This window comes from Pseudomonas laurylsulfativorans (genome assembly GCF_002906155.1).
In the GTDB taxonomy this organism is placed as follows: Bacteria; Pseudomonadota; Gammaproteobacteria; order Pseudomonadales; family Pseudomonadaceae; genus Aquipseudomonas; species Aquipseudomonas laurylsulfativorans.
The window spans coordinates 113,442-566,869 of sequence record NZ_MUJK01000003.1; the positions used below are offsets into that span (position 1 = coordinate 113,442).

Here is a 453,428-nt window from a genome sequence, read left to right on the forward strand (position 1 = left end):
GGCAACTTGAGCTGAACAACTACCGATCCCTGTAGGCGCGAGCTTGCTCGCGAAAAAATCAAGAGCGCCGCTGGTCATCTGGGCTTACGCGTTATCGTTGACGATTTTCGCGAGCAAGCTCGCTCCTACAATGGATAGGTGTTGTACCCATAAAAAAGGCGACCTCCGCAGGTCGCCTTTTTCGTTACCGCCCAGTCATTACTGACCGCTGTAGATCTGATCGAAAACCCCGCCATCATTGAAGTGGGTCTTCTGTACGGTGCGCCAGTCACCGAAGGTCTTCTCGACCGACAGGAAGTCCACTTTCGGGAAGCGGTCGGTGTACTTGGCCAGCACGGCCGGGTCACGCGGGCGCAGGTAGTTCGCCGCAGCAATCTCCTGACCTTCCGGCGACCACAGGTACTTCAGGTATTCCTCGGCGGCGGCGCGGGTGCCTTTCTTGTCGACGGTCTTGTCGACCACCGATACCGGTGGTTCGGCTTCGGCGGAAACGCTTGGGTAGATGACTTCGAACTGATCACGGCCGAACTCGCGGGCGATCATTTCTGCTTCGTTCTCGAAGGTCACCAGCACGTCGCCGATCTGGTTGGTCATGAAGGTGGTGGTGGCGGCACGACCACCGGTGTCGAGTACCGGCGCTTGCTTGAACAGCTTGCCGACGAAGTCTTTGGCCTTGTTCTCGTCACCGCCGTTTTTCAGCACGTAGCCCCAGGCCGAGAGGTAGGTGTAGCGGCCGTTACCAGAGGTTTTCGGGTTCGGGACGATGACCTGAACGCCGTCCTTGAGCAGGTCCGGCCAGTCTTTCAGGGCTTTCGGGTTGCCTTTGCGCACGATGAATACGGTGGCCGAGGTGAATGGCGCGCTGTTGTTCGGCAGGCGTGTGACCCAGTTGTCCGGCACCAGTTTGCCGTTGTCTGCCAGGGCGTTGATGTCGGTGGCCATGTTCATGGTGATGACATCGGCCGGCAGGCCGTCGATCACCGAGCGCGCCTGTTTGCTGGAGCCGCCGAAGGACATTTGCAGAGTGATGTTTTCGTTGCGCTCGGCTTGCCAGTGTTTCTGGAACGCAGTGTTGTAGTCCTTGTAGAAGTCGCGCATCACGTCGTAGGAAACGTTGAGCAGGGTCGGTGCGGCTTGAGCCACGCTGGTCAGTGCCAGGCCAGCGGCCAGAAGAGAGGCGCCAAAGAGTTTTTTCACTGCGCAATCCTTGTTCTATTTAAAAGATGGGGCATTTTGCCAGCGACTATAACTGGGCTCGCATAGTCCCTTAAAGATTAAAAAGCTCTTTGCTTATTCCAGTTTTTTGAACAGTGCATTGCCGCAACGGGAGCAGAACGCGGCGCCGTGTTCGTGACTGTTTTTCTTGCACACCGGGCAGTCGTGTTGAAGTTGATCGCCGCGCATGGCGTTGGCCAGTTCAGCGGTGAAAATGCCGGTTGGCACGGCGATGATCGAGTAACCGGTGATCATCACCAGCGACGAAATCACCTGGCCCAGCGGCGTTTTCGGAACGATGTCGCCGAAGCCTACGGTGGTCAGGGTCACGATCGCCCAATAAATGCCTTTGGGAATGCTGGTGAAACCGTGTTCCGGGCCTTCGATCACATACATCAGCGTGCCGAACACCGTCACCAGAGTGCAGACACTGACCAGGAATACCACGATCTTCTGCTTGCTGCCGCGCAGCGCCGACATCAGGTAATTGGCTTGCTTGAGGTACGGGCTGAGCTTGAGTACGCGGAAAATCCGCAGCATCCGGATGATGCGGATGATCAGCAGGTACTGCGCATCGGCGTAATACAGCGCGAGGATGCCGGGCACGATGGCCAGCAGGTCCACCAGCCCATAGAAACTGAAGGCGTAGCGCAGGGGCTTGGGCGAGCAATACAGGCGCAGGATGTACTCGCCGAGGAAGATCACCGTGAAACCCCACTCGATATAGGCGAGTACATCGGCGTAGTTGCGGTGAATGCTGTCGATGCTGTCGAGCATCACGATCACCAGGCTGGCGAGGATGATCAACAGCAGGATGCCGTCGAAGCGCCGACCCGCCTGGGTGTCGGTCTGGAAAATCATGACGTAAAGGTCTTCACGCCAGTGTTTGCTGCTGTCCATGGATAACGCCTGACTCAATGATCAGCGCAGCCTAGGTTGATTCTCCCCGGTAGCGCAAGGCGCGCTTTCGACCGTGGCCTTGCCGAGCATTTGCACAGCGCAGCGGATCAGCCAGCCGGCAAGAATGAACGGTGCGGTCAGCGTGGGCAGGCCGATGGCGGCAAACACAGGCGTCAGCAACAGCGCCAGGCCGATGCCAACCAGCGGCAGCCACGGTTGGCGACGCTGCGAGCTGAAGGCGAGGGCGGCGAGTACGGCGTTATAGCCACCGAGGCCGAGCAATGCGGTGTAGAAGTCATGGTGCAGCAGGCTCCAGCCCATGCCCGCGACAGACGCCAGCATTGCCCAGCAGAAGGCGCGGCGATCGGCGATCAGCAAACCGGCGGCAATCATCGCACCGGCCAGTGGATGCCCCAGGAACATCACCTGACCAATACCTTTGAGTGGCGCGGCCAGCATGTTCAGCGTGCTGACTTCGATCAAGTGCGCCTCTGTCGAGGGCGTGGCGAAGCACAGCAGCAACCAGCCCAGTCCAACGAAGGGGGCGGTGTAGGCGGGCAGGCATTGGCTGAACCGGACGCGCTTGAGCCACTGCTGGGTGATCATCGCGCTCAGGCCACCGGCGGCCAGAATCAGCGGCGGCATCATCGCCGACCAGGGGAAATACAGGCTCAGCAACAGACCGAGCAGCACGCCGTTGTAGCTGTATAGCCCGGCCTGACGATCAGCCTTGGCATAGTTGCGGCGTTGCGCGGTGAGCAGCCCGGCGACACCGCCGAGCAAGGCGCCGCCGAGCAGGGCGGGCGCGGTGAACAAAATGGCCGACAGGCACAGCAGGCCGCACAGCGGATTGCGCTGGAGAAAGATCTGGCTGAAGCCGTTGAGCATCGCTTCGGCCCAGTCGGGGCAGTGGGTGTTGAAATGGTTGGCAGGCATGATGAGGTCTGGGGGCAGTAGGAAAAGCCATGGTCTTGCAAAAGTCTGTGGCGAGAGGGCTTGCCCCCGTTGGGTCGCGAAGCGGCCCCAAATCCGGTGAATGCGGTTTCTCTGTGGAACCCGTCATGCCGAAAGACGACTGCTACGCAGTCGAACGGGGGCAAGCCCCCTCGCCACAAAAGCGGTTCTTTAAATCAGCGTTTCAATACGCAAAGAGTTAGTCGATCCCGGCTGCCCAAAGGGCACACCGGCGGTGATCAATAAGGTGTCGCCACGCTGCGCCATGCCCTGGGCCTGGGCGATCTCCAGCGCTGTGGAGCAGACTTCGTCAACCTGGCGCAGGCGATCGTTGACCACCGAGTGCACGCCCCAGGCCACGGTCAGGCGACGGGCGGTTTGCAGGTTCGGTGTCAGGTTGAGGATCGGCACGGTCGGCCGCTCCCGCGCGGCCCGCAAGCTCGACGTGCCTGACTCGCTGTAGTTGACCAGCACCGCCACCGGCAGCACGTTGCTGATGCGGCGAATGGCGCAACTGATCGCGTCGGAAACGGTCGCCTCGGCCTTCGGCCGGCTGACGTCGAGTTGGGTCTGATAGTCCGGACCGTTTTCCACCTGGCGGATGATTTTGCTCATCATCTGCACAGCTTCGAGCGGGTACTCGCCGGACGCGGTTTCCGCCGACAGCATCACCGCGTCCGCACCTTCGGCGACCGCGTTGGCGACATCGGTGACTTCAGCGCGGGTGGGTGCCGGTGAGAAGCGCATCGATTCCAGCATCTGCGTCGCCACCACCACCGGTTTACCGAGCTGACGGCAGGTGCTAATGATGTTTTTCTGAATCTGCGGCACGCTTTCGGCCGGCACTTCCACGCCCAGGTCACCACGGGCGACCATGATCGCGTCGCTCAATTCGGCGATCTCGCGCAGTTGTTCAACGGCCGACGGCTTCTCGATCTTGGCCATCAGGAACGCCTTGTCACCGATCAGGCTGCGGGCTTCGCGGATGTCGTCCGGACGTTGCACGAACGACAGCGCCACCCAGTCCACACCGAGTTCCAGGCCGAAGGTCAGGTCGCGGCGATCCTTGGCGGTCAGCGGGCTCAGGTCGAGCACCGCTTGCGGTACGTTCACGCCTTTGCGGTCCGACAGTTCGCCGCCATTGAGCACGGTGGTGTCAATGGCGTCGGCGTACTTGGTCACTACCCGCAGGCGCAATTTGCCGTCGTCCAACAGCAGGTCCATGCCGGGTTCCAGCGCGGCGATGATTTCCGGATGCGGCAGGTTGACCCGGCGCTCATCGCCCGGCGTGGCATCCAGGTCCAGGCGCAAGGCCTGGCCGCGCACCAGTTGCACCTTGCCTTCGGCAAACTTGCCGACCCGCAGTTTCGGACCTTGCAGGTCCATCAGAATGCCCAATGGATAATTCAGCTGGCGCTCGACTTCCCGTATCCACTGGAAACGCTGGGCGTGGTCGGCGTGATCGCCATGGCTGAAGTTCAGGCGGAAGATATTGACCCCGGCCAGCACCAGCTCACGGATGTCGTCGATGCCGTCGATGGCAGGACCCAGGGTGGCGAGGATTTTGACCTTTTTATCAGGCGTCATGTTTAGTGCTCTCAAGGATCAGAATGGCGCGGAAGTCGTTGACGTTGGTACGGGTCGGCTCGGTGACGATCAGCGCGTCGAGTGCCTCGAAGTAGCCGTAGCCATTGTTGTTGTCCAACTCGTCGCTGGCGCTCAAACCCAGCGCAGCGGCGCGGGCGTAGCTGTCCGGGGTCATGATCGCGCCGGCGTTGTCTTCGGAGCCGTCGATGCCATCGGTGTCGCCGGCCAGCGCGTAGACGCCGGGCAGGCCCTTGAGGCTGTCGGTCAGGCTGAGCAGGAACTCGGCGTTGCGCCCGCCACGGCCATTGCCGCGTACGGTCACGGTGGTTTCGCCACCCGAGAGAATCACGCAGGGTGCCGCCAGCGGCTGGCCGTGCAGGACGATTTGTCGTGCGATGCCGGCGTGGACTTTTGCCACTTCGCGGGATTCGCCCTCCAGGTCGCCGAGGATCAGCGGACTGAACCCGGCCTGACGGCATTTCACCGCCGCCGCTTCAAGGGATTGCTGCGGGCGGGCGATCAACTGGAAATGACTGCGGGCCAGGCTCGGATCGCCGGGTTTGACGGTCTCCGACTCGGGGCTTTGCAGCCAGGTGCGCACCGAGGCCGGAACTTCGATGGCGTAGCGCTTGAGGATCGCCAGGGCTTCGGCCGAGGTGCTCGGGTCGGCCACGGTAGGGCCGGAGGCAATGACCGTGGCGAGGTCGCCCGGTACATCGGAAATCGCGTAGGTGTAGACGGTGGCCGGCCAACAGGCTTTGCCCAGGCGGCCGCCCTTGATCGCCGAGAGGTGCTTGCGCACGCAGTTCATCTCGCCAATGGTGGCGCCGGACTTGAGCAGGGCTTTGTTGATCGACTGCTTGTCGGCCAGGGTGATGCCTTCGGCCGGCAGTGCCAGCAGGGCAGAGCCGCCGCCGGAGAGCAGGAAGATCACGCGGTCGTTTTCGCTGAGGTCGCTGACCAGTTCCAGCACACGCTTGGCCACGGCCAGGCCGGCGGCGTCCGGCACCGGATGCGCGGCTTCGACCACTTCGATTTTTTCGCACGGGGCGCCGTGACCGTAGCGGGTCACGACCAGGCCGGATACTTCACCCTGCCAGCAGCGCTCGACCACCTGGGCCATGGCGGCAGCAGCTTTGCCGGCACCGATGACGATCACGCGACCGCTGCGATCGGCGGGCAGGTGGGCTTCGAGAACTTGTTGCGGATGCGCCGCGTCGATGGCTGTGGCAAACAGCTCGCGCAGCAATTGTTGCGGATCGACCGACATGGCGGGCTCCCGGAATTCTTGTTATTTGAAGGGCAATTCGGGTTTCTGTGGAAGCGGGCTTGTGTGGCGAGGGGGCTTGCCCCCGTTTGAGTGCGCAGCACTCACAAAATCTTTGGTGTTCAAGAGATTTTGGGGCCGCTTCGCAGCCCAGCGGGGGCAAGCCCCCTCGCCACAGTCTTGCTCCCACAGGTTTGATGCGGTTGGGGCAGGGCTTACTTCTTGTCGCGAATCGAGAAGTTCGCCATGTGTTCCAGGCCCTTGATCAGTGCCGAGTGGTCCCAGTTGCTGCCGCCGATGGCCGCGCAGGTGCTGAACACTTGCTGGGTGTTGGCGGTATTCGGCAGGTTGATGTTCAGCTCCTTGGCGCCTTGCAGGGCCAGGTTCAGGTCCTTCTGGTGCAGGCTGATGCGGAAACCTGGATCGAAGGTGCCCTTGATCATGCGCTCGCCGTGCACTTCGAGGATCTTCGAGGAGGCGAAACCGCCCATCAGTGCTTCACGCACCTTGGCCGGATCGGCACCGTTTTTCGAAGCGAACAGCAGGGCTTCGGCCACGGCCTGGATGTTCAGGGCCACGATGATCTGGTTGGCCACCTTGGCGGTCTGACCGTCGCCGTTGCCACCGACCAGGGTGATGTTCTTGCCCATGGCCTGGAACAATGGCAGGGCGCGTTCGAAAGCGTCGGCATCGCCGCCGACCATGATGCTCAGGGTCGCAGCCTTGGCGCCGACTTCACCACCGGAAACCGGGGCGTCGAGGTATTGCGCGCCTTTTTCGTTGACCCGGGCCGCGAAAGCCTTGGTGGCGGTTGGCGAGATCGAGCTCATGTCGATCACCACTTTGCCTTTGCCAACACCGGCGGCAACGCCATCGGCACGGAACAGCACGTCTTCGACCTGCGGGGTATCCGGGACCATGACGATGATGAATTCGGCTTCCTGGGCGACTTCTTTCGGGTTCGCCAGGGCAACGGCGCCACCGGCAACCAGGTCGGCAGGGGCGGCGTCGTGGTGCGCCGACAGGAACAGGCTGTGACCGGCTTTCTGCAGGTTCAACGCCATTGGGTGGCCCATGATGCCGGTGCCGATAAATCCGATTTTAGCCATGAGAAAATCCTCTTGTTTTTATTGCAGCTTCAAACAAATTGGGGACGACCTTTGTAGGAGCCGGCTTGCTGGCGATGGCGTCGCTGCGGTGTGCATGACAGACCGAGTTGCCTGGATCGCCAGCAAGCCGGCTCCTACAGGGGGGCGTGTTAGATTGCGTTATGGGTTTTCAACCAGCCCAGGCCGGCTTCGGTGGTGGTCAGCGGTTTGTATTCGCAACCGACCCAGCCCTGGTAACCGATGCGGTCCAGGTGTTCGAACAGGAAGCGGTAGTTGATTTCGCCGGTGCCTGGTTCGTTGCGCCCCGGGTTGTCCGCGAGCTGCACGTGGTTGATCTCGCCCAGGTGCGATTGCAGGGTGCGGGCCAGATCGCCTTCCATGATTTGCATGTGGTAGATGTCGTATTGCAGGAACAGGTTGGCGCTGCCGACCTGCTCGCGAATCGACAGGGCTTGCGCGGTGTTGTTCAGGTAAAAGCCTGGAATGTCACGGGTGTTGATCGCTTCCATCACCAGTTTGATGCCCGCCGCTTGCAGCTTGTCGGCGGCGTACTTGAGGTTGGCGACGAAGGTTTTCTCCACGGTGGCATCGTCAAAGCCCTGCGGACGAATACCGGCCAGGCAGTTGACCTGGGTGTTGCCCAGTACTTGCGCGTAAGCGATAGCCAGGTCGACACCGGCACGGAACTCTTCGACTCGATCCGGCAGGCACGCGATACCGCGCTCGCCCTTGGCCCAGTCACCGGCCGGCAGGTTGAACAGCACTTGGGTCAGACCGTTGGCGTCGAGCTTGGCCTTGATTTCGGCGGAGCTGAAGTCGTACGGGAACAGGTATTCGACACCACTGAAGCCGGCCTTGGCGGCCGCTTCGAAACGGGCAAGAAAGTCCTGTTCGGTGAACAGCATGGACAGGTTGGCTGCGAAACGCGGCATGGTGGTCTCCCGTAAATTTTTGAGTGTCCCCCGTAGGAGCCGGCTTGCTGGCGATGGCGGTGAATCAATCGACTTAGATGTGTCTGACACACCGCTATCGCCAGCAAGCCGGCTCCTACAAAGGGAGCGGTCAACAGTTAATCGAGCAACGAAATCGCCGTCGGTGCGTCGTTACCGACCAGCGCCAGGTCTTCGAATTCGTTGACGGCGTTGATCTCGGTACCCATGGAAATGTTGGTCACGCGCTCCAGGATGATCTCGACGATCACTGGCACCTTGAACTCTTCGATCAGTTCCTGAGCCTTGCGCAGGGCAGGCTGGATCTCAGCCGGTTCGAATACGCGCAGCGCCTTGCAGCCCAGGCCTTCGGCCACCGCGACGTGGTCGACACCGTAGCCGTTGAGTTCCGGCGCGTTCAGGTTGTCGAAGGACAGTTGTACGCAGTAGTCCATGTCGAAACCGCGCTGTGCCTGACGGATCAGACCCAGGTACGAGTTGTTCACCACAACGTGGATGTAGGGCAGCTTGAACTGCGCACCCACCGCCAATTCCTCGATCATGAACTGGAAGTCATAGTCCCCCGACAGGGCCACGACTTTACGGTCCGGATCAGCCTTGACCACGCCCAGCGCTGCCGGAATGGTCCAGCCCAACGGGCCTGCCTGACCGCAGTTGATCCAGTGACGCGGCTTGTAGACGTGCAGGAACTGCGCGCCGGCAATCTGCGACAGACCGATGGTGCTGACGTAGCAGGTGTCTTTGCCGAACACCTGGTTCATTTCTTCGTAAACCCGTTGCGGCTTGACCGGCACATTGTCGAAGTGCGTCTTGCGCTGCAGGCTGGCTTTACGCTGCTGGCAGTCTTGCAGCCAGGCACTGCGGTTCTTCAGCTTGCCGGCGGCTTGCCATTCGCGAGCGACTTCGATGAACACGGTCAGCGCGGCAGCGGCGTCGGACACGATGCCCAGGTCCGGGGTGAACACGCGGCCGATCTGAGTGCCTTCGATGTCGACGTGGATGAACTTGCGGCCTTCGGTGTACACGTCGACCGAACCGGTGTGACGGTTGGCCCAACGGTTACCGATGCCCAGCACCACGTCGGATTTCAGCATGGTCGCGTTGCCGTAGCGGTGCGACGTCTGCAAGCCAACCATGCCCACCATCAGCGGGTGATCGTCCGGGATGGTGCCCCAGCCCATCAGGGTCGGGATGACCGGGATGCCGGTCAGCTCGGCGAACTCCACCAGCAGATCGCTGGCGTCGGCATTGATGATGCCGCCACCGGCGACCAGCAATGGGCGTTCAGCCTGATCCAGCAAGGCCAGAGCCTTCTCGACCTGAACGCGGCTCGCGGTCGGCTTGGCCAAAGGCAGTGGCTGGTAAGCGTCGATGTCGAATTCGATCTCGGCCATTTGCACGTCGAACGGCAGGTCGATCAGCACCGGGCCTGGACGGCCGGAGCGCATTTCAAAGAACGCTTTCTGGAACGCGTAAGGCACCTGGCCTGGTTCGAGAACGGTGGTTGCCCACTTGGTGACTGGCTTGACGATGCTGGTGATGTCGACAGCCTGGAAGTCTTCCTTGTGCATACGGGCGCGGGGTGCCTGGCCGGTGATGCAGAGGATGGGAATCGAGTCGGCCGAGGCGCTGTAGAGCCCGGTGACCATGTCGGTGCCGGCTGGGCCGGAAGTACCGATGCACACGCCGATGTTGCCGGCCTTGGTGCGGGTGTAGCCCTCGGCCATGTGCGAGGCGCCTTCAACGTGGCGAGCGAGTACGTGATCGATGCCGCCGACCTTTTGCAGGGCGGAGTACAGCGGGTTGATGGCGGCACCCGGGATGCCAAAAGCGGTATCGACCCCTTCACGGCGCATCACCAGAACGGCGGCTTCGATTGCTCTCATTTTGCTCATGGTTTTGTGCCTCTTTACGTTTTGTAATTGTATACAAGTGGCTTTGCGCAGAGTGTATTCACGGCGGACGGCGCAGGTCAATCCATTTTCTCAAGCGCTTGTTTCATTCGTCGGAAGCCCGTTCTACTGTGGCTTTTCGTCGCATGTGGCGCCTTTCGAGAATTATTGTATACAAAAAAATAATTCATTGTGTTCTATTTGTTGCATCGGGCTGCGGCACAACGGCGCAGCCCAACGGCTTTCCGAAAAACAAAATGAGGACGGCACCATGAGCGCTTTAACCTTGAAAGTCGCAGTCAACCTGGTCAACGAAGCCATTAGCGCCGGGCGGGCAATTTCCGCGGCGCCCCTGACCATTGCGGTACTGGATGCCGGCGGGCATCTGATCACCCTGCAGCGCGAAGACGGCGCCAGCCTGTTGCGCCCGCACGTCGCCATCGGCAAGGCCTGGGGCGCCATTGCGCTGGGCAAGGGTTCACGCCTGCTGGCGCTGGACGCCCAGCAACGCCCGGCGTTTATCGCCGCCTTGAACAGCCTGGGGCAGGGCAGCGTCGTGCCGGCACCGGGTGGTGTGCTGGTTCGGGATCAGGACGGGAACGTGCTGGGGGCGGTGGGGATCAGCGGCGATCTGTCGGATGTTGACGAGCAGTGCGCGATCAATGCGATCGAGGCGCTGGGGTTGGTGGCGGATGCGGGGGTAGCGGCTTGATCTGTAGCGCCTGATCAATCGCCTTCGCGAGCAGGCTCGCTCCCACATTTACCCTGTGTTCGCAGGACCCTGTGGGAGCCTGCTCGCGAAGGCATTCTCCCAGTCACATCCAGCTAAAAGTCTGCATTACCCTCTAGCATTTCCGGGGCTAGCCTTTTCATGACTTCATCATGAGAGTGGCAAGGGAATGCCCAAGTTGTCTGTCTCACATCGCCTGCGCCTCGGCCGCTTCACAGAACAAAACCGCATCTACCTATTGACTGCCAATACCTTCGAACGCCGACCTGTCTTCAAGGATTTCACCTTGGGCAGATTGGTCGTTGACCAATTTCGTAATGCTCAGGTGCAAGGTTGCGCCAAGTCATTGGCGTGGGTCGTCATGCCTGATCATTTTCATTGGTTGGTCGAGTTGCAGCGGGGTTCACTGAGTGGATTGATGCAAAGAACTAAGTCGCTAAGCACCAAGGCAGTCAATCGGTCCGTCGGCCGGAAGATCTGCCTTTGGCAACAGGGTTATCACGACCGAGCACTGAGGCGAGATGAGGATTTGGTGAAGATGGCGCGGTATGTTGTGGCCAATCCGTTGCGGGCTGGGCTGATCGAGAAGCTGGGCGACTATCCACTGTGGGATGCTGTTTGGGTTTGAGCTGAAACCGTGGTGCCGCTATTCGCGAGCAGGCTCGCTCCCACAATGGATCTCCAGTGTTCACAAATCCTCTGTGGGAGCGAGCCTGCTCGCGAATAGCGGCGATACGGTCTACCGCTCTGGCTCACACCCCTTCAACACCAACCGGATAATCGTCTGCGCCGCCGCTTCGTAATCTTCTTCATCCAGCTTGGCCTTGCCGGTGATGGCGGTGATCTGCCAGTCGAAGTCGGCGTAGGTCTGGGTCGCGGCCCAGATGCTGAACATCAGGTGGTTGGGGTCGACAGGGGCGATTTGCCCGCGGTCGATCCAGGTCTGGATGCACTCGATGTTGTGCTTGGCCTGGCCATTGAGCTGTTCGACCAGGTCGCTGCTCAGGTGGGGGGCGCCGTGCATGATTTCGCTGGCGAATACTTTGGAGGCGAAGGGCAGGTCGCGGGAGATGCGGATTTTCGAGCGAATGTAGCCGCTGAGCACTTCACCAGGCTCGCCGTCCGGATTGAACGGTGTCGAAGCCTGCAGGATGGGCTCGATGATGCTTTCCAGGACCTCGCGGTAGAGGTTTTCCTTGGATTTGAAGTAGTAGTAGACGTTGGGCTTGGGTAATCCCGCCTTGGCTGCAATGTCACTGGTTTTGGTCGCAGCGAAGCCCTTGTCGGCGAACTCCTCACTGGCGGCACGCAGGATCAGTTGTTTGTTGCGCTCGCGGATAGTGCTCATAAACCCGGTGATTCCTTGCCTGTTCTGGCGGTTGCGCATGGTATCACCGGCCTCGCGCGGCGCTCAAGAATGCACCACAGCCCGTGATGCCGCGCTATGCTGCTGCGCATTCATTGCAGAAGGAAACCCGATTCATGGCAGGAAGCAGTTTGCTGGTGCTGATTGACGACATTGCCGCCGTACTGGACGACGTGTCATTGATGACCAAAATGGCCGCCAAGAAAACGGCCGGTGTACTCGGCGACGACCTGGCACTCAATGCCCAGCAAGTCAGCGGCGTGCGGGCCGAGCGGGAAATACCGGTGGTCTGGGCGGTCGCCAAGGGTTCGTTCATCAATAAATTGATCCTGGTGCCGTCGGCGCTGGCGATCAGTGCGTTCATTCCGTGGCTGGTCACGCCGCTTTTGATGGTCGGCGGTGCCTATCTGTGCTTCGAAGGCTTTGAAAAACTCGCCCACAAGTTCCTGCACAGCAAGGCTGAGGATGTCGCCGAGCATGCGCAGTTGGTCGAGGCTGTGGCTGACCCTGCCACCGATCTGGTGGCGTTTGAAAAGGACAAGATCAAAGGCGCGATCCGCACCGACTTCATTCTCTCGGCAGAAATCATCGCCATCACCCTCGGCACCGTGGCCGCTGCGCCTTTGAGCCAGCAAGTCATTGTGCTGTCGGGGATCGCAATCGTCATGACTGTCGGCGTTTATGGCCTGGTGGCGGGTATCGTCAAGCTGGATGACCTTGGACTCTGGCTGACGCAGAAACCCGGGCAGATGGCGAAAGGTATCGGTGGTGCCATTCTGCGTGCCGCTCCGTACATGATGAAGAGCCTGTCGGTGATTGGCACGGCGGCGATGTTTCTGGTCGGCGGCGGCATCCTGACCCACGGCGTGCCAGTGGTGCATCACTGGATCGAAAGTGTTGGCGCAGCGGCAGGCAGTGGCGGATTTATCGTGCCGGTGTTGCTCAATGGCGTGGCGGGGATTGTCGCAGGGGCGGTGGTGTTGGTTGGCGTCATGGCTGCCAGCAAGATCTGGAAAGCGCTGAAAGGCTGAAGGCAACACATAACAACTGTGGGAGCGGGCGGCTTGCTCCCACAGTGTTTTTTCGGTCGTCAGGTTTACTCAGCGATCTGCAACTTGCGCGCTTCGGTGTACACGTAGCGCACTTTCTCGTACTCGAACGGCGAGTTCATCTGGCCATAGCGGAAGCTGGTCTGGTTGCGCTTGTCGATGCCGCGCAGGATCCAGACTTCCGGATGGTTGGAGCTGACTTCGGCTACGTTGAGGAAGTTGATCGCATTCTCGGCCGTGTAATCCACCAACAGGCCGCCGGTGTCACGCAGGTTCGACGGACCGAGGATCGGCAGGACGAAGTAAGCGCCGCCCGGCACGCCGTAGAAGCCCAGGGTCTGGCCGAAGTCTTCGCTCTGGCGTGGCAGGCCCATGGCGGTGGCTGGGTCCCACAGGCCGGCGATGCCAATGGTGGTGTTGAGCAGCAGGCGGCCGGTGGTTTCCAGCGAGCGCTGGCCCTTGAGTTGCAGCAGGCTGTTCAGCAGGTTCGGCACGTCGCCGAGGTTGTTGAAGAAGTTGCTGACGCCGGTGCGCAAGAAGCTCGGGGTGACGTAGCGGTAACCATTGACCACTGGCAGGAACACCCATTGGTCGAAGCGATAGTTGAAGTGATAGACGCGGCGGTTCCACTCCTCCAGCGGATCGTAGACAGCCAGCGCGTTGAGCGTCGATCGCTCGAACTCACGCTGATCCAGGCCCGGATTGAATTTGAGTTTGCTCAGCGGTTCCTTGAAGCCGTCACTGTCGACGACCACGGGGGCGTTGGCTTTGCTGTTGTCGGCATTGGCGACGCCTGCACAGAGTAACGCTGCGAAAAGCAGGAGATATTTAGCCACGGAAGAACTCCAGCATGGCGTCGCTGTTGACGCGGTAGTTGATGTTGCCGCAGTGGCCGCCATACGGGTAAACGGTCAGGCGATCACCGAAGGTCTTGCGCAGGAAACCCAGGTCGCCAGGGCCGAGGATCACGTCATCGGCGTTGTGCATCACAGCGATTTTCGGGCTTTCGTGCAGATAGTCCTTCAGCGCATACAGGCTCACCTGGTCAATCAGTTGCAGCAGGCTGCCGCCGTCAGTGCGGGCGCGCCACATCGGGATTACTTGTTCGGTGATGTAGCAGTCGAAGTCGCACTGCAGCGCACGCTTGAGGAATGGCGTGAGGCTGGTGCCCTCGGTGATCGGGAACTTGGGTGGGGTGATCAGGCCGCGACGGTTGACCAGGTCCGAAGTGAAGGCAATGTCGGCCGCCGAAAAGCGGAACGAGGTGCCGATCAGCATGGCCATCTGCTCGTTGCTCAGGTGCTGCTTGGACTGCTGGAAGTCGTAGAGCAGGGCATCGTTGAGGTCGATGTAGCCCTTCTGCTGGAAGTAGCGGGTCAGTTTGTCGAGTACCAGTTCATAGAACGTGGTGCTGGTGTTGATGCCCTTGACCTCGGTCTGGACCAGCTTGTCGAGGTTGGTGATCGAGGTGTAGAGATTGACCGGCGGGTTGAGCAGCAGGACTTTCTTGAAGTTGAAGCTGCGGCGGGTTTCGTCCAGGTGCGAGACAAACGCGGCATCCAGTGCACCCAGGCTGTATCCGGTCAGGTAGTAATCGGTAACCGGCATTTTCGGGTTCTGTGCCCGTACGGCCTGCATCACCCGGTACAGATCTTCGGCGTCTTCCTTGGAAACACCCGGCGTGGCGAAGCGTGATGCGGCGCTCATGAAGTCATAGCTGGTGGGTGAGGACAACTGCACCACGTGGTAGCCGGCTTTGTAATAGAGCTTCTTCAGGTATTCGTTCAGGGTGCTGTCATAGCGCGCGCCAGTGCCGGCGATCAGGAAAATCAGCGGCGCGGCGTGATCCTGCGTGGCAATGCGATAGTCGAGTTTCTTGACCGCCCAGAAATTGTCCGGCAATTCGAATGCCCGCTCCGGACGCAAGGTGACGCTGCGCACGGTCTGATCGATGTCGTCGTCCAGGGGCAACTCCGGACGCAAGTCCGGCGGCGTGGTCGCGATGGTCGCCTCGAACGGGTTGGTCAGGGGGTAGCCATAACTGGCGGCGTCAATGTCGACCGCCAGTGCGGACGCACTCAAGATAAGGCCGCCAAACAGGGCGGCGAAGCGCAAGGAACGGAGCATGACTAAATCCCTTAGAAGGAGGTGCCGATTGAATTTCGCAGGCTATGACCATCGGATTTGCGCCAAAGTGCCAACCATCGGCACCAAACAGGCCTAATGACGAAGTAATAGTAGCTGGACGATACACTTTGCAGCGATTGAATGACCAGTTAACAGTTGTTATCGCTTGCGAAACGCTTTCGGGCGATTAAGCTGGCCGCCGTTTTTCGCCAATTGGAGTGTTTCATGTCTCGCCGCCTGCCCGTGATTCTGCTGCTTGTTTTACTGCCTGTATGGCTGGCCGCCAGTTATGGCGCGCGTTATGGCTTCATGGAGGATGCGCAGTGGGTTGGCATTTGCGTGGATGAGGCAAGTCGCTGGGAATGCCAGGTGCGTTCGAACCTGGGGCTGATGATCCACTTCGGGGTACTGGGCTGGGCTGCGCTGGGCGCGGCGGTCATCGGCTTTGTTGTGCCGGGACGGGCAGGGTGGTGGCTGGCGGTGTTGGCGCTGGTGTTCGGGTTTCCGGCATTGGCGTTGTACAACACTACGCTGGCGGTTTTTGCGGTGGTGATTGCGGGGTTGCGGTTGGTCAGGGCTTCTCGCGGCGTTTAAAAGTCTGTCTTCGCGGGCAAGCTCGCGCCTACAGTAGATCTTCAGCGAACACAAAATTTGCGTGCGACAAAGATCAAATGTGCGAGCTTGCGATGATGCCAGTCAGGTTGCGAAAGAGTTAAGCCTTGCGAACACGCAGGCAACGCCACAACGCCGCCACCATCAACACACTCACCAGCGCCCAGCCCCAGGCCTGTTGGTTCTGCAAGCCTTCACGGAACAGCTGCGGCGCAATGCCGGCACCAATGATGAAGGTCAACAGGGCAATCTCGCGGCGCGGCACATTCACCGGGCGGCACAGATAAACCAGCGCCGGGACGATGAACGCGACACTCGGGAAGCTGCGATAACGCGGATCGAACACCAGTTCCAGCATCATGACTGCCGCCGTGAAACCTGCCGTGGCAACCAGCCAGCCAGCACGTTGTTCAAGCCAGTTGAAAACCCGTCCGCGCCAACCGGAACGAGAACTCAACGTCAGTGCGGCATGGGCCAGTACCAGGAGATTCAGAGTGGTCAGCAATACGACCCACAGCCATTCGCTGGTGAAGCGTGTAGTGACTCGTGCCAGGTCGCCCCAAGCGCCAATCGAACACGCTGCCAATGCACCGAGGAGCGGCAACACCAGCGCCGCGCGCGTCGTGCGAACCCGTCCACCGAGCAGCAAGGTGCCGATAAAGATCAAGCCACCCACCGCCAGCCATTGCGACCAGTACGGTACGTTTGTCACGGGACCGGCCAGCACCCCCTTGTCCTGGCGATTGGCATCGAACAATCCCCAGTAACCGCCGACCGCGCCTTCACTGGCACGTTTCCATGGCTGGTCGAAGGCTTCGATCAGGTTGTAGTGCCAGCCCTGTTGCTCGGCCATGGCGACAAAACCGCGAATGAACCGGGCTTCATTGACCCGGCTCGGCAGGGCGGTTTCGCGCTGGCGGCCTTCGCTGGGCCAGCCGGTTTCGCCGATCAGCACATCCTTGGGTGCGAACTTGTTGCCGAACACCTGGCGCACTTCGGCCACATGCTGCAGGGCGGCGTCTATGTTCGACGGATCGTCTTCCCAGTACGGCAGCAAGTGAATGGTCAGGAAATCCACGGCGGGGGCGATTTCCGGATGCTTGAGCCAGAACTCCCAGACGTCCGCATAGGTGACAGGCTGTTTGACCTGGCTCTTGACCTTGTTGATCAGCTTCGCCAATTGCGCGCCAGTGACTTCCTTGCGCAGCAGGGTTTCGTTGCCGACGATCACTGCGCTCACCACATCAGGGTTGGCGTTGGCCGAGGCAATCAGCAGGTCGACTTCTTTTTCCGTGTCCACCGGATTGCTGTTGACCCAGGCGCCGATCATCAGCTTCAAGCCATGCTTGCGCGCCAGATCCGGCAGGGCTTCGAGGCCGGTCATGGAATAGGTGCGGATGCATTCGAAGCTTTTTGACAGCAGCGCGAGGTCGGCGTCCATGCGCTCGGGACGCAGGTTCAATGGCACGTCGAACGGCGATTGGTCTTTATCGAATGGGGTGTATGAGGCGCATTGCAGCTTGTGTGTCGCACTGGCGACATCCGGCAGGATCACCGGTTTACCGAGGCCGTACCAGAAGCCGCCAAGGGCAAAGACCCCCAACAGGCAAGCGAATAGATAAGCAGCAAAAGGGAAGCGGGATGTCGCGGACATGGTCAGGCCGTGTGGGAGCAAAGCGGCGCATGTTACCTGCATTTACCGCGTGCTTGGTGGCCTGCATGATTTTGATATGCAAAGTTCGGGCGGAATGTCCGGTACGTTGGTCGTGCTCAAGATTAATGGCTTTCTGATGTCGTTTCTCGATGGCTTGAGGTCGCTGGCAGAGCAGGTCGCCAAGAGCGTCAGGTTGATTATCGGAGGCGTCAGTACTCCGCTGATGTTCGCACGAGTTTGCGGTAAGGCGTGATGGGGGCGCTGTGCACCATAACAATACGTTTAAGCGACTCGGCATCCGTCGAGCGCAGCACTTTCGGGGAAGTAACGATGAAGATGCGACGACTCTTGGGCGCAGGTGCCGCTTTGGTGCTGGCGATCAGTTCTACCGTGGCCAGTGCCGCCGGCAAGGAAGTGACTCTCGGTTATGTCGACGGCTGGTCGGACAGTGTCGCCACGACCAACGTGGCCGCAGAAGTGATCAGGCAGAAACTCGGTTATGACGTGAAGCTGCAGGCGGTCGCTACCGGGATCATGTGGCAAGGCGTGGCCACCGGCAAACTCGACGCCATGCTGTCGGCCTGGCTGCCTGTGACCCACGGTGATTACTGGACGAAGAACAAGGATCAGGTCGTCGATTACGGCCCGAACTTCAAGGACGCGAAAATCGGCCTGATCGTGCCGGAGTACGTTAAAGCCAAGTCCATCGACGATCTGAAAACCGACGACAGCTTCAAGAATCGTATCGTCGGCATCGACGCCGGTTCAGGCGTGATGCTCAAGACCGATCAGGCCATCAAGGATTACGACCTGACCGGTTATCAACTCAAGGCCAGTTCCGGTGCCGGCATGATTGCCGAGCTGACCCGTGCCGAGAAGAAAAACGAATCCATCGCAGTGACCGGCTGGGTGCCGCACTGGATGTTCGCCAAGTGGAAACTGCGCTTCCTCGAAGACCCGAAAGGCGTATACGGCGCGGCTGAAACCGTGAACAGCATCGGCAGCAAAGGCCTGGAGGCCAAGGCGCCGGAAGTGGCCAAGTTCCTGAAGAACTTCCAGTGGGAATCCAAGGATGAAATCGGTCAGGTGATGCTGGCGATTCAGGACGGTGCCAAGCCTGAAGCCGCGGCGAAGGATTGGGTGGCCAAACACCCTGAGCGTGTGGCTGACTGGACCAAGTAATTTGAGCTGACGCGTCTGGTCAGCACCTTCGAGGGCCGCTCGGCATTTTATGCCAAGTGGCCCTTTGCTTTTCTGTAGGAGCGAGCTTGCTCGCGATGGACGTGAACGTTAACGCGTGCTGTCTGAAAAATTGCGGTGCCTTCAAATTCATCGTGAGCAAGCTCGCTCCTACAATTGGCAGATATGTCATGTGGCTCTAAGACTAAGGTCGTCTGGAACCTGCCCCGCAGCCGCATAGAGTGGATACCGTTCCAACTTAATCTGTGCTGCGAGGATAAAAACAATGAACGACAGCATTTACCTCTCGATTCAAAACAGCCCGCGCTTCAAGGAGCTGGTTAGCAAGAGGGAACGATTCGCCTGGATTCTTTCGGCAATCATGCTAGGGCTTTACTCCGGATTCATCCTTTTGATTGCTTACGGGCCGCATGTACTTGGGGCGAAAATCAGCCCTGAGTCCTCGATTACCTGGGGCATACCGATCGGTGTGGGGCTGATTGTTTCGGCCTTCATCCTGACTGGCATTTACGTGCGACGCGCCAACGGCGAATTCGACGACCTGAACAATGCGATTCTCAAGGAGGCTCAGCAATGATCCGGCGTCTAATGGCTCTTTTGAGCATCGCAGCATTCGCGCCTGGCGCCTGGGCCGCTGACGCCCTGACCGGCGCCGTGCAGAAGCAACCCCTCAACGTGTCCGCAATCCTGATGTTCGTCGTCTTCGTCGGCGCGACCCTTTGCATCACCTACTGGGCGTCCAAGAAAAACAAGTCGGCCTCCGACTACTACGCGGCGGGCGGCAAGATCACCGGTTTCCAGAACGGTCTGGCGATTGCCGGTGACTACATGTCGGCGGCGTCCTTCCTGGGTATTTCCGCGCTGGTGTTCACCTCCGGCTACGATGGCCTGATCTACTCGATCGGCTTCCTGGTGGGCTGGCCGATCATTCTGTTCCTGATCGCCGAGCGCCTGCGTAACCTGGGTAAATACACCTTTGCCGACGTGGCGTCCTATCGCCTGGGGCAAACCCAGATCCGCTCGCTGTCCGCTTGCGGTTCGCTGGTGGTGGTGGCGTTCTACCTGATCGCGCAAATGGTCGGTGCCGGCAAGCTGATCCAGTTGCTGTTCGGTCTCGATTACCACGTAGCGGTGATCCTGGTCGGTATCCTGATGTGCATGTACGTGTTGTTCGGCGGCATGCTGGCGACCACTTGGGTGCAGATCATCAAGGCTGTGCTGCTACTGTCCGGCGCCTCCTTCATGGCGCTGATGGTGATGAAGCACGTCAACTTCGACTTCAATGCACTGTTCTCCGAGGCGATCAAGGTTCACCCTAAAGGTGAGGCGATCATGAGCCCGGGCGGCCTGGTGAAAGATCCAATCTCGGCGTTCTCCCTCGGCCTGGCGCTGATGTTCGGTACCGCTGGCCTGCCGCACATCCTGATGCGCTTCTTCACCGTGAGTGACGCGAAGGAAGCCCGTAAGAGCGTGCTGTACGCAACCGGCTTCATTGGTTACTTCTACATCCTGACCTTCATCATCGGCTTCGGCGCTATCCTGCTGGTCAGCACCAACCCGGCCTTCAAAGATGCGGCTGGCGCACTGTTGGGCGGTAACAACATGGCGGCGGTGCACCTGGCCAACGCGGTGGGTGGCAGTATCTTCCTGGGCTTCATTTCGGCGGTGGCATTCGCGACCATTCTGGCAGTGGTTGCCGGCCTGACCCTGGCCGGTGCTTCGGCGGTGTCCCACGACTTGTACGCCAGCGTGATCAAGAAGGGCAAGGCCAACGAGAAGGACGAGATCCGCGTCTCGAAAATCACCACTATCGCCTTGGCGGTGCTGGCCATTGGTCTGGGTATCCTGTTCGAAAGCCAGAACATTGCGTTCATGGTGGGCCTGGCGTTCTCCATCGCTGCGAGCTGCAACTTCCCGGTGCTGCTGCTTTCCATGTACTGGAAAAAGCTGACCACTCGCGGTGCGATGATCGGTGGCTGGATGGGCCTGATCAGTGCCGTGGGCCTGATGGTGCTTGGTCCGACCATCTGGGTGCAGATCCTGCATCACGAGAAGGCTATCTTCCCGTATGAGTACCCGGCGCTGTTCTCGATGATGATTGCCTTTGTCGGGATCTGGTTCTTCTCGGTGACTGACAAGTCGACCGCTGCTGATAACGAGCGGGCGCTGTTCTTCCCGCAGTTTGTTCGTTCGCAGACCGGGTTGGGGGCGAGTGGTGCTGTTTCGCACTAAGGCTTCAACGCTTCAGGTATAAGTTGCACTGACATTGAATGCCCCGGTCGAGAGATCGGGGCATTTTTTGTTGGGCGGTAATCGACCTGAATTTCGTGGATGTGTTCGATTTACTGTAGGAGCTGGCTTGCCAGCGATGGCGGTCTGCCGGCCGACCGAAACTTTGCAGAGAATCACGCCAGCAAACAGGCCGGTCGGTAGGCCGCCTCGGGCACTCTTCCAAAGTGACTCGCCGTAAGGGCAGAGCCCTAAGTCGCTGTTACCGCAAAAGGAATATGCCCCCAATCAAAGATCTTCAAACCGCACAAACAAAAACGGCCTCTATATAAGAGGCCGTTCCCGGTACAACTTAACACGCTACAGCAAGACTGATCTTACTTGCGGTCTTCCAGCTTGGTGATGTCACGCGACTCGTAGCCGGTGTACAGCTGGCGCGGACGGCCGATCTTGTACGGGCTGGAGAGCATTTCTTTCCAGTGGGAGATCCAGCCGACGGTCCGCGCCAGGGCGAAGATTACGGTGAACATGCTGGTTGGAATGCCGATCGCCTTGAGGATGATCCCCGAGTAGAAGTCGACGTTCGGGTACAGCGAGCGTTCGATGAAGTACGGGTCGGTCAGGGCGATCTCTTCCAGGCGCATGGCCAGTTCGAGTTGCGGATCGTTCTGGATGCCCAGTTCCTTCAGTACTTCGTCGCAGGTCTGCTTCATGACCGTGGCACGTGGGTCGCGGTTTTTGTAAACGCGGTGACCGAAGCCCATCAGTTTGAACGGATCGTTCTTGTCCTTGGCCTTGGCGATGAACTTGTCGATGTTCGAAACATCGCCGATTTCATCGAGCATGGTCAGTACGGCTTCGTTTGCACCGCCGTGGGCAGGGCCCCACAGTGCAGCGATACCGGCGGCGATACAGGCGAACGGGTTGGCGCCCGAAGAGCCGGCCAGGCGGACGGTGGAGGTCGAAGCGTTCTGCTCGTGGTCGGCATGGAGGATAAAGATCCGGTCCATGGCCTTGGCGAGTACCGGGCTGATCGGTTTGATCTCGCACGGGGTGTTGAACATCATGTGCAGGAAGTTTTCCGCATACGACAAGTCGTTGCGTGGGTACATCATGGGTTGGCCCATGGAGTACTTGTAAACCATCGCGGCCAGGGTCGGCATCTTGGCAACCAGGCGGATCGCGGAGATTTCGCGATGCTGCGGGTTATTGATGTCCAGGGAGTCGTGGTAGAACGCCGAAAGGGCGCCGACTACGCCGCACATGACGGCCATCGGGTGGGCGTCGCGACGGAAGCCGTTGAAGAAGGTCTTCAGCTGCTCGTGAACCATGGTGTGGTTCTTCACGGTGCTGACGAACTGGGCCTTCTGTTCTGCGGTCGGCAGTTCGCCGTTGAGCAGCAGATAGCAGGTTTCCAGGTAGTCCGACTTTTCAGCCAACTGTTCGATCGGGTAGCCGCGGTGCAGCAGAATGCCGTTGTCGCCGTCGATATAGGTGATCTTCGACTCGCACGAGGCGGTCGACATGAAGCCTGGGTCAAAGGTGAAACGGCCCGTGGCCGTCAGGCCCCGAACATCGATAACATCGGGACCAACGGTGCCGGTTAAAATGGGCAGCTCGACGGGGGCTGCGCCCTCGATGATCAACTGCGCTTTTTTGTCAGCCATGTGGCCTCCTATTTATGCTTGAAATCATCAGACAGACCCCCCACGCAGGGCCCGCACCACTATAGTGAGATAAATTCGAATGTCAATTTGCCTAAAGTCTTGCTCCAGAAGGCTTTAACCGGACTTTTTTCTCGAAATTGGCTGCCATTTACGCCTTTTATGTCAGTTGCGCAATCAGCTGTTTGGGTTAGGTGTTTGCGTTGTCATTAGTAGCCTAACTGTCTATACTCGGCCACCGACCGCCAAGGGCTTTTGGGCTTGCTTTCATTGGGGGTCGCATCCCTGGGTGGTGGTTACCTGACCAGTGCACTCCCCAACAACTTTGCCCTGATTGTTAGGGGCTCTTCAGTGTGAAAAAAAAGCCGTGAAAAGCCAACGACCTGTAAACCTAGACCTAAGGACCATCAAACTCCCAGTCACTGCTTACACGTCCATCCTTCACCGTATTTCCGGTGTCATCCTCTTTGTGTGCCTTGCCATCATGCTTTATGCATTGGACAAGTCGCTGAGCTCCGAGGAAGGCTTCGGTCAGGTGAAAGCGTGTCTGACCAGTCCGCTAGCCAAGCTAGTGACATGGGGCATCCTGTCCGCTCTGCTGTATCACCTGGTAGCCGGTGTGCGCCATTTGATCATGGACATGGGCATCGGTGAGACGCTGGAAGGCGGCAAGCTGGGCTCGAAAATCGTTATCGCCGTTTCCGTGGTGGTAATCGTTCTGGCAGGAGTTTGGATATGGTAACTAACGTCACGAACCTGTCGCGTTCGGGCCTCTATGACTGGATGGCGCAACGCGTGTCTGCGGTCGTTCTCGCGGCTTACTTCATCTTCCTGATCGGATACATCGTGGCCAACCCTGGCCTCGACTACGCCCAGTGGCATGAACTGTTCGCCCACAACGGAATGCGTATTTTCAGCCTCCTGGCCCTCGTTGCCCTCGGCGCTCACGCCTGGGTCGGCATGTGGACCATCGCGACCGACTACCTGACGCCAATGGCGTTCGGCAAGTCCGCGACCGCTATACGTTTCCTTTTCCAGGCAGTCTGCGGCGTTGCGATGTTCGCTTACTTCGTCTGGGGCGTGCAGATTCTCTGGGGTATCTGAGTCATGGCTAACATTCCAACGATTTCTTTCGACGCCATCATTATTGGTGGTGGCGGTGCCGGCATGCGCGCAGCGCTGCAACTGGCACAGGGCGGTCACAAGACTGCCGTGATCACCAAGGTTTTCCCGACCCGTTCGCACACTGTATCCGCTCAAGGCGGCATCACCTGCGCAATCGCGTCCGCTGACCCGAACGATGACTGGCGCTGGCACATGTACGATACCGTCAAGGGTTCCGACTATATCGGTGACCAGGACGCTATCGAATACATGTGTCAGGAAGGCCCGGCTGCCGTTTACGAGCTGGACCACATGGGTATGCCATTCTCGCGTACCGAGCAAGGTCGTATCTACCAGCGTCCATTCGGCGGTCAGTCCAAGGACTACGGTAAAGGCGGCCAGGCTGCGCGTACTTGCGCTGCTTCCGACCGTACCGGTCACGCACTGCTGCACACCCTTTATCAGGGCAATCTGAAAGCCGGTACTGTGTTCCTGAACGAGTACTACGCTGTCGATCTGGTGAAGAACGGCGAAGGCGAATTCGTCGGCGTGATCGCCATCTGCATCGAAACCGGTGAAACCACCTACATCCGCGCGAAGGCCACCGTGCTGGCGACCGGCGGTGCAGGTCGTATCTACGCTTCGACCACCAACGCCCTGATCAACACCGGTGACGGCGTTGGCATGGCGCTGCGTGCTGGCGTACCGGTACAAGACATTGAGATGTGGCAGTTCCACCCGACCGGTATCGCCGGCGCCGGTGTACTGGTTACCGAAGGTTGCCGTGGTGAAGGTGGATACCTGATCAACAAGCACGGCGAGCGTTTCATGGAGCGTTATGCTCCGAACGCCAAAGACCTTGCCGGTCGTGACGTTGTTGCCCGTTCGATGGTTAAAGAGATCATCGCTGGCAACGGTTGCGGCCCGAATGGCGACCACGTAATGCTCAAACTCGACCACTTGGGCGAGGAAGTGCTGCACAGCCGTCTGCCAGGCATCTGCGAACTGTCGAAGACTTTCGCACACGTTGACCCTGTTGTCGCTCCAGTACCGGTTGTTCCGACCTGCCACTACATGATGGGCGGCGTTGCCACCAACATTCATGGCCAGGCGATCACTCAGGACGCTGACGGCGTTGATGCCATCATCCCTGGCCTGTTCGCAGTGGGTGAAGTGGCTTGCGTATCGGTTCACGGTGCCAACCGTCTGGGCGGCAACTCGCTGCTCGACCTGGTGGTATTCGGCCGCGCTGCCGGCCTGCACCTGGAAAAAGCACTGACCGACGGTATCGAGTACGACGACGCCACCGACGCCGACATCAATGCGGCCCTGGCTCGCCTGTCCGCTCTGAATGAGCGTACCGAAGGTGAAGACGTCGCTACCCTGCGTCGCGAGCTGCAAAACTGCATGCAGAACTACTTCGGTGTATTCCGTACCGGTGAATACATGCAGAAGGGTATCGCCCAGCTGGCTGACCTGCGCAAACGTATCGCCAACGTGAAGATCAACGATAAGTCGCAGGCGTTCAACACTGCACGTATCGAAGCGCTGGAACTGCAAAACCTGCTGGAAGTGGCCGAAGCTACTGCCATCGCCGCCGAAGTGCGTAAAGAGTCCCGCGGTGCCCACGCCCGTGAAGACTTCGAAGATCGTGACGACGAAAACTGGCTGTGCCACACCCTGTACTTCCCGGGTGACAAGCGCGTAACCAAGCGTGCCGTGAACTTCTCGCCGAAGACTGTTCCGACTTTTGAACCTAAGATTCGGACTTATTAAGGGTGGCAGCCATGTTGCAAGTCAGCGTTTATCGTTACAACCCTGATCAGGACGCCGCGCCGTTCATGCAGGAATTCCAGGTCGATACCGGCGGTAAAGACCTGATGGTGCTGGACGTGCTGGCCCTGATCAAAGAGCAGGACGAAGGTTTCTCCTATCGTCGCTCTTGCCGTGAAGGTGTTTGCGGTTCCGACGGCATGAACATCAACGGCAAAAACGGCCTGGCGTGCGTCACGCCGCTGTCTGCCGTCGTAAAAGGTAACAAGTTGATCGTTCGTCCTCTGCCAGGTTTGCCGGTTATCCGTGACCTGGTCGTCGATATGAGCATCTTCTACAAGCAATACGAAAAGGTTAAGCCATACCTGCAGAACGACACGCCGGCCCCGGCCATCGAGCGTCTGCAGTCCCCTGAAGAGCGTGAAAAGCTCGACGGTCTGTACGAGTGCATCCTGTGCGCTTGCTGCTCGACCTCTTGCCCGTCCTTCTGGTGGAACCCGGACAAGTTCCTGGGTCCAGCTGCCCTGCTGCAAGCGTACCGCTTCCTGGCAGACAGCCGTGACACCAAGACGTCCGAGCGTCTGGCTTCGCTGGATGACCCGTTCAGCGTATTCCGCTGCCGCGGGATCATGAACTGCGTCAACGTATGTCCGAAAGGCCTGAACCCGACTAAGGCCATCGGTCACATCCGTAACATGTTGCTTTCTAGCGGCGTGTGATTCAGCTGCTGTACCCGCTGTACCCGTAGATGCTACGGCGCAGGCTTCAACCGGCGCCGTAGTTTTAACCTGAGCAGCAGCTTAAAAGGCTGCGGCTCTTATTTTGAAGAAATGAGACAAGCAGGGGCATCCGGGCTGGTACCCGGACTATCAGTGTGATCCTAGTGGCTTGTTTTGGTCGCTGCATTCGGACTTCTGCAAGTTTGCTCGGTGTCGACACCGATGGTGTTCCCCTAACCGAGGGTGACCAAGCATGCAAGAAAGCGTGATGCAGCGCATGTGGAACAGTGCCTACCTATCCGGTAGTAACGCTGCCTATGTGGAAGAGCTTTACGAGCTCTACCTGCACGACCCTAACGCTGTGCCAGAAGAGTGGCGCACCTACTTCCAGAAGTTGCCTGCTGACGGCAACTCTGCCACCGATGTTTCGCACTCCACAATTCGCGATCATTTCGTCTTGCTGGCAAAGAACCAGCGCCGCGCCCAACCGGTTTCCGCCGGCAGCGTGAGCAGTGAGCACGAGAAGAAGCAAGTTGAAGTGCTGCGATTGATCCAGGCCTACCGTATGCGTGGCCACCAGGCAGCCCAGCTTGACCCGCTGGGACTGTGGCAGCGTCCTGCACCTGCAGACCTGTCGATCAATCATTACGGCTTGACCAATGCCGATCTTGATACGACCTTCCGTGCCGGCGACCTGTTCATCGGCAAAGAGGAAGCGAGCCTACGCGAAATTCACGAAGCGTTGCAGCAGACATATTGCCGCACCATCGGCGCTGAATTCACGCATATCACCGATTCCGAGCAGCGCCAGTGGTTCCAACAGCGTCTGGAAAGCGTGCGTGGCCGTCCGACGTATTCCGCCGACATCAAGAGCCACCTGCTTGAGCGCGTGACCGCCGGTGAAGGTCTGGAAAAGTACCTGGGTACCAAATACCCGGGCACCAAGCGTTTCGGTCTGGAAGGCGGCGAGAGCCTGATTCCGATGCTCGACGAGCTGATCCAGCGTTCCGGTTCCTACGGCACCAAGGAAATCGTCATCGGCATGGCCCACCGTGGCCGTCTGAACGTGCTGGTCAACACCTTCGGCAAGAACCCGCGCGAGCTGTTCGACGAGTTCGAAGGCAAGAAGAAGGTCGAGCTGGGCTCCGGTGACGTTAAATACCACCAGGGCTTCTCGTCCAACGTGATGACCACCGGCGGTGAAGTTCACCTGGCCATGGCGTTCAACCCGTCCCACCTGGAAATCGTTTCCCCGGTGGTCGAGGGTTCGGTTCGCGCCCGTCAGGACCGTCGTAACGATCCTACCGGTGAGAAGGTTCTGCCGATCTCCATCCACGGTGACGCTGCGTTCGCAGGTCAGGGCGTGGTCATGGAAACCTTCCAGATGTCGCAGACCCGCGGTTTCAAGACCGGCGGTACCGTGCACATCGTGATCAACAACCAGGTCGGTTTCACCATCAGCAACCCGCTGGACTCGCGCTCCACCGAGTACGCGACCGACGTTGCGAAAATGATCCAGGCGCCGATCCTCCATGTGAATGGTGATGATCCGGAAGCCGTATTGTTCGTGACCCAGCTGGCCATCGACTACCGCATGCAGTTCAAGCGTGACGTGGTGATCGACCTGGTCTGCTACCGTCGTCGCGGCCACAACGAGGCCGACGAGCCAAGCGGCACCCAGCCGATCATGTATCAGCAGATCACCAAGCAGCGCACCACCCGTGAGCTGTACGCTGATCGTCTGACCCAGGGTGGTGTTCTTGACGCAGAGCGTGTTCAGGCGAAAGTCGACGAATACCGCAACGCGCTGGACAACGGTCTGCACGTGGTAAAAAGCCTGGTCAAAGAGCCGAACAAAGAGCTGTTCGTGGATTGGCGTCCGTATCTGGGCCACGCCTGGACCGCCCGTCACGACACGCGTTTCGATCTGAAGACCCTGCAAGAGCTATCCGCCAAGCTGCTGGAAATTCCGGAAGGCTTCGTGGTGCAGCGCCAGGTTGCGAAGATCTACGAAGACCGTCAGAAGATGCAAGCTGGCGGCCTGCCGATCAACTGGGGTTACGCCGAAACCATGGCCTACGCGACCCTGGCGTTCGAAGGTCACCCGATTCGCATGACCGGTCAGGACATCGGCCGCGGTACGTTCTCGCACCGTCACGCTGTGCTGCACAACCAGAAAGACGCGGGCACCTACATCCCGCTGCAGAACCTGTACGACGGTCAGCCGCGTTTCGACCTGTACGACTCGTTCCTGTCGGAAGAAGCGGTACTGGCATTCGAATACGGTTACTCGACCACCACGCCGGATGCGCTGGTGATCTGGGAAGCCCAGTTCGGCGACTTCGCCAACGGTGCACAGGTTGTAATCGACCAGTTCATCACCAGCGGCGAGCACAAGTGGGGCCGTCTGTGCGGTCTGACCATGTTGCTGCCACACGGTTACGAAGGTCAGGGTCCTGAGCACAGCTCGGCACGTCTTGAGCGTTACCTGCAACTGTGCGCCGAGCACAACATTCAGGTAGCCGTACCGACCACGCCAGCACAGATCTACCACTTGCTGCGTCGTCAGGTGATTCGTCCGCTACGCAAGCCGTTGATCGTGCTGACGCCGAAGTCGCTGCTGCGCCACAAGCTGGCCATCTCGACGCTGGAAGATCTGGCCGAAGGTTCGTTCCAGACCGTGATCCCGGAAATCGATGCTCTGGACCCGAAAAAGGTCGAGCGCGTGGTTCTGTGTAGCGGCAAGGTCTACTACGACCTGCTGGAAAAACGCCGTGCCGAAGGCCGTGAAGATATCGCCATCGTGCGTATCGAGCAGCTGTATCCATTCCCTGAGGACGACTTGAAAGAAGTCCTGGCTCCTTACACCAACGCCAAAGCTGCCGTTTGGTGTCAGGAAGAGCCGATGAACCAGGGTGCCTGGTACTGCAGCCAACACCACTTGCGTCGCAGCATCAGCAACCTCAACAAGTCTCTCGTACTCGAGTACGCGGGCCGTGAGGCTTCTGCTGCACCTGCATGTGGATACGCATCGATGCACGCCGAACAGCAGGAAAAACTGCTGCAAGACGCCTTTACTGTTTAACGCCTTCGCGCACCTGAAACCGAATTTAAGGAACCACAGACAATGGCTATCGAGATCAAAGCCCCCACTTTCCCGGAATCGGTTGCCGATGGCACCGTTGCCACCTGGCACAAGCAACCGGGCGATGCGGTCAAGCGCGACGAACTGATCGTCGACATCGAAACCGACAAAGTCGTGCTGGAAGTGCTGGCTACCGCTGACGGCGTGCTGGGCGCTATCGTCAAGAACGAAGGCGAAACCGTTCTGTCCGACGAAGTCCTGGGCTCCATCGTTGAAGGCGGCGCTGCTGCCGCTGCTCCAGCCGCTGCTGCTCCGGCCGCTGCACAAGCTGCCGCCCCGGCCGCTGAAGGCGAAGACGATCCTGTTGCTGCTCCTGCTGCCCGCAAGCTGGCTGAAGAAAACGGCATCAACATCGCTTCCGTTGCCGGCACCGGCAAAGGCGGTCGTGTGACCAAGGAAGACGTGGTTGCAGCTGTTGCTGCCAAGAAAGCCGCTCCGGCTGCCGCGCCTGCCAAGGCTGCTGCTCCTTCGGCTGCCGCTCCTGTGTTCGCCGCTGGCGACCGCATCGAGAAGCGTGTTCCGATGACCCGCGTGCGTGCCACCGTGGCCAAGCGTCTGGTTGAAGCTCAATCGAACATGGCGATGCTGACCACTTTCAACGAAGTCGACATGACCGAAGTCATGGCGCTGCGTTCGAAGTACAAGGACCTGTTCGAGAAGTCCCACAACGGTGTGCGCCTGGGCTTCATGTCCTTCTTCGTGAAAGCGGCCACCGAAGCGCTGAAACGCTTCCCGGCAGTCAACGCCTCGATCGACGGCGGCGACATCGTTTACCACGGCTACGCTGACGTCGGCGTTGCAGTTTCCAGCGATCGCGGCCTGGTTGTTCCGGTTCTGCGTAACGCCGAACTGATGAGCCTGGCTGAAATCGAAGGCGGCATCGCCACCTTCGGCAAGAAAGCCCGCGACGGCAAACTGTCGATGGACGAAATGACCGGCGGCACTTTCACCATCACCAACGGTGGTACTTTCGGTTCGATGATGTCGACCCCGATTGTCAACCCGCCACAAGCAGCCATCCTGGGCATGCACAACATCATCCAGCGTCCTATGGCCATCAACGGTCAGGTCGTTATCCGTCCGATGATGTACCTGGCACTGTCCTACGATCACCGTCTGATCGATGGCAAAGAAGCTGTGACCTTCCTGGTGACCATCAAGAACCTGCTGGAAGATCCGGCTCGTCTGTTGCTGGATATCTGATAGAAGCAGCCGTGAGCTGCAAGCTCGAGCTGTCGGAAAACCCGCAGCCTGGCTTGCCGCTCGCGGCTTGAAGCTTTTCGCTAAAGAGGATTTTTTGAATGTCGCAGAAATTTGACGTAGTAGTGATCGGCGCGGGCCCTGGCGGTTACGTGGCTGCCATCAAGGCCGCTCAGCTGGGCCTCAGCACTGCCTGCATCGAGAAGTACACCGACAAGGAAGGCAAACTGGCTCTGGGCGGTACTTGCCTGAACGTCGGCTGCATTCCATCCAAGGCGCTGCTGGACAGCTCCTGGAAGTACAAGGAAGCCAAAGAAGGCTTCGCGATCCACGGTATCAACCACGCTGGCGTGACCATGGACGTGCCAGCAATGGTTGGCCGCAAGGCCACCATCGTCAAAGGCCTGACCTCTGGCGTTGCGACCCTGTTCAAAGCCAACGGTGTGACTTCCATTGAGGGTCACGGCAAGCTGCTGGCCGGCAAGCAAGTTGAAGTCACCAAGCCAGACGGCTCGGTAGAAATCATCCAGGCCGAGAACGTCATCCTGGCGCCAGGTTCGCGTCCGATCGACATTCCACCGGCTCCGGTCGACCAGAATGTGATCGTCGATTCGACTGGCGCACTGGAGTTCCAGACCGTACCTAAGCGTCTGGGCGTGATCGGCGCTGGCGTGATCGGTCTGGAACTGGGTTCGGTCTGGTCGCGTCTGGGTGCAGAAGTGACTGTACTGGAAGCCCTGGACACCTTCCTGATGGCCGCTGACGCAGCTGTTTCCAAGGAAGCGCTGAAAACCCTGACCAAACAGGGTCTGGACATCAAGCTGGGCGCTCGCGTGACCGGTTCCAAAGTGAACGGCGACGAAGTCGTGGTGAACTACACCGATGCCAACGGCGAACAGAACATCACTTTCGACAAGCTGATCGTAGCCGTTGGTCGCCGTCCGGTGACCACTGATCTGTTGGCTGCCGACTGCGGCGTGACCCTGGACGAGCGCGGTTTCGTGCACGTTGATGATCACTGCGCCACCACCGTGCCGGGCGTCTACGCCATCGGCGACGTGGTTCGCGGCATGATGCTGGCACACAAGGCCTCGGAAGAGGGCATTATGGTTGTCGAGCGCATCAAGGGCCACAAGGCCCAGATGAACTATGATTTGATCCCTTCGGTTATTTATACTCACCCGGAAATCGCGTGGGTTGGTAAAACCGAGCAGGCCTTGAAAGCTGAAGGCGTTGAAGTTAACGTCGGCACCTTCCCGTTCGCAGCCTCCGGCCGTGCCATGGCTGCCAACGACACCGGTGGTTTCGTCAAGGTCATCGCAGATGCCAAGACAGACCGCGTACTGGGCGTCCACGTGATTGGCCCAAGCGCTGCCGAACTGGTTCAGCAGGGCGCGATCGGTATGGAATTCGGCACCAGCGCTGAAGACCTGGGCATGATGGTTTTCTCCCATCCGACCCTGTCTGAAGCCTTGCACGAAGCTGCTCTGGCAGTGAATGGCGGCGCCATTCACATCGCCAACCGCAAGAAGCGTTAAGACATAATAAGAAACCACGGCGGTTTGGCCCGTCGTGAGCCTTGCATGCAAGACTCACCGCGGAATATCCGCTGGACGCAGTCTTGCATAGCTGCACCGGGTATCCGGAAAAGCTATGCAAGCAGCAGTCACAGGTGGTGCGGCACTTGAATGAGTGCAGCACCGAATGCGCAGTACCTAACGAAGACGGTAATAAGCATGAATCTTCACGAGTATCAGGGTAAGCAGCTGTTCGCTGAGTACGGCCTGCCAGTTTCCACCGGTTACGCGGTAGACACCCCGGAAGCAGCAGCAGAAGCTTGCGACAAAATCGGCGGCAGCGAGTGGGTTGTCAAAGCCCAGGTCCACGCCGGTGGTCGCGGTAAAGCGGGCGGCGTAAAGCTGGTTCGCAGCAAAGAAGACGCCAAAGCCTTCGCACAGCAGTGGCTGGGCAAGCGTCTGGTGACTTACCAGACTGACGCCAATGGTCAGCCAGTCACCAAGATCCTGGTTGAATCGTGCACTGATATCGCTAAAGAGCTGTACCTGGGCGCTGTCGTTGACCGTTCGAGCCGTCGCATCGTGTTCATGGCTTCCACCGAAGGTGGCGTGGACATCGAGAAAATCGCTCACGACACTCCAGAAAAAATTCTGAAAGCCACTATCGATCCACTGGTTGGCGCTCAGCCATTTCAGGGTCGCGAGCTGGCATTCCAGCTGGGTCTGGAAGGCAAGCAAGTTGCTCAGTTCGCCAAGATCTTCGTAGGTCTGGCCAAGCTGTTCAAGGATCACGACCTGGCCCTGCTGGAAGTGAACCCGCTGGTGATCAAGGCTGACGGCGATCTGCACTGCCTGGACGCCAAGATCAACATCGACGCCAACGCCATGTACCGTCAGCCTAAGCTGAAGACTTTCCACGATCCGTCGCAAGACGATCCGCGCGAAGCGCACGCTGCCAAGTTCGAACTGAACTACGTAGCGCTGGAAGGCAACATCGGTTGCATGGTCAACGGTGCTGGCCTGGCCATGGGTACCATGGACATCGTCAACCTGCATGGCGGCAAGCCAGCCAACTTCCTCGACGTGGGCGGCGGTGCTACCAAGGAACGCGTTACCGAAGCGTTCAAGATCATCCTGTCCGACACTAACGTCGCTGCAGTACTGGTCAACATCTTCGGCGGCATCGTTCGTTGCGACATGATTGCCGAAGGCATCATCGGTGCAGTGAAAGAAGTCGGCGTGAAAATCCCGGTTGTTGTTCGCCTTGAAGGCAACAACGCTGAGCTGGGCGCTAAAGTACTGGCAGAAAGCGGTTTGAACATCATCGCTGCTACCAGCCTGACCGACGCTGCTCAACAAGTTGTCAAAGCTGCGGAGGGCAAATAATGAGCGTCCTGATCAATAAAGACACCAAAGTTATCTGCCAGGGCATTACCGGTTCGCAAGGTAGTTTCCACACCCAGCAAGCCATTGAGTACGGCACCAAGATGGTTGGTGGTGTAACTCCGGGCAAAGGCGGCACCGAACACCTGGGCCTGCCAGTGTTCAACACCGTTAAAGACGCAGTAGCTGCCACTGGCGCTACCGCCAGCGTGATCTACGTTCCGGCTCCTTTCTGCAAAGACTCGATCCTGGAAGCGGCTTTCGGCGGCATCAAGCTGATCGTCTGCATCACCGAAGGCATTCCTACCCTGGACATGCTGGACGCTAAAGTTAAGTGCGACGAGCTGGGTGTTACCCTGATCGGCCCTAACTGCCCAGGCGTGATCACCCCAGGCGAATGCAAGATCGGCATCATGCCAGGTCACATTCACTTGCCAGGCAAGGTCGGTATCGTTTCCCGTTCCGGCACCCTGACCTACGAAGCTGTTAAGCAGACTACTGACGCCGGTTTCGGTCAGTCGACTTGCGTCGGCATCGGTGGTGACCCGATCCCGGGTTCGAACTTCATCGACATCCTGAAGCTGTTCCAGGAAGACCCGAAGACCGAAGCGATCGTAATGATCGGTGAGATCGGCGGTTCGGCTGAAGAAGAAGCGGCTGCCTACATCAAGGCACACGTGACCAAGCCAGTTGTTTCCTACATCGCTGGTGTGACTGCTCCTCCGGGCAAGCGCATGGGCCATGCTGGCGCAATCATCTCTGGCGGCAAAGGCACTGCAGACGAGAAATTCGCTGCTCTGCAAGACGCAGGCGTCAAAACCGTGCGTTCGCTGGCAGACATCGGCAAGGCCTTGGCCGAGCTGACTGGTTGGGCTGTCAAGTAAGCCTCGCGCTTAGCTGACGCTTCACCAAACAAAGGCCACCTTCGGGTGGCCTTTGTCGTTTCCGGGATTTGTGTTGACCGTGCGGACGCCATCACGAGCAAGCTCGCTCCCACAGGGATTTGTAGTGCACATTCGATTTGATTCACACCGCAAAAACTTTGAGAGCGAGCTTGCTCGCGATGACGGAGTTACAGGCACCAACCATTTACATGCATAAACGCGACACGAAAATGTCGTAGATCGGAATGTTCGCCCTCTAACAGTGCGTTTATAGGCCAAATTCGTTAGGATACGCGCCATTTTTGCGTCCGCCGCCCACAAGGCAGCAACGCGCTAAACGGGTCAGTCCCATACGGACTGACAGCATTTCCCTCACCCATAGGGAAGTCCCTCTCTAAATTCCGATTCAGTAGTGTGGTATTTCCTTAATGAAAGTGTTGAAAGGCCAGGACATCCTGGCACTTGGTTTTATGACGTTTGCCCTGTTCGTTGGGGCTGGCAACATCATCTTCCCGCCTATCGTCGGTTTGCAGTCCGGGCCTAATGTCTGGATGGCGGCGCTGGGTTTCCTGGTCACCGCGGTCGGTCTGCCGGTGATCACCGTTGTAGCCCTGGCCAAGGTCGGTGGTGCAATGGATGCATTGAGCAGCCCGATCGGTAAAGTGGCAGGCGGCCTGTTGGCGGCAGCGTGCTATCTGGCCGTGGGGCCGCTATTCGCGACGCCGCGTACCGCGACGGTTTCGTTCGAAGTGGGCCTGGCGCCACTGACCGGTGAGAGCCCGCTGGCGCTGTTCCTGTACAGCTCGGTTTACTTCCTGCTGGTGTTCTTCATCTCGCTGTATCCGGGCCGTTTGCTGGATACCGTAGGGCGCTTCCTCGCTCCGCTGAAGATCATTGCCCTGGCCGTGCTGGGTATCGCCGCATTCGCCTTGCCGGCCGGTGACATTGGTCATGCAACCCCTGAGTACGTGGCTGCACCGTTTTCCCAGGGCTTCATCAACGGTTACCTGACCATGGATACCCTGGGCGCCCTGGTGTTCGGTATCGTCATCGTCAACGCCATCCGTTCCCGCGGCGTCGAGTCGCCAGCCCTGATCACTCGCTATGCGATCATCGCTGGCCTGATCGCCGGCGTGGGCCTGGCACTGGTGTATGTCAGCCTGTTCCGCCTCGGTTCGGGCAGCCATGAAGTGGCCGCTGGCGCTACCAATGGCGCGGCGGTATTGCACGCTTACGTGCAGCATACCTTCGGTTCGTTGGGCAGCGGTTTCCTGGCTGTGCTGATTTCGCTGGCGTGCCTGGTGACCGCGGTCGGCCTGACCTGTGCCTGCGCCGAGTACTTCAGCCGGGTGCTGCCACTGTCCTACAAGACGCTGGTGATCATCCTCGCGGCATTTTCCCTGGTGGTGTCCAACCTGGGCCTGACCAAGCTGATTGCGTTCTCGATCCCGGTACTGACCGCGATCTACCCGCCGTGCATCGCCTTGGTGGCCCTGAGCTTCTGCAAGGACTTCTGGCATGAGCAAGGTCGCATCGTCGGTCCAGTGATGCTGGTGTCGTTCATCTTCGGTCTGATCGACGCCCTGAAGGGGGCCGGTCTGGCGGACTGGATGCCGACGCAACTGGCACACCTGCCGCTGAGCGAGCAGGGTCTGGCCTGGTTGGTGCCGTCGGTGATGACGCTGGTGGTTGCCGTTGTCTGCGATCGTATGCTGGGCAAGCGCGAAGAAGCGCTGGCTTAAGCTTTACCGGTCCGTCACAAGCGGGCCTGTGAACAAAACAGAAATGCCCCGTATCAATCGATACGGGGCATTTTTTTATGGGGTGATGCGGTGTCTTTTCTTCTGCGCTAACGTCGAAAGACTGCGCAACCCCCTTGTAGGAGCGAGCTTGCTCGCGAAGGACGCGAATCATGGCACGTATTTTCTGGATAAACGCGTTGCTCTCAGGTTCTTCGCGAGCAAGCTCGCTCCTACAGGGGGACGGTGTTCCACCACTCCATCACAAGGACCTGCATGTCGTTCATCCACGCCAACCTGATCCACATTCTTGCCGCTATCTGGTTCGTCATCTGCTGGGGCGGGTACACCCGCTATGCCACCTGGAAAGGCCGTGACACTGCGTGCCTGGCCAGTGTGCTGCACCTGTATCGCGAGGACTGGATGCGCCGCATGCTGTTGCGCGACAACCGTATCGCCGATGCCAGCGTGATTGGTAACCTGGAGCGCAATGCTTCGTTCTTTGCCTCCAGTACATTGATTATCCTGGCCGGTATTCTCACGGTGCTGGGGGCTTCGGAGCGGGCGGTATCGTTGCTGGCGGATATCCCGATGGTGCAACAGGCGTCCCAAGGCATGTCGGAAATCAAGTTGCTGTGCCTGGCGCTGGTGTTTGTCTATGCGTTCTTCACATTCAGTTGGTGCATGCGCCAGTACAACTTTGCGGCGGTACTGGTGGGTTCGGCGCCAATGGTCGGTGAGCGTCTTGTGTCCGAGCAAGAGCGTAAAGCCTTTGCTGCCCGCGCAGCCCGTGTCATCTCCATGGCCGCCAACCAGTTCAACTTCGGGCTGCGTTCCTACTACTTCGGCATGACCATGCTGGCCTGGTTTGTCAGCCCATGGTTATTCATGTTGATGAGTGCTGGCGTGGTGTTTGTGTTGTACCGCCGCGAGTTTCATTCCGACGTTCTCGACGTGATGGTCTATACCCCTACAGAGGCGCCATTGCCGGAGTCGATCAAAGAGGCTGCTTGATGAGTATTCCATTCTGGTGCGTGTTTATCAGTGCGGTGTTGATTTACCTGGCGCGCATGCCCGTGACCACCGCCATGAAAGAGCTGGGCGGCTACGATAACCACTTGCCGCGCCAACAGCAGACGCAACTCACGGGCCTGGGGGCCCGGGCTCTGGCGGCGCATCAGAATAGTTTCGAAGCATTCATATTGTTTGCGGTGGGTGTGTTGATGGCGCATACCACGCAGACGGCCGGTTGGCTCATCGATTTGCTCGCGATCATCTTTGTGATCTCGCGGATCATTTATCTGGCGTGTTACTGGAAAGACCTGACCTGGCAACGCAGCCTGGTTTGGCTGGTGGGATTTATCTGTTCGATGTTGCTGATGATTAGTCCGACTTTTAGAACGATTTTGCTCTAACCGTTTTTTAAGGACAAAAGAAAACCCGCACTTGGCGGGTTTTCTTTTGCCACGCTAAAAACCGTATTAGTTCTTAGGTGCTTCCGGAGCGGCTGGAGCGGCCGGAGCAGCCTCTTTTGCCGCTTCCGCGTTCGATTCAGCCTGATCTTTGGCAGCTTCGGCGTTTTCTTTCGCGGCGTCGTTCACTTTATCCTGAGCTTTGCTCATGTCTTGCTGAGCTTGCTCAGCATGTTTGGCAGCATCTTGAGCTTTGTCCTCGGATTTTTTATCGCAGGCAGCGAGACCGAGGGAAGCGGTCAACATCAAGGCAATAGCTAAAGTCTTACGCATGGGGTATTTCTCCTGATGAAAAGCATCTACTGGCCTTAAGAACCCACGCATCAGGGTTAAGTTCCTTAATTCTTTCAGATATATAAGTTTTATTCTAATGCGGAACTTTTACCCGATCCGCCAACGCGCTGTATGGGTATAAACAAGAGTGTTTATCAAATGGCTGAAAACCCCATTTTTGAGCGTGCGATGCGCTTTCTGTCGGCGCTGCGACATTGTCAGGTACTTGGACTAAGCGTTCACAGCGCCAGCAGCGAAGGGCTGACGATTGTGCTGCCGTACAGCCCGCAGATCGTCGGCAATCCCGAAACCGGCGTGATTCATGGTGGAGCCCTGACCTCGTTGATGGACACGGCCTGTGGCATGGCGACCCTCTGCGTACTCCCGGAGTTCGAAGTCTGCCCGACCCTCGACCTGCGCATCGACTACATGCACGCCGCCGAGCCACATAAGGATGTCTACGGCTTTGCCCAGTGCTATCGGGTCACCACCGACGTGATTTTTGCCCGTGGCTTCGCCTATCAGGACGACCCCGGGCAACCCATTGCCCATGTCATGGGCACTTTCATGCGCATGGGCAAGGGCATCAAAGGCACCAAGGGCTTTGGTGGCGTGGTAGCCGGAGGGGCGCAATGAGCGAGTCTTTGAAGGACCAACTGCAAAAGGCCCACGAGCAGGGCGATTACGCCTCGCTGCTGGATTTGATTCCCTATGCGCGGCTGATCGGCGTCGAATGTTCACGGGTGGGCGATGAGTTGCTGTTCAAGCTGCCAGCGAACAAGGACAACATTGGTAACCCTTTGTTACCGGCCATTCATGGCGGTGTGATCGCCGGTTTCATGGAATTGGCCGCCGCGATGCACCTGTTGGTGTTTACCGGGTCGCCCGGGGTGCCGAAGATTATCGACTTCTCTCTGGACTACCTGCGTGCCGGGCAGTTTCGCGATACCTGGGCCCGATGCCAGGTCTGGCGCCAGGGTCGCCGGGTCGCCAACGTGGCAATTACCGCCTGGCAAAGCACCGAAGCCGAGCCCATTGCCACTGCCCGTGCCCATTTCAAACTCGAAGAGCCCTTGAAATCCAGAACTCAGCCCCAAACTCAGATGACAACCCGCCGCCGACCGCTCAAGGTCACGGCCAATGCCATCTGATTGGAGTTTGATGACCATGAGTGTGGAAACTCAAAAGGAAACCCTGGGCTTCCAGACCGAGGTGAAGCAACTGCTGCACCTCATGATCCATTCGCTGTATTCCAACAAGGAAATTTTCCTTCGCGAATTGATCTCGAACGCCTCTGACGCTGTCGACAAATTACGTTTCGAAGCCCTGGCCAAGCCAGAGTTGCTGGAAGGTGGCGCCGAACTGAAAATCCGCGTGAGCTTCGACAAGGACGCTAAAACCGTCACCCTCGAAGACAACGGTATCGGCATGAGCCGCGAAGACGCGATCACCCACCTGGGTACCATCGCCAAGTCCGGCACCGCCGATTTCATGAAGCACCTGACCGGCGACCAGAAGAAAGACTCGCACCTGATCGGCCAGTTCGGTGTCGGTTTCTACTCCGCATTCATCGTCGCTGACAAAGTCGACGTTTATAGCCGTCGTGCTGGCGCCTCTGCCAGCGAAGGCGTGCACTGGTCGTCCAAGGGCGAAGGTGATTTCGAAGTTGCGACCATCGACAAGGCCGAACGCGGCACTCGCATCGTCCTGCACCTGAAATCCGGCGAAGACGAATTTGCCGATGGCTGGCGCCTGCGCAACATCATCAAGAAGTACTCCGACCACATCGCCTTGCCGATCGAGCTGCCGAAAGAAGTGGCAGCCGCTGAAGGCGAAGAGAAGCCGGCTGTTGAATGGGAAACCGTCAACCGCGCCAGCGCTCTGTGGACCCGTCCGCGTACCGAGATCAAGGACGAGGAATACCAGGAGTTCTACAAACACATCGCTCACGATTTCGAAAACCCGCTGAGCTGGAGCCACAACAAGGTCGAAGGCAAGCTGGAATACAGCTCGCTGCTGTACGTGCCGACCCGAGCTCCGTTCGATCTGTACCAGCGTGAAGCGCCCAAAGGCCTGAAGCTGTACGTGCAGCGTGTGTTCGTCATGGATCAGGCTGAGTCCTTCCTGCCTCTGTACCTGCGCTTCATCAAAGGCGTGGTCGACTCCAATGACCTGTCGCTGAACGTGTCGCGGGAAATCCTGCAGAAAGACCCGATCATCGATTCCATGAAGTCGGCGCTGACCAAGCGCGTTCTGGACATGCTGGAAAAACTGGCGAAGAACGAGCCTGAGCAATACAAGGGCTTCTGGAAAAACTTCGGTCAGGTCATGAAAGAAGGCCCGGCAGAAGATTTCGCCAACAAGGAAAAAATCGCCGGTCTGCTGCGTTTCGCATCGACCAACGGCGACGATGGCGAGCAGATCGTCGGCCTGGCCGAGTACCTGGCGCGCGTCAAGGAAGGTCAGGACAAGATCTACTACCTGACCGGAGAAACCTACGCACAAGTCAAAAACAGCCCGCACCTGGAAGTCTTCCGCAAGAAAGGCATCGAAGTGTTGCTGTTGACCGATCGCATCGACGAGTGGCTGATGAGCTATCTCAGCGACTTCGACGGCAAGAGCTTCGTTGACGTGGCGCGCGGTGACCTGGACCTGGGCAACCTGGACTCCGAAGAGGACAAGAAAGCCGCGGAAGAAGTCGCCAAGGCCAAAGAAGGTTTGGTTGAGCGTCTGAAGGCCGCGCTGGGCGAATCCGTTGCGGAAGTTCGGGTCTCCCATCGTCTGACCGATTCGCCAGCAATCCTGGCCATCGGCGAGCAGGACCTGGGTTTGCAGATGCGCCAGATTCTGGAAGCCAGCGGTCAGAAGGTTCCGGACTCGAAGCCGATCTTCGAGTTCAACCCGGCTCACCCGCTGATCGAGAAACTCGACAACGAGCAGAGCGACGAGCGCTTCGGCGACCTGTCGCACATCCTCTTCGATCAGGCGGCCCTGGCGGCCGGCGACAGCTTGAAAGACCCGGCGGCCTATGTGCGCCGTCTGAACAAGCTATTGGTTGAGCTATCGGCTTAACTGCGTTGCAAGAAAACCCGCTTCGGCGGGTTTTTTCATTCTGGTGTTCAACAATCAGGAGTCAGAAATGAGCCAAATCACTGTACGTTCCGTCGCCTATCAGATTGACGGCCAGGCTTACGAAAGCCGTCTGGCCTTCGATGCCGACCATAAAGGTCCGCGCCCGGGTTTGTTGATGGCGCCGAACTGGATGGGCGTCAGCGCCGGTGCCGAGGAGATCGCCAAGTCTGTGGCAGCCAAGGGCTATGTGGTACTGATCGCAGACCTTTATGGTCAATCGGTTCGTCCGACGAACAATGATGAGGCGGGCGCGGCGATGATGCCGTTGAAGAATGACCGTGCGTTGCTGCGCAAGCGCATGCAAGTGGCGTTCGAGCAGTTGCAGAGTCAAGGCGAGGCGGCAGTCGATACATCGAAGCTGGCGACCTACGGTTTCTGCTTCGGCGGTTGCTGCGCTCTGGAGTTTGCCCGTACCGGCGCGCCAGTGAAGGCTGCGGTGTCGTTCCACGGTACGCTGGACACGCCGAACCCGGCTGATGCGAAAAACATCAAGGGTAAGGTACTGGTACTGCACGGCGCCTCCGATCCATTGGTGCCGAAGGAACAGTTGCCAGCGTTCGAGGATGAAATGAATACGGCCGGTGTCGACTGGCAGTTGCTGAGCTACGGCGGTGCGTTCCACTCGTTCACCGACCCGCACGCCAACGTGCCGGGCATGATGATGTATGACGCGAAGATTGCCACTCGGGCGTTCACGTCGATGCACAATCTGCTGGATGAAGTGTTCAAGGGTTGATAACAAACCTGTAGGAGCCGGCTTGCCGGCGATGGCGTTCTCGGGGCCGCCATCGCTGGCAAGCCAGATCCTACAGTTAACCGAGTCGTTGGCGAATAATGTGTATGACACTATTCCCTTGTAGGAGCCGGCTTGCCGGCGATGGCGGCCTGGCAGGCAATACAGAACTTAAGGTAGCTCGATCCGCTCACTTTCCCCCGGCACCGTCGGCCAGTCCCCGGCCGCCCAGCGCCGGCGTGCTTCATCAATTGCCGCCGGATCGCTTGCGACAAAATTCCAGTTGATCCGCCGTGGCCCGTCCAGCGCAGCACCGCCAAACAACACGGCGTGACTGTCGCTTTCAGCAAACAGGGTCATTTCTTCCCCGGCAGGCAGCACCACCAGCGAAAGCGGCTCCAGCGGCTCGCCATCCAGTTGCATCTCACCGCTCAACACATACAGTGCACGTTCTTCATGCTCGGTGGGGATGAGCAATGTCGTCGCCGTTTGCAGGTGCAACTCCGCGTACAGCGTAGGAGACAGCACCGGCACTGGCGAATCCAGGCAAAAGCCTGACCCGGCAATCATGCGAATCTTCACCCCCAGGTTGTCGCTGACCGGCAAGGTGGACGCCGGGTGGTGGCTGTAATGCCCCGGTCCTTGTTCTTTGTCCTTGGGCGATGCCAGCCAGATCTGCAAGCCGTGCATCGTGAAACCGCTATCTTTCAGGGCCTCGGGCGTACGTTCGACGTGGGCGATGGCGCTGCCGGCCGTCATCCAGCTGACATCGCCAGTCCCAACCACTTGATCGGAACCGAGGCTGTCCTTGTGCTGGATCTGCCCCTGGAACAAGTAGGTGAGGGTGGACAGGCCAATATGCGGATGCTGGCGAATGTTCATGCCTTTACCCGGTGGGTAACGGGTTTCCAGCATGTGGTCGAAAAACACGAATGGCCCGACGCTGCGGCACTTGGCGGATGGCAATGGGCGCAGAATCGGTTGGCCTTCGACATCTTCGGTGCGGGGGCGGATCACGAGCGGAGTGTTCATGGTGCGTTCCAGGCTGAGCGGGTGATGCGTTCGAGCATAACCCGCTTGCGCAGCCCTTGCCGCTATTGGCTGAACGCGCCTTCGGACAAATGCGTTTCGATGCTGACTTCAGACGTGGTCATCAGCTTGTGGATCGGGCAACGATCGGCCACGCGGTGCAATTCTTCGCGCTGGGCGTCAGTGAGTACGCCCTTGAGGGTCAGTTTGACGTGAAGCGCGTACTGGCCTTTCTGTTCCAGGCTGTTGTCGCGCTTGACCTCGACGCCGACTCCGGTCAACGGGATGTCCTTCTTCCTCGCATACATTTTCAGAGTCAGGGCTTTGCAGGCACCCAGCGCCGCATCGAAATAATCGTGCGGTTCCGGCGCCGAGCCTTCTCCACCTGCGGTGACGGGCGCGTCGGCGAAGAGTTCATGGTCATCGATTTGTACGCTGTGGCGCAAACCTTCGGCGGAGACAGTATTGACGGTAACGGTCATGGCAAACCTCGCAAGCAACAGGACATTAATTCGATCAAAAAAAGACCTTGAAGGTATAGAGCATGGTGCCGGATGTGCGTTCCAGTTTTCTTGTACCGGTGGGGCTTTTCGCTGAATCGTTACCGTAACAGTAATGGTGTTTTGATATCACTTTTTCGTCTTACACAAATTTTCAACAGTCCGATACCGTCTAAAGAACCAGCTGCCTGACGCAGCGCTTTTGGAAGGAACCAGGGGAATGAGTATCAGAAGTCTCAATATTGCGCCGCGCGCGAGTCTCGGTTTTGGCCTGTTGGCGTTGATGGTTTTTGGCCTGGGGGCGTTCGCCCTGCTGCAAATGTCGAACATGCGGACGCAGTCCGATCAGGTCGATGACAACTGGCTACCCAGTGTGATGGCGGTCGGGGATATGAGCCAAGATATGCTGCGGCTGCGGGCATTGACCATGCGTCTGCTGATCAATCGCGAGTTACAGGCGCAGGCGCAGAACGTCAACAAGATCAACGAACTCAAAAGTGTTCTCGAAGAGGCCCAGCAACGCTACGACAAGCTGATCGTGCTGCCGCAGGAGCGCGTATTGTTCGATCGGTTCAAGGCTGCCGAGGGCAAGTATCTGCAGTTTCAGACTCAGGTGATGGCCCAGGCAACCCAGGGGCGGGTGGAAGAGGCTGCAGCCATCCTCAACGGTGAAATGAATCCGTTGGCCGATGAGATCGCGGTCACTCTCAGGGAGCTGGTCGAACTCAACCGGCACAACGCCAATCTGGCAACCGAAGCGGGACGCCTGGTATTCAACCAGTCGCGGATCTGGGTCGGGGTGATGATTGGTGTGACCGCGCTGATAACCATTGGCCTGGCACTGCTGCTGACCCGTAGCATCGTGTTGCCGCTGTCGCAGTCGTTGAAAGTGGCCGAGGTGGTAGCGGGCGGCGACCTCACGGCAGCGATCAGCATTTCCGGCAAGGATGAACCAGCGCGGCTGCTGCACGCACTCAAGAGCATGCAACAGAATTTGCGTGAAACCATCCGGCGTATATCCGATTCCTCTAGTCAATTGGCCTCGGCTTCGGAGGAACTCGGTTGCGTCACGGAAGACGCCACTCGCGGCTTGCATCAGCAAAGCCTGGAGATCGAGCAGGCGGCCACGGCGGTCAACCAGATGACCGCCGCCGTGGAGGAAGTGGCGAGCAATGCCGCGGCAACGTCGCAAGCATCGCGCGAGTCCGACCGCATTGCCCGGCACGGTCGCGAACAGGTGCACCAGACGGTGCTGTCGATCGAGTCGCTGGCTGCAGACGTCACCACCAACGTCACTCAGGTCGAAGACCTGGCGCAGAAGGTGTACGGCATCACTACCGTGCTGGACGTGATTCGTGCGATTGCCGAGCAGACCAACTTGCTGGCCTTGAACGCGGCAATCGAAGCCGCGCGAGCCGGGGAAGCCGGGCGCGGGTTTGCGGTGGTGGCCGATGAGGTGCGGGCCCTGGCGCATCGCACCCAGCAATCGACCCGGGAAATCGAGCAGATGATTACCGGTATCCAGCAGGGAACCGATCTGGCTGTCAGCTCGATGCAGCAGAGCAACACCCGGGCACGCTCGACGCTGGAAGCGGCCAAAGCGGCGGGCGCTGCCTTGGAAGATATCGCCTCGGCATTCACCGTGATCAATGAGCGCAACATCGTGATTGCCAGCGCCTCGGAGGAACAGGCGGCAGTGGCGCGGGAGGTGGATCGCAACTTGATGAACATCCGTGACCTGGCGCAACAGAGCTCGGCCGGAGCCAACCAGACCAGTGCGGCAAGTCAGGAGTTATCGCGCTTGGCGGTAGACCTGAATACGTTGGTGGCACGGTTTTCGGTCTGAATGACAGGCGAAAAAAAGCCCCGCGACTGCGGGGCTTTTTGTATCGATCCGGATCAGCTGCCTTTGACCGTCTTACCATTGACCTTGCCGTCCAGGAGCATGATGTTGTACTCCTTGCCGTCGGTTTCGACCTGTTGCAGGCGGACCAGCAGGTAATCCCAGTCCTTGGCGAACCACATCACAGTGATGCGTTTGCTTTGCGTCGGGTCGCGTACGCGCTCAACCTTGATCGCATCGATCTGGCCAGCCTTGGTATCGACTTTTTCCGAACCCAACACGCGGAAGTCATAGGTGTCGACTTCGCCGCCATCGACCACTTGATAGCTCATGGTCTTCTTGCCAGCGGCGACATCGTGTTGCAGCGCCAGTTGGTAGGTGGATTTGTCGACCATGCCACGGTTGAGGGGGAGCTTGACGGCGTCACCGCGATCGGTGCCGGTGATCATCTTGGTGTTCCAGTCGAAATCCAGGTCCGATTTCTTGGCCTTGCCCAAGCCGCCACGTTCAAAGTGATACGACTCTGGAAGCAGCGTGTCCTTGTCCAGGGTCAGGGTGCTTTCCTCGGACAGGCTGGCGATCATCATCGACGCCTTGAAACTCAACTTCCATTTGCCGTCGCTGGTTTTTTCGAGGCTGCGCTCGGCAGTGCCACTCATGGGCAGCTGTTTCCAGTCGGCGGTGTAGCTGGCGGAGAAGGGTTGAAGTTCTGTCGCCTGTGCGAAGGGCAAGGCGAGCAGAGCGCAAGCGAAGAGCAGGGCGCGACGCATAAAATCTCCTAGTTTCGAATCAAGTGGCCGCTGGCCGCGAGTAGCTGTCCATCCAGTAAAGCACCTTGCTCGCTGAGGGCCAGACGACCTTCGGCAAACCAGCGTACGGCCATCGGGTAGATCAGGTGTTCCTGAACATGGACCCGCTGCGCCAGACTCTGCGGCGAATCCTGCAACTCTACCGGTATTACAGCCTGTACGACCAGTGGCCCGCCATCGAGTTCCTCGGTGACGAAATGCACGGAGCAGCCGTGCTCGGCGTCGCCGGCCTCCAGCGCGCGCTGATGAGTGTGTAACCCTTTGTATTTTGGTAGCAGCGAGGGATGGATATTGAGCAGGCGACCCTGGTAGTGGCGCACGAAGCCAGCGCTGAGAATGCGCATGAATCCGGCCAGTACCACGAGTTTTGGGTTGAAGGCGTCGATCAGTTCGATCAGCGCGGCGTCGAAGGCCTCGCGACCTTCGAAAGCCTTGTGATCCAGGGTGCGGGTGTCGATGCCCGCGTCCCTGGCGCGTTGCAGGCCGTAGGCGTCGGCGCGGTTGGAAATCACCGCAGCGATGCGGACCGGGCTGTCGCCGGTCCGCGTGCTGTCGATCAGGGCCTGCAAGTTACTGCCGGTGCCGGACAACAGCACCACCACATCACAGGTTGCGGACATTAATGAGCCTTAAGGTTCTTCAGTTCTACCTGGGCCGCGCCTTCGGCAGCGGTGGCGATCTGACCGATGACCCAAGGCTGCTCGCCGGCTTCACGCAGTACATTCAGCGCGGTTTCAACGTGCTCTTGAGCAACGCAGATGACCATGCCAACGCCGCAGTTCAGCACGCGGTGCATTTCGTTCTCGTCAACGTTGCCTTTCTCTTGCAGCCAGTCGAACACTGCCGGGCGGTTCCAGCTGGCCACGTCAACCACGGCTTGCGCGCCTTTTGGCAGAACGCGCGGGATGTTGTCCAGCAGGCCGCCACCGGTGATGTGGGCCATGGCTTTGACAGCGCCGGTTTCCTTGATCAGCTTGAGCAGCGGCTTCACGTAGATGCGGGTCGGGGCCATCAGCAGATCGGTCAGCGGCTTGCCGTCGAGCTGGATGTTTTCGATGTCGGCACCGGATACTTCGATGATCTTGCGGATCAGCGAGTAGCCGTTGGAGTGCGGGCCGGAAGACGGCAGGGCGAGCAGGGCATCGCCAGCAGCAACCTTGGAACCGTCGATGATTTCGGATTTTTCCACGACGCCGACGCAGAAGCCGGCCAGGTCGTAGTCTTCGCCTTCGTACATGCCTGGCATTTCAGCGGTTTCGCCGCCGACCAAGGAGCAACCCGACAGTTCGCAGCCAGCGCCGATGCCGGTCACCACCTGGGCAGCGGTGTCGACGTTCAGTTTGCCGGTGGCATAGTAGTCGAGGAAGAACAGCGGCTCGGCGCCGCACACCACCAGGTCGTTGACGCACATGGCAACCAGGTCGATGCCGATGCTGTCGTGCTTGTTCAGGTTCAGTGCCAGGCGCAGTTTGGTGCCGACGCCGTCAGTGCCGGAAACCAGCACAGGCTGCTTGTAGCCGGCCGGGATTTCGCAGAGGGCGCCGAAACCGCCCAGGCCGCCCATGACTTCCGGGCGCGCAGTGCGCTTGGCGACGCTCTTGATGCGTTCGACCAATGCTTCGCCGGCGTCGATGTCTACACCGGCGTCCTTGTAGCTCAGGGAGGGTTGCTTGCTCATGATCCAGGCCTTTAGGGGGGGATTTCTGGGTAACGACCGAGTCCGTCGGGAGCGCCGAAACTGCGTAGGCGAGAACCATGCGCGCTATTCGGACACTACCCGGCTGTTGCCGGTCTGCGAAGGCGCGCGATTTTATCAGGCTTGAGCCGCAGCGGCCATCCTCAGGCCGACAGCAGGGCCATATCTGCTCAAAAAAAACCGTTGATGCGCGGTGTTGGTGGCATCCTGCATGGCTGTATAAGGTATCGCGATTAACGGTCTATCGTTATGACAGTGCGAAAACTTACCCGGGACGTGTGAATGTTTTGCGTCGGGCAATGGTCACAACCTTGCTCGATCGTCTTCATGCGGTCTGTTCCAGCCGCTCTTGTCGTCAGGAATCTTCCATGCGTTTTTGTAAATTCTTGCTTGTGAGTTGTTTGTCCGTGGTCAGCCTGGTCAGTCATGCCGAAACCGTCAAAGGCCTGTATCAGGTACGCGAGCCGGTGAGTGGCCAGTCACCCGAGGAGCGCGATCAGGCGACTCAACGTGCGTTGGACACCTTGGTGTTGCGCCTGACCGGTGACCCCAAGGCGGCACAAAGTCCGGGGCTGGCAGCGATTCGCAAAGATCCGCAGCAGATCATCAGCCAATACGGCTTTGATGCCGGGCCACCGGAAGTTCTGAAAGTCGATTTCGATCCAGGCACCACCGAGCAGGCTTTGCGCCGCGCCGGCCTGGCCATGTGGGGGGCCAATCGGCCGTCGATCCTCGGCTGGTGGCTGAATGATTCCGCCGAGGGTTCAAGCCTGGTGGGCGATGGCCAGGCCAGTGCCGCACCGCTGCGGCGGGCTGCGCAGCACCGTGGTTTGCCATTGCGTTTGCCGCTGGCGGACCTGAACGAGCAGATCGTCGCCACTGCGCCAAATCTGGAGGGCGCAGATCCCGCGCCGTTGCATGCGGCTTCGGAACGTTACAACGCCGACGCCTTGCTCGCGGTACACGCCAAGGAAGAGGGTGGGCAGTGGCAAGCCAAGTGGCAATTGTGGCTGGGGGACAAAAAAGAGGCCGGCAGTGTGCAGGGCGCTGATCAGGCCGCCGTGGCCGATGCGGTGATGCTGGCGGTCAACGAGCGCCTGGCGCCGCGGTTCGTCGCCAAGCCCGGTGCTTCCAGTGCGCAATTGCTGGAAGTGCAAGGCATGAATCTTGAGCATTACGCTTCCCTTGGGCGCTTGCTGGAGCCATTTGGCGGGCGTGTGCAAAGTGTCGATGGCGACCGGATCGTCTATCGGGTCAATGGCAGCGCCGATCAGCTGCGTGCACAACTTTCGCTGGCGAGGTTGCAGGAAGCGCCAGCGGGTCAGGCTCCGGCTCTGGCAGTGCCGGTTCAACCCGCCGCCGGAGGTGCGGTACCAGCCCCGGTGCCGGCCCCGACGCCGCAGCTGCGTTTTCGCTGGTAGTTTTTCTTTCTTTATATAGAAGCAATGGAGTGGTTCATGGCCGATACGCGGCGTTGGTTCTGGCTCGGTGGAGTGGTTCTGCTTTGTGGGTTTGTCTGGTTGTTGCATCCGATCCTGACGCCGTTTCTGGTGGCCCTGCTGTTGGCCTACCTGTTCGACCCGCTGGTGGATCGACTGGAGGCGGCGGGTTTGTCTCGAACCTGGGGTGTAGTGGCGGTGTTTACGCTATTTACCTTGATCTTTACCGCGCTGCTGCTGGTATTGGTGCCGCTGCTCGCCAGGCAGCTGTTTCGTTTATATGAGTTGGCTCCGCAGATGCTCGACTGGATACAGCACACGGCGTTGCCCTGGGCGCAATCGAAGTTCGGCCTGTCGGACGGTTTCTGGAAGTTCGACAAGCTGAAGGCAGCCATCAGCGAGCACATGAGTCAGACCACCGATGTGGTCGGCGTGGTACTGAGTCATGCCACTGCCTCGGGGCTGGCGTTGATCGGCTGGCTGGCAAATCTGGTGTTGATTCCGGTGGTGAGCTTCTACTTGCTGCGCGATTGGGACCTGGTGATGGCCAAGATCCGCGGCCTGCTGCCCCGTGAGCGTGAAGAGCGTGCGGTGTCGCTGGCGGGTGAGTGCCATGAAGTGCTGGGAGCGTTCGTTCGCGGGCAGTTGCTGGTGATGGTGGCCTTGGGGGTGATCTACGCAGCCGGCCTGATGCTCGTCGGGCTGGAGCTGGGCTTGTTGATTGGCGTGATTGCCGGTCTGGCGGCGATCGTGCCCTACATGGGGTTTATCATTGGCATTGGCGCGGCGCTGATTGCGGGGCTGTTCCAGTTCGGCGGCGATCTTTACCCGATGCTCGGTATTGTCGCGGTATTCATGGTCGGCCAAGCGTTGGAGGGGATGGTGCTGACGCCGTTGCTGGTGGGGGACCGGATTGGTCTGCACCCGGTGGCGGTGATTTTCTCGATTCTGGCCGGTGGTGAGCTGTTTGGCTTTACCGGTGTACTACTGGCATTGCCGGTCGCGGCGGTGATCATGGTGCTGGTGCGGCATATGCATGATTTGTATAAGGATTCTGAAATCTACGGTGGGGGCGACGAACCGGAGCGGTAAGGGGCGTCGAGGGGTGATGGCGGGTTACCCGGGTTCGCGCCGGGTCAGCCTGCCTGCATCGTTCAACTGTCACATGCACCGCCAAAGAAACTGTCATAAAACCAGTGCATTAACGCAAACCTTTGATTTTGCTTGTGGTCTGTCGCATTGTGCCGACCCGGCTCACGGGTATAAACTTCGCAAACTTTACACAGAGGCCACTAACGGTTCCTTTGGAACTGTTCAGTCAGCATGAAACCGATTCAGCTGCCCCTAGGTGTGCGTCTGCGTGACGACGCCACCTTTATCAACTACTACCCAGGCGCCAATGCCGCTGCACTTGGCTATGTCGAGCGGCTATGCGAAGCCGACGCCGGGTGGACCGAAAGCCTGATCTATCTCTGGGGCAAGGACGGGGTGGGGCGCACGCACCTGTTGCAGGCTGCCTGCCTGCGCTTCGAGCAACTGGGGGAGCCGGCGGTGTATCTGCCGCTGGCCGAGTTGCTGGATCGCGGTATCGAAATCCTCGACAACCTTGAACAGTACGAACTGGTCTGTCTCGATGATCTGCAGGCGGTTGCCGGCAAGGCGGATTGGGAAGAGGCGCTGTTCCATCTGTTCAATCGCTTGCGCGACAGCGGCCGACGGTTGCTGATCGCCGCCTCGACATCCCCTCGAGAATTGCCGGTGAAACTGGCGGATCTGAAGTCGCGCCTGACCCTGGCCTTGATTTTCCAGATGCGTCCGCTGTCTGATGAGGACAAATTGCGTGCCCTGCAATTGCGCGCATCCCGTCGCGGGTTGCATCTGACTGATGAAGTGGGGCATTTCATTTTGACTCGCGGTACCCGCAGCATGAGTGCGCTTTTCGAGCTGCTCGAGCGTCTCGATCAGGCCTCCCTCCAGGCTCAGCGCAAGCTGACTATCCCGTTTTTGAAAGAAACCCTCGGCTGGTAAACCCGCTGAAACCGGGGCTTCTAGCGATTTTGGCAAAATTCAGGCGCCAGAAATCCCGCTTTCCTGCAAGGTTGCAGGCCGCGTGCACGTTTAAAATGGGCTTAAGCGCTTAGATGTAAACGAGAAACCAATAAGTCACAAAAAGATTGATTGAATTTGCAAATGAGGTCGATAGCGGGCATAGTCTCGACTTCTTTACAACTTCAGCCACGGTCGTGCCCATGCTAAATCGCTTCGCACCCCTCGTGCCTCTCGCACTCGTCACCCTGCTGTTCGGTTGCGCTGCCCACACTCCAGTGGTCCAGCAAACTCCGCAACCGCAGGTTCAACACTCGGCTACTGCCCAGTCTTCCGCTCTCTTTCAGGAAGAGCTGGCTACCGAAAAAGAACTCGCAGACTTCGCTGGCGGCAAGTCCTACCAGCTTCCGGTTCTGGCCGACAGCATCCTCGAACGTGGCATGTCCCTGATCGGTACCCGTTACCGTTTCGGCGGTACTTCTGAAGCCGGCTTCGATTGCAGTGGTTTCATCGGTTACCTGTTCCGCGAAGAGGCGGGCATGAACCTGCCACGCTCTACCCGCGAAATGATCAACGTGGACGCTCCGCTGGTCTCGCGCAGCAAGCTTGAGCCGGGTGACCTGTTGTTCTTCGCAACCAATGGTCGTCGCGGCCGCGTCAGTCACGCCGGGATCTACCTGGGTGACAATCAGTTCATCCACTCGAGCAGCCGCCGCAGCGGTGGCGTGCGGATCGATAGCCTGGGCGACAGCTACTGGAGCAAAACCTTCATCGAAGCCAAGCGCGCCCTGGCAATGGCACCTACCGCGTCGCCAATCGTCACTGCTCGTAAATAAGCGCAAAGTTTGTAAGGCAAACTTAAAGTCTTACTTGAAGTTTGCCATATAAGCGCTAGAATCCTGATGTATGAATGATGGCAAACCGCCTGCGTCCCGCGCAGGCGGTTTTCTTTTCTGTATTCCCGGCAGAAAAAGCCGCAGCCAAATCAGGATGCTCTGCTTATGACGACGTCGGCCCGCCTCGCAATCATGTTCTTCGCAGCGCTGCTCAGTGCCTGCGCCAGCCGCACACCACCTCCTGCTCCGGTGGTTCGCGCTCCCATCGTATTCGGCTCCCCGCAAGCTTTTTCGCCCGAAGCGGAAGACGTGCTGTTTCGCGCGCTCGGTCTGGTGGGTACGCCTTATCGCTGGGGTGGCAATACGCCGGATTCCGGATTTGATTGCAGCGGTCTGATCGCCTACGTGTACCGCGATGTCGCCGGTATTGCCTTGCCGCGCACCACTCGCGAAATGATCTCCATGCAAGCGGCGAATGTGGGTAAGGAAGGCCTGCAAACCGGTGACCTGATTTTCTTCGCCACAAACGGCGGTTCCCAGGTCAGTCATGCGGGCATCTACGTGGGAGAAGGACGCTTCGTCCACGCCCCGGCTACCGGCGGCACCGTGAAGCTCGACAGTCTGTCCAAGACCTATTGGCAAAAAGCCTATCTGAGCGCCAAACGTGTTCTGCAGCCTGAACATCTGGCGCGCAACCCGTAACGTCCGGAGCTGCTGGTCATGACTGCTCGCACGCTTAATCTTGACGACGCCCTGTACCAATATCTGCTTGATGTTTCCCTGCGCGAGACGCCATTGCTCAAGCGTTTGCGCGACGAGACCCAGGCGCTGCCGATGGCGCGTTGGCAGGTGGCGCCGGAACAGGGGCAATTTCTCGCCTTGTTGGTCAAGCTGACGGGCGCCAGGCGCCTGCTCGAAGTCGGCACCTTCACCGGTTACAGCGCCCTGTGCATGGCGGCGGCATTGCCCGCTGACGGTTCGTTGGTCTGCTGTGATATCCCTGGCGACTACAACGCCATCGCGCTGCGCTACTGGCAGGAGGCGGGGCTCGCGGGGCGGATTGACTTGTGTCTGGCCCCGGCGCTGGAAACCCTCGCCGAGCTTGAGCGACAAGGGCGGGGCGAGCAATACGACCTGGTGTTCATCGATGCTGACAAGGCCAACTATCCCGGTTATCTGGAGCACGCCCTGCGTTTGCTGCGGGTCGGTGGGCTGGCGGTGTTCGACAACACCTTGTGGAGCGGCCGCGTGCTTGAGAGCAGCCCCGAGAGCGCGGACACCCAGGCGATCCAGGCGCTCAACCGGGCCTTGAAAGACGATGCGCGGGTGGATCTGTCGTTGTTGCCGTTGGGTGACGGGCTCACTCTCTGCCGCAAACGTTGATGCTAAACCCACAGGTCAAGTGACTCATTTGACTGCCGACACCCGCCACACCTTGTTCCCCACATCATCGGCCACCAACAGATCACCCTGCTGGTCGATCACCACACCTACCGGCCGACCCATGGCTTGTTCCTTGTCGTTGAGAAAGCCGCTGAGCACTTCAATCGGTTTTCCTGCAGGTTTGCCAGCGTTGAACGGCACGAAAATCACTTTGTAGCCACTGTGGGGCTTGCGGTTCCACGAGCCATGCTGACCGATGAATGCCCCTTGGGTGAACGGTGCCGGCAGCTTGCTGTTGTCGGCAAAGGTCAGGCCCAGTGACGCGGTATGCGGGCCGACGGCGTAGTCCGGGGCGATCGCCTTGGCCACCAGGTCCGGGTTTTGCGGCTCGACGCGAATATCGACATGCTGGCCGTAGTAACTGTACGGCCAGCCATAGAATGCGCCGTCTTTCACTGAGGTGATGTAGTCCGGTACCAGATCGCTGCCGATTTCATCCCGTTCATTGACGGCGGTCCACAGCACGCCAGTGTGGGATTCCCAGGCCATGCCGTTAGGGTTGCGCAGGCCGGAGGCGAAGATCCGGTGCTGGCCGGTGGCACGGTCTACTTCCCAGATCGCTGCGCGACCTTCTTCCTTGTCCATGCCGTTTTCGGCGACGTTGCTGTTGGAACCCACGGTGACGTACAGCTTGCTGCCGTCCTTGCTGGCGATGACGTTTTTGGTCCAGTGATGGTTCAGCGGGCCACCCGGCAGGTCGATCACCTTGATCGGTGGTGACTTGATCTGCGTATCGCCGTTTTCATAGTGAAAGCGCAGCAGGCTGTCAGTGTCGGCGACATACAGGTCATTGCCGACCAGCGTCATGCCGAAGGGCGAGTTGAGGTTTTGCACAAACACCGTGCGGGTTTCCGCGATGCCATCGTGGTCCTTGTCCCGTAGCAACGTGATGCGGTTTGGGCTGGGCACGGTAGATCCGGCACGCCCCATGACTTTCTTCATGACCCAGCCGCGAATGCCTTTGCCGTCTTCGGGTTTGGGGGGCGCGCTGGTTTCCGCCACCAGTACGTCGCCATTGGGGAGTACATAAAGCCAGCGCGGGTGGTCCAGATCTTCGGCAAACGCGGCCACTTGAGTGCCCGTGGCGGCGACGGGTTTCGCACCCTGAGGCCAGCCAATAGCCGGGGCGATGTTCAGGGTCGGGATCAGGGTTTTGTTGGGGTTCGGCAGTTGGGGCGACGGACCGGTGCCATCGGAAACTTGCAGTGTGGAGGTCTCGCCACAAGCGGCGAGACCTCCGCTGAGCGCGATAACGAGAACGAGCGGGATCTTGCGCATGCTGATGTTCCCTATGAATGCCTTGTTCTAATCATAGAGGCGCGTTGTCGTGCGATGGTTCAACCCTTCAGCCGCGAGCCTCCTTGAACAGCACGGCAATCCCGGGGTGATAGTTGCCGGCTTCGTTGCGCAACTTGCGATAGGCGTAGGGGAAATACCAGGCGACCGCGCAACTGTGTTCCTTTTGCAGGTCGTCGACCATGTCCTGGAGTTCTTCCGGCGTGGCACCCTGTTGGGCTTTTTGCGGGGTGACGAACAGGCAGCCGAGTTTCAGGTCGCTGGCGTGGCTCAGGCGCTTCGCATCGCTGGCGATGTCGAGCAGGGCCTGGGTCAGGTTGAGGCTGTTGACGCGTGGCCAGCGTTGGCTGGTTTGGAGGTAGGCGCGGGTCTCGGTCGAGGCGAGGAACAGGTCTGCGCGGCTGTTGCGTTCGCCTTCTTCGGTCTGTTTTCGAGTGGGCGTCTGTTGCAGTGTGACCATATCGGCCATCCAGGCGGCGGCAGACAGCAGGCCAAGATTGGCTTTTTCGTCGTGCCAGTACGGTGTGTCGCCATCGCCGCGGATGGTGTTATAGCGGTCGATGCATTCGAACCAGCGTTCGAGCACCGGGCGCAGGAATTCCAGCTTTGGATTGCTGATGATCATGCCTTGCATGGGCTCACCCTTGTTATTGTGTTGTGGGGTTGTGGCTCTTTGATATCATCGCTGAGGGCGTGACACAAGATTGACGTCAGTTTATTGATTGGCGGGCGATATTCGGCAGATGGCCTCCCGGCTTTAATTGACGCTCCACCACCAACCCTCTAACCTTCGCGACTTGTTTCAGGTGCTCTGTGACTTGGGTCGACAGAGTGAAACAGGGAAGCCGGTGAGCGAGTCCTTCTGTTGGTCGAAGGCCTGCAATTCCGGCGCTGCCCCCGCAACGGTAAATGAGTGAAAACTGTGTGTGATGCCACTGTGTCGATTCGATGCGGGAAGGCGCACAGTCTGGCCGCGCGCCACTCATGAGCCCGGAGACCGGCCTGATTCATCCAGCGGCATCACGGTGGGCGATGCCAGGCTTGTTGCCTTCTATTCTTGTGCCTGCCCGCCGTTATTCCTGCCTCAACGGAGAGCTCCCCCATGACTGATACCCCCGATCGTGACGAACGCCACCTGGCGCGCATGCAGCGCAAAAAAGCGGTGATTGACGAACGCATCGCCAATTCCCCGAACGAGTGTGGCCTGTTGCTGGTACTGACCGGTAACGGCAAGGGCAAGAGCAGTTCGGCGTTCGGCATGCTTGCTCGCGCCATGGGGCACGGCATGCAATGCGGCGTGGTGCAGTTCATCAAGGGCCGCAACAGCACGGGGGAGGAGTTGTTCTTCCGACGCTTTCCCGAGCAGGTGCGCTTTCATGTGATGGGCGAAGGTTTTACCTGGGAAACCCAGGACCGTCAGCGCGACATTGCCGCCGCCGAAGCCGCCTGGGCGGTGTCGCAGGAACTGCTGCGCGATCCTTCCATCGGTCTGGTGGTGCTGGATGAGCTGAACATCGCCCTCAAGCACGGCTACCTCGATCTCGATCAGGTGCTCAGCGACTTGCAGGCCCGGCCACCGATGCAACACGTGGTGGTCACCGGTCGTGCCGCCAAGCCGGAAATGATCGAGATGGCCGACACCGTCACCGAAATGGGCGTGATCAAACACGCCTTCCAGGCCGGTATCAAGGCGCAGAAAGGCGTCGAGCTGTGAGTCGCATTTTATGAATAACCCTCGTCAATGCCCAGCCGTACTGATTGCCGCGCCGGCCTCCGGCCAGGGCAAGACCACCGTCACCGCGGCGCTGGCCCGATTGCATCGCAATCAGGGACGCAAGGTTCGCGTGTTCAAGTGCGGCCCGGACTTTCTCGATCCGATGATCCTCGAACGCGCCAGCGGTGCGCCGGTGTATCAGCTGGACATGTGGATGGTCGGCGAGCAGGAGAGTCGACGGTTGCTGTGGGAAGCCGCCGCTGAAGCCGACCTGATCCTGATCGAGGGCGTCATGGGGCTGTTCGACGGTACGCCGTCGAGCGCCGATCTGGCGCGGCATTTTGGTGTGCCGGTGCTGGGTGTGATCGATGGCACTGCCATGGCCCAGACCTTTGGCGCACTCGCCTTGGGGCTGGCGCGTTATCAGCCGGACTTGCCGTTCGCCGGGGTGTTGGCCAACCGTGTCGGCACGCTGCGTCACGCGCAATTGCTCGAAGGCAGCCTGACGGAAGGGTTGCGCTGGTACGGCGCGCTGTCCCGGGAAACCGGGATTGAATTGCCGAGTCGACACCTTGGCCTGGTGCAGGCAAGCGAGTTGAACGATCTCGATGTGCGCCTCGATGCAGCGGCCGATGCCCTTGCCAGCAGTTGCCAGGTCGCGCTGCCGCCGGCAGTCGAGTTCGCCGCCCCTGATGTCATCGTTGCCGAGCCGTTGCTGGCCGGTGTGCGCATTGCTGTGGCCCGTGATGAAGCTTTTGCGTTCACCTACGGCGCGAGCCTGGATTTGCTGCGGGCGATGGGCGCCGAGTTGTCGTTTTTCTCGCCGATCCGCGACCGTGCATTGCCGGAGGCGGACAGCCTGTATCTGCCGGGTGGTTACCCAGAACTGCACCATGTTGCGCTGGCGCAAAACACTGCGATGCTCGATGCGATCCGCGCCCACCACCGGGCAGGCAAACCCTTGCTTGCCGAGTGTGGCGGCATGCTGTATCTGCTCGATTCCCTGACCGATGTCGAGGGCACGCGCGCCGAACTGGTTGGCTTGCTGGCCGGTGATGCGGTCATGCAAAAACGTCTGGCGGCGCTGGCGTTGCAAGCGGTGGAACTGCCGGAAGGTTCGCTGCGTGGGCACACCTATCACCATTCGCTGACGACCACTGAGCTGGAGCCGATTGCCCGGGGCTTGAGCCCGAATGGCGGGCGCGGAGCGGAGGCGGTTTACCGTGAAGGGCGGATGACTGCCTCTTACGTGCATTTTTATTTTCCGTCGAACCCCTCGGCGATTGCCGCGCTGTTTGCGCCGGACCTTGAGGCCGTCATCGCTTCCATAATGGATCACCTGACTCCTGTGGGAGCGAGCCTGCTCGCGAAGAGGCCATGAGCGACAACGCATTCTCCGAAGCCGAACGCGCAGCGGTCTATCGCGCCATCGCCGAACGCCGCGACATGCGCCACTTCAGCGGCGGTACGGTCGAACCCGAATTGCTGCGGCGCCTGCTCGAGGCCGCACATCAGGCGCCCAGCGTCGGCCTGATGCAGCCCTGGCGCTTCATCCGCATCAGTGATCGCGCCTTGCGCGGGCAAATCCAGGCCCTGGTGGAAGAGGAACGTATCCGCACCGCCGAAGCCCTCGGCGAGCGCAGCGATGAGTTCATGAAGCTCAAGGTCGAAGGCATCAACGATTGCGCCGAGGTACTGGTCGCCGCACTGATGGACGATCGCGAGCAGCATATCTTCGGCCGCCGCACCTTGCCGGAAATGGACATGGCCTCACTGTCGTGTGCGATCCAGAACTTGTGGCTGGCGTCCCGCGCCGAAGGGCTGGGCATGGGCTGGGTGTCGCTGTTCGAGCCGCAAGCCCTGGCCGATCTGTTGAGGTTGCCACCAGGCGCCAAACCGCTCGCGGTGCTGTGCCTGGGGCCTGTCAAAGAATTTTATCCGGCGCCGATGCTGGTGCTCGAAGGCTGGGCGCAGGCGCGCCCGCTACATCAATTGCTGTATGAAAATTATTGGGGAGTGAGTCAATGAGTGTGGCGTTGTTGAGTGTCGCCGCGGTTGCGCTGGATGCGCTGCTGGGCGAACCCAAACGCTGGCATCCGCTGGTGGCGTTCGGCCGTTTTGCCGACCGCATCGAGCAACGCTTCAATGGCGGCGGTCGCGGCTGGCGCAGCCATGGCGTCACCGCGTGGGTGATCGCCGTGATGCCGCTGGTGCTGTTGGCCACGGCATTTTCCTGGGCGCCTTACGTCGGCTGGATCGTCGAGATTCTCGCGCTCTATTGCGCCCTCGGCATGCGCAGCCTCGGTGAACATGTCACGCCTGTGGCCAAGGCCTTGCGCGGCGATGATCTTGATGAAGCACGCAAACGCGTGAGTTATCTGGTCAGTCGTAAAACCAGCGATCTGGATGAAACCGAAGTCGCCCGTGCCGCCACCGAGTCGGTTCTGGAAAATGGCAGTGACGCGGTGTTCGCCGCGTTGTTCTGGTTTGCCGTGGCCGGTGCGCCGGGCGTGGTGCTCTATCGCCTGAGCAACACGCTGGATGCAATGTGGGGCTATCGCAATGAGCGCTTCGAACGGTTTGGCTGGGCGGCGGCGAAGATCGACGACGTGCTCAATTACATTCCCGCGCGCCTGGTAGCACTGACCTACGCGTTGCTGGGTAAAACCCGGCTGGCGCTGAAATGCTGGCGCACCCAGGGCCCGACCTGGGACAGCCCGAACGCCGGCCCGGTAATGGCGGCAGGGGCGGGTGCCCTGGGCGTCGAGTTGGGCGGGGCGGCGATTTATCACGGCGAACTGCATCAGCGCCCGCAGTTGGGCGAAGGCGTGCCGGCGGATGCCGACTCCATTGAGCGGGGCTGGCAACTGGTCCAGCGCGGGGTATGGTTATGGCTGCTGATTCTCTGCATAGGGGCCGAGTTTTATGCTTGAGCACGGTGGACGATTGCGCAAGGCCGCGCTCGAATACGGCATAGATGAAGCTGACTGGCTGGACTTGTCGACGGGCCTTGCGCCCTGGCCGTTTCCGGTGCCGGATATTCCGCTACGGGCCTGGGCCCGTTTGCCGGAAGCGGACGACGGTCTGGAGCAAGCGGCCTGTGATTACTACGGCACCTTGCAGGCATTGCCGGTGGCCGGCTCGCAAATGGCGATCCAGTTGCTGCCGCGATTGCGTCGGGCGGGCAAGGTGGGTGTGTTGTCGCCGTGTTACGCCGAGCACGCCGAAGCGTGGCGCCGCAACGGCTACATTGTGCGTGAAGTACTGGAGCACGAAGTCGACTTCTTTATCGACAATCTCGACGTGCTGGTGGTGGTCAATCCGAATAACCCCACAGGCTTGAGCCTGACGCCCGGTCGCCTGCTCGACTGGCACGCGCGGCTGGCCCAGCGCGGCGGCTGGCTGGTGGTGGACGAAGCGTTCATGGATAACACGCCGCAACTGAGCCTGGCGCCGTTTGCCCATCAAGTCGGGTTGATCGTCTTGCGCTCCTTCGGCAAGTTTTTTGGCCTGGCCGGTGTGCGCCTGGGGTTTGTGCTGGCCGAGCGAAAGTTGCTCAAGTTGCTGGCTGAACAAGTCGGACCGTGGGCTGTGAGCGGGGCAACCCGGGTAGTTGGCCAGGCCTGCCTGCGCGATGCGCAGGGGCAGACGCGGCAACGGCTGCGCACTGAGGCGGCCAGCGAGCGCCTGGCATCGTTGCTGGAGCTACACGGGTTCCAGCCGCAGGGCGGTTGCGCGCTGTTCCAGTGGCTGATCACCGAGCGCGCCGAAGAGCTGCATGAATTCATGGCCCGGCGCGGCATTCTCCTGCGGTTGTTCACGCACAACAGCAGCCTGCGATTCGGTCTGCCCGGCGACGAGATCGCCTGGGTGCGACTGGCGCAGGCGTTCGAAGATTTCACCAAGGAAAACCAATGACCACGCTGATGGTGCAGGGCACCACATCGGATGCCGGTAAAAGCACGCTGGTGACCGCGTTGTGCCGTTGGGCCATGCGTCAGGGCACAAGGGTGGTGCCGTTCAAACCACAGAACATGGCGCTCAACAGCGCGGTGACCGCCGACGGTGGCGAGATCGGCCGCGCCCAGGCGGTACAGGCCCAGGCGGCGCACCTCGAACCGCACACCGACATGAATCCGGTGCTGCTCAAGCCCAACAGTGATACCGGTGCCCAGGTGATCATCCATGGCCGCGCTGTCACCACCATGAACGCCGTCGCCTATCACGACTACAAAACCATCGCCATGCAAGCGGTGCTGGCCTCCCACGAACGCTTGAGCGCGACATATCCACTGGTGATGGTCGAGGGTGCAGGCTCGCCGGCGGAAATCAATCTGCGGGCCGGCGACATCGCCAACATGGGGTTTGCCGAGGCGGTGGATTGCCCGGTGCTGCTGATCGCCGATATCAATCGCGGCGGGGTTTTCGCGCATTTGGTCGGTACATTGGAGCTGCTCTCGCCGAGCGAACAGGCGCGGGTCAAAGGCTTCGTCATCAATCGTTTCCGGGGCGACATCGCGTTGCTGCAACCCGGTCTCGACTGGCTCGAAGAGCGCACCGGCAAACCGGTGATTGGCGTGTTGCCGTACGTGATGGACCTGCACCTGGAGGCCGAGGACGGCATCGATCAACGCCAGACCGATAAAGCCGATCAGGTACTCAGAGTGGTAGTGCCGGTGCTGCCGCGCATCAGCAATCACACCGATTTCGATCCGCTGCGCCTGCATCCGCAAGTGGACCTGCAATTCATCGGCCCAGGCCAAGCGATCCCGCCCGCCGACCTGATCATTCTTCCCGGCTCGAAAAGCGTGCGCAGTGACCTCGCGTATCTGCGGGCCAATGGTTGGGAAACCGCTATCGCCCGGCATCTGCGTTACGGCGGAAAACTGCTGGGGATTTGTGGCGGCCTGCAGATGCTCGGTGAGCAAGTGCATGATCCGCTGGGCCTTGAAGGTGCACCGGGTTCCAGCGCCGGTTTGGGGCTGCTGGCGTTCCAGACACTGCTCGAACAAGAGAAGCAGTTGCGCAATGTGCGTGGTCACCTGGCGCTGGAAGATGCGCCTGTTGCGGGTTATGAGATTCATGCCGGCGTAACCACCGGACCGGCCCTGGAACAGGCCGCCGTGCATCTGGATGACGGGCGCTGTGATGGTGCGCAAAGTGCTGACGGGCAGATTTTTGGCACCTACCTGCACGGGTTGTTCGAATCACCGGCGGCGTGCAGCGCACTGCTGCGTTGGGCCGGGTTGCAGGATGTGCAGGCCGTGGATTACCACGCCTTGCGCGAGCGTGATATCGAGCGGCTGGCGGATCTGGTAGAGAAGCATCTGGATACCGGGCTGTTGCGGCAGCTCTGTGGGATTTGAGGCGCCTGCCATGGCCTCATCGCGGGCAAGCCCGGTCCCACAAAATTGTGGGCAGCACAAATCCCCTGTAGGAGCGAGCTTGCTCGCGATGGCTTAAGCCGCCTCACCGAAGATTTTAAGGAATAAGCAATGCTCCAACTGATCCTCGGCGGTGCCCGCTCCGGCAAGAGTCGCCTGGCTGAAAAACTCGCCATCGACAGCGCCCTGGCCGTGACCTACATCGCCACCAGCCAGCCACTGGACGGAGAGATGAGCGAGCGGGTGGCCCATCACCGAGCCCGTCGCCCTGCCGAATGGGCATTGATCGAAGAACCGGTGGAACTGGCCCGGGTGCTGCGCGAATCCGCCCGGGCCGATAGCTGCCTGCTGGTGGATTGCCTGACCCTGTGGCTGACCAATCTGCTGATGCTCGACGATGCCGAGCGCTTGCAAACCGAGCGAGATGCGCTGCTGGACTGCCTGGCGTCGCTGCCGGGTGAAATCATTTTTGTCAGCAACGAGACCGGAATGGGTGTCGTGCCGCTGGGCGAATTGACTCGCCGCTATGTCGATGAAGCCGGTTGGCTGCATCAAGCTCTGGCTGAGCGTTGTCAGCGTGTCGTCCTGACCGTCGCCGGCCTGCCCCTGACCCTGAAAGGAACTGCGTTATGACTCAATCCTGGTGGCTGAACCCCTGCAAGCCGGTCGATACCCAAGCGGTCGAACAGGCGCAGGCGCGGCAACAGCAACTGACCAAGCCGGCCGGTTCCCTCGGCCAGCTGGAGTCGGTGGCGGTGCAACTGGCGGGTTTGCAGGGGCGGGTCAAGCCGAGTCTGGAACAGGTGTGGATCGCGATTTTTGCCGGCGACCATGGTGTGGTCGCCGAGGGTGTGTCGGCGTTTCCCCAGGAAGTGACCGGGCAGATGCTGCACAACTTCGTCAGCGGTGGTGCCGCGATCAGCGTACTGGCGCGGCAATTGGGCGCTTCCCTTGAGGTGGTGGACCTCGGCACGGTAACGCCTTCGCTGAACCTGCCGGGCGTGCGGCACCTGAACGTCGGCCCGGGCACGGCGAATTTTGTCCGGGGACCGGCCATGACCGAGGCCCAGGGGCAACTCGCCTTGCAGGCCGGCCGTGACAGCGTGCAGCGGGCAATGGCCAGCGGCGTGCAGTTGTTTATCGGTGGCGAAATGGGCATCGGTAATACCACCGCCGCTAGCGCCCTGGCCTGTGCGCTGCTCGATTGCCCGGTGGTTCATTTGACCGGGCCTGGCACCGGGCTCAACGCCGAAGGTGTCAGCCATAAAGCCCGGGTGATCGAGCGTGCCCTGGTATTGCATGGCGCGCAGCGTGGCGATGCCTTGCAGACGTTGTTCAACCTCGGCGGTTTCGAGATCGCCGCGCTGGTCGGTGCCTATCTTGCCTGTGCCCAGGAGGGTGTCGCGGTGCTGGTGGACGGCTTCATTTGCAGCGTTGCGGCGTTGGTCGCGGTGCGCTTGAATCCTGAGTGCCGTCAGTGGCTGTTGTTCGGCCATCGTGGCGCGGAGCCAGGGCATCGCCATGTGCTGGAAACCCTGAGTGCGCAGCCGTTGCTCGATCTCGGCCTGCGCTTGGGCGAAGGCAGTGGCGCGGCAATGGCAGTACCGCTGCTGCGCCTGGCGTGCGACCTGCACGGGCAGATGGCGACCTTCGCCGAAGCCGCCGTGGCAGATCGTCCGGCATGACCTTGCGCCTGGATCTGTTGCGTCACGGTGAAACCGAACTTGGCGGTGGCCTGCGCGGCAGCATCGATGATGCTTTGACCGACAAGGGCTGGGCGCAGATGCGCGCCGCCGTGGTCGGGCAAGGGCCGTGGGACCGGCTGGTCAGTTCACCCTTGCAGCGTTGTGCGCGGTTTGCCGAGGAGCTCGGTGCGCAATCGGGCGTGCCGGTGCAACTGGAAAAAGACCTGCAAGAGTTGCATTTCGGCGCCTGGGAAGGGCAGAGCGCGGCGGCGCTGATGGAAACCGACGCACAGGCCCTGGGTTTATTCTGGGCCGATCCTTATTCGTTCACGCCGCCTCAGGGTGAGCCGGTTGCAGACTTTTCGGCGCGGGTGCTGGCCGCGCTGGAGCGGTTGCACGCGACCTGTTCCGGTGAGCGCGTTCTGCTGATCAGCCACGGCGGTGTGATGCGTCTGTTGCTGGCCCAGGCGCGTGGGCTGCCGCGTGAACAACTGCTCAACGTTGAGGTCGGGCATGGCGCACTGTTTTCGCTGACGCTGGAGCCTGCGGGCTTGTTGAAGGAAGTGCTCTGACCATGCTGCCATTCTGGATCGCCCTGCAATTTCTCAGCAGCCTGCCGATTCGCCTGCCCGGCATGCCTGAGCCCCGGGAACTGGGGCAGTCACTGCTGTTTTATCCGCTGGTGGGATTGCTGTTTGGCGCGATTCTGTGGGCATTCAACTGGTTGCTGCTGGGCACGCCGACGTTGCTGCACGCGGCGCTACTGCTGACTGTTTGGGTACTGCTCAGCGGCGGGTTGCATCTCGATGGCCTGGCCGACAGCGCCGATGCCTGGCTTGGCGGTTTTGGCGATCGTGAGCGCACGCTGACCATCATGAAAGACCCGCGCAGCGGGCCGATCGCGGTGGTGACGCTGGTGCTGGTGTTGTTGCTTAAATTCACCGCGCTGCTGGCGCTGATCGAGCAACAGCACTCGCTGGCCTTGATTATCGTGCCGTTGATTGGTCGCAGCGCCTTGCTCGGCTTGTTCCTGACTACACCCTATGTGCGTGCCGGTGGCCTGGGTCAGGCATTGGCTGATCATCTTCCGCGTTCGGCAGGCAGGCAGGTGTTGGCGGTCAGTGCGCTGGCCTGTGTGTTGATCGCCGGTTTGAGTGGTGTGTTGGCGGTAGTGTTGGCGGCGCTGGGGTTTGTCTGGCTGCGCCAGCTGATGCTGCGGCGCCTGGGCGGCACGACGGGGGATACGGCGGGCGCGATGCTGGAGTTGCTGGAAGTTGCAGTGCTGGTAGGCTTGGCGCTGGCCTGATCGGGTTGTGTTGAATGTTCCGGCCTCTTCGCGGGCAAGCCCGCTCCCACATTGGAATGCGATCAACTGTGGAAGCGAGCTTGCTCGCGATGGCGATCTACAGGACACCGCTCAATCACTGAACAAAACCCATGTCACTTGATTTAACCGACTCGCGGGTATATACACGCACCATGCTCGATTCCCAATGTTTATGCATCAACCTGCGTCGCGCCGCCCGTGGCGTCAGCAGGCATTACGACGGCGCTCTCGACGGCTTCGGGATCAACGTTGCGCAGTATTCTTTGCTGTGCAATCTGCAGCGTCTGGATCAACCGAGCATCTCGACCCTGGCCGAGGCCATGGGCCTGGATCGCAGCACCCTGGGGCGCAATTTGCGGGTGCTGGAGGGGGAAGGCCTGGTGACACTGGTCGAGGGTGAGGACATGCGTAATCGCATCGTCTTGCTGACCGAGGCCGGGGCGCAGCGCTTGAAGGCTGCCTTGCCGGCCTGGGAAGCCGCACAGCAACGCTTGATCGATCGCCTGGGTGTCGAGAAGCGCGAAATTTTATTGAAGCTGCTGGACGAACTGGCGTGACGCCGGTTTTTCCGATTATAAGCGGGTATATACCCGCTACCGGAGAACAACAATGACATCGATGTGGCGTACGTGCGGCTGGGTTCTGTTGGGGAGTGCGCTGATCCTTGCGTTGTCTCTGGGGGTTCGACATGGCTTCGGGCTGTTTCTGGCGCCGATGAGCGCCGAGTTCGGCTGGGGTCGTGAAGTCTTTGCCTTCGCCATCGCCTTGCAAAACCTGATCTGGGGACTCGCCCAGCCATTTACCGGCGCGCTGGCCGACCGCTTCGGCGCGGCGAAAGTGGTGCTGATCGGTGGCGTCCTGTACGCAGCCGGACTGATCTGCATGGGGCTCTCTGACTCGGCGGTGACCCTGTCCCTGAGCGCTGGCCTGTTGATCGGTATCGGACTGTCCGGTACGTCGTTCTCGGTGATTCTGGGGGTGGTCGGGCGCGCGGTGCCGCCGGACAAACGCAGCATGGGCATGGGGATCGCCAGTGCTGCCGGTTCGTTCGGCCAATTCGCGATGTTGCCCGGCACGCTCGGTCTGATCGGATGGCTTGGCTGGTCCGCCGCGCTGTTGGCGCTGGGCTTGCTGGTAGCGCTGATCGTGCCGCTGGTGAGCATGCTCAAAGACAAGCCGCTGCCCGTCCTGGGTCACGAACAAACCCTTGGTGAAGCGCTGCGTGAAGCCTGCTCCCACTCCGGATTCTGGCTGCTGGCGTTCGGCTTTTTTGTGTGCGGATTCCAGGTGGTGTTCATCGGTGTGCACCTGCCGGCCTATCTGGTGGACCAGCATCTCCCGGCGACGGTCGGCACCACGGTGCTGGCGCTGATCGGCCTGTTCAATATTTTCGGTACCTACACGGCAGGATGGCTCGGCGGGCGCATGTCCAAGCCGCGTTTGCTCACCGGCCTGTACTTGTTGCGGGCGGTGGTCATTGCGTTGTTCCTGTGGGCGCCGGTGACTACCACCACGGCATACCTGTTCGGCATGGCCATGGGCTTTTTGTGGCTGTCGACGGTGCCGCTGACCAACGGTACCGTGGCGACCATGTTTGGTGTGCGAAACCTGTCCATGCTCGGTGGGATTGTTTTCCTGTTTCACCAGCTCGGTTCGTTCCTGGGCGGCTGGCTGGGTGGCGTGGTGTACGACCGTACCGGCAGCTATGACTTGATCTGGCAGGTCGCGATTCTCTTGAGCCTGTTGGCCGCCGCCCTGAACTGGCCAGTGCGTGAACGGCCGGTGGCGCGCCTGCAAACACAAATGAGTGCAACATGAACCGCCTTTGGCCACGCATCACGATTTTTGCCGTCTGCGCCTTGCTGCTCGCCGTGGTGTGGTGGGGCTGGCATCAGGGCGGGCTGTCTCTTTTGCAGTTGGGCATGAGCATTTGCTAGTAGCAGGCTTGCTAGCGTGCGGGGATGGCGAGTAACGTCGAATTTTGACGATTGCTCAAGGATGCTCGAGATGCTCAAGCGTTGGTGTGCTGTTCCCGCGTTGCTGATGGCGTTGTCCGGAATGGCGTGGGCCACTGATTGTCCGGAGGTGCTGCAGGGCTCGCTGCCGAAGTTGCGGGCCAAGGAGTCCATCGACCTGTGTCAGCGGTACGCCGGCAAACCGTTGGTGGTGGTCAACACCGCGAGCTTCTGCGGCTTCGCCCCGCAGTTCGAGGGCCTTGAGGCGCTCAATCAGCGCTACAAGGGGCAAGGGCTGGAAATACTGGGTGTGCCGTCCAACGACTTCAAGCAGGAGTCCAAGGACAGCGCTGAGACTGCGAAGGTCTGCTATGCCAACTATGGCGTGACCTTCACCATGACTGAACCGCAAAAGGTTCGTGGCGACGATGCGACGCATTTGTTCAAGGTCCTCGCCAGTCAAACCAGCGCGCCCAAGTGGAATTTCTACAAGTATGTGGTGGACCGCCAAGGCAAGGTGATCGCCAATTTCTCCAGCCTGACCAAGCCGGATGATCCCGAGTTCATTGCTGCGATAGAAAAAGCCCTGGCTTCGCCACCGCTCGTTTCGACCCCCTGACCTGTGGGAGCGGGCTTGCTCGCGAAAATCTCAAGGCGCCTCGTTCATCCAGTCAGTACGAGTCATCGTTCGCGTCCATCGCGAGCATTCGAGCGTCGACCGGCTGCTCCCACAAAAAAAGCCCCGCTTCCGAGAGGAATGCGGGGCTTTTTTGATTCGGGTGGCGAGCGGTTCAGGCTCGCCGGGAATCATTAGAAACGGTAGGTCGCGCCGAGACCGAAACCGTTCGCGTAGTTTTCATACTTGGCGTTGTAGTTCTGGCCACGGTCGTTGCTGTTGTCGACCTTGACCGACTCTTCGCGCAGGTACGAATACGCCAGGTCGATGGTCAGGTCGTCGGTCGGGCTCCAGCCGGCACCCACGCTGAAAATCTTGCGATCGCCGGTCGGGATGCGTGGGGAACGGTCAACGTTGTTGGTCGGTGCCTGGTCAATGGACAGACCAGTACGCAGTACCCATTGCTTGTTCAACTGGTAGGACGCGCCGATGGCGTGAGCCCAGGTGTCGTGCCAGTTCTGTTCTTCGGTGATGGTGCCGAACTGGCCGTTCAGGATGGCCGGAACGCCCTTGTTTTCAACGGTGATTTCTTTCAGGCGGCTCCAGCGGGTCCAGGTGCTGCCTGCGTAAAGAGTCCACTTGTCGTCGAGCTGGTGAGTGACCGAGAAGTCCACCGACTCAGGCGTGGTCAGGTCCAGCGAAGCATCGTACTTCTGGCTTGCGCTCTGGCCGATCAGGCCCAGCACACCGTAGTTGACCTTGGTGTCGCCTTCGAGCTTGTACTTCACTTTCGAGTGATAGGTCAGGCCGACGCGGGTGCTGTCGGTGGCTTGAACGAGCACGCCGATGTTGTAGCCCAGCGCGGTGTCGTCACCCTTGATCTTGACCTTGCCATCGGGCTGGGACTGGGTGATCGACAGGTTCGATTCCAGGGTGCCGTCGATGCGGTTGATGGTCGGGCCGAAACCGATGGACACCTTGTCGTTGAAGGCGTAGCTGACAGTCGGTTGCAGGGTGACGATTTTAACTTCGCTCTTGCTGCCGAAGTAGCGGCCGGCAAAGTTGTTTTCGTAGTCGGTTACCAGGCCGAACGGTGCATATACGCCCACACCGAAGGCCCACTTGTCGTCGATTGGCTTGACGTAGTAGCCCATGGGTACGGCGATGAACGGAACCATGTCGCCGTCGTTGCTGCCGCTATTCGGGCTGGAGCTTGCGTGGCTGATGTCAGTGTGTGCGTCGAGCATCGCAACACCGCCGGTGACTTGTTCGCGCTTGATGCGCGACATGCCGGCAGGGTTGCCAAAAATGGTGCTTGCGTCATCGGCAGCGGAAGATCGCCCGGCAAAACCTGTACCCATCCCGCTGATGCTTTGTTCGTTGATGGCAAAGCCACTTGCGAAAATCTGGGTGGATGCCATGGCAACGGCGAGGCTAAGGGTGGTTTTGAGCATTACTTTTTTCATTATTAGAACTCCTGGTGATCACCGGGGCGAAAATTACCAACATTTTCGCCCCGGCGCCATAGGCTGTATGCCTTGATTTAGAGCGGTTTTGTAGGACAATCCGACCAGAATCGCGACGTGTTACGCGATGTTTGGATCCACAAGTGTCAGCAGGCTACCTGATTCAGAGGTGAAACACAGGTTTGCCAGGCGCAAGTGAAATCACGCAGGCGTCCCTGGGGCTGAAAGGTCTGGCGCCAGATTCTGGCCATGCCCAACAAATCATCAGGGGCGGGGAGGGGGGTGTTCTGTTCTTCCACCAACAGCCAGGCGATGGCTGTGGCGTAACGCAGGTTGACGGTCAATTCGAGATGCGGGCCACTCAGAAACGCATGCTGGCTGGCCAGGCCGCGGACCAGGCTTGCACGCTCTGGATCAAGGGCCAGGTAATGGTCCCAAAGGGCCTGGTGACGGGGCTCGGCGATGCGGTACAGGCCGTGCCCACGGCGGTCATGCAGGGCGGAACCAAGGGCTGACTGGCTGGCGGCAATGCCCAGCAGCAGGGATTCGGCAGTAGCGCTATGGCGTCCGAGGTAGATCAATGTCGGACGAATCACGTAGCGGCACAGTTCGCTGGCAGCGATACCCATATAACCCTCGAAACCTGAATTGGACGGCGACCTGAAGGGGGGGCTTGGCAGCTGTGAATCGGCTCAGGCTCGCCGCAAGCGGGTCAAGCCGCTTGAGTTGAAGTGTAGTGTCATATTCGCGCTGTAAAGGCCTGTTTTTAAAATATTTCCGGCGGCCAGTTATAACCGTTATATCGGATCGTGCTTAGTCGTGATTCGAGGGAAGGGAAACATCGGGCAATAAAAAGCCCCGCTTTTCGGGCAGGGCTTTTGGTTTTTCAGCCTTTCTGGCGTTTCAGGCAACCAGTGCCTGACGGGTGCGCTCGATCACGGCCTGCAGCGGCTCGGCGCTGGAGTATTGATCGGGGTACAGGCGTTCGCTGTGACGAGCGATGCCGTGTTCGTTGACCAAGGTGAAGCTGAAGCAGCCTTTGCGAGCGGCCATGATCAGGCAGTTCATTGGAGCAAAAGCGTTGGTTAGGGTGCGAATGGCATCCTGAGTCTGGATTTGAGTAGACATTATTGGGTGTTCCTACAAATGACACGGATAAGAACCGTGCAACGTTAAAACGTTCCAGTAACGTCGATCACCATTGATCGAACGAAGAACCCGACTGGAACAAAGCAGCCAGTTTGAAGCGCTGATAAGTTGGCGCGCTTGGGCTGGCAGGTAGGTACTTAGGAGGGCAGGCAACACATCGAGGGCAAAGGTTCTGGGCCCGGGGTGAAGATCCTGATCAATTTGCAGGTTGGTTCGAGCAGAGCAAGCAGGCGGAGCAACACCCTTTGCTTTCGATTCAAAGGTTGTGTCGGCGCAAGATTTACCTGGAAACCATCGAGGTGGTCGATCCCGCTTGTTCGGTGGAGGCTTCCGTTGGGAAGGCTGACCGGGGGGATTTGTTCGACCAGAATTGACTTTCAGCTTGGTACTAACGCCGCGGATAGTAACGGATTGAACTGGCCAAGGGAAGTGTGTTAGCGAAAAGAAATTCCCGGCAGGTGCCTGATCGGGCAGTTTTGCCCTTAGAGGTGTGCATAAATTTGCGTTGCCCGGGTTTGATACGCCCTGTATCCGGGCAAAATCCGACCACCGGTTATCGAAGTTTGTAGCCGGGCAGCCGTCTAGACACCGGGTTTGCCCAGGCTTATCCCCAGGCACTCCCAAAAAAAGCGCCGAAAAAGTGCATCGATATAACCGTTGCAAAGGCACTTGTGCACATTAGTTGCGCGGCCTGTCACCCCGCTGTCATCTCATGTTCAAGCGCAATGGCTGCCTGTAACCAAAATTTAAGTCAATGAAAAACATCGCTTTTTTTTACTGGTGAAAAAATCGTCAGTTTGACTGCGAGCCCCATTCCACAGGGCTTTGAGCGAGTTCAGGGGCGGTTGTCCACTGAGTTATCCACAGCTTCTGTGGATTGTCCCGAGCGCTTGCTCTAGGACGGGCGTGCCGGGATATTTTCAGCTTTACCTGTAGGAAAAAGAGAGTAAAGTTGCGCGCCTTCCGATCTGCCCCACAGTGCTTTATGAAGTTTCGCTCAGCCCCCGTTTCCTCTACCTCCACGCCACCTTCTGCTGCACCTACCAAGCGCTTTTCCATGCGCGTGGCGGAATGGCTGTTGGACAGCCCGCATCTGGGTGAAAACCGTAACGTCAAACACATCGCCGGACGCCTGCTCAAGCAGCCGGCCCGTGAGGGCGTGGTGGCTGCACAAAGCCGCCTTGGCCAGTTGATGTGCCGCGAATGCGGGAATGCGCGGGACCGCCGGATCGGCCAGGACCTGCTGCGTCAGGCCGCCCGGGCAGGTGATTTGCGCGCTCAACAGGAACTGGGGCTGATCGAAGACTGAGCTGTCCAAGACCGGACGCCTTGGTTAACCTTCAGGCTTTATCCGAATGGCAGGAGTGGCTATGGCAATGGACTTGACCAGCGTATTGCTGGGTCTGGCAGCGGCTGCGTTGCCGTTGCTGGTATTGGCCTGGCAACTCCAGCGTCGGGCCAGCACCACGCAGGCAGACGTTGCACTGCTGCAAGAGCGCCTGGCCACGGCTCAACTGGCGCAGGACGGATTGAATGCACAGCTCGAATCCAGCCGCGACGAAATCGGTGACCTGACCCAGGCCAACGCCGCGAAACAGGCTGATCTGGCTGCGCTGCGTCGTGAGGTCGAACTGCTGCAGATCGAGCGCGACGACGCCCGGGACGCCGCCCATGCCTGGAATATCGAACGCGCCGGCAAAGAAGCCGAATTGCGTCGCCTGGATGCCCAGGCTGCGTCGCTCAACGCCGAATTGCGCGAGCAACAGGACAGCCATCAGCAGCGCCTCAACGACCTGCAAGGTTCGCGGGACGAGTTGCGCGCGCAATTTGCCGAGCTGGCGGGGAAAATTTTCGATGAGCGCGAACAGCGTTTTGCCGAAACCAGTCAGCAGCGCCTGGGGCAGTTGCTCGATCCTCTCAAGGAGCGCATCCAGTCCTTCGAAAAACGAGTCGAGGAAAGCTATCAGAACGAGGCTCGCGAGCGTTTCTCCCTGGCCAAGGAGCTGGAGCGCCTGCAACAGTTGAATTTGCGCTTGAGCGATGAAGCGACCAACCTGACCCGCGCTTTGAAAGGGCAGAAGACCCAGGGCAATTGGGGTGAACTGATTCTTGAGCGTGTGCTTGAGCATGCGGGGCTGGAGAAGGGCCGCGAGTACCAGACACAGGTCAATCTCAAGGGACCCGATGGCGAGCGCTTCCAGCCGGACGTGATCATTTATCTGCCGGGCGACAAGCAGGTGGTGGTCGATTCCAAGGTCAGCCTGACGGCCTATCAGCAGTACGTGGCGGCTGAGGACGAGGCCATCGGCCAGATCGCCATCAAGCAGCACGTGCTGTCCTTGCGAAATCACGTCAAAGGCCTGGCGGGCAAGGATTACAAGCGCCTCGATGGTTTGCACAGCCTGGATTTCGTGTTGCTCTTCGTGCCGATCGAGGCAGCGTTTTCTGCCGCGTTGCAGGCTGAGCCGACGCTGTTTCAGGAGGCATTCGACCGCAACATAGTGATCGTCAGCCCCACCACGTTGTTGGCGACCCTGCGCGTCATCGACAGCCTGTGGAAGCAGGAGCGCCAGAGCCAGAATGCCCGGGAAATCGCCGAGCGGGCCGGGTGGCTGTATGACAAGTTCGTGCTGTTCATTCAGGATCTGGACGAGGTCGGCAATCGCCTGCAGCAACTGGACAAGGCCTACAGTTCGGCACGCAACAAGCTGACAGAGGGACGTGGCAACCTGGTCAGTCGCAGTGAACAACTCAAGCTGCTGGGCGCGCGGGCGAGCAAGAGCCTGCCGGCGGACTTGCTGGAGCGGGCGATGACCGATGTCGATGGGCTGGTAGAGTTGCCGGAGTAGTCCCGGGCGAGCGTGGACCCTGTGGCGAGGGGGCTTGCCCCCTCGCCACAGGGATTTGAGTTGCCGCGCTACAACGGTATGTACCGGCTCAACAACGCCCGCAACGCCGCCGGTTTCACCGGTTTGGCCAAGTAGTCCAGCCCCGCAGCGTGCACCAGGTCGACCGTCTCCGGCCGGCCATCGGCGCTGATGACTACCCCTGGAACCGGCTCGCCCATTTGGGTGCGCAACCAGGCCATCAAATCGGTGCCGGTCTCGCCATGATCGAGGTGGTAATCCACCAGCGCCAATTGCGGACGCACGCCTTCGTCCAGCAACGCGGCGCATTCCTCGCGATTGCGCGCGGTCCAGACCTGGCAACCCCAGCGGCTGAGCAGGCTGTTCATGCCGATCAGAATGCTGTCCTCGTTGTCGATACACAGCACCTGCGCGCCATTGAGCAATTTGCCATTGAGTTCGGCGACGTTGACTGGCGCAGCGGTCTGCGTCCGGGCCAGCGGCACGCTGACGCTGAACACGCTGCCGCGCCCCGGCCAGGAGCGTACGCGCAGGGTATGACCGAGCACGCGACAAAGTCCGTCGGCAATAGCCAGGCCCAGGCCGAGGCCTTTTTCGGCCCGTGTCTGGTGGCTATCGAGTCGCTTGAACTCTTCGAAAATCACCTGCTGTTTATCTTCTGGAATACCCGGCCCACGGTCCCAGACTTCCAGGCTCAGTTGTTCCTTGTGCCGGCGAACCCCCAGCAGCACCGGCCCTTTACCGTAGCGGAAAGCGTTGGTCAGGAAGTTCTGCAGAATCCGCCGCAGCAATTTGATGTCGCTGTCGACCCGCAGCGCGCTGCCGCGTACGCGGAACTCCAGTTTTTGTTCTCGCGCCAGCGCCTTGAACTCGTTGCCGAGGGTGTCGAACAGTTCGTTGAGCGCGAACGGCTGGCGATTCGGGTTGATCTTGCCGTTCTCCAGGCGGGAAATATCCAGCAGGTCGCTAATCAAGTCCTCGGCCGAGCGTAGCGAGCTGTCCAGGTGCTCGACCAGTTTCTGCGCCTCGCCAGTCAGACTATCGCCCTGATGGGAGAGGGCGGCGGAGAACAGTCGCGCCGCATTCAGTGGCTGCATCAGGTCATGGCTGACGGCCGCGAGGAAACGGGTCTTGGACTGGTTGGCCGACTCGGCGGTGCCCTTGGCTTCGGTCAGGGCGACGTTGAGCTGCGACAATTCGTGGGTGCGTTCGGCGACCCGTTGCTCCAGGCCTTCGTTGGCCTCGGTCAGCGCCTGCTCGGCTTCGCGGAACGCGGTGATGTCGGTGAAGCTCATGACGAAGCCACCGCCAGGCATCGGGTTGCCGATCAGCTCGATCACCCGGCCATTGGGGAACAGTCGTTCGGACGTGTGCGCGCGGCCCTGGCGCATCCAGTGCAGGCGACGTGCGACGTGAACTTCGGCTTCGCCGGGACCGCACAGACCGCGCTCGGCATTGTGGCGAATGATGTCGGCGATGGGCCGGCCGACCCTGATCAGGCCATCCGGGTAGTTGAACAAATCCAGATAGCGACGGTTCCAGGCCACCAGTTTCAGCGACTGGTCGACCACGCTGATGCCCTGGGTGATGTTCTCGATGGCGCCTTGCAGCAAGGCACGGTTGAACTGCAGCACCTCCGAGGCTTCGTCGGCGATGCGCACAACGTCCTCCAATTGCATCTCCCGGCCTTCAATGGCGGCTTTTACCACTGCGCGGGTCGAAGAGGCCCCGAGCACACCGGCCAGCAAGCGTTCGGTATGGGCAATCCATTCGCTGTCGGCGTTCTGGTTCGGGTTGAAGCCTTTGCCTTGGCGATAAGCAAAACGGATGAAGCTTTGACGGGCGCGTTCTTCGCCGACAAAGCGCGCCGCCAGTTGCAGCAGGTCGTCGATCTGCACTGCCAGCATCGAACGTGCGCTGGGGCGGGCACTGATTTCCTGGCCGATGAAGCGGCCCGCCTGCCAGTGCTCGGAAACCCGGGTGCGCGACAGCACCGAGACCCAGGCGAACAACGTGAAGTTGCCTGCCAGCGACAGCACCACGCCTTGGGTCAGAGGGGTGATCGGCAGGTTCAGTGGATTGCTGTGCAGCCAGGCCAGGCCCGGGAATGTGCTCAAGGACAGGCCGAGGCTGAGGGCGGCAATCGGCAGGATCAAGGTGTAGAACCATAGGAACGTGCCTGCGGCGAGGCCTGCGAAAACGCCGCGGCGGTTGGCCTGTTTCCAATACAGTGCACCGAGCATGGCGGGGGCCAGTTGGGTCACGGCAGCGAAGGCGATCTGGCCGATGGTCGCCAGGCTGGCGGTCGAGCCCAGCAGGCGATAACTGACATAGGCCAGCAGCAGAATGACCACGATGCTGACGCGTCGCACCGACAACATCCACTGACGGAACACTTCGAACGGGCGTTCGGCGTTGTTGCGACGCAGCAGCCAGGGCAACAGCATGTCGTTGGACACCATGGTCGACAGCGCCACACTGGCCACGATCACCATGCCGGTGGCCGCCGAAGCGCCCCCGATAAACGCTAGCAAGGCCAACGCCGGGTGCGCCTGGGCCAGGGGCAGGCTGATGACAAACGAGTCGGGCAACACCGAGCTGGGCAACAACATCTGGCCGGCCAGGGCGATCGGCACGACAAACAGTGCCGCGAGGGCGAGGTAGGCCGGGAAAACCCACTTGGCCAGGCGCAGATCCTGGGGATCGATGTTCTCGACAACAGTCACGTGGAATTGTCGCGGCAAGCAAATGATCGCCATCATTGCCACACCGGTCTGCACCACCATCGACGGCCAGTTGATGGTTTCCTTCCAGTACTGTTCGAGCCGCGGCGCAAGCATGGCCTGGTCGAACAGGTCGTCGAAACCGTCGTACAGGCCGTAGGTCACAAAGGCGCCGACGGCCAGAAACGCAAACAGTTTGACCAGCGATTCGAAGGCAATCGCCAACACCATGCCGCGGTGGTGCTCCGTGGCGTCGAGGTTGCGGGTACCGAAGACGATGGTGAACAGCGCCAGCACCAGCGACACAATCAGTGCGGTGTCCTGGGCGCGGGTGCCCATGGCGTCGGCACCGGCGCCGATCAGCAGGTTCACGCCGAGCACAATGCCTTTGAGCTGCAGCGCGATGTAGGGCAACACACCGACCAGGCAAATCAGCGCCACCACCACCGCCAGTGACTGGGATTTGCCGTAGCGTGCAGCGATGAAGTCGGCGATGGAGGTGATGTTCTCCTGTTTGCTGATCATCACCATTTTTTGCAGGACCCATGGCGCGCCGACCAGCAACAGGATTGGCCCGAGGTAAATCGGCAGGAACGACCAGAGCTGTTCGGCGGCCTGGCCCACGGCACCGAAGAAGGTCCAGCTGGTGCAATAGACCGCCAGCGACAGGCTGTACACCCAGGCCCGCACTCGCGGCGGCAAGGGCGCACTGCGACGGTCGCCATAGAAGGCGATGGCGAACATGATGGCCATATAGGCCAGGGCGACGGCGGCGATCAGCCCGGTGGACAGCGACATGGGGACTCCAGACAAAAGACATCCGAGCCTCCCGCCCGGACAGACAGTCTCGCACGACCGCCAGCGTTAGTCAGTGTCGACCAAGGTCGTGGCGTGGCGGGGTGTCGCAGGTTTGATGTCTGGTAGATCTTCAGTGTTGAGGCGGCCCATTCGCGAGCAAGCCCGCTCCCACATTTGATCGTGGTCCAACAGAAAAACACGGTCGAATGTGGGAGCGGGCTTGCTCGCGAATGGCGGTATTACTGACTGAATGCAATCTCGATCAAGCGATGCAGCTCTTCAACCTCAAGCGGTGCCTCGGAAAACAGGATGCGGAACACGATGGGCGCCGCGATCAGGTTGATCAGTCGATCGACACCCGGTACGGGTTCGTTGGGATAACGGTCGAGGATTGTCTGCAACTGCCCGCCAATGATCGTCGCGCAGTAACTCGGCTTCAACGCCGCCTGCACGTCGTACAGCATGTTGCGGCCAGGCTCGGAGCTCATTTCGTCCAGGTACTGTTCCGCCCAGGCCCGAATATCGCCGTGCAGGCTGCCGGTATTGATCGGCTGGTTGTCGGGCTGCATGCGGGCGAGGGCGACATCGGCCAGCAGCGCCGACACATCACCCCAGCGTCGATAGATGGTTGACGGCGTGACGCCCGCGCGGGCGGCGATTTGCGGCACGGTCACGCTGGCGCGATCCTGCTCCTCGAGGAGCTGGCGCACGGCCGCATGAATCGACTCTTGTACCCGCGCACTGCGCCCGCCTGGGCGTAAGGTTGGAGCTGTCATCCAGTGATTCCTGTAAAAGCCATGCTCCGGACCTTAACACAAAGAATTTGCTTTAAGAGAAATCCAGTAGCACACTCCGCAAAAGCAAAAAGTTAGCTTTTGCGGAGTGTTCCCATGTCCAGTTCTCATTCAAACCGTGCCAGCCTGTGGTTTCTGGCGATTACGCTGCTCAGTTTCCTGGCCGCCTCCACTGCGCCGACGCCGCTGTATCACCTGTATCAGGAGCAGATGCAGTTTTCGGCAGCAACGCTGACCCTGATTTTCGCCGTATACGCCCTCAGCCTGTTGGCAGCGTTGCTGACGGTCGGCTCGCTGTCGGATTACCTGGGGCGCAAGCCGGTGATTTTTACCGCGGTGGTGCTGAACATTCTGGCGATGCTGCTGTTTATCTACGCCGAAAGCGTCGCCTGGTTGATCAGTGCCCGGGTTCTGCAGGGCTTCGCGACGGGCATGGCGACTGCGGTTTTGAGTGCAACGCTGCTCGACACCGACCGACAGCAAGGGCCGTTGGTCAATAGCGTCGCACCGCTGCTCGGCATGGCTGCGGGCGCGTTGGGTTGCGGTGTGTTGGCCGAGTTTGCCCCGGCGCCATTGCATTTGACCTTCTGGTTGCTTCTGGTCCTGTTTGTGATGCAGGCCGTGTATGTGTGGCGATTGCCGGAAAGCGTCTCGCGCCAGGTCGGTGTGTGGGCGTCATTGCGGCCGACCTTGCATGTGCCGGTTCAGGCGCGCGTCACTTTGTGGCGGGTGCTGCCACTCAACACGGCGACCTGGGCGCTTGGCGGCTTTTATGCATCGCTGGCACCTTCGCTGGTGCGCACGGCGACGGGGTCGACCTCGAACCTGATTGGTGGGGCGACTGTTGCTGCGTTGACGGTGACGGGCGCGTTGATGATTTTCACCTTGCGCAACCGGTCTGCCACCCAGGCGCTGCAGTTGGGCGCCAGTTTGCTGCCGACGGGCCTCGTCCTGGTCTTACTGGGTGTGCATGGCGCCAGCCTGTCGCTGTTTTTCCTTGGCACCCTCGTCGCCGGTTGTGGCTTCGGTGCCGGTTTCCTCGGTGCCGTACGCAGTCTGGTGCCGCTGGCTTTGCCCCATGAGCGCGCGGGCCTGATGTCGGCGTATTACGTGCTCAGTTACCTGGCGTTTTGCCTGCCGGCGCTGTTGGCGGGGAACCTGGCGCGCACTTTTGGGCTGGTGGCAACGACCGATGGTTATGGCGCGGTGTTGATTGTGCTGGCGCTCAGCGAAATGGCGAGTTTACTGCGATCACGTTCGGCCAGCGCCTGTGAGGCCAACCTGTAAAATTGAGTTAGCCTTGGCGCTCTCTCTGCTCAATCGAAGGATCGGACCATGAAGATCATCCGCAGTAAGTCGTTCACGGGCGAGCGTGCCTGGGCCGCGCTGGACATCGCCAACATGAACGGCATCACCACGCGGCTGCACTGGACCGATCAACCCTACAAATGGCACACAAACGATGGCGAAGAAGTGTTTGTCGTACTCGATGGCCAGGTGCAGATGCGTTATCGCGATTTAGGGGTGGAGCGGGAAGTCTTGCTGGAGGTCGGCGACATTTTTTATGCCTCGGTTGGCACGGAACATGTGGCGCATCCTGTAGGGGCGGCTCGGATATTGGTGGTCGAATCGGAAGGAAGTGTCTGACTCTATATAAGTAATACCGATAAGATATAGAGAAATTACCCGTTATATAGATATTCGATTCGGATCTAACATGGGCTCCACCTCACGAGAGGACAGGAGTTCGCCATGACATGCGCCAATAGCATCAAGCCCGGAATCAAACCTTTCACTCACCTGCAGCATCCCCGCGAGGTGATCCGCCAGTTCACCCCGAACTGGTTCGCGGCCACCATGGGCACCGGCGTGCTGGCGTTGGCGCTGGCGCAATTGCCGGTCGCCGTGCCTGCCTTGCACGCCTTCGCCGAAGCCCTCTGGCTGTTCAACATCGCACTGTTTCTGCTGTTTACGGCGCTGTACACGGCGCGCTGGGTGCTGTTTTTCGACGAGGCACGACGGATCTTCGGCCACTCCACGGTCTCGATGTTTTTCGGCACCATCCCGATGGGCCTGGCGACCATCATCAACGGCTTCCTGGTATTCGGCCTGCCGCGTTGGGGTGAAGGGGTGATTCACGTCGCCGAAGTGTTGTGGTGGCTGGATGTGGCCATGTCGCTGGCCTGCGGCGTGCTGATTCCCTACATGATGTTCACTCGTCAGGAGCACAGCATCGACCAGATGACCGCCGTCTGGCTGTTGCCTGTGGTCGCGGCAGAAGTCGCGGCCGCCAGCGGTGGCTTGCTGGCACCGCACTTGGTCGACGCCCACTCGCAACTGGTGGTGCTGGTGACCAGCTATGTGCTCTGGGCCTTTTCCCTGCCGGTGGCTTTCAGCATCCTGACCATTCTCTTGTTGCGCATGGCCCTGCATAAGCTGCCCCACGAAAACATGGCCGCCTCAAGCTGGCTGGCCCTTGGCCCGATCGGCACCGGTGCATTGGGCATGTTGGTACTGGGTGGCGATGCACCGCTGATTTTCGCGGCGAACGGTTTGCCGGGTGTCGGTGAGATTGCTGCAGGGTTGGGCCTGGTGGCCGGCATCACCCTGTGGGGCTTCGGCCTGTGGTGGATGCTGATGGCGCTGCTGATCACCGGACGCTACCTGCGTGCCGGCATTCCCTTCAATCTCGGCTGGTGGGGCTTCACCTTCCCGTTGGGTGTCTACTCGCTGGCGACGTTGAAACTGGCCAGCACCTTGAGCCTGACATTTTTCAGTGTGTTTGGCTGTGTGCTGGTGGCGTTGCTGGCCATGATGTGGCTGATCGTCGGCAAGCGCACGGTGCTGGGCGCCTGGCGAGGTGAGCTGTTTGTCTCGCCGTGCATTGCCGGATTGAAGAAATAACCGGTAAAGATTAGGTAATGTGTGGCCTGGATCGATTTTTGATATTCCAATAAAGGAATCCCGGCCACTCGTTACCTAATTCAGGGAAACATGGAAGATGAGTCACCCCTCACAGTTCACCTTGCTGCGCACCCGGCGGTTCCTGCCGTTCTTCATCACCCAGTCCCTCGGGGCGTTCAACGACAACGTGTTCAAGCAGTCGTTGATCCTCGCCATTTTGTACAAACTGACCATCGAAGGTGACCGCTCGATCTGGGTCAATCTGTGTGCGCTGCTGTTTATCCTGCCGTTTTTCCTGTTCTCGGCCCTGGCCGGGCAATTCGGGGAAAAGTTCGCCAAGGACGCGTTGATCCGCCTGATCAAGCTGGGGGAAATCGCCATCATGGCGGTCGGCGCCGTTGGCTTCATGTTCGATCACCTGTCACTGATGCTGGTGGCGCTGTTCGCCATGGGCACCCATTCGGCGCTGTTCGGGCCGGTGAAGTACTCGATCATGCCGCAGGCCCTGCATGAAGACGAGCTGGTGGGCGGCAACGGCCTGGTGGAAATGGGCACTTTTCTGGCAATCCTCGCCGGCACCATTGGCGCCGGGGTCATGATGTCCTCGGCGCACTACGCGCCGGTGGTGTCCACGGCAATCATCGGCATTGCCGTACTCGGTTACCTGGCCAGCCGCAGCATTCCTCGCGCGGCGGCCGCCACGCCGCAAATGCGCCTGAACTGGAATATCTTCAGTCAGTCCTGGGCTACGTTGAAACTCGGCCTGGGGCAAACGCCGGCGGTGTCTCGCTCGATTGTCGGCAACTCGTGGTTCTGGTTTGTCGGGGCGATTTATCTGACGCAGATCCCGGCCTATGCCAAGGAATGGATGCACGGTGACGAAACGGTGGTAACGCTGATTCTGACGGTGTTCTCGGTCGGCATCGCATTGGGTTCGATGCTTTGCGAGAAACTCTCCGGGCGCAAAGTCGAAATCGGTCTGGTGCCGTTTGGATCGTTTGGCCTGACCGTATTCGGCCTGCTGCTGTGGTGGCATTCCGGCGGAATTCCGGACAGCGCCGCCGGCCATGGCTGGATTGAAATCCTCGGTTTCGGCCATACCTGGCTGGTGTTGCTCGACATCCTCGGCCTGGGCGTCTTCGGCGGCTTCTATATCGTGCCGCTGTACGCGCTGATCCAGTCACGAACCGCGGAGAACGAACGGGCGCGAGTGATTGCCGCCAACAACATCCTCAACGCGTTGTTCATGGTGGTATCGGCGATTGTCTCCATCGTCTTGCTGAGCGTGGCCAAGCTGTCGATCCCGCAACTGTTCCTGGTGGTCTCGCTGCTGAACATCGGCGTCAACGCCTACATCTTCAAGATCGTCCCCGAGTTCACCATGCGTTTCATGATCTGGCTGCTCAGCCATTCCATGTACCGCGTCGAACACCGCAACCTGGATCTGATCCCCGATGAAGGCGCGGCGCTGCTGGTGTGCAACCACGTGTCGTTCGTCGACGCCTTGCTGATTGGCGGCGCGGTGCGTCGGCCGATTCGCTTTGTGATGTATTACAAGATCTACAACCTGCCGGTGCTGAACTTCATCTTCCGTACCGCGGGGACGATTCCTATCGCAGGGCGTCATGAAGACATCCAGATCTACGAAAAGGCCTTCACACGTATTGCCCGGTATCTGAAGGACGGTGAGCTGGTGTGCATCTTCCCCGAGGGTAAATTGACCGTTGATGGTGAGATGAATGAGTTCAAAGGCGGCTTGACGCGGATTCTCGAAGAGACGCCGGTGCCGGTGATTCCGCTGGCCTTGCAGGGGTTGTGGGGGAGTTTCTTCAGTCGCGATCCGGGCAAGGGGCTATTTCGTCGCCTGTGGTCGCGGGTGACGCTGGTGGCGGGGCCGGCGGTGGCGGTTGAGGCAGCAGAGCCTGCGAAGTTGCAGGTGTTGGTGGGGGAGTTGCGCGGGGCAGTTAGATAGGGCCGTACTGGCCTCATCGCTGGCAAGCCAGCTCCTACAGTGGATGCGTATCCCTGTAGGAGCTGGCTTGCCAGCGAAGGCGTCAGTGGCCTAAGCGCTGACCTTCAGGCCAACGAGCCCGGAAATGATCAACGCCACGCTCGCCAGCCGCACCAGCGCCATGGATTCGCCAAACAGAATGATCCCAGCGATCACCGTGCCAACGGCGCCGACACCGGTCCAGATCGCATAGGCCGTACCCAACGGCAATTCCTTCATTGCAAGGCCGAGCAGGCCAAGGCTGATAGCCATGGCCGCAACGGTCAAAACAGTGGGGAGGGGGCGGGTGAAGCCGTCGGTGTACTTGAGGCCGACGGCCCAGCCCACTTCGAACAGGCCGGCGAAAAACAGAATGATCCAGGACATGAAGACCTCCATCGTCTGACGGGGTCGTCCCCTGATTAATGACTCGATCGAGCCGCGAGGTCGTCCTCGCGATGCGCAATATAGTGCCCAGCATTAACCCGGGGATCAAGTTTTCGATCAAGATCGCGGATCAAGATCGCGAGTCAGTCGCTGACCTGTTGAGCGGCCATTTCCCGATCCTGTTTCTCACTCATGCGGCGGAAATACGTCGAAAGCAATGCCCCGGAAATATTGTGCCAGACGCTGAACAGCGCGCTAGGCACCGCCGCCAGCGGAGAGAAGTGCGCGCTGGCCAGCGCGGCACCCAACCCGGAGTTCTGCATGCCGACCTCCAGGGCCAGGGACTTGCGCTGGGCCAGAGGCAGTTTGAACAGGCGTCCAGTGAAGTACCCCAGCAGGTAGCCGAAGCTGTTGTGCAGCATGACCACGGCCATGATCAACAGGCCGGATTCGGCAATCTTCGCCTGGCTGGCGGCAACCACGGCGGTGACGATGATCACGATGCTCACCACCGACACCAGCGGCAAAACGTCCACCGCATGACGAACCTTGTCGCCGAGCATCCGTTGGGCAACAACGCCCAGCACGATTGGCAACAGCACCACTTGCAGGATCGACCAGAACAACTCCATGAACGACACCGGCAACCAGGCCGAGGCCAGCAGCCAGATCAGCGCTGGCGTCAGCAGCGGGGCGAGGAGGGTGGTGACGGCGGCGATGGCCACCGACAGCGCCAGATCGCCGCGGGCTAGCCAGGTCATCACGTTCGACGAGGTGCCACTAGGGCAGCAGCCGACCAGAATCACGCCGACGGCGATTTCCGGCGGCAAGTGGAATGCCTGGCAGAGCAACCACGCCACGCCGGGCATGATCACGAAATGTGCAACCACGCCCAGGGCCACGCGCCATGGATGGCGAGCGACTTCGGCGAAGTCTTCGAGTTTGAGGGTCAGGCCCATGCCGAACATCACCAGCCCCAGCAAGGGTACGATGGCGCCTTTGAGGCCGAGGAACCATGCCGGCTGCAGAAACGCCACGACAGCGAAAATCAGTACCCAGTAAGCGAAGGTGTTGCCGACAAAACGACTCAATGCAGCCAGTGCGCGCATGGCTTGATCCTTGTTATTAAATTGCACCATTAAAACCAATGTGGGAGCGAGCCTGCTCGCGAAAACGGTCGTTCCATCAACATCTATGTTGAATGTGAAACCGTCTTCGCGAGCAGGCTCGCTCCCACAGTAGTGATCACAGGCTTTTAGATCCCCTGCGGCGTCTCTTCGCCACCCAATGCTTCAACCAGTGCCGGCAGGAAGTCGCCGAAGGTCAGCATCATCAGGGTGAAGCTGGCGTCCAGTTGACCCAGGGCCTCGTCACCGCCGTCTTGTTCCGCCTGGTCTTGCAGCAGGTCTTCGAACTTCAGGCGCTTGACCACCATCTTGTCGTCGAGGACGAACGACAGTTTGTCCTGCCAGGCCAAGGACAGTTGAGTGACCACTTTGCCGGTGCTCAGGTGCAGCTGGATTTCTTCGCTGGTCAGGTCCTGGCGCTTGCAACGCACAATGCCGCCGTCTTCGTGGGTGTCGCGCAGTTCGCACTCGTCCAGCACAAAGAAGTCGTCCGCGGCTTTCTGCGTCGTGACCCACTCGGTCATGGTCGCGGTCGGGGACATTTTTACTGTCAGCGGACGTACCGGCAGGGTGCCGATCACTTCACGCAAGGTGGACAACAAGTCTTCGGCGCGTTTCGGGCTGGCCGAGTTGACCAGAATCAGACCCTGTTTCGGCGCGATGGCGGCGAAGGTCGAGGAGCGGCGGATAAAGGCGCGGGGCAGGAAGGCCTGGATGATTTCATCCTTGATCTGATCGCGTTCCTTTTTATAGACCTTGCGCATTTGCTCGGCTTCGATCTCTTCGACCTTTTCCTTGACGGCATCACGCACGACGCTACCCGGCAGAATGCGTTCTTCCTTACGGGCGGACACCAGCAGGAAGTCACCGCTGACGTGCACCAGTGGCGCATCTTCGCCTTTGCCGAACGGCGCGACGAAACCGTAGGTGGTCAACTCCTGGCTTGCACATGGGCGCGCCAGTTTGGTGGCCAGTGCAGTTTCCAACGCCTCGGCATCAACAGGCAGATCTTGGGTCAGGCGATAGATAAGCAGGTTTTTGAACCACATGGGGTGAGTCTCTCCTTTATACAAAGGGGGGCATTATTGTCTTCGCCGTGCCATAGGCCAACCTTTCTCTAAGCCTTTGGAAGGGCTCGGAAAATTATTTTAAAAAGTGCTTGCCAGAGGTTAGGTCGCTCCGTAGAATGCGCGCCACACCGAAGCGAAGGGTGATTAGCTCAGCTGGGAGAGCGTCTGCCTTACAAGCAGAATGTCGGCGGTTCGATCCCGTCATCACCCACCATTCGTTTTCAGTGTTATGCGCAGCGGTAGTTCAGTCGGTTAGAATACCGGCCTGTCACGCCGGGGGTCGCGGGTTCGAGTCCCGTCCGCTGCGCCATATTCGGTAACCTGGAACACTGAACGCCAGGTCACCACGGAAAAGCCCGCTTATGCGGGCTTTTTTCTGCCTCACGTTTGACTGTTGTTCCTGTGGGTTGCATCGTTTCACCGGTTTTTAGATTTTTTGAAAAAAACTTCAAATAAATCAACACTTTATAAAAACCTGTGGCATAATGTGCCCCGCAACGAAGGTAAAGGGTGATTAGCTCAGCTGGGAGAGCGTCTGCCTTACAAGCAGAATGTCGGCGGTTCGATCCCGTCATCACCCACCACTTTCAACGCTACGCGCAGCGGTAGTTCAGTCGGTTAGAATACCGGCCTGTCACGCCGGGGGTCGCGGGTTCGAGTCCCGTCCGCTGCGCCATATTCGGTAATCTGGAACACTGAACGCCAGATCACCACAGAAAGCCCGCCCAGTGCGGGCTTTCTGCTGTCTGGGATTTGGCTTTCCTCGCCCTCTGTAGGAGCGAGCTGGCTCGCGAAAGTCGTGAACGATAACGCGTAAATTCAGATACCCAGCGGCGCCCCTGGCTTTTTCGCGAGCAGGCTCGCTCCTACAGTCCGGCATTGCGAGCGTGACGGTAGTCGCTGACGGCTTCATACACGGCTTTGCGCAGGCGATTGATCCCGCCGATGGGGCGGTGCGCTTCGATGCCGAACCAAGGGTTGAACGACTGGTTGTCGCATTGCAGGCTCAACGCCGGTGTATCGAAGTCCTGCGCTGGCACTTTGATTCGCGCCACCGTCTCGAAGGGCGCATCGCTTTCGCGCCACTCAATGCTGGTGTCTTCAATCGGCATGTACTTGTTGGCGTCCTGTCGCTGGATCTGCAGGACAAAACACGCGGGCACCCGATCGGTCGACAGCTGCTGGTTCAGCGCACTGCGCAGAAAGTTCGGCAACTTGCGATTTTGTTCCGGCAGGTTGTAGGCCGGGCAACTGTCCGGATCGGGGGCGACCCGGAATTTCACATTGGCTGCACCAAATTTGTAGGGCGAAACCGAAAAGTAGGTCGTCCGGGTTGGGCTTGGCGGGGCAGGGGATAGCGTCGCCAGGGCGATAAACAGGTGGCGAACCTGCCAGGCGCGTGGATCCCAGCCGGGGAAGAAGGCCATCATCTTTTTACCGTCGGCTTGAGCGGCGACGTTCTGACGGTACTCGGCGACATTACTGACAAAGAAGTTCGGGTGGCTGAACATCACAAAGTCCTGTTCACCTCGCCCCGACTGATCGCTCAACAGTTGTTTACCCGGCACATCGAACAGTTTGATCGCCATGCCCCGGGCGTCGCGGATGCTGTCGAACTGCGGGTAGGCATTGCCGTTGGACAGGCGCATCGTTGCTTGCCAAGTTTTGCCCGGCTCGCTGAATACGCCTTGGCGCAGTTCACCAGGCAGTTGCGGCAGCACCTGAACCTCGGCCTTCACGCAGCCGTGGGCCTTGGCATGGGCATCGCGCAGGTAGCGGGTGTTTTCGCGGTGCTGGTCGACGATGCGTACGGCGGTCTGGATGATGTCCTGGTTCATCGCGGCTTCACCGTCGGGAATCAACTCCTGCGCCGAGACCGGTCCGCGCTGCTGCCAGGCAAACCAGGCGGTGGCCAATGCCCAGCCAAGCACGCCGAGACCCAGAAACCACAGCAACAACTTGCCGAGGAAGGCGCCCAGTCGCAGCCAGAGTGTAATTAGCATGTGAGCATCCTTTTGACTGAGGCTGTGGTCATGGCAATTGATCTTCCAGCGGGCCGCCCAGCACTTTCAGGTATTCCAGCAGCGCCCAGCGTTCTTGCGGCAGCAACCAGCGGCCAATCACACCATTACCGAGTTTGCCGGCACGGAATTCATGACCGCTGTTGTGGTTGCCGGTGATTCGCGTGTCGAACAGAAAAGCGTTGGTAAAGGCTTCGGTGTCATACCCCAGATGCTGTGGGTCATATTCGAAAGTGCCTTTGTAGAACGTGGTCGCACGCTCATCCTGAGGCGACAGCAGTTGATAGATGCTCGGTACCGAACCGTTATGCAGAAACGGCGCTGTCGCCCATACCCCCGCCAATGGCCTGGCCTTGTATGAGCGCAACTCGCGCACTCCGATTGGCAGGCCGAAACCGTCCATTTCCGGGCGCTCGGCAGGGGTGACTTGGGCGTCTTGATAGGCTCGGTCCTGGACATAGGCAGTGACATAGGCCAGCCCCTTGGCCACGGACATTTTGCTCAGGTCCAGTGGTTCGGTGGGTTTGGGCTCGACATCAAGTTTTTCCAGTTCCGGCTGCTTCCATTGCAGCGCTGTCAGGTCGAAGCGGTGGTCGGCAATGTTGTTGGCCGCGCCGGGGTCGGTGCCAATATATTCCATCGGGATCATTTTCAAGTGCTGGACATACCGCCCCTCGCCCTGGGTAGTACGCGGCACATGACAACCCGCGCAGTTTTCCGCAAACAAGGCGCGACCCTTTGCTGCCAGAGTCTTGTCGACCGCGCCCAACAGATCTTCCGGCCAGGCCGGAGGCGCGAGGCGTTGCAGGGTTTCTTCGATCAGGTGCAGGTCGCGCACACGGACGCTGGAGGGGTAGCGGGCGTCTCCCATCAGCGGTTGGCCGCTCTTGTCGAAGAAATTCAGTGTGGCACCGACGCCCAGCGCCTCGCCGATGTTGCGCGCCATTGGTTGTTTCGCCGAGCCGTTCCACTGCACCCATTCGAACGTCCACATGTCCCACAACTGCGGATAATCGACCGGGGCATTGGCCACGCGGTAGTTATCGGGGGAGATCGCATCACCGAAGCTGGCGTTGGCAATGCGCCCGAAGGCATCTGTGCGTCCCGGACCTTCCTCGGTCGGATAAAGCCCGCGATGGGTGTCGTTCCAGGCCACCTTGAGGAACGTATCGAGTGAGGATTTGAACTCTTTGCGCAACGCTTGGTGGCGGGCGTCGTAGTCCTCGCCCAGCACATTGCGTGCGAAACGTTCGAACTTCCACGGGTTGTAGTAGGTGGAGGCCAGGCTGGCCACCAGTGCTTGTCCGAAACTGCCCCCTTTGAGTGTAGGAACACTGGACGGCAGGACATGCTGCGCCGAGCCGCCGTCGATACGCACGGCTTGCCCTTTGAAGCGCAGTTCACCGGTATGGCAGGCCGCGCAGGTGATATCCAGAAATATACCCGGGCTTCCCGCATTCTGATGTCGAGTAAAGCCGACCGGTAGGTTTCCGGGGTTGTTCACTGTCGGTTTCTGGCCGGGGTCCACCAGAAAACCGAAGCGGGCGAGGTACTCGGGGGCGGCGAAGCGTTGCTGCGAGAAGGGCAGTTCGAGGGCGGTGAACCAGTCATAGTGCAAGCCTTTGACCTGAGTGCCCTGGGGGGTGAAGTAGTAGGTTTCGCGGTCGGCCGCGCTCCATTGCTCCAGGTAATGCACCTGCTGTGCCGGCGACCAGGCCGGCAATTTCGGGTTGGCGACGTAGTAAAGCACCACGGCCATGATCAGCCCGAGCAGTGCTGCGATGAGAACCAGCAAGCGAATGAAGAGGCGCAAGATGAACATCCTTGTCGAGTTATCATGCCGTTATGCCCGAGTGCCCAAGGTGCGGCAAGAGGCCATTACGCCAGATGTTGTAGGTTCAGGAATCAGTCTGCGTCGGAACAAGATGAAAGAAGCTTCATCAGCCGAATTGTGAAATGCGTTTAAACACCTGAACTTATCAAATGTTTCCGGCTCTCATGCCGGTAGCCATTGGTCGTGGCGGCCTGATAAGCTCGCGGCTTTACTCGATTGCCCTTTAGGCGCATGAACAAGGAAATAGCATGAAACAGCATCGGTTGGCGGCGGCGGTGGCCCTGGTTAGCCTGGTACTCGCGGGTTGTGATTCGCAGACCAGCGTAGAGCTGAAAACTCCGGCGCAAAAAGCTTCCTACGGAATTGGCCTGAACATGGGCAAGAGCCTGGCTCAGGAAGGCATGGATGACCTGGATTCCAAAGCTGTAGCCCAGGGCATTGAAGACGCCGTCGGCAAGAAAGAGCAGAAGCTCAAGGACGAAGAGTTGGTTGAGGCGTTCGCCGCACTGCAAAAGCGTGCCGAAGAACGCATGGCCAAGATGAGCGAAGAGTCGGCCGCTGCCGGCAAGAAGTTCCTCGAAGAAAACGCCAAGAAAGCCGGTGTGACTACCACCGCTTCGGGCTTGCAGTACGAAGTCGTGCAGAAGGCCGATGGCCCTCAGCCAAAGCCGTCTGACGTAGTGACCGTTCACTACACCGGCAAGCTCACCAACGGCACCGTATTCGACAGCTCCGTCGAGCGCGGTAGCCCGATCGATCTGCCGGTCAGCGGCGTGATCCCGGGTTGGGTCGAAGGCCTGCAACTGATGCACGTTGGCGAGAAGTACAAGCTGTACATCCCTGCTGACCTGGCTTACGGCGCTCAAAGCCCGAGCCCGGCGATTCCAGCCAACTCGGTGCTGGTATTCGACCTGGAACTGCTGGCCATCAAGGATCCGGCAAAAGAAGACGCCGCTGCCAAGTAATCAGCGCCTGCTTCGATAACAACGCCTCGCTTTTGCGGGGCGTTGTTGCATCTGGCGTTCGGTACGGGTAAACAAAACGAACAGACGCTCTAGGTCGGAGTCTTAGCCATAGTAGCCTCGGCGGTAGACGCACAAGGCCGCCAAGTCAATGAAATTATGGGGTTTTTTTGATGAGTAAAAAACGCCCGATCTGAACGCAGGCCTTGTAAAACGGGGCTTTCAGCGGTGAAAAGCAGCTCTGTTCACAAGGTTATCCACAATTTGTGTGGATAACATTTCAACGGGAGGAATGATGAAAGCACCCTGGAATTTCGCTCGTTTCCTGCCGCTGGCCGGACGCCTCCTGGCACGCGGTCGATTGCCGACCCTATTGTTCGCGGTCGCCAGCAAAGGCGCGAGCCAGGGCTATCGACTGGGCAAGATCAAGGACGATTTGAAACTGTTGCAGGCACTCTGCCTGGCGTACTGGCGTGGTGAGTATCGTGCCATCAGCCCCAAGGCGCTGATTTCTGTGGTCGCGGGCCTGATGTATTTCCTCAGTCCGGTGGATGCGATCCCGGATTTCATTCCGGTTTTCGGCATGTTCGATGACATCGCGGTATTGGCGTGGTTGATGAAAGTGCTCGACGACGAACTCAATGCCTTTCGCACCTGGCGTAAACGGCAAGCACCGGAGAAGCTCGCGGTGGTCGAGCGTCTGCCTGCTACCCCCGAACAACTTCAACTTCAGGGACCGAAAAAACACTGAGTCGATTTCGACCTGTTCACAGATTGATGCCCCCCGCGACCTTGGCCGCTGTTAGGATTACACTTCTAGGGAAAAGTGCCGACTCGCTAAGTGTTGTTGTCCTACGGGGTAGTCATGGATATTCAGATAATTACACGCGAAGGCGAGCCCGAATACGCGGTTCTGCCATGGGCTCAGTATCAGGCGTTACTCAAAGCAGCAGGCATCAAGGAGCAAGTGTCGCCGCCAGCCACGAAGCTTTCGGCGGCAACACCAGACGCGATTCTTCCGGGTCTGGATCAACTACGCAGTTTGCGCGAAGGGAAGGGCATCGTTATCGAGGCGCTGGCCCGCACGGTAGGCATCAGCCCGTCTTACCTGGCCATGATCGAAAGTGGCGAGCGTCTGCCCGACGCCGCGATTCGCCGCAGCCTGGCGTGGGAATTGACGGTGCCTGGGTGGAGGGACGAATCGTGAGCGTACGCATCAGTCGTCAACATTGGGACGGATTGTTGGGCGAACTGGATCAGGCGCGCCGCCAGCGCCATCTGTTGACGTATCGGGCATTGCTGGAGCGTTTGCAGTTGCCGACCCCGGCCATGCAGACCCTGACGGCGGCCCTCGAGCATCTGGCGGCACTGGATGCCAAAGCGGAGCAGCCATTGCGCAGTTCACTGGTGATCAGTCAGGGCGCCAGCCGTTTGCCGCGCACCGGATTCTTTGAGTGTGTCGAACGCCTGGGACGTTTCTCCGGGCCGTCGGACGGCGTTGCCGCCGCGTCCTGGCACGCTTCGGAAGTGGTGCGGGTGTTCGAGTACGAATACCCGGAATCGGCCGAGGCCTGAGTGTTCCTACAACTCAAGGCGCGGGCCGGTTACTGGCTCGCGCGCCGTTTGTTTCACTGGTCGTGGTTTGTCCGTCAGCCACGTGGCTGGCTCTGGCTTGAAGGCCAGTTCGCGCGCATGGCCAACCTGGGCGATGTCGGCGCCCAGAGCTTCTATGGGCACATCCTGACGTTTCGCGGCGTCGGCCTTGGTGCTCGTGAGGAGGGCGTGCGTTTATTGCGCCTGGCGGCGTTGGCGGGCGATGGCAAGGCGGCGTATCAAGTGGGCGTGATCAGTCTGGCCGGGACGGCGAGCAAGGCCCCGGATCCGGTTGAGGCGGCGCGATTCTGGGAGATCGCGGTGAAGGCCGGGCATCCACTGGCGTCGATCAAGCTCAATGAGTTGAAATCTTCCCTGGCGCCTCGTTGATTGGCGTGAAACCGAAAAGCTCCCTTATCGATGCCCTGAAACGAGCGCCTCTTCAACAGGCGACAGCGCCAGGCTATCAATCACATGCACGCTATAGCCCTGCACATTCTTCGCATTGTGCTTGGCCTGTGATGCCATTTCGGCCAACTGGCTCGCATCGAGTTGTCCACAGGCCTGCGGGTGCAGATGCACCACCCCGATCGACAGCGATAACAGCGCAAACTCCTGCCGTATGCCCTGGCGGTTCGGTGCGATGAAGCAACCGGCTTCCAGGTGCTCGCTGCGGTAGAAGCGCCGGCACTGGCTCTGGAAGTCGTCGAGCAACTGGTTCAAACGTTTGCGCCAGTCTTCCGGGCCTAGCACCAGCAGGAAATCATCACCGCCAATGTGGCCGACAAAATCGCGGGACGGGTCGACGCGGTCGTTCAGGCATTGCGCCAGGCACAGCAGGACTTCGTCGCCGCGGCCGTAGCCGTAGATGTCGTTGAAGGGTTTGAAGCTATCAATGTCCACGTAGCAGATCACCGATTCCCGTTGCTGTTGCAGCAACCGCGTCAGGCATTGCTGGATCGGTACGTTACCCGGCAGCAAGGTGAGCGGGTTGGCGTAGCGGGCTTGCTGGATCTTCAGTTCGGTGATCAGTTTGAGTACGTCTATCACGCGGCCCAGCCCGAGATAGCCGCCATTGAGGGTGATGATGAAATCCTCTTCGATGCGCTGGCGGGCGCGGCTGGTGATCAGGCGGCTGACCTGTTGCAGCGATTGGCTCAGCTCGACGGCGAGGAAGTCATCGTTCATCAAGCGGCTGATGGGCTTGCGGGCGAACAGGTCGGTGGCAAAGGGCTTGAGCAGGACGTCGGAGAGCGAATGCCGATGGACAATGCCACAGGGCTGACCCTGTTCATCCAGGACCGCCAGCGAGTTCAGGTTGGCCTGCCGGCGAAAGGCTTCGAGTACCGTGGCGGTCGGGGTGTCCCGGTTCACGGCGGGATGCTCATTGAGCAGGGCGCTGAGGTCACTGCCGTCTTCGCTCAGTACAACGGCGGTGCTGTCCTGTCGGGGCATCAATGCCCGGGCATCCCGTGGCGGGTGTTCCTGGGGGCGGCAAAGCAGATAGCCTTGTACCAGGTCCACGCCCATTTCGGTCAGCACTGTGAGTTCTTCGGCTAGCTCGATGCCTTCGGCGATGACTTGCGCCCGTGAAGCCTTGGCGATTTGCAGGATCGAACCGACGAACTCGCGCTTGAGCGCATCCTGATGAATGCCATCAATGAAATGCCGGTCGATTTTCACGTAATCCGGCCGCAGTTCCGACCATAAGCGCAAACTCGAATAGCCCGCCCCCAGATCATCCAGCGCAATTGAAAATCCCATCGCCCGATAGTGATGCAGGGCGGTTTGCAGCAACTGGAAATCATCCGTCGGCGTCTGTTCCGTGAGCTCGATGACCACCTGGCTCGGGGGAATGCCGAAGTCTTGCAGTAATTGCAGGGTGCGCCCCGGTTGATGGGCCGCTTCGAGCAGGGATTCCGGAGATACGTTAAGGAACAACAGGCCAGGCAGTTGCTGCTCCTTGAAGCGTCGGCAAGCGCTTTCGCGGCAGGCAATTTCCAGCTCGCTCAGGCGTCCGGCCTGGCGGGCGACGGCGAACAGGGCGACAGGGGAATGTAGAGGGCTGTTGGAGGGTCCGCGGCTGAGGGCTTCGTAGCCGAGAATGCGCCGTTCAGAGAGGCTGATGATCGGTTGGAACAGGCTGTGCAAACCACTTTGAGTCAGGATTGAGCTCAAGGCACTCAGCTGTTCGGTTGTGGTCATGGCGATCTCTGGCGATAAAAAAAGGACCGGGCGTGCCCTTGGTAAAAGAGCACGCCCGGTCCTTTATTTCACGACAGAATGATGACTGTTTGATGACGCTCCGGGGAGCGTTAGCATTAAATTGCCATCAGTTGCGTGTGAAAACTCAGTGCTTGGCCACTGCCGTGTTGAGTTTCAGGTAGTCCAGCAGAATCCGCCCGGTTTCGCTCAGGTAGGCATCGTCTTCCGGTTTGGTCTTGTCATCCTCGGCGGCAATGGCGTCCTCGTCCTCTTTCTTCAGCTCTTTGAGCGGTTCTTCGCCCTTGGCCTTGCGACGGATGTTTTCCATGGTCAGCTGTTTGGCTTCGATGTCGGCATGCTGTGCACGACGCTCGGCTTCATTGAGGCTGACGGTTTTTTCAGCCATCAGTTTCTGCGCCAGGGCCAGCTTGTCGCGGATGAACACGAACTCCGCGTCCTTGGCCGTGCGCATGTCATGCTCGGACTTGAGCTGCGAAAGGTATGGCTTGAACGGGTCGGCCGCAGGCTTGATCGCCGCCTTGATGGTGTCCCACGGCATGGCTTCCGGCAGGGCGCTTTCACCGATTTCCTTGGTGTCGATGATCGACGGGTAGTCGATGTCCGGCAGGACGCCCTGATGCTGGGTACTCTGCCCGGAAACCCGGTAGAACTTGGCCAGGGTCAGTTTCAGTTCGCCATGGTTGAGCGGCTGAATGGTCTGCACGGTGCCTTTGCCGAAGGTCTGGCCGCCGATGATCAGTGCGCGGTGGTAGTCCTGCATGGCGCCGGCAAAGATCTCCGATGCCGAGGCGGACAAGCGGTTGACCAGCAACGCCATCGGACCTTTGTAGAACGCGCCCGGGTTTTCATCTTCCAGGACATCGACCCGGCCATCGGCATTACGCACGAGCACGGTCGGGCCTTTGTCGATGAACAGGCTGGTCAGTTCGGTGGCTTCCTGCAAGGAGCCGCCGCCGTTGTTGCGCAGGTCGATGACCACGCCGTCGACTTTCTCTTTCTGCAGCTCGGTCAGCAGTTTCTTGACGTCGCGGGTGGTGCTCTTGTAATCCGGGTCGCCGGCACGGAAGGCCTTGAAGTCCAGATAGAACGCCGGGATTTCGATGACGCCGAGCTTGTAGTCCTTGCCGTCCTGCTTCAGGTTCAAGACCGATTTCTTCACGGCCTGGTCTTCAAGCTTCACCGCTTCACGGGTGATCGGCACGATCTTGCTGGTCTGGTCATTCGGCGCATTGCTGGCCGGGATGACCTCCAGACGCACCACTGTGCCCTTCGGACCACGAATCAGCTTGACCACTTCGTCCAGGCGCCAGCCCACCACATCGACCATCTCTTTGTTGCCTTGGGCAACGCCGATGATCTTGTCGGCCGGTGCAACCTGCTTGGTCTTGTCCGCCGGACCTGCCGGCACCAGGCGCACGACTTTCACCTGGTCGTTATCGCTCTGCAACACGGCACCGATGCCCTCGAGGGACAGGCTCATGTTGATGTCGAAGTTCTCCGCGTTATCCGGCGACAGATAGTTGGTGTGCGGGTCGTAGGACATGGCGAAGGTATTGATGTACGCCTGGAAGATGTCTTCCGCGCGGGTCTGGTCCAGGCGCGCCAGCTGGTTCTTGTAGCGCTTGGTCAGGGTTTCCTGGATTTGCTTGGAATCCTTGCCGGCGATCTTCTGACGCAGGACTTCGTCCTTGACGCGTTTGCGCCACAGGTCGTCGAGTTCTGCGGTGGATTTGAGCCAAGGGGCGTCCTTGCGGTCGATCAGCAAGGTTTCCTTGGTGGTGAAGTCGATCTTGTCGACGCCCTTGTTCAGCTCGGCAAGGGCGAAGTCCAGGCGCGCTTTGACGCGGTCCAGGTAGCGCTTGTAGATGGTGAACCCGGCGTTCAGGTCGCCGCTCTTGAGGAAATCGTCGAACTGCGTCTTCCACTTGTCGAATTCGGCAATGTCGCTGGCCATGAAGTAGCTGCGCGACGGATCCAGCAGCTTGAGGTAGCTGTCGTAGATGATCACCGAGCGCGCGTCATCGAGTGGCGGCTTGCTGTAGTGGTGGCGTTTGAGCAACTCCACGACGTTCAGACTGGCGATCACTTCGTCACGATCGGGTTGAAGCTTGTCCCAGCTATTGGCTGCGAATGTATTGCTCGACATCGGCAGCAAGCCGATACCGATGAATAAGGCGAGGGCAGTGCTGGGGAACAGATGCTTCATGCTGATTCGACGCGGGGACAATTGATAACGCATATTAGGCCGTCTTTGAAGTCGCCGGATCTTTGGGAACCGGTCGCATAATGCAAAAAGCCCGACGCTATAGCTTCGGGCTCAGTCCAGACTCACTATGGAGGCACTGTGAAAGCATTGCAAGGCGTTGACGGTCAAGTGGTGTGGGTTGATGAACCGAGTCCTGCATGCGATGTAGGACAAGTTCGTATACGAGTGGCGGCATCGGGCCTCAATCGCGCCGATTTGTTGCAGAAAGCGGGTCTTTATCCACCACCGCCAGGGGCCAGCCAAGTGCTCGGTCTAGAGTGCTCGGGGGTGATCAGCGAGGTCGGCGCCGGGTCCTCCTGGCAGGTTGGCGATCGGGTTTGCGCCTTGCTGGCCGGGGGCGGGATGGCTGAAGAGGTGGTTGTCGACGGGCGGCATGTGCTGCCGGTTCCCGACGGAGTGTCACTGGTCGAAGCGGCGGCATTGCCCGAAGTTTATGCAACAGTCTGGTTGAATTTATTTCAACTGGCGGCGCTCAAACCGGGTCAGAAAGTTCTGCTGCACGCCGGAGCAAGTGGAATCGGTTCAGCGGCCATTCAGCTGTGCAAGGCCTTCGGCAACCCGTGCTGGGTCAGTGTCGGTTCCGCCGAGCGACTGGCGTACTGCGAAGCGTTGGGCGCCCAGGGTGGCGTTTTGCGTGATGGCGATCTGGAGAGCCTGAGGGATCTGGGGCCTTTCGACGTGATTCTCGACCCGGTGGGCGGCAATTATGCGGCGTTGAACCTCAAGCTGCTGGCCCAGGATGGCCGCTGGGTGTTGATCGGCCTGATGGGCGGCCGCGAGGCCAAGCTGGATCTGGCCCAGGTGCTGGCCAAGCGCGTACAGTTGCTGGGCTCGACCCTGCGCAGCCGTGACGATCAATTCAAGGCTGATCTGTTCAGTGATCTACGCCTGCACGTGTGGCCGTTGTTTGCCGAGGGACGCTTGAGCCCGCAACTTGCCAGGACCTTTGCGATCAAGGATGCCGAGGCGGCGTTTGCCGAATTGGCGAGCAATACCGTGGCAGGGAAGGTGGTGCTGGTGATTGACGAGAGTCTGAGCTGACAACACCAAAAACTGTGCGAGCTTGCTCGCGATGGCGTCGAGTCAGTCAGTACATTATTGAATGACACACTGCTATCGCGAACAAGCTCCCACAGGGGATGCGGACTATTTCCAGTCGTGGATCGGCCACCCGGACTTTTCAGCCTGCTCGCGCAACACCGGATCCGGGTTCACCACGTGTGGGAAATCCACTTTCAGCAACAGCGGCAGGTCATTGCGTGAGTCGGAATAGAAACTCGCACCTTCGAGGTTTTCCTCCTCTGCATCCAGCCACTCGAGCAAGCGGGTGATCTTGCCTTCGCGGTAGGTCAGGGTGCCGACGGTATGGCCGGTGTAAACGCCATGAGCCACTTCCAGTTCGATGCCGAGAATCTCGTCGATGCCCAGGCGCTCGGCGATGGGGCCGACCAGGTGGGTACCCGAGGCGGAAATCACCAGAATCCGGTCACCGGCCTTGCGATGGGCCGCAATGGTTTTGGTGGCGTCACTGAAGATGATCGGTTCGATGAAGTCTTCCACCCATGGACCCACCAGATGCTCGACCTCTTGCGGCGTGCGGCCGATCATCGGTTCCAGGCTGAAGGTCATGTAGTCCTCCATGCGCAGTTTGCCGTGGCTGTAGGCGTCCATCATTTCATTGTTCTGCCGCATGAACGACTCGGAGTCGACCCAGCCCAGGCGGCCCATCTGTTCGCTCCAGAGGGTGGCGCAGTCGCCGTGGATCAGGGTTTCGTCCAGATCAAAAATTGCCAGGGCCATCAGTGCAGTTCTCTCTTCAGGATAAGCAAAGGCATCAGGCTACCTCACACAGGGCCGTCGGATCGATGGAAAGCGCCAGGCGCTGACCATCGGGATGAAGGTCGGCCGCCGAACGGTTGAGCACATCCACCACCAGTTCCACGCCCCGGGCTTCGACCCGGTAGCGGATTACGTTGCCCAGCAGGCTGTGGCTGCGTACCTGCGCGTCCAGTTCGCCGTTGAGGCTCAGTTCGATGGCTTCCGGGCGAATGGCGATGCGCTTGTTGATAGGTCGCTGCAGCAGCTTCGAGGCGCTGTCGGCGTCCAGCAGGTTGTAGTTGCCGATGAATCCGGCAGCGAACACATCCACCGGCGCAGTGTAGAGGGTTTCGGCGTCGCCGCTTTGTACGATTTTTCCCTGATTCATCAGGAAAATCCGGTCAGACATGGTCAGGGCTTCTTCCTGATCGTGTGTGACGAAAATCGTAGTCAGGCCCAGTTCGCGCTGGATCTGGCGGATCTGTTCGCGCAGATGCTTGCGAATGCGCGCGTCCAGCGCAGACAGCGGTTCATCCAGCAGCAACAGGCGTGGTCGCGTTACCAGGGAGCGGGCGAGGGCGACGCGTTGGCATTGGCCGCCGGACAGCTGATGTGGGTAACGGGCGGCGAAATCTTGCAGCTCCACCAGTTTCAGCACCTCGGCGACACGCTTCTGGCTGTCGTCGGCGTTGACCTTCTGCATGCGCAAGCCGAAGGCGACGTTCTGTTCCACGCTCATGTTGGGGAACAGGGCATAGCTCTGGAACACCATGCCGATTCCGCGTTTCTGCGGGCTCAGGGGCACGATGTCCTGGCTTTCGAGCAGGATCTTGCCGCCATCCACCGAGGTCAGGCCGGCGATGCAGCGCAGCAGGGTGGATTTGCCGCAGCCGGAGGGGCCGAGCAGGGTGACGAATTCGCCCTTTTGGATTTCGCAGTTGATGTCGCTGAACACCGTGGTGCCCGCATAGTCTTTTTTAAGGTGTTGGACGCTGACGAAGCTCATTGGCTTTTGTCCTTGTTCAAGATGTTGGCAGCCCAGGTCAGGACCAGCACAAAGAAGAAGTAGGAAATCACCAGGGCGCTGGTGAAATGACCGCTGCTGTTGCGCATGTTGTTGAGGTAGACCTGCAGGGTTTCGTAGCGGGTACCGACGAGGATGTTGGCGAACACGAACTCACCGAACAGGAACGAGAACGACAGCAGCAGCGCCACCATCAGGCCCTTGCGCAGGTTCGGCAGTACCACCAGGAAGGCGGCTTGCCAGGTGCTGGCGCCGAGCAACTGGGCGGCGTCCATCAGGTCGCGCAGGTTGATCGCTTGCAGGTTATTGGTGATCGCCCGGTACATGAACGGCAGCGCCACGGTGAAGTAGCAACCGATCAGGATCCACGGCGTCCCGACCATGGCGAACGGTCCGGAACCGTAAAGCTGCAACAGCCCCACCGACGACACCACCGGCGGCACGGCGAAGGGCAGCAGGATCAGGATGTTCATCAGCGCGTCGAGTTTCGGGAAGTGGTAATGCACCACGAACAGCAGGGGCAGAATCAGCACCACAGAAAGAATCAACGAACCGACGCAGACCAGCAGCGATTGCCCGAACGCATGCAGGAAGCGCGGATCACTCCACAACTGGATGTACCACTTGAGTGTGAAGCCGCTGGGCAGAATGGTCGCCGACCAACTGCTGGCGATCGAGTAGATCAGCGTGCCGAGCAGCGGCAACAGCAGGATGGCAAACAGCAGGTACACCACGACGCGATGATAGACACCGGCGGGCCCCAGTTCAGCGCGAGACATGGTAGCTCCTCTTCAACAGCAACTGATGCACGATGGTCACCAGGGTCATCAAGGCCACGAGCACCACGGCCAGGGCGCTGGCCAGGTTCGGGTCCAGGGAAATGTCACCGGACACCATCGCCGCGATGCGGATCGGCAGCACGTTGAAGTTGCCGGTGGTCAGGGCGTACACCGTGGCGTAGGCACCGAGGGCGTTGGCCAGCAAAATCACGAAGGTGCCCAGCAATGCCGGTGTCAGCACCGGCAAACCGATGTGCCGCCAGAACTGCCAGCCGCTGGCACCGAGCAGTGAGGCGGACTCGCGCCAGTCTTCGCGCAAGGCATCGAAGGCCGGGTATAGCAGCAGCACGCCGAGGGGAATCTGGAAGTAGGTGTAAAGAATGATCAGACCGGTTTTCGAGTACAGGTTGAAATCCTGAATGATGCCGGCCTGCTTGAGCATGATGGTGAAGCTGCCGTTGAAGCCGAGCAAGATGATGAACGCGAAGGCCAGGGGCACACCGGCGAAGTTGCTGGTCATGTTGGCGAAGGCGTTGACGAAGTTGCGCAGTTTCGAATCGACCTGGCGCAGGGAATAGGCGCCCAGTATCGCGATGACGATCCCGAACACGCTGGACCAGAAACTGATCTCGAGGCTGTACTGGATGGCCTGCAGGTAAAACTTCGAGCTGAAGATTTTGTTGAAGTTGGCCAGGCCCCAGCCGAACTCTTCCGACTCCAGGCTGTTGATCATCACCCACGTCAGTGGGGCAATTTCGAACACGATGAAAAACAGTGCGAAGGGCACCAGGCACAGGGCAGCGAGCCATTTACTGCGAGTCATGGCATTCACTTGAGCAACTCCCGGCAGACCGGTTTGTCGTGGGGCGCGCCCAGCAACTCGCAGACGGTGCCGCAGATGTCGGTCTGTTTCGGCGCGGCGTCGGCGTCAAAGCTGAATGCGTCACCGAGAACGAACAAAGGCACTTCGCGCTCTTCCGGCAGCAGGCCGTTGTGGGAGCGGTCGTTGTTCATGCCGTGGTCGGCGGTGACCAGCACCTGATAACCGGCATCCAGCCAGCCTTGCAGGTAGTCGGCCAGGATGATGTCGGCCGAGCGGGCGCTGTTGCGGTACTGCGGTGTGTCGAGGCCGTGCTTGTGCCCGGCATCGTCAATGTTCATCGGATGGATCAACAGGAAGTTCGGCGCATGGCGCAGGCGCAAGCTTTCGGCGTCGGCGAACAGGTGCGAGTCCGGGTAGTGATCGTTCCAGTAGAAATGCCCGTGCTGGATCGGTAGCTGCGGGTCATCGGTGTGACGGTCCCGGGCCGCCACGAAGGGCGAGCGGTTGTACAGTTCACTGACCCAATGATAGGCCGCTGCTGCGGTCACAAGGCCGGCGTCGGTGGCGTAGTGATAGATGCTGCGCTGGTTGGACAGGCGCGAGACGTTGTTGTGGACGATGCCGCTGTCGATGGGCGCAACGCCGGTCAGGATGCATTCGTACAGCGGGCGGGACAGGGCTGGCAACTCGCACTCCAGTTTGTACAGTGCGGCACGTCCTGCACCGACGTAAGCCTGAAGGTGCCCCATGGCGTGGCGGGCGACCTCATGGTTGAGGCCGTCGAGCACGACAAGGATGACGTTGTGCTTCATAGGGGCAAAACTCCGTGAATCGTAAAGTGTCGTCAAACCTGTAGGAGCCGGCTTGCCGGCGATTGCATCGCCGCGGTGATCAAACAGACCGCAGTGTCTGGATCGCCAGCAAGCCGGCTCCTACAGATGCAGCATTACTGCATATTGATGATGACTTCTTCCTGCCACTTCTGAGGAAGGGCCTTGGAGGTCTTTTCCCAGGCATCCGCGTCTTTGATCGGCGTCACTTTCTTGTACTGCTCGTTAGGCAGCAGCTTGGCCTGCACCTCGGCTGGCAGGGTCAGGTGCTCGGCACGGATCGGACGGGCGTTGCCCTTGGCCAGGTTGATCTGGCCTGCGTCGCTGAAGATGTATTCGCGGGTCAGCTTGGCGGCGTTCGGGTTTTTCGCGTACTTGTTGATGATGGTGGTGTAGCCGGAAATCACCGAACCATCGGACGGGATCAGCACCACGTAGTCATCCGGGTTGGCCATCTTGGCCTTGTAGCTCAGACCGTTGAAGTCCCAGACCACGCCGACTTCGACTTCACCTTTTTCCATGGTGGCGATCGTCGGGTTGGCCATCGACAGGCGACCTTGCTTGGCGATGTCGGCGAACAGCAGCAGGGCAGGCTGCAAGTTCTTCTCGTCGCCACCGTTGGCCAGTGCCGCGGCCAGTACGCCGTTGGCTGCCTGGGCCGCGGTGCTCACGTCGCCGATGGAGACTTTGTATTTGCCGGTCTTGAGGTCAGCCCACTTGGTTGGGGCTTCGGAGCCGTGCAGCAACTTCTTGTTGACGATGAAAGCGATGGTGCCGGTGTAGGCCAGCGCCCAGTTGCCGTCCTTGTCCTTGGCCCAGGCTGGAACCTGATCCCAGGTCGAAGGCTTGTAAGGCTGGACCACGCCTTGCTTGACCGCGATAGGGCCGAAAGCGGCACCGACGTCGCCGATGTCAGCGCTGGCGTTGTCTTTTTCAGCGGCGAACTTGGCGATCTCCTGGGCCGAGCTCATGTCGGTATCGATATGTTTGAGGCCATAGGTCTTGGCCAGGTCTTCCCAGGTGCCTTTCCAGTTGGCCCAGTCATCGGGCATGCCGACGCTGTTGACGGCGCCTTCCGCTTTCGCAGCGGCTTCCAGGGTTTTCAGATCGGTGTCGGCCGCCATGGCGGCGGTGCACATTGCAATGGTCGAGCCTAACAGTGATGCCAGGAAAAACTGTTTCATTCCGAAGCTCCTTGGGTCGTGTTCAACGCTGCGATTGCGGTTTGTGTTGGTCTAGGTCAGCAATACCTGAGCCAATTTAAGGGGCCTGGATGACACTTTGATGTCGTTCGTCGCCCGGAATGACTATTTGTTCGGCGGTATCGCCAGTGGCCTGCTAAGCGTAGACCATGGTCAAGGCCCCGGCTGGCAAGGGAGATGGCCGATGAATTGCAAGTCGTCGGAGGGCGAGGGTGGCGACCGTTGGGCGCCTTTGTCACACCTCGGTCATCTGCACTGCCTACGCTTGCAGGCTATTGAGTGAACCGGTTTACGCTGCGGTTCTGCCCTGAATTGGTGCTGGTCTAGTCCAGATAGGAAACGTTGATGCGTGACGAGGCAACAAAAGCGGTAACAGCCATCGGCCAGGTGCTTCAGGAGCAGATCGACCACGGACTATTGACTCCCGGCAGCAAACTGCCGGCCGAGCGCAAGCTCAGTGAATTGTTCGGCACCACGCGAATCACGTTGCGTGAAGCGTTGTTGCAATTGGAGTCTCAGGGGCAGATCTACCGCGAGGAGCGTCGCGGCTGGTTCGTCTCGCCGCCACGCCTGGCCTACAACCTGATGCAGCGCAGCCACTTTCACGCGATGGTCAGCGCTCAGGGGCGGGAGCCGTCCACCGAGGTGATTTCGGCGCGATTGCAACCGGCATCGGCGGCGGTCTGTGCCTGGCTGCAATTGCCGGCGCTGTCGAGCGTGATCCAGATCTGCCGATCACGGCGCATCGACGGGCGACTGGTGTTGTATGTGGAGCACTATCTGAACCCGCAGTACTTTCCCGGGATCCTCGATTTCGATTTGAATCAGTCAATCACCGAGTTGTATGCGCGGCATTACGATTTGCACTACGGGCGGGTGCGTTTCGAGATTGTGCCCACGGCGCTGTCAGTGGATGCGGCGGCGGCGTTGAAGGTGTCGGTGGGCAGCCCGGGCTTGCGGATTGCCCGGGTCAACTATGACCAGCATGAACGGTTGATCGACTGCGACCTGGAGTTCTGGCGGCATGATGCAATTCATGTCGGGGTGGATGTTGTCTAGTGTCCGACCTTCCTGTAGGAGCGAGCTTGCTCGCGATGGTCGTTAACGATTACGCGTGTTTACTGGCTAAACGCGGTGTTCTTGAGTTCATCGCGAGCAAGCTCGCTCCTACACGTGCTATTCATTCTGCGGGCCACCACTTGCGGTGATCACCTGGATACTCATCCGCGGTGTCGCCAGATCCAGTCCGGCTTCATCCATGTGCCGCTTGAGTGACAGGTTGAAAGCTCGCGACACCTCCCACTGCTTGATTGGCGCAGTCTTGAACCGGGCGCGAAGGATTGCGTTGCCCGACTCGAAACTTTCCACCCCCTGGAACTCCAGCGGCGACCAGATATTGCGCCGTTGCAGCGGATCGGTGCGCATTTTCTGGGCGACTTCGCGCATCAGTTTGATGGCGTTGTCGATGTCCATGCTGGCGGGCACAGCGACCCGGAAGATCGCGTAGCCGAATTCCCGGGAGTAGTTCTTGATGCTTTTGATTTCGCTGAACGGAATGGTGTGGACGATGCCGTCGATGTCCCGCAAGCGCACGGTGCGGATGGTCAGGCCCTCGACCGTACCGAGGTGGCCGCCGACATCCACGTAGTCGTCGATGGCCAGGGAGTCTTCGATGATGATGAACAGCCCGGTAATCAGGTCCGCGACCAATGACTGCGCACCAAAACCGATGGCCAGGCCGATCACGCCGGCACCGGCCAGCAGTGGCGTGACGTTCATGCCCATGTTCGCCAGGGCGACAATCAGCGCGATGATGAAAATCGCGATGAACAGCACATTGCGGATCAGCGGCATCATCGTCTGTGCGCGGGCATTGGCCAGGCCTTTGCGCGAACGGGTCAGGGCGTGATGCACGGCGGTGTCGCTGAGTATCCAGATCAGCCAGGCGAACAAGAGCGTGCCGGCGAGGCTGAACAGTTTGACGCTGACTTCGTGACCGTCGCCTTCGGTAAAGCGGATCAACGACATGCCCCAGACACGCAGGCCGAGTTCGATAAAGGCCAGCCACACCAACAGGTGGACGATGGTGTAAAAGAAGTTTTTCAGCCGTTCCGAATACACGGCGTAACGCCGGATACCGCGCTGGGGTTTGAGGGCATGGCGGCGTACCAGGCCGTTGATGACCATGCACAGCACCAGCAAAACGGTACAGATCAGCGACTGGCGCAGGGCGGTGCTGGTATCACCGGCAGAAATGAACGTCGCGAACAGGGAGATGGCCACCAGCACCAGCGCCGGCACGTACCAGAAGGTGCCGAGAATCGACAGGGTATCGTTGAGGGCGCGTCGGGTCAGGCGCCGGGACAGAGGTTGATTGCGGATCAGGTGGGCGATTGGCCGGCGGAAACGCAGGATGAACCGTCCCGTGGACAGCGCAGCCAGGACATTGGCGACGGTCGCGGCGGTATGGGCCAGATGGCTACCGAGGCTGTCGACCAGTTGCGGATCGCTCAGCGCTTCGCCAAACGCGGCGAAGCTGCCGATCAGCCACAACGGCCGAAACGCCTGGTGACGCAGGATGTATAAGGCGCGATGGCGGTGTGGGCCGTCGAGCAGGGAAAAGGCAATTACGCAGATGGCCGAGAAACAGGTGCCGACCACCAGTGCATAGGCCAGCACCATGGCCAGGCTTTTGCCCAGGGACGAGGGCAGGGCGTAACTCATGTAGACCGTGATGACCAGGGCGATCAGCCATGGCCCGAGTTTGCGCAAGGCGAAGCGCAACATGTCCAGGGCCCGGGGGTGCTGCGGCAGTTCTTCGGTCAGACCGAAACGCATCCGCACGCGGTGGCTGATCCAGATCAGGGCGGCGGCCAGCAGGCTCCAGACCATCAGGATCATGGCAAAGGCGAACAGCATGGGCAGCCATTCATTGGCCGGCAACGCCAGCGCCACCAGTTCTTCCTTGGCCTGATCGAACTCACTGGACCAGCGCATGAGGGGGCTGTCGTCGCCGGAAAACTTCTTCTCGAAACTGGCCAGGGTCCCGCCAATCAGGCCCAGCACGCCTTCTTCGGTAATCGGCTGGGCCTGCTTGGTGGTGTCACGGAGCTTTTTCAGGTCGGCCAGCAGCTTGCTGCGTTGCTGGTCGTTTTCCAGTGACTTGATCACTTCGTCCAGGGATTGCCCAAGCGGTTCCTGTGCTTCGGGCTGCGCCTTGGCTTGGTTGAGCAGGCCTGGCAAGCCGGCCGCCTGGGCGGGCGACACTGACAGCAGCATCATCAGGCAGACAAGGGCAATACACGGGAGGGCAAAAAGACGAGCGAGCACTAGGCGGTCAACCTCACAAGGAGCGGATCGACCGAGTGTACGAGCCCGTCAAAATCAATGCGAGCCAAGGGCGATGAATTATTCGTTGAGTTTGGCGAGGATCTTGATCACCACGGTCGCGAGAATGGTCAGCATGCCGATCCACATGGCGAACACACCGGCATTTTTGTCGCGAAAGTTGAAACCGACGGCCAGCAGGAGCATCCCGGCAAGAATCGGGATCAGCATGGCGTGGAAGGTAGACATCGAAATCATGGAGACAGCCTTGTCGAAGGGGTACTTGAAGTCTAGGCCGCTTTTGACGCGGCCTGTGTGATGTGTGTAGGAGCGAGCTTGCTCCGGGCGGCGATCCGACGATGGACTTGAACGTTGACGGAGCCTGCCGGGATGATCGCGGCGCCCTGACGTTCATCGCGAGCAAGCTCGCTCCTACAGGGTTTTGTTACGGCAACTCTCGGCAGGCGTAGAACGCGCTCAGTACCTTGACCAGATGCGCCAGGTCATGGCTGCCGCACAGTTCGCGGATCGAGTGCATGGCGAACGTCGGCAGGCCGATGTCCACGGTGCGCACGCCCAGGTGACTGGCGGTGATCGGGCCGATGGTCGAGCCACAGCCCATGTCGCTGCGCACCACGAAACTCTGCACCGGCACTTCTTCAGCCATGCACAGATGACGGAAGAACCCGGCGGTTTCGCTGTTGGTGGCGTAGCGCTGGTTGCTGTTGACCTTGATCACCGGGCCGGCGTTGAGCTTCGGGCCGTGGTTGGCATCGTGTTTGTCGGCGTAGTTCGGATGCACGCCGTGGGCGTTATCCGCCGACACCAGCAGGGATTTCTGAATGGTGCGTACGAATTCATCACCTTCCGGCAGCAGGCGGCGCAAGGTTTGTTCAAGCATCGGGCCGTCGGCACCACAAGCCGAGCAGGAACCGACTTCTTCGTGGTCATTGCAGACCAGCACGCAGGTTTCGTCGGTGTCGGCCGTCAGCAGCGCTTGCAGGCCGGCATAGCACGACAGCAGGTTGTCCAGTCGCGCGCCGGCAATGAAGTCGCCATGCAGGCCAATGACCGCAGCGCTTTGGGTGTCGTAGAAGCTCAGCTCGTAATCGAGCACCACGTCAGCGTTCAGGCCGTGTTCGCGGGCGAGTTGATCGGTGAGCACGGCACGGAAGTCCACGCGTTCGTCACCGGCAAATTGCGCGAGGATCGGCGGCAGTTCGGTCTGGGCGTTGATGGCCCAGCCCATGTTGGCTTCACGGTTGAGGTGAATCGCCAGGTTCGGAATGATCGCGACCGGAGCCTTGAAGTCGATCAGCTGGCTCTCGACCTTGCCGTCACGACGGAAGGTTACGCGGCCGGCCAGGGACAGGTCACGGTCGAACCATGGCGCGAGCAGCGCGCCGCCATAGACTTCGACACCCAGTTGCCAGAAACCCTGGCGCTGCAGCTCCGGTTGCGGCTTGACCCGCAGGCACGGGCTGTCGGTATGGGCGCCGACCAGGCGGATACCACCGTGCAGCGGCGAATGACGGCCCATCTTGATCGCGACAATCGAAGAGTCGTTGCGGGTGACGTAGTAGCGGCCGTTGGCTTCGGTATTCCACGGCTCGCGCTCGTCGAGGCGTTGATAGCCCGCCGCTTCCAGGCGCTGAACGAGGCTGGCGGTGGCATGGAACGGGGTAGGGGAGGCCTTGAGGAAATCGATCAGGCCTTGGTTCAACTCTTCACGCATAAAGTAGCTCCAGACAGCAATGGCGCCAGTTTAACGTATTAGTCAGGGAATTGGCGGTGGGCTGATGTTGGGGTGGCCTCTGGTATTGAACCTGTAGGAGCGAGCTTGCTCGCGATGAGCCCGAGAACGCCGCGGGGCGCCAGGCTTCCCGCGTTATCGTTGACGACCATCGCGAGCAAGCTCGCTCCTACAGGGTCTGCTTTCGCTCAGAACGGTGCAGGACACTCGAAGCGCAGGCGCTCGCCACTTTGCGGGTGAGTGAAGCTGAGCATGCTCGCGTGCAGGCACAGGCGCGGCCAGGCTGCCAGCGCCTGCTCGTGGGCGTAGAGCCCGTCGCCCAACAATGGATGGCCAATCGAGAGCATGTGCACGCGCAACTGGTGGGAACGGCCAGTGATCGGTGTCAGTTCAACGCGGCACCAGTCGCCGCAACGTTCCAGAACTCGCCAGAAGGTCAGCGCGTGCTTGCCGAATTCGTGATCGACCACATGCCGTGGCTTGGTCGGCGGGTCGTAGCGCAAGGGCAGATCGATGCTGCCGCTGTCCAGTTCCGGCTGACCCCAGCACAGGGCGGTGTAGGCCTTTTCGGTTTCGCGGTCGTGAAATTGCCGGGACAGTTCGCGATGGGTATCCGGATCGCGGGCCAGCAGGATGATCCCGGAAGTTTCCCAATCCAGTCGATGGACGATTCGTGCTTCCGGGTAGCCGTTTTCCTGCAGACGGGTAATCAGGCAGTCCTTGTTGTCATCGGCCCGGCCTGGGACGGAGAGCAGCAGGGTCGGTTTGTTCACCACCAGTACGGCGGCGTCCTGATGGATGATGTGGATGTTGGACAACGGCATTAAAACAGCCTCGTAACAAACGCCAACGGCGGCTCAATCATTCTCACGCCCCTCTTTGTAGGAGCCGGCTTGCTGGCGATGCAGGCAACGCGGTCTGACTGTTACAACGCGTTGAAGCTATCGCTGGCAAGCCAGCTCCTACAGGGAGGGCGTTTCGAATGATCGAACCGCCGTGGCTCCAGCCGGATCGACTCAGCGATCAGGCAGGGTGATATTGAGTTCCAGAATCGAGCAGCTGCCCTGGCTTTCCAGTGCGACATGCACGTCATCGGACCCGATATTGACGTACTTGCGGATCACCTCGACCAGTTCCTTCTGCAAGGCCGGCAGGTAGTCCGGGGTGCTGCGTTGGCCGCGTTCGTGCGCCACGATGATCTGTAGACGCTCTTTCGCTACCGACGCGGTGCTTTGCTTTTTGTTGGCACGAAAGAAGTCAAAAAGGTTCATTGCTTAGTTGCCTCCAAACAGGCGCTCGAAGAATCCCTTCTTCTGTACATCGAGGAATCGATGATCCACGGTCTTGCCCAGCAGGCGGTCAACGGTATCGCTGTAGGCCTGGCCGGCATCGCTCTGGTCGTCGAGAATCACCGGAACACCCTGGTTGGATGCCTTGAGCACCGCCTGGGATTCAGGGATCACGCCGAGCAGGGCCACCGAAAGGATTTCCTTGACGTCTTCTACGCCGAGCATTTCGCCTTTGCTCACACGTTCCGGGTGATAGCGGGTAATCAGCAGGTGTTCCTTGATCGGGTCTTCCCCGCGTTCGGCACGACGGGACTTGCTGGCCAGCAGGCCGAGCATGCGGTCGGAGTCACGTACCGAGGAAACTTCCGGGTTGGTCACGACGATCGCTTCATCGGCGAAGTACATGGCCAGGTGGGCGCCTTTCTCGATGCCTGCCGGGGAGTCGCAGACCACGAACTCAAAGTCTTCCTTGAGTTGCATCAGGACTTTTTCGACGCCTTCGACGGTCAGCGCGTCTTTGTCGCGGGTCTGGCTGGCGGCCAGTACGTAGAGGTTTTCCAGGCGCTTGTCTTTGATCAGGGCCTGTTGCAGGTTGGCTTCGCCGTTGACCACGTTGACGAAGTCATACACCACGCGGCGCTCGCAACCCATGATCAGGTCGAGGTTACGCAAGCCCACGTCGAAGTCGACGATAACTGTTTTGTGACCGCGCAGAGCGAGGCCGGTACCGATAGCGGCGCTGGTGGTGGTCTTACCCACACCACCCTTGCCGGATGTAACCACGAGAATCTTGGCCAAGGTGTTTCACCCCTAAGGAAGAAGGACTTTCCAGCCCCTGAAAAACATCTCCTGAAAACTACTGCAGTCGGACAGCCTTGGCTGGAATCCGGTTTTGAGCGGCGTTTACCCCCGGTAAACACTGCTTTCGGCCTTTTTCCTACTTCGTTTGAGCCGTTTTCGCTACGTTTTAGAGATGCTTGGAAAATGCGGCAGTATCCGTTAAAGCCGAATGATGTTCAACACGTCGCCGGACAGGCTGACCTGCACGCCCGAACCCCATAGAGGGTCGCGGCGCAGATCTTCGGAAACCTTGTAATGCCCGGCGATTGAAATCAGTTCAGCACTCATTTGCTGACAGAAAATCCGCGCCTTGGTGTCGCCCTTTACGCCGGCCAACACGCGACCACGCATCGGGCCGTATACATGGATGTTGCCATCGGCGAGAAGTTCCGCCCCCGGGCTGACCGAGGAGATCACCACCAGATCGCTGCCCTGGGCATAAATCTGCTGACCACCGCGTACTGGCGAAGTGATGATTTTCGTCGGTTTGATTGTCGGCTCGGGCGGTTTTTCCGGTTTTTTCTTCGGTTCGCCTTCGGTCAGGTCCAGTGGACGCTCCCGGGCACCCGACGGTGGCAGCACCGGCAGGTCGACCGCAATGGCGGCGGCGATGTCTTCGATGCGGCTGGCGCGGATCGCCAGGGTGCGCAGGCCGTGCTGGCGGCAGATGCGCATCAGGCCGGGGAGATCGACTGCGCCTTCGTTGGCCGGGAGTTTGTCCAGGGCCAGTACCAGTGGCGCGTTGCTGAAGAAGTTGGGCGCCTGGGCGACCTTGGCGGCCAGTTGCCGATCAAGGCTTTCGAGGTCGTTACGGGCCAGTTCCAGCACCGTAATGGCCAGCATGCTGCCCTTCAACTGGAACACGGGATCTTGGTCTAGCGGTTCGGTTTGGCTCATGGTCGGCATACAACGACTTGTCACTAAAAGTGCCGAGACTTATAACGAGAACGCCCGCAGGCCGCAAGCCGGGTCGAACGATGTAGAATGCGCGGCCATTGTCATTCCGGAAGCATTAATGGACCGCCCGCGTTTTCGAAAAGCATTTCTATCTCCACGTTTCTGGCCGCTGTGGTGTGGCCTGGGGCTGTTGTGGCTGATCGTCCAGTTGCCGTATCCGGCTCTGCTGTGGATCGGGCGCTTCCTGGGCTCTTTGATGTATCGCGTGGCCGGCGACAGACGGCGCATTGCCAAGCGCAACCTGGAGCTGTGTTTTCCTGAAAAGACCGCCGCCGAACGCAAACGGCTGCTCAAGGAGAACTTCGCCTCTACCGGCATCGCTTTTTTTGAGATGGCGATGAGTTGGTGGTGGTCACGCAAACGCCTGGCAACCCTGGCTCATATCGAGGGACTGGAGCATTTGCAAAAGGCCCAGCGCGAGGGCAAGGGCGTGATCCTGATGGCGCTGCACTTCACGACACTGGAAATCGGCGCCGCATTGCTCGGCCAGCAGCACACCATCGACGGTATGTACCGCGAGCACAAGAATCCGCTGTTCGACTACATCCAGCGCCAGGGCCGCGAGCGGCATAACCTCGACTCGCTGGCGGTGGAGCGCGAAGACGTGCGCGGCATGCTCAAATTGCTGCGCTCGGGCCGGGCGATCTGGTACGCACCGGATCAGGACTACGGCGCCAAGCAAAGCCTCTTCGTACCGCTGTTCGGCATTCAGGCTGCGACCGTCACCGCCACGAGCAAGTTTGCGCGGTTGGGCAAGGCGCTGGTGGTGCCGTTCACCCAGGAGCGTCTGGCGGACGGCAGCGGTTATCGCCTGGTGATCCATGCGCCGCTCGAAGGCTTCCCCGGCGAAACCGAAGAAGAGGACTGCATCCGCATCAATCAGTGGATCGAAGGCGTTCTGCGCGAATATCCCGAGCAATACCTGTGGGCGCACCGTCGCTTCAAGAGCCGCCCACCGGGTGAGCCGAAGCTCTACGCCAAACGTCGTTGAATCCCGAGACGCTGTAGGAGCGAGCTTGCTCCTACAGGGGGAATAGGTCGAAACAACGAAATCCCATCTAGCACCATGGAGAGTTGCGTATGAGTCCAAGCGAACCGGTTACAGGGTTGATTCTTTCCGGTGGCGGGGCTCGGGCGGCCTATCAGGTGGGCGTGCTGGCGGCGATTGCCGAATTGATGCCGCCGGGGGCGAGCAACCCGTTTCCGGTGATCGTCGGCACCTCGGCGGGCGCGATCAACGCCGTCAGTCTCGCCAGCGGAGCAATGGACTTTCGTCACGCCATCGAGCGCCTGACGGCCTTCTGGCAGGGCTTTCGCAGTCATCTGGTGTTGCGCAGCGACTGGCCCGGGGTCATTCGCCAGGCCAGTCGTTTTGTCAGCCACAGCCTGCTCGGCATCGGTGCCCAGATGCCGGTGGCGCTGCTCAATAGTTCGCCGCTGCGGGATCTGCTCAACGACAAACTGCACATGGGCGGCATCGCCGAAGCGATCGCACAGAAGCAATTGCACGCGGTGGCGGTCACGGCGTTCGGTTATGAGTCCGGTCAGGCAGTGACCTTCTATCAGGGCGGCGGCAAGATCGATGCCTGGTTGCGCCATCGACGTATCGGCGTTCCCACCCGACTGTCGGTTGAACACTTGCTCGCCAGTTCGGCGATTCCGCTGCTGTTCGCCCCGGTGAAAATCGGCGAAGAGTATTTCGGTGATGGCGCGGTGCGGCAGTCGGCGCCGATCAGTCCGGCGTTGCATCTGGGCGCCAGTCGTGTGTTGGTGGTGGGCGTCAGCGGCAACCCGCGCGGGGTCGATCCGCAACAACCCTTACTGCGCAGCTACACCGGTCAGCAGCCGACCCTGGCGCAGATCGGTGGGCACATGCTCAACAGTACGTTCATTGACAGCCTGGAAAGCGACATCGAGCTGTTGCAGCGCCTGAACCAGTTCAGTCACCTGATGCCCAACGGCACGCCGACCCGGGCATTGGGCGTGGCGCCCGTGGACGTTCTGGTGATTTCACCAAGCCAGCCAATCGACGAGATTGCCGCGCGCCATCGCCAGGAGTTGCCGCCGGCATTGCGTCTGTTCCTGCGTGGCCCGGGCGCGACCAAGACCAGCGGGGCAGGGGTGTTGAGTTACCTGCTGTTCGAGGCGGGGTATTGCAGCGAATTGATCGAACTGGGGCGGCGCGATGCCTTGGCCAAGCGCGGGGAGTTGTGCCGGTTTCTGGGGTTGGAGGAACCTGTGGTTTCGGCTTGAGCCAGGCGGTCTGCAGGAGCGAGCTCGCTCGCGATGGACGTTAACGATGACGCTGGGAGCCTGATGCCCCGTGGCGCTCTCAAGTCCATCGCGAGCAAGCTCGCTCCTACATGATCAGAAGTGAACCTTAACCAGGAAGCTGGTCACGCTCTGATCAGTCTTGAAGCCCTGGCTGTCTTCAATCCCGTACTTGTTTTTCCAGTAGTCATACTCGACACCGACGTACAACTGCTTGGCACCCAGGTTCAGCGCCTTGCCCAGGTCATATTTGACCTGCGGATTGAAGTGCAGGTTGGCGTGGTACTCGCCCTTGCTGTTGACATCGTTGTCGACGACCCAGTCCATGAAGCCGTCGATCAGCACATCCGAATCACCCACCGGGATGGTGTAGGACCAGACCGGCGTGACCTGCCAGATGTTGTCGCCCGGGCGGTCGCCTTCGGTGTGACGGTTGTAGAAGTTCAACTGGAAGTAGTCGAAGCCCGGGATGGCCAAGTCGAAGCCAGGGCCGATCAGGTACGACTCGGTGTCGTCTTCACCGAACTCGTAGGTCATGGCCAGCAGCACATCCTTGATCGGGCCTAACTCGAACTTCTGGTCGAAGATCTTGTTGAACGACAGGCGCGGGCTGAGCTCTCCGTAGTGGGTGTTCTTACCCGCGAATGCGTCTTCCTTGCCGTTGTAGAAGATCTTGTCGATGAAGAAGAAGTTGTCGCCGTACTTCCAGCCATCGGCGTGTTCGAAGGTCACCGTCTGCTGGATGCGCGGGTTGACCTGGAAGTCCTTGCCATACAGATAGGTCAGGCTGTTGTTCTGCCACTGCAGCAAATCGCCGGCCATGGCCTGGCCCCCGGCCAGCATCGATCCCGCCAGCATCAGGCTAGTGCACGTACGTTTCATTCGGTTGCTCCCAAAAAGTAGGTGGTTCCACGTTATTTTTTTAAGATCGGCGCTCTGGTGTGGCGCCTGTTTCTGAAGCGGTAAAAAAATCATCCATTCGGTCAGCTTTAGTGCTGTTAGCAATAGCTGGGCCAAGGCTTTCAAAAAGCCAAAAAACTCCCGTTCGGCAGCTCAAGAGCGGTCGATTGAGAGGGGGTTTGGAGTGCCTTGGTACCTGCCAGCGCCGGGATAAGTTGGCCTTCTGGTCAGGTTTTACATCCGGGCTTTTTTTTAAACCGGATTCGGGCGGCCGCGGAGAATACTGACTCCTCGGCCAGGTCTCAAGTGCTCCGCAACGGCGCACCGACGACAGGTGTGGGGCACGGTTGCGGGGCAGCATCAGAAATGCACCTTCACCAGCAGGCTGGTGGTGTTTTCATTGGTGTCGAATTTGCCGCTGTTTTCGATGCCGTATTTGTCTTTCCAGTAGCTGTATTCGACGCCGACGTACACCTGTTTCTCCCGCCAGCCCAGGGCCTTGCCCAGGTCGTACTTGACCTGCGGGTTGAAGTGCAGGTTGGCGTGATAGGTGCCATGGGCGTTCTGGTCGTTATCCACCACCCAGTCCATGTAGCCGTCGATCAATAGGCTCGAGTTGCCCAGAGGCAGGGTGTAGGACCAGGCCGGCGTGATCTGCCAGACATCATCCCCAGGACGCGAGCCTTCGGTTTGGCGGTAATAGAAGTTCAAGGTGAAAAAGTTGAAGCCCGGCACTGCGAGGTCAAAACCGGGGCCGATCAGGTAGGCTTCGGTGTCGTCTTCGCCGTTCTCGTAGGTCATGGCCAGCAGCACGTCCTTGATCGGGCCGAATTCGAAACGACGGTCGAGGATCTTGCCGAAGGAGAGGCGCGGGCTGAACTCGCCGTAGTAGGCGTGAACGCCTTTGTTGCGGTCTTTCTCGCCGTTGTAGTAAGTGCTGTCGATGAACATGAAGTTGTCGCCGTACTTCCAGCGGTCGGCGTGTTCGAAGGTGATCGTCTGCTGGATCGACGGGTTGACCGCGAAATCCTTGCCGTACAAGTAGCTCAGGCTGTTGGTCTGCCACAGCAGTAAATCACCGGCCATGGCTTGACTCGCGACCAGCAGGCCAGCACTCAACAGCAAGTTGGTTTGTGTCCGAATCATCTGTTGCTCCCTCTTGTTTTTATTTTTGCGAGGCGCAGGCAACCCCAAATCCTGTAGGAGCGAGCCTGCTCGCGATGGTCGTCAACGATTACGCGCGTTATCTGGATAAACGCGGTGTTCTCAGGTTCATCGCGAGCAGGCTCGCTCCTACAGGGGGTTGTGCGTTTCTGTCTTAGTGGGCGTGGCAGTCGTTGACGGCCGCGCGCTCGGCGCCGCCAAGGATGTTGAACAGCAAGTTCAGCGTCAGCGCGCTGAGGGTGGCCATGGCAATGCCGCTGTGGGTGATCGGGCTCATCCATACGGGCAAGTGGGCGAAAAACTCTGGGCGCACCACCGGGATCAGACCCATGCCAATGCTCACCGCCACCAGCAACTGATTGCGACGGTCACCGATATCGGCTTCCTGGAGAATCTTGATCCCGGTGGCGGCAACCATGCCGAACATCGCTATCGCAGCGCCGCCCAGTACCGCTGGCGGAATCGAGGCCACCAGGAACGCGGCCTTGGGCAGCAGGCTCAGCACGATCAGCAAGCCGCCGGCAACGATGGTCACCGAGCGGCAGCGCACGCCGGTCATCTGCACCAGGCCGATGTTCTGGGCGAAGGAGGAGTGGGTGAAGGTGTTGAAGAACCCGGCGAAGAACGAGGCGCCGGCATCGCACAGCAAGCCGCGACGCAGCATCCGTGGGCAGACTTCCTGGCCGGTGATCTTGCCCAGTGCAAGAAACATCCCGGTGGACTCGACGAAAATGATCACCACCACCAGGCACATCGACAGGATCGGCGCGAGTTCGAATTTCGGCATGCCGAAGTGCAGCGGGGTCACGAACTGCAGCCATGGCGCCTGAGCCATGCCACTGAGGTCGACCATGCCGAGCACGCCGCAGAGCACGTAGCCCAGGCACATGCCGATCAGCACGGAAATATTGACCCAGAAACCGCGCATGAAGCGGTGCACCAGCAAGATGGTGCCCAATACCAGTGCGGCGATGGTCAAGTAAATCGGTGAACCGAATTGAGTGGCGTCAGCACCGCCGCCGGCCCAGTTCACGGCCACGGGGAACAGCGATAAACCGATCGAGGTGATGACCGTGCCGGTCACCAACGGCGGGAAGAAGCGCACGACCTTGGACATGAACGGGGCGATGATCATGCCGAAGAACCCGGCGGCGATGGTTGCGCCGAAGATCCCTTGCAGGCCGATACCGGGCATGCCGGCCATGGCGACCATGCTGCCAACGGCAGCGAAACTGGCACCCATCATCACCGGCATGCGAATGCCCATGGGGCCGATGCCGAGGGATTGGACGATGGTGGCGATGCCGGCGACCAGCAGGTCGGCATTGATCAGGAAGGCGATTTCTTCACGACTCAGGCCAGCGGCCTGTCCGATGATCAGCGGCACCGCGATGGCGCCGCCATACATCAGCAGAACATGTTGCAAACCGACCAGGATCAGTTGCAAGAGGGGCAAACGCTGAATGGCGGGTGCGTCGGGGATGCGCGCTGCGGATAGCTCGGACATGCAACACCTCGGATCTTTTTTATTCTTTTGATTTTGTGCATCAGGTTGACCGCGGCGCGGCCAATCGCTGGCAAGCCAGCTCCTACAGGGTTTCGGTGACCTTGTAGGAGCTGGCTTGCCAGCGATGCTTTTTCAGCGATTAATTGGTCTGGGCTCCCTGAGCAATCCAGGCACCAATCAGGTCACGTTCCTGCTGGGTCATCTGCGTGATGTTGCCCAGTGGCATGATCTGGCTGGTGACGGCTTGCGCCTGAATCCGCGGTGCGTTCTGGCGGATCTGCTCGGGGGTGTCGAACATCACACCGGCAGGAGCCGCACTGAACAGCGGGCTGGTTGGCTTGGCCGAATGGCAAACCGAGCAACGTTCCTGAATCACGCTGTGCACTTTGTCAAAGCCAGGGCCTGCGTTGGACGCTTGCGCCGGTGCGGCGGCTGGCGCTTCTACGGGTTTGGCTTCAGCGGGTTTCAAACCACCGCCCACTGCTGTTTCCGGCAGCGGCTGGTATTCGATTTTCGCTGGGGCCTTGGCCACTTCCGGGCTGTTCAGCGGCGCAGGGCCGGTGACGTAGGCCAGGCTGATCATGCCGACAGCTGCCACTGGAAGCGTCCAGGCAAATTTGTGGCTGTCGTGACGGGTGTTGAAGTAGTGACGCACCAACACCGCCAGTACCGCGATCCCGGCCAGGATCAACCAGTTGTACTGGCTGCCGTAGGTGCTCGGGAAGTGGTTGCTGATCATGATGAACAGCACCGGCAAGGTGAAGTAGTTGTTGTGACGCGAACGTAGCAGGCCTTTGGCCGGCAGCGCCGGATCCGGCGTGCGGTTCTCGGCAATCGCCGCCACCAGTGCGCGTTGCGCCGGCATGATGATGCGGAACACGTTGCCGACCATGATGGTGCCGATGATCGCGCCGACGTGCAGGTACGCACCCCGACCGCTGAACACTTTGCTGAAGCCGTAGGCCGCGCCGATGATCAGGACGAACAGGATGAAACCCAGCAGGGCAGGGCGTTTGCCCAGGGCCGAGTCGCAGAGGAAGGAATAGACGAACCAGCCGATGAACAGCGAGCCGATACCGATGGCCACGCCTTCAGGACCGCTCAGGGTGCTGCCCGGAGCCAGCAGGTAGAGCGTCGGATTGGAGTAGAACACCACGCACAGCAGCGCGATACCCGACATCCAGGTGAAGTAGGCTTCCCATTTGAACCAGTGCAGGTTGTCCGGCATGGTCGGTGGAGCCAGCTTGTATTTTTCCAGGTGGTAGATACCGCCACCGTGGATTGCCCACAAATCACCGGCCAGGCCGGTTCTCGGGTTGACCCGGTTGAGGTTGTTTTCCAGCCATACGAAATAGAACGATGCGCCGATCCAGGCCACACCAGTAATCATATGAACCCAGCGCACGCTCAGGTTCAGCCATTCCAACAGATGTGCTTCCACAGTCTTTACCTCTCGCCTGTCACTCTGTTGTCGAGTGATCAGACCTTCTCTTATTGGTGGGGGGCGAGGATCAAACGCTCATCCTCTTTGAAAAAATGCTCATCGCAGTTATTGCCTGTGCCACTGCGATCAACCACCAGGAAGTCATCCCGCTTTTCGATCGTCAGCACCGGGTGGTGCCAGACGCCGCGATGGTAATTAATGCCCTGCCTGCCGTTGGTGACGAAGGCGCGGACCAAGCCTGATACAGGTTCATCGCCAAGTGGCGCGACCACGATCAGAAAGGGGTTGCCGAGCAGCGGTATGAAAGCCTGGCTGCCCAGCGGATGGCGTTCCAGCATGCTCACGGTCAGCGGCATGTCCTGCGCGTCGGCGCGGAAGATGCTGATGATCGCGTTGTCCTCTGGCTTGGCGGTTTCTACCGTGGCCAGTTTGTGGAAGCGCATGGTCGAACCGTTGTTGATCATAAAGTGATCGCTGCCGTCGGTTTCGATCACGTCACCGAAAGGGGCGAAGGCTTCTTTGGTCAGCGGTTCAATCGTCAGTGTGCGCATGCTGTTCTTCTTAATCTCAAATGTGTTGGTGTGTTGCTTTTGTAGGAGCCCGGCTTGCCGGCGATGGCGTCGGTGAGGGCGCCATCGCCGGCAAGCCGGCTCCTACAGGGCTCAGCATTACTTCGCGACCTTGCCCAGTACACGCAGGCGGCTCACACCACCATCCGGGAACACGTTCAGGCGGATGTGGGTGATCGGGCCCAGTGCCTTGATCTGCTCGGCGAAGGCGTGTTCGGCGTGCATTTCCAGCTTCTGGCTTGGCAGCAGTTCGCGCCAGAACAGCGACTGGGTTTCGATTTGGCTGTCGGTACCGCCCTTCACGAAGGCGCCCTGGATCGAGCAGCTGTCCGGGTAGTTGCCCTTGAAGTGCAGGGTGTCGACGATGACTTTCTCGACTTCACCGGCATGACCCAGCGCGACGATGACCCAGTCATTGCCCGGGGTACGGCGACGCGCGGTTTCCCAGCCGTCGCCCATGTTGATGCCACGGCCCGGGTTGAGGATGTTGCTCATGCGGCCGAAGTGTTCGTCGGAGCAGGCGAGGGCGCGACCACCGTTGAGGGCAGCGGCCAGGTCGACTTGCTCGTTGTCGCCGATCGCCGACCAGTCACGGAACGGCACGCCGTACACGCGCAGACGGGCCACGCCGCCATCCGGGTAGATGTTGAAGCGCAGGTGGCTGAAGGCCTGGTCGTTGTTGATTTCGTGGAAGTGGTGGCTGTTGCCTTGCAGCTCGACGGCCGACAGCACTTCAGTCCACTGGGTGTTTTCATCAGGCTCGCCCGACGCCAGGAAGCACGCTTCCAGAGAGGCCGATGGCGGGAAGTTGCCGGTGAAGAATGAAGTGTCGATGTCGACGCCCTTGATCGAACCCGGTACGCCCAGGCGGATTACGGCGCTGTCGAAGCCTTCGAAGCGCTTGCGGCGCGATTCCCAGCCATCCATCCACTTGCCGTTGTCATCGAACACGCCCTCCTTCCATACGGCCGGGGTCGGTTGGAACAGGCGATTGGCGTCTGCGAACCAGTCATCGGTGACCGAGATGATTTTGGTGCCCAGGCGGGCATCGGCCAGGTTGACGAACTTCTCGAAAGGTACGGCGTAAGCTTTCATTCTTCTTGTCTGCCTTTAAATAAGTGGCTTGGGATGCTTGCGAGGCCCTTGGCGGTTCCGGCGTTCTTGAATTCGCTCAGGCCAGGCTTGCTATAGGGTCAGTAATCGGAACAGGGCGATCTTGTTGATCTCCGCCAGCGCGCACTTGAACTCGGTGTCGACCGGGTTGTGGATGCGCGTTTCGAACGCTGCGAGGATCTGATGCCGGTTGCTGCCTTTTACCGCCATGATGAAGGGAAACTTGAACTTGGCTTTATAGGCGTCGTTCAGCTCGGTGAAGCGCTGGAACTCTTCGGCCGTGCATTGGTGAATACCGGCGCCAGCCTGTTCATGGGTGCTGGCCTCGGTAAGCTGGCCCTGGACGGCGGCTTTGCCGGCCAGGTCCGGGTGAGCATTGATCAGGGCCAGTTGGCTTGCGTGATCAGCACTCAACAGGATGTCGCTCATGCGCTGGTGCAGGGTTTCGATCTCGTCGATCGAAGCGTCCTGGCCCAGGCCGAAGGCCTTCTCGGCCACCCATGGCGAATGTTCGTAGATGTCGGCGAAAGCGGCGACGAAGGCGTCGCGGCTCAGAGTCGAGGGTTTTACTGTTTGAAAGGTGCTCATTTGGCAGCCCCTGTGTACGGGTGGGTTTCGTGCCAGTGGCGTGCGATGTCGACGCGACGGCTGAACCACACCTGTTCATGACTTTTAGCGTATTCGATAAAGCGCTTGAGCGAAGCCAGACGCGCCGGACGGCCGATCAGGCGGCAGTGCAGGCCGATCGAGAGCATCTTCGGTGCTTCGGCGCCCTCGGCGTAGAGCACGTCGAACGCATCCTTGAGGTATTCGAAGAAGTCGTCGCCCTTGTTGAAACCCTGGACTTGGGTGAAGCGCATGTCGTTGGTGTCCAGGGTGTACGGGATCACCAGGTGCGGCTTGCCGGTCGGGTTGTTCGGTTCCCAGTAGGGCAGGTCGTCGTCGTAGGTGTCGCAGTCGTAGAGGAAACCGCCTTCTTCCATCACCAGGCGACGGGTGTTCGGGCCGGTGCGGCCGGTGTACCAGCCTAGCGGGCGTTCGCCAGTGATTTCGGTGAGGATGCGGATCGCTTCGAGCATGTGCTCGCGTTCCTGGGCTTCGTCCATGTACTGGTAGTCGATCCAGCGATAGCCATGACTGCAGATCTCGTGGCCGGCATCGACCATGGCGCGGATCACGTCCGGGTGACGCTGGGCGGCCATGGCCACGGCGAAGATGGTCAGCGGAATGTCGAATTCCTTGAACAGCTTGAGGATCCGCCACACGCCGGCACGGCTGCCATACTCGTAAAGGGATTCCATGCTCATGTTGCGCGCGCCTTGCAGCGGCTGGGCGGAAACCATTTCCGAGAGGAAGGCTTCGGACTCTTTGTCGCCGTGCAGGATGTTGCGCTCGCCGCCTTCTTCGTAATTGAGTACGAACGACAGGGCGATGCGGGCATTGCCCGGCCAGTGTGGGTGCGGAGGGTTACTGCCGTAACCGACCAGGTCGCGTGGGTAGTCAGCGCTCACTGCAGGCTTCCTTCTTATTCGATGATGACGGTTGGTGTGACGCAGCTGAAGATTGGTTGGCAGGCTGGCGTCACAGCGATGGGCTGATTGTATACAACTTTATATTCACTTTGTAAGCCTGAATTTTCGCATTTTTCACCGACTGTCATCTTTTACTGCTATTGGCGTGAGCCTGCAAGAAATCTGCCTGATTGGTCAGTAATTTGCTGAGGGGTTCATAGGCTGTGCGGTTTGGCGGGAAATCGGCAGAAAATGGGCAAATGGCGGGGGCAGGGTGAAAAATGTCGTTTTTATTGTGTACAATTTTTTTCAAAAGTGTCTTAATCAGTCGCTCGCCGCAGCTTTTCGTGCTCCGAATCGGTGCGGTCTCCTTTTCAACTGACTTCGGGAGGCGCGAAGTCTGACTGCTCCATGCAGGCAGGCGCGCAGAATCAATGGGACGTTTGACTACACACGTTTTGGACGCAGCACACGGTTGCCCGGGCAGCTCGATCAAAGTCGAGTTGTACCGCGTTGAAGGTTCGCAGCTGGAACTGGTCGCCACTGCAGTCACCAACAGCGATGGCCGTGTCGATGCACCGCTGCTGCAAGGCGATGACTACCGCACCGGGGTCTATCAGGTTCAGTTTCATGCTGGCGATTACTACCGCGCCCGTGGCGTCAAGTTGCCGGAGCCTGCATTCCTGGATGTCGTGGTACTGCGTTTTGGCATCTCTGCCGAGCAGGATCACTACCATGTGCCGTTGTTGATTTCGCCTTACAGCTACTCCACCTATCGCGGCAGCTGATCCCCCAAGCAGCTGCCGCACCCTGGAAGCGACTGCGCATATAGCTTCTTTGGTCTTTCGCCCGCTCACACTGCGGGCTTTTTTTCGCGTTGAAAAAGGGCTGTCAGACATGACGCCATCGCTTGCAAGCCTGCTCCTACAGGTTATGCGAACCCTTGTAGGAGCTGGCTTGCCAGCGATGCTTTTAGCGGCTCAGCAGGGACGCAGCCCCCGCACCACCAAACAACCCCGCACTGATCCGGTTGAACCAGCTCTGCCCCTTGCCGCTGCGCAGATAGCGCGCCGCACCATGGGCACCGAGGCCGTAGGCCAATTTGCACAGCAGATCGAGCACAGTCCAGGTCGCAATCATCACCAGCAACTGCGGCAGGAACGCTTGTTCGGCGTTCAAGAACTGCGGCAGGAAAGCGGCGAAGAACAGGATGTCCTTCGGGTTGCTGGCGCCGAGCATGAACGCGCGGCCGAACAGCGCACGAAAGCGAGGCACTGGCGCTGCCTGTGGCACTTCAGCGCCGTGGGAAGGCTGGCGCGATTGCTGCCAGCTTTGCCAGGCGAGGTAGAACAGGTACAGCGCGCCAAGCATCTTCAATGCGCTGAACAGCTGTTCGGAAGCCAGCAGTAACGCACCCAGGCCCAGCGCCGACGCACTCAACAAGCAGATCGAGGCCGATACGCCGCCGAGAAAGGCCGGGTAGGAGCGGCGCAGGCCGTAATTCAGACTGTTGCTGATCATCAGCAAAGACAGTGGTCCCGGGATCAGGATCACAATCAGCGCAGCGCCGCTGAACAGCAGCCAGGTTTCCAGACTCATCACTTTCCTCCATTTGCACAAAAGCCTCACCCGACGGGGTGAGGCTGTTTTGAAGCGAGTTCCGCGTAAGGTTTACAAGAAGATGAACTTGGCGATGAAGATCGCGCAGAGCACCCACAGACTCACGGAAATTTCCTTGTACTTGCCGGTGCCGGCCTTCAGCGCCACGTAGGTGATGAAGCCCAGCGCGATGCCGTCAGCGACCGAGAAGGTCAGTGGCATCATGATCGCGGTAACGATGGCCGGAATGCTGTCGGTCGCTTCGTCCCATTCGATGTGGGCCATGCCGCCCATCATCAGCATTGCCACATAAATCAGTGCGCCAGCGGTGGCATAGGCGGGAATCATGCCGGCCAGTGGTGCGAAAAACATTGCGGCTATAAATAGCACACCAACGGTGACTGCGGTAAGACCAGTCCGACCACCTGCGGCCACGCCGGCAGCACTTTCTACATAGCTTGTCACTGGCGGAACACCCACCACCGCACCGAATACGCTGGAAGCGCTGTCGGCTTTCATTGCGCGGGAGAGGTTTTCGATCTTGCCGTCAGCGCCGACCAGGTTGGCGCGCTGGGCAACGCCCATCAGGGTACCGGCGGTGTCGAACATGTGTACGAAGAGGAACGCAAGGACCACGCTGATCATGCTGACGTTGAACACGCCGGCGACGTTCATGGCCATCCAGGTCGGAGCCAGGCTTGGCGGGGCCGACATGATCCCTTCGTAATGCACCAGGCCCAAGCCCCAACCGGCGAGGGTCACGGTGATGATGCTGATGAGGATTGCACCGAAGACCTTGTGGTAGCTGAGGATGGCGATCATCAGGAAACATACGGCGGCCAGCAGCGGGCCGGGTTCGCGCAGGGAGCCGAGCTTGATCAGGGTGGCTGGGCTATCGACGACGATACCTGCGGTTTTCAGGCCAATCAGCCCCAGGAACAGACCCACGCCAGCGCCCATGGCGAAGCGCAGGCTGACCGGGATGCTATTGAGCAGCCATTCGCGGATTCGCGAGAAGGTCAAGATCATGAACAACACACCGGAAACGAACACCGCACCCAGGGCGGTTTCCCAGTTGTAGCCCATGGTGCCGACCACGGTGTAGGTGAAGAAAGCGTTCAGCCCCATGCCCGGTGCCAGGCCGACCGGCCAGTTGGCGTACAGGCCCATCAACAGGCAGCCGAGTGCGGCGGCGATGCAGGTGGCGACGAATGCGGCACCGTGATCGATCCCGGCGTCAGCCATGATGTTGGGGTTGACGAAAATGATGTAAGCCATGGTGATGAAGGTTGTCAGACCGGCAATCAGCTCGGTCTTCACCGTGGTGCCATGCAAGCTGAGTTTGAACAGACGTTCCAGCAAGCCATTACGTAATGGCGGCGAGAGGTCCAGCGTCGATGCTTCGGATTTGCGGCTTTCCACAGCGAGTACTCCTCAAGAGTTTTATTTTTATTTCCAGGGCCGGATCCGAGAGGGGTGGCAGCGGCCCTTTGAGGTGCTTGCGAATTTGTTGACCGCTTGGTCAGGAACTCGCACGAAGTGGATTATGCTTTTGTATACAAAGAAAGCAAATAATGTTTTTGGTTTTGTCGACGAAATATTTGGCTTTAGGGATATATCGCCTGTCCGACGCCTTCGCGAGCAAACCCGCTCCCACATTTGCCTGTAGGAGCGAGCCTGCTCGCGAAGGACTTTCGGGTTCAGATTTTTTGTTGATCCTCCCCAAGCGCCAGATTCACCGCCAACCAGCCATTCACCGCCTGTTCCCCTGCCTCGCCAAACACCCGCTCCAGCAATTTCACCTGTTCACGCCGCAATGCTTGCTCGAAGCGAGCGCCTTCTGCAGTCAGTTCCAGCAGTCGCTTACGCTTGTCAGTTTCGGACGCGACGCTGTCGACCAAATGCATCTCCAACAATTGTCGCAACGGCATGTTCAGCGCCTGCTTACTCACGCCGAGCAAAGCCAGCAACTCCTTGACGCTCAGGTTCGGATAGCGGGCGATGAAAAACACGATGCGCTGATGAACCCGGCTCAGGCCGCGACGTTCGAGCATTTCATCGGCCTTGGCGGTGAAGGCCTGGTAGCCGAAGAAAAACGCTTCCATGGCTTGTCGTTGGGATAGCGGGTTTTTAAGGTCAAGCATATTGACGTATCCAATCCGGAAAGCGTAATTTCGGTCAATAAGTTTGACTCATTTTCCTCATGCCTTGCTACCGGTGATCCCCATGGCTTTTTCCGAACGTGTCTCACGCCTTAAAAGTTCTTTGATCCGTGAAATCCTCGCCGCGGCTCAGCGTCCGCAAGTGATGTCGTTCGCCGGTGGTTTGCCGGCTGAAGCCATGCTGCCGAAGGTCGATTGGGCCCAGATGCCGGTCTCCATGGGCCAATACGGCATGAGCGAAGGCGAGCCGGCGCTGCGTGAAGCGTTGGCCGCCGAGGCGCGTGCGTTGGGAGTGGCCTGTGAGGCAAGCCAGGTTCTGGTGGTCAGCGGCTCACAACAAACCCTGGATCTGGCGGCCAAGCTGTACATCGACAAGGACACCGAGATCCTGCTTGAGGCGCCGACTTATCTGGCGGCACTGCAAATATTCCAGCTGTTTGGTGCCGATTGCCTGACCGTGCCGCTGGAGGCTGACGGCCCGAACCTGACGCAGCTGCGCGATCGCCTGGAACAACACCGCCCGGCCTTCATCTACCTGATCCCGACGTTCCAGAATCCTTCGGCGGTTCGCTACAGCGAAGCCAAACGCGACGCGGTGGCAGCGCTGCTCGACGAGTTTGGCGTCACTCTGATCGAGGATGAGCCCTACCGAGAACTGACCTTCGATGGCGGTAGCGCTACACCCATTGTCAGTCGCTTGAAAAACGCCAGTTGGATCTACACCGGTACTGTGTCGAAAACCCTGTTACCGGGTTTGCGCGTTGGCTATCTGATCGCCAGCCCGGACCTGTTTCCTCATCTGTTGAAACTCAAGCAGTCGGCGGATCTGCACACCAATCGGGTTGGCCAGTGGCAAGCGCTGCAATGGATCGGCAGTGAAAAGTACCGGCAACACCGCAGTGAGTTGCGCGACTTTTACCGCGGGCGTCGGGATGCGTTCCAGGTGGCGCTGCAAACCTACTTTGCTGATCTGTCGGATTGGAACGAGCCGCAGGGCGGATTGTTTTTCTGGTTGAAGCTCAAGCAGCCGCTGGACACGCGAACTTTGCTCAATGCGGCGTTGGCCGAAGATGTGGCGTTCATGCCGGGCGAGCCGTTCTTCCCCGAGCCGGACAAGCATCATGGGTATTTGCGGTTGAACTTCAGCCACATCGACCCGGCGCGGCTGGATGAGGGGCTCAAACGGTTGGCGGCGGTCGTGCGACAGGCGCAGGCGGCGCAAGCGGCCTGAAAACAATTAAACCGGCTCAGGGGCCGGTTTATTTTTGTCTGGGTTTTATAGTGTCTGGGCCGGCCTCTTCGCCAGCGAGCCGGCTCCTACAGGGGGGGGCGGTGGTCACAACTCTTGTGTACGCCGCCACTTTGTAGGAGCCGGCTTGCTGGCGATGGCGTCCGCAACGCCACTGCAAAAACCTCAGGCTGCAGCAAATCGCTTGTCCAGATAATCAATGATCACCTTGGACTCGTACATCCAGGTGGTCTGGCCATTCTCTTCAATGCGCAGGCACGGCACCTTGATCTTGCCGCCTTGCTCCAGCAGGGCCTGGCGATCCTGTTCGTTGTTCTTCGCATCGCGAAGAGCCACCGGCACATTCAGGCGGCGCAGGGTGCGGCGGGTTTTCACGCAGAACGGGCAGGCGTGGAATTGATACAGGGTCAGGCCCTTGGCGGCGGATTCGACTTGAGCCTGAGCAGCGGCGGGGCGCTTCTTTTTGCTGGGGCGAGTGATGAAGTCGATGAAGATGATCAGTTGGCCAAGGCCGACACGAAGCGCTTTTACGAACACGTTGAAAGCCTCACGGTGCAAAGAAAGAAAGGCGCGCAGCTTACCTGATTTTTTACCGGCGAAAAAAAACCGGCGATGAATGCCGGTTTTCTTCGTGCCGCGAATTACTTGATGAGGCTGAGGAATTCGCTGCGGGTGGCTGCGTTCTCACGGAATTCACCGAGCATCACCGAGGTGATCATCGACGAATTCTGTTTTTCCACACCGCGCATCATCATGCACATGTGCTTGGCCTCGATCACCACTGCAACGCCCAGGGCGCCGGTGACTTGCTGGACCGCATCGGCGATCTGGCGGCTGAGGTTTTCCTGGATCTGCAGGCGGCGAGCGTACATGTCTACGATCCGCGCCACCTTCGACAGGCCCAGGACCTTGCCGCTCGGGATGTAGGCAACATGCGCTTTGCCGATGAACGGCAGCAGGTGGTGTTCGCACAGCGAGTACAACTCGATGTCCTTGACCAGCACCATTTCGCTGTTATCGGAGCTGAACAGGGCACCGTTGGTGACCTCTTCGAGTGTCTGTTCATAGCCGCGGCAGAGGTACTGCATGGCTTTGGCGGCACGCTTGGGCGTGTCGAGCAGGCCCTCGCGGGAGACGTCCTCGCCCAGTTGGCCAAGGATCGCGGTGTAATTCTGTTCCAGGGACATGAAACTACCTGTGGGATTTTACGCAAAGGGCAAGGGTACGGTGGCGGACACGACGCTGCAAGCGTGACGCGTCAGCTTTACTCGTCGCGACCTTCCATCATGGTGCGTTTGAGCATCACATAAACCGCACCGGCACCGCCATGTTTGGCCTGGCACGAGGTGAATCCGAGCACCTGTGGATGTTGGCGCAGCCAAGTGTTGACGTGGCTTTTGATCATCGGCCGCTTGCCGTCCAGGCGAACAGCCTTGCCATGGGTGACGCGCACGCAGCGGATTTCGAATTGGGTCGCTTCGGCCAGGAAAGCCCAGAGGGTTTCCCGAGCTTTTTCCACGCTCATGCCGTGCAGATCGAGGCTGCCTTCGAACGGAATCTGGCCGATCTTGAGCTTGCGTATCTGGCTTTCCTGCACGCCGTCACGTGCCCACATCAGCTCGTCTTCAGGGCCGACGTCGATGACGAACTGATCGGACAGACCGTCGACGGTGGTGGATTCGGTGCGCACAGTGGCCGCCTGACGCAGCTTGGCGATCTGCGCGCGGTCAGCCTTGGGTTTGCCGGTTTCGGCGCGATCGTGCTTGATCGGCTTGACGCCTTGGATCGCGCTTTTGAACAGAGAAAAATCGTCGTCTTGCATGTCAGCCTCCGCGAAGGGCGGCCAGTTTACCCAACTCGAAGCGAATCGGGCGCGACAAAACGCACGGGGCTCGGTCTCGACCCTGGTCTCAGTCGTGTTTTTTCATCAGGTGCGGGGACATGGCCAGCTCCCGCGATTGCCGCGAGCGGCGCCGGCAACGACGCCACAGCCACACGCCGAGGTACAGCACGAACAGGCCAATCGCCAGGATCACTGCCGCGCCGGCCCGGTTGGTGTTCAACTCGCCCAGGGCAGGTGCATGGCCGAACAGGGCGGCGGCACCGGCCATGGCGAGCAGCACTCCACTCATTGCCAGCAACGCAGCGAATGCTGCGCCGATTCTAAAACGCCAGTTGCGTTGGCCTTTGGGCCGCAAGCGGCGAGCGTCAAAACCATCGGATAACTTCATTCCGACCTTCCTCAATGGGTATCGGCCCTTCGACCGGGAGTTGACCGGGATGTTCCTGAGGCTAAGACAATTACGGCTAATGAGAGGCTTTTGCGGATGAGCGGCGTTTTTGACCGCTCATGGGGCGCCGATCAGACCAGTTCGTGGGTCATGGCGAGGGTGGCGAAGTTGTCGCCCATGATCGCCATTTCGGTCTGATGAACGTGCTCGGCGCTCAGGATGCCGCCTTTGTAAGGCAAATCGCGAGTGGCGCAGGCGTCTTCAATGAGTGTGCAGCGGAAGCCAAGGTTCTTCGCTGCGCGTACGGTGGTGCTGACGCTGGAGTGACTCATGAAACCGCAGACGATCAGGTCGAGGGCGCCCAGGTCCTCCAGGCGTTTGGCCAGCTCGGTGCCGTGGAACGCGCTTGGCAGCAATTTACCGATGACGGTTTCGTCGCTCTGCGGCTCCAGGCCCGGAATGAACTCACCACCTACGCCTTGCGGGTTGAACATGCCGCCGAGGGTGCCGAGATGGCGCACATGCACGACCGGTCGGCCGGCGGCACGGGCAGCGGCGAGCAATTGCTTGATGTTCGCGACGGCCTCATCCATGCCGCTGAGGGCCAGTGGCCCGCTCAGATATTCTTTCTGGGCATCGATGATGATAAGGGTCGCGTGGCTCAGTTTGGCTGCCGGATAACCGCGGCCGCTGAGTTGAAACATCGTTTTTGGAACGGACATTCTGGGGCTCCTTGGAGTGGGGCTTTTGCGACATTGTCCTCTGGCTGAGCGTTTCTGTGAATCGCTACGATCGTAGGTGCCGCCGTTGCTGGCCTGTAGCCTTGTCAATAGTTGCGTTTTGTTCAATAGCGTTGCGAAAAAATGGATAACTCCTACATTTGAACCGGTTGTTTTCCCGCGTCGTCGTGACGCCGTTTGACTGGTAGAATCGCCCGTCGATTTTTCTGGAGTTTGCCGTCGTGATCACTTCCCGCCTTCGTACCCTGCGTGACCATATCCGTTGGGCCGTCAGCCGCTTCCATGGGGAGGATCTGTTTTTCGGCCATGGGACGGACAATGCCTGGGACGAAGCCCGTCAACTGGTGTTGGGGGCGCTGCACCTGCCGTGGGAAATTGCCGACAGCTACCTCGACTGCAATCTGGAAGAAGACGAACTGGTCCACTTGCAGTTGCTGCTCAAGCGCCGCATCGAAGACCGTGTGCCGACCGCTTACCTGCTGGGTGAAGCCTGGTTCTGCGGCATGTCGTTCATCGTCGATGAGCGTGTGCTGATCCCGCGTTCGCCGATTGGCGAGCTGATTGAAAATCGTTTTACCCCGTGGCTGGCTAACGAGCCGGCGCGGATTCTCGACCTGTGCACTGGCTCCGGCTGCATCGGTATCGCCTGCGCCTACGAGTTCCAGAACGCCGAAGTGGTGTTGGCCGATCTGTCGTTCGAAGCGTTGGAAGTGGCCAACCAGAACATCGAGCGTCACGGTGTCGATGAGCGTGTCTACACGGTGCAGGGCGATGGTTTCGATGGTTTGCCGGGTCAGCGTTTCGACCTGATCGTGTCGAACCCGCCGTACGTCGACGCCGAAGATTTCGCCGACATGCCGGACGAGTACCAGCACGAACCTGAACTGGGCCTGGCCTGCGGTGATGACGGTTTGAACCTGGTGCGGCGCATGCTTGCCGAAGCGGCGGATCATCTGACCGAGAAGGGCTTGCTGATTGTCGAAGTGGGCAACAGCCAGGTGCACGTCGAGGCGTTGTACCCGGAAGTCGACTTCGCCTGGCTGGAGTTCGAGCGTGGCGGGCACGGCGTGTTCATGCTGAGCGCGCAGCAGTGCCGGGAGCATCAGGCGTTGTTCGCTTCCCGCGTTTAACCCCTGTAGGAGCGAGCCTGCTCGCGATGGGCTAAAGGGCGACGCGTTTTTCCAGAAAACACGCGTCATCGTTAACGTCCATCGCGAGCAGGCTCGCTCCTACAAGGAATGGCCGCACCGCCAACTATCGGTGCGTGGCAATCCAGATCAGCAACCCCGCCTGAAACACCGCAAACGCCACCAGACACGTAATGGTGAAGCGCAACCCGGCGTCTTCGCGTTTGTATTTGCTGACTTTCTCTTCGTGGTTCTTGAGTTTGACTTCCTGCTCGGCCAGGTTCTGCTCGGCTTGCTGGAGCATTTGCGCGGCTTCGAGAATTTCCACGATCTGCAGTTTGTCGCTGTTCCAGTCACCCAAGAGGTCGCCGACCTTGACCGGCTTGACGCTGCCTTTCAAATGCTGGGCATCGGCATACACCACATCGAAACCGTGCACACGCAAAAAATGATCGCGGCGCAGGCGGGTGTCTTCGTTCAGTGCATCCTTGTTGTTCAGGTCAAAGCCGTCGACGGTGTAGGTCGGCCAGCGCTTCTTCGCCCAGTTGATGCCCTGGGCCGCCAGATAGCGGCCAATGCCACGGTTGAGCGGTTCAATCTGCAAGCCGCTGTCAGGGCCGAAATGCACGCGCTTTTCGGCATGATCGACCCACACGTCCAGATGATTCTGTTCCTTGCGTACGCGCTGGCCGGGCAGGGTGATGCTCATGCGCATCAGGCTACGCGCCTTGTCGTTGCGCTCGGCATAGCCTAATTCGACAAAGCGCAACGGGCGCCCGCCTGTATTGCGGTCAGTCTTCAGCGGCGCCAGACGGAGCATTTTGTGGTGCTCGACGTGGACGTCCGCCCAGGGCAGCTCGACCGCTGGCGGTGCGTCTGTTTCAGCGGTGGTGTCGGGTGAAGTCTGGGTGTCAGTCATAACGGCGAGATCCTGTCCAAGCTCAACTTGTCGCCAACCAATGCGTGGGCGACAAAGGCTTATCGGCCGTTTTCTTCAAGACTGGAGGGCCAGCGGGGCGTTCTCACCAGTTTTCACGTGTGAAAACTGGTGAGAACGCCTCCCAGTAGCGCTTAACTGGTGCGAAGTCCGTCAATAAAACCGAGAATTCGCGTGCCCAGTTCCGCCGCCAGGGGCAATTGTGGGTCTTTATAGGAGGCCAGCTGGCGTTTGACGTCGTTGGGCACGATGCGCATGACGTGGTTCATGCCCTCGATCAGCGCCAGTTCGGCGTCCGGCTTGGCTGCCTTGAGCAACCTTGCGTCATTGACACCGACCTGGATGTCGTTGCTGCCCTGGATGATCAACGCCGGCATTTTCAGCTTGGCAAACGCCGCGGCCGGGTCCTGGCGGAACAGGGAAATCAGGTAAGGCTGCACGCTCGGACGGAAAATTGCCTGCAAGGGGGGCGGCACATTATCGTCGGGTTTCCCGGCCTTGAGGCTGTCGAGCAATTCATTGCTGCGCAGCATCAGCGGTGGGGGCAGGCGATTGCCCAGTTGCTGGCGGATGACCTGATCGACCGGCCTGGCGCTACCCGAGACAGAAATCACCGCGTCGGCATCGAGGCCCGGCGCCGCGAGGCTGGCGATCAAGGCGCCTTCGCTGTGACCCAGCACAATCAGTTTGCCGAAACGCGGATCAGTCTTGAGCTTGCGGCCCCAGGCTTGCGCATCGGACACATAGGCCTCTACCGTCAGGTTGCGTTCGTCCGGGGTCGCGGCCAGGCTCGCGGCCACGCCACGCTTGTCGTAACGCACGCTGGCAATGTTGTGTTTGGCCAGCACCCAGGCCAGGCGCTTGAGGCTGTCATTGCGCCCGCCGTCGGGGTTGTTGCCGTCGCGATCCGTAGGGCCGGAGCCGGAAATGATCAGGACAACCGGCACCGGATTGTCGGATTTTGGCAGTAACAGCGAGCCGAAAAGCTCGCCAGTGCCGGTGTCCAGCGTCATCGGCCGTTGCAGGACAGTCGCCTGGGCGAAGCCGGAAATCAGGGTAAGGCTCAAGGCTAGAACTCGCAGCATCATCGCGCCATCATCAAGAAGATGCCGGTTGGACTCACAGGCACCCATAAGGTTCGAGGATGAACTACTTGGGTAGCCTGCGTATACTGGCGCGGATTACGTATTCAGGTTCGATTTCACGGAGCGCCCTGCATGTCCGGCAATACCTACGGCAAGCTGTTCACTGTCACCACCGCGGGCGAAAGCCATGGTCCGGCGTTGGTCGCCATTGTCGATGGCTGCCCACCGGGCCTGGAGATATCCCTGGAGGATCTGCAGCGTGACCTGGACCGCCGCAAGCCCGGCACCAGCCGCCACACCACCCAGCGCCAGGAAGCCGACGAAGTCGAGATCCTCTCCGGCGTGTTCGAAGGCCGCACCACCGGTTGCGCCATTGGCCTGTTGATTCGCAACACCGACCAGAAGTCCAAGGACTACTCGGCGATCAAGGATCTGTTCCGCCCGGCCCATGCCGACTACACCTATCACCACAAATACGGCGAGCGCGACTACCGTGGCGGCGGTCGCAGCTCGGCCCGCGAAACCGCGATGCGCGTCGCGGCCGGTGCGATTGCGAAAAAATACCTGGCCAGCCAGGGCATCGTGATTCGCGGCTACATGAGCCAGCTCGGGCCGATTGAAATCCCGTTCAAGACCTGGGAATCGGTGGAGCAGAACGCCTTCTTCAGCCCGGACCCGGACAAAGTGCCGGAACTGGAAGCCTATATGGATCAGTTGCGCCGCGACCAGGATTCGGTCGGCGCGAAGATCACCGTGGTCGCCGAAGGCGTGATGCCGGGCCTGGGCGAGCCGATTTTCGACCGCCTCGACGCCGAACTGGCCCATGCGCTGATGAGCATCAACGCGGTCAAGGGCGTGGAAATCGGCGCCGGTTTCGCCAGCGTTGCCCAGCGCGGCACCGAGCATCGCGATGAGATGACCCCGCAAGGTTTCCTCAGCAACAACGCCGGTGGCATTCTCGGCGGTATTTCCTCCGGTCAGCCCATCGTTGCGCACCTGGCGCTGAAGCCGACGTCGAGCATCACCACGCCGGGCCGTTCCATCGACATCCATGGCAACCCGGTGGAAGTGATCACCAAGGGCCGTCACGATCCGTGCGTTGGCATCCGCGCCACACCGATTGCCGAGGCGATGATGGCCATCGTGCTGATGGATCACCTGCTGCGTCACCGTGGGCAGAACGCCGATGTGCGTGTGAGCACGCCGGTGCTGGGTCAGTTGTAAATGGCTGACCTCCTGGTCGCAGCCGTCTGATGGCGGCTGCGGCGCTCCCGTACTGGCGGCTTTCCAGTTTCTATCTGTTCTATTTCGCCTTGCTCGGTTCGACAGCGCCTTTTCTGGCGCTGTACTTCGATCACCTGGGCTTTAGTGCCGCACGCATCGGAGAGCTGGTGGCGATCCCGATGCTGATGCGCTGCGTGGCGCCGAATATCTGGGGCTGGCTGGGCGATTACACCGGCCGAAGGCTGGCCATCGTGCGCTTCGGTGCGGTGTGCACGCTGCTGACCTTTTCGCTGATTTTCGTCAGCAAGAGCTACGCCTGGCTGGCGATGGTCATGGCCTTGCATGCGTTTTTCTGGCACGCAGTGTTGCCGCAGTTCGAAGTCATCACCCTGGCTCACTTGCAGGGCCAGACCTCGCGCTACAGCCAGATTCGCCTGTGGGGTTCAATCGGTTTCATCATCACCGTGGTCGCGCTGGGTCGGCTGTTCGAATGGCTGAGCCTCGATATCTACCCGGCGGCGCTGGTGCTGATCATGGCCGGTATCGTGCTCAGCAGTCTGTGGGTGCCTAATGCCCAACCGGCGCCGGGCAACCGGGTGGCGGGGGAGGGGTTTCTCAAGCAGCTGCGCAACCCCGGCGTATTGGCGTTTTACGCCTGCGTGGCGCTGATGCAGATGAGCCACGGGCCGTATTACACGTTTCTGACCCTGCACCTTGAGCGTCTGGGTTACAGCCGTGGCGTGATCGGCATGCTCTGGGCGGTCGGCGTGGTCGCCGAAGTGCTGATGTTTTTGGCCATGAGCAAGATCCTCGCGCGGTTTTCCCTGCGCCGGGTGCTGATGGCGAGTTTTCTGCTGGCGGCGCTGCGCTGGTTGCTGCTCGGTTCGTTGGCCGAATTCCTTTGGGTCTTGTTGTTTGCCCAGGTGCTGCACGCGGCGACATTCGGCAGCTTTCACGCCGCTGCCATTTCATTCGTGCAACGTAGTTTCGGTGCGCGCCAGCAAGGCCAGGGCCAGGCGCTGTATGCCGCATTGGCCGGCACCGGCGGTGCGTTGGGCGCGTTGTATTCCGGCTATGGCTGGAATGCTCTCGGCGCCGCATGGACATTTAGTATTGCCAGCCTCGCAGCCGTCGCGGCTGCCGTTATCATTGCCACATGTATGCAAGAGGACAGGCCATGAGCCTTACCCGTGAACAACTCGCCCAGGAAATCATCGACGCCGGGCGTTTTCTCTATGGCCGCGGTTGGTCGCCGGCCACCAGCAGCAATTACTCGACCCGTCTGTCGCCGACTGAAGCCTTGCTGACCGTGTCCGGCAAGCACAAGGGGCAACTGGGCATGGACGATGTACTGGCAACCGACCTGTCAGGCAACAGCCTGGAGCCGGGCAAGAAACCGTCCGCCGAAACCCTGTTGCACACGCAGCTTTACAGCTGGCGCCCTGAGATCGGCGCGGTGCTGCACACTCATTCGGTGAATGCCACCGTGCTGTCGCGCCTGACGCCGCAGGACTTCATCGAGTTCGAAGACTACGAACTGCAAAAAGCCTTCAGCGGTGTGACGACCCACGAATCCCGGGTGCGCGTGCCGATTTTCGACAACGATCAGGACATTGCGCGCCTGGCCGCCAAGGTGCAGCCTTGGCTCGACGCCCATCCTGATTGCGTCGGTTACCTGATTCGCGGCCACGGCCTGTACACCTGGGGTGCGCGCATGAGCGATGCCCTACGGCAGATCGAGGCCTTTGAATTTTTGTTCGAGTGCGAGTTGAAGACGCGCTCGCTCTCGAACCTTAAAGCATGAACCGTTAAGGAGTTGCCCTGATGAGCAGCCTGTCCGTTTATCACGTCTCCAGCCCTGAGATTCCCAACAAGGTGCTGACCCATTTCGAAGACATCGCCTCGACCCTGGCCGAGCAGGGCGTGCGTTTCGACCGCTGGCAAGCGGCGGCGAAGATCCAGCCGGGCGCCAGTCAGGAAGAAGTGATTGCCGCCTACCAGGAGCAAATCGACAAGCTGATGACCGAGCGCGGTTACATCACCGTCGACGTCATCAGCCTCAACAGCGATCACCCGCAAAAAGCCGAACTGCGCGCCAAGTTCCTCAACGAACACCGCCATGGCGAAGACGAAGTACGATTTTTCGTCGCCGGCCGTGGCTTGTTTACCCTGCACATCGATGATTACGTCTACGCGGTGCTCTGCGAGAAGAACGATCTGATCTCGGTGCCGGCCGGTACCAAACATTGGTTCGACATGGGCGAGCACCCGCATTTTGTCGCGATCCGTCTGTTCAATAACCCGGAAGGCTGGGTGGCCAATTTCACCGGCGAAGACATCGCCAGCCAATTCCCGTGCCTTGAGGACTGAGTCGATGCCGATCAAAGCGATTCTCACCGACATCGAAGGCACCACCAGCGCGGTGAGTTTTGTGTTCGATGTGCTGTTTCCTTACGCGGCCAGGCATCTGCCGGACTTCGTTCGTGAGCATGCCGGGCGCGCAGACGTGATCGCACAGCTGGACGCCGTGCGCCGGGACAGCAACGAGCCGGACGCCGACGTCGAGCGCGTTGTCGAGATCCTGCTGGGCTGGATCGCCGAAGACCGCAAGGCCACGCCGTTGAAAGCGTTGCAGGGTATGGTCTGGGAGCAGGGCTATCAGGCCGGCCAGTTGAAGGGGCATGTGTACCCGGACGCCGTTGAAGCGCTCAAGCGCTGGCACCAGAGCGGCTATCAACTGTTCGTTTACTCCTCGGGCTCGATCCAGGCGCAGAAGTTAATCTTCGGTTGCTCGGAAGCAGGGGATTTGACGCCGCTGTTCAGCGGTTACTTCGACACGACGTCGGGGCCCAAACGGGAAGCGCAGTCCTACGCCAATATCACCCAGGCGATCAACATCGAGGCGGGGCAGATTCTGTTTCTGTCTGACATTGTCGAGGAGCTGGATGCCGCGCGTGCGGCGGGGATGGCCACGTGCGGTCTGGCTCGTGAAGGCGGCGAACTGGCGGGGCATGTCACCGTGGACAGCTTTGCACGGATAGAACCCTCAGCTTTCTAAGCACCGGATAACCTGTGGGAGCGAGCAGGTTCGCTCCCACAGTGTTTTCAGCCTGGGTTTACAGCGAGTGATAGGTCGGCAGCGCAAACCGTTGCTGGCTTTGCAGCAGGGAGATCTGCGGCAATTCACTTGCTTGCTCGGCGAGGTCGCGGCGAATGGCACTGATGACCCACGTCAGTTGGTCGCCATTGTGCAATTGCTGGTAGGAGATCGAGCGTTTGAATTCTCTGCCGTCGTCGCTGCGCAAGGTCAGCAGAATCCCGCCATCAGGACGGCCCTGGGTAGTGACTGCGAAGTTGGAGAACAAGGACGAAAATTTTTCCTGGATGAGGCTCATGTCGTTCAGCTCCGTCATGACTTGAATGGCAAGCGTGGGGAGACTGGTGCAGCCTTTGTGCCAGTATTTTTAATTGTATAATTTTAAGCAAAATCAACAAGTTACGATTTTTGGTGATTTTTGCTTTCGTGCAATCTGCATGAATGGCCATCGTGCATCCTGCATTTTGCAGGTACGTCGGCGACTCGATGGAACCAATGGGTGTGCACGGGATCACCTTCGCGCAACGCTGTCGTAGATCTTGATCGCCGATCAAGATCGCAGATACAAAACATTTCAAAAACCGCGTGTACAGCTCAAGAACCGTTGACGTATTTTCGGGCTCAGTCATCGCCGCCCGACAATAAAAAGATCGAACGGGAGCATCATGAGCCGCACGTCGCACGACACGATTACCTGGGGCATGATGCTCCGCAAGCTGCCTTCCATCGCCAAGGCCATCCCACGGGTGGTGAAGGGCATGAAGGTCGCCAACGTCAAGGACCCGACCCAACCGTGTGGTTTGGGTTGGAGTTTCGAGCAAGCCGCGTTGCGCAACCCGGATGGCCCGGCGCTGTTGCAAGGCGACGTGGTGCTCAGTTATTCCGAGGTCAACCAATGGGCCAACCGCATCGCCCATCACCTGACCGGCCAGGGTATCGGCAAGGGTGATGTGGTAGCGGTCTTCATCGAGAACCGCCCCGAACTGCTGGTGACGATTCTGGCGGTGGCCAAGGTCGGCGCGATCAGTGCGCTGCTCAATACCTCGCAGACCCGCGACACCCTGGTGCACAGCGTGAATCTGGTGGCGCCGGTGGCGATCATAGTCGGTGAGGAGCTGGTCCCGGCGTACCTGGCGGTGCGTGATCGGGTGGCGATCACGACTGCGCGCACCTGGTTCGTCGCCGATCAGGATACTTCGCGCCAACCGGGGATTGCGCCTGAAGGTTTCATCAACCTGATGACTGTCAGCCTTGACGACGCCACTGACAACCCGGCTAGCAGCCAGCAGATTTTCTTCGATGATCCCTGCTTCTATATCTACACCTCGGGCACCACGGGGCTGCCCAAGGCGGGTGTGTTCAAGCATGGCCGCTGGATGCGCAGCTCTGCGAGTTTCGGCATGATCGCCCTGGACATGCGCCCGGACGATGTCGTCTATTGCACCTTGCCGCTGTTCCACGCCACAGGTCTTTGCGTGTGCTGGGGGGCGGCCGTCAGTGGTGCCAGCGGGTTTGCCATTCGCCGAAAATTCAGTGCCAGTCAGTTCTGGAACGACGCGCGCAAATACCGGGCGACCACCATCGGTTATGTCGGCGAACTGTGCCGCTACCTGGTCGATCAACCGCCGAGCGCCGACGACAGCCGGCACGACGTGAACAAGATGATCGGCAACGGTCTGCGTCCCGGCGCCTGGAACGAGTTCAAGACCCGCTTTGCGGTGAATCACATCTGTGAACTGTACGCCGCCAGCGACGGCAATATCGGGTTCACCAACATTCTGAATTTCGACAACACCATCGGATTTTCCCTGATGTCCTGGGAGCTGGTCGCGTACGACCACGACAGCGGCGCACCGATTCGTGAAGCCAACGGCCTGATGCGCAAGGTCGCCAAGGGCCAGCAGGGGTTGTTGCTGGCAAAGATCGACGACAAGGCACCGCTGGACGGCTACACCGATCCGCAGAAAACCGCCAAGGTCGTACTCCACGATGTCTTCGAGAAAGGTGACCGCTACTTCAACACCGGTGACCTGCTACGCAACATTGGTTTCGGTCATGCGCAGTTTGTCGACCGCCTGGGCGATACCTACCGCTGGAAGGGCGAAAACGTCTCGACCACTGAGGTCGAAAACATCCTCTTGCAACACCCGCATATTTCCGAGGCCGTGGCCTATGGCGTGGAAATCCGCAATACCAATGGTCGTGCCGGCATGGCGGCGATCACGCCCGCCGAATCCCTGGCTACCCTGGATTTCAGTGAGCTGCTGACCTTTGCCCGTGAGCAAATGCCGGCCTATGCGGTGCCGTTGTTCTTGCGGGTGAAAGTGAAAATGGAAACCACCGGGACGTTCAAGTATCAGAAGACCCGACTCAAGGACGAAGCTTTCGACCCGGGTAAAACCGGAGACGACCCGATCTATGCCTGGCTGCCGGGGACCCAGACTTACGTGCAGGTCACGGAGCAATTGTTGTCCGACATTCATGACGGCAAGTACCGCTATTGAATCTGGCTATGGCGGCCCATGAGAAAAAACAAGTGACAGTGCCGGGACCGCTCGGGAAACTGTCGGCTTTTACGAATGACAGAAAAGGGAGTGCCCAATGTCAGACAATAGCCGCCAGATGACCCCCGAAGAAGCCGCCGAATTTGCCGAACAGGTATTCAACAAGGCACGGGAGGGCGATGCGGCAATGATGGCCGCGCTGCTGACCAAGGGTTTGCCGCCTAACCTGCGTAACCACAAGGGCGATACCTTGCTGATGCTGGCCGCGTACCACGGTCATGTGGACACGGTAAAAGTCCTGCTCGAGCACAAGGCCGACCCGGAGATCCGCAACGACAACGGCCAGAGCCCGATTGCCGGTGCCGCCTTCAAGGGCGACCTGGCAGTGATCAAGGCCTTGGTCGACGGGGGCGCGCAGGTTGAAGGCTCGTCCTTCGATGGCCGCACGGCGCTGATGATGGCAGCGATGTTCAACCGCGTCGAAGTGGTCGATTACCTGATCAGCAAGGGCGCCGACCCGAAAGCCAAGGACGCCAATGGCATCACCGCGCTGGACGCGGCCAAAACCATGGGCGCTTCCGATACCGTTGCTCAGCTTGAGAAACTGCTGGGCTGATACCTGCGAAATTGTGGCTGATGATTCCTTTGTGGCGAGGGGGCTTGTCCCCGTTCGGTCGCGAAGCGGCCCCAATGGCGGAATTCAGATAAACCGCGTCTGCCGGGTGTACGACTGCTGCGCAGCCGAACGGGGGCAAGCCCCCTCGCCACAGGTCCGCATTTCACTCAGTAATGCGCTATCCTTCGCGGCCTCAAAATTCTCCTCGCTACAGGATCCTCCTCCATGAAAGCCGCACTCGTCGAACTCATCAGCAAAATCAGCTCCGGGTGCATGGGCGAAGACGAAATCCTCAAGGTCGCGGACGAAGCGGCCCAGGCATACGCCGACCCGCAGGCCTTTCTGGCCGCCAACCCGGACATCAACTACGACGACACCTTCCCGATTCCGCTGGGTGAGTGGGTCGTGGTCGGCAGCCTGCCCGAGACCGTGCTGTTCCAGGCCGACACCTACATGGACCTGTTCGCGCAAATCGTCGCCTCGTTCGGCCCGGGGGTGGAGTTCAATCTCAAGCCCAAGCAGCTGGCCAAGACCGAAGCCCTGACCGCGCTCAACCGCATCCAGGTGCAGATGAGCAGCATGAACAAGGAAAACGGTGGCTATACGCTGGTGAACTTCAGCCAGTTGCTCGATGACGAGTTGCAGGTGGTCCTGGTCTACGGCAATGACGTGCCACGCGTGCTGGAATTGTGCGCAGAAGTCGGCATCGCCGCCGCGCCATCCCTGGAAGCCCTGAAAGTGGCGATCCACGTCTGATAGTCAAATACTGTCAATAAAAGGGAACCCTCGCGACGACCGTCTATCCTAAGAGGGCAAATCACTCTTAGGGAGCGTCACCATGGGTTCCACGTTCAACAGCCTGGTTGCCTTGATCATTTTTGCCTTGGACATCTGGGCCATCATCAATGTATTCAAAAGTAGCGTCGGGACCGGGGCGAAAGTTCTCTGGGTGCTGTTGATCGCGCTGTTGCCGGTGCTGGGGCTGATCATCTGGGCCATTGCCGGGCCGCGGGGCAATGTCAAACTCTGAACAAGCGACACTAAACCTGTGGGAGCGAGCCTGCTCGCGAAGAACGATGACGCGCAGTCACTGAACACCGCATCGCCTGCTTCGCGAGCAGGCTCGCTCCCACAGTGTTCTGCGGTTACTTAGATGAGGAAGGTTCGACCTGTCATGTTCCGCGACGTAGAATGCGCGCCTTTCCCGGTCAATCGAGACATTCGAATGGCCATCATGGGCGGGTAACCGTCCGTTGCCACCCGCATTCATCGGAGCACTTCCCATGAGCAACATCCCGACCAGCGACTACCTGGAAACCCTCTACGAAGGCTACGGCCAGCGTTTTCGCATGGAAAAACTGCTGCACGAAGTGCGCACCGAACACCAACACCTGGTGATCTTCGAAAACCCGCGCATGGGCCGGGTGATGGCGCTGGACGGCGTAATCCAGACCACCGAAGCCGACGAATTCATCTATCACGAAATGCTCACCCACGTGCCGATCCTCGCCCACGGCACCGCCAAGCGCGTGTTGATCATCGGCGGCGGCGACGGTGGCATGTTGCGAGAAGTGGCCAAGCACAGCAGTGTCGAACACATCACCATGGTCGAGATCGACGGCACCGTGGTCGACATGTGCAAGGAGTTCCTGCCGAACCACTCCAAGGGTGCATTCGATGATCCACGTCTGAACCTGGTGATCGACGACGGCATGCGTTTCGTCGCCACCACCACGGAAAAATTCGACGTGATCATTTCCGACTCCACCGACCCGATCGGGCCGGGCGAAGTGCTGTTCTCGGAAAACTTCTACCAGGCCTGCCACCGCTGCCTGAACGAAGGCGGCATCCTGGTGACCCAGAACGGCACGCCGTTCATGCAGATCGAAGAAGTGAAGACTACCGCCGGTCGCCTGCGCAGCCTGTTCCCGGACTGGCACTTCTATCAGGCCGCTGTACCGACCTACATCGGCGGCTCGATGACCTTCGCCTGGGGCGCGACCAATACCGCTTATCGCAAGTTGTCCCGCGAAACCCTGCAACAACGCTTCACGGGCAGCGGCATCATCACCCGCTACTACAATCCAGAAATCCACATCGGCGCGTTCGCCTTGCCACAATACGTGTTGCAGGCAGTGAACAAGCCAAGCAACGACTGATGGGTTGAAACACAGACCTGTAGGAGCGAGCCTGCTCGCGATGGACGTGAACGATGACGCGGGATGTCTGATTTAACGCGGCGTTCTCAAGTTTTTCGCGAGCAGGCTCGCTCCTACAGAGATCTGCGATGGGTGCAGATCCACCGGAACAATTAGCCAGCTAACAAGGTCGAGATAGAGGTAAGCCCATCCATGGGTTTTATCGAGGAGGCACCAATGCAAAAGTGGAGAATCACTTTCGTGGATGATCATGGCGAAACCATCAACGAAGTCTTTGAGTGCGACGAGTGCCCAGATAAAGAGCAGGCTGCCAAGCTCATCAAGGCCCGGCTTCTTCCTGTCGCCGCTGAACTGGATCTGAACGATCTGGAAGGGCGGACCGCTGATGCGAGCGTCAAAGAGCTCAAGTCCCAGAACAGCATTCAAATCCTCGGCATTACTCCAATCTGAACGACAGCTGTCGCATTCACATCCAGACCTTGGCAGAGGCTCTATCTTAGGGCTACTCTGCAGGCGAGATCAGCGAATGAATCGCTAAGGTCTGGTCTTGTCAGCTCCATGCTTGTTTCCCGCCGGCACATCGGTTGCCGTCGCTCGCGCTGTTCGGTTGCGGGTGAGGGAGTACGGAAAGTCTATCCATCGTTTTGAGGAGGACGTTTCATGAGCACAGCCTATCAAGAAGACATCAGCAGCAGCGTTCTGCGCCGCATGAAAGAAGGCGGTTTTGACTTTTCACGGTTTCATCCCATCGAGTTCTACGCCATTTTCCCGGACGAGGAGCGGGCGCGCAGGGCGGCAGGTCATTTCCACCGTGGTGAATCCCTGGATGCACAAGTCAGTGTGCGTGACGACGGTGCCTGGGCACTGGAATTATGCAAAGTCATGTATGCCACCTACGACGACATCGGCGATTTCGAACAGGGTTTCGAAGCTGTCGTTGAGCCGCTGGGCGGCATCATCGAAGGCTGGGGTGTGAAACAGGAGGTACGAGGGCGACTCGCATAACATTATGATCAGTGACAAACAGCGTTGACGGCTGACCCTCGGGTTGGCCGTTTTCATTTTCGCCGCCAGGAAAATGAACACCACTCCTGTAGGAGCTGGCTTGCCAGCGATGGCGTCCCGAAGAGCAACGCATGACTTAATGACCCCTTGGCCGGCAAGCCGGCGCCTACGGACTATGCTGCTGATAGGCGACTATCACGCCTTGCAATGAAGCGGGGGCAATCAGGTTGGGGCATTTACCGCACAGGATTGGTGCGGCGCGTGCGCATTGATTATCCAACCGATTGAAATTTAAGCGTTTATGCCGATGGCACGGGCCTTGCGAAGGTCTGGACGTCCGAGTGACAAGGAGTACGGCATGATCCGCACCTATTTTGATGAAATGTACGATGCCGGCGGCCAGGTCCGCCCGCACTATCGGGAGTTTGCCCGTTGGCTGGCCGAGACGCCTGACGAGCTTCTGGCACAACGGCGACGCGAGGCCGATTTGCTGTTTCATCGCGCCGGGATAACGTTCACGCTTTACGGGGACGAGCAGGGCACTGAGCGCCTGATTCCCTTCGACACCATTCCCCGCAGCATTCCCGCCAGTGAATGGCGGGTTGTCGAGCGCGGCTGCATCCAGCGGGTCAAGGCGTTGAACATGTTCCTTGCTGACCTCTACCACGAGCAGCGCATCATCAAGGCCGGCATCATTCCGGCCGAGCAGGTGCTGGCCAACGAGCAGTATCAGTTGGCGATGCAGGGTCTGGATTTGCACCGCGATATCTATTCGCACATCTCCGGCGTCGACCTGGTGCGCGATGGCGATGGCACTTATTACGTGCTCGAAGACAATCTGCGTACACCCAGCGGCGTCAGCTACATGCTCGAAGACCGCAAGATGATGATGCGCCTGTTCCCCGAATTGTTCGCGGCGCAACGCATCGCCCCAATTGACCATTACCCGAACCTGCTGCTCGACACCCTGAAAAGCTCCAGCCCGATCGATAACCCGAGCGTGGTGGTGCTGACACCCGGCCGCTTCAACAGTGCGTTCTTCGAACATGCGTTTCTGGCGCGGGAAATGGGCGTGGAACTGGTGGAAGGCGCGGACCTGTTCGTGCGTGACGACAAGGTCTACATGCGCACCACTGACGGGCCGAAAGCGGTCGACGTGATTTATCGTCGCCTCGACGATGCGTTCCTCGATCCGCTGGCGTTCAACCCGGAATCGATGCTCGGCGTGCCGGGGCTGCTGTCGTCCTACCGTTCCGGCAACGTGGTGCTGGCCAATGCCATCGGCACGGGGGTGGCGGACGACAAGTCGGTGTATCCGTTCGTTACCGACATGATCCGTTTCTACCTTGATGAAGAGCCGATCCTGAAGAACGTGCCGACCTGGCAGTGCCGTAATCCGTCTGAACTTTCCCACGTACTGGCCAATCTTCCAGAACTGGTGGTCAAGGAAACCCAGGGCTCCGGCGGGTACGGAATGCTGGTGGGGCCGGCGGCGACGGCGGCGGAGATCGAAGCCTTTCGCGCACGCATCATCGCCAAGCCCCATGCGTATATCGCGCAACCGACGCTGTCGCTGTCGACCTGTCCGACCTTTGTCGAAAACGGCATTGCGCCACGCCACATCGACTTGCGGCCGTTTGTCCTGTCGGGTCGTGAAACCCGGGTCGTGCCCGGCGGCTTGACCCGTGTCGCCCTGCGCGAAGGCTCCCTGGTGGTCAACTCCTCCCAGGGTGGCGGAACCAAGGACACCTGGGTGGTCGAGGATTAAAGGAAGCCTGCCATGTTAAGTAGAACTGCCTCGGATTTGTATTGGATGTCACGTTACCTGGAGCGCGCGGAAAACCTCGCTCGGATGCTCGACATCAGTTATTCGCTGTCGCTGATGCCGCAAGACGGTCGTGGCGACGGTTTGCATGAACTGGCCATGCCGCTGTTGATCACCGGCACCCTTGACGATTACCTGGAGCGCCATGGCGAATTGCATGCCGAACGGTTGCTGCATTTCTTCGCTCTGGATGCGGCCAACCCGGCGAGCATCTACAGCTGCCTCGGTGCAGCAAGGGCCAGTGCCCATGCGGTGCGTGGGCGCATCACCGCCGACATGTGGGAAAACATCAACGCCACCTGGCTGGAAATTCGCGGCATTGCCGAGCAGGGGTTGAGTCGCTACGGCATGAGCCGTTTCTGCGAGTGGATCAAGGAGCGCTCCCACCTGTTCCGGGGCGCGTCCTACGGCACCATCATGCGTAACGATGCGTTTCGCTTCATTCGTCTGGGGACCTTTATCGAACGGGCGGACAACACGTTGCGCCTGCTCGATGCTCGCTACGAAATGGCCGGCGATCAGGCCGAAGCGGTCAGCGATGGCACCGCTCATGCGTATTACCAATGGAGCGCGTTGTTGCGGGCGTTGTCGTCGTTCGAGGCCTACACGGAAATCTACCGAGACGCTCCCGGCGCCCGGCATGTCGCCGAATTGCTGTTGCTGCGCGCCGACGTACCGCGCTCCCTGCGCGCCTGCACCGAAGAGATCGACCAGATCCTCGCGCAATTGCCCGGGGCCAACGGTCGTCCCGCACAACGCCTGGCGGCAGAAATGGACGCGCGCCTGCGTTACACCGGCATCCATGAAATTCTCGAAGAAGGCCTGCACGCCTGGCTGACCGAATTCATTCCGCTGGTGCGCCAGTTGGGTAACGCGATTCACAGTTCTTACCTGGAGGCGGCATGAGACTTTCCATTAGCCACGAGACCACCTATCACTACGAAGACAAGGTGCGGGCGAGCATCCAGTACTTGCGACTGACACCTCACGACAGCGAGCGCCAGCACGTGCTCAGTTGGCAGCTCGATCTGCCGCGCCCGGTGCGGGCGCAACTCGATCCGTTCGGCAACATTCTGCACGTGCTGACCATGGACGAGCCGCACGAAGCAATCATCATCGGCGCCCGTGGCCAGGTGGATATCGACGAATTGCGCGAGGCCGAACACGAGAGCCAGTCGGCACTGCCGTTTCTGCGCTTCACCCGTTTGACCGAGGCCGACGCGGCCCTGCGGGCGTTCGCCGAGAAGGCATGCAAGCAGCGTCGCGACCGCACGGCGCTGATCGATCTGATGCATGGTCTCAACCAGCATATGACCTACACGCCGGGCTCCACGGAAGTGGACACCAGTGCGGCCCAGGCCTTTGCCGGGCGTTCCGGCGTGTGTCAGGACCACACCCATGCGTTTCTCGCCTGCACCCGCAGCCTGGGGGTTCCGGCGCGTTACGTGTCGGGTTACCTGTACAGCGAAAACAGCGAACACCTGGCCAGCCACGCTTGGGCCGAAGCCTGGCTGGATGATGCCTGGTACAGCTTTGACGTGACCAACGAACTGGCCCGGCCGGAACGTCACCTGAAACTGGCGGTGGGCCTGGATTACCTGGATGCTTGCCCGGTGCGCGGGATGCGTCGGGGCGGCGGGTGTGAGCAGATGCATGCCAAGGTATCGGTTTCGCCGACACCGGCACCGGCACCGGCACCAGTGATTTCCGTGCAGCAACAGTAACCGCGATCTTAATTTAGACACCAGCCACTGTAGGAGCCCGGCTTGCCGGCGATGGCGCTCTCAAGGACGCTATCGTCGGCAAGTCGGGCTCCTACGGTGCGCGGTTCATCAGGGTTTGCTCGCGGAAGTAACTTTGCGCCCAGCCATATGCTTCAAATATCCCACCAACATCCTCAGATCCCCCTCCGGCAACACCTCGGTCGAAAACCCGGGCATCTTCGCCTGCGGCCACTGGCGCAAACTCTGTGGATCGCGGATATAGCGCTTGAGGAAGTCCGCGCCGAAATACTCGGTCGGGTTGTACGGAATATTCAGGTCCGGCCCGAACTGCGCGTCCCCGGCACCATTGAGTCGATGGCACGCCAGGCAGTTCTTCTGGAACAACGCAAAACCCTTGTTCACCGGATCATCCGCCTTCAAGGCCGGATCGGGCAGCAGGGCAGGAAAGCGCTCGGCCACGGGCGCCAGGCGCTTGATGCTCGCCACCTGGAACGGCCATTGTTCGGGGCTGATGTTGCCGGCCTGCGGGTTGGTCCAGACCAGATAGAACGGCCCGGCCCCCGGCTTGTCTTCGGATAGCGGTGGCCAGGGGGTGGCCGGGTCTTCAATCGCCAGCCACGCCCGCGCGCCCTGGGTATTGAGCAGCGGCGCAGCGGTCATTTCGGCGGCAAAGCCATCCAGGGCCACGGCTTGCAGGTGGTCGTCAGGCTTGATACCGGTCAGCAGTGCGGACAGAGGCACGGCGCGGTAGTTCATGTCCCGTTTGTAGGAAACATCGTTGCTGATGCTGATGGTTTGAACCTGAGGGTGCTTGAGCAATTCCTCGGTCTGCCAGGTGCGACTGTTCGCGCCCAGCTCCAGGTTCAGCTGTGCGGCATAAAGGGGCGAGCCGAACAACAGGGCCCCGAGCAGAATAAGCATTTTCAAGTGATTGCCGTCCATGTCGTGGAAGTGCCGTCAAGGTTGGCACAGCCACGCTGGCCCGGGTAGCGGGCCAGTCACATTTTGATAGTGGCAATTCAAAACCTGTGACGCCGTATCTTTTAGACGCGACTAGCCGATTACCTTGGTCAGGTTCGGCAGTATCAACAACAGTGTGGTGGCAAAAAGGATGAGCCCGGCTTGACGTACTTTCGATTGTTTGAACATGGCTTGACCGCCTTTATTGTTATTTCCTGATGCCTGCCTGCATATCTCCATGTCGGCAGCGCGTTGCACTTCCTGTAGTGACGAGCGCCTCGGCAAAACCCGACGACAACTTCGTACAAGTTCACATTAGAGCCCGCGCTGCGCTTGGTTTAGATCCATTTCGTATGGTGTCGTTACGAATTGCTTTAAAAAAGGCATGAGGCCTATTGCCAGCTTCTTTGGCGCCCGTTGGCTAGACAGCTTGGTGTCCTGAAACGGTTAAACCGGTAGCTGACTACCGTCCGTCTGAGCGTGTGCGTCAACGTCTGTGAGCGCTGCGGTCATTGAATCAAACGCGGCTCGGGCCAAGAGTGGGCACTCGGAATTTATCCACCTGCACTGCGGTTCGAGGATGTCATGACCCAAGCATTGATTTTCGACGCGTTACGCACGCCCCGTGGCAAAGGCAAGGCCGATGGTGCCTTGCACAGTGTCAAACCGGTGAACCTGGTTGCCGGTTTGCTTACCGCACTGCAACAGCGCACGGCGCTGGACACCAGCCAGGTCGATGACGTGGTGCTCGGTTGCGTGACGCCGATTGGCGATCAGGGCTCTGACATCGCCAAGACCGCCGCTCAGGTGGCCGACTGGGATGTCAGTGTGGCGGGCGTGCAGATCAACCGTTTCTGTGCTTCGGGGCTGGAGGCGGTCAACCTCGGGGCGATGAAAGTGCGCTCCGGTTTTGAAGACCTGGTGGTGGTCGGTGGCGTCGAGTCGATGTCCCGGGTGCCGATGGGCAGCGACGGCGGTGCCTGGGCGCTGGATCCGGCGACCAATCTGCACAGTCACTTCACGCCACAGGGTGTGGGCGCCGACCTGATCGCCACCCTTGAAGGCTTCAGCCGTCAGGACGTCGATGCCTACGCCCTGCATTCCCAGCAAAAGGCTGCGCGGGCACGGGCGGATGGCTCGTTCAACAAGTCGCTGGTGCCTGTGCAGGACCAGAACGGCATCGTCCTGCTCGATCACGATGAGTTCATCCGCGCCGAATCGACCCTGGAAGGCCTGGGCAAGCTCAAGCCGAGTTTCGAGATGATGGGGCAGATGGGCTTCGATGCCACCGCACTGCGGGTGTACAGCCATGTGGAGCGGATCAATCATGTGCACACCCCAGGCAACAGCTCCGGGATTGTCGATGGCGCGGCGCTGATGCTCATCGGCTCCGAAGCAAAGGGCCGGGCGCTGGGCTTGCAGCCACGGGCGCGGATTGTCGCTACGGCGGTCACCAGCACCGATCCGACCATCATGCTCACCGGCCCTGCGCCGGCGACCCGCAAGGCGTTGGCCAAGGCCGGGCTGCGGGTCGAAGACATCGATCTGTTCGAGGTCAACGAGGCGTTTGCTTGCGTGGTGCTGAAATTCATCAAGGACATGGCCGTCGATCCGGACAAGGTCAATGTCAATGGCGGTTCCATCGCCATGGGGCATCCGCTGGGCGCCACAGGCTGCGCCATTCTCGGCACGCTGCTCGATGAACTGGAAGCCCGACACCTGCGCTACGGCCTCGCGACCCTGTGTGTCGGCGGCGGCATGGGCATTGCCACCATCATCGAACGCCTCTGAGCCCGGACTTCAAGGAACCTAGATATGAGCGAAGCCATTCGTTACGAAAAAGGCCAGGACCAGATCGTTGTCCTGACCATCGACATGCCGGGCCAGAGCGCCAACACCATGAACGCGGTGTACCGCGAGGCCATGGCTGACTGTGTTGCGCGCCTGGTGGCCGATAAAGACAGCATCGCTGGGGTGATCATCACCTCGGCCAAGAAAACCTTCTTTGCCGGCGGCGACCTCAACGAACTGATCAAGGTCGGCAAGCCTGAAGCCAAAGCCTTCTACGACATGGTGCTGACCCTCAAGGGGCAGTTGCGCACCCTGGAAACCCTCGGCAAACCGGTGGTCGCGGCGATCAACGGCGCGGCACTCGGCGGCGGCTGGGAAATCTGCCTGGCCTGCCATCATCGCGTGGCGCTGGACAATCCATCGGTGCAACTCGGCCTGCCGGAAGTCACCCTTGGCCTGTTGCCGGGCGGCGGTGGCGTGGTGCGCATGGTGCGCATGCTCGGGATCGAGAAAGCCCTGCCGTATCTGCTCGAAGGCAAGAAAGTTCGCCCGCAACAGGCATTGCAGGCGGGGTTGATCGACGAACTGGCAGCGGACTCCGAAGAGTTGGTGGCCAAGGCGAAGGCGTGGATTCTCGCCAACCCGGTAGCGGTTCAACGCTGGGATGTGAAGGGCTACCAGATTCCGGGCGGTACACCGTCAAGCCCGAAAGTCGCACAGATGCTGGCGATTGCGCCGTCGATCCTGCGCAGCAAAACCCAGGGCACGATGCCCGCGCCGGAGAAAATCCTCTGTGCAGCGGTCGAGGGCGCCCAGGTGGATTTCGACACGGCGCACCTGATAGAAACCCGCTACTTCACCGAACTGACCACCGGCCAGGTCTCGAAAAACCTGATTGGCACGTTCTGGTTCCAGCTCAACGAAATCAATGCCGGTGGCTCGCGGCCTAAAGGGGTTGCGCCTTATGTCACCCGCAAGGTCGGCGTGCTCGGCGCCGGGATGATGGGCGCTGGTATTGCGTTTGTCAGCGCATCGGCCGGCATCGAGGTGGTGCTCAAGGACATCAACCTTGCCGCGGCGCAGAAGGGCAAGGCGCATTCGGCGGCGCTGCTGGACAAGAAAGTCGCTCGTGGACAAATGAGCATCGAGCAACGCGACACCGTGCTGTCACGCATTCAACCTAGCGAAAGCGATGCCGATCTCGGCGGTTGCGACCTGATCATTGAGGCCGTGTTCGAGGATCGTGAGTTGAAGGCCAAGGTCTCGCTGGCCGCACAGAAAGTCGTCGGCGCGGACGCGGTGATCGCCTCCAACACCTCGACCTTGCCGATCAGCGGCCTGGCGTGCGCCGTGCCCGATCAGGGCAAGTTCATCGGTCTGCATTTCTTCAGCCCCGTGGAAAAAATGCCGCTGGTGGAAATCATCAAGGGCGCCAATACCAGCGAAGAAACCCTGGCCCGCGGGTTCGATTTCGTCCTGCAAATCAAGAAAACTCCGATTGTGGTCAACGACAGCCGTGGATTCTTCACCTCAAGGGTGTTCGGCACCTTTACCAATGAAGGCATCGCCATGCTGGGCGAAGGCGTGAGCGCGGCGATGATCGAGACCGAAGCGCGCAAGGCCGGCATGCCTGTAGGTCCGCTGGCGATCTCTGACGAAGTTTCCCTCAGCCTGATGAGCCATATCCGCCTGCAAACCGCCAAGGACCTGCAAGCAGAAGGCAAACCGCTGATAGAACATCCGGCATTCGCCGTGATTGATTTGCTGCTCAATGAATACAAGCGTCCGGGCAAGGCTGCCGGTGGCGGTTTCTACGCGTATCCGGCGGGCGGCCAGAAACACCTGTGGCCTGAATTGAAGACCCGTTTCGAGAAAGTCGATGGGCAGATTTCGCCGAAGGATGTACGTGATCGCTTGCTGTTCGTGCAGGCCATCGAAACCGTGCGCTGTGTGGAGGAGGGCGTGTTGACCTCGACGGCGGATGCCAACATTGGCTCGATCTTCGGCATCGGTTTCGCCGCCTGGACCGGCGGTGCGCTGCAATTCATCAACCAGTACGGCGTGCGGGATTTTGTTGCCCGCGCCGAGTATCTGGCCAGGCAGTATGGCGAGCGGTTCGCGCCGCCCGCATTGCTGCTGGAGAAGGCAGCCAAAGGGGAGGCGTTCTAAGGGAACGATGACGCATTTCGGGGCTTGCCTTGTCACAGTGTTTCAAGGCAGGCTCTGGGGTGTGCATTATTCCCATCACGTGTCAGGTATTTTTTATGTCGTTACGCATCTGCATTCTGGAAACCGACCACCTGCGTCCGGAATTGGTTGACCAATATCAGGGCTACGGGCAGATGTTCAAACACCTGTTTTCGCAGCAGCCGATTGCCGCCGAGTTCACGGTCTATAACGTGGTGCAGGGTGAGTACCCAAGCGACGACCTGACGTTCGACGCTTACCTGGTGACGGGCAGCAAGGCCGACTCCTTCGGCACCGACCCGTGGATCGAAACCCTCAAGAAATATCTGCTGACCCGCTACGAGCGCGGCGACAAGCTGCTGGGCGTCTGCTTCGGTCATCAGTTGCTGGCACTGCTGCTCGGTGGCAAGAGCGAGCGTGCAACCCAAGGCTGGGGTGTCGGCACCCACAACTACAAGCTGGCCGCCAAGGCTCCGTGGATGAACCCGGTGCGCGAGGAACTGACGTTGCTGATCAGTCACCAGGACCAGGTCACGTCGCTGCCGGAGAACGCCACGGTCATCGCATCCAGTGATTTCTGTCCGTTTGCCGCCTACCACATCAACGATCAGGTGCTGTGCTTCCAGGGGCATCCGGAGTTCATTCACGACTACTCTCGCGCCCTGCTGGAGATTCGTCAGGATGCACTGGGCCAGCAGATTTACTCCAAAGGCATTGCGAGCCTGGAGCAGGAGCACCACGGCACCACGGTTGCCGAGTGGATGATGCGGTTTGTCGCGCACAAGCCATCAGCTGTTTAAAGTTAAAAACATCGCGAGCAGGCTTGCTCTCACAGTGGATCTTTGGTGTTGCACAGATCAATGTGGGAGCGAGCCTGCTCGCGAAGGTCGTGAACGATAGCGCGTTGAACCAGGTACACAGCGGCGCCCTTGGGTGTTTCGCGAGCGAGCTCGCTCCTACAACCACCCCGACTTCTTGAAACTTGCCCACAACCCCACGCATCCCACCGTAATAAATCCCAGCACCCCGAAATACCCGTAGTGCCAAGTCAACTCCGGCATGTTCTGGAAGTTCATCCCGTAAATTCCCGCCACTGCCGTCGGGAAGGCCAGAATCGCCGCCCAGGCTGCAAACTTGCGTTGCACCACACTCTGGCGTGAGGCCTCCAACAGCACCCCGACCTCAATCGTCTGGCTGGCAATATCCGCCAAGGTCGTCAGGTCTTCCATCTGCCGCGTTACATGGATCTGCACATCGCGAAAGTACGGACGCATGTTTTTGTCGATAAACGGGAAACTCAGCTTTTGCAGTTCCTCACCGATTTCCACCATCGGTGCCGCAAACCGGCGCAAGCGCAATACATCGCGGCGCAGACTGTGCAGCTTTTGAATATCGCGCTCATTCAGCGCACTGCACATCACGTTGCGTTCCAGTTCATCGATCTCGGCGTGGATCGCTTCGCCCATCGGCTGGTAGTTTTCAATCACGAAATCGAGGATGGCATAGAGTACGAAATCTTCCCCATGCTCAAGCAACAGCGGACGCGCCTCACAACGCTGGCGGACGTAGGCATAGGACGCCGAATGACCATTGCGTGCGGTAATGATGTAGCCGTTACCGGCAAAAATATGGGTCTCGATGAACTTGAGTTTGCCGTCTTCCTTGATTGGCGAATACGTCACGATGAACAGCGCATCACCGAAAGATTCCAGCTTCGGCCGGCTGTGCTTTTCCAGGGCATCCTCAATAGCCAGTTCGTGCAGGTTGAACTGGCGTTGCAGGTTGTAGAGTTCCTCGGCGTTCGGCTCCTCGAGGCCTATCCAGACAAAGTGCCCGGGCTTTGCCGCCCAGGCTGCGCCTTCGTCGAGGGTGATATTGGTGACTTTCTTACCGGCGCTATAAACCGCAGCAGCAACAACTCTACCCATGATGGTGGTTCACTTCTTTTGGCAGCTTTTAATTGGCAACAGATGCAATGGCAGTGTTGATCAGCTTAGCCTCGCAAGTGTTTGAGAGTCAGTTAAATCTGCCGAGTTCGCCGGTAAAGTCTCGCAGGCAAAAGAAAACCCGCATCGGGCGGGTTTCCAGTTCAGGCGGCTTGCAGTTGCCGGTCCATCGAGTCGATGCATTCACGCATCTGCTCGCGGCACTGGGCAATCAGCATGGGCATGTCGTCCAGAGTCAATCCGGCGGTAGGAATCGCCGGCAACGAACGAATCAGAATTTTCCCGCTGCGCCAGCGGTTCAATCGCATGTGTTTGACGTAACTGCTGACACACACCGGCACGATCGGCACCCCGGCGGCAATGGCCATCTGGAAGGCGCCTTTCTTGAACGGCAGCAAGTCTTCACCCAGGTTGCGCGTGCCTTCCGGGAAGACCCAGATCGAGGTGTCCTTGTTTTGCAGGGTGTGAGTGGTGGTCAACATCGATTCGCGAGCCTTGCGCGCATTGCCGCGGTCGATCAGCACATTGCCGGCCAGCCAGAATAACTGCCCGAACAGCGGCACCCACTTCAGGCTTTTTTTGCCGATGCACACGGTACGACGGGGCACCACGTTGCCAAACACAAACAGGTCGTAGTTGGACTGGTGATTGGCGATGATCACGCAGCTGTCAGGTTTATCCATCAAGGGACCGACTTCGGCCTTCACCCGTAAACGCAAAATACACATGGCCGGCCATGCGTACAGGCGTGCGCACAGACGGCTGTTGTCCGGGTTGAATGGCCGGCACAGGCCGAGAATCACCCCCAGCACACCCGCGACGATAAAGTGCAGACCCATCAATGACATACGGAACAAAAACAGCATTTACAGGCCCCACCGGGACAAAAGGTGGCGCAGTGTACGGATGTGCACTGTTTTCGGCAATTGCCGCCAGGGAAGTGGGAGATAGCCGATGTTTGTGCTGATGTTTCCGACTAATCGGTCAGATGCTGTTTAGAGCGGTTACAGATGTTTAACACAGAGGTGTATGAAAAAGCCCGACACGACGGTCGGACTTTTCGTTGCAGCAGATCCGGGCTTAGCCCAGATGTTCCTGGTCCTGGATGATCGCGTTGTCCAGGGCCTCCAGCAGCGCTTTGCGCACTTTCAATTTGGTGTTCTTGTGTGCGGTCATGTTGATCTTCTTCAACTGACGAGCTGCCGCCAGCGCTGCGCCTTGCAGTTCCTCGGCCGACACCACGACATCAAGGAAACCGGCAGCTACGGCGCCTTGTGGATTGAACATCTCGCCGTTGACCACCGAACGCTGCAGCGCCACTTTGTTCAGGCGATCACGTGCGATCTCGATGCCCGCGTGGTGCATGGTCATGCCGATCTGCACTTCGTTAAGGCCAATGCTGAACGCGCCGTCTACGCCGATGCGATAGTCGGCCGACAACAGCAGGAACGCACCCTTGGCCACCGCATGTCCCGGACACGCCACAATCACCGGGAAGGGGTGCGACAGCAGACGACGTGCCAAGGTCGAGCCGGAAGTCACCAGCGCCACCGCTTCTTTAGGGCCAGATGTCATCACCTTCAGGTCATAACCGCCGGAGAGAATGCCCGGCTGGCCAGTAATGATCACCACTGCACGATCGGCTACGGCCTGATCCAGCGCAGTGTTGAACGCGGCAATCACGTCCGGGGAGATGGCATTGACCTTGCCATTGCTCAAGGTCAGGGTCGCGATACCGTCTTCGAGATGGTAGGAGATCAACTCACTCATGACGCTATTCCTTTCAATAAAGTTGGGCAGACGTTACCCACCGCCGTAGGCCAGGTAAAGCGCCGTGACTGACCCGCCAGTCACCCTTTGCCCGCCCGCCAGGCGTAACCCGCCACGCCTGCCGCGCATTGCTCTCTATATAGAAGAGGGCACGAAGCCGGAGATTGGCCGGTTTGCCATGGCCCGGAACGACCGCAAACGCTGAATCGCGTTAACCGCATGAAAATTCTGAAAAAAATGTTTGCCATCGGAAAAGCTTTCGACTACATTAGCGCGCCTCGACAGACAGAACATGTTTGAAGAGATACGGTGAAGTGTCCGAGTGGCTTAAGGAGCACGCCTGGAAAGTGTGTATACAGGAAACTGTATCGAGAGTTCGAATCTCTCCTTCACCGCCACATTCTGAAAAGCCCCGCAGCTCAACGAGTTGCGGGGCTTTTTATTTTCCGACTGTACCGCTCAGCGCATCCCGCCTTTCGTCACTCCCATCTAATCCCTTCGCCGCCCCGTTTTCTTCGTTTCGATCGCAAATACTTGCGATCACTCCGGTTAGTCCTTTCGCGCCTGTAGACATCACGCACTTGGGTCTACTTGATCTTGTGAGACGGTGAATCATGTCACTCAAAAAAGTGCCTCCAGGCCACGTCCCGTGTGTCTTCATTACGTTAGCTCAAGGCGCTCTAACGCATAGTCCTTACCTGCCAGGGTAAGTTCAAAAGTGGTGGCGCCGAACGTACCTCGTGTCACTTTCTGCTTCACAAGACCTTTAACCTGGAGTTGCTTCAGGCCGTCTTCAACTTCCAGCTTGCTGAGTGAGACAAGTTTGCAAATTGAGTCTAGATTTGCAATTTTTCTGAAGTTTGCGTGATAGGCCAAGGCCTCCATCAGCAGCGTTTGGTTATCTGTCAACTGCGGAAACTGAGGGTTGTTGTTTTTGTAAATTTTTCGCTCTATCTCATGTAACTCGGTGTTAGTTCCGTCAGTGGTGCGGTAGAAGTAAATCGCTACAAACAGAGTGCAGGTTAAAATCGCGATCATCATCAGCAGCGACCAGTTCGGCATGGGGGTTTCTGACAGAAGCCAGCTCCACGCACGTAGCAGCCAGTCCTTGGTATCTGTCAGTAACGTCAGGTCGAAGTAAGTGTCGAGCACTTTTGTGGCAGCCCAAGTAACAAGGAGGCCTCCAGCCAGGCAGGCCATGGCTTTGAAAATGAATGGAGAACGCTTGCTTTCTACTGCCATGCTGCTCGTCTCCAGTGCAGGAAACACATCTTATTAGCATAGCAGTGGAAAAGTTGAGCTCTGGCATTGGTGCGGGTAGGGCAAGCAAGGGGCGTTTCCGGGGAAGCGGTGACCAAGCCGATCCGGCTGTTAGACTGCTCTATCTCCTCGAATGGAATCGACCTCATGCTCCATCCTCGCATCAGCTTTCGCGGCGCAGCCAGGCTCATCATGGCTGTACCGCTTGTTGCCATGTCCTCACTGGCTCTCGCTTACGCACCCGCAAACTTTCCTGATGCTCAAGCCAGTGACCCGGCCAGGCTAGGCTGGATGGTCGGCTCTCCACCCCCCGCTGATCGCACCGTGCGTTTTGAAGACGGCAGCTATTTCCAGTTTCCGGCAATGCGCTGGAGTGTTTCGAACTTTCGGCAGTTGATGCCGACGATCAACGTTTCTCGTGGCCTGGGTGCTCCGGTCCCACTGGAGATAGCGCTGCGCAAAGATATCGACGGGATCAGTTTCGTCCCGCTCGGCGCCAAGGCGCCGATGACCTGGGAGCAATCCCTCGCGGCGACCTACACCGATGGCATTGTGGTCTTGCATCGCGGAAAAGTTGTCTACGAGCGCTACTTCGGCGTGTTGAAACCGGACGGCCAGCATGCCGCGATGTCGGTGACCAAGTCTGTGGTAGGCACGCTGGGCGCCATGTTGGTGGCGCAGGGGCATCTCGATGCTGGCAAGCGCGTTGCCGAATATGTACCGGAGCTGACTGATTCTGCGTTTGGAGGCGCCACGGTACGGCAGGTGCTCGATATGACCACGGGCCTCAAGTACAGCGAGGACTACGCGGACCCGGATGCCGAGGTCTGGGCCCATGCCAGGGCAGGCAGCCCGTTGCCCAAACCCAAGGATTATGAAGGCCCTCGCAGTTACTACGAGTTTCTGCAGACGGTGCAACCGCAAGGTGAGCACGGTCAAGCGTTTGCCTACAAAACCGTCAACACCGACGTGTTGGGCTGGGTCATCGCCCGCGCCACCGGTCGCAATGTTGCGCAACTGCTGTCGGAGAAAATCTGGAGCCGATTGGGCGCCGAACAGGACGCTTATTTCACCGTGGATTCCATCGGCACGCCATTCGCCGGTGGTGGCCTGAACACGGGGTTGCGGGATCTGGCGCGGTTTGGCGAGATGTTGCGTAACGGCGGTCGGTTCAGTGGTCAGCAGATCGTACCTGAGGCAGTGATCGACGATATCCGTGGCGGCGCTGATAAACAGGCGTTCGCCAAGGCGGGGTACACCTTGCTCAAAGGCTGGAGTTACCGCTCGATGTGGTGGGTGACGGACAAGGAGGGCGGGGCGTTTATGGCGCGTGGGGTCCATGGGCAGCGCATCTATGTCGACCCGAAGGCCGAAATGGTCATCGTCCGCTACGCATCCCATCCGGTGGCCAGCAACTCGGCCAATGATCCCGTCACTTTGCCGGCGTTTGATGCGCTGGCTGAATATCTGAACAGGAATAAACAGCAATGATCACAACGACAACCCACTCCATCGAAGGCCGGCAAATTACCGCCTACCTGGACATCGTCAGCGCCGAGTCCGTGCAGGGGATCAACGTTGTTCGCGACGTGTTTGCAGGGATGCGCGATTTCTTCGGTGGGCGCTCCCAGACACTGGAGCGAGCGTTGAAGGAAGCACGGATTCAGGCCACCGATGAGATCAAGGAGCGGGCACGGGCGCTTGCAGCGGATGCAGTGATCGGGCTTGATTATGAGATAAGCATGCCAGCCGGCAAAGGCGGGATGGTCGTGGTGTTTGTGACCGGGACTGCGGTCAAGTTGAGGTGAAAGGTGAGAAGCCATTCGTCGGTCCAGGAGAGATCTGAACGACAGGTCCATTAGTGACCGGCTAGTCTCAATCGCCTTGGCGATCGATATTCTTTCAGGCAAAGGGCTTGCCGGTGTCGATATCGCTTTTTTGAAAAGGGGTGAAGAGATGGCTGATCCGTATATCGAGGACGATGGCGCAGAGTTTCCGATCAACAATTCCGTGCGGTGTGGCCAGACCCAGTATGTGGCCAGTTTCGGCGAGGACCAGACCGAGGTCGACAAGATCAAGACCAGGGCGTGCCGGGTACTGAAGGGCAAATTTTTACCCAAGGTGACAGCACCGGTCAGGAAGTAAGCGAACGTAGTAAACCCCGTCATTGAACGGGTTTTTTCATGTCTGAAAGGGTTTGATGACAAGTTTTTTAAGGTGTTGATCTTTCACAAACTTTTCACAATACCCTCGGTAGTCTCGACTCATCCGTTAGAAAGCAACACCTGGCCCGTTTCCCCAGCGGGCTTTTTTTTGTCCGCGATAAAACCTTTTCCATAAAAGCTGTCCAACCGTCGCCAATCGCGAAGTTGTCCGCGCAAAAGCATTCAATCTCGCCCCTTTTTTGTGTACCCCTATTTTTTGAGGTTTTTGTCATGCGTTTAACACTGCCTGCTCTGGTTCTGGGGCTTCTGGTTGCTCAAGGTGCAATGGCTGGTGATGGCACTGCCGCGCTGGGCGGTGGCCTGGGCGGCGCATTGGGTAACGTGGTCGGCCAGAAAATGGGCGGCAGCACTGGCGCAGCGATTGGTGCGGGCGTGGCTGGCGCGGCGGGCAGCGCCGTTGCCGCCAAAAAAGGTCATCGCACCAGCGCTGCTATCGGTGGCGGTGTCGGTGCAGCCGGTGGTTCGGTGATCGGTAACAGCCTTGGTGGCAAGTCCGGTGCCACCATCGGTGCAGGCCTGGGCGGTGCATTGGGCGGCGGCGTGGGCAGCAACCTGGCCAAAGGTCACAAGCGTCACTGATCCTGATCCTGATTTGAAAAGAGCCCGGCTTGATGCCGGGCTTTTTCGTATCTGAACGTTTTACGCCGCAGCGGCTCAAATCTTCCGTACCCATTGAAGAATGTGAGGCGTGCCATGAACCAGGAAACCAACAGCAAAAAAAACGCAAGCCAGAGTGCTCGACGCTTAATGTTGCCTGCGATTGTTTTTGGATTGCTGGTCTCTCAGGCGGCGCTGGCGGGCGGTAACGGAGATGCCGCGGTGGGCGGTGGTCTTGGCGGGGTGCTGGGCAACGTTGTCGGCGGCCAGGTGGGCGGCAGCACGGGTGCCGCGATTGGTGCTGGCGTCGGCGGAGCGGCCGGCGGTGCGATTGCCGCGCCCAAGCGCAGTCGCACTGAGGCAGCGATAGGCGGTGGTTTGGGCGCGGCGGGTGGTTCGGTGGTCGGCAACAGTCTTGGCGGTTCGACCGGATCGGCCATCGGCGCAGGTCTTGGCGGTGCGGCGGGCGGCGCGGTCGGCAATAACCTGGGGAGTGACAGCGGCCATTCCCATTCCGGTGGCGGTCATAAACATTCGAAAAAGCACCACAATAAGAATCACTAGTTAAGCGAGGCATACCATGACTCCGAAAACCGAAGGCAAGGACGAAAAAGGCCCGGGCGGACTGCCGTTTATCAACGATCCCGGCAATGAAGACCCGGGGTCGCTGATGGATGATGCGACGGTGCCGCTTAACGATGCTGATGATGCGGGCGATGTGGGCAATATCGAGTTTGAAGATGAGGAAGAGGACGAAGACTGATCGAACCGTGTTGCAGCATTGACCGGTTGTCTACTTGATCGAACGCGTCCATCGCCCAGTCCTCGATATTCTGTGGCCTGCACTTCAGGTCGCTCGAGAGGTGCGAAATGAACACTGATCCGAAAGTCTTCGACGTGGATGAAACACCGGAGTATCCGCTGCCATCACCTACTGACTCCTTGAGCCGTGACCAACGACCGCCGGACGATGATGATGCCGGCGTGGAGCAAGTTCCGAGCGACGACAATATTGAGGCAGACCCAGAAGATCGAGACGATGCCGGCGGCGAAGGCTCGGATGAGCCGGCTATTTCGCCACGATAGTGAGGAGCCGCGAGTCCCGATCACTTCTTCAAGGCGTCGAGCCGATAGGGTCATATCCGGTTCCGGAGACTTCCCGGGACCCCCGTGATTCTCCGCGATACAAGTATTTGTTTCGAGGTTTTGGAGAGGACGCATCAGGCTCGCCTTCATCAACCTTTGCCACGCTCTCCCGGTCCGTCACCGAGCATCCCGGTTCTTTTGCCGGCGGGAAACTCCCGCTCAACCCCCATGGATTCACCCACCCCGTCGGGTTCCGGGTGTACTGGTACGGGGTCAACCCAGTGGCCAACCTGAGCGGATTTGGCGTCAGGTAACGACCAATGTCCGGATCGTAGTAGCAATGTCGGCTGTTGTGCAGGCCGCGCTCGGCGTCGAAGTATTGCCCCTGAAGCCGTAGTGGTTGTTCGAGTCGTTCGCCGTTGCCGTGGGCGTTGTATTTGGCCGACCAGACGATGATGGCGCAGCTATAGCTGGTCAGCTTCTGCGGGGTGCCGAGGGTCGCTTTCGGCGACGAACTGTGCGGAGGATCTACAAGGAAAGAAGTCAGGAAAGTTCGTATTTGGTGTAGGGCGATTCGCTAGATCGTGCAGAGCCATTCAGCGCGGATCGGGATTTCATCGTTGCTCCAGGCCCGCGGCGCTCGTTATGCTGCTGAATCCTTTAATCCATTCGGGAGCGGGCTTCACCTGCACCGCCCGGGATGCCTCAGAAAACGGATCAGATGCGATGAATGCACCCCTGACAGCATTCGGCCCGATCAAGGCCGTGATTTTCGATATGGACGGCTTGTTGCTGGACACGGAGGGCATCTACACCGAAGTCACGTCCATCATCGCCGCGCGTTACGGCCGAACGTTTGACTGGAGTATCAAGCAGAACATCATTGGCCGCGGTGCGGGTGATCTGGCGTGCTATGTGGTTGAAGCGCTGGACCTGCCGATTACCGCCGAGGAGTTTCTGGTGATCCGCGAGCCGCTGATGCGCGAGCGCTTTCCTACCGCGAAAGCAATGCCTGGCGCACAGGAACTGGTACGGCATCTGAAGGCCAACAACATTCCCATTGCCGTCGGCACCAGCTCTTCGAGTCAGTCGTTTGGCCAGAAAACCACCTTGCACCGCGACTGGTTCGCCTTGTTCGACTTCATCGTCACCGCCGATGATCCGGAGGTGGGCGCGGCCAAACCGGCACCGGATATTTTCCTGACGGCGGCGCGGCGCCTGGGCGTCGCGCCCGAGGATTGCCTTGTATTCGAGGATTCGCCCTTTGGGGTCACCGCGGCGAAAGCGGCGGGGATGACGGCGATTGCCATTCCGGATGCGGCCATGGCCGACGCCAGGTACGCACACGCTGATGGCATTCTTCGTACGTTGAAGGCGTTCGAACCGGGCGCTTTTGGTTTGCCGGCGCTGGAATAGGCCTAGCTTAAAAGACTGGTTGATACTGGAAAATGTGGGAGCGAGCCTACTCCCACAGTTATTGCAATTGGCTGACACGCATCAGGCGCCAAAACCACCGTCGATGGTCAGGCTGGCCCCTGTGATGTAGCCGGCTTCAGGGCTGACAAGGTAGGCAACGAAGCTGGCGATCTCTTCAGCCTTGCCGTAACGGCCCACGGCCATCAACGGGATCAGGCTGTCCGCAAAGTCACCGTGGGCCGGGTTCATGTCGGTGTCGACCGGACCTGGCTGCACGTTGTTGATGGTGATGCCTTGCGGGCCGAGATCACGGGCCAGGCCTTTGGTCAGGCCGACCAGTGCCGACTTGCTCATGGCGTACGGGCCACCACCGGCGAAGGGCATGCGGTCGGCGTTGGTGCTGCCGATGTTGATGATGCGACCGCCTTCGGTCATGTATTTGGCGGCGGCCTGGGTGGCGATGAACACGCTGCGCACGTTGATGGCCAGGGTCTGGTCGAAGTCTTCGAGTTTGAACTCGGCCAGCGGTGCGACGGCCAGTACGCCAGCATTGTTGACCAGGATGTCCAGGCGACCGAAGGCCTCGACCGTGGCGGATACGGCGCCGCGGATGGCGTCGGCGTCGGCGCTGTCGGCCTTGATGGCCAGGGCCTTGCCGCCCTTGGCGGTGATGCTGTCTTGCAATTCTTCAGCCTTGGCCGTCGAACTGACATAAGTGAAGGCAACGGTCGCGCCTTCAGCGGCCAGGCGCTTGACGATGGCTGCACCGATACCGCGGGAACCACCTTGAATCAATGCCACTTTGCCGCTGAGGTTCTGAGTAGTCATGTCGATCTCCAAGTCCCGAGGCGAGATGTCCCGGTTGATGGAGCCTAGTATCGATTCAGGATTACGTGCTGTGTAGACCATAATTACGATAGTCTGTGTAAACCAAAAGTTTATAGTGGCGCCTATGGAAACCTTCAGCAGTATCGAATGCTTTGTGCGCAGCGCCGAGGTCGGCAGCTTCGCTGAAGCCGCTCGGCGCTTGAGCCTGACACCGGCGGCGGTGGGCAAGAGCGTCGCCAAACTCGAAGCGCGCCTGGGCGTCAGACTGTTCCAGCGCAGCACTCGCAGCCTGACGCTGACGGAGGCCGGCCAGTTGTTTCTCGGTGAAGTCAGCGGCAGTCTGCACACGATCCAGAATGCCGTGGCCAATCTTGCCAGCGCCGGTGGGCAGCCAGCGGGCACCTTGAAAGTCAGCATGGGGACGGTATTTGGCTGCCTGTACATTGTGCCGATGCTCGGCGAGTTTCTGCGGCGATTTCCGGCGATCAACCCGGATTGGCACTTCGACAACCGCCAGGTTGATCTCATCGGGCAGGGTTTCGATGCGGCAATCGGTGGTGGCTTTGAACTGCCCCAGGGCGTGGTGGCGCGCCGGCTGAGTCCCGCGCATCGGGTGTTGGTGGCTACGAGGAACTATCTGGATACACATGCGGCAATCAGCGAGCCGGATGACCTTAAGCACCATGACGGGATTCTGATCCGTTCGCCGCAGACCGGTCGGGTGCGCTCCTGGCAGTTGACCCATCGCAATCAGCAACATAGCCCGCTGACGCTCAAGGCGCGGATGACCATGAGCGATTCCGAGGCCGCCTGTGCCACGGCCGCGCAGGGACTGGGCATTGCGCTGGTGAGCATGCCGTTTGCTGCGGGCTATCTGGAAACAGGAAGGTTGCAGCGGGTATTGCCGGACTGGTACATCGACGACGGCTACACCTCTATCTATTACGCCGAACACAAACTGCTGCCCGGCAAGACCCGGGCGTTCGTCGACTTCATCATTGAGCAGTTTGCCGAGCGGGGGTTGGGGCAGAGGTTCAGTGCGGTTTGAGGCAGGCTCTAGACCGAGGTGTGGCTTGCCCGCGATGAACGATAACGCGGTCTACCGGGCAAACCGCGCCGGCCAGCCAATGATGTTTTTCGGCCGCGGCGTCGCATAGGTCCGCACTTTCGAGGTCGACAGGCCCAGTCGCACCAAGGACTCGGCAATGGTCACTGCCGCCGTCACGCCATCCACCACCGGCACGCCAGTACGTCGGCGAATCTGCTCGTCCAGCCCGGCCATGCCGCCACAGCCCAGGCAAATCACTTCGGCCTTGTCCTGAGTCACCGCCAGTTCGGCCTGATGCACGATGGCTTCCAGTGCACGCTGCGGTTCGTGTTCCAGTTCCAGCACGGCCAAACCACTGGCCCGTACTGAGGCGCAGCGATCCCAGAGGCCGGAGAGCTTGAGGCGATCCTCAATCAACGGCACGGTGCGGTCGAGGGTGGTGACCACGGAATAGGCGTGACCGAGAAACATTGCCGTGCTGGCGGCGGCGTCGGTGATGTCCACCACCGGCACGTTGAGCAGCTCCTGCAAGCCTTCACGGCCGTGCTCGCCGTAGCCGGCCTGGATCACCGCGTCGAAAGGCTGATCGTAGGACATCACCCGGTCCATGACCGCGATCGCCGCCAGGTAACTTTCGAAATTGCCCTCGATGGAGTCGGCGCCAAAATGCGGGGTGAGGCCGACGATTTCCGTGCCAGGCGAAGCGACGGCCTGCGCCGAGCGGGCGATGGCCTGGGTGATGGATTCGGTGGTGTTGACGTTGACCACGAGAATGCGCATGGAGAGTCCTTACTGCAGAGGGTTCTGCGGCCCGACAACGTCGGGCCGCGACGGGATTAATGACTGACGTTGTCGACCGCGATGGCTTCGCCACTGACATCGGCGTAGTAGGGTTGGCGTTTGGCGATGATCAGGTAGAGCATCCCGGCGATGCTGGCACCAATCAGCCAGGAGAACGGCGATACGCTGTGGAACCCCGGCACCAGGGCCAGGACGATGGCGATCAGGGCGGCGGGAATGAACGCCGCCACCGCGCGCAAATTGACGCCGCGGCTGTAGTAATACGCGCCGTTGGGGTCTTCGCTGTACAGCTGCGGCACGTTGATCTGGCCTTTTCGTACCAGCCAGTAGTCGACCATGATCACGCCGTACAACGGGCCGAGCAGGGCACCGAGGCCGGACAGGAAGTACACGATCACCAGCGGGCTGTTGTAGAGGTTCCACGGCAGGATCAGCACGGCGATGGTCGCGCTGATCAGCCCGGCGCGGCGGAAAGTCAGGTACTTCGGCGCCAGGTTGCTGAGTACGAACGCCGGGGCGACGAAGTTGGCCATGATGTTCACCGCCACGGTGACGATCAGGAACGCCAGGCAACCGAGCACCAGGAAGAACGTATTGGGTATAGAGGCGATGATTTCGGTCGGGCTTTCGATAATCCGGCCATTGATCTGGAATTGCGCGCCGCACAGCAGGACGGTAATGCTGGCGAACACCAGGATGTTCACCGGCAGGCCCCAGAAATTTCCGACCTTGATGGTCTTGCGGCACGGCGAAGATCGGGCGAAGTCGCAGAAGTTGAGGATCAACGTCCCGTAGATCGCCAGCCACAGTGCGCCACCGGCAAAGATGTTGCGCCACATCTCACCACCGGTCAGCGGTTCGCGGATCGACCAGGCGATGGTTGCGTTGGCCTGGAAGTACATCCACGCGGCGAGGGCGGCGACGGTCAGCAGAATCACCGGGCCGGCAAACGCCTCATAGCGCCGTACCATCTCCATGCCATAGGCAAGGATCGCCAGTTGCACGAACCAGATCGCGACGAAACACACCCAGCCCAGGGTCGACAGGCCGAGGATTGAGTCGTGGTCGTAGTCGGCGAACCCGGGGTGGACCGCCGTCAACAACACGCGAAACACCACCGAGGCTAGGTACGTCTGAATACCGAACCAGGCGATGGCGATCACGGCGCGTATCAATGCGGGAATCTGCGCACCGTGAATGCCGAAACTGATCCGGCTGATGACCGGAAACGGCACCCCGGTTTTCTGTCCCATATAGCCAGACAGGTTCATGAAGAAATAAACCAGCGCTGCGCCGATCCCCAGGGACAGGAGGATCTGCCAGCCACCCAGGCCTAAAGCGTACAGACCGATGGCGAACGAGTAGTTGGCAATGTTGTGAACGTCGTTGGTCCACAGGGCAAAGATGCTGTAGCGGCCCCAGCGCCGACCTTCGGACTTGGTCGGTGCCAGGTCCTTGTTGTGCAACCTGGGACTGAGTACCACGGGGGCGTGATGCGCCTGATTATCGGCGGTGTGGGTGGAATGGGAGGAGGGTAGATCCAGCGCGATATTGTTATTGGAGAGACTAGTACGCATTCCGGCAGGCTCCTGATGCTCGACATCGCGATGACTGTGCATGAGCGTTGGCTCGACAAATCTTCGTCGCGGGCGGCGAATATCATTGGTTACGGGGCATCTGCAGCCTGTACGGGATAGGGCGCTTCAGGCTTGCGGATCTAAAGTGTGTGTATGTTTTGATATAATTGTATACAAAACATGTATGCACTTAAGCCAGATCCATGCCAGTCGGACGTTCTATGAAATGCGCTGCTCATTTCGTTTTGTTATGACTTTTCGCCAAGTAACTGAAAAATCGAAAATATAAATTGACCGATTGAACAGGTATTTATTTTAAGGCGGGGATTTAGAAGGGTGTGGCGGGGCAAGTCAGGCGCGGGGATGTAACTTTTGGGGGCGTAGAAACAACAAGTGCACACAGAAATGGCACCGATGGTGACATTTGTGTGTACACATTTTTTGAAGTTGCAGATAACACTGTAGGAGCGAGCCTGCTCGCGATGGTCGTCAACGATAACGCGGGGTGCCAGATACCCCGCTGCGTTCTCGGGTTCATCGCGACCAGGCTCGCTCCTACAGTGGGCTTAGGCTTTGGATTTGCTGATGATATTCCCTGCATGCAGCCCGCATTCCTTCTGCGTCGCTTCTTCCCACCACCAGCGGCCTTCACGCTCATGCTGGTTCGGCAGTACCGGGCGGGTGCAGGGTTCGCAGCCGATGCTGATGAAGCCGCGTTCATGCAGGCTGTTGTACGGCAGCTCCAGCATGCGGATGTAGCCCCAGATCTCTTCGCTGGTCATTTGTGCCAGCGGGTTGAACTTGTACAGGGTGCGTTCCGGTGTGGAGAACGCGGTGTCGATTTCCATCACCGCGACGGCGCTGCGGGTGCCGGGGCTCTGGTCCCGGCGCTGGCCGGTGGCCCAGGCCTTTACGCCGGACAGCTTGCGACGCAGAGGCTCGATCTTGCGGATGCCGCAGCATTCGCCATGGCCGTCCTTGTAGAAGCTGAACAGGCCTTTTTCCTTCACGAAGGGTTCGAGTTTGGTGTAGTCCGGCGACACCAACTCGATGTCGATCTTGTAGTGCTCGCGCACCTGATCGATAAAACGGTAGGTCTCGGGGTGCAGGCGGCCGGTGTCGAGGCTGAACACCTTGACGTTCTTGTTCAGCTTCCAGGCCATGTCCACCAGCACCACGTCCTCGGCGCCGCTGAAAGATATCCACAGGTCATCGCCGAACTCGGCAAACGCGAGTTTCAGGATGTCCTGGGCGGATTTGTTGGCATAGGTCGTGGCGAGTTCCACGACGTCGAACGTTGGGCTCATCAGGGCGGCTTCCTACAGGTCGGTGGCGCTGGGCGCTCTATATGGGGCCGATGGTAACAAAAAGCTGCATGGGCCGGGGCATCCTCTGCGTTGCGCAGGCAGGCCCGAGTCGCTAGAGTTCGGCAGTCTTTTTGCTCGCTCGACTCAATAATCAATACAAATGGGAGTGTCTTGTGGAAATTGCCTGTCTGGATCTTGAAGGTGTGCTGGTCCCGGAAATCTGGATCGCCTTTGCCGAAAAAACCGGGATCGAATCCCTCAGGGCCACCACCCGGGACATTCCCGACTACGACGTACTGATGAAGCAGCGCCTGCGGATTCTCGACGAGCACGGCCTGAAGCTCTCCGACATCCAGGAAGTGATCGCTACGCTCAAGCCGCTGGACGGTGCGATCGAGTTCGTCGACTGGCTGCGCGAGCGCTTCCAGGTGGTGATCCTGTCGGACACTTTCTATGAGTTCTCCCAGCCGCTGATGCGCCAACTGGGATTCCCGACCTTGCTCTGCCATCGCCTGATTACCGACGACAGCGGGCGAGTCACTGGCTACCAGCTGCGTCAGAAAGATCCAAAACGTCAGTCGGTCCTGGCCTTCAAGAGCCTCTACTACCGGGTGATCGCGGCGGGGGATTCCTACAACGACACCACGATGCTGGGTGAGGCCGATGCCGGGATTCTGTTCCATGCGCCGGATAACGTGATTGCAGAGTTCCCGCAGTTCCCGGCGGTGCACACGTTTGAGGCGTTGAAGCAGGCGTTCATCAAGGCTTCGAACCGGACCTTGAGCCTGTAACTCGATCCCCTGTGGCGAGGGGGCTTGCCCCCGTTCGGCTGCGCAGCAGTCGCAAACCGGTACACGTGTTCTATCTGGGGATGCGCGGTCTTAGGTATTGGGGTCGCTTCGCGACCCAGCGGGGGCAAGCCCCCTCGCCACAAAGTCCTGCGTTACAGGTTTTGCAGCGTATCGAGCAGCACCTTCACCTTGGTGATCGACTCCTGATACTCGGCCTGCCATTCGGAATCCGCGACAATCCCGCCGCCGCCCCAGCAACAGACCTGGCCATCCTTGACCAGTAAGCTGCGAATCGCGATCGAGCTGTCCATCTCGCCGCGCACGTCCAGGTACAGCAAAGAACCGCAATACAGCCCGCGTCGGGTCGGCTCCAGTTCGTCGATGATCTGCATCGCCCGAATCTTTGGCGCGCCGGTAATCGAGCCGCCGGGGAAACTGCCGGCAATCAGGTCCAGGGCATCGCGGTCATCCGCCAGTTCGCCGGTGACGCTGCTCACCAGGTGATGCACGTTTGGATAGCTTTCCAGGCTGAACAATTCCGGCACCCGAACTGAACCTGTGCGGCAGGTCCGGCCGAGGTCATTGCGCAGCAGATCGACGATCATCAGGTTTTCCGCGCGGTCCTTGGGGCTGGCCAGCAGTTCGGCGGCGTTCGCGGCGTCTTGCTCAGGCGTCAGTCCACGAGGTCGAGTGCCCTTGATCGGGCGGGTTTCCACATGGCCCTGGCTGACTTTGACGAAGCGTTCCGGCGACAGGCTGAGGACAGCGTTGCCGTCAGGCAAGCTCTGGAAGCCGGAAAAAGGCGTCGGGCACGCTGCGCGCAATGCGCAGTAAGCGGCCCACGAATCACCCTGGCAGGCCGCGCGAAACCGTTGGGCGAAGTTGACCTGATAGCAGTCACCGGCCTGAATGTACTGCTGGATGCGCTCGATGGCCTGCTGATACTCGCCTGCGCTCAAATCGGCAGTCATCGGGGTGAGCAGTTTGAAGGGCGCGACCGCTTCAAGTGTCGGTTGGCTGAACAGGTCGATCAGGCGCTGACGTTCGCTGGCAGGCAGTGTCGGATGGAACACCAACTGGCTGGTCAGCGAAAGGTGGTCGCTGATCAATGCCCAGCCGTACAGGCCGAAACGCGCGTCAGGCAGTTGCAGGTCATCTCGGGCCTGGCTCGGTAGGCGCTCCAGATGTCGGCCGAAATCGTAACTCAGGTAGCCGATCAGCCCGCCGGCAAACGGCAACTCATAAGGTGCTGGCAGAGAGGCTTCGCCCAGGCGTGTCAGGTTATCGCGCAGGCGTTGCAGGAAATCATCGCCGCTTTCGTCGGGCGATACCGTCAGTTGTTCCAGCGGCCAGGCGCTGAGCAGGTCATAGCGGCCCCGGTCGGCACTAGGGCGACCGCTGTCGAGCAGCACGGCACCGGGGGCGTGGCGAATCGCCGCGAAGTATTGGGCGGGGTTGGCGCGATAGGGCAGCGGGTGTACGGAACAGGTCAACATGGGCGGGGGAGATCAGCCATCGAGGCGGGGTGGCGATTGTAGTCCTCTGTAGGATTTGGTCCTAGAGGGATGTCGGAAAGAGCTAAGTTTGCAGCGGCTGTATGAAACCTGTGGCGAGGGGGGTTGCCCCTGTTCGGCTGCGCAGCAGTCGTGAAATCGGCTGGCACGGTCTGCCTGATACTCTTGAGTCGGATGGTTTTTGGGGTTGCTTCGCAACCCAACGGGGGCAAGCCCCCTCGCCACAAGGGATCAACCCTCAACCGCAGGAATATGCCCAAACATCTCCTGTACAAACGCTATGCGTTCCTCGACGGTTTCGGTCACGCCGCGAGCCTTCAGTTCTTCCAGGCGAGCCTCGACGGCATGGGTTCGCAGCGTCAGCCCGCAATCGTTGGCAATCTGAATGTTCAAGCCCGGACGGGCGTTGAGCTCCAGAATCAGCGGGCCTTTTTCCTGGTCCAGGACCATGTCGACACCGATATAGCCCAACCCGCACAACTCATAACAGCCCGCGGCGAGTTTCATGAAACCGTCCCAGTAGGGCAGTTGCACGCCATCCACCGCGTTGGTGGTGTCCGGGTGTTTGTTGATGATGTTGTTCAGCCAGGTGCCGCGCAGGGTCAGGCCGGTGGCCAGGTCCACACCGACACCGATGGCGCCCTGGTGCAGGTTGGCCTTGCCGTTGGACTGGCGCGTCGGCAGGCGCAACATGGCCATGACCGGGTAGCCCATCAACACAATGATGCGAATATCCGGCACGCCTTCGTAACTGATGCTCTTGAAAATCTGGTCCGGAATCACGCGGTACTCAATCAGCGCCCGATCGCGGTGACCGCCCAGGGAGTACAGGCCGGTCAGGATGCTGGAAACCTGGTGTTCGATTTCTTCGTGGCTGATGATCTTGCCGGACACCGTGCGGTACCGTCCCTCGAAGCGGTCGGCAATCACCAGGATGCCGTCGCCACCGGCGCCCTGGGCCGGTTTGATCACGAAATCGTTGCGTCCACCGATGATCGCCTCGAGATTGTCGATTTCCTTCTCGGTGGAAATCACGCCATACAGCTCGGGCACATGGATGCCGGCGGCGATGGCGCGCTCCTTGGTGATGATCTTGTCATCGACGATCGGGTACAGGCTGCGTTTGTTGTACTTGAGCACGTAGTCTGCGTTGCGCCGATTGATCCCCATGATGCCCCGGGCTTCCAGGGCCTTCCAGGTCTTCCACAAGCCGAACATCAGGCGTCAGCCTTCTTCAGGAAAGCCTTGAAACGCACCAGTTCGGTCAGGCGATACCCGCGATAACGACCCATGGCCAGCATGAAGCCCACCAGGATCAGCAGGATTGCCGGGAAAGTGAACACGAAGTACACCAGTTCCGGAACGGTCATGATCAGGTGCGCCAGGGACGCGGCGAACAGCGTGCCGATGGCCACTTTCATGGCATGGCCGCCGCCACGTTCTTCCCAGGTGATCGACAGGCGTTCGATAGTCATGGTCAGGATCACCATCGGGAACAGCGCCACCGACAAGCCGCGCTCCAGGCCGAGTTTGTGGCTGAACAGGCTGATCGCCGCAATCAGCACCACCACGAACGTCAGTACCACCGACAGCCTCGGCAGCATTTGCAGCTTCAGGTGTTCGAGGTAGGAGCGTAGCGACAGCCCCAGCGCCGTGATGATGGTAAACAGCACGATGCCGAAGCCGAGCTGGGTTTCGCGGAAGGCCAGGGCGATCAGCACCGGAGTGAAGGTACCCAGTGTCTGGATGCCGACCAGGTTGCGCAGGATCAGGATCACCAGAACGCCGATCGGGATCATCACCATGATCATGAAGGTCTGCTGGGTTTGCAGCGGCAGACCGTACAACGAGTACTCGAGGAAGTTGGCATCGGTGTTTTCGTCGGTCAGCTTGGCCAGGCGAATGGCGTTCATTTCGCTGTTGTTCAGGCTGAAGGTCACGTTGGCTTTCTTGCCGCCATCGACGGTGATCAGGTTTTCGTCGCCGGTCCACCACAGCAGGCGGTCGGTCGGCAGGCCTTGTTCGCCGGTTTCAGGGTTGAAGTACAGCCAGTCGGTGCCGTTGAAGCTGCGCAACCAGAGTTCCGGTGTTTGTGGCTGGTCGGCCACCAGGCGGATGGTGTGGACCTTCTCGATCGGCACGTGGGCGATGGACAGCAGCAGCTCTACGATTTTCGCCTTGTGCGCGGTGGACGGATCACCGGCCAGCAACAGTTTCACGTTGTCGTCGTTGACGTTGCTGACGCGCTTGATCGCTTCGCCGACGAAGGTTTCGACGTCGGCCGAGTGCTGGCGAATAGGGGCGAGCAGCGCTTCGGCGGCGATTTTTTCCGGGCCCTCGATGGCGACGCTGTCACGGAAGGTCGGGCCTTTGATCTTGGCTTTCTCACCGGAGTAACGCTTGGTCAGTACCAGGCGGTAATACAGCGTCTGATTGCCTTTGGCCCGGCGTGCCGACCAGGTGACCTTGCGGTTGCCGTCGACCCGGTTCACGGCCACGCCGTAGTTATTGGAGATGAAGCTTTCGTTGAGGCTGACGAAGTCGCGGCTCAGCGGCGGCACGAACATCTGGATCTTGACCGGGTCCTTGGCGCTGGCGACGAACTCGACCTTGGCGTCGATGTTCCACAGGTCGTCAGTGGCGTCTTCGGTCACCGGGATGCCCAGCACGAAGATCTGATAGGCCGTAACTGAAATGCCCAGCACCACCAGGATGGCGATCAGCAGTTTCAGATGAAGGGTAAGAGAGCGCATTTGAATTACTCGGCGGTATGAGCGTCGGTGGTGCAGGCGGGTTTGCCGGCAGCATATTTAAGGCTGGGGTCGACCAGTGCATCGAAGCGTTTGAGCGCTTCGGAGCCAATCAGTAGCGGGTATTGGAATGCGCTGCGATCGGTCAGGTTCACTTCGATGCTGCGCAGGGCCGAGCCCATGCAGATGTCCAGTTCGATCACCGGGCGGGCGGTGTACTTCTTGCCTTCTTCCGGGTCGTAGTCGCCGGCCCGGCGCTTGATCTTGCTGACACGGGCCAGCGGGCGTTCGATCGGGTGCGAGTGGGCGGCGTCGATGGCCAGGTAAAAGCGCACCCACGACTCGCCGTTGCGTTTGAAGCGTTTGATATCCCGTGCACTCAGGGAAGCGGTTTTCGCCCCGGTGTCGAGCTTGGCCGCCACTTCCAGATCGATGCCATTGAGCGATGCGTACTCATTCAGGCCATACACGGTCTTTTCCCCGGCCATTGCGAAGCCGGGCAAACATAAGAAATAAAGAATGGTAGGGAAGGGCTTGAGTCTCATAAATCCTGGTGCGCAGCGGTCCGACTTGATTCAAGGCCCTGGCATCGCTGCGCAAGCTCCCTCGTATGCCTATCAGGGTTTTATGACAGACAGTGCAGATGTGACAAACAAATGCGGGCGGCATTCTAGCACGGTGGTTTGATGGCGCCAGCGCTGGCCGGTGGCTATAAATAGACGGGTTGCTTCGTTATGGTGCAACCAGTTATCAGAAGATTGTCGACAATATCTATTTATCCTTTGACTGCAACACCTGTATTCGTTAGTTTTTACGGCACTAGCTTACAAGGTGTCGACAATATGCTGGATCAACTCGATCCCCCGGTTTCTACGCAAGACGATACGGAGACGCTTTCCGAGAACGTCTTCCGCCGCATTCAGGCGGCTATCGTCAAAGGCGATATCGCCCCGGGCAGCAAAATCTCCGAACCGGAACTGGCGCGCACCTATGGCATCAGCCGAGGCCCGTTGCGCGAAGCCATCCACCGTCTGGAAGGCCAGCGCCTGCTGGTTCGCGTGCCGCATGTCGGCGCACGGGTGGTGTCGCTCAATCACGCCGAATTGATCGAGCTATACGAAATCCGCGAATCTCTCGAAGGGATGGCCTGTCGCCTGGCCGCCGAGCGCATGAGCCTCGAAGAAATCGACGAGCTGCGTCGGGTCCTGGAAACCCACGAGCGCGATGAGGCGTTTCAGGCCGGTCGGGGCTACTACCAGCAGGAAGGCGATTTCGACTTCCACTACCGAATCATCCAGGGCAGTGGCAACCGCACGCTGACCCAAATGCTCTGTGGCGAGCTGTATCAACTGGTGCGCATGTACCGCATCCAGTTTTCCACCACGCCCAATCGCCCGCACCAGGCGTTTGCCGAGCACCACCGAATTCTCGATGCCATCGCCGACCGTGACGGTGAACTGGCCGAGTTGTTGATGCGTCGTCACATCGGCGCCTCCAAACGCAACATCGCCCGTCATTACCAGGACGGCGCTAACCCGACAGCCAAACGAGGTGAGTCATGAGTTTGAACAAGAGCACTCCAGGCCAGCGTTTCCGCGATGCGGTCGCCAGCGAGCATCCATTGCAAGTGGTCGGCGCGATCAACGCCAATCATGCGCTGCTGGCCAAGCGCGCCGGTTTCAAGGCGATCTACCTGTCGGGTGGTGGGGTGGCTGCCGGCTCCCTGGGCGTGCCTGACCTGGGCATCACCGGTCTGGATGACGTGCTGACTGACGTGCGCCGTATCACCGACGTTTGCGACCTGCCGCTGCTGGTGGACGTGGACACCGGTTTCGGTTCTTCGGCGTTCAACGTCGCTCGCACCGTCAAGTCGATGATCAAGTTCGGTGCGGCGGCGATTCACATCGAAGACCAGGTCGGCGCCAAGCGTTGCGGTCACCGCCCTAACAAGGAAATCGTGACCCAGCAGGAAATGGTCGACCGCATCAAGGCCGCCGTCGATGCGCGTACCGATGACAGCTTCGTGATCATGGCCCGTACCGACGCCCTGGCGGTGGAAGGCCTGGAGTCTGCCCTGGATCGCGCCGCCGCGTGCATCGAGGCCGGCGCCGACATGGTGTTCCCGGAAGCCATCACTGAACTTGAAATGTACAAACTGTTCGCCAGCCGCGTGAAAGCGCCGATCCTGGCCAACATCACCGAATTCGGCGCGACCCCGCTGTACACCACCGAGCAGCTTGCTGGAGCGGATGTATCCCTGGTGCTGTACCCGCTGTCGGCGTTCCGCGCCATGAACAAGGCCGCGGAAAACGTCTACACCGCAATCCGTCGCGATGGCACGCAACAGAACGTCATCGACACCATGCAAACTCGCATGGAGCTTTACGATCGCATCGACTACCACACCTTCGAGCAGAAGCTCGATGCGTTGTTTGCCCAAAAGAAAGGCTGAACCTAACCCTGTACCTGTAGGAGCGAGCTTGCTCGCGATGGACGTCAACGATAACGCGGGAAACCTGTTATCCCGCGGTGTAGCGTCCACCATCGCGAGCAAGCTCGCTCCTACAGGAGGAGGTTTCCCTAATAAATTCAAGAATGCTGGAGACAAAAAATGGCCGAAGCAAAAGTACTCAGTGGCGCCGGGCTCCGTGGCCAGGTAGCCGGGCAAACCGCACTGTCCACCGTGGGCCAGTCGGGTGCCGGTCTGACCTATCGTGGTTATGACGTTCGTGAACTGGCGGCTGACGCACAGTTCGAAGAAGTCGCCTATCTGCTGCTGTACGGCGAACTGCCGAGCAAGGCGCAACTGAGCGCCTATATCACCAAGCTGAGCAAGCTGCGTGACCTGCCGCAAGCGCTGAAAGAAGTACTGGAACGCATCCCCGCCGACGCCCACCCGATGGACGTGATGCGCACTGGCTGCTCGTTCCTGGGCAACCTGGAGCCTGAAAACAACTTCTCCGAGCAGCACGACAAGACCGACCGTCTGCTGGCCGCATTCCCGGCGATCATGACCTACTGGTATCGCTTCAGCCACGAAGGCAAGCGCATCGAGTGCGTGAGCGACGAGCAGTCCATCGGTGGCCACTTCCTGCACCTGCTGCACGGCAAGAAGCCGAGCGAGCTGCACGTCAAGGTGATGAACGTTTCGCTGATCCTCTACGCGGAGCACGAGTTCAACGCCTCGACCTTTACCGCCCGTGTTTGCGCCTCGACCCTGTCCGACCTGTACTCGTGCATCACTGCGGCCATCGGCTCGCTGCGCGGCCCGCTGCACGGCGGCGCCAACGAAGCGGCGATGGAAATGATCGAGCGTTTCTCGTCGCCGGAAGACGCGATCAAGGGCACCCTCGGCATGCTCGAGCGCAAGGACAAGATCATGGGCTTCGGCCACGCGATCTATAAGGACAACGATCCGCGCAACGAGGTGATCAAGGGCTGGTCGAAAAAGCTCGCTGACGAAGTGGGTGACAAGGTGTTGTTCCCGGTGTCCGAAGCCATCGACAAGACCATGTGGGAGCAGAAGAAACTGTTCCCGAACGCCGACTTCTACCATGCCTCTGCGTACCACTTCATGGGCATTCCGACCAAGTTGTTCACACCGATTTTCGTCTGCTCGCGCCTGACCGGCTGGGCTGCACACGTGTACGAACAACGCGCCAACAACCGCATCATCCGTCCAAGCGCCGAATACACCGGCGTTGAACAGCGCAAGTTCGTACCAATCGAACAACGCTGAATGGTGGAGGCTGGCACCGGGATCTGAGATCAACGCAGATCCCTGTAGGAGCGAGCTTGCTCGCGATGGAATGTCATTCACATTGGTGTCGGCTGACACACCATCGCGAGCAGGCTCGCTCCTACAGTGGACTGTGTTCACTTCAAGTCCGGTGCCAGGCCCCGCCTTTTGTAACTACCGTGACCGAGTCCTGACGATGAACACTCAATTCCGCAAACCGCTGCCCGGCAGCCACCTGGATTACTTCGATGTCCGCGCAGCGGTCGAGGCGATCCAGCCTGGCGCTTACGACACCCTGCCGTACACCTCCCGTGTGCTGGCGGAAAACCTTGTGCGTCGCTGCGACCCGGCCACGCTTACCGAATCCCTCAAGCAATTCATCGAACGCAAACGCGACCTCGATTTCCCGTGGTTCCCGGCCCGCGTGGTGTGTCACGACATCCTTGGTCAGACCGCGCTGGTCGACCTCGCCGGCCTGCGTGACGCCATCGCCCTGCAAGGCGGTGACCCTGCGCAAGTCAACCCGGTAGTGCCGACTCAATTGATCGTCGACCACTCCCTGGCCGTCGAGCGTGGTGGCTTCGATCCGCAGGCGTTCGAGAAGAACCGCGCCATCGAAGACCGTCGCAACGAAGACCGCTTCCACTTCATCAACTGGACCAAGAAGGCGTTCAAGAACGTCGACGTGATCCCGCCGGGCAACGGCATCATGCACCAGATCAACCTGGAGAAAATGTCTCCGGTGATCCAAGTGCGCGACGGCGTGGCTTTCCCTGATACCTGCGTCGGCACCGACAGTCACACCCCGCACGTCGATGCGCTGGGCGTGATCGCCATCGGTGTCGGTGGTCTCGAAGCCGAAAGCGTGATGCTCGGCCGCGCATCATGGATGCGTCTGCCGGAAAGCGTTGGCGTCGAACTGACTGGCAAGCTGCAACCGGGCATCACCGCCACCGACATGGTGCTGGCGCTGACCGAGTTCCTGCGCAAGCAAAAAGTGGTTGGCGCATGGCTGGAGTTCTTCGGTGAAGGCGCATCAAGGCTGACCCTTGGCGACCGCGCGACCATTTCCAACATGGCCCCGGAATACGGTGCCACCGCGGCCATGTTCTATATCGACCAGCAAACCATCGACTACCTCAAGCTCACCGGCCGTGAAGACGAGCAAGTGCAGTTGGTCGAGAACTACGCCAAGCAGGTCGGCCTGTGGGCTGACAGCCTCAAAGGTGCGCAATACGAGCGCGGCCTGACGTTCGACCTGTCCTCGGTCGTGCGTAACATGGCCGGCCCGAGCAACCCGCACGCCCGTGTAGCGGTTTCGGATCTGGCGGCCAAAGGGATCTCCGGCCAGTGGGACGATGTACCAGGCCAGATGCCGGACGGCGCGGTGATCATTGCCGCCATCACCAGCTGCACCAACACCAGCAATCCGCGCAACGTGATCGCCGCCGGCCTGCTGGCGCGCAACGCCAACAAGCTCGGCCTGACCCGCAAGCCATGGGTCAAGTCGTCCCTGGCGCCGGGTTCGAAAACCGTGGCGCTGTACCTCGATGAAGCCGGTTTGACCGATGAGCTGGACAAACTCGGCTTTGGCGTCGTGGCCTTCGCTTGCACCACTTGCAACGGCATGTCCGGCGCACTGGACCCGGTGATCCAGCAAGAGATCATCGACCGCGACCTGTACGCCACTGCGGTGTTGTCCGGTAACCGTAACTTCGACGGCCGGATTCACCCGTACGCCAAGCAGGCGTTCCTCGCTTCGCCGCCACTGGTGGTCGCTTACGCCATCGCCGGCACCATCCGTTTCGACATCGAAAAAGACGTGCTGGGCGTGGTCGATGGCAAGGAAATCCGCCTGAAAGAAATCTGGCCGAGCGACGAAGAAATCGACGCAGTGGTCAAGGCATCGGTGAAGCCGGAGCAGTTCCGTCAGGTCTACATTCCGATGTTTGCCATCCACGAAGACACCGGCCCGAAAGTCGCGCCGCTGTACGAGTGGCGCGAGATGAGCACCTACATCCGCCGTCCGCCGTACTGGGAAGGTGCGTTGGCCGGAGCTCGTCCGCTCAAGGGCATGCGTCCGCTGGCGGTGCTGCCGGACAACATCACCACCGATCACCTGTCGCCGTCCAACGCGATCATGATGGACAGCGCTGCTGGCGAGTACCTGGCGAAAATGGGTCTGCCGGAAGAGGACTTCAACTCTTACGCGACTCACCGTGGTGACCACCTGACCGCACAGCGCGCGACCTTCGCCAACCCGAAACTGTTCAACGAAATGGTTCAGGAAAACGGCAAGGTCAAGCAGGGCTCGCTGGCCCGTGTCGAGCCGGAAGGCAAAGTGATGCGCATGTGGGAAGCGATCGAGACCTACATGGATCGCAAACAGCCGCTGATCATCATCGCCGGTGCCGACTACGGTCAGGGTTCGTCCCGCGACTGGGCGGCCAAGGGCGTGCGCCTGGCGGGTGTGGAGGCGATTGCCGCCGAAGGTTTCGAGCGCATTCACCGCACTAACCTGGTGGGCATGGGCGTGTTGCCGCTGGAATTCAAAGCGGGCACCAACCGCCATACCCTGGCCATCGACGGCAGCGAAACCTACGACGTGATTGGCGAGCGCACCCCGCGTGCCGAGCTGACACTGGTGATTCATCGCAAGAACGGTGAACGCGTCGATGTGCCGGTGACCTGCCGCCTCGACACCGCCGAAGAAGTGTCGATCTACGAGGCCGGCGGCGTGTTGCAACGCTTCGCCCAGGACTTCCTCGAAGAGTCGGCGGTTGCCGTTTAAAACAAGCTGTGCAGACGCGGGACTTCAAGTCCCGCGTTTGTTTTCAAGCTAAGGAGTAAGTAACACCATGGCTCATGCACCGCAGATCAAGATTCCCGCGACCTACATGCGCGGCGGCACCAGCAAAGGCGTGTTTTTCAGCCTGAAGGATTTACCTGAAGCAGCACAGGTCCCAGGCCCGGCCCGCGACGCGTTGCTGCTGCGCGTGATCGGCAGCCCCGATCCGTATGACAAGCAAATCGACGGCATGGGCGGCGCGACCTCCAGCACCAGCAAAACCGTGATCCTGTCGAAAAGCATCAAGGCCGATCACGACGTTGATTACCTGTTCGGTCAAGTCTCCATCGACAAGCCATTCGTGGACTGGAGCGGCAACTGCGGCAACCTGTCGGCGGCCGTCGGTTCGTTCGCGGTCAGCAACGGTCTGGTGGACGCCAGTCGCATCCCGCAAAACGGCGTGGCCGTGGTTCGCGTGTGGCAGGCCAACATTGGCAAGACCATCATCGCTCACGTGCCGATCACCCATGGTGAAGTGCAGGAGACCGGCGATTTCGAACTCGACGGTGTGACCTTCCCGGCGGCCGAAGTGCAGATCGAGTTCCTCGATCCGGCGGCGGAAGAAGAGGGGGGCGGCGGTTCAATGTTTCCTACCGGCAACCTTGTGGATGATCTCGAAGTGCCCGGCGTCGGTACCTTCAAGGCGACCATGATCAACGCCGGCATCCCGACGATTTTCGTCAATGCCGAAGACATCGGCTACAAGGGCACCGAGTTGCAGGGCGCGATCAACGGCGACCCGAAAGCCTTGCAGATGTTCGAAACCATTCGTGCTTATGGCGCACTGCGCATGGGCCTGATTGCCAGCGTCGACGAAGCGGCCAAGCGTCAGCACACGCCGAAAGTGGCGTTCGTGGCCAAGCCGGCGGACTACGTGGCGTCCAGCGGCAAAGCCGTTGCGGCAGGCGATGTCGACCTGCTGGTGCGTGCGCTGTCCATGGGCAAGCTGCACCACGCAATGATGGGCACGGCGGCAGTCGCAATCGGCACGGCGGCGGCAATTTCCGGCACTTTGGTGAACCTCGCGGCAGGCGGTATCGAACGCAGCGCGGTGCGGTTTGGCCACCCGTCCGGCACCTTGCGCGTTGGCGCCGAGGCCAGTCAGGTCAACGGCGAATGGACCGTGAACAAAGCCATCATGAGTCGCAGTGCGCGGGTGTTGATGGAAGGGTTTGTGCGGGTGCCGGGGGATTCGTTCTGATCAGCGCATGACCCTGTAGGAGCGAGCTTGCTCGCGATGGAGTGTCATTCACATTGGTGTCGACTGACACTGCGCCTTCGCGAGCAAGCCCGCGAAGGCGCTGGAGCAGGCGCCGCAGAACTACTTGAAGCGCCGCTCCACACCTTTCTCCACGAGAATTTTCGCGGAGATTTCTTCCACGGAGAAATGCGTGGAGTTGATGTTCGGAATGTTTTCGCGGCGGAACAGGTTTTCCACCTCGCGCACCTCGAATTCGCACTGGGCATAGCTCGAATAGCGGCTGTTGGGTTTGCGCTCGTTGCGGATCGCGGTAAGGCGGTCCGGGTCGATGGTCAGGCCGAACAGCTTGTGCTGGTGGGCGCGCAGGGCGGACGGCAGTTGCAGGCGTTCCATGTCGTCTTCGGTCAGCGGGTAGTTGGCTGCGCGGATGCCGAATTGCATCGCCATGTACAGGCACGTCGGCGTCTTACCACATCGCGACACGCCCACTAGTATCAGGTCGGCCTTGTCGTAATAGTGCGTGCGGGCGCCGTCGTCGTTGTCGAGGGCAAAGTTCACCGCCTCGATGCGCTCCATGTAATTGGAGTTGGTGCCGATGGAGTGGGATTTGCCCACGGTGTAGGAAGAATGCTCGGTCAGTTCCTGTTCAAGCGGTGCCAGGAAAGTCGAGAAAATGTCGATCATGAAACCATTCGAGGTGGCGAGAATCTCACGAATGTCCTGATTGACGATGGTGTCGAAGATAATCGGACGGAAGCCGTCGGTTTCGGCGGCTTTGTTGATTTGTTGTACCATGGCCCGCGCTTTGTCCACGTTGTCGATATACGGCCGCGTGACTTTGCTGAAGGTAATGTTTTCGAACTGCGCCAGAAGGCTTTGACCCAGGGTTTCGGCGGTAATGCCGGTACCATCGGAGATAAAGAAAGCAGATCGTTTCATTTGCACCTTGGGCCTTAAGCTAGTGACGAATCTTGGATATGATAGGCGCGATTTGCCGGCCGCCAATGGCCCGCATTCTCACTTATTTTCCAGGTCCAGGCCATATAGCCGGCAAATGCTCACTTAAGCAGCCGGTTTCTGAGCTTTTCCAACACAGTTAGTGGAGAGATCACCTTGGTAGAGTACGTAGTTTCCCTCGACAAGCTCGGCAAAGACGACGTTGAGCACGTGGGGGGCAAGAACGCATCCCTGGGCGAGATGATCAGCAACCTTGCAGGTGCCGGTGTATCGGTGCCCGGTGGCTTCGCCACGACCGCTCAGGCGTATCGTGATTTCCTGGAACTGAGCGGCCTGAATCAGCAGATTCACGACGCGCTCGATGCTCTCGACGTCGATGACGTGAATGCCCTGGCCAAGACCGGTGCCCAGATCCGTCAATGGATCATGGAAGCCGAGTTCCCTGAAAAATTGAATGCCGAAATCCGTACCGCGTTCGCCACGCTGTCCGCCGGCAACCCTGACGTGGCAGTGGCCGTGCGTTCTTCCGCCACCGCCGAAGACTTGCCGGACGCTTCCTTCGCCGGCCAGCAGGAAACCTTCCTGAACATCCGTGGTGTCGAAAACGTCATTCGCGCCGCCAAAGAGGTGTTCGCCTCGCTGTTCAACGACCGCGCCATTTCCTATCGCGTGCACCAGGGCTTCGACCACAAGCTGGTTGCCCTGTCGGCTGGCGTGCAGCGCATGGTCCGATCCGAAACCGGCACCGCCGGCGTGATGTTCACCCTCGATACCGAATCGGGTTTCCGTGACGTGGTGTTCATCACCGGCGCCTACGGCCTGGGTGAAACCGTCGTACAAGGCGCAGTGAACCCGGATGAGTTCTACGTTCACAAAGGCACGCTGGCCGCCGGTCGCCCTGCGATCCTGCGCCGCAACCTGGGCAGCAAGGCCATCAAGATGATCTACGGCGACGAGGCCAAGGCCGGTCGTTCGGTCAAGACCGTCGATGTGGACAAGGCTGAACGCGCACGTTTCTGCCTGACCGACGCTGAAGTCAGTGAGCTGGCCAAGCAGGCGATGATCATCGAGAAGCACTACAAGTGCCCGATGGACATCGAGTGGGCCAAGGACGGTGACGACGGCAAGCTGTACATCGTGCAGGCCCGTCCGGAAACCGTGAAGAGCCGCACCCAGGCCAACGTCATGGAGCGTTACCTGCTCAAGGAAACCGGCACCGTGCTGGTGGAAGGCCGCGCTATCGGCCAGCGCATCGGCGCTGGCAAGGTCCGCATCATCAAGGACGTGTCCGAGATGGACAAGGTCCAGCCAGGTGACGTACTGGTTTCCGATATGACCGATCCGGACTGGGAACCGGTCATGAAGCGCGCCAGCGCCATCGTCACCAACCGTGGCGGCCGTACTTGCCACGCGGCGATCATCGCCCGTGAACTGGGTATTCCAGCGGTAGTAGGTTGCGGCAACGCCACCCAGCTGTTGAAAGACGGCCAGGGCGTGACCGTTTCCTGCGCTGAAGGCGACACCGGTTTCATCTTCGAAGGCGAGCTGGGCTTCGACATCAAGAAGAACTCCGTCGACGCCATGCCGGATCTGCCGTTCAAGATCATGATGAACGTCGGCAACCCGGACCGTGCCTTCGACTTCGCGCAACTGCCGAACGCCGGTGTGGGCCTGGCCCGCCTGGAGTTCATCATCAACCGTATGATCGGTGTGCACCCCAAGGCGTTGTTGAACTACGACGGCCTGCCGCTGGAGATCAAGGAAAGCGTCGACAAACGCATCGCCGGTTACGACGATCCTGTCGGCTTCTACGTCGAGAAACTGGTCGAGGGCATCAGCACCCTGGCGGCAGCGTTCTGGCCGAAAAAGGTCATCGTGCGCCTGTCGGACTTCAAGTCCAACGAATACGCCAACTTGATCGGCGGCAAGCTCTACGAGCCGGAAGAAGAAAACCCGATGCTGGGCTTCCGCGGTGCGTCGCGTTACATCAGCGAATCGTTCCGTGACTGCTTCGAACTCGAGTGCCGCGCCCTCAAGCGTGTGCGCAACGAGATGGGCCTGACCAACGTCGAAATCATGGTGCCGTTCGTCCGTACCCTGGGCGAAGCGAGCCAGGTGGTCGATCTGCTGGCGGAAAACGGTCTGGCTCGCGGTGAAAACGGCCTGCGCGTGATCATGATGTGCGAGCTGCCGTCCAACGCTATCCTGGCGGAAGAATTCCTTGAGTTCTTCGACGGTTTCTCCATCGGTTCCAACGACCTGACCCAGCTGACACTGGGCCTGGACCGTGACTCCGGCATCATCGCGCACCTGTTCGACGAGCGTAACCCGGCGGTCAAGAAGCTACTGGCCAACGCCATTGCCGCGTGCAACAAGGCCGGCAAATATATCGGCATCTGCGGTCAGGGCCCTTCGGACCACCCGGACCTGGCCAAGTGGTTGATGGAGCAGGGCATTGAAAGCGTTTCGTTGAACCCCGATTCCGTACTGGAAACCTGGTTCTTCCTGGCGGAAGGTCAAGCTTCGGCTTGATCCTGTGTAAACGGACCGCTCTCTCTCTGTAGGAGCGAGCTTGCTCGCGATGGATGTCAACGATAACGCGGTTATCCTGGATAAACGTGGTGTCTTGAAGTTCTTCGCGAGCAAGCTCGCTCCTACAGGGGGTGGCGGTTTTAGAGACTCAAGCAGGGCGGGCTCCTCCGGATGCCGCCCTTTTTTGTGCAAGAGATTATGCAAAGCAGCAGCAACCTATTTCCTGTCGCCCTGATCAGCGCCGAACGTCGCGGTGATCTGAGCGAAGATGTGTATCGTTTGAAACCTGGCAACAGCCCCGACTTCACTGTCGAACTGGCTGTGACTCGTCTGGGCATGGCCGATGAGCCGTCTTCCCGAGGCGTACCGGTGATCCTGCTGCACGGCAGCTTTTCCAATCGCCGGTTCTGGTTTTCTCCCAAGGGCCTGGGGTTGGGCGCTTATCTGGCCCGCCTGGGATTCGACGTCTGGATTCCGGAAATGCGCGGTCACGGCTTGTCCCAGCGTAACCACGACTACCGCAAGAACTGTGTCGCCGACTACGCTCGCTATGACCTGCCGGCCATTGGCGCGTTCGTGCGTGAACAGAGCGGGCAGGTTCCGCACTGGATCGGTCATTCGCTGGGCGGTATTACATTGGCGGCGGCGCTGGGCGGCGAGTACATCGGTGAGCCGGTGGTGGCCTCGGCCGCGTTTTTCGGCACCCAGGTCAGTCGCACCTACTGGCCTTTGAAGATTCCGCCGGTGGAGTGGAGCGGTCGCTTCATTCTCAAGCGGTTTGCCCAGTTGTCCGGCTCAAGGCTCAAGCGCGGCCCGGAGGACGAGCCGATCGGCCTGGCCCTGGAAAGCATGCGCTGGTTCGGTCTGTTCGGGCGCTTTGGCGATGCCGATAAAAACTGGTGGGCCGGTTTGGCCGAGGTCAAGTTGCCGGTGCTCGCTGTGAGCGCGGCGGGTGATCATCAGGATCCTGCGTGGGCGTGCCGTAAACTGTTCGAACAGTTCGGTTCCGAGCACAAGCAGTTTATCAACCTGGGTCGAGATCAAGGTTTCACCGACAATTTCGGTCACGTTGAAATGCTCGTCAGCAAACCTGCCCAGGCCGAAGTCTGGCCGCTGGTGACCCGCTGGCTGGCGGATCAGCAGGCACCACTGTTGGGAGATCAGCGGGATTTGGCTGCGGCGGTTTGAGCCTGACGCTCTAACAAGGGCATTTCGCTCTGACCAGCTTGCGGCTAAGATATGACGCATTGAGCTGTTCCGGTCACTTTGCGTGACCGAGTCATCACTGATGTTCGTGCTGTCTTTCTCTTTAACAGGAGTTTCTCGATGATCCATTACCTCACGCCTGACCTGTGCGACGCTTATCCGGAACTGGTGCAGGTACTGGAACCGATGTTCAGCAATTTCGGCGGCCGTGATTCCTTCGGTGGCGAAATCGTGACCATCAAGTGCTTCGAAGACAACTCGCTGGTCAAGGAACAAGTCGAACTCAAAGGCAATGGCAAGGTTCTGGTGGTCGACGGCGGTGGCTCCCTGCGCCGCGCGCTGCTAGGTGACATGCTCGCCGAAAAAGCATCCAGCAATGGCTGGGAAGGCCTGGTGATCTACGGCTGCATCCGTGACGTCGACGTCATCGCGCAAACCGATCTGGGTGTTCAGGCGCTGGCCAGCCACCCGATGAAAACCGACAAGCGCGGTATCGGCGATCTCAACGTTGCCGTGACCTTCGCTGGCGTGACCTTCCATCCGGGCCATTACATCTATGCGGACAACAACGGCGTAATCATCTCGCCAAGCCCACTGAAAATGCCTGAATAAAGCGCTGGCCGACTAAAGGAGTGCGGATGTTCGAGGAAGAAAACGCGCAATGGGGGCTGGTGCATGCCCTGGTGCTTGACGGTAGAGGCGGCGCGCGTTCGATTGCCCGGACTGAACTTGACGACTTGCAACTGCAGGCTCATGAAAGCCTGTGGTTGCACTGGGATCGCAGTCATCCGCAAACCCAGACCTGGCTGCGCAAATCCAGCGGTCTGAGTGAATTCAGCTGTGACCTCCTGCTTGAAGAAAACACCCGCCCGCGACTTTTGCAGCTTTCGGACAGCGAACTGCTGCTATTTTTGCGCGGGATCAATCTGAACCCCGGTGCCGAGCCGGAAGACATGGTGTCGGTGCGAATCTTCGGTTCCGCACAGCGTGTCATTTCCCTGCGTTTGCGTCCGTTGCGTGCCACTGAAGAACTGCTGGTGCAGCTGTCCGAAGGCAAGGGGCCGAAAACTGCCTCCGAACTCATCCTTTGCATGGCGCAGTACCTCACCAACAGGGTGCAGGATCTGGTCAGCTGTCTCTCGGAAGTTGTCGATGAGGAAGAAGAAAAGCTGGATGCCGACGAACGGTATACACCTGAGCACGGATCGGTTTTGCAGATTCGTCGCCGGGCGGCTGCGTTGAAGCGTTTTCTTGCTCCGCAGCGGGATATTTTCGGGCAGTTGACGCGAATCAAGTTGCCCTGGTTCGTCGAGGACGATGGTGATTACTGGAACGAATTGAACAACAGCCTGACCCGTTATCTCGAAGAGCTGGAGTTGACCCGGGAGCGGGTGGGGCTGGTCCTGGAAGCTGAAGACCGTCGCTTGAGCGTGCGCATGAATCGCACGATGTATCGCTTCGGCATCATCACCGGGATCTTTTTGCCGATGAGTTTTTTGACCGGGCTTTTGGGGATCAACGTCGGTGGAATTCCGTTCTCTGCCAGCCCTTATGGCTTTCTGATCGCCTGCCTGATGATGGTCTCGGTGGCGCTGGGGCAGTGGTGGTTATTCCGACGTTTACGCTGGGTCTGAGGGCAACCATGTGACCCGACCAAAGCTGACCGCGTCTCCCACAGACATCACGAGAGGTGCGTATGCACGATCCGTTTGAACAGTCTTTACGCGACATGCTCAATGCCTCACCGTCCACACGGGACGACGATGCGTGCCTGGGGCGCGTGCTGAAAACCGCCAACCGCCAGGTCGGTGCAGGTGATCTGTTCAGCCTGCTGGGGCGCTGGTTGCCCGCACTGATGATTGCCCTTAATAACGGATCGGCCCATGTCGCGCCGGTATCCCGTCTTCGTAAATCCGCTGCCCGCACTGCTGATAAGGCTGATTGAATATGGAACTTGATCTCTGGACTCAGAGCCTCGTCACTGCAATGACTGCGTTGTGGACCAAGGTTGCGAACTTCATTCCGAACCTGTTTGGCGCACTGGTTGTGCTGCTGTTGGGTTTTGTCGTGGCCAAACTGCTGGACACCTTGCTTTCCAAATTGCTCGCCAAATTGGGCCTTGACCGCTTGATGGGCGGTACCGGCCTGACCAAGCTGATGTCCCGCGCTGGATTGCAAGTTCCTATTTCGACCCTGATCGGCAAGATCGTCTATTGGTTCGTTCTGCTTATTTTTCTGGTTTCTGCCGCAGAATCCCTTGGACTCGAGCGAGTTTCAGCTACGCTGGACATGCTTGCGTTGTATTTGCCAAAAGTATTTGGCGCCGCGCTGGTGTTGCTTGTAGGTGTTTTGCTGGCGCAACTGGCCAACGGCCTGGTGCGCGGAGCGGCAGAAGGCGTAGGTCTGGACTATGCTTCGGGGCTTGGACGAATTGCTCAGGGCCTGGTGATCATCATCAGTATTTCGGTGGCGATCAGCCAGTTGGAGGTCAAGACTGACCTGCTCAACCATGTGATCGTGATCGTGTTGATAACCGTTGGTCTGGCGGTAGCGCTGGCCATGGGGTTGGGAAGCCGGGAAATTGCCGGCCAGATTCTTGCGGGAATCTACGTGCGTGAGCTGTACCAGGTTGGGCAACAAGTGCGTGTTGGCGAGGTCGAAGGCCAGATCGAAGAGATCGGCACGGTTAAAACCACATTGCTGACCGATGAGGGTGAGCTAGTCTCTCTCTCCAATCGGATCCTCCTCGAGCAGCATGTGAGTAGCCGCTAACCCGGCAAACCCTGCTAATGTATGCCGCCGCAAAATGCCAGCTGACGCTGGCTGCGGAGGATATTGACCTGACTGTCGGCCCGACTTGTTTTGAATAAAGCTCAATCGCTATCCATGCGCTACGACCCCCGCGAGCTCTCTGATGAGGAGTTGGTCGCGCGCTCGCATACCGAGCTGTTTCACGTAACGCGCGCCTACGAAGAACTGATGCGGCGTTACCAGCGAACATTATTTAATGTGTGTGCAAGATATCTCGGGAACGATCGCGATGCAGACGATGTCTGTCAGGAGGTCATGTTGAAGGTGCTTTATGGCCTGAAGAACTTCGAGGGCAAATCGAAGTTCAAGACATGGCTATATAGCATCACGTACAACGAGTGCATCACACAGTATCGGAAGGAACGGCGAAAGCGTCGCTTGATGGACGCATTGAGTCTTGACCCCCTTGAGGAAGCGTCCGAAGAAAAGACGCCGAAACCTGAGGAAAAGGGTGGACTTGATCGCTGGCTGGTGTATGTGAATCCGATTGACCGTGAAATTCTGGTGCTACGATTTGTCGCAGAGCTGGAGTTTCAGGAGATCGCAGACATCATGCATATGGGTTTGAGTGCAACAAAAATGCGGTACAAACGCGCTCTAGATAAATTGCGTGAGAAATTTGCAGGCATTGCTGAAACTTAGTTCAGCGCAAATATCTCTTACGTGTAGGCAAGTTCTGATAGACTTGCCGCCGAGTTGTCCCCCGGTTTGCGGGACTGCTTCACAATCACCAGATGGGGATTTAACGGATGAAACTGAAAAACACCTTGGGCTTGGCCATTGGTACTCTTATTGCCGCTACTTCGTTCGGCGCATTGGCACAAGGCCAAGGCGCAGTTGAAGGCGAGCTCAACTACGGGAAGAAGTACAACGACAGCGTTAACAACGTTGAAGACGGCTACACTCCTGGCGCCTCCATCGGTTACTTCTTGACCGACGACGTTTCGTTGAACTTGACCTACAACAATGACGACCACACCCGTTCGAACAACGGTACTGGCCATCAGAAAATCGAAGGCGACCAGTTTGGTCTGAATGCTCAGTACCACTTCAACAACGCTGGCGACGCTCTGCGTCCTTACGTTCAAGGTGGTGTCAAGCACGGCAGCATGACCAACGTAGCTGCTGACGGCCACACCGGTCGTGACCAGTCGACTTTCCTGACTGCTGGCGCTGGCCTGAAGTACTACTTCCTCGAAAACGTCTACGCTCGTGCTGGCGTAGAAGCTGACTACAAGCTGGACAACGGCCGTTGGGACTACATCCCATCCGTAGGTCTGGGTGTTAACTTCGGTGGCGGCAACAAGCCTGTTGCTCCGGTTCCAGCTCCAGAAGTCTGCTCCGACAGCGACAACGACGGCGTTTGCGACAACGTTGACAAGTGCCCGGACACCCCAGCCAACGTAACTGTTGACGCTGATGGCTGCCCAGCTGTTGCTGAAGTTGTTCGTGTAGAGCTGGACGTGAAGTTCGACTTCGACAAGTCGGTAGTCAAGCCAAACAGCTACGGCGACATCAAGAACCTGGCTGATTTCATGAAGCAGTACCCATCCACCACCACTACTGTTGAAGGTCACACTGACTCCGTCGGTCCTGACGCTTACAACCAGAAACTGTCCGAGCGTCGTGCAAACGCCGTTAAGCAAGTTCTGACCAACCAGTACGGTGTTGAATCGTCCCGCGTTCAGTCTGTTGGCTACGGCGAATCCCGCCCAGTTGCTGACAACAAAACTGACGCTGGTCGCGCTGTTAACCGTCGCGTAGAAGCGCAGGTTGAAGCTCAAGCTAAGTAATTAGCTCGCAGCTCTGAAAAGCCCGGCTCAGGCCGGGCTTTTCTTTGTCTGCGATTTGGTGAAACAGCTGAAACTACGCAGACTGATCTGCCGCCATCACAGGCAAATCACACGCCCACAGGGACTGAGTTGCACAGGCTGCCACGGCACCGATCACCAGTATGGCAGGGCTTTTCAGCTGGAATCGGAAGGCAGCTTCATCCATCGCTGAGAGAGTGCTCAGACATTCCCGCTGCTGGGGCAAGGACGCGTTTTCAATCATGGCCACGGGTGTGTCCGTTGCCATGCCGCCAGCCAATAGCTGTTCACGGATTTCACTGAGCTTGGCCACGCCCATGTAAATCACTAGCGTCGTTCCGCCTTGGGCCAGCGCCTGCCAGTTCAATTGGCTGTCGTCTTGGGTATGTGCGGTGACCAGCGTCACGCCGCGGGCCACACCGCGCAAGGTCAGCGGGATATCGCATTGCGTTGCCCCCGCCAGTCCGGCAGTGATGCCATTGACCAACTCGGCTTCGACTCCACGCTCACGCAACCACTGCGCCTCTTCACCTCCACGACCGAAAATGCACGGATCGCCACCCTTGAGCCGGGCCACACATTTACCCTGCCGGGCATAACGGAGCATCAGGCGATGGATGAACGCTTGCGGGGTGGAGCGGCAGCCGCCGCGTTTGCCCACCGGGATGACACGCGCCCGGGGGCAATGCTCGAGTACCGCGACATTGACCAGGTCATCGATCAGCACCACATCGGCTTCCCGCAAGGCGCGTACCGCCTTCAATGTGAGCAACTCCGGATCACCCGGGCCCGCACCTACCAGCCAGACTTTTGCACTCATAGTGTTTTCCTCACGAGAAGACGGTGATTGGCCGCGCCTTGGCGGCCAGCAGGCGTTTGATTTCCGGAACGCAGGACCCGCATTGCGTGCCGCAACCCAGTTCTTGCTTCAGTCCCTGCAAGTCCAGGCCACGGCCGATGCCGGCGCAGATCTCGTTCTGGCCGACGTTCTTGCAATTGCACAGGATCTTGTTCGTGTTAACGGGCGCGTCGAGGTTGCCCGGCGGTGCGCTCAACGGCGCAAGCAGCCAGCGCCGCAGTTGCTGGTCCGCGCGACCCTCGAGCCACAACCCCTGCAACCAGTGTTGGGCAAGGGTTTCACCGGCCAGTCGAATGGCAGTGATCCGACCATTTTCGATGCGTACGCGCTTGCCAATGGCCCGTCGAGGATCGTCGTAAGCCAGCACCGGGCCGTCATCAAGCGCCAGGCTTTTATCGATTTCGCTGAGCAACTCTGCCGAAGGCGCTGAAGTATTGGCAGCCCGTACAAGCAGAGCAGGGCGTTCACGACCAACCAGGCTGAGGCTGACGTAGGAAAACGCCTCGCAGAGCGGTCGTAGCGTCTCAAAATGCCGTTGAACATCGCCCTCGATCAGTGCGAACAGTTTCCAGGGCAAATCCACCGGGTCCAGGCGAACACCGCTGTGTTTGAGTTCGGGCTGTTTCGACAAAGGATCGAATGCGGGCAATGTGAGGTTGTTCACCCCGCCCTTAAGAAAGCGGTCGCCCCAATGCATCGGCAAAAAGGCCTGGCCCGGGCGCACGCAGTCATCGCTGGCAACCGCAACGATGACTGCGCCGCGCCGGCTTTTCAGGCTGACCAGATCCCCAGGCTGCAAGCGATGGCGGCGTAGTTCATCCGGGTGCAGGCTCACCTGTGCTTCGCTGACATGGCCGAACAGTTGCGCGGCGGTGCCGGTGCGGCTCATGCCGTGCCATTGATCGCGCAGGCGCCCGGTGATCAGGGTCAGCGGGAAGCGTGCATCGCGTTGCTCCTTGGCGGCGCGGTATGGGTCGGCCACGAACTGCGCGCGCCCATTGGCAGTGGCAAATATCCCGTCGACGTACAGCCGTGCCGTGCCTTCAACGGCACCCGCAGGGAAGGGCCACTGCTGCGGGCCGAGACGATCGATCAGCGCATGGCTGATACCGGACAGATCCAGATCGCGACCTTGAGTCAGTTGTTTGTATTCATCAAAGACCTGAGCGGGATTATCAAACCCAAACAGGCTGGCTTGGCCAGGACGCAGGTATTTCTCCAGGCGTTGTGCGAAATCTATCGTAATTGCCCAGTCCGGCCGCGCCTCGCCCGGTGCGGCGATTGCCTGGCGTACGTGGGAAATGCGCCGTTCGGAGTTGGTTACGCAACCTTCCTTTTCCCCCCAACTGGCGGCGGGCAGCAGAAGGTCGGCGAACTTCGCGGTTTCAGTGGTGCGAAAGGCTTCCTGCAACACCACGAACGGGCAGGCCTGCAAGGCGGCGCGCACGGTCGTCTGGTCCGGCATGGATTGCGCGGGGTTGGTGCAGGCGATCCACAATGCCTTGATCTTGCCGCTGCGCACTTGCTCGAACAGCTCGATCGCGGTGAGCCCGGGATTTTCCGGTAGTTGCTCGACGCCCCAGTAGGACGCCACTTGCGCACGATGTTGTGCATTGGCGGCATCACGGTGGCCGGGCAGCAGGTTGGACAAACTGCCGGTTTCCCGCCCGCCCATGGCATTTGGCTGACCGGTGAGGGAGAAAGGTCCGGCGCCGGGGCGACCGATCTGCCCGGTGGCCAAGTGCAGATTGATCAGTGCACTGTTTTTCGCGCTGCCGGCGGTGGACTGGTTCAAGCCCATGCACCACAGCGACAGAAAGCTTGGTGAGGTGCCAATCCATTCGGCACATTGCTGCAATTGCTCGACGCTGATTCCGCAGAGCTGCGAAACCATTTGCGGCGTGTAGTCACGCACCAGGTTTTTCAGTTCGGTCAGGCCGTCGGTGTGGTCCCGGATGAAGTCACGATCAACCCAGTCTTCCCACAGCAGCAGATGCAAAATCCCATGGAACAAGGCGACATCGGTACCCGGCAAAATCGCCAGGTGCAGGTCAGCCAGATCGCAGGTGTCTGTACGACGCGGGTCAATGACGATGACCCTCATCTGCGGCCGGCGGGATTTGGCTTCTTCCAGCCGCCGGAACAGCACCGGATGGGCGTAGGCCATGTTGCTGCCGACGATCATCACGCAATCGCTCAACTCCAGGTCTTCGTAGCTGCAGGGCGGCGCGTCGGCACCCAGGCTGCGCTTGTAGCCGACCACCGCCGAGGACATGCACAGGCGAGAGTTGCTGTCGATGTTGTTGGTGCCCACCAGGGCACGTGCCAGCTTGTTGAAGGCGTAGTAGTCCTCCGTCAACAGTTGCCCGGAAATGTAGAACGCCACGCTGTCCGGCCCATGTTCGGCAATGGTCGCGGCAAACACGCTGGTGGCGTGATCGAGTGCGGTATCCCAGTCGGTGCGGTGGCGGGCCAGGTCTTTGCCGAGGCGCAGTTCGGGGTACAGCGCCCGCGCCGTCAAGTCGCCGGTCAGATGCAGGGTCGAGCCCTTGCTGCACAGTTTGCCGAAATTGGCCGGGTGCGTCGGATCGCCGCTGACGCCGAGGATGCGTGAACCGTCGTGCTCGATCAGCACGCCACAGCCGACCCCGCAGTAACAGCAGGTGGATGCAGTGATCTGGCGGTCCATCAGCCTGCATCCCGCAGGGCCAGCATCACTCGGCCATTTTCAACCCGGGCGAGATGGTGATGGGCACAGCCGATGTCCGGGGCCAGGGCTTCGCCGCTTTGCAGGTCGATTTGCCAGTTGTGCAACGGGCAGGCCACCCGCTTGCCGTAGACCAGACCTTGGGACAACGGGCCGCCCTTGTGCGGGCAGCGGTCGTCAAGGGCGAACACTTCGTCGTCGCTGGTACGAAAAATCGCGATGTCTCCCTTTGGCCCGGCGATGATCCGCGAGCCCAGGGCATTGATCTCTTCCAGTGCGCAGATATCCAGCCAGTTCATGCCAGCACCTCCAGGTTTTTCACGGGGATGACGTCGAATTCTTTTTTCAGCTGGGGCTGTTCCAGGCGTTCCTTCCACGGGTCCTGTTCGAACGACAGGGAGAATTGCAGGCGATCGTTGAGCGCCTTGCGACGTTCCGGATCTTCCAGCACGGCTTTCTTGATGTGTTCCATGCCGACCCGTTGCAGGTAGTGCACGGTGCGTTCGAGGTAAAAGGCTTCTTCGCGATAGAGCTGCAGGAATGCACCGTTGTATTCGCGGACTTCTTCGGCGGTTTTCAGTTTGACGAAGAACTCCGCGACTTCGGTCTTGATCCCGCCGTTGCCACCGATGTACATCTCCCAGCCGGAGTCCACGCCGATAATTCCCACATCCTTGATGCCGGCTTCCGAGCAGTTGCGCGGGCAACCGGAGACAGCCAGTTTCACCTTGTGCGGCGACCACATGTTGAACAGGTCATGTTCCAGTTCTATGCCCAACTGTGTGGAGTTCTGCGTGCCAAAGCGGCAGAACTCGCTGCCAACGCAGGTTTTCACTGTGCGGATGGATTTGCCGTAGGCGTGGCCGGACGGCATGTCCAGGTCTTTCCATACTCCCGGCAGGTCTTGCTTGCGGATGCCCAGCAAGTCGATGCGCTGGCCACCGGTGACCTTGACCATCGGCACGTTGTATTTGTCGGCAACGTCGGCAATGCGCCGCAGCTCTGAAGGATTGGTCACGCCGCCCCACATCCGCGGGACGACCGAATAGGTGCCGTCTTTCTGAATGTTGGCGTGGGCGCGCTCGTTGATCAGGCGCGATTGCGGATCGTCCCTGGCTTCCCCTGGCCAGGTGGAAATCAGGTAGTAGTTGAGCGCCGGCCGGCAGGTGGCGCAGCCGTTGGGGGTGCGCCAGTTCAGGTAGCTCATGGTGCCGGCGATGGTCAGCAGGTGTTGCTCGCGGATGGCCTGGCGGATCTGCCCGTGGTTGAGGTCGCTGCAGCCGCAGATGGCTTTTTCGCTTTTCGGTTTGACGTCCGCCGCGCCGCCCACGGTGTTGATCAGGATCTGCTCCACCAAACCCGCGCACGAACCGCAGGAGCTGGCAGCCTTGGTGTGTTTCTTCACTTCGTCGACACTGAACAGCCCGTGTTCCTGAATGGCCTTGACGATGGTGCCTTTGCACACGCCGTTGCAGCCGCAGACTTCGGCCGTATCGGCCATGCTCATGGCTTTGTCCTGGCCCTGATGTCCTACGTCGCCCAGGGCGTTTTCACCGAACATCAAGTGATCGCGGATCTCGCCGATGGCGTGGTTTTCACGGATCTGCCGGAAATACCAGCCGCCATCGGCCGTATCGCCGTACAGGCAGGCGCCGACCAGCACGTCGTCCTTGATCACCAGTTTCTTGTAGACCCCGCCAATCGGGTCCGAGAGGGTGATGGTCTCGGTGCCTTCACCGCCCATGAAGTCGCCGGCGGAAAACAGATCGATGCCGGTGACCTTCAGCTTGGTCGAGGTCACCGAGCCCTTGTAGGTGGCAAAACCGAGTTGGGCGAGGTGGTTGGCGCAGACTTTGGCCTGTTCGAACAGCGGCGCCACCAAGCCATAGGCGATGCCGCGGTGGCTGGCGCACTCGCCGATGGCGTAGATCCGAGGGTCGTAGGTTTGCAGGGTGTCGTTGACCAGAATCCCGCGGCTGCACGGAATGCCGCATTTCTCCGCCAGTGCGGTATTGGGGCGAATGCCGGCGGCCATCACTACCAGGTCGGCGGGGATGATGTCGCCGTTCTTGAATTGCACCGAACCGACCCGGCCGTTGCCCGCGTCGTGCAAGGCCTGGGTCTGTTCGCACAGACGAAAGTGCAGGCCGCGAGATTCCAGCGCGCTTTGCAGTAGCTGGCCGCTGGTCTTGTCCAGTTGCCGCTCCAGCAACCACTCGCCGATATGCACCACGGTCACGTGCATGCCCCGCAGCATCAGGCCGTTGGCGGCCTCCAGGCCGAGCAGGCCGCCACCGATCACCACGGCGTGCCGGTGGGTTTTCGCGGTGTCGATCATGGCCTGGGTGTCGGCGATGTCGCGGTAACCGATCACGCCGTCAAGGGTGTTGCCGGGAATGGGCAGGATGAAAGGCGTCGAGCCGGTGGCGATGAGCAGGCGATCGTATTCGGCTTCGCTGCCGTCTTCGGCAATGACCCGGCGCTTGACCCGGTCGATTTCCACCACTTTGCGGTTGAGCAGCAGCTTGATGTTGTTGTCCAGGTACCAGTCCAGGTCGTTGAGCACGATCTCTTCGAAGGTCTGTTCGCCCGCCAGCACCGGCGACAACAGGATGCGGTTGTAGTTGGTGTGGGGTTCGGCACCGAAGACCGTGATGTCGTACAGCTCTGTGCTCAGCTTGAGCAGTTCTTCCAGGGTCCGGACCCCGGCCATGCCGTTGCCGATCATCACCAGTTTTAGTTTTTTCATCAGGTTCTCCGGGGAGCTCAGGTCTGCCTCATCAGGGTTCAGGCCATGCTCGAGAAATTTTGCGCAAACAAAAAAAGGCGTCCCGCTAGTTGCCTAGCGAGGACGCCTTTGTCCTGGTCCCGTTTTCTCGGGAAGTGCGGCCTTCGTCGTTGAAGCCCGCGCTTTATGTCTGTTGCATGAGCTAATGCAGCGGTTGTGCCAAGTCGCTCAGGCCCCTTGTTTGTTGGCTTTTATCCCGTTCGCAAGGGCAGAACCGTGAGGGAATGCACCGATTCAAAGCGCGTTGCCCGCTAATGGAGCGCAACCACCAGCAACACAAGGTTGAGCAGCAACGATACCAGGGCCAAGGTCCGCCAGACTTTCAGCGGCTCGCGTTCCAGCAACGGCTTGGGGCGCACACTCAAACTGCGCCTTTCGCCCTGTTCGATCAGTAGTAACCATTCTTCCGCCGTTTCGAAGCGTTGATCGGGGGCTGCCGCCACGGCGCGCTCCAGGCTATGGGCGATCCAGTCCGGCAGGTCGGGCCGGTAGCGGCTGGCGTTGACCGGGAGACCAAACCTGGGGCGCTGGAACGCTTCGATTTCGCCATAGGGATAGTGCCCGGTGAGGAGGAAATACAGGGTCACACCGACAGCGTACAAGTCCTGCCGTGGTGTCGGCATTTCGCCGCGAAAGGCTTCGGGTGCGATGTAGCTGGGTGTGCCCGGCAGTGCCCAGGGCAGGTCTTGCGAGAGGCCGGGGCAGTAGGCGAGGCCGAAATCCAGCAGGCGCAACTCACCGTCGTCCCCCAGCAACAGGTTTTCCGGTTTGATATCGCGATGCAGAATCTGCCGCCGATGCAACAGACCGACCGCCCGCAGCAAGCGCTCAGCGATGTCTTGCCACTGGGGCAGCGGCAAGGGGCCGCTTTGCTCATGCTGTTGCGCCAGGGTAGCGCCCGAATATTCACGCATCACGTAGTACAAATGCTGACGCTGACTGGCGGCATGGACTTCAGGGAAATGTCGACCGGCCACGCGTTTGAGAAACCACTCTTCCGACAGTAACGCTTGCCCGGCCTGGTGATCGTCGTGCAGGCGCCCCGGCAGGGTTTTCAGCAGCCAGGGTTGTTGCTGACTGTCGCGCACGCGATAAAGAAGCGATTGCTGACTTTGCGCAACGATCCCTTCGACCTGCCAACCCTCGAACGCCTGACCCGGTTTCAGGGCTGGCGGCAGTGGCCATTGCTGCAAGTGAATCAACGCATCGCCAATGCTCGCTTCACCCAGGGCATCAACCCGCACCAGTAAGGCGCTGGCGTTGTCCTGACTGCCTGCCAGATGCGCGGCACTGACCAGGGTTTGCGCGGCGCTGTGCAAGTCCGGTTGATCACGCAGGATCGCGGCGATGGCGGTATCGCCCAGGACCGCCCAGATGCCGTCGCTAAGCAGGACGAAGCTTTCATCGGGGCGCAATTCACCGTCGAGAAAATCAAGCACCAGATGTTGATCGAGGCCCAGTGCCCGTTTCAGCACATGTTGCATGCCCGGTTGGTCCCAGACGTGATCCTCGCTGATTCGCTGCAACCGATCGGCATGCCAGCGATACACCCGACAATCGCCGACATGGGCCAGGGTAAAGCGCCGGCCGCGCAGGACCAGCGCACTGAGGGTGGTCAGCAGCGGTTGTCCGCCGCCATTGGCCTGCAACCAGCGGTTCTGCGCCAGTAGCAGGCGATCAAGTGCCTGTGCCACGCCCCAGGTTTCCGGCGTGGCGTAGTAATCCAGTGCCAGGGCCTGCAGCGTCGAGCGGGCAGCCAGGCCGCCATCGGCGCACTGGCTGACACCGTCGGCGATGGCGAACAGATATCCTTTGCTCGCCGCCAGCGCCGGGCCTGGCGTGACCAGGCGCAGGGCATCCTGATTTTCCTCGCGCGGACCGATGGCGCTGGCTTCGGCGAAACTCAGTTGCAGGCTCATCGAGACGTCAGACCCGCGCAGCCGTCACGGCGGCCGAACCCCAGGTGGTTCTCCAGCGCCGTTTTACACCGTGCAGACCGAACCAGGCCAGTACGCCAAGGCTGGCGAACAACCACAGCGCCAGTTGATAGCTGCCGGTGCTTTGTTTGATCGCACCCATGCCGGCCGCGAGGGCAAACCCGCCGATGCCGCCGGCCATGCCGATCAGGCCGGTCATCACGCCGATTTCCCGGCGAAAACGCTGCGGCACCAACTGGAATACCGCGCCATTGCCTGCACCCAGACCGAGCATGGTGCAGACGAAAAGTGCGAGGGCGGCGTAGGAATTCGGCAGGTTGAAACCAACTGCGGTAATGCAGATCGCCGCGACGGTGTACATCGCCAACAAGGTTCGAATGCCACCGAAACGGTCGGCCAGCGCACCGCCCAAGGGGCGCATCAGGCTGCCACCGAACACGCAGGCGGCGGTGTAGTAACCGGCAGTGACCGGGCTCAGGCCGTACTGGTCGTTGAAGTAACCGGGCAGGGCGCTGGCCAGGCCGATGAAGCCGCCGAACGTCACGCTGTAGAAAAACATGAACCACCAGCTGTCACGATCACCCAGGGCCTTGAAGTAGTCAGCCATTGACTTGGCTTTTGGCCGCTCGGGAGCGTTTTTGGCCAGCCAGGCGAAGACGATCAGGGCCAGAATCAGCGGAATCAGGGCAAACCCGAATACGTTGCTCCAACCAAACGCCGCCGCCAGCACCGGGGCGATCAAGGCGGCGAACACCGTTCCTGAGTTCCCCGCGCCGGCGATACCCATGGCCTTGCCTTGATGCTGCGGCGGATACCACTGCGAGGCCAGGGGCAGGGCGACGGCGAAAGAAGCGCCGGCCATGCCGAGGAACAGACCCAGCAGCAATGCTTGCTCGTAGCTGTGGATACCGAGTTTCCAGGCGCCGAACAGCGCGCAGATCACGATGACCTGACCGATCAGGCCGGCGGTTTTGGGCGACAGCCGATCAGCCAGCATCCCCATCACGAAGCGCAACACCGCCCCGGCGAGAATGGGCGTGGCGACCACCAGCCCGCGTTGCTGTGTCGTCAGGTGCAGGTCGGCGGCGATTTGCACCGCCAAGGGGCCGAGCAGGTACCAGACCATGAAGCTCAGGTCGAAATAGAGGAAGGCTGCGAACAATGTGGGGGTATGGCCGGATTTCCAGAAGCTTGAATTCATCGCGCACCTCAGCTGTGAAGAGTCTCGGAAGGAGTCATGAGCTTGCAGGTGGGGCGCCGCTACGGCCGCACCACCGGCCCCGTGCTGTGGGGCCAAAACGAAAAAACGCCGCCACCCGATCCGCCAAGGGCAAATGAGGTGAGCGACGTCTTTGTCGTAGGTGGGGCAACCGCCGTTGGTTACCTGTATCGATTACTTAGCGAGATTTGTGCCAACACTCGAAATCGAGCCGCTGCCATTCGCGAGCAGGCTCGCTCCCACAAGGGCGTTGCGTTGAACACAAATCACCTGTGGGAGCGGGCTTGCTCGCGAAGGCGATAGAACATTCACCACAGGGTTTCAACCGAGCAATTCACTCATGGCAATAATCTGCTCCGCCACTTGAATCAGCTTCTGCTGGCGGCTCATCGCCTGGCGGCGCATCAGGGTGTAGGCCTCTTCCTCATTGCAGTCCTTCATTTTCATCAGCAGCCCTTTGGCCAGCTCGATGCGCTTGCGCTCGGCCAATTGCTGGTCGCGGGCATGCAATTGGGCTCGCAAGGCCTGGTCGCTTTCAAAGCGCGCCATGGCCACATCGAGAATCGGCTGCAGGCGTTGTGCGTGAATGCCTTCGACAATGTAGGCACTGACCCCGGACTTGATCGCCTGGCGCATCACATCGGGGTCATGTTCGTCGGTAAACATCACAATCGGTCGTGGCTGGTCGCGAGTCACCAGCACCACTTGTTCCATGACATCGCGCCCCGGTGACTCGGTATCGATCAGAATCACATCCGGACGCACCGTTTCGACGCGTTCGGGCAAGTCGATGGTCAGGCCGGATTCATCGATCACTTCGAATCCGGCCTCGGTCAGGGCGGCCTTCAGGCGTCCGACTTTTTTCGCGGTGTCGTTGATCAGCAGGATACGCAGCATGTTCGTGGTCTCCTGTCAGCGGCTGGCGGATCGGTGCGAGCTGTCGCTCATGGCGTGCAGTTTGAAGCTGCGGGCATAACCGGCCGGGTCCGAGCCGTCCCAGATTTTGCCGTCGATCAACTGACTGCTGCGCATTTCCTCGGCTGACGCATTGACGCCGACGGCACTGGCAGCCTCACGGTAGAGGTCCAGTTGCTGCACTTGCCGGGCCACCGCGAGATAGTCAGGGTCCTCACGTAACAGGCCCCAACGGCGGAACTGGGTCATGAACCACATGCCGTCGGACAGGTACGGCAGGTTGACCTCGCCATTCCCGTGCAAGCGCAGCGCGTGCGGGTCTTGCCAGCGATGGCCAAGACCGTCGGCATATTCGCCCAGTAGGCGCGGTTCGATGCAGTCCAGTGGTGCGTCAAGGTACTGCTCGGCACTGAGCAATTGTGCAGTGCTGCGACGGTTCTCGGTGCTTTCTTCGATGAAGCGACTGGCCTCCAGAACCGCCATCACCAATGCCCGGGCGGTATTGGGGTATTGCTCGACGAACGCGCGGGTGCAGCCGAGGACCTTTTCCGGGTGATCGGGCCAAAGGGTCTGGGTTGTGGCCAGGGTAAACCCCAGCTCCTGCTGCACGGCGCTGGCAGACCAGGGTTCGCCGACGCAGAACCCGTCGATACGTCCGGCTCGCAGGTGCGCGACCATTTGCGGTGGCGGCACCACCACGCTGTCGACATCCAGTAGCGGATGAATGCCCTGGGCGGCGAGCCAGTAATACAACCACATGGCGTGGGTGCCAGTAGGAAACGTCTGAGCGAAGGTGAGTTTTGGGCGAGTTTGGTGCACGTGCCGGTCCAGTGCCTCAGGACTGGTCACCCCCAGTGCTTGCAAGCCGCGGGACAGGTTGATGCTCTGGCCGTTCTGATTCAGGCCCATCAACACGGCCATGTCGGTCGCGGCCACGCCACCAATGCCCAGGTGTACCGCGTAAATCAGACCATAGAGGCTGTGGGCGGCATCGAGTTCGCCGTTGACCAGTTTGTCCCGCAGATTGGCCCAGGACGATTGGCGCTTGAGGTTCAGGGTCAGGCCATAGGGTTGGGCGAAACCCTGAGTGGCGGCGACCACCACCGAGGCGCAGTCGCTCAAGGCCATGAAACCGAGATTGATTTCGGTTTTTTCCGGGGCATCGCTGCCATTGACCCAGGCCAGAGGGCCGGCTGACGGTTCGTTCATCGATTTCACACCTTGCAAAAAAAACGTCGTTCCAGATCCTGCACGAGCAAGGCCGGGTGACGACGTCATTGTCCTGGTACGCATTCCGCCATTGGTTTGCGTGCTGATGCGTGAAAGGGTGCAAGGCATATGCCAGCCCGGATTTCATCATGTTTGCATCAGGATTCGACACGCCCCGTCCTACATCCTGCCGGCCTACATTGTCAGGCCGCGAAAGGAGGTTGGCGTGCCCATCCAATCACTACACGCCACACGTGCCACTCATACCCGCTCCTGCGAGCGGCTGCTGCATCTGCATGTAGACCAGTCCGCCGTTTGTCTGGCCCCGGCGCAGTGCGTCCCGGCCTGCTGCCTGCCGATGGGCTGGGAAGGGCTGATTGCGGTGACCAGCGGATTTGAGGTCAACGGCAGTATGCCGACCCTGCCCATTGCCCAGGCACCGCTGGTGAAATTGCAGGTGTTCATCGATCTGGGCCATGGGCCGATCACTCAACGAGACCGTCAGGCACCTTGGGCGGCATTGCCAGTGCCTTTTTCACAGGTTCAGTCGGAACAGGCGCTAGAGCGCTGGTACCTCGAGCAGGCGATGGCTGGCAGTGCGGCCTACCAGGCTTTTGCCAGTGTGTTGCGGCGGACTGAGAGATACGGGCTTGTGCGCTTTTTGCTGGATCAGGGCACCCACAGCGAAAAACTGACCAACCTGGCGCCGCGCTATGGGGTGTCGGTGTCGCATTTTCGTCGATTGTGCCGGCAGGCGCTCGGTACGGCGCCCAAGCCTGCATTGCGCGGTTGGCGGACGGCCCAGGCGCTGTTGAATATGAGTCTGCAAAACAGTTCCCTGACGGATCTGGCGCTGGAGTTCGGTTTTGCCTCTTCTTCGCATTTCTCCAAGGAAGTTCGCGAACTGGTGGGTTTCACCCCCAGCAGCCTGGCCGACATTACCTACCTTCCAGGCAAGTGAACCGATGAACCACGCCGTTCAATCCTTGTATGTTTTGCCCTTCTGGCTGGCTGCCCTATTGATGCTGGTGCCCTGTACGGTGCGGGCGAATGCCGATCAATACGTGGCTCGCGAACAGAGTGTGCGCACGTTTTTTTCGGAGTTGTCCGGGCCGTTGGGCAAACCGGTGATCATCAGCAAGGCTGCCTCGGCCAAGCGGATCTCCGGCAGCTTTGACCTGCGCGCGCCGCAACGGACCTTCGAGCGGGTCAGCGCACAGATGGGGTTGATCTGGTACAGCGATGGCCAGGCGATCTATCTGTATGACGCCGCGGAAGTGAAAAGCTCGATGATGTCGCTGCAGACCCTGACCGTGGCCAGGCTCCAGGCGTTTCTCGAGCGGTCCGGGCTGCTCGATGGCCGTTATCCATTGCGCCATGACGGCCAGCGTACGTTCCATGTGTCGGGACCGCCGATGTATGTCGATCTGGTGGTGCAAGCGGCCGGTCTTATGGATAACCAGCGCTCGGAACTGTTGCTGGGCAGGCAGCAGATCGGTGTTATCCAGGTGCACAACACTTTTGTCAGTGACCGTAAATACGAGCTGCGCGATGACAAGGTGACCCTTCCCGGGCTGGCCACCGTGATCGAGGATCTGTTGCGCGGCGAGAAGCGCGAGGTCGAGCCGGCCGTGGCGCAAGCCCCGACACAGCGAGCGCAGGGGGCGATGCCGGCGTTTCCCCTGGAAGGCCTGGCGACCACATCCTCCGATCAGGACCCGACCGCACCGCAGATCATTGCCCGGGAGATGGCGGCCGGAAACATTCGCGTGGTGGCCTATCCGGACACCAACAGCCTGCTGGTCAAGGGCTTTCCGGAGCAGGTGCGCTTTATCGAGAATCTCGTGAGTGCACTGGACACGCCGAAACGACATGTGGAGTTGTCGTTGTGGATCATCGATTTGCACAAGGACGAACTCAATCAGTTGGGCATTAACTGGCAGGGCGCATTGAAGTCCAGCGGGACATTCACTGTATCGCTCAACGCCGGCTCAGCGACCACCCTTGATGGCGCTTCGTTCGTCGCCCAGGTCATGGCCCTGGAGCGCACCAACCGAGCGAATGTGGTCTCGCGTCCGGTGATCCTGACACAAGAGAACGTGCCGGCGATCTTTGACAACAACCGCACGTTTTATGCCCCGCTGGTGGGGGAGCGCAGTGTCGATTTGCAGCACGTGACCTATGGCACGCTCGTCAGCGTTCTGCCCCGTTTCGCCCAGGCGGACGAAATTGAAATGTCACTCAATATCGAAGACGGCAACGAAGTAGAAAAACCTGACCGGGACAAGCAACCCGGCAGTTTGCCAACGGTCGGGCGCACACGGATCAGCACGGTGGCGCGGGTGCCCCAGGGCAAGAGCCTGTTGGTCGGCGGTTTCACCCGCGATGACAACAGCGAGCAAATCGGACGGATACCGGTACTGGGTTCGATTCCGTGGATCGGGCGATTGTTCAGTTATCGGCAGAACCGCTCGGCCAATACGGTGCGGGTGTTCCTGATTCAGCCCAAGGAAATTCTCGACGCCCTTGAGACCGCCGCGGTTGAGCCGGACGCGCGATTGCTGAGCCCGCAACAGCATGAACGGGTGCGTCGATCCTTTTTCCGGGCGACAGAAAAATGATCCTGCCACCGATTTCCACCGGTGGGCGAGCGGCCCAGGCACGCTTGAATGCCGAGAAGGCCGCTCAGCATCCGCAACCGCAGGTCGAGGCAGAGCTTGATCTTGACGACGGCACAACGGTCGACGTGGCCCGGCGCTTTGTACAGATCAGCGATGAAATGTCCGCAGCCTTGACCCAGTTCCGTGGCCGGCGGCAGTTCGAACTCAAGTCCGATGCATTGACCGACTCCTTCGAAAGAGTCCTGGAGGACGATACCGTGCCCAAGGCACGGCAGGTGCTGAGCCTGGCGCGGCTGGCGGACAAGTCCAACAGCTGGTTGCTGCAGATGGTACGCAACCTGTTTCCCGACGATAGCGACCTGGCATTGGTGCTGCGCGAACTGCTGCGCCGGAAAAAGCTCGAGATACGGACTCGTCAGCGGCTTGAAATGTTGCTGCAGACGGTGGTTGCCCAAGGCTCCCCCAAGCGCATGAGTGCCGGGATCAATACCGCCCTCAAAGCCAGAATGTTCGGTGCGAGCATGACGGTGCGCGCAGACATGTTGCGCGAGACCTACCGGGATTTTATCGAGTCCGACAGCGGGTCGGTCAGTTGCTATCAGGACTGGATCGCGTTGTACGGTCCGTCGCAACGCAACGCAGCGCTGTGCTGGCCTTCATTGAGGCCGCATTGCTGACCGACATCAGCGCCCAGGACCCCAGTTGTTCGCACGTGGAGTTCGGTCAACTGCTGGCCCGGGTGAACGACCTCAAACGCCTGCGTTCAGCCGATGACCTGTTTATCCGCGGCCTGCTCGGTGATGCACTCATCTGCCGGCACAACCCCGATGAGCCCGACTGGCTGGTATTCCTGTTCGGTGTGCTGACCTACCCCGATGATCTCGACCAGCTGTTGCTCGGCGTCCTGGGCGAGCGCGTGCTGTTGAGTGCGCACCATGAGCGTTCGATGGTGCTGCACAAAGTGCGCCGGCTCAGCCTGCAATTACCGGCGCCGCTGTTTGCCGATGAACAGGCGCCGCTGCGTCTGGCAGAGCAGTTCACGCGCCTGGCTGACATTGCCTATGCCCTCGAATGCATTGAGCGGCGTCGTCCCGGCGGCAGCTCATGACTTTTTCCCGGAACTGACCCGTCATGCTCAATGTGTTTTTGCGCAACGTCAGCGCTCGCCCGGAGCTGCTGATCCTGTCGCTGATGGTGATGATCATCGCCATGCTGATCATTCCGCTGCCGACGATGCTGGTGGATTTTCTCATCGGCCTGAACATCGTGATTTCGCTGCTGGTGTTCCTGGGGTCGTTCTACATCGAGCGCATCCTCAGTTTCTCGACCTTTCCGGCGTTGCTGCTGTTGACCACCCTGTTTCGCCTGGCGCTATCGATCAGCACCAGCCGGCTGATCCTCAGCCAGGCTGATGCGGGGGAGATCATCGCCTCCTTCGGTGAGTTCGTGATCGGTGAAAGCCTGGTGGTGGGCTTCGTGATCTTTTCCATTGTCACTATTGTCCAGTTCATCGTGATCACCAAGGGCTCGGAGCGGGTGGCCGAAGTCGCGGCGCGGTTCTCGCTGGACGGCATGCCCGGCAAGCAGATGAGCATCGACGGCGACCTCAAGGCTGGCGCCATCACGGCCGAGGAAGCCAAGGAAAAGCGCAGCGTGCTGGAGCGCGAAAGCCAGTTGTACGGCTCGTTCGACGGCGCGATGAAGTTCATCAAGGGCGACGCCATCGCCGGCATCATCATTATTTTCGTCAACTTCATCGGCGGCATGGCCATTGGCGTCGGGCAGATGGGCATGGACCTGTCCACAGCGTTGTCGACCTACACCCTGCTGACCATCGGCGATGGGCTGGTGGCGCAGATTCCGGCGTTGCTGATCGCCATTGGCGCCGGCTTCATCGTCACCCGCGTCAACGGCGATGATGCCAACCTGGGGCGCAACATGCTCGCCCAGATGCTGGGTCATCCGTTTGTGCTGGGGGTGACGGCGCTGCTGGCGGTGGGTGTCGGCCTGTTGCCCGGCTTTCCGCTGCTGACCTTCCTGCCCATCGCCGCGGCCCTGGCACTGCTGCTGTTCGTACGCCGACGCCAGGCCTCCAGGGCCGAGGGCCAGGGTGACAGCCGGCCATCGTCGACGCAGGGTGAAGCGTTGCAGACCAGCTCGGGCCTGCTCGAGGACATCGACAATATTGCCACCGAAACCATCCCGCTGATGTTGTTGGTGCCCACCGCGCGTCTCGACGAATTGACCAGGGCCCGTTGGGCAGCGCGTTTTCGCAGCCAGTTTTTCGTCGATTACGGACTGCGCATTCCTGAGCCGCAATTGCGCGCCAGCGAAGCCTTGCCGGCGCATCAAGTGGCGGTGCTGATCAACGAAGTGCGCGCCGAGCAATTCGATATCCATTTCGATCACTGGCGGTTGCTCGACTACTCGCCGGAACTGGAACCCATGGGCTTTGCCCTGGTGCGCGGCAGTGACAGCAATCGCCTGGGCGGGGTGTGGGTCAACGCCACCGACCGGGAACGGGTGCAGCAATTGGGCTATCACCTGCGCCCGGCGGACGAGGAATGCTACCGCTGCCTGGTCACCTTGCTGGCGCGCAACATCCAGGAGTTTTTCGGCGTGCAGGAAACCAAGCAACTGCTCGACGAAATGGAAACCCGCTGCCCCGATCTGCTCAAGGAAGTCTATCGTCACGTCACCGTGCAGAAGATCACCGAAGTGCTGCAGCGCCTGGTCGGCGAGCGCATTTCCGTGCGCAACATGAAGCTCATTCTTGAGTCCCTGGCCCATTGGGCGTCCCGGGAAAAAGACGCGTTGGCGCTGGTCGAGCACGTTCGTGGCTCGCTGGCCCGCTACATCAGCAACAAGTTTGCCCAGGGTAATGACTTGCGGGTGTTGCTGTTGTCGGCTGAGTTCGAAGAGGTGGTGCGGCGCGGGATTCGGCAAACCTCGGCCGGCAGTTTCATCAACCTCGAGCCGGCCGAATCCGAAGAGCTGATGGATCGCCTGAGCGTCGCCCTGGACAGTGTGCACATTGCTCAAAAGGACATGGTGCTGCTGTGTTCGGTCGATGTACGGCGCTACATCAAGAAGCTTATCGAGGGGCGTTGTCGCGAGCTGGACGTGATGTCGTTCGGCGAAGTCTGCGAGACCGTCTCCGTCAATGTGATCAAAACCCTGTAAGGAAACCCCGCAAATGATGTCAATGGATATTGCCGATCTGTTGCGCGAAGCGCTGCGTCATAGTGGCTGCATGGACAGCCAGATAGGGCATTTTGATAGTCACAGCACCATCGAAATGCAGATGAAGAATCTGCCCGATATCAACGTGGGGATGGTCGATGGCGATGCCTGGGTCTGGACGACAGTCGCAGAAGCGAACCCGGGTGCAATGAACCATTGTGCCGTCGATTTGATGCAGTTTTTGTTGGAGGGCAATGCTTTTTCCCGCACCGGGCAATTGCACCTGTGCGTCGTTCAGGAACGACTCGAACTGCGTTTGATGGCCAATGCCCACGCCCTCGGCGACGCTGAACACTTCGCGCAAGCCCTGGATGCTTTCGTGCAGGCAACCGAAACGCTGTGCGAACTGTTACGTCGATGAACGCCCGGCTGGAAAGGCATGCGGCCCATCCCTTGCGCTTGAGCGGTCCCTTGATCGAAGCCGCTTTGGGCGATGTGGTAGTGGGTGAGGTCTGCGAAGTACGGCGGCACTGGCGCCTGCCTCAGGTCGTGGCCAGGGCGCAGGTCATCGGCTTCAAACCCGACGCTGTTCTGCTCACCTTGCTGGGTGATGCGAAAGGTTTGTCCAGGGAATCGATGATTGTGCCCACGGGCTCGACCCTGCAACTGGCCTGCAGTGACGCCTTGCTCGGCAGCGTAGTCGACCCTCAGGGCACTATCGTCGAGCGTCTGGCACCGTCTACGGCACTGGCGCAACAGGACTATCCGGTGGATGCCGACCCGCCGTCGTACCAGCAGCGGCGCCCGGTGGCGGAGCCGCTGCACACGGGTGTTCGAGTGATCGATGGTTTGTTGACCTGCGGTGTCGGTCAACGCATCGGCATTTTCGCCGCCGCCGGCTCCGGCAAAACCACCCTGATCAATATGCTGATCAATCACACGGATGCGGATGTTTTTGTCATCGGCCTGATCGGCGAGCGCGGCCGCGAAGTGACCGAATTCATCGAGCATCTGCGTCAGTCTGCAATACGCTCACGCTGCGTGGTGGTGTTCGCCACGTCGGATTTTTCTTCGGTGGATCGCTGCAATTCGGCGCTCCAGGCCACCGCCATCGCCGAGTATTTCCGTGACCAGGGCCAGCGTGTGGTGTTGTTGCTGGACTCGTTGACGCGCTATGCCAGGGCCCGTCGCGACCTGGCCCTGGCGGCGGGTGAAGCACCGGCGCGACGGGGCTATCCGGCCTCGGTGTTCGATGCCTTGCCGCGCCTGCTGGAACGACCGGGTGTGACCGCGTCCGGCAGCATTACCGCCTGGTACACGGTGCTGCTGGAAAGTGACGACGAGCCGGACCCGATCGCCGAGGAGATTCGTTCGATTCTCGACGGACACATCTACCTCAGTCGAGCCTTGGCGGCCAAGGGGCACTACCCGGCCATCGATGTGTTGCGCAGCGTCAGTCGCGTGGCGACGCAAGTCACCCCTCCGCAGGTGCAGCAACTGGCGGCGGCGACTCGGGATACGCTGACGCGGCTTGAGCAGCTGCAGGTTTTTCTCGACATGGGCGAGTACAGCCCAGGCGCGGACACCGCCAATGACCAGGCACTGCAACGCCGCGCAGCCCTCGATCAGTGGTTGCGCCAGCCCACGGGCGAATGCTGTGAACCGGACGAGGCCCTGGGCCAATTACAGGGGCTCATGGCATGAATCCACTAGCCGATCCTCTTCGCCTGTTGGCGCTCAGCCAGTTCCGTCGGCAACGCGCGGAACTGCTGATAACGCGTACCCGGCAGCAACTGCAGCCGCTGGTGCAGGAACGGGCCGCTTTCGACGGACAAGAAGCGGCGCTAAACAGTTTGTTGGCCAGCCATCGCGCCAGTGACTGTGTGCTCGATCACGGGCAACTATTGGCGCTGTTGCGCAGGCAGGCGGTCATTCGGCGGCAGATCAATCTGGTGCGCCTGGAGCGCGACCGGGTCGATCAGCAGTGCCGGGAGATTGAGCAAACGTTGCAGGCGCAGCGCGAGCAACTGCGGTTCGCGCAGCGCAAGCACGACAAGTACGAGGGGGCTGTTCAGCAGCTGTTACGCAGGCAACGGCTGGAGCAGGTGCGCCGGGATGAAAGAGAAGTCGAAGAGATGAACGGAGTTTCGCGATGCGCAATGTATCTTTAATTTCGCCCTTGCCGGTTCAACCCTTGGACCCCGTCACCGAACAACCGATGGATGAGTTGCACGACAAGCTGTTGCCGGTGCAGGAAGAAGAGTTGCCACAAGGTGTTCTGGAGCTGATGGCGCCGTTGATCCTGCGTCATCGGCCCCTGATGGACACAGGTCGCGCAATCACTGTGCAGGCGATGGTCGCGCTCCCGGAAAAGCTGGCAGCTGAACTCGACGAAGTACGGCCGCTCACACCGGCGTCTCCTCCACAAGCGCAGCCGCTGTTGAGTAAACCTGTGCAGCCTCGGTTGTTGTCACCTCTGGCTGACGTTGCGCCTGTTGTCGACAGAATTGTCGCGTCGGCACCGATAAACCTGGCGACTCCGACCATTATTGAATCAGGGCCGATCCAGCCCTCATCAAACATCGTCGAACCGCTCCCGGTCGAACGTGCCGCCAGTGCAGGTGAGCCCCAGATACCTGAGTTCGAAGGGCAAAGGCCCGAAGCCTTATCAAGCCTCCCGACCGCACGCCATGTGCTGACAGTTGCATCACCCGCGGCCTCGGCGCCCGCAATGCCGCCGGCACCTGATGCCCTCGACCCGATCATCGAAACCTTGTTGGTTGCCGACCGGGGCTTGCTGCAGGTTCCGTTCAATAAAGGAACTGTCAGCGGGCGAGTGACGATCAGCCGTGTGGCCGATGAGCCCACCCGCAACCTGCAACTGAGCCCGAGCAATACCCAGGTTTTCGAACAACTCAAAGTGTCGCTGGAACACGTCCGCGAACCCGCCTGGCGCCTGACCGATAGCGACGGCGAACAGCAGCGCCAGGGCTCGCGGCAGCCGCCGGACGACGAGCAGGCCGAAGACGGGCAGGGCGCATGAGCGCACTGAAGTTGCGCCGGATCGACGCTCGGGCGCATGCCGCCGCGCAAGCGATACGACGCTGGCGGAGCGCGGATGTCGACGCCGGTTCAGGTCATCCGCCAGGGCAATCGGGCTACCTGTGTTTTCGCGCATCAGGCGAGGGTGGGGAATGGTGGGGTTTGATCGACGCCCGTGACTGGTTGCATCGATCACTTCCGGGTTTGCGGTCGTTACTGACGGTCGAGTGCTCGCTGATGAACATCGTCGAACTGTTCCGCGCGGTGCCGCAACCCTTGCTGCTGAAGGTAGACGACTTGCACTACCAGCAAGTATCCGACGTCGAAGGCGTCCTTCCCGGGCAATTGCCGGCGCAAGAACTGCCATGGCTCGACACGCCTCGTGGGCGCCTGTGGCTGACCCGATTGCCACCGGTACGGGCCGCCAGCCTGCCCCTGGACGCCGACTCATGGCTGAGCGATTTGCCGCTGCGCCTGGAGCTGATGCTGGGGTCGAGTCACCTCAGGCATGGGATACGGCTGAAGGCGGGTGATGTCCTGCGAATCATTCAGCGTTCGCAACGATGCTGTCTGGGGCATCAATGCCTCGGCGTTTTCACCTTTACTGAACAGGGGATACACATGCAATCGACCGCGACCGGCGCCCAAGGCTCGGCGGATTCCGATCCCGATGTTGACCTCGGCGCTTTGCCGGTGCGTCTGCAATTCGTCCTCGCGACCCAGGACATCGACCTGGCCACGCTGTCGCGGATCATCGGAGGACAACTGATCCCGCTGGCGGACGATGCGGCGCGGCACATCGAAGTGCTCGCCAATGGCAAGCCGGTGGCCCGTGGCGAACTGGTGCAACTGGAAGAGCAGTTGGGTGTGGAGTTGCTCGAGGTCTATCGCGACGGCTCACTGGACGGAATGCCGCGATGAATGACGTTTCGCTGATCGCGCTGCTCGCGTTCGCTTCACTGCTGCCGTTTCTGGTGGCGGCCGGCACTTGCTACATCAAGTTTTCCATTGTCTTTGTCATCGTGCGTAACGCCTTGGGCTTGCAGCAGGTGCCCTCGAACATGGCCCTCAACGCGATTGCCTTGATGCTGGCGATTTTCGTGATGACACCTGTGATGAAACAAGGCTATGGCTATTACAAGGAAGAGCAGGTGGCCTTTACCGACATCGAGTCAGTAGTCAATTTCGCCGAGAACGGCTTGGGCGGATACAAGGATTACCTGCGTAAATACACCGACCCGGAGCTGGCGCTGTTCTTCGAGCGGGCACAAGCGGTGCAGAGTGAGTCCGACAGCGGTCTGCCCGCCGATGAAGAACTCATGCCGTCGCTGTTTTCCCTGCTGCCGGCCTACGCATTGAGTGAAATCAAAAGCGCCTTCAAGATCGGCTTCTACCTGTATTTGCCGTTCGTCATCGTCGATCTGGTGATCTCAAGCATCCTGCTGGCGCTGGGCATGATGATGATGAGCCCGGTGATCATTTCGGTACCGATCAAATTGGTGTTGTTTGTTGCACTGGACGGTTGGGCGCTGCTGTCCACCGGGCTGGTCAAGCAATACCTGACTTTGCTGGCGTAGGGGCGGTCCATGAACGATCTGGTCTATGCCGGCAATAAAACCCTGTACCTGATCCTGTTGATGGTGGCTTGGCCGATCATTGTCGCCACGGTGGTCGGCCTGGTGGTCGGGTTGATTCAGACCGTGACCCAATTACAGGAGCAGACACTGCCGTTCGGTTTCAAGCTGTTGGCGGTCGCCGCGTGCCTGTTCCTGCTTTCGGGCTGGTATGGCGAAACCCTGCTCGATTTCAGCCGTGAAGTCATCCGTCTGGCGTTGGGTTAGCGCGATGTCGGTGACATTGTTTTTTGACCTGCACGCCTGGTTCGCTGCCGCCATTCTTGGGGTTGCACGCCTCGCGCCGATTTTTTTCATGCTGCCGTTTCTCAACAGTGGCGTGCTCACGGGCGTGCCGCGCCAGGCTGTCATTGTGCTGGTGGCGACGGGATTCTGGGCCTATGTGGGTGTGCCACTGCCTGCGCTCGATGGATTGGCGTTCTTTGGTCTGGTGTTGCGTGAGGCTGGCATTGGCGTGCTGCTTGGATGCCTGCTGTGCTGGCCGTTCTGGGTATTGCACGCCATGGGCAACCTGATCGACAACCAGCGCGGGGCAATGCTCAGCAGCACCGTAGACCCGGCCAACGGCGTCGATACGTCGGAGTTGGCAAATTTTCTCCAGTTGTTCGCCGCGGTGGTTTATCTCGAAGGCGGCGGCATGTTGCTGATGCTCGAAACCGTTGGCCACAGCTACCGTATTTGCACGCCGGCCAATGGTTGTGAGATGCACCTGCCATCCGTCCTGAGCCTGCTCGATGCACTGGTGAGCAAGACGCTGGTGATCAGCGCACCGGTGGTGGCCACGCTGCTGGTCAGCGAAGCGTTGCTTGGCTTGCTCTCGCGGTACGCGCCGCAAATGAACGCATTCTCGGTGTCGCTGACGGTCAAGAGCCTGGTAGCGCTGGTGGTGTTGATGCTGTATTTCGGCGTGCACCTGCCGGATGAAGTGCTGCGCATGGGCATGAAATCCCATGGGCTGGAGCGCTATCTGGGTACCGACGGGGAGGTCGCCGATGTCGTCCAGCGCCTCGAAAACTGAGAAGCCCACCGCCAAGCGACTGCGCGATGCGTCACGCAAAGGGCAGACGTTCAAGGCCAAGGATCTGGTGGTCACCTGCCTGACCCTCTGCGGCATCACTTACATGGTATTCAACAGCTCACTGTTCGAGGTCATGGAAGTCTATCGGCGCATCATCGCCAGTGACTTTGACGCGGACCTGCAAGCGTACTCGGCGATGCTGGTGTTGGTCGGGATAAAGGCATTGCTGCCGTTGTTGCTGGTGTGCGTGTTGACCAGCGCATTGCCTGCGCTGTTGCAAAGCGGCTTTGCGCTGGCCAGCGAGGCCTTGAAGCTCAATTTCGGTGCGCTGAACCCGATCAATGGCTTCAAAAAACTGTTCAGCCTGCGCACGGTCAAGGACACGGTCAAAGCGTTGTTGTACCTGGGCAGTTTTGCCATGGCGCTGTGGATCGTCTGGATCACGCAGCGGCAACTGTTGTTTGCCCAACTGTTCACTCAGGCACCGGAGTTGTTCGCAATCTGGGGGCACTTGTTACTGGTGTTGGTGTTGGCGTTCCTGGGATGCGTGCTGCTGATCGTCGTGCTGGATGCGCTGAGCGAATACTGGCTGTTCATGAAAGATCAAATGATGGACAAGGATGCGGTCAAGCGCGAACACAAGGAGCAGGATGGCAACCCGGAAATCAAGGGACGCCGTCGCGACCTGCACCGGGAGCTGCTGTCGGAGCAAATCAAATCCGATGTGCGCAGCTCACGAATGATCATCGCCAACCCGACCCATATCGCCATCGGGGTGTACTTCCGTCCGGAAATCACCGTGTTGCCGTTCATCTCCCTGATGGAAACCAACCAACGCGCCCTGGCGGTACGGGCCTATGCCAAAGAGGTCGGTGTGCCGGTGATCAACGACATTGCCCTGGCCCGACGAATCTTCAAGACCCACCAGCGCTACAGCTTCCTTCAGGTGCAGGAAATCGAAGAAGTATTGCGTCTGTTGATCTGGCTCGAGCAAGTCGAGAACGCCTGATTTCCACCTTTTTCTTTTTCTTCCGAACGTTGGCATGAGCGCAATTTGGCAGCGTGCTCACCCGCGCTTTGGCTCAATGCAGTCGTCAGCAGCGCTGACGTTTTTCAGGAGTGTGGCTGATGAGTCGCGACAAACAACAAGATGAACAACTGGCCCTCGACGTCGTGGATGCAGTGCTCGGTGGCGCGGCGTTGAAAGACGTACAAGGCATCAGTGACGAGCACATGAACAGCCTCTACGCCTTCGCTTTTCAGTTCTATGAACAGGGACGGCTGGATGATGCCGAGAAGTTCTTTCACTTCCTGTGCATCTACGACTTTAACAACAGCCATTACTGGATGGGGTTGGCCGCCGTACATCAACTCAAGCAGAACCACCAGAAAGCGATTGATCTGTATGCGATCGCCTTCGCCCAAGGCAAGAACGACTACCGGCCAATGTTGCATACCGGCCAGTGTCACCTGGCGCTGGGCAAGATCGGCAAGGCCAGATTGTGTTTCGAGTATGTGCTGGAACAGGCCACAGAAGACGATCTGCGCGAACAGGCTCGGGTGTATCTCGACACCTTGAGTCACATTGAAAAGGACTGTTCGGAGACTGAACATGAGTGAAATCAGAAGTACTTTCAACCCGGTATTTTCGGGCCCGATAGCTCGAAACGAGGCCTTTGAAAAATATGGCAAGGCCGCCAGCCAGGTCGCCAGGACGGCCGATTATCAGAAGGCCGGCCAAGACGCGTTGGCCCGCCTGATGTCGGTGAGTTACGAAGGCCAACACGGTGCAGCCAACGCCAATTCGGGCCGGCCCGTGCTGCACGCCCCACCACCACGCGCCGATGGCAACAAACAGGAAACCAACGGTGATCTGTTCACGCTATTGATGGCGATGATCAGTGAGCTGCTCGGCGAGGTCGACGTCAACAAACTGAAAAATCGCATGGCGATGTTGCAAAGCATGGCCGGTGCCAGGCAGCAAGGGCATGAAAAACTGACGGCTGAATACACCGCAGCCGTCGAGGCGCTGGAGGCTGCCGAGGGCGAGATCGGGAGCAGCCAGGAACGTCTCGATCAGTTGCAGGAACGGGTTCGGCAGGTCCAGGGACAGCTGGATGAGAGTGAAGGACGGCTGGCGGGGCTTGATCCTGAGTCACCGGAATACGCGAGCGAACTGGCGCTGCGCGACAAGCTCAAGAGTGAGCTGACGGGCCATACCCAAACACTGCAAAAGGCGACGGATGCCCACCTGAAACTGATCGAGTTCGCCAACGCCTGCGCCAGGACACTGGCCGTGGTGGCGGTGAAGGTGCAGGAAGCCGGGCTCGGCGGACCTTCGGTGAAGGAGGCCAACGAAAAGGCGCTGAGCAGCAGCGCACTGGCACTGCTGAACCGCTTGAAGATCATCGAATTGCTGGGTGATGCAGCGCAGAACAAGGAGGAGGTCAATCAAGAACTCTTCCTGGAGCTGCAAACCAGGCTTCAGGAGCACATGAAGCTTGAGTCGGAAAAGTATCTGGAAGAAGTCCGCAAGGCCGAGGCGTTGCAGAAGACCATGGGCTGCATTGGCAAAATCGTCGGTGCGATTTTGACCGTCGCGACCATCGCCGCCGGCGTGTTGACGGCCAACCCGGTGTTGATCGCGGTGGGTGTGATTGGCGCGGCGATCATGATTTCCGACGCCGCGGTTCAGTCAGCAACCGGTGTGTCGTTCATGGCCGAAGCCATGAAGCCGCTGACCACGGTCATGCAGGAAGCCATCAAGCTGTTCACCGAGATCTATACAAAATTGCTGGTGGCATTTGGTGTCGACCCAGAGACCGCGAAGGACATCGCACAAATCGCCGGCATGATCCAGGGCATTGCCGCAACACTGGCTGCCGTTGCATTGGTGGCCGTGGTCGGGGCACAGGTGATTGGGCCGATGGTCGGCGCCATCGCCTCAAAACTGTCTTCGATGATTGCCAATGCCGCGCCCGCCGCCATGCAGGCGTTCAAACAGGCGGCTTCTTCGGTCGGTAACTCACTGACCCAGATGCTGACCCAGTTGCGCGGCTTCATCACCCATGGCGCCGATGCCGTGTCCCTGGCCCGTTACGGAGCCAATCTGCAGATTGCCCAGGCCGTTACCGAGTTCGGCAATGTGGCCGTGCAGGGCGGTTTGCAGGTTGCTAGCGGCCATCACCAGGCCCAGGCCGCCGTGCACTTGGCTGACGTGCGGGTGCGCATGGCAATCAGCGAAGAAATCTCGGCTTACCTCACTCGATTGGTCGAAGACTACGGCCAGGCGATGCAGGTCCGTACTCGACAAATCGAACAGGTCTTTGCCGACATGCAACGCAGTCATACCGTCAGCCTGCAAATGGCCCGGCACGTTTGAATCAATGATTAAAGGAAATTTGGCATGTCTACCATTCACACCACGATCAGGCCTGCTCCAACGGTATTGACTCACGACCCGGTCAACGATGCAGGGCTGAGCGAGTTGGTCGCTCAGGAGCAATTTTCCAAGGACCTTAAAGGCAAGCGTCTTTCTGGTTCGGCAATCGATCAACTCGCGGCGAAGCAGGTACTCCAGAACATTAACCTCACGGCCCCTACGGCTGCGGAACTCGAAAGCGCCATCGACGCCTACCAGCCGAGCGAAGCGGACTGGCAAGATTTCGCTTCGGCTTCGATGATGCTCCCTGATGAAGTGCTCAACGATCTGATGTTCGATCCAGGCGCTTGGGAAAAACATGCCAATGTATTGATCGCTGCAATTATTGCGCTGAACATCGCCAGGGTCGTCAACGCTCAACTGCGTGGGCATTTTGGTGTGATGGCGGCCGAGGCGGCCGAGGCCCAGGGCGCGGCCATTGTCGAGTCCGGCAATGCGGCCTTCTACAGTGCCGTTACCGCCGCCGTCGGGTCCGGAGTAATCGCCGGTGCCGCCTTCTTGAAAACGGGTCAAGGTCTGGGGCTCAAACATGCGGATATCAACCTGCACAAACGCAATGCCCTGGATGCCGGCAATATCAAGAGTGACCTCGAGCAGCATCGCTCCCGCAATGAATGGGACCCGCAAGCCACCTACAAGATAAAAACCTTCGATGATGTCGGCCGGTCGACTTCAGTCGATTTCAAACCCAAGGGCTCGACCTTGACGCCTCAGGAGCAGGCATGGTTCGACGGGGAAATCCTCAAGGCGCAAAAGGTTGGTCAAACCTCCGACTGGCTGAGCCAAATGGGCAGCAAGGGCATTGAGAAGAAACTGGAAATCGGTCGCTCGCTCAGCGCCATGTCGATGAACCTGGGCCAGGTTGTGTCCAGCCTGGTTCGTATGGCCGAACACGCGGCGCGGGAGAAAGAAGTCGTGCAGCAGAGTGCACAAAATACCCAGAAAAGCTTGAGTGACGAGGTCGGTCAGAAAGACTCGGCCGATGCGGCTCTCTTGCAAAAAATCATGGACATCGTGATGCAGCTTTTTCAATCACGCCTTGAAATTTTTAGAAACTTCTAAGTGAGGAAACAGCATGAGAATCGCAGAGCCCTCACTACCGGCAAACAGCGTCCCTGCTGACTTCAATGCCATTGTTGATGCGCCGTTGCCTGCCGAAATGCCTGTCGAGGTCCACGCCGGGTTTTCCCTTACGCAATTGCTTGAGCGCTCGGTCAAGGCGCTGAATCGTAATCTGGAAAATATGCTCAAGTACCCGGCAGGCGTTCCAAGAGCGCTTCAAGGCTCGCCTGCGGAGGTTTTGGCGCAGTATTTTTCGTCTGCCGAGTTTGTCGACCCGACTCACGCTAAACAGATTCGATCGCTGATGTTGATACACCAGATACAGCAGAGTGGAACGGTATTCACTCATTGCCTCGAAACGCTGCCAATGGAGCAACGTCAGCAACTCTACGATGAGAAAGATCGTATTCTCGATGAGCTGAGACAAATGTCGATGCCGGATGAGATCGCTGACGAGTTTGACCTGGAAATTAATGCTTCAAATGAGTTCTTTGACAAACTGCTCGAGCTGATTGACCTGATCAAGAACCGTTACCTGGCCGGTTATGAGCATATCATTGCAGCCTATTCGAACTTCTTTTCCGACTTCAATGCGGACATTACCGCGAAGTTGAAAGACTGGATTGAAGGCGCCAATGAGGGCAAAGAAGTCAAGTTGAATGTCGGTGCGCTGAGAACAGCACTCAATGACCTGATCGCTAAGTACAGCCATCCAAATTCTGCATCCGTGCTGTTTCCCCAACCCGGAAAAGGAGGCACGAACAGGGCGGAAGCAGAAAAGTGGCGAGAAGCGCTGGGGCTGCCTGCAAGTTGCCTCAAGCAAAATCCCGACGGCAGTTACTGCGTAGTCATCGACACCGGGCCGCTATGGAGAATGCGCGAGAGTCTTCCATCCGGCGGCTGGGTTACTTGGGATACCGCCAAATTCCAGGCTTGGCAAACCGGCTTCAATGCCCAGGAAGAGCGCATGAAGAACACATTGCAGTCCTTTACCCAAAAATATTCGAATGCCAACGCTTATCACGATAACTTCAATAAGACCTTGTCTTCACATCTGAATCAGTTTGCAGATATGTTGAAAGCTATGTTGAATTTTTGAAGCGGAGCTGTCGCATATCAGTAAAAGAATATTCTTGAAGCGGGCGTGGTACTGGCTTGTCCGGGCTGGAGTCGTGCCCGGATTTTTTGTTGGAGGGAGTAATGTCGGGTTTCATGAGTGATGATCTTGAATGTCAGGTTATACAGGTGCTGTCAGGTTATTTGCGGGTTGATCGACGGACGATCAAGTCGGATTCACGACTGGTGGAAGATTTGTGCGTTGATTCCGTGGGTGTTGTAGAGATTGTTATATCCATCAATGAGGCGTTTGGTATCGATCTACCGGATGCTGATGTGACGGCGTGGCGTACGGTCGGTGACATTTGTTGTTTGGTGAGAAAGTGCAAGTGGGGGTGAGCGTTTAAAAACAGTCTGCCGTTACGATTGTAAGGCGTGTTTTTTCATTTTGTGAGAGTCGTATTTCTTTGCTACGGGTTACGGGTCGATGCTTGATTTTTAAAGAGAGCTTACTGATTGTGTCGTACTTTCCTACGTCACAGGGTTACTAGTCCTACGGAATCCTCCTACTCAACTTCCTATAGTCACGCGGCTTGTCATCTCGAGCCTGATCACCCACAGCGCTTGATTGCGCTTGAGTAACTTTCTATAGAGAAATTTCAAAATATGGACAGTGCAACTGATCAATCGCCGGTCAACTCATTCGTTTTTGACCACTGGCTATTGCAAGGCGATGGAACGCTGATGCGAGATGGAGAGGGCGTTCACGTCCCACCCAAAGAGTTGAACGTACTGCGCCTGCTGCTGAAGTCGGCGGGGTCGGTCGTCAGCAAGGATTATTTGCTGGACCATGTATGGCCCGAGATGGATGCAGCCGAAGAATCGTTGACCCGCTGCATTTACGCATTGCGCAAGCTACTCAGGGAAAACAAGGATTTCATTGCGACCGTGTACGGCCAGGGTTATCGATTTACCTGTGCGGTTGTCGAACTCGACACATCTGCTCAGGCGAGGACTGTGGCGCCTTCGCTGGCTGTTCTGCCGTTTCGCAATCTGGGGGAGACGGCAGCGCTGGATCTGCAAGATGTGATGATCCGTCAGTTGACCACGGCGTTCGGCGAGGTATTGCACGTCATTCCCTCGGGATTGATAGCGGCTTATGCACAACCCGTCGACGTGCGGTCGCTGATCGGGCAGTTGTCCGCGGACTTCTGTTTGAGCGGGCGTTGTAGCGGCCCGAGCGATCAGCGGCAATGGTCGGTCGAGTTGATCCGTGGCCGCGATCACTTTCTGCTGCATGGGCAGACACTGGATGCCCGTGATCTCGGGGCGGCGCTCGGGGCATTGACGTGTCTGGTTGCGCAGCGTGCTCCCGGCTTGCATCTGGTTGGTGATGCCTGCTCCTCATACCCGGCCGCGGTGGCGTACCTGCGTGGTTTGTGCAGCGTGCAGCAGCACACTCCACAAAGTCTGCGCGATGCGCTGGTGCAGTTTCGCCAGTGCCTGAAGCTTGATGCCGGTTACACACTGTCCTGGTGTGGTTTGGCGGATGCGTGGCTGGGGCAGGCAATGATCGGGTTGTGTTATCAGGGCCGGGCAATCGATGAGGCACAATCGGCGATTTCCAATGCCTTGGCATTGGACCCTGGCAACATCCCTGCATTGGCTCGCCTGGCGTTGCTCACCAGTCTGCGCGGCTGCGAACAGGCGGCCCAGGTGCTTTTCCACCGCTGTCTGCTGGCTGCCGATCAGGCAGACGTTCATTACTTTCATGCCTGGCATCACTGGTTCTGGCGGCGCAACGCGCAGGCTGCGCAAAGTATCGACAATGCTCTGCGGCATGATCCTGATTGCGTACGGGCACAGGTCTTGCGTATGCGCATTGCGCTTGCCGCAAGTCCCGAGTCGGCCGTGCTGATGGCTCGTCGAGCTCTGCAACAGGGCGCCTCGGGCAATTCGTTGCTGGTGATTCTGTATGTCGTGGTGTTGGCTTACTTTGGCCAGCACACGGCAGCCTGGGACGAGCTCGAACAGGCTGGGCTCTGCGAAAGCGCAGTCGGTGAACAGGGACTGGCTGCCTGGAATGTGCTGTTCGGCGTCAATCCATTCAATGCCCGCGACCTGTATGAGAACTGGCGGGCTCTGGCCAGGCTGCGATCCGTTGATGGCATTGCGTTGTCGCGTTGGTCCGGTTTGTCAGGTGTTCCGGTGGTTGAGCCGCTCTGGAGTTCTTTGCAACGAGCGCCTCATGTGCACTATCAAGCCTCGACGCAGGATCATCCTGTTCGCGAGCGACCGACGCTGGTCAGCGAGCGGCGTCTGGCATGACGCCGCGCAGCATCAAGTGGCTAACGGTGCTGGTGTGCCTTGGCGCGAGCCAGGCGCAAGCCTGGTGCTGGAGTCAGGCGGGGACGCGACATGCGATCGAACCCGAACTGCTTAGAGCGATTGCCGATGTCGAATCGGGACAGAATCCGAACGCAATGAACTACAACAAGGACGGTTCGCGAGACATCGGGCTCATGCAGATCAATAGCCATCATCTACCCCGTTTGAGCGCTCAGGGCATCACTGAGCAGCGCCTGCTGGATGATCCTTGCCTGTCAGTTGAAGTCGGTGCCTCGGTGCTTGCCGATTTTATCGCGCGTTACGGCTACAACTGGACGGCAGTGGGTGCCTATAACGCTGGCAATTCTGCTCAACGGCAAGCCGCGCGCCTGCGCTATGCGCACAAGGTCTGGCAGCGTTACCAGGTGTTTTCCCTGGCTCGACAATGAGGGTGCCATGAGCGCTGGCGCAAGATTCTGATCCTGTGCAGGGCGCGATCAGCAGAATTCGATCATGAAGCCTGCCGCCAGACTTTCTACCATGCCCGCTCATTTCATAGCCCTGGAGCTTGAACGGTGACAGTTCTGCCGGCCCCCGACCCGCAACCTTGCGTTCTACGGATACTCAATGGCGCGCTGCAAGGTTGCGAATTCCCCCTCGGTGAAAGCACAACCCTGTTCGTGGTAGGGGCTGTGGAACTGTTGGGAGAGGGGGTACTGACTGCCAGCGTCCCGGCGGATGCGATCTTCGTTCCCCTGGCGTCGGGGGGATGCAATTTTGAAGTATTGGCCGGTCAAGTCACGCCGCAAGGCCTGCCGCTGCGGGTGCTCGATGAGTCAATGGAAATACGCCACTGTGCTTTCCACACCAGGGTGCAGATCGGCGGCCTGCAAATCGCCTTGCGGCCTGAAGAGCAGCCCTGGGCACCTGAACTTCTCGGGCTACAACCTGACGCGACCTCTGAAGCCGCCGCTGTCGTGTGGTGGCGTGCCCCTTGGTCTGGATGGGTCGCCAGCGGCCTGGCGCTGGCTGCCCTGGTCACCGCGGTCGGCGTCTGGTCGGTGCCTGGACCCACACCTGAAACCGATGTTCGCGCGTTGATCACCGGAGCCAGTGACGAAGCCAAGGTGTTGAGTGGTCGTGACCATGCGATCTATGTGTTCGTGGCTTCCGAACGCGATGCGGGTTGGAGTCGGCAAGTGCTGGTGCGCCACAACACGCTGAGCGGCAAAGTGCTGGTGATGGACCAGGAGCGTCGTCGGCTGGAGCATTTACTGGTTGACCATGATCCACAACTGGCCTGGCACTCCATTGATCTGAAGGAACCATCGGTACCGCGACTGTTGCTAAGTGCACAACGCAATCTGCTCACACCTCAAAAACAGGCAAAGCTGCTCGATGCACTGCTTTCGGCCGCGCCATATGCCCAGAACATAACGGTGCAAATGCAGGATGACAGCCTGCTCGTCGATCTGGCGCAAGAGGGGTTGCAGCGCCTGTCACTGGCCTTCAGCCGCATTGAGCATGAGGACAGTGTCACGTTTGCCGTTGCAGGCAATTTGCAGGATTCCGAACTGGCGAACGCTCGCCGGTACATCGACAGCTTTTACCGGCAGTGGGGTGATCGCTACGTGCACTTCACCGTCGAGCTCAAGGACGACTTGCTCAAGGACAAGTCGTTCCAGACCGGCCCACAGGGCTACATCAAGATGACCACGTCATCCTGGCATTTTCCTACACAACACTAAAAGGTGACTCATGGCCGACATTGGTATCCCCATCGACTTTGCCGATGACTTTCTCGGGCGTCAGGCCGAGGCATTCGAAAACGGTGCATCCAAACTCAAGGACGCATTGGACAAAGCGCTGGATGACTTGAAGAAAGATGCATCGGACCCTGGTCTGCTGGCGGCTTATCAGGCCGCGTTTTCGTCCTACACGGTGTTTCGAAACGCTCAGACCAATACGATCAAGGGCTTCAAGGATATCGACATGGCGATCATCCAGGCAGCTCGCTGACGCTTGCTTTTTGACCGGCCATTGGTACGCGTCAATGGCCATTTTCATGAGTGCATTGCATGGCTATTCAAAACATTTCTCTGTCTGGCGTCGGCCGATCGGTCTTTACGGAATTGCGCGGCCCCCACGAAGGCCCGATCGTATCCCTTGAGTCCCGATTGATCGAAGCGTTTGCCGGTTCCGCGGTCAATAGCGAGCAGGACGTTTCAGCCATCAATCAGATGCTGCAGCGCCCGGATATCACCAATCCCGAAGTACTGGCCCAGTTACAGGAGCTGACCGGGCAATACAACGTGGACATCAACTTGCTTAACGTACTGGTCCGCAAAGCAGTAGGCACTGCCGAAACCCTGCTGCGTGCCTCATGAAGCCAGGCGTTTTGCTGATGCTGTTGTGCCTGGCGCTGTCGGGGTGTCGCCAACCCAATCTGCTCGAAGGGCTGGATCAGCAGCAGGCCAATGAAGTGCTGTCGGTGCTGCAGCGCAATAACATTGCTGCGGTGAAAGTCGATGCTGGCAAAACCGGCTATGCGGTGAAAATCAATCAGGTCGATTTTTCCGCGGCGGTCGATTTGCTCAACCTCTATTCCTTGCCTTCGCGGCCGCGCCTGCAAGTGGCGGAGATGTTTCCTGCCGACTCGCTGGTGGCCTCGCCCCGCGCTGAAAAAGCCCGGCTTTATTCGGCGCTGGAGCAGCGCATCGAACAGTCGCTGGGTGTACTCGAAGGCGTGGTGTCGGCGCGAGTGCACGTCAGTTACGACCTGGAGGCCGGCGAAGGCGGGCGCAAGAAGCCGCCCGTCCACCTCTCGGCAGTGGCGATCCATGAGCTCGACGTCGATCCGCAATTGCTGATCACCGACATCAAGCGTTTTCTCAAGAACAGTTTTGCGGCGGTCGAATACGAGAACATCTCGGTGGTACTGTCCAGGCGCTCGCCGACCCAGCATATCGCGCCGTCCGCGGCCGCCACGCAAGGGCATTCGCACTGGATCTCGTGGTTGTCCGCGGTGACCGCATTGCTGTTGGCCAGTGGCGCAGCCTGGGCTTACCGCCAATCAAGCGCAGGGCAGCGTAATGTCGCACGCTGAGTGTTTATCGGAGATTCTCGCCGAGCCCCTGAGCTATCTGCATCCGCAGCGCCTGCCTTTGCCGGAGGAATTTACCGGGCCTGAGGCACGCGGTCTGCTCAACCGAATACTGCTCGAAGGTCTTGAAAAACGGTGGGCGTCGCCTGCGACTCCGCTGACGGCCGTGGCACGGCAATGGGTTCGCCATTGGCGACAGTTGCCTGATATCGCAAGGCTGATGGGCGCTTATCGCTTGATGCCCGATCTGGCGCGAGGCGCGACGTTGCTTCGCCTGCCATTGCCTCTACGTCGGTTCGCCGGTTGCAGCCTGGGTGTTCGATGCGCCCTGCCGATCGGGAACTCGCCTGTTTCGATAGAACAGGTCGAAGCCGCCGGCCTCAATGCGTTGTGGAGTTGGTACGAGCAGGTACCGCCAGTCTTGCTCGAACGCCTGCCCCTGCAATTTTCCGAACCGGTTGTTCGCCTGCACAGGCAGTGGCCGGTCACGCAACCCGATACAGCTCTTTTCTTTTTGGCGGTGCAACATGCTCGACGCTATCCGAACCCTGACTGACCTTCCCGTGGCGAGCGATGCGCTTGTGTCCCGCGAAGACATCGTCGCCGCACGTCGGCGTCGAGCGTTGCAGCAACAGGCTCAGCGCTGGGCCCGTGATTGTGTAGAGCAGGCTCGGCGTGACGCCGAAGCGGTTCACGCCCATGCCTTTTCGCAAGGCTATGCCGACGGCATCTTGCGCGTCATGGAGCATCTGGCTAACGGCTTGCTGGCGTCGCAGGCGTTGGGGCAGCAATTGCGCAGCGACCTTGCGCAGTCCGCTCGCGATTTGCTCACAGACGCGCTGAAGCGTCCCGAATGGCTGGACGAAATGTTAGAGCGTTGGCTGACGACACAACCGGCCGGCACCGGCGCAGTGTTGCACGTGTTGCTGCCGATGCATTGTCGGCCGCAGGGCAATGAACTTCGCGAGCGCTTGAGCAGGCTCTGGTCCGGCGAACTGGTCATCGACTATCACCCGCAAGAGCGCTATGTGGCGAGGCTTGCGGATCAACTGCTGGAATTCGATCTTGAAACGACGAGGCAACGACTGGAGCCGCGCTTGCTGGCGTGCGTGGCGAATCTGCCGGAATCGGTGCGCGCTCTGGACCGGGCTTCCATGCAGGCGCTCACGGATCTGTATTCGACCTTTGCCGAACGCTCGGCCGGTTGCACTGAAACTGCCCCGACCGAGGTTCGCCATGAAGATTGAAAGCGGTTTGAGTCTGCGCACGGTTGAGCGCGGGGCGCGCGCAACGGTCGAGTCGCTTGAGTCTCGTGTGCTTGCGGCCAGCCAGAACGTGCCTGAAAACAAGCGCCCGGACCCCGAATTCGAGCGCTTGTATGAGCGGCTGTCAGCCATGGAGGGGCAGGGAGAAAAGGCCATCCATGCGTTTCTCCGTTCGCTTCGAGGTGCAGATGGAGAGTCACCCGCGTACCCCACTGCCAAGGCGTTGATGGCAGTCACACTCCAGGTGCTGTTTCGATTGAAGGACGACGGTCTGGAAAAGTCGCAGCTTTATAAGGAAATCAAAGGGGCCAATGGCCTGGCGTTCGCCATGGACGCCTTCGTCAAGGGCTTCATGCGTGAGGTGTTTCAACCGATGGAGGATGAGGCTTGGGAGAAGAGTGAGTGGTGAGGCCGAGCAGTAAACATTTATTTAGCTGATCAGGGAAGCGACGATGATTGACTCGATTGGTGGTTCAACTGGAAATATCTTTGCTATTTCGGGCAATGACACTTCACGTGTCAGTTCAGCGAGCAACCGTTTGATAGACGCTCCTGATATCGCAAGCCCGGGTTTTCAAGCGCGAGCACTGGGATCCCCCAGGGAAGTAGCCGCGGGGATGACGCTCCTGGAGCGCAGGGTTGCGATTGAGTTGCAGGTGATCGAGGCAGGGCAGGGCGAGACAGACCAAACTTTGGCGACAGCGGTGCGGGGCTTCATTGAGGGGGAGGGCTTGCCGAGAGAGGGGGAATCTAGTGAGTTATTCACTAGAGCCGCCGAGTTGAATGCTCTTGATACCCAGCAAACCCGCGAAAGTCGAATGCAGTCCATTGTTGATGCGGGCTTGGAGTTGCTTGAGAGCGCCCGAGGGCCCGGGCTGAACCTGCTTAATGTTACGGCACGCACAGGCCTGGTCGTCGCGCTGACCACAGTATTACGTCAGTTGGTCGGTTATTACGTGGAGAAAGCTATCCGGGAGGGCGACTCACCCGAGGCATCTCGCGCATGGGAGGTGGCCGCCATAACGATGATTGGACCCGCGATGAGTCTGATGGGCGCCATCCGCGACGAGTGCGCGGGAACGGCCAGCCTTCAGTCACGACTGGGGCGCGTTTGCATGGCCAGCATTACGATGGGCGCGCTGATTGCCGCGCACGTGACCGGTGCTTCGAGCACCATGCTTTCGAGCATCATCAATACCAATATCTATACGGTGGCTCGAGATCTGGGCAACGCCTTCTTCCCTTTGCAGGACAACGCAGGCGCAGCCAGTGCCGGCGCTACCGGGGTAACCACGGTAGCTTTTGGCACAGTGCAATATCTGCTGGCGGAGCTGGGAGCCTTGATGCCGCTGAGCGGTCCGGGTCGATACGCGGCCGAACTTGGCTACAGCCTGGGCGCGGATGTCATCCAGGGGGTACTGAATGCCACGGGCGCTGTCATTGACGATTTCATCTTTATCCTGTGCAGAAGCTGGCCCTTGCTGTCTCCTTCGGCTGGACTGGACTCAGTGCTGTCCGACCCGGAGTCACTGCAGCAAAGTGTGCTGCAAGTACGTGCCGGGGCACGCCTGCCGTCAGGTGAGCAACTGGCCAGTGCATTTCTCAATGTCAACGCGTCCCGAACCTCGGCGTTTCAGGCCCTCAATCTTGCAGTGGCCGCGGCAGCCGTCGAGTTGGCCTTGACTGATCTGGGTGAGGGTACTCAAGGTCATGTTGTGAATGTCTGTGTAATGCTGATGCTGATGCTCATCTACTTTCCGTTCATCTGGAGTTGTTCCCAGCGTACTGACAATCAATGGTCGCCCGAGCAATTGCGCGAGAATCCTGCGCCGTAAAGGCTTTGCCTGGTGTCGTCAAGAATGTGGAGTGGGGCAGGGCTCATACATGTCCTCGCCTGTCCCCCTCCACCCGGCTATAATCGCCGCCACTTTTCACCGCCCTGAGTCAAACCCGCCCATGTACACCCTGGCCCGTCAGCTGTTGTTCAAACTTTCCCCGGAAACCTCCCACGATCTGTCCCTGGACTTGATCGGCGCGGGCGGGCGTCTTGGGCTCAACGGCTTGCTGTGCAAGGCCCCGGCGAAAATGCCGGTGAATGTCATGGGCCTGGACTTCCCCAATCCGGTGGGGCTGGCCGCCGGCCTGGACAAGAATGGCGCGGCCATCGATGGTTTCGCCCAACTGGGTTTCGGTTTTGTCGAAATCGGTACCATCACCCCGCGTCCGCAGCCGGGCAACCCGAAGCCACGCCTGTTCCGTTTGCCGGAAGCCGAGGCAATCATCAATCGCATGGGCTTCAACAACCTCGGCGTCGATCACCTGCTGGCCCGCGTGGCGGCAGCCAAGTACAGGGGCGTGCTGGGCATCAACATCGGCAAGAACTTCGATACGCCGGTCGAGCGCGCCGTGGATGATTACCTGATCTGCCTGGACAAGGTTTACGCCCACGCCAGCTATGTGACGGTCAACGTCAGTTCGCCGAACACGCCGGGCCTGCGCAGCCTGCAATTCGGTGATTCGCTCAAGCAGTTGCTGGCTGATCTGGCCGAGCGCCGCGCGGAACTGGCCTTGCGTCATGGCAAGCATGTACCGCTGGCAATCAAGATCGCGCCGGACATGAACGACGAAGAAACCGCACAGGTTGCGCAAGCGCTGATCGAAACAGGAATGGATGCGGTCATCGCCACCAACACCACCCTGAGCCGCGTAGGCGTCGAAGGCATGGAGCATGGAGACGAGGCTGGTGGTCTGTCCGGCGCACCGGTTCGCGACAAGAGCACCCATACCGTGAAAGTGTTGGCTGCGGAGTTGGGTGGTCGCCTGCCGATCATCGCTGCCGGTGGCATTACCGAAGGCAAGCACGCGGCGGAGAAAATCACCGCAGGCGCGAGCCTGGTGCAGATCTATTCGGGCTTCATCTACAAAGGCCCGGCGTTGATTCGTGAGTCGGTAGACGCCATCGCAGCCCTGCGCTGAAGAATAGGCAAACTGTGGCGAGGGGGGCTTGCCCCCGTTGGGCTGCGAAGCGGCCCCGAAACCAAACGACTCGGTGTGCCAGGAAAAACACGACTGCTTCGCAGCCGAACGGGGGCAAGCCCCCTCGTCACAAAGGTTTGTCGCGGTGTTTCTGGCAGGCATAAAAAAGGGCTCCTTGAAGGAGCCCCTGGGCCGGAGCCCGCGGTCCGGATGGGACACGCATGGTTAATTCAGTACAAAATCAAATTGTCGTGTCGGAGTGTTGTGCCCTGTAATTAGCCGACGGCGTGAAGTTCGTTGAGTCTGTGGATTCCTGCAGTGCCGGTCATACCGTCCCAGTTGTCGCCGCGTCCTTCTCGCCAGCCGTTAATCCAGGCTTGACGTACCGACGGTAGAGTAAATGGGCAAAGCTCACGGGATTTACCACCAACGCCATATTGATATCCGCGCAAAAATGCTCTTTCCAACGGATCACGCTTAAGTCTTCTCATAGGGTGTAGCCCTCACTTGTTGACTGTATTCATCGCGTCGACCTCTAAAGAGGTCTGGCAGAAAAACTCTGCCGTTGGGGCTCGTTGCCGGCGTGACGAGCCAAGGTGTTGGCGTCATTGCGGCGCCAACCTGTATTGAGTTCTAACCAATGCGTCACATCGAGGGAATGATCGTTTTGTCATAAGGACGTAACTATTGATGTGTTAAGGCCATAAGTAACAGTGTGTTTTTAGCGTATTTATTGGCCAAACCCCGGTATGATCGGCCCTGCACTGGATGATGGGCTTAATCCTTTAGTGAGAATGGCTCCCGTTGCCGGGAAGCACTATTCGACGAAGGGTCGACTTATGACATTTTATTGCATCAACTTTTTTATCTGTCCTTGCATCTAAGCTCATTTAACCCGAGCAGCAGGGGTGGAACGGCACACCTTCGTGCCACGCGGGCGCTCTTCGAGAAAAGCGCCTGATTGAAAACCGGACCGGCAATGCGTTGCCCGGTCACTCAGCTAAAGGTTCTGGAATTCCCATGTCCGATCATTTCGAACTCTTCCTCACTTGCCCAAAAGGCCTCGAAGGCCTGCTCATCGAGGAAGCCGTCGGGCTTGGCCTTGAGGAAGCGCGGGAACACACCTCTGCCGTGCGCGGCATGGCCACCATGGAAACCGCTTATCGCCTGTGCCTGTGGTCGCGCCTGGCCAACCGCGTGCTGCTGGTGCTCAAGCGTTTCCCGATGAAGGACGCCGAAGACCTGTACCACGGCGTGCTGGACATCGAGTGGCAAGACCACATGCTCAATGACGGCACCCTGGCCGTCGAATTCAGTGGCCATGGCTCGGGTATCGACAACACCCACTTCGGCGCGCTGAAGGTCAAGGACGCCATCGTCGACAAACTGCGCACCCCGCAAGGCGACCGTCCGTCCATCGACAAGCTCAATCCGGACCTGCGCATTCACCTGCGCCTGGACCGTGGCGAAGCCATTCTGTCCCTCGACCTCTCCGGCCACAGCCTGCACCAGCGCGGCTATCGCCTGCAGCAAGGTGCGGCACCTCTGAAGGAAAACCTCGCGGCCGCCATCCTGATCCGTTCCGGCTGGCCACGTATCGCGGCCGAAGGCGGCGCACTGGCCGACCCGATGTGCGGTGTCGGTACCTTTTTGGTCGAAGCGGCGATGATCGCCGCCGATATCGCGCCGAACCTGCGTCGCGAACAGTGGGGCTTCACCGCCTGGCTCGGGCACGTACCGGCGCTGTGGAAAAAACTCCATGAAGAAGCGTCCGAACGCGCCGCTGCCGGTCTGGCCAAGCCGCCGCTGTGGATTCGCGGTTACGAAGCCGACCCGCGCCTGATTCAACCGGGCCGCAACAACGTCGAGCGTGCCGGACTGAGCGAGTGGATCAAGATCTATCAGGGCGAAGTCGCGACGTTCGAGCCGCGTCCGGACCAGAACCAGAAAGGCCTGGTGATCTGCAACCCTCCGTACGGCGAGCGTCTGGGCGACGAGGCGAGCCTGCTCTACCTCTACCAGAACCTCGGCGAGCGCCTGCGTCAGGCCTGCCTGAACTGGGAAGCGGCGGTGTTCACCGGCGCGCCGGACCTGGGCAAGCGCATGGGCATCCGCAGCCACAAGCAGTATTCGTTCTGGAACGGCGCCTTGCCGTGCAAGCTGTTGCTGATCAAGGTGTTGCCGGACCAGTTCGTCACCGGCGAGCGCCGTACCCCGGAGCAGCGCCAGGTCGAGCGTGAGCAAGCCGCCTACGATCAGGCGCCAAACGAGCCGCAGGAACGCAAGTTCAACAAGAACGGCAACCCGATCAAACCGACGCCGGCACCGGCTCCGGTGGTCGAGCAACCGCGCCTGAGCGAAGGCGGGCAGATGTTTGCCAACCGCCTGCAAAAGAATCTCAAGACCCTGGGCAAGTGGGTCAAGCGTGAAGGCATTGACTGCTACCGCGTCTACGATGCCGACATGCCGGAATACTCCATGGCCATCGACCTGTATCACGATTGGGTCCATGTTCAGGAGTACGCCGCACCGAAATCCATCGACCCGGAAAAAGCTTCGGCCCGCATGTTCGATGCCCTGGCGGCGATTCCGCAGGCGTTGAACATCGACAAGAGCCACGTGGTGGTCAAGCGCCGCGAGCGTCAGAGCGGCACCAAGCAGTACGAGCGCCAGGCGGCGCAAGGCAAGTTCGTCGAGGTCAATGAAGGCGGCGTGAAGCTGCTGGTGAACCTCACCGACTACCTCGACACCGGCCTGTTCCTCGATCATCGGCCGATGCGCATGCGTATCCAAAAAGAGGCGGCCGGCAAACGCTTCCTCAATCTGTTCTGCTACACCGCGACGGCCAGCGTGCATGCGGCCAAGGGCGGCGCGCGCAGCACCACCAGTGTCGACCTGTCGAAAACCTATCTGGACTGGGCGCGTCGCAACCTGTCGCTGAACGGTTTTTCCGACAAGAACCGCCTGGAGCAGGGCGATGTGATGGCGTGGCTGGAAGCCAGTCGTGACGAGTACGACCTGATCTTCATCGACCCGCCGACGTTCTCCAACTCCAAGCGCATGGAAGGCGTGTTCGACGTGCAGCGCGATCAGGTGCAACTGATCGACCTGGCCATGGCGCGTCTGGCGCCTGGTGGTGTGTTGTACTTCTCCAACAACTTCCGCAAGTTCGAACTGGAAGCCAACCTCGGCGAGCGCTATGCGGTCGAAGAGATCACCGCCCAGACCATCGATCCGGATTTTGCCCGCAACGCCAAGATTCATCGCGCCTGGAAAATCACGGCTCGTTGATACCTGGATCCCTGTAGGAGCGAGCTTGCTCGCGATGGACCCGAAAGCGCCGCGTGTATTCAGAAAGCACGCGTTATCGTTATCGACCATCGCGAGCAAGCTCGCTCCTACGGGGCCCTTCAGCGCTAGCCAAATTAGTGGCTAATAGCTATAACTCAACTCATGGCCAAAGGGCTTCCCCGCACCTGGCGTTTTGAGTTTGCGTTCTATGTCGTTGCACGCCGTGCGCCCCAAAATCCTGGGTTTTATCAGCGAAGATGTCTCGGCCTGGCTGGTCGCGATGCTGGTATTGCTTGTCGGCGGGGTGCTTACGGGCTTGCTGGCGTGGTCGACGCTGAATCTGTTTCACCATCAATTGCGGCAACGTTTCCAGCTGCTGGCCAGTGAGCGTTACAGCCGTATCGAAGAGCGTTTCGAAGATCAGGAGCAGCGCCTCGATGGCCTGCGCCGTTTTTTCGCCAATTCCGATTCGGTTTCCCGAGCGGAATTCGACGGCTACACCCAACCTTTGCTGCTGCGAACCCAGGCGTATTCCTACGCCCAACGGGTCTCCCGTGACGAGCGTGCGGCGTTCGAGCGTCGAGCGCGTGAAGAAGGCTTGAGCAGCTTCACGCTGAAAGAACTCAGTGCCGACGGCCAATTGCAACGGGCCGGCGAGCGAGATGAGTACGTAGCGGTGCTGTATAGCCAGACGCAAAGCAAACTCGGCGCTCCCCTCGGATACGACTTGCTGGCCCAGCCACAGCGGCGTGCCACGCTCGAACGGGCCGATCAGCATGGCGGTATGGCGGTATCCCAACCGATGCATCTGGTGAGTATCGAGCCGGCCTATGCACGAGGCGTGTTGCTGGTCGCGCCGGTCACTAAGCGCAACAGTCAGGACCACGAGGCCGCGAAGCCCTACGGTTATGTCATGGCTGTGATCAGCATGCGCCAGTTGCTGGCGGACGGACTGCCGGAAGCGAGCCGTGACTATCTCTCGGTGCGTATCCTCGATTTGTCGACCGTCGACCAGCACGAAGTGCTGTTCGAGTCGCCCAACCCGCCGGCCATCAGCGAGTTGTCCGCCACACGCCTGTTGCGCATGGCCGACCATGACTATCAAGTCGATATCCAGCCCAGCGACGCGTTCGTGCAGGCCAACCATTCCTCGGTAACCAGCCTGGTGGTGTTGGGTGGATTGCTCAGCGTGATGCTCAGTGCCTTGCTGTATGTGTTGGTCAGTCAGCGGCAGCGGGCGTTGAGGCTGGTCGAGCAACGCACCCAGGAGCTGCGCGATCGAGAGCAGGAGCTGCGCGGCACCCATGGTCAGTTGCGTGGCGTGCTCAATGCCGCCACCCAGGTTGCGATCATCGCCACCGACCTGCGCGGCGTCATCAGCACCTTTAACGCCGGTGCCGAGCAGATGCTTGGCTATAGCAGTGCCGACGTGGTCGGTCATATGACCCTGGAGAACCTGCACCTGCCCCGGGAATTGGTCGCTCGCTCGACGGAGTTGAGTGCGCGCTATGGCAAACCGGTGCCGACCTGCCAGGCGATGCTGGTCGAAGGCGGCGTGGAGGGCGGCCACGAGGCGCGGGAGTGGACGCTGGTGCGCGACGATGGCAGCCATTTGATGGTCAACATGCTCGCCACACCGGTGCTCGACGAGCAAGGCCTGTGGGTCGGGCACCTGGCGGTGTGCATCGACATCACCGAACGCAAACGGGTCCACGAAGCGCTCGCGGCGCGGGATCTGTTGTTGAAGAAACTCAGCGCCCATGTGCCCGGTGGCATCTACCAGTTCAAGATGGAGTTCGACGGGCGTTTCAGCGTGATTTACGCCAGCGACGGCATTCGCGAGATCTACGAACTGGAACCCGACGTGCTGCTGCTCAATGCCGAGTCGATCTTCACCCGGATTCACCCTCAGGACACCACCCGTGTCCGCGCCTCGATCCGCGCCTCGGCCGACACCCTCAGCCCCTGGCGCGAGGAGTACCGCGTGCAACTGCCGCAACGTGGTCTGCGTTGGGTTCGCGGCGAAGCCACTCCGGAGGAACTGCCCGGTGGCGGTGTGCTGTGGCACGGCTACATCTCGGACATTTCCGATATGAAGCGGGTGGAAGAAGAGTTGCGCGCGTTGTCGGTCACCGATTCGCTGACAGGCATCCACAACCGGCGTTATTTCCAGGAGCGCTTGACCACCGAAATGGTCCGGGTGGAGCGCGGCGGTGGGGATTTGTCGGTGATCATGCTCGATATCGACCACTTCAAGCGCATCAATGACCTGCATGGCCATGCCATCGGTGATCGGGTGTTGCAGGCGGTCTGTGAACGGATTGGTCACCGGCTGCGTCGCACCGATGTGTTCTGCCGCCTGGGCGGTGAGGAGTTCATGGTGCTGTGTCCGGATATCAGTGGTGAACATGCCTATGTGTTGGCCCAGCAATTGTGGCAAGGCCTGCGCAGTTCACCCATTGAAGGTGTCGGTACGGTTACCGCCAGTTTCGGGATTGCCAGTTGGCGGGTCGGAGAGGGCGCCGATGCCCTGCTGTTACGCGCGGATTCGGGGGTGTATGCGGCGAAACAGGCGGGAAGGGACCGGGTTGAGGAAGAGATGAACTAACCCGGGTTGTACGCTGACCCTTGTAGGCGCGAGCTTGCTCGCGATGGATTCGAGAGCGCCGCGTACATCCAGTATGTCCGCGTTATCGTTATCGACCATCGCGAGCAAGCTCGCTCCTACAAGGGGGCAGAACGGTGCTTTACAACACCGAAGCCGTCTGCGGCACTTTCGGTTGGCGGTATAGGTCCAGCAGTACCTGATCAAGCACCGAAGAAGCACCGAACGGGGCCTTGTCGTTGAGAATCGCCACCACCGCCCAGGTATTACCGTTAACGTCGCGACTGAAACCGGCAATCGCCCGCACGGTGTTCAGGGTGCCGGTCTTGACGTGGGCTTCGCCGCGCATCGCAGTGGTCTTCAGGCGCTTACGCATGGTGCCGTCGGTGCCGGCAATCGGCATTGAACTGATGTACTCGGCGGCATACGGGCTGTGCCATGCCGCTTCGAGCATCGAGGCCATTTCCCGGGCGCTGACGCGCTCGGAACGGGACAGGCCGGAACCGTTCTCCATCACCAGGTGCGGTGCGGTGATGCCCTTCTTCGCCAGCCACTGACGCACGACACGCTGGGCGGCCTTGGCGTCGTCACCATCGGCATCGGTACGGAAGCGTTGGCCGAGGCTCAGGAACAACTGCTGGGCCATGGTGTTGTTACTGTACTTGTTGATGTCGCGGATGATTTCCGCCAGGTCCGGCGAGAACGCCCGGGCCAGCACCTTGGCGTCTTTCGGTGTAGGTGCCAGCACATCTCGGCCCTGGATGCTGCCACCCAGTTCCTTCCAGATCGCGCGGACAGCGCCAGCGGTGTAGGTCGCATGGTCGAGCAGCGACAGGTAAGTCTGCGAGCTGCAGCCTTCACCCAGTTGACCGCCAACGGTAACGGCTACAGTGCCATCGGCTTGTGCCACCGGGTTGTATCGCACGCCACCGGTGCACTGCTTGGAATTGAGGGCTTTGACCTGGTTGTCGATGCGGATGCTCGCGATCGGCGGCTCCACAGAGACCAGTACCTTGCCCGAGTCATTGCGTGCGACGAAGCGCAGCGCCTTGAGGTTGACCAGCAGCGAGTCGGGTTTGACCAGGAACGGCTTGTTCTCGTCGTTGCCGTCGTCATTGAACTCCGGCAGTTGCGGTTGCACGAAGAAGGTTTTATCCAGCACCAGGTCACCAGTGACCTGGGTGACACCGTTGGCACGCAGGTCGCGCATCAACAGCCAGAGTTTTTCCATGTTCAGCTTCGGATCGCCGCCACCCTTGAGGTAGAGGTTGCCGTTGAGGATGCCGCCACTCAAGGTGCCGTCGGTGTAGAACTCGGTTTTCCACTGGTGGTTCGGGCCGAGCATTTCCAGCGCCGCGTAGGTGGTGACCAGTTTCATGGTCGACGCCGGGTTGACCGACACGTCGGCGTTGAACACCGTCGGGGTGCCGGGACCGGTAAGCGGGATCATCACCAGCGACAGGGCGTTGTCCTGCAACTTGCTGGCTTTAAGGGCTTTTTCAACGTTGGGCGACAACGCGGTATTGATTGGAGCGGCGGAAACAGAGAGGGCCAGGGGGAAAAGAAAACCAGCCAACAGCAATGGACGCAAAGATTTGATCATCTGAAATAAAACCCTACAGCCGAGGGGAAATAAGATGAGGGCATGAAGATAAATTCCCTCAATGGTCATGAAAGTGTCGGCATTATGCCCCAAGGTGTCACGAGTTGTGCCGCGCGCGGGCTGTCTGATCGGCTATTTTTTTACCGACGGTAGGCGTGGAGGCCCAGAGAGTCGGGCAATCGGCGGCTTAAACTGCTAAAGTGCCGCCCGTTATTACTTAAGAGGATTGTTCCAATGGCGACTAACCGTTCCCAGCGTCTGCGCAAAAAACTGTGCGTCGATGAATTTCAAGAGCTGGGTTTCGAGCTGAACCTGGATTTCAAAGAAGATTTGGCTGATGAAGCCATTGATGCTTTCCTCGATGCGTTCCTCAAAGAAGCCATGGAAGCCAACGGCCTGGGCTATGTTGGCGGCGACGACTACGGTCTGGTTTGCCTGCAGAAGCGTGGCTCGGTCAGCGCTGAACAGCGCGCTGCCGTTGAAGCCTGGCTCAAAGGCCGCACCGAGCTGACCAGCGTTGAAGTCAGCCCGCTGCTGGACGTCTGGTACCCGGAAAAGCCGATCAATCCGGTAGCTTGATGTTCAAAAAAACGGCGACCTGAGGGTCGCCGTTTTTTTTGCTTTTTTTTTGTAGGAGCGAGCTTGCTCGCGATGGTCGTCAACGATAACGCTGGAAACCCGACACCCCGCAGTGCTCTCAGGTTCATCGTCGGAACGCCGCCCGGAGCAAGCTTGCTCCTACAGGGCCTTGCGCCAGTTCAGAATCACCAGCGTCACCACCCCCGCGACAATCCCCCAGAACGCCGAACCGATGGAAAACAGCGTCAGCCCCGATGCCGTGACCATGAAGGTGATCAGCGCCGCTTCCCGCTCCTTCACTTCGCTCATGGCGATGCTCAAGCCGTTGATGATCGAGCCGAACAGCGCCAGCGCCGCGATCGACAGCACCAGTTCCTTGGGCAGCGCGGCAAACAATGCCGCGAGCGTCGCGCCGAACACCCCGGCGATCCCGTAGAAAACCCCGCACCAGACCGCTGCGGTGTAGCGCTTGTTGCGATCCTCATGGGCGTGCGGCCCGGTGCAGATCGCCGCGCTGATCGCCGCCAGGTTGATCCCGTGAGAACCGAACGGCGCCAGCAGCAAACTGGCGATGCCGGTGGTGGTGATCAGCGGCGAGGCGGGCACCGTGTAGCCGTCGGCGCGCAATACGGCGATGCCGGGCATGTTTTGTGACGTCATGGCGACGACAAACAGCGGGATGCCGATGCTGATGGTCGCGGCCAGGGAGAAGTGCGGCGTGGTCCAGACCGGCGTGGCCACTTCCAGGTGGAAACCGCTGAAGTCCAGCAGCCCCATGAAGCCTGACAATGCGGTGCCAATCAGCAATGCCGCCAACACCGCATAGCGTGGGGACAGGCGCTTGACCACCAGATAAGTGACAAACATGCCCAGAACCAGGGCGGTGCGGTGTTGTGCGGCGACGAAAATCTCGCTGCCGATCTTGAACAGGATCCCCGCCAGCAGGGCGGCGGCCAGGGATGCCGGTATCTTTTTCACCAGCCGTTCGAAGCTGCCGGTCAGCCCGCAAATCGTCACCAGCACCGCGCAGGTAATGTAGGCACCAATGGCTTCGCCGTAGCTCACGCCGCCCAGGCTGGTGATCAGCAGCGCGGCGCCGGGGGTCGACCAGGCGATGGTGATCGGCGTGCGATAGCGCAAGGACAGGCCGATGGAGCACACCGCCATGCCGATCGAGATGGCCCAGATCCACGAAGAAATCTGCCCGCTGCTCAGACCCGCCGCTTGCCCGGCCTGAAACATCAGCACCAGGGAGCTGGTGTAGCCGGTCATCATGGCGATGAACCCGGCGACGATGGCCGAGGGCGAGGTGTCGGCCAAGGGGCGGAGCTGCGTGTGGGTGGCGTCGTTCATGACGGTGGTGTTCCTTATACAGATGAAGATGTCCGCTGCAACGCAACCCTCTGTAGGCGCTGGCTTGCCAGCGAGGGCGCCCTTGAGTCTGGCGCAAGCCTCAAGACCGAATCGCCGGCAAGCCGGCTCCTACAGTGATGCAAACGCTGCGGATTCTGCGTTAAAGCCTAAACTCAAACGTATTGGATCGTTGCGATACAGCGGAAGTGACAAACAGCCGTACAGTCGTGTTGCTACTAAGCATTGTGTACAATCGGCATGTTTTTTACGCGATACTTGCCAGCGACCCACTGTGCCGTATTACAGTCACGGTCAATTCGCCGCAGTTCTTCCGACTCGAGTGCCCATGAACGAACAGTTGCAACCCCTAAAGAAACAACCGCGAGCAGGCAAAGCCGGCCGCAGCGGTACCCAGGACGATATTGTCTACGCGCATATCTTCGAGGCCATCCTCGAACAGCGTCTGGCGCCCGGCACCAAGTTGAGCGAAGAAGCGCTGGGGGAGATTTTCGGGGTCAGCCGCACCATCATTCGCCGCGCCTTGTCGCGCCTGGCCCATGAAGGCGTGGTGTTGCTGCGTCCGAATCGCGGCGCCGTGGTCGCCAGCCCGAGCGTCGAAGAAGCCCGTCAGGTGTTCATGGCCCGCCGACTGGTGGAGCGCGCGATCACTGAACTGGCTGTTCTGCACGCGACCGCCGAGCAGATTGCCGAATTGCGCCAGATGGTCAACGACGAGCGCGACAGTTTTTCCCGTGGCGACCGTGGTGCGGGCATCCGCCTGTCGGGTGAATTCCACCTGAAACTGGCCGAAGCGGCGAAAAACGCCCCGTTAATCAGCTTTCAGCGCAGCTTGGTGTCGCAAACCTCGCTGATCATTGCCCAGTACGAAAGCGGCAACCGCTCCCACTGTTCCTACGACGAGCACACCCAGTTGATCGACGCCATCGAGAAGCGCGACGGTGAGCTGGCGGTGAACCTGATGATGCATCACATGGATCACATCGACAGCAAGCTCAACCTCGACGAGGAAAGTGCGTCGGATGATCTGCATGCGGTGTTCTCGCATTTGTTGCAGACCAAGAAACCAGGGCGCTCGCCAGCGAAAATCTAACACCGCCCCCTGTAGGAGCGAGCCTGCTCGCGATGGTCGTTAACGATTACGCGGGAAGCCTGACACCCCGTGGCGCCCTCGGGTTCATCGCGAGCAAGCTCGCTCCTACAAAAAATCCCCCGTAATCTGACGATTGCGGGGGATTTTTTATGCCCGGAAACCTTAGCGCTGATGCACCAGATTCCCCGCCGCATAGGTCTGCAGCACAGTCCGGTCATCCCCCAGCGTCATCAACACAAACAACGTCTCGGCAATGTTGTTGGCCTGCTGCAAGCGATAGCTCAGCAGCGGCGTAGCGTTGTAGTCCAGCACCAGGAAGTCGGCGTCGGTGCCCGGTTGCAGGTTGCCGATCCTGTCTTCCAGGCGCAGTGCGCGGGCGCCGCCGAGGGTGGCCAGGTACAGCGACTTGAACGGGCTCAGGCGCGCACCTTGCAGCTGCATGACCTTGTAGGCTTCGTTGAGGGTTTGCAGCAGCGAGAAACTGGTGCCGCCGCCCACGTCGGTGCCGATGCCGACGTTGAGCTTGTGCTTCTCGGCCATCGGCAGGTTGAACAGGCCGCTGCCGAGGAAGAAGTTCGAGGTCGGGCAGAACGAGATGGCCGAACCGGTTTCCGCCAGTCGCGCGCACTCGTCATCACACAGGTGTACACCGTGGGCGAACACCGAGCGCTCGCCGAGCAACTGGTAGTGATCGTAGACGTCCAGGTAGCCTTTACGCTCCGGGAACAGTTCCTTGACCCACTCGATTTCCTTGAGGTTTTCGCTGATGTGGGTCTGCATGTACAGATCCGGGTATTCGGTCAGCAACTGGCCGGCCAGGGTCAGTTGTTCCGGGGTGCTGGTCGGTGCGAAGCGCGGGGTGACGGCGTAGTGCAGGCGACCCTTGCCGTGCCAGCGCTCGATCAGCGCCTTGCTTTCGACGTAGCTGGATTCGGCGGTATCGGTCAGGTAGTCCGGGGCGTTGCGGTCCATCATCACCTTGCCGGCGATCATCCGCAGGTCCAGCTGCTCGGCGGCTTCGAAGAATGAGTTCACCGATTGCGGGTGCACGCTGCCGAACACCAGCGCCGTGGTGGTGCCGTTGCGCAGCAGTTCCTTGATGAAAATGTCCGCGACCTGGTCGGCGTGGGCCTTGTCGGCGAACTGGCTTTCGCACGGGAAGGTGTAGGTGTTGAGCCAGTCCAGCAATTGCTCGCCGTAGGCGCCGACCATGCCGGTTTGCGGCAGGTGGATGTGGGTGTCGATGAAGCCGGGGGTGATCAGCGCGTCCTGGTAGTGGGTGATTTCGATATCAGCCGCCAGGGTCGGCAGCAGTTCGCTGGCGTGGCCGAGGGCGCTGATCTGGCCGTTATCCACAACCAGCAAGCCGTCTTCGAAATACTCGTAGGAGGCTTCGATACCCACTTCGGCAGGGTCGGCGATGCTGTGCAGGATGGCGGCGCGGTAGGCTTTGCGAGTCAAAGGCATGTGGGTTCTCAATGTCTGGCTTGTCAGTTCGAGGCAGCTTGCTTCGAAGCGTGGCTGCGGCGTGAAGCGGGCAGCAGTTTGGCAATCGGTTCGGCGCTGGACGTTTGCTGGCCGAAATTGGCGTTGTAGGTGGCGATGATCTCGCCGGCGATGGAGATGGCGATTTCCACAGGCAACTTGCCTTTGACTTCGCCGATGCCCATCGGGCAGCGCATGCGTTGCACGACGCTGCTGTCGAAACCGCGGTCGCGCAGGCGATGTTCGAACTTGACGCGTTTGGTCTTCGAACCGATCAGGCCGAAGTAGGCGAAGTCGTTGCGCTTGAGGATCGCAGCGGTCAGTTCGAGGTCGAGTTGATGGTTGTGGGTCATCACGATGCAATAGCTGCCAGCAGGCAGATCATCGATTTCATCCACAGGTTCTTCGGAAACGATTTTGCGCACGCCATGGGGGATCTGCTCGGGGAACTCCTCTTCCCGCGAATCGATCCAGCGCACCCGGCAAGGCAGGCTGGCCAGCAGCGGCACCAGGGCGCGGCCTACGTGACCGGCACCGAACACGGCGATCTGCGCTTGAACCTGTCCCATCGGTTCGAACAGCAAAACGGTTGCACCACCGCAGCATTGGCCGAGGCTGGCACCGAGGCTGAAACGCTCCAGATGGGTGTCCTGCTTGCCGCTGGCGAGCATCTCGCGGGCAATCTGCATGGCCTTGTATTCCAGGTGCCCGCCACCGATGGTGTCAAAGGTCTGGTTCGCGCTGATGACCATCTTCGAGCCAGCGTTGCGCGGCGTAGAGCCGAGCTCTTCGATGATGGTGACCAGCACGCAGGGTTCACCGCGGTTTTGCAGGTCGGCGAGGGCGTCGATCCAGTTGTACATGTTCACCTCGACATCTTTGTTGTCTGTCAGTCCGCTATCGCTGGCAAGCCAGCTCCTACAAGGGCAGCGCAAAACCTGTAGGAGCCGGCTTGCCGGCGATCCAGGCGCCTCGGTCTTAGAGCGGAGCCAACTCGGTCTCCGCCTCGACAGCCTTCGCCGCCTTCAACTGGCGCATCTGCTCACAGCCCCACAACACCCGCTCCGGGGTCGCCGGTGCGTCGATTTTCGGTTGATGTTTGTAATCGCCCAGGCTCGCCACGGCGTCCTTGATCGCACACCAGGAGGCGATGCCGAGCATGAACGGCGGCTCGCCCACGGCCTTGGAATGGAACACCGTGTCCTCCGGGTTCTTGCGGTTTTCCACCAGCTTCACCCGCAGGTCCAGCGGCATGTCCGCCACGGCCGGGATCTTGTAGCTGGCCGGGCCGTTGGTCATCAGCTTGCCCTTGTTGTTCCACACCAGCTCTTCCATGGTCAGCCAGCCCATGCCCTGGATAAAACCGCCCTCGACCTGACCGATGTCGATGGCCGGGTTCAGCGAGGCGCCGACGTCGTGGAGGATGTCGGTGCGCAGCATCTTGTATTCGCCGGTCAGGGTGTCGACCAGCACTTCACAGCACGCCGCGCCAAAGGCGAAATAGTAGAACGGACGGCCGCGAGCCTGGCTGCGGTCGTAGTAGATTTTCGGGGTCTTGTAGAAACCGGTGCTCGACAGCGACACCTGGGCGAAATAGGCCTGCTGGATCAGTGCTTCGAAGGTCAGGATGTGATCGCGGACCCGTACGTGGCCGTTGTGGAATTCAACGTCTTCTTCACTGACCTTGTATTGGCGGGCAGCGAATTCCACCAGGCGTTGCTTGATGGTTTCGGCGGCGTTCTGCGCGGCCTTACCGTTCAGGTCGGCACCGCTGGAAGCCGCGGTCGGCGAGGTGTTCGGCACTTTGTCGGTGTTGGTCGCGGTGATCTGCACGCGGTCCATTTCCACCTGGAACACTTCGGCCACTACCTGCGCGACCTTGGTGTTCAGGCCCTGGCCCATTTCGGTACCGCCGTGGTTCAGGTGGATGCTGCCGTCGGTGTAGACGTGCACCAGGGCACCGGCCTGGTTGAGGAAGCTGGCGGTGAAGGAGATACCGAATTTCACCGGGGTCAGCGCCAGGCCTTTTTTCAGGATCGGGCTGTTGGCGTTGTAGCGACGGATCGCTTCACGACGCTCGGCGTACTGGCTGCTTTCTTCCAGTTCGGCGGTCATTTCTTCGAGCATGTTGTGCTCGACCGTCTGGTAGTAGTGGGTGACGTTGCGCTCGGTCTTGCCGTAGTAGTTGGCCTTGCGCACGGCCAAAGGATCCAGGGCCAGATGGCGGGAAATGGCGTCCATCACTTCTTCGATGGCGACCATGCCTTGCGGGCCGCCGAAACCACGGTAGGCGGTGTTCGACGCGGTGTTGGTCTTGCAGCGGTGACCGTTGATGGTGGCATCGCCCAGGTAGTACGAGTTGTCCGAGTGGAACATCGCGCGGTCGACGATGGACGCCGACAGGTCAGGGGAGCAACCGCAGTTGCCGGCCAGTTCCAGGTTGATGCCGTGCAGGCGTCCGGTGCTGTCGAAGCCGACGTCGTACTCGACATAGAACGGGTGACGCTTGCCGGTCATCAGCATGTCTTCGACCCGTGGCAGACGCATTTTGGTCGGTTGGCCGGTGAGGTGTGCGATCACCGCGCACAGGCAAGCCGGGCTGGCCGCCTGGGTTTCCTTGCCGCCGAAACCGCCGCCCATGCGACGCATGTCGACGACGATCTTGTTCATCGACACGTCCAGCACTTCGGCCACCAGTTTCTGCACTTCGGTGGGGTTCTGCGTGGAGCAATAGACGATCATGCCGCCGTCTTCGGTCGGCATCACCGAAGAGATCTGGGTTTCCAGGTAGAAGTGTTCCTGGCCACCGATGTGCAGGGTGCCCTGTATACGGTGCTCGGCGGTGGCCAGTGCCGTCGCCGAATCACCGCGCTTATGGGTATGGCTGTCGAGTACGAAATGGCGTTTACGCAGGGCTTCGACGACATCCAGCACTGGCTCGAGGTCTTCGTATTCGATGATCGCGGCCATCGCGGCCTTGCGCGCGGTTTCCAGGTCTTTCGCGGCAACGGCGACCACCGGTTGACCGACGAATTGCACCGTGTCGATGGCCAGCAGCGGATCGCCGGGCATCAGTGGGCCGATGTCTTTCAGGCCCGGTACGTCTTCATGGGTGATGGCGATGCGCACACCTTCGAAGGCGTAGCAGGGCGACGTGTCGATGCTGATGATCCGGGCGTGGGCGCGGTCCGACATGCGCGCATAAACGTGCAATTGGTTCGGAAACTCCAGGCGATCGTCGATGTACTGCGCTTCACCGGCCACATGCTTGGCGGCGCTGTCGTGCTTGACGCTGCGGCCGACACCGGTGGTCAGGTCCTTGGCGAACAGTTCAGCCAATTCGGCTTGGGTCTTCTCTACGGCATGATGATTAGACATAAGCGGTCACCCGAGTCTCGATGTGCGGTGTTTGCAGTTCGATGAAGTATTTGCGCAGCAGGTTCTGCGCGCTGAGCAGGCGGTATTCCTTGCTGGCGCGGAAGTCCGAGAGCGGCGTGAAGTCTTCGCCCAGGGCAGCGCAGGCGCGTTCAACGGTGGCGTTGTTGAATGGCGAGCCAAGCAACGCAGCTTCGCAGGCTGCGGCGCGTTTCGGGATGGCCGCCATGCCGCCGAAGGCGACGCGGGCTTCAGCGACGACGCCGTTTTCCAGGCGAATGTTGAAGGCGGCGCAGACTGCCGAGATGTCGTCGTCCAGGCGTTTGGAGACCTTGTAGGCGCGGAACAGTTTTTCGACGCTGGCGCGGGGCACGATGATCTTCTCGATGAACTCGCTTTCCTGGCGCGCAGTGACGCGGTAATCGATGAAGTAATCCTCCAGCGCCATGGTGCGGCGGGTTTCGCCCTTGCACAGGACGATTTGCGCGCCCAGGGCGATCAGCAGCGGTGGCGAGTCACCGATGGGCGAAGCGTTGCCAATGTTGCCACCCAGGGTGCCCTGGTTGCGGATCTGCAAGGACGCGAAGCGGTGCAGCAATTCACCGAAGTCCGGGTACTCGGCGTTCAAGGCCTCGTAGCAATCGGAAAGGGACGTGGCGGCGCCGATTTCCAGGCGATCGTCAAAGCGTTCGATTCGCTTCATCTCGGCGACGTTACCGACGTAGATCATTACCGGCAGGGTACGGTGGAACTGCGTGACTTCCAGGGCCAGGTCGGTACCGCCAGCCAGCAGGCGAGCCTGTGGATAAGCGTCGTAGAGGTCGGCCAGGTCGGCCACGGTCAGCGGCACCAGGCAGCGTTTGTCGCCGCTGTTGAGTTCGCCGATATCGGTCGGGGCAATGGCTTTCAGGCGCGCGATGGTCTCGGCCTCGCGGGCATCGAACTGATCCGGTTTTTTGCCACAGCAGGACTGCTCGGCGGCTTCCAGGATCGGCCGGTAGCCAGTGCAGCGGCAGAGATTGCCGGCCAGTGCCTCGTGGGCCTTGGCATGATCCGGTGCGTCGCTGTTCTTTTGCAGGGCAAACAGCGACATCACGAAACCGGGGGTGCAGAAGCCGCATTGTGAGCCGTGGCATTCGACCATGGCTTTCTGCACGCTGTGCAGTTCACCTTTGTGCTTGAGGTCTTCAACGCTGATCAGTTGTTTGCCGTGCAGGGACGACACGAAGGTCAGGCACGAGTTGAGGCTGCGATAGCGAATGTGTTCGCGGCCGTCATCATCGGTCTGCAATTCGCCGACCACCACGGTGCAGGCGCCGCAGTCACCGCTGGCGCAGCCTTCTTTGGTGCCGGGTTTGCCCACATGGTCGCGCAGATAATTGAGCACGGTCAGGTTCGGGTCCAGGGCGTGCTCGCTACGGAGTTCCTGGTTTAGTAAAAACTGGATCACGGAAGGCCTCGCAGACTCATTATTGTTGTTAACCGATAGGACCGAATTTAGCAGGTCTGACTTTTCGGTCAATGATTTTCTGACTTAAAGGTCAGGAAAATGCATTTTGTCGATCAACCACCTGTTCGTTAATTATTGTCGCTGGTTCGTTAGCCTGCCTTTTTGCTTGAATTTGCTTGAATCGTGCCAAAAAACCTCCGGGCGGGCACTCCGCCCTGATGCAGCAATTGCGCTACACTGCGCCGCTTGTGCAGATCGAAGAGTTTGAAGGACAACCATGACGTTCAAGGCGCCGGACAGCCTCGCCGAGCAAATCGCTCACCACCTCGCCGAACGCATCATTCGCGGCGAAATGAAGCCCGGGGAGCGCATCCAGGAACAGAAGGTCACGCTGGCCCTCAATGTCAGCCGTGGTTCGGTCCGCGAGGCTTTGCTGATCCTCGAGCGTCGGCACCTGATCGCGATCCTGCCGCGCCGTGGCGCCCATGTCACCGAGCTCACGCCGCACAAGGTGCAGAGCCTGTGCACGCTGATGAGCGAGCTCTATATTCTGCTCGGTAACTCGGTGGCCAGCGGCTGGAAAACCCAGGCCGACATGGCGCCGTTCGTGCAGATCCAGCAACGCCTGACGGCCAGCTACGAGCGTCAGGACATCCGCACTTTCGTCGACGACAGCTTCAATGTGATGCGCGCCGCGTACCCGTTCGCCAACAACCCGTACCTGCAGGAAACCGTCGAGAACCTGCAACCGGCCATGAGTCGTGCGTATTTCCTCGCCTTGGACCTGCGCAAAGCATCGATGAGCGAATTCCTCGAGCTGTTCGAACGCTTGCTCGCGGCCGTGCTAGCCCGTGACTTTGCACAGATTCGCGTGGTGCTGACGGCTTACGCCCAGCGTAGCTGCGATCTGGTGATCTCCGCTCTGACGGACGCCTGATCTTGCGGCTCAAGTGCATCAAGCTGGCGGGGTTCAAGTCCTTCGTCGACCCGACCACGGTGAACTTCCCCAGTAACATGGCAGCGGTGGTCGGGCCCAATGGCTGCGGCAAATCGAACATCATCGACGCCGTGCGCTGGGTGATGGGCGAGAGTTCGGCGAAGAACCTCCGTGGCGAGTCGATGACCGACGTCATCTTCAACGGCTCGACCAGCCGCAAACCGGTGAGCCAGGCGAGCATCGAACTGGTGTTCGATAACTCCGACGGCACCTTGCTCGGCGAATACGCCGCCTACGCGGAAATCTCCATTCGCCGCAAAGTGACCCGCGACAGCCAGACCACCTATTACCTCAACGGCACCAAATGCCGGCGCCGCGACATCACCGACATTTTCCTCGGCACCGGTCTTGGCCCGCGCAGCTACTCGATCATCGAGCAGGGGATGATCTCCAAGCTGATCGAGTCCAAACCCGAAGACCTGCGCAACTTCATTGAAGAGGCCGCGGGGATCTCCAAGTACAAGGAGCGCCGGCGCGAGACGGAAAACCGTATTCGCCGCACCCACGAAAACCTTGAGCGCCTGACCGACCTGCGCGAAGAACTTGAGCGTCAGCTCGAACGCTTGCACCGCCAGGCCGAGGCCGCCAAGAAGTATCAGGAACTCAAGGGCGAGGAGCGTCAGCTCAAGGCCCAGCTGTCGGCCCTGCGCTGGCAGGCGCTGAATGATCAGGTTGGCCAGCGTGAAGCGATCATCGGTAATCAGGAGGTTTCTTTCGAAGCCCTGGTGGCCGAGCAACGCAACGCCGACGCGAGCATCGAGCGTCTGCGTGACGGGCATCACGATCTGTCGGAACGCTTCAATCTGGTGCAAGGGCGCTTCTACTCGGTCGGCGGCGACATTGCCCGGGTCGAACAGAGCATCCAGCATGGCCAGCAGCGTTTGCGCCAGTTGCAGGATGATCTGAAGGAGGCCGAGCGCGCGCGCCTGGAAACCGAATCGCACCTGGGCCACGACCGCACGTTGCTGCTGACCCTGGGCGAAGAGCTGGACATGCTCACCCCTGAGCAGGAAGTCACCAGCGCCGCCGCCGAAGAGGCCGCTGCCGCGCTGGAAGAATCCGAAACCACCATGCATGGCTGGCAAGAGCAGTGGGAGGCGTTCAACCTCACCGCCGCCGAACCGCGCCGTCAGGCCGAAGTGCAGCAGTCGCGAATCCAGCAGCTGGAAACCAGTCTGGAACGCCTGGCCGATCGCCAGAAGCGTCTTGGCGAAGAGCGCGCCTTGCTCTCGGCGGACCCGGAAGACGCGGCGATCATGGAACTCAGCGAGCAGCTCGCGGAATCTGAAGCGACCCTCGAGGATTTGCAGACCAGCGAAGAAGCCCAGGTCGAAAAACTCGAGCAACTGCGCCAGCAACTACAGCAAACGCTGACGGCGCAACAGCAGGCCCAGGGTGATTTGCAGCGCCTCAACGGTCGCCTGGCTTCGCTCGAAGCCTTGCAGCAAGCCGCGCTCGATCCAGGCACCGGCACCGCCGAATGGCTGCGCGAACAGAATCTCGCGGATCGCCCGCGCCTGGCCGAAGGCCTGAAGGTTGAGGCCGGTTGGGAGCTGGCGGTGGAAACCGTGCTCGGCGCCGACCTGCAAGCGGTGCTGGTGGATGACTTCAACGATTTCGATTTGTCGGGTTTTGCCCAGGGCGACCTGCGTTTGCTCAGCCCTGCCAGCGATGGCGCGCGGGTGCCGGGCAGCTTGCTGGACAAGGTCGAGGCGCAGCTCGATCTGTCGCCATGGCTGGGGCAGGTCAAACCGGTGGACAGCCTCGAACAGGCCCTGGCCTTGCGGGGCCAACTGGCTACTGGGCAGAGCCTGATCAGCCGTGACGGTTACTGGGTCGGCCGGCACTTCTTGCGTGTGCGCCGGGCCAGTGAGGCCGAAAGCGGTGTGCTCGCCCGGGGGCAGGAAATCCAGCAACTGGGCCTTGAGCGCGAAGAGCGCGAAGCCACCGTCGAAACCCTGGAAACCCAACTGCAAAATCTCAGGGCGCAGCAGCGTCAGCAGGAAAACGGTCGCGAACATTTGCGCCGTTTGCTGCAGGACGAAGCCCGTCAGCAAGGTGAACTGAAAGCGCAACTCTCCGCCGGTAAAGCCAAGGCCGAGCAGTTGACCCTGCGCCGCATCCGTCTTGACGAAGAGCTCACCGAGCTGGACGAACAGCGGGCCCTGGAGCACGAAAACATCGGTGAAGCGCGTCTGCAGTTGCAGGAAGCCCTCGACAGCATGGCCCAGGATACCGAGCAGCGTGAGCTGCTGCTGGCGCAGCGCGACAGTTTGCGCGAACGCCTGGACCGGGTGCGTCAGGAAGCACGGCAACACAAGGATCACGCCCATCAGTTGGCGGTGCGTCTGGGCTCGCTCAAGGCGCAGCACGATTCCACGCGCCAGGCGTTGGAGCGTTTGGAGATGCAGTCCGAACGCCTGACTGAAAAGCGCGAACAGTTGAGCCTCAATCTGGAGGAGGGCGAAGCGCCACTGGAAGAGCTGCGTTTGAAGCTCGAAGAGTTGCTCGACAAGCGCATGACCGTCGACGAGGAGCTCAAGACCGCGCAGATCGCCCTCGAAGATGCCGACCGCCAATTGCGCGACGCAGAGAAGCGCCGCAGCCAGGCCGAACAACAATCCCAGTTGATTCGCAGCCAGCTCGAAACCCAGCGCATGGAATGGCAAGCCCTGACCGTGCGCCGCAAGACCTTGCAGGACCAGCTGCTGGAAGACGGCTACGATCTCCATGGCGTACTCGCGACGTTGACCGCCGAGGCCAGCGAGAAGGACGCCGAGGAGGAGCTCGAGCGCATCGCTGCGAGGATTCAGCGCCTCGGTGCGATCAACCTGGCGGCCATCGATGAGTACCAGCAACAGTCGGAGCGTAAACGTTATCTGGATGCGCAGAACGACGACCTGGTCGAAGCGCTCGAAACCCTCGAGAACGTGATTCGCAAGATCGACAAGGAAACCCGTAACCGTTTCAAAGATACCTTTGATCAGATCAATGGCGGTTTACAGGCACTTTTCCCAAAAGTTTTCGGTGGTGGCCGCGCGTATTTGGAACTGACGGGCGAAGATCTACTCGATACAGGGGTAACGATCATGGCGCAGCCGCCAGGAAAGAAGAACAGCACCATCCATTTGCTCTCCGGTGGTGAAAAAGCCCTGACCGCATTGGCCCTGGTTTTTGCGATCTTCAAGTTGAATCCGGCGCCGTTCTGCATGCTCGATGAAGTTGACGCACCACTGGATGACGCTAACGTTGGACGCTACGCACGGTTGGTAAAAGAGATGTCACAGACAGTGCAGTTCATCTATATCACCCACAACAAGATCGCCATGGAAATGGCCGAACAACTGATGGGTGTGACGATGCACGAACCCGGTTGTTCTCGTCTGGTGGCGGTGGATGTGGAGGAGGCGATGGCGATGGTGGATGCCTGAGTCGTGATTACAGGAAGGGGTGTTTACGGGTTGTAAGACTCATTTACTGACTTCGACTTGCTGGCCAATCGACATATTCGCGATAGCCAACGTGGTAGACGGTGTAAAGTTGCCTTTGGTCGTGCTAGTTTAATGTCAATTTTTCGTATACGTGGGCAAAACGCCTGTCAGAACATAGAGTTGGCGCCACGTTTTAAAGCGGTTTGCAGGTTGTAAACCCCTTATTTTTCAGCATTTTTTATAGAGGCACGGGATTACATGGAAATCGGTCTGCGCGAGTGGCTGATCGTCATCGGCATTATTGTCATTGCCGGTATTCTTTTTGATGGCTGGCGCCGGATGCGCGGCGGCAAGGGAAAACTGAAGTTCCGTCTTGATCGAAATCTGTCCAACCTGCCGGACGAGGACAGCAGCGCCGAGCTGCTGGGCCCGCCGCGTGTGCTGGATACGCACAAAGAGCCGCAACTGGACGAGCAGGATCTGCCGTCGGTGAGCATGCCGGCCCGTGAGCCTCGCGAGTCGGGTTCCAAGCGCGGCAAGCGTGGCCATAGCGAGCCTTCCCAGGGCGACATGAACCTCAGCCTGGATCTGGACGGTGGCCCGAGCTTCAGCAGCCGCGACGACGACTTCCCGGATGACACCAAGTCCTCGCCATCGCTGGGCGACAAAGATCAGCCGCAAGCTGAAGAAGTGCTGGTGATCAGCGTGATCTGCCGCGACGCTGCCGGCTTCAAGGGCCCGGCGCTGTTGCAGAACATTCTCGAAAGCGGCCTGCGTTTCGGCGAGATGGATATTTTCCATCGTCACGAAAGCATGGCGGGCAACGGTGAAGTGCTGTTCTCCATGGCCAACGCCGTCAAGCCGGGCGTTTTCGACCTGGATGACATCGACCACTTCAGCACGCCGGCGGTGAGCTTCTTCTTGGGTCTGCCAGGCCCTCGCCATCCGAAGCAGGCCTTCGACGTGATGGTGGCCGCGGCGCGCAAGCTGTCGCAAGAGCTGAACGGCGAATTGAAAGACGATCAGCGCAGCGTACTGACCGCGCAAACGATTGAGCACTACCGTCAGCGCATCGTCGAATTCGAACGCCGCGCATTGACCCAGAAACGCTGATCTAATGGCTGGGCAGGCTTCTGTGGCGAGGGGGCTTGCCCCCGCTGGGCGGCGAAGCCGCCCCAAAACCATTCCCCTCGTTGTGTCAGGTTCAGCACGGTTGCAGGATTTACGGCGGCTTCGCCACCGAGCGGGAGCAAGCTCCCTCGCCACAATGAACATAGCCTTGAGCTAATGTATTTAGAAAATTGAGCAGCCTCGGCTGCTCTTTTGCTTTATGAGAGAACACCCATGACCGCCGCCAAGAACCGTATTTTAGAGCTGCGCGCTGAGCTGGATCAGCACAACTATCGCTACCACGTGCTGGACGAGCCGAGCATTCCGGACGCCGAATACGACCGCTTGTTCAACGAGCTCAAGGCGCTGGAAGCGGCCAATCCCGAACTGATCACCAGCGACTCGCCGACCCAGCGAGTGGGCAGCGCGGCGCTGTCGGCGTTTACCCAGGTGCGTCACGAAGTGCCGATGCTCAGCCTCGGCAACGCTTTCGAAGAAACTGACATGCGCGAGTTCGACCGCCGGGTGACCGAAGGCCTGGACTTGCCGGCGGGCGACCTGTTCGGTGGCGGCGCAACCGTCGAATACAGCTGTGAACCCAAGCTCGATGGCCTGGCCGTCAGCCTGTTGTATCAGGATGGCGTCCTGGTGCGCGGCGCCACCCGCGGCGACGGTACGACGGGCGAAGACATCAGCGTCAACGTGCGCACCGTACGCAACATCCCGCTCAAGTTGCACGGCACCGGTTGGCCGGCGACCCTGGAAGTGCGCGGCGAAGTGTTCATGTCCAAGGCCGGTTTCGAGCGGCTCAATGCCACGCAACTGGAAGTCGGCGGCAAGACCTTCGCCAACCCGCGCAACGCGGCGGCCGGCAGTTTGCGCCAGCTGGACTCCAAGATCACCGCCAATCGTCCGCTGGAGTTTTGCTGCTATGGCATCGGCCAGGTGTCGGCGGACATTGCCGACACGCACATTGGCAACTTGCAGCAACTCAAGGTCTGGGGCATGCCGATCAGTCATGAGCTGAAACTGGCGCAGGGTATCGCCGAGTGCCTGGATTACTACCGCGACATCGGTGAGCGCCGCAATGCGCTGCCGTATGAAATCGACGGCGTGGTGTTCAAGGTCAACAGCATTGCCTCCCAGCGCGAACTGGGCTTTCGCGCCCGTGAGCCACGTTGGGCCATCGCCCATAAATTCCCGGCCATGGAAGAGCTCACCGAGCTGCTCGATGTGGAATTCCAGGTCGGCCGCACCGGGGCGGTGACGCCGGTGGCGCGCCTGAAGCCGGTCAAGGTCGCGGGTGTCACGGTGGCCAACGCCACACTGCACAACATGGATGAAGTGGCGCGTCTGGGGCTGATGATCGGCGACACCGTGATCATTCGCCGTGCCGGTGACGTGATTCCGCAGGTGGTGCAAGTGGTCATGGAGCGTCGTCCGGAAAGCGCCCGGCCGGTGCAGATCCCCGAGCAGTGCCCGGTGTGCGGTTCCCATGTCGAGCGCACGCAACTGATCAAGCGCAGCAAGGGCCGCGAGACGGTCAGCGAAGGTGCGGTGTACCGCTGCGTCGGCCGCCTGGCCTGCGGCGCGCAACTCAAGCAGGCAATCATTCACTTCGTTTCCCGTCGCGCCATGGACATCGAAGGCCTGGGTGAGAAGAGCGTCGAGCAACTGGTCGACGAAGGGCTGGTGAGCTCGCCGGCCGATCTGTACGCCCTGACTTTCGAGCAGATCGTCGACCTGGAAGGCTTTGCCGAGCTGTCGAGCAAGAACCTGCTCGGCGCCATCGAAGACAGCAAGAAGCCGGGCTTGGCGCGATTCATCTACGCCCTCGGGATTCCTGATGTCGGCGAGGAGACGGCCAAGGTGCTGGCGCGTTCCCTGGGTTCGCTGGAGCGGGTGCAGCAGGCCTTGCCGCAGGTGCTGACGTACTTGCCGGATGTTGGCCTGGAAGTCGCGCACGAGATCCACAGCTTCTTTGAGGATGCGCATAACCGGCAGGTGATCGCTGATTTGCTCAAGCATGGTTTGCAGATTCAGGATCAGGGCGAGTTGGGCGCCGAGTTTTCGGCGAGCACCACGCTGGGTGGTTTCCTCGACAAGCTGCATATCCCCTTGGTCGGTCCGGGTGGCGCGCAGAAACTGGCGGACAAATTCGGCTCGCTACAAGCGGTGATCGGTGCGGACTGGCTGGACATGCGCCAGGCGCTGCCGGAGAAACAGGCCAATTCGGTGCGCGAGTTTTTTGCGCTCGAGGCCAATCGCCAGTTGGCCGAAGCGGCCGAAAAACAACTGGCCGATTTCGGCATGCACTGGCAGAGCGAGAAGAAGGTCGTCGAAGGCCTGCCGCTGGCAGGGCAGACCTGGGTGCTGACCGGCTCGCTGGAACTGATGAGCCGCGATGTGGCCAAGGACAAGCTCGAAAGCCTGGGTGCCAAGGTAGCGGGTTCGGTGTCGGCCAAGACTCATTGTGTGGTGGCTGGGCCGGGTGCCGGTTCGAAGTTGACCAAGGCCAATGAGTTGGGGTTGAAAGTGCTCGACGAGGAGGCGTTTGTTGAAACATTGCGCGGGTACGGCAAGGTAGATTGAGCAGCAATTCAACCTGTAGGAGCGAGCCTGCTCGCGATGGTGGATCAGGCGCATTGATGTCGACTGACACTCCATCGCGAGCAGGCTCGCTCCTACAGGTGTTGCGTTCGACCTGGGAACGATCCTCCTTGGGAAATGATCTAGTCTTGGCAAGCCCCAGGGAGAGATCGCCATGTACCGCTTCTTCGAACAGCTCAGCTCGCGCATCGCCGCACCCTTCATGGGTGAAAGTTCGCGCAACAGCAAGGTCTGGTCCTGTCGTTGCGGGCAGTCGCTGTTCTTTCGCAACAGTCAGTGCCTGGCCTGTTCGGCGGCACTGGGCTATCAGCCGGAGCAGAGCCGCTTGTCCTCGCTGCAGCCGGGTGTGCCAACGGGCACCTGGTTGCTTGATGTCGACCCCCAGGCTGGCCTGGTTCGGCGCTGCGCCAACCTCGATTCCCCTGCAGCCTGTAATTGGTTGCTGCCCGCCAATGAGCACGACGTGTTGTGCATCGCCTGCAGCCTCAATCGCACCATTCCTGATCTGTCGATAGCCGAAAACCACGAGCGCTGGCGCAAGGTGGAAACCGCCAAGCGGCGTCTGGTCGCGCAGCTGGTCAGCCTGGGGTTGCGGGTGATTCCCAAAGCAGTCGATGAAGAGACTGGCCTGGCCTTCGACTTCATCGGCGTCGACCTCGAAGGCAAGCCGCCCACCACCGGCCACGCCAATGGCCTGATCACCCTCGATATCAAGGAAGCCGACGACGCGCACCGCGAGCAGGTACGGGTGCAGATGCTCGAACCCTATCGCACGCTGCTCGGGCATTTTCGTCATGAGGTCGGGCACTACTATTGGGACCGGTTGATCGCCAATAGCCATTGGCTTGAACCCTTTCGCCTGTTATTCGGCGATGAGCGCGCCAGTTATGCCGAAGCCCTCGATCGGCATTATCAGCAGGGCGCACCGGCCAACTGGCAGCAGCACTACGTCAGCGCCTACGCGACCATGCACCCGTGGGAAGACTGGGCGGAAACCTGGGCGCATTACCTGCACATGATGGACGCCGTGGATACCGCGCTCGGCTTTGGCATGAGCGCCCGGGAAATGGACTTCGACTATCAGCCGTTTCCGATGGATACCCTCTACGATCCACAGCATCCCGGCGGCGCGGCATTTCTGTCGTTCGTCAATGCCTGGATCGAACTGGCCGGCATGCTCAATGAACTGTCGCGCAGCATGGGGCAACCGGATTTCTATCCGTTCGTCCTGCCGTCAGCCGTCATTGCCAAGCTGCACTTTATTCATCTGGTGATTCAACAAGAGGGCGGCAGGGCGGACGAGGTGCTTGAGGCGCAATAGCAAGTGCTTGAAGCCCCTCATGTTTTTATTCCGAAACCAACGGTTGTAACTTCGCCTCAGATAGGTACAATGGCGCGGCTCGCCGACAGGTGAGCATCGTTATGGTGACCCTATCGGTCCCCCCGCAACGATCAGCCGTGAACCCGGTCAGGCCTGGAAGGGAGCAGCCGCAGCGGTGACATTGTGTGCCGGGGTGTGGCTGGTAGGGTTACCACCTTAACGCCACGCGAGTGTTCTCTCGCGTTATTTTCTGAAAAGACTTTTTGTTAGCTGCCAGGGTTTTGCCCAGGGCGGTTTTTTGTCGTTTCCGATTTGTCGGCAGCAGGCACGCCACCGATGTACAGCCGAACGATCGCATCGATTTCCCCAGACATTTTCATCTGCGCCAGCGTGCGCAGAATGCGTTGCACCGGTACTTGCGGGTCATTGCGCACGTAGCAGCCGACATTCTGTTCCTGCAGCACCGCCACGCTGCGCAGCTGTTGCGCCGGCAGCAGGCGTTGATTGAACCAGTCCAGGCTCCATTGATTGCTGACGGCATAGCGGTTGCGGCCGGCGAGGAGTTTTTCCAGCACCTGTTCCTGGTTGCGCGCGTCGTCGCGATGCAATTGATCGGTTTCGAACAGTGGTTGCAGGGTCGGGTAGCTATAGCCCAGCACGGTGCCGATGGACTGATGGGACAAATCCGCCGGATTGACGGCGGCGGGGCGCGCATGCCGGGTGATCAGCAGGTCGGGCTGGGTAAAGAGCGGGATGCTCCAGAGGTAGTCGCCGGTCTGGTGGGGCAGCCACGATTGCGCGGCATAACAGCGGACATCGACCTCGCCGTGGTCCATGGCGTTTTGCACCCGTGCGCGGGGCAGCACATGGAACTCGGCCGGTACGCCGACCTGGGTCGCGAGGCTGAGCATCACATCAAACAGGATGCCCTGGGTCGGTTTGCCCCGTTCCAGTTGCACCATGGGCATGGTCCAGCTGTCGGTTATCGCGAAGCGCAACGGCGCATCAGCGGCTACGCCATCCAGGCTGATCAACAGCAATGCTCCCAAGGCCAGCCGCATAAACGCTCCGTTAAATGCCTTCGATGTGCAACTTGGCCAGAATACACGAGCGCACCGGATGCAATTTGTGCCTTGCTCCGCTAGCATTAGCCGCTTCTGCTTCCTTCGCTGCGACGGTTTTCGATGAGTTATCAGGTTCTTGCACGTAAATGGCGTCCGCGCTCGTTCCGCGAAATGGTCGGCCAGACCCATGTGCTCAAGGCTCTGATCAATGCCTTGGACAGCCAGCGGCTGCACCACGCGTACCTGTTTACCGGTACCCGCGGGGTCGGCAAGACCACCATCGCGCGGATCATTGCCAAATGCCTGAACTGTGAAACAGGTATCACTTCTTCGCCCTGTGGCGAGTGCTCGGTGTGCCGTGAAATCGACGAAGGCCGCTTTGTCGACCTGATCGAGATCGACGCCGCGAGCCGCACCAAGGTCGAAGACACTCGCGAGTTGCTCGACAACGTGCAGTACGCCCCGAGCCGCGGGCGCTTCAAGGTCTACCTGATCGACGAAGTGCACATGCTCTCCAGCCATTCCTTCAACGCGCTGCTCAAAACCCTCGAGGAGCCGCCACCCTACGTCAAGTTCATCCTGGCCACCACTGATCCGCAGAAACTTCCTGCAACGATCCTGTCACGGTGCCTGCAGTTCTCCCTGAAGAACATGACGCCGGAGCGCGTGGTCGAGCACTTGACCCATGTACTGGGTGTCGAGAACGTGCCGTTCGAGGACGACGCGCTGTGGTTGTTGGGGCGTGCCGCCGACGGGTCGATGCGTGATGCCATGAGCCTGACTGACCAGGCAATTGCCTTCGGTGAAGGCAAGGTCATGGCCGCCGATGTGCGGGCAATGCTCGGGACCCTCGATCACGGCCAGGTCTACGACGTCCTGCATGCGTTGATCGAAGGCGATGCCAAGGCGTTGCTCGAAGCCGTCCGCCACCTGGCCGAACAAGGCCCGGACTGGAACGGCGTGCTTTCGGAAATTCTCAATGTGCTGCACCGCGTCGCCATCGCCCAGGCCTTGCCGGAAGGTGTCGATAACGGTCATGGCGACCGTGATCGCGTGCTGGCACTGGCCCAGGCCTTGCCGGCCGAAGACGTGCAGTTCTACTACCAGATGGGCCTGATCGGCCGCCGCGACCTGCCGCTGGCGCCGGATCCCCGGGGCGGATTTGAAATGGTGTTGCTGCGGATGCTGGCGTTCCGGCCCGCAGACACCGCGGACGCCCCAAGGCAACCGCTAAAGCCAGTGGGGATCAGCCAGGCCACAGTTGATTCCGCAAACTCAGTGGCTGCCGCGCCGGTTGTTGCGCCGGTAGTCGCCGCGGCTGTTGCACCGGTAGCGACTGCGCCAGTGCCTGCACCGGAACCGGTGGCGCCGGTCGTTGCGACTGTGCAAGAGCCTGTGCCTGCGCCTGTGGTTGAAGCGGTGGTGGTCGAAGAGGTTGTCGACCTGCCGTGGAATGATCCGGTCGAGCCAGCGCCCGTTCAGCAACCGGCGGTGGAGCCGGTGCTGGAAACCGCCAGCGAACAACCCGAATTACCGCCGATGCCGTTGCCGACGCCGGACAGCGTGGTGCCGGACGCCCCGGAGTGGGCCGCCACGCCGATCCCGGAACCTTCGGTGGCCGAGGTCGATACCGCGACGCCGGGCATGGACCTGGATGACGAGCCGCCGCTGGACGAGGATTACATCGAGCCGGACATGGATTCGGCCTACAGTTACCTCGACGAACTGGCCAGCGAGCATGCCGCCGACCCGGCTCCCGAGCCCGAGCCGGAACCCGCGGCAATGCCGGCCACCGGTCTGGCCCTGCAATGGCTGGAACTGTTCCCGAAATTGCCGATTTCCGGCATGACCGGCAGCATCGCCGCCAACTGCACGCTGATCGCGGTGGATGGCGACAATTGGCTGATGCACCTGGACCCGGCCCACAGTGCCCTGTTCAACGCCACTCAGCAGCGTCGCCTCAACGATGCGCTGAACCAGTATCACCAGCGCACGCTGACCCTGAGCATCGAGCTGATCAAGCCCGAGCAGGAAACCCCGGCACAGGCCGCTTCACGCCGCCGCGCCAACCGTCAGCGCGAGGCGGAGGAATCGATCCACGGCGATCCGTTCATCCAGCAAATGATGCAACAGTTCGGTGCGGTGGTCCGTAACGATACTATTGAACCTGTCGACGTCCTGGTCACTCAGGGCTAATAACTGAAGGCGTCCGGCCGCATGGGCCGGGCGCTGTTTTAATCCAAGTACTTTTGAGGTGATTACCATGATGAAAGGTGGCATGGCCGGCCTGATGAAGCAGGCGCAGCAGATGCAGGAAAAAATGGCCAAGATGCAGGAAGAACTGGCCAACGCCGAAGTCACCGGTAAAGCCGGTGGCGATATGGTCACCGTGGTGATGACCGGTCGTCATGACGTCAAGAGCGTGACCATCGACCCAAGCCTGGTTGAAGGCATGAGCGAAGACGACAAAGAAATGCTCGAAGCGGTCATCGCCTCCGCGGTCAACGATGCCGTGCGCAAGATCGAAGCCAACAGCCAGGACAAGATGGGCAGCATGACCGCCGGCATGCAACTGCCACCGGGCATGAAACTGCCATTCTGATTCGCCTTCAGGCGGCAGATGAGCTACAAAAAATGCCAGGCATCGCGCCTGGCATTTTTGTTTCTGCTTTTAGGTCTATGTCGGCTGTGCCGGCGCCTTCGCGAGCAGGCTCGCTCCCACAGGGAGCGCATTCCAAGTATGGGAGCGAGCCTGCTCGCGAAGAATTCACCCCGGTCCAACTGAAAACACATCGAACGCCATACCGCCACAAAGGTCTGCTCCCTATATCACCGAACCCCATCGATCAAAGGAGACGCTGCCATGTCCGACCCCATGACCCTCAATCAACGCATTGTCCTGGCTTCTCGCCCGGTAGGCTCGCCAACGCCGGAAAACTTCCGCATGGAGCGGGTGGCGCTGCCGGATCTGGTCGACGGCCAGGTGCTGCTCAAGACCGTTTTCCTGTCGCTCGATCCCTACATGCGCGGGCGCATGAGTGATGCTCCGTCCTACGCCGCACCGGTGGAAATCGGTGAAGTCATGACCGGGGGCGCGGTCAGCCGGGTCGAGCGTTCGCTCAATCCGAAGTTCCAGGCAGGTGATCTGGTGGTCGGTGCCACCGGTTGGCAAAGCCACAGCATCAATGACGGGCGCAGCATCATCCCGGTGCCGTCGGGATTGCCCAGTGCGTCGATGGCCCTCGGAGTCCTGGGGATGCCGGGCATGACCGCGTACATGGGCCTGATGGACATCGGCCAGCCCAAGGCCGGCGAAACCCTGGTGGTGGCGGCCGCGTCCGGCGCGGTGGGCTCGGTGGTTGGCCAGGTGGCGAAGATCAAGGGCCTGCGCGTGGTCGGCGTGGCCGGCGGCGCGGACAAGTGCCGTTATGTGGTCGACGAGTTGGGCTTCGACGCCTGTATCGACCACAAGAGCCCGGACTTTGCGGACGAGCTGGCGCAGGCCTGTCCCAAGGGTATCGACATTTATTATGAGAACGTCGGCGGCAAGGTGTTCGACACCGTGGTGCCGTTGCTCAATCCGAAGGCACGGATTCCACTCTGCGGCCTGATTGCCTCCTATAACGCCCATGAAGCGCCGAGTGGACCGGATCGCCTGCCACTGTTGCAGCGCACCCTGTTGACCAAGCGCGTGCGCATCCAAGGCTTCATCGTGTTCGATGACTATGGTGATCGCCAGCCGGAATTCCTCAGTGCCATGGCGCCCTGGGTGCGCGATGGCAAGGTGAAGTTTCGCGAAGATGTGGTCGATGGCCTGGAACAGGCGCCTGATGCGTTCATCGGCCTGCTGGAGGGGCGTAACTTCGGCAAGTTGGTGGTGCGGGTTTCCCGTGACTGAGTAATTGACGCTGCAATTTGACGCTCAACCGAGGCGCGGGTATAAACCGCGTCTCGTTGTTTTGTCGGACTTTTCCACCATGAGCTTCAGCCCTTTGATTCGCCAACTGATCGACGCCCTGCGAATTTTACCCGGCGTGGGTCAGAAAACCGCCCAGCGCATGGCGTTGCAGTTGCTCGAGCGTGACCGCAGCGGCGGCTCGCGACTGGCGCTGGCCCTGAGCCAGGCCATGGAAGGGGTCGGTCACTGCCGTTTGTGCCGTACGCTGACGGAAGATGATCTGTGCCCGCAATGCGCCGATACCCGTCGCGACGACACCTTGCTCTGCGTGGTGGAAGGCCCGATGGATGTCTATGCGGTGGAGCAGACCGGTTTCCGCGGACGCTATTTTGTGCTCAAGGGCCATCTGTCGCCGCTCGACGGTCTGGGTCCGGAGGCCATCGGCATCCCGCAATTGATGGCACGGATCGAAGAGGCCAGCACGTTCACCGAAGTCATCCTGGCCACCAACCCGACCGTGGAAGGTGAAGCCACCGCGCACTACATCGCCCAATTGCTCAGCAGCAAAGGCCTGATCGCCTCGCGCATCGCCCACGGCGTGCCGCTGGGTGGTGAGCTGGAGATGGTGGATGGCGGGACGCTGGCGCATTCGTTTGCGGGGCGTAAGCCGATCACTCTGTAATGGGGGTGTCTTGGCTGACGCTATCGCTGGCAAGCCAGCTCCTACAATTGATTTGTGTGCACCGCAGATTTCTGTAGGCGCCTCGGTCTATCTGACTCGCACAATCCTGTTGAAAACCAAGCAAGCGCTCGGTTAACTTCACTGACCCCTTCAGTGGAGCTCGCCGATGTCTGCCTTTCAGGAATACTTCGACCCCGACCACCAATTGGTCCGCGACAGCGTCAGACGTTTCGTCGAGCGCGAGATTCTTCCTGATATCGAGCAGTGGGAAGAAGCCGAAAGCTTTCCTCGCGAGCTCTACCTCAAGGCCGGCGCCGCGGGGATTCTCGGCATCGGTTATCCGCAAGCTTACGGAGGCAGCCACGAGGGTGATCTGTTCGCCAAGGTGGCCGCCAGTGAGGAGTTGATGCGCTGCGGTTCAGGCGGGCTGGTGGCCGGCCTGGGTTCACTGGATATCGGCTTGCCGCCCATTCTCAAGTGGGCCCGCCCCGAAGTGCGGGATCGCGTGCTGCCCCAGGTGCTGTCGGGAGAGAAGATCAGCGCCCTGGCCGTTACCGAGCCCGGTGGCGGCTCCGACGTCGCCAACCTGCAAACCCGTGCCGTGCGCGACGGCGACTTTTACCGGGTCAGCGGCAGCAAGACCTTTATCACCAGCGGCGTGCGCGCGGACTTCTATACCGTCGCGGTGCGTACTGGCGAGCCCGGATTCGCCGGCATCAGCCTGTTACTGATCGAGAAGGGCACGCCCGGTTTCACCGTAGGACGGCAACTGAAGAAAATGGGCTGGTGGGCGTCAGATACCGCTGAATTGTTCTTCGATGATTGTCGGGTGCCCGTAGAAAACCTCATCGGCGCCGAGAACATGGGCTTTGCCTGCATCATGGGTAATTTCCAGAGCGAGCGCCTGGCCCTGGCGCTGATGGCCAACATGACCGCACAACTGGCGCTGGAGGAGAGCCTGAAGTGGGCGCGCCAACGCGAAGCCTTCGGCAAACCGATCGGCAAGTTTCAGGTGATCAAGCATCGCCTCGCCGAGATGGCAACCGCGCTGGAAGTGTCCCGGGAGTTCACTTACCGCCAGGCCGCGAAAATGGCGGCGGGAAAGAGTGTGATCAAGGAAATTTCCATGGCCAAGAATTTTGCGACGGATACGGCAGACCGGATCGTGACCGATGCGGTGCAGATACTCGGAGGTCTGGGGTACATGCGTGAAAGCCTGGTGGAGCGGCTGTATCGCGATAACCGGATTCTGTCGATTGGCGGCGGGACGCGGGAAGTGATGAACGAGATCATCAGCAAGCAGATGGGGCTTTGAGTTTGGCGGTGTAGCGGCTGACGCTTTCGCGAGCAGGCTCGCTCCCACAGTGGATTGCATTCTTCCTGACAGATCGCGGTCGAATGTGGGAGCGAGCCTGCTCGCGAATGACGCCGGCCAGGCGCTGCTTACTTGTCGGTAAGGGCAAACTGCGTCAGGCAGAAGGTAGGAATGCCCATGTCTTCCAGGCGCTGCGAACCGCCCAGCTCCGGCAGATCGATGATCGCCGCCGCTTCATGCACCCGGGCGCCCATGCGGCGGATCAGGTTGGCGGCGGCAATCAGGGTGCCGCCGGTCGCGATCAGGTCATCGAACATCACCACCGAATCGCCCTCGCACAGGCTGTCGGCGTGCACTTCAAGGAAGGCTTCGCCGTACTCGGTCGCATAGCCCTCGGCCAGTACGTCAGCCGGCAACTTGCCTTGCTTGCGGAACAGCACCAGTGGCTTGTTCAACTGATAGGCCAACACCGAACCAATCAGGAAACCACGGGCGTCCATCGCACCGATGTGGGTGAAGTCAGCCTCGACGTAACGGTGAGCGAAGCTGTCCATCACCAGGCGCAGGGCCGTGGGCGACTGGAACAGCGGGGTGATGTCGCGAAAGATCACGCCCGGTTTCGGGAAGTCGGTGACAGGGCGGATGAGGGATTTGATGTCGAAGGAGTCGAAGACCATCGTCGTGGTGTCCTGGCAGGGCTGCAAACGACGCATTATAACGGCGGCTGAACCGTTTCGCTCAGCCGCAACGATTTGTATCAGCTTTCCAGTGAACCGCCCGCCAGGGCGCAGAGTTGGATCGGGTCGATAATCCGGATTTCCTTGCCTTCTGCCGCGATCAGTTCGTTTTGCTGGAAGCGCGTGAAGACGCGGGACACGGTCTCCACCGCCAGGCCCAGGTAGTTGCCGATCTCGTTGCGCGACATGCTCAGGCGGAACTGATTGGCGGAAAAACCCCGGGCGCGGAAACGTGCCGAAAGGTTGACCAGGAAGGTGGCAATGCGTTCGTCGGCGGTCTTCTTCGACAACAGCAGCATCATCTGCTGATCGTCACGGATTTCGCGGCTCATCACGCGCATCAACTGACGGCGCAACTGCGGCAGTTGCAGGGCCAGTTCGTCGAGGCGTTCAAAAGGAATTTCACACACCGACGTGGTTTCCAGGGCTTGCGCCGACACCGGGTGCTTTTCGGTGTCCATGCCTGACAGGCCGACCAGTTCGCTGGGCAGGTGGAAACCGGTGAGTTGTTCTTCGCCGGTGTCGCTCAGGCTGAAGGTCTTGAGGGCGCCAGAACGGACCGCGTAAACAGAATCGAAGGTATCGCCCTGGCGAAACAGAAATTCGCCTTTTTTCAGCGGCCGGCCGCGTTTGACGATTTCGTCCAGCGCGTCCATGTCTTCCAGATTCAGCGAAAGTGGCAGGCAAAGAGGGGCCAGGCTGCAATCCTTGCAATGGGCTTGATTATGAGCGCGCAGTTTTACTGGCTCGGACATTTCTTCAATCCTTGTGGGAAATCACACATAAGACGTAAGGGTAACTCACCATAGGATATCGGGGCCAGTCTGGGTCGCTTGCTTGCAGAATTAGATTACGCGTGAAAAGCGCTGGCGACTGTGTTGTTCCAGGTACGCGTCGAAAACCATGCACACCGAGCGGGCCAGCAGCCGCCCGGCGGGCAGGATAGTGATCCTGTCGCGATCGAGTTCGATCAGCCCGTCTTTGGCCATGTCTTGCAGTTGGGGCCAGAGATCGCCGAAGTAGCCCTGGAAGTCGATGTTGAAGGCCCGTTCGATATCAGCGAACTCAAGGCAGAAATTGCAGATCAATTGCTGAATGACCGCGCGCCGCAGCCGGTCATCGGCATTGCACAGCAGGCCGCGGCTGGTGGCCAGTTGCATTGATGCGAGAACGTTCTGGTACTCGTTCAGGTCGCTGCTGTTCTGGCAGTACAGGTCGCCGACCTGGCTGATCGCCGAGACGCCGAGACCGATCAAATCGCAATGACCATGGGTGGTGTAGCCCTGAAAATTGCGTTGCAGGGTCGATTCTTCCTGGGCAATCGCCAGCTCATCGTCAGGCAGGGCGAAGTGGTCCATGCCGATGTAGCGGTAGCCGGCGCTGATCAGTTGCTCAATGGTGCGCTGCAGCATTTCCAGCTTCTGCGCGGGCGTCGGCAGTTCATTGCTGTTGATGCGCCGTTGCGGCATGAAGCGTTCCGGCAGGTGGGCATAGTTGAACACCGATAACCGGTCCGGTTGCAGGCGGATGACCTCATCGACCGTGCGGGCGAAGTTCTCCGGCGTCTGTCTCGGCAGGCCATAAATCAGGTCGATATTGATCGAACGAAACTGCAAAGTGCGGGCGGCGTCGATTACCGCGCGGGTTTCTTCCAGGCTTTGCAGGCGATTGACCGCGCGCTGAACCGCCGGGTCGAGGTCTTGCACGCCGATGCTGACCCGATTGAAGCCCAGTTCGCGCAGCAGGCCCATGGTCGACCAGTCGGCTTCACGCGGGTCGATCTCGATGCCGTAGTCGCCGGAGTCGTCGTCCAGCAAATTGAAGTGGTTGCGCAAATGCGCCATCAACTGGCGCAGTTCATCGTGGCTGAGAAAGGTCGGCGTGCCGCCACCGAAGTGCAGTTGCTCGACTTTCTGCGCAGGGTCGAGGTGGCAGGCAATCAACTGGATTTCCTGTTCCAGGCGCTGCAAATAGGGCTGCGCCCGGCCGCGATCCTTGGTGATGACCTTGTTGCAGGCGCAGTAGTAGCAAATGTTCGCGCAGAACGGCACGTGCACGTACAGCGACAACGGGCGTTGGGCCTTGCGGCTGTCGCGCAGGGCATGAAACAGGTCGAAGGTGCCGACCTGGCTGTCGAATTGCACGGCGGTCGGGTACGAGGTGTAGCGGGGTCCCGCCAGGTCATAACGGCGGATCAGATCGGTGTCCCAACGAATGGCGTCGAGCATCATGCGGGCATTCCCCCGGATTGGCTGGCAGTGTCAGCCACTTTATGCGAGGGCGGGGCGGGGCATCTTGATTTGCATCAAGGGGGTTGTTGGCTTTGATGGGTTTTTGTGGCGAGGGAGCTTGCTCCCGCTGGATTGCGTAGCAGGCCCATCTCTTTGGGGCCGCTTCGCGCCCCAGCGGGAGCAAGCTCCCTCGCCACAGGATCTAGTGCCCCATCAGCCAATGCTGATGCGGCCCCGGTAAGGTCCAGATGCCGAACAGCATCACCAGCAATCCGCCCGCCATCCGTACGCTGCGCTTGCGTAACAGTGCGGTGATGCGCTCGGCGGCAAGGCCGGTCGCCAGCAGCACCGGCCAGGTGCCGAGCCCGAATGCGAGCATCAACAATGCGCTGTCCAGCGCGTTGCCCTGACTGGCCGACCATAGCAAGGTGCTGTAGACCAGGCCGCACGGCAGCCAGCCCCAAAGCGCACCCAACAGCAACGCACGCGGCACGCTCGACACCGGCAGCAAGCGGTTGGCGACTGGCTGGATGTGTCGCCATAAGCCTCGACCGAGGCTTTCGATACGGGTCAGGCCGCTCCACCAGCCGGCCAGGTACAGGCCCATGGCAATCAACAGCAAGCCGGCGAGGATGCGCAAGAACATCGCTGCCGGGCTGCTGGCCACGGCCCAGCCGGCCAGGCCGATCAGCAGTCCGGCGCAGGCATAACTCAGAATCCGTCCCAGGTTGTAGGCCAGCAGCAGGCGAAAGCGGCGGCTGCGTTGTTCTTTGGGAATGGCCAGGGTCAGCGCGCCCATCAAGCCGCCGCACATGCCCAGGCAATGGCCGCCGCCGAGCAAGCCGAGGATCACCGCCGACACCAACAGTGGCGCCAATTCAAGCATGGGGCGGGGCCTTGTCTTGCGGCTTGGTCGGTTGGCCGCTGGCCTCATCGACGGCGGCGGTGTGGTTCGGGTCCTGGTCGTCGAACAGGATGCTGTGGGCCGGGCCGTCGAGGTCGTCGTACTGCCCGCTGTCGACCGCCCAGAAGAAGATATAGACGGCGATGGCCACGATCAGCAACGCAGCGGGAATCATTACGTAAAGAGCTGGCATCTGGACTCCATGCCCACGCGGCTCAAGCCGGCAGCGGGCGGGTTTCTGGCGTGCTGGAGAGGGCGGGCGCGCTCGGCATGCGAGTCAGGCGCAGCGCGTTCAACACCACGGTCAACGAACTGATCGACATGCCCACCGCCGCCCAGACCGGAGTGATCCAGCCGAGGGCGGCGAAGGGCAGCATGAGGCCATTGTACAACCCTGCCCACAACAGGTTCTCGATAATGACCCGGCGGGTGCGCCGCGCCAGGCTGAAGGCTTGCACCAGCGCCTCGAGGCGGTTGGACAGCAACACGGCATCGGCACTGGTTTTCGCCAGGTCGGTGGCCGAGCCCATGGCGACACTGATGTCCGCAGCCGCCAGCACCGGCACGTCATTGACCCCGTCACCCAGCATCAACACCTTGCGACCTTCTTTGTGCAGTTGTTGCAGGACCTGCAGTTTATCGTCCGGACGCAATCCGCCACGGGCTTCATCGATACCCAGTTCCGCCGCCACGCTGGCGACCATCGGTGAACTGTCGCCAGACAACAGCAGCGTGCGCCAGCCACGCGCCTTGCACGCGGCCAATAGCGCAGGCGCATCGGCACGCAAGCGATCATCGAGGACGAACCAGGCCAGCGGTCCCTGGCTGTCGCCGAGCAGCAGCCATTGGCCGGCTTCATCGGGCATCGACGGCACCACGGCGGCGCTGAGCTCGCAAACGAATCCCGGTTGGCCGATGCGCAGGCGTCGCCCGTCAACCAGTCCCTCCAGGCCAAGGCCCGAGGTGCTGTGGACTTCTTCGGCAGCCATCGGCGCGCGTCCGAATGCACGGGCGATCGGGTGTTCGGAGCGATTTTCCAGGGCGGCGGCGAGGCCCAGGCATTGATCGCTGTCGAGCGTGCCGAGAGGGCGGATCGAGCGCAGCGCCAGGCGTCCTTCGGTGAGGGTGCCGGTCTTGTCGAAAATCACCGTGTCGATCTGGTTCAGGCCTTCCAGCACATGGCCGCGGGTCAGCAGCAGACCGAGTTTGTGCAAGGTACCGGTGGCAGCGGTGAGGGCGGTTGGTGTCGCCAGTGACAGGGCGCACGGGCAGGTCGCCACGAGCATCGCCAGCACAATCCAGAAAGCTCGCGAGGCATCCAGTTCCCACCACAGCAGACCAATGGCGGCGGCAGCGATCAGCGACAACAGCAGGAACCATTGCGCGGCGCGGTCGGCGATTTCCGCCAGGCGCGGCTTTTCGGCCTGGGCACGATCGAGCAGGCGAACGATGGCCGAGAGGCGAGTGTCCTGGCCCAAGGCCTGAACCTCGACGGTCAGCGCGCCTTCGACGTTCAGGGTGCCGGCAGTGACCGCATCGCCAAGAGTGCGCGGTTGTGGCAGGTATTCGCCGGTCAGCAGCGACTCGTCGACACTCGACTGACCGTCGAGGATCTTGCCGTCAGCCGGGAGAATGGCGCCCGGATGAACCAGCACTTGATCGCCGACACGCAGCTCGCTGAGCAGAATGCGTTCGCTCTGGCCGTCAGGCATTAATCGCAGGCACGAGGCGGGCAACAGATTCACCAGCTGCGCGGTGGCGGCAGCCGTGCGCTCGCGGGCGCGCCGTTCCAGATAACGCCCGGCGAGCAGGAACAGGGCAAACATGCCGACGGCATCGAAATACAGTTCGCCAACCCCGGTGATCGACGTCCAGATCCCGGCAATGTAGGCGCTGCCAATCGCCAGCGACACCGAAACGTCCATGGTCAGGTGGCGGGTGCGCAGATCGCGCATGGCGCCTTTGAAAAACGGCGCGCAGCTGTAGAACACGATCGGGGTGGTGAGGAATAGCGCGACCCAGCGCAGGATGGTGTGCATTTCGGGGCTGAGGTCGATGTTGAATTCAGGCCAGGTGGCCATGGTTGCCATCATCGCCTGGAACCACAGCAGCCCGGCCACGCCGAGTTGGCGCAGGGCCAGGCGGTTTTCGCTGGCCAGTTGTTCGCTGGCGCGGTCGGCCTGGTACGGGTGTGCGGCGTAACCGATGTGGCGCAGTTCACTGAGGACCTGGCTCAGCGGTAATTGCCCATCGGCCCAGCGTACGTGCAAGCGGTGGTTGGACAGGTTCAGGCGTGCTTCGGCCACCGCCGGCAAGGTGCGCAGGTGTTTTTCGATCAGCCAGCCACAGGCGGCACAACTGATGCCTTCCATCAGCAGCGTGGTTTCGGCGAGTTCGCCATCGTGGCGGACAAAGGGCTGCTGCACATCGGCGCGGTCGTACAGCGCCAGTTCGTCCACCAGTTGCACCGGCAGCGCTTCGGGGTTGGCCGAGGCTTCGCTGCGGTGCTGGTAATAGCTTTCCAGGCCGCCAGCGACGATGGCCTCGGCCACGGCCTGGCAACCCGGGCAGCAGAACTCGCGGGACTCCCCGAGCACGACGGCGGTGAAGCGGCTGCCGGTCGGGACGGGCAGGGCGCAGTGGTAGCAGGGTAGTGGGGTGGTCATGGTTGATCTATGGCGTCTGGGTGGGCCTCATCGCCGGCAAGCCGGCTCCTACAAAGTTCGCGTGATTCTGTAGGAGCCGGCTTGCCGGCGATGCGCGAAGCGCGGCTTTATTTCTTCAGGTCTTCCGCGCCTTGCAGCGGTTCGTCGCCCAGCAGCAGGTCCTTGTCATGGCTGACCAGTTCCTCTTCGAACATGCGCCAGATGTGCTCGTCCTGAGTGCCGAGCAACTCGACAAAACGCCGGCCTTCGACTTTGTCGCTCAACTGGCCGATGTAGCGGCCCTGTTCGGTTTCGCTGCGGCTCAGGGTGATCTTGCGGTCTTTTTCCGGCTGGGTTGGCGAGATCAGGTTCAGCTCCAGGGTCTTGGGCTGGCTGTCGCCGCTCAGGCGCAGGTCAACTTCGCCGGTCACGCCATCGAGATGAACACTGGCGCGCATTTTCAGGGTCTGGGCCAGCAGCTCACGGTCGAGGGAGCGGTTGATGCCTTTGCCGGCCTCGTAGTAGTTGTCGTTGACCAGGTTGTCCGGGTTCTTCACCGCGATGGTCACCATGGACAAGGTCAACGTCACCGAGCAAGCCAGGATCCCGATGATGATCCACGGCCAGAGGTGCTTGTACCAGGGACTTGCGGCATTTGCAGCGGGCATGTTCAGTTCTCTCAACGATTTTGTGGGCCGATGAACCGGCTCTTGGCTTCAATGTGGACGCTGTCGTCATCGGCATCCTTGAGGATGAATTTCACCTCGTTAGTGCTCGACGGCAGTTTTTCCGGTGCGACGGACAGCTCGGCCGGCTGGCTGACGATCTCGCCGGCCGCGACCTTGATCTCGCGCCGGCCCTGCAATTTGAGATCCGGCAGGCCAGAGGCTTCGAGCAGGTAGGTATGGTCGCGCTGGTCCTTGTTCATGATTTTCAGGCTGTAGACGTTTTCGATCCGGCCTTCGGCGTTTTCGCGGTACAGCACGCGGTCCTTGCTGACATCGAACCCCACCAGCGAACGCATGAAGAATGCGGTCACCAGCAAGCTGATCATCGCCAGCAGCACCACGGCATAGCCGATCAGGCGCGGACGCAGTTTATGGGTTTTCTGCCCCGACAGGTTGTGCTCGGTGGTGTAGCTGATCAGCCCGCGCGGGTATTCCATCTTGTCCATGATGGCGTCACAGGCATCGATGCAGGCGGCGCAACCGATGCATTCGATTTGCAGGCCGTCGCGGATGTCGATACCGGTCGGGCAGACCTGGACGCACATGGTGCAGTCGATGCAGTCACCCAGGCCCTGGGCCTTGTAGTCGATGCCTTTCTTGCGCGGGCCACGGCTTTCACCACGGCGCGGGTCGTAGGAAACGATCAGGGTGTCCTTGTCGAACATCACGCTCTGGAAGCGTGCGTACGGGCACATGTAGATGCACACCTGTTCGCGCAACCAGCCGGCGTTGCCGTAGGTGGCGAGGGTGAAGAACCCGACCCAGAAGTACGACCAGCCATCCGCCTGGCCTGTGAAGAAGTCGAACACCAGTTCGCGGATCGGCGAGAAGTAGCCGACGAAGGTCATGCCGGTGACGAAGCCGATCAACAGCCACAGGGTGTGCTTGCTGAACTTGCGCAGGAACTTGTTGGCGCTCATCGGCGCCTTGTCGAGCTTGATGCGTTGGTTGCGGTCGCCTTCGGTGACTTTTTCGCACCACATGAAGATCCAGGTCCAGACGCTTTGCGGGCAGGTATATCCGCACCAGACCCGTCCGGCGTACACGGTGATGAAGAACAGGCCGAACGCGGCGATGATCAACATGCCGGACAGCAGAATGAAGTCCTGGGGCCAGAAGGTGGCGCCGAAAATGAAGAACTTGCGCTCGGGCAGGTTCCACCAGACGGCCTGATGGCCACCCCAGTTCAGCCACACCGTGCCGAAATACAGCAGGAACAACACGGCGCCGCCGGTCATCCGCAGGTTGCGAAACAGGCCGGTGAAGGCGCGGGTGTAGATTTTTTCCCTGGAGGCGTAGAGGTCGACGCTGTTGTTCGCGTTCTTGCTGGGTGGCGTGACGTCGTGTACCGGAATCTGGTTGCTCATCATTGCATCCCACGGCAGTGGAAAAGTGCCTCGGTCAGTACGTGCCGACCGCGGTCAAAAAGGGGTGTTGCAGTGGCTCAATGATACGCCTGTCGCTCTAGCCTGCGGGTGCGACCTTTGGTCACGTTTGGCAAAATCATTTGATGGTGTAATGACTTGAATCAATTGACTTGGGAATTATGGACGGTTTTCAGGTGCGGGCGGAATCAAATCTATGATGACTGCTCGCTCAGGGTTGAAGTCGATGTTGTCTTCAGGCAACGCAACAACCTGTAGGAGCCAGCTTGCTGGCGATGGAGTCAGGTGCGCCGCGTTGAACCAGAGCGCACGCGTTGTCGTTAACGACCATCGCCAGCAAGCTGGCTCCTACAGGTTCCCGGGAATGCGTGAAGAACCATAAAAAAGGCCCCGCCAATTCTCATTGGCGGGGCCTTTTTTGTTGCTTCAAGCGTTTGCCTTACTGGGCGTCCGCTGCCTTCTCACCGTGAGACAGGCTGTAGACGTAAGCGGCCAGCAGGTGAACCTTGTCGTTACCCTGCATCTGCTCTTGCGCAGGCATCTGGCCCTGACGGCCATAACGGATGGTCTGCTGCAGTTGAGCGAAGCTCGAACCGTAGATGAACGCGGCCGGGTGAGTCAGGTTAGGTGCGCCCATCGCTGGCGTGCCTTTGCCTTCCGGACCATGGCAGGCCACGCAGTTGGTGGCGAACAGTTTCTGCCCGGCAACCGGGTCGGCCTTGGTGCCTTCCGGCAGCTTGCGGCCATCGAGGTTGGTCAGGACAAACGCGGCCACATCGGCCACGCCTTGCTCGCCGATCACTTCAGCCCACGCCGGCATCACGGCATGACGACCGCCCATGATGGTGGTCTTGATGGTTTCCGGCTCGCCACCCCAGCGCCAGTCGGCGTCGGTCAGGTTAGGGAAGCCATAGGCGCCCTTGGCGTCGGAACCGTGGCAAACCGAGCAGTTGGAGGCGAACAGGCGGCCACCCATCTTCAGGGCTTGCGGGTCCTTGGCCACTTCTTCGATTGGCATGGCGGCGAACTTGGCGAAGATCGGACCGAACTTGGCATCCGACTTGGCCATTTCCTTTTCCCACTCGTGAACGCCGGTCCAGCCGGTCTGGCCGTTGGCGAACGGGGTCTGCTTCTCGTTGTCGAGGTAGCCGTAACCCGGCAGTAGGCCCTTCCAGTTACCCAGGCCCGGATACAGCGCCAGGTAGCCCAATGCGAAGATGATGGTGCCCACGAACAGCATGAACCACCATTTCGGCAGCGGGTTGTCGTACTCCTCGATCCCGTCGAAGGAGTGCCCGACCGTCTCGTCTGTCTGCTCGGTGCGCTGGCCCTTGCGGGTGGACAGCAGCAGCCAGGTCAGGGCGAAGATGGTGCCGAGACTGAGGACTGTGACGTACAGACTCCAGAATGTAGTCATTCTTTGTTACTCCTAGAAGCTTGCTCGACGTGCTTGATGGCTTCGGGATCATCCGCGAAAGGCAGCAAGGTCGCGTCTTCAAACTCCGACTTGCGCTTGGGACTGAACACCCACAGTGCCAGTCCAATGAAGGCCACCATCACGACAACGGTGCCCAGGCCACGAATCATCCCGATATCCATCTAAATCACCGTTTGCTTTTGATGATGGTGCCCAGGCCTTGCAGATAGGCCACCAGCGCGTCCATTTCGGTTTTGCCCTTCACGGCATCCTTGGCACCGGCGATGTCTTCGTCGGTGTAAGGGACGCCGAGCGTGCGCAAGACTTCCATTTTCTTCGCGGTGTCCTTGCCGTCGAGCTTGTTTTCCACGAGGAACGGGTAGGCAGGCATCTTCGACTCCGGCACGACGTTGCGCGGGTTGTACAAATGCGCACGCTGCCAGTCATCGGAGTAACGACCGCCGACGCGGGCCAGGTCCGGACCGGTACGCTTGGAACCCCACAGGAACGGGTGGTCCCAGACGCTTTCACCGGCGACCGAGTAGTGGCCGTAGCGTTCGGTTTCGGCACGGAACGGACGGATCATCTGCGAGTGGCAGCCGACACAACCGTTGGCGATATAAACGTCCCGGCCTTCCAGCTCAAGGGCGGTGCGGGGCTTCATGCCCTCGACCGGCTTGTTGGTGACATCCTGGAAAAACAGCGGAACGATCTGGGTCAGACCGCCGACGCTGACGGCGATGACCATGAAGAAGGCCAGCAGGCCAATATTCTTCTCGACTGCTTCATGCTTCATCAGTGAGCTCCAACTACGGCAATCTGTTCGGCGGCTTTGGCTTCAGCCGGGTTCGAGGCACGTACGGTACGGAAGACGTTGTAGGCCATGAACAGCATGCCGGTGGCGAAGAACGCACCGCCCAGGGCGCGAACGATGAAGCCTGGGTGGCTGGCTTGCAACGCTTCGACGAACGAGTAGGTGAGGGTGCCGTCGTCGTTGATTGCACGCCACATCAGGCCTTGGGTGATGCCGTTGACCCACATCGATGCGATGTACAGAACGGTACCGATGGTTGCGAGCCAGAAGTGGGTGTTGATCAGGCCGGTGCTGTGCATCTGCGCACGACCGAACAGTTTCGGGATCATGTGGTAGATGGCGCCGATCGAGATCATCGCCACCCAGCCCAGAGCGCCGGCGTGTACGTGGCCGATGGTCCAGTCGGTGTAGTGCGACAGCGAGTTGACGGTCTTGATGGCCATCATCGGGCCTTCGAAGGTCGACATGCCGTAGAACGCCAGGGACACGACCAGGAAGCGCAGGATCGGGTCGGTGCGCAGCTTATGCCAGGCGCCCGACAGGGTCATCATGCCGTTGATCATGCCGCCCCAGCTCGGCGCCAGCAGGATGATCGACATCGCCATGCCCAGCGATTGAGCCCAGTCCGGCAGCGCGGTGTAGTGCAGGTGGTGCGGGCCGGCCCAGATGTACAGGGTGATCAGTGCCCAGAAGTGCACGATCGACAGGCGATAGGAGTAGATCGGACGCTCGGCCTGTTTCGGCACGAAGTAGTACATCATCCCCAGGAAGCCGGTGGTCAGGAAGAAGCCCACGGCGTTGTGGCCGTACCACCACTGGATCATCGCGTCCGTCGCACCCGAGTAGGCCGAGTAGGACTTGAACAGGCTGACCGGCAGCGACATGTGGTTGACGATGTGCAGCATCGCGGTCACGACGATGAACGCGCCGTAGAACCAGTTACCCACATAGATGTGCTTGGTCTTGCGCTTGACGATGGTGCCGAAGAACACCAGACCGTAGGTGACCCAGACAATGGCCAGCAGAATAGCCAGGGGCCATTCCAGTTCCGCGTATTCCTTGGTGGTGGTGAAACCCATCGGCAAGGTAATGATCGCGCCGACGATCACCGCTTGCCATCCCCAGAAGGTGAAGGCGGCGAGGCTGTCGGAAATCAGTCGCGTTTGGCAGGTTCGCTGCACGACGTAATAAGAAGTGGCAAACAGTGCACATCCACCGAAGGCAAAAATCACCAGGTTGGTGTGCAGCGGGCGCAGGCGTCCAAAGCTCGTCCATGGCAGACCGAAGTTCAACTCCGGCCAGACCAGTTGCGAGGCGATGAAGACACCGAGCCCCATGCCAAGGATCCCCCAGACCACCGTCATGATGGCGAACTGGCGGACTACCTTATAGTTATAAGCAGTCGGACTGATTGCTGTGCTCATTCTAAGGTTCCACGGTTTGGGTGTTTTATTAGGATTAAAAATCGGCCGCAAGTATGGAGAAAGCAAGGGGTCATTGCAACGCGCCATGACCTGGGTCAATGCTTTCAAATGCTGATTCTGCGGCCTTTCCATGCACCGCGTAAGGACAAAATTGCCCGTGGGCAAAATGTCCTGGCGAACTCGAAAGGCGAGGGGTTCAGGTCACATGTAACGAGGTGTGTTGAAACGCAACGATCGGGTGACCAATGGCAAATGGCGCGACAGCCGGTATTACCGGCCTTTGCGGCCTGTCATCGGGCAGAATCGTCGAACACCTCGCTTCAGATCGACCTGGAACCGGTGCTTGCCGGTCCGCATCGGAGGAAGCTTAGACCTGAATCCGGGGAACCGAAAGGAACAGCCAAAGAGGGTGCGACAATGCGTCGCAAAGAGGCGGGGAGGCTGCCGCATTCGGGTGAATGCGGCAGTAGAGCGGTCAGGATTTATTCGCCTTTGTCTTTGGCCAGCAACGGTTCTGAACCGGTTGCGTGCGACAGGCTGTAAACGTACGCGGCCAGCAGTTGCACCTTGTCATTGCCGAGCAGTTCGTTTTGCGCCGGCATATGGCCCTGGCGACCATGGCGAATCGTTTGTTCAAGCTGCGTCAGGCTGGTGCCGTAAATGAAACCGGCCGGGTGCGTGAGGTTCGGCGCGCCCATGGCTTCGGTGCCCTGGCCGTTTGCCCCGTGACAGGCGACGCAGGTGGTACTGAATGCTTGCTGTCCGGCCTGAAGGTCGGCTTTGCTGTCGGCAGGCAACGGCAGGCCGGCCAGCTCATGACGCACATAAGCAGCGACGTTCTTCACACCGGCTTCGCCCAGGACTTCGCCCCAGGCCGGCATCATCGCCATCCGGCCGCCCATGATGGTGGTCTTGATCGTTTCGGCCGCGCCGCCCCAGCGCCAGTCGCTGTCGGCCAGGTTGGGGAAGCCGAATGCGCCCTTGGCGTCCGAGCCGTGGCACACCGAGCAATTGGAGGCAAACAGGCGGCCGCCCATTTTCAGTGCCTGCGGGTCCTTGGCCACTTCTTCCACGGGCATCGCCGCGAATTTGGCGAAGATAGGCGCGAACTTCGCGTCAGCCTTGGCCATCTCCTTTTCCCATTCGTGCACGCCGGTCCAGCCGTTTTCATAGCCGGGGAGGATGCCTTTCCAGTTGCCCAGGCCGGGATAAAGGATCAGGTAGCCGACGGCAAACACCAGCGTGCCGGCGAACAGCATGAACCACCATTGCGGCAACGGGTTGTCGTACTCCTCGATGCCGTCGAAGCTGTGGCCCATGGTCTGGTCGACACTGCCCTTGGTTTCACCCTTGCGGGTGCCGATCAGCAGCCAGGTCAGGCCGATCAGGCTGCCGATGGTCAGTACGCAGATCCACGTACTCCAGAAGGTGGTCATGGCCGGGTACTCCTTGTTGCAGATTCTTCGGTGATGTCGGGTTGTGGCTCGTCGGCGAACGGCAGCAGGCGCGCTTCGGCGAATTCCGGATTGCGCTTGCCGTTGAACACCCACAGGGTCAGGCCGACGAAGGCGATGAAGACAACGACAGTGCCCAGGCCGCGGATCATTCCAGTGCTCATCTCAACAACCATGGCTCACCTCTTGCTCTTGATGGCAGTGCCGAGCACTTGCAGGTAGGCGACCAGCGCGTCCATCTCGCTCTTGCCTTTGACCGAGGCCACGGCGCCGGCGATGTCGTCGTCGGTGTACGGCACGCCCAGGGTGCGCATCGCGCGCAGCTTGGTGTCGGTGTGGCTGCTGTCGAGCTGGTTGGCCACCAGCCACGGGTAGGCCGGCATCTTCGACTCCGGCACGACGTTGCGCGGGTTGTACAAGTGCGCACGGTGCCAGTCATCCGAGTAGCGCGCGCCGACCCGGGCCAGGTCCGGCCCGGTGCGTTTCGAACCCCACAGGAACGGGTGATCCCAGACGCTTTCGCCCGCCACCGAGTAGTGGCCGTAACGTTCGGTTTCGGCACGGAACGGGCGGATCATCTGCGAGTGACAGCCGACGCAGCCTTCGCGGATGTAAATGTCGCGACCTTCCAGTTGCAGCGCGGTGTAGGGCTTCATGCCTTCCACCGGCTTGTTGGTGACGTCCTGGAAGAACAGCGGGACGATCTGGGTCAGGCCACCGATGCTCACGGCCAGGATCATCAGCAGCAGCAACAGGCCGACGTTTTTCTCGATAGTTTCGTGTTTCATGGCGGACTCCTCAGGCCATCTGCGCGGCAGCGGCGACGTCGGCAGGCTGCGAGGCCCGCACGGTGCGCCAGGTGTTGTAGGCCATCAGGAACATGCCACTGAGGAAGATCGCACCGCCTACCAGCCGCACGACGAAGCCAGGGTGGCTGGCCACCAGGGTTTCGACGAAGGAGTAAGTCAGCGTGCCGTCCTCGTTCACCGCACGCCACATCAGGCCCTGGGCAATGCCGTTGACCCACATCGAGGCGATGTACAGAACGGTGCCGATGGTGGCGAGCCAGAAGTGCGCGTTGATCAGGCCGATGCTGTGCATCTGCTCGCGTCCGAAGACTTTCGGGATCATGTGGTACAGCGCACCGATGGAAATCATTGCCACCCAGCCGAGCGCGCCGGCGTGTACGTGGCCGATGGTCCAGTCGGTGTAGTGGGAGAGGGCGTTGACTGTCTTGATCGCCATCATCGGCCCTTCGAAGGTCGACATGCCGTAGAACGCCAGGGATACCACGAGGAAGCGCAGGATCGGGTCGCTGCGCAACTTATGCCAGGCGCCCGACAAGGTCATCATGCCGTTGATCATCCCGCCCCAGCTTGGCGCCAGCAGGATCAGCGACATCACCATGCCCAGCGACTGCGCCCAGTCCGGCAGCGCGGTGTAGTGCAAGTGGTGCGGACCGGCCCAGATGTACAGGGTGATCAGCGCCCAGAAGTGCACGATCGACAGGCGATAGGAATACACGGGGCGCTCGGCCTGTTTCGGCACGAAGTAATACATCATCCCGAGGAAACCGGCGGTGAGGAAAAAGCCTACGGCGTTATGCCCATACCACCATTGCACCATCGCGTCGGTGGCACCGGAGTACAGCGAGTAGGACTTGGTGAAGCTGACGGGCAATTCCATGTTGTTGACGATGTGCAGGATCGCCACGGTGATGATGAACGCACCGAAGAACCAGTTACCGACGTAGATGTGCTTGGTCTTGCGCTGCATGATCGTGCCGAAGAACACGATGGCGTAGGCGACCCAGACGATGGTGATCAGGATGTCGATCGGCCATTCCAGTTCCGCGTATTCCTTGGAGCTGGTGTAGCCCAGCGGCAGGCTGATGGCTGCCAGGAGAATCACAAGCTGCCAGCCCCAGAAACAGAACGCGGCGATTTTCGGCGCGAACAATTGCGTCTGGCAGGTGCGTTGCACCGAGTACAACGAACTGGCGAACAGTGCGCAGCCGCCGAAGGCGAAGATCACCGCGTTGGTGTGCAGAGGGCGCAAGCGACCGAAGCTGGTCCACGGCAAATTGAAGTTGAGTTCGGGCCAGACCAATTGAGCCGCGAGAAAAACCCCGAGCCCCATGCCGACGATGCCCCACACCACCGTCATAATGGCGAATTGGCGGACCACCTTGTAGTTGTAGGCGGTACTGATAGAAGTGTTCATGGTTCCCCATCCACGGTTCAGCCGAAGTGAGCGAGTAGCGCAAGGCAACGCACCCTTCGGCCGGAGTTATAGGCAGACTAAAAGCGAGGCAAGCATGGACAAAGAGCACAAGGCCAGTATTGACGGGGATCAATGGGCGCAGTGCGTGCGGGATCATGGATGGTTGTGGACTGCCGCCGCTGGCAAGGCTTCGGCGACGCTAATCCTCGCCCATGGCGCCGGCGCACCGATGGACAGCGACTGGATGAGCGACATGGCTGCACGCCTTGCTGCACAAGGCGTGAACGTATTGCGCTTCGAGTTTGCGTACATGGCGCAACGGCGCATCGACGGCGGCAAGCGCCCACCAAACCCGGCGCCGAAACTGCTGGAATGCTGGCGTGAGGTGTATGCCCAGGTGCGACGCCATGTCACTGGGCGTTTGGCCATTGGCGGCAAGTCCATGGGCGGGCGCATGGCCAGTTTGCTGGCCGATGAGTTGGGCGCGGATGCGCTGGTGTGCCTGGGCTATCCGTTCTATGCGGTGGGCAAGCCGGAAAAGCCAAGGGTCGAACATCTGGCGGGGCTGAAAACCCGGACCTTGATCGTGCAGGGCGAGCGCGATGCGCTGGGCAATCGCGAGGCAGTGGAAGGCTATGTGCTGTCACCGAATATCGAGGTGTTCTGGCTGGTGGCGGGGGATCATGATCTGAAGCCGTTGAAGGCTTCGGGGTTTAGCCATGAGCAGCATTTGGCGGCTGCGGCGGGGAAGGTGGCTGCGTTTATTGAATGAGGTTTGCAGTGATCGTCAGGGCCTCATCGCTGGCAAGCAAGCTCCTACAGGGGATTGCGGTCTCTGTAGGAGCTGGCTTGCCAGCGATGGCGGTATCAAGGCCTAGCGGTTAAACCGCTCCACCAACGAGTATTGCGTGTTGGCGGTTTTGGTCAGCTCTTCACTCAACAACGCCGAGTTCTGCGCCTGTTCCGAAGTCTGGTCCGCCAGCTCCGAGATGTTGCTGATGTTGCGGCTGATTTCTTCAGCCACGGCACTTTGCTCTTCGGTCGCGGCAGCGATCTGGGTGGTCATGTCGGTGATGTTGGCCACCGCCTCGCTGATCCCCACCAGCGCCTGGTCCGCTTCCAGTACCCGCGCCACGCCTTCTTCAGCCTGACGATGCCCGGCTTCCATGGTCTGCACGGCGGTGCTGGCGGTTTGCTGGAGCTTGGCGATCAGCGCATGAATCTGCCCGGTGGACTCGCTGGTGCGTTGCGCCAGCTGACGGACTTCGTCGGCCACCACCGCAAAACCACGACCCATCTCGCCGGCACGGGCCGCTTCGATGGCGGCGTTCAGGGCCAGCAGGTTGGTCTGGTCGGCGATGCCTTTGATCACGTCGACCACGCCACCGATCTCGTTGCTGTCCTTGGCCAGTTGGGTCACGGTCACGCCGGTTTCACCCACCACCACCGACAGGCGCTGAATGGCTTCGCGGGTTTCCCCGGCGATGTCACGACCACGACCGGTCAGGCGATTGGCTTCCTGGGTGGCGTCGGCGGTGCGTTGTACGTGGCTGGCGACTTCCTGGGTAGTCGCGGCCATCTGGTTGACCGCGGTGGCCACTTGCTCGGTCTCGACCCGTTGACGTTCCAGGCCGCTGGAGCTGTTGTGCGCCAGGGCATCGGATTGTCTGGCCTGATCGGTCAGGTGTTCGGCCGTGTCCTGCAGGCGCGTCAGGCAGGTTTTCAGGCGCGCTTCCTGACTGAGGATGGACATCTCCAGTCGTGCCTGATCGCCGCGACTGTCGGTGTACATCTGTGCGATCAACGGGTCGGACGTGGTCTGCTCGGCCAGGCGCAGCAAACGCTTGAGGCCACGCTGTTGCCAGCGAAGGCCCATCAGGCCCAGTGGCACCGAAAGACCGGCCGCCAGGGCAAAACCCCAATGGGAGTTCAGTGATGCACCGATCATGAAACTCAACTGGCTGACCAGAATGAACGGCAGCCAGTCCTGCAGGATCGGCACCCATTTATCCGAGGCGGGAATGGCCGACTTGCCCTGGTTGATGCGTTGGTAGAGCGCTTCGGCGCGGCGGATCTGTTCGGCGGTGGGCTTGACCCGCACCGACTCGTAACCGATCACCTGATTGCCTTCGAAGATCGGTGTCACATAGGCGTTCACCCAGTAATGATCACCGCTCTTGCAGCGATTCTTGACAATGCCCATCCATGGCAAGCCTTGTTTCAGCGTGGCCCACATGTGTGCGAACACCGCAGCCGGGACGTCGGGGTGACGGACCAGGTTGTGCGGTGCACGGATCAGCTCCTCTCGGGAAAATCCGCTGATTTCGACGAAGTCGTCGTTGCAGTAGGTGATCATGCCCTTGGCATCGGTGGTGGAAATCAACCGTTGCTGAGCCGGGAACGTCCGCTCGCGTTGTGTAATTGGCTGGTTGTTACGCATGGCGTTTTCAATCCGTGAGGCTTTGACAGGGTGTCGGCGGGGGAGGGGAATTGTTGAGTTTATTTTTTCAACAGCCGACGTTGTGCCAAGGGGTGTACACAAAACCACTGTAGGAGCGAGCTTGCTCGCGATGGTCTATCAGACAACATCGATGTCAACTGAACGAAAATCGTCGGAGCGCCGCCCGGAGCAAGCAAGCGCCCACAGTGGGAAGGCTGGCGCATTACGACGCCAGCTCAGTCGCCTTCTTGAGCTTGGTGTTGCGATACCCGCGCCACGCCAGAATCACCAACATACCGCACGTCACGCCCGTGGCATTGGCCACCATGTCACCCCATGACGCGCTGCGCAGTGGCATCAAGCTCTGTTCCAGCTCAATCACCATCGAGCCCACCAACGGCCAGAACAGCAACCAGACCAACCGCGTGCCGGGGAACGCCAGATAGGCACTCACCGTCAGGCAGGCAAAACCTGCCCAGTGATGCAGCTTGTCCTGGTTCTCGAACACCTGGGGCACCGGCTCACCGCGCATTCCCGCGAAAACCAGCACCAGCAAGATCACGAAAAACGCGAGCTTGGGCAGGGCTTGCAGGAATCGCTGCTTCATTCGGTGACCTTGTAGAAGTTGTTGTGGAACAGGTCGATGTTGCGACGCTCTGTCAGGGAATACAGCGAGTAGCTGCGCGCCAGTGCGGCACCACCGTCACGGGTCAACGGCGTCCACGCCAGGCTGGCACGGCGGGTGGTGGAGCTGGCCATCAACTCATCGAATGGAATCGAGAAGTAAATGCCCTTGCCGAAACTACCTTCGCCGTACTCTTCCTTGGTCGCGTTGGTCACCGTCACCCAGCCACCGAAACGCACGCCATTGTTGAATTCACGGGACAGGTCCAGGGTAACCCCGTAGTCCTTGGCCAGATAACGCCCAACGCTGACCGCACCAAGAATGTCCTGGAACGCACTGCGGTAGTAAAGCGTGGCATTGCCGGTGACGGTGCTGTAGTCACGCAGACCAAAGCCCTGATCGAACTCACGCTGCTTGACCCAGTTCATGTCCACACCCACGGCCCAGCGTTCGCCCATCGGACGATACAGCGCTTCGCCACCGACACCGGCAAACATTGACTCCAGATAACCGCCATACAGCATGCCGTAGAGGTCTTCATCCAGCTGCTTGACCTTGTTCATCTGGAAGGTCGGCATGGTGACTTCCGACGTCGTCATGTACTGACGCAGGTCGGTACGCACACGCGGCAGACCGCTAGGTGCGTCGTACTTGAACTTGTCGAAGTTGTTCGCCAGGTTCGCGCTCAGGGTACCGCTCCACCACAGGTCGGGCTTGAAGCGATACTCGCCATTCAAGTCCGCACTGAATTGGTACAACAGGAACCCGTCGGGGCCGCCGACGTTTTGCTTGTAGCCCAGGCCCAAGCCATAGCTGAGCGGGTCAGGCTTTTGCTCGAACAGGGTCTTCTCCTGATGCGGTACCGGGACGTTCATCTCGGTCACCCGACGCAGGTCTTCCAGCGGACGATCCTCTTGCACCACTTCACGGAAGGTGTCGCGTGGCAGGCTGACTTCCTCGACCGGCAGGCTGTAGCGCGTGTCGACCATCGTGAACCAGTCGATCTCGTCGTTGACGCTGTTGTCCAGAATGCGCGAAGCGCGGCCGACGGCTTTCGGCGTGTGGAAATAACGGCCTTGCTCGCCATAAACAATGACTTCGGAATCCCGCTGGGTGATGCGCGAAACCGTGTAGCCGGCATTGTTTTGCAGGCGCTTGGCGACACCGGCCCACTGCACATCTTGCGGCGCGACCATGGGTTTGGTGTCGGACACAGGCTCGGGCTTGGGGTCGAAGCTCTTGGTCGGCGCCTTGCGGGTGGCGAAGTTGGTGTGCATGGTGATGCCGAACATCGCGGTGTTGCCGCGTTCCCAGGCAGCATGCAGATCGATCCAGTCGTTGGCTTTGAAAACGAAGCCGAGGTTGATGGGCGAGTCCTGGATTTGGTTGTTGTTCAGAGGTTCGTGTTGGTAGTCGTTGCCTTCATATTCCAGCTTGAGCGACAGCGGGTCCCAGGGAGTTTGGTAAGTCACGCCGCCGAAGAAGGAGGGTGAGCCTCGGAAGTAGCTGTTTGCGTTGAAGCTACCAGACGTGTCAACCAAACCCGTCGAATCCGGACGGGTGTCGAACTTGTCGTCAATCCAACCCAGGGGGTTGTCCATGTCACCACGATTGCCGATGTAACCCCAGGCGAGCCCGAGACTGAGATCGAAATCGCCGAACCGTTTGTTGCCTACAAAGTATTCGCTGGAAAACAGACCAGTACCGCCGATGTCTCGTGCACCCAGCGCAACTTGCGGTATCCAGTGGGTTTCTTCGAGCAGGCGCACCTTCGCGTCAATGGCCTTATCCTTAAAGCTTTGGTCGCCACTTAATTCTTCTGAACCGTAATCGCGGTTAGAAATAGCGGTGTAGCGAAACGACCCCTCCAACCAATCAAACGGCTGAAACGACACGCTATAACGACTGTAAGGATCAGTACGGTTAGCGTTCAAAGACAATTCACCCGCAGGCGCCATACGCGCAGTAGGCGTTTGCAGCAGACCCACGCCACCAAAGTCATTCTGGGTATAGCGCGGCTCTGCCACCGCCCACGTGCTGCAACCCAGCAACAAGCAAGGGATCAACTGATACTTCATGGTTTCACCTCCAGCAATGGCTGGGTGGCAATGAAGGCAGCCAATTCGGCATTCAAGTCAGGTGTGGGATCACCTTGTTTGCTGTTATGCACCGGCACATAAATGCGTGCGCCCGGAGCCGGAGGTACGGATGTGGTTTCGTTCCACAGAGCCACGCCACCCTTGAACACTCGCCCGTCAGGCTGAATCACGAACAGCCAGTCGGCGTCGGCATTTGGATCGAGTGGGCAAGCCTTGAGATAGTCGACCGCTGCTTGTAACGGTTGGAATGGCAATTCGCACTCACCCAGCACCGCGCCTTCGACCCGAACCGTGGTTGGGCGAAGCGGGTAAAGCAGTACATCGCCATCACTCAGGAAGCGGTTATTAACGCGATTCAACTCAATCTGCACCGGGTCAAGTTGGGCGACCTTGCGCCCGGTCACCGGCATGGCCTGCACCTTGTCGCGAAGGCGCGCGGCAAGCGTTGCCAGCCCAACCTGATCGCCCGCTAGCGCATTACTGTGCAAGGAAGACAGATCAAAAAGAACGCCGACTTTCAGGCGCTCTTGCGCATCACGCAGAGGGGTATGCAACCAGGCTGCGCCGAGCAGATAAGCCTTGGGGCTTACTTGAGCCTGCAACAACACGTCATGCAGGCGCGTGCCGGCCACGAACGAATAACGCCCGGGCTTGGCGGCATCGCCCTGTACCGTGACCAGTGAGTCAGCATTTGCGGCAAAAGTCATGAGCAGGCTGCAGCAAAGCAGCCAGGAAGAGCGAAAAATCATTGCACTACCGGCTTATTCGGGCGCACTTGAACAATGCGTAGGGGCAATTCGGGGGTGAGGTGTTGCACGCTGGCCATAATGAAACCGTCGGCCGGATCGACCCAATATCGGTTCTGCGCGGTGAAGCCCAGGCCGTCCATTGAGATCTCTTCGTCCACACGCAATAACTCGACGTCGCGGTCGAGGATGTGCACGGTCTCCAGGCCCTTCTTGTTGAAGCGGCTGGTCACGCTGACACCCATTCGATAGCCGTCGGTAAAGTCCACCTGGCGTCGGGTTTGCAAGCCATCGGGAATACGGTGCAGTCCGGTCTTGAACGGCGACGCGCCGTCGAAGCGAGTGCCATCCAGATTGTCGTTGAAACCGACACTGCGAATGGCCAGGCCGTCTTCAAGCATCAGGATCTGGCGGGTCGAAGCCATCCAGAAGCCGACACCGTCCTGCAGACGCACCAGTGCCATCACGGCTTCACCCGTAGGCGCCTCGATGGTGATCTGGTAGTAAGGCGTAGCATCGACCTGCTGGCGTGTGAGTTCCAGAGGCTCAGGCCCTTCGAAAGCGGCTTTCAGCGTGTCCATGGAAGCGGTCATCAACGGGTTGCAGGCGCTCACCAGCAAGGAGGCCACCGTCAGGGTGGCCAGTCGCAGATATTTCACAAGAATTCCAAATCTTAGTTTTCGCTGCCCATGTCATCTTGAATAGCAACACCCGTACGCAACAGGTTGGCAGTTGGGAAGACCTGGCTGATAAAGCGGTTCCAGCGGGTGACATCGGCCGGGCCGACATAAACCACATCCTGGGGCTTCAGTTTGAACTGCTGGGCAACGGCAAACGCAGACGGCGACTTCAAGTCGATCTGGAACACCTTGACTGGTTCGTCTGCCAGGTTCTCAACTCCACGGATGACATAAACCTCCTTGCCGCTGGAGGTTTCCTGACGTAGGCCGCCAACACTGCCAAGTGCGTCAGTTAGGTTCATGTTGCTACCCTTGAAGATAAGGGAGCGCGCAGAGTTGACTTCACCCAGCAAATAGATCTTTTTCTGGTCGTTGTAAGGCAGGTGCAGTTGGTCGCCATCTTTCAGGTAGATATGGTGGAGATTCGAGTTCTTGCGGTTGAGTGCGTCGAGGTCGATCAGATATTCATGACCATCGCGTTTGAGCACCAGACCGGAAATGTCCGCAGTGCCTGTTTCAACTGAACCCTGACCTATGGCCTCCAACAGGCTCAATGGTGTGTTATTAATTGGTAGCTGTCCCGTTTTGGCAAACGCTCCCGAAAGAATAACTTTTTGGCTTACGAAGCGAAGAATACTGACATCTACTTGGGGCTCGGCGACGACCTTGGCCAAGCGCGAAGAAATAACAGAACGAAGTTCCTCAATGGTTTTTCCGGCTGCTTTGATTGTGCCTACATAGGGGTAAAACAGTGAGCCATCCGGGCGAACGAGGCGTCCATTTGCTTCAATTTGCTGTTGTTGACCAGAAGGTGCGGTCAGTTCTGGATGATCCCAAACAGTGATGTAAATCAGGTCGCCAGCACCAATGCGGTACTCAGCAGGCTGGTAGCGCAGCAGTTCGGGGGGGACGATGTTCGAATGGTCCGCGGCCGCTTCAATGGCCACCAGTTTAGGTGTAATCGGAACCAGCTCGATACGGCTGCTTTCCGGGGAACCTTCACGTACCAGATTGCCCGTGTCCATGTGCTGACCAGGGGAGAAAATGCAGCCTTGCAGGGTCAGGCCAACCAGCATGGCCAAGGGAAGCGCGCGATTCATTGTAGAAATTGCTCGAAGGGAATAGGCAAAACAAAACCTCCCAGCAAGGCTGGGAGGTTAGCGTATCGAACTTTAAGCGGGGGTCTGTTACCGAGTGGTACCAGTAGTGCCGGTAGTACCAGTGGTGCCAGTAGTACCTGGGGTACCGTCGTTACCACCGCCGCCACCGCTGTTGGAAGCAGCAACGCCAGCAGCGATTACGCCTGCGCCGATTGCCAGACCAGTACCAACGGTTACACCGCCAGCGATTGGAGTGGACAGGGACAACTCGGAAGATGCTCCAGGTTTTGCAGCAGTAGACGGCGCCTTTGCTGGAGTGGTTTCAGCAGCCATCAATGGCAGGCTGATAGAGGTGGCGAGGGCGATGGCGAGTAGCTTTTGCATGTGCATGCTCCTTGAATGGGTAATCCCTGAGGGTTCTAGGATGTAAGGGTATTGCAGTAGGTGATTAAATTGCAAGCTAGAGGTGATTAGGATTGGTTTTTTTTACGATGTTTTTGCTCCTAAGGTTGGGGCTTGCGCCGGAGAGTATGGCTAGCTGTAGATTAGTAAAAAGCGAGCTGAAATTACCGATTATGCTGAGGGCATAGTGAGCAAAGGGGGCGGCTTTCGATGACAGAAAAAAATATGGTTAATGCAAGAATGAGCGTATGCCTAAAATCAATTTGTCCCGCCTATAGTTGGCTTGCGCTCAACGTAATTTTTGCACACTACGCACTATCAGCGTTTGAATTTCTCTTTGATAAGCAACCAAGCGAACTTACTATTTGTCGTTAAGTAGCGTCGCCACATTCTGCGAGGCTCTTGGAGTACACGATAGAACCACTCAAGTCCATAGTTTTGCATCCATTTTGGAGCGCGAGTTACTTTGCCGGCGACTACGTCGAAAGTGCCGCCAACTCCCATAACGAATGCGACACCAAGTTCGTCTTGCCATCGATTAATGAAGTTTTCTTTCATAGGGGAGCTTATTGCGACAAAGAGCAGTTTCGCGCCAGAGTTGCGGATTTGTTTGACTAGAGATATTTCGTCATCCCAGAAGTAGCCATGGTGGTACCCTGCAACTTCCAACCCAGGATAAAGATTTGCTACTTTGCCGGCCGTGCTGGCAACAACATCTTCTTCCGCCCCAAGCAAAAATACAGAAAAATTGTTAGCTGCACTCATTTTCAGAAGTTCATGAAAAAGATCAACACCTGCCACCCTTTCCGCTACAGGATGACCTAGAAATCGTGCGCCTAACACAACTCCCATGCCGTCTATATTTATTATGTCGCAAGAGCGTACGGATTCATTCAGTTGAGCATCTGTTCGCATGTTTACTATTTTTGCGACATTCACCACGACGTGTTGTGTGAATCGGCCCTCAGTTATTGAGTTATGAATACTCTGGACAGTGTCGCTCATGGAGGCGACGTCCATTGGGCACCCTAAAAATTCAATTCTTTGCATGGTTGATCTCGTCACAGTAAAAGTCTATTTCACAGGTGGTGATACAACAAAATTCTCGGCTCTTAACACGGCAACTGAAAATGTTTGAATCATATTTTTAAAGCCATGAAATTTATGGTTCGATATGATTTTTGTTGAAGGTGTTTAGGTGGGAGCGTAATTCTGGTTCGCTTTTAGTACAGTCGTGCCTTATATTTTTATCGCAAAACCATTCGTCCATAGCTTCAATGGTTTGAATGTTTCGAAATTTATTAAGTTGAATTTTGTTGTAATTTGAATCATCCCTTATACGAATGGGAGAACCACAGAGATTTGTGAAGGTATTTCGTTTTATGAGGTTTTCACTTGAGTGATGCGCTAAGTAAACTGCGTGTAACAGTCCACAGCTTTGCACGTTCTTGATGTTGATAAATTCGTTGCCAGAAACATCGTTCTGACGAGAATTTACAAATCTAATCACAGCAGTGCTCGGAGGTGAGTCGGGTGAGGTTTGACCAATATTTTCGAAGCGCATGTTGTATATTTTATTGTGAGCGTTGAATTCTCGTTGGTTCTCTCTGTTGCCTTCGATGGATATCGCTGTTAAATAGTTTCTAATATGCAGGTTGCCGATGATTACGTTGGATCCATAACCATCTTTCGATAAAACTCTGAGCCATGTTAGTTGCTCGCCGTTACCATCAAACATTGGCAGGCGCAAATTGCTTGGCTCGGAAGTAAATTCATAGTGAACACCTTGTTTCGGGCGCAAAATTGCTGCCTGTTTATTATAGGTGCCTCCATGAATCAAGAATTTTACAGTGGAAATGTTCGAAGAAGAAAGTTCGTAAGAATGGTCAATCGCTTGCTGCAAGGATAAAAATGTAGTGACTCCATTGATTTCATTTTGGGCTATATGGATTTCAATAATATTTACTTTGCTGGTGATGTCTGCGACAGAAATAAGGGGGATTTGCAGTAAAATAAATAACAAAAATTTAAACACGTGGAGAATCCTGGCGGCATAATATTGGTTTAGCTGTTAAAGTGTGCTCCGGTACAGTTCAAGATATTTTTCCCCGTTTTTTGACCAGAGACGTTCTTTCGTAACGAAAGCAAAACCTTTATTGATTAAATCAAGATGGTTGTATCTGTTTAGATGCTGCGTCAAGATTGCTTGTGCTAGTAACGACGGATTATCTGCCTGTATGAATATAGCATGGTCACCATCAAGAATTTCCTTATATCCACCTACATTTGAACATATAAGATTTTTTCTATGGAGAAGAGCCTCTAAAGGTTTTAACGGGGTAACTTTTTCGCTGACTTCTCCCGATTTTCTATAATTTATAATCGTATCTAGTTGGTTATATATATTTAGTGCTTCGTCTGGGTGGAATTTCCCATGGAAATGAACGGATACCCCTAGGCTGTCGCTAAGAGATTCGAGAGCTTTCCGCGAGCTTCCATCTCCATATATATGAAAATCAATTTCGACGCCCTGATCACTTAGAATTTTTAGAGCGTGTATCACATAATCTAAGCCTTCAAGTTCAATAACGGATCCCACATATCCGAATCGTTGTTTTAAATCTCTATTTTGAAGGGGGGCGCATGTAGTTATAGAATCGTCGTCAATCCCATTTTTAATGACGCTGACTGAGCGTTGTTTATTATTTTGTGGGAGCGCCTCTACATAATTTTTAAGGCCGTCTGAAATGGTTACTATTTTTTGACAGTTGTTGAGGCAGAATTTTTCTAATGAAGCTGCTAGGCGTTTGGTTAGGTTGCTAGCTTTGAAGTTATCATTTTCAAACCAAAGACTTCTTAGTTCATATACAACTGGTTTTTTAAAGAGCCAACCCCAAAAAATTGTCGGGGCTGCACAAAGGAAGGTTGCGTGGGCGTGCAAAATGTCAGGATTTTCTCTTCTTATAACGTGCGCAATACGAAAGAAAAAATAAGGGAGGGTGATTATTTTTTTTATTTTTATAAAGGTACTGCTCTTTAATCCTACACTCAGGTTTTTGAAAATATAACTCCGGTAAACCTTAACGGCAATTTTTGGAAACAGCTCTATTTTTGTAGCTAGTTTTTTCTCAAATGGCTCTTGAAATGGTGATGTTAGAGCTACATTCTCAATTCCAAGAGTTGAGGTCCATTTTAATATTAGGTTTGTACGGGTTGATGATCCGCTTATGTTGGGTGATGATTGATGTAGTATGTGAAGAACTTTAAGCATTGTTTTTTCTCAGAAAGAAGAAGGTGTAGAAAAAAGCAATAATAATGAATGTTAAGTACTCTGGCTTCGGAAAGCCTCTGTGGAAAAGATGGATGAATTGAAACACTAAGATTGAGTACACAGCTGCGTATTTAGGGTTCTTAACCGTAGCTGCATAACTTCTAGTTAGAATTGTGGCGAGGATAATCATTCCAATAATGCCGTAATACTTGAAATCCAAAAACAGTCCGCCAACGATGCCGGGAGTTAACCCACCCCCGCCGATGCGCCCTATCTCGTCACCAAAAAGTTTCCCGGCCGCATCATGATTTCCTGGTAATAGTGTATAAAAGTCTGAAAAGAAAATATTGCTGACTAGCTCTAAGTTGTTGTTTATTATCTGATTTGCAAGTCCTGTTGTTTCTTTGAAAGCTAAGTAAAACGGTAGGATGATAAAAACAAAAATCGAGTCGCTTTGAAAATATTGCTGTGCGATGTCTCCTGCTGAAGACCAAGTTTGGCTATTGTATCGCCTGATATAAAATCCAGATGCAATAGTTATAAAAAACGCTAAAGAGGAAAAGCCAAAAATCTTGAGAAATTTTTTACTTCGAAGTGTTGATTTTTTAATTGATTCGCGGGTTCGTCGATTAATAAGCCCGATCATTACGAGTAATGCGTAGGAGGCTATAAAAGAAACTGCTGTTCCCCTCGCACCAATAAATACACTTGGCAGGGAGATCAGTGCGAATAGGAAAAGTTTTCGTCGTTGGCTATATGGAAGAAAATATAGAATAGGGATAATAGGAAGCGGGCTTCTGATAACATAGCCTAGCCAAGCAGGGATATTGAATCTTAAATCCTGATTCAGGAAAATGTTCCCCGTCGTAACGAGTACTAGACCTAGTGCTGCATAAGCAACTGCTAGGTGTGCTAAGAGTAAGGCTTGGAAAGTCCCATTGCGTACTGTTTTTACTTTTTCAAGAGGAGGGTAGCGTGTGGGGATTTTAATACTGAGCAATAGGTTTGTAATAGCAAATGCGCCGAGGAATAAGTGGAATGCATACATTCCTTCATCTGTTATGAATCCTCGGTAGTTAGATATGTTTAGGAGCGAAATTCCATAATACCCAAGTATAAAGTACAGTATTATCTTTGAGTTTATGTCTCGGGCGAAGTATAAGCAGGAAATCAGTGTAGCCATTAATGATATGTAGTAGAAATAATAATTTCCGTTGCAAAGCGCTGAAATCAAAAAGAAGAAAGGGAGAAAGATGTATATCAGCGTTCTCAAGATCTATGTCCTATTACTTTTGCTGGGACTCCGGCAACTATTGTATAGGGGGGGGTGCTGTGGGTTACAACACTACCGGCAGCAATAACACATCCGTTGCCTATGGTTACTCCTGGTAGCAATATTGCGTTACATGCAATCCAAACATCAGTGCCAATTATAACGGGTTTTCGTTCGTAGCCTTGTTGTTGAATATCGATAGACATGTCTTTGTATAAATGATTTTGAGAGTAGATTGTTACGTTGGGGCCGATTAAAGTTCGGCTTCCTATTTCTACACCTCCGCCAGCATTGATTAAGCAGTTTCTGTTAATTGAAATATTGTCGCCTAGCTGTAGTTTTGATGGGCTATCAATATGAATGCCATCCCATATTTTAACATTTATCCCGCGCTTGTAAGGGAGTGCCGCATTTCTTATATGGCAGCCTATGTTTCCTGGGATTAAAGAGGTTAGTTTCATTGTCCATAGAATTAATTCATATTTGATCATTTTTTTTCTGAGAGCACCGTATGCGTAAAAATAACTGCCCTAGAAAGCCACAGGGCAATAAAGAGTGTCAGTAGGCTATTCGTTGTGATGTCGTAACTGAGCGTGGAGAAAATTGCGAAGATAGCAATGATTGCCGTGGCGGAGTAAATATTTGATTTCCATATGTCCTTAGCAGAAGCTCTGCTTCCCATTACGGAGGAAAGCAAAGAGTAAATGCACTTTATGGATACCAGGAAGTAGCTCAGTAACATGTTTAGCCAGGTTATTTTTAACTCAATAAGTGGTGATATTAAATAAATGCATCCACCAAATAAGAAAAACGCTGTTGTTATTTTTATCAGCAGTGTCCGTGTCTTGTGTATAAATAAATTATTTGAGAAGTTGGTTTTGAAAAAAATTGCCTCCCTAAATCCAATATAAGAAGCGATCATGTTGAAGGGGAAAATTAAAATCATGGAAAAATAAACATATTCGGTAAATAGGGATTGGCCCGAAAATTTTTCAGCCAAAATTCGATCGAAGCTACCTAGTACGGTCATTATTGCCAGAGAGAAAGAAAACGCTAGTGCGGTGCTAAGAGGTGATTGGTTTGATCTGATTATTGCTAGTGATTTCGCGTTTTTTAAAAAATAATAGATATTTAATAATCCAGCGAGTGCAATTGTTGTTAATAAGGCGCTCTCCAGGGCTGAGCTTAAACTGAGAATGCAAATTAAGACGCCGAGGAAAATTGAGAATTTCCAGGCGCCAGAGATAAGCTGAGCTTCCACAAAACTACTTTTTATTCTAGAAATATTGTAGTTGATCAGTGAGAGACAGAAAGTAAGAGTAAGTAGTGAGATCCAGAGCGTGCTGAGTTGGTTGGGGAAAATAACTTTAGTTATTATTGGGCTAAAAGTAACTGATATTGCTATTCCTATGCCAGTGCAGCATGCGGAGGTTTTGTCGATTTCAAATTTGTTGTTGTTGTATCTCCCGTAGCGAATTATTAGTTGTTCCATTCCGCCGAGTGCGAATGAGCTTAGTATGGTGGTAATTGTAATTATGTAAGATAAGGATAAGTAATCTGAGGGTGTTAAAAATTTTTTTGTTAGGATGTTTGAGAGGAATAACGCTCCGGACCCTGCACACATAATAAGAAAGGATAAGTGGGTTCGTAATATTAAAAATAGCGTATTCATATTTGCTTTTGCTAGAGGTGAATAAAAAGTCGATAGGTTATTTGTCTGTCATAGAGGGTTGTGTTTTTATTAAGTGTTGCGAGTGCGTGCTTAGCTGTCTTTGAATATTATGTAATTTATTGTTGTAGTGGATGTGTTGCTGGTATTTAGTGTGGCGATGGCTAATTGGTAGTGGTAGGGAAGGATATTAAAGTAGTGAGTGCTATAGAAGGCGGTTTTTGTTGGTTTTATATGTTGTGAGTTTGAGGTGGTGGTTTTCTCGCGCGATTATTTTTATCTGGCTTGAAGCGCTGAGTGAATAGTTCTTTTGCCCCAAAAAGCCCCGTTAAACGGGGCAGGTTTTGAGGTGATGCTTCGCTTTTTTTGAACTCGTAGATTGAGTTGTTAGCCCTGCAGAGTCTAACTAGGTATCTATCTTTGGGGGCTATTTATGTCGGGTTCGCGAAATTATCTTTGAGCGTAAATTCCGCGTGTATCTACGAAGGAATGTTTTTGAATTGTGCTAGAAGGTATTTCTTTGAACTCTTTATGATCCACGAGTATCAAAAGAATATCTGCTTCTGATAGTGCGGTTTCCACGCTCGTCAGATTTAGCTTGCCTGACAATTCCTGCGGTAGCTCGCTGATGTTTGGTTCTATCGCGAGTACTGGGCCGGGGTGAGTCTCACAAATTTGTTGGGTAATCGCTAGAGCAGGGCTTTCACGCAAGTCGTCAATATCTGGCTTAAACGCTAGTCCGAAACAAGCAATTGTTACGTCGCGTATTGTCTTATCAGGATTCGTCTGCAGGAATTCAAAAACCGCCAATTTTACCTTGTTGATCACCCACTGTGGCTTGCTGTCATTCACTTCTCGAGCAGTACGAATTAAGTGTGCTTGCTCTGGTGACTTACTGACAATGAACCACGGATCGACGGCGATGCAGTGCCCACCCACACCGGGTCCAGGTTGTAGGATATTGACCCGCGGATGTCGATTCGCCAAGCGGATTAGTTCCCATACGCTGATGTCCAGTTCGTCACAGATCATTGAAAGCTCGTTCGCGAATGCAATGTTAACATCGCGAAAGCTATTTTCAGTAAGCTTGCACATTTCCGCAGTGCGAGCATTAGTTACAATGCACTCGCCCTGGACAAAGATTTTGTAAAGGTTAATTGCTGACTCGCAACATTTGGGGGTCATTCCGCCGATCACGCGATCGTTTTGTACTAATTCACGTAATACATGCCCGGGTAACACTCGTTCAGGGCAATGAGCGATGCGAATATCCGACTTTTCACCGTGAGTTTGTGGAAAACTCAAATCCGGGCGAGCGTCGGCCAACCAAGCAGCCATCTGCTCTGTAGCTCCTACAGGGGAAGTTGACTCAAGAATTACCAAGTCACCTTTTTTTAGAACTGGTGCAATGCTTTTACTAGCGGACTCAATATAGCCTAAATCCGGTTCGTGATCGCCCTTGAATGGAGTGGGTACTGCAATCAGGAAAGCATCAGCAGGTTCTGGTTGCGTAGTCGCACGCAGATAGCCTTCAGTTACCGCGGCATGTACAACCATGTCTAGATCTGGTTCTACAATATGAATCTGACCGCGATTGATGGTATCCACCGCGTTCTGATTAACGTCGACGCCTATTACTTGTTTTTTACGTGAGGCGAAGACTGCCGCCGTTGGCAGGCCAATGTAACCGAGGCCAATAACCGAGATAGTTGCAAAGGGCATTGAGCGTCCTTGATATGTGTTTTTAGGATCAGATAACCACAGCTAAAAGCATGGCGTTTTATTTGGTGGCTTGATAGTTAAGTAACGACTCAAGAATTCGCTGGCAAGCTTTACCGTCACCGTATGGGTTATGGGCAAAACTCATCGTCCGGTAGGCTGTTTGGTCTGTCAGTAAACGATTCAGTTCCCTGACGATGTTAGCGGTTTCAGTGCCAACCAGTTTCACCGTACCCGCGGCCACTGCTTCTGGCCGTTCTGTTGTATCGCGCATCACCAGTACCGGCTTACCCAAAGATGGCGCTTCCTCTTGAATGCCGCCAGAGTCGGTCAAAATGATGTGAGAGCGGGTCATCATGTGAACAAACGGAAGGTAATCCAAAGGTTCGATCAAATGAACATTGTCGATGCCGGTAAGCAACCGGTTGACGGGTTCGCGAACATTGGGGTTGAGGTGCACCGGATAAACAATTTCAGCCTCAGGGTTTTGCTGAGCGACTTCAATCAACGCATTGCAGATTCGCTCAAATCCGTCGCCGAAGCTTTCTCGGCGATGTCCGGTCACGAGAATCAATTTCCGGGATGGGTCGAGAAATGCACCCGGTGCGGCGGCTTTTTGATTGAGTTCCTCGTCCTTATCAAGTCGCGCCACTACGTCCAGCAATGCATCAATTACAGTGTTGCCTGTAACGATGATGCTTTCGGGATTGACGCCTTCGCGTAGCAGGTTCGATTGTGAGGTTTCGGTCGGCGCGAAGTGCAGGCTGGCCAGGGCACCAGTCAACTTACGATTGCCTTCTTCAGGCCAGGGCGAATAGAGATTGCCGGTACGCAGGCCCGCTTCAACGTGCGCAACTGGAATTTGTTGGTAGTAGGCCGCGAGGCTCGCGGCAAAGGTGGTCGCGGTATCACCGTGGACCAGCACAATATCCGGTTTGAATTGTGCAAATACGCCTTTCAAGCCCTGCAGGATGGCTGTGCTGACATCGGTCAGGTCCTGGCCGGACTTCATGATATTCAGGTCGAAGTCTGGGGTGATCGAAAACAGGTCAAGTACCTGATCAAGCATTTCTCGGTGCTGGCCTGTGACACAAACCCTCGCATCGAAGCGTTCGTCAGAGGCTAGAGCGAGAACCAGAGGGGCCATCTTGATAGCTTCGGGCCGAGTGCCGAAGACGCAGAGGGTTTTCATAAAGTACGGACCATTATTTTGGTGAGTCAAGAGTGCGGGGCGAAAGAGCGTTCTGCAGCGAAGGACGTAAGTAGACGTCAGTAGATATTTTTTGAGAGGAGCGTGAAGGGCGTTTTGATCAGGATCTTGATATCCAGCCACAACGACCAGTTGTTGATGTACGCGAGATCAAGCTCTACACGCTTTTCCATCTTGTCGATGGTCTCTGTCTCGCCACGATAACCACTGATCTGAGCCAAGCCAGTAATCCCCGGTTTGATCCGATGTCGAGCCATATAGGCATCGATTTTTCCGGTGTAGTAATCGTTGTGCGCCACGGCGTGAGGACGAGGGCCTACCAGTGACATGCGGCCTTGCAGGGCATTGAACAGTTGCGGCAGTTCGTCGAGGGACGTACGGCGGATGAACTGGCCGACGCGGGTGACTCGAGGGTCGTCACGGCTGGCCTGTTTGACTTCCTGGTCGTCGTGCATGCGCATCGAGCGGAACTTCCAGACCTTGATGATCTTGCCGTTCCAGCCGTGGCGTTTCTGTTTGAACAGGATCGGGCCAGGGGATGAGCATTTGACGGCGATGGCGGTGGCCAACAATACCGGACTGAGGAGAATGATCGCGATGAGTGCGACGGTCCGGTCCATGATCGCTTTAGAGGCGGCGGCGGTGGGGTAGGACGTCAGTGGGCTCTCATTCAGGTGAATGGCGGGAAGGCCTTCGATATCACTGACGGAGTGGTTGAGCAGGATCAGGCTTTGCAGGTCTGGGGTCCAGATGACGTCGACGCTGGAGTCCAGCAGGTCGATGTACAGGCCTTCGATCTGTTCGGCTTCTGTCAGCGGCAAGGCGATGTAAAGGCGGCGAATCTGGTGGGTTGCGATCAGGTCCCGCAAGTGGGCAAGGCTGCCAATCACCGGGTACAGGCCATTGCTGGGCGAGGGCCGGTCGTCCGCGGCTACCAGGCCAACCAGTGGTTCGTTTCTATTGCGAACCAATTTGTCCGCGAGTTCTTGGGCCAGGTCGCCGGTGCCGATAATCAGCGAGGTGCGGGCGGCTTGCAGCTTTTGCTGGTAGCGCCGGGAGAAGTTATGCAGCGGCACATAGAGGCAGGCTTGAAGTGCGAAACCGGCAAACGCGAGAATGATGATGACTTCGCGGGAAAAAAGCTCGCTGGTTTTGGTGACGAACGCAACTACGGTAAGGCCAGAAAGAAGTGTCAGCCACCCGGCCAGTAAGCGACCAAGTCCTACCAGGTAACCATGGTGTTTATGGTAGACCTGCATCATGGAGTAGGCTGGGACCGAGCCGAGGAGTATGAATGCCGCAAGTATGCGGTAGTGGGCCTCGACTTCTCCGGTCTTCATCGTTGCCAAAGCACACAGCAGGAGGATGAGGACGGAGATTGCAGCTAGCCATTGGGTCCAAAAAGTAAGACCTCGATTGTCTGGTAGCTTGGTGTTGCGCTTGCGAATCAAAATAATGTCCCTTGCGTCGATTTGGGCATAGCCTTCCTGGGTATGCCTGCTGTCTGGAGTGTTCACTCCATGCCGCTTTAGTTGCTGTTTGAGCCTCTCGCACAAACCGCTCGGTGTCGTGGCGTTCCCATTTCCGTGGCAGGGAACGCACTCGCCTTGGCCAATATCAAGGTTTTGGGCACGCTACCGCCCCAGGATTGACCGTTGGTTTCCTGAGAACGTGCGCCGTGGGTGCGACGAATGAGCCGATGCGCGAGCGCTGGCAATTTATTGTGGGGCGAGGGGGTAATCGGGCAGGCCGAGCCATGGCTCGGCAGAGGACTATGCGTCTATTCCTTGACTGCTGCACAACGGGGGCTGTGCAAGGCATCCTGCCTGAATGAAGTGGTTAGCCTCAGCCGGGGGTGCATTCTACCGAATTCGTAGGAAAAGTGAAGGCGGATTTGTAGGACAGAACCAACAAAAAGTGGCGTTTTTATTGGGCAAGGAGCGGTTTCCAACCAGTTTTGCCGTGGTTCGGGCAGGGTTCGATATTGCAAGCAGCTTCAGCACTCACAAGTCGGTCATTGATTTTTATTTTTGTTGTTTCAGGTGAGCAAAACGATGGGGGGGATCAGGTTTTTTCTATTGCGTCGATCGGGACGCTGAGGGTGTGTTCGCGGTGCAGGAGCTGGAGCAGGATCACGATGCGTTCGGCACCGTCGCGGGCCAGGAAAATCGCTTCCAGTTCCTTGTAGCTGCCGCGGTTGATGCGCACCCTGTCGCCGGGCTCGAATGTTGCGGACGCTACGGGTGCCTCGTTGAGTTGCTGTTGCAATTGCTCGATGAGTTCGTCGGCGACCGCAATCGGTAGTTTACCGAACGTCACCAGTTGGTTCACTCCGCGGGTAGAGCGGATCGGGTGCCAATTATCGTTGAGTTGGTCGAGTTGGATAAAAAGGTAGCCGGGGAAGAGAGACTCTACTGACGTGTTGCGGCGACCGCGCTGAATACGTTCGATCCATTGGGTGGGTCGGTAGCAAGTGAAGCCCTGGCGAATCAGGTTTTCCTCGGCGCGGGCATCTTGCCGGGGTTTGCACTGGATCAGGTACCAGCGTGGGGGCGGGTGCGGGCGAGGCATGCTAAGGGCTCTCATGGGGGAGTCAGGGCAGTTGTACTGCCCTGATGTCCGCTGTCACTTTTTGTCCGAGGCGTATTCATATTGATAGTAGCTGTAGCTACCGTAGCCGTACGCTGAAGCTTTGCGTTCCACGGCGTTGAAAATCGCACCCTTGACCACGATACCGTTCTGTTCGAAGCGACGCTTGGTGACGGCGATTTCCTTGGCGGCGTTGACGCCAAAACGGGTCACGATCAGGCTTGTGCCGGCCTGACGGCCCACCAGGGCGGCATCGGTCACTGCGAGGATTGGCGGGGTGTCGATGATCACCAGGTCGTACTGGCTGCTGACTTGCTCCAGGAACCGGGTGAAGTTGCTGTGCATCAGCAGTTCGGATGGGTTTGGCGGGATCTGGCCGCGGGTGATGACGTGCAGGTTGTCCACTTCGGTGGAGTGGGTGGCCTTGTCCAGATCAATCTTGCCGGCGAGCAGGTCGGACAAGCCGCTGTTCACGTCCATGCGGAACATTTTGTTCAGGTAGCCTTTACGCATGTCGGCGTCAACCAGCAGCACCTTTTGTCCGGTCTGGGCAATGATCGCGGCCAGGTTGCTCGAGACGAAGGATTTACCGACGGCCGGGCTTGGGCCGGAGATCATCAGGATGTTGTTCTTCGCTTCAAGGGTCGCGAAGTGCAGGCTGGTACGCAGGCTGCGCAATGATTCGATGGCGAGGTCGGCGGGGTTGTTCACGGCCAGCAGCAGTGAGCCTGAAGAGGCGCGGTTGTTGCCCTTCAATGTGCCTTCAATCTGGGACTGGCCCTTGCTGAGAGGGATCGACGCGTAAACCGGGATGCCAAGTTGCTCGATGACCTCTGGGTCTTCGACGCCACGATTCATCGCTTTACGAACCAGTACGTAGGCCACGGCAATCAGGCCGCCGAGCAGCGTTGCGATCAAAACGATCAGCGCTTTTTTCGGTTTGACCGGTTTTTCGATGTTCGCATCCGCCGAGTCGATCACGCGGACGTTACCTACTGTACCGGCTCGGACAATATCCAGCTCTTGGGTTTTATTCAGCAACTGCGTGTAGATGTCGGTGGTGACTTGCGTGTCACGGGTCAGGCGCAGTAGTTCCTGCTGGGTTTCTGGCAGGTTCTTGACCTTCTTTTCCAGCCCGCGTTTCTGCTGATCGAGCTGACCCATTTGGGTCATCAGTGCCTGGTAGGACGGATGTTCGCGGGTGAAGCGGTGTTCCATCTCGGCTTGCTTGAGCTTCAACTCGGAAATCAGGGTTTCCAGGGCTACGATCTGATCGAGCACAGCTTTGGTTTCGATGGTGATGTCTACGGAACGAGCACTGCTCTGGTAGGCATTCAACTGACCTTCGGCCTTCTCAAGTTGCTTTCGTACATCCGGCAACTGGGTGCGCAGAAACTCCAGGCTTTGTGCGGCTTCGGCGGAGTTACGCTGGACGTTCTGCAGTACGTAGAGCCGGTTGATCTCGTCCAGCACCTTGTTGGCCAGATCGGGATCTTCGCTTTCCAGCGACAGTGCGATGATGCCGGATTCCTTGCCACGTTCAGCAGCCGACACATCTTCTTGGTACTTGAGAATGGTATTGAGGCGACGCTGCTTGGTGACAGTGAATAGAGCGCCAGTATTGGCATTCAGTGTCGAAACTTGCAGTTTGAAGCCATTTTGCTCCAGTTTCTCACCTGCTTGACCATGAAGGAGGACTTCGTCATCGTCATTCAGCAGAGTAAAGGCACCATTCCCCTCAGCGCGTAGTGTCAACCCCTTGCCCAGATAGTTATCTGGTACTTCCAGTTGGAAGATGTCGAGTTTTTCTCCGCCCCATGTATAGCTGTTCAATCCGAAAAATGGCGGGGCCACTTGGTTTTCACCAGTGGCTTGAAAGCGTCGGCTAAAGAAGCGGCCAATCATCGGGAAGTAATTTGGCTCAACATTAATGTCGAGCTTCAGGTTTTCCACCGCCTTACCCAGAACCGCCCGAGATTTAAGCAGTTCAATCTCCGTCACCGCCGGGGAGGTGGTACCAAACATCTCACTCATTTCCGCCATGCCGCCCAGCGCAGCCATGCCGCCTTTTTTCTCTTCAACCTGCACCAGCGCATTTGCCTGGTAAACCGGCGTCGACAACACGGCATACGCAACACCCATCGCGCAAAAGAACGCAGTGATGCCAACAATGATCCACTTGCTATCGATCAAGGTGCCGAAGAGTGCGAGCAGATCGATGTCGTCATCGTCGTCGCGGTGTTCCTGGATGGGGAGGCTGTTTGGGCTTTGCATGCGGGGTACTTTTACAAGGGGTGATTATAGTTTTTGCGACCAGCTGTCGACGCCTTGCGTCATCAGTTGGTAGACGTGTTCGAAGGCGACCTTCTGTTGGCGATAGGGGTCGGGGATTTCCTGGTTGTTCTGCCACTTGCCCAGCAGGAACGTTTTGCCCTGTGCTTCCGGTGCCATTTGCACGATGCGTTTAACGTGGCCTGTTTCCATGGTGAGGATCAGGTCCGCCTGTTGCAGCAGTTCGCGGGTCAGTTGCCGGCCTTTGTGGTCCGGGTGGTCGCCATTGTGCTCGCGCAAGACTTCCAGCGCGGTGCTGTCCATGGGTTTGTCCACCAGGGCGTGGATGCCTGCTGAACTCACATCAATGCCGCGCTCGGCCAGTCTGCTTTTAAGCAGGGCCTCTACGGTGGGGCTTCGGCAGATGTTGCCGATGCAAACGACCAGGATTTTATTGAACATAGGGGCTGCGCACGTTGCGATATCAAGTGTGAAAACCGCACAGGCAGGAGGAAGGAGAGAGTGTGGATTCCATTCCAACGCAACTGTACGGCTATCGCCGGTGGCGTACTGCTACCGGGGCCATTTTAAAAGCGTGCACTCTAGTGTCGAAGGGGAGGGGGGTCAAGGCTCGGCTGTTACTTTCTGTCATACGGTTGTTTGGTTCGTTGCGGTGACTATCCCGCCATCGGGTAGGTGAACAGTGCGAAGTGCATCAGGTTCAAGCCGAAGTGGCTGAGGATGGCAGCGCCCAAGCCACCGAAACGGTAGGCTAGGCCGTACCCGACCCCGGCCAGGCTCGCCAGTACCACCCATTGCCAGCCGGCCCCCGCGTGGGCCAGGCCGAAAATCAGAGACGCCAGCAGCAGGGCGAGGTTTTCACCCTGGGGCAGGTTTTTCATGATCCGGCTCAGGCCGCCCTGGATATAGCCGCGAAACAACGCTTCCTCGACCAGGGTAACCAGCAGCAGGTTGTTGAGCATCCACAGCCAGCCTTGGTCTGGCCATTTCGGCGCCCAGGCGATGATGCCCATCAGCAGGGCGCCGCCCAGTGCCAGCACGGAGCTCAAGGTCAGTGCCAGTGCGGTGGCATATAGGAAGGAGCGTAACGAGCAACGACCGACAATCCATGGGCAGGCCAATAGCAGCCAGAAGCCGATGAGCGGTTTGTCCAGGTTCAGGAACATGGAAAACGCCATGGCGTTTTCGCTGAAACGCTGCAGGGCAATGCCGCGACCGTTATGGAAGCCCGGTAGCCAGTGCAATGCGAGGGCCAGCGCCAGGACGATGAACAGGCCATGGCCGATGATGCGTAGACCAGGAATTACGTGCTGGCGAACGGTGAAGCCTGCGATCAACAGCAGCATGACCGAGATTGCCGCCTGCCAATCGAGGTGACCGTAGGTCAGTGCCAGCCCGTAGCCGAAGGCGAGCAGGGCCAGAAATGTCCATGGCAGGGCAAGCATGTGAAGTCCTTGTGGGAGCGAGCTTGCTCGCGATCGGTCGATACATTCAGCATCAATGTTGCCTGACACTCCGTCATCGCGAGCAAGCTCGCTCCCACAGGTTGTGTGTAGGCCACAATATTGGGGGCGATACCTTTCACGTGGCGCGCGATTATAGGGATGTAGGCGATATAAACAAAAACACCGCCCGAGGGCGGTGTCTGTCTGTGTATTGCTCGTCAGTTACGAAGCAATCAATTGCCGCAACACGTAATGCAAAATCCCCCCCGCCTTGAAGTACTCCACCTCATTGAGCGTATCGATGCGGCACAGCACCTCGATCTTCTCGCGGCTGCCGTCTTCGCGAGTGATGACCAGCGTCAGGTTCATCCGAGGCGTCAGCTCGACGCCGGTCAAGCCGAGGATGTCGAGGGTTTCACTGCCGTTGAGCTTCAGGCTCTTGCGGTTCTGATCCAGCTTGAACTGCAACGGCAGCACGCCCATGCCCACCAGGTTGGAGCGGTGAATCCGTTCGAAGCTTTCGGCGATGACCGCTTTGACCCCCAGCAGGTTGGTGCCTTTGGCCGCCCAGTCGCGGCTCGATCCGGTGCCGTATTCCTGGCCGGCAATGACCACCAGCGGCGTGCCCGAAGCCTGATAGCGCATGGCGGCGTCGTAGATCGGCATTTTCTCCCCGGTGGGAATGTAGCGGGTGTTGCCGCCTTCTTCGCCGCCGAGCATTTCGTTGCGTATGCGGATGTTGGCGAAGGTGCCGCGCATCATCACTTCATGGTTGCCGCGTCGCGAACCGTAAGAGTTGAAGTCCCGCGGCTCCACGCCTTTGTCCCGCAGGTATTGTCCGGCCGGGCTGTCGGCCTTGATGTTACCGGCCGGGGAGATGTGGTCGGTGGTCACCGAGTCGCCGAGCAGCGCGAGAATGTTCGCTGCGCAGACATCCTTGACCACTGGCGGCGGCCCGCCGATGTCGTCGAAGAACGGTGGGTGCTGGATGTAGGTCGAGTCGCCCTGCCAGACATAGGTCGCCGCCTGCGGGACCTTGATCGCCTGCCATTGCTCGTCACCGGCAAACACTTCGGCGTATTCCTTGTGGAACATGGCGGTATTGACCTGGTTGACCGCATCGGCAATTTCCTTGCTGCTTGGCCAGATGTCCCGCAGGTAAACGGGTTTGCCATCCTTGTCATCGCCCAGCGGCTCGCGACTGAGGTCGGTGCGCACCGTGCCCGCCAGCGCGTAGGCCACCACCAGCGGCGGGGAGGCCAGCCAGTTGGTCTTCACCAATGGATGCACCCGGCCTTCGAAGTTGCGATTGCCCGAGAGCACCGATGCCACGGTGAGGTCGGCTTGCTGGACGGCTTTTTCGATGGCGTCCGGCAGCGGCCCGGAGTTGCCGATGCAGGTGGTGCAGCCATAGCCGACCAGGGCAAAGCCCAATTCGTCGAGGTAATGGGTCAGGCCGGCCGCTTTATAGTAGTCGGTGACCACTTTCGAGCCGGGGGCCAGGGAACTCTTCACCCAGGGTTTGCGTTTCAGGCCTTTTTCCACGGCCTTCTTCGCCACCAGCCCGGCCGCCATCATCACGCTCGGGTTGGAGGTGTTGGTGCAGGAGGTGATGGCGGCGATGACCACAGCGCCGTTTTTCAGGCGATAGGTCTGGCCTTCGTATTCGTAATCCGCTTCGCCGGCCAGATCGGCGTTGCCGACGGCGACGCCGCCACCGCCTTCACTTTCCAGGCGACCTTCTTCCTTGCTGGTGGGTTTGAATTGCAGGTCGAGGAAGTCACTGAACGCTTGCGCGACGTTCGGCAGCGAAACCCGGTCCTGCGGACGTTTCGGCCCCGCGAGGCTGGCTTCGACGCTGCCCATGTCCAGCGCCAGGCTGTCGGTGAACACCGGTTCCTGACCGGGCAGGCGCCACAGACCCTGGGCTTTGCTGTAGGCCTCGACCAGTTGCACCGTTTCGGGGGGGCGGCCGGACAGGCGCAAGTAGTCCAGGGTGACGTCGTCCACCGGGAAGAAGCCGCAGGTGGCGCCGTATTCCGGGGCCATGTTGGCGATGGTCGCGCGGTCGGCCAGTGGCAGGTCGGCGAGGCCATCGCCGTAGAACTCGACGAATTTGCCTACCACGCCCTTCTTGCGCAGCATCTGGGTCACAGTCAGCACCAGGTCGGTGGCGGTGATGCCTTCCTTGAGCTTGCCGGTGAGTTTGAAGCCGATGACCTCCGGAATCAGCATCGACACCGGTTGCCCGAGCATCGCCGCTTCCGCCTCGATACCGCCGACGCCCCAGCCGAGTACGCCGAGGCCGTTGATCATGGTGGTGTGGGAGTCAGTGCCCACCAACGTGTCTGGGAAAGCATAGGTGCGGCCGTCCTCGTCCTTGGTCCACACGGTGCGACCGAGGTATTCCAGATTCACCTGGTGGCAGATCCCGGTGCCCGGTGGCACCACGCTGAAGTTGTCGAAGGCACTCTGGCCCCAGCGCAGGAACGCATAACGCTCGCCATTGCGCTGCATTTCAATGTCGACGTTCTGCTCGAACGCGCTGCTGCTGGCGAATTTGTCGACCATCACCGAGTGGTCGATCACCAGGTCTACCGGCGACAGTGGGTTGATCCGCTGCGGATTGCCGCCGGCCTTGGCCATCGCCGCACGCATGGCGGCCAGGTCGACTACGGCGGGGACGCCCGTAAAGTCTTGCATCAGCACCCGTGCCGGGCGGTACTGGATTTCGCGGTCGGAGCGACGCTCCTTGAGCCACGCGGCCAGTGCCTTGAGGTCGGCGCCGGTGACGGTTTTTGCGTCCTCCCAGCGCAGCAGGTTTTCCAGCAGGACTTTCAACGACATCGGCAACTTGTCCAGATCGCCCAGGCTCCTGGCGGCATCGGGCAGGCTGAAGTAGTGGTAGGTCTTGTTGCCGACTTGCAGGGTCTTGAGCGTTTTCAGACTATCGAGGGACGGCATTACGATCACTCCTTTGAGTCCGCACGGCTACGGACTGAGGGGACGGGCAGAGCATTAAACCTAGCCCTGTTTTCAGTAGCTGGCTAATAACTGGACTCTATGGGCAAGTCCGGGGTTCCGAAGTCGGCTATCATGCGCGGGTTTTCGTGACAGGCTTTGCTTCAACGCAAGCGGTCTCTCTGTGTGGGAGCGAGCCTGCTCGCGATGGACGTTAACGATAACGCGTGTTTCCTGAATAAACGCGCCGCCCTTGAGTCCATCGCGAGCAAGCTCGCTCCTACAGGGTCCAGGAGTAAGAATGAACACCCTATTCATGCATTGCCGGCCGGGCTTCGAAGGCGAAGTCTGTTCCGAGATTTCCGACCTTGCCGCACGGCTGAACGTGGCCGGATATGCCAAGGCCAAGGCGGCAACTGCCTGCGCCGAGTTTGTCTGCACCGAAGAAGACGGCGCCGAGCGCCTGATGCGCGGGCAGCGTTTCGCCGAGCTGATCTTCCCGCGCCAGTGGGCCCGGGGGATTTTCATCGATCTGCCGGAAACCGACCGCATCAGCGTGATCCTCGATCATATGGCGGACTTTCCGCTGTGCGGCAGCCTATGGCTGGAAATGGTCGACACCAACGACGGCAAGGAACTGTCGAACTTCTGCAAGAAATTCGAAGTGCACCTGCGCAAGGCGCTGATGGCCGCCGGCAAACTGGTGGAAGATGCGCACAAGCCGCGTCTGTTGCTGACCTTCAAGAGCGGCCGCGAAGTGTTCATGGGCCTGGCCGAGTCGAATAACTCGGCCATGTGGCCGATGGGCATTCCCCGTTTGAAATTCCCCCGCGAGGCACCGAGCCGCTCGACCCTCAAGCTGGAAGAAGCCTGGCACCACTTTATCCCGCGCGACCAGTGGGACGAGCGCCTGCATGGCGACATGACCGGCGTTGACCTCGGGGCCGCCCCCGGTGGCTGGACCTGGCAACTGGTCAATCGCGGCATGCTGGTGACCGCCATCGACAACGGCCCGATGGCCGAAAGCCTGATGGACACCGGACTGGTGCAACACTTGATGGCCGACGGTTTCACCTTCAAGCCCAAGCAGCCGGTGGACTGGATGGTCTGCGACATCGTCGAGAAACCGGCGCGCAATGCCGCGATGCTGGAAGAGTGGATCGGCGACGGTCATTGCCGCGAGGCGGTGGTCAATCTCAAACTGCCGATGAAGCAGCGCTATGCCGAGGTGAAGCGTTTGCTCGAGCGCATTGCCGATGGCTTCAAGGCGCGGGGCATCAAGGTCGAGATTGGCTGCAAGCAGCTGTACCACGACCGTGAGGAAGTGACCTGCCATTTGCGTCGGCTGGACGTCAAGAAACCGAAAGCCCGCTGATCACCCCCCCCTGTAGGAGCTGGCTTGCCAGCGATGGTGGCCTTGAGTCATGCATCGAACGTGCGGACGCTATCGCTGGCAAGCCAGCTCCTACAAAGGGCGGTGCAGGTCACAGATGACGTTACACCCGGCAATGCGCGACAATGCCGGCCAGTTTCAGGAGTGAACCATGAGTGAAATGCTTGATACGCCGGTAGACGGCACCCTCGACGCCACCGGCCTCAATTGCCCGGAGCCGGTGATGATGCTGCACCAGCACATCCGTGACCTGGTGCCCGGCGGCCTGCTCAAGGTGATCGCCACCGACCCGTCGACCCGTCGCGACATTCCCAAGTTCTGTGTGTTTCTCGACCACGAACTGGTGGCGCAGCACGAAGAGGCGGGCACCTACCTGTACTGGATTCGCAAGAAGTCCGGTTAATACCACCCCGGGATACCCCGCAATACCTGTAGGAGCCGGCTTGCCGGCGATGGACTCAAGTGCGCCGCGTTTATCCGGGTTACACGCGTTATCGTTAACGACCATCGCTGGCAAGCCAGCGCCTACAAGAAACCGCGTCCTGGTCGAAAACGAAGTGCCCCCCCCCCCCAACCGTGAAAGCCCCAAAAAAAGACCTGCAAAAGCAGGTCTTTTTGTTTGTGCAGTCAACCCGCCGGGCGGCTGTTGCGAATCCGCCGGCGCGCACTGAGCGTCAGGCGGATGGACAGCATCAGCGCCGCACAGCTCAAGCCGGCAATCAGTCCTTCCCACAGTCCGCTCGGGCCGCTGGCCGGACCGAACCAATCGGTCAGTCCCAGCACGTAGCCGACCGGCAGGCCAATGCCCCAATAGGCGAACAAGGTCAGGACCATCGTCACCCGGGTGTCCTGGTAGCCACGCAACGCGCCTGCGCAGATGACCTGGATGGCATCGGAAAACTGATACAGCGCGGCATAGACAATCAGCATCGACGCAATCTGGATCACGTTCTGGTCAGGCGTGTAGATCGAGGCGATCGGTTCGCGCAGCAGCAGGATCAGGCTCGCCGAAAACGCCGCGAACACCAGTGCCGCGCCGAGGCCGACCTTCGCCGCGAAGCGCGCCTGCCAAGGATTGCCGGCCCCCAGTGCCTGACCGACCCGCACGGTCACGGCCATGCCCAGCGAGTAAGGAATCATGAACAGCAACGAGCTGATATTCAGGGCGATTTGATGCCCGGCCACTACGGTAGAGCCGAGACTGCCGATCAGCAGGGCGATGACCGCGAAGATGCTGGACTCGGCGAAGACGGCGATACCGATCGGCAGGCCAATGCTGACCAGGCGCTTGATCACAGCCCATTTCGGCCGGTCGAAGCACACCAGTACCCGGGTGCGGGCATAGAAGGGGGCCCAGAACGTCCAGCCGGCCATGCTCAACGCCATGAACCACATGACGATGCCGCTGGCCCAGCCGCAACCGACGCCACCCAGGGCCGGCGCGCCGAAATGGCCATAGATCAACGCATAGTTCAGCGGGATGTTCAGTAGCAGGCCGCACAAGCCAATGACCATGCTTGGACGGGTACGACCCATGCCATCGCTGTAGCAGCGCAGTACGTAATAAAAAGCCATGCCCGGAAAACCGAAGGCGATCCCGTGCAGGTAACCCATGCTCGGCTCGATCAATTGCGGGTCGACTTTCATCCAGTGCAGGATCGGTTCGGCGCCGAGCAGCAGGCCACTGCCGATCAACCCGACACACAGTGCAAGCCAGAGTGCCTGGCGTACCAGCGGGCCGATCTCGTCAAACTGCCCGGCGCCAAAGCGTTGCGCGACCTTGGGTGTGGTGGCCAGCAGGACGCCGGACATCAACAGGTAGACCGGAATCCAGATCGAATTGCCCAGGGCTACCGAGGCCAGGTCCCGTGGGCTGACGCGCCCGGCCATCACCGCATCGACGAAGCCCATGGCCGTGGTGGCCAGTTGCGCGATCATGATGGGCAGGGCCAGGCCGAGCAGGCCCTTGAGTTCCAGGCGTACGGGTGTTGTCCGCGCAGGCGCAATGGCGGCGGTATTTTCGATGACAGGATTCAATGGCGAAACGTCCAAAAGGTTTTGAAGCACAGGCGCGCATTCTACGCGTTGACGCGGCAGTCAGGAAAAGACCCGTGTTACCGATTTGTAATCAACCCTCTGTAGGAGCGAGCTTGCTCGCGATGAACGTCAACGATGACGCGGGATGCCTGAATGAACGTGGCATCCTTGCGTTCATCGCGAGCAAGCTCGCTCCTACAGAGAGATGTGTCTAGGCGCGATGCGTCATCTACGCCTAAACTGCCGATCCGCCAAAGGAGCCTGCCATGCTGATTGTTGCCGACGAAAATATCCCCCTGCTCGATGCCTTCTTTGAAGGCTTCGGTGAGATCCGCCGGGTGCCGGGGCGCGCCATTGACCGCGCCATGGTCGAGCAGGCCGATGTGCTGTTGGTGCGCTCGGTGACCAACGTCAATCGCGCGCTGCTCGAAGGCAGCAAGGTGCGTTTTGTCGGTACCTGCACCATCGGCACCGATCATCTGGACCTGGATTACTTCCAACAGGCCGGTATCACCTGGTCCAGCGCGCCGGGCTGCAATGCCCGCGGCGTGGTCGACTATGTGCTCGGCAGCTTGCTGACCCTGGCCGAAATCGAAGGCGTCGACCTGACCCGGCGTACCTACGGCGTGGTCGGTGCCGGCGAAGTGGGCGGACGGCTGGTCAAGGTCCTGCAAGGCCTGAGCTGGAAGGTGCTGGTGTGCGATCCACCACGACAGGCCGCTGAAGGGGGGGACTACGTCAGCCTTGAGCAGATCGTCGAGGAATGCGACGTCATCAGCCTGCACACGCCGTTGACCAAGCAGGGCCAACAGTCGACCTGGCATTTGTTCGATGAAAAACGTCTGAATCAACTCAAATCCGGCACCTGGCTGATCAATGCCAGTCGCGGGCCGGTGGTCAACAACGCCGCCCTGCGCGATGTATTGCTGGAGCGCGAAGACCTACAGGCGGTGCTCGATGTCTGGGAAGGCGAGCCTGAAGTCGACGTAGCGCTGGCCGAACTGTGCGTGCTGGCAACGCCGCACATTGCCGGTTACAGCCTCGACGGCAAGCAGCGCGGGACCGCGCAGATTTATCAGGCGTATTGCGATTTTCTCGGGCAACCAGCCCGCGTCAGCTTGAGCGATTTGCTGCCGGCACCTTGGTTGTCGCACGTGACCCTCAATGCGCAAAGCGATCCGGCCTGGGCGTTGGCGATGCTCTGCCGTGGCGTGTATGACCCGCGTCGCGACGATGCGGATTTCCGTCGCAGCCTGGTCGGCAGTGTCAGCGAGCAGCGTGCGGCATTCGATGTGCTGCGCAAGCAATATCCGTCGCGCCGGGAGATCGACGGGTTGCAGGTACGGATCGAGGGGGATGCGCCTGAGTTGCAGAGGATTGTGGCGGCGTTGGGGGCAACACTGGTTTAAAGACCGCATTGGCCTTATCGCGGGCAAGCCCGCTCCCACACTGGATCTTCATGCACCACAAATCCCCTGTAGGAGCGAGCCTTGCTCGCGATGTACCTGAGAACTCCACGGGGTGTCAGGCTTCCCACGTCATCGTTGACAACCATTGCGAGCAGGGCTCGCTCCTGCAGAGAGGTAATTGCCTTTTTTGCCGGCAATAAAAAACCCGGCCAACAATGGGCCGGGTCATGAAGACGGTGGCTATATCACTCTTGTTCGGCAGGCTTGACCAATCGCTTTTCCAGTTCGCTGCAAGCTTTCTGGATCATCTCTTCAGTGATCGGTACTTCGCGACCCTGCTCGTCAATAATCGAGCAACCCAGAGACTGGTCTGGTTGTGTGCGGATCACTTGAATTTTGTCATCGCTGCTGTGTTGCAAGGACATGGCCTGTCTCCTCATCAGGTTGTGTGCTTACTGTAGAACCGCCAGGTGACCGGGCTATGACAACTCCCTGCGATCTTTCCGGGGGGACAGAACCAGTGCAGCAGAAATGCCTTCGCGTGGCTACCCGAACTTTAGACCAATAGCGTCTAGCCTCTAGTGTGGGTGGACATAATTAACCTGACTCATTGTGATTTGCAGCGAGCCACCCCATTGAGCGGTATAGGCTGATCCTAATGACTGCTTTGTCCTGGAAGAATGCGATGTTCTCTGCCCGTCACCGCCGTGCTGTTCGCCTGGCCATTCGTTTCATTGCGCCGTATCGCTGGCAGGCCTTTGGCGCCTTGCTGGCGTTGATCGTCACTGCGGGCATCACCTTGTCCATGGGGCAGGGCATCCGTCTGCTGGTGGACAAGGGGTTCATGACCCAGTCACCGCATCTGCTCAATCAGTCCATCGCTCTGTTCATGCTGCTGGTGGTGGGACTGGCACTCGGTACGTTTGCGCGCTTTTACCTGGTGTCGTGGATTGGCGAGCGCTGCGTGGCGGATATCCGGCGTCAGGTGTTCAATCATCTGATTTACCTGCATCCGGGATTTTACGAAGACAATCGCAGCTCGGAAATCCAGTCACGCCTGACCGCCGATACCACGTTGCTGCAATCGGTCATCGGATCTTCCCTGTCGTTGTTCCTGCGCAATCTGTTGATGGTGATCGGCGGGATCGTCCTGTTGTTCATCACCAACCCCAAGCTCACCAGCATCGTGGTGGTGGCCTTGCCCCTGGTGATCGCACCCATCCTGATCTTCGGACGCCGTGTGCGTAACCTCTCACGCCTGAGTCAGGACCGGATTGCCGATATCGGCAGCTATGTGTCGGAAACCCTGGGACAGATCAAGACCGTGCAGGCCTACAACCATCAGGCCCAGGACGAGCAACGGTTTGCCGTGACGGTGGAGGAGGCGTTCAACACCGCGCGCAAACGCATCTTCCAGCGGGCCTGGCTGATTACCCTGGTGATCGTGCTGGTCTTGGGCGCGGTCGGGGTGATGCTCTGGGTCGGCGGCATGGACGTCATCGCCGGGCGAATTTCCGCGGGCGAGCTGGCGGCGTTCGTGTTCTACAGCCTGATCGTCGGCAGTGCGTTCGGCACGTTGAGCGAGGTGATTGGCGAACTGCAGCGGGCAGCCGGCGCGGCCGAGCGGATTGCCGAGTTACTGCGTTCGGAAAACATCATCCTGCCGCCGGTGGCGGGCGCGGTGACACTGCCGGAGCGGGTCAATGGCCAACTGCAACTGCACAATGTGCGTTTTTCCTACCCGTCGCGACCGGAAAGTTATGCCGTCGACGGTTTGAGTCTGACCGTCAATGCCGGTGAAACGCTGGCGCTGGTCGGGCCATCAGGGGCCGGCAAATCGACGGTGTATGACTTGCTGCTGCGTTTTTACGACCCGGCCGAGGGCCACATACTGCTCGACGGTGTGCCGTTGACTCAGCTCGATCCGCTGGATCTGCGCCGCTGCTTCGCCCTGGTGTCGCAAACCCCGGCGCTGTTTTTCGGCAGCATTGAAGAAAACATCCGCTACGGCAATTCGAAGGCGACCCTGGCTGAGGTACAGGAAGCGGCAAAAATCGCTTACGCCCATGACTTCATCGAGGCCATGCCCAACGGGTACCAGACGCATCTGGGGGATGGCGGTCTCGGCTTGTCCGGTGGCCAGCGCCAGCGCCTGGCCATCGCCCGGGCGTTGCTGGTGGACGCCCCGATCCTGCTCCTCGACGAAGCCACCAGCGCCCTCGACGCCCAGAGTGAACACTTGATCCAGCAGGCGCTGCCGAGCCTGATGAAAAACCGTACCACTCTGGTCATCGCCCATCGCCTGGCCACGGTGAAAAACGCCGACCGGATCGCGGTGATGGATCAGGGGAAGCTGGTGGCGGTGGGCACCCATCAGGAGCTGATTGCCAGCAATGCGTTGTATGCGCGGTTGGCGGCGTTGCAGTTCAACGACGACAAGGTCGTCGTTGAACTGTAGGAGCTGGCTTGCCAGCGAAGGCTATTAAACATTCAACGACGATGTTGAAAGTGCCATCGCCTTCGCCGGCAAGCCGACTCCTACAGGATCATTGATCGTCGAAAAACCGCTCATGCCAATCCACGATCGGCTGTGGCGAATTGAGCTTCTCACCGTAGATCACTGAGTACGACAGCACGTTTTGCACGTACTGGCGGGTTTCGTCGAACGGGATGCTTTCCACCCACACGTCGAAACTCAGGTGGTCGGCGCCACGCAGCCATTGGCGTACGCGGCCGGGGCCGGCGTTGTAGGCGGCGGAGGCGAGGACGCGGTTGCCGTTGAACTGGCTGTGCACTTGGCTCAGGTAGGCGGCACCGAGCTGGATGTTCTTTTCCGGATCCAGCAGTTGCTGTGGCGAGCTATAGGGAATGCTGAACTTGCGTGCGGTTTCCTTGGCGGTAGCGGGCATCAGTTGCATCAGGCCCGAGGCGCCGACCCCGGAGCGGGCGTCGTCCATGAACGCGCTTTCCTGGCGGGTGATGGCGAACGCCCAGCTCGGATGCAGGCCGCGATTCTTAGCCTCTCGCACCAGCGTATTGCGGTGAGCCATCGGGAAGCGGATGTCCAGGTCATCCCAATACTGCGCCTGGCTGATGGTGCGGATCGCCGGGAAGTACCATTTCAGGTCGTAGGCCAGTTTGGCCTGGGCGACCATTTCGTCGCGGCTGAAGTGACGGCTGACGTAGTACCACTCGCGCCGGCCATCGACGATCTGCCCACGGGCGTGCAGCTCCAGGGCACGGCGCACCCCGGGCGTGTTGCGCACCTTGTTGATGGTGGCCTGGCTGAGCACCAGCGGTTTATTGAGCAAAGAGTAGGGCGACTGCGAGCGATCGGCGGCGAGGAAACCATAGAAGTCGCGTTCGCGGGCCAGGCTTTTATAGAGTGTCTGCGCTTCCGGATTCTGCGGTTGCGCCAGTTCCAGGCTGCGGGCCTGCCAGTAGCGCCAGCGGTTGGTGGTGGCCAGGTCCTGGGGCAGGCGGCGGGTCAGCTGATAGGCATCGTCCCAGCGCGCCAGGCGCAGAAGCAGGCGCAAGCGCCATTCGGAAACCGTGTTGTCGCGCAGCTCCGGGTCGTATTTGGTCATGACATCCAGCGCACGGCTGTCGAAACGTCGTGCGAGGGTCAGGCCGATTTCCCGGGCGATCGCCACTTTTTCATCCCGGGAGAAGTGCATGCTGTTGGCATAACCGTCGAGCAAGGCCATGGCCTTGTCCGGGTCCTGGCGGGCCAGCCGGCGCAGGCCGAGGCTGACCACGTCGGACATGGCTTCATCGGCCGGGGTGAAGCGTGACGGCTGGTTGAGCAGTTCCGGTTTTTGCGCGACGTCCACCAGCAAGCGACCGCGAGGGGCGAGGGTGGTCATGCCGTTGACCAGGCTGTTGGCCAGCGGGTAGTTGCGCGCCTGGGCGGCGAGTTTGGCGCGCTCCCAGCGTTTTTGCTCGGTCAACTGGCCATCGGCGGCCCACATGCCGAACAGGGTGTCGCAGGCGTCGGGTTGGGATTTACCGGTCAACCAGAGCTTTTCGGTGTTGGCGTAACCTTCGGACTTGAGGTTGTGGCTGATCTGGTACTGCGCATTCAGGCAATCCAGTTCGGTGAAGTTCATTTTCGGGTCGTAATACTTGACGAAGGTCGCCCAGTCGCCCCGATCCGCCAGCCAGCGCAACCAGCGCAGTTTCATCCAGTTGGCCTGGGGCAGGTCGCCGTGTTCGGCGAGGAATTTCTCGATTTCGGCGTTGCTCGCGGTTTTCAGGCGCGCGGTCAGTTCGTCGTAAGCCAGGTAGGGTTCCAGCGGATAATCGGCGAGGGCCTGGCTGTAACGGAAATACGGGCCGCTGTCGCCTTTGGCCAAGGCGCGTTTGGCTTCATCGTAATACTGGCGTTGGGTGGACAGGTCCACCGCCTGGGCGGATTGAACGGCAGCGGCAGACAGTAAAAAAGCAGACAAAAGATTGAAAAGGCGACTGCGCATGAGACATCCGTGCAGAGAAATCATGACAAGTGCGGGCCAGGGCCCGCACTGAATTGTTTGTAGCTTAGCCTTTTGCCAGCAGCCGGCGAAAGCTTTGCGGTTCTTCCCGCATCAGTTCGCAACATTTGTCATTCAGAGTGCTACGACAGTGAAATTGCCGGCCTTCTGAAGCCTCAAGTCAGGTAGAATGCGCGCCCGGTTTTTGGAGAAGCTCATGACCCTGCTCAAATTCAGCGATGTGTCCCTTGCTTTCGGCGCTATGCCGTTGTTGGACAAGGTGTCCTGGCAGATCGCCCGTGGAGAGCGGGTGTGCATCATCGGCCGCAATGGCACTGGCAAGTCCAGCATGATGAAGCTCGTCAAGGGTGACCAGAAGCCCGATGACGGCTCCGTTTGGCGCGCACCCGGGCTCAAGATCGGCGAATTGCCGCAAGAATTGCCGGTGGCCGACGAGCGGACAGTGTTCGACGTGGTCGCCGAGGGGCTGGACGGTGTGGGCGAATTGCTCGCGCAATACCACCACCTGAGTCAGAACTGCGTTACCGAAGCCGATCTGGACAAGCTGATGCACGTCCAGCACGACCTCGAAGCCCGCGACGGCTGGCGTTTACAGCAATTGGTCGATAGCACCCTGAGCCGCCTGCAACTGCCGGCCGACAAGACCCTCGCCGAGTTGTCCGGCGGCTGGCGTCGTCGCGTCCTGCTGGCCCAGGCCCTGGTGTCCGAACCGGACCTGTTGCTGCTCGACGAACCGACCAACCACCTGGACATCGGTGCCATCGCCTGGCTTGAAGAGGCGCTGAAGGATTTCCAGGGCGCCGTGCTGTTCATCACGCACGACCGTTCTTTCCTGCAGAACCTGGCCACCCGCATCCTCGAACTGGATCGCGGCGGCCTGATCGACTGGAACGGCGACTACGCCAGCTTCCTCGTGCACAAGGAAGCCGCGCTGGCTGCCGAAGAAACCGCCAACGCGCTGTTCGACAAGCGCCTGGCCCAGGAAGAGGTGTGGATTCGTCAGGGCATCAAGGCCCGCCGTACCCGTAACGAAGGCCGCGTACGTGCGCTCAAAGCCTTGCGCGTCGAGCGCAGCGAGCGCCGTGAGCGTACCGGCAAGGCCAATATTCAGCTGGAAACCGCCGATAAGTCCGGCAAGCAGGTGATGGTGCTCGAGGACGTGAGTTTCGCTCACCCGGGCGGGCCGTTCCTGATCAAGGACTTCTCCATGGTGTTGCAGCGCGGCGACCGTATCGGTCTGCTCGGCGCCAACGGTACCGGCAAGACCACCCTGCTGAAACTGATGCTCAGCGGTCTGCAACCGACCAGCGGCAAGGTGGAAGAGGGCACCAAGATCGATGTCGCCTACTTCGACCAGTTGCGCCATCAGCTGGATCTGGAAAAAACCGTCATCGACAACGTCGCCGAAGGTCGCGACTTCATCGATATCGATGGCCAGAGCCGCCATGTGCTGAGCTACCTCGGCGACTTCCTGTTCAGCCCGCAGCGTGCCCGTACGCCGGTCAAGGCGCTGTCCGGTGGTGAGCGTGCCCGTCTGTTGCTGGCCAAGCTGTTCAGCAAACCGGCGAACCTGCTGGTACTCGACGAACCGACCAACGACCTCGACGTTGAAACCCTCGAACTGCTCGAAGAGGTCCTGCTGACCTTCAACGGCACCGTACTGATGGTCAGCCACGACCGGGCATTCCTCGACAACGTGGTCACCAGCACCCTGGTCTTCGAAGGTGAAGGCAAGGTTCGCGAATACGTCGGCGGTTACCAGGACTGGCTGCGTCAGGGCGGCTCGCCGCGCCTGCTGGGTGTGACCGAGAGCAAATCCGGCAAGGCTGACCTGAATTCCGCGGTGGTGAAGGCTGAGCCTGCGCCGGTTGCGGCAGTCGTCGAAGCGCCTGCGGCGAAGAAAAAGCTCAGCTACAAGTTGCAGCGCGAGCTGGAAGCGTTGCCGGGGCAGATCGAGGCCATGGAGCAGCAGATCGCTGCTGTTGAAGCGCAGATGGCGGATGCCGGTTTCTACCTGCGTCCTGCTGCCGAAACCGCTGCGGTGATCGCCCAGCTGTCGCAGTTGCAGGCTGAACTCGACGTCATGGTCGAGCGTTGGGCCGAGCTGGATGCCTGATTGACCCTGCAATAAAAAAGCCCGGCGTCACACACGTGAACGCCGGGTTTTTCATATGCAATTGGATCAAATCGATCCCCTGTAGGAGCGAGCTCGCTCGCGATGAACCTGAGAGCGCCGTGGGGTGTCAGGTTTCCAGCGTCATCGTTGATGACCATCGCGAGCAGGCTCGCTCCTACAGAGGGTGGCTTCAGGATTTGTTCTGTAGGCGCACCGCCAGCACATCGCAAGGCGCGCCATGCAGCACGTCATTGGCGGTGGAGCCCAGCAACAGTGCCAGGCCGTGCCGGCCGTGACTGCCGACCACGACCAGGTCGCATTGTTGCTCCTTGGCGAAATGGTGGATTTCCTGGCGTGGCTGGCCGTAGGTCAGGTGGCAGTTGGCGCCTTCGAGTTCGGCGTATTTGTGCTTGAGGCGCTCGAGGCGCTCCTTGGCCTGATCGAACTGCTGCTGTTGCAGTTGTGACAGGTCCATCGGCACGTCGCCACCGAAGGCCATCGCCATCGGCTCGACGATGTGCACCAGTGACAATTTCGCACCGTTGCTCACTGACAGTTCGCGAGCGCGGTGGATGACAGGGTCGCACTCTTCGGTCAGATCTACAGCGACCAGAATATGGTTGTAGGGCATGAGGTGCTCCTCCTGAGGATTGCAATATTGGTAAGTATGGCTGGTTTCAAGCGCATTGGTTCCAAAGTGACACAATGGGCTCGTCAAGAATCGGGAGTACAGATATGACGGTCTGGATAGTGGTGTCAATCCTGTTGGTGGTACTCAGCCCGCTGGCATGGTTGCGCCCCTCACGTGCCCAGAGTGGGCGTATCGCCCTGCGGATGGAGGCCCGGCGCATCGGCCTGGCCATGCAACTGGCACCCCAGGAATGGCCGCACTGGCTGAGCCAGGAGCCGCCTAGCCCTTGTGCCCAGTACCATCGCCCGCGGCGTGGCAAACAGCCGGCGTGCTGGAGTTACTGGCAAAAATCACCGGGTATCTGGGTGAATCAATGGCAGGAAATCTGTGAAGACCGGATGTTGCTCAATCATTTCGAAAAATTGCCGGACAATGTCTACAAGGTTGAGGCTGACAAGCAAATGATCGCCTTGTATTGGGGTGAGAAGGGCGAGGCCGACGTGCTGCAACAAATCGATGTCACCCTCAAGGCGCTCGCCTGAAACCCGATCCCTTGTAGGAGCGAGCTTGCTCGCGATGAACCTAAGGCCGCCGCGGGGTGCCAGGCTTCCCGCGTCATCGTTGACGTTCATCGCGAGCAGGCTCGCTCCTACAGGAAGCGATCAGGCAATAAAAAGCCCGACAACATCATCGGGCGGGTTGGCCAGGCAGGCCGGTAATTCGCTGTAGGCTGATCTTACGCTGGGCATTCGCCAACGCGTTCAATTTTTCCCTTGGTTCCGCCAGCGTAGCTTGTTAAACGCGGGCTGCAGCGAATTAGGGCGACATTTCTAATAATTGATTCTATGAATGGCCGTGCATGCCTAGGCGTGTTTAAGGTCTTCGCAGTACGGATATGACCGGAAAGTCGTGTTTCAACCCGTGTTTCAGGCGATTGACAATTGTCGGAAATTCCGTGAAGGTGACGTACCCAAATCAAACGGGCGTATGAATTGAGCGTTTGTATTTCAGACCGCTCCTACAGAATCCCGACTATCGCGTTGGCGGGTGTGCCGGGTGGATAGGCGTAGCATCGACGATTGACGTCCCTGCCAAACCATTCGCCTGCGTCCGACGTGTACTGTTCAGCTTCCATATCGTGGAGATCAGTTGATGATTTACGAAGGTAAAGCCATCACGGTTAAGGCTCTTGAAAGTGGCATCGTCGAATTGAAGTTCGACCTCAAGGGTGAGTCCGTCAACAAGTTCAACCGTCTAACCCTGAACGAACTGCGTCAGGCCGTAGACACCATCAAGGCAGATGCTTCGATCAAGGGCGTGATCGTCAGCAGTGGCAAGGACGTATTCATCGTCGGCGCCGACATCACCGAATTTGTCGACAACTTCAAGCTGCCGGATGCCGAGCTGGTTGCAGGCAATCTCGAAGCCAACAAGATTTTCAGCGATTTCGAAGACCTCAACGTCCCGACTGTAGCCGCGATCAACGGCATCGCACTGGGTGGCGGTCTGGAAATGTGCCTGGCTGCGGACTACCGCGTCATGTCCACCACGGCCAAGATCGGCCTGCCGGAAGTCAAGCTGGGCATCTACCCGGGCTTCGGCGGTACTGTGCGCCTGCCGCGCCTGATCGGTGCCGACAATGCCATCGAGTGGATTGCCGCCGGCAAGGAAAACCGTTCTGAAGACGCGCTGAAAGTCGGCGCTGTCGACGCAGTGGTTGCTCCAGAGAAGCTGCAAGAGGCCGCGCTGGAACTGGTCAAGCGCGCCATTTCCGGCGAGTTCGACTACAAGGCCAAGCGCCAGCCGAAGCTGGAAAAGCTGAAGCTGAACGCTATCGAACAAATGATGGCTTTCGAAACCGCCAAAGGTTTCGTGGCCGGTCAAGCTGGCCCGAACTACCCGGCGCCGGTTGAAGCGATCAAGACCATCCAGAAAGCTGCGAACTTCGGTCGCGACAAAGCGCTGGAAATCGAAGCCGCCGGTTTCGTGAAGCTGGCCAAGACCTCTGCCGCGCAGAGCCTGGTCGGTCTGTTCCTGAACGATCAGGAGCTGAAGAAAAAGGCCAAGGCCTACGACGAAATCGCCAAGGACGTGAAGCAGGCGGCCGTACTGGGCGCTGGCATCATGGGTGGCGGTATCGCCTATCAGTCGGCTTCCAAAGGCACGCCGATCCTGATGAAGGACATCAACGAGCACGGTATCGAGCAGGGGCTGGCCGAAGCCGCCAAGCTGCTGGTTGGCCGCGTTGATAAAGGTCGTATGACCGCTGCGAAAATGGCTGAAGTGCTCAACGGCATTCGTCCAACCCTGTCGTACGGTGATTTCGGTCACGTGGACCTGGTGGTGGAAGCGGTCGTCGAGAACCCCAAGGTCAAGCAAGCCGTACTGGCCGAAGTGGAAGGTCAGGTCAAAGAAGACACCATCCTGGCGTCCAACACTTCGACCATTTCCATCACCTTGCTGGCCAAGGCCCTCAAGCGTCCGGAAAACTTCGTCGGCATGCACTTCTTCAACCCGGTGCACATGATGCCGCTGGTGGAAGTGATCCGTGGCGAGAAGTCCAGCGAGCTGGCTGTTGCCACCACCGTTGCCTACGCCAAGAAAATGGGCAAGAACCCGATCGTCGTCAACGACTGCCCGGGCTTCCTGGTCAACCGCGTGCTGTTCCCGTACTTCGGCGGTTTCGCCAAATTGGTCAGCGCCGGTGTGGACTTCGTCCGTATCGACAAGATCATGGAAAAATTCGGCTGGCCAATGGGCCCGGCCTACCTGATGGACGTGGTCGGCATCGACACCGGCCACCACGGTCGTGACGTGATGGCTGAAGGCTTCCCGGACCGCATGAAGGACGACCGTCGTTCGGCCGTCGACGTGCTCTACGAAGCCAAGCGCCTGGGCCAGAAGAACGGCAAGGGCTTCTACGCCTACGAGACCGACAAGCGCGGCAAGCAGAAGAAAGTCGCCGATCCTTCGGTGCTGGAAGTGCTCAAGCCGATCGTTTACGAGCAGCGCGAAGTCACCGACGAAGACATCATCAACTGGATGATGATCCCGCTGTGCCTGGAAACCGTGCGTTGCCTGGAAGACGGCATTGTCGAAACCGCTGCCGAAGCCGACATGGGTCTGGTCTACGGTATTGGTTTCCCTCCATTCCGTGGCGGTGCGCTGCGTTACATCGACTCGATCGGTGTGGCAGAGTTCGTTGCCCTGGCTGACCAGTACGCTGATTTGGGCGCGCTGTACCACCCGACCGCGAAGCTGCGCGAAATGGCCAAGAACGGCCAGAGCTTCTTCGGTTAAGCGCCCCCAACTAGAGTGAGAGTGAACTTATGAGCTTGAATCCTAGAGACGTCGTGATTGTCGACTTCGGTCGTACTCCGATGGGCCGCTCCAAGGGCGGCATGCACCGCAACACCCGCGCCGAAGACATGTCGGCGCACCTGATCAGCAAATTGCTGGAACGCAACGTCAAGGTTGACCCTAGCGAAGTCGAAGACGTGATCTGGGGCTGTGTGAACCAGACCCTGGAGCAAGGCTGGAACATCGCGCGCATGGCGTCGCTGATGACCCAGATCCCGCACACCTCGGCCGGCCAGACCGTCAGCCGCCTGTGTGGCTCGTCCATGAGCGCCCTGCACACTGCCGCGCAAGCGATCATGACCGGCAACGGTGACGTGTTCGTCGTTGGTGGCGTCGAGCATATGGGTCACGTGAGCATGATGCACGGTGTCGATCCGAACCCGCATATGTCGCTGTACGCGGCGAAAGCCTCGGGCATGATGGGCCTGACCGCGGAAATGCTGGGCAAAATGCACGGCATCACCCGCGAGCAACAGGACGCTTTCGGCGTGCGCTCCCACCAACTCGCCCACAAGGCGACCGTGGAAGGCAAGTTCAAAGACGAAATCATCCCGATGCAGGGTTACGACGAGAACGGTTTCCTGAAAACCTTCGACTACGACGAAACCATTCGTCCGGAAACCACCCTGGAAAGCCTGGCGGCTCTCAAGCCAGCGTTCAATCCAAAGGGCGGCACCGTGACAGCCGGTACCTCGTCGCAGATCACCGACGGTGCTTCGTGCATGATCGTGATGTCGGCGCAGCGCGCGCAGGACCTGGGTATCCAGCCTATGGCGGTGATTCGCTCGATGGCAGTGGCAGGTGTGGATCCGGCAATCATGGGCTATGGTCCAGTACCGGCCACACAAAAAGCACTGAAGCGCGCGGGTCTGGGTATCTCCGACATCGACTTCTTCGAGCTCAACGAAGCTTTCGCCGCACAGGCCCTGCCAGTGCTGAAAGATCTGAAAGTGCTCGACAAGATGAACGAGAAGGTTAACCTGCACGGCGGCGCGATCGCCCTGGGCCACCCGTTCGGTTGCTCCGGTGCGCGTATCTCCGGCACTTTGCTCAACGTGATGAAGCAAAATGGCGGCACCTTCGGGGTGGCTACCATGTGCATTGGTCTCGGCCAGGGCATCTCTACCGTCTTCGAACGCGTTTAAGCGTCTCGTTGATGGAAGCCGGGGCCAAGTGCCCCGGTTTTTGTTTTTTCGGATTTATTTTTGTTTTTATTTTGAAAAATTTGAGTGAGGGCCAAAACATGCCGATACAACCAGGGCTCTACCAACATTACAAAGGTCCGCAGTACCGCGTATTCAGTGTTGCGCGGCATTCGGAAACCGAAGAAGAAGTGGTCTTCTATCAAGCCCTGTATGGCGATTACGGCTTTTGGGTGCGTCCCTTGAGCATGTTCCTGGAGTCCGTCGAAGTTGACGGCGAACAGGTGCCACGCTTTGCTTTGGTGCAGGCCGAAGAAAGCCTTTTTACCAAGCCATAAGCTGAGTGCGCGCAAAACCCTGCGCTTGACCTCACCTTGTTGCCACTATATATAGCGGTGCCGCGTCAGGCGCCAATCGCCTTTCACTTCTCGAATTCAGGAATTTTCTGATCCATGGGCAAATCGCTGGTCATTGTGGAATCCCCGGCTAAGGCCAAGACCATCAACAAGTATTTGGGCAACGAATACGTGGTGAAGTCGAGTATCGGCCATATCCGAGACCTGCCCACCAGCGGTTCGGCTAGCGCCAGCAAAGAGCCAGCCGCCAAGCGCGGCAAGGCTGCTGCGGGTGAAGCGCCGGCACTGTCGCCGAAGGAAAAAGCGCGCAAGCAGTTGGTCGCACGCATGGGTGTCGATCCCGATCATGGCTGGAAAGCCAAGTACGAGATCCTCCCGGGCAAGGAAAAAGTCATCGAAGAGCTGCGCCGGCTCGCCAAAGATGCTGACACCATCTATCTCGCAACCGACTTGGACCGCGAGGGGGAAGCCATTGCCTGGCACCTGCGCGAAGCCATCGGTGGTGATGACAGCCGCTACAAGCGCGTGGTGTTCAATGAAATCACCAAGAAGGCGATTCAGGAAGCCTTCTCCCAGCCGGGCGAGCTGGACATCGACCGCGTCAACGCCCAGCAGGCGCGTCGCTTCCTCGACCGCGTCGTGGGCTACATGGTTTCGCCGTTGCTGTGGGCGAAGATCGCTCGCGGTTTGTCCGCCGGGCGCGTGCAGTCGGTTGCCGTGAAGCTGGTGGTTGAGCGCGAACGTGAAATCCGCGCGTTCATCCCGGAAGAGTACTGGGAAGTGCACGCCGACCTCGGTACCGCCAAGGGCGCAACCGTGCGTTTCGACGTGGCTCGTGAAAAAGGCGAGGCCTTCAAGCCGCTCAACGAAGCCCAGGCCATGTCCGCGCTGGAGAAGCTCAAGGCTTCCAGCTACAGCATCGTCAAGCGCGAAGACAAGCCGACCAGCAGCAAGCCGTCGGCACCGTTCATCACCTCCACCCTGCAACAGGCGGCGAGCAACCGCCTGGGCTTCGGGGTGAAGAAAACCATGATGATGGCCCAGCGTCTGTACGAAGCCGGCTACATCACTTACATGCGTACCGACTCGACCAACCTCTCGGTCGATGCCGTGGCGATGGCGCGTACTTATATTGAAGGCGAGTTCGGCAAGAAGTATCTGCCGGAAACGCCGAACGTCTACAGCAGCAAGGAAGGCGCACAAGAGGCTCACGAAGCGATTCGTCCGTCCGACGCCAACACCGAGCCAAGCAAGCTCTCGGGCATGGAGCGTGACGCTGAGCGTCTCTACGAGCTCATCTGGCGCCAGTTCCTCGCTTGCCAGATGCTGCCGGCGCAATACCTGTCGACTACCGTCACTGTGGGCGCTGGCGACTTCGAGCTGCGTGCCAAGGGCCGCATCCTGAAGTTCGACGGTTACACCCGCGTGATGCCGCAAATCGCCAAGCCGGGCGACGACGATGTGCTGCCGGACATGGCCCAGGGCGACGTGATGAAGCTGATCAAGCTTGATCCGACCCAGCATTTCACCAAGCCGCCGGCGCGTTACTCGGAAGCCAGCCTGGTAAAAGAAATGGAAAAACGCGGCATCGGTCGTCCTTCAACCTACGCTGCGATCATTTCGACCATCCAGGACCGCGGCTACGTGGCACTGCACAACCGTCGTTTCTATTCGGAAAAGATGGGCGACATCGTCACCGAGCGTCTGGCCGAAAGCTTCTCCAACCTGATGGACTATGGCTTCACCGCCGGCATGGAAGAGCATCTCGATGACGTGGCCCAGGGCGAGCGCGACTGGAAAAACGTGCTCGATGAGTTCTACGGCGACTTCAAGAAGAAGCTCGAAGTAGCCGAAAGCCCGGAAAACGGCATGCGTGCCAACCAGCCGGTGATGACCGACATCCCGTGCACCACCTGCGGTCGTCCGATGCAGATCCGTACTGCGTCGACCGGCGTGTTCCTCGGTTGCTCGGGCTACAGCCTGCCACCGAAAGAGCGCTGCAAGGCCACCGTCAACCTGGTACCGGGCGATGAAATCGCCGCGGACGACGAGGGTGAATCGGAATCGCTGGTACTGCGTGGCAAGCATCGCTGCCCGATCTGCAGCACGGCGATGGATGCCTACCTGCTCGATGAGAAGCGCAAGCTGCACATCTGCGGTAACAACCCCGATTGCGATGGCTACGAAATCGAAGAGGGTACTTATCGCATCAAGGGCTATGAAGGTCCGAGCCTGGAGTGCGACAAGTGTGGCAGCGAGATGCAACTCAAGACCGGCCGCTTCGGCAAGTTCTTCGGTTGCACCAATGCCACCTGCAAGAACACTCGCAAACTGCTCAAGAGTGGTGACGCGGCACCGCCGAAGATGGATCCGGTGAAGATGCCTGAGCTGAAGTGCGAAAAGGTCAACGACACCTACATTCTGCGCGACGGTGCATCCGGCCTGTTCCTGGCGGCCAGCCAGTTCCCGAAAAACCGTGAGACTCGTGCTCCGCTGGTGATGGAAATCATCCCGCACAAGGATGAGATCGATCCGAAGTATCACTTCCTCTGCGAAGCGCCGAAGAAGGATCCCGATGGCCTCCCGGCTGTGATTCGTTACAGTCGCAAGACCAAGGAGCAGTACGTGCAGACCGAAGTCGACGGTAAACCGACTGGCTGGAAAGCGTTCTACGACGGCGGTAAGTGGAAAGTCGAAGATAAGCGTCCAGCTGCGAAAGCGTAAAGCTTCGCGGTACTGAAGAGGCCGCGTGAGAACCTTCGGGTTTTCATGCGGCCTTTTTGTTTCTGCTGCTTTTTCTGTAGGAGCGAGCTTGCTCGCGAAAAACTCAAAGGCGACGCGTTTTTCCAGGATGTACGCGTCATCGTTGAGGTTCTTCGCGAGCAAGCTCGCTCCTACAGTATCGGCATCGGCAGAGGACTTGCGGTTTGCCTGGCTGATCCACGACACTGTCTGACCTGCTAGAAGCCCTTATTCGTTGTGGAGGCTGCCGTCATGGCCCACGAACTTTATACCCGCACCAATCAGAAGATTTACTTCGCTGGCTTGTCGCTGGAAGCACTGGCCCGTACTGAAGAGGGTCGGGCGATGAATTCGTTGGCGCTGATCCAGGCCGGACGCGAATCCGCGCTGTTTCACCTGTATGGTGCGTTGTTGGGCCTGTGTCATGAAATCGCTGGCTTCTATCGCCTGCCTCAGGCCAATGCGCCCCGTGCAGAGTTGTTGCTGACGCGCGAAGTGCTGGAGACCATCGCCATTCCGGAAATGGCTGAGCTGGTCGAACTGGCCAATAACCCGGAAACCTGGCTGGCCAAGCTATTGGCCGCTCATGCTGCGCTGTTCCAGCCGCCACGCGCGCCGCACAAGCCGAAAGGTGACGTGACCCAGCCGCTGATTCAGGCTGTCAATCTGGATGAAGAGGACGCACCGGAGGATTTGAGCCGGGAGGAACTGGAGAGTTGGCGTCAGAACCTGAAAGGATTGGCGATCCGGTTTCGTGAAGGGTTGAACGAGTGTTGATACAAGCAGTTGGATCATGACATCTGGTCAAGATCCCAAGCGAAGCCCGAGCGATGCCTATATAATCCCCGCCTTTCGTGGAGAACAGTCCTTTATGCCAACGTCCTTTCTAGAAATTGTCGAGTTACCAGACGGCCGTATCGAGCTGCGCAGGGCCGAGGACGAGGGTTCTCTGGTTACTTTGGATTTCTCCGAGGACGCCAAAGCGTTCCTGCAAGGGCAGCACGTGGAAGTCGCCAAGGCGATGTTGAGCGTCGGTGTTCAGATGGCGGGGCGCCTGGTTGAAGGCGAATTCGACAAGGATGAGGGTACACGGGTTCTTCATTGATCCCCGTTCGTCGTTTTCCTGGAATCGCTACACATCGGCTTCTCTGCCCTTGGAGAAGCCTGGCGGGGTGAAGCTCGCACCCTGTCTGTCAGTTAGCCCAAACGAATATTCAGGCTCTGAGCGTCCCCGGTCCGGGCGGCGCTGATCAGTTGTTGCCGCGATTGGGAGCTCAGCGGGTTGATCCAGCTGACTACCGTGTGGCTGCGACCCAGGCGCAGGGCTTCGCAGGTCAGTTGCTGGGCGCTCTGGGTGCCTCTTGGTTGCAGCAGCAGAATGCGTTCGCGGTTGAGGCCGGCATCTCGCAACCAGGCTTGGGTCAGGCTGGCCGGCGGTGCAATCAATGTCAGCCAGCGTGCGTCCTGGTCCTGGCTCAATTCCCTGAGGATCGGTGCCAGAAGGCTCAGGCAGTTCCCGGCTGCACCACGCAGTGACAGCTCGCTGAAAACGTCGGGTTCGGCGCTCCAGGGGGACTCGACTACGTCTTTCAGAATCGGCGCCAATGGCTGAGCCATGAACGCTTCGAACAACGGCAGTTGGGTTTGCTGTGGTGATGTCTGTGGGAACTGCATGGTGCCTCCTTTAGCGGCGAATAACGCCGACACTCAAGCCTTCGATCACCAGTTCCTGGTCTTGAAGGTTCACTTCAATAGGGTCGAACTCGGGGTTCTCGGCGATCAGCCATACTTTGCTGCCATCACGCTTGAAACGCTTGACGGTCACTTCGTCGCCGATTCGCGCCACCACGATCTGGCCGTTACGGGCTTCGCGGGTGGTGTGGACCGCCAGCAGGTCGCCGTCGAAAATGCCGATATCCTTCATGCTCATCCCGTGGACGCGCAGCAGGTAGTCGGCGCGCGGATGGAAGAAGGCAGGATTGATGTTGCAGGACTCTTCGATGTGTTGCTGCGCAAGAATCGGGGCGCCGGCTGCGACCCGGCCAATGATCGGCAGGGTGGAATCGTCGGCCTTGGCTTCGAAGCCCGGGATGCGAATGCCACGGGAGGCGCCAGGCGTCATCTCGATTGCACCCTTGCGTGCCAGAGCCTTGAGGTGTTCTTCCGCCGCGTTGGGCGACTTGAAACCCAGTTCCTGAGCGATTTCCGCACGGGTCGGCGGGTAGCCGTTGTCTTCCAGGCAGCGCTTGATGAAGGCCAGAATCTCGGCTTGGCGTGGCGTCAGCTTTAGCATATTGATCGCTCTGTTTTTTTATACAGTGACTGGGATTATATACAGTGAGGCGGTCTTGGCAATGCTCCATTTTTCAGTGGCCGCCGGACGGTCAATCAGTCAGTGGATTGAAGCTTTGCTGTTGTGTGGTTAAATGTCTGACCGACCATTCCCAAAACGAACTGCCAGACTTGACAAGGCACAGGCTGAAACGTATGTTTCAAACAAGTGTTTGTCAGGCGGAGTAGCCATGGCCCAGTCGGAAACCGTTGAACGCATTCTTGATGCAGCCGAGCAATTGTTCGCGGAAAAAGGTTTCGCCGAAACCTCGTTGCGCCTGATCACCAGCAAGGCTGGTGTCAATCTGGCGGCGGTGAACTATCACTTCGGTTCGAAGAAGGCGTTGATCCAGGCGGTTTTCTCGCGGTTCCTCGGACCGTTCTGCCTCAGTCTCGATAAAGAGCTGGAGCGGCGTCAGGCCAAGCCTGAAATCAAGCCGACACTCGAAGAGCTGCTGGAAATCCTTGTCGAGCAGGCCCTGGTGGTGCAGCCGCGCAGTGGCAACGACCTGTCTATCTTCATGCGTTTGCTGGGATTGGCGTTCAGTCAGAGCCAGGGGCACTTGCGTCGTTATCTGGAAGACATGTACGGCAAGGTGTTCCGCCGCTACATGATGCTGGTCAACGAAGCGGCGCCACGCATTCCACCCATCGAACTGTTCTGGCGCGTGCACTTCATGCTCGGTGCCGCGGCGTTCAGCATGTCCGGTATCAAGGCCTTGCGCGCTATTGCTGAAACCGACTTCGGCGTGAACACCTCGATCGAGCAGGTCATGCGTCTGATGGTGCCATTCCTGGCTGCCGGCATGCGCGCCGAATCCGGTGTGACTGACCCGGCCATGGCCACGGCTCAGTTGCGTCCGCGCAGCAAATCGACACCGGTTGCCGCCAAGGTTTAACCGCACACGGGTGGGCGCGGCAGCTGACATCCGCTAAGCTAGCCGCCCATGCCGACTCTCGTTCTGAACCCGTTCCCCATCGAACTCGCCAATCTGCCGGGCCATGCCCTTGGCGGCGAATTCGTGTGGACCGGGTTTTCTGTTATCAAGGAATTCTTATGACTGCTGGCTTGCAAGGCTCGTTGATGGTGGACGTCGCCGGTACCTGGCTGACGGCTGAAGATCGCCAATTGTTGCGCCAGCCCGAAGTGGGCGGCCTGATCATCTTTGCTCGCAATATCGAGCATCCACGGCAGGTGCGCGAGCTGTGTGCAGCCATTCGCGCGATCCGCCCCGATTTGTTGCTGGCTGTGGACCAGGAGGGCGGCCGCGTACAGCGCCTGCGCCAGGGTTTCGTGCGTTTGCCCGCCATGCGCGCCATTGCCGACAACCCGAACGCCGAATACCTGGCCGAGCAGTGTGGCTGGATCATGGCGACCGAAGTGCTGGCCGTTGGCCTCGACCTTAGTTTCGCCCCGGTGCTCGACCTCGATTACCAGCGCAGCGCCGTGGTGGGTACCCGTTCGTTCGAGGGTGATCCAGAGCGTGCCGCCCTGTTGGCCGGTGCGTTCATCCGCGGGATGAACAACGCGGGCATGGCGGCCACCGGAAAGCATTTCCCTGGCCACGGCTGGGCTGAAGCGGATTCCCATGTCGCGATCCCGAACGATGAGCGCGGTCTCGATGAGATCCGCGCCAACGACCTGGTGCCGTTCGCCAAACTGAGCAAGCAGCTGGCTGCGGTCATGCCGGCCCACGTTATTTATCCACAAGTCGATTCCCAACCTGCTGGTTTCTCCCGTCGGTGGTTGCAGGACATCCTGCGCGGCGAGTTGCAGTTCGATGGCGTGATTTTCAGTGACGACCTGTCCATGGCGGGCGCTCACGTGGTCGGCGATGCTGCCAGCCGAATCGAGGCGGCGTTGACTGCCGGTTGCGACATGGGCCTGGTGTGCAACGACCGTGCGGCCGCCGAGCTTGCCCTGAGCGCTGCCCAGCGTCTGAAGGTCAAGCCTTCCGAACGCATTGCGCAGATGCGCGGCCAGTCGTTTGCCAGCACCGATTACCGTCAGCACCCGCGCTGGCTGGCCGCTGTCGGCGCGCTCAAAGAAGCTCAATTGATTGATTAAGGACTGTTCGTTATGACGGTTTACGCGATTATCGGTGGCACTGGCCTGACTCAGCTCGAAGGCCTGAGCATTCGCCAGTCACTGGCAGTGGACACGCCTTATGGTGCCCCTTCGGCTGAAGTGCAGATCGGCGAATATGCTGGCAAGGAAGTGCTGTTCCTCGCACGCCACGGCCATCCGCACCGTTTTCCGCCGCATCAGGTCAACTACCGAGCCAACCTCTGGGCGCTCAAGCAAGCCGGGGCGCAGGCGATTCTGGCGGTCAACGCCGTGGGTGGCATTCATAGCGCCATGGGCACCGGACATTTCTGCGTGCCACATCAGTTGATCGACTACACCAGCGGTCGTGAGCACACCTACTTTGCCGATGACCTGGAACACGTCACCCATATCGACTTCAGCTATCCCTATAGCGAACCGTTGCGTCAGCAACTGATCGCGGCATTGGCGGCGGAAGGTGTGGGTTACAGCACTCATGGGGTGTACGCGTGTACACAGGGGCCGCGGCTGGAGACGGTGGCTGAAATCGCCCGGCTGGAACGCGATGGATGCGACATCGTCGGCATGACCGGTATGCCGGAAGCTGCCTTGGCCCGCGAGCTGGAACTGGATTACGCCTGTCTGGCGCTGGTGGTGAATCCGGCGGCGGGCAAGTCGACGGCGGTGATTACCATGGCCGAGATCGAGCAGGCGCTGCATGACGGCATGGGTAAGGTGAAGTCGACGCTGGCGCGGGTGCTCAAGGGCTGACCCCACCTGATACCGGGTTGACCTCATCGCGAGCAAGCTCGCTCCTACAGGTTCAGTGGCGTTCGTAGAATTTGTGTTCGACGCGGTCACTGTGGGAGATTCTATGTTTGGGGGGAACCCCCAAGCATAGAATTAGGCTTGTATTCACTTTGGTTTTTCATCAACGCGAACATCACTCTGGCCAGCTTGCGTGCCAGGATAACCAAGGCTTGAGTACCTTTTAGGCCTCTGGCCAGATAACTCTCGTAGTACGGTTTCCAGATCGGCGAACGGCTGGCGGCCATGGCGCTGTTGTGAAACAGGCGCCGGAACTCCGAGTCTCCTCGCTTGGAGAGTCGACGCCTTTGATCCTTTTGTCCTGACTGCCTCACCCGCGGATCCATGCCGAGGAAGGCCACGTATTCGTCGCTGTTAGCAAATTTTCCACGCAAAAACGCTGTGGCCGCTGCTGTGGCTGTCAGGAGCCCGACACCCTCGACGGCCTGGCAGCGCTTCACCTGATCCTGCATCCCGGCGTCCTCAGCAATCTCCTTGAGTGTTTTCTGAATCGTTTTTTCGAACTGGGCAATGGCGGCCAGAAGCTGCTTGAACTGTTCTTTGAGCAGGGGTTCGTTTTTCCAGCTTTGCTTGAGTGCGACACAGCCCCGGACCAACTGAGCCCGGCGACGAAGCAGGCTTTTGAGTTGGGTGTAAGCCTTCGGCGGAGGACTCCAGATCCTCAGTCTGTCGGACTCCCTGCTCAAGTAACGCGCCAGCAGTTCGGCATCCAAGGCATCTGTTTTCGCCCTCATGCCTATTCCGTCGCGGTATTTGTTGAGGCGACAGCCATCGATGACATAAACGTCATGGCCCATTTCATGGGCTATTTCCGTTGTATCAAGGTGATAGATATTGGTCGCTTCAAGCGCGATAGCGCTGTTCGCAGGTAGCGTCTTGAGCCATTGCTTCAGGGCTGATCGCTTGTTCGCGACATTTCGGGTTCGTTCCAGGTCGGATCGATAGATAACAATCTCGTCCTTCGCCACATCCACACCAACGACCACCTGAGAATCAAGGATTGTCATGGCCCACCCTCCGAGCTAGGGTTTAAAGACTTGTTGGGGTTCACCGTTGCGCTGGCTTGTTTCTATCGTCGGTCCGAGCCGATGCATTCCTTATCGGCGCATTAGGTGAAGGGGTGGGACGAAGTCTCCCACGGTCTGTACTGGTCAGAGTCAGATGACGAGCTTTAGTCCCACCCACCCCTTCAAGTCTAAACATACAAGCGAGCTTGCTCGCGATGGCGGACTAAAAAGCGCCGCAGGTCTCAGCGCTTTTCGAGGTTTTCCGGCAGCGGCGCAAACAGCGCCTCAATATCATCGTTTTGCAGTTTCCAGTCCCCGGCCTTGCGCCCATCCAGTACGCCGGCCGCGAGCTCGGATTTTTCCTTTTGCAGGTGCTGAATCTTTTCTTCCACGGTGCCGCGTGCGATCAGTTTATAAACGAACACCGGCTTCTCCTGACCGATGCGATACGCCCGGTCGGTCGCCTGGTTTTCCGTCGCCGGGTTCCACCACGGGTCGTAATGAATCACCGTGTCCGCTTCGGTCAGGTTCAGGCCAACGCCGCCGGCCTTCAGGCTGATCAGAAATATCTGACGCTTGCCGCTCTGGAATTCCTTCACCGGCGTGCGGCGGTCGCGGGTCTGGCCGGTCAGCAGGGCGTAGGCCACACCGCGTTTGTTCAGTTCGTCTTCGATCAGCGACAGCATTGAGGTGAACTGCGAAAACAGCAGGATCCGCCGACCTTCCTCAAACAACTCTTCGAGCATTTCCATCAGGCTGTCGAGCTTGCCTGATGTGCTGCCACGGCTTGGCGGGGTTGCCTCGTTGACCAGGCGCAAATCGCAGCACACCTGACGCAGCTTGAGCAGCGCTTCCAGAATGATGATCTGGCTGCGGGCCACGCCTTTGCGGGTGATTTCGTCGCGGACTTTCTTGTCCATGGCCAGGCGCATGGTTTCGTACACATCGCGCTGGGCCTCGTTGAGTTCGACCCAGTGGATGATCTCGGTTTTCGGCGGCAGTTCGGTGGCCACCTGTTCCTTGGTGCGACGCAGCAGGAAGGGTTTGATCCGGCCATTGAGGTGCTGGAGCCTGACCTCGCTGGTGCGCTTTTCAATCGGCACGCGGTAATCGCGGTTGAAGCTTTTGACGTCGCCGAGCCAGCCGGGCAGGAGGAAGTGAAACAGCGACCACAGCTCGCCGAGATGGTTTTCCAGTGGCGTACCGCTCAGGCACAGGCGCTGCCGGGCATTCAGCTCGCGGGCGGCCTGTGCGGCCTTGCTGCCTGGGTTCTTGATGTACTGCGCTTCATCCAGCACCAGTATGTGCAAAGGCTGCGCCGCCAGGCGTTCGACATCCTTGGGCAGCAGTGCATAGGTGGTCAGGATCAGATCGTAATCAGCCAGCTTGTCGAAGTATTTTTTGCGACTGGCACCGTAGAGCGCCAGCACTTTGAGCTGCGGTGTAAAGTGCGCCGCTTCGTCGAGCCAGTTGGGGATCAGGCTGGTCGGCATCACGACCATGCACGGCCGATCGAGGCGGCCGGCGTTTTTCTCGCTCAGAACGTGGGCCAGTGTCTGTAGGGTTTTGCCCAGGCCCATGTCGTCCGCGAGAATTCCACCCACTTCCAGCTGTCGCAGCGATTGCATCCAGCTCAAACCTTCGAGCTGATATGGCCGCAGCGTCGCATTCAGGCCATCCGGAGCGGTGGCCGTGTGGTCCTTGATGTCGCGCAGGCGCTGGGCAAAGGTGCGGATCTGTTCTCCACCCTCCCAGAGCAGTGGCATGTCTTCCAGCGAGTTCAGGCGCGTGGCATCGGCCTTGCTCAGGCGCAGCGTGGTGTCGCCGGGCTCCTGCAGGTAGAACTCGCCGAGGGTGGCCAGCACCGGCTTCAAGCGACCGAAGGGCAGGGCGACTTGCAGTGGCCCGTGTTCGGAGTTCGGGCGATTGGGGATGTTGACCAGGATCAGCTCGTCATCTCGTCGCCGGGCAAGGCGCTCTGGGTTGAGGATCTCGGTGTGGGAGCGCATCAGGTTGAGCAGGATCGGCAACAGGCTCAGGCGTTCGCCGTTGACGATGATCCCCAGTTCCAGGTCGAACCAGTCGCGCTCGGGAGCCTGTTCGACGGTGGCGTACCAGTCGTCGACCGCTGTCAGGTCGAAACCGAAGTCCTCGTCGATCTGCAATTCCCAACCCTGGGTGCGCAACTTCGGCAGTTCATTGAGGGTAAAGGTCAGCCAGGCGCTGTCATTGACCATCTCGAACAGCTCGCCGGCACTTTCCGGCAGGGCCTTGCTTTGCCGGGTGGCGATTTTGAAACCGAGGATTCGCAACTGTTCCCGGTAGGACTGTTCCACTTCCGGGTGGCGTTTTATCCGCAGTGTCTGGGTTTCCTGGCGAATCAGGATGTCGGAGTTTTTCTGCCCGGAAACGTACTCGTCCAGGTAACTGAAAGACAGCGCCGCGCGATGCTGAATGTACCGCTGCATTCGGCCATTGCGCGGCTCGAATGCGCTGAACTCGATGCTGGCCAGCCACAGGCGCGGTACCGGCTGCACATTGTCCACCAGTACTTGCGGTGGCGCTTTCGGGCAGCGGTTTTCCAGGACAGCCTGGAGTTTTTCCAGGAGTTCGGCGTCTTTGGCGGCAGCGGGGTAGTCGAGGGTTTCCTGCACTTGCAGGAGCACTGCTGCGCAATGTTTGCAGTTGTTGTGGACCGGGCAGGAGCATGTGGCGTCGACCATCAGCAACGTACCCTTGGCTGACTCGCGCAGGCGAATGGTCTGACGGTAAACGTTACCGCCAGAGCCTTCACACGCGGCAACTATGGTTGCGTCGCCGGCCTCAACGATCCTGACCCGATTCTCCAGTGCGTAGCGGCGGCCACGCTCCAGGCTCTGTTCCTTGAATCGACTGACCCAGGACGGTGCCAGGGGTTTGCTCAGGGGCGCGGACATGGGGAATCAGTCCGGAATTTCTTCGGGAGCTGCTCGGGGGGCGGGGGCGGTCAGCGAGGTGATCTTGATCAACAGGCCCAGGTGGCCGTTGTCGAGGAAGTTCAACTGACCGTTCTTGGTGTGGCTTTCCTGTTTCAGGCGCTCGCTGGCAGTCACCATGCCATTGGCATCGATCTGGTTGACCCAGAAATCGGCGTCGACGTCGGTAAAGCGTCCCAGTTTCATGTTCAGCGTGCCCTCGATCGGGAACTGACCATATTGTTCCTTGCCGTCGCTGATCGCCACTTTGCTGGCGGTTTCACCGAGGGGCTGTTGCCAGGCCTTGTGCAGCAACACCGTGTAGTCGGCGCTGGCGGTGAGTTTTGCCACTTCGCCATTCAGGCTTGGCGTACGCAGGCTGTCGGAGCTGACGGGTTGGGCGCCGGCAGCCCAATCTTCCGGCGCGGCGCGGCTGACAATCGCCGGCACCGCGTTTTGACGGACCAGAATCATTTCGACCTGATACAGGTCATCGGCAAATGCCGTGGGTGCGACCAGTACTGGAATCAGCAGGGTCAGCAAGGTCAGAGAGCGAAACAGGCGCATGCGGCGTCCTTCAAGCAGTTTTCGGAACGAGGCGCTCGAACAGCGCCTCTACAGTATTAAAGCGCTCTTCCGGGCGCTCCATCGGAACCATGAACTTGAACATCGTGGCGCCTTCGAACTTGTAGCGTTTTGGCTGGCTCTGGATCAGCTTGATCAGGGTCAGCGGGTCCACCGGCGTCTGTGCCGCGAACTCGACGCGACCGCCTTGCGGGCCGCCATCGACCTTCTTGATGCCCAGTTGCTCGGCCTGCAATTTCAACGCAGTGATGCGGATCAGGTTCTTGGTCGGTTCCGGCAACAGGCCGAAACGATCGATCATCTCCACCTGCAAGTCCTTGAGGCCGTCCTCATCGGTGGCCGAGGCAATGCGCTTGTAGAGAATCAGGCGGGCGTGGACATCCGGCAGATAGTCCTCGGGGATCAACGCCGGTACGCGCAAGTTGACTTCCGGACCGCCGCCGAGCGGTTGATCGAGGTTCGGTTGCTCGCCTTTGCGGATCGACTTCACCGCGCGCTCAAGCATTTCCATGTACAGCGTGAAGCCGACGGCCTGGATCTGCCCGCTCTGACCATCGCCAAGCAGTTCGCCGGCGCCCCGGATTTCCAGGTCGTTGGTGGCGAGCACGAAGCCCGCGCCGAGGTCCTGGGTGTTGGCGATCGCTTCCAGACGCTTTTCCGCGTCCGGGGTAATTTGCTGGCGCGGTGGAGTCAGCAGGTAGGCGTAGGCCTGGTGGTGGCTGCGTCCGACGCGGCCGCGCAACTGGTGCAACTGCGCCAGGCCGAACTTGTCGGCGCGCTCGATGATGATGGTGTTGGCGCTCGGCACGTCGATACCGGTCTCGATGATGGTCGAGGCGATCAGTACATTGAAGCGCTTGTGATAGAAGTCGCTCATCACCTGTTCGAGTTCGCGTTCGCGCATCTGCCCGTGACCGATGCCGATCCGTGCTTCCGGCACCAGTTCGGCCAAATCGGCGGCGCATTTCTCGATGGTCTTCACGTCGTTGTGCAGGTAGTAGACCTGGCCGCCACGCAGCAATTCACGCAGCAGGGCCTCTTTGACCGTGCTCTTGTTCTGTTCCATGACGAAGGTGCGCACCGACAGGCGGCGGGCCGGCGGCGTGGCGATGATCGACAGGTCGCGCATGCCCGACACCGCCATGTTCAGCGTGCGCGGAATCGGCGTGGCGGTCAGGGTGAGGATGTCGACTTCGCTGCGCAACGCCTTGAGCTGTTCTTTCTGACGCACCCCGAAGCGGTGTTCTTCGTCGATGATGACCAGCCCGAGGTTTTTGATCTTCACGTCGTCCTGCAGCAGCTTGTGCGTGCCGATGACGATGTCGATCTTGCCTTCGGCCAGGTCCGCGACCGCCGCATTCACTTCCTTGGCCGATTTGAAGCGGCTCATCACTTCCACGGTCACCGGCCAGTCGGCGAAGCGGTCGCGGAAGCTGTTGTAATGCTGCTGGGCGAGCAGGGTGGTCGGCACCAGAATCGCCACCTGGCGACCGCCGTGGACGGCAATGAACGCGGCGCGCATCGCCACTTCGGTCTTGCCGAAGCCGACGTCGCCGCACACCAGGCGGTCCATCGGCTTGGGCGCGAGCATGTCTTCGCGCACCGCTTCGATGGTGGTTTGCTGGTCGGGGGTTTCTTCGAACGGGAAACCGGCGCTGAAGGTCGCGTAGTCGGCTTTCGGATCGGCGAAGGCGTAGCCTTCACGGGCAGCACGACGGGCATAGATGTCGAGCAACTCGGCGGCCACGTCACGGACCTGTTCGGCGGCCTTGCGCTTGGCTTTCTGCCAAGTCTCGGAGCCGAGGCGATGCAACGGGGCCAGGGCATCGTCGCTGCCGGTGTAGCGGGCGATCAGGTGCAGGTTGGCCACCGGCACATAAAGCTTGGCGCCTTCGGCGTATTCCAGGGCGAGGAACTCGGCGGTCTGGCTGTCGATCTCCAGGGTTGCCAGGCCCAGGTAGCGGCCGACGCCGTGGTCGATGTGCACCACCGGCGCGCCTTCACGCAGCTCGGTGAGGTTCTTGATGACGGCATCGTTGTTGGCATCGGCGCGCTTTTCGCGGCGGCGGCGCTGCATCACGCGCTGGCCGAACAACGGGCTTTCGGCGACGAGGGCCAGGGCCGGGTCGTCGAGCTGCAGGCCTTCATCAAGTGGTGCGATGGTGATCGCCAGGCGTTCCTTGCCGGCGACAAAGTCCGGCCAGCTGTCGACAGTTTTCGGTCGCAGCTTCAGGCGTTCCAGCAGTTCCAGCAGCACTTCGCGGCGGCCTGCGGATTCGGCGGTAAACAACACGCGACCGGGGAACTGATCGAGGAATTGCGCCAGTGCCGCCATGGGCTGAGTGGCCTTGGCTTCGATGGCCAGGTTCGGAAGTTCCTGCGCGGGGAAACGCTCGCGGCCGACGCCAGGCTCCACGTCCTGCTGACTGGCGACCACCCGTGGCCAGCTTTTGAGGCGGGCAAAACAATCTTCTACCGGCAGGAACAACTCGTTCGGCGGTAATAAAGGGCGGGACGGGTCGACGCGACGCTCTTCGTAGCGATTGCGCACATCGTTCCAGAAGTTTTCCGCGGCCTGCTCAATGCCCGGCAGGGAAAACACTTGCGTGTCCTGGGGCAAGTAATCGAACAGCGTCGAGGTCTCTTCGAAGAAAAGCGGCAGGTAGTACTCGATACCGGCCGGGGTAATCCCGCTGCTCAAGTCCTGGAAGATCGGGCAGCGGCGGAAGTCGACGTCAAAACGCTCGCGGAAGCGCGCCTTGAAGCGGGTGACCGCTTCTTTTTGCAGCGGAAACTCCTTGGCCGGCAACAGTTTGACCGAGTCGACTTTGTCGATGGAGCGCTGGTTCTCCGGGTCGAAGGTGCGCAGGGTCTCGATTTCGTCGTCGAACAGATCGATGCGATACGGCAGCTTGCTGCCCATCGGGAACAGGTCGATCAGCGAGCCGCGAACGGTGAACTCACCGTGTTCATACACCGTATCGACGTAGCGATAACCCGTGGCTTCAAGCCGGGTGCGCATTTGCTCGACGTCGAGTTTCTGGCCGATATCCAGCACCAGGCTGCTGCCGAGCAGGAATTTGGTCGGCGCGAGGCGGTGCAGTGCAGTGGTGATCGGCACCACCAGCACGCCATGGCTCAGTTCTGGCAGCCGGTAAAGGCTGGCGATGCGCTGGGAAATGATGTCCTGGTGCGGTGAGAACAGGTCGTAGGGCAGGGTTTCCCAGTCGGGAAAGTGCAATACGGGCAAATCCGGGGCGAAGAAACCCAGCTCCTGTTCCAGCCGTTCGGCACTTTGGCTGTCGGCGGTCAGCAGCAGGGTAAAGCGCTTGGCAGCGCTGGCGGCCTCGGCGATGGCCAGGCTCAGGGCGGCACCGGGCAGGTTGCCCCAGTGCTGTTTACCTGCCGCGGCAGGGAGAAGCGGTAGACGCAGAACGGGCACGGAAGGTTGAGCTCCAAGCGTTGCGACAAAGTCGGTAATTGTAGCGGTCTACGATGCCGCCTGTCAGTTGCTGACTGCGTCTAAAGCGCTGGTTTGGCGAAATGTAGTGGTAAAGACAATATTCGGCGGTTTTTTGCCGGAAATTACTGAATATGTAGTGGCAAAAACAACGAGTGTTACGGAGGGTTACGGATAAGCAGGCGTGACCTCCAAAAAATTGACTGCGCTGCAAGCCCCGGTTTTATTGGGCTGGCGCGAGACGTAATTTTTTTGAACGACGAATTGTTACGTAAAGCACGACGGGCGCGCATTGCTACCGCTGTCACTCGGCGGCATAATGTAGCCCCTTTTTTCTGCCCCTACATGTGGAAGGTTCCCGTGACTCAGAAGCCCGACCAGTGTCTTGGTGAATGGATCGACCGTGAAGCACTCGCAGAAGCGATGATTCCGCTTATCGGTCAGCTCTACCGCAATAACAATGTGGTGAGCTCGATCTATGGCCGCAGCCTGATCAATCGTTCAGTCATTGCGATTCTCAAAGCTCACCGCTTTGCTCGTCACCGTCAGTCCGACGAAAGCGAGCTGTCCGTCCACGAAACATTCCCGCTGATCAAGGCGATGAGCGAACTCAAGCTCGGCGCCGCTTCGGTGGACCTGGGCAAGCTGGCGGCCAAATTCAAGGCCGAAGGCAATGGCCGTACTGCCGAGCAGTTCGTCCGTGAAGAACTGGCTGACGTGGTTGGCCAGCAAAACGCATCCGCCCGCAAAGGCACCGACGTTGTCCTGTATGGCTTCGGTCGTATCGGCCGTCTGCTGGCGCGCATCCTGATCGAGAAAACCGGTGGTGGCGATGGCCTGCGCCTGCGCGCCATCGTGGTCCGCAAGGGCGCCGAGAACGACCTGGTCAAGCGTGCCAGCCTGCTGCGCCGTGACTCGGTCCATGGTCCGTTCGATGGCACCATCACCATCGATGAAGCCAACAACACCATCACCGCCAACGGCAACCTGATCCAGGTTATCTACGCCAAGAGCCCGACCGAAGTCGACTACACCCAGTACGGCATCGAAAACGCTCTGATCGTCGACAACACCGGTGTGTGGCGTGACGCCGACGGCCTGGGCCAGCACCTGGCCTGCCCGGGCGCTGCCCGCGTGATCCTCACCGCACCTGGCAAGGGCGCGCTGAAGAACATCGTGCACGGCATCAACCATGGCGATATCACTCCTGACGACAAGATCATCTCGGCGGCGTCCTGCACCACCAACGCCATCGTGCCGGTGCTCAAGGCAGTCAACGACAAGTACGGCATCGTCAACGGCCACGTCGAAACCGTTCACTCGTTCACCAACGACCAGAACCTGATCGACAACTTCCACAAGGGCAGCCGTCGTGGCCGCGCCGCGCCGCTGAACATGGTAATCACCGAGACCGGTGCCGCCACCGCAGCCGCCAAGGCGCTGCCAGTGCTCAAGGGCAAGCTGACCGGCAACGCGATTCGCGTGCCTACGCCGAACGTGTCGATGGCCATCCTGAACCTGAACCTGGAAAAGGCCACCACTCGCGAAGAGATCAACGAGTACCTGCGCCAGATGGCCATGCACTCGGACCTGCACAAGCAGATCGACTACGTGAGCTCCCAGGAAGTGGTTTCCACCGACTTCGTTGGCTCGCGCCACGCAGGCGTTGTGGACGCGGAAGCGACCATCACCCAGGATAACCGCGTTGTTCTGTACGTTTGGTACGACAACGAGTTCGGTTACAGCTGCCAGGTGGTTCGCGTGATGGAAGACATGGCCGGTGTAAACCCGCCAGCATTCCCGCGCTAAGCCTTTAGCTGCACATGAAAACGCCCCGGCCTTGGTCGGGGCGTTTTTGTTTGGGCTGCTTTTGTCTGTTGGGGGGTGTGTTGTTCGGACTGGCCTCATCGTCGGTACGCCGCCCGGAGCAAGCCCACTCCCACAGTTCTATCGCATAATGGCTGGCCCTGGCGGCGTGTCAGGGGATGTTTCGGGGAGTTGGGGAATTGTTGATCAGGTGGCAGGGGGTGGCATTGTTGCTGCTCGGCGCACTATCAGGCTGCGGCAACGGCAACACTCTGGAAAGCTTCGGCGGTCCGACCATGGGCAGCACTTATTCGATCAAGTATGTACGCCATGCCGGCCTTGCGGCGCCGGACGAAGTCCGCGTTCAGGTCGAGCAGATCCTCGCTGACATTGACCGGCAAATGTCGACCTACCACAGCGACTCGGACATCGAGCGCTTCAATGCATTGCCGGCCAACCGCTGTCAGGCAATGCCGGCGTCGATCCTCGAACTGGTCCGCGTGGGTGAACAACTGTCAGTGCAAAGTGACGGTTCCTACGATCTGACGGTGGAGCCGTTGCTCAATCTCTGGGGGTTCGGTCCGCAGGCCCGGGAAGAGAAAGTCCCGAGCGCCGAAGCCCTCGCCGAAGTCCGCCAGCGCGTCGGTCACCAGCACTTGCGCATCGATGGCGACCAGTTGTGCAAGGACGCCGCCGTTGAGGTCGACTTCAACAGCATCGCCGCTGGTTATGCGGTGGACACGATCGCTTCAAAACTCGAGGCGATGGGCATCCACGACTACCTCGCCGAAGCCACGGGTGAACTCAAGGCGTCCGGCAGGAAGGCTGACGGTTCGCCATGGCGCATCGCCCTGGAAGAGCCGCGGGATGATCGACAGGTGGCCGAGCGCGTCATTGTTGTCGACGGCTATGGCCTGTCCACCTCCGGCGACTATCGTAATTATTTCGAGCAGGGCGGACAGCGTTTTTCCCATACGTTCGATGCGCGCAGCGGCGCACCGGTCTCACACAACCTGGCGTCCGTCACGGTGATTCATCCTTCAGCGTTAATGGCCGATGGCCTATCGACGCTGTTGCTGATTCTCGGCCCGGAGCGCGGTTGGGACTACGCAGAAAAACACGATATCGGCGCATTTTTTGTGATTCGTGCCGATACAGGTTTCGTCACACGCAGCAGTCACGCTTTTGAACGCCTCAGTGGCAAAAAAACCGAGTGATTGTGGCGATTTGAGCATTGAAAACTGGCGTTGTAGTGCAGGCAAAAGTAGCCTACGACGCGACCAAGGGTTAATGTGCGCGGCGTTGACGCTTCTATAGACTGTGTCCGGGTTCTGCACTGGCCCCAAATTGTTCCTTCATGCCACTCATTGGCGTGATTTAGCCGCAGGTGCCGAGGGTGCCGCGGCCTGTTCTGAGGAGTACGCATGGCTGTCTACAACTACGACGTGGTGGTGTTGGGTTCCGGCCCGGCGGGGGAAGGCGCGGCAATGAACGCCGCCAAGGCAGGGCGCAAGGTCGCGATGGTCGATAGCCGTCGCCAGGTCGGCGGCAACTGCACTCACTTGGGCACCATCCCGTCCAAGGCACTGCGTCACTCGGTGCGGCAGATCATGCAGTTCAACACCAACCCGATGTTCCGGGCCATTGGTGAACCGCGCTGGTTCTCGTTCCCGGACGTGTTGAAAAGCGCCGAGAAAGTCATCTCCAAGCAAGTTGCATCGCGTACCGGCTACTACGCCCGTAACCGCGTTGATGTGTTCTTCGGCACCGGCAGTTTCGCCGACGAGCAAACCATCGAAGTGGTCTGCGCCAACGGCGTGGTCGAAAAACTGGTGGCCAAGCACATCATCATTGCCACCGGTTCGCGTCCTTATCGTCCGGCGGACATCGATTTCCACCACCCGCGTATCTACGATAGCGACACCATCCTCAGCCTCGGCCACACCCCGCGTAAACTCATCGTTTATGGCGCCGGCGTGATCGGTTGCGAATACGCCTCGATCTTCAGCGGCCTGGGTGTATTGGTTGAGCTGGTGGACAATCGTGGCCAGTTGCTGAGTTTCCTCGACTCGGAAATTTCCCAGGCCCTGAGTTATCACTTCAGCAACAACAACATCACGGTTCGCCATAACGAAGACTACGACCGCGTCGAGGGCGTGGACAACGGTGTGATCCTGCACCTCAAGTCCGGCAAGAAGATCAAGGCTGACGCCTTGCTCTGGTGCAACGGTCGTACCGGTAACACCGATCAGTTGGGTCTGGAAAACATCGGCGTGAAGGTCAACAGCCGTGGCCAGATCGAAGTCGACGAGGCGTACCGCACCTGCGTGCCGAACATCTACGGTGCCGGTGACGTGATTGGCTGGCCAAGCCTGGCCAGTGCCGCCCACGACCAGGGTCGCTCAGCTGCTGGCAGCATCGTCGATAACGGCAGCTGGCGCTTTGTGAATGACGTGCCGACCGGCATCTACACCATTCCGGAGATCAGCTCGATCGGCAAGAACGAGCAGGAACTGACCCAGGCCAAGGTGCCGTACGAAGTGGGCAAGGCATTCTTCAAGAGCATGGCGCGTGCGCAGATCGCCGGCGAGCCGCAAGGCATGCTGAAGATCCTGTTCCACCGTGAAACCCTGGAAGTGCTGGGCGTTCACTGCTTCGGTTATCAGGCGTCGGAGATCGTGCACATCGGTCAGGCGATCATGAACCAGCCAGGCGAGCTCAATACCCTGAAGTACTTCGTCAACACCACGTTCAACTACCCGACCATGGCCGAAGCCTATCGGGTAGCGGCATACGACGGCCTCAACCGGCTTTTTTGAGCGGCTCCGGCCGGTGGCCTGAGCCGGCCGGGGAGACCGATTTCAGCAATTCTCGAGCGTGGCAGTGGCCAAACCGGGAAAGTCTGTAATCAGGCTGTCAACGCCGAAGTCGGCGAGTCTGCGCATCAGCGCAGGCTCGTTGACGGTCCACACCGACACATGCAGCCCCTGACGCTGCGCCTTTTGCAGGCGTTCCGGCGTGCACAGGGTCCAGTTCAGCGCAAGAATCTCACAGCCATAGCTGGCCGCGACCTTCAGCGGGTCGAGCCAGGCGTATTCGGCTACCAACCCGCGGGATATGTCCGGCACCAGCTCCAGCGCCGCCTTGAGCACTTCACGGGAACTCGAGGTGATCGTCACCTTGTCCATCAGGCCGTGACGCTGCGCCATCTCGCGAATCGCCAGCACGGTGGTCGCGGCACGCATCCGTGATGCGCTTTTGACTTCCAGCTGCCAGTGGTCGAAGTCGCACTTCTCGAACAGTTCTTCCAGCGTCGGAATCGGGCATGGCTTGATCCAGCCCGGGCCTCCCTTGCGTGCGTCATACGTCACAAGCTCGGCCGCCGTGTGTTCGACGACTTTTCCGCGACGGTCGGTGGTGCGCTTGAGGGTCGGGTCGTGGATGACCATCAGCTCGCCGTCCCTGGACAGGTGCAGGTCCAGTTCGCAACGGCGCACGCCGTGCTTGAGACATTCCTGAAAGCTGGTCAGGGTGTTTTCCGGTGCTTCGCCCTTGGCGCCGCGATGGCCGTAGATGAGGGTCACGGTTCTTCCTTAAATTAATTGCCTGGTTCGAGTTGTTCGCGGGCCAGACGTCGTTCCTGGGCCTGCTTTTGCAAAATGTGGCGGGCCAGCAATTGGCGCTGGGCATCGGTCAGGTGTTCGAACTCGGTGCCAACGTCATAGCCTTCGCCCTTGCGGTCGCAATGGGTGGCGCGGGCGCGCAGCAGCAGGCCCAGGGCTTGCGGCATCAGCACCAGCTTGACCGACAGGCGTGCGCCGATGGCGATGGGCGAGGGATGCTGAAAGTCGATGCCGCCTTCGGAGATGATCACCGGCTGCGGTTCGCCGATCTGCCCGAGCACGGTGATGGCGATCACCTGGCTCAGCAAGTCGATGCGTTTGTTCTGGGATTTGAGGAACGCCGCGATGTTCCGGTCGCGTTCGCTGATCTGGCGCAACAGGTGTTGCGACTCGAATTCACTCAGGTGCAGTTCGCTGAGCAAGTTGAAGAGTGGAGAAGCATCCTGCAACACTTCCTGGCCTGTGGCTTCGGTAGCGGACAGGGGCCGAATTTCCAGTGCGATCGTATCCTCGATACGGTAGTATTCGCGGCGATCTTCTTCATCTAATGTCGACATGGCGAACCCATGGTAGCGGCGGTGGTCTGAGTGTAAAGCTGGTTATCGACCCCCGCCACAAGGACGTTCCTTTTCCCTCCGAACAAGCCCCGACATGTTCAGACCTCTCTTCGTATTTATCGGCACGCGTTACACCCGTGCAAAGCGTCGCAATCATTTTGTGTCATTCATTTCCCTGACTTCGATGATCGGGCTCGCCCTTGGCGTGGTCGTGATGATCGTGGTGCTGTCGGTGATGAACGGCTTCGATCATGAGATGCGCACCCGCGTGCTGGGCATGGTGCCCCACGCGACCATCGAGTCCGGCGAGCCGATCAGCGATTGGCAAAGCCTGGCTGCCAAGGTCAAGCAGAACCCGCAGGTGACGGCCGTGGCGCCGTTTACGCAAATGCAGGGGCTGCTGACCAATAACGGCAAGGTCTCGAAAGTCCTGCTCAATGCCATCGACCCGGCGCAAGAGCGCCAGGTGTCGATCATCGATCACTTCATGACCCAGGGAAAACTCGACGACCTGGTGCCGGGTGAGTTCGGCATCGTCATCGGCGACAAGGCCGCGGCCAAGCTCGGTGCCGCGATCGGCGACAAGCTGACCTTCGTCGCGCCGGAAGTCACTGTGACCCCGGCCGGGATGTTCCCGCGCATGAAGCGCTTTACCGTGGTTGGCATCTTCCATGTTGGCGCCGGTGAGCTCGATGGCTACCTGGGCGTCACCAACCTGCAGGATCTGGCCCGGTTGCACCGCTGGAAACCGGATCAGGTGCAGGGCCTGCGCCTGAAGTTCGACGACCTGTTCCAGGCACCACGCACTGCGTGGAGCATCGCCCGTGATCTCGGTGAAGACCGCTTCTACGCCCGCGACTGGACCCGCACCCATGGCAACCTGTACCAGGCAATCCGCATGGAAAAAGCCATGATCGGCCTGTTGCTGTTGCTGATCGTTGCCGTCGCGGCATTCAACATCATTTCAACACTGGTGATGGTGGTGAACGACAAGAAGGGCGATATCGCGATCCTGCGCACGCTGGGCGCCACGCCGGGCACGATCATGCGTACGTTCATGGTGCAAGGCACCGTCATTGGCGTAGTCGGTACCGCGATCGGTGCCGTGGTCGGGATCTTCGCCGCGCTGAACGTCAGCGCCGCGATCTCGGCCCTCGAAGGCCTGATCGGGCACAAGTTTCTCAACGCCGATGTGTACTTCATCGATTACCTGCCGTCGCAGGTGCAGAGCCAGGACGTGGTGATGGTCTGCTCCGCGGCGTTGGTCCTGAGTTTCCTCGCCACCCTGTATCCAGCCTGGCGTGCCGCGCGCACCCAGCCTGCGGAGGCGCTACGTTATGAGTGAGTCGGGCATGAGTGATAAAGCAATCTTGAGCTGCCGCAGCCTGGGCAAGTCCTACGAGGAAGGCCCGGAGTCGGTGGAAGTGTTGGCCGGCCTGCAACTGGAGTTGCACCCGGGAGAGCGAGTGGCGATTGTCGGCAAGTCGGGTTCGGGTAAAAGTACTTTGCTCAACTTGTTGGGTGGCCTCGATACGCCGACCAAGGGCAGCGTCTGGCTCGACGGCGAAGAACTGTCGGCGTTGAGCGAGAAGAAGCGCGGCCTGCTGCGCAATCGCGCCCTCGGCTTCGTGTATCAGTTTCACCACCTGCTGCCGGAATTCACCGCCCTGGAAAACGTCTGCATGCCGCTGCTGATCGGCAAGACCGCGATCCCGGAAGCACGCCAGCGTGCCACGGCGTTGCTGGAGCGGGTAGGGCTGGGCCATCGCCTGGAGCACAAGCCGGCCGAATTGTCCGGTGGTGAGCGTCAGCGCGTGGCCATCGCCCGCGCCCTGGTCAACAATCCAGGCCTGGTGATGCTCGACGAACCGACCGGCAACCTCGATTCCCACACTGCCCAGGGCATTCAGGACTTGATGCTGGAACTCAGCACCTCGATGCGCACGGCGTTCCTGGTGGTGACCCACGACATGAACCTGGCCCGCCAGATGGATCGCGTCCTGCACTTGCAGGAAGGTTGCCTCACGGCCATCTGACTGGCTGAAACCCGATGCCTGAAAAGGCGTCGGGTCTTTTATTTTTATACGGTGCCCCAGCGAATGTTCAGACCGTTATCGATCTTTATCGGCACGCGCTATACCCGCGCCAAGCGCCGCAATCGCTTTGTCTCCTTCATCTCGATGACCTCGATGATCGGCCTCGCCCTGGGCGTGCTGGCGATGATCGTGGTGCTGTCGGTGATGAACGGCTTCCAGCGTGAAATGAGCTCGCGCATCCTCGGCATGGTGCCCCACGCCACCATCGTCGGCGTCAACCCGATTGACGACTGGAAGCCCGTGGCAGCCGCCGCGATGAAAAACCCGGAAGTGACGGCGGCGGTGCCGTTCACCGAGATGGAAGGCATGCTGTCCTACAAGGGTACGATGCAGCCTATCCAGGTCAGCGGTGTCGATCCGGCGCTGGAAGGCCAGGTGTCGATCGTCGCCAAGCACATCGTCCAGGGCAGTCTCGAAGCCTTGAAACCTGGCGAATTCGGCGTGGTGATCGGCGAGATCACGGCGCGCCGCTTCCGCTTGAACGTCGGCGACAAGATCACCCTGATCGTGCCGGAAATCAGCAATGCGCCGGGCGGCATTACCCCGCGCATGCAACGGCTGAATGTGGTCGGGGTGTTCAAGGTCGGCGCCGAGCTGGATGGCTCGATGGCGCTGATCCACATGGCCGATGCCGCGCAGATGCAGCACTGGGAGCAGAATCAGGTGCAGAGCGTGCGCCTGGCGGTGAAGGATCTGTACGCCGCGCCGCAAGTGTCGAGCGACATCGCCACGGGGCTGGGCGCCGCCTACAAGGCTGATGACTGGACCCACACCCAGGGCAGCCTGTTCAGCGCCATGAAGATGGAAAAAACCATGATTGGCCTGCTATTGCTGATGATCGTCGCGGTGGCGGCGTTCAACATCATCGCGACCCTGATCATGGTGGTGAACGACAAGGGCGCGGACATCGCGATCCTGCGTACCATCGGCGCCACGCCACGGCAGATCATGGCGATCTTCGTGGTGCAGGGCACGGTGATCGGCATCGTCGGCACCTTGATTGGCGGTGTGTTGGGCGTGATTGCCGCGCTGAACGTCAGCCAGATCGTAGGCTGGATCGAGCGAGTCAGCGGGCAGCATATCTTCAGTTCCGATGTGTATTTCGTCAGCAACCTGCCGTCCGAACTGCAAGGCGGGGACGTGGCGTTGATCTGCACGGCGGGATTTGTCTTGAGCTTCCTGGCTACCGTTTACCCGGCATGGCGGGCGGCGAAGATCGAGCCGGCTCATGCACTGAGATATTCGTAACCCGTAACACCGCCATCGCGAGCAAGCTCGCACACAGGGATCTGCGTCGTACACAGATTATGTGAACGCCACAAAACCCTGTGGGAGCGAGCTTGCTCGCGAGGGGGCCCGAACTACTGGCCTCAATCTCTTTTTGGTAACTCAATCACAAATCTGGTCCACCCCTTCTCCGATTCACAACGAATCTGCCCGCCATGGGCACGGATGATCGACTGGGTGATCGCCAGTCCCAATCCGGCATGTTCACTGCTGCCTTCACGGCGCGCTGGATCGGCCCGGTAAAACCGGTCAAACAGGCGCGGCAATAGATCTTCTGAAATCTGTTGGCCCGTGTTTTCAACGGTCAGGCGCAACTGTTTTGGCTGATCGACGATTCGCACCCGAACCTCGCCCTCGGTCGGGGTGAAGCGCAGCGCGTTGTCCAGCAGGTTCGACAACGCCCGCCGCAACATGCTGCGATCACCCTCTATGCGACCCGGGCCTTCACGGGTGAGCGTGACCCGGGCGTCTTCCGCCAATGGTGCAAAAAACTCCAGAAGCAGATCCGTTTCCTGTCCCAGTTCCAATGGCTCGCGTTTGGGGATCAGCAGTCCATGGTCAGCCTTGGCCAGATAGAGCATGTCATTGACCAGTTGCGCCATCCATTGCAGCTCCTCGAGATTGCTGTGCAATGCTTCGCGATAGTCCTCGATCGGGCGGGGGCGGGTGAGGGTGACCTGCGTGTGGGTTAGCAGGTTCGACAGTGGCGTACGCAGTTCATGGGCAATATCGGCGGAGAACGCGGACAGACGCTGAAACGAGTCGTCGAGGCGTCCGAGCATGGCGTTGAAGTTGTGGGCCATTTCCGCCAGTTCCGGCGGCATGTTTTCTTCAGGCAGCCGCGAGTTCAGCGATTGCGCGGAAACACCGCTGGCCACCGCGCTGATGCGCCGCAACGGGCGCAAGCCGCTGCGTGCCGCCCAGGCGCCCAGCAGCGCGGTGGCCAGGGCTGACAGGCCGACGGTCAGCCAGATCAAATGCTGCATGCGTTGCAGAAAGTGCTGGTGGTGGGTGATGTCCAGCAACAGGGTCAGTTGTGGCGAATCGGGTTTGTTCGCAAAAAGCGGCGCATTCAGTACGCGGTAATCCGTGCCTTCATGGCTCACCGTCGACAATCCGGGCCGGCGCGGCAATGCCTGCGGAATGTTGGTCGAGCTGTCATACCAGCGCTGGCCGTCGCTGCCGGTGATTCGCAGGGAAAGGTCAGCCTGCCGGCTCAGTTCCTCCGCCAGCTTCGCCTCGCTGTCACTCGACTGATAGTCGTGCAGGGCCCGACGCAAGCCAATCAACTTGCCGTCCAGCAGTTGCTGGTCGAGCTCAATGAAGTGCGCCTCGCTGGCGCGGCTGAACAGCACTCCGGCGAACAACGACACCACGGCGGTGCAGGCGGCAAACAACAGCGCCAGGCGGTTGCTTAAGGACAGTCGGCGCATCAGGCGGGGCGCTCTTCAAGGACGTAACCCATGCCGCGCACGGTGTGAATCAGTTTGTTGGGGAATTCATCGTCGATCTTCAGGCGCAGGCGACGGATCGCCACTTCGATGACATTGGTGTCACTGTCGAAATTCATGTCCCAGACCTGGGACGCAATCAGCGACTTGGGCAGGACTTCGCCCTGGCGGCGCAGGAGCATTTCCAGCAGGGCGAATTCCTTGGCGGTCAGGTCGATACGCTGGCCGCTGCGTTCGACCCGGCGACGGATCAGGTCCAGGCGCAAATCGGCCAGTTGCAGGCTTGTCTCCTGAGGCGTGGCGCTGCCGCGACGCAACAGACTGCGGACCCGGGCCAGCAGTTCGGAGAAGGCAAATGGCTTGACCAGATAATCGTCGGCGCCCAGTTCGAGGCCGTGAACCCTGTCCTCCACGGCGTCGCGGGCGGTCAGGAACAGTACCGGCGTGTCCAGGCCGGCGCTGCGCACCGCTTGCAGAATCTGCCAGCCATCACGACCTGGCAGCATCACATCAAGAATCAGCAGGGCATACTCACCGCTGAGGGCCAATTGCTGACCGGTGTTGCCGTCGGCCACCAGTTCCGTGTTGAACCCGGCCTCGGCCAGGCCCTGGCGCAGGTAATGGCCGGTTTTCGGTTGGTCTTCGACGATCAGCAGTTTCATGGGCGACTCTTGGCAAATGGTACGAACGCTTTATACCGTGGGCAGCGTTCATAGAGGTCAACCTGACGAAGTTGTAATCTGGCTGTCAGGTTATGGGCAGTGGCAGCAGTTTAGAGTTTTGCGCATGCTGAGCCTTATCTTGTTGGAGTACGACGATGTTTTTACGCAAATCCGTGGCACAAATCGTGTGTTTGCTGGCGCTGAGCTCACCCGTTTGGGCGGACGCCGGGCATACCTACGATTTCGGCCAGCCGGCCCCGGCGGACCAGGCGACCCGCAGCGTCGAGGTGGTCATGGGTGACATGTCCTTCACGCCGAAAGCCATCGATATCAAGGCCGGGGAAACCGTGCGCTTCGTGCTGGTCAATAAAGGCCAGTTGTTGCATGAGTTCAACCTGGGGGATGCGGCGATGCACGCCAGACACCAGCAGGAAATGTTGCAGATGCAACAGAGTGGCATGCTGACGCCCACCGGCATGAAGGCCATGGATCACGGCAATATGGCCGGCATGGATCACAGCAAAATGGACCACGGCATGAAGCATGACGACCCCAACAGCGTGCTGGTGGAGCCGGGCAAAACCGCCGAGCTGACCTGGACCTTCAGCAAGGCCACCAACCTGGAGTTTGCCTGCAGCATCCCTGGCCATTACCAGGCCGGCATGGTCGGCAAACTGACTGTCAGTCAGTAAGCACTCAAAGGCGGGAGCAAAGGCTGATAGAATCTGCTGATTCTTCAGTCAGGTTTCCGCCATGCATCCCGCAGCCGAACACTCGCCGCTGGGCAAGTCCAGCGAATACATCGCCACCTATACGCCGTCCCTGCTGTTCCCGATCCCGCGCACCGCGAAGTGGGCGGAGCTGGGCCTGACGGCGCAAACCCTGCCGTACAAAGGCGTGGACTTCTGGAACTGCTTCGAACTGTCCTGGCTGCTGCCGTCGGGCAAGCCCGTGGTGGCGATCGGCGAATTCAGTATTCCGGCGGATTCGCCGAACATCATCGAATCGAAGTCGTTCAAGCTGTACCTCAACTCCTTGAACCAGACCCCGTTTGCCGACACTGCGAGCCTTGAAGCCACGCTGGCCAAGGACCTGTCGGCGGCTGCCGGCAAGCCGGTGGGCGTGCGCATCCGCAGTCTCAAGGAAGTTGAAAGCGAAGGCGTCGTGGCCTTGCCGGGCGTGTGCATCGATGAGCTGGATATCAGCGTCAGCAACTACGAGCACCCGCGGCCGGAACTGCTGCGTTGCGATGATTCGCGCATTGTCGAGGAGAGCGTGCACAGCCATTTGCTCAAGTCCAACTGCCCGGTCACCAGCCAGCCGGACTGGGGCAGCGTGGCGGTGGAGTACCGCGGTGCGGCGCTGGATCACGCGAGCTTGCTCGAATACATCGTCAGCTTCCGTCAGCATTCGGACTTCCATGAGCAGTGTGTGGAGCGGATCTTCCTCGACCTGCAGCGGTTGTTGAAGCCGGAGAAACTGACGGTGTATGCGCGGTATGTGCGTCGTGGCGGGCTGGATATCAACCCGTATCGCAGTACTGAAGAAGTGCAACTGCCGAACCATCGCCTGGTCCGTCAGTAACGTAACCCTGTAAGAGCGAGCCTGCTCGCGAAAGCGGTGTGTCAGTCACCATCGATGCTGAATGTCATGACGCCTTCGCGAGCAGGCTCGCTCCCACAAGGGGCTGCATTGCCAGTCGTAGAAACGAAAAAGCCCTGCTAGCGATAGCAGGGCTTTTTTTCATTCAGGGTAGGGGCGTCAGACTCCCATGCTGACCAAGGCATTCACGATGTTGCGCAAGGTGCCAGCGATGGCGGGGTGATCGACTTCAAAGCGCTCAACGGCCAGGTTGACGCCGTCGGCGAGGCTGGAGTCTTGGGTTTTGGTTTCAAGCTCAAGCTTCAATTCAATCTGCTGCATGAGCTCGTGCAGTTCGGCGCGCTCTGCTTCAGACAACGGAGGATTCTGTTCCAGTTGCTCGCGCAGGGCATTGAGCTGTTCTTGCAGTTCGCGGGCAGGCATGGCGTTCTTCCTTATATCGATAGGCACTGGCATAGACCATGGCGAGAGGCCAAAGGTCGATGGCTGACCTTTAGATTAATCCACTCGCGCGCAACGTGCATGATCTCGATCAGGGCTTTTCGCCCTTGAGCCGACGCAAGCTGATATCGGCCAGGCAGGTATCGAGTTCACCGAGGTGATCGATCACCGAGTGCACGCCCAGACCGAACAATTGCATCGTGGCCCTGGCGCGTTTGATGTCGCGCTCCTGCTGGGTCAACGTTTGCCATTGCCGGGGCGTCAACCCGCACAGCGAGCCGCAGGACGCCAGGCCGATGGTCCACAACCCGGCATTGAGCCCCGCTTGCAGCAGGCGGGGCTCGCCGCTCACCAGTACACAGCCGTCGAGTCGTGCGACGTTCAGAGTCATCAAGGCTTGCCAGCAGGCATTCGGGGCGGGCCATGGATTGTTTGTTGCTGGATATTGCGAAGGTTTGATCCATTCCGGCAGCGCAGCGGCCAGGGATTGGCTGAGGGCAGGGGGCAGTTCATCGAGCCAGGCGCAGGGTATTTGCTGGCGCTGCAAGCTGCGCAGGCTATCGAGTGCGCCGGGCGTGGCCTCGGCGTGTTCGGCTGAGTGGCTGCCGTGCCGGTGCGTGTGTGCGCCGAAATCCACCAGGCAGCCACTGAGACCGAACAGTACGGCAGTCAGGCTGGGTGCGGTTTGGGGCAAGGCTTCGGCGAGCGGCATATGGACGTCCCTGAAATAGTCTGAAGGCTAGCGGGTGACGGTGACACTTGAGTGACATGGATGTGAATGGCTCACAATTGGCACGATTCCTGTGGCGCGGGTTTAGTGCAAAGTGCCTTAAACGGCGTTTACGTCTTATACTTGCCCACTTATTGCCCGGGGCAAGCGCCCGAGCCGGTACAAACCAAGGAGTTTTTTCTATGCGCTGGAGCAATCATCTAGCCAGGATTTGTGTATGCGCCAGTGTGATGCTGGTCCCGTTCGTTGCCCAGGCAGCCACGGAAGATGATCCTTGGGAAAGCATCAATCGCCCGATTTACAAGTTCAACGACGTGATCGACACCTACGCGCTGAAGCCACTGGCCCAGGGCTACCAGTATGTGACGCCGCAATTTGTCGAAGTCGGTGTTCATAACTTCTTCCGCAACATCGGTGATGTGCGCAACCTGGCCAACGATATCCTGCAGGCCAAACCTCGTGCCGCAGGCGTTGATACTGCACGAATCATTTTCAACACCACCTTCGGCTTGCTGGGCGTGATTGATGTCGGCACCAAAATGGGCCTGCAGCGCAATGACGAAGACTTCGGTCAGACGCTCGGTTACTGGGGTGTCGGTAGCGGCCCTTACTTGATGCTGCCACTGCTGGGGCCAAGCACCTTGCGTGATGCGCCTGCCAAGTTCGTCGACAGCTATACCGGCGCGTATCGTTACGTAGACGACGTGCCTGTGCGTAACTCGTTCTACGCCCTGGACATCATCGATACCCGTGCCAACCTGCTGTCGAGCGAGAAACTGATCACTGGCGACAAGTACACCTTCATCCGTAATGCGTACTTGCAGAACCGTGAATTCAAGGTGAAAGACGGTCAGGTTGAAGACGATTTTTAACGTCGACCGGTAAACTGAAAAAGGCGGCCCTCTAGGCCGCCTTTTTTATTAGCGATGGGTTTACTTCATCTTCAGGATTGTAAGGCCGAGTTTCTGGGTGCCACCGTCCTGTTCCTTTACCCACACCACTTCGGTGTCGGCTTCAAGGCCTTTGAGGGCAGCATGATCGGAATCGATCCGCACATTGAGCCGGTCGCCGACCTTGAGCAAACGAGGCGCCTGGAGCTGCATACGACTGCTGGAAAGGTCAATGCAGACGGCGGGCACCAGATCCCCCTCATGAATCAGCGACACCTCGGCATCGACTCGCATGCGGATGAAATCACGCTTTTCGCTGTAGTCCCGAGCGGTTTGGCTCATGGGTTAGATCCTTCCATTGGGTTTCAGATTTGACTGTTCTTATAACTCTCGGTGATTTGACAAGTAAAGACGTCAAGCGACCATCGGCGTGAGCTTGAAACGCCCCGCGGATGGGAGTACCGTCTGCGCCTTAGAAGGGCACCTCTGGTGTACATGTGTGTAGGGCAAATGCCCGAATGCGGTGCGTCAGAGAGGCTAGAAAGCGAATCCAGTAGTCAGCGCCGGGTCAAATTCCCCGCCTGCTACGCCAACCTAATTCTGGCGCCGTTTGCCCACATGCCAAAAACCAGTGCCACGCTGCTGATAATCGATGATGACGAAGTAGTGCGCGCGAGCCTCGCCGCCTATTTGGAAGACAGTGGTTTCAGCGTCCTGCAGGCCAGCAATGGTCAGCAGGGTCTTCAGGTATTCGAGCAAGACAAGCCCGACTTGGTCATCTGCGATCTGCGCATGCCGCAGATGGGCGGACTCGAACTTATCCGCCAGGTGACCGACCTGGCGCCGCAAACGCCGGTGATTGTGGTGTCGGGTGCGGGCGTGATGAACGACGCGGTCGAAGCCCTGCGCCTGGGCGCGGCGGACTATCTGATCAAGCCTCTCGAAGATCTGGCTGTGCTCGAGCACTCCGTGCGCCGGGCCCTGGATCGTGCGCGCCTGCTGCTGGAGAACCAGCGCTACCGCGAGAAGCTGGAAAAGGCCAACCGCGAGCTCGAGGCCAGCCTGAACCTGCTCCAGGAAGACCAGAACGCCGGTCGCCAGGTGCAGATGAACATGCTGCCGGTCAGTCCCTGGACCATCGACGAGTTCAAATTTGCTCACCAGATCATCCCGTCGCTGTACCTGTCGGGTGATTTCGTCGACTACTTTCGCGTCGACGAGCGTCGGGTAGCGTTCTACCTGGCGGACGTTTCCGGTCATGGCGCCTCTTCAGCCTTCGTCACCGTGCTGTTGAAGTTCATGACCACGCGCTTGCTGTTCGAATCCAAGCGCAGCGGCACTTTGCCGGAATTCAAGCCTTCAGAGGTTCTTGGTCATATCAACCGGGGCCTGATCAGTTGTAAGCTGGGTAAACACGTCACAATGGTCGGTGGAGTCATCGACGAGGAGACCGGTTTGTTGACCTATAGCATCGGCGGTCATTTGCCGTTGCCAGTGTTGTACACGCCAGACAGTGTTCGTTATCTGGAAGGGCGTGGTCTGCCGGTGGGCCTCTTCAACGAAGCCACCTACGAAGACCATGTGCTGGAGCTGCCGCCGACCTTCAGCCTGACGCTGATGTCTGATGGCATTCTGGATCTTTTGCCAGAACCCACACTCAAAGAAAAAGAAGCGGCATTGCCCCAACGGGTCAAGGCTGCGGGCGGCACCCTGGATGGGCTGCGGCAGGTTTTTGGATTGGCCACGCTAGGGGAGATGCCGGATGATATCGCCCTGTTGGTGTTGAGCAGGAATCTTTGATGAGTACCGGTAGAATCCAGTTCGCCGAGCAGGATGGCACCTTCGTCCTGAAGTTCGTCGGTGAAGTTCGCCTGACCCTGTGTTCGGCGTTGGATGCGACTATTGAGCGGATCTTCAGCGCGTTGAATTTCAATGCGATCGTGATCGATCTGACCGAAACCCGCAGCATCGACAGCACCACGCTTGGCCTGCTGGCCAAGCTGTCTATCCTCTCGCGGCAGAAAGTCGGCCTGCTGCCGACCGTCGTCACCACCCACGAAGACATCACGCGGCTGCTGCAGTCCATGGGCTTCGAGCAGGTCTTCAATATCGTCGACAAGCCGGTGCCATGCCCGGAATGCCTGGACGACCTGCCAGACCAGGATCAGTCAGAAGAAGTGGTGCGGATCAAAGTGCTCGAAGCGCACAAGATCCTCATGGGCCTGAACGATACCAATCGTGAAGCCTTCCATGACCTGGTGAATGCGCTGGAGCGGCACTGATCCCCTGAGTTGATGTGGCCTTGGCTGGCCTCATCGCGAGCAAGCTCGCGATGGCGTCCTGACAGTCACCAAACAAAAAGGGCGAACCTGTGAAGGTTCGCCCTTTTTGCATTACACCCGCTCAGATCACAGCTTGGCCTGCAACAACGCCTCAAGCTTCTCCTGATCCCGCGCGAACTGACGAATACCTTCAGCCAGTTTCTCGGTCGCCATCGCATCTTCGTTGGACAGCCAGCGGAACTGCGATTCGTTGAGGCTCAGGCGCGCTTCACCGGCATGGCCCGGCGCGAGTTTGCGCTCCAGCTTGCCGGTATCCGCTGCCAGTTTGTCGATCAGGTCCGGGCTGATGGTCAGGCGGTCGCAGCCGGCCAGTTGCTCGATCTGGCTCAGGTTGCGGAAGCTCGCCCCCATGACCACGGTCTTGTAGTCATTGGCCTTGTAGTAGTTGTAGATGCGCGTCACCGACTGCACGCCCGGATCATCCGCGCCGGTGTAGTCGTTGCCGTTGGCTTTTTTGTACCAGTCATAGATACGGCCCACGAACGGCGAAATCAGGAACACCCCGGCATCGGCACAAGCGGCGGCCTGAGCGAAGGAGAACAGAAGCGTCAGGTTGGTCTGGATGCCTTCCTTTTCCAGGATCTCGGCAGCGCGGATGCCTTCCCAGGTGGACGCGATCTTGATCAGCACGCGCTCGCGGCCAATACCGGCCTTGTCGTACAGCTCGATCAGGCGATGCGCACGCTTCAACATGGCGTCAGTATCGAACGACAGGCGCGCATCCACTTCGGTGGAAATGCGGCCCGGGATCACTTTGAGGATTTCTTGCCCCACCGCCACGCCAAAACGGTCGCTGGCCAGGCCCACATCGCCCTTGCAGTCGTTGACGCTGGCGTTCAGCAGCTCGGCATACGCGGGAATGGCCGCGGCCTTGAGCAGCAGGGAAGGGTTGGTGGTAGCGTCCACCGGTTTCACGCGAGCGATCGCTTCGAAGTCGCCGGTATCGGCAACCACGGTTGTCATTTGTTTGAGTTGTTCCAGCTTGGAAGTCATGGGCGTGCTCTGTCCTATGGGTCTGATGACATTACCCGAGCGCTGACAGCCACTCAAGGGCGCGTACGTGTATCGATGGCCCCTGCGGCAACAACCTGAAAACGGCTGTTTGAAAGGCGGGGCGCGGTATCGAAGAATTCGATGCCGAAACGCCCCACAGGTTCAACACGACCGAGCGTTAACGCCCTTCAAGCAACGCCGCCGCCTGATCCAGCAGCGCCAACGGATCTTTCGCCTTGTGAATATCCACCGACAGCAGCTGCCGGAACTTGCGCGCCCCCGGAAACCCTGTGCCCAGGCCCAGTACATGTCGGGTGATGTGGTGCATCGAACCACCGGCATCGATATGCGCCGCAATATAAGGCCGCAACTGCGCCAGTGCCTCGGCGCGGCTGATCACCGGTACCGTGCTGCCAAACAGCTGTTGATCCACTTCGGCCATCACATAAGGGTTGTGATACGCCTCGCGGCCCAACATCACGCCGTCGAAGGTCTGCAAATGCTCGTGGCAGGCCTCCAGCGTCTTGATCCCGCCGTTGAGAATGATCTCCAGCTCCGGAAAATCCGCCTTCAACCGTGCTGCCACGTCGTAGCGCAGGGGCGGAATGTCGCGGTTCTCCTTCGGCGACAAACCCTCCAGAATCGCAATCCGCGCGTGTACGGTAAAACTGGTACAGCCGGCATCCCTCACCGTACCGACGAAATCACACAACTCCTCGTAACTGTCCCGCCCATTGATCCCGATCCGATGCTTGACCGTCACCGGAATCGACACCGCATCACGCATCGCCTTCACACAATCGGCCACCAACTGCGGATGCCCCATCAGGCACGCGCCGATCATATTGTTCTGCACCCGATCACTCGGGCAGCCGACATTCAGGTTCACCTCGTCGTAACCATGCTCCTGTGCCATGCGCGCACACGCCGCCAGGTCCAGCGGCACGCTGCCGCCAAGCTGCAACGCCAGCGGATGCTCAGCCTCGTTATGCCGCAGGAAACGCTCGTGATCACCATTGAGCAGGGCACCGGTGGTGACCATTTCGGTGTAGAGCAGGGCGTTTTTCGACAGCAAGCGCAGGAAAAAGCGGCAGTGGCGGTCGGTCCAATCCATCATGGGTGCGACGGAAAACCGGCGGGAGAGCGGGGCGGGTGTAGCGTTGGCTGCGGACATTGGGGATCTGGAATCGGTGAGGCTGGGAGGTGGGGGAGTTTATCAGGATTGGGCAAATCAAGGCGCAATAGGGAATGGCGTTGCGTTGCTTACTTGCACGATAGCCTTGCCGGAATGCGCCGCTGCAAAATTCCGTTTCCCCGAATCGCTTACAAAACGGCTACACGTCCGACGGACGCGCTAGCATTTTGATGGCGCGGATCTATTCTCAGACTCTTAAATCTTCCTGTCTTGCCTCGTCCCCTTGCAGAAGGAGTGTGCCATGCCAAATTTTGGTGAAACTCTGATTAACACCACGACTCTAGGCGATCAGGAAGATCCGAATATCTACGGGTTGATCGATGGTGGTTTTGTCATCGCCTGGCATGGCAATGGTCTTGGCGATGCCACTGGAATATTTACCCAGCGCTATAACGCCAGCGGTGCCAAGGTGGGGGGCGAGACGCTGGTCAACACCACGCTTGCGGGCGAGCAGAATCAGCCTTCGGTGGTCGGGTTGCTTAATGGCGGTTACGTTGTGACCTGGTCCGGCCTTAATACCGGGGGGCTGCAGTGCATCTTTACCCAGCAGTACAGCGTCAGCGGGGCCAAGGTCGGTGGCGAAACTGTTGTCAATACAACCACGGCAGGCTCTCGCGACTCCCCTGAAATTACCGCCCTGGCCGACGGTGGTTATGTGGTGACCTGGGGGGCAGAGGAAACCGCTGGCGACTTCGGGTCTTATCTGCAGCGCTTCAATGCCAGCGGGGTCAAGGTTGGTGGGGAAGTTCACATCAACACCACCACCGTCGGGCCTCAGGATTTTCCTCAGATTTTCGGTGTTCCCGACGGTGGTTACCTGGCGGTGTGGGAGGGGAGTGGGCCGGGAGATGACTACGGCATCTTCACCCAGCGCTTTAACGCGGCTGGCGCCAAGGTCGGTGTGGAAACCCTGGTCAACACACCCTCTGCGGAAATCCAATCCGAGCATATGGTCGCTGTGCAGGCCAACGGCAATTACCTGCTCGTCTGGGAGTCTTACCCTAATACGGTTACCGGAGTGGAACAAAGAGACGTATTTTCCCAGCTCTATAACTCCGCAGGTGGCAAGATCGGTGCCCAGACCCGGGTCAATACCACAACCACTGGTTCTCAGGGAGAGGCTCACGTCTCGGCAATGTTCGATGGTGGCTACGTGGTCACTTGGGTGGGTAACGGCCCAGGTGACGCCTCCGGCGTTTTCACCCAGCGTTTTAATGCCAGTGGCGTTGCGGTCGGTGCGGAAACCCGGGTCAATACGACGGTGGCGGGCGACCAGGTCATCTCGCGGATGACCACGCTGGCTGATGGTGGTTATGTGGTTGCCTGGGAGTCGATTGGCCAGGACGGGGCAAGTTTCGGCACGTACTTCCAGAGGTTCGATGCAAGCGGCAACAAAGTGACCGGCCTGTCGGGCGATGCCGCGGCCAACGTGCTGACCTGGGCGGGTGTGGGAAGCGTAGTCATCGATGCCGGTGCGGGTGACGACACTCTTATCGGCGGCAGTGCAAACGACCATCTCAACGGCGACGCTGGCAACGACACCCTCAACGGCGGTGGCGGCGCAGACCGGATGACCGGTGGCGACGGCTCCGACACCTACTTCGTCGACAACCTGTTCGATGTCGTCAGCGAAACCAACGCCGTTGCGGCTACCGGTGGCATTGATACCGTCAACAGTCTCCTGGCGACGAACATCCTCGGCGCCAACGTGGAAAACCTGCGCCTGCTGGCAACGACTGCCGCGAACGGTACCGGCAATGCCTTGAACAACACGATCTTCGCCGGTGCCGGCAACAACGTCCTCAATGGTGGCGCTGGCGTCGATACCGCTTCCTACGCTTTTGCCACCAGTGCGGTGACTGTCAGCCTGGCTGTTACCACAGCCCAGGCCACCGGTGGCTCCGGCAGCGATACGCTGCTGGCCTTCGAGAACCTGACCGGCAGTAACTTCAACGACACCCTGACCGGCAATGCGGGCGCCAACACCCTCAACGGGGGCGCGGGCAATGACACTCTCAATGGCGGTGCTGGCGTAGACACGCTGGTGGGTGGCGACGGTTCGGACTCCTACGTTGTCGATAACATTGGCGATGTGGTCAGTGAGACCAATGCGGTCGCCGCCACCGGTGGCACGGATACCGTCAGTAGCTCCCTGGCCGCCTATACCCTGGGCGCCAACGTGGAAAACCTGCGCCTGCTGGCCACAACCGCCGCAAACGGCACCGGCAATACGCTTAACAACACGCTGTTTGCCGGGGCCGGCAACAACATCCTCAATGGCAGCGATGGTATCGATACCGCGTCTTATGCCTTTGCTGTCAGTGCGGTGGTGGCCAGCCTGGCTGTGACGACCGCCCAGGCAACGGGGGGCTCGGGCAGCGATACGCTGCTGGCCTTCGAGAACCTGGCCGGCAGTAACTTCAACGACACCCTGACCGGCAATGCGGGTGCCAATACCCTCAGTGGCGGCGCGGGCAACGATGTCCTCAATGGCGCCGCCGGCAATGACACTCTCGATGGTGGTGCCGGTGCAGACACGCTGGTCGGTGGCGACGGTTCGGACATTTACATTGTCGATAACGTCGGTGATGTGGTCAGTGAAACCAACGCTGTTGCCGCTACCGGCGGCACGGATTCTGTCTATACCACCCTGGCTGGCTATATCCTCGGCGCCAACGTGGAAAACCTGCGCCTGATGGCTACAACCGCTGCCAACGGTACCGGCAATACCTTGAACAACACGCTGTTTGCCGGGGCCGGCAACAACATCCTCCATGGCAGTGATGGCATCGATACCGCGTCTTATGCCTTTGCCGCCAGTGGGGTGGTAGCCAGTCTGGCGGTCACCACCGCCCAGGCCACGGGCGGCTCGGGCAGCGATACGCTGCTGGCCTTCGAAAACCTGGCGGGCAGTAACTTCAACGACACCCTGACCGGCAACGCGGGTGCCAATACCCTCAGCGGCGGCGCGGGCAACGATGCCCTCAATGGCGCTGCCGGCAATGACTCCCTCGATGGCGGTGCCGGCGTAGACACAATGGTGGGGGGCGACGGTTCGGACATCTACGTTGTCGATAACATCGGCGATGTGGTCAGTGAAACCAACGCGGTTGCCGCCACCGGCGGTACGGACACTGTCTATAGCTCGCTGGCCGGTTATACCCTGGGCGCCAACGTGGAAAACCTGCGCCTGCTGGCAACCACCGCCGCCAACGGTACCGGCAACACCTTGAACAACACGCTGTTTGCCGGGGCCGGCAACAACATCCTCAATGGCGGCGATGGTGTCGATACCGCGTCCTACACCTTTGCCGCCAGCGCGGTGACTGCCAGCCTGGCGGTCACCACCGCCCAGGCCACCGGCGGTTCGGGTAGCGATACGCTGCTGGCCTTCGAAAACCTGACCGGCAGCAATTTCAACGACAGCCTGACGGGCAATACGGCTGCCAACACCCTCATCGGGGGCGCGGGCAATGATGTGCTCAATGGGGGTGCCGGTAACGACCTGCTGATCGGCGGGGCGGGGGTTGACCAGCTCACTGGCGGTGTCGGAGCCGACCGCTTCGACTTCGATGCCTTGAGTGACATGGGCCTGGGCACATTGCGCGATGTGATCGGGGATTTCAAAACCGCCGAGGGGGACAAAATCGACCTGTCGACCCTGGACGCCAATGTCGCCACCGCCGTCAATGATGCCTTCAGTTTTATCGGGGCGAACGCCTTCAGTGCTAATGCGACCGGACAGGTGCGCTTCGCCGGCGGCATCCTGTTCGGCAGCACCGATGCCGACACGGCGGCGGAGTTCGAGATTTCCTTGGTCGGTGTTGCGACGCTCGTTAACACAGACATTATTGCCTGATGGTGCGTCGCTGGGGCTCTATGGAAGGGGCGAATATCGTCGGGCGCACAGCGTTCCTGAACCAACGCTGTCGCCCTGCAAAACTTCATGATGTCCGGTACAGACGAGGCATAGGATGGCAGCTGAATGGCACGTCCCCCGCGCCTCAATCCACAGGAATAAAAAATGATCGCAAACCTGATCAAAGTCTCGCTAATCGCGGGTGCCGTGCTGTTGAGCGCCTGTTCGGGTGTGAGTTCTCATCGCGATTATTCGGCCGACTCGGTGCAGCCGGCCGGCTTTGGCCCGGGGCCTGCCAACAGCAACGCCAACAGGATGAATTTCCATGGCAGCGCGCTGGGCAATAGCTTTGGCGAGTACAGCTCGGGTTTGCTGCACGACGACTGATACGCGGACCGCAATGAAGAAGGGCGCTCCCTCGGAAGCGCCCTTTTTTGTGCGACAAAAGCGATACGTTAATTCGCGTCAGGCACCGCCAGCCATTGCCGCAGAATCTTCTGATAATTGCCCGTCGTCTTGGCCAGGTGCAGCCACTGATCGACGTATAGCTTCCAGGTGATGTCGTCGCGGGGCAGCAGGTAGGCTTTTTCGCCGTATTGCATGTAGTGCGTCGGGTTGACGGCGCACAGGCCCGGTTTGAGCTTCTGCTGATACAGCGCCTCTGACGCATCAGTGATCATCACGTCGGCCTTTTTATCCAGCAGTTCCTGGAAGATGCTCAGGTTATCGCGCAGCCGCAATTGCGCCTGGGGCAGGTAGGCGTGGACGAACGCTTCGTTGGTGCCGCCGGCGGGTTCGACCAGGCGAACCGAGGGCTGGTTGATCTGTTCGATGGTCTGGTACAGCGCCTGGTCTTCGCAGCGCACCAGGGGGATTTTTCCGTCGACGTCCAGGGTGGTGCTGAAGAAGGCTTTCTTCTGCCGTTCGAGGGTGACCGAGATGCCGCCCATGGCGATGTCGCATTTGCCGGCGAGCATGTCGGGCATCAGGTTTTTCCAGGTGGTGGGCACCCACTCGGCCTTGACGCCCAGGCTGTCGGCCAGGGCGTGGGCCATGGCGATATCAATGCCGGAATACTCGCCGTCTTCGGCCTTGAAGGTGTAGGGCTTGTAGTCGCCGGTGGTGCAAACGCGCAGTTGTCCCTGTTGCATCACGCTGTCCAGATGCGAAGGTTCTGCCTGGGCGCCAAGGGAGAGTGCGAGCAAGCCGCCGAGCATCATTGCTCTGTTGTTTTTCGTCATTGTTATCGGGCTTTTGTGCTGGAGTGGTTTTGAAGGGGGGAGTGTAGTGAAATTTTCACCGGGGTGAAAAATCAACGCCCCCTGAAGATGACTCATTCCACTTCCGGGCTCAAGGTCCCCAACCACGCCACCAACCCCACAATCAATACCGCCGCGACCATTTCCACCACCACACTGCGCCGAAGTGCATGGGCCGCCACGCGATGTTGGCCTTCTCGCAACGACCGCTCCAGCGCGGGCCCAAGATGAAAGCGGTTCAACGCCGCCAATATAAGCATCCCGGCAAACAGCAGCACTTTGATCGCCAGCAGCATTCCGTATTGGCTGAGTAGGACGCCATCTAGCTGCGGCCCGACGATGAACAGGTAGTTCACCACCCCGGTCACAGTGATGATCACCACGATCAGCGCACCGACGAGTTCGAATCGTTTAACGGCGCGGGCCAGCAAGCGAATGTGCACTTCGGATTGCAGCACCCGGATTTGCGCCATCAACCCAATCGCAAGCAACGCGCCGAGCCAGGCGCCCGCCACCAGCAGGTGCAGGATGTCTGCCGTGAAGTGCCCGTAACGACGGCTACCTTCGTCCATGGCGCCATGCCCGCTCCAGGCCAGGCTGGCGAGGGCGATGCCGCCGGCAGTGGCGGCGATCACCAGGCTGATGCCGGGGGCGCGTGGGTTTAGCATCACGGCCAAACCTGCGACCGCTAACGCAATCATCCGCACGGCCCAGGCCATCCCGATGTCTGTCTCGAACAACATCATCTCGAGGTGAGGGCGCAGTTCGGTAACGTCTGGTTCGCTGCTCATGGCGCGGACCATCAGGACCATGCCGGCGATGGACAGCAGCGCACCGAGGCCGGCAGTTCCCGTCAGCAATCGGCGAAAGGGCAGCGCCGTCCCGGATAGCCGTTCCTGTCCTTTAAAGCTGTAAAGCCCGAACAGGGCCACGCCAAACAACAGCATCAAATCCACATACAACACAAACCGCAGCACGACGTTGGCCGAGTCGCTCATCGATCATTTCACTTTGAAGGTGACGTTGCCGGTGATCGGGTGGGTGTCCGACGACACCGCGCGCCATTCAACCTTGTAAGTGCCGGCAGTCAAGGGCGCTGTCGGAATGATGAACATGGTCTTCGGATCACTGCCGCCACTGACTTTGGCCTTGACCGGCATCGGGGCGTGGGCCATGCCGGGCATTTCGGTCATCAGCAGTTTTGCGCCGGAAAACTGGGTGACGAGGTTTTCGGAAAAGTGCAGTTCTATCTTGGCGGGTGGCGCACCTTCTGCGCCTTCCGTTGGGGTAGAGGCGAGCAGTTTGGGATGGGCTTGAGCGAGGCTGTTCATAAGCAGGCCGCTGAGCAACGCGATGACGGCAGCGGTGGGTTTGATGAGGCGCATGCAAGGTCCTTTACCGCTTGAAGCGGTTGTTATTGGTTTGGGGTGAGTCTGTTCAGAACCACAGCCGAACACCGAGCACCAGGCGTGCTTCGCTGCGGTCCTCGCCTTCGTCGTTGGCGTAGTCGGCGGTGTTGCCGTAGGTACGGTTCCAGCTCACGCCGAGGTAGGGCGCGAACTCCCGGCGGATTTCGTAGCGCAGGCGCAGGCCGGCCTCGGTGTTGGACAGCCCCGCGCCGATGCCCCGCTGCGGGTCGTTTTTGCTGTAGGCGTTGAGTTCGACGGTCGGCTGCAGGATCAGCCGATTGGTCAGCAGGATGTCGTAGTCGCCTTCCAGCCGCACGGCGCTCTGTCCGCCTTCGCCGATGAAGGCCGTGGCTTGGGCTTCGAAGTTGTACAGCGCCATGCCTTGTACGCCGAACGCGGCCCAGGTTTGCGGGGCGCCGGGTTTGAAGTCCTGGCGCACGCCGCTGACGACGTCCCACCACGGGGAAATGGCGTGGCCCCACAGGGCCTGGATTTCCGCGTCTTCGGTCACACCGTTGCTGCGTTCGCCTTCGGAGCGCAGCCACAGGCGATCAATGTCACCGCCGATCCAGCCGGACAAGTCCCAGGCCAGGGTGCTGCCGTCATCGGCATCTTGCCATTCGAGTTTGTCGGCGAGGAAAAAGCTATTGAGCGTGCTGTCATGTACGCGGTGACCGGCGGGATCGACATACACCGCAGCGCGATCGGCATCGGTCAGCACCGGGATCGGCGTACGGCTTTCGCCAGGCGCGGCGGGCTGCATCTGGCCTTCGTCCATGCTGTGCATCTGGCCGTGGTCCATCTGGCTGTGATCCATGCCCTGCATGCCATCGCTGGCGGCCATCGCCGTCGAAGTCACGAGTGCGAAAAAAAACGGGGTGAATCGAATCATGGGGTGAGCCTCATTCTTCCACGCGAACTTCACGGAACATGCCCATTTCCATGTGGTACAGGAGATGGCAGTGATAGGCCCAGCGGCCGAGCGCATCGGCAGTGACCCGATAGCTGCGCCGGGAACCGGGTGGCATGTCGATGGTGTGTTTGCGCACCATGAACTGGCCGTTCTCGTCTTCGAGGTCGCTCCACAGGCCATGCAGGTGGATGGGGTGCATCATCATCGTGTCGTTGACCAGCACGATCCGCAGCCGCTCGCCGTACGTGAGGCGCAGCGGTTCTGCATCAGAGAACTTCACACCGTTGAATGACCAGGCGAATTTTTCCATGTGTCCGGTCAGGTGCAGTTCGAGGGTGCGGCCAGGCTCGCGGCCGTCCGGGTCTTCGAAGGTGCTGCGCAGATCCGAGTAGGTGAGGACTCGGCGTCCGTTGTTGCGCAGGCCCATGCCGGGGTCGTCGAGCTTTGGTGAGGTGGACATGGCTTGCATGTCCACCAGCGGGTTGTCGGTTTCCGTGGCCGGGTGGGACTGCATGCCGGGCATGTCGCCCATGGCCATGTTGCTGTGATCCATGCCCGCCATGCCGCCATGGTCCATACCGCCCATGCCCATGTCATCCATGGACACCAGTGGGCGTGGGTCCAGTGGTGGCAGCGGCGCAACCAGTCCGGCCTTCACCGCCAGGGTGCCACGTGCGTATCCGGTGCGATCCATCGCTTGGGCGAACAAGGTGTAGGCCGCCTCGGTCGGTTCGACGATAACGTCGAAGGTTTCCGCCACGGCAATGCGAAACTCGTCGACGCTCACCGGTTTGACGTGGAGGCCATCGGCGGCGACCACGGTCATTTTCAGGCCGGGGATGCGCACATCGAAATAAGTCATGGCCGAGCCGTTGATGAAGCGCAGCCGCAGTTTTTCCCCCGGGCGGAACACACCGGTCCAGTTCATGTCCGGCGTCTGGCCGTTCAACAGGTAGGTGTAAGTGGCGCCGCCGACGTCCGCCAGGTCGGTGGGATTCATCTTCATCTCGGCCCACATCGTGCGATCGGCGACAGTCGGCCCCCAGCCTTTTTCGCTGACGTCGTGGATGAAGTCGCCCACGGTGCGTTTGTTGAAGTTGTAGTAATCGGACTGTTTCTTCAGTGTCTTCATCAGGCCGACCGGATCTTCGTCGGTCCAGTCGCTGAGCATTACCACGTAGTCGCGGTCGTACTGGAACGGCTCCGGGTCCCTGGCGTCGATTATCAGCGGGCCGTAGACGCCGGATTGTTCCTGAAACCCCGAATGACTGTGATACCAGTAGGTGCCGTTCTGCCGCACGGTGAACTGGTAGACGTACATGCCGCCCGGTTCGATGCCCTTGAAACTCAGGCCCGGCACGCCGTCCATGTTGGCCGGCAGCAAGATGCCGTGCCAGTGAATGGAGGTGCTGTCCTTGAGTCTGTTGCGTACCCGCAACGTCACCGTATCGCCTTCACGCCAACGCAGCAACGGACCGGGAATGCCGCCGTTGATGGTCATCGCGGTGCGCGGGGTGCCGGTGAAGTTGACCGGGGATTCGCCGATGAACAGGTCGAAATCATGACCGGCCAACACCTGTGGTTCGCCAGGGCCGGTGATCGCCCAGATCGGCGTGCGCCATAACCCGAGGCCGCCGAAGAGCCCGCCGATGGCCAGCCCTTTGACGAAGGTGCGTCTTGAAGTGTGGGAGTGCATGCCGTCTGTTCCGCCGTCAGCCTGTTGAACTTGTCGACGAGGCTAGCGGGCGGTGCCTTTCAGCAGGCTGAGGCGGGGATTACAGTTTTGACAGGTTGGACGTCGCTTTCTGGCTTGAAGTGGACTTTTCCATTGAGGCCACGGTGCCGCCGCCGCAGTTGATGTAGGAGGACGACTTCAACCAGCGCTGGTCCGGGTAGTAGGAAAACAACAACTGCCCGTCCTTCATCGAATCGATCAACCGATGGGCAATCGCCGGCCGGACGGCGGGGCAACCCAGGCTGCGGCCAATCCGGCCATTGGCGCGGGCCAGCACCGGGCTGACATAGGGCGCGCCGTGAATGACGATGGCGCGGTCATAGGCGTTGTCGTTGAAGCCGGGCTCCAGGCCTTCCATGCGCAAGGAGTAACCGTTCTGGCCGCGGTAGCTCTCTTGTGTGCGGAACAGGCCGAGGCTGGTGGCATGGCTTTCATTCTGGTTGGAGAACAGCGTGGCCATGTTTTCACCGCTGTTGCGGCCATGGGCGACCAGTTCGTGAAACAGCAACTTGCGTTGTTTAAGGTCGAAGACCCACAGGCGTTGTTCGGTCGAGGGCAGGGAATAATCGATCACCGCCAGTCTTTGCGCCGGGGCGATACCTTGGGCACGGCTGCATTGGGTTGCGCGAACGGCCAGGGCAATCACTTTGGCGTCGGCGCCTGGTGCTGCTTTGACCAGCGCGTTTTCAAGCGAATCGGCGTAGGCTGACGGTACTGAAAGGCACGTCAGTAAAATGGCAAATAAAAGGCCTAAGCGGTTTAGCGCCATAGTCGGGTCTCATCATGATAATTTCGAGTCTAGCTAGCGGTGAGCGGAAAGCTAGCCGTTTGAAACGGAGGATTAAGGATTATCCATGGTGCAATTAACAAGGTCATTCGTCATAAGCCGCATGTTTTTTATGGGCTTTCTGATCAGCGGTGCAGCGTTTGGGCAAACTTCGCCGATTGAGCCGGTATCTGCGGCAAGCAGCGAAATCGATGCTGCGGCGCCCGACGATGCGGTCGGCCAGGCGATTCAGGCATCGCTGGAACCGCTGCGCTCGGCCTTTCCGCCGTTGCTCACGGCCAGGCGCCATCAGCGCGTGGATGTCAGCCGGGTGGTGCTGGATTTCTATATGCATCGTAACTATCGCGCCGCGTGGACGGATGATAGTGACGTGGCCCAGTTACTCAAGAGCCTTGAAGATACCCGGATCGACGGCCTGACCCCTGCGGATTTTCGCATCTCCGAACTGGCCCAGGCCCATGAATCGCTGGTAGCCGCCATGCCTTCCACGGCGCAACGGGCGATGTTCGACATGGCGGCGACTCGCACGTTCATCACCGCACTGTTGCAACTGCGGCGGGGCAAGGTCGATCCGTCGCGGCTGGACATTCACTGGAATTTCGAACCTGCCGGCGGCAATGCCCGCGAGGACATGAACACCCTGTTCGCCGCCCTTGATGCCCATGACGTGGCGCGTGCATTCGCCGATGCGCCTCCTCAAGAAGCGATTTACCGCAATTTGCGTGAGGGGCTGGCCCGTTTGCGCCAGATCCGTGATGCGGGCGGCTGGCCGAAAGTCGCGGTGGGGCAATCGCTCAAGCCTGGCATGGACGGGGTGGCGGTCGCACAATTGCGTGCACGCCTGGTGGCGGGCGGTTACCTGGACGCGCACCTGTCGACAAAGGCCGGTTACGACGACAAGGTCATTGCCGCGGTGAAGAGGTATCAGACCGAGCAATACCTGGGGGCCGATGGTGTGGCCGGGGCGGCGACGCTGGCGGCGTTGAACGTGCCTGTCGAGGCGCGGATCGATCAGGTGCGGGTCAACATGGAGCGCGCCCGCTGGCTGTTGTACAAACTCCAGGGTACGTTCGTGATCGTCGATATCGCCGGGTACAAGGTGGCGATGTACCGCGACGGTCTGCCGATCTGGCATTCGCGGGTGCAGGTCGGTAAGCCGGTGCGCAGTACGCCGGTGTTCCAGGCCGAAATCACTTACATCACGTTCAACCCAACCTGGACCGTGCCCCCGACCATCCTCAAGCAGGACGTGATTCCAAAAGTCCAGAACGATCCGGGTTATCTGGCGGCTAACCGGATTCGCGTGCTTGACCGCGAAGGCAATGTGCTTGATCCATCGAGCGTTGACTGGAGCAATCCGCGGGGCATCCACCTGCGTCAGGATGCCGGGCCCGACAGTTCGCTGGGGCAGGTGGTGATCCGCTTCCCCAACGACTATGCGATTTACCTGCATGACACGCCGCACCGCGAGCTGTTTGCCAAAACGGTTCGGGCCACTAGCTCAGGCTGCATCCGCGTGGAAAACCCGCTGCAACTGGTCGAGTTGTTGTTCAACGACCCGGTGCGCTGGAACAGTGCCGGCATTCAAAAGCAGTTGGCCAATGGCAGGACCGAGAACGTTCCGCTGCCGGTGAAAGTGCCGGTGCTGTTGGCCTATTGGACCGTGGACTTGAGCAAGGATGGGCGGGTGACGTTTAAGCCCGACATTTACGATTACGATGCCAGGGTGCTGCAGGGCTTGAGCCAGCCTACCAAGTTGCCTGCGCTGGACTTGCGTCGGGCAGAGGTGCCGCTGGTGGTGACGGGGCAGAACCAACTGTAATGAAGATCGAAAAAGGGCGCCTCTGAAGCGCCCTTTTTTGGGGCTTTGACTGGTTTGGAAGGTCACGGTCCCCTGTAGGAGCCGGCTTGCTGGCGATGGTCGTTAACGATAGCGCGTGTGAACTGAATAAACGCGGCGCACTTGAGTCCATCGCCGGCAAGCCGGCTCCTACAGTTTGGCGTTCACATCATTTCGACTCGGTGCCTTGTAGGAGCCGGCTTGCTGGCGATGGTCGTTAACGATAGCGCGTGTGAACTGAATAAACGCGGCGCACTTGAGTCCATCGCCGGCAAGCCGGCTCCTACAGTTTGGCGTTCACATCATTTCGACCAGGACGCGGTCCCTTGTAGGAGCCAGCTTGCTGGCGATGGTCGTTAACGATAACGCGCATGAACTGAATAAACGCGGCGCACTTGAGTCCATCGCCGGCAAGCCGGCTCCTACGGGTATGTGAGCCCTTGGGCAAACACCCTAAAGCGCCAATCCTTGTTGCACCACGACAAGCAGATCGCTTTCCGTCAGCGCCACCGCATCCAGTTGCGCGGTGGCCTGTTCGATCGTTTGTAGCCACCAGTGTGTCTCGCCGTGTTCGTCCACGGTTCGCAACAGGGCGAGTTCGTTGCCTGTTGTGTGGATCTCGACCCGCCCCTCGCCATCTGCCGTGAAGCGTGCAACCGGGTCAAAGGTGAGGCTGCGTTCGTTGCCAGTGATCACCAATTGGTCGATGGCGTAATCGTAAGCGTCGCCATCGGGGTGACTCTCGAACACGTGAGTGGGATTGCGCCGCAGGACCAGGCCCGCTTCGGTCAAGGGTAGCAGCCAGGTCTCTATCCGTTGATACAGTTCGTAGACCTGGCCGGGCCAGCCATCGATCGCCTGATCCGCGCCGGTAAGCCGTGTCTGTTTCAATTTTGCGGCGAGCTCGTCTGCCTTGCTCATGTCGATTCCCTGTATGGAGGTCTGTCTAATCGTAGCTCGTTGACGCGCAGTCAGCCCTGCCCTGGGTCAGGTTTTCAGCACAGGCAGGGTGCAGGCGCCGTGCTCGGGCAGTACCGCCGGGCAAACGTGACCACTGGGCAAGTGGTCACCCATTTATCCTGGATAACCCCGTAGACTACGCCCCACAAAGACTGAGGGCTTTGGGGCATTGCCCATGCCTTGCCCCGACAGGACTGACTTTTGCCCACACGCTTTAGCCACCCGGACCACCCCCCTGGCGTCGCATTGAAACGCATCCCGCTGCGCAAGGCCGCGGTATTGTTCATTGCCACGGTGTGCCTGTGCCTGTGCGGTTTGCTCTACCTGCAACTGGAGCAGTCCCGTCGCCATGATTTGAGCCTGGCGCAAGTGGCGTCTTCGAACCTGACTCGGGCCATGGCGCAGCAAGCCGAAGACACCTTCATGAAGGCCGACCTGGTGCTGACCAGTCTGGTGGACTGGATTCAGGCCGACGGTTTCGGCCCGGCCCAGCGACCACGCTTGCAGCAGACTTTTGCCCGGCGGGTGCTGGCGCTGGATCAATTGCACGGCATCCTGCTGTTCGACCAGAAGGGCCAATGGGTGGTGACCTCGTTTGAAAACCTGCCCAGGGGTGCCGGGGTGGCGGATCGCGAGTACTTCAAGTATCACCAGCAGAACGTATCGTCGGTGGCGCACATCGGCCCGGCCATCCGCAGCCGGGAAAACGGCGAGTGGATCATTCCGGTTTCCAAACGGATCAACGACAGGAACGGGCATTTCCAGGGCGTGTTGCTGGCCGGGATCAAGATGTCGTACTTCGACCAGTTCTTCAAAAGCTTCAACCTGGACGACAGCGGCTCGATGTTTCTCGGTCTGACCGATGGCACGTTGTTGGCGCGGCGACCTTTTGTCGAGGCACAGATCGGCGCGTCATTGAGCCAGAACGAGATTTTCCAGAAGTTCCTGCCGCTGACCACCTCCGGCAATGCGATGTTCACATCCATCATCGACGGCGTAACGCGCCTGTATGGTTACCGACAACTGGAGGCGTATCCGCTGGTGGTCGCCGCTGCGTCGTCCACCGAATCCATTCTCGCGGGCTGGTACGACACGGCGTTTCGCTCCAGTCTCATCGTTGCCCTGGTGTTGCTGGGCGTGGGGTTGTTCGGTTGGGTGTTCATTCATCAGGTGCGTGTTGGCGAGCGGGTCGAGTCGGATTTGCGCAGGGCCCAGGAAGCGCTGGAGCTGATTGCCACCCATGACAGCCTGACCGGGCTGGCCAACCGCCGATTGTTCGAGCGGGCGCTGGACATCGAGTTCGGGCGCGGCGCCCGGCAGGCCAGCCCGTTGAGCCTGATCATGCTCGATATCGATTACTTCAAGCGCTACAACGACACCTACGGCCATGTGGTGGGGGATCATTGCCTGGCTGAAGTGGCGCGGGCGCTGAAGAGTTGCTGCCATCGCAAGGCCGATCTGGCGGTGCGTTACGGCGGTGAAGAGTTTGCGGTGCTGCTGCCTGACACCGACCTTCACGGCGCCATGACGATTGCCGAGCAGATCCGTCGCAGCGTCATCGACAAGAACATCAGTCACACCGGCTCGCCCAATGGCTACGTGACGGTCAGCCTGGGTTGCTACTCGTTCGTGCCCTCGGGCCGTGACAGCATGGACGTGTTTGTTGAAAGGGCGGATGCGGCGTTGTATCAGGCCAAGCATTCGGGGCGGAACCGCGTGGCAACGTTGTCGATGGCCGGCGGTGCCGAGGCGTTGATGCGCTCCGACCGTTGAGGTGCTTTTACTGCCGGTGGTCCGTCTTTCGGGACAGTCAGAATTGATCGTCTAGAGTTCCGTTAGCGCTGTCGAATCCGACAGGCTCCCCTACGCACGGACGATCGCCAACATGTTGCTACCTCAAGCGTTGACAGCCGTTGCTCTGACCGTCGCAGCCGCTGCAGTTTTCCCGCTGGCCAGCCAAGCACAATCGAAAATCACCGCCGAAGAAGCGCATGCGATCGGCGTGGATGCCTACATTTATTTTTACCCGCTGCTGAGCATGGACGTCACCCGCAAGCAATTCACCAACATCGAGCCGGGCAAGGAGTTCGGCAAAGGCCCGATGAACACGTTTGTCAGTGTGCCGCAGTACCCGCCTGCAGAGTTCAAAGGGGTGGTGCGCGCTAACTTCGACACTTTGTATTCGATTGCCTGGCTGGATTTGACCAAGGAGCCGCTGGTGATCGCTGCGCCGGATACCGACGGGCGTTTCTACCTGCTGCCGATGCTGGATATGTGGACTGACGTGTTCGCCTCGCCGGGCTGGCGCACCACGGGCACCGAGGCCGGACAATTCCTGGTGACGCCGCCGGGGTGGACCGGCACGGTGCCCGCCGGGATGAGTCATCTGCCGGCGCCAACTCCGTTTGTCTGGGTCATCGGCCGTACCAAGACGGACGGTGCGGCGGATTACGCGGCGGTTCACAAGATCCAGGCCGGCTACACGGTGACGCCGTTGTCACGGCTGGGCAAGGAACCTGAAGCCGTTACCGTGAAAGTCGACCCGGCGGTGGACATGAAAACGCCACCGAAGATTCAGGTCGACTCCATGTCGGCGGCCAATTACTTCACTTACGCTGCCGAGTTGCTGAAGGTGAACCCGCCCCATAGCACCGACCAGCCAATGCTGGCGCAGATCAAGCGTCTTGGCATCGAAGCCGGCAAGCCGTTCAGCATGGACGCGCTCGACCCGCAGATCCAGGCCGCGCTGCAAACGGTGCCGCAGGATGCGCAGGCCTTGATGGCCTGGAAAGTGCCGACCCTGGCGCGGGAGGTCAATGGCTGGTCGATGAACACCGACACCATGGGCGTCTACGGCAACTACTACCTCAAGCGCGCCATCGTTACGCAGGTGGGGCTCGGTGCCAACTTGCCCGAGGACGCGATTTATCCGCTGAACATCGGCGACAGCAATGGCAAACCACTCGACGGTGCGAACAAATACGTGCTGCATTTCAGCAAGGGCGAGACGCCGCCGGTGAGTGCCTTCTGGTCGATCACCCTGTATGACCCTGAAGGTTTCCAGGTCGCTAACTCACTCAATCGTTTTGCGGTCAGTAGCTGGATGCCGTTCAAGAGCAACGCCGATGGTTCGCTGGACCTGTATTTCCAGAACGAAAGCCCCGGCAAGGATCTGGAGGCCAACTGGCTGCCGGCGCCTAAAGGCTCATTCAATCTGACCATGCGTTTGTACGGGCCGAAACCCGACGCGCTGAATGGCAAGTGGAACCCGCCGGCGATCAAGCGGCTGTAAACCCCTGGCGACAAAAAGCAGCCAACGACGGCATGTCATCGGCTGCTTTTGTTTGTCCAACTGCCCGTCCCGCCGCCAGCGCCGCCTGTTCCACCTCCGGGGGCGCCGGTGCCACCGCCCGCGCCGCTGCCCGGACCATTGACGCCGGTGCTGCCGATTGACGAGCCGGAGCCATGACCGCGGCCATTGTCGCCCGAGGGGGCGCCGGGCCGGTTGTTGTCAGGCAGCATGGTTGAGTTGCGAGTGGCGCCGTGTGCCGTACCGGTCGAGCCAGGGCCATCGCCGGACGCCGCCAAGGTGGCCAGGGGCATCGTCGATAACAATCCCGCCAAAAGCAGCGAAGTCATTCTGATGTTCATCATGGTCGTCTCCAGGGATGAGCCGTTACCTGATATGGGTGTGAAAGGGCGCACGGTTGGTGCCGGCCAGATGGGAGCGTGACGGGCACTGGGTAGATGTGTGCCGCCGATCCATGGTCAAGCGGGGACCCTGTGGGAGCGGGCTTGCCCGCGATGGCGGCGGGTCGCTCCCAAACTGGTCTCATGTCAGTCAAATCGGTGTTGGCGAAGGTTTCTGCCAACGTGCCGCAATCCAGTTGCTGCCGATTTCGAGTTTGCGATTGATTCGGTCAATTTTCCAGAAGCGCGTTGAACCGATGAACTCACCGGTGGGCCTTTCAGCGGCGTATCCATGAGGTTGATGTTCTCGGCAGGTTGGGCGTGCGTGGGGGTGTCTGTTACGCCGTAGCCGGGGCAGCTGGTGCAACCACCGAAACGTGCAGGTGTCACACGTCAGGCACCTCGTCCTCAGGAGTGTCCGTTCATGAAGAAGCTGCGGGTTGCCACATTCAACGTCAATGGCCTGCGCGCACGGCTGCCGAATCTGCTGGCCTGGCTTGAGCGGGAAAAACCGGACATCGCCTGCTTGCAGGAGTTGAAGGCGGTGGACGGCGCATTCCCGGCTGCAGACCTTGAGGCAGTCGGCTACGGCGCGATCTGGCAGGGTCAAGCGTCATGGAATGGCGTGGCGATTCTGGCGCGGGATGCGCAGCCGCTGGAAAGCCGACGCGGGTTGCCCGGCGATGACAGCGACAGCCAAAGTCGTTACCTGGAAGCCGCCGTTCATGGGGTTCTGGTGGGTTGCCTGTACTTGCCCAACGGCAACCCGCAGCCGGGGCCGAAATTCGAGTACAAGCTGGCGTGGTTCGAGCGACTGATCCGCTATGCGCAGACTCTTCAAGGCAGCGAACATCCGGTGGTACTGGCGGGTGATTACAACGTAGTGCCCACCGATCTGGACATCTACAACCCGCGTTCATGGCTCAAGGACGCCTTGCTACAACCGGAAAGTCGCGAGTGCTACCAGCGGTTGCTGGACCAGGGCTGGACCGATTCATTGCGGCATCTGTATCCGCAGGATCGGCTCTACACGTTCTGGGATTACTTTCGCCAGCACTGGCAGAAAAACTCGGGGCTGCGTATCGACCACCTGCTGCTCAACCCGGCCCTGAGTCCTTATCTGCAAGACGCCGGGGTGGATGCGTGGGTGCGCAACGAGCCCCATGCCAGTGACCACGCGCCGACCTGGATCGAACTGGGTTCGCGCAAGCGGCGTTGATGATGCGCACGGGCGATTGGCGAAATCAATTGTCGGCAGTAGCGGTATATCCCTTATACATAACGCCCATCGGCGGAGTGATCCGCAGCGACCGTGCAAAAGGATTGAACGATGAGCGAGCCACGCCTGACTGACCGTGCTTTGTACCTGCGACGCCTGGGCTTCGATGCGCCTCCGGCACCCACCCTGGATACCTTGCGCCAATTGCAGTTGCGCCATACGGGCGTTTTCCCGTTTGAAAACCTCACCACGCTATCTGGCGAGCCGGTGCTGATCGACTTGCCATCCATCGAGCAGAAAGTCCTGCATGACGCTCGTGGCGGTTACTGCTACGAACTCAACAACCTGTTTCTGGCCTTGCTTCAAGAGCTGGGTTTCGACGCTCGCGCCATCAGCGGCCGGGTGGTGATGGGCCAGCCGGAGGGTGCCTGGACTGCCCGTACCCATCGCCTGAGCCTGGTCATCATCGACGACGTGCGCTACATCACCGACGTCGGTTTCGGCGGCATGGTGCCGACCGCGCCACTGCTGCTCGACTCCCGCGCCGAACAACTCACCCCGCACGAGCCGTATCGCATCGACCTGCACGTCGACGGCTTTACCCTGCGCGCCAACGTCGCGGGCGAATGGCGAGCGATGTACATCTTCGACCTGCAGCGCCAGGAAGATATCGATTTCGCAGTCGGTAACTGGTACGTCTCGACCCACCCCGACTCATCTTTCGTCAGGCAGTTGATGGTGGCGCGCACCGGGGAAGGGTGGCGCCGTACGCTCAACAACGGCAGTTTCGCGATCCACCGGATTGGCCAGGACAGCGAGCGGCGGCAGGTGGCGGATGTGCAGGAATTGATTGGCTTGCTGGACCGCGAGTTCGGCATCCGCGTACCGCAACAGGCGCAATTGGCGCGGACGCTGGAGCGATTGATTGCATCGCCGCAATAGCGGGCTGATCGTAGACATCTGACTGATCGGCCCTTTGTGTTTCAGGGCCGAACACCCGGCTCCATTACCCGTTGAATTTCGCGCAAGGCCTCTGCCAGTTTCTGCTCCAGGCCCTTGAGCTCGGCAGGGGTGAGGGTTGGTTTCAGTTTTGCGCTCTTGCCTTCGTTGAGCAGAGCCCGGCGCAGCGTATTGTTGATCGCCGTCTGGTAGCCATACCCCTCGCGTTCTGCCAGGGCTCGGGCGGCTTCGATGACAGCATCATCGAGCATGATGGTAATGCGGGTCTTGCCTTTGGCGGGCGCCACGGCCCCGCGCCTGGCGTCACTGAAGTCGTATTCGTCTTTCATCGGTCATGCCTCCAGATACTGACGGCGCTCGCTTTTGGTGGCGATGCGCGCGGAAATGATTCAAACGAAATTCGGATCGCGGTAGGTGTGCGCGACGACCAGCAAGCGGCCTCTGGCATCCAGCCCCATGGTGATCCAGCGTTGCTCATCATGGTGGTTGTCCTCAATGGTCAGCGCTCGTTCGTCATGGAACACCGGTTCGGTCTCAGCGAGGCTGATGCCTTGGTGCTTGAGTTTGTTGGCTGCGTTCTTGGCCTTGTGGAACTGAATTTCGAATGGCTTCATTATGCATACTTTATATGTATAAAAAAGAGGCGGGCCTTACCGATGGTCGCCAGGAATTCGAAAGACTAGTCAGCACCGGGGGGTGGACAGCGAGGGATGTATTTCAAGGTTTATAGGAGGGCTACGCTTGTGGGTGGCAGGGGGAATGGACGTGTATCCATTTTGTGACTGATAAGTTGTATACAACTCTATAGACATTTGTCCTGAATATTGAATACAGTGTGCGCATAACAAAAACCAGGGAACCCCCTAACATGAAAACGCCCCATGTTTCACACCAACGGCCCGAGGACGAAAACCTAGGGATCGGCGCGAATATGGCTTATGGCCTGCAACATGTTCTGACCATGTATGGCGGTATCGTCGCGGTGCCATTGATTATCGGCCAGGCGGCCGGGCTGTCACCGGCGGACATCGGTTTGTTGATTGCTGCTTCATTGTTTGCGGGGGGGCTGGCAACGCTGCTGCAAACCCTGGGTTTACCGTTTTTTGGTTGTCAATTACCGCTGGTACAGGGTGTGTCCTTCTCCGGCGTCGCGACCATGGTGGCGATTGTCAGCAGTGGCGGGGAGGGCGGGTTTCAATCGGTGCTGGGCGCGGTGATAGCGGCGTCTCTGATCGGATTGCTGATAACCCCTGTGTTCTCACGTATCACCAAGTTCTTCCCGCCGCTGGTGACCGGCATCGTGATTACCACCATCGGCCTGACGCTGATGCCGGTAGCCGCGCGCTGGGCCATGGGCGGCAACAGTCACGCGCCGGACTTCGGCAGCATGGCGAACATCGGTCTGGCGGCGGTGACGCTGGTACTGGTGCTGCTGCTGAGCAAAGTCGGCAGTGCGACTATCTCCCGTCTGTCGATTCTGCTGGCCATGGTCGTCGGCACGATCATCGCGGTGTTCCTCGGCATGGCTGACTTCTCGTCCGTAACCCAGGGCCCGATGTTCGGCTTCCCTACGCCGTTCCACTTTGGCATGCCGACTTTCCACTTCGCTGCGATCCTGTCGATGTGCATCGTGGTGATGGTGACGCTGGTGGAAACCTCGGCGGATATTCTGGCGGTCGGTGAGATCATCGGCACCAAGGTTGACTCCAAGCGCTTGGGCAACGGTCTGCGTGCCGACATGCTGTCGAGCATGTTCGCGCCGATCTTCGGTTCCTTCACCCAAAGCGCCTTCGCCCAAAACGTCGGGCTGGTGGCCGTTACCGGCATCAAGAGCCGCTATGTGGTGGCCACTGGCGGTCTGTTCCTGGTGCTCCTCGGCCTGCTGCCGTTCATGGGTCGGGTCATTGCCGCCGTGCCGACGTCGGTGCTGGGTGGCGCCGGCATCGTGCTGTTCGGCACCGTTGCGGCCAGTGGCATTCGGACCTTGTCCAAGGTCGACTACCGCAACAACGTCAATCTGATCATCGTCGCGACCTCCATCGGCTTCGGCATGATCCCGATTGCTGCGCCGAGCTTCTATGACCACTTCCCGAGCTGGTTCGCGACCATTTTCCACTCGGGCATCAGCTCGTCGGCGATCATGGCAATCGTGCTGAACCTGACCTTCAACCATCTCACCGCCGGTAACTCCGATCAGCAATCGGTGTTTGCGGCGGGTACCGAGCGGGTGCTGCGTTATCAGGATCTGGCGGCGTTGCGCGAAGGGGACTACTTCAGCGACGGTAAGCTGCACGATTGCGACGGCAAGGAAATTCCGGTGCAGGAATCGGAGCACGGCGTGGCAGAGCCACGGGCGGCGCACGCGAAAAGCAGTGAACATGTCTGACGTTCACGGCGAGTGAAAAGGGCCGATCTGTCGAATAGACAGATCGGCTTTTTGCTTTTCAGTAGATGGCTTTTCAATCGGCCACAAAAAAGCCCCTGAGTCTTTCGATTCAGGGGCTTTTCGATGTTGCTGTCTGGCTCCACGACCTGGACTCGAACCAGGGACCCAGTGATTAACAGTCACTTGCTCTACCAACTGAGCTATCGCGGAATGGCGCCTATGTTACTGATTCAAAAAGAGAAGTCAAGCATCGAATAGCAAATTGACGGATTCATGGGGACGGGCGGTGGTTTAGCGGTCATTGGCGGTTACCAGAATCACACCAGAGGTCTACCATGGCCGCCCGGAAGTGGTGTCACGCGCTGCCGGCCATTCCGCCGAAAAGGTACGCGCCATGAATCATTTGAAACTTACACCTCGGCATTGCGGGGTGCACCCATGAGTGTCTCTCAGATCAGCCTGCCCAAAGGTGTCGCCCCGCATGCCGAAAAGCTGTTCGACGCAATCACTCAGGCCGACACCGCAGAAGCATTGAACCGTGCGGGCGGCAAGGCTGAAGGCTTCGTCCTGGGGTTGGAAAGCACCAAGGCGATCAAGAGTCAGGTCGCCGAATCGCTTTATGTCGCCTATGACGATGCGGCCAGTCAGCGTGCGAGTGAGCTGGCTTAACCGCCGAAGGTAATCGTGCCAAGCATCAGTTTGGCATACAGCATCGTGGCACCCAGCTGCACCAGCCACAGGGCCAGGCCGCCGAGGAATACACCGGCAGCGACTTGCATTACCAGGTTGTTGCCGCGTTTTGTCGGGGGGCGGGGGATGAAGTGATCCAGGTCATCCAGGTCATCGCGGTCGGCCCGCAGGTCATCGTTTTTCATAAAGGGGTTCTCGCAGAATACTCAGGCAGACATAAAACCTGTAGGAGCCGGCTTGCCGGCGAAGAACCAATGGCATTCATGTTGGCCGATAGACCGCCATCGCCGGCAAGCCGGCTCCTACAGGGTAGATGTGTGCAGTCTAGAGGGCTGGGTCGGTGCTTTGAAAATTATCTGAAGCAAATAAAAAACGGGAAGCCCAAAGGCTTCCCGTTTTTTCAGGTCAAGGCTCAATCAGATGACTTGGACGATAGCGTCCGTCACAACCTGAATGTTGCTCTGGTTCAGCGCGGCCACGCAGATGCGGCCGGTGTCCAGGGCGTAGATGCCGAACTCGTTGCGCAGGCGGTGAACCTGCTCAACGCTCAAGCCTGAGTAGGAGAACATGCCGCACTGACGACCGACGAAGCTGAAATCGCGCTGAGGCGCTTTTTGTGCCAGCAGGTCGACCATCTGGGTACGCATGCCACGAATGCGCAGGCGCATTTCGGCCAGTTCGGCTTCCCACTGGGCGCGCAGTTCCGGGCTGTTCAGCACCGCCGCGACGACGCTGGCACCGTGGGTCGGCGGGTTGGAGTAGTTGGTGCGGATCACGCGTTTGACTTGCGAGAGCACGCGCGCGCTTTCTTCTTTCGACTCGCTGACGATCGACAGGGCACCTACGCGCTCGCCGTACAGCGAGAACGATTTGGAGAACGAGCTGGAGGCGAAGAAGGTCAGGCCCGACTCGGCGAACAGGCGCACGGCAGCGGCGTCTTCGTCGATGCCATCGCCGAAACCTTGATACGCCATGTCGAGGAATGGCACGTGGCCTTTGGCTTTAACGACTTCCAGGACGTTTTTCCAGTCCGCCGGGCTCAGGTCCACGCCGGTCGGGTTGTGGCAGCAGGCATGCAGCACAATGATCGAGCCGTTTGGCAGCGCGTTCAGGTCTTCCAGCATGCCGGTACGATTCACGTCGTGGGTCGCGGCGTCGTAGTAGCGGTAGTTTTGCACCGGGAAACCGGCGGTTTCGAACAGGGCGCGGTGGTTTTCCCAGCTTGGGTCGCTGATTGCCACAACGGCGTTCGGCAGCAGTTGCTTGAGGAAATCGGCACCGATTTTCAGAGCGCCAGTACCGCCAACGGCCTGGGTGGTGATGACGCGGCCAGCGGCAAGCAGTGGCGAATCATTGCCGAACAGCAGCTTTTGCACGGCCTGGTCGTAGGCGGCGATGCCGTCGATAGGCAGGTAGCCGCGGGAAACGTGTTGAGCGGCGCGAATCGTTTCGGCTTCGACAACGGCGCGCAGGAGTGGAATTCGCCCCTCCTCGTTGCAGTAAACACCGACTCCCAGGTTGACTTTGTTGGTACGGGTATCGGCGTTGAATGCTTCGTTGAGGCCCAGGATTGGATCGCGTGGTGCCATTTCGACAGCGGAGAACAGGCTCATTATTGCGGCGGCTCTGAATGGAGAGTGGAGGGACGTGTCGCGCTCCAGCCGAATGCACTAGAGCGGTGCACAAACGGGGAGCTAGTATAGAGGCCATCCGCGATCAATGGCGACAGGCGATTCGGCTTTTAAGGTAAGTTTTTCCGATTATTTTTCGACCGTTAGTCGATTGACGTCGTCAAAGGCTTTACGTGTTGTAGGACGTTTGCCTTGAAAGCGCTGGCAATCGGCTCCACATTGAGCACAATCCAGTTTTTTCTTCGGGCGACATCGGTCGTTTGCGGTCTTTCTCGTTCGTGCCGGTTTTACCGGCAAGAGTGATCCAGAGGTTTTTCATGTCTGAATTCCAGCTAGTCACCCGTTTCGAGCCCGCCGGCGATCAGCCGGAAGCCATCCGCCTGATGGTCGAGGGCATCGAGGCCGGGCTGGCGCACCAGACGCTGCTCGGTGTGACCGGTTCGGGCAAGACGTTCAGTATCGCCAACGTCATCGCTCAGGTGCAGCGCCCAACCCTGGTGCTGGCGCCGAACAAGACCCTGGCGGCGCAGTTGTACGGTGAGTTCAAGGCGTTCTTCCCGAACAACGCGGTGGAATATTTCGTTTCCTACTACGACTACTACCAGCCTGAAGCCTACGTACCGTCCTCGGATACCTTCATCGAGAAAGATGCCTCGATCAACGACCACATCGAACAGATGCGATTGTCTGCGACCAAGGCATTGCTTGAGCGCAAGGACGCGATCATCGTCACCACGGTGTCCTGCATCTACGGCCTGGGCAGCCCGGAAACCTATTTGAAGATGGTATTGCACGTGGATCGCGGCGACCGGCTCGATCAGCGTGAATTGCTGCGACGCCTGGCCGACCTGCAATACACCCGCAACGACATGGATTTCGCCCGCGCGACCTTCCGCGTGCGAGGCGATGTGATCGATATCCACCCGGCGGAATCCGATTTCGAGGCGATCCGCATCGAGCTCTTCGACGATGAAGTGGAAAGCTTGTCGGCGTTCGATCCACTGACCGGTGAAGTCATCCGCAAATTGCCGCGCTTCACCTTCTACCCGAAAAGCCACTACGTGACGCCACGGGAAACCCTGATGGGCGCGGTCGAAGGCATCAAGGTTGAGCTGAAGGAGCGCCTGGAATACCTGCGCTCCAACAACAAGCTGGTGGAAGCCCAGCGCCTGGAGCAGCGCACCCGTTTCGACCTGGAGATGATCCTCGAGCTGGGCTACTGCAACGGCATCGAAAACTACTCGCGCTATCTGTCCGGCCGCGAAGCTGGCGCACCGCCACCAACGCTGTATGACTATCTGCCGCCGGATGCCTTGTTGGTGATCGACGAGTCCCACGTCAGCGTGCCGCAGGTTGGCGCCATGTACAAAGGCGACCGCTCGCGTAAAGAGACGTTGGTCGAGTACGGTTTTCGTCTACCGTCGGCGCTGGACAACCGGCCGATGCGTTTCGATGAGTGGGAAAGCATCAGCCCGCAGACCATTTTTGTCTCGGCGACCCCCGGCAACTATGAAGCTGAGCACGCCGGGCGCGTCATTGACATGGTGGTGCGTCCGACCGGGCTGGTGGATCCACAAATCGAAATCCGCCCGGCACTGACCCAGGTCGACGATTTGCTGTCGGAAATCACCAAGCGCGTCGCTCTGGAAGAGCGGGTGCTGGTCACCACGCTGACCAAGCGCATGGCCGAAGACTTGACTGACTATCTGGCGGATCACGGCGTGCGCGTGCGCTACCTGCACTCGGACATCGACACCGTGGAGCGGGTCGAGATCATCCGCGATCTGCGCCTCGGTACTTTCGATGTGCTGGTGGGGATCAACCTGCTGCGCGAAGGCCTGGACATGCCGGAAGTGTCGCTGGTGGCGATCCTCGATGCCGACAAGGAAGGCTTCCTGCGTTCCGAGCGCTCGCTGATCCAGACCATCGGCCGGGCGGCGCGTAACCTCAATGGCCGGGCGATTCTGTATGCCGATCGCATCACTGGCTCCATGGAGCGCGCGATCGGTGAAACCGAGCGTCGTCGTGACAAGCAAATCGCGTTCAACCTGGCCAACGGCATCACGCCAAAAGGCGTGTTCAAGGACGTTGCCGACATCATGGAAGGCGCCACCGTGCCCGGTTCGCGCAGCAAGAAGCGCAAAGGCATGGCCAAGGCCGCCGAGGAAAATGCCAAGTACGAGGCCGAATTGCGCTCACCGAGCGAGATCAGCAAGCGGATTCGTGCGTTGGAAGAGAAGATGTACCAGCTCGCTCGCGATCTGGAGTTCGAAGCGGCGGCGCAGATGCGCGACGAGATTGCCAAGTTGCGTGAGCGCCTTCTGACGGTCTGAACTTAAAATGCGGTCCCTGTGGCGAGGGGGCTTGCCCCCGTTGGGTCGCGAAGCGGCCCTAAAACCTACCGCTGCGTTGTGTCAGTTGTACATTGTTAGCAGGTTTTACGACTGCTGCGCAGTCGAGCGGGGCGGTGCGGCGATCCGACAAGTCCCCTCGCCACAATGTTGTGGATGACTCGATATCAATGCGCCTCACCCGCCTTCAACCCCACCGGCAACTTCCTGGTCAGCAACACCGCCAGCATGCTGATCCCCAGCGCAATTCCGACAAAATGAAACGCATCGTTGTAGGCCATGATCGACGCCTGTTGGTGAGCAATCTCGCTGAGTTTGCCCAATGCCGCTGTTTCGTTGCCCAGCCGATCGGTCAGCGAGGCGATGCGTTCGGCCACCTGCGGATTGCTCGGCACGATGGATTCGCGCAGGTAGTCAAAGTAAACCTTGGTCCGCGCATCCAGCAGCGTGGCGAGCAGGGCGATGCCGATGGCACCGCCGAGATTGCGCAGGATGTTGAACAGGCTCGACGCCGATCCCGCATCCTGAGGCAGGATATAGGAGGTGGCGATCAGCGAGATGGTCACCATGATCAGCGGTTGTCCCAGGGCGCGGATGATCTGGATCTGGTTGAACTGCGGCCCGGCAAAGTCCGGGTTCAGCACCCCTGAAGAGAAACTCGCCAACCCGAACAACCCGAATCCCAGGGTGCACAGCCATTTCGGCGAGATGAACTTCATCAGCTTGGGCACCAGCGGAATCAGAAACAGCTGCGGCACGCCCATCCACATGATCACTTCACCAATCTGCAAAGCGTTGTAGTTCTGGATCTGCGCCAGGTACAGCGGCAACAGATAGATCGAACCGTACAACCCGACCCCCATCCCGACGCTGGAAATACTGGATAACCCGAAGTTGCGGTTGCCAAGGATGCCGAGATTGATCAGCGGATTGGGCTTGGAAAACTGCACGATCACAAAGGTGATCAGGCTCACCAGCGCGATGCTGCCCAGGGTCACGATCAGGTTCGACTCCAGCCAGTCCTTGCGGTGGCCTTCCTCCAGAAACACTTGCAAGCAGCCGAGCCCGACGCCGAGGGTGAGAATACCGGCGTAGTCGGTGCTTTTGAGCAACTCCCAGTGCGCTTCTTTTTTCTCCAGGCCGTACATCAGGCCGGCGATCATGATCAGCCCGGGCGGGATGTTGATGTAGAAGATGTACTCCCAGCCCCAGTTTTCCGTCAGCCAGCCGCCGAGTGTCGGGCCGATGGAGGGGGCGAAGGTGGCAGTCATGGCAAACATGGCCATGCCCTTGGCGCGATGGTGTTCCGGCAGTTTGATCAGGGTCAGGGTGAACGCCAGCGGAATCAGTGCGCCACCGGTAAACCCTTGCAGGGCGCGGAACACGATCATGCTCTCCAGGCTCCACGCCATGGAGCAGAGCAGGGACGCGGCGAGGAATCCGAGGGACACCCACACGGCCAGGCGCCGTGCCGAAAGCAACTGCACCAGCCAGGCGGTGAGGGGGATCATGATGATTTCCGCCACCAGGTACGAGGTGGAAATCCACGAGCCTTCTTCCAGGGTTGCCGACAGCGCGCCCTGGATATCCTTGAGCGAGGAGTTGGTGATCTGGATGTCGAGCACCGCCATGAAGGCACCGAGCATCACGCTCATCACCGCGATCCAGTCGCGCCGGGTCGGTTCGCCGACCGGGCGGATCAGTTGATCACCGGCCATCGTCAGCGGCGTCTTTGCTGCTCAATTTAGTGGTGGCACCGTCAGGGGCGTCCTTGATGTTCACCTTGGCGGTTACCGACATGCCCGGGCGGATCTTGCCGCGCAGCGGGTTGTCGGCGGCGAATGTCAGTTTTACCGGAATCCGCTGCACGACTTTGGTGAAGTTGCCGGTGGCATTGTCCGGCGGCAACAGGCTGAACTGTGCGCCTGAGGCGGCGAACAGGCTGTCGACCCGGGCTTCGATGGGTGTGTCGCCGTAGGCGTCGAAGGTCAGCTCGGCTTTCTGCCCGGGTTGCATGTGGCCGATCTGGGTCTCCTTGAAGTTGGCCTGAATCCAGATGTCTTCATCGGGCACGATCGACAGCAGGTAAGCGCCGGCCTGTACGTATTGGCCTTCGCGGGCCGCACGCTGGCCGATCAGGCCGCTGATGGGGGCGTGGATTTCGCTGCGGGTCAGGTTCAGTTCGGCCTGGGCGAGGTCGGTTCTGGCATTGGCGATCTGCGCATCCAGGCGCTTTATTTCGGCGGTCAGCGCGTTGACTTGCTGGCGCTGGCCCTGGGCATCCGCCTGGGCCCTGGCCAGTTGCGAACGGGCAATGTGGTTGTCGGCGGAGAGGGTGGTTACCCGTTCTTCCGAGACATAACCTGGCTTGCGCAAGGTCTCGGCGCGGGTCAAATCAATCTGCGAACGGCCCAGGCTAGCCTGACTGGACGCTACTTGCGCTTCGCTGGCGGCAATCAGGCTGGCCTGCTGGGTCAGTTTGCTCTGGGCTTGCAGGCGTTCGGCCTCGCGGGTGGCGAGGGTTGCGTTGGCGCGGTCGACAGCGAGGTGGAAGTCGTCGCCTTCGAGTTTGATCAGCAACTGGCCCTTCTCGACATGCTGGTTGTCCTGCACCAGCACCTGATCGATGCGCGCACCCAGTTGGCTCGACACACGGGTGATCTCGCCCTGGACATAAGCGTTGTCGGTGCTTTCATAAAACCGCCCCTTGAAAAACCAATGGGCAAACAGGCCCCCGGCAATCAGCAGGACGATCAACAGGAAAATGGACAGGCGACGCTTGAGTTGGGCAGGCATGGGGCAAACTGTAGTCGAGAAATTGTAAGGGAAGGTATCAGCAGGCAAATCTGGCATACAGCCGATAAACGGTAAATGCCATCGGTTGATATTCGCCCATTCACCACCTCATACGGGTGTTCCAGACGCAACCTTGGCTTAAATGCCCTGCTCACTGGAGCGGGGCGGGTGTCGCCTGTTACCATTCCGCTCTTGTTTGATGTTCTGTTTGAACTTCGCTTTTTATTCTTTTCGAGACATGCCATGACCACCGTCCGCACTCGCATCGCGCCATCGCCTACCGGGGACCCCCACGTAGGTACCGCCTACATCGCCTTGTTCAACTACTGCTTTGCCAAGCAGCACGGCGGTGAGTTCATCCTGCGGATCGAAGACACCGATCAACTGCGTTCGACCCGCGAGTCCGAACAGCAGATCTTCGACGCGCTGCGCTGGCTGGGGATCGACTGGAGCGAAGGTCCGGATGTCGGCGGCCCGCACGGTCCATACCGTCAAAGCGAGCGCGGTGACATTTACCAGAAGTACTGCCAGCAACTGGTCGACATGGGCCATGCCTTCCCGTGCTTCTGCACCGCCGAAGAGCTGGACCAGATGCGCGCCGAGCAGATGGCCCGTGGCGAAACCCCGCGCTACGACGGCCGCGCACTGTTGCTGTCCAAGGAAGAAGTCGCCCGTCGCCTCGCCGCTGGCGAACCGCACGTGATCCGCATGAAGGTGCCGAGCGAAGGCGTCTGCGTGGTGCCGGACATGCTGCGCGGCGACGTCGAGATCCCGTGGGACCGCATGGACATGCAAGTCCTGATGAAGACCGACGGCCTGCCGACGTACTTCCTGGCCAACGTGGTCGACGATCACCTGATGGGCATCACCCACGTATTGCGCGGCGAAGAGTGGCTGCCATCGGCACCGAAGCTGATCCTGCTTTACGAATACTTCGGCTGGGAACAACCGGAGCTGTGCTACATGCCGCTGCTGCGTAACCCGGACAAGAGCAAGCTGTCCAAGCGCAAGAACCCGACCTCGGTGACGTTCTACGAGCGCATGGGCTTCATGCCTGAAGCGATGCTCAACTACCTGGGCCGCATGGGCTGGTCGATGCCGGACGAGCGCGAGAAGTTCTCGTTGCAGGAAATGGTCGACAATTTCGATCTCAAGCGCGTGTCCCTCGGCGGGCCGATCTTCGACATCGAGAAGCTGTCGTGGCTCAACGGCCAGTGGCTGCGTGACCTGCCGGTGGAAGAGTTCGCCGCGCGCGTGCAGAAGTGGGCGTTCAATTCCGAATACATGATGAAGATCGCGCCGCACGTGCAGGGCCGGGTCGAAACCTTCAGCCAGGTTGCACCGCTGGCCGGGTTCTTCTTTGCCGGTGGCGTGAATCCGGATGCCAAGCTGTTCGAATCCAAGAAGCTGTCGGGTGATCAGGTTCGTCAGTTGATGCAGTTGATCCTGTGGAAGCTCGAAAGCCTGCGTCAGTGGGAGAAGGACAGCATTACCGCGACCATCCAGGCCGTGGTCGAGTCCCTTGAGCTGAAGCTGCGTGACGCCATGCCGCTGATGTTCGCCGCGATCACGGGCCAGGCCAGTTCGGTATCGGTGCTCGATGCGATGGAAATCCTTGGGCCGGACCTGACCCGTTTCCGTCTGCGCCAGGCGATCGACCTGCTGGGCGGTGTGTCGAAGAAAGAAAACAAAGAATGGGAAAAGCTGTTGGGCGCTATCGCCTGACACGCTTGATGAGGGACTGATGGCCATTGTGTGTGCCCGTCGTTGGGCGCGCAGTGGTCCTCAGACCCCGATTTTTCGGGGCGAGGGTGGTAAGTGATTGTTATGTCGGCAAAAAATTTTAAATTTTTTGAAAAATAAGTTTGACAGGCTTTCGATACGCCCTTAAGATTCGCCCCGTCCTCAGCGATGACATCAACGATGAGGGGCTATAGCTCAGCTGGGAGAGCGCTTGCATGGCATGCAAGAGGTCGACGGTTCGATCCCGTCTAGCTCCACCAATTTACACTTAAAGGTCTGGCCACACCGGCCTTGAAGCGATCAACACTCAGCGTTGATCAGTTGTATAGAAGGGTTTGCGTCCCCTTCGTCTAGTGGCCTAGGACACCGCCCTTTCACGGCGGTAACAGGGGTTCGAGTCCCCTAGGGGACGCCAGTTTTACAGAAGCGATGTTGCAAGATGTCGCTCCGCCGCGAGGCGAAAAATCCGGGGCTATAGCTCAGCTGGGAGAGCGCCTGCATGGCATGCAGGAGGTCAGCGGTTCGATCCCGCTTAGCTCCACCAATTTACAGTTCAAGGTCTGGCCACACCGGCCTTGAATCGATCAGCTCTCAGCACTGATCAGTTGTATAGAAGGGTTTGTGTCCCCTTCGTCTAGTGGCCTAGGACACCGCCCTTTCACGGCGGTAACAGGGGTTCGAGTCCCCTAGGGGACGCCACGATTACCCGCTCTGCGGGATTTTATAAGGGTCATTCAATTATTGAATGGCCCTTTTGTTTGTCTGGCGTTTGGCCAAATTCCTCCATTTCCAAAAAAACTGTTCTTCAGACCAGCGGTCACACCCATGACTTGCTAAAATTTATTATGAGAATAATATTTCAATCGTAATATTCGGAGGCAACGATGAACGATAAAAAAGCTCAGACCCGCGAACGCATCCTCAAGGCTGCCAGCGCCGCGCTGATTCAGCGCGGCCCGGCCGAGCCAAGCGTGGGCGAAGTGATGGGCGCGGCGGGCCTGACCGTCGGCGGCTTCTACGCACACTTCGAAAGCAAGGACGCGATGATGCTCGAAGCGTTCAAGCAATTGCTCGGTCATCGGCGCGACCTGATTGCCGATATGGACGCGCAATTGACCGGCGAGGAGCGTCGCGCGCTGGTGGCGGCGTTTTACCTGTCGCGCAAGCACCGTGATTCCTCCGAATCGGCGTGCCCGATCCCGGCTTCGGTCGGCGAATTGGGGCGGCTGCCGGACGCGTTTCGTGTCGCGCTGAATGAGCATGTGGAAATGATGGTCGCGCAGTTGGCGTCCAGTCCTGAAGAAACCGATAAAGCCCTGGCCGATATGGCCTTGATGGTGGGTGGATTGGCTCTGGCGCGGGCGCTGGGGCCGGGAGAATTGTCCGATCGATTACTGCGCGCCGCCAAATCGGCAGTGCGTTGACCTGAAGGCTGCGGCCTGAGGAGAATGCGATGAGCGCGTTAAAGTGGGTTCGTGGCGTTAATGGCACCTTGGGCTGGTTTGCCCCGAAACTGGTCGCTAGCAAAATGCGACTGGCCTTCATGACACCGCGGGATCTGCCGCCCCGTGACTGGGAGCTACCGCTGTTGGCGAGGTCCGAGCGGATCACCTTGCGCTTCGGCCTCTCGGCGTTGCGTTGGGGCCAGGGCCCGGCAGTGTTGCTGATGCACGGTTGGGAAGGGCGGCCAACGCAGTTTGCCAGCCTGATCACGGCATTGGTCGATGCCGGTTACTCCGTGGTCGCCCTCGACGGTCCGGCTCATGGCCGCTCGCCGGGCAGCGAGGCGAATGTGGTGCTCTTCGCGCGGGCCATGCTCGAAGCCGCCGCCGAATTGCCGCCACTGCAAGCGGTCATCGGCCATTCCATGGGGGGTGCCAGCGCCATGCTTGCGGTGCAGTTGGGCCTGCGCACGGAAACCCTGGTCACCATCGCCGCCCCGGCGCGGATTCTTGGTGTGTTGCGTGGGTTCGCCCGCTATGTCGGGCTGCCACCCAAAGCCCGTTCAGCGTTCATACGTCAGGTCGAGAAAGACGTCGGCATGCGCGCCTCGACGCTGGATGTCGCTCACTATCAGCTCGATATGCCCGGCCTGGTCGTCCACGCCGAAGATGACAACATGGTGTCGGTCAAAGAGTCTCAGCTGATCCACGAGTCCTGGTTCGACAGTCGTTTGTTGCGCCTGCAAGAAGGCGGGCATCAGCGGGTGCTGGCTGACCCCAGGGTGATTGATGGCGTGTTATCACTGCTGTCCGGTCGCCGACTGCAATCGCGCCAATCAGCCTGAGCTTCCGTTACACTGCCCCGGTCAAATCGAGATGACCGGGAGTGGGGCATGGGCTGGGATCGGGAAACGCCATTTATCATTGATCTGCAAGTGGATGCCGAGGACATTGACGGGTTGGGGCACGCGAACAACGCGGTCTACGTGACCTGGCTCGAACGCTGTGCCTGGCGCCACTCCCAACGCCTTGGCCTGGATCTGGTCGAATATCGGCGACTGGACCGGGCGATGGCGGTGGTACGTCACGAAATCGACTACCTGGCAGCGGCCTACGAAGGCGATGAGTTGCAATTGGCGACCTGGATCGTCGATTGGGACCAGCGTCTGAGAATGACCCGGCACTTCCAGTTGATCCGCCCCAGCGACAATGCAACGTTGCTGCGCGCGCAAACCACGTTCGTCTGCATCGAGCTGTCTTCCGGCAAGCCCAAGCGCATGCCGGCGGAGTTCATCGAGGGTTATGGCCCGGCTTTGCTATCGCTCTAACCAATGTAGGAGCGAGCTCGCTCGCGAAAAACCTGAGACCGCCGCGGGGCGTCAGGCTGGTCGCGTTAACGTTGACGACAATCGCGAGCAAGCTCGCTCCTACAGGGGATCTGCGATGTTCTGCAGATTTTCTCTGAACCCAGTAAACTGCCGCACGTTTTTCCTCGAGTGTGTTTTTCATGCAAATTGCTTTGGCGCCCATGGAGGGGTTGGTCGACGACATCCTGCGCGATGTGCTGACCCGCGTGGGTGGTATTGACTGGTGCGTGACCGAGTTCATTCGGGTCAACGACCAGTTGCTGACACCTGCCTATTTCCACAAGTTCGGCCCGGAGTTGCTCAACGGTGCCCGGACGGCCTCCGGCGTGCCGCTGCGTGTGCAACTGCTCGGTTCCGATCCGGTGTGCCTGGCAGAAAATGCTGCGCTGGCTTGCGAGCTGGGTTCCGAGGTGATCGACCTTAACTTCGGCTGTCCGGCCAAGACCGTCAACAAATCCCGGGGTGGCGCGGTCCTGCTCAAGGAGCCCGAGCTGCTCAACCAGATCGTCGAGCACGTCCGTCGTGCCGTCCCCGCGCACATTCCAGTCACCGCCAAGATGCGTCTGGGCTTCGACAGCCCGGACGGTTCGCTGGTGTGTGCCACGGCCCTGGCCGAAGGCGGCGCCGAGCACATCGTGGTGCACGCACGGACCAAGGTCGACGGCTACAAGCCGCCGGCGCACTGGGAGTGGATTCCGCGGGTACAGGCCGTGGTCAAGGTGCCGGTGTTCGCCAATGGGGATATCTGGAGCGTCGAAGACTGGCGTCGTTGCCGCGAGATCAGCGGCGTCGAAGACATCATGCTCGGTCGTGGCCTGGTTTCGCGCCCCGATCTGGCCAAGCAGATCGCCGCTGCCCGGGCGGGTGAAGAGGTCGTGGAGATGACCTGGAGCGAGCTGCTGCCACTGATCCAGGACTTCTGGTTACAGGCCAAGGCGCAGATGACACCACGCCAGTCGCCGGGCCGTCTGAAGCAATGGCTGGCGATGTTGACCCGCAATTATCCCGAGGCGGTAGAGCTCTTCACCGTCCTGCGTCGTGAGACCGAGTTGGACAATGTCTCGCGTTTGTTGGGGCTGTCGGTGGCGGAAGCGGCCTGAAGCTTTTTCAAAAAAAGCAGAAAGTAATCTCTTGAAATGCAATCAGCGATCCCTATCTAAGGGGTACGCGATGCCGAATTCGGGTCGCGGAGACAAAAACCTTGCTGATTGTTTTCAGGAGATTTGAATCATGACTACTGCATTTTCCCTGGCCCCACTGTTCCGTTCCTCGGTAGGTTTCGACCGTTTCAACGACCTGTTCGAAACCGCCCTGCGCAATGAGCCAGGCAGCACCTACCCGCCTTACAACGTGGAAAAACACGGTGACGATCAATACCGTATCGTCGTAGCCGCCGCCGGTTTCCAGGAAGATGACCTGGAACTGCAAGTCGAGAAGGGTGTGCTGACCATCAGTGGTGGCAAACGTGATGCCAACGAAGGCGTGACCTTCCTGCACCAGGGCATTGCCCAGCGTGCATTCAAGCTGTCCTTCCGTCTGGCCGATCACATCGAGATCAAGGCTGCTGGCCTGAGCAACGGTCTGTTGAGCATCGACCTGCTGCGGGTGATTCCGGAAGAGGCGAAAGCCAAGCGCATCCCGATCAACGGGGTGCAAAAACCGGCTCTGCAACACTGAGTCGAGCCTGATGCCGGGTGTTGTGATTGATCAAACGGCCGGCTAAAACAAAAAGACCCCGACTTGTCGGGGTCTTTTTTTTGACGTTTCTTCATTTTCGACCGGGACGCGGTCTCCTGTAGGAGCTGGCTTGCCAGCGATGGTCGTCAACGAAAACGCGTGTGAGCTGGATAAACGCGGCGCACTGGAGTCCATCGCCGGCAAGCCGGCTCCTACAGGTGAAGGTCAACGCGGTCCCTTGTAGGAGCTGGCTTGCCAGCGATGGTCGTCAACGAAAACGCGTGTGAACCGGATAAACGCGGTGTACTTGAATCCATCGCCGGCAAGCCGGCTCCTACAGGTGAAGGTCAACGCGGTCCCTTGTAGGAGCTGGCTTGCCAGCGATGGTCGTTAACGAAAACGCGTGTGAGCCGGATAAACGCGGCGCACTGGAGTCCATCGCCGGCAAGCCGGCTCCTACAGGTGAAGGTCAACGCGGTCCCTTGTAGGAGATTCTATGTTTGGGGGGAACCCCCAAGCATAGAATTAGGCTTGTATTCACTTTGGTTTTTCATCAACGCGAACATCACTCTGGCCAGCTTGCGTGCCAGGATAACCAAGGCTTGAGTACCTTTTAGGCCTCTGGCCAGATAACTCTCGTAGTACGGTTTCCAGATCGGCGAACGGCTGGCGGCCATGGCGCTGTTGTGAAACAGGCGCCGGAACTCCGAGTCTCCTCGCTTGGAGAGTCGACGCCTTTGATCCTTTTGTCCTGACTGCCTCACCCGCGGATCCATGCCGAGGAAGGCCACGTATTCGTCGCTGTTAGCAAATTTTCCACGCAAAAACGCTGTGGCCGCTGCTGTGGCTGTCAGGAGCCCGACACCCTCGACGGCCTGGCAGCGCTTCACCTGATCCTGCATCCCGGCGTCCTCAGCAATCTCCTTGAGTGTTTTCTGAATCGTTTTTTCGAACTGGGCAATGGCGGCCAAAAGCTGCTTGAACTGTTCTTTGAGCAGGGGTTCGTTTTTCCAGCTTTGCTTGAGTGCGACACAGCCCCGGACCAACTGAGCCCGGCGACGAAGCAGGCTTTTGAGTTGGGTGTAAGCCTTCGGCGGAGGACTCCAGATCCTCAGTCTGTCGGACTCCCTGCTCAAGTAACGCGCCAGCAATTCGGCATCCAAGGCATCTGTTTTCGCCCTCATGCCTATTCCGTCGCGGTATTTGTTGAGGCGACAGCCATCGATGACATAAACGTCATGGCCCATTTCATGGGCTATTTCCGTTGTATCAAGGTGATAGATATTGGTCGCTTCAAGCGCGATAGCGCTGTTCGCAGGTAGCGTCTTGAGCCATTGCTTCAGGGCTGATCGCTTGTTCGCGACATTTCGGGTTCGTTCCAGGTCGGATCGATAGATAACAATCTCGTCCTTCGCCACATCCACACCAACGACCACCTGAGAATCAAGGATTGTCATGGCCCACCCTCCGAGCTAGGGTTTAAAGACTTGTTGGGGTTCACCGTTGCGCTGGCTTGTTTCTATCGTCGGTCCGAGCCGATGCATTCCTTATCGGCGCATTAGGTGAAGGGGTGGGACGAAGTCTCCCACGGTCTGTACTGGTCAGAGTCAGATGACGAGCTTTAGTCCCACCCACCCCTTCAAGTCTAAACATACAAGCTGGCTTGCCAGCGATGGTCGTCAACGAAAACGCGTGTGAACCGGATAAACGCGGCGCACTGGAGTCCATCGCCGGCAAGCCGGCTCCTACAGGTGAAGGTCAACGCGGTCCCTTGTAGGAGCTGGCTTGCCAGCGATGGTCGTTAACGACAACGCGTGTGAGCTGGATAAACGCGGCGCACTGGAGTCCATCGCCGGCAAGCCGGCTCCTACAGATGTTGCGTTATTGGTGCTTCCCGGGATGGCGTGAAGCGTTCAAGTCCAGCCGTAGCGCACCAGGTGAAAGAAGATCGGCGCAGCAAAACACACCGAGTCCAGCCGGTCGAGCATGCCACCATGGCCTTCGATCATGTGCCCCCAATCCTTCACGCCACGATCGCGTTTGATCGCCGACATCACGATACCGCCAGCGAACCCCAGCAAGTTGATCAGCAAGGCGATGAACAGTGACTGCCAGGCGGTGAACGGCGTGATCCACCACAAAGCGCAGCCGATCAGCGAGGCCAGCAGAATGCCACCGACAAAGCCTTCCACTGTTTTCGACGGCGACAGTTTCGGTGCGATCTTGCGTTTGCCGAACAGCTTGCCGCACACGTACTGCAGCACATCCGACATCTGCACCACGATCACCAGATAGGCGATCAACAGCAGATTTCGACCTTCATAGCCGGCGATGTCCAGGGTCAGCAGTGCGGGTACGTGGGACACGCAGAACACCGCGATCATCAGGCCCCATTGGACCTTCGAGGCACGCTCGAGAAAGTGCGTGCTGTCGCCGCCCAGGGAAGCCAGGATCGGCAGCAGCAAAAACACGTAGACCGGGATAAAGATGGAAAACAGCCCGTACCAATCGTAGTAAATCAACAGGTACTGCAGCGGTAGCGCCAGGTAGAAAGCTGCCACCAGGGCCGGGTAGTCACTGCGGCGGGTCGGCGTGAGGGTCATGAATTCGCGCAGGGCGTAGAACGACACCATGTAGAACAGCAGGATCACCGCAGTGGTGCCGAGCCAGAAGGCTATCCCGATCACCAGCACCATCACCCACCAGGCGTTGATCCGGGCGTTGAGGTTGTCGATCACCGGGTTGGGGATGCCCTGGGTGCGTCGTTTGAGTACGAAACCGATCAGCGAGGCCAAAAGCAGAAACGCGCCAATACCGGCAAACAACATCAAGGTCTGTCTGTCCATGTCAGGCATGCTCCCCGGCCAGGTTCAGCAGCGCTTCGCGACTGCGCTCGAGAAACTGCGCCTTGCTTTCAGCTTCGTCCAGGGCCAGCGCGGCGCCAAAGCTGATGGTGCATAACAGCGGCAGCGGCAGCACGCGCCCCTTGGGCATGACTCGGTTGAGGTTGGCGATCCACACCGGAATCAATTGCGCCTGGGGGTACTGCTTCGCCAGGTGATACAGCCCGCTTTTGAAAGGCAGCAGGCCGTCTTCGGGATTGCGCGTGCCTTCGGGGAAGATAATCAGCGAATCGCCGTTTGCCAGGGCATCGAGCATCGGCTGCAAGGGATTGTCGGCATTGTCCTTGCGCTCCCGGTCAATCAGCACACCATTGAACACCCGGTTGATGATGTACCGGCGCAGGGGGCTTTTCAGCCAGTAATCGGCGCCGGCGACCGGTCGGGTGATGTCGCGCAAGGCCGGCGGCAACGACGCCCACAGCAGCACGAAATCGCCGTGGCTGCTGTGGTTGGCGAAATAGATGCGCTGCACTGCTTGCGGCGCGCAACCGAGCCACAGGCTGCGGGCGCCGGTAAGGAGGCGCGCGGCAGAGGTGATGAGGGTGGCAACCACGGGTTCCAGCATGAGAACTCCTTATCCCGCTACGGCCAGCCAGGGGCCGGCGAAGATGAAAACCAGGGTCAACAGAACTTGCGCCGCCACCAGCAATGCCTGGCGGCGCAACAGCGTCAGAGCGCCGGCAATACGTTGGTTCCAGGGGCGGTCGGAGCGATCGGCGGGCTGTAGATTCAGCGCGGTCAGGGCTTGATCCAGGGCCTGGGTGCGCTCGTCGAGATTTGCAGCCCTTTGGGCAAGGTGCTGGAACAGATCGGCATCGAAAGCAACCCGCACCGCCCAGTATTTCTGCCACAGGCCGAGCACCAGCAGCCCGCTGCCGCAGGTCACGCCCCAGACCCCCGGGTTGCTCAGGACGAATTGACTGAGGCCGAGCAAGGCGCCCAACAGGGTGAGCCCGGTGGACAGCCGATCCAGCGAGTCGCCACGACGCAACAGACTGGCTGTCACCTGCAGTTGCATATCAATGGACAATGCTGCTCTCCATGCGGGTCGCTACCTGCTGCAGGGCTTTTCGGTGACGGGGGCCCAGCACTATTCCTGGACGTGCGCACTGGATCAACTGGATGGCGTCATCGACGCTCGTGGCCCGCCCGGTCTTCAGCAGCCAGGCGGCCACCGCGGTGGCGCTGCGCGAATAGCCCAGGGCACAGCAGACCAGCAACGGCCCTTGCTGACGCAGGTTTTCGATGGCCAGCGCCGCTTCCTCGCATTGCGCGGCGTCAAGTGTCGTAAGGTCCAGGACCGGCAGTGAACGGTAGGCAATGGAACCAGGGTTGAGCGAGAGTTCGGCACACAGGTCGAACACTGCAGCAAAGGCACTGTTCTCGAGTTCCCGCCGAGTCGGTATGCGCCCGAGCCAGACGTTGTCGAGTACCCGGTCGGGATCTGGATTCTTGCGGGTCCATAGGCGCGAGTTGAGCCAGGCGGCGGCCAGATAGGGGGCCAGTAGCCAGCGGGCGGCGGCTGAAAGGCACCCATTGGCGCGCTTCTGAAAGCCGTCCGCGTCCAGCACGGCGTAATTGAACGCCACCAGCAGCAGCGCCAGCGCCGGCCAGAGCAGCCACAGCCAGATGCCCCCCGAGGCAAAAGCCGGGACAGTGAAAGCGGTCGCCCCCAGCAGGTAATACAGCGCCAGTTTCCAGCGTTTCCCCCGGGGTGCCAGATGCGCGGTTTGCAGGAGGGAGCGGCCCTCCAGCGGCCATAGCCAGACACACAGCCAGCCGAGCATCGCACCGGTGGGCAGGTCGATGAAGTGGTGCTGGTAAGTGGTCAGTACCGAGATCCCGATCAGGGCGAACCAGCCATGCATCGCCATGCGCCAGATGCCCTGCAAGTGTCGCTGATAGCAGGCCCAGAGGATCACCAGCAAGGCGATGTGCAGCGATGGCGCTTGATTGAACGGTTTGTCAAAGCCGGCGAGAACGTCGAACAACCAGCCAAATACGCCATCCAGTTCCGGTCGGGCGAAAGTGAAGCGCAGCGGCCAGATCAGAAAACAACTGACGGCAATCACCTGCGCGGTCAGCAGGCGCAAGGCATGGCGTTTCAGTTCTTCGCGGCTGCGCGGCAGCAGCAGGGACAAGCCGTACAGCAGGTCGATGGACCAATACGGGACAATGGTCCAGGCCCAGAATGGCATGTGGCTTTCCCAGCCGAACACCAGGCTGCCGACATCGCCGCGCTGGGTGGTGACCCAGGTGGCGAAACCGTAGGTGCCGAAAAACAGCGGCGCCAGCAGCAATAGCCAGAGCACCGCCGATTTGCGCAGGCCAGGCTCGCGTGCCGCCGTTGCAGTGAGCTGCATCACGACACCCGTTGCGCGAGGGCCACGCTGAAGATGCCCCACTCATCGACGCGCAAGTCGATTCTGCGAAAGCCGGCGGCCTCCACCAGTTGGTCCATTTCCGCCTGGGTGCGCCGGCGCATGACCCAGGCTTGGCCTTCGCGGTGGCTGGTCAGGGCGCGGGCAATCAGTTCCAGCTGCGGGTGCCAGGGTTGACCGGTATAGACCAGATAGCCACCGGGTTCGACGGCGTCGGCCAGCCCGGCGAGGGAGGCGCCGACCATTTGATTGTCGGCGAATAACTCGTACAAACCGGATACCACCGCCAGGGTTGGCTTGGGGGCCAGTGCGGCCAGATCGGCGTGGTCGAAGGCATCGCCCTTGACGAATCGAGCGATCCCTTCCAGGCCTTTTTCGCGGATCAGCGCACTGCCGTCGCGCACATTGATGTCGCTGTAGTCGCGCAACAGAATCGACTCGGGCAGCGGGCTGACGCCCTGCAAGGCTTCGAGAATGTAGCGCCCGTGTCCGGCGGCGATGTCAACGATGCGCACTTCGTGTCCTCGGTCGCGCAATTGCTGCATGGCCAGGCGCAGCAATTCCTCGACGTGCAGTTTGCGTTGGCGAATGCCGCGCCAACCGATGGAATCCAGGTAATTGCGGTCGATCAGGCGGCCGAGACCGGATGTGCCGGTGGGCGTATTGCGATAGACGTAGTCCAGGGTGCTGCCGGAGTCGAAGCCGGTGTCGAACCCCAGCTTGATCCCCGACGACAGCTGACTGCCCAGGCGCATGCTGGCGCGGGTCATGCGCCAGTACAGATCGCGCAGGGAGTTGCGCGGCAGCGGCGCGGCCAGCGATTCGGACTCGGCGCAGGTCAGGCCCAGGCGATCGGCGGCCAGTAGGGAAGGGCGGGCGTTCGGTTGGGCGAAGTTTTGCAGGATGAAGCGGCGTGCGCTGGCGACCGCGGGCCCGCGATGTTTTTCACCCAGGGTGTCGTGGAAGAACCCCGGCAGCACATGTTTTTCCTTGTGCAGGCTGCCCAGGCGATCGAAGAACTGTTCCTGAGGATGGCGATGCACGACGAAATCGGCGCCGGAGATCAGCAACTGAACGGGTATCTGAATCGCCTGCGCATCAGCCACGACCCGTTCGGCGGCTTCGTAGAGGCCGAGCAAGACATTCACTGAAATGGCTTTGGTGATCAGCGGGTCATTGTCGTAGCTGGCGACGCGTTGCGGGTCATGACTCAGAAACCGCGCCTTGACGTAGCTGTTGACGAAAAAGTTGCCGCGCCACTGGCGCAGCAGTGACAGCCCCTGGCGGGCGAAGGGTACATAGAGCTTGACCTTGAACGCCGGCGACGCCAGCACCAGCGAGCGTATGCGTGGCGCGTAATCGTGGGCCCAGGTGGCGACGATCACCGCGCCGACGCTCTGGGCGATCACCGCGAGATTTTCCTCGTCTATCTGGTAAGTCGTCTTCAGGTGCTCGCAGAAGGTCTGCACGTCGCGCACGCTGGTGGCAAAGCCCGGGCTGTCGCCACGGGCGCCCGGCGAGAGGCCATGGCCCCGGGCATCCCAGGCAAAGAAGTCGTAGCCGGGCAGGTCCAGTTCATCCACCAGATGGGCAATGCGTCCCGAGTGCTCATGGCCGCGATGAAACAGCAGCACAGCCTTGCGCGCCTCGTCTGGGGCAGGGTTGCCTGGCCAATATCGGTAGAACAGTTCCACGCCATCATGGGTGGTGAATGTCTGCTGGCGAGCTTCGCGCATTGCCAATTCCTTAGGCTGAAGAGCCGTCTTGTTGTACTTCCTTGAGGCCCTGGCGGACCCGGTTTACCAGTGTGCAGAGCAACAGCACCGCGATGATCGCGAACACGCCATTGATCCACAGGGCGCTGATCCAGCCCAGTGCGATGCCGGCGGCCACGACTCCCAGCACGAAGGCCCGGTCACTCTTGCCCATGGGCCCGTCATAGCGTCGCGAGGCACCGACCATGGGCCCCAGCACGCCGCTGTACTCGGTGAACAAGGCAAGCAGCGTCACCAACAGCACCAGCCACGGGCTGACATCCGGTAACAGGGCGAAAGGCAGGATCAGCGCACAGTCGGCGGCGATATCGCAAAGTTCATTGAGGTAGGCGCCCAGGCGCGACTGTTGGCCGAATTCCCGAGCCAACATGCCATCGATGGCGTTGAGCGCCATGCGCACGATCATCCAGACCGGTACCAGCACAAATACCCAGGGGTGATGCGCGAAACCGGCGATCACCGCGCCCACCAGCACCGAACCAATGCCCGCCAGCACCGTGATCTGGTTGGCCGTGGTGCCGTTGTCGAACAAGCGTCGGACCAAGGGGCGCAGGAGGTTTTGGAAGGCGGGTTTGATCTGGTAGATGCTGGGCACGTTGATGGATCTCAATCAGTGGCAGAGGGGGGGCGTGATTGAGTGTAGATGGCATCTTGCGAGGTCGGGGTAAGGCCCGGCAGCCTCTCGATCGGTGCGGCAGGGTCATTGCTCTTGCAGATCCGGCACGACCTTGAGGGTGTCGTCGACGGTTCTGGGTTCAAGGCATGAAGCGGATCCCTTGCCGCTTCTTCCTACTTGAGCAACAACTTAAACTCTTGCACAGGCAACGGCTGACTGTGTAAATACCCCTGGTAGAAGTGACAGTCCAACCCCTGCAAGAACTCCAGTTGTTCCGCTGTTTCCACCCCTTCGGCAATCACTTTCAAATCCAGGCTGTGGGCCATGGCGACGATGGCGCGGATGATCTCGGCGTCGTTCGGGTCGCTGGTGGCGTCGCGGATGAATGACTGGTCGATTTTCAGGGTATCGACCGGCAAGCGCTTGAGGTAGGTCAGTGAGGAGTAGCCGGTGCCGAAGTCGTCCATGGCGAAGCTCACGCCGAGTTTTTTCAGGCGGCGCATTTTGTTGATGGTGTCTTCCAGGTTCTGGATCACGATGCCTTCGGTGATTTCCAGCTTCAGCAACGTGCAGGGCAGCCCGTAGGTGGCGAGGCTGTTTTCGACCCGTTCGACGAAGTCGTTCTGGCGGAACTGGCGCGGGCTGATGTTCACGCACAAGCTGAATTTGTATGGATTCACCAGGCCGTCGTCGATCAATTGTTTGAAGGCCTGGCAGGCTTCGTCGAGGATCCAGGTGCCGACCTCCAGAATCAGTCCGCTGTCTTCCAGTACCTTGATGAACTCAGTGGGTGACTGCGCACCGAGGTCTGGGTGATTCCAGCGCACCAGGGCTTCGGCGCCGACGATGCGGTCACCCCGGGCGTCGACCTGGGGTTGGTAATGCACGCGAAACTCACCCCGGGAAAGCGCCAGGCGCAAGTCGGTTTCCATGCGCAGGCGTTCGCTCGCGGCCTTCTGCATGGTGTTGTGGTACATCTGCGCGGTATTGCGGCCCGAGTCCTTGGCGCGATAGAGCGCGATGTCGGCGCGCTTGAGCAGGTCGGTCGGGGTCGAACCGTGATCGGGAATCAGTGCAATGCCGATGCTGGGTGTCACTTGCAGGCGCTGACCGTCGAGGAACATCGGTTCGGACAGCAGTTCGCGAATGGTGTCGGCCACTTCGCGAACCTGATCGCTGACCTCGTTGCGCGAGCCTTCGAGACCGCTGAGTAGCACTACGAATTCGTCACCGCCCAGGCGCGCAACGGTGTCCTCCATACGCACGCTGGCCTCCAGGCGCGCGGTGATGATTTTCAGCACGGTATCGCCCACCGGGTGCCCGAGGGAGTCGTTGATGTGCTTGAAGTGGTCGAGGTCGAGAAACATCAGCGCACCACGTAAATTGTGGCGTTTGAGCAGGGCAATTTGCTGACTGAGCCGATCCATCAGCAGAGCCCGATTGGGCAGGTTGGTCAGTGGGTCGTGGTAGGCCAGGTGGCGAATCTGCGCTTCGGCGTTTTTCAGCAGGCTGACGTCTCGCGCGGTCAGCAGCAGACAGGCTGTTTCGTTGAGGGTGATCGGCTCCACCGACACTTCGACAGTGAGCAGTTCGCCGCGCTTGTTGCGTCCGAGCATTTCCTGGTGATGAACCCGCCCCTTGATCTGCAATTCCGCCAGTAGCGCCGAGCGTTGTTTTTCTTCAGCCCAGATCCCGACCTGGTACACCGTGCGGCCCACCACTTCCTCGGCGCGGTAACCGGTCAGGCGGCAGAAACCATCGTTGACCTCCAGATAGCGTCCGGTGTCGCGCTCGGTGATGGTGATGGCGTCTGGGCTGGAGTGAAAGGCCTTGGCGAATTTCTCTTCACTGGCCTTGAGTGCCGCTTCCGAGCGCTGTTGTTGGGTGATGTCGCGCAGCGTGGTGACGATGCAGGGCTGATCGCCGACGCTGATCTGGCGGCTGGAAATCACGCAGGTCAGGACCTGTCCGTCCTTGTGCTGGACGAGAATGGCCACGTTGTTCAGGCCTTGTTCACGGATCACTTGTTCGATCCGTCGCAGGCTTTTCGCCGAAGCGTCCCACAGGCCGATTTCGTCGGCGCTGCGGCCGATCACATCGGCGGTGCTCCAGCCAAATGTCTGGGTGAAGCTGGAGTTGATTTCAATGAACTGGCCGGAGTCCTGGTGGGTGACGCAGATCGGATCGGGGCTCACCTGGAACAGTGTGGCGAATTTCTCTTCGGAGGCCACCAGCCGTTGTTCGCGTTCCACCTGGTCGGTGATGTCGAGCAATGTGCCGGCCATGCGCACCGGCACGCCGTTTTCATCGCGGTAGAGGCGGGCGCGGCTTTCCAGGTAGCGCGAGCTGCCGTCGGGCAATTGCACGCGGTAGGTCAATTGGTAGTTGCCGGCCGGGCCTTCACGCAGGCTGCGGTAAGCGTCGCGCATGGTGTCGCGTTCTTCGCCGGGCACGCCTTCGAAGAACTCGTCGAAGGACTCGTGGAAGGGTTTGGCGTCCAGGCCGTGCAGTTGGGCGGCCCGTGCCGAACCGTAGAGCATGCCGCTGGGAATGTGCCAGTCCCAGGTGCCGAGTTGCGCCGAGTCCAGGGCCAGGTCGAGGCGTTCCTGGCTGTCCTTGAGGGCATGTTCGGCGATTTTGCGTTCGGTGGTGTCCAGGAAGGTGCTCAGCAGATAGGGCTGGCCTTCGAGCTCGACCTTTTGCGCACTGAGGATGCCGTCGTGGATCTGGCCGTTGCTGGCGCGAAACTGCACTTCCATGCTGACCAGGTCACCTTTGGCTTTGGTGGCCTTGACCAGTTCGGCCCGTTGTTCGGGATGCACCCACAGCCCCAGCTCCAGGGTGGTGCGGCCGATTGCATTTTGCACCGGCCAGCCGAACAGGCTTTCGAAATACTGGTTGGCTTCGGTGATCAGGCCGTCGTCCTGGCGGGTCAGCAGGACCATGTTCGGGCACAGGTGAAACAGGGTGGCGAAGCGTTTTTCCGAGCTGCTCAGTGCCTGTTCACGCTGGCGCTGGTGGGTGATTTCACGGATCACACCGATCATCCGTGGCCTGCCGTGCTTGTCCGGCAACAGGCTGCCGCTGATCTCCAGCCAGTGCAGGCTGCCATCGGGCCAGCGGATGCGATGGTGCATCATTTGTTCCAGCGGCGCGCCAGCGATGACCGCATGGAACGCGCGAACGGTTTTCGCGCGATCTTCCGGAGGCAGCAGGTCGAGGTATTCCAGATCCGATGGCAATGGTTTGCGGGGGTCGAAGCCGAACAGCGCCTGCGTACCCCGGGACCAGCTGATCTGCCCGCGCTCGATGTCCCAATACCAGGCGCCCAGGCGCGCGCCGTTGAGCGCGGCCAACAATTGCGAGGCACTCTCCCAGCTCTGTTCGGAGTTTTTCGGGTCAAGTGCCTGTATGCGCGGCATTGGCGGAATACGGTCAACAGATTTGGGCATTGGCAAGCCTTAGGCTGAATGGGCGTTTTGTACAGGCATTCGCGGCTCTATAGGAGTAGCACAAGTTAGCCTTGAGTCCCTGGCGGATCGAGTTGAGCGTCCAGCAGGGCCATGAAAGCCCGGGCAGCATTCGACAGCGTCCTTTCCGTGTGCAGGATATAGCCTAGCTGGCGAGTGAGCTGTATGCCCGGCAAAGGTATGCGCGCCACCTGATCGTCGAGCATGGTGCGCGGCAAAACACTCCAGGCCAGACCGATCGAGACCATCATCTTGATGGTTTCCAGGTAGTTGGTGCTCATGGCGATATTGGGTGTGAGGCCCTGGGCTTCAAACAGCCGCTGCACAATATGGTGGGTAAAGGTATTGCCGCCTGGGAAGACCGCCGGGTGTCGGGCAATGTCCGCCAGGCTGACCTTGCCGTTGTTGAGCAGAGAGTGCTCTGGGGCGACCACGAAATCCAGCGGGTCGTCCCACACCGGGGTGGCCTTGACCAGTGCATGGGGTTCCGGCGCCAGGGTGATGACCGCCAGTTCGGCGCGGCCATGGAGAATTTCCTCGTAGGCCACTTCCGAATCGAGGAACTGAATATCCAGCGCCACTTGTGGGTAGCGTCGGGTGAATTCCCTCAATAAGGGTGGCAAACGATGCAGGCCGATGTGGTGACTGGTGGCCAGGGTCAGACGACCGGTCACTTCGCCGGTGAGGTTGGTCAGGGCGCGGCGCGTATCATCGAGGACATTCAGAATCTGGTAGGCCCGCGGCAGCAGGGCGCGCCCGGCCTCGGTCAGGCCCACTTCACGGCCCAAGCGATCGAACAGTCGCACCTTCAATTGCTGCTCCAGCCCGGCGATGCGTTTGCTGATCGCTGGCTGGGTCAGGTGCAGCCGCTCCCCGGCGCCGGAGAAGCTTCCGGTCTCAGCGATGGCAATAAATGCATTGAGGTTGGCCAGGTCCATGGTTGTATTCCAGTTGGTTATCCAAAGCATAAAAAATATGAATTTGAGTTATTTAATGTAACCCCATAGGATCAGCCTCACAAGCCAAAGGGTTATTGAGGCATTCAAAACCCGGGGCATAGAAACAAGCTGATGAGGAACCGTCTGATGGCCGGCAAAACGCTCTACGACAAGCTCTGGGATTCGCATTTGGTCAAGCAGCGCGACGATGGCTCTGCGCTGATCTACATCGATCGTCACATCATTCACGAAGTGACCTCGCCGCAAGCCTTCGAAGGCCTGCGCCTGGCCGGGCGCAAGCCATGGCGTATCGATGCCAACATCGCGACCCCGGACCACAACGTACCGACCACGCCGGAACGCAAGGGCGGCATCGACGCCATCGTCGACCAGGTCTCGCGCCTGCAAGTCCAGACCCTCGATGACAACTGCGACGAATACGGCATCGTCGAATTCAAGATGAACGACGTTCGCCAAGGCATCGTCCACGTCATCGGCCCGGAGCAGGGCGCCACCTTGCCGGGCATGACCGTGGTCTGCGGCGACTCCCACACCTCGACCCATGGCGCATTCGGCGCATTGGCTCACGGTATCGGCACCTCCGAGGTCGAGCATGTGCTCGCCACCCAGTGCCTGGTCGCCAAGAAAATGAAAAACATGCTGGTGCGCGTCGAAGGCCAATTGCCTTTCGGTGTGACCGCCAAGGACATAGTGCTCGCCGTGATCGGCAAGATCGGTACCGCTGGCGGTAACGGCCACGCCATCGAATTCGCCGGCAGCGCGATTCGCGAGTTGTCTGTCGAAGGCCGCATGACCATCTGCAACATGTCCATCGAAGCCGGCGCTCGCGTAGGCCTGGTGGCTGCGGACGAAAAAACCGTGGCATACGTCAAGGGCCGTCCGTTCGCTCCGAAAGGCGCGGAATGGGACCTGGCCGTCGAAGCCTGGAAAGACCTGGTTTCTGACGCTGATGCCGCGTTTGATACCGTGGTTGAGCTCGATGCCGCGCAAATCAAGCCGCAAGTCAGCTGGGGCACCTCGCCGGAAATGGTCTTGGCGGTCGACCAGAACGTGCCGGATCCTGCCAAGGAAATGGACCTGGTCAAGCGCGACTCCATCGTCCGTGCCTTGAAATACATGGGTTTGACCGCCAATCAGGCGATCACCGACATTCAGCTCGACCGTGTGTTCATCGGTTCCTGCACCAACTCGCGGATCGAAGACCTGCGTGCTGCTGCGGTGATTGCCAAGGGCCGCAAAGTGGCCTCGACCATCAAGCAGGCCATCGTCGTGCCGGGCTCGGGTCTGGTGAAGGCGCAGGCCGAATCGGAAGGCCTGGACAAGATTTTCCTCGAAGCCGGTTTCGAATGGCGTGAGCCGGGTTGCTCAATGTGCCTGGCGATGAACCCGGACCGTTTGGAAAGTGGCGAGCATTGCGCCTCGACTTCCAACCGCAACTTCGAAGGCCGTCAGGGCGCCGGTGGTCGTACTCACCTCGTCAGCCCGGCCATGGCCGCCGCCGCCGCTGTGAACGGTCGTTTCATCGACGTCCGTGAATTGATCTAAAGGAGCGCAGCATGAAAGCTTTTACCCAGCACACTGGACTTGTCGCGCCTTTGGATCGTGCCAACGTCGACACCGACCAGATCATCCCGAAGCAGTTCTTGAAGTCGATCAAGCGCACCGGTTTCGGTCCGAACCTGTTCGATGAATGGCGCTACCTGGATGTGGGGCAGCCTTATCAGGACAACTCCAAGCGTCCGCTGAACAAGGACTTCGTCCTCAACGCCGAACGTTACCAGGGCGCCAGCGTATTGCTGGCCCGCGAGAACTTCGGTTGCGGTTCCAGCCGCGAGCACGCGCCGTGGGCGCTGGAAGAGTACGGTTTCCGCAGCATCATCGCGCCGAGCTATGCCGACATCTTCTTCAACAACAGCTTCAAGAACGGTTTGTTGCCGATCATCTTGAGCGATGCCGAAGTCGATGAGCTGTTCCAACAGGTCGAGGCCAATCCGGGCTATCAGTTGCAGGTTGATCTGCAAGCCCAGACCGTAACCCGCCCTGACGGCAAGGTGTTGAGCTTTGAAATCGATGCCTTCCGCAAGCATTGCCTGCTCAACGGCCTGGACGATATCGGCCTGACCTTGCAGGACGGCGACGCGATCGCGACGTTTGAAGCCAAGCACCGTGCGAGCCAGCCCTGGTTGTTTCGTGACGCTTGATTTTGCATAAGGCGCGATGACGCCATCGCTGGCAAGCCAGCTCCTACAGTTGAAATGCATTCCTTGTAGGAGCCGGCTTGCCGGCGATGACGCCCGCCCAGGCACCACAAGACTCACCCCAAAAAAGGAAGTCCCCATGACCCGCACCGCCCAGCACACCCAGGTAGTCCAGAAGCAATTCGGTGAACAGGCTGCGGCCTACCTGAGCAGTGCCGTACACGCTCAAGGCACTGAATTCGCGCTGCTACAGGCCGAGCTGGCCGGGCAGGGCGAGGCGCGGGTGCTGGATCTCGGTTGCGGCGCCGGTCACGTGAGTTTTCATGTGGCGCCGTTGGTCAAGGAGGTGGTGGCTTACGACCTGTCGCAGCAGATGCTCGATGTCGTGACCGCTGCCGCTGTCGATCGTGGCCTGAACAACGTCACCACAGTCAACGGTGCCGCCGAGCGCCTGCCGTTCGCCGATGGCGAGTTCGATTTCGTCTTCAGCCGCTATTCGGCCCACCATTGGAGCGATCTGGGCTTGGCGTTGCGGGAAGTGCGCCGGGTATTGAAGCCGGGCGGTGTCGCGGCGTTCATCGACGTGTTGTCACCGGGTAGCCCGTTGTTCGACACTTACCTGCAAAGCGTCGAAGTGCTGCGCGATACCAGCCATGTGCGCGATTATTCCGCCGGCGAATGGTTGCGCCAGGTCAGCGAGGCAGGGCTGCACACCCGTACTACCACCCGTCAGCGTCTGCGCCTGGAGTACAACAGCTGGGTCGAGCGCATGCGCACACCTGAAGTGATGCGCGCCGCGATCCGCGCGTTGCAGCAGTCGATGGGCAATGAAGTACGCGAATATTTTGAGATTGAGGCCGATGGATCGTTCAGTACAGATGTACTGGTCCTGATGGCTGAGCGATAGAATTTTTCCGGGCGCGCCTGTGGGCGCACCGACTGATGACATGAGGAAAGCATGAGCAAGCAGATTCTGATTCTCCCAGGTGACGGTATTGGCCCGGAAATCATGGCCGAAGCGGTCAAGGTTCTGGAATTGGCCAGCGACAAGTTCGCACTGGGTTTCGAGCTGAGCCACGACGTGATCGGTGGCGCCGCCATCGACAAGCACGGCGTGCCGCTGGCTGACGAGACCCTGGAACGTGCCCGCGCGGCCGATGCCGTGCTGCTCGGTGCCGTTGGCGGTCCGAAATGGGATGCTATCGAACGTGACATCCGCCCTGAGCGCGGCCTGTTGAAAATCCGTGCGCAACTGGGCCTGTTCGGCAACCTGCGTCCGGCGATCCTGTACCCGCAGCTGGCCGAGGCTTCCAGCCTGAAAGCGGACATCGTTGCCGGCCTGGACATCCTGATCGTTCGCGAACTGACCGGCGGCATCTACTTCGGCGCGCCACGCGGCACCCGTACCCTGGAAAATGGCGAGCGTCAGTCCTACGACACCCTGCCGTACAGCGAAAGCGAAATCCGTCGTATCGCCCGTGTCGGTTTCGACATGGCCATGGTCCGCGGCAAGAAGCTGTGCTCGGTGGACAAGGCCAACGTACTGGCCTCCAGCCAGTTGTGGCGTGAAATCGTCGAGGAAGTGGCCAAGGATTACCCGCAAGTCGAACTGAGCCACATGTACGTCGACAACGCCGCCATGCAGCTGGTGCGCGCACCGAAGCAGTTCGACGTGATCGTCACCGACAACATGTTCGGTGACATCCTGTCCGACCAGGCCTCGATGCTCACCGGTTCCATCGGCATGCTGCCGTCGGCGTCCCTGGACACCAACAACAAGGGCATGTACGAGCCTTGCCACGGGTCGGCGCCGGACATCGCGGGCCAAGGCATCGCCAACCCGTTGGCGACCATTTTGTCGGTGTCGATGATGTTGCGTTACAGCTTCAACCAGCAGGCTGCGGCCGATGCTATCGAGAAAGCCGTCAGCCTGGTGCTGGATCAGGGCTTGCGTACCGGTGACATCTGGTCGGCCGGTTGCACTAAAGTCGGTACGCAGGAAATGGGTGACGCAGTAGTCGCCGCGCTGCGGAATCTGTAATCTCTCGGGCCCGCTGCCAAATTCAAGACAAAGCAGCGGCCCACATTTCAAGAAGGTGTAGTTGCGATGAAACGTGTAGGTCTGATCGGTTGGCGCGGCATGGTCGGTTCCGTGCTCATGCAGCGGATGCTGGAAGAGCAGGATTTCGATCTTATCGAGCCGGTGTTTTTCACCACTTCCAATGTCGGTGGCCAAGGCCCGTCCGTGGGCAAGGACATTGCTCCGCTCAAGGACGCTTACAGCATTGAAGAGCTGAAAACCCTCGACGTGATTCTGACCTGCCAGGGTGGCGACTACACCAGCGAAGTCTTCCCCAAGCTGCGCGAAGCCGGCTGGCAGGGTTACTGGATCGACGCCGCTTCCAGCCTGCGCATGCAGGATGACGCGGTCATCGTTCTGGATCCGGTCAATCGCAAGGTCATCGACCAGCAGTTGGACGCGGGCACCAAGAACTACATCGGCGGCAACTGCACCGTCAGCCTGATGCTGATGGGCCTCGGTGGCCTGTTCGAAGCTGGCCTGGTGGAGTGGATGAGCGCCATGACCTATCAGGCGGCGTCCGGTGCCGGCGCGCAGAACATGCGTGAGCTGATCAAGCAGATGGGCGCGACCCACGCCGCTGTTGCCGATCAACTGGCCGATCCGGCCAGCGCGATCCTCGACATCGACCGTCGTGTTGCCGAAGCCATGCGCAGCGATGCGTACCCGACTGAAAACTTCGGTGTGCCGCTGGCCGGCAGCCTGATCCCGTGGATCGACAAGGAACTGCCGAACGGTCAGAGTCGCGAAGAGTGGAAGGCCCAGGCCGAGACCAACAAGATCCTCGGTCGCTTCAAGAGCCCGATCCCGGTCGATGGCATCTGCGTACGCATCGGCGCCATGCGCTGCCACAGCCAGGCGCTGACCATCAAGCTGAACAAAGACGTACCGATCGCTGATATCGAAGGGCTGATCAGCCAGCACAACCCTTGGGTCAAGCTGGTGCCGAACAGCCGCGAGACCAGCATTCAGGAGCTGAGCCCGAACAAGGTCACCGGCACCCTGAACATCCCGGTTGGCCGTCTGCGCAAGCTGAACATGGGTTCGCAGTTCGTCGGTGCGTTTACCGTCGGCGACCAGTTGCTGTGGGGCGCGGCCGAACCGCTGCGTCGCATGCTGCGGATCCTGCTTGAGCGTTGATCGACTGAAGCAATGAAAGAACCCGTGCCTTGAAAGAGGTGCGGGTTTTTTTATGGGCAAGGGTTGTCCATGAGGCCGCCATCGCTGGCAAGCCAGCTCCTACAATTGACGCGTACCCTGTAGGAGCTGGCTTGCCAGCGATGGGGCCGCTATGAGCACCGCCGAATTGCCTGTGTGTCACTCACCCGGTAAAGTGCCGCTCCCCCGTTTCGCCAGAGGTCAAACCATGAGCCAGTCCATTGATATTGCCGTGATCGGCGCCACCGGTACTGTCGGCGAAACACTCGTGCAGATTCTCGAAGAGCGCGATTTCCCGATCGGCACCCTGCACCTGCTGGCCAGCAGCGAATCGGCCGGCAGTTCGGTACCGTATCGCGGCAAGAACGTACGGGTACGGGAAGTCGATGAGTTCGACTTCAGCAAGGTGCAATTAGCCTTTTTTGCCGCTGGCCCGGCGGTTTCCTTGAGTTTTGCTTCCCGCGCGACTGACGCCGGTTGCTCGGTGATCGATCTTTCCGGTGCCTTGCCGGCGGAAAAGGCGCCGCAGGTCGTGCCTGAGGCCAACGCCCAGGTGCTGGCAGGCTTGAAAAAACCCTTTCAGGTCAGCAGTCCAAGTCCGTCGACCACCACACTGGCGGTGGTGCTCGCGCCACTGATGGACTTGCTCGATTTGCAGCGAGTCAGCCTGACCGCCAGCCTGGCGGTATCGGCACAGGGCCGCGAAGCGGTGAGTGAGCTCGCCCGGCAAACCGCCGAGCTGCTGAATGTGCGGCCGCTGGAGCCGAAATTCTTTGACCGGCAGATGGCCTTCAACCTGCTGGCCCAGGTCGGCAAGCCGGATGAGCAAGGTCATACCCTGCTGGAGAAACGCCTGGTGCGTGAGTTGCGGCAGGTCATGGCGCGACCTTCATTGAAGATTTCCGTCACGTGCATTCAAGCCCCGGTGTTTTTTGGCGATAGCTATAGCGTGACTCTGCAGTCCGCGAGTGAAATCGACCTGGCGAAAATCAATGCGGCCCTGGAGGATGCACCCGGCATCGAGCTGGTAGAAGCCGGCGATTACCCGACGCCGGTGGGCGATGCGGTAGGGCAGGACGTGGTCTACGTCGGTCGGGTTCGCCATGGGGTCGACGACCTGTCGGAACTTAATTTGTGGCTGACGTCAGATAACGTACGCAAAGGCGCCGCGCTCAACGCTGTGCAGTTGGCCGAGTTGTTGATAAAAGACCTGCTGTAAAAGATACTTTGCAACAATTTGTCGAATGATTCCGGGCGAGCCTATGCTTGCCGGAGTGCTGAAGGCGAGCCACTCTGCGGGGCTTTCCGGGCATTAATGAAAAGATCGCGCGCGACGACCCTCGCCGTTGCGCGCAATGCCTTACGGCAGCGGCTATCAATACCTTCTCGCTGGCCGAGGAATGTTCAAACTAAGGATGAGCTAATGGTTCAAGTTCGCAAACTGGTGTTAGCAATAGCGGCCGCCTCGGCGCTGTCCTCCGGTATGGCGCATGCCCTCGGGCTCGGGGAGTTGACCCTGAAATCGACGCTCAACCAGCCACTGGTGGCGGAAATCGAGCTGCTCGATGTCAAGGATCTCACGGCTGCCGAAGTGGTGCCGAGCCTGGCTTCGCCGGAAGATTTCGCCAAGGCCGGTGTCGATCGCCAGGCGTTTCTCAATGACTTGACCTTCACCCCGGTGCTGAACGCCAGCGGAAAAAGCATCCTGCGCGTGACCTCCAGCAAGCCACTCTCCGAACCCATGGTGAAGTTCCTGGTTCAGGTCATGTGGCCCAATGGCCGTTTGCTGCGCGACTACAGTGTGCTGCTCGATCCATCGAAATTCTCATCGCAAACCGCCGAGGCGGCTGCGCAGCCCGCACCGACTTCGACCGTCGCTGCGCCGGTGACCGGTGCGACCAAGCCGTCCCAGTACACCACCACGCCGCGCGATACCTTGTGGGAAATCGCCGCGAAGGCGCGTAATGGCGGTTCGATCCAGCAAACCATGCTGGCTATCCAGGCGCTGAACCCGGACGCCTTCATTGACGGCAACATTAACCGCCTGAAAACCGGCCAGGTGTTGCGCCTGCCGGATCAGGTGCAGAGCACCGGCCTACCGCAACCCAAGGCCATTGCCGAAGTGGCCGCACAGAACAAGGCCTGGCGTCAGGGGCGTCGTTATGTGGCGAACCCCGGGGCAGGGCAGCAACAGCTTGATGCCACCAATCGCGCTCGTACCGAGGGTGCTCCGGCTCAAGAGGCCAGCGACAAGCTGAGCCTGGTTTCTGCCGAGTCCGGCAAGAACCGTGGCAAAGGGGCTGCCGGCGATGCCAAGGCCCTCAGCAACAAGCTGGCGGTGACTCAGGAGAGCCTCGATGCCAGTCGTCGTGATAACGCCGAACTGAAAAGCCGCGTGGCTGATCTGCAAAGCCAGATGGACAAGCTGCAACGCCTGATCGAGCTGAAGAACAACCAACTGGCCAAGTTGCAGACCGAGGGTGCAAATGGTGCGCCAGCTGCTGCGACGGAACCGGCAATGTCGGCCGAGCTGGCCCCGAATCCGGCAGCGCCTGCTCCGGCAGACGGGGCGCCGGTTGCCCCTGCGGCAGCGCCCGAGGCCACTCCGGCACCGGCCGAGAAGCCCGTCGAGGCGACACCAGCGGCATCCGACGATCAGAAATTCAATGAGTTGCTGACCAATCCGGTGCTGCTGGGCCTGGTGGGCGGCGGCGCGGTGGTGCTGTTGCTCCTTCTGCTGTTGTTGGCGCGTCGTCGCAAGGCCCAGCAAGAAGCCGAGAAGCATCTGCGCATGGCCCGTGCCTTGGCCGAAGAGCAGCAGTTCCCAACCGATCTCGACTTGCCGGAAAGCAGCTTCGAAGGCCTGGAAGTGCCACCGCCGAGCATGAAGCTGGCAACTGCACCGACGCCTGCTCCCGCCCCAGCGCCGGTAGTCGCTCCGGTGGTGATGACCACGCCGATTGCCGCGCCATTGGTGGCGCCGGCTGCCGAGCGTTCCGATGACGTGCTGGGCCAGGCTCAGTCGCACATCAATGCCGGTCGTTTGAACCAGGCCGCTGCGTTGCTGGAGGACGGCGTCGAGCGAGAGCCTCAGCGCAGCGACTTGCGCCTGAAGCTGATGGAAGTCTACGGCCAGCAAGGCGATCGCGATGCGTTCGTTGGCCAGGAGCGTAAGTTGGTGGCCAATGGCGACAACTACGCCCAGGTTGAAAAACTCAAAAGCCGTTTCCCGGCCATGGCGCTGGTGGCTGCCGGTGGCATAGCCGCAGCCGCCGTTGCTGCCGAGCTGGACGCGCAATACGTCAAGGATCTGCTGCTTGACGAGCCGCAAGCACCAGAGCCGGCTTCGGCACCGCTCGAGGACGACCTCGACAGCGCCTTCGACCTGAGCCTGGATGATCTGGACGCGATTACGCCTGTGGCGCCTGCACCTGTGCCGGAGCCTGAAGTGACTGCGCTGGCGGATCTGGACGAATTTCCGCTGGACGACGATCTGAGTTTCGGGTCGGTGTTGGAGCAACAGACTGAAATCAAGGAAAACCTCGACGATCTGTCGGACTTCGATCTGGATCTGGATCTCGGTGCTGAACCGTCACCGGCGATTCTGGCTGAAGACGATTTCCTGCTGGATCTGGATCTGGATGAGGGTGTGAAGGATTTTCCTGTCGCTGAAGCCCCGGCCGTTCCCGAGGTCGCGCTGGATGATCTGGAACTGCCGGCTGATTTCGATCTGTCGCTGGCCGACGAAATACACACCCCGGATGTACCGGACGCGTTCGTGGCAGAGCTGGATGATGTCAGCGCCGAGCTGGAGAGCCTGTCCAACAGCATCGGCGAGCCGACGTTTACCGAGGCTGATGCCGCACTCGATGGCGATGATGACTTCGACTTCCTCTCGGGTACTGACGAAGCCGCTACCAAGCTCGACCTGGCTCAGGCCTATATCGACATGGGCGACAGCGATGGCGCCCGCGACATCCTCAATGAGGTTGTGAGCGAAGGCAATGCCGAGCAGAAGGGTGAAGCCAGGGAAATGCTTTCGCGCCTGGCTTGAGTGATCTGTAGGTTGTAAAAAAAGCGGCAGCCCATTGAGGCTGCCGTTTTTGTTTGGCCGGTGATGCGTTGGTGTCTGCGAAATTGCTATCGCGGGCAAGCCCGCTCCTACAGGGTTCGGTGGCGTTCACAAAACCTGTGGGAGTGGGCTTGCCCGCGAAAGGGCCGGAACAGTCAATGGAGATCCCTCTGGCATCCCCGCCCGGCGGCCTTATAATGCCCGCCTTTGGTACATCAGCAGGCTGTCCTTCCTTGGCAAATATAGATAACCCGGCCGCCGAAATGGCAGCCGACGGCTTTTTCCGGATCGCGCTGGGCGTCGAATACAAAGGCTCGCGCTACCGCGGCTGGCAGCGCCAGGCGTCCGGGGTGCTCACCGTGCAGGAAACCCTCGAAAACGCCTTGTCCAAAGTCGCCGACTCCCCCGTTTCGCTGATGTGCGCCGGGCGTACCGACGCCGGGGTGCATGCCTGCGGACAGGTGGTGCATTTCGACACCCAGGTCGAGCGTTCGATGAAGGCCTGGACCATGGGTGCCAACATTAACTTGCCCCACGATGTCAGCGTCAGTTGGGCCAAAGTCATGCCGGCGCATTTTCATGCGCGGTTCAAGGCCATTGCCCGGCGTTATCGCTACGTGATCTACAACGATCAGATCCGCCCGGCGCACTTGAACGAAGAAGTGACCTGGAACCACCGTCCGCTGGACGTCGAGCGGATGGCCGAGGCTGCCCAGTACTTGCTCGGTATCCATGATTTCAGCGCATTCCGCGCCGGCCAGTGCCAGGCCAAGTCGCCGATCAAGGAGTTGCATCACCTGCGCGTCACGCGCCACGGCAAGATGATCGTGCTGGATATTCGCGCCAGCGCCTTCCTGCATCACATGGTGCGCAACATTGCCGGCGTGCTGATGACCATTGGCACCGGTGAGCGCCCGGTGGAGTGGATGAAAGAAGTGCTGGAGAGCCGGATTCGCCGGACCGGTGGCGTGACGGCGCATCCGTTCGGTCTGTATCTGGTGCAGGTCGAGTACCGTGACGAGTTCGAATTGCCCGAGCGTTACATCGGTCCACACTTCCTGACCGGCTTCTCGGAACTTGGCGGCTGACGCCCTCGAATGCTTTTGTTACCATCCGGGACTTTCCCGGATTTGTCTTGGAGTTGTGTCGACATGTCAGCCGTTCGCAGCAAGATCTGTGGGATTACCCGCATGGAAGATGCGTTGGCAGCCGTCGAGGCCGGGGCGGATGCCATCGGATTCGTGTTCTACGCCAAAAGCCCTCGTGCGGTGACGTTCCAGCAGGCGCGCTCGATCATCCAGGGGCTGCCGCCGTTCGTGACCACCGTGGGCTTGTTCGTCAATGCCAGCCGTTGCGAATTGGGTGAACTGCTCGATGCGGTGCCCCTGGACCTGCTGCAGTTTCACGGCGATGAAAGCGCGGCAGAGTGTGGAGGTTGGCACCGTCCGTACATCAAGGCGCTGCGGGTCAAGGCGGGTGATGATATCGCCGCGGCCTGTGATGCCTATGCCAGTGCCAGCGGAATCTTGCTCGATACCTATGTCGAAGGCGTTCCTGGAGGAACCGGTGAGGCATTTGACTGGTCACTGATACCGCAAGGCTTGAGTAAGCCGATCATTCTGGCCGGCGGTCTGACACCGGATAACGTCGCCGAAGCGGTAGTGCGCGTTCGGCCTTATGCCGTGGATGTCAGCGGCGGGGTAGAGGCGAGCAAGGGCATCAAGGATCACGCAAAGATTCAGGCATTTATCAAAGCGGTACGCGGTAGCACCTGTTGATGTGACGGCTGGCAGACTGCCGCCGTCCACTGCACTGTACAAAGCGGATGCACTGCACACAGCAGGCAAATCCGAGGGTTTGTGGTTGCACGCAGGTCATGTTTCGCGCTGACCGTGGCAGTCCATCGACCGTCGTCGCACACATGAATTTAGCGCTAGGGCATACACGGGGCTGCGAACCAGAGCGTTCGGGCCGCCGGTACTGGAGAAAGAAAGCATGAGCAACTGGTTAGTAGACAAACTGATCCCTTCGATCATGCGTTCCGAGGTCAAGAAGAGCTCGGTGCCTGAAGGTCTTTGGCACAAATGCCCGTCTTGCGAGGCGGTGCTGTATCGTCCGGAGTTGGAAAAGACCCTGGACGTTTGCCCCAAGTGCAACCATCACATGCGCATTGGCGCCCGCGCCCGTATCGACATCTTCCTCGACGTTGAAGGCCGTACCGAACTGGGTGCTGACCTGGAGCCGGTTGACCGTCTGAAGTTCCGCGACGGCAAGAAGTACAAGGACCGCCTGACCGCTGCACAAAAGCAGACCGGTGAAAAAGACGCGCTGGTTTCCATGAGCGGTACTTTGCTGGGCATGCCGATTGTAGTTTCGGCGTTCGAGTTTTCCTTCATGGGTGGTTCGATGGGCGCCATCGTCGGTGAGCGCTTCGTTCGCGCCGCCAACTACGCCCTGGAAAAACGTTGCCCGATGGTCTGCTTCTCCGCCTCCGGTGGTGCGCGGATGCAGGAAGCGCTGATCTCCCTGATGCAGATGGCCAAGACCTCCGCGGTGCTGGCGCGTCTGCGCGAAGAGGGTATCCCGTTCATCTCCGTGCTGACCGACCCGGTCTACGGTGGCGTTTCGGCCAGTCTGGCGATGCTGGGCGATGTGATTGTCGGCGAGCCGAAGGCGTTGATCGGTTTTGCCGGTCCGCGTGTGATCGAGCAAACCGTGCGCGAAAAACTGCCGGAAGGCTTCCAGCGCAGCGAGTTCCTGCTGGAGCACGGTGCCATCGACATGATCATCGACCGTCAGGAGTTGCGCCCGCGTCTGGGTAACCTGCTGGCGCAAATGATGGGCCTGCCGACGCCGAAGTTCGTGGCTGCGCCTATCGAGCCAATCGTGGTTCCACCGGTACCTGCCAGCCTATGACCCAACGTACCCTTGGCGAATGGCTCGCCTACCTTGAGCAGTTGCACCCTTCAGCCATCGATATGGGGCTGGAGCGGTCGCAGCAGGTAGCGTCCCGCATGGGGCTGGGCAAGCCGGCGCCTCGGGTGATTACGGTGACCGGGACCAACGGCAAGGGTTCTACCTGTGCGTTCGTGGCGTCCTTGCTGCGGGCGCAGGGCTTGAAAGTGGGGGTTTACAACTCCCCGCACCTGCTGCGTTACAACGAGCGGGTAACGGTCAATGGCGTCGAAGCCACGGATGCCGAGCTTTGCGAGGCCTTTGCCGCGGTAGAGGCTGGTCGCGGCGATACTTCCCTCACCTACTTCGAGATGGGCACCCTGGCGGCATTCTGGCTGTTCCAGCGCTCCGGGCTCGATGCGGTGGTGCTGGAAGTCGGTCTGGGCGGTCGCCTGGATACGGTCAATGTGGTGGACGCCGACATGGCGCTGGTCACCAGTATTGGCGTCGATCATGCGGACTACCTCGGTGATACCCGAGAGTCCGTGGCTTTCGAGAAAGCCGGTATTTTCCGTCAGGGCGCTCCGGCGCTCTGCGGTGATCTGAATCCTCCACAACCCCTGCTGGATAAAGTGCGCGAGCTCAATTGCCCGTTTTTCCTGCGTGGCCGCGATTTTGACCTCGGCGTCACCGATCACAACTGGCAGTGGCGAGGTGTCGATGCGCAAGGGCGTGCAGTCGAGTTGCGCGATCTGCCGCTGCTTGATCTGCCGATGGAAAACGCAGCGCTGGCGTTGCAGGCTTACCTGTTGCTCGGTCTGCCTTGGGTGGATGCGCAGATTGTCGAAGCGCTGCGGGCAGCGAAGGTGGTCGGTCGCCTGGATCGCCGCGAGATCGAGTGGCAAGGCAAACGTTTGAATTTGTTGCTGGATGTGGGGCATAACCCGCATGCCGCGGAGTATCTGGCCCGTCGTCTGGCCAGCCGTCCACCGGTCGGCAAACGTCTGGCGGTGTTCGGGCTGTTGGCAGACAAGGATCTGGATGGTGTTGTCGGCGAATTGAATGCTAGTGTCCAGCACTGGGCTATCGCACCACTGGATTCGCCTCGAGCGCGTCCGGTTGCGGATCTGCGCGATGCGTTGCAAGGTCTTGGTGCTTCGGTCGCGTCTTACGAAAGTGTGGCGGCGGCTCTGGAAGGGCAGTGCGCGCAGGCCACGAGCGACGACGAAATCCTGTTGTTCGGATCATTTTATTGTGTCGCCGAGGCCCTTGAATGGCTGGCCCGGCGCTCCACGGAGGACGCGGCAAATGGCATTGCTGGATAAGGCATACAAGCAGCGCATGGTTGGCGCCCTGGTGTTGGTCGCGCTGGCGGTGATTTTTCTGCCGATGCTGTTTTCCCGCCAGGACGAACAGCGCCAGGTGACGGTCGAAGCGCCGGCGGCTCCGCAGGCGCCTGCGATGCCCCAGGTGCAGGTCGAGCCCGTGGCGGTGCCTGAGCCGCAAGCCTTGCCTCAGGAACCCGTGCCGAGCGATGACGACATCGCCCAGCAGGAATCGACGGCGCCAGTTGCGCCAGTTGCGCCAGTTGCGCCGGTGGCTCCTGCGCCTGCTGCCAAACCGGTTACACCGCCACAAGCACCGGCGCCGGTCCCGGCTCTGGCCGCCAAGCCTGCGACCGCGCCTGCCCAGCCCATCACAGCGGCACCTGGCAAGCCGGACACCACGCAAAGCCGTGTCGATGCCAATGGCTTGTCTGTCAGTTGGTCGGTGCAACTGGCCAGTCTGTCGAATCGTGAAAGCGCGGAAAAACTTCAGAAAACCTTGCGCAGCCAGGGTTACAACGCCTACATCCGTACCGCCGACGGCAAAAATCGGGTGTTTGTCGGGCCGCTGATCGAGCGTGCCGAAGCCGACCGGCTGCGTGACTTGCTTAACCGCCAGCAGAACCTAAAGGGGTTTGTCGTGCGCTTTCAACCGGAACGTGGCTAAAACTATCGCCCCGATATGAAATGCACTGACAATCGCAGCTTACCGATAAGCATGGGCTCTGCTAAAATGCGCCGCCTTATCCGTCTGTAGGCTGTACTGTGCCATTTACCTGGGTTGACTGGGCGATCGTAGCAATCGTCGCCATCTCCGCATTGATCAGTCTGAGCCGCGGCTTCGTCAAAGAAGCACTGTCGCTGGTGACCTGGATCATCGCAGGAGTCGTTGCCTGGATGTTCGGTGGTTCACTGTCCGAGTACCTCAGCGGGTACATTCAAACGCCATCAGCCCGTATAATCACGGGCTGTGCCATCATGTTTGTCGCCACTTTAATCGTAGGCGCCATGATCAATTATCTTATCGGCGAACTGGTTCGCGTCACCGGGCTCTCCGGGACGGACCGATTCCTCGGCATGGCCTTCGGCGCCGCGCGTGGCGGGTTGCTGGTGGTTATCGCCGTCGGGCTGTTGAGCCTGGGGCCGGTACAGCAGGACGGGTGGTGGAAAGAGTCACAGCTCGTGCCAAAATTTCTATTGGTCGCCGATTGGTCCAAAAACCTGATCCTCGGGTGGAGCAGTCAGTGGCTTGCCAGCGGAATCAGCGTACCCGCTGATATTCCGTTCAAGGAGCAACTCTTGCCGACGGCCAAAACGCCTCAGTGAGTAGTGCTCAGTTCAGATCCATTAAGTAGGGGTTGCGTCGCATGTGTGGCATCGTCGGTATCGTCGGTAAGTCGAACGTCAATCAGGCGCTGTATGACGCGCTAACCGTCCTCCAGCACCGCGGCCAGGACGCTGCCGGTATCGTGACCAGTCATGATGGCCGGTTATTCCTGCGCAAGGACAACGGCCTGGTGCGTGACGTGTTCCAGCAGCGTCACATGCAGCGCCTGGTCGGTCACATGGGCATTGGCCATGTGCGTTATCCGACCGCGGGCAGCTCGACCTCGGCCGAAGCTCAACCGTTTTACGTCAACTCGCCTTACGGCATCACCCTGGCGCACAACGGTAACCTGACCAACGTTGAACAGCTGGCCAAGGAGATTTACGAATCTGACCTGCGCCACGTCAACACCAGCTCCGATTCGGAAGTGCTGCTCAACGTGTTCGCGCACGAACTGGCCCAGCGCGGCAAGTTGCAGCCGACCGAAGAAGACGTGTTCGCCGCCGTCACCGACGTGCACAATCGTTGCGTCGGTGGTTATGCCGTCGTAGCGATGATCACCGGCTACGGCATCGTCGGCTTCCGCGACCCGCACGGCATCCGCCCGATCGTTTTCGGCCAGCGTCACACCGACGAAGGCGTCGAGTACATGATCGCCTCGGAAAGCGTTTCCCTGGACGTGCTCGGTTTCACCCTGATTCGCGACCTGGCGCCGGGCGAAGCGGTCTACATCACTGAAGAGGGCAAGCTGTACACCCGTCAGTGCGCGACCAACCCGTCCCTGACCCCGTGCATCTTCGAACACGTCTACCTGGCGCGTCCGGATTCGATCATCGACGGCGTATCGGTCTACAAGGCCCGTCTGCGCATGGGTGAGAAGCTGGCCGAGAAGATCCAGCGCGAGCGTCCGGATCACGACATCGACGTGGTCATCCCGATTCCGGACACCAGCCGCACCGCCGCGCTGGAACTGGCGAACCACCTGGGCGTGAAGTTCCGCGAAGGCTTCGTGAAGAACCGCTACATCGGCCGGACCTTCATCATGCCGGGCCAGGCCGCGCGGAAAAAATCCGTACGCCAGAAGCTCAATGCCATCGAACTGGAATTCCGCGGCAAGAACGTGATGCTGGTGGACGACTCCATCGTTCGCGGTACCACGTGCAAGCAGATTATCCAGATGGCCCGCGAAGCCGGCGCCAAGAACGTTTACTTCTGCTCCGCGGCGCCAGCGGTTCGCTACCCGAACGTCTACGGCATCGACATGCCGAGCGCTCACGAGCTGATCGCCCACAACCGTTCGACCCAGGACGTGGCTGACCTGATCGGTGCCGACTGGCTGATCTATCAGGATCTGCCTGACTTGATCGAAGCGGTCGGTGGCGGCAAGATCAAGATCGACAAGTTCGATTGCGCGGTGTTCGACGGCCAGTACGTGACCGGCGACGTCGACGAGGCTTACCTGAACAAGATCGAACAGGCACGCAACGATGCCTCCAAGGTCAAGACGCAGGCAGTCAGCGCGATCATCGATCTGTACAACAACTGAGTAATTACCGGCCCTGAGGGGCCGGTTTTGTATCCGGCTTTTAATTTACGAGAATAGGGAAAGGAGTGACAGCATGAGTCAGGATTGGGATGCCGGTCGGTTGGACAGCGACCTCGAAGGCGTAGCGTTCGATACCCTGGCCGTACGTGCCGGTCAGCACCGTACGCCGGAAGGCGAACACGGTGATCCGATGTTCTTCACTTCCAGCTATGTATTCCGCACCGCCGCCGACGCAGCCGCGCGTTTTGCCGGGGAAGTACCAGGCAACGTTTACTCGCGCTACACCAACCCGACCGTACGCGCCTTCGAAGAGCGCATCGCCGCCCTGGAAAGCGCCGAGCAAGCCGTGGCCACGGCCACTGGCATGGCTGCGATCATGGCGGTGGTGATGAGCCTGTGCAGCGCCGGCGATCACGTATTGGTGTCGCGCAGCGTGTTCGGCTCGACCATCAGCCTGTTCGAGAAGTACTTCAAGCGTTTCGGCATCGAAGTCGATTACGTGGCCCTGGCGGATTTGTCCGGCTGGGACGCGGCGATCCAGGCCAACACCAAGCTGCTCTTCGTCGAGTCGCCGTCCAACCCGCTGGCTGAGTTGGTCGACATCGCCGAACTGGCGAAAATCGCTCACGCCAAAGGCGCGATGCTGGTGGTCGACAACTGCTTCTGCACCCCGGCATTGCAACAGCCGCTGAAAATGGGCGCGGACATCGTCGTGCACTCGGCCACCAAGTTCATCGACGGCCAGGGCCGTTGCATGGGGGGCGTGGTCGCCGGTCGCAGCGAGCAGATGAAAGAAGTCGTGGGCTTCCTGCGTACCGCAGGGCCGACCCTGAGCCCGTTCAACGCCTGGATTTTCCTCAAGGGCCTGGAAACCCTGAACCTGCGGATGAAGGCGCATTGCGCCAACGCTCAGCAGTTGGCCGAATGGCTGGAGCAGCAGGAAGGCATCGAGAAAGTCCATTACGCCGGCCTGAAGAGCCATCCGCAGCACGAACTGGCACTGCGTCAGCAGAAGGGCTTCGGTGCGGTCGTCAGTTTTGAGGTGAAGGGTGGTAAAGAGGGTGCCTGGCGCTTTATCGATGCCACGCGCCTGATTTCGATCACCGCCAACCTGGGCGACAGCAAAACTACCATCACGCATCCGAGCACCACGTCCCATGGTCGCTTGGCGCCACAAGAGCGTGAAGCGGCGGGCATTCGTGACAGCCTGATCCGCGTTGCGGTCGGTCTGGAAGACGTGGCGGACCTGCAAGCCGATCTGGCGCGCGGTCTGGCTGCGTTGTGATCGAGTTGTCGGTGCCGGCCACCGGCTCAAATGGCCGTGTAGCACTGGTGACCGGTGCTGCGCGCGGTATCGGCCTGGGGATCTCGGCCTGGCTGATCAGCGAAGGCTGGCAAGTCGTGCTGACGGATCTGGATCGGGAGCGCGGTTCGAAAGTGGCGAAGGTGCTGGGCGACAGCGCCTGGTTCATCGCCATGGATGTCTCGAATGAAGGGCAGGTCGCGCTGGGCGTGGCCGAGGTGCTCGGCCAGTTCGGGCGCCTGGATGCACTGGTCTGCAATGCTGCGGTTGCCGATCCGCACAACATCACGCTGGAAAGCCTGGATCTGGCTCACTGGAATCGGGTGTTGGCGGTGAACCTCAGTGGGCCGATGTTGCTGGCCAAGCACTGTGCACCCTATCTGCGTGCTCACAGCGGTGCCATCGTCAATCTGGCCTCGACCCGCGCCGGGCAGTCTGAGCCCGACACCGAGGCTTATGCGGCGAGCAAGGGCGGCTTGTTGGCCCTGACTCACGCATTGGCCATCAGTCTTGGCCCGGAGATCCGGGTCAATGCCGTCAGTCCTGGCTGGATCGATGCGCGCGACCCTTCGGTGCGGCGTGCCGAACCATTGACCGAGGCCGATCATGCCCAGCATCCGGCGGGCAGGGTGGGGACAGTCGAGGATGTGGCGGCGATGGTGGCCTGGCTGCTGTCGAGGAATGCCGGATTTGTCACCGGCCAGGAATTCGTGGTCGATGGCGGCATGACCAAGAAGATGATTTACAGCGCGTAGGTCGAGCCTTTATCAAGACGTTGGCGTTAGATGTACCATCGTCTTCGCGAGCAAGCCCGCTCCCACATTTGGAATTTATTCCCCTGTGGGAGCGGGCTTGCTCGCGAAAGCGGTCTTACTGCATATACATAATTTTGTCTTTTTTAGAAAAACTTCAATCCTGCTATTGACTTAGGTTCGCTACCTGCGTAAATTTCGCGGCCTCGGAGATGCAAACGGGTGATTAGCTCAGCTGGGAGAGCGTCTGCCTTACAAGCAGAATGTCGGCGGTTCGATCCCGTCATCACCCACCACTCCCGAGATACTTGCGAAAGCAAGAGGTAGGCTGAAATGCCTCCACCGACGCGCAGCGGTAGTTCAGTCGGTTAGAATACCGGCCTGTCACGCCGGGGGTCGCGGGTTCGAGTCCCGTCCGCTGCGCCATATTTTCCGAGTCAGGCTTGCCCTGCTTCGAGATTGAAAAGCTACTGAGTTTTCAATCAGACGAGTTACTTGGACGCAAGTCCAAAGCGATACGCAGCGGTAGTTCAGTCGGTTAGAATACCGGCCTGTCACGCCGGGGGTCGCGGGTTCGAGTCCCGTCCGCTGCGCCATATCTGCCCCGAGGCCCACTGAACGCCTTGGAGCTACGAAGAAGCCACTGGTTACTTCGAGTCGATAGCAAAGACCCTGGTCGAAAGGCCGGGGTTTTTTGTTTCTGCGATTTGGCTTTTCTCCTTCCTCGCGACCCTCAGGGTTTCCCATCTGCTGACCTGGCGCGGATGCCCGATGACTCCCGAAAATCTCTCTCAATAACCCGCAGCCTCGTCAAGCCGGCGCCTGCGCGGCCGAAATTCCTGCCTGTCATTAAACAACTCAAGCATTTACCAGGTGCAATTCGCACAAAGGGCTTGGTTTGCCCTCGCAACACTAATTAGAATGAGTCGCATTTAAAATGTTTCTTCGCCCAGGGTTTCTTTAGATGAGTGATGCAGCGATGCCGCCGGAGCAAGCCTTCCACGACCTGTATCGCGACCATCGGGGCTGGCTCGAAGGCTGGTTGAGACGACGCATGAGCAATGGCTGCGATGCGGCGGACCTGAGCCAGGACACCTTCGTTCGTATACTCGCCAGCTCTCAGCGCATCGCCGACCTACAAGAGCCTCGCGCCTACCTGGCGACAGTCGGCAAGCGGCTGCTGGCCAACTTCTACAAGCGCCGCAGCCTGGAGCAAGCCTATCTCGATGCATTGGCGTTGCTGCCTGAGGAATGCGTGCCGTCCCCGGAACAGCGCTGGATCCTGCTGGAAACCCTGCAAGCCCTGGACGAATTGCTCGATGGATTGCCGGGCCTGGTACGCCGAGCGTTTCTCTTGAGTCAGCTGGAAGGCCTGGGCTATCAAGAGATCGCCGAACGTCTGCAAGTCTCGGAACGTACGATCAAGCGCTACATGGCTCAAGCCTACGAACATTGCCTGCTGGTGGAACTGTGAGCGGTTCACCACCTTCGGCCCAGGCCCGACAAGTCGTGCGGGCTGCCGCGCAGTGGCTGGCCCTCATGGAATCCGGCTGCGCCAATGAGCAGGACCGGGCGCAGCTGCAGAGCTGGCGCGATGGTCATTCCAGTCATGAGCAGGCCTGGCAGAAAGCGCAACTCTTGCGCCAACGTTTTGCCGACCTGCCATCGACCCTTGCCATGGCCAGTCTGGACCGGCCGCAAGCCAGTCGACGCGCAGTGCTCAAACGAGCCGTCGGGGCGGTGGCGTTGCTGCCGACCGCGTGGTTGATCAGCCGGCAGTTGCCTCTGGATATCTGGAGTGCCGACCTGCGCACCGCCACAGGGGAAAGCAAAAAGGTCCCGTTGGCCGATGGCAGCTCTGTGCAACTGAACACAGCCAGTGTCGTCGATATCGACCTCAAGAACCGGCGTCTGAAATTGGTAGAAGGTGAAATCGCACTGAATGTGCCAGGGACTTCGCCGCTGACGATCCTCACGCGTTTCGGGCAAGTGACTGTCAGTCAGAGCGAAGTGTGTGTTCGTCAGGGGCAGACGGGCTGCAAGGTGTCAGTGCTTCGAGGCTCGGTGCAGTTGCAGCCTCTGCACGGGCCGGTCTTTTCGTTGCGCGGCGGCCAGCAAGTCATCCTCCAAGCGGCGGGTGCTGGCGCTGTGGAGCCATTCGACGTGCTGGCTCCTGGCTGGCGTGAGGGTGTGCTGATGGCGCAAAACCAGCCCTTGGGGGATTTCCTGCGCGAACTCAGCACCTATCGTCCGGGCGTGTTGCGTTGGGAGCCAGAGCTGGAATCGCTGCGCATCACCGGCAGCTTTCGCCTGGAAGATACCGATCGCATCCTTGCGCTTCTGGCGGTCAGCCTGCCGCTGGAGGTGCATTCGCGTACGCGTTATTGGGTAACGCTGGTGCCGCGCAAAAATAGTGTTTAACGCGTGTCCCCTTTTTTCGCGCCGCTTGTCATTCAAGGCAGGTGAAACGAAATCAGAGAGATTCTCAATGACCGCAGTGATGTCTAGCAGTATGCGTCCGGCTCCATCCAGGTTGCGCCCGTTGTTGCACTTGAGCCTGTTGTTGAGCCTCAGTGCCTGTCCGTTGTTTATCACTACCGGTTGGGCTGAAGACGCGCCACGCCGCAGCTATCAGGTGCCAGCCGGTAGCCTCGGCGCTGCGCTGACCCGTTTCGCGGGGTTGGCCGGGGTCAATCTGTCCGTGGACCCGGCACTGGTGAGCGGGCGCACCAGCCCAGGCCTTTCCGGCGACTTCGCGGTGGAGGAGGGCTTCGCCCAGCTGCTGCAGGGTTCGGGTCTGCAACTGCAGCCGGTGGGGGAACAGGCGTACATGCTGACCCCGGCGCCAACAGGCAGCACCCTGCAACTGGGCGCTACCTCCATTTATGCGACGGCGGACACGGCGCACGGTGATCCGTATGTCGGCGGGCAGGTGGCACGCCGTGGATCGCAAGGCTTGCTGGGCTCGAAAGATTTCATGGAGACGCCGTTCAGCGAGACCACCTACACCAGTGAGTTGGTGAAAAACCTGCAGGCTCGTACCTTGGGCGATCTCGTCGCCAGCGATCCCTCGGTTCGCGCCACCAACCCGGCGGGAGGGCGGTATGAGCAATTCACCATTCGCGGGCTCAGCCTGTTTAACAGTGATGTCTCCTACAACGGTCTGTACGGCATTCTGCCGACGTACACCATCGACATGGAGATGGCCGACCGCGTCGACATCCTCAAAGGCCCGAGCCAGCTGATCAATGGCATCTCGCCCCGGGGCAGCGTGGGTGGCGGGATCAACGTGGTGCCAAAGCGCGCCACCGACGTGCCGATTACTTCGTTTACCGGCAACTATGCTTCCGACAGCCAGGTCGGCGGGGCCGTGGATATCGGTCGGCGCTTTGGTGAGGGTGACATGTTCGGTGTTCGTTTCAACGGCGTGAAGCAGTCCGGCGACACCGAATGGGATCACCAGAGTGTTGATCGCGAGATGGCTGTGCTGGGTCTGGATTTTAGCGGTGAACGCCTGCGGCTCTCGACGGACATCGGACATAACGAGCGTGACACCGACGCCCCGCAGGAGCGTGTGCAGGTGGGCGCCAAGGCTGAGGTTCCGCACGCCAGCGATGTTCGCCACAACTATGCGCAGTCGTGGAGCAAGGCGCGTACCAGGGACACGTTCGGTACGGTGACCGGCGAGTACGATGTCAGCGATTCCGTCATGGTGTACGGCGGTGCGGGCGCGCGTAAAAGTAATCATGACTTCCTTCGGCACGCCGTAGCGGTCAGCAACAACGCGGGCGATTTCAGCGTTCAGCCACGTGACTTCACCCGTGACGAAAATGTCCGCACGGCCAATGCCGGGGTGCGCAACTGGTTCCATACCGGTCCGGTGAGCCATGAAATCAACCTGGCTGCCAGCTATTTCTACATGGACTTCGAAAACGGCGGCGCCCGTTATGCCGCCGCCCCGAGCAACATCTACAACCCGGTGCAAACACCGACACCCAACACGCCCACGCGCCTTGATTCTGAGGTGTATACCGAGAACCGTTCCAGCAGCGTGGCGTTGGCCGACACCTTGGGGTTCTTCGATGATCGGGTACTGCTGACCATTGGCGCCCGCTGGCAGCGAGTGCAGGTTGATGACTGGACGGATAATGTCAAAGGCGACACGGGCTACGATGAAGAAAAGATTTCACCCTCGGGCGGCATTCTGTTCAAGGCCACCGATAAGCTGTCGTTGTATGCCAACTACATGGAAGGCCTGAGCCAGGGCAAGATCGCGCCGTCGACCTCGGTGAACGAAGACGAGATCTTCCCGCCATTCATCAGTCGGCAGGTCGAGGTCGGTGCCAAATATGATGCGGGTGCGTTCGCCATCACCACCGCAGTGTTCCGGATCAAGCAGCCGGCCTATGAAACCAACGCCACGACGCGAGTGTTCGGCCCGAACGGCAAACGCGAAAACACCGGTGTTGAAGTCAGTGTGTTCGGTGAGCCGCTCGACGGTTTCCGCCTGCTCGGTGGCGTGATGTACATCGACAGCGAGTTGACCAACACCACCAACGGCACCTTTGACGGCAACCGCGCGCCCGCCACGCCGGAGTACAACGTCAACCTCGGTGCCGAGTGGGACGTGCCAAACGTACAAGGCCTGACCCTGACCAGCCGCGGCATGTATTCGAGCTCGCAGTACCTGGACCAGTCCAATAACAAGGAAATCGATGCCTGGACGCGTATCGACGTGGGCGTGCGCTACGCCTTCAAGGTCGAAGAAAAGAACATCACCCTGCGCGCCAATGTCGAAAACGTGGCCGATAAGCGCTACTGGAGTTCGGCCGGGGCTTCGGATGACAGCGAGCCTGGATTGACGCTCGCGACCCCACGAACCTACCTGCTTTCGGCGACCGTCGACTTCTGAATCGATTCAACCGTGGGTTGCGCCACAGGGAAGGGCGCTACCGAGTTGTGTCATGAATCGATTGCAGAGGACCAAAGCATGCTCGGCCTGACTTACCCGCTCGAGAAAGAGCCGCTCAACACGCCCTCCAGGCGCACGCTGCTGCGCCTGTCCCTGGGCCTGCTTGCACTGAGGTTGACCCCGTCGGCGTGGGCTCGCGCCGACGCCGCGACGCTGCGGGTGATCACCCTGTTTCAGGGGGCCACGGACAGCGCCGTGGCGTTGGGCATTACACCGTGCGGCATCGTCGATTCCTGGAGTGAAAAACCCACCTATCGGTATCTGCGCTCGGCGCTGGAGCCTGTGCCCCATGTCGGACTGGAAACCCAGCCCAGCCTTGAGGACATCGCGCTGCTCAAGCCGGACGTGATCATCGCCTCGCGCTTTCGCCATGAACGCATCGCACCCTTGCTCAAGCAGATCGCCCCAGTGGTGATGCTGGAGGAAGTCTTCGAGTTCAAAAAGACCCTGGCGTTGATGGGCCTGGCCTTGCACCGCCAGCAGCGCGCCGACGAGGTGTTGGCCCGCTGGCAGCTGCGCACGGCACAACTGCGCCAGCAACTGCAGCACAAGTTCGCCGGGCGCTGGCCGCCCACGGTGTCGATTCTGGATATTCGTGAAGACCATATCCGCAGTTATTTGCCGGCCAGCTTTCCAGGTTCGGTGATCACCGAACTGGGGTTCGGCTGGAGTGAGACCAGTCGGGCGGCGAGCGGGGTATCGATCAAACTCACCAGCAAGGAAAGTCTGGCGGTGGTCAATGCCGACATCTTCTTTGTCTTCTTGCGCGCGGAGAAACCGGCAGTGCAGCGAAACTATGAAAGCCTGGTGCAGCATCCGCTGTGGCAGCAAATGCGTGCGCCGCAACAGGGCCTGGTGTGGCGGGTCGATGGGGTGGCCTGGAGCCTGTCGGGCGGGATGCTCGGGGCGAACCTGATGCTCGATGACGTTGCGCGGCTGGTCACGGCGGACGTGTCCGGATGAGCAATGGTTTGAAGTTGTGCTGTGCCGCCGTCGTGTTGCTGCTCAGCGGCGTGTTGAGCCTGGCGGTCGGAGCCACCTGGATTCCGTTGTCGCACATTGCTGCAGCGTTCGTGCATCCCGATCCGCTGAGCGTCAGCCATGTGCTGGTGACCACCACGCGCCTGTCGCGCACCTTGATGGCGATGGCCGTGGGCGCGAGCCTGGCAGTGGCGGGGGCCTTGATGCAGGCGCTTACGCGCAATCCGCTGGCGTCCCCCGGGTTGTTCGGGATCAACGCCGGCGCGACTTTTTTCATCATCCTGTGCTCCTCGCTGTTTTCCCTGTCATCCCCGGATGCCTGGCTGTGGAGTGCATTCATCGGCGCGGCCGTGGCTGGCAGTCTGGTGTGGCTGATCGGCAACATGGGGCAGGGCAGTCTCAGCCCGTTACGCATTGTGCTGGCGGGTGCGGCGATGGCGGCATTGTTCTCCGCGTTCAGCCAGGCGTTGCTGGTGGTCAATCAGGATGGGCTGGACACGGTGCTGTTCTGGCTGGCGGGCTCGTTGACCGAACGCAGTCTGTCGGTCGCCGCGCCATTGCTAGTGTGTGGCGTGCTCGGGCTGCTCGGCGCGATGTTGCTGGCGGGGCAGGTCAACGTGCTGAACGCGGGAGAGGAGATTGCCACGGGCCTGGGTCAGCGGACCGGTTTGATCCGCCTGCTGATGAGCGTGCTGGTGGTCTGTCTGGCGGGCAGTGCCGTGGCATTGGCCGGCAGCATCGGCTTTATCGGCCTGCTGGTGCCGCACATGGTACGCAAGGGCCTGTCCATCGATCATCGCTGGTTGCTGCCGGGGTGTGCGCTGCTCGGCGCGATTGTCCTGCTGCTGGCCGATACCTTGTCGCGGGTGTTGATCCTGCCGCAGGAGGTCCCGGTGGGCGTGATGACGGCGCTGTTCGGCGCACCGTTCTTCATTCTGCTGGCCCGGCGTGGAGGTCGTTATGGATAAGGTCCTGACCTGGCGCCGTAGCGGTTTTTCCCGGCGGATCAATGTCGCCACATTGTGGCGGTTGCTGGCGGCGTTGATGGTGACGGCGCTGATCATGCTCGGCTCGCTGTCGCTGGGTAAAGTCATGCTGTCGCCGTTGGAGGTGCTGCGGATTTTGCTGTCAGGCCAGGACGCCAGTCTGACGTTCATCGTCGAGCAACTGCGCTTGCCGCGCATGCTGTTGGCGGCGTTGGTGGGGGCGGCGTTGTCGGTGTCGGGGTTGATTCTGCAAAGCGTCATCCGCAACCCGCTGGCATCACCTGACCTGCTGGGTATCACCAGCGGCGCCAGTGCGGCGGCGGTGCTGTACCTGTCGTTTTTCTCCGTCACGCTGGGTCAGCAGTATCTGCCGCTGGCGGCGATGCTCGGCGCGGGGCTGGCGGCATTGGCGATCTATCTGCTGGCCTGGAAGCAGGGGGCCTCACCGCTGCGCCTGGTGTTGATCGGGGTCGGTATCAGCGCAATGTTGACCGCCGCGACCACCTTCATCCTGGTCTTCAGTCCATTGACCACGACCCTGTCAGCCTATGTCTGGCTGACCGGCAGCGTGTACGGCGCCAGTTGGCCGGAACCGCTGGCGCTGGGGCGCTGGTTGTTGGGTATTTGCCCACTGCTGGTGCTGCTGGCCCGGCAGGTGATGGTGCAACAACTGGATGACCCTCTGGCCCGGGGCATTGGCGTTCGCGTGCAGTGGCTGCGCGCCGGGTTGTTGCTGGTGAGCGTGGCATTGGCCGGTGCCGCGATTGCCTGGGGCGGGGCGATTGCGTTTGTCGGGCTGATTGCGCCGCACATTGCCAAGCGTCTGGTGGCCCCGGGTTTCGGCGGTCAGGCGGTGATGGCGGCGTTGGTTGGGGCGAACCTCGTGGTGCTGGCCGACCTAGCGGGGCGCGTGCTGTTTTTGCCGCTGGATCTGCCGGCCGGGATTTTTGTCGCCGTGCTGGGCACACCCTTTTTTCTCTATTTGTTGATTAAACAGCGTCATTAAGGAATTCAACGTATGACGTCGATTGCAAGTCGCGGCCTGACCCTGAGTTATCAGCGCCAGGTCATTATTGACGCGCTGGACATGCAACTGCCCCAAGGCAAGATTTCGGTACTGATCGGCAGCAACGGCTGCGGCAAAAGCACATTGCTCAAATCCTTCGCCCGGCTGCTGAAGCCACAGCAGGGCTCGGTGATTCTCAACGGTGTGGATATTCAGCAAAAGTCCACGGCTGCCGTGGCTCGGGAGTTGGCTATTTTGCCGCAAACTCCCAGCGCGCCGGAGGGCATCACCGTCCGGCAGTTGGTGGCGCTGGGGCGTTATCCGTATCAGAGCTGGATGCAACAGTGGTCGGTGCAAGATGAAGCCATGGTCAACCGCGCGCTGACGCAAACCAGTTTGCAGGCCCTGGCGGATCGACCGGTGGACGCGTTGTCCGGCGGGCAACGCCAGCGCGCGTGGATCGCCATGACCCTGGCCCAGGACACCGGCATCGTGCTGCTCGACGAACCCACCACCTTTCTCGACCTGGCGCACCAGATCGAAGTGCTGGACCTGCTGCGCGACCTGAACCGGCTCGAAAACAAAACCATCATCATGGTGCTGCACGACCTCAACCTGGCCTGTCGTTACGCCGACCACATGGTTGCGGTGCACAACCGCACGGCCTTTGCCCAGGGGCGGCCCGATGAGGTGTTGACCGAGCCCTTGGTCAAAACCGTGTTCGACCTCAACTGCCGGATTATTGCCGATCCGTTCTTCGGGACGCCGCTGTGTATTCCGTTTGGCCGGGAATTGCCGCAATGAGTCTGGCGCGTCATTTCACAGCGTCGGAGTGGGCGGTGTTGTCCGGCGGCTTGCGGCTCAAGGACAGCGACGAGCGCGACCCGTTGCGTTCACTGATGGCCCGGGACTTGTTGCGGGAAGACGTGTGCGAGCAACTGCTGGACACCCTGGGCCCGGTGATCGGCTCGCCGACCCGGGCGATTACCGCCTCGCTGTTGGGCAAACGCTTGTCGTTTCTGGCGACCGGTGCTTGTTTGTATGCGATGTCGGTGTATGACAAAGGGCTGCTGCTGACACTCGACAACACGGTGATCGAATACAGCCATGATGACGGGGTGTGGACGTCTTCGATGCCGCTGCATCACGGTCAGCCGCTGACGTATGGGAGCAATGAACGCGAGGTCTGGCGGGAAACCTTGGTGCAGGCGTTGTTCGCTGGGCTGCTGCAGCCGTTGTGGCAAACCTTCAACCGTGTCACCGGTGTTTCCCGGCGCATCCTCTGGGAAAACACCGCCGTGCGCGTTTATTCGCTGTATGAAAAACGCATGGCGAAAATCGACGATCCATCAATACGCGAGCGTTGCGAAGCGGACTTTCAGTGGCTGATGACCCAGGCCGAACCGGCGCTGTTCGGCCTCGATTACAACCCGCTGAGCCATTTTCGCCGACCGCCGACGCTGGTGGACGAAGGTCAGCGCAGCATTCGCTTTCGCCGCACCTGTTGCTTCTACTACCTGGCCACCGAGCCTGCTGAATACTGTTCGACCTGCCCATTGCTACGCCCGGGGAAGTGCCGCTGACTGACGCGATCATCATGCTGTCGGAAACCGCATTGCGCGACTATCTTGAAATGGGACTGGTGGTGGCGCTGCCGGTGGAGCTGGCTGTGTAAATGGCACCATCCGGACTGCTGTTGCGCAAGGGCGAACACATCAGCCGGGAGTTGGGGTTGTTCATCGATCTGCTGCGTCGAAAAGTCGCGGTTTTTTGATTCCTTGGTCAGTTTTTAGTTTTCCGCGAAGGCATAAGCCTATAAACTTAACCTTTCGGTCAGCTTTGCACTGTCAACAACAGCCCTTTGCATCGTCGAAGAGGGCTTCAGCAAGACTCGAGATTTCCAGTACATAACCAGAAGGGCGGGCCCATAACCGCCCAGAGGATGATCCATGTCCAACCGTGATATATCCCGGCGCTCGTTCCTTCAGGGCGGGCTGGTAGCGGGTGTGAGCGTGACGCTCACACCATTGAGCAGCCAGGCGCTGGCCGCCTTGATGGAGAACAGCGTGACCGTGCCGTCCGAGCAGTGGCTTGGCAACAATGGCAAGGCGCGCGCCCGTAACGATGCCTTGTCCAAGGTCTGCGGCAGCAAGGTCTTTGCCCGCGATATCCGCGCCAAGGACATGCCGGGCTGGCCAGAGCAACAAGGCCACGCCATGCTGCTGAAAACCATCAAGGCCGACCACATCTTTGCAGGCATCGACCTGTCGTGGCTCGATGCCGGGTTGCAGCCGGACCGCATCGTCACTGCCGAAGACCTGGTCAAGGACGGTATCGTGTTCCCTGAGGAGCACGCTCCGGATCCACTGCTGCCGGCCGGCAAGGTGCCGATGTTCATCGGTCACCCGGTGGCGATCCTGATCTGGAATGACTTCGAGCGCTTCCGTCAGGCCAAGAACCAACTCAAATTCAATGACAAGGCAATCCGCTACGGCGAGAAAGCGCCGTTCTACGAAGGCGATCCCTACGGCAGCTTCCGCTACGTGCGCGTCGGCGGTGCGACCTCGGCCGACGAAGATGAGTTCGCCAGCCTCAAGGATTCGATCCTGTTCCCGATGCTGAAAAACCGTCGTCCGGTGTGGAACTCCCAGCCGAACCTGCACGGCAACCTGACCGAGCGCGGGTTGTTCTACGCCGACCGCATGAAGCAGCAGATCGATACGCCGCCGGATAACTGGCTGGTGTTCGACGAGCGCTACAAGACGCCGTCGATCGAGCCGGCCGCCCTGGAGCCGGACAACGGCAACGGCTGGTACGACCCGGCCACCAAGACCCTGCATTTCGTCGTCGCCACCCAGTGTCCGCTGGAAGCCGCGACCGAAACCGCGAAGATGATCGCGCCGTCGCGTTTCGGCCTGGCCAACCTGAACATGCACCCGGGTTACACCGTTGGCTACGGCTCCAAAGACCACAACATTTTCGTCTACTACGCTGCGTTGGCGGCGTTGTACGGCGCCGGTGTGCCGGTGCGCCTGGCCAACGACCGCTATGAGCAGTTCCAGAGCGGCATCAAGCGTCACCCGTTCGACATTCGCTACCAATTGGCAGTGGACAAGAACGACCACAGCTTCAAGATCTTCCGCGCTGAAATGAGCGTCGACGGTGGCGGGCGAATCAACTACAGCCCGTCGGTGGCTGCGGTGGGTGCCACGGCCGCGCAATCGATCTACTACATGCCGCAGAACGACCTGCAGGTCACCGCTTACCATTCCCGCGCGGTAGAAGCCGGGTCGATGCGTGGCTATGGCACCCTGCAGAGCATGGCGTCGACCGAAATGATGGTCGACGAAATCGCCGATCGCCTCGGTGTCGATGCCATTGAGCTGCGTCGTAAAAACGCACTGCGCTCGGGCATGAAAAACACCCAGGGCGCGATCCCGGCCGGTGCCTTGCGCCTGCACGAGATTCTCGACAAGGCGGCCGTCCACGACACCTGGAAAAAACGCGACGCGATCAAAAAGCAGCGCGAAGCCGCCGATCCGGACAACTGGTACGGCGTGGGTTTCGCCATCTGCCAGAAAGACTTCGGCACCGGTTCCGAAGCGCCGATGGCCAGCATTGAATTCACCGCCGAAGGCCGCATCAGCCTGCGCCACATCGGTATCGAAATCGGCACCGGCATGTCCACCTCGCAGGCCATGGTCGTGGCCGATTTCCTCGGTATCCCGGCGCACGAAGTGAAGACCGGCGAAACCGAATGGAAAGAGTTGCAGCTGATCAGTGGCGGCAACCCGTACATCATGAGCCAGGCCGAGCAGGACAACTTCCTGCGCAATCCACGCTGGGTCGGCAAGGTGGCTTCGGCTTCGTCGGCCACCAACTCGGCGTACTACTTCAGCCACGCCACCCGTGAAGCGGCGCGTGTGCTGTTCAATCACGGTTTGTGGCCGGCGGCCATGGAAATCTGGCGCCAAGGCCCTTACGGCGGTCAGGCCAACCCTTACGTGGTGCGCCGCGAAGACGCCCATTGGGTCGACGGCAAGCTCACCGCCAACGGCATGGAGCCACTGCCGTTCGCCATGCTGGCCAAGCGTGTTCACGAACGTGGCCTGGTGAGCGGTGCCACCGTGCACGGTTTCAACCGCTGGAGTTGGGCTGAGGCCGAGTACAGCATCGACGGCGTGCGTGAGCGCTTGCCGCTCGACGGCCTGGCCGTGAAGTACGGCGACGGTGCCCCGAATGCGAAGAAGGCGCAGATGAACAGCGCCGGTTTCCATCTGCTGGACCGGCAGAACATCGCCTACCCGGCAACCCAGCTGAACAACGCGGCGGTGACGTACTACAGCCCGGTCGCGACGCTGGTGGAAGTCAAGGTCAACAAGGGTTCGAACGAAGTGTCGGTGCTCAATCATCACTCGTGGGTCGAGTGCGGTCGGGTGCTGGTGGAAGAACTGGTCAAGGGCCAGCTCGAAGGCGGCATCGCCATGGGCATCGGTCATGCGTTGATGGAAGAGATGCCGCTGTACGAAGGCGGGCCGGGGGAGGGTGACTGGAACTTCAACCGTTACCGCCTGCCGATGGCGCGTCACGTTGCCGTGTGGAAACAGACAGCGGACATCCTGCCGCCACTGTCGCCAAGTGACCCGTCCAAGGGCATCGCCGAAGTGGTGATGATCCCGGTGGTTGGCGCCATTGGTAACGCCGTGGCCCATGCCATCGGTAAACGTGTCCGCGACCTGCCTATCACTTCTGCACGCATCAAGGAGGCCCTCAATGGCTAACCGTCCGCTTCAACTGACCCTCAACGGTCAATCCGTCGGCCCGGTGGACATCCCTGATGACCTGCCGATGATCGACTACCTGCACGAGTACAAGAACCTTACCGGTTCGCGCCTGGGCTGCGGCCAGGGCATCTGCCACGCCTGCGTGGTGATCGTCGACAACCCGGACGGCACCAGCGAGGAAGTACGCACCTGCATCACTGGCGCGCACTACTTCGAAGGCAAGAAAGTACGGACCATCGAAGGCCATGCGACCCGCGACGAGCAGGGCAAGGTCACCGAGCTGAACCCGATCCAGCAGCGCTTCGTCGACGAATTCGCCTTCCAGTGCAGCTACTGCGCACCGGGTTTCGTCAATGCCGCGACCGTGCTGGTGGAAAAGCTGCAGCGTCAGCCGATCGTCAAAAGCCAGCTGGAAAAAGTCATCGAGGACAGCCTCGGTCATCACATCTGCCGTTGCACCGGGTACGTGCGCTACTACAGCGCCACCCGCAACGTGCTGACCGATCTCGGCCTGGTCAAGGAGGGTTAAGCATGAAGCTTCTACTTAGCCGCCTGGCGTTGGCGGTTGGTCTGGCTGCGCCTGTGGTGGCGGTTCACGCGGATGATGCGCAGGTCAAGCAAGGCGAATACCTCGCCCGCGCTGCCGACTGCATGGCCTGCCACACCGCGCCGGGTGGCGCGCCCTATGCGGGCGGTCTGCCGATCGTGTCGCCGTTCGGCACGATCTACGGCACCAACATTACCCCGAGCAAAGAGCACGGCATCGGCCTGTACAGCGATGACGAGTTCTTCGCCGCGCTGACCGAAGGCAAGCGCCGTGATGGCGCGAACCTGTATCCGGCGATGCCCTACACCTCGTATCACCTGATGCCGCGAGCAGATTCCGACGCGATTCATGCCTACCTGAAAACCGTCGAGCCAATCGAGCGTGCGGCGCCGGTCACCAGCCTGAGCTTCCCGTTCAACGTGCGCCTGGGCCTGATGGGCTGGAACATGATGTACGGCAAGGACGTGAAGCTGGAGCCTGCCGAGGGTAAGAGCGAAGCCTGGAAGCGCGGCCAGTACATGGTCGACGTGCTGGGTCACTGTGGCGAGTGCCACACACCACGCGGCTTGCCCGGTGCGATGCAGCAGGACAAACGCATGACCGGTGGCATTCTCAATGGTTATCTGGCGCCGAGCCTGCTGGCCACTGACCTGGCGGCCCGTGGCTGGAATCATCAGGACCTGAGCTCGTTCCTCAAGCACGGGATGAGCGCCCAAGGCACGATGTTCAACGAGATGTTCCCGGTGTTCCACAACAGCACCCAGGGTCTCAGCGATCCGGATCTGGCGGCGATGGCGACTTTCCTGCTCGGCGATCAGCCACCCGCGGCGAAAGTGCTCACTGAAGTGCCGTTGGACAAACTGAGCCCAAGTGCCCAGCGCGGCCGTCAGGAATATTTGAATGTCTGCGCCGGTTGCCACGCGCCAGGTGGCGAAGGCAAGCCGCACATCGCCGTGGCCATGCGCGGCAACACCACGCTGCGTCTGGAAGATCCACGCAACCTGGTACGGGTCATCGACGACGGGATCGGTGAGCAGAAGTTCTCCGGGTTCGAGCACATGCAGCCGATGCCAGGGTTCGCCAAGAAGTTGAGCGACGAGCAACTCACGGATCTGCTGAACTACCTGCGTCAGGGCTGGGGCGGTCAGCCGAATGATCTGGCTGTGAATGACGTGCAAAAGTTGCGGGCCGATGCGCCGCCGCTCGAGCACAAGGCCCACTGATATGCAGCATTTGGATCTGCAAGTGGTGCGCCGGGCGCTGGAGTGGTCGGCGGCCGGTCAGCGCATCTGGCTGTGTACGGTGCTGGCCACTTACGGCTCGGCGCCGCGCGCACCGGGTTCGCTGCTGGCGGTGAACGCTGGAGGGCAATGGATTGGTTCGCTGTCCGGTGGCTGTGTCGAGGAAGACTTTCTCGAGCGAGTCGCCGAGGGCGCGTTTCTGGAACCGGTCAGCGTTGTTCGTTACGGCGAAGGTGACGATCCGCGCTCGCGCGTCAGCCTGCCATGCGGCGGGGTGCTCGATGTGCTGGTCGAGAGGCTGGATGCCGAATGTGACGTACAAGCGCATCTTCGGGAGCTGGAGTCGGCACTGTTGGGCCGGCGTCGGTTGATCCGTGAAGTCGATCTGCAGAGCGGTGCGCGCAGTCTGTTCGATGATCGTGAGCAGGGTGTGCGTATCGAGCGTGAAATCGACCGGGTGCGTGTGCGCGTTGGCGCGGCCCAGCGCTTGCTGCTGGCCGGGTACTCCAGTGTCGCTCAGGCCTGTGCGGAGTTTGCAGTGGGCCTGGGCTTCGAGGTGATTCTGTGTGACCCGCGGGACGAAGTGCTGGAAGGCGTCGTGCTGGAAAACGTAGAGATTCGTCGTCAGCTGCCGTCGGTGTTCATCGCCGATGGTGGTTGTCACAGCGATACCGCGGTGGTGGCGTTGACCCACGATCCACGTATCGATGACTTGGCGATGATGGAGGCGGTGCGCACCGAGGCGTTCTATATCGGCGTGATGGGCTCCATGCAGACCTCGCAAAAGCGCTTCGAGCGCTTGCGGCGCATCGGTGGTCTGGGGGATGTCGAGTTGGGGCGGATTCACGCGCCGATCGGGCTGAACCTGGGCAGCAAGACGCCAGCGGAAATCGCTCTGGCGGTATTGGCCGATATCCTGCGGATTCGAAGCGGTATCGCTCGGGACCGGTTGTAAAACACCGCTGAACAAAAAAGGGCCACCCTGTGCGTGACCCACTGTAGGAGCGAGCTTGCTCGCGATGGTCGTTAACGATGCCGCGAGTTTACTGACTAAGCGCAGCGCTCTTGAGTCCATCGCGAGCAAGCTCGCTCCTACAGTGGGTCACATGCATGGTGGCCCTTTTTGCATCTGTCGGTCACATGCCGAACTTGTCGCGCAATCCGTAGTACCAGGCACCCAGCGCCGCGAACGGCGTACGCAACATTTGTCCTCCGGGAAACGGGTAGTGGGGCAGGTCGGCAAAAGCGTCAAAACGCTCGGCCTGGCCGCGTAGGGCTTCGGCCAGCACTTTGCCCGCCAGGTGCGTGTAGGTCACGCCATGGCCGCTGCAGCCCTGGGAGTAGTAGATGTTGTCGCCCAGCCGCCCGACCTGGGGCAGGCGCGACAGGGTCAGCAGGAAGTTGCCGGTCCAGGCGAAATCGATCTTCACGTCCTTGAGCTGCGGGAATGCCTTGAGCATCTTCGGTCGAATGATCGCTTCGATGTTCGCCGGATCCCGCGCACCGTACACCACGCCACCACCGAAGATCAGGCGCTTGTCTCCGCTGAGGCGGTAGTAGTCGAGCAGGTAATTGCAGTCTTCGACGCAGTAATCCTGAGGCAGCAGGGTCTTGGCCAGTTCTTCGCCCAGTGGCTCGGTGGTAATCACTTGAGTGCCGCAAGGCATCGACTTGGCGGCCAGCTCCGGCACCAGATTGCCCAGATAAGCGTTGCCGGCGACGATGATGAATTTGGCCCTGACCTTGCCTTGCGGCGTGTGCACGACCGGATTGGCACCGCGCTCGATACGTACGGCCGGCGACTGTTCATAGATCGTCCCGCCCAGGGATTCGACCGCCGCGGCTTCACCCAGCGCCAGGTTGAGCGGATGAATGTGGCCGCCACTCATGTCGAGCATGCCGCCGACATATTGATCGCACGCAACGACTTCGCGGATGCGGCGTTGATCCATCAACTCGAGCTGGGTATGACCGAATCGCTCCCACAGGCGCTTCTGCGACTCCAGATGACCCATCTGCTTGGCGGTCATGGCGGCGAACACGCCACCGTCCTTCAGATCGCACTGGATGTTGTACTTGGCGACCCGCTCACGAATGATCCGGCCACCTTCAAAGGCCATCTGTCCCAGCAACTGGGCTTGTTTGGGGCCAACGGTGCGCTCGATGACATCGATGTCGCGGCTATAGCTGTTAACGATCTGCCCGCCATTACGCCCGGACGCCCCGAAACCCACCCTGGCGGCTTCGAGCACCGTGACCTTGAAGCCGTTCTCCAGCAAGAACAGGGCAGAGGACAGCCCCGTATAACCGGCGCCAATCACACAGACATCGGTCTCGACGTCATCCTGCAACGCCGGGCGCGGCGGAACCGCATTGGCCGATGCGGCGTAGTAGGACTCGGGGTAGGGAGTATTAGCCATCCGGCAGCCTCTGTTTAATATATTTTACGAGTGCGTTGATCCTACCCGAGTTGAAAATGGCTCGCCAGCCACCCGGAAAATCTTATTTGCACCGGCAAAATTAAATATTTTGCATATTCATAGGGTTAGCGCGAAAAAAGGTGTTGACACCCCTCCGGAATTCCGTAGAATGCCGCCTCACAGCAGGCACGTAGCTCAGTTGGTTAGAGCACCACCTTGACATGGTGGGGGTCGTTGGTTCGAGTCCAATCGCGCCTACCAAACAAAATCCGCTCTGCTGGGCGGTCTAGAAGGGCCCACCGAAAGGTGGGCCCTTTTTTGTTGTCTTCGATTTCTTCAGAACATTCACAATTTATAGGCTTCGTTCACACTGGGCAATTTGAACGCTGTGAAATCACGTTTGCTGTAAAAGAGAAACTGATAAACCGAATCTTCATCGGCAAACAGTTCACCGTAGAAAGGCGGACTGGATTGATGGCGGGCGCCCTGAAAAATTCTTACGTCACCGACCCGCAAGTCATTGACTACGGATCGACTGAGAATAGCTACAAGGCCGTAGCGACCATGCGAACAGATCAGGGAGCGGGAGTCGGCTCCAGCATCTATGCACTGACGATAAATGAGTATGACGAGGGCGACAGAAAGCCCTTCATCTTCCTGCAAAACGACGAAGCGTTTCTCGGTTGGTGCGAACATTTCTGAACTGTGGCTGATCGCAATGCATGCCGATCCCTTCTGTTTTGCTATGGGTTTCGCCGTCGATTGGATCCGTTGTGCCGCGTAGAAAGCACCTACACTGGACGCGTTATCTCTGCCTATTTCGGAGTTCGAACCCGATAAAGGAGCCATGCGTGTCCAGAGAATGGGGAAAGCTATCGCTGGTATTGGGATGGGCGGCCGTTGTTGAGGGCGACCCAGCAATTCGCAAATTGGTAGTCGGTATCTTAAACGAGATCGGTGTCCCTTCCGTGGACTTCGATTCTGCCGATGACGCTTTGATCTACCTACGGAGCATGCCGGACGGTTGCCCACTGGTGATCGTGGATCAAGATTTGCGAGGTCAACTCCAAGGTGCGGAATTCATAAAGATGGTGAAGGCGAAATGGCCCGCTACCGCTACGATTCTCACCTCCGGTTGCTTGCTGGATGCCTCAGTAGTGCCCTACTCAACTACGTATCTGACTAAGCCCTGGTCTAGTGATGATCTGGTGATGGCAGTAGTAAACCTACTTCAGCCTGATCGCCCCCTCAAAAAACACTAAACTACGAAACGCCCGCTGAATGATTAGGCCAATCTGTTGTGTCGACCGGTTGAAGCCACAGCCGATTGCAACTCTTGGCTATAGGAGGCTGGCGCCCCATTTCGGGCGTTGAAAATTGTTAAAGTGAACCTCCAAGGAGGGAGTGGAGCTCAAGAATTATGGAGTATTTCGTGTGGCCAGAAGGTTGACCGATTTACGTATCAGCGATGCTGAACGCTTCCTATCCTCCATGTTTAATCCACTTGACAGAGTCCATACTCTCGGTGATATCGTTTTGATATTATCTCGGCATAGGGGCCGCATGAAGAGTAACAGCCGAAAAATTGCTGCTGATCCATTCTGAGCAATGAGGTCAGGGTAGTCAGGTGTAGTGGAATGGCGTCAAAAAGCCCCTACGGCACCAACGTACGGGGCATTTTATTTTCCAAAACCAATGTGGAAGTCGGGTCGACTTACGCCCCAACTTGCCATCAGCCATCTTTTAAACTAAGCAAGAGTTTGACATGAGCATGTATGAGGATGGGTTGCGCCTCGAGTTACTGCTTGGAGTTTAGCCTGTGGCAGAAGTCGCTTTTTTAGCAGTAAAGACAGGAGAGTCTAAGTGGCAACAGTTAATGGAAAGACGGTAATCGGGTCCACCATCTATGGAACCACCGGCTACGATATAATTTATGGCCGCAACATCGCCGAAGTGATTTATGGCGAAAATGGTGACGATACCATTTATGGCGATGATGGTAACGATACGATCTATGGTGGCAGTGGGGCGGACGACCTGTATGGCGGCAACGGCAACGATACCCTGGACGCTGGCACTAGCAGTAATAACGTCCTTACAGGCGGCGCAGGGGCAGATACTTTCGTCATAAATCGTGGAGCCAATTATATAGAGCAAACCATCACGGATTTTGACGTATCCGCAGATCGGCTGGATCTTCGTCAGGCTGGCATCTCCGACATCGAGACGCTTAATCGCCTGTTTGAAGTCGATTACTATGACAAACTTTTATTAACAATCAATACTAACGGTTATTATTCGACGACCACGCTGAACAATCTTTGGGCCACCGGGGTCGAGGAGTTGGACGCGTCCAATGTGCTTCTCAATACGACCGTCAAAGACGATATTCTGACCGCAACCTCAAAGAGCGACCTGTTCGGCGGGTTGGGTAATGACAGGCTTACAGGTTCCTCATCCAGCGACCGCCTTTTTGGCGAAAGCGGCAATGACACTCTCTTCGGCATGAATGGGAATGACCTTTTGGTCGGTGGTGCCGGCAACGATACCCTGAACGGTGGTGCCGATGGAGATGTGCTCGAAGGCGGTAGTGGCAACGATATCCTGAACGGTGGCACCGGGAGCGATGAGCTCATCGGCGGAGCTGGTAGCGACGTATTCATCGCCCAGCGGGGGAGCAATTACTACGACTCGACCCGAGTCATCGATTTCAGTCTCGCGGAGCAGGACAAGCTCGATGTCCGCACGTTCGGGATCAGTGATATCGATAGCCTCAAGCGCTTGGTTGAGACGGTGGACAACAAAGGTGGCGATGTCATCACAAATTGGAGCGGCGGCTACTCGGCTGAGCTGGCGCTCACGGGAGTATCGGTCGCCAACCTGACAACGACCAACCTGCTCCTCAATACGAGCACGGCCAACTCTAATCAGTTCGCCACCGGCAGAAGCGACTTGTTCGGTGGCCTTGGCAACAACCGTCTAGTTGGCTCCTCGTCCAGCGACCGCCTGTTCGGTGAAGGCGGCGCTGACACCCTGGAGGGGGGCAATGGTTACGACCTACTGGTGGGTGGCAGCGGTGACGATAGTTTGTTCGGTGGCAATGGTAACGACACGCTAGAGGGCGGCATTGGCGACGACAAGCTCGATGGTGGCGACAACTATGACATCCTCAAGGGGGGCGTCGGTAACGATACTCTGAATGGCGGACTGGGAGACGACGTATTATCGGGCGGCACCGGTAATGACTTGCTGATCAGCAGTCTTGGCGACGACTTTCTGGATGGTGGTGAGGGCATCGATACCCTGTCCTACGCAGAAGAGGGATTGGCGCTCAACGTCAATCTCAACCTCACGGGCGAGCAGCGTGTCCTGGCATCCCGTTACGAGGATGATCGAATTCTCAATATCGAAAACGTTATTGGTGGTTACGCGAACGATCGCCTGGTGGGCAATGCCTATAACAACAGCCTCGATGGAGGCAGCGGTGACGATACACTCAGTGGTGGACTTGGTAATGACACCCTGCGTGGTGCGGCTGGCAATGACACCATAAATGGGGGTGGCGGCGTGGACACGGCTACCTACGAGGGGGCAGCTTCTGCGGTCAAAGTCGACCTGAACATTACAACTGCCTCCCAGAATACACTCGGTGCAGGTGTCGATCGCCTCCTCTACATCGAAAATCTCACCGGATCCAGCTACGCCGATACTCTGAAAGGCGATGCGGCAGCCAACGTGTTAATGGGCGGATTAGGCAAGGACACCCTCATCGGCGGCGCTGGCAGCGATATTTTCGACTTCAACGCCCTCAACGAGACGGGGCTGACCAGCACTACCTGGGATGTCATCAGCGACTTCGTGCGCGGTAGCGACAAGATTGACCTGTCGACGCTGGATGCCAACACTGCCACGAGCGGCAATGACGCCTTTAACGCGGTCATCGGTAGCACGGCCGCCTTTACTGCTGCCGGGCAATTGAAGGTTGCGAATGGCGTGCTCTACGGCAACACGGATGCGGACAACACCGCCGAGTTCGCTATTCAGATCACCGGCGTCACGAGCCTCTCGACTTCGGACTTCATACTTTGAGCGTGGGGGGCAAATAGCCCCTCATCGAACCAAGGTTCTAAACGACCCTGACAATTTCATCAAGGTTCTGAAGGTTGCGCTTCTGTTCTCGATGAGTTCCCGTTGAGTCGCTACGTAGTTCTCGCCGGAAACTATGGGGTGAGGCCCGCGGTGAAAGCCTGAATGGCCAGATCTCAGTAGTCTGGCGTCTCGCACTAATGCGACGCCACCATGCCAAAGGCGCCGACTTGGATGAGGGGCGCCACTGAGGCCTTGAAGCTGGGCCATCACGTATCCTTCAAGGATGTGCCATGAATTTTATTTAGCTGCTCATCCTCTTTACATAGTGGTCAGAAAGTAACTCAATAGTAGTTGGAGAGTATTATTCTTGATAGTAGTGGTGTTCGTCGCATTTTATTATTTAAATCAAAAATTTCGGAAAAAAACCAAGAAGGATTAGGTGCTGGTGTACATAAATAGCGGAGGTGATTTTTGTCATCATTAATTAATGAGCCAATAGAGGCTCATTTTTTTTGTTCTCAATACTGCCACTTTTCAGGCGCCAAATATTTGTGTTTGATGGGATGGATCAAAAAGCGATTGGTCTTAGCAGAATTAGTTCATACGCTCTATTACAATCTCAGCCATAAATAATATTGTGTGCAGCTAGGTAAGGCGGTGAAGAGAACTACAGGCCCACAAAAGACTGATAACAACAAAAAAACAATCGCATACTCCCTGTTAAGTCGGTGATACATCATGATCAAGATCATGGCCTACTTTGTAATAGGAGCAGTCATTGCAGGATGCAACGGAATTGTAAAACCCGACTTGTCGGGGCCTGGTAACAATTCTTACTTTGTAGTCTACTCAGGCTTTCCGTTTCCGTATTTATATATGGCCTCGGCCGTGCAATGGAACGAGGACTACGCCGTCACCACTCGCCACACTCCGTTCATCCCTGATGTGAAATACAGCTGCAGCACAGGCTGCGACCTCGTCTTTATCCAGCACAAGGCCAACGGCCACTACCCGTCATGGCGCGCACCGCGTGTGGGCGAGAACATAACTGCCGTGGGGGCGAGTCCGTACCTGACGACTGTCACCGGGAAAGGCAAGGTTTATCCAGCGCCTTTCATCAATACCGATGAAAGCAGCGGCGATCTCTATGCCATCCATGATGCCCCGACGGTCAAGGGAATGTCGGGGGGGCCAGTCATTGCCAGTGACGGAAGTGTTGTCGGCATCAATATGGGTTTCTACTCCACCACACTGCACGATGTGAGCTATCACCCGGGCGTAAAGGGCGCTGAGAGAATCAGTATCTTTGTCCCTTACTCAATCATTCAGCGTGAGTGGAGTCTGTTGCAGGCAAAGCTTAACGATCCGCGTGGCACGAGGTATACCGCGATGTAGGGTGGTTTCATTGGCTTGAAAGGCGCTTATGCTCGGTCTGGAGGGGCTCATCGAAAGGTGGGCCCTTCTTGTTGCATTGAGTTTTTTACAGTGCGTTACATCGCCGACATTCATGCGTTGTTGAGTTGGGTCATAAAGGCGCGACGATTGCTGAATGGATGCCGGGCAATCCGTGATTGCCGAGTAAATCGTTCAGGTCGTCGCCTCCCTCAATACCCGTCAAAGGGCAAAGGTCGCCGCAAGGCCATGGTGGCCATCTTGTGCTCCAGCGATCAGGTGCATTGGGATGTTCTGTTGTGCATCAATGGACGGTACCTCGAAGCTTCCTACAATCTGGAGGTGTCGCTCGCTCAGTTCGGTCGACTCTGCTGCCTTTTCCTTAGCCATTCTCGCGTGATTCATTGCGATTTCGTTGAGCGTTGACACGTTACATCTCCCGGTGACTGACCAAGCGTATCGCTGGAGTCCTTAAGCATTGATTGATTGGCTGTCGCGTCAGAACTTTGTCGTTCCGGCGCTGCTAAGCGCGATCTCTGCAATCCTCAAGCCACGGGGGCGGTTGAATTCCTCGTAGTGTTTTCGCAGGCGACGAATGGCGGACAACGGTGGATGATGCTCCGGATTCTTTGCCATTCAGGCGTAAACTAGTGGGGCTGCCTCATTGAAAGGAGCCGCCTATGAACGTCGATCAAATCAGTCAGCAGGCATCAGTGGACAAGGCTGTTTGGGATCATTACTTCTGCGCTGCATTGATTGCCGAAAGCAATCTGACAGCCCCGGTTGTGGGTGGTGCTACGCACGAAGACAGGCAAAACCTGTTGATCGAGAGGGCCAGAGCCCTGGCCGACAAAATGATGGAAAACCGGAAGTAACCAGAGCCCAGCCATCGCGCTGGGCTCTTTGCATGTGCGCCCAGCATGGGCGCGATCTTGTGGGTGAAAGTCCCGCCGTGAGCTGACCACAGCGAACGAAGTGAAGCGCAACTGCATGAGGGCGACCGAGTGTGGGGAGCAAGCGTGGAGCGAAACCGTGAGCCGATGTACAAGAACCGGATACAAGGCGATGCCGACCAGGGCGAGCGGGCATGTAACTGCGAAGCTCTTGTGGTCAACGGGCGGCAACGTAAATCCGGCGGTTGTGCGGGGAAGGATTGCGTTCTTACCTGGGGCGATCTCGCCTCGTGCCTGAAAGGGTGACGGTGCAAGCCGGAGCGAGAAGTCAGCAGAGGTGGCCGCAGCTTGCAACAAGTTGTCGACCGATTAAGGCCCTACATGCTGGGCTGGAAGGGATATTTCGGCTTGTCGTAAACCCCCAGAATCTGGCGTGAGCTGGACGAATGGTTACGACACCGACTACGAGCAATCCAACTCAAGCAATGGCGGCGCAGTCCAACGATCTATCGAGAGCTACGCAGGTTGGGTGCAAGTGAGGTTACTGCTCGCAAAGTGGCGGGAAACTCTCGCTGCTGGTGGCGCAATAGCGCTCTTGAACTCAACCGAGTGCTCGATATAGCGTGGTTCGACAGAACGGGTTTACCGCGTCTCTCCTGACCTCAATCTCTCGAACCGCCCGGTGCGGACCCGCATGCCGGGTGGTGTGGCAGGGGAACGGCCTGTGAAGGCCGTCCCCTATGCCGATGCGGAGTTGTGCTCCGATGCGGGTGATGTGTGTGTTGCGGTTCAAGCGATCAGCTCTACCTTGCCGCTCGCCAGGCGATAGATACCTCCCACGATTTTCAGCATGCCCTTGCTCTGAGCATCGGTCAGCAAGGGTGAAGCCTGTTTCAGGCTGTTGACAGAATTTTTGACGTTCTGCGCGGTAGCGTTTTCCATCAGGCTCCCGGGTTGCTTCAGCACTGTCTCGATAGCCGACTTGAGTGCGTCGGTCAGTTTCGGGATATGGCCGGGGAAAATCGTCTGATCCTTGACGGCCTTGATACCGGCCTCGATGGCGCCGCAGCTCTCATGACCGAGTACGAGAATCAGCGGTGCGCCAAGCACGGCAACCCCGTATTCAAGACTGGCCAGGCCTTCCGGGGTCACGAAGTTGCCCGCGACGCGGATGGAGAAAAGATCGCCTCGCGCGGTATCAAACGCATATTCCGGGGCGATCCGCGAGTCAGAGCAACTCAGTACTGCCACGAACGGATTTTGACCGGACACCAGGGCCTCTCGCTCAGCCTTGAAATCATGAGTCGTGGAAGTGCCGCTTACATATCGCTCATTGCCCTCCATCAGTCTTTTCAACGCCATATCGGGACTGATTACATTTTGTGGTTTTGGTGGGGCTGTCGCTTTTTCGGCTGCCTGGATGATCTTGCCGGGCAGCGTGCCGGTCAGCAGCAGGGCGCCTGCGCTCAATCCGGCAAATTGAAGAAAACGACGACGACCTGTTGTGTTTGAAGCAGAGCTTGAATCACATGATTTACACATGATTTTGTTTACTCAGTTCAATGCGGTGAGAGTGAGTTGCGGTTGGGGCTGGTGTTGCCACGGACGCTCAAAACCAGCGCAGTGGAGTCTAGTTGGTCTGTCATATTGTGTACCGGACATTGTCCGCAGGTGCCGTGCAAGCTGCCATTTCATGGGCTACTACTGACTGGCTCACACAAATTCGACATGGCAGGAGTTTCTCGATGCTCACTCACTGGTTTCTGGCGGCGGTTCATCTTCTGGCATTGGCCTTGGGACTTTGGGCGGTACTGGTTCGGGGCACGGGATTTCGGCGTCTGGCCGATGGGGCCGCCGAAGTGCGCAGTGTATTGATGGCGGACAATGTCTGGGGTATTTCAGCTGTCGTTTTGCTGATCAGCGGGGGGATGCGCGCCTTTGGCGGGTACGAGAAAGGCTCCGACTATTACCTCCATCAGCCGCTGTTCCATTTGAAGATGACGCTGTTCGTCCTGATCCTGCTGCTGGAGATTGCGCCAATGGTGACGCTGATCAAATGGCGGATAGCGCTTGCCCGTAAAGTGCCTGTCGATGCCGCCCATGCGAAGCTGTTTGCACGGATCAGTCATGTCGAGGCGATGTTGGTGCTGTTGATGGTGGTGGCGGCGACTGGAATGGCGCGTGGCGTGATGTTTGGTTGATCACGCAGCGAACGCATCCTTCCTTGGGATAAACCGGAAAAGTCTGATAACCAGGGCATTGAGCTTGCCGCTAGTATCGAACCCCTTGAGGTTTGCAGGGGGGGGGCGATGCTGAATCTTTAGCCAGCCGTGGTTCCAGACTGAACGGGCTGGCTACTGACTGCAGCAGGATTCAGGATTGCGGCTTTTCCGGAGCGGTCAGGCCGGCCTGAATACGCTGATAAATTTCTTCACGATGCACTGCAACGTCCTTCGGGGCGTTGATGCCGATCCTGACTTGCTGGCCGCTTACGCCCAGGATGGTGATCGTAATGTCATCACCGATATTTATGCTTTCACCGACTTTGCGGGTGAGTATCAGCATGGTCTTCTCCTTGATTGCTATGTGGGGCACCTGATTCGGACAGTGCAGAGGTCGGTGGTATGTATAGATTAGTGCGAAGTCTCAGAGTTTGGGTGCCTCTTTCTGACGCGCAGATGCGGCATTAATTCCCAAGGCGTAACTATACAGAGGCCGCAACCATGATTCTCGTTGTTTTGAGCCCATTTTACGGCACTCGTGAAGTATTCATGGATGTTAAAATCCCCGCTTTAAGCATTTAGAGGGAAGCGCCGTGCGCAAAATGGTCTTGGTATTCGCGATATTGGCACTGGCGGGATGTGGTGAGGGCAACAGCGTGGATGCGCCGAAGCCTAAACCGGCCATGGCCGCCGTGCCCGCACCGGTGTCCGGCCCGCAATGGGATCTTGAAGTGCGAGGTGAAACCCCTCAGGCGGTTAGCGATTTGAGTGGCTGGCTGATCGAGCACAGTTTCATGTCCAGTATCGTCAAGGAAAATGGCAAAACACGAATCTTGATGGGTCCGTTCAATTCGAAAGCCGAGGCGGAAGCCAAACAGGATGAAGTCCGTGCGGCGCTCACTCGCGCGAAGAAACAGAACATCGAACTGCTGGTGCTTGAACGACCGGTCGTTCAATAACGTTCGGTAGTGCGAACGTTGAAGAAACAAAAAGGCCTCGGGTGTTTAGCCGCGGGGCCTTCGTCGTTTCAGGTGTTCTGTTCTGGATTCAGCCGCAGGCCTTCATGTCTACCGGGCCGACGAACTCGTTGCCGCGCCCCATGACGCACCCCACGCTCTGGTTGCGTTGGCGTTCCCAGGCCTGGACCGGATAGGTTTTGTCCCAGGCTTCGTACAGTTGCCGATCCTGTTTCGACAGGCGCAAGCCATACTGCTTGCTCATATAGAAGTAGGTCCGGGCGATCATGCCGCGAATGGAAGGGCGGGGCATGACTTTCTTGGCCTTGAAGTCGATCTGGGTGAGGCACGAACCATACTGTCCCGATTGTTCGGGCAGCCAACCGAAACTGAAGTTGCTGCGATCGCCATTGACCTCGCCAATGCTGGGCACCAGGTTGTGCAAATCAGCTTCGGCCTTCTGATAAACCGGATCGTAGCGGGTGCAGTTCTTGCGACCGCCCTCCTGCCAGCACTGACGTTGATGGCCGATCTGCCAGGCCGGAACGATATGCTCCCACTCGATGCGGGATGCGCGCTTGGCATTTTTACGTGGCACATAACCGCAGGCGGCCAGGTTCACCCGGTTGCCGGTGTACTTGCAGCCGCAGTAAAACTCGGTGGACTGGGGGGCATAGAGCTTCCACGCGACCGTTTTCGCTTCGGTGAAGGTGCGCGGAGCATCGGCTTGCGCGCCCATGACAAAAAACAAAAACAACAAAGCAAACCAGCGGGCACTCATCGACTCAATCTTCCTTCGGCACAACCCAGAAAATCTGCACGCCGCCATCGTCGCGATAGGCGAGGGTGACGTTGTCGTTCTCGTCGATTTCTTCCAGCAAGCGTTCCCAATCATCCACCGGCTCATCAGGAAGGCGGAAGATCAGTGCTGCCCTGGCCTTTTGTGCAGTGGGGGAGTTGATGATTTTCTGAACGCGCAGGCCCATGCGTACATAGGTGTCAGGAGAGGCTGAGGTGGTGTCCACGGAGTTATCCTTATTAAGCTGTACGTGCATACAGTATTTAACTGTAGGCCATTTCGCAACTGCTTAAAATTCAAGAGAATCCTCTGACAGCGGTTTGCTCTATTTGGCGTAAGGGGAAGGAAGTTTTTTTGTCAGATCGAGCGGCGCCACTCGCCAGGACTGGCGAGTGGCGCACGGGGTGCCCGACCGGATCGGTCGGGCGAGGGCGTATCAGTATTCCCAGAACATCCGCTGCAGCTCTTTGCTGTCATTGGTTTTGGTCAGTGCGACCATCGCCAGGATCCGCGCCTTTTGCGGATTCAGATCGTGGGCCACGACCCAGTCGTATTTATCGTCAGGCTGTTCGGCGTTGCGCAATACAAAGCCGCCAGCGTTGACATGGGAGGAGCGAATGATCTGCACGCCATCCTTGTGCAGGGCTTGCAGGGCAGGGACTACCCGCGACGATACCGAGCCATTGCCGGTGCCGGCGTGGATGATGGCTTTGGCGCCTGATTGAGCGAGGGCCTTGTAGGCGGTATCGCTGACGTTGCCGTAGGAGTAGGCGATCTCGACGTCAGGCAGGCTCTTGATGGTCTTGATGTCGAATTCGGAATCCATGGTGTGGCGCTTGGCTGGCAAACGGAACCAGTAGGATTTGCCTTCTACCACCATGCCCAGCGGGCCCCAGGCGCTTTTAAACGCTTCGGTTTTGATGTTGATCATTTTGCTGACGTCGCGACCCGACTGGATTTCATCATTCATGGTCACCAGTACGCCTTTGCCCCGCGCATCTTTGCTGCTGGCCACGGCCACCGCGTTGTACAGGTTGAGCATGCCATCGGCGGACATCGCCGTGCCCGGGCGCATGGAGCCCACAACGATGATCGGCTTATCGGTTTTTTCCACCAGGTTCAGGAAGTAGGCTGTTTCTTCCAGGGTGTCGGTGCCGTGAGTAATCACGATGCCATCGACGTCTTTGCTGTCGGCCAGTTCGGCTACGCGGCGGCCCAGTTGCAGCAGGTTTTCGTTGGTGATGCTTTCGGAGGCGATTTGCATGACCTGTTCGCCGCGAACGTTAGCCAGTTGGCTCAGTTCTGGAACGCCTGCGATCAGTTGTTCAATGCCGACTTTCGCCGCTTGATAGGTCGCGCTGTTGGCGGCGCTGGCCCCTGCGCCGGCAATGGTGCCGCCGGTGGCGAGGATCACCACGTTGGCCAGTTTCTGTTGGGTTTCGGCTTCTTTGGCCTGAAGGGCAGTGGGTAGAAGCAACAGCAGGGCCAAGGCGCCCGGAACGAAGGTCTTGAGTGCAGATGTCATTATTTTTCTCTTCTAGTTGTGAGACGGTGCAGATGCAGGTTCATCTAGATGCGCCCCGGGCGAATCTGAACGCCGGAGGTGCGAGGAGAAGAGCAGGATCTGTACCAAGAGCACTCTGAATCTAAAAACACAACTAACATAATGATTTATAAAGGTATTTTAGTTTGTGGTCGGAGGCGGCTTCGGGTCCGGCGTCCGGATTGCCGAACATGTTTGTCTTTTGCGTTCGGCTCTCCGAAACGGATGGCTGTCCTGTTTAGGATTTAAACGCGTCAAACCGTCATTAACGACTAAAGAAAAGCGTGCGTCGGTCGATGCTCCCTCAAGGGAGCTTTTTCTGCAGGAGTTCACATGTCGTTATCAATTGGCTTGCCGAATGCCGCGGGCATCGCCATCGGGGGGAAGCCTGCGGAGGCCATTCGCGCTTTGGGCGATGCAACAGAGGATGCGGCTGCCAAAGCGTTGGGTGTAAGGGAGGGCGACGGCACCCAGGTTAAAACCGGTCCGGCAGGCTTGGGAGAGAGTGCTGGCGCACAGGTCGAGTCGGAAACGAGCGATAACACCAGCGTGACGGTGAGGGCCCTGCTCAAGCGTCTGAAGGAACTGCAACAGCAACTGCGTGAGCAACAGCAGCAATTGGCGCAGGCCCAGGCAGCGTCCTACCCGAGTCCGGAAGCCCAGACCACCGCGGTATCAGCCATTCAGATGCAGATTGCCGAAACCAACGGCGCCATCCTGCAAGTGAGCGCGAGTCTAATCAAAGAGCTGAACAGGGCTTCTGGCACGGGATCGGTGGTCAACACCACGGCATGAAATGAATGCCGTTTTTCGCTGAACATCTCTGCAAGCACTTTTCAGGTCGTTGACAAATACCGGCAGGGTTCGCATAGTTTGGTTCACGCAAACGTTTGCGCGCCCAATAAAAATGGCATTCCATTACGGTTGGGCGTGAAGCTTACGCCAGCGCAAGCGTTGCTCACAATAATCATAAGATCGGAGTGAACCCATGAAGCTGCCATTCGCTGGACGTCTTCTCGCTGTCGCTATGCTGGCTGCCGCATCCGCTGCGTTGCCTGTCTCTTCGGCCTTCGCTGAAACCACTGAAAAACCGAAAGTCGCCCTGGTCATGAAATCCCTGGCCAACGAGTTCTTCCTGACCATGGAAGACGGTGCCAAGGCCTATCAGAAAGATCACTCCGGCGAATTCGACCTGATTTCCAACGGCATCAAGGATGAAACCGACACCGCCGGCCAGACGCGGATCGTCGAGCAGATGATCCTGGCCAAGGTCAATGCACTGGTGATTGCGCCAGCAGACTCCAAAGCCATGGTGCCGGTGATCAAGAAGGCCATCGATGCCGGTATCACCGTGATCAACATCGACAACCAGCTGGACCCCGCCGTTGTCAAAAGCAAAAACATCAATGTTCCGTTCGTAGGCCCGGACAACCGCAAGGGCGCGCGGCTGGTGGGCGACTACCTGGCCAAACAACTGAAGGCCGGTGATGAAGTCGGCATCATCGAAGGCGTGTCCACCACCACCAATGCCCAGCAGCGCACCGCGGGTTTCAAGGATGCGATGGAAGCGGCGCAGATCAAGGTCGTGTCCCTGCAATCCGGTGACTGGGAAATCGATAAGGGTAACAAGGTAGCCGCGTCGATTCTCAGTGAATACCCGCAAACCAAGGCCCTGTTGGCCGGCAACGACAGCATGGCGGTCGGTGCGGTGTCTGCGGTGCGCGCCGCGGGCAAGGCCGGCAAGGTGCAGGTGGTCGGCTACGACAACATCAACGCCATCCAGCCAATGCTCAAGGATGGTCGCGTGCTGGCCACGGCGGACCAGTTTGCGGCCAAGCAAGCTGTGTTCGGCATCGAGACGGCATTGAAAATTCTCAAGGGCGAGAAGGTCGACGGCGGCGTCAATGGCGTGATCGAAACGCCGGTAGAGTTGATCACCAAAGAGCCGGTCACCCAGTAACCTTCTGGCGACGCAACGGCGCTCGTCCAGCCGGACGGGCGCATGGAGAGTTTTTATGTCAGTTCGCGCTGCGAACGCTGTCCTCTCGGTCAGCGGAATCGGCAAGACCTACGCCCAACCGGTATTGACCGGCATCGATCTGACGCTCATGCGCGGTGAAGTGCTGGCGTTGACCGGTGAGAACGGTGCAGGCAAAAGCACGCTTTCGAAAATCATTGGCGGGCTGGTCGCGCCGACCACCGGCCAGATGCAGTTTCAGGGGCAGGACTATCGCCCGGGGAGTCGGGCTCAGGCTGAAGGCCTCGGTATCCGCATGGTCATGCAGGAGCTCAATCTGCTGCCGACCCTGTCGGTGGCGGAAAACCTGTTTCTCGACAACCTGCCCAACAGTGGCGGCTGGATCAGTCGCAAACAATTGCGCAAGGCTGCCATCGAGGCCATGGCTCAGGTCGGACTCGATGCCATTGACCCGGACACCCTGGTCGGCGAACTGGGCATCGGCCACCAGCAAATGGTGGAGATTGCCCGCAACCTGATTGGCGATTGTCATGTGCTGATTCTCGATGAGCCGACGGCGATGCTCACTGCCCGCGAAGTTGAAATGCTGTTCGAGCAGATCACCCGCCTGCAGGCGCGCGGCGTATCGATCATCTACATCTCCCATCGCCTCGAAGAACTGGCGCGGGTCGCACAGCGCATCGCCGTGCTGCGCGATGGCAACCTGGTCTGTGTCGAACCGATGGCCAACTACAACAGCGAGCAGTTGGTCACCTTGATGGTCGGACGCGAGCTCGGCGAACACATCGATATGGGGGCGCGCAAGATTGGCGCTCCGGTGTTGACGGTCAAGGGGCTGAGCCGTGCCGACAAGGTCCGTGATGTGTCGTTCGAAGTCCGTGCCGGAGAGATTTTCGGGATTTCCGGTTTGATTGGCGCGGGGCGCACCGAGTTGCTGCGTCTGATCTTCGGTGCAGATGTCGCCGACAGCGGCACGATTGCCCTGGGCACGCCGGCGCAGGTCGTTAGCATCCGTTCGCCGGTCGACGCGGTGGGCCACGGCATCGCGTTGATCACTGAGGATCGCAAGGGCGAAGGCCTTTTGTTGACGCAGTCGATCGGCGCCAATATCGCCTTGGGCAACATGCCCGGCATCTCGAGCGCTGGCTTTGTCGATAACGTTGGGGAAAGCGCCCTGGCCCAGCGTCAGATCGATGCCATGCGCATTCGCAGTTCCGGTCCGGCACAGTTGGTGTCCGAGCTGTCCGGTGGCAACCAGCAGAAAGTCGTCATCGGCCGTTGGCTGGAGCGCGACTGCTCGGTGCTGCTGTTCGACGAACCGACCCGCGGCATCGATGTCGGCGCCAAGTTCGATATCTACAACTTGCTCGGTGAGTTGACCCGCCAGGGCAAGGCGCTGGTGGTGGTCTCCAGCGACTTGCGCGAGCTGATGCTGATTTGTGACCGGATCGGTGTGCTCTCGGCGGGGCGCCTGATCGATACATTCGAGCGCGACAGCTGGACCCAGGATGAGTTGCTCGCCGCTGCTTTTGCCGGCTACCAAAAACGTGATGCGCAGCTCTTTGAGGCCGCGCCTAGGGATCTTCCATGAAAACCGCTTCCTCCGCCGGTAAACGCAGTGGCAACTTTTACGGCCTGGGCACTTACCTGGGCCTGGCGGGTGCCTTGCTGGCGATGATCGTGCTGTTCTCGGTGCTGAGCAGTCACTTTCTGT

410 protein-coding genes, 14 tRNA genes, 1 other RNA gene, 7 pseudogenes and 1 riboswitch (2 of these 433 cut by a window edge) are annotated in these 453,428 nt (G+C 59.5%); of the genes and pseudogenes, 246 read left to right on the forward strand and 186 right to left on the reverse strand.

What is annotated here, in order from left to right:
* Positions 1-15, forward strand: partial view of a hypothetical protein gene (locus tag B0D71_RS10830; RefSeq protein WP_103394772.1) — the 3' portion only. Its footprint begins 429 nt before the window's first position; the window shows 15 of its 444 coding nt (coding positions 430-444); its start codon lies beyond the left edge, outside the window; its stop codon occupies positions 13-15.
* 183 nt (positions 16-198) lie between these two features.
* Here B0D71_RS10830 and B0D71_RS10835 read toward each other — a convergent pair whose 3' ends face one another.
* The 8 genes from B0D71_RS10835 to gcl all read right to left on the reverse strand — a co-directional run bounded on the left by B0D71_RS10835 (position 199) and on the right by gcl (position 9,877).
* A complete protein-coding gene (locus B0D71_RS10835) occupies positions 199-1,197 on the reverse strand; it encodes a sulfate ABC transporter substrate-binding protein (RefSeq protein WP_103394773.1) in 999 nt (332 codons plus the stop codon).
* Positions 1,198-1,290: 93 nt separating this feature from the next.
* A complete protein-coding gene (locus B0D71_RS10840) occupies positions 1,291-2,115 on the reverse strand; it encodes an ion transporter (protein WP_103394774.1) in 825 nt (274 codons plus the stop codon).
* A gap of 21 nt (positions 2,116-2,136) precedes the next feature.
* Positions 2,137-3,051, reverse strand: a complete 915-nt coding sequence (locus B0D71_RS10845; RefSeq protein WP_103394775.1) for an urea transporter — start codon at positions 3,049-3,051, stop codon at positions 2,137-2,139.
* Between the two features lie 189 nt (positions 3,052-3,240).
* Positions 3,241-4,656 (reverse strand): pyruvate kinase, encoded by a 1,416-nt coding sequence (gene pyk / locus B0D71_RS10855; protein ID WP_103394776.1) that lies wholly within the window; start codon positions 4,654-4,656, stop codon positions 3,241-3,243.
* Positions 4,646-5,926, reverse strand: coding sequence for a glycerate kinase type-2 family protein (locus tag B0D71_RS10860; protein ID WP_103394777.1), 1,281 nt, complete (start codon positions 5,924-5,926; stop codon positions 4,646-4,648). The genes pyk and B0D71_RS10860 overlap by 11 nt, the downstream gene beginning before the upstream one ends.
* 212 nt (positions 5,927-6,138) lie before the next feature.
* Positions 6,139-7,032: a 2-hydroxy-3-oxopropionate reductase gene (locus tag B0D71_RS10865; protein ID WP_103394778.1), complete on the reverse strand. Its 894-nt coding sequence runs from the start codon at positions 7,030-7,032 to the stop codon at positions 6,139-6,141.
* A 149-nt stretch (positions 7,033-7,181) separates the two neighbouring features.
* Entirely contained in the window at positions 7,182-7,964 is a 783-nt protein-coding gene (gene hyi / locus B0D71_RS10870; RefSeq protein WP_007971414.1) for a hydroxypyruvate isomerase, read from the reverse strand.
* 137 nt (positions 7,965-8,101) lie between these two features.
* On the reverse strand, positions 8,102-9,877 hold the full coding sequence (gcl, locus tag B0D71_RS10875; RefSeq protein WP_103394779.1) for a glyoxylate carboligase: 1,776 nt from the start codon (positions 9,875-9,877) through the stop codon (positions 8,102-8,104).
* A gap of 268 nt (positions 9,878-10,145) precedes the next feature.
* Between gcl and B0D71_RS10880 the strand changes: the two genes are divergently transcribed.
* Positions 10,146-10,586 (forward strand): GlcG/HbpS family heme-binding protein, encoded by a 441-nt coding sequence (locus tag B0D71_RS10880; protein WP_103394780.1) that lies wholly within the window; start codon positions 10,146-10,148, stop codon positions 10,584-10,586.
* Between the two features lie 187 nt (positions 10,587-10,773).
* Entirely contained in the window at positions 10,774-11,232 is a 459-nt protein-coding gene (locus tag B0D71_RS10885; protein WP_103394781.1) for an REP-associated tyrosine transposase, read from the forward strand.
* Between the two features lie 111 nt (positions 11,233-11,343).
* Here the strand turns inward: B0D71_RS10885 and B0D71_RS10890 are convergent, their stop codons facing one another.
* A complete protein-coding gene (locus B0D71_RS10890) occupies positions 11,344-11,952 on the reverse strand; it encodes a TetR/AcrR family transcriptional regulator (protein ID WP_103394782.1) in 609 nt (202 codons plus the stop codon).
* 134 nt (positions 11,953-12,086) lie between these two features.
* Here B0D71_RS10890 and B0D71_RS10895 point away from each other — a divergent pair, with 134 nt between their 5' ends.
* Positions 12,087-13,001, forward strand: coding sequence for a DUF808 domain-containing protein (locus B0D71_RS10895; protein ID WP_103394783.1), 915 nt, complete (start codon positions 12,087-12,089; stop codon positions 12,999-13,001).
* A 65-nt stretch (positions 13,002-13,066) separates the two neighbouring features.
* Here the strand turns inward: B0D71_RS10895 and B0D71_RS10900 are convergent, their stop codons facing one another.
* Complete coding sequence (locus B0D71_RS10900; protein WP_103394784.1) at positions 13,067-13,855, reverse strand: MlaA family lipoprotein; 789 nt, start codon at positions 13,853-13,855, stop codon at positions 13,067-13,069.
* A complete protein-coding gene (locus B0D71_RS10905; RefSeq protein WP_103394785.1) occupies positions 13,848-15,146 on the reverse strand; it encodes a serine/threonine protein kinase in 1,299 nt (432 codons plus the stop codon). The genes B0D71_RS10900 and B0D71_RS10905 overlap by 8 nt, the downstream gene beginning before the upstream one ends.
* Positions 15,147-15,371: 225 nt before the next feature.
* On the opposite strand from B0D71_RS10905, the gene B0D71_RS10910 reads away from it, so the two are divergent.
* Positions 15,372-15,740 carry a hypothetical protein gene (locus B0D71_RS10910; RefSeq protein ID WP_103394786.1) on the forward strand — a complete coding sequence of 123 codons (369 nt, stop codon included), beginning with the start codon at positions 15,372-15,374 and terminating at the stop codon, positions 15,738-15,740.
* Positions 15,741-15,858: 118 nt separating this feature from the next.
* On the opposite strand, the gene B0D71_RS10915 is transcribed toward B0D71_RS10910, so the two are convergent.
* Complete coding sequence (locus B0D71_RS10915) at positions 15,859-17,454, reverse strand: glycoside hydrolase family 17 protein (RefSeq protein ID WP_103394787.1); 1,596 nt, start codon at positions 17,452-17,454, stop codon at positions 15,859-15,861.
* Between the two features lie 288 nt (positions 17,455-17,742).
* Between B0D71_RS10915 and B0D71_RS10925 the strand changes: the two genes are divergently transcribed.
* The 3 genes from B0D71_RS10925 to B0D71_RS10935 all read left to right on the forward strand — a co-directional run bounded on the left by B0D71_RS10925 (position 17,743) and on the right by B0D71_RS10935 (position 20,844).
* Positions 17,743-18,594 carry a glycine betaine ABC transporter substrate-binding protein gene (locus B0D71_RS10925; RefSeq protein ID WP_103394788.1) on the forward strand — a complete coding sequence of 284 codons (852 nt, stop codon included), beginning with the start codon at positions 17,743-17,745 and terminating at the stop codon, positions 18,592-18,594.
* 283 nt (positions 18,595-18,877) lie between these two features.
* A complete protein-coding gene (locus tag B0D71_RS10930; RefSeq protein WP_008061165.1) occupies positions 18,878-19,189 on the forward strand; it encodes a DUF485 domain-containing protein in 312 nt (103 codons plus the stop codon).
* A complete protein-coding gene (locus B0D71_RS10935; protein ID WP_103394789.1) occupies positions 19,186-20,844 on the forward strand; it encodes a cation acetate symporter in 1,659 nt (552 codons plus the stop codon). The genes B0D71_RS10930 and B0D71_RS10935 overlap by 4 nt, the downstream gene beginning before the upstream one ends.
* Before the next feature lie 374 nt (positions 20,845-21,218).
* Here B0D71_RS10935 and gltA read toward each other — a convergent pair whose 3' ends face one another.
* A complete protein-coding gene (gene gltA, locus B0D71_RS10940; protein WP_007977501.1) occupies positions 21,219-22,508 on the reverse strand; it encodes a citrate synthase in 1,290 nt (429 codons plus the stop codon).
* A 364-nt stretch (positions 22,509-22,872) separates the two neighbouring features.
* Between gltA and sdhC the strand changes: the two genes are divergently transcribed.
* The 12 genes from sdhC to B0D71_RS11005 all read left to right on the forward strand — a co-directional run bounded on the left by sdhC (position 22,873) and on the right by B0D71_RS11005 (position 37,384).
* On the forward strand, positions 22,873-23,247 hold the full coding sequence (gene sdhC, locus B0D71_RS10945) for a succinate dehydrogenase, cytochrome b556 subunit (protein ID WP_032829628.1): 375 nt from the start codon (positions 22,873-22,875) through the stop codon (positions 23,245-23,247).
* Entirely contained in the window at positions 23,241-23,609 is a 369-nt protein-coding gene (gene sdhD, locus B0D71_RS10950) for a succinate dehydrogenase, hydrophobic membrane anchor protein (protein WP_056721678.1), read from the forward strand. The genes sdhC and sdhD overlap by 7 nt, the downstream gene beginning before the upstream one ends.
* Before the next feature lie 3 nt (positions 23,610-23,612).
* Positions 23,613-25,385 carry a succinate dehydrogenase flavoprotein subunit gene (gene sdhA / locus B0D71_RS10955; RefSeq protein ID WP_103394790.1) on the forward strand — a complete coding sequence of 591 codons (1,773 nt, stop codon included), beginning with the start codon at positions 23,613-23,615 and terminating at the stop codon, positions 25,383-25,385.
* Positions 25,386-25,396: 11 nt separating this feature from the next.
* Positions 25,397-26,101 carry a succinate dehydrogenase iron-sulfur subunit gene (locus B0D71_RS10960; RefSeq protein WP_008063297.1) on the forward strand — a complete coding sequence of 235 codons (705 nt, stop codon included), beginning with the start codon at positions 25,397-25,399 and terminating at the stop codon, positions 26,099-26,101.
* 253 nt (positions 26,102-26,354) lie between these two features.
* On the forward strand, positions 26,355-29,186 hold the full coding sequence (locus B0D71_RS10965; protein ID WP_103394791.1) for a 2-oxoglutarate dehydrogenase E1 component: 2,832 nt from the start codon (positions 26,355-26,357) through the stop codon (positions 29,184-29,186).
* A 42-nt stretch (positions 29,187-29,228) separates the two neighbouring features.
* Positions 29,229-30,449 (forward strand): 2-oxoglutarate dehydrogenase complex dihydrolipoyllysine-residue succinyltransferase, encoded by a 1,221-nt coding sequence (gene odhB / locus B0D71_RS10970; protein WP_103394792.1) that lies wholly within the window; start codon positions 29,229-29,231, stop codon positions 30,447-30,449.
* A gap of 98 nt (positions 30,450-30,547) precedes the next feature.
* The gene (lpdA, locus tag B0D71_RS10975; protein WP_103394793.1) at positions 30,548-31,984 is read left to right on the forward strand and encodes a dihydrolipoyl dehydrogenase; all 1,437 of its coding nucleotides are present in this window, start codon (positions 30,548-30,550) and stop codon (positions 31,982-31,984) included.
* Between the two features lie 198 nt (positions 31,985-32,182).
* The gene (gene sucC / locus B0D71_RS10980; protein WP_007919879.1) at positions 32,183-33,349 is read left to right on the forward strand and encodes an ADP-forming succinate--CoA ligase subunit beta; all 1,167 of its coding nucleotides are present in this window, start codon (positions 32,183-32,185) and stop codon (positions 33,347-33,349) included.
* Complete coding sequence (gene sucD, locus B0D71_RS10985) at positions 33,349-34,230, forward strand: succinate--CoA ligase subunit alpha (RefSeq protein WP_003223019.1); 882 nt, start codon at positions 33,349-33,351, stop codon at positions 34,228-34,230. The genes sucC and sucD overlap by 1 nt, the downstream gene beginning before the upstream one ends.
* Before the next feature lie 428 nt (positions 34,231-34,658).
* The gene (gene brnQ, locus B0D71_RS10990) at positions 34,659-35,972 is read left to right on the forward strand and encodes a branched-chain amino acid transport system II carrier protein (protein ID WP_103394794.1); all 1,314 of its coding nucleotides are present in this window, start codon (positions 34,659-34,661) and stop codon (positions 35,970-35,972) included.
* 273 nt (positions 35,973-36,245) lie between these two features.
* Positions 36,246-36,983 carry a DUF599 domain-containing protein gene (locus tag B0D71_RS11000; RefSeq protein WP_103394796.1) on the forward strand — a complete coding sequence of 246 codons (738 nt, stop codon included), beginning with the start codon at positions 36,246-36,248 and terminating at the stop codon, positions 36,981-36,983.
* Positions 36,983-37,384: an MAPEG family protein gene (locus B0D71_RS11005; protein WP_103394797.1), complete on the forward strand. Its 402-nt coding sequence runs from the start codon at positions 36,983-36,985 to the stop codon at positions 37,382-37,384. Before B0D71_RS11000 ends, B0D71_RS11005 begins: the two co-directional genes overlap by 1 nt.
* Before the next feature lie 66 nt (positions 37,385-37,450).
* On the opposite strand, the gene B0D71_RS11010 is transcribed toward B0D71_RS11005, so the two are convergent.
* Positions 37,451-37,714 carry a hypothetical protein gene (locus tag B0D71_RS11010; RefSeq protein ID WP_102669791.1) on the reverse strand — a complete coding sequence of 88 codons (264 nt, stop codon included), beginning with the start codon at positions 37,712-37,714 and terminating at the stop codon, positions 37,451-37,453.
* Between the two features lie 159 nt (positions 37,715-37,873).
* Here B0D71_RS11010 and B0D71_RS11015 point away from each other — a divergent pair, with 159 nt between their 5' ends.
* From B0D71_RS11015 to B0D71_RS11030, 4 genes and pseudogenes are all read left to right on the forward strand, one after another.
* Entirely contained in the window at positions 37,874-38,350 is a 477-nt protein-coding gene (locus B0D71_RS11015) for a PaaI family thioesterase (protein WP_103394798.1), read from the forward strand.
* Positions 38,347-38,796: pseudogene (locus B0D71_RS11020) on the forward strand (PaaI family thioesterase); the annotation flags it as partial. The gene B0D71_RS11015 and the pseudogene B0D71_RS11020, both read left to right, overlap by 4 nt.
* Before the next feature lie 85 nt (positions 38,797-38,881).
* Complete coding sequence (gene htpG, locus B0D71_RS11025; RefSeq protein ID WP_103395258.1) at positions 38,882-40,786, forward strand: molecular chaperone HtpG; 1,905 nt, start codon at positions 38,882-38,884, stop codon at positions 40,784-40,786.
* Positions 40,787-40,853: 67 nt separating this feature from the next.
* Positions 40,854-41,582: a dienelactone hydrolase family protein gene (locus B0D71_RS11030; RefSeq protein WP_103394799.1), complete on the forward strand. Its 729-nt coding sequence runs from the start codon at positions 40,854-40,856 to the stop codon at positions 41,580-41,582.
* Positions 41,583-41,750: 168 nt separating this feature from the next.
* Here B0D71_RS11030 and B0D71_RS11035 read toward each other — a convergent pair whose 3' ends face one another.
* On the reverse strand, positions 41,751-42,611 hold the full coding sequence (locus B0D71_RS11035) for a pirin family protein (protein WP_103394800.1): 861 nt from the start codon (positions 42,609-42,611) through the stop codon (positions 41,751-41,753).
* A gap of 62 nt (positions 42,612-42,673) precedes the next feature.
* Positions 42,674-43,090: an OsmC family protein gene (locus B0D71_RS11040; RefSeq protein ID WP_103394801.1), complete on the reverse strand. Its 417-nt coding sequence runs from the start codon at positions 43,088-43,090 to the stop codon at positions 42,674-42,676.
* A 238-nt stretch (positions 43,091-43,328) separates the two neighbouring features.
* Here B0D71_RS11040 and B0D71_RS32340 point away from each other — a divergent pair.
* Positions 43,329-44,099: pseudogene (locus B0D71_RS32340) on the forward strand (MCP four helix bundle domain-containing protein); the annotation flags it as partial.
* Entirely contained in the window at positions 44,091-44,954 is an 864-nt protein-coding gene (locus B0D71_RS32345; RefSeq protein WP_420825135.1) for a methyl-accepting chemotaxis protein, read from the forward strand. The pseudogene B0D71_RS32340 and the gene B0D71_RS32345, both read left to right, overlap by 9 nt.
* A gap of 53 nt (positions 44,955-45,007) precedes the next feature.
* Here the strand turns inward: B0D71_RS32345 and B0D71_RS11050 are convergent, their stop codons facing one another.
* The 3 genes from B0D71_RS11050 to purM are packed head-to-tail and all read right to left on the reverse strand — an operon-like array spanning position 45,008 to position 47,438.
* Positions 45,008-45,721, reverse strand: coding sequence for a DUF3108 domain-containing protein (locus tag B0D71_RS11050; protein ID WP_103394803.1), 714 nt, complete (start codon positions 45,719-45,721; stop codon positions 45,008-45,010).
* A gap of 8 nt (positions 45,722-45,729) precedes the next feature.
* Positions 45,730-46,380: a phosphoribosylglycinamide formyltransferase gene (gene purN / locus B0D71_RS11055; protein WP_103394804.1), complete on the reverse strand. Its 651-nt coding sequence runs from the start codon at positions 46,378-46,380 to the stop codon at positions 45,730-45,732.
* Positions 46,380-47,438, reverse strand: coding sequence for a phosphoribosylformylglycinamidine cyclo-ligase (gene purM / locus B0D71_RS11060; RefSeq protein ID WP_103394805.1), 1,059 nt, complete (start codon positions 47,436-47,438; stop codon positions 46,380-46,382). The genes purN and purM overlap by 1 nt, the downstream gene beginning before the upstream one ends.
* A gap of 386 nt (positions 47,439-47,824) precedes the next feature.
* On the opposite strand from purM, the gene B0D71_RS11065 reads away from it, so the two are divergent.
* From B0D71_RS11065 to B0D71_RS11090, 6 genes are all read left to right on the forward strand, one after another.
* On the forward strand, positions 47,825-48,877 hold the full coding sequence (locus B0D71_RS11065) for a DUF2066 domain-containing protein (RefSeq protein ID WP_103394806.1): 1,053 nt from the start codon (positions 47,825-47,827) through the stop codon (positions 48,875-48,877).
* 36 nt (positions 48,878-48,913) lie between these two features.
* Positions 48,914-49,987 carry an AI-2E family transporter gene (locus B0D71_RS11070; protein ID WP_103394807.1) on the forward strand — a complete coding sequence of 358 codons (1,074 nt, stop codon included), beginning with the start codon at positions 48,914-48,916 and terminating at the stop codon, positions 49,985-49,987.
* Positions 49,988-50,218: 231 nt separating this feature from the next.
* Positions 50,219-50,923, forward strand: a complete 705-nt coding sequence (hda, locus tag B0D71_RS11075) for a DnaA regulatory inactivator Hda (RefSeq protein WP_007898944.1) — start codon at positions 50,219-50,221, stop codon at positions 50,921-50,923.
* A 221-nt stretch (positions 50,924-51,144) separates the two neighbouring features.
* Entirely contained in the window at positions 51,145-51,777 is a 633-nt protein-coding gene (locus tag B0D71_RS11080) for a C40 family peptidase (protein ID WP_103394808.1), read from the forward strand.
* Positions 51,778-51,942: 165 nt separating this feature from the next.
* Positions 51,943-52,479, forward strand: coding sequence for a C40 family peptidase (locus B0D71_RS11085; protein WP_103394809.1), 537 nt, complete (start codon positions 51,943-51,945; stop codon positions 52,477-52,479).
* An 18-nt stretch (positions 52,480-52,497) separates the two neighbouring features.
* The gene (locus B0D71_RS11090; protein ID WP_103394810.1) at positions 52,498-53,160 is read left to right on the forward strand and encodes a class I SAM-dependent methyltransferase; all 663 of its coding nucleotides are present in this window, start codon (positions 52,498-52,500) and stop codon (positions 53,158-53,160) included.
* Positions 53,161-53,184: 24 nt separating this feature from the next.
* Here the strand turns inward: B0D71_RS11090 and B0D71_RS11095 are convergent, their stop codons facing one another.
* Positions 53,185-54,498, reverse strand: coding sequence for a PQQ-dependent sugar dehydrogenase (locus tag B0D71_RS11095; protein WP_103394811.1), 1,314 nt, complete (start codon positions 54,496-54,498; stop codon positions 53,185-53,187).
* A 67-nt stretch (positions 54,499-54,565) separates the two neighbouring features.
* Positions 54,566-55,150: a hypothetical protein gene (locus tag B0D71_RS11100; RefSeq protein WP_103394812.1), complete on the reverse strand. Its 585-nt coding sequence runs from the start codon at positions 55,148-55,150 to the stop codon at positions 54,566-54,568.
* Between the two features lie 153 nt (positions 55,151-55,303).
* Positions 55,304-55,536: riboswitch (cobalamin riboswitch) on the forward strand.
* Between the two features lie 82 nt (positions 55,537-55,618).
* On the opposite strand from B0D71_RS11100, the gene cobO reads away from it, so the two are divergent.
* The 14 genes from cobO to B0D71_RS11165 all read left to right on the forward strand — a co-directional run bounded on the left by cobO (position 55,619) and on the right by B0D71_RS11165 (position 67,200).
* On the forward strand, positions 55,619-56,230 hold the full coding sequence (cobO, locus tag B0D71_RS11105; RefSeq protein ID WP_103394813.1) for a cob(I)yrinic acid a,c-diamide adenosyltransferase: 612 nt from the start codon (positions 55,619-55,621) through the stop codon (positions 56,228-56,230).
* Between the two features lie 10 nt (positions 56,231-56,240).
* Positions 56,241-57,611, forward strand: a complete 1,371-nt coding sequence (locus B0D71_RS11110) for a cobyrinic acid a,c-diamide synthase CobB (RefSeq protein ID WP_103394814.1) — start codon at positions 56,241-56,243, stop codon at positions 57,609-57,611.
* Entirely contained in the window at positions 57,608-58,258 is a 651-nt protein-coding gene (gene bluB / locus B0D71_RS11115) for a 5,6-dimethylbenzimidazole synthase (protein ID WP_103394815.1), read from the forward strand. Before B0D71_RS11110 ends, bluB begins: the two co-directional genes overlap by 4 nt.
* Positions 58,255-59,163 (forward strand): adenosylcobinamide-phosphate synthase CbiB, encoded by a 909-nt coding sequence (gene cbiB, locus B0D71_RS11120; protein ID WP_103394816.1) that lies wholly within the window; start codon positions 58,255-58,257, stop codon positions 59,161-59,163. The genes bluB and cbiB overlap by 4 nt, the downstream gene beginning before the upstream one ends.
* Positions 59,156-60,148: a threonine-phosphate decarboxylase CobD gene (gene cobD, locus B0D71_RS11125; RefSeq protein WP_103394817.1), complete on the forward strand. Its 993-nt coding sequence runs from the start codon at positions 59,156-59,158 to the stop codon at positions 60,146-60,148. Before cbiB ends, cobD begins: the two co-directional genes overlap by 8 nt.
* A complete protein-coding gene (locus tag B0D71_RS11130) occupies positions 60,145-61,596 on the forward strand; it encodes a cobyric acid synthase (RefSeq protein WP_103394818.1) in 1,452 nt (483 codons plus the stop codon). Before cobD ends, B0D71_RS11130 begins: the two co-directional genes overlap by 4 nt.
* Positions 61,597-61,725: 129 nt before the next feature.
* Positions 61,726-62,247: a bifunctional adenosylcobinamide kinase/adenosylcobinamide-phosphate guanylyltransferase gene (cobU, locus tag B0D71_RS11135; RefSeq protein WP_103394819.1), complete on the forward strand. Its 522-nt coding sequence runs from the start codon at positions 61,726-61,728 to the stop codon at positions 62,245-62,247.
* A complete protein-coding gene (cobT, locus tag B0D71_RS11140) occupies positions 62,244-63,299 on the forward strand; it encodes a nicotinate-nucleotide--dimethylbenzimidazole phosphoribosyltransferase (protein ID WP_103394820.1) in 1,056 nt (351 codons plus the stop codon). The genes cobU and cobT overlap by 4 nt, the downstream gene beginning before the upstream one ends.
* Positions 63,296-63,871, forward strand: a complete 576-nt coding sequence (gene cobC, locus B0D71_RS11145) for an alpha-ribazole phosphatase family protein (RefSeq protein ID WP_103394821.1) — start codon at positions 63,296-63,298, stop codon at positions 63,869-63,871. Before cobT ends, cobC begins: the two co-directional genes overlap by 4 nt.
* 2 nt (positions 63,872-63,873) lie before the next feature.
* Complete coding sequence (locus tag B0D71_RS11150; RefSeq protein WP_103394822.1) at positions 63,874-64,605, forward strand: adenosylcobinamide-GDP ribazoletransferase; 732 nt, start codon at positions 63,874-63,876, stop codon at positions 64,603-64,605.
* Positions 64,606-64,778: 173 nt separating this feature from the next.
* Positions 64,779-65,183 carry a MarR family winged helix-turn-helix transcriptional regulator gene (locus B0D71_RS11155; RefSeq protein ID WP_103394823.1) on the forward strand — a complete coding sequence of 135 codons (405 nt, stop codon included), beginning with the start codon at positions 64,779-64,781 and terminating at the stop codon, positions 65,181-65,183.
* A 52-nt stretch (positions 65,184-65,235) separates the two neighbouring features.
* A complete protein-coding gene (locus B0D71_RS11160) occupies positions 65,236-66,444 on the forward strand; it encodes an MFS transporter (protein WP_103394824.1) in 1,209 nt (402 codons plus the stop codon).
* Positions 66,441-66,563: a hypothetical protein gene (locus B0D71_RS32085; RefSeq protein WP_276310355.1), complete on the forward strand. Its 123-nt coding sequence runs from the start codon at positions 66,441-66,443 to the stop codon at positions 66,561-66,563. Before B0D71_RS11160 ends, B0D71_RS32085 begins: the two co-directional genes overlap by 4 nt.
* A gap of 70 nt (positions 66,564-66,633) precedes the next feature.
* Positions 66,634-67,200, forward strand: coding sequence for a glutathione peroxidase (locus B0D71_RS11165; RefSeq protein ID WP_103394825.1), 567 nt, complete (start codon positions 66,634-66,636; stop codon positions 67,198-67,200).
* Between the two features lie 191 nt (positions 67,201-67,391).
* Here the strand turns inward: B0D71_RS11165 and B0D71_RS11170 are convergent, their stop codons facing one another.
* From B0D71_RS11170 to B0D71_RS11180, 3 genes are all read right to left on the reverse strand, one after another.
* Positions 67,392-68,663: an OmpP1/FadL family transporter gene (locus tag B0D71_RS11170; protein ID WP_103394826.1), complete on the reverse strand. Its 1,272-nt coding sequence runs from the start codon at positions 68,661-68,663 to the stop codon at positions 67,392-67,394.
* 146 nt (positions 68,664-68,809) lie between these two features.
* A complete protein-coding gene (locus tag B0D71_RS11175) occupies positions 68,810-69,292 on the reverse strand; it encodes a hypothetical protein (RefSeq protein ID WP_007984504.1) in 483 nt (160 codons plus the stop codon).
* A gap of 274 nt (positions 69,293-69,566) precedes the next feature.
* The gene (locus tag B0D71_RS11180) at positions 69,567-69,791 is read right to left on the reverse strand and encodes a hypothetical protein (RefSeq protein WP_008051046.1); all 225 of its coding nucleotides are present in this window, start codon (positions 69,789-69,791) and stop codon (positions 69,567-69,569) included.
* A 1,006-nt stretch (positions 69,792-70,797) separates the two neighbouring features.
* Between B0D71_RS11180 and B0D71_RS11190 the strand changes: the two genes are divergently transcribed.
* Together B0D71_RS11190 and B0D71_RS11195 are read left to right on the forward strand one after the other, a co-directional pair.
* Positions 70,798-71,121: an SEL1-like repeat protein gene (locus B0D71_RS11190; protein ID WP_103394827.1), complete on the forward strand. Its 324-nt coding sequence runs from the start codon at positions 70,798-70,800 to the stop codon at positions 71,119-71,121.
* 175 nt (positions 71,122-71,296) lie between these two features.
* The gene (locus tag B0D71_RS11195) at positions 71,297-72,661 is read left to right on the forward strand and encodes a DNA recombination protein RmuC (RefSeq protein WP_165798718.1); all 1,365 of its coding nucleotides are present in this window, start codon (positions 71,297-71,299) and stop codon (positions 72,659-72,661) included.
* 68 nt (positions 72,662-72,729) lie between these two features.
* On the opposite strand, the gene B0D71_RS11200 is transcribed toward B0D71_RS11195, so the two are convergent.
* Together B0D71_RS11200 and B0D71_RS11205 are read right to left on the reverse strand one after the other, a co-directional pair.
* A complete protein-coding gene (locus B0D71_RS11200) occupies positions 72,730-76,200 on the reverse strand; it encodes a hybrid sensor histidine kinase/response regulator (protein WP_103394829.1) in 3,471 nt (1,156 codons plus the stop codon).
* Positions 76,201-76,439: 239 nt separating this feature from the next.
* A complete protein-coding gene (locus tag B0D71_RS11205) occupies positions 76,440-76,976 on the reverse strand; it encodes a TetR/AcrR family transcriptional regulator (protein WP_103394830.1) in 537 nt (178 codons plus the stop codon).
* A gap of 114 nt (positions 76,977-77,090) precedes the next feature.
* On the opposite strand from B0D71_RS11205, the gene B0D71_RS11210 reads away from it, so the two are divergent.
* The 4 genes from B0D71_RS11210 (at position 77,091) to B0D71_RS11225 (ending at position 81,870) form a co-directional block, all read left to right on the forward strand.
* Entirely contained in the window at positions 77,091-78,281 is a 1,191-nt protein-coding gene (locus B0D71_RS11210; RefSeq protein ID WP_103394831.1) for an MFS transporter, read from the forward strand.
* A gap of 48 nt (positions 78,282-78,329) precedes the next feature.
* Positions 78,330-78,641, forward strand: a complete 312-nt coding sequence (locus tag B0D71_RS11215; RefSeq protein ID WP_103394832.1) for a cupin domain-containing protein — start codon at positions 78,330-78,332, stop codon at positions 78,639-78,641.
* Between the two features lie 105 nt (positions 78,642-78,746).
* Complete coding sequence (locus tag B0D71_RS11220) at positions 78,747-79,898, forward strand: TDT family transporter (RefSeq protein ID WP_103394833.1); 1,152 nt, start codon at positions 78,747-78,749, stop codon at positions 79,896-79,898.
* A gap of 97 nt (positions 79,899-79,995) precedes the next feature.
* Entirely contained in the window at positions 79,996-81,870 is a 1,875-nt protein-coding gene (locus B0D71_RS11225; protein WP_103394834.1) for an MFS transporter, read from the forward strand.
* A 90-nt stretch (positions 81,871-81,960) separates the two neighbouring features.
* On the opposite strand, the gene sugE is transcribed toward B0D71_RS11225, so the two are convergent.
* The 3 genes from sugE to rdgC form a co-directional block, all read right to left on the reverse strand.
* Positions 81,961-82,275 carry a quaternary ammonium compound efflux SMR transporter SugE gene (sugE, locus tag B0D71_RS11230; RefSeq protein ID WP_007977599.1) on the reverse strand — a complete coding sequence of 105 codons (315 nt, stop codon included), beginning with the start codon at positions 82,273-82,275 and terminating at the stop codon, positions 81,961-81,963.
* Between the two features lie 143 nt (positions 82,276-82,418).
* Entirely contained in the window at positions 82,419-83,384 is a 966-nt protein-coding gene (locus B0D71_RS11235) for a bile acid:sodium symporter family protein (RefSeq protein WP_103394835.1), read from the reverse strand.
* A 146-nt stretch (positions 83,385-83,530) separates the two neighbouring features.
* Complete coding sequence (rdgC, locus tag B0D71_RS11240; RefSeq protein ID WP_007969735.1) at positions 83,531-84,451, reverse strand: recombination-associated protein RdgC; 921 nt, start codon at positions 84,449-84,451, stop codon at positions 83,531-83,533.
* A gap of 159 nt (positions 84,452-84,610) precedes the next feature.
* On the opposite strand from rdgC, the gene B0D71_RS11245 reads away from it, so the two are divergent.
* The 4 genes from B0D71_RS11245 to B0D71_RS11260 all read left to right on the forward strand — a co-directional run bounded on the left by B0D71_RS11245 (position 84,611) and on the right by B0D71_RS11260 (position 85,148).
* Positions 84,611-84,686, forward strand: a tRNA-Val gene (locus B0D71_RS11245).
* 19 nt (positions 84,687-84,705) lie between these two features.
* Positions 84,706-84,782: transfer RNA gene (locus B0D71_RS11250), tRNA-Asp, on the forward strand.
* A gap of 198 nt (positions 84,783-84,980) precedes the next feature.
* Positions 84,981-85,056 (forward strand) — tRNA-Val (locus B0D71_RS11255).
* 15 nt (positions 85,057-85,071) lie between these two features.
* Positions 85,072-85,148, forward strand: a tRNA-Asp gene (locus B0D71_RS11260).
* A 190-nt stretch (positions 85,149-85,338) separates the two neighbouring features.
* On the opposite strand, the gene B0D71_RS11265 is transcribed toward B0D71_RS11260, so the two are convergent.
* A complete protein-coding gene (locus tag B0D71_RS11265) occupies positions 85,339-86,475 on the reverse strand; it encodes a catalase family protein (RefSeq protein ID WP_103394836.1) in 1,137 nt (378 codons plus the stop codon).
* A gap of 28 nt (positions 86,476-86,503) precedes the next feature.
* Positions 86,504-88,306, reverse strand: coding sequence for a di-heme-cytochrome C peroxidase (locus B0D71_RS11270; RefSeq protein WP_103395260.1), 1,803 nt, complete (start codon positions 88,304-88,306; stop codon positions 86,504-86,506).
* 269 nt (positions 88,307-88,575) lie between these two features.
* On the opposite strand from B0D71_RS11270, the gene B0D71_RS11275 reads away from it, so the two are divergent.
* From B0D71_RS11275 to B0D71_RS11295, 5 genes are all read left to right on the forward strand, one after another.
* Positions 88,576-89,292, forward strand: a complete 717-nt coding sequence (locus tag B0D71_RS11275) for a BamJ family beta-barrel-assembly machinery protein (RefSeq protein WP_103394837.1) — start codon at positions 88,576-88,578, stop codon at positions 89,290-89,292.
* 292 nt (positions 89,293-89,584) lie between these two features.
* Entirely contained in the window at positions 89,585-90,040 is a 456-nt protein-coding gene (locus B0D71_RS11280) for a YkvA family protein (protein ID WP_103394838.1), read from the forward strand.
* A gap of 114 nt (positions 90,041-90,154) precedes the next feature.
* Positions 90,155-90,496 carry a helix-turn-helix domain-containing protein gene (locus B0D71_RS11285; RefSeq protein WP_103394839.1) on the forward strand — a complete coding sequence of 114 codons (342 nt, stop codon included), beginning with the start codon at positions 90,155-90,157 and terminating at the stop codon, positions 90,494-90,496.
* Entirely contained in the window at positions 90,493-90,864 is a 372-nt protein-coding gene (locus B0D71_RS11290) for a hypothetical protein (RefSeq protein WP_003223109.1), read from the forward strand. Before B0D71_RS11285 ends, B0D71_RS11290 begins: the two co-directional genes overlap by 4 nt.
* The gene (locus B0D71_RS11295) at positions 90,865-91,272 is read left to right on the forward strand and encodes an SEL1-like repeat protein (RefSeq protein ID WP_103394840.1); all 408 of its coding nucleotides are present in this window, start codon (positions 90,865-90,867) and stop codon (positions 91,270-91,272) included.
* 24 nt (positions 91,273-91,296) lie between these two features.
* Here the strand turns inward: B0D71_RS11295 and B0D71_RS11300 are convergent, their stop codons facing one another.
* Both B0D71_RS11300 and B0D71_RS11305 read right to left on the reverse strand, forming a co-directional pair.
* Positions 91,297-93,087 (reverse strand): bifunctional diguanylate cyclase/phosphodiesterase, encoded by a 1,791-nt coding sequence (locus B0D71_RS11300; RefSeq protein ID WP_103394841.1) that lies wholly within the window; start codon positions 93,085-93,087, stop codon positions 91,297-91,299.
* Positions 93,088-93,232: 145 nt separating this feature from the next.
* Positions 93,233-95,314 carry a carboxy terminal-processing peptidase gene (locus B0D71_RS11305; RefSeq protein ID WP_165798706.1) on the reverse strand — a complete coding sequence of 694 codons (2,082 nt, stop codon included), beginning with the start codon at positions 95,312-95,314 and terminating at the stop codon, positions 93,233-93,235.
* Positions 95,315-95,452: 138 nt separating this feature from the next.
* Here B0D71_RS11305 and B0D71_RS11310 point away from each other — a divergent pair, with 138 nt between their 5' ends.
* Positions 95,453-96,415, forward strand: coding sequence for a zinc-binding dehydrogenase (locus B0D71_RS11310; RefSeq protein ID WP_103394843.1), 963 nt, complete (start codon positions 95,453-95,455; stop codon positions 96,413-96,415).
* A gap of 105 nt (positions 96,416-96,520) precedes the next feature.
* Here the strand turns inward: B0D71_RS11310 and B0D71_RS11315 are convergent, their stop codons facing one another.
* The 6 genes from B0D71_RS11315 to B0D71_RS11340 all read right to left on the reverse strand — a co-directional run bounded on the left by B0D71_RS11315 (position 96,521) and on the right by B0D71_RS11340 (position 101,832).
* Entirely contained in the window at positions 96,521-97,174 is a 654-nt protein-coding gene (locus B0D71_RS11315) for an HAD family hydrolase (protein ID WP_103394844.1), read from the reverse strand.
* A 34-nt stretch (positions 97,175-97,208) separates the two neighbouring features.
* A complete protein-coding gene (locus B0D71_RS11320; RefSeq protein ID WP_103394845.1) occupies positions 97,209-98,198 on the reverse strand; it encodes an ABC transporter ATP-binding protein in 990 nt (329 codons plus the stop codon).
* Positions 98,195-98,995, reverse strand: coding sequence for an ABC transporter permease (locus B0D71_RS11325; RefSeq protein WP_103394846.1), 801 nt, complete (start codon positions 98,993-98,995; stop codon positions 98,195-98,197). The genes B0D71_RS11320 and B0D71_RS11325 overlap by 4 nt, the downstream gene beginning before the upstream one ends.
* Positions 98,982-99,818, reverse strand: coding sequence for an ABC transporter permease (locus tag B0D71_RS11330; RefSeq protein WP_165798707.1), 837 nt, complete (start codon positions 99,816-99,818; stop codon positions 98,982-98,984). Before B0D71_RS11330 ends, B0D71_RS11325 begins: the two co-directional genes overlap by 14 nt.
* A gap of 5 nt (positions 99,819-99,823) precedes the next feature.
* On the reverse strand, positions 99,824-100,630 hold the full coding sequence (locus B0D71_RS11335; RefSeq protein ID WP_103394848.1) for an alkaline phosphatase family protein: 807 nt from the start codon (positions 100,628-100,630) through the stop codon (positions 99,824-99,826).
* 134 nt (positions 100,631-100,764) lie between these two features.
* Positions 100,765-101,832 carry an ABC transporter substrate-binding protein gene (locus B0D71_RS11340; protein ID WP_103394849.1) on the reverse strand — a complete coding sequence of 356 codons (1,068 nt, stop codon included), beginning with the start codon at positions 101,830-101,832 and terminating at the stop codon, positions 100,765-100,767.
* A 363-nt stretch (positions 101,833-102,195) separates the two neighbouring features.
* Between B0D71_RS11340 and B0D71_RS11345 the strand changes: the two genes are divergently transcribed.
* Positions 102,196-102,909: a UTRA domain-containing protein gene (locus tag B0D71_RS11345; protein ID WP_103394850.1), complete on the forward strand. Its 714-nt coding sequence runs from the start codon at positions 102,196-102,198 to the stop codon at positions 102,907-102,909.
* A 117-nt stretch (positions 102,910-103,026) separates the two neighbouring features.
* Here B0D71_RS11345 and B0D71_RS11350 read toward each other — a convergent pair whose 3' ends face one another.
* The 7 genes from B0D71_RS11350 to minC all read right to left on the reverse strand — a co-directional run bounded on the left by B0D71_RS11350 (position 103,027) and on the right by minC (position 109,956).
* Positions 103,027-105,180: a mechanosensitive ion channel family protein gene (locus tag B0D71_RS11350; protein ID WP_103394851.1), complete on the reverse strand. Its 2,154-nt coding sequence runs from the start codon at positions 105,178-105,180 to the stop codon at positions 103,027-103,029.
* Positions 105,181-105,258: 78 nt separating this feature from the next.
* Positions 105,259-105,435 carry a hypothetical protein gene (locus tag B0D71_RS31435; protein ID WP_008048365.1) on the reverse strand — a complete coding sequence of 59 codons (177 nt, stop codon included), beginning with the start codon at positions 105,433-105,435 and terminating at the stop codon, positions 105,259-105,261.
* A gap of 187 nt (positions 105,436-105,622) precedes the next feature.
* Positions 105,623-106,912, reverse strand: coding sequence for a M18 family aminopeptidase (locus B0D71_RS11355; RefSeq protein ID WP_007974949.1), 1,290 nt, complete (start codon positions 106,910-106,912; stop codon positions 105,623-105,625).
* A gap of 206 nt (positions 106,913-107,118) precedes the next feature.
* Positions 107,119-107,754 (reverse strand): RluA family pseudouridine synthase, encoded by a 636-nt coding sequence (locus B0D71_RS11360; RefSeq protein ID WP_046037585.1) that lies wholly within the window; start codon positions 107,752-107,754, stop codon positions 107,119-107,121.
* A gap of 192 nt (positions 107,755-107,946) precedes the next feature.
* On the reverse strand, positions 107,947-108,201 hold the full coding sequence (gene minE / locus B0D71_RS11365) for a cell division topological specificity factor MinE (RefSeq protein WP_007974947.1): 255 nt from the start codon (positions 108,199-108,201) through the stop codon (positions 107,947-107,949).
* A gap of 3 nt (positions 108,202-108,204) precedes the next feature.
* On the reverse strand, positions 108,205-109,017 hold the full coding sequence (gene minD, locus B0D71_RS11370; RefSeq protein WP_060541535.1) for a septum site-determining protein MinD: 813 nt from the start codon (positions 109,015-109,017) through the stop codon (positions 108,205-108,207).
* 201 nt (positions 109,018-109,218) lie between these two features.
* Positions 109,219-109,956, reverse strand: coding sequence for a septum site-determining protein MinC (minC, locus tag B0D71_RS11375; protein WP_103395261.1), 738 nt, complete (start codon positions 109,954-109,956; stop codon positions 109,219-109,221).
* A 118-nt stretch (positions 109,957-110,074) separates the two neighbouring features.
* On the opposite strand from minC, the gene B0D71_RS11380 reads away from it, so the two are divergent.
* Both B0D71_RS11380 and B0D71_RS11385 read left to right on the forward strand, forming a co-directional pair.
* Entirely contained in the window at positions 110,075-111,007 is a 933-nt protein-coding gene (locus tag B0D71_RS11380) for a lipid A biosynthesis lauroyl acyltransferase (protein ID WP_103394852.1), read from the forward strand.
* A gap of 89 nt (positions 111,008-111,096) precedes the next feature.
* Positions 111,097-112,269, forward strand: coding sequence for a patatin-like phospholipase family protein (locus B0D71_RS11385; RefSeq protein WP_103394853.1), 1,173 nt, complete (start codon positions 111,097-111,099; stop codon positions 112,267-112,269).
* Between the two features lie 114 nt (positions 112,270-112,383).
* Here B0D71_RS11385 and B0D71_RS11390 read toward each other — a convergent pair whose 3' ends face one another.
* The 8 genes from B0D71_RS11390 to puuE all read right to left on the reverse strand — a co-directional run bounded on the left by B0D71_RS11390 (position 112,384) and on the right by puuE (position 120,495).
* Positions 112,384-113,169, reverse strand: a complete 786-nt coding sequence (locus tag B0D71_RS11390) for an outer membrane protein OmpK (protein WP_103394854.1) — start codon at positions 113,167-113,169, stop codon at positions 112,384-112,386.
* Positions 113,170-113,547: 378 nt separating this feature from the next.
* Positions 113,548-114,333, reverse strand: coding sequence for an outer membrane protein OmpK (locus B0D71_RS11395; RefSeq protein WP_103394855.1), 786 nt, complete (start codon positions 114,331-114,333; stop codon positions 113,548-113,550).
* Positions 114,334-114,505: 172 nt separating this feature from the next.
* Positions 114,506-115,858 carry a nucleobase:cation symporter-2 family protein gene (locus tag B0D71_RS11400; protein ID WP_103394856.1) on the reverse strand — a complete coding sequence of 451 codons (1,353 nt, stop codon included), beginning with the start codon at positions 115,856-115,858 and terminating at the stop codon, positions 114,506-114,508.
* A 139-nt stretch (positions 115,859-115,997) separates the two neighbouring features.
* On the reverse strand, positions 115,998-117,299 hold the full coding sequence (locus B0D71_RS11405) for a urate hydroxylase PuuD (RefSeq protein ID WP_103394857.1): 1,302 nt from the start codon (positions 117,297-117,299) through the stop codon (positions 115,998-116,000).
* A 50-nt stretch (positions 117,300-117,349) separates the two neighbouring features.
* Positions 117,350-117,853 (reverse strand): ureidoglycolate lyase, encoded by a 504-nt coding sequence (locus B0D71_RS11410; protein WP_008146154.1) that lies wholly within the window; start codon positions 117,851-117,853, stop codon positions 117,350-117,352.
* Positions 117,854-117,970: 117 nt separating this feature from the next.
* On the reverse strand, positions 117,971-118,966 hold the full coding sequence (alc, locus tag B0D71_RS11415) for an allantoicase (RefSeq protein ID WP_103394858.1): 996 nt from the start codon (positions 118,964-118,966) through the stop codon (positions 117,971-117,973).
* A gap of 90 nt (positions 118,967-119,056) precedes the next feature.
* The gene (uraD, locus tag B0D71_RS11420) at positions 119,057-119,572 is read right to left on the reverse strand and encodes a 2-oxo-4-hydroxy-4-carboxy-5-ureidoimidazoline decarboxylase (RefSeq protein WP_103394859.1); all 516 of its coding nucleotides are present in this window, start codon (positions 119,570-119,572) and stop codon (positions 119,057-119,059) included.
* Positions 119,569-120,495 (reverse strand): allantoinase PuuE, encoded by a 927-nt coding sequence (gene puuE, locus B0D71_RS11425; RefSeq protein ID WP_103394860.1) that lies wholly within the window; start codon positions 120,493-120,495, stop codon positions 119,569-119,571. The genes uraD and puuE overlap by 4 nt, the downstream gene beginning before the upstream one ends.
* Positions 120,496-120,929: 434 nt before the next feature.
* On the opposite strand from puuE, the gene uraH reads away from it, so the two are divergent.
* The gene (gene uraH / locus B0D71_RS11430) at positions 120,930-121,283 is read left to right on the forward strand and encodes a hydroxyisourate hydrolase (RefSeq protein ID WP_008017679.1); all 354 of its coding nucleotides are present in this window, start codon (positions 120,930-120,932) and stop codon (positions 121,281-121,283) included.
* Between the two features lie 184 nt (positions 121,284-121,467).
* Here the strand turns inward: uraH and B0D71_RS11435 are convergent, their stop codons facing one another.
* The 3 genes from B0D71_RS11435 to B0D71_RS11445 form a co-directional block, all read right to left on the reverse strand.
* A complete protein-coding gene (locus B0D71_RS11435; RefSeq protein WP_103394861.1) occupies positions 121,468-122,094 on the reverse strand; it encodes a LysE family translocator in 627 nt (208 codons plus the stop codon).
* 72 nt (positions 122,095-122,166) lie between these two features.
* Positions 122,167-123,516 (reverse strand): NCS2 family permease, encoded by a 1,350-nt coding sequence (locus B0D71_RS11440; RefSeq protein ID WP_015096117.1) that lies wholly within the window; start codon positions 123,514-123,516, stop codon positions 122,167-122,169.
* 278 nt (positions 123,517-123,794) lie between these two features.
* A complete protein-coding gene (locus tag B0D71_RS11445; protein ID WP_103394862.1) occupies positions 123,795-124,238 on the reverse strand; it encodes a MarR family winged helix-turn-helix transcriptional regulator in 444 nt (147 codons plus the stop codon).
* An 82-nt stretch (positions 124,239-124,320) separates the two neighbouring features.
* Here B0D71_RS11445 and B0D71_RS11450 point away from each other — a divergent pair, with 82 nt between their 5' ends.
* Positions 124,321-125,487 (forward strand): aminotransferase-like domain-containing protein, encoded by a 1,167-nt coding sequence (locus tag B0D71_RS11450; protein ID WP_103394863.1) that lies wholly within the window; start codon positions 124,321-124,323, stop codon positions 125,485-125,487.
* 183 nt (positions 125,488-125,670) lie between these two features.
* Here the strand turns inward: B0D71_RS11450 and B0D71_RS11455 are convergent, their stop codons facing one another.
* The 5 genes from B0D71_RS11455 to B0D71_RS11475 form a co-directional block, all read right to left on the reverse strand.
* Positions 125,671-126,042, reverse strand: a complete 372-nt coding sequence (locus B0D71_RS11455) for a glutathione S-transferase N-terminal domain-containing protein (RefSeq protein ID WP_095945228.1) — start codon at positions 126,040-126,042, stop codon at positions 125,671-125,673.
* Positions 126,043-126,146: 104 nt separating this feature from the next.
* On the reverse strand, positions 126,147-126,692 hold the full coding sequence (gene folE / locus B0D71_RS11460) for a GTP cyclohydrolase I FolE (RefSeq protein ID WP_003204506.1): 546 nt from the start codon (positions 126,690-126,692) through the stop codon (positions 126,147-126,149).
* Positions 126,693-126,769: 77 nt separating this feature from the next.
* Complete coding sequence (locus B0D71_RS11465) at positions 126,770-127,327, reverse strand: Smr/MutS family protein (RefSeq protein ID WP_103394864.1); 558 nt, start codon at positions 127,325-127,327, stop codon at positions 126,770-126,772.
* Positions 127,328-127,415: 88 nt separating this feature from the next.
* Positions 127,416-127,736 carry a hypothetical protein gene (locus tag B0D71_RS11470; protein ID WP_103394865.1) on the reverse strand — a complete coding sequence of 107 codons (321 nt, stop codon included), beginning with the start codon at positions 127,734-127,736 and terminating at the stop codon, positions 127,416-127,418.
* A 131-nt stretch (positions 127,737-127,867) separates the two neighbouring features.
* A complete protein-coding gene (locus B0D71_RS11475; protein WP_103394866.1) occupies positions 127,868-128,458 on the reverse strand; it encodes a cysteine hydrolase family protein in 591 nt (196 codons plus the stop codon).
* A gap of 239 nt (positions 128,459-128,697) precedes the next feature.
* On the opposite strand from B0D71_RS11475, the gene prmB reads away from it, so the two are divergent.
* The gene (gene prmB, locus B0D71_RS11480) at positions 128,698-129,606 is read left to right on the forward strand and encodes a 50S ribosomal protein L3 N(5)-glutamine methyltransferase (RefSeq protein ID WP_103394867.1); all 909 of its coding nucleotides are present in this window, start codon (positions 128,698-128,700) and stop codon (positions 129,604-129,606) included.
* 124 nt (positions 129,607-129,730) lie between these two features.
* Here the strand turns inward: prmB and B0D71_RS11485 are convergent, their stop codons facing one another.
* Together B0D71_RS11485 and B0D71_RS11490 are read right to left on the reverse strand one after the other, a co-directional pair.
* Positions 129,731-130,522 carry a hypothetical protein gene (locus B0D71_RS11485; RefSeq protein ID WP_103394868.1) on the reverse strand — a complete coding sequence of 264 codons (792 nt, stop codon included), beginning with the start codon at positions 130,520-130,522 and terminating at the stop codon, positions 129,731-129,733.
* Between the two features lie 152 nt (positions 130,523-130,674).
* Entirely contained in the window at positions 130,675-131,673 is a 999-nt protein-coding gene (locus tag B0D71_RS11490) for an alpha/beta hydrolase (RefSeq protein WP_103394869.1), read from the reverse strand.
* Between the two features lie 84 nt (positions 131,674-131,757).
* On the opposite strand from B0D71_RS11490, the gene aroC reads away from it, so the two are divergent.
* From aroC to mtnC, 5 genes are read left to right on the forward strand one after another with little or no spacing between them, the layout of a single operon-like run.
* A complete protein-coding gene (aroC, locus tag B0D71_RS11495) occupies positions 131,758-132,849 on the forward strand; it encodes a chorismate synthase (protein ID WP_085716874.1) in 1,092 nt (363 codons plus the stop codon).
* 29 nt (positions 132,850-132,878) lie between these two features.
* Complete coding sequence (locus B0D71_RS11500) at positions 132,879-134,030, forward strand: MFS transporter (protein WP_103394870.1); 1,152 nt, start codon at positions 132,879-132,881, stop codon at positions 134,028-134,030.
* Positions 134,027-134,653 carry a methylthioribulose 1-phosphate dehydratase gene (locus tag B0D71_RS11505; RefSeq protein WP_103394871.1) on the forward strand — a complete coding sequence of 209 codons (627 nt, stop codon included), beginning with the start codon at positions 134,027-134,029 and terminating at the stop codon, positions 134,651-134,653. Before B0D71_RS11500 ends, B0D71_RS11505 begins: the two co-directional genes overlap by 4 nt.
* Before the next feature lie 20 nt (positions 134,654-134,673).
* Complete coding sequence (locus B0D71_RS11510; protein WP_103394872.1) at positions 134,674-135,219, forward strand: 1,2-dihydroxy-3-keto-5-methylthiopentene dioxygenase; 546 nt, start codon at positions 134,674-134,676, stop codon at positions 135,217-135,219.
* A gap of 4 nt (positions 135,220-135,223) precedes the next feature.
* The gene (gene mtnC, locus B0D71_RS11515; protein ID WP_103394873.1) at positions 135,224-135,907 is read left to right on the forward strand and encodes an acireductone synthase; all 684 of its coding nucleotides are present in this window, start codon (positions 135,224-135,226) and stop codon (positions 135,905-135,907) included.
* Positions 135,908-135,965: 58 nt separating this feature from the next.
* Here the strand turns inward: mtnC and B0D71_RS11520 are convergent, their stop codons facing one another.
* Entirely contained in the window at positions 135,966-136,244 is a 279-nt protein-coding gene (locus B0D71_RS11520) for a DUF3509 domain-containing protein (RefSeq protein WP_103394874.1), read from the reverse strand.
* Between the two features lie 367 nt (positions 136,245-136,611).
* Here B0D71_RS11520 and B0D71_RS11525 point away from each other — a divergent pair, with 367 nt between their 5' ends.
* From B0D71_RS11525 to B0D71_RS11570, 10 genes are all read left to right on the forward strand, one after another.
* Entirely contained in the window at positions 136,612-138,450 is a 1,839-nt protein-coding gene (locus B0D71_RS11525) for a long-chain-acyl-CoA synthetase (RefSeq protein ID WP_103394875.1), read from the forward strand.
* A 97-nt stretch (positions 138,451-138,547) separates the two neighbouring features.
* Positions 138,548-139,066, forward strand: coding sequence for an ankyrin repeat domain-containing protein (locus tag B0D71_RS11530; protein WP_103394876.1), 519 nt, complete (start codon positions 138,548-138,550; stop codon positions 139,064-139,066).
* Between the two features lie 225 nt (positions 139,067-139,291).
* Complete coding sequence (locus B0D71_RS11535; protein ID WP_103394877.1) at positions 139,292-139,822, forward strand: hypothetical protein; 531 nt, start codon at positions 139,292-139,294, stop codon at positions 139,820-139,822.
* Positions 139,823-139,904: 82 nt separating this feature from the next.
* Positions 139,905-140,096 (forward strand): PLDc N-terminal domain-containing protein, encoded by a 192-nt coding sequence (locus B0D71_RS11540; RefSeq protein WP_103394878.1) that lies wholly within the window; start codon positions 139,905-139,907, stop codon positions 140,094-140,096.
* Positions 140,097-140,349: 253 nt separating this feature from the next.
* The gene (gene speE / locus B0D71_RS11545; RefSeq protein WP_103394879.1) at positions 140,350-141,225 is read left to right on the forward strand and encodes a polyamine aminopropyltransferase; all 876 of its coding nucleotides are present in this window, start codon (positions 140,350-140,352) and stop codon (positions 141,223-141,225) included.
* 216 nt (positions 141,226-141,441) lie between these two features.
* Positions 141,442-141,675, forward strand: a complete 234-nt coding sequence (locus B0D71_RS11550; RefSeq protein WP_103394880.1) for a hypothetical protein — start codon at positions 141,442-141,444, stop codon at positions 141,673-141,675.
* A 210-nt stretch (positions 141,676-141,885) separates the two neighbouring features.
* Positions 141,886-142,230 (forward strand): ribonuclease E inhibitor RraB, encoded by a 345-nt coding sequence (locus B0D71_RS11555; RefSeq protein WP_007971898.1) that lies wholly within the window; start codon positions 141,886-141,888, stop codon positions 142,228-142,230.
* 358 nt (positions 142,231-142,588) lie between these two features.
* On the forward strand, positions 142,589-143,998 hold the full coding sequence (locus B0D71_RS11560) for a circularly permuted type 2 ATP-grasp protein (protein ID WP_096509732.1): 1,410 nt from the start codon (positions 142,589-142,591) through the stop codon (positions 143,996-143,998).
* Between the two features lie 12 nt (positions 143,999-144,010).
* Positions 144,011-144,961 (forward strand): alpha-E domain-containing protein, encoded by a 951-nt coding sequence (locus B0D71_RS11565; RefSeq protein ID WP_007971901.1) that lies wholly within the window; start codon positions 144,011-144,013, stop codon positions 144,959-144,961.
* Positions 144,958-145,779: a transglutaminase family protein gene (locus B0D71_RS11570; RefSeq protein WP_103394881.1), complete on the forward strand. Its 822-nt coding sequence runs from the start codon at positions 144,958-144,960 to the stop codon at positions 145,777-145,779. The genes B0D71_RS11565 and B0D71_RS11570 overlap by 4 nt, the downstream gene beginning before the upstream one ends.
* A gap of 108 nt (positions 145,780-145,887) precedes the next feature.
* Here B0D71_RS11570 and B0D71_RS11575 read toward each other — a convergent pair whose 3' ends face one another.
* Complete coding sequence (locus B0D71_RS11575) at positions 145,888-146,721, reverse strand: c-type cytochrome (RefSeq protein ID WP_103394882.1); 834 nt, start codon at positions 146,719-146,721, stop codon at positions 145,888-145,890.
* A 603-nt stretch (positions 146,722-147,324) separates the two neighbouring features.
* On the opposite strand from B0D71_RS11575, the gene B0D71_RS11580 reads away from it, so the two are divergent.
* The 3 genes from B0D71_RS11580 to B0D71_RS11590 all read left to right on the forward strand — a co-directional run bounded on the left by B0D71_RS11580 (position 147,325) and on the right by B0D71_RS11590 (position 151,517).
* Complete coding sequence (locus B0D71_RS11580) at positions 147,325-148,530, forward strand: acetyl-CoA C-acetyltransferase (protein ID WP_103394883.1); 1,206 nt, start codon at positions 147,325-147,327, stop codon at positions 148,528-148,530.
* A 24-nt stretch (positions 148,531-148,554) separates the two neighbouring features.
* Positions 148,555-150,699 carry a 3-hydroxyacyl-CoA dehydrogenase NAD-binding domain-containing protein gene (locus B0D71_RS11585; RefSeq protein ID WP_103394884.1) on the forward strand — a complete coding sequence of 715 codons (2,145 nt, stop codon included), beginning with the start codon at positions 148,555-148,557 and terminating at the stop codon, positions 150,697-150,699.
* Positions 150,700-150,794: 95 nt separating this feature from the next.
* Complete coding sequence (locus B0D71_RS11590) at positions 150,795-151,517, forward strand: amidotransferase (RefSeq protein ID WP_103394885.1); 723 nt, start codon at positions 150,795-150,797, stop codon at positions 151,515-151,517.
* A 156-nt stretch (positions 151,518-151,673) separates the two neighbouring features.
* On the opposite strand, the gene B0D71_RS11595 is transcribed toward B0D71_RS11590, so the two are convergent.
* The 3 genes from B0D71_RS11595 to B0D71_RS11605 form a co-directional block, all read right to left on the reverse strand.
* Complete coding sequence (locus tag B0D71_RS11595; protein ID WP_103394886.1) at positions 151,674-152,645, reverse strand: magnesium and cobalt transport protein CorA; 972 nt, start codon at positions 152,643-152,645, stop codon at positions 151,674-151,676.
* Between the two features lie 161 nt (positions 152,646-152,806).
* Complete coding sequence (locus tag B0D71_RS11600; RefSeq protein ID WP_103394887.1) at positions 152,807-153,529, reverse strand: lysophospholipid acyltransferase family protein; 723 nt, start codon at positions 153,527-153,529, stop codon at positions 152,807-152,809.
* Positions 153,530-153,743: 214 nt separating this feature from the next.
* Positions 153,744-154,433 carry a crotonase/enoyl-CoA hydratase family protein gene (locus B0D71_RS11605; protein ID WP_103394888.1) on the reverse strand — a complete coding sequence of 230 codons (690 nt, stop codon included), beginning with the start codon at positions 154,431-154,433 and terminating at the stop codon, positions 153,744-153,746.
* A gap of 308 nt (positions 154,434-154,741) precedes the next feature.
* On the opposite strand from B0D71_RS11605, the gene B0D71_RS11610 reads away from it, so the two are divergent.
* Positions 154,742-154,831, forward strand: a tRNA-Ser gene (locus B0D71_RS11610).
* A gap of 262 nt (positions 154,832-155,093) precedes the next feature.
* On the opposite strand, the gene B0D71_RS11615 is transcribed toward B0D71_RS11610, so the two are convergent.
* Complete coding sequence (locus B0D71_RS11615) at positions 155,094-155,675, reverse strand: hypothetical protein (protein WP_103394889.1); 582 nt, start codon at positions 155,673-155,675, stop codon at positions 155,094-155,096.
* Positions 155,676-155,885: 210 nt separating this feature from the next.
* Here B0D71_RS11615 and B0D71_RS11620 point away from each other — a divergent pair, with 210 nt between their 5' ends.
* The 7 genes from B0D71_RS11620 (at position 155,886) to B0D71_RS11650 (ending at position 159,601) form a co-directional block, all read left to right on the forward strand.
* Complete coding sequence (locus B0D71_RS11620; protein ID WP_240635700.1) at positions 155,886-157,184, forward strand: serine hydrolase domain-containing protein; 1,299 nt, start codon at positions 155,886-155,888, stop codon at positions 157,182-157,184.
* Positions 157,181-157,501, forward strand: a complete 321-nt coding sequence (locus tag B0D71_RS11625; RefSeq protein ID WP_103394891.1) for a YbjQ family protein — start codon at positions 157,181-157,183, stop codon at positions 157,499-157,501. The genes B0D71_RS11620 and B0D71_RS11625 overlap by 4 nt, the downstream gene beginning before the upstream one ends.
* 148 nt (positions 157,502-157,649) lie before the next feature.
* Entirely contained in the window at positions 157,650-157,838 is a 189-nt protein-coding gene (locus B0D71_RS11630; protein WP_032829518.1) for a hypothetical protein, read from the forward strand.
* Between the two features lie 290 nt (positions 157,839-158,128).
* A complete protein-coding gene (locus tag B0D71_RS11635; protein WP_103394892.1) occupies positions 158,129-158,497 on the forward strand; it encodes a bacteriocin in 369 nt (122 codons plus the stop codon).
* 114 nt (positions 158,498-158,611) lie between these two features.
* Positions 158,612-159,079: a glycine zipper domain-containing protein gene (locus B0D71_RS11640; protein WP_103394893.1), complete on the forward strand. Its 468-nt coding sequence runs from the start codon at positions 158,612-158,614 to the stop codon at positions 159,077-159,079.
* 16 nt (positions 159,080-159,095) lie between these two features.
* Entirely contained in the window at positions 159,096-159,278 is a 183-nt protein-coding gene (locus B0D71_RS11645) for a hypothetical protein (RefSeq protein WP_103394894.1), read from the forward strand.
* A gap of 107 nt (positions 159,279-159,385) precedes the next feature.
* Positions 159,386-159,601: a hypothetical protein gene (locus B0D71_RS11650; RefSeq protein WP_103394895.1), complete on the forward strand. Its 216-nt coding sequence runs from the start codon at positions 159,386-159,388 to the stop codon at positions 159,599-159,601.
* A gap of 28 nt (positions 159,602-159,629) precedes the next feature.
* Here B0D71_RS11650 and B0D71_RS11655 read toward each other — a convergent pair.
* A pseudogene (locus B0D71_RS11655) lies at positions 159,630-160,097 on the reverse strand (RHS repeat-associated core domain-containing protein); the annotation flags it as partial.
* A 230-nt stretch (positions 160,098-160,327) separates the two neighbouring features.
* Between B0D71_RS11655 and B0D71_RS11660 the strand changes: the two are divergent.
* A complete protein-coding gene (locus B0D71_RS11660) occupies positions 160,328-161,017 on the forward strand; it encodes an HAD-IA family hydrolase (protein WP_103394897.1) in 690 nt (229 codons plus the stop codon).
* 81 nt (positions 161,018-161,098) lie between these two features.
* Here the strand turns inward: B0D71_RS11660 and B0D71_RS11665 are convergent, their stop codons facing one another.
* Positions 161,099-161,845 (reverse strand): 3-oxoacyl-ACP reductase family protein, encoded by a 747-nt coding sequence (locus B0D71_RS11665; RefSeq protein ID WP_103394898.1) that lies wholly within the window; start codon positions 161,843-161,845, stop codon positions 161,099-161,101.
* 124 nt (positions 161,846-161,969) lie between these two features.
* Here B0D71_RS11665 and B0D71_RS11670 point away from each other — a divergent pair, with 124 nt between their 5' ends.
* Positions 161,970-162,893, forward strand: coding sequence for a LysR family transcriptional regulator (locus B0D71_RS11670; protein WP_103394899.1), 924 nt, complete (start codon positions 161,970-161,972; stop codon positions 162,891-162,893).
* A 51-nt stretch (positions 162,894-162,944) separates the two neighbouring features.
* Here the strand turns inward: B0D71_RS11670 and B0D71_RS11675 are convergent, their stop codons facing one another.
* The 3 genes from B0D71_RS11675 to B0D71_RS11685 form a co-directional block, all read right to left on the reverse strand.
* The gene (locus B0D71_RS11675; RefSeq protein WP_008017624.1) at positions 162,945-163,673 is read right to left on the reverse strand and encodes an aspartate/glutamate racemase family protein; all 729 of its coding nucleotides are present in this window, start codon (positions 163,671-163,673) and stop codon (positions 162,945-162,947) included.
* Between the two features lie 56 nt (positions 163,674-163,729).
* Entirely contained in the window at positions 163,730-165,271 is a 1,542-nt protein-coding gene (locus B0D71_RS11680) for an NCS1 family nucleobase:cation symporter-1 (RefSeq protein ID WP_103394900.1), read from the reverse strand.
* Positions 165,272-165,837: 566 nt separating this feature from the next.
* A complete protein-coding gene (locus tag B0D71_RS11685; protein ID WP_007971943.1) occupies positions 165,838-166,578 on the reverse strand; it encodes a phosphoadenylyl-sulfate reductase in 741 nt (246 codons plus the stop codon).
* Positions 166,579-166,751: 173 nt separating this feature from the next.
* Here B0D71_RS11685 and thrH point away from each other — a divergent pair, with 173 nt between their 5' ends.
* Entirely contained in the window at positions 166,752-167,369 is a 618-nt protein-coding gene (thrH, locus tag B0D71_RS11690; RefSeq protein ID WP_103394901.1) for a bifunctional phosphoserine phosphatase/homoserine phosphotransferase ThrH, read from the forward strand.
* 152 nt (positions 167,370-167,521) lie between these two features.
* Here the strand turns inward: thrH and pabB are convergent, their stop codons facing one another.
* From pabB to rloA, 4 genes are all read right to left on the reverse strand, one after another.
* A complete protein-coding gene (pabB, locus tag B0D71_RS11700) occupies positions 167,522-168,865 on the reverse strand; it encodes an aminodeoxychorismate synthase component I (protein WP_103394903.1) in 1,344 nt (447 codons plus the stop codon).
* A 249-nt stretch (positions 168,866-169,114) separates the two neighbouring features.
* The gene (locus B0D71_RS11710) at positions 169,115-170,101 is read right to left on the reverse strand and encodes an alpha-L-glutamate ligase-like protein (RefSeq protein ID WP_103394905.1); all 987 of its coding nucleotides are present in this window, start codon (positions 170,099-170,101) and stop codon (positions 169,115-169,117) included.
* Positions 170,101-171,636 (reverse strand): osmotic stress tolerance membrane protein RloB, encoded by a 1,536-nt coding sequence (rloB, locus tag B0D71_RS11715; RefSeq protein WP_103394906.1) that lies wholly within the window; start codon positions 171,634-171,636, stop codon positions 170,101-170,103. The genes B0D71_RS11710 and rloB overlap by 1 nt, the downstream gene beginning before the upstream one ends.
* Before the next feature lie 5 nt (positions 171,637-171,641).
* Positions 171,642-172,178, reverse strand: a complete 537-nt coding sequence (rloA, locus tag B0D71_RS11720) for a retropepsin-like aspartic peptidase RloA (protein WP_103394907.1) — start codon at positions 172,176-172,178, stop codon at positions 171,642-171,644.
* Positions 172,179-172,475: 297 nt separating this feature from the next.
* On the opposite strand from rloA, the gene B0D71_RS11725 reads away from it, so the two are divergent.
* The 5 genes from B0D71_RS11725 to prpF all read left to right on the forward strand — a co-directional run bounded on the left by B0D71_RS11725 (position 172,476) and on the right by prpF (position 179,421).
* Positions 172,476-173,195 (forward strand): GntR family transcriptional regulator, encoded by a 720-nt coding sequence (locus B0D71_RS11725; RefSeq protein WP_008048579.1) that lies wholly within the window; start codon positions 172,476-172,478, stop codon positions 173,193-173,195.
* The gene (prpB, locus tag B0D71_RS11730) at positions 173,192-174,085 is read left to right on the forward strand and encodes a methylisocitrate lyase (RefSeq protein WP_103394908.1); all 894 of its coding nucleotides are present in this window, start codon (positions 173,192-173,194) and stop codon (positions 174,083-174,085) included. The genes B0D71_RS11725 and prpB overlap by 4 nt, the downstream gene beginning before the upstream one ends.
* 159 nt (positions 174,086-174,244) lie before the next feature.
* Positions 174,245-175,372: a bifunctional 2-methylcitrate synthase/citrate synthase gene (gene prpC, locus B0D71_RS11740; RefSeq protein WP_103394910.1), complete on the forward strand. Its 1,128-nt coding sequence runs from the start codon at positions 174,245-174,247 to the stop codon at positions 175,370-175,372.
* A gap of 196 nt (positions 175,373-175,568) precedes the next feature.
* Positions 175,569-178,163 carry a Fe/S-dependent 2-methylisocitrate dehydratase AcnD gene (gene acnD / locus B0D71_RS11745; protein WP_103394911.1) on the forward strand — a complete coding sequence of 865 codons (2,595 nt, stop codon included), beginning with the start codon at positions 175,569-175,571 and terminating at the stop codon, positions 178,161-178,163.
* A gap of 67 nt (positions 178,164-178,230) precedes the next feature.
* Positions 178,231-179,421 (forward strand): 2-methylaconitate cis-trans isomerase PrpF, encoded by a 1,191-nt coding sequence (gene prpF, locus B0D71_RS11750; protein WP_103394912.1) that lies wholly within the window; start codon positions 178,231-178,233, stop codon positions 179,419-179,421.
* A gap of 120 nt (positions 179,422-179,541) precedes the next feature.
* Here the strand turns inward: prpF and ppsR are convergent, their stop codons facing one another.
* Positions 179,542-180,360 (reverse strand): posphoenolpyruvate synthetase regulatory kinase/phosphorylase PpsR, encoded by an 819-nt coding sequence (ppsR, locus tag B0D71_RS11755; RefSeq protein WP_085716827.1) that lies wholly within the window; start codon positions 180,358-180,360, stop codon positions 179,542-179,544.
* Positions 180,361-180,588: 228 nt separating this feature from the next.
* On the opposite strand from ppsR, the gene ppsA reads away from it, so the two are divergent.
* From ppsA to B0D71_RS11805, 8 genes are all read left to right on the forward strand, one after another.
* Positions 180,589-182,910, forward strand: coding sequence for a phosphoenolpyruvate synthase (gene ppsA, locus B0D71_RS11765; protein ID WP_338066719.1), 2,322 nt, complete (start codon positions 180,589-180,591; stop codon positions 182,908-182,910).
* Between the two features lie 198 nt (positions 182,911-183,108).
* Positions 183,109-184,098 carry an alpha/beta fold hydrolase gene (locus B0D71_RS11775; protein WP_103394915.1) on the forward strand — a complete coding sequence of 330 codons (990 nt, stop codon included), beginning with the start codon at positions 183,109-183,111 and terminating at the stop codon, positions 184,096-184,098.
* A 141-nt stretch (positions 184,099-184,239) separates the two neighbouring features.
* A complete protein-coding gene (gene rraA / locus B0D71_RS11780) occupies positions 184,240-184,728 on the forward strand; it encodes a ribonuclease E activity regulator RraA (protein WP_173900792.1) in 489 nt (162 codons plus the stop codon).
* A 26-nt stretch (positions 184,729-184,754) separates the two neighbouring features.
* The gene (locus B0D71_RS11785) at positions 184,755-185,750 is read left to right on the forward strand and encodes a zinc transporter ZntB (RefSeq protein WP_103394916.1); all 996 of its coding nucleotides are present in this window, start codon (positions 184,755-184,757) and stop codon (positions 185,748-185,750) included.
* A 62-nt stretch (positions 185,751-185,812) separates the two neighbouring features.
* Positions 185,813-186,061: a CrfX protein gene (locus B0D71_RS11790; RefSeq protein ID WP_103394917.1), complete on the forward strand. Its 249-nt coding sequence runs from the start codon at positions 185,813-185,815 to the stop codon at positions 186,059-186,061.
* Between the two features lie 2 nt (positions 186,062-186,063).
* Entirely contained in the window at positions 186,064-186,888 is an 825-nt protein-coding gene (locus B0D71_RS11795) for a mechanosensitive ion channel family protein (RefSeq protein WP_007916401.1), read from the forward strand.
* Between the two features lie 90 nt (positions 186,889-186,978).
* Positions 186,979-187,569, forward strand: a complete 591-nt coding sequence (gene sigX, locus B0D71_RS11800; protein ID WP_015096065.1) for an RNA polymerase sigma factor SigX — start codon at positions 186,979-186,981, stop codon at positions 187,567-187,569.
* A gap of 107 nt (positions 187,570-187,676) precedes the next feature.
* On the forward strand, positions 187,677-188,720 hold the full coding sequence (locus tag B0D71_RS11805; RefSeq protein ID WP_103394918.1) for an OmpA family protein: 1,044 nt from the start codon (positions 187,677-187,679) through the stop codon (positions 188,718-188,720).
* Between the two features lie 73 nt (positions 188,721-188,793).
* On the opposite strand, the gene cobA is transcribed toward B0D71_RS11805, so the two are convergent.
* The 8 genes from cobA to B0D71_RS11850 form a co-directional block, all read right to left on the reverse strand.
* A complete protein-coding gene (gene cobA / locus B0D71_RS11810) occupies positions 188,794-189,558 on the reverse strand; it encodes a uroporphyrinogen-III C-methyltransferase (RefSeq protein ID WP_103394919.1) in 765 nt (254 codons plus the stop codon).
* A gap of 10 nt (positions 189,559-189,568) precedes the next feature.
* Complete coding sequence (locus B0D71_RS11815; RefSeq protein WP_103394920.1) at positions 189,569-192,286, reverse strand: nitrate reductase; 2,718 nt, start codon at positions 192,284-192,286, stop codon at positions 189,569-189,571.
* Positions 192,286-192,603 carry a nitrite reductase small subunit NirD gene (gene nirD / locus B0D71_RS11820; RefSeq protein ID WP_085723155.1) on the reverse strand — a complete coding sequence of 106 codons (318 nt, stop codon included), beginning with the start codon at positions 192,601-192,603 and terminating at the stop codon, positions 192,286-192,288. Before nirD ends, B0D71_RS11815 begins: the two co-directional genes overlap by 1 nt.
* Complete coding sequence (gene nirB / locus B0D71_RS11825; protein WP_103394921.1) at positions 192,600-195,053, reverse strand: nitrite reductase large subunit NirB; 2,454 nt, start codon at positions 195,051-195,053, stop codon at positions 192,600-192,602. The genes nirD and nirB overlap by 4 nt, the downstream gene beginning before the upstream one ends.
* Positions 195,054-195,343: 290 nt before the next feature.
* Positions 195,344-197,011, reverse strand: coding sequence for a bifunctional protein-serine/threonine kinase/phosphatase (locus tag B0D71_RS11830; protein WP_103394922.1), 1,668 nt, complete (start codon positions 197,009-197,011; stop codon positions 195,344-195,346).
* Positions 197,012-197,018: 7 nt separating this feature from the next.
* Positions 197,019-198,230 carry a nitrate/nitrite transporter gene (locus tag B0D71_RS11835; protein WP_103394923.1) on the reverse strand — a complete coding sequence of 404 codons (1,212 nt, stop codon included), beginning with the start codon at positions 198,228-198,230 and terminating at the stop codon, positions 197,019-197,021.
* A 339-nt stretch (positions 198,231-198,569) separates the two neighbouring features.
* Complete coding sequence (locus B0D71_RS11845) at positions 198,570-199,145, reverse strand: ANTAR domain-containing response regulator (RefSeq protein ID WP_008048624.1); 576 nt, start codon at positions 199,143-199,145, stop codon at positions 198,570-198,572.
* A gap of 15 nt (positions 199,146-199,160) precedes the next feature.
* The gene (locus tag B0D71_RS11850; protein ID WP_103394925.1) at positions 199,161-200,372 is read right to left on the reverse strand and encodes a CmpA/NrtA family ABC transporter substrate-binding protein; all 1,212 of its coding nucleotides are present in this window, start codon (positions 200,370-200,372) and stop codon (positions 199,161-199,163) included.
* Positions 200,373-200,598: 226 nt separating this feature from the next.
* Between B0D71_RS11850 and B0D71_RS11855 the strand changes: the two genes are divergently transcribed.
* From B0D71_RS11855 to B0D71_RS11995, 29 genes and pseudogenes are all read left to right on the forward strand, one after another.
* Complete coding sequence (locus tag B0D71_RS11855; protein WP_338066720.1) at positions 200,599-201,333, forward strand: AraC family transcriptional regulator; 735 nt, start codon at positions 200,599-200,601, stop codon at positions 201,331-201,333.
* Between the two features lie 4 nt (positions 201,334-201,337).
* Positions 201,338-202,993, forward strand: a complete 1,656-nt coding sequence (gene sctC, locus B0D71_RS11860; protein WP_103394927.1) for a type III secretion system outer membrane ring subunit SctC — start codon at positions 201,338-201,340, stop codon at positions 202,991-202,993.
* Positions 202,990-204,101, forward strand: a pseudogene (gene sctW / locus B0D71_RS11865) (type III secretion system gatekeeper subunit SctW). The gene sctC and the pseudogene sctW overlap by 4 nt, the downstream one beginning before the upstream one ends.
* A gap of 23 nt (positions 204,102-204,124) precedes the next feature.
* Positions 204,125-206,176, forward strand: coding sequence for an EscV/YscV/HrcV family type III secretion system export apparatus protein (locus tag B0D71_RS11870; protein WP_103394928.1), 2,052 nt, complete (start codon positions 204,125-204,127; stop codon positions 206,174-206,176).
* Positions 206,177-206,189: 13 nt separating this feature from the next.
* Positions 206,190-206,597, forward strand: a complete 408-nt coding sequence (locus B0D71_RS11875) for an InvB/SpaK family type III secretion system chaperone (protein WP_103394929.1) — start codon at positions 206,190-206,192, stop codon at positions 206,595-206,597.
* A complete protein-coding gene (gene sctN, locus B0D71_RS11880) occupies positions 206,594-207,880 on the forward strand; it encodes a type III secretion system ATPase SctN (protein WP_103394930.1) in 1,287 nt (428 codons plus the stop codon). Before B0D71_RS11875 ends, sctN begins: the two co-directional genes overlap by 4 nt.
* On the forward strand, positions 207,877-208,347 hold the full coding sequence (locus B0D71_RS11885; protein ID WP_103394931.1) for a type III secretion protein: 471 nt from the start codon (positions 207,877-207,879) through the stop codon (positions 208,345-208,347). The genes sctN and B0D71_RS11885 overlap by 4 nt, the downstream gene beginning before the upstream one ends.
* Positions 208,329-209,219, forward strand: a complete 891-nt coding sequence (locus tag B0D71_RS11890) for a SpaN/EivJ family type III secretion system needle length determinant (RefSeq protein ID WP_103394932.1) — start codon at positions 208,329-208,331, stop codon at positions 209,217-209,219. Before B0D71_RS11885 ends, B0D71_RS11890 begins: the two co-directional genes overlap by 19 nt.
* On the forward strand, positions 209,216-210,139 hold the full coding sequence (locus B0D71_RS11895) for a FliM/FliN family flagellar motor switch protein (protein WP_103394933.1): 924 nt from the start codon (positions 209,216-209,218) through the stop codon (positions 210,137-210,139). Before B0D71_RS11890 ends, B0D71_RS11895 begins: the two co-directional genes overlap by 4 nt.
* On the forward strand, positions 210,136-210,795 hold the full coding sequence (locus B0D71_RS11900) for an EscR/YscR/HrcR family type III secretion system export apparatus protein (RefSeq protein WP_103394934.1): 660 nt from the start codon (positions 210,136-210,138) through the stop codon (positions 210,793-210,795). Before B0D71_RS11895 ends, B0D71_RS11900 begins: the two co-directional genes overlap by 4 nt.
* 9 nt (positions 210,796-210,804) lie before the next feature.
* Entirely contained in the window at positions 210,805-211,059 is a 255-nt protein-coding gene (locus B0D71_RS11905) for an EscS/YscS/HrcS family type III secretion system export apparatus protein (RefSeq protein ID WP_020795892.1), read from the forward strand.
* Positions 211,060-211,063: 4 nt separating this feature from the next.
* A complete protein-coding gene (gene sctT / locus B0D71_RS11910) occupies positions 211,064-211,870 on the forward strand; it encodes a type III secretion system export apparatus subunit SctT (RefSeq protein ID WP_103394935.1) in 807 nt (268 codons plus the stop codon).
* Entirely contained in the window at positions 211,845-212,879 is a 1,035-nt protein-coding gene (locus B0D71_RS11915; protein WP_103394936.1) for an EscU/YscU/HrcU family type III secretion system export apparatus switch protein, read from the forward strand. Before sctT ends, B0D71_RS11915 begins: the two co-directional genes overlap by 26 nt.
* Before the next feature lie 119 nt (positions 212,880-212,998).
* On the forward strand, positions 212,999-213,490 hold the full coding sequence (gene sicA, locus B0D71_RS11920) for a type III secretion system translocator chaperone SicA (protein ID WP_103394937.1): 492 nt from the start codon (positions 212,999-213,001) through the stop codon (positions 213,488-213,490).
* Entirely contained in the window at positions 213,483-215,252 is a 1,770-nt protein-coding gene (gene sctE, locus B0D71_RS11925) for a type III secretion system translocon subunit SseC family protein (protein ID WP_103394938.1), read from the forward strand. Before sicA ends, sctE begins: the two co-directional genes overlap by 8 nt.
* A gap of 24 nt (positions 215,253-215,276) precedes the next feature.
* Positions 215,277-216,374 (forward strand): cell invasion protein, encoded by a 1,098-nt coding sequence (locus tag B0D71_RS11930; RefSeq protein WP_103394939.1) that lies wholly within the window; start codon positions 215,277-215,279, stop codon positions 216,372-216,374.
* Between the two features lie 13 nt (positions 216,375-216,387).
* On the forward strand, positions 216,388-217,473 hold the full coding sequence (locus tag B0D71_RS11935; protein WP_103394940.1) for an IpaD/SipD/SspD family type III secretion system needle tip protein: 1,086 nt from the start codon (positions 216,388-216,390) through the stop codon (positions 217,471-217,473).
* A gap of 113 nt (positions 217,474-217,586) precedes the next feature.
* Positions 217,587-217,829, forward strand: a complete 243-nt coding sequence (locus B0D71_RS11940) for an acyl carrier protein (RefSeq protein ID WP_240635689.1) — start codon at positions 217,587-217,589, stop codon at positions 217,827-217,829.
* Between the two features lie 345 nt (positions 217,830-218,174).
* Positions 218,175-219,758: a winged helix-turn-helix domain-containing protein gene (locus B0D71_RS11945; RefSeq protein ID WP_240635690.1), complete on the forward strand. Its 1,584-nt coding sequence runs from the start codon at positions 218,175-218,177 to the stop codon at positions 219,756-219,758.
* Positions 219,755-220,207, forward strand: coding sequence for a transglycosylase SLT domain-containing protein (locus B0D71_RS11950; protein WP_103394943.1), 453 nt, complete (start codon positions 219,755-219,757; stop codon positions 220,205-220,207). The genes B0D71_RS11945 and B0D71_RS11950 overlap by 4 nt, the downstream gene beginning before the upstream one ends.
* A gap of 126 nt (positions 220,208-220,333) precedes the next feature.
* Positions 220,334-221,506, forward strand: coding sequence for a PrgH/EprH family type III secretion apparatus protein (locus B0D71_RS11955; protein ID WP_103394944.1), 1,173 nt, complete (start codon positions 220,334-220,336; stop codon positions 221,504-221,506).
* Between the two features lie 10 nt (positions 221,507-221,516).
* Positions 221,517-221,777 (forward strand): type III secretion system needle filament subunit SctF, encoded by a 261-nt coding sequence (sctF, locus tag B0D71_RS11960; RefSeq protein ID WP_103394945.1) that lies wholly within the window; start codon positions 221,517-221,519, stop codon positions 221,775-221,777.
* A 59-nt stretch (positions 221,778-221,836) separates the two neighbouring features.
* The gene (gene sctI, locus B0D71_RS11965; protein ID WP_103394946.1) at positions 221,837-222,145 is read left to right on the forward strand and encodes a type III secretion system inner rod subunit SctI; all 309 of its coding nucleotides are present in this window, start codon (positions 221,837-221,839) and stop codon (positions 222,143-222,145) included.
* Positions 222,142-222,864: an EscJ/YscJ/HrcJ family type III secretion inner membrane ring protein gene (locus tag B0D71_RS11970; RefSeq protein ID WP_103394947.1), complete on the forward strand. Its 723-nt coding sequence runs from the start codon at positions 222,142-222,144 to the stop codon at positions 222,862-222,864. Before sctI ends, B0D71_RS11970 begins: the two co-directional genes overlap by 4 nt.
* Positions 222,851-223,417, forward strand: a complete 567-nt coding sequence (locus B0D71_RS11975) for a secretion system protein (protein WP_103394948.1) — start codon at positions 222,851-222,853, stop codon at positions 223,415-223,417. Before B0D71_RS11970 ends, B0D71_RS11975 begins: the two co-directional genes overlap by 14 nt.
* Positions 223,389-224,108, forward strand: a complete 720-nt coding sequence (locus B0D71_RS11980) for an oxygen-regulated invasion protein OrgB (RefSeq protein WP_103395262.1) — start codon at positions 223,389-223,391, stop codon at positions 224,106-224,108. The genes B0D71_RS11975 and B0D71_RS11980 overlap by 29 nt, the downstream gene beginning before the upstream one ends.
* On the forward strand, positions 224,098-224,535 hold the full coding sequence (locus B0D71_RS11985; protein ID WP_103394949.1) for a hypothetical protein: 438 nt from the start codon (positions 224,098-224,100) through the stop codon (positions 224,533-224,535). Before B0D71_RS11980 ends, B0D71_RS11985 begins: the two co-directional genes overlap by 11 nt.
* A gap of 43 nt (positions 224,536-224,578) precedes the next feature.
* Positions 224,579-225,961 carry a hypothetical protein gene (locus tag B0D71_RS11990; protein ID WP_103394950.1) on the forward strand — a complete coding sequence of 461 codons (1,383 nt, stop codon included), beginning with the start codon at positions 224,579-224,581 and terminating at the stop codon, positions 225,959-225,961.
* A 121-nt stretch (positions 225,962-226,082) separates the two neighbouring features.
* Positions 226,083-227,102, forward strand: coding sequence for a quinone-dependent dihydroorotate dehydrogenase (locus tag B0D71_RS11995; RefSeq protein WP_103394951.1), 1,020 nt, complete (start codon positions 226,083-226,085; stop codon positions 227,100-227,102).
* 275 nt (positions 227,103-227,377) lie between these two features.
* On the opposite strand, the gene rmf is transcribed toward B0D71_RS11995, so the two are convergent.
* Positions 227,378-227,593 carry a ribosome modulation factor gene (rmf, locus tag B0D71_RS12000; protein ID WP_003223300.1) on the reverse strand — a complete coding sequence of 72 codons (216 nt, stop codon included), beginning with the start codon at positions 227,591-227,593 and terminating at the stop codon, positions 227,378-227,380.
* Between the two features lie 529 nt (positions 227,594-228,122).
* Between rmf and rlmKL the strand changes: the two genes are divergently transcribed.
* Both rlmKL and B0D71_RS12020 read left to right on the forward strand, forming a co-directional pair.
* A complete protein-coding gene (gene rlmKL, locus B0D71_RS12010; protein WP_103394952.1) occupies positions 228,123-230,393 on the forward strand; it encodes a bifunctional 23S rRNA (guanine(2069)-N(7))-methyltransferase RlmK/23S rRNA (guanine(2445)-N(2))-methyltransferase RlmL in 2,271 nt (756 codons plus the stop codon).
* Positions 230,394-230,601: 208 nt separating this feature from the next.
* Entirely contained in the window at positions 230,602-233,001 is a 2,400-nt protein-coding gene (locus B0D71_RS12020; RefSeq protein ID WP_103394953.1) for a sensor domain-containing diguanylate cyclase, read from the forward strand.
* Positions 233,002-233,140: 139 nt separating this feature from the next.
* Here the strand turns inward: B0D71_RS12020 and dacB are convergent, their stop codons facing one another.
* Positions 233,141-234,601, reverse strand: a complete 1,461-nt coding sequence (dacB, locus tag B0D71_RS12030) for a D-alanyl-D-alanine carboxypeptidase/D-alanyl-D-alanine endopeptidase (protein WP_103394955.1) — start codon at positions 234,599-234,601, stop codon at positions 233,141-233,143.
* 234 nt (positions 234,602-234,835) lie between these two features.
* Between dacB and B0D71_RS12035 the strand changes: the two genes are divergently transcribed.
* The gene (locus B0D71_RS12035) at positions 234,836-235,180 is read left to right on the forward strand and encodes a YggL family protein (RefSeq protein WP_007971486.1); all 345 of its coding nucleotides are present in this window, start codon (positions 234,836-234,838) and stop codon (positions 235,178-235,180) included.
* A gap of 159 nt (positions 235,181-235,339) precedes the next feature.
* Here the strand turns inward: B0D71_RS12035 and B0D71_RS12040 are convergent, their stop codons facing one another.
* Positions 235,340-236,533 carry a benzoate/H(+) symporter BenE family transporter gene (locus B0D71_RS12040; RefSeq protein WP_103394956.1) on the reverse strand — a complete coding sequence of 398 codons (1,194 nt, stop codon included), beginning with the start codon at positions 236,531-236,533 and terminating at the stop codon, positions 235,340-235,342.
* Between the two features lie 346 nt (positions 236,534-236,879).
* On the opposite strand from B0D71_RS12040, the gene B0D71_RS12045 reads away from it, so the two are divergent.
* Complete coding sequence (locus tag B0D71_RS12045) at positions 236,880-237,644, forward strand: GntR family transcriptional regulator (RefSeq protein WP_103394957.1); 765 nt, start codon at positions 236,880-236,882, stop codon at positions 237,642-237,644.
* 162 nt (positions 237,645-237,806) lie between these two features.
* Here B0D71_RS12045 and guaD read toward each other — a convergent pair whose 3' ends face one another.
* The 4 genes from guaD to xdhA form a co-directional block, all read right to left on the reverse strand.
* Entirely contained in the window at positions 237,807-239,111 is a 1,305-nt protein-coding gene (gene guaD, locus B0D71_RS12050) for a guanine deaminase (RefSeq protein WP_103394958.1), read from the reverse strand.
* Between the two features lie 23 nt (positions 239,112-239,134).
* A complete protein-coding gene (gene xdhC, locus B0D71_RS12055; protein WP_103394959.1) occupies positions 239,135-239,992 on the reverse strand; it encodes a xanthine dehydrogenase accessory protein XdhC in 858 nt (285 codons plus the stop codon).
* Positions 239,993-240,107: 115 nt separating this feature from the next.
* Positions 240,108-242,507 (reverse strand): xanthine dehydrogenase molybdopterin binding subunit, encoded by a 2,400-nt coding sequence (xdhB, locus tag B0D71_RS12060; protein WP_103394960.1) that lies wholly within the window; start codon positions 242,505-242,507, stop codon positions 240,108-240,110.
* Positions 242,500-243,954: a xanthine dehydrogenase small subunit gene (gene xdhA / locus B0D71_RS12065; RefSeq protein WP_103394961.1), complete on the reverse strand. Its 1,455-nt coding sequence runs from the start codon at positions 243,952-243,954 to the stop codon at positions 242,500-242,502. The genes xdhB and xdhA overlap by 8 nt, the downstream gene beginning before the upstream one ends.
* Before the next feature lie 277 nt (positions 243,955-244,231).
* Between xdhA and B0D71_RS12070 the strand changes: the two genes are divergently transcribed.
* The 6 genes from B0D71_RS12070 to ffs all read left to right on the forward strand — a co-directional run bounded on the left by B0D71_RS12070 (position 244,232) and on the right by ffs (position 253,631).
* A complete protein-coding gene (locus B0D71_RS12070) occupies positions 244,232-244,891 on the forward strand; it encodes a GntR family transcriptional regulator (protein ID WP_103394962.1) in 660 nt (219 codons plus the stop codon).
* Between the two features lie 2 nt (positions 244,892-244,893).
* A complete protein-coding gene (gene smc / locus B0D71_RS12075) occupies positions 244,894-248,382 on the forward strand; it encodes a chromosome segregation protein SMC (RefSeq protein ID WP_103394963.1) in 3,489 nt (1,162 codons plus the stop codon).
* A 258-nt stretch (positions 248,383-248,640) separates the two neighbouring features.
* The gene (gene zipA, locus B0D71_RS12080; RefSeq protein ID WP_103394964.1) at positions 248,641-249,495 is read left to right on the forward strand and encodes a cell division protein ZipA; all 855 of its coding nucleotides are present in this window, start codon (positions 248,641-248,643) and stop codon (positions 249,493-249,495) included.
* A gap of 231 nt (positions 249,496-249,726) precedes the next feature.
* A complete protein-coding gene (gene ligA, locus B0D71_RS12085; protein ID WP_103394965.1) occupies positions 249,727-252,084 on the forward strand; it encodes an NAD-dependent DNA ligase LigA in 2,358 nt (785 codons plus the stop codon).
* Between the two features lie 172 nt (positions 252,085-252,256).
* On the forward strand, positions 252,257-253,423 hold the full coding sequence (locus B0D71_RS12090) for a zinc-binding metallopeptidase family protein (RefSeq protein WP_103394966.1): 1,167 nt from the start codon (positions 252,257-252,259) through the stop codon (positions 253,421-253,423).
* Between the two features lie 111 nt (positions 253,424-253,534).
* An RNA gene (ffs, locus tag B0D71_RS12095) (signal recognition particle sRNA small type) lies at positions 253,535-253,631 on the forward strand.
* Positions 253,632-253,689: 58 nt separating this feature from the next.
* Here ffs and B0D71_RS12100 read toward each other — a convergent pair.
* The gene (locus B0D71_RS12100; protein WP_103394967.1) at positions 253,690-254,484 is read right to left on the reverse strand and encodes a substrate-binding periplasmic protein; all 795 of its coding nucleotides are present in this window, start codon (positions 254,482-254,484) and stop codon (positions 253,690-253,692) included.
* 123 nt (positions 254,485-254,607) lie between these two features.
* Here B0D71_RS12100 and dnaX point away from each other — a divergent pair, with 123 nt between their 5' ends.
* From dnaX to B0D71_RS12125, 5 genes are all read left to right on the forward strand, one after another.
* Positions 254,608-256,683 carry a DNA polymerase III subunit gamma/tau gene (gene dnaX, locus B0D71_RS12105; protein WP_103394968.1) on the forward strand — a complete coding sequence of 692 codons (2,076 nt, stop codon included), beginning with the start codon at positions 254,608-254,610 and terminating at the stop codon, positions 256,681-256,683.
* Between the two features lie 67 nt (positions 256,684-256,750).
* Positions 256,751-257,089 carry a YbaB/EbfC family nucleoid-associated protein gene (locus B0D71_RS12110; RefSeq protein ID WP_007971455.1) on the forward strand — a complete coding sequence of 113 codons (339 nt, stop codon included), beginning with the start codon at positions 256,751-256,753 and terminating at the stop codon, positions 257,087-257,089.
* A 261-nt stretch (positions 257,090-257,350) separates the two neighbouring features.
* A complete protein-coding gene (locus tag B0D71_RS12115) occupies positions 257,351-258,385 on the forward strand; it encodes an NADP-dependent oxidoreductase (protein WP_103394969.1) in 1,035 nt (344 codons plus the stop codon).
* A 79-nt stretch (positions 258,386-258,464) separates the two neighbouring features.
* The gene (gene recR, locus B0D71_RS12120; RefSeq protein WP_103394970.1) at positions 258,465-259,067 is read left to right on the forward strand and encodes a recombination mediator RecR; all 603 of its coding nucleotides are present in this window, start codon (positions 258,465-258,467) and stop codon (positions 259,065-259,067) included.
* 166 nt (positions 259,068-259,233) lie between these two features.
* Positions 259,234-260,382, forward strand: a complete 1,149-nt coding sequence (locus B0D71_RS12125) for an acyl-CoA dehydrogenase family protein (RefSeq protein ID WP_103394971.1) — start codon at positions 259,234-259,236, stop codon at positions 260,380-260,382.
* A gap of 128 nt (positions 260,383-260,510) precedes the next feature.
* Here B0D71_RS12125 and B0D71_RS12130 read toward each other — a convergent pair whose 3' ends face one another.
* From B0D71_RS12130 to ccoN (B0D71_RS12205), 16 genes are all read right to left on the reverse strand, one after another.
* Positions 260,511-261,059: an adenine phosphoribosyltransferase gene (locus B0D71_RS12130; protein WP_103394972.1), complete on the reverse strand. Its 549-nt coding sequence runs from the start codon at positions 261,057-261,059 to the stop codon at positions 260,511-260,513.
* Positions 261,060-261,139: 80 nt separating this feature from the next.
* Complete coding sequence (fnr, locus tag B0D71_RS12135; protein ID WP_007995802.1) at positions 261,140-261,874, reverse strand: fumarate/nitrate reduction transcriptional regulator Fnr; 735 nt, start codon at positions 261,872-261,874, stop codon at positions 261,140-261,142.
* Between the two features lie 90 nt (positions 261,875-261,964).
* Positions 261,965-263,347: an oxygen-independent coproporphyrinogen III oxidase gene (gene hemN, locus B0D71_RS12140; protein ID WP_103395263.1), complete on the reverse strand. Its 1,383-nt coding sequence runs from the start codon at positions 263,345-263,347 to the stop codon at positions 261,965-261,967.
* Positions 263,348-263,552: 205 nt separating this feature from the next.
* Positions 263,553-264,236 carry a sulfite exporter TauE/SafE family protein gene (locus B0D71_RS12145; protein ID WP_103394973.1) on the reverse strand — a complete coding sequence of 228 codons (684 nt, stop codon included), beginning with the start codon at positions 264,234-264,236 and terminating at the stop codon, positions 263,553-263,555.
* On the reverse strand, positions 264,229-264,447 hold the full coding sequence (gene ccoS / locus B0D71_RS12150; protein WP_046041335.1) for a cbb3-type cytochrome oxidase assembly protein CcoS: 219 nt from the start codon (positions 264,445-264,447) through the stop codon (positions 264,229-264,231). Before ccoS ends, B0D71_RS12145 begins: the two co-directional genes overlap by 8 nt.
* 22 nt (positions 264,448-264,469) lie before the next feature.
* A complete protein-coding gene (locus tag B0D71_RS12155; protein ID WP_103394974.1) occupies positions 264,470-266,920 on the reverse strand; it encodes a heavy metal translocating P-type ATPase in 2,451 nt (816 codons plus the stop codon).
* A gap of 107 nt (positions 266,921-267,027) precedes the next feature.
* Positions 267,028-267,567: a FixH family protein gene (locus tag B0D71_RS12160; protein WP_103394975.1), complete on the reverse strand. Its 540-nt coding sequence runs from the start codon at positions 267,565-267,567 to the stop codon at positions 267,028-267,030.
* Positions 267,568-267,578: 11 nt separating this feature from the next.
* A complete protein-coding gene (gene ccoG / locus B0D71_RS12165) occupies positions 267,579-268,994 on the reverse strand; it encodes a cytochrome c oxidase accessory protein CcoG (protein ID WP_103394976.1) in 1,416 nt (471 codons plus the stop codon).
* A gap of 457 nt (positions 268,995-269,451) precedes the next feature.
* Positions 269,452-270,429, reverse strand: a complete 978-nt coding sequence (ccoP, locus tag B0D71_RS12170) for a cytochrome-c oxidase, cbb3-type subunit III (protein WP_103394977.1) — start codon at positions 270,427-270,429, stop codon at positions 269,452-269,454.
* The gene (locus B0D71_RS12175; RefSeq protein WP_003175465.1) at positions 270,426-270,611 is read right to left on the reverse strand and encodes a CcoQ/FixQ family Cbb3-type cytochrome c oxidase assembly chaperone; all 186 of its coding nucleotides are present in this window, start codon (positions 270,609-270,611) and stop codon (positions 270,426-270,428) included. Before B0D71_RS12175 ends, ccoP (B0D71_RS12170) begins: the two co-directional genes overlap by 4 nt.
* 5 nt (positions 270,612-270,616) lie before the next feature.
* Positions 270,617-271,225: a cytochrome-c oxidase, cbb3-type subunit II gene (gene ccoO / locus B0D71_RS12180; protein ID WP_007905434.1), complete on the reverse strand. Its 609-nt coding sequence runs from the start codon at positions 271,223-271,225 to the stop codon at positions 270,617-270,619.
* Positions 271,225-272,667 (reverse strand): cytochrome-c oxidase, cbb3-type subunit I, encoded by a 1,443-nt coding sequence (gene ccoN / locus B0D71_RS12185; RefSeq protein ID WP_046041350.1) that lies wholly within the window; start codon positions 272,665-272,667, stop codon positions 271,225-271,227. Before ccoN (B0D71_RS12185) ends, ccoO (B0D71_RS12180) begins: the two co-directional genes overlap by 1 nt.
* 482 nt (positions 272,668-273,149) lie before the next feature.
* Complete coding sequence (gene ccoP, locus B0D71_RS12190; RefSeq protein WP_103394978.1) at positions 273,150-274,103, reverse strand: cytochrome-c oxidase, cbb3-type subunit III; 954 nt, start codon at positions 274,101-274,103, stop codon at positions 273,150-273,152.
* Positions 274,100-274,297: a cbb3-type cytochrome oxidase subunit 3 gene (locus B0D71_RS12195; protein WP_103394979.1), complete on the reverse strand. Its 198-nt coding sequence runs from the start codon at positions 274,295-274,297 to the stop codon at positions 274,100-274,102. Before B0D71_RS12195 ends, ccoP (B0D71_RS12190) begins: the two co-directional genes overlap by 4 nt.
* Before the next feature lie 3 nt (positions 274,298-274,300).
* The gene (gene ccoO / locus B0D71_RS12200; RefSeq protein ID WP_103394980.1) at positions 274,301-274,909 is read right to left on the reverse strand and encodes a cytochrome-c oxidase, cbb3-type subunit II; all 609 of its coding nucleotides are present in this window, start codon (positions 274,907-274,909) and stop codon (positions 274,301-274,303) included.
* A gap of 10 nt (positions 274,910-274,919) precedes the next feature.
* A complete protein-coding gene (gene ccoN / locus B0D71_RS12205) occupies positions 274,920-276,344 on the reverse strand; it encodes a cytochrome-c oxidase, cbb3-type subunit I (RefSeq protein WP_103394981.1) in 1,425 nt (474 codons plus the stop codon).
* A gap of 94 nt (positions 276,345-276,438) precedes the next feature.
* Between ccoN (B0D71_RS12205) and B0D71_RS12210 the strand changes: the two genes are divergently transcribed.
* Entirely contained in the window at positions 276,439-277,116 is a 678-nt protein-coding gene (locus B0D71_RS12210) for an alpha/beta family hydrolase (protein ID WP_103394982.1), read from the forward strand.
* Between the two features lie 102 nt (positions 277,117-277,218).
* On the opposite strand, the gene B0D71_RS12215 is transcribed toward B0D71_RS12210, so the two are convergent.
* The 21 genes from B0D71_RS12215 to acnA form a co-directional block, all read right to left on the reverse strand.
* On the reverse strand, positions 277,219-278,784 hold the full coding sequence (locus B0D71_RS12215) for a methyl-accepting chemotaxis protein (protein WP_103394983.1): 1,566 nt from the start codon (positions 278,782-278,784) through the stop codon (positions 277,219-277,221).
* A gap of 223 nt (positions 278,785-279,007) precedes the next feature.
* Positions 279,008-279,391, reverse strand: a complete 384-nt coding sequence (locus B0D71_RS12220; protein ID WP_103394984.1) for a VanZ family protein — start codon at positions 279,389-279,391, stop codon at positions 279,008-279,010.
* Complete coding sequence (locus tag B0D71_RS12225; RefSeq protein WP_103394985.1) at positions 279,388-281,487, reverse strand: YjbH domain-containing protein; 2,100 nt, start codon at positions 281,485-281,487, stop codon at positions 279,388-279,390. The genes B0D71_RS12220 and B0D71_RS12225 overlap by 4 nt, the downstream gene beginning before the upstream one ends.
* Positions 281,484-282,215, reverse strand: a complete 732-nt coding sequence (locus tag B0D71_RS12230) for a capsule biosynthesis GfcC family protein (protein WP_240635691.1) — start codon at positions 282,213-282,215, stop codon at positions 281,484-281,486. Before B0D71_RS12230 ends, B0D71_RS12225 begins: the two co-directional genes overlap by 4 nt.
* 38 nt (positions 282,216-282,253) lie before the next feature.
* Positions 282,254-282,913 (reverse strand): YjbF family lipoprotein, encoded by a 660-nt coding sequence (locus B0D71_RS12235; protein WP_103394987.1) that lies wholly within the window; start codon positions 282,911-282,913, stop codon positions 282,254-282,256.
* Between the two features lie 14 nt (positions 282,914-282,927).
* Positions 282,928-284,034: a polysaccharide biosynthesis/export family protein gene (locus B0D71_RS12240; protein ID WP_103394988.1), complete on the reverse strand. Its 1,107-nt coding sequence runs from the start codon at positions 284,032-284,034 to the stop codon at positions 282,928-282,930.
* Positions 284,035-284,121: 87 nt separating this feature from the next.
* Positions 284,122-284,418: a hypothetical protein gene (locus tag B0D71_RS12245; protein WP_103394989.1), complete on the reverse strand. Its 297-nt coding sequence runs from the start codon at positions 284,416-284,418 to the stop codon at positions 284,122-284,124.
* A gap of 336 nt (positions 284,419-284,754) precedes the next feature.
* The gene (locus B0D71_RS12250; protein WP_103394990.1) at positions 284,755-285,486 is read right to left on the reverse strand and encodes a WecB/TagA/CpsF family glycosyltransferase; all 732 of its coding nucleotides are present in this window, start codon (positions 285,484-285,486) and stop codon (positions 284,755-284,757) included.
* A gap of 112 nt (positions 285,487-285,598) precedes the next feature.
* Positions 285,599-286,471 (reverse strand): hypothetical protein, encoded by an 873-nt coding sequence (locus B0D71_RS31215; protein ID WP_133160928.1) that lies wholly within the window; start codon positions 286,469-286,471, stop codon positions 285,599-285,601.
* Positions 286,472-286,507: 36 nt separating this feature from the next.
* Positions 286,508-287,707: a glycosyltransferase family 4 protein gene (locus tag B0D71_RS12255; RefSeq protein ID WP_103394991.1), complete on the reverse strand. Its 1,200-nt coding sequence runs from the start codon at positions 287,705-287,707 to the stop codon at positions 286,508-286,510.
* Entirely contained in the window at positions 287,700-288,755 is a 1,056-nt protein-coding gene (locus tag B0D71_RS12260; RefSeq protein WP_133160929.1) for a hypothetical protein, read from the reverse strand. Before B0D71_RS12260 ends, B0D71_RS12255 begins: the two co-directional genes overlap by 8 nt.
* 221 nt (positions 288,756-288,976) lie before the next feature.
* Positions 288,977-289,471 carry an acyltransferase gene (locus B0D71_RS12265; RefSeq protein WP_103394993.1) on the reverse strand — a complete coding sequence of 165 codons (495 nt, stop codon included), beginning with the start codon at positions 289,469-289,471 and terminating at the stop codon, positions 288,977-288,979.
* Positions 289,468-290,241: a hypothetical protein gene (locus B0D71_RS12270; protein ID WP_133160930.1), complete on the reverse strand. Its 774-nt coding sequence runs from the start codon at positions 290,239-290,241 to the stop codon at positions 289,468-289,470. The genes B0D71_RS12265 and B0D71_RS12270 overlap by 4 nt, the downstream gene beginning before the upstream one ends.
* An 858-nt stretch (positions 290,242-291,099) precedes the next feature.
* Positions 291,100-292,371, reverse strand: a complete 1,272-nt coding sequence (gene wecC, locus B0D71_RS12275; RefSeq protein ID WP_103394995.1) for a UDP-N-acetyl-D-mannosamine dehydrogenase — start codon at positions 292,369-292,371, stop codon at positions 291,100-291,102.
* A 58-nt stretch (positions 292,372-292,429) separates the two neighbouring features.
* On the reverse strand, positions 292,430-293,560 hold the full coding sequence (gene wecB / locus B0D71_RS12280) for a non-hydrolyzing UDP-N-acetylglucosamine 2-epimerase (RefSeq protein ID WP_103394996.1): 1,131 nt from the start codon (positions 293,558-293,560) through the stop codon (positions 292,430-292,432).
* A 77-nt stretch (positions 293,561-293,637) separates the two neighbouring features.
* Positions 293,638-295,029: an undecaprenyl-phosphate glucose phosphotransferase gene (locus tag B0D71_RS12285; protein ID WP_103394997.1), complete on the reverse strand. Its 1,392-nt coding sequence runs from the start codon at positions 295,027-295,029 to the stop codon at positions 293,638-293,640.
* 613 nt (positions 295,030-295,642) lie between these two features.
* On the reverse strand, positions 295,643-296,149 hold the full coding sequence (gene rfaH / locus B0D71_RS12290; RefSeq protein WP_103394998.1) for a transcription/translation regulatory transformer protein RfaH: 507 nt from the start codon (positions 296,147-296,149) through the stop codon (positions 295,643-295,645).
* Between the two features lie 54 nt (positions 296,150-296,203).
* Positions 296,204-298,441, reverse strand: a complete 2,238-nt coding sequence (locus B0D71_RS12295; protein ID WP_103394999.1) for a polysaccharide biosynthesis tyrosine autokinase — start codon at positions 298,439-298,441, stop codon at positions 296,204-296,206.
* Between the two features lie 24 nt (positions 298,442-298,465).
* Complete coding sequence (locus tag B0D71_RS12300; RefSeq protein WP_007974078.1) at positions 298,466-298,900, reverse strand: low molecular weight protein-tyrosine-phosphatase; 435 nt, start codon at positions 298,898-298,900, stop codon at positions 298,466-298,468.
* A gap of 215 nt (positions 298,901-299,115) precedes the next feature.
* Positions 299,116-299,904, reverse strand: a complete 789-nt coding sequence (locus B0D71_RS12305; protein ID WP_103395000.1) for a CPBP family intramembrane glutamic endopeptidase — start codon at positions 299,902-299,904, stop codon at positions 299,116-299,118.
* A gap of 222 nt (positions 299,905-300,126) precedes the next feature.
* On the reverse strand, positions 300,127-302,868 hold the full coding sequence (gene acnA, locus B0D71_RS12310; protein WP_103395001.1) for an aconitate hydratase AcnA: 2,742 nt from the start codon (positions 302,866-302,868) through the stop codon (positions 300,127-300,129).
* Positions 302,869-303,166: 298 nt separating this feature from the next.
* Between acnA and rlmM the strand changes: the two genes are divergently transcribed.
* Both rlmM and tusA read left to right on the forward strand, forming a co-directional pair.
* Positions 303,167-304,240, forward strand: a complete 1,074-nt coding sequence (gene rlmM, locus B0D71_RS12315; RefSeq protein WP_103395002.1) for a 23S rRNA (cytidine(2498)-2'-O)-methyltransferase RlmM — start codon at positions 303,167-303,169, stop codon at positions 304,238-304,240.
* 169 nt (positions 304,241-304,409) lie between these two features.
* Complete coding sequence (gene tusA / locus B0D71_RS12320; protein WP_007987255.1) at positions 304,410-304,661, forward strand: sulfurtransferase TusA; 252 nt, start codon at positions 304,410-304,412, stop codon at positions 304,659-304,661.
* Positions 304,662-304,885: 224 nt separating this feature from the next.
* Here tusA and B0D71_RS12325 read toward each other — a convergent pair whose 3' ends face one another.
* Positions 304,886-306,295: an MATE family efflux transporter gene (locus B0D71_RS12325; RefSeq protein ID WP_103395003.1), complete on the reverse strand. Its 1,410-nt coding sequence runs from the start codon at positions 306,293-306,295 to the stop codon at positions 304,886-304,888.
* 266 nt (positions 306,296-306,561) lie between these two features.
* On the opposite strand from B0D71_RS12325, the gene pdxB reads away from it, so the two are divergent.
* Positions 306,562-307,704 (forward strand): 4-phosphoerythronate dehydrogenase PdxB, encoded by a 1,143-nt coding sequence (pdxB, locus tag B0D71_RS12335; protein WP_103395005.1) that lies wholly within the window; start codon positions 306,562-306,564, stop codon positions 307,702-307,704.
* Positions 307,705-307,949: 245 nt separating this feature from the next.
* On the opposite strand, the gene B0D71_RS12345 is transcribed toward pdxB, so the two are convergent.
* Positions 307,950-308,129, reverse strand: coding sequence for a PA1571 family protein (locus B0D71_RS12345; protein WP_007974065.1), 180 nt, complete (start codon positions 308,127-308,129; stop codon positions 307,950-307,952).
* Positions 308,130-308,362: 233 nt separating this feature from the next.
* On the opposite strand from B0D71_RS12345, the gene B0D71_RS12350 reads away from it, so the two are divergent.
* The gene (locus B0D71_RS12350; RefSeq protein WP_205885994.1) at positions 308,363-310,162 is read left to right on the forward strand and encodes an ABC transporter transmembrane domain-containing protein; all 1,800 of its coding nucleotides are present in this window, start codon (positions 308,363-308,365) and stop codon (positions 310,160-310,162) included.
* 88 nt (positions 310,163-310,250) lie between these two features.
* On the opposite strand, the gene B0D71_RS12355 is transcribed toward B0D71_RS12350, so the two are convergent.
* The gene (locus B0D71_RS12355; protein WP_103395008.1) at positions 310,251-312,179 is read right to left on the reverse strand and encodes a transglycosylase SLT domain-containing protein; all 1,929 of its coding nucleotides are present in this window, start codon (positions 312,177-312,179) and stop codon (positions 310,251-310,253) included.
* Positions 312,180-312,393: 214 nt separating this feature from the next.
* Here B0D71_RS12355 and B0D71_RS12360 point away from each other — a divergent pair, with 214 nt between their 5' ends.
* Positions 312,394-314,313 carry an ATP-binding cassette domain-containing protein gene (locus B0D71_RS12360; RefSeq protein ID WP_103395009.1) on the forward strand — a complete coding sequence of 640 codons (1,920 nt, stop codon included), beginning with the start codon at positions 312,394-312,396 and terminating at the stop codon, positions 314,311-314,313.
* A gap of 190 nt (positions 314,314-314,503) precedes the next feature.
* Here the strand turns inward: B0D71_RS12360 and B0D71_RS12370 are convergent, their stop codons facing one another.
* Positions 314,504-314,944 carry a universal stress protein gene (locus B0D71_RS12370; protein ID WP_103395011.1) on the reverse strand — a complete coding sequence of 147 codons (441 nt, stop codon included), beginning with the start codon at positions 314,942-314,944 and terminating at the stop codon, positions 314,504-314,506.
* Positions 314,945-315,048: 104 nt separating this feature from the next.
* On the opposite strand from B0D71_RS12370, the gene B0D71_RS12375 reads away from it, so the two are divergent.
* The 7 genes from B0D71_RS12375 to B0D71_RS12410 all read left to right on the forward strand — a co-directional run bounded on the left by B0D71_RS12375 (position 315,049) and on the right by B0D71_RS12410 (position 323,649).
* Complete coding sequence (locus B0D71_RS12375) at positions 315,049-315,486, forward strand: hypothetical protein (RefSeq protein ID WP_103395012.1); 438 nt, start codon at positions 315,049-315,051, stop codon at positions 315,484-315,486.
* Positions 315,487-316,096: 610 nt separating this feature from the next.
* The gene (gene fadB, locus B0D71_RS12380; RefSeq protein ID WP_103395013.1) at positions 316,097-318,244 is read left to right on the forward strand and encodes a fatty acid oxidation complex subunit alpha FadB; all 2,148 of its coding nucleotides are present in this window, start codon (positions 316,097-316,099) and stop codon (positions 318,242-318,244) included.
* A 29-nt stretch (positions 318,245-318,273) separates the two neighbouring features.
* Complete coding sequence (fadA, locus tag B0D71_RS12385) at positions 318,274-319,449, forward strand: acetyl-CoA C-acyltransferase FadA (protein WP_007974051.1); 1,176 nt, start codon at positions 318,274-318,276, stop codon at positions 319,447-319,449.
* Positions 319,450-319,547: 98 nt separating this feature from the next.
* Entirely contained in the window at positions 319,548-319,784 is a 237-nt protein-coding gene (locus B0D71_RS12390; protein ID WP_007986363.1) for a DUF1653 domain-containing protein, read from the forward strand.
* A gap of 114 nt (positions 319,785-319,898) precedes the next feature.
* Positions 319,899-322,526 carry a type I DNA topoisomerase gene (gene topA, locus B0D71_RS12395; protein ID WP_103395014.1) on the forward strand — a complete coding sequence of 876 codons (2,628 nt, stop codon included), beginning with the start codon at positions 319,899-319,901 and terminating at the stop codon, positions 322,524-322,526.
* A gap of 270 nt (positions 322,527-322,796) precedes the next feature.
* A complete protein-coding gene (locus B0D71_RS12405) occupies positions 322,797-323,321 on the forward strand; it encodes a DUF6586 family protein (protein ID WP_103395016.1) in 525 nt (174 codons plus the stop codon).
* Between the two features lie 94 nt (positions 323,322-323,415).
* The gene (locus tag B0D71_RS12410; protein ID WP_053161660.1) at positions 323,416-323,649 is read left to right on the forward strand and encodes a hypothetical protein; all 234 of its coding nucleotides are present in this window, start codon (positions 323,416-323,418) and stop codon (positions 323,647-323,649) included.
* A gap of 92 nt (positions 323,650-323,741) precedes the next feature.
* On the opposite strand, the gene sulA is transcribed toward B0D71_RS12410, so the two are convergent.
* Both sulA and lexA read right to left on the reverse strand, forming a co-directional pair.
* Positions 323,742-324,218 (reverse strand): SOS-induced cell division inhibitor SulA, encoded by a 477-nt coding sequence (gene sulA, locus B0D71_RS12415; protein ID WP_056721998.1) that lies wholly within the window; start codon positions 324,216-324,218, stop codon positions 323,742-323,744.
* A gap of 10 nt (positions 324,219-324,228) precedes the next feature.
* Positions 324,229-324,837 (reverse strand): transcriptional repressor LexA, encoded by a 609-nt coding sequence (gene lexA, locus B0D71_RS12420; protein WP_103395017.1) that lies wholly within the window; start codon positions 324,835-324,837, stop codon positions 324,229-324,231.
* A 229-nt stretch (positions 324,838-325,066) separates the two neighbouring features.
* Between lexA and B0D71_RS12425 the strand changes: the two genes are divergently transcribed.
* The 3 genes from B0D71_RS12425 to B0D71_RS12435 all read left to right on the forward strand — a co-directional run bounded on the left by B0D71_RS12425 (position 325,067) and on the right by B0D71_RS12435 (position 327,693).
* On the forward strand, positions 325,067-325,774 hold the full coding sequence (locus B0D71_RS12425; RefSeq protein WP_103395018.1) for a TetR/AcrR family transcriptional regulator: 708 nt from the start codon (positions 325,067-325,069) through the stop codon (positions 325,772-325,774).
* Between the two features lie 158 nt (positions 325,775-325,932).
* On the forward strand, positions 325,933-326,943 hold the full coding sequence (gene nagZ / locus B0D71_RS12430) for a beta-N-acetylhexosaminidase (protein ID WP_103395019.1): 1,011 nt from the start codon (positions 325,933-325,935) through the stop codon (positions 326,941-326,943).
* Positions 326,944-326,955: 12 nt separating this feature from the next.
* The gene (locus B0D71_RS12435) at positions 326,956-327,693 is read left to right on the forward strand and encodes an S-methyl-5'-thioinosine phosphorylase (protein WP_103395020.1); all 738 of its coding nucleotides are present in this window, start codon (positions 326,956-326,958) and stop codon (positions 327,691-327,693) included.
* A gap of 101 nt (positions 327,694-327,794) precedes the next feature.
* Here B0D71_RS12435 and B0D71_RS12440 read toward each other — a convergent pair whose 3' ends face one another.
* The 4 genes from B0D71_RS12440 to mfd all read right to left on the reverse strand — a co-directional run bounded on the left by B0D71_RS12440 (position 327,795) and on the right by mfd (position 335,738).
* Positions 327,795-328,757, reverse strand: coding sequence for an IS110 family transposase (locus B0D71_RS12440; RefSeq protein WP_103393606.1), 963 nt, complete (start codon positions 328,755-328,757; stop codon positions 327,795-327,797).
* A gap of 242 nt (positions 328,758-328,999) precedes the next feature.
* Positions 329,000-331,693, reverse strand: a complete 2,694-nt coding sequence (locus tag B0D71_RS12445; protein WP_103395021.1) for a DEAD/DEAH box helicase — start codon at positions 331,691-331,693, stop codon at positions 329,000-329,002.
* Between the two features lie 6 nt (positions 331,694-331,699).
* On the reverse strand, positions 331,700-332,278 hold the full coding sequence (locus B0D71_RS12450; RefSeq protein WP_103395022.1) for a CsiV family protein: 579 nt from the start codon (positions 332,276-332,278) through the stop codon (positions 331,700-331,702).
* Between the two features lie 10 nt (positions 332,279-332,288).
* The gene (mfd, locus tag B0D71_RS12455) at positions 332,289-335,738 is read right to left on the reverse strand and encodes a transcription-repair coupling factor (RefSeq protein ID WP_103395023.1); all 3,450 of its coding nucleotides are present in this window, start codon (positions 335,736-335,738) and stop codon (positions 332,289-332,291) included.
* 363 nt (positions 335,739-336,101) lie between these two features.
* On the opposite strand from mfd, the gene B0D71_RS12460 reads away from it, so the two are divergent.
* The 3 genes from B0D71_RS12460 (at position 336,102) to sthA (ending at position 340,381) form a co-directional block, all read left to right on the forward strand.
* On the forward strand, positions 336,102-337,565 hold the full coding sequence (locus tag B0D71_RS12460; protein ID WP_015095946.1) for a glyceraldehyde-3-phosphate dehydrogenase: 1,464 nt from the start codon (positions 336,102-336,104) through the stop codon (positions 337,563-337,565).
* A 176-nt stretch (positions 337,566-337,741) separates the two neighbouring features.
* A complete protein-coding gene (locus tag B0D71_RS12465; protein WP_205885995.1) occupies positions 337,742-338,779 on the forward strand; it encodes an FAD:protein FMN transferase in 1,038 nt (345 codons plus the stop codon).
* Positions 338,780-338,986: 207 nt separating this feature from the next.
* Positions 338,987-340,381 carry a Si-specific NAD(P)(+) transhydrogenase gene (sthA, locus tag B0D71_RS12470; protein WP_007984277.1) on the forward strand — a complete coding sequence of 465 codons (1,395 nt, stop codon included), beginning with the start codon at positions 338,987-338,989 and terminating at the stop codon, positions 340,379-340,381.
* 42 nt (positions 340,382-340,423) lie between these two features.
* On the opposite strand, the gene B0D71_RS12475 is transcribed toward sthA, so the two are convergent.
* Positions 340,424-341,146 carry a glycerophosphodiester phosphodiesterase gene (locus tag B0D71_RS12475; RefSeq protein WP_103395025.1) on the reverse strand — a complete coding sequence of 241 codons (723 nt, stop codon included), beginning with the start codon at positions 341,144-341,146 and terminating at the stop codon, positions 340,424-340,426.
* A gap of 14 nt (positions 341,147-341,160) precedes the next feature.
* The gene (locus tag B0D71_RS12480; RefSeq protein WP_103395026.1) at positions 341,161-341,742 is read right to left on the reverse strand and encodes a PilZ domain-containing protein; all 582 of its coding nucleotides are present in this window, start codon (positions 341,740-341,742) and stop codon (positions 341,161-341,163) included.
* Between the two features lie 94 nt (positions 341,743-341,836).
* Between B0D71_RS12480 and B0D71_RS12485 the strand changes: the two genes are divergently transcribed.
* The 3 genes from B0D71_RS12485 (at position 341,837) to B0D71_RS12495 (ending at position 345,086) form a co-directional block, all read left to right on the forward strand.
* Positions 341,837-343,087 carry a lipoprotein-releasing ABC transporter permease subunit gene (locus B0D71_RS12485; RefSeq protein WP_007995293.1) on the forward strand — a complete coding sequence of 417 codons (1,251 nt, stop codon included), beginning with the start codon at positions 341,837-341,839 and terminating at the stop codon, positions 343,085-343,087.
* A 7-nt stretch (positions 343,088-343,094) separates the two neighbouring features.
* Positions 343,095-343,778, forward strand: coding sequence for a lipoprotein-releasing ABC transporter ATP-binding protein LolD (gene lolD / locus B0D71_RS12490; protein WP_165798708.1), 684 nt, complete (start codon positions 343,095-343,097; stop codon positions 343,776-343,778).
* A 63-nt stretch (positions 343,779-343,841) separates the two neighbouring features.
* A complete protein-coding gene (locus tag B0D71_RS12495) occupies positions 343,842-345,086 on the forward strand; it encodes a lipoprotein-releasing ABC transporter permease subunit (RefSeq protein WP_103395028.1) in 1,245 nt (414 codons plus the stop codon).
* Positions 345,087-345,208: 122 nt separating this feature from the next.
* Here B0D71_RS12495 and B0D71_RS12500 read toward each other — a convergent pair whose 3' ends face one another.
* Together B0D71_RS12500 and B0D71_RS12505 are read right to left on the reverse strand one after the other, a co-directional pair.
* A complete protein-coding gene (locus B0D71_RS12500; protein WP_103395029.1) occupies positions 345,209-346,558 on the reverse strand; it encodes a heavy metal sensor histidine kinase in 1,350 nt (449 codons plus the stop codon).
* Positions 346,558-347,238, reverse strand: a complete 681-nt coding sequence (locus tag B0D71_RS12505; RefSeq protein WP_007995297.1) for a heavy metal response regulator transcription factor — start codon at positions 347,236-347,238, stop codon at positions 346,558-346,560. The genes B0D71_RS12500 and B0D71_RS12505 overlap by 1 nt, the downstream gene beginning before the upstream one ends.
* Before the next feature lie 155 nt (positions 347,239-347,393).
* On the opposite strand from B0D71_RS12505, the gene copI reads away from it, so the two are divergent.
* Together copI and queF are read left to right on the forward strand one after the other, a co-directional pair.
* Positions 347,394-347,930: a copper-resistant cuproprotein CopI gene (copI, locus tag B0D71_RS12510; protein ID WP_103395030.1), complete on the forward strand. Its 537-nt coding sequence runs from the start codon at positions 347,394-347,396 to the stop codon at positions 347,928-347,930.
* Positions 347,931-347,991: 61 nt separating this feature from the next.
* Positions 347,992-348,822: an NADPH-dependent 7-cyano-7-deazaguanine reductase QueF gene (gene queF, locus B0D71_RS12515; protein WP_090454128.1), complete on the forward strand. Its 831-nt coding sequence runs from the start codon at positions 347,992-347,994 to the stop codon at positions 348,820-348,822.
* Between the two features lie 177 nt (positions 348,823-348,999).
* Here the strand turns inward: queF and B0D71_RS12520 are convergent, their stop codons facing one another.
* Both B0D71_RS12520 and B0D71_RS12525 read right to left on the reverse strand, forming a co-directional pair.
* On the reverse strand, positions 349,000-349,263 hold the full coding sequence (locus B0D71_RS12520; RefSeq protein WP_103395031.1) for a DUF4404 family protein: 264 nt from the start codon (positions 349,261-349,263) through the stop codon (positions 349,000-349,002).
* A gap of 109 nt (positions 349,264-349,372) precedes the next feature.
* Positions 349,373-349,993, reverse strand: coding sequence for an HAD superfamily inactivated hydrolase PcrP (locus B0D71_RS12525; protein ID WP_103395032.1), 621 nt, complete (start codon positions 349,991-349,993; stop codon positions 349,373-349,375).
* Positions 349,994-350,193: 200 nt separating this feature from the next.
* On the opposite strand from B0D71_RS12525, the gene B0D71_RS12530 reads away from it, so the two are divergent.
* On the forward strand, positions 350,194-350,883 hold the full coding sequence (locus B0D71_RS12530) for an MlaA family lipoprotein (RefSeq protein ID WP_103395033.1): 690 nt from the start codon (positions 350,194-350,196) through the stop codon (positions 350,881-350,883).
* Positions 350,884-350,943: 60 nt separating this feature from the next.
* On the opposite strand, the gene B0D71_RS12535 is transcribed toward B0D71_RS12530, so the two are convergent.
* Complete coding sequence (locus tag B0D71_RS12535; protein WP_103395034.1) at positions 350,944-351,243, reverse strand: PilZ domain-containing protein; 300 nt, start codon at positions 351,241-351,243, stop codon at positions 350,944-350,946.
* Between the two features lie 276 nt (positions 351,244-351,519).
* Between B0D71_RS12535 and rssB the strand changes: the two genes are divergently transcribed.
* Positions 351,520-352,701, forward strand: a complete 1,182-nt coding sequence (rssB, locus tag B0D71_RS12540) for a two-component system response regulator RssB (RefSeq protein WP_103395035.1) — start codon at positions 351,520-351,522, stop codon at positions 352,699-352,701.
* Positions 352,701-353,183 (forward strand): anti-sigma factor antagonist RssC, encoded by a 483-nt coding sequence (gene rssC, locus B0D71_RS12545; RefSeq protein WP_007978612.1) that lies wholly within the window; start codon positions 352,701-352,703, stop codon positions 353,181-353,183. The genes rssB and rssC overlap by 1 nt, the downstream gene beginning before the upstream one ends.
* A gap of 126 nt (positions 353,184-353,309) precedes the next feature.
* Here the strand turns inward: rssC and tal are convergent, their stop codons facing one another.
* Positions 353,310-354,236 (reverse strand): transaldolase, encoded by a 927-nt coding sequence (gene tal / locus B0D71_RS12550; RefSeq protein ID WP_103395036.1) that lies wholly within the window; start codon positions 354,234-354,236, stop codon positions 353,310-353,312.
* Positions 354,237-354,414: 178 nt separating this feature from the next.
* Complete coding sequence (gene dusA / locus B0D71_RS12555; RefSeq protein ID WP_103395037.1) at positions 354,415-355,410, reverse strand: tRNA dihydrouridine(20/20a) synthase DusA; 996 nt, start codon at positions 355,408-355,410, stop codon at positions 354,415-354,417.
* Positions 355,411-355,672: 262 nt separating this feature from the next.
* Here dusA and B0D71_RS32090 point away from each other — a divergent pair, with 262 nt between their 5' ends.
* Both B0D71_RS32090 and B0D71_RS12575 read left to right on the forward strand, forming a co-directional pair.
* Positions 355,673-359,290 (forward strand): beta strand repeat-containing protein, encoded by a 3,618-nt coding sequence (locus tag B0D71_RS32090; protein ID WP_108724261.1) that lies wholly within the window; start codon positions 355,673-355,675, stop codon positions 359,288-359,290.
* A 165-nt stretch (positions 359,291-359,455) separates the two neighbouring features.
* Positions 359,456-359,677 carry a hypothetical protein gene (locus B0D71_RS12575; RefSeq protein WP_103395041.1) on the forward strand — a complete coding sequence of 74 codons (222 nt, stop codon included), beginning with the start codon at positions 359,456-359,458 and terminating at the stop codon, positions 359,675-359,677.
* A gap of 68 nt (positions 359,678-359,745) precedes the next feature.
* On the opposite strand, the gene B0D71_RS12580 is transcribed toward B0D71_RS12575, so the two are convergent.
* The 6 genes from B0D71_RS12580 to B0D71_RS12605 all read right to left on the reverse strand — a co-directional run bounded on the left by B0D71_RS12580 (position 359,746) and on the right by B0D71_RS12605 (position 365,375).
* Positions 359,746-360,507, reverse strand: a complete 762-nt coding sequence (locus B0D71_RS12580; protein WP_103395042.1) for a transporter substrate-binding domain-containing protein — start codon at positions 360,505-360,507, stop codon at positions 359,746-359,748.
* A gap of 116 nt (positions 360,508-360,623) precedes the next feature.
* Positions 360,624-361,547 carry a copper homeostasis membrane protein CopD gene (copD, locus tag B0D71_RS12585; protein WP_103395043.1) on the reverse strand — a complete coding sequence of 308 codons (924 nt, stop codon included), beginning with the start codon at positions 361,545-361,547 and terminating at the stop codon, positions 360,624-360,626.
* Between the two features lie 3 nt (positions 361,548-361,550).
* Complete coding sequence (gene copC / locus B0D71_RS12590) at positions 361,551-361,934, reverse strand: copper homeostasis periplasmic binding protein CopC (RefSeq protein ID WP_103395044.1); 384 nt, start codon at positions 361,932-361,934, stop codon at positions 361,551-361,553.
* 52 nt (positions 361,935-361,986) lie between these two features.
* Positions 361,987-362,850 carry a copper resistance protein B gene (locus tag B0D71_RS12595; protein ID WP_103395045.1) on the reverse strand — a complete coding sequence of 288 codons (864 nt, stop codon included), beginning with the start codon at positions 362,848-362,850 and terminating at the stop codon, positions 361,987-361,989.
* A 10-nt stretch (positions 362,851-362,860) separates the two neighbouring features.
* Entirely contained in the window at positions 362,861-364,567 is a 1,707-nt protein-coding gene (locus tag B0D71_RS12600) for a copper resistance system multicopper oxidase (RefSeq protein ID WP_103395046.1), read from the reverse strand.
* Positions 364,568-364,646: 79 nt separating this feature from the next.
* The gene (locus B0D71_RS12605) at positions 364,647-365,375 is read right to left on the reverse strand and encodes a murein L,D-transpeptidase catalytic domain family protein (protein ID WP_103395047.1); all 729 of its coding nucleotides are present in this window, start codon (positions 365,373-365,375) and stop codon (positions 364,647-364,649) included.
* A gap of 85 nt (positions 365,376-365,460) precedes the next feature.
* On the opposite strand from B0D71_RS12605, the gene B0D71_RS12610 reads away from it, so the two are divergent.
* Positions 365,461-367,215, forward strand: coding sequence for a L,D-transpeptidase family protein (locus B0D71_RS12610; RefSeq protein ID WP_103395048.1), 1,755 nt, complete (start codon positions 365,461-365,463; stop codon positions 367,213-367,215).
* A 471-nt stretch (positions 367,216-367,686) separates the two neighbouring features.
* Here the strand turns inward: B0D71_RS12610 and B0D71_RS12615 are convergent, their stop codons facing one another.
* Positions 367,687-368,154, reverse strand: a complete 468-nt coding sequence (locus B0D71_RS12615) for a hypothetical protein (protein WP_103395049.1) — start codon at positions 368,152-368,154, stop codon at positions 367,687-367,689.
* 240 nt (positions 368,155-368,394) lie between these two features.
* Here B0D71_RS12615 and B0D71_RS12620 point away from each other — a divergent pair, with 240 nt between their 5' ends.
* Both B0D71_RS12620 and B0D71_RS12625 read left to right on the forward strand, forming a co-directional pair.
* A complete protein-coding gene (locus B0D71_RS12620) occupies positions 368,395-369,966 on the forward strand; it encodes a sensor domain-containing diguanylate cyclase (RefSeq protein ID WP_103395050.1) in 1,572 nt (523 codons plus the stop codon).
* A gap of 112 nt (positions 369,967-370,078) precedes the next feature.
* Positions 370,079-371,485, forward strand: a complete 1,407-nt coding sequence (locus B0D71_RS12625; protein WP_103395051.1) for a DUF1254 domain-containing protein — start codon at positions 370,079-370,081, stop codon at positions 371,483-371,485.
* A gap of 35 nt (positions 371,486-371,520) precedes the next feature.
* On the opposite strand, the gene B0D71_RS31775 is transcribed toward B0D71_RS12625, so the two are convergent.
* The gene (locus B0D71_RS31775) at positions 371,521-371,796 is read right to left on the reverse strand and encodes a hypothetical protein (RefSeq protein WP_240635703.1); all 276 of its coding nucleotides are present in this window, start codon (positions 371,794-371,796) and stop codon (positions 371,521-371,523) included.
* Between B0D71_RS31775 and B0D71_RS31565 the strand changes: the two genes are divergently transcribed.
* Entirely contained in the window at positions 371,714-371,926 is a 213-nt protein-coding gene (locus B0D71_RS31565) for a hypothetical protein (protein ID WP_205885996.1), read from the forward strand. The two genes, B0D71_RS31775 and B0D71_RS31565, sit on opposite strands and share 83 nt — an antisense overlap.
* A gap of 129 nt (positions 371,927-372,055) precedes the next feature.
* Here the strand turns inward: B0D71_RS31565 and B0D71_RS31780 are convergent.
* Positions 372,056-372,160: pseudogene (locus B0D71_RS31780) on the reverse strand (GNAT family N-acetyltransferase); the annotation flags it as partial.
* Between the two features lie 147 nt (positions 372,161-372,307).
* On the opposite strand from B0D71_RS31780, the gene B0D71_RS12635 reads away from it, so the two are divergent.
* Positions 372,308-373,102 (forward strand): exodeoxyribonuclease III, encoded by a 795-nt coding sequence (locus tag B0D71_RS12635; RefSeq protein ID WP_103395052.1) that lies wholly within the window; start codon positions 372,308-372,310, stop codon positions 373,100-373,102.
* Between the two features lie 111 nt (positions 373,103-373,213).
* On the forward strand, positions 373,214-374,044 hold the full coding sequence (locus B0D71_RS12640) for an arylamine N-acetyltransferase family protein (protein ID WP_103395053.1): 831 nt from the start codon (positions 373,214-373,216) through the stop codon (positions 374,042-374,044).
* A gap of 41 nt (positions 374,045-374,085) precedes the next feature.
* Here the strand turns inward: B0D71_RS12640 and B0D71_RS12645 are convergent, their stop codons facing one another.
* Both B0D71_RS12645 and B0D71_RS12650 read right to left on the reverse strand, forming a co-directional pair.
* Positions 374,086-374,391, reverse strand: coding sequence for a BrnA antitoxin family protein (locus B0D71_RS12645; protein ID WP_103395054.1), 306 nt, complete (start codon positions 374,389-374,391; stop codon positions 374,086-374,088).
* 60 nt (positions 374,392-374,451) lie between these two features.
* Positions 374,452-374,676: a BrnT family toxin gene (locus tag B0D71_RS12650; protein WP_103395055.1), complete on the reverse strand. Its 225-nt coding sequence runs from the start codon at positions 374,674-374,676 to the stop codon at positions 374,452-374,454.
* A gap of 254 nt (positions 374,677-374,930) precedes the next feature.
* On the opposite strand from B0D71_RS12650, the gene B0D71_RS12655 reads away from it, so the two are divergent.
* Positions 374,931-376,448 carry a nucleobase:cation symporter-2 family protein gene (locus tag B0D71_RS12655; RefSeq protein WP_103395056.1) on the forward strand — a complete coding sequence of 506 codons (1,518 nt, stop codon included), beginning with the start codon at positions 374,931-374,933 and terminating at the stop codon, positions 376,446-376,448.
* Between the two features lie 134 nt (positions 376,449-376,582).
* Here the strand turns inward: B0D71_RS12655 and B0D71_RS12660 are convergent.
* Positions 376,583-376,658, reverse strand: a tRNA-Asn gene (locus tag B0D71_RS12660).
* Positions 376,659-376,886: 228 nt separating this feature from the next.
* Here B0D71_RS12660 and B0D71_RS12665 point away from each other — a divergent pair.
* On the forward strand, positions 376,887-377,117 hold the full coding sequence (locus B0D71_RS12665; protein ID WP_103395057.1) for a hypothetical protein: 231 nt from the start codon (positions 376,887-376,889) through the stop codon (positions 377,115-377,117).
* Here the strand turns inward: B0D71_RS12665 and B0D71_RS12670 are convergent.
* From B0D71_RS12670 to B0D71_RS31445, 3 genes are all read right to left on the reverse strand, one after another.
* Positions 377,114-377,323, reverse strand: a complete 210-nt coding sequence (locus tag B0D71_RS12670) for a hypothetical protein (RefSeq protein WP_103395058.1) — start codon at positions 377,321-377,323, stop codon at positions 377,114-377,116. The genes B0D71_RS12665 and B0D71_RS12670 overlap by 4 nt on opposite strands.
* 231 nt (positions 377,324-377,554) lie before the next feature.
* Entirely contained in the window at positions 377,555-378,751 is a 1,197-nt protein-coding gene (locus B0D71_RS12675; protein WP_103395059.1) for an amino acid aminotransferase, read from the reverse strand.
* A gap of 187 nt (positions 378,752-378,938) precedes the next feature.
* On the reverse strand, positions 378,939-379,088 hold the full coding sequence (locus B0D71_RS31445) for a hypothetical protein (protein ID WP_165798710.1): 150 nt from the start codon (positions 379,086-379,088) through the stop codon (positions 378,939-378,941).
* Between B0D71_RS31445 and uvrB the strand changes: the two genes are divergently transcribed.
* On the forward strand, positions 379,087-381,102 hold the full coding sequence (uvrB, locus tag B0D71_RS12680; RefSeq protein ID WP_103395060.1) for an excinuclease ABC subunit UvrB: 2,016 nt from the start codon (positions 379,087-379,089) through the stop codon (positions 381,100-381,102). The genes B0D71_RS31445 and uvrB overlap by 2 nt on opposite strands.
* A 185-nt stretch (positions 381,103-381,287) precedes the next feature.
* Here the strand turns inward: uvrB and B0D71_RS12685 are convergent, their stop codons facing one another.
* Together B0D71_RS12685 and B0D71_RS12690 are read right to left on the reverse strand one after the other, a co-directional pair.
* Positions 381,288-382,838 (reverse strand): MDR family MFS transporter, encoded by a 1,551-nt coding sequence (locus B0D71_RS12685; RefSeq protein WP_103395061.1) that lies wholly within the window; start codon positions 382,836-382,838, stop codon positions 381,288-381,290.
* Complete coding sequence (locus tag B0D71_RS12690) at positions 382,828-383,916, reverse strand: HlyD family secretion protein (protein WP_103395062.1); 1,089 nt, start codon at positions 383,914-383,916, stop codon at positions 382,828-382,830. Before B0D71_RS12690 ends, B0D71_RS12685 begins: the two co-directional genes overlap by 11 nt.
* A gap of 243 nt (positions 383,917-384,159) precedes the next feature.
* Here B0D71_RS12690 and gltX point away from each other — a divergent pair, with 243 nt between their 5' ends.
* From gltX to B0D71_RS12740, 10 genes are all read left to right on the forward strand, one after another.
* Positions 384,160-385,641, forward strand: coding sequence for a glutamate--tRNA ligase (gene gltX / locus B0D71_RS12695; protein WP_007956429.1), 1,482 nt, complete (start codon positions 384,160-384,162; stop codon positions 385,639-385,641).
* Between the two features lie 202 nt (positions 385,642-385,843).
* Positions 385,844-385,919: transfer RNA gene (locus tag B0D71_RS12700), tRNA-Ala, on the forward strand.
* A 79-nt stretch (positions 385,920-385,998) separates the two neighbouring features.
* A tRNA-Glu gene (locus B0D71_RS12705) sits at positions 385,999-386,074 on the forward strand.
* Between the two features lie 53 nt (positions 386,075-386,127).
* Positions 386,128-386,203: transfer RNA gene (locus tag B0D71_RS12710), tRNA-Ala, on the forward strand.
* Between the two features lie 79 nt (positions 386,204-386,282).
* A tRNA-Glu gene (locus B0D71_RS12715) sits at positions 386,283-386,358 on the forward strand.
* 185 nt (positions 386,359-386,543) lie between these two features.
* Positions 386,544-387,083, forward strand: coding sequence for a TetR/AcrR family transcriptional regulator (locus B0D71_RS12720; protein WP_103395063.1), 540 nt, complete (start codon positions 386,544-386,546; stop codon positions 387,081-387,083).
* Positions 387,084-387,112: 29 nt separating this feature from the next.
* Complete coding sequence (locus tag B0D71_RS12725; RefSeq protein ID WP_103395064.1) at positions 387,113-387,946, forward strand: alpha/beta fold hydrolase; 834 nt, start codon at positions 387,113-387,115, stop codon at positions 387,944-387,946.
* 48 nt (positions 387,947-387,994) lie between these two features.
* Positions 387,995-388,429: an acyl-CoA thioesterase gene (locus B0D71_RS12730; protein WP_103395065.1), complete on the forward strand. Its 435-nt coding sequence runs from the start codon at positions 387,995-387,997 to the stop codon at positions 388,427-388,429.
* Positions 388,430-388,608: 179 nt separating this feature from the next.
* Entirely contained in the window at positions 388,609-389,568 is a 960-nt protein-coding gene (locus tag B0D71_RS12735) for a tRNA dihydrouridine synthase (protein ID WP_103395066.1), read from the forward strand.
* A 130-nt stretch (positions 389,569-389,698) separates the two neighbouring features.
* The gene (locus B0D71_RS12740) at positions 389,699-390,145 is read left to right on the forward strand and encodes an Hsp20 family protein (RefSeq protein WP_103395067.1); all 447 of its coding nucleotides are present in this window, start codon (positions 389,699-389,701) and stop codon (positions 390,143-390,145) included.
* Positions 390,146-390,639: 494 nt separating this feature from the next.
* Here the strand turns inward: B0D71_RS12740 and B0D71_RS12745 are convergent, their stop codons facing one another.
* From B0D71_RS12745 to B0D71_RS12785, 9 genes are all read right to left on the reverse strand, one after another.
* A complete protein-coding gene (locus B0D71_RS12745; RefSeq protein WP_103393606.1) occupies positions 390,640-391,602 on the reverse strand; it encodes an IS110 family transposase in 963 nt (320 codons plus the stop codon).
* Positions 391,603-392,058: 456 nt separating this feature from the next.
* The gene (locus tag B0D71_RS12750; protein WP_103395068.1) at positions 392,059-392,991 is read right to left on the reverse strand and encodes a phosphatidate cytidylyltransferase; all 933 of its coding nucleotides are present in this window, start codon (positions 392,989-392,991) and stop codon (positions 392,059-392,061) included.
* Between the two features lies 1 nt (position 392,992).
* On the reverse strand, positions 392,993-393,613 hold the full coding sequence (locus tag B0D71_RS12755) for a lysophospholipid acyltransferase family protein (RefSeq protein ID WP_103395069.1): 621 nt from the start codon (positions 393,611-393,613) through the stop codon (positions 392,993-392,995).
* A 9-nt stretch (positions 393,614-393,622) separates the two neighbouring features.
* Positions 393,623-394,078 carry a hypothetical protein gene (locus B0D71_RS12760; protein WP_103395070.1) on the reverse strand — a complete coding sequence of 152 codons (456 nt, stop codon included), beginning with the start codon at positions 394,076-394,078 and terminating at the stop codon, positions 393,623-393,625.
* Positions 394,068-395,411, reverse strand: a complete 1,344-nt coding sequence (locus B0D71_RS12765) for a phosphatase PAP2/dual specificity phosphatase family protein (protein WP_103395071.1) — start codon at positions 395,409-395,411, stop codon at positions 394,068-394,070. The genes B0D71_RS12760 and B0D71_RS12765 overlap by 11 nt, the downstream gene beginning before the upstream one ends.
* The gene (locus B0D71_RS12770) at positions 395,411-397,165 is read right to left on the reverse strand and encodes a bifunctional alpha/beta hydrolase/class I SAM-dependent methyltransferase (RefSeq protein WP_103395072.1); all 1,755 of its coding nucleotides are present in this window, start codon (positions 397,163-397,165) and stop codon (positions 395,411-395,413) included. Before B0D71_RS12770 ends, B0D71_RS12765 begins: the two co-directional genes overlap by 1 nt.
* Before the next feature lie 10 nt (positions 397,166-397,175).
* On the reverse strand, positions 397,176-397,799 hold the full coding sequence (locus B0D71_RS12775) for a CDP-alcohol phosphatidyltransferase family protein (RefSeq protein WP_103395073.1): 624 nt from the start codon (positions 397,797-397,799) through the stop codon (positions 397,176-397,178).
* A 194-nt stretch (positions 397,800-397,993) separates the two neighbouring features.
* Positions 397,994-401,272, reverse strand: a complete 3,279-nt coding sequence (locus B0D71_RS12780) for a PAS domain S-box protein (RefSeq protein WP_103395074.1) — start codon at positions 401,270-401,272, stop codon at positions 397,994-397,996.
* Positions 401,273-401,337: 65 nt separating this feature from the next.
* Positions 401,338-402,228: a LysR family transcriptional regulator gene (locus B0D71_RS12785; protein WP_008047336.1), complete on the reverse strand. Its 891-nt coding sequence runs from the start codon at positions 402,226-402,228 to the stop codon at positions 401,338-401,340.
* Between the two features lie 147 nt (positions 402,229-402,375).
* Here B0D71_RS12785 and leuC point away from each other — a divergent pair, with 147 nt between their 5' ends.
* The 32 genes and pseudogenes from leuC (at position 402,376) to B0D71_RS12945 (ending at position 436,377) form a co-directional block, all read left to right on the forward strand.
* Positions 402,376-403,794, forward strand: a complete 1,419-nt coding sequence (gene leuC, locus B0D71_RS12790; protein WP_103395075.1) for a 3-isopropylmalate dehydratase large subunit — start codon at positions 402,376-402,378, stop codon at positions 403,792-403,794.
* Between the two features lie 11 nt (positions 403,795-403,805).
* Entirely contained in the window at positions 403,806-404,450 is a 645-nt protein-coding gene (gene leuD / locus B0D71_RS12795; RefSeq protein WP_103395076.1) for a 3-isopropylmalate dehydratase small subunit, read from the forward strand.
* Positions 404,451-404,586: 136 nt separating this feature from the next.
* Positions 404,587-405,354 carry a class I SAM-dependent methyltransferase gene (locus tag B0D71_RS12800; protein ID WP_103395077.1) on the forward strand — a complete coding sequence of 256 codons (768 nt, stop codon included), beginning with the start codon at positions 404,587-404,589 and terminating at the stop codon, positions 405,352-405,354.
* A 51-nt stretch (positions 405,355-405,405) separates the two neighbouring features.
* On the forward strand, positions 405,406-406,488 hold the full coding sequence (leuB, locus tag B0D71_RS12805) for a 3-isopropylmalate dehydrogenase (protein ID WP_103395078.1): 1,083 nt from the start codon (positions 405,406-405,408) through the stop codon (positions 406,486-406,488).
* Between the two features lie 66 nt (positions 406,489-406,554).
* Entirely contained in the window at positions 406,555-407,667 is a 1,113-nt protein-coding gene (gene asd / locus B0D71_RS12810) for an aspartate-semialdehyde dehydrogenase (RefSeq protein ID WP_007975660.1), read from the forward strand.
* A gap of 226 nt (positions 407,668-407,893) precedes the next feature.
* On the forward strand, positions 407,894-408,904 hold the full coding sequence (locus tag B0D71_RS12815) for an aspartate-semialdehyde dehydrogenase (protein ID WP_103395079.1): 1,011 nt from the start codon (positions 407,894-407,896) through the stop codon (positions 408,902-408,904).
* A 204-nt stretch (positions 408,905-409,108) separates the two neighbouring features.
* Complete coding sequence (locus tag B0D71_RS12820) at positions 409,109-411,739, forward strand: motility hub landmark protein FimV (RefSeq protein WP_103395080.1); 2,631 nt, start codon at positions 409,109-409,111, stop codon at positions 411,737-411,739.
* Positions 411,740-412,020: 281 nt separating this feature from the next.
* Entirely contained in the window at positions 412,021-412,845 is an 825-nt protein-coding gene (truA, locus tag B0D71_RS12825) for a tRNA pseudouridine(38-40) synthase TruA (RefSeq protein ID WP_103395081.1), read from the forward strand.
* A gap of 63 nt (positions 412,846-412,908) precedes the next feature.
* A complete protein-coding gene (locus tag B0D71_RS12830; protein ID WP_103395082.1) occupies positions 412,909-413,535 on the forward strand; it encodes a phosphoribosylanthranilate isomerase in 627 nt (208 codons plus the stop codon).
* A 217-nt stretch (positions 413,536-413,752) separates the two neighbouring features.
* Entirely contained in the window at positions 413,753-414,673 is a 921-nt protein-coding gene (gene accD, locus B0D71_RS12835) for an acetyl-CoA carboxylase, carboxyltransferase subunit beta (RefSeq protein WP_007975665.1), read from the forward strand.
* Positions 414,670-415,977 (forward strand): bifunctional tetrahydrofolate synthase/dihydrofolate synthase, encoded by a 1,308-nt coding sequence (gene folC, locus B0D71_RS12840; RefSeq protein ID WP_103395083.1) that lies wholly within the window; start codon positions 414,670-414,672, stop codon positions 415,975-415,977. The genes accD and folC overlap by 4 nt, the downstream gene beginning before the upstream one ends.
* Entirely contained in the window at positions 415,961-416,644 is a 684-nt protein-coding gene (locus tag B0D71_RS12845; RefSeq protein WP_103395084.1) for an SPOR domain-containing protein, read from the forward strand. Before folC ends, B0D71_RS12845 begins: the two co-directional genes overlap by 17 nt.
* A 98-nt stretch (positions 416,645-416,742) precedes the next feature.
* Positions 416,743-417,303 carry a CvpA family protein gene (locus B0D71_RS12850; RefSeq protein WP_103395085.1) on the forward strand — a complete coding sequence of 187 codons (561 nt, stop codon included), beginning with the start codon at positions 416,743-416,745 and terminating at the stop codon, positions 417,301-417,303.
* A 41-nt stretch (positions 417,304-417,344) separates the two neighbouring features.
* Positions 417,345-418,850: an amidophosphoribosyltransferase gene (purF, locus tag B0D71_RS12855; protein ID WP_095943671.1), complete on the forward strand. Its 1,506-nt coding sequence runs from the start codon at positions 417,345-417,347 to the stop codon at positions 418,848-418,850.
* A 73-nt stretch (positions 418,851-418,923) separates the two neighbouring features.
* Complete coding sequence (locus B0D71_RS12860; protein ID WP_103395086.1) at positions 418,924-420,135, forward strand: O-succinylhomoserine sulfhydrylase; 1,212 nt, start codon at positions 418,924-418,926, stop codon at positions 420,133-420,135.
* The gene (locus tag B0D71_RS12865; RefSeq protein WP_103395087.1) at positions 420,132-420,908 is read left to right on the forward strand and encodes an SDR family oxidoreductase; all 777 of its coding nucleotides are present in this window, start codon (positions 420,132-420,134) and stop codon (positions 420,906-420,908) included. The genes B0D71_RS12860 and B0D71_RS12865 overlap by 4 nt, the downstream gene beginning before the upstream one ends.
* Before the next feature lie 217 nt (positions 420,909-421,125).
* A tRNA-Val gene (locus B0D71_RS12870) sits at positions 421,126-421,201 on the forward strand.
* Positions 421,202-421,254: 53 nt separating this feature from the next.
* Positions 421,255-421,331, forward strand: a tRNA-Asp gene (locus B0D71_RS12875).
* Between the two features lie 93 nt (positions 421,332-421,424).
* A tRNA-Asp gene (locus tag B0D71_RS12880) sits at positions 421,425-421,501 on the forward strand.
* Between the two features lie 368 nt (positions 421,502-421,869).
* Positions 421,870-422,379 (forward strand): sigma-70 family RNA polymerase sigma factor, encoded by a 510-nt coding sequence (locus B0D71_RS12885; protein WP_103395088.1) that lies wholly within the window; start codon positions 421,870-421,872, stop codon positions 422,377-422,379.
* Positions 422,376-423,326 (forward strand): FecR domain-containing protein, encoded by a 951-nt coding sequence (locus B0D71_RS12890; RefSeq protein WP_103395089.1) that lies wholly within the window; start codon positions 422,376-422,378, stop codon positions 423,324-423,326. Before B0D71_RS12885 ends, B0D71_RS12890 begins: the two co-directional genes overlap by 4 nt.
* Before the next feature lie 67 nt (positions 423,327-423,393).
* Positions 423,394-425,817: a TonB-dependent receptor gene (locus tag B0D71_RS12895; RefSeq protein ID WP_103395090.1), complete on the forward strand. Its 2,424-nt coding sequence runs from the start codon at positions 423,394-423,396 to the stop codon at positions 425,815-425,817.
* 78 nt (positions 425,818-425,895) lie between these two features.
* Positions 425,896-426,840 carry an ABC transporter substrate-binding protein gene (locus B0D71_RS12900; protein WP_103395091.1) on the forward strand — a complete coding sequence of 315 codons (945 nt, stop codon included), beginning with the start codon at positions 425,896-425,898 and terminating at the stop codon, positions 426,838-426,840.
* Positions 426,837-427,826: a FecCD family ABC transporter permease gene (locus B0D71_RS12905; RefSeq protein ID WP_103395092.1), complete on the forward strand. Its 990-nt coding sequence runs from the start codon at positions 426,837-426,839 to the stop codon at positions 427,824-427,826. Before B0D71_RS12900 ends, B0D71_RS12905 begins: the two co-directional genes overlap by 4 nt.
* Positions 427,819-428,850, forward strand: coding sequence for a FecCD family ABC transporter permease (locus B0D71_RS12910; RefSeq protein WP_103395093.1), 1,032 nt, complete (start codon positions 427,819-427,821; stop codon positions 428,848-428,850). The genes B0D71_RS12905 and B0D71_RS12910 overlap by 8 nt, the downstream gene beginning before the upstream one ends.
* A gap of 12 nt (positions 428,851-428,862) precedes the next feature.
* Positions 428,863-429,654, forward strand: coding sequence for an ABC transporter ATP-binding protein (locus B0D71_RS12915; protein ID WP_103395094.1), 792 nt, complete (start codon positions 428,863-428,865; stop codon positions 429,652-429,654).
* Complete coding sequence (locus B0D71_RS12920) at positions 429,651-430,433, forward strand: IucA/IucC family C-terminal-domain containing protein (protein WP_103395095.1); 783 nt, start codon at positions 429,651-429,653, stop codon at positions 430,431-430,433. The genes B0D71_RS12915 and B0D71_RS12920 overlap by 4 nt, the downstream gene beginning before the upstream one ends.
* Positions 430,424-430,624, forward strand: a pseudogene (locus tag B0D71_RS12925) (LysR family transcriptional regulator); the annotation flags it as partial. The gene B0D71_RS12920 and the pseudogene B0D71_RS12925, both read left to right, overlap by 10 nt.
* 175 nt (positions 430,625-430,799) lie before the next feature.
* A complete protein-coding gene (locus B0D71_RS12930) occupies positions 430,800-433,631 on the forward strand; it encodes a xanthine dehydrogenase family protein molybdopterin-binding subunit (protein ID WP_103395096.1) in 2,832 nt (943 codons plus the stop codon).
* A complete protein-coding gene (locus B0D71_RS12935; protein WP_007982256.1) occupies positions 433,624-434,163 on the forward strand; it encodes a (2Fe-2S)-binding protein in 540 nt (179 codons plus the stop codon). The genes B0D71_RS12930 and B0D71_RS12935 overlap by 8 nt, the downstream gene beginning before the upstream one ends.
* A 2-nt stretch (positions 434,164-434,165) precedes the next feature.
* Positions 434,166-435,404, forward strand: a complete 1,239-nt coding sequence (locus B0D71_RS12940; protein WP_103395097.1) for a cytochrome c — start codon at positions 434,166-434,168, stop codon at positions 435,402-435,404.
* Position 435,405: 1 nt separating this feature from the next.
* Entirely contained in the window at positions 435,406-436,377 is a 972-nt protein-coding gene (locus B0D71_RS12945; RefSeq protein WP_103395098.1) for an XdhC family protein, read from the forward strand.
* Between the two features lie 181 nt (positions 436,378-436,558).
* Here the strand turns inward: B0D71_RS12945 and B0D71_RS12950 are convergent, their stop codons facing one another.
* Positions 436,559-437,842 carry an NAD(P)/FAD-dependent oxidoreductase gene (locus tag B0D71_RS12950; protein ID WP_103395099.1) on the reverse strand — a complete coding sequence of 428 codons (1,284 nt, stop codon included), beginning with the start codon at positions 437,840-437,842 and terminating at the stop codon, positions 436,559-436,561.
* Between the two features lie 184 nt (positions 437,843-438,026).
* On the opposite strand from B0D71_RS12950, the gene B0D71_RS12955 reads away from it, so the two are divergent.
* Positions 438,027-438,103: transfer RNA gene (locus B0D71_RS12955), tRNA-Val, on the forward strand.
* An 84-nt stretch (positions 438,104-438,187) separates the two neighbouring features.
* On the opposite strand, the gene B0D71_RS31225 is transcribed toward B0D71_RS12955, so the two are convergent.
* Positions 438,188-438,691, reverse strand: coding sequence for a hypothetical protein (locus B0D71_RS31225; RefSeq protein ID WP_133160932.1), 504 nt, complete (start codon positions 438,689-438,691; stop codon positions 438,188-438,190).
* A gap of 2 nt (positions 438,692-438,693) precedes the next feature.
* Here B0D71_RS31225 and B0D71_RS12965 point away from each other — a divergent pair, with 2 nt between their 5' ends.
* From B0D71_RS12965 to B0D71_RS12985, 3 genes are all read left to right on the forward strand, one after another.
* Entirely contained in the window at positions 438,694-439,104 is a 411-nt protein-coding gene (locus tag B0D71_RS12965) for a DNA-binding transcriptional response regulator (RefSeq protein ID WP_103395101.1), read from the forward strand.
* 601 nt (positions 439,105-439,705) lie between these two features.
* Positions 439,706-441,931, forward strand: a complete 2,226-nt coding sequence (locus B0D71_RS32095; RefSeq protein ID WP_108724262.1) for a calcium-binding protein — start codon at positions 439,706-439,708, stop codon at positions 441,929-441,931.
* Between the two features lie 738 nt (positions 441,932-442,669).
* Positions 442,670-443,326 (forward strand): serine protease, encoded by a 657-nt coding sequence (locus B0D71_RS12985; RefSeq protein ID WP_240635692.1) that lies wholly within the window; start codon positions 442,670-442,672, stop codon positions 443,324-443,326.
* A gap of 219 nt (positions 443,327-443,545) precedes the next feature.
* Here B0D71_RS12985 and B0D71_RS12990 read toward each other — a convergent pair whose 3' ends face one another.
* Entirely contained in the window at positions 443,546-443,752 is a 207-nt protein-coding gene (locus B0D71_RS12990) for a hypothetical protein (RefSeq protein WP_103395103.1), read from the reverse strand.
* A gap of 251 nt (positions 443,753-444,003) precedes the next feature.
* On the opposite strand from B0D71_RS12990, the gene B0D71_RS12995 reads away from it, so the two are divergent.
* On the forward strand, positions 444,004-444,198 hold the full coding sequence (locus tag B0D71_RS12995; RefSeq protein WP_103395104.1) for a hypothetical protein: 195 nt from the start codon (positions 444,004-444,006) through the stop codon (positions 444,196-444,198).
* 351 nt (positions 444,199-444,549) lie between these two features.
* Positions 444,550-444,876 (forward strand): annotated as a pseudogene (locus B0D71_RS13005) (group II intron maturase-specific domain-containing protein); the annotation flags it as partial.
* Positions 444,877-445,005: 129 nt separating this feature from the next.
* On the opposite strand, the gene B0D71_RS13010 reads toward B0D71_RS13005, so the two are convergent.
* Positions 445,006-445,758, reverse strand: coding sequence for a carbonic anhydrase (locus tag B0D71_RS13010; protein WP_103395105.1), 753 nt, complete (start codon positions 445,756-445,758; stop codon positions 445,006-445,008).
* Between the two features lie 203 nt (positions 445,759-445,961).
* On the opposite strand from B0D71_RS13010, the gene B0D71_RS13015 reads away from it, so the two are divergent.
* Complete coding sequence (locus B0D71_RS13015; protein WP_103395106.1) at positions 445,962-446,417, forward strand: DUF2214 family protein; 456 nt, start codon at positions 445,962-445,964, stop codon at positions 446,415-446,417.
* A 172-nt stretch (positions 446,418-446,589) separates the two neighbouring features.
* Here the strand turns inward: B0D71_RS13015 and csrA are convergent, their stop codons facing one another.
* Positions 446,590-446,781 carry a carbon storage regulator CsrA gene (gene csrA, locus B0D71_RS13020; RefSeq protein ID WP_007975691.1) on the reverse strand — a complete coding sequence of 64 codons (192 nt, stop codon included), beginning with the start codon at positions 446,779-446,781 and terminating at the stop codon, positions 446,590-446,592.
* Positions 446,782-447,031: 250 nt separating this feature from the next.
* On the opposite strand from csrA, the gene B0D71_RS13025 reads away from it, so the two are divergent.
* Positions 447,032-447,397 carry an SPOR domain-containing protein gene (locus tag B0D71_RS13025; protein WP_103395107.1) on the forward strand — a complete coding sequence of 122 codons (366 nt, stop codon included), beginning with the start codon at positions 447,032-447,034 and terminating at the stop codon, positions 447,395-447,397.
* Positions 447,398-447,485: 88 nt separating this feature from the next.
* On the opposite strand, the gene B0D71_RS13030 is transcribed toward B0D71_RS13025, so the two are convergent.
* From B0D71_RS13030 to B0D71_RS13040, 3 genes are all read right to left on the reverse strand, one after another.
* Positions 447,486-448,175, reverse strand: a complete 690-nt coding sequence (locus B0D71_RS13030) for an endonuclease (protein ID WP_103395108.1) — start codon at positions 448,173-448,175, stop codon at positions 447,486-447,488.
* A 4-nt stretch (positions 448,176-448,179) separates the two neighbouring features.
* Entirely contained in the window at positions 448,180-448,449 is a 270-nt protein-coding gene (locus B0D71_RS13035; protein ID WP_103395109.1) for a DUF1654 domain-containing protein, read from the reverse strand.
* 180 nt (positions 448,450-448,629) lie between these two features.
* Complete coding sequence (locus tag B0D71_RS13040) at positions 448,630-449,718, reverse strand: asparaginase (protein WP_103395110.1); 1,089 nt, start codon at positions 449,716-449,718, stop codon at positions 448,630-448,632.
* A gap of 351 nt (positions 449,719-450,069) precedes the next feature.
* Here B0D71_RS13040 and B0D71_RS13045 point away from each other — a divergent pair, with 351 nt between their 5' ends.
* The 4 genes from B0D71_RS13045 to B0D71_RS13060 form a co-directional block, all read left to right on the forward strand.
* Positions 450,070-450,531: a hypothetical protein gene (locus B0D71_RS13045; RefSeq protein ID WP_103395111.1), complete on the forward strand. Its 462-nt coding sequence runs from the start codon at positions 450,070-450,072 to the stop codon at positions 450,529-450,531.
* Between the two features lie 193 nt (positions 450,532-450,724).
* Complete coding sequence (locus B0D71_RS13050) at positions 450,725-451,696, forward strand: sugar ABC transporter substrate-binding protein (protein WP_103395112.1); 972 nt, start codon at positions 450,725-450,727, stop codon at positions 451,694-451,696.
* 55 nt (positions 451,697-451,751) lie between these two features.
* Positions 451,752-453,305 carry a sugar ABC transporter ATP-binding protein gene (locus tag B0D71_RS13055; protein WP_103395113.1) on the forward strand — a complete coding sequence of 518 codons (1,554 nt, stop codon included), beginning with the start codon at positions 451,752-451,754 and terminating at the stop codon, positions 453,303-453,305.
* Positions 453,302-453,428, forward strand: partial view of an ABC transporter permease gene (locus B0D71_RS13060; protein WP_103395114.1) — the beginning only. Its footprint extends 851 nt past the window's final position; the window shows 127 of its 978 coding nt (coding positions 1-127); its start codon is at positions 453,302-453,304; its stop codon lies off the right edge, out of view. The genes B0D71_RS13055 and B0D71_RS13060 overlap by 4 nt, the downstream gene beginning before the upstream one ends.

What these genes read in the sequence shown, in the direction of transcription:
- B0D71_RS12425 (WP_103395018.1), top strand. Translation starts at nt 325,067, where the DNA reads ATGGCCCAGTCGGAAACCGTTGAACGCATTCTTGATGCAGCCGAGCAA.
- rmf (WP_003223300.1), bottom strand. Translation starts at nt 227,593, where the DNA reads ATGAGAAGACTTAAGCGTGATCCGTTGGAAAGAGCATTTTTGCGCGGA.
- nirB (WP_103394921.1), bottom strand. Translation starts at nt 195,053, where the DNA reads ATGAAAAAACTAAAACTGGTGATGATCGGCAACGGCATGGCCGGGGTC.
- ccoS (WP_046041335.1), bottom strand. Translation starts at nt 264,447, where the DNA reads ATGCCAGCTCTTTACGTAATGATTCCCGCTGCGTTGCTGATCGTGGCC.
- B0D71_RS12445 (WP_103395021.1), bottom strand. Translation starts at nt 331,693, where the DNA reads ATGTCCGCGCCCCTGAGCAAACCCCTGGCACCGTCCTGGGTCAGTCGA.
- B0D71_RS12995 (WP_103395104.1), top strand. Translation starts at nt 444,004, where the DNA reads ATGAACGTCGATCAAATCAGTCAGCAGGCATCAGTGGACAAGGCTGTT.
- B0D71_RS31775 (WP_240635703.1), bottom strand. Translation starts at nt 371,796, where the DNA reads ATGCCCCTGGCCACCTTGGCGGCGTCCGGCGATGGCCCTGGCTCGACC.
- cobT (WP_103394820.1), top strand. Translation starts at nt 62,244, where the DNA reads ATGACTCAATCCTGGTGGCTGAACCCCTGCAAGCCGGTCGATACCCAA.
- B0D71_RS11615 (WP_103394889.1), bottom strand. Translation starts at nt 155,675, where the DNA reads ATGGCAGTAGAAAGCAAGCGTTCTCCATTCATTTTCAAAGCCATGGCC.
- prpF (WP_103394912.1), top strand. Translation starts at nt 178,231, where the DNA reads ATGGCTCATGCACCGCAGATCAAGATTCCCGCGACCTACATGCGCGGC.
- dnaX (WP_103394968.1), top strand. Translation starts at nt 254,608, where the DNA reads ATGAGTTATCAGGTTCTTGCACGTAAATGGCGTCCGCGCTCGTTCCGC.
- B0D71_RS11640 (WP_103394893.1), top strand. Translation starts at nt 158,612, where the DNA reads ATGAACCAGGAAACCAACAGCAAAAAAAACGCAAGCCAGAGTGCTCGA.
- B0D71_RS12935 (WP_007982256.1), top strand. Translation starts at nt 433,624, where the DNA reads ATGGCTAACCGTCCGCTTCAACTGACCCTCAACGGTCAATCCGTCGGC.
- B0D71_RS32345 (WP_420825135.1), top strand. Translation starts at nt 44,091, where the DNA reads ATGCAACAGAATTTGCGTGAAACCATCCGGCGTATATCCGATTCCTCT.
- guaD (WP_103394958.1), bottom strand. Translation starts at nt 239,111, where the DNA reads ATGCCTTTGACTCGCAAAGCCTACCGCGCCGCCATCCTGCACAGCATC.
- B0D71_RS11665 (WP_103394898.1), bottom strand. Translation starts at nt 161,845, where the DNA reads ATGACTACTCAGAACCTCAGCGGCAAAGTGGCATTGATTCAAGGTGGT.
- uvrB (WP_103395060.1), top strand. Translation starts at nt 379,087, where the DNA reads ATGTCTGAATTCCAGCTAGTCACCCGTTTCGAGCCCGCCGGCGATCAG.
- cbiB (WP_103394816.1), top strand. Translation starts at nt 58,255, where the DNA reads ATGAGTGTGGCGTTGTTGAGTGTCGCCGCGGTTGCGCTGGATGCGCTG.
- B0D71_RS11930 (WP_103394939.1), top strand. Translation starts at nt 215,277, where the DNA reads ATGTCTACCATTCACACCACGATCAGGCCTGCTCCAACGGTATTGACT.
- folE (WP_003204506.1), bottom strand. Translation starts at nt 126,692, where the DNA reads ATGTCCCTGGAACAGAATTACACCGCGATCCTTGGCCAACTGGGCGAG.
- B0D71_RS10960 (WP_008063297.1), top strand. Translation starts at nt 25,397, where the DNA reads ATGTTGCAAGTCAGCGTTTATCGTTACAACCCTGATCAGGACGCCGCG.
- B0D71_RS12500 (WP_103395029.1), bottom strand. Translation starts at nt 346,558, where the DNA reads ATGCGCCGACTGTCCTTAAGCAACCGCCTGGCGCTGTTGTTTGCCGCC.
- B0D71_RS11410 (WP_008146154.1), bottom strand. Translation starts at nt 117,853, where the DNA reads ATGCGCACACTGACGATTGAACCGCTGACCAAAGAAGCCTTCGCCCCT.
- B0D71_RS12360 (WP_103395009.1), top strand. Translation starts at nt 312,394, where the DNA reads ATGACCCTGCTCAAATTCAGCGATGTGTCCCTTGCTTTCGGCGCTATG.
- B0D71_RS13015 (WP_103395106.1), top strand. Translation starts at nt 445,962, where the DNA reads ATGCTCACTCACTGGTTTCTGGCGGCGGTTCATCTTCTGGCATTGGCC.
- B0D71_RS12035 (WP_007971486.1), top strand. Translation starts at nt 234,836, where the DNA reads ATGGCGACTAACCGTTCCCAGCGTCTGCGCAAAAAACTGTGCGTCGAT.
- B0D71_RS12530 (WP_103395033.1), top strand. Translation starts at nt 350,194, where the DNA reads ATGCGCTGGAGCAATCATCTAGCCAGGATTTGTGTATGCGCCAGTGTG.
- B0D71_RS11940 (WP_240635689.1), top strand. Translation starts at nt 217,587, where the DNA reads ATGAGTGATGATCTTGAATGTCAGGTTATACAGGTGCTGTCAGGTTAT.
- copI (WP_103395030.1), top strand. Translation starts at nt 347,394, where the DNA reads ATGTTTTTACGCAAATCCGTGGCACAAATCGTGTGTTTGCTGGCGCTG.
- brnQ (WP_103394794.1), top strand. Translation starts at nt 34,659, where the DNA reads ATGAAAGTGTTGAAAGGCCAGGACATCCTGGCACTTGGTTTTATGACG.
- B0D71_RS11315 (WP_103394844.1), bottom strand. Translation starts at nt 97,174, where the DNA reads ATGGCCCTGGCAATTTTTGATCTGGACGAAACCCTGATCCACGGCGAC.
- B0D71_RS13030 (WP_103395108.1), bottom strand. Translation starts at nt 448,175, where the DNA reads ATGAGTGCCCGCTGGTTTGCTTTGTTGTTTTTGTTTTTTGTCATGGGC.
- B0D71_RS12640 (WP_103395053.1), top strand. Translation starts at nt 373,214, where the DNA reads ATGAGCGAGCCACGCCTGACTGACCGTGCTTTGTACCTGCGACGCCTG.
- B0D71_RS11080 (WP_103394808.1), top strand. Translation starts at nt 51,145, where the DNA reads ATGCTAAATCGCTTCGCACCCCTCGTGCCTCTCGCACTCGTCACCCTG.
- B0D71_RS12260 (WP_133160929.1), bottom strand. Translation starts at nt 288,755, where the DNA reads ATGTATGCATTCCACTTATTCCTCGGCGCATTTGCTATTACAAACCTA.
- dacB (WP_103394955.1), bottom strand. Translation starts at nt 234,601, where the DNA reads ATGATCAAATCTTTGCGTCCATTGCTGTTGGCTGGTTTTCTTTTCCCC.
- bluB (WP_103394815.1), top strand. Translation starts at nt 57,608, where the DNA reads ATGAGCGACAACGCATTCTCCGAAGCCGAACGCGCAGCGGTCTATCGC.
- B0D71_RS10930 (WP_008061165.1), top strand. Translation starts at nt 18,878, where the DNA reads ATGAACGACAGCATTTACCTCTCGATTCAAAACAGCCCGCGCTTCAAG.
- B0D71_RS11560 (WP_096509732.1), top strand. Translation starts at nt 142,589, where the DNA reads ATGATCCGCACCTATTTTGATGAAATGTACGATGCCGGCGGCCAGGTC.
- pdxB (WP_103395005.1), top strand. Translation starts at nt 306,562, where the DNA reads ATGCTGATTGTTGCCGACGAAAATATCCCCCTGCTCGATGCCTTCTTT.
- B0D71_RS12250 (WP_103394990.1), bottom strand. Translation starts at nt 285,486, where the DNA reads ATGCAAAGAATTGAATTTTTAGGGTGCCCAATGGACGTCGCCTCCATG.
- B0D71_RS13045 (WP_103395111.1), top strand. Translation starts at nt 450,070, where the DNA reads ATGTCGTTATCAATTGGCTTGCCGAATGCCGCGGGCATCGCCATCGGG.
- hyi (WP_007971414.1), bottom strand. Translation starts at nt 7,964, where the DNA reads ATGCCGCGTTTCGCAGCCAACCTGTCCATGCTGTTCACCGAACAGGAC.
- B0D71_RS12265 (WP_103394993.1), bottom strand. Translation starts at nt 289,471, where the DNA reads ATGATCAAATATGAATTAATTCTATGGACAATGAAACTAACCTCTTTA.
- sctE (WP_103394938.1), top strand. Translation starts at nt 213,483, where the DNA reads ATGAGTGAAATCAGAAGTACTTTCAACCCGGTATTTTCGGGCCCGATA.
- B0D71_RS12195 (WP_103394979.1), bottom strand. Translation starts at nt 274,297, where the DNA reads ATGGTTGTTGAGATGAGCACTGGAATGATCCGCGGCCTGGGCACTGTC.
- B0D71_RS12765 (WP_103395071.1), bottom strand. Translation starts at nt 395,411, where the DNA reads ATGCAGCTCACTGCAACGGCGGCACGCGAGCCTGGCCTGCGCAAATCG.
- B0D71_RS10865 (WP_103394778.1), bottom strand. Translation starts at nt 7,032, where the DNA reads ATGGCTAAAATCGGATTTATCGGCACCGGCATCATGGGCCACCCAATG.
- B0D71_RS12295 (WP_103394999.1), bottom strand. Translation starts at nt 298,441, where the DNA reads ATGCAAAGCCCAAACAGCCTCCCCATCCAGGAACACCGCGACGACGAT.
- B0D71_RS11795 (WP_007916401.1), top strand. Translation starts at nt 186,064, where the DNA reads ATGGAACTTGATCTCTGGACTCAGAGCCTCGTCACTGCAATGACTGCG.
- B0D71_RS12215 (WP_103394983.1), bottom strand. Translation starts at nt 278,784, where the DNA reads ATGCGTAACAACCAGCCAATTACACAACGCGAGCGGACGTTCCCGGCT.
- B0D71_RS12245 (WP_103394989.1), bottom strand. Translation starts at nt 284,418, where the DNA reads ATGCAAAAGCTACTCGCCATCGCCCTCGCCACCTCTATCAGCCTGCCA.
- B0D71_RS11360 (WP_046037585.1), bottom strand. Translation starts at nt 107,754, where the DNA reads ATGCCGTTGTCCAACATCCACATCATCCATCAGGACGCCGCCGTACTG.
- B0D71_RS12625 (WP_103395051.1), top strand. Translation starts at nt 370,079, where the DNA reads ATGTTGCTACCTCAAGCGTTGACAGCCGTTGCTCTGACCGTCGCAGCC.
- recR (WP_103394970.1), top strand. Translation starts at nt 258,465, where the DNA reads ATGAGCTTCAGCCCTTTGATTCGCCAACTGATCGACGCCCTGCGAATT.
- B0D71_RS31565 (WP_205885996.1), top strand. Translation starts at nt 371,714, where the DNA reads ATGGTTGAGTTGCGAGTGGCGCCGTGTGCCGTACCGGTCGAGCCAGGG.
- B0D71_RS12665 (WP_103395057.1), top strand. Translation starts at nt 376,887, where the DNA reads ATGAGTGTCTCTCAGATCAGCCTGCCCAAAGGTGTCGCCCCGCATGCC.
- B0D71_RS11205 (WP_103394830.1), bottom strand. Translation starts at nt 76,976, where the DNA reads ATGACAGCTCCAACCTTACGCCCAGGCGGGCGCAGTGCGCGGGTACAA.
- B0D71_RS11380 (WP_103394852.1), top strand. Translation starts at nt 110,075, where the DNA reads ATGGACCGCCCGCGTTTTCGAAAAGCATTTCTATCTCCACGTTTCTGG.
- B0D71_RS11330 (WP_165798707.1), bottom strand. Translation starts at nt 99,818, where the DNA reads ATGACTCGCAGTAAATGGCTCGCTGCCCTGTGCCTGGTGCCCTTCGCA.
- B0D71_RS11680 (WP_103394900.1), bottom strand. Translation starts at nt 165,271, where the DNA reads ATGCGTACTAGTCTCTCCAATAACAATATCGCGCTGGATCTACCCTCC.
- B0D71_RS11900 (WP_103394934.1), top strand. Translation starts at nt 210,136, where the DNA reads ATGAATGACGTTTCGCTGATCGCGCTGCTCGCGTTCGCTTCACTGCTG.
- B0D71_RS12800 (WP_103395077.1), top strand. Translation starts at nt 404,587, where the DNA reads ATGACCCGCACCGCCCAGCACACCCAGGTAGTCCAGAAGCAATTCGGT.
- B0D71_RS11200 (WP_103394829.1), bottom strand. Translation starts at nt 76,200, where the DNA reads ATGTCGCTGTCCACCGGGCTGATCGCCGCCGTCGCCCTGGCCTATATG.
- B0D71_RS12820 (WP_103395080.1), top strand. Translation starts at nt 409,109, where the DNA reads ATGGTTCAAGTTCGCAAACTGGTGTTAGCAATAGCGGCCGCCTCGGCG.
- B0D71_RS11895 (WP_103394933.1), top strand. Translation starts at nt 209,216, where the DNA reads ATGAGCGCACTGAAGTTGCGCCGGATCGACGCTCGGGCGCATGCCGCC.
- B0D71_RS12465 (WP_205885995.1), top strand. Translation starts at nt 337,742, where the DNA reads ATGTTTCGGGGAGTTGGGGAATTGTTGATCAGGTGGCAGGGGGTGGCA.
- B0D71_RS11090 (WP_103394810.1), top strand. Translation starts at nt 52,498, where the DNA reads ATGACTGCTCGCACGCTTAATCTTGACGACGCCCTGTACCAATATCTG.
- B0D71_RS11725 (WP_008048579.1), top strand. Translation starts at nt 172,476, where the DNA reads ATGCTGGATCAACTCGATCCCCCGGTTTCTACGCAAGACGATACGGAG.
- B0D71_RS12845 (WP_103395084.1), top strand. Translation starts at nt 415,961, where the DNA reads ATGGCATTGCTGGATAAGGCATACAAGCAGCGCATGGTTGGCGCCCTG.
- B0D71_RS12115 (WP_103394969.1), top strand. Translation starts at nt 257,351, where the DNA reads ATGTCCGACCCCATGACCCTCAATCAACGCATTGTCCTGGCTTCTCGC.
- B0D71_RS12900 (WP_103395091.1), top strand. Translation starts at nt 425,896, where the DNA reads ATGCTCGGCCTGACTTACCCGCTCGAGAAAGAGCCGCTCAACACGCCC.
- B0D71_RS12915 (WP_103395094.1), top strand. Translation starts at nt 428,863, where the DNA reads ATGACGTCGATTGCAAGTCGCGGCCTGACCCTGAGTTATCAGCGCCAG.
- rlmKL (WP_103394952.1), top strand. Translation starts at nt 228,123, where the DNA reads ATGTCCGATCATTTCGAACTCTTCCTCACTTGCCCAAAAGGCCTCGAA.
- rloA (WP_103394907.1), bottom strand. Translation starts at nt 172,178, where the DNA reads ATGAGACTCAAGCCCTTCCCTACCATTCTTTATTTCTTATGTTTGCCC.
- ccoO (WP_007905434.1), bottom strand. Translation starts at nt 271,225, where the DNA reads ATGAAGCATGAAGCAGTCGAGAAGAATATTGGCCTGCTGGCCTTCTTC.
- rlmM (WP_103395002.1), top strand. Translation starts at nt 303,167, where the DNA reads ATGAACACCCTATTCATGCATTGCCGGCCGGGCTTCGAAGGCGAAGTC.
- rssB (WP_103395035.1), top strand. Translation starts at nt 351,520, where the DNA reads ATGCCAAAAACCAGTGCCACGCTGCTGATAATCGATGATGACGAAGTA.
- B0D71_RS11095 (WP_103394811.1), bottom strand. Translation starts at nt 54,498, where the DNA reads ATGCGCAAGATCCCGCTCGTTCTCGTTATCGCGCTCAGCGGAGGTCTC.
- acnD (WP_103394911.1), top strand. Translation starts at nt 175,569, where the DNA reads ATGAACACTCAATTCCGCAAACCGCTGCCCGGCAGCCACCTGGATTAC.
- truA (WP_103395081.1), top strand. Translation starts at nt 412,021, where the DNA reads ATGGCAGCCGACGGCTTTTTCCGGATCGCGCTGGGCGTCGAATACAAA.
- B0D71_RS10885 (WP_103394781.1), top strand. Translation starts at nt 10,774, where the DNA reads ATGCCCAAGTTGTCTGTCTCACATCGCCTGCGCCTCGGCCGCTTCACA.
- B0D71_RS11325 (WP_103394846.1), bottom strand. Translation starts at nt 98,995, where the DNA reads ATGTCTCGCGCTGAACTGGGGCCCGCCGGTGTCTATCATCGCGTCGTG.
- sctT (WP_103394935.1), top strand. Translation starts at nt 211,064, where the DNA reads ATGTCGGTGACATTGTTTTTTGACCTGCACGCCTGGTTCGCTGCCGCC.
- B0D71_RS13050 (WP_103395112.1), top strand. Translation starts at nt 450,725, where the DNA reads ATGAAGCTGCCATTCGCTGGACGTCTTCTCGCTGTCGCTATGCTGGCT.
- B0D71_RS11220 (WP_103394833.1), top strand. Translation starts at nt 78,747, where the DNA reads ATGACATGCGCCAATAGCATCAAGCCCGGAATCAAACCTTTCACTCAC.
- cobD (WP_103394817.1), top strand. Translation starts at nt 59,156, where the DNA reads ATGCTTGAGCACGGTGGACGATTGCGCAAGGCCGCGCTCGAATACGGC.
- B0D71_RS12770 (WP_103395072.1), bottom strand. Translation starts at nt 397,165, where the DNA reads ATGCGCGAAGCTCGCCAGCAGACATTCACCACCCATGATGGCGTGGAA.
- B0D71_RS12610 (WP_103395048.1), top strand. Translation starts at nt 365,461, where the DNA reads ATGGTGCAATTAACAAGGTCATTCGTCATAAGCCGCATGTTTTTTATG.
- B0D71_RS12730 (WP_103395065.1), top strand. Translation starts at nt 387,995, where the DNA reads ATGGGCTGGGATCGGGAAACGCCATTTATCATTGATCTGCAAGTGGAT.
- B0D71_RS11675 (WP_008017624.1), bottom strand. Translation starts at nt 163,673, where the DNA reads ATGCGCATTCTCGTGGTCAACGTCAACACCACCGAATCCATCACCCAG.
- B0D71_RS11130 (WP_103394818.1), top strand. Translation starts at nt 60,145, where the DNA reads ATGACCACGCTGATGGTGCAGGGCACCACATCGGATGCCGGTAAAAGC.
- B0D71_RS11345 (WP_103394850.1), top strand. Translation starts at nt 102,196, where the DNA reads ATGCGTGACGAGGCAACAAAAGCGGTAACAGCCATCGGCCAGGTGCTT.
- B0D71_RS11010 (WP_102669791.1), bottom strand. Translation starts at nt 37,714, where the DNA reads ATGCGTAAGACTTTAGCTATTGCCTTGATGTTGACCGCTTCCCTCGGT.
- B0D71_RS11005 (WP_103394797.1), top strand. Translation starts at nt 36,983, where the DNA reads ATGAGTATTCCATTCTGGTGCGTGTTTATCAGTGCGGTGTTGATTTAC.
- B0D71_RS11595 (WP_103394886.1), bottom strand. Translation starts at nt 152,645, where the DNA reads ATGGGTAGAGTTGTTGCTGCTGCGGTTTATAGCGCCGGTAAGAAAGTC.
- B0D71_RS12220 (WP_103394984.1), bottom strand. Translation starts at nt 279,391, where the DNA reads ATGAAGCAGCGATTCCTGCAAGCCCTGCCCAAGCTCGCGTTTTTCGTG.
- B0D71_RS12130 (WP_103394972.1), bottom strand. Translation starts at nt 261,059, where the DNA reads ATGGTCTTCGACTCCTTCGACATCAAATCCCTCATCCGCCCTGTCACC.
- sugE (WP_007977599.1), bottom strand. Translation starts at nt 82,275, where the DNA reads ATGTCCTGGATCATTCTGTTTTTCGCCGGCCTGTTCGAAGTGGGCTGG.
- B0D71_RS11160 (WP_103394824.1), top strand. Translation starts at nt 65,236, where the DNA reads ATGACATCGATGTGGCGTACGTGCGGCTGGGTTCTGTTGGGGAGTGCG.
- hemN (WP_103395263.1), bottom strand. Translation starts at nt 263,347, where the DNA reads ATGCTCGACGCCATTCGTTGGGACACCGATCTGATCCGCCGTTATGAC.
- B0D71_RS12670 (WP_103395058.1), bottom strand. Translation starts at nt 377,323, where the DNA reads ATGAAAAACGATGACCTGCGGGCCGACCGCGATGACCTGGATGACCTG.
- B0D71_RS10925 (WP_103394788.1), top strand. Translation starts at nt 17,743, where the DNA reads ATGAAGATGCGACGACTCTTGGGCGCAGGTGCCGCTTTGGTGCTGGCG.
- B0D71_RS12595 (WP_103395045.1), bottom strand. Translation starts at nt 362,850, where the DNA reads ATGATTCGATTCACCCCGTTTTTTTTCGCACTCGTGACTTCGACGGCG.
- B0D71_RS12580 (WP_103395042.1), bottom strand. Translation starts at nt 360,507, where the DNA reads ATGCTCGGCGGCTTGCTCGCACTCTCCCTTGGCGCCCAGGCAGAACCT.
- B0D71_RS12615 (WP_103395049.1), bottom strand. Translation starts at nt 368,154, where the DNA reads ATGAGCAAGGCAGACGAGCTCGCCGCAAAATTGAAACAGACACGGCTT.
- prpB (WP_103394908.1), top strand. Translation starts at nt 173,192, where the DNA reads ATGAGTTTGAACAAGAGCACTCCAGGCCAGCGTTTCCGCGATGCGGTC.
- B0D71_RS11395 (WP_103394855.1), bottom strand. Translation starts at nt 114,333, where the DNA reads ATGATTCGGACACAAACCAACTTGCTGTTGAGTGCTGGCCTGCTGGTC.
- ppsR (WP_085716827.1), bottom strand. Translation starts at nt 180,360, where the DNA reads ATGAAACGATCTGCTTTCTTTATCTCCGATGGTACCGGCATTACCGCC.
- B0D71_RS12435 (WP_103395020.1), top strand. Translation starts at nt 326,956, where the DNA reads ATGACGGTTTACGCGATTATCGGTGGCACTGGCCTGACTCAGCTCGAA.
- B0D71_RS11835 (WP_103394923.1), bottom strand. Translation starts at nt 198,230, where the DNA reads ATGAATTCAAGCTTCTGGAAATCCGGCCATACCCCCACATTGTTCGCA.
- B0D71_RS11670 (WP_103394899.1), top strand. Translation starts at nt 161,970, where the DNA reads ATGGAAACCTTCAGCAGTATCGAATGCTTTGTGCGCAGCGCCGAGGTC.
- B0D71_RS31435 (WP_008048365.1), bottom strand. Translation starts at nt 105,435, where the DNA reads ATGATTTCGATGTCTACCTTCCACGCCATGCTGATCCCGATTCTTGCC.
- B0D71_RS11550 (WP_103394880.1), top strand. Translation starts at nt 141,442, where the DNA reads ATGCAAAAGTGGAGAATCACTTTCGTGGATGATCATGGCGAAACCATC.
- B0D71_RS11540 (WP_103394878.1), top strand. Translation starts at nt 139,905, where the DNA reads ATGGGTTCCACGTTCAACAGCCTGGTTGCCTTGATCATTTTTGCCTTG.
- B0D71_RS11490 (WP_103394869.1), bottom strand. Translation starts at nt 131,673, where the DNA reads ATGGGTGCCTGTGAGTCCAACCGGCATCTTCTTGATGATGGCGCGATG.
- B0D71_RS11890 (WP_103394932.1), top strand. Translation starts at nt 208,329, where the DNA reads ATGCGCAATGTATCTTTAATTTCGCCCTTGCCGGTTCAACCCTTGGAC.
- rloB (WP_103394906.1), bottom strand. Translation starts at nt 171,636, where the DNA reads ATGCGCTCTCTTACCCTTCATCTGAAACTGCTGATCGCCATCCTGGTG.
- speE (WP_103394879.1), top strand. Translation starts at nt 140,350, where the DNA reads ATGAGCAACATCCCGACCAGCGACTACCTGGAAACCCTCTACGAAGGC.
- B0D71_RS11505 (WP_103394871.1), top strand. Translation starts at nt 134,027, where the DNA reads ATGAGCCTTACCCGTGAACAACTCGCCCAGGAAATCATCGACGCCGGG.
- B0D71_RS11990 (WP_103394950.1), top strand. Translation starts at nt 224,579, where the DNA reads ATGATTGACTCGATTGGTGGTTCAACTGGAAATATCTTTGCTATTTCG.
- B0D71_RS12525 (WP_103395032.1), bottom strand. Translation starts at nt 349,993, where the DNA reads ATGCCGCTCGCCGAAGCCTTGCCCCAAACCGCACCCAGCCTGACTGCC.
- acnA (WP_103395001.1), bottom strand. Translation starts at nt 302,868, where the DNA reads ATGCCGTCCCTCGATAGTCTGAAAACGCTCAAGACCCTGCAAGTCGGC.
- B0D71_RS12725 (WP_103395064.1), top strand. Translation starts at nt 387,113, where the DNA reads ATGAGCGCGTTAAAGTGGGTTCGTGGCGTTAATGGCACCTTGGGCTGG.
- sdhD (WP_056721678.1), top strand. Translation starts at nt 23,241, where the DNA reads ATGGTAACTAACGTCACGAACCTGTCGCGTTCGGGCCTCTATGACTGG.
- B0D71_RS11085 (WP_103394809.1), top strand. Translation starts at nt 51,943, where the DNA reads ATGACGACGTCGGCCCGCCTCGCAATCATGTTCTTCGCAGCGCTGCTC.
- B0D71_RS11905 (WP_020795892.1), top strand. Translation starts at nt 210,805, where the DNA reads ATGAACGATCTGGTCTATGCCGGCAATAAAACCCTGTACCTGATCCTG.
- cobA (WP_103394919.1), bottom strand. Translation starts at nt 189,558, where the DNA reads ATGAGTGCAAAAGTCTGGCTGGTAGGTGCGGGCCCGGGTGATCCGGAG.
- B0D71_RS12020 (WP_103394953.1), top strand. Translation starts at nt 230,602, where the DNA reads ATGTCGTTGCACGCCGTGCGCCCCAAAATCCTGGGTTTTATCAGCGAA.
- B0D71_RS11970 (WP_103394947.1), top strand. Translation starts at nt 222,142, where the DNA reads ATGAAGCCAGGCGTTTTGCTGATGCTGTTGTGCCTGGCGCTGTCGGGG.
- uraD (WP_103394859.1), bottom strand. Translation starts at nt 119,572, where the DNA reads ATGAGCACCTTTCAAACAGTAAAACCCTCGACTCTGAGCCGCGACGCC.
- B0D71_RS12780 (WP_103395074.1), bottom strand. Translation starts at nt 401,272, where the DNA reads ATGCCCAAATCTGTTGACCGTATTCCGCCAATGCCGCGCATACAGGCA.
- ccoN (WP_103394981.1), bottom strand. Translation starts at nt 276,344, where the DNA reads ATGAACACTTCTATCAGTACCGCCTACAACTACAAGGTGGTCCGCCAA.
- B0D71_RS11985 (WP_103394949.1), top strand. Translation starts at nt 224,098, where the DNA reads ATGAAGATTGAAAGCGGTTTGAGTCTGCGCACGGTTGAGCGCGGGGCG.
- sthA (WP_007984277.1), top strand. Translation starts at nt 338,987, where the DNA reads ATGGCTGTCTACAACTACGACGTGGTGGTGTTGGGTTCCGGCCCGGCG.
- B0D71_RS11435 (WP_103394861.1), bottom strand. Translation starts at nt 122,094, where the DNA reads ATGAGTCTGGAAACCTGGCTGCTGTTCAGCGGCGCTGCGCTGATTGTG.
- B0D71_RS12745 (WP_103393606.1), bottom strand. Translation starts at nt 391,602, where the DNA reads ATGACAATCCTTGATTCTCAGGTGGTCGTTGGTGTGGATGTGGCGAAG.
- lexA (WP_103395017.1), bottom strand. Translation starts at nt 324,837, where the DNA reads ATGCTAAAGCTGACGCCACGCCAAGCCGAGATTCTGGCCTTCATCAAG.
- B0D71_RS12885 (WP_103395088.1), top strand. Translation starts at nt 421,870, where the DNA reads ATGAGTGATGCAGCGATGCCGCCGGAGCAAGCCTTCCACGACCTGTAT.
- leuD (WP_103395076.1), top strand. Translation starts at nt 403,806, where the DNA reads ATGAAAGCTTTTACCCAGCACACTGGACTTGTCGCGCCTTTGGATCGT.
- B0D71_RS12945 (WP_103395098.1), top strand. Translation starts at nt 435,406, where the DNA reads ATGCAGCATTTGGATCTGCAAGTGGTGCGCCGGGCGCTGGAGTGGTCG.
- tusA (WP_007987255.1), top strand. Translation starts at nt 304,410, where the DNA reads ATGAGTGAAATGCTTGATACGCCGGTAGACGGCACCCTCGACGCCACC.
- B0D71_RS11815 (WP_103394920.1), bottom strand. Translation starts at nt 192,286, where the DNA reads ATGGACCGCCAGATCACTGCATCCACCTGCTGTTACTGCGGGGTCGGC.
- B0D71_RS11485 (WP_103394868.1), bottom strand. Translation starts at nt 130,522, where the DNA reads ATGACTGACACCCAGACTTCACCCGACACCACCGCTGAAACAGACGCA.
- aroC (WP_085716874.1), top strand. Translation starts at nt 131,758, where the DNA reads ATGTCCGGCAATACCTACGGCAAGCTGTTCACTGTCACCACCGCGGGC.
- rssC (WP_007978612.1), top strand. Translation starts at nt 352,701, where the DNA reads ATGAGTACCGGTAGAATCCAGTTCGCCGAGCAGGATGGCACCTTCGTC.
- B0D71_RS12895 (WP_103395090.1), top strand. Translation starts at nt 423,394, where the DNA reads ATGACCGCAGTGATGTCTAGCAGTATGCGTCCGGCTCCATCCAGGTTG.
- B0D71_RS12125 (WP_103394971.1), top strand. Translation starts at nt 259,234, where the DNA reads ATGTCTGCCTTTCAGGAATACTTCGACCCCGACCACCAATTGGTCCGC.
- B0D71_RS11980 (WP_103395262.1), top strand. Translation starts at nt 223,389, where the DNA reads ATGCTCGACGCTATCCGAACCCTGACTGACCTTCCCGTGGCGAGCGAT.
- sucC (WP_007919879.1), top strand. Translation starts at nt 32,183, where the DNA reads ATGAATCTTCACGAGTATCAGGGTAAGCAGCTGTTCGCTGAGTACGGC.
- ligA (WP_103394965.1), top strand. Translation starts at nt 249,727, where the DNA reads ATGACCGCCGCCAAGAACCGTATTTTAGAGCTGCGCGCTGAGCTGGAT.
- sicA (WP_103394937.1), top strand. Translation starts at nt 212,999, where the DNA reads ATGAGTCGCGACAAACAACAAGATGAACAACTGGCCCTCGACGTCGTG.
- B0D71_RS11535 (WP_103394877.1), top strand. Translation starts at nt 139,292, where the DNA reads ATGAAAGCCGCACTCGTCGAACTCATCAGCAAAATCAGCTCCGGGTGC.
- B0D71_RS12685 (WP_103395061.1), bottom strand. Translation starts at nt 382,838, where the DNA reads ATGGCCGGTGATCAACTGATCCGCCCGGTCGGCGAACCGACCCGGCGC.
- B0D71_RS11620 (WP_240635700.1), top strand. Translation starts at nt 155,886, where the DNA reads ATGGCTGTACCGCTTGTTGCCATGTCCTCACTGGCTCTCGCTTACGCA.
- gcl (WP_103394779.1), bottom strand. Translation starts at nt 9,877, where the DNA reads ATGAGCAAAATGAGAGCAATCGAAGCCGCCGTTCTGGTGATGCGCCGT.
- B0D71_RS12450 (WP_103395022.1), bottom strand. Translation starts at nt 332,278, where the DNA reads ATGCGCCTGTTTCGCTCTCTGACCTTGCTGACCCTGCTGATTCCAGTA.
- B0D71_RS11630 (WP_032829518.1), top strand. Translation starts at nt 157,650, where the DNA reads ATGGCTGATCCGTATATCGAGGACGATGGCGCAGAGTTTCCGATCAAC.
- B0D71_RS10845 (WP_103394775.1), bottom strand. Translation starts at nt 3,051, where the DNA reads ATGCCTGCCAACCATTTCAACACCCACTGCCCCGACTGGGCCGAAGCG.
- B0D71_RS12305 (WP_103395000.1), bottom strand. Translation starts at nt 299,904, where the DNA reads ATGCTTGCCCTGCCATGGACATTTCTGGCCCTGCTCGCCTTCGGCTAC.
- B0D71_RS11050 (WP_103394803.1), bottom strand. Translation starts at nt 45,721, where the DNA reads ATGCGTCGCGCCCTGCTCTTCGCTTGCGCTCTGCTCGCCTTGCCCTTC.
- B0D71_RS12520 (WP_103395031.1), bottom strand. Translation starts at nt 349,263, where the DNA reads ATGCCTGCCCGCGAACTGCAAGAACAGCTCAATGCCCTGCGCGAGCAA.
- B0D71_RS12930 (WP_103395096.1), top strand. Translation starts at nt 430,800, where the DNA reads ATGTCCAACCGTGATATATCCCGGCGCTCGTTCCTTCAGGGCGGGCTG.
- dusA (WP_103395037.1), bottom strand. Translation starts at nt 355,410, where the DNA reads ATGTCCGCAGCCAACGCTACACCCGCCCCGCTCTCCCGCCGGTTTTCC.
- purM (WP_103394805.1), bottom strand. Translation starts at nt 47,438, where the DNA reads ATGAGCAAGCAACCCTCCCTGAGCTACAAGGACGCCGGTGTAGACATC.
- fnr (WP_007995802.1), bottom strand. Translation starts at nt 261,874, where the DNA reads ATGTCCGAGCCAGTAAAACTGCGCGCTCATAATCAAGCCCATTGCAAG.
- ccoP (WP_103394978.1), bottom strand. Translation starts at nt 274,103, where the DNA reads ATGACCACCTTCTGGAGTACGTGGATCTGCGTACTGACCATCGGCAGC.
- B0D71_RS12345 (WP_007974065.1), bottom strand. Translation starts at nt 308,129, where the DNA reads ATGTCCTTGCAACACAGCAGCGATGACAAAATTCAAGTGATCCGCACA.
- B0D71_RS12815 (WP_103395079.1), top strand. Translation starts at nt 407,894, where the DNA reads ATGAGCCAGTCCATTGATATTGCCGTGATCGGCGCCACCGGTACTGTC.
- B0D71_RS12155 (WP_103394974.1), bottom strand. Translation starts at nt 266,920, where the DNA reads ATGACCACCCCACTACCCTGCTACCACTGCGCCCTGCCCGTCCCGACC.
- B0D71_RS11030 (WP_103394799.1), top strand. Translation starts at nt 40,854, where the DNA reads ATGAGCCAAATCACTGTACGTTCCGTCGCCTATCAGATTGACGGCCAG.
- B0D71_RS12110 (WP_007971455.1), top strand. Translation starts at nt 256,751, where the DNA reads ATGATGAAAGGTGGCATGGCCGGCCTGATGAAGCAGGCGCAGCAGATG.
- B0D71_RS11935 (WP_103394940.1), top strand. Translation starts at nt 216,388, where the DNA reads ATGAGAATCGCAGAGCCCTCACTACCGGCAAACAGCGTCCCTGCTGAC.
- B0D71_RS11625 (WP_103394891.1), top strand. Translation starts at nt 157,181, where the DNA reads ATGATCACAACGACAACCCACTCCATCGAAGGCCGGCAAATTACCGCC.
- B0D71_RS12090 (WP_103394966.1), top strand. Translation starts at nt 252,257, where the DNA reads ATGTACCGCTTCTTCGAACAGCTCAGCTCGCGCATCGCCGCACCCTTC.
- B0D71_RS12940 (WP_103395097.1), top strand. Translation starts at nt 434,166, where the DNA reads ATGAAGCTTCTACTTAGCCGCCTGGCGTTGGCGGTTGGTCTGGCTGCG.
- rdgC (WP_007969735.1), bottom strand. Translation starts at nt 84,451, where the DNA reads ATGTGGTTCAAAAACCTGCTTATCTATCGCCTGACCCAAGATCTGCCT.
- B0D71_RS11875 (WP_103394929.1), top strand. Translation starts at nt 206,190, where the DNA reads ATGATGTCAATGGATATTGCCGATCTGTTGCGCGAAGCGCTGCGTCAT.
- B0D71_RS11235 (WP_103394835.1), bottom strand. Translation starts at nt 83,384, where the DNA reads ATGCGCGCACTGGCTGCATTGAGTCGTTTTGTCGGCAACACCTTCGCT.
- B0D71_RS10840 (WP_103394774.1), bottom strand. Translation starts at nt 2,115, where the DNA reads ATGGACAGCAGCAAACACTGGCGTGAAGACCTTTACGTCATGATTTTC.
- B0D71_RS11475 (WP_103394866.1), bottom strand. Translation starts at nt 128,458, where the DNA reads ATGTCCGTTCCAAAAACGATGTTTCAACTCAGCGGCCGCGGTTATCCG.
- B0D71_RS10860 (WP_103394777.1), bottom strand. Translation starts at nt 5,926, where the DNA reads ATGTCGGTCGATCCGCAACAATTGCTGCGCGAGCTGTTTGCCACAGCC.
- B0D71_RS10880 (WP_103394780.1), top strand. Translation starts at nt 10,146, where the DNA reads ATGAGCGCTTTAACCTTGAAAGTCGCAGTCAACCTGGTCAACGAAGCC.
- odhB (WP_103394792.1), top strand. Translation starts at nt 29,229, where the DNA reads ATGGCTATCGAGATCAAAGCCCCCACTTTCCCGGAATCGGTTGCCGAT.
- sulA (WP_056721998.1), bottom strand. Translation starts at nt 324,218, where the DNA reads ATGCAGTTCCCACAGACATCACCACAGCAAACCCAACTGCCGTTGTTC.
- B0D71_RS11000 (WP_103394796.1), top strand. Translation starts at nt 36,246, where the DNA reads ATGTCGTTCATCCACGCCAACCTGATCCACATTCTTGCCGCTATCTGG.
- B0D71_RS32090 (WP_108724261.1), top strand. Translation starts at nt 355,673, where the DNA reads ATGCCAAATTTTGGTGAAACTCTGATTAACACCACGACTCTAGGCGAT.
- B0D71_RS11525 (WP_103394875.1), top strand. Translation starts at nt 136,612, where the DNA reads ATGAGCCGCACGTCGCACGACACGATTACCTGGGGCATGATGCTCCGC.
- B0D71_RS12650 (WP_103395055.1), bottom strand. Translation starts at nt 374,676, where the DNA reads ATGAAGCCATTCGAAATTCAGTTCCACAAGGCCAAGAACGCAGCCAAC.
- B0D71_RS11565 (WP_007971901.1), top strand. Translation starts at nt 144,011, where the DNA reads ATGTTAAGTAGAACTGCCTCGGATTTGTATTGGATGTCACGTTACCTG.
- B0D71_RS13055 (WP_103395113.1), top strand. Translation starts at nt 451,752, where the DNA reads ATGTCAGTTCGCGCTGCGAACGCTGTCCTCTCGGTCAGCGGAATCGGC.
- wecC (WP_103394995.1), bottom strand. Translation starts at nt 292,371, where the DNA reads ATGCCCTTTGCAACTATCTCGGTTATTGGCCTCGGTTACATTGGCCTG.
- B0D71_RS12920 (WP_103395095.1), top strand. Translation starts at nt 429,651, where the DNA reads ATGAGTCTGGCGCGTCATTTCACAGCGTCGGAGTGGGCGGTGTTGTCC.
- fadB (WP_103395013.1), top strand. Translation starts at nt 316,097, where the DNA reads ATGATTTACGAAGGTAAAGCCATCACGGTTAAGGCTCTTGAAAGTGGC.
- B0D71_RS11850 (WP_103394925.1), bottom strand. Translation starts at nt 200,372, where the DNA reads ATGAACGAACCGTCAGCCGGCCCTCTGGCCTGGGTCAATGGCAGCGAT.
- B0D71_RS10890 (WP_103394782.1), bottom strand. Translation starts at nt 11,952, where the DNA reads ATGAGCACTATCCGCGAGCGCAACAAACAACTGATCCTGCGTGCCGCC.
- B0D71_RS11575 (WP_103394882.1), bottom strand. Translation starts at nt 146,721, where the DNA reads ATGGACGGCAATCACTTGAAAATGCTTATTCTGCTCGGGGCCCTGTTG.
- B0D71_RS12370 (WP_103395011.1), bottom strand. Translation starts at nt 314,944, where the DNA reads ATGCCCTACAACCATATTCTGGTCGCTGTAGATCTGACCGAAGAGTGC.
- csrA (WP_007975691.1), bottom strand. Translation starts at nt 446,781, where the DNA reads ATGCTGATACTCACCCGCAAAGTCGGTGAAAGCATAAATATCGGTGAT.
- gltX (WP_007956429.1), top strand. Translation starts at nt 384,160, where the DNA reads ATGACCACCGTCCGCACTCGCATCGCGCCATCGCCTACCGGGGACCCC.
- B0D71_RS12230 (WP_240635691.1), bottom strand. Translation starts at nt 282,215, where the DNA reads ATGACTTTTGCCGCAAATGCTGACTCACTGGTCACGGTACAGGGCGAT.
- B0D71_RS32085 (WP_276310355.1), top strand. Translation starts at nt 66,441, where the DNA reads ATGAACCGCCTTTGGCCACGCATCACGATTTTTGCCGTCTGCGCCTTG.
- B0D71_RS11450 (WP_103394863.1), top strand. Translation starts at nt 124,321, where the DNA reads ATGGCTTTTTCCGAACGTGTCTCACGCCTTAAAAGTTCTTTGATCCGT.
- B0D71_RS31225 (WP_133160932.1), bottom strand. Translation starts at nt 438,691, where the DNA reads ATGGCTCCTTTATCGGGTTCGAACTCCGAAATAGGCAGAGATAACGCG.
- htpG (WP_103395258.1), top strand. Translation starts at nt 38,882, where the DNA reads ATGAGTGTGGAAACTCAAAAGGAAACCCTGGGCTTCCAGACCGAGGTG.
- gltA (WP_007977501.1), bottom strand. Translation starts at nt 22,508, where the DNA reads ATGGCTGACAAAAAAGCGCAGTTGATCATCGAGGGCGCAGCCCCCGTC.
- rfaH (WP_103394998.1), bottom strand. Translation starts at nt 296,149, where the DNA reads ATGCCTCGCCCGCACCCGCCCCCACGCTGGTACCTGATCCAGTGCAAA.
- B0D71_RS11165 (WP_103394825.1), top strand. Translation starts at nt 66,634, where the DNA reads ATGCTCAAGCGTTGGTGTGCTGTTCCCGCGTTGCTGATGGCGTTGTCC.
- wecB (WP_103394996.1), bottom strand. Translation starts at nt 293,560, where the DNA reads ATGAAAACCCTCTGCGTCTTCGGCACTCGGCCCGAAGCTATCAAGATG.
- B0D71_RS12045 (WP_103394957.1), top strand. Translation starts at nt 236,880, where the DNA reads ATGAACGAACAGTTGCAACCCCTAAAGAAACAACCGCGAGCAGGCAAA.
- B0D71_RS11660 (WP_103394897.1), top strand. Translation starts at nt 160,328, where the DNA reads ATGAATGCACCCCTGACAGCATTCGGCCCGATCAAGGCCGTGATTTTC.
- B0D71_RS13035 (WP_103395109.1), bottom strand. Translation starts at nt 448,449, where the DNA reads ATGCACGTACAGCTTAATAAGGATAACTCCGTGGACACCACCTCAGCC.
- B0D71_RS11870 (WP_103394928.1), top strand. Translation starts at nt 204,125, where the DNA reads ATGCTCAATGTGTTTTTGCGCAACGTCAGCGCTCGCCCGGAGCTGCTG.
- B0D71_RS12535 (WP_103395034.1), bottom strand. Translation starts at nt 351,243, where the DNA reads ATGAGCCAAACCGCTCGGGACTACAGCGAAAAGCGTGATTTCATCCGC.
- B0D71_RS13040 (WP_103395110.1), bottom strand. Translation starts at nt 449,718, where the DNA reads ATGACATCTGCACTCAAGACCTTCGTTCCGGGCGCCTTGGCCCTGCTG.
- B0D71_RS11830 (WP_103394922.1), bottom strand. Translation starts at nt 197,011, where the DNA reads ATGAGCCTGCAACTGAGTTTCGCCGAAGCCAGCGCCATCGGTCCGCGC.
- prpC (WP_103394910.1), top strand. Translation starts at nt 174,245, where the DNA reads ATGGCCGAAGCAAAAGTACTCAGTGGCGCCGGGCTCCGTGGCCAGGTA.
- pabB (WP_103394903.1), bottom strand. Translation starts at nt 168,865, where the DNA reads ATGTTGACCTGTTCCGTACACCCGCTGCCCTATCGCGCCAACCCCGCC.
- B0D71_RS12145 (WP_103394973.1), bottom strand. Translation starts at nt 264,236, where the DNA reads ATGCTTGAATTGGCGCCACTGTTGGTGTCGGCGGTGATCCTCGGCTTG.
- accD (WP_007975665.1), top strand. Translation starts at nt 413,753, where the DNA reads ATGAGCAACTGGTTAGTAGACAAACTGATCCCTTCGATCATGCGTTCC.
- B0D71_RS11015 (WP_103394798.1), top strand. Translation starts at nt 37,874, where the DNA reads ATGGCTGAAAACCCCATTTTTGAGCGTGCGATGCGCTTTCTGTCGGCG.
- B0D71_RS12575 (WP_103395041.1), top strand. Translation starts at nt 359,456, where the DNA reads ATGATCGCAAACCTGATCAAAGTCTCGCTAATCGCGGGTGCCGTGCTG.
- sucD (WP_003223019.1), top strand. Translation starts at nt 33,349, where the DNA reads ATGAGCGTCCTGATCAATAAAGACACCAAAGTTATCTGCCAGGGCATT.
- B0D71_RS11605 (WP_103394888.1), bottom strand. Translation starts at nt 154,433, where the DNA reads ATGAGTGAGTTGATCTCCTACCATCTCGAAGACGGTATCGCGACCCTG.
- mtnC (WP_103394873.1), top strand. Translation starts at nt 135,224, where the DNA reads ATGCCGATCAAAGCGATTCTCACCGACATCGAAGGCACCACCAGCGCG.
- B0D71_RS12985 (WP_240635692.1), top strand. Translation starts at nt 442,670, where the DNA reads ATGATCAAGATCATGGCCTACTTTGTAATAGGAGCAGTCATTGCAGGA.
- B0D71_RS12440 (WP_103393606.1), bottom strand. Translation starts at nt 328,757, where the DNA reads ATGACAATCCTTGATTCTCAGGTGGTCGTTGGTGTGGATGTGGCGAAG.
- B0D71_RS11945 (WP_240635690.1), top strand. Translation starts at nt 218,175, where the DNA reads ATGCGAGATGGAGAGGGCGTTCACGTCCCACCCAAAGAGTTGAACGTA.
- B0D71_RS10935 (WP_103394789.1), top strand. Translation starts at nt 19,186, where the DNA reads ATGATCCGGCGTCTAATGGCTCTTTTGAGCATCGCAGCATTCGCGCCT.
- B0D71_RS11600 (WP_103394887.1), bottom strand. Translation starts at nt 153,529, where the DNA reads ATGCTGTTTTTGTTCCGTATGTCATTGATGGGTCTGCACTTTATCGTC.
- B0D71_RS11155 (WP_103394823.1), top strand. Translation starts at nt 64,779, where the DNA reads ATGCTCGATTCCCAATGTTTATGCATCAACCTGCGTCGCGCCGCCCGT.
- leuB (WP_103395078.1), top strand. Translation starts at nt 405,406, where the DNA reads ATGAGCAAGCAGATTCTGATTCTCCCAGGTGACGGTATTGGCCCGGAA.
- folC (WP_103395083.1), top strand. Translation starts at nt 414,670, where the DNA reads ATGACCCAACGTACCCTTGGCGAATGGCTCGCCTACCTTGAGCAGTTG.
- B0D71_RS11445 (WP_103394862.1), bottom strand. Translation starts at nt 124,238, where the DNA reads ATGCTTGACCTTAAAAACCCGCTATCCCAACGACAAGCCATGGAAGCG.
- alc (WP_103394858.1), bottom strand. Translation starts at nt 118,966, where the DNA reads ATGAAAGCTTACGCCGTACCTTTCGAGAAGTTCGTCAACCTGGCCGAT.
- cobU (WP_103394819.1), top strand. Translation starts at nt 61,726, where the DNA reads ATGCTCCAACTGATCCTCGGCGGTGCCCGCTCCGGCAAGAGTCGCCTG.
- B0D71_RS11040 (WP_103394801.1), bottom strand. Translation starts at nt 43,090, where the DNA reads ATGACCGTTACCGTCAATACTGTCTCCGCCGAAGGTTTGCGCCACAGC.
- B0D71_RS10965 (WP_103394791.1), top strand. Translation starts at nt 26,355, where the DNA reads ATGCAAGAAAGCGTGATGCAGCGCATGTGGAACAGTGCCTACCTATCC.
- queF (WP_090454128.1), top strand. Translation starts at nt 347,992, where the DNA reads ATGCATCCCGCAGCCGAACACTCGCCGCTGGGCAAGTCCAGCGAATAC.
- B0D71_RS12860 (WP_103395086.1), top strand. Translation starts at nt 418,924, where the DNA reads ATGAGTCAGGATTGGGATGCCGGTCGGTTGGACAGCGACCTCGAAGGC.
- B0D71_RS12175 (WP_003175465.1), bottom strand. Translation starts at nt 270,611, where the DNA reads ATGGATATCGGGATGATTCGTGGCCTGGGCACCGTTGTCGTGATGGTG.
- B0D71_RS12505 (WP_007995297.1), bottom strand. Translation starts at nt 347,238, where the DNA reads ATGAAACTGCTGATCGTCGAAGACCAACCGAAAACCGGCCATTACCTG.
- fadA (WP_007974051.1), top strand. Translation starts at nt 318,274, where the DNA reads ATGAGCTTGAATCCTAGAGACGTCGTGATTGTCGACTTCGGTCGTACT.
- sdhA (WP_103394790.1), top strand. Translation starts at nt 23,613, where the DNA reads ATGGCTAACATTCCAACGATTTCTTTCGACGCCATCATTATTGGTGGT.
- B0D71_RS11355 (WP_007974949.1), bottom strand. Translation starts at nt 106,912, where the DNA reads ATGCGTGAAGAGTTGAACCAAGGCCTGATCGATTTCCTCAAGGCCTCC.
- pyk (WP_103394776.1), bottom strand. Translation starts at nt 4,656, where the DNA reads ATGACGCCTGATAAAAAGGTCAAAATCCTCGCCACCCTGGGTCCTGCC.
- B0D71_RS11180 (WP_008051046.1), bottom strand. Translation starts at nt 69,791, where the DNA reads ATGTCTACTCAAATCCAGACTCAGGATGCCATTCGCACCCTAACCAAC.
- B0D71_RS11285 (WP_103394839.1), top strand. Translation starts at nt 90,155, where the DNA reads ATGGATATTCAGATAATTACACGCGAAGGCGAGCCCGAATACGCGGTT.
- B0D71_RS12655 (WP_103395056.1), top strand. Translation starts at nt 374,931, where the DNA reads ATGAAAACGCCCCATGTTTCACACCAACGGCCCGAGGACGAAAACCTA.
- minC (WP_103395261.1), bottom strand. Translation starts at nt 109,956, where the DNA reads ATGAGCCAAACCGAACCGCTAGACCAAGATCCCGTGTTCCAGTTGAAG.
- B0D71_RS12635 (WP_103395052.1), top strand. Translation starts at nt 372,308, where the DNA reads ATGAAGAAGCTGCGGGTTGCCACATTCAACGTCAATGGCCTGCGCGCA.
- B0D71_RS11465 (WP_103394864.1), bottom strand. Translation starts at nt 127,327, where the DNA reads ATGCAAGACGACGATTTTTCTCTGTTCAAAAGCGCGATCCAAGGCGTC.
- B0D71_RS11170 (WP_103394826.1), bottom strand. Translation starts at nt 68,663, where the DNA reads ATGAAAAAAGTAATGCTCAAAACCACCCTTAGCCTCGCCGTTGCCATG.
- B0D71_RS12460 (WP_015095946.1), top strand. Translation starts at nt 336,102, where the DNA reads ATGTGGAAGGTTCCCGTGACTCAGAAGCCCGACCAGTGTCTTGGTGAA.
- B0D71_RS12830 (WP_103395082.1), top strand. Translation starts at nt 412,909, where the DNA reads ATGTCAGCCGTTCGCAGCAAGATCTGTGGGATTACCCGCATGGAAGAT.
- nirD (WP_085723155.1), bottom strand. Translation starts at nt 192,603, where the DNA reads ATGAACTGGCTGGATATCTGCGCACTGGAAGAGATCAATGCCCTGGGC.
- copC (WP_103395044.1), bottom strand. Translation starts at nt 361,934, where the DNA reads ATGCGCCTCATCAAACCCACCGCTGCCGTCATCGCGTTGCTCAGCGGC.
- B0D71_RS12675 (WP_103395059.1), bottom strand. Translation starts at nt 378,751, where the DNA reads ATGAGCCTGTTCTCCGCTGTCGAAATGGCACCACGCGATCCAATCCTG.
- B0D71_RS12375 (WP_103395012.1), top strand. Translation starts at nt 315,049, where the DNA reads ATGACGGTCTGGATAGTGGTGTCAATCCTGTTGGTGGTACTCAGCCCG.
- B0D71_RS12040 (WP_103394956.1), bottom strand. Translation starts at nt 236,533, where the DNA reads ATGAACGACGCCACCCACACGCAGCTCCGCCCCTTGGCCGACACCTCG.
- uraH (WP_008017679.1), top strand. Translation starts at nt 120,930, where the DNA reads ATGGGACGTTTGACTACACACGTTTTGGACGCAGCACACGGTTGCCCG.
- tal (WP_103395036.1), bottom strand. Translation starts at nt 354,236, where the DNA reads ATGACTTCCAAGCTGGAACAACTCAAACAAATGACAACCGTGGTTGCC.
- B0D71_RS12950 (WP_103395099.1), bottom strand. Translation starts at nt 437,842, where the DNA reads ATGGCTAATACTCCCTACCCCGAGTCCTACTACGCCGCATCGGCCAAT.
- B0D71_RS11915 (WP_103394936.1), top strand. Translation starts at nt 211,845, where the DNA reads ATGTCGTCCAGCGCCTCGAAAACTGAGAAGCCCACCGCCAAGCGACTG.
- B0D71_RS11280 (WP_103394838.1), top strand. Translation starts at nt 89,585, where the DNA reads ATGAAAGCACCCTGGAATTTCGCTCGTTTCCTGCCGCTGGCCGGACGC.
- B0D71_RS12225 (WP_103394985.1), bottom strand. Translation starts at nt 281,487, where the DNA reads ATGAAGTATCAGTTGATCCCTTGCTTGTTGCTGGGTTGCAGCACGTGG.
- purF (WP_095943671.1), top strand. Translation starts at nt 417,345, where the DNA reads ATGTGTGGCATCGTCGGTATCGTCGGTAAGTCGAACGTCAATCAGGCG.
- leuC (WP_103395075.1), top strand. Translation starts at nt 402,376, where the DNA reads ATGGCCGGCAAAACGCTCTACGACAAGCTCTGGGATTCGCATTTGGTC.
- B0D71_RS11305 (WP_165798706.1), bottom strand. Translation starts at nt 95,314, where the DNA reads ATGAAGCATCTGTTCCCCAGCACTGCCCTCGCCTTATTCATCGGTATC.
- B0D71_RS12905 (WP_103395092.1), top strand. Translation starts at nt 426,837, where the DNA reads ATGAGCAATGGTTTGAAGTTGTGCTGTGCCGCCGTCGTGTTGCTGCTC.
- B0D71_RS11335 (WP_103394848.1), bottom strand. Translation starts at nt 100,630, where the DNA reads ATGAAGCACAACGTCATCCTTGTCGTGCTCGACGGCCTCAACCATGAG.
- B0D71_RS11300 (WP_103394841.1), bottom strand. Translation starts at nt 93,087, where the DNA reads ATGACCACAACCGAACAGCTGAGTGCCTTGAGCTCAATCCTGACTCAA.
- B0D71_RS31445 (WP_165798710.1), bottom strand. Translation starts at nt 379,088, where the DNA reads ATGAAAAACCTCTGGATCACTCTTGCCGGTAAAACCGGCACGAACGAG.
- B0D71_RS11785 (WP_103394916.1), top strand. Translation starts at nt 184,755, where the DNA reads ATGTTCGAGGAAGAAAACGCGCAATGGGGGCTGGTGCATGCCCTGGTG.
- B0D71_RS11320 (WP_103394845.1), bottom strand. Translation starts at nt 98,198, where the DNA reads ATGAGCTTCGTCAGCGTCCAACACCTTAAAAAAGACTATGCGGGCACC.
- sctN (WP_103394930.1), top strand. Translation starts at nt 206,594, where the DNA reads ATGAACGCCCGGCTGGAAAGGCATGCGGCCCATCCCTTGCGCTTGAGC.
- B0D71_RS11790 (WP_103394917.1), top strand. Translation starts at nt 185,813, where the DNA reads ATGCACGATCCGTTTGAACAGTCTTTACGCGACATGCTCAATGCCTCA.
- B0D71_RS12755 (WP_103395069.1), bottom strand. Translation starts at nt 393,613, where the DNA reads ATGCTGGAACCCGTGGTTGCCACCCTCATCACCTCTGCCGCGCGCCTC.
- B0D71_RS11775 (WP_103394915.1), top strand. Translation starts at nt 183,109, where the DNA reads ATGCAAAGCAGCAGCAACCTATTTCCTGTCGCCCTGATCAGCGCCGAA.
- sctF (WP_103394945.1), top strand. Translation starts at nt 221,517, where the DNA reads ATGGCCGACATTGGTATCCCCATCGACTTTGCCGATGACTTTCTCGGG.
- topA (WP_103395014.1), top strand. Translation starts at nt 319,899, where the DNA reads ATGGGCAAATCGCTGGTCATTGTGGAATCCCCGGCTAAGGCCAAGACC.
- B0D71_RS11570 (WP_103394881.1), top strand. Translation starts at nt 144,958, where the DNA reads ATGAGACTTTCCATTAGCCACGAGACCACCTATCACTACGAAGACAAG.
- hda (WP_007898944.1), top strand. Translation starts at nt 50,219, where the DNA reads ATGAAACCGATTCAGCTGCCCCTAGGTGTGCGTCTGCGTGACGACGCC.
- B0D71_RS12210 (WP_103394982.1), top strand. Translation starts at nt 276,439, where the DNA reads ATGGACAAAGAGCACAAGGCCAGTATTGACGGGGATCAATGGGCGCAG.
- B0D71_RS12750 (WP_103395068.1), bottom strand. Translation starts at nt 392,991, where the DNA reads ATGGACAGACAGACCTTGATGTTGTTTGCCGGTATTGGCGCGTTTCTG.
- B0D71_RS12350 (WP_205885994.1), top strand. Translation starts at nt 308,363, where the DNA reads ATGACTGCTTTGTCCTGGAAGAATGCGATGTTCTCTGCCCGTCACCGC.
- B0D71_RS11110 (WP_103394814.1), top strand. Translation starts at nt 56,241, where the DNA reads ATGAATAACCCTCGTCAATGCCCAGCCGTACTGATTGCCGCGCCGGCC.
- cobC (WP_103394821.1), top strand. Translation starts at nt 63,296, where the DNA reads ATGACCTTGCGCCTGGATCTGTTGCGTCACGGTGAAACCGAACTTGGC.
- B0D71_RS10895 (WP_103394783.1), top strand. Translation starts at nt 12,087, where the DNA reads ATGGCAGGAAGCAGTTTGCTGGTGCTGATTGACGACATTGCCGCCGTA.
- B0D71_RS11175 (WP_007984504.1), bottom strand. Translation starts at nt 69,292, where the DNA reads ATGGGTATCGCTGCCAGCGAACTGTGCCGCTACGTGATTCGTCCGACA.
- B0D71_RS12735 (WP_103395066.1), top strand. Translation starts at nt 388,609, where the DNA reads ATGCAAATTGCTTTGGCGCCCATGGAGGGGTTGGTCGACGACATCCTG.
- B0D71_RS11065 (WP_103394806.1), top strand. Translation starts at nt 47,825, where the DNA reads ATGCGTTTTTGTAAATTCTTGCTTGTGAGTTGTTTGTCCGTGGTCAGC.
- B0D71_RS12255 (WP_103394991.1), bottom strand. Translation starts at nt 287,707, where the DNA reads ATGCTTAAAGTTCTTCACATACTACATCAATCATCACCCAACATAAGC.
- B0D71_RS11275 (WP_103394837.1), top strand. Translation starts at nt 88,576, where the DNA reads ATGAAACAGCATCGGTTGGCGGCGGCGGTGGCCCTGGTTAGCCTGGTA.
- ccoG (WP_103394976.1), bottom strand. Translation starts at nt 268,994, where the DNA reads ATGAGCAACCAGATTCCGGTACACGACGTCACGCCACCCAGCAAGAAC.
- B0D71_RS10910 (WP_103394786.1), top strand. Translation starts at nt 15,372, where the DNA reads ATGTCTCGCCGCCTGCCCGTGATTCTGCTGCTTGTTTTACTGCCTGTA.
- B0D71_RS11385 (WP_103394853.1), top strand. Translation starts at nt 111,097, where the DNA reads ATGAGTCCAAGCGAACCGGTTACAGGGTTGATTCTTTCCGGTGGCGGG.
- B0D71_RS11070 (WP_103394807.1), top strand. Translation starts at nt 48,914, where the DNA reads ATGGCCGATACGCGGCGTTGGTTCTGGCTCGGTGGAGTGGTTCTGCTT.
- B0D71_RS11590 (WP_103394885.1), top strand. Translation starts at nt 150,795, where the DNA reads ATGTCGTTACGCATCTGCATTCTGGAAACCGACCACCTGCGTCCGGAA.
- sctI (WP_103394946.1), top strand. Translation starts at nt 221,837, where the DNA reads ATGGCTATTCAAAACATTTCTCTGTCTGGCGTCGGCCGATCGGTCTTT.
- B0D71_RS11470 (WP_103394865.1), bottom strand. Translation starts at nt 127,736, where the DNA reads ATGAAGTTATCCGATGGTTTTGACGCTCGCCGCTTGCGGCCCAAAGGC.
- ccoN (WP_046041350.1), bottom strand. Translation starts at nt 272,667, where the DNA reads ATGAGCACAGCAATCAGTCCGACTGCTTATAACTATAAGGTAGTCCGC.
- B0D71_RS12690 (WP_103395062.1), bottom strand. Translation starts at nt 383,916, where the DNA reads ATGCCTGCCCAACTCAAGCGTCGCCTGTCCATTTTCCTGTTGATCGTC.
- B0D71_RS11210 (WP_103394831.1), top strand. Translation starts at nt 77,091, where the DNA reads ATGTCCAGTTCTCATTCAAACCGTGCCAGCCTGTGGTTTCTGGCGATT.
- B0D71_RS11885 (WP_103394931.1), top strand. Translation starts at nt 207,877, where the DNA reads ATGAATCCACTAGCCGATCCTCTTCGCCTGTTGGCGCTCAGCCAGTTC.
- zipA (WP_103394964.1), top strand. Translation starts at nt 248,641, where the DNA reads ATGGAAATCGGTCTGCGCGAGTGGCTGATCGTCATCGGCATTATTGTC.
- purN (WP_103394804.1), bottom strand. Translation starts at nt 46,380, where the DNA reads ATGTCCGCAACCTGTGATGTGGTGGTGCTGTTGTCCGGCACCGGCAGT.
- B0D71_RS12355 (WP_103395008.1), bottom strand. Translation starts at nt 312,179, where the DNA reads ATGCGCAGTCGCCTTTTCAATCTTTTGTCTGCTTTTTTACTGTCTGCC.
- B0D71_RS11100 (WP_103394812.1), bottom strand. Translation starts at nt 55,150, where the DNA reads ATGCAAGGCATGATCATCAGCAATCCAAAGCTGGAATTCCTGCGCCCG.
- sctC (WP_103394927.1), top strand. Translation starts at nt 201,338, where the DNA reads ATGAACCACGCCGTTCAATCCTTGTATGTTTTGCCCTTCTGGCTGGCT.
- B0D71_RS11400 (WP_103394856.1), bottom strand. Translation starts at nt 115,858, where the DNA reads ATGTCCGAGCTATCCGCAGCGCGCATCCCCGACGCACCCGCCATTCAG.
- B0D71_RS12070 (WP_103394962.1), top strand. Translation starts at nt 244,232, where the DNA reads ATGACGTTCAAGGCGCCGGACAGCCTCGCCGAGCAAATCGCTCACCAC.
- B0D71_RS12240 (WP_103394988.1), bottom strand. Translation starts at nt 284,034, where the DNA reads ATGAATCGCGCGCTTCCCTTGGCCATGCTGGTTGGCCTGACCCTGCAA.
- B0D71_RS12405 (WP_103395016.1), top strand. Translation starts at nt 322,797, where the DNA reads ATGGCCCACGAACTTTATACCCGCACCAATCAGAAGATTTACTTCGCT.
- B0D71_RS11645 (WP_103394894.1), top strand. Translation starts at nt 159,096, where the DNA reads ATGACTCCGAAAACCGAAGGCAAGGACGAAAAAGGCCCGGGCGGACTG.
- B0D71_RS11190 (WP_103394827.1), top strand. Translation starts at nt 70,798, where the DNA reads ATGAAGTTTCGCTCAGCCCCCGTTTCCTCTACCTCCACGCCACCTTCT.
- cobO (WP_103394813.1), top strand. Translation starts at nt 55,619, where the DNA reads ATGACTGATACCCCCGATCGTGACGAACGCCACCTGGCGCGCATGCAG.
- B0D71_RS11340 (WP_103394849.1), bottom strand. Translation starts at nt 101,832, where the DNA reads ATGAAACAGTTTTTCCTGGCATCACTGTTAGGCTCGACCATTGCAATG.
- B0D71_RS11805 (WP_103394918.1), top strand. Translation starts at nt 187,677, where the DNA reads ATGAAACTGAAAAACACCTTGGGCTTGGCCATTGGTACTCTTATTGCC.
- B0D71_RS11265 (WP_103394836.1), bottom strand. Translation starts at nt 86,475, where the DNA reads ATGCTAATTACACTCTGGCTGCGACTGGGCGCCTTCCTCGGCAAGTTG.
- minE (WP_007974947.1), bottom strand. Translation starts at nt 108,201, where the DNA reads ATGAACCTTTTTGACTTCTTTCGTGCCAACAAAAAGCAAAGCACCGCG.
- B0D71_RS12785 (WP_008047336.1), bottom strand. Translation starts at nt 402,228, where the DNA reads ATGGACCTGGCCAACCTCAATGCATTTATTGCCATCGCTGAGACCGGA.
- B0D71_RS13010 (WP_103395105.1), bottom strand. Translation starts at nt 445,758, where the DNA reads ATGTGTAAATCATGTGATTCAAGCTCTGCTTCAAACACAACAGGTCGT.
- B0D71_RS11225 (WP_103394834.1), top strand. Translation starts at nt 79,996, where the DNA reads ATGAGTCACCCCTCACAGTTCACCTTGCTGCGCACCCGGCGGTTCCTG.
- ccoO (WP_103394980.1), bottom strand. Translation starts at nt 274,909, where the DNA reads ATGAAACACGAAACTATCGAGAAAAACGTCGGCCTGTTGCTGCTGCTG.
- B0D71_RS11580 (WP_103394883.1), top strand. Translation starts at nt 147,325, where the DNA reads ATGACCCAAGCATTGATTTTCGACGCGTTACGCACGCCCCGTGGCAAA.
- B0D71_RS11520 (WP_103394874.1), bottom strand. Translation starts at nt 136,244, where the DNA reads ATGAGCCTCATCCAGGAAAAATTTTCGTCCTTGTTCTCCAACTTCGCA.
- xdhB (WP_103394960.1), bottom strand. Translation starts at nt 242,507, where the DNA reads ATGTCTAATCATCATGCCGTAGAGAAGACCCAAGCCGAATTGGCTGAA.
- B0D71_RS12910 (WP_103395093.1), top strand. Translation starts at nt 427,819, where the DNA reads ATGGATAAGGTCCTGACCTGGCGCCGTAGCGGTTTTTCCCGGCGGATC.
- B0D71_RS12100 (WP_103394967.1), bottom strand. Translation starts at nt 254,484, where the DNA reads ATGCGGCTGGCCTTGGGAGCATTGCTGTTGATCAGCCTGGATGGCGTA.
- B0D71_RS11975 (WP_103394948.1), top strand. Translation starts at nt 222,851, where the DNA reads ATGTCGCACGCTGAGTGTTTATCGGAGATTCTCGCCGAGCCCCTGAGC.
- B0D71_RS12410 (WP_053161660.1), top strand. Translation starts at nt 323,416, where the DNA reads ATGCCAACGTCCTTTCTAGAAATTGTCGAGTTACCAGACGGCCGTATC.
- B0D71_RS11635 (WP_103394892.1), top strand. Translation starts at nt 158,129, where the DNA reads ATGCGTTTAACACTGCCTGCTCTGGTTCTGGGGCTTCTGGTTGCTCAA.
- copD (WP_103395043.1), bottom strand. Translation starts at nt 361,547, where the DNA reads ATGAGCGACTCGGCCAACGTCGTGCTGCGGTTTGTGTTGTATGTGGAT.
- asd (WP_007975660.1), top strand. Translation starts at nt 406,555, where the DNA reads ATGAAACGTGTAGGTCTGATCGGTTGGCGCGGCATGGTCGGTTCCGTG.
- B0D71_RS12390 (WP_007986363.1), top strand. Translation starts at nt 319,548, where the DNA reads ATGCCGATACAACCAGGGCTCTACCAACATTACAAAGGTCCGCAGTAC.
- B0D71_RS10905 (WP_103394785.1), bottom strand. Translation starts at nt 15,146, where the DNA reads ATGCTCCGTTCCTTGCGCTTCGCCGCCCTGTTTGGCGGCCTTATCTTG.
- B0D71_RS11500 (WP_103394870.1), top strand. Translation starts at nt 132,879, where the DNA reads ATGGCGGCTGCGGCGCTCCCGTACTGGCGGCTTTCCAGTTTCTATCTG.
- B0D71_RS11710 (WP_103394905.1), bottom strand. Translation starts at nt 170,101, where the DNA reads ATGTTCGGCTTGTGGAAGACCTGGAAGGCCCTGGAAGCCCGGGGCATC.
- B0D71_RS11215 (WP_103394832.1), top strand. Translation starts at nt 78,330, where the DNA reads ATGAAGATCATCCGCAGTAAGTCGTTCACGGGCGAGCGTGCCTGGGCC.
- B0D71_RS11950 (WP_103394943.1), top strand. Translation starts at nt 219,755, where the DNA reads ATGACGCCGCGCAGCATCAAGTGGCTAACGGTGCTGGTGTGCCTTGGC.
- ccoP (WP_103394977.1), bottom strand. Translation starts at nt 270,429, where the DNA reads ATGACTACATTCTGGAGTCTGTACGTCACAGTCCTCAGTCTCGGCACC.
- B0D71_RS12605 (WP_103395047.1), bottom strand. Translation starts at nt 365,375, where the DNA reads ATGGCGCTAAACCGCTTAGGCCTTTTATTTGCCATTTTACTGACGTGC.
- B0D71_RS11390 (WP_103394854.1), bottom strand. Translation starts at nt 113,169, where the DNA reads ATGAAACGTACGTGCACTAGCCTGATGCTGGCGGGATCGATGCTGGCC.
- B0D71_RS12720 (WP_103395063.1), top strand. Translation starts at nt 386,544, where the DNA reads ATGAACGATAAAAAAGCTCAGACCCGCGAACGCATCCTCAAGGCTGCC.
- lolD (WP_165798708.1), top strand. Translation starts at nt 343,095, where the DNA reads ATGAGTGATAAAGCAATCTTGAGCTGCCGCAGCCTGGGCAAGTCCTAC.
- xdhC (WP_103394959.1), bottom strand. Translation starts at nt 239,992, where the DNA reads ATGTACAACTGGATCGACGCCCTCGCCGACCTGCAAAACCGCGGTGAA.
- B0D71_RS12485 (WP_007995293.1), top strand. Translation starts at nt 341,837, where the DNA reads ATGTTCAGACCTCTCTTCGTATTTATCGGCACGCGTTACACCCGTGCA.
- B0D71_RS11650 (WP_103394895.1), top strand. Translation starts at nt 159,386, where the DNA reads ATGAACACTGATCCGAAAGTCTTCGACGTGGATGAAACACCGGAGTAT.
- B0D71_RS11555 (WP_007971898.1), top strand. Translation starts at nt 141,886, where the DNA reads ATGAGCACAGCCTATCAAGAAGACATCAGCAGCAGCGTTCTGCGCCGC.
- B0D71_RS11150 (WP_103394822.1), top strand. Translation starts at nt 63,874, where the DNA reads ATGCTGCCATTCTGGATCGCCCTGCAATTTCTCAGCAGCCTGCCGATT.
- B0D71_RS12495 (WP_103395028.1), top strand. Translation starts at nt 343,842, where the DNA reads ATGTTCAGACCGTTATCGATCTTTATCGGCACGCGCTATACCCGCGCC.
- B0D71_RS10915 (WP_103394787.1), bottom strand. Translation starts at nt 17,454, where the DNA reads ATGCAGGTAACATGCGCCGCTTTGCTCCCACACGGCCTGACCATGTCC.
- B0D71_RS11685 (WP_007971943.1), bottom strand. Translation starts at nt 166,578, where the DNA reads ATGAGCCCAACGTTCGACGTCGTGGAACTCGCCACGACCTATGCCAAC.
- nagZ (WP_103395019.1), top strand. Translation starts at nt 325,933, where the DNA reads ATGACTGCTGGCTTGCAAGGCTCGTTGATGGTGGACGTCGCCGGTACC.
- B0D71_RS11845 (WP_008048624.1), bottom strand. Translation starts at nt 199,145, where the DNA reads ATGCTGCGTATCCTGCTGATCAACGACACCGCGAAAAAAGTCGGACGC.
- B0D71_RS12645 (WP_103395054.1), bottom strand. Translation starts at nt 374,391, where the DNA reads ATGAAAGACGAATACGACTTCAGTGACGCCAGGCGCGGGGCCGTGGCG.
- B0D71_RS12600 (WP_103395046.1), bottom strand. Translation starts at nt 364,567, where the DNA reads ATGCACTCCCACACTTCAAGACGCACCTTCGTCAAAGGGCTGGCCATC.
- B0D71_RS12740 (WP_103395067.1), top strand. Translation starts at nt 389,699, where the DNA reads ATGACTACTGCATTTTCCCTGGCCCCACTGTTCCGTTCCTCGGTAGGT.
- B0D71_RS11530 (WP_103394876.1), top strand. Translation starts at nt 138,548, where the DNA reads ATGTCAGACAATAGCCGCCAGATGACCCCCGAAGAAGCCGCCGAATTT.
- B0D71_RS12480 (WP_103395026.1), bottom strand. Translation starts at nt 341,742, where the DNA reads ATGTCGACATTAGATGAAGAAGATCGCCGCGAATACTACCGTATCGAG.
- B0D71_RS11585 (WP_103394884.1), top strand. Translation starts at nt 148,555, where the DNA reads ATGAGCGAAGCCATTCGTTACGAAAAAGGCCAGGACCAGATCGTTGTC.
- B0D71_RS11510 (WP_103394872.1), top strand. Translation starts at nt 134,674, where the DNA reads ATGAGCAGCCTGTCCGTTTATCACGTCTCCAGCCCTGAGATTCCCAAC.
- B0D71_RS11995 (WP_103394951.1), top strand. Translation starts at nt 226,083, where the DNA reads ATGTACACCCTGGCCCGTCAGCTGTTGTTCAAACTTTCCCCGGAAACC.
- B0D71_RS12300 (WP_007974078.1), bottom strand. Translation starts at nt 298,900, where the DNA reads ATGTTCAATAAAATCCTGGTCGTTTGCATCGGCAACATCTGCCGAAGC.
- B0D71_RS12160 (WP_103394975.1), bottom strand. Translation starts at nt 267,567, where the DNA reads ATGCCCGCTGCAAATGCCGCAAGTCCCTGGTACAAGCACCTCTGGCCG.
- lpdA (WP_103394793.1), top strand. Translation starts at nt 30,548, where the DNA reads ATGTCGCAGAAATTTGACGTAGTAGTGATCGGCGCGGGCCCTGGCGGT.
- B0D71_RS11035 (WP_103394800.1), bottom strand. Translation starts at nt 42,611, where the DNA reads ATGAACACTCCGCTCGTGATCCGCCCCCGCACCGAAGATGTCGAAGGC.